The organism is Bartonella sp. W8151 (assembly GCF_016100385.1).
Taxonomy (GTDB): domain Bacteria; phylum Pseudomonadota; class Alphaproteobacteria; order Rhizobiales; family Rhizobiaceae; genus Bartonella; species Bartonella apis.
The window spans coordinates 1-461,373 of record NZ_JACFSO010000004.1; the positions used below are offsets into that span (position 1 = coordinate 1).

General features: G+C 45.0%; 383 protein-coding genes and 13 tRNA genes. 241 read left to right on the forward strand and 155 right to left on the reverse strand.

The genetic code is table 11. From position 1 onward, the window contains the following. Positions 1-47: 47 nt before the first annotated feature. The 9 genes from H3V14_RS07960 (at position 48) to rpoC (ending at position 12,727) form a co-directional block, all read left to right on the forward strand. A tRNA-Trp gene (locus H3V14_RS07960) sits at positions 48-123 on the forward strand. Positions 124-503: 380 nt separating this feature from the next. Then, a complete protein-coding gene (secE, locus tag H3V14_RS07965; RefSeq protein ID WP_075870854.1) occupies positions 504-716 on the forward strand; it encodes a preprotein translocase subunit SecE in 213 nt (70 codons plus the stop codon). Positions 717-735: 19 nt separating this feature from the next. Continuing rightward, the gene (gene nusG, locus H3V14_RS07970) at positions 736-1,266 is read left to right on the forward strand and encodes a transcription termination/antitermination protein NusG (RefSeq protein WP_198227885.1); all 531 of its coding nucleotides are present in this window, start codon (positions 736-738) and stop codon (positions 1,264-1,266) included. A gap of 166 nt (positions 1,267-1,432) precedes the next feature. After that, positions 1,433-1,861, forward strand: coding sequence for a 50S ribosomal protein L11 (rplK, locus tag H3V14_RS07975; RefSeq protein ID WP_075870852.1), 429 nt, complete (start codon positions 1,433-1,435; stop codon positions 1,859-1,861). 4 nt (positions 1,862-1,865) lie between these two features. Then, positions 1,866-2,567, forward strand: coding sequence for a 50S ribosomal protein L1 (rplA, locus tag H3V14_RS07980; protein WP_198227887.1), 702 nt, complete (start codon positions 1,866-1,868; stop codon positions 2,565-2,567). Positions 2,568-2,880: 313 nt separating this feature from the next. Then, the gene (gene rplJ / locus H3V14_RS07985) at positions 2,881-3,399 is read left to right on the forward strand and encodes a 50S ribosomal protein L10 (protein ID WP_075870850.1); all 519 of its coding nucleotides are present in this window, start codon (positions 2,881-2,883) and stop codon (positions 3,397-3,399) included. A gap of 99 nt (positions 3,400-3,498) precedes the next feature. Further along, complete coding sequence (rplL, locus tag H3V14_RS07990) at positions 3,499-3,870, forward strand: 50S ribosomal protein L7/L12 (protein ID WP_075870849.1); 372 nt, start codon at positions 3,499-3,501, stop codon at positions 3,868-3,870. 359 nt (positions 3,871-4,229) lie between these two features. Continuing rightward, a complete protein-coding gene (rpoB, locus tag H3V14_RS07995) occupies positions 4,230-8,369 on the forward strand; it encodes a DNA-directed RNA polymerase subunit beta (protein WP_075916906.1) in 4,140 nt (1,379 codons plus the stop codon). Positions 8,370-8,518: 149 nt separating this feature from the next. Continuing rightward, the gene (rpoC, locus tag H3V14_RS08000) at positions 8,519-12,727 is read left to right on the forward strand and encodes a DNA-directed RNA polymerase subunit beta' (RefSeq protein ID WP_198227889.1); all 4,209 of its coding nucleotides are present in this window, start codon (positions 8,519-8,521) and stop codon (positions 12,725-12,727) included. 94 nt (positions 12,728-12,821) lie between these two features. Here the strand turns inward: rpoC and H3V14_RS08005 are convergent, their stop codons facing one another. After that, a complete protein-coding gene (locus H3V14_RS08005) occupies positions 12,822-13,208 on the reverse strand; it encodes a VOC family protein (RefSeq protein WP_198228344.1) in 387 nt (128 codons plus the stop codon). Between the two features lie 451 nt (positions 13,209-13,659). On the opposite strand from H3V14_RS08005, the gene H3V14_RS08010 reads away from it, so the two are divergent. Then, positions 13,660-13,842: a hypothetical protein gene (locus H3V14_RS08010; RefSeq protein ID WP_198227891.1), complete on the forward strand. Its 183-nt coding sequence runs from the start codon at positions 13,660-13,662 to the stop codon at positions 13,840-13,842. Positions 13,843-13,864: 22 nt separating this feature from the next. Here H3V14_RS08010 and H3V14_RS08015 read toward each other — a convergent pair whose 3' ends face one another. Continuing rightward, the gene (locus tag H3V14_RS08015; protein WP_198227893.1) at positions 13,865-15,175 is read right to left on the reverse strand and encodes an MFS transporter; all 1,311 of its coding nucleotides are present in this window, start codon (positions 15,173-15,175) and stop codon (positions 13,865-13,867) included. 183 nt (positions 15,176-15,358) lie between these two features. Between H3V14_RS08015 and lhgO the strand changes: the two genes are divergently transcribed. After that, a complete protein-coding gene (lhgO, locus tag H3V14_RS08020; protein WP_075870902.1) occupies positions 15,359-16,558 on the forward strand; it encodes an L-2-hydroxyglutarate oxidase in 1,200 nt (399 codons plus the stop codon). A gap of 310 nt (positions 16,559-16,868) precedes the next feature. Beyond that, entirely contained in the window at positions 16,869-17,672 is an 804-nt protein-coding gene (locus tag H3V14_RS08025) for a FadR/GntR family transcriptional regulator (RefSeq protein WP_198222827.1), read from the forward strand. A gap of 34 nt (positions 17,673-17,706) precedes the next feature. Here H3V14_RS08025 and H3V14_RS08030 read toward each other — a convergent pair whose 3' ends face one another. Further along, a complete protein-coding gene (locus H3V14_RS08030) occupies positions 17,707-18,093 on the reverse strand; it encodes a hypothetical protein (RefSeq protein ID WP_198212957.1) in 387 nt (128 codons plus the stop codon). Between the two features lie 421 nt (positions 18,094-18,514). Between H3V14_RS08030 and H3V14_RS08035 the strand changes: the two genes are divergently transcribed. Continuing rightward, on the forward strand, positions 18,515-18,901 hold the full coding sequence (locus tag H3V14_RS08035; RefSeq protein ID WP_075870900.1) for a MerR family DNA-binding transcriptional regulator: 387 nt from the start codon (positions 18,515-18,517) through the stop codon (positions 18,899-18,901). 57 nt (positions 18,902-18,958) lie between these two features. Here H3V14_RS08035 and H3V14_RS08040 read toward each other — a convergent pair whose 3' ends face one another. Next, entirely contained in the window at positions 18,959-19,912 is a 954-nt protein-coding gene (locus H3V14_RS08040; RefSeq protein ID WP_198227895.1) for a heparan-alpha-glucosaminide N-acetyltransferase, read from the reverse strand. 96 nt (positions 19,913-20,008) lie between these two features. On the opposite strand from H3V14_RS08040, the gene H3V14_RS08045 reads away from it, so the two are divergent. The 3 genes from H3V14_RS08045 (at position 20,009) to H3V14_RS08055 (ending at position 22,866) form a co-directional block, all read left to right on the forward strand. Beyond that, entirely contained in the window at positions 20,009-20,686 is a 678-nt protein-coding gene (locus H3V14_RS08045) for a nitroreductase (protein WP_198227897.1), read from the forward strand. 340 nt (positions 20,687-21,026) lie between these two features. Continuing rightward, on the forward strand, positions 21,027-22,424 hold the full coding sequence (locus tag H3V14_RS08050; RefSeq protein WP_198227899.1) for an L-serine ammonia-lyase: 1,398 nt from the start codon (positions 21,027-21,029) through the stop codon (positions 22,422-22,424). Between the two features lie 10 nt (positions 22,425-22,434). Next, on the forward strand, positions 22,435-22,866 hold the full coding sequence (locus H3V14_RS08055; RefSeq protein WP_198227901.1) for a DUF1489 family protein: 432 nt from the start codon (positions 22,435-22,437) through the stop codon (positions 22,864-22,866). Positions 22,867-22,956: 90 nt separating this feature from the next. Here the strand turns inward: H3V14_RS08055 and H3V14_RS08060 are convergent, their stop codons facing one another. Further along, positions 22,957-23,232, reverse strand: coding sequence for a hypothetical protein (locus H3V14_RS08060; RefSeq protein ID WP_075916912.1), 276 nt, complete (start codon positions 23,230-23,232; stop codon positions 22,957-22,959). A 35-nt stretch (positions 23,233-23,267) separates the two neighbouring features. After that, positions 23,268-24,734, reverse strand: coding sequence for a D-alanyl-D-alanine carboxypeptidase (locus H3V14_RS08065; protein WP_198227903.1), 1,467 nt, complete (start codon positions 24,732-24,734; stop codon positions 23,268-23,270). 236 nt (positions 24,735-24,970) lie between these two features. Here H3V14_RS08065 and clpS point away from each other — a divergent pair, with 236 nt between their 5' ends. Beyond that, positions 24,971-25,351: an ATP-dependent Clp protease adapter ClpS gene (gene clpS / locus H3V14_RS08070; protein ID WP_083639867.1), complete on the forward strand. Its 381-nt coding sequence runs from the start codon at positions 24,971-24,973 to the stop codon at positions 25,349-25,351. Between the two features lie 6 nt (positions 25,352-25,357). Then, positions 25,358-27,700 carry an ATP-dependent Clp protease ATP-binding subunit ClpA gene (gene clpA, locus H3V14_RS08075; RefSeq protein WP_198227905.1) on the forward strand — a complete coding sequence of 781 codons (2,343 nt, stop codon included), beginning with the start codon at positions 25,358-25,360 and terminating at the stop codon, positions 27,698-27,700. 163 nt (positions 27,701-27,863) lie between these two features. Here the strand turns inward: clpA and H3V14_RS08080 are convergent, their stop codons facing one another. From H3V14_RS08080 to H3V14_RS08090, 3 genes are all read right to left on the reverse strand, one after another. Next, positions 27,864-28,286 carry an HIT family protein gene (locus H3V14_RS08080; RefSeq protein WP_075870837.1) on the reverse strand — a complete coding sequence of 141 codons (423 nt, stop codon included), beginning with the start codon at positions 28,284-28,286 and terminating at the stop codon, positions 27,864-27,866. Positions 28,287-28,353: 67 nt separating this feature from the next. Then, the gene (locus H3V14_RS08085; protein WP_198227907.1) at positions 28,354-29,061 is read right to left on the reverse strand and encodes a glycerophosphodiester phosphodiesterase family protein; all 708 of its coding nucleotides are present in this window, start codon (positions 29,059-29,061) and stop codon (positions 28,354-28,356) included. A 3-nt stretch (positions 29,062-29,064) separates the two neighbouring features. Continuing rightward, on the reverse strand, positions 29,065-29,526 hold the full coding sequence (locus tag H3V14_RS08090; protein ID WP_075914337.1) for a RidA family protein: 462 nt from the start codon (positions 29,524-29,526) through the stop codon (positions 29,065-29,067). A gap of 145 nt (positions 29,527-29,671) precedes the next feature. Between H3V14_RS08090 and H3V14_RS08095 the strand changes: the two genes are divergently transcribed. The 14 genes from H3V14_RS08095 (at position 29,672) to lpxB (ending at position 43,925) form a co-directional block, all read left to right on the forward strand. Then, the gene (locus H3V14_RS08095) at positions 29,672-30,496 is read left to right on the forward strand and encodes a cell envelope integrity EipB family protein (RefSeq protein ID WP_198227909.1); all 825 of its coding nucleotides are present in this window, start codon (positions 29,672-29,674) and stop codon (positions 30,494-30,496) included. A gap of 242 nt (positions 30,497-30,738) precedes the next feature. After that, positions 30,739-31,524: a 30S ribosomal protein S2 gene (rpsB, locus tag H3V14_RS08100; RefSeq protein WP_075870897.1), complete on the forward strand. Its 786-nt coding sequence runs from the start codon at positions 30,739-30,741 to the stop codon at positions 31,522-31,524. Between the two features lie 117 nt (positions 31,525-31,641). Continuing rightward, positions 31,642-32,565 carry a translation elongation factor Ts gene (tsf, locus tag H3V14_RS08105; protein WP_198227911.1) on the forward strand — a complete coding sequence of 308 codons (924 nt, stop codon included), beginning with the start codon at positions 31,642-31,644 and terminating at the stop codon, positions 32,563-32,565. Positions 32,566-32,713: 148 nt separating this feature from the next. Further along, positions 32,714-33,433: a UMP kinase gene (gene pyrH, locus H3V14_RS08110; RefSeq protein ID WP_198227913.1), complete on the forward strand. Its 720-nt coding sequence runs from the start codon at positions 32,714-32,716 to the stop codon at positions 33,431-33,433. A 27-nt stretch (positions 33,434-33,460) separates the two neighbouring features. Further along, complete coding sequence (gene frr / locus H3V14_RS08115) at positions 33,461-34,021, forward strand: ribosome recycling factor (protein WP_198227915.1); 561 nt, start codon at positions 33,461-33,463, stop codon at positions 34,019-34,021. A 28-nt stretch (positions 34,022-34,049) separates the two neighbouring features. Then, positions 34,050-34,781 (forward strand): isoprenyl transferase, encoded by a 732-nt coding sequence (locus H3V14_RS08120; protein WP_198222839.1) that lies wholly within the window; start codon positions 34,050-34,052, stop codon positions 34,779-34,781. Between the two features lie 75 nt (positions 34,782-34,856). After that, the gene (locus H3V14_RS08125; protein WP_198222840.1) at positions 34,857-35,672 is read left to right on the forward strand and encodes a phosphatidate cytidylyltransferase; all 816 of its coding nucleotides are present in this window, start codon (positions 34,857-34,859) and stop codon (positions 35,670-35,672) included. A gap of 15 nt (positions 35,673-35,687) precedes the next feature. After that, positions 35,688-36,836, forward strand: coding sequence for an RIP metalloprotease RseP (gene rseP, locus H3V14_RS08130; protein WP_246785117.1), 1,149 nt, complete (start codon positions 35,688-35,690; stop codon positions 36,834-36,836). A gap of 228 nt (positions 36,837-37,064) precedes the next feature. After that, the gene (gene bamA / locus H3V14_RS08135) at positions 37,065-39,479 is read left to right on the forward strand and encodes an outer membrane protein assembly factor BamA (protein WP_198227919.1); all 2,415 of its coding nucleotides are present in this window, start codon (positions 37,065-37,067) and stop codon (positions 39,477-39,479) included. A gap of 47 nt (positions 39,480-39,526) precedes the next feature. Then, positions 39,527-40,570: a UDP-3-O-(3-hydroxymyristoyl)glucosamine N-acyltransferase gene (gene lpxD, locus H3V14_RS08140; protein ID WP_075870827.1), complete on the forward strand. Its 1,044-nt coding sequence runs from the start codon at positions 39,527-39,529 to the stop codon at positions 40,568-40,570. Between the two features lie 4 nt (positions 40,571-40,574). After that, the gene (fabZ, locus tag H3V14_RS08145) at positions 40,575-41,054 is read left to right on the forward strand and encodes a 3-hydroxyacyl-ACP dehydratase FabZ (protein WP_075870826.1); all 480 of its coding nucleotides are present in this window, start codon (positions 40,575-40,577) and stop codon (positions 41,052-41,054) included. Positions 41,055-41,063: 9 nt separating this feature from the next. After that, positions 41,064-41,891: an acyl-ACP--UDP-N-acetylglucosamine O-acyltransferase gene (gene lpxA, locus H3V14_RS08150; protein ID WP_198227921.1), complete on the forward strand. Its 828-nt coding sequence runs from the start codon at positions 41,064-41,066 to the stop codon at positions 41,889-41,891. A 2-nt stretch (positions 41,892-41,893) separates the two neighbouring features. Continuing rightward, the gene (locus H3V14_RS08155) at positions 41,894-42,766 is read left to right on the forward strand and encodes an LpxI family protein (protein WP_198212922.1); all 873 of its coding nucleotides are present in this window, start codon (positions 41,894-41,896) and stop codon (positions 42,764-42,766) included. Further along, positions 42,759-43,925, forward strand: coding sequence for a lipid-A-disaccharide synthase (gene lpxB, locus H3V14_RS08160; RefSeq protein WP_198227923.1), 1,167 nt, complete (start codon positions 42,759-42,761; stop codon positions 43,923-43,925). Before H3V14_RS08155 ends, lpxB begins: the two co-directional genes overlap by 8 nt. A 285-nt stretch (positions 43,926-44,210) precedes the next feature. Here lpxB and H3V14_RS08165 read toward each other — a convergent pair whose 3' ends face one another. The 6 genes from H3V14_RS08165 to H3V14_RS08190 form a co-directional block, all read right to left on the reverse strand. Further along, positions 44,211-44,990: an amino acid ABC transporter ATP-binding protein gene (locus H3V14_RS08165; protein ID WP_198227925.1), complete on the reverse strand. Its 780-nt coding sequence runs from the start codon at positions 44,988-44,990 to the stop codon at positions 44,211-44,213. Positions 44,991-45,015: 25 nt separating this feature from the next. Next, entirely contained in the window at positions 45,016-46,263 is a 1,248-nt protein-coding gene (locus tag H3V14_RS08170; protein ID WP_198227927.1) for an FAD-binding oxidoreductase, read from the reverse strand. Between the two features lie 39 nt (positions 46,264-46,302). Further along, positions 46,303-47,010 (reverse strand): ABC transporter permease, encoded by a 708-nt coding sequence (locus H3V14_RS08175; protein ID WP_198228347.1) that lies wholly within the window; start codon positions 47,008-47,010, stop codon positions 46,303-46,305. Then, positions 47,010-47,729 carry an ABC transporter permease gene (locus tag H3V14_RS08180; RefSeq protein WP_198227929.1) on the reverse strand — a complete coding sequence of 240 codons (720 nt, stop codon included), beginning with the start codon at positions 47,727-47,729 and terminating at the stop codon, positions 47,010-47,012. Before H3V14_RS08180 ends, H3V14_RS08175 begins: the two co-directional genes overlap by 1 nt. Positions 47,730-47,798: 69 nt before the next feature. Next, entirely contained in the window at positions 47,799-48,551 is a 753-nt protein-coding gene (locus tag H3V14_RS08185; protein ID WP_198227931.1) for a transporter substrate-binding domain-containing protein, read from the reverse strand. 569 nt (positions 48,552-49,120) lie between these two features. Next, positions 49,121-50,044: a LysR family transcriptional regulator gene (locus tag H3V14_RS08190; protein WP_198227933.1), complete on the reverse strand. Its 924-nt coding sequence runs from the start codon at positions 50,042-50,044 to the stop codon at positions 49,121-49,123. A gap of 156 nt (positions 50,045-50,200) precedes the next feature. Between H3V14_RS08190 and H3V14_RS08195 the strand changes: the two genes are divergently transcribed. The 8 genes from H3V14_RS08195 (at position 50,201) to H3V14_RS08230 (ending at position 58,570) form a co-directional block, all read left to right on the forward strand. Then, complete coding sequence (locus tag H3V14_RS08195; protein WP_198227935.1) at positions 50,201-51,505, forward strand: MFS transporter; 1,305 nt, start codon at positions 50,201-50,203, stop codon at positions 51,503-51,505. 51 nt (positions 51,506-51,556) lie between these two features. Next, positions 51,557-52,723: a M20 aminoacylase family protein gene (locus tag H3V14_RS08200; RefSeq protein WP_198227937.1), complete on the forward strand. Its 1,167-nt coding sequence runs from the start codon at positions 51,557-51,559 to the stop codon at positions 52,721-52,723. Positions 52,724-53,248: 525 nt separating this feature from the next. Then, positions 53,249-54,043 (forward strand): thymidylate synthase, encoded by a 795-nt coding sequence (locus tag H3V14_RS08205; protein WP_198227939.1) that lies wholly within the window; start codon positions 53,249-53,251, stop codon positions 54,041-54,043. Then, positions 54,043-54,549, forward strand: a complete 507-nt coding sequence (locus H3V14_RS08210; protein ID WP_075870813.1) for a dihydrofolate reductase — start codon at positions 54,043-54,045, stop codon at positions 54,547-54,549. The genes H3V14_RS08205 and H3V14_RS08210 overlap by 1 nt, the downstream gene beginning before the upstream one ends. A 112-nt stretch (positions 54,550-54,661) precedes the next feature. Continuing rightward, the gene (hflK, locus tag H3V14_RS08215; protein ID WP_075914352.1) at positions 54,662-55,849 is read left to right on the forward strand and encodes an FtsH protease activity modulator HflK; all 1,188 of its coding nucleotides are present in this window, start codon (positions 54,662-54,664) and stop codon (positions 55,847-55,849) included. Further along, positions 55,849-56,745: a protease modulator HflC gene (hflC, locus tag H3V14_RS08220; RefSeq protein ID WP_075914353.1), complete on the forward strand. Its 897-nt coding sequence runs from the start codon at positions 55,849-55,851 to the stop codon at positions 56,743-56,745. Before hflK ends, hflC begins: the two co-directional genes overlap by 1 nt. Further along, positions 56,745-56,930 carry a DUF2065 domain-containing protein gene (locus tag H3V14_RS08225; protein ID WP_075870810.1) on the forward strand — a complete coding sequence of 62 codons (186 nt, stop codon included), beginning with the start codon at positions 56,745-56,747 and terminating at the stop codon, positions 56,928-56,930. The genes hflC and H3V14_RS08225 overlap by 1 nt, the downstream gene beginning before the upstream one ends. Before the next feature lie 140 nt (positions 56,931-57,070). Beyond that, positions 57,071-58,570 (forward strand): Do family serine endopeptidase, encoded by a 1,500-nt coding sequence (locus H3V14_RS08230; RefSeq protein ID WP_198227941.1) that lies wholly within the window; start codon positions 57,071-57,073, stop codon positions 58,568-58,570. Between the two features lie 417 nt (positions 58,571-58,987). Here H3V14_RS08230 and serB read toward each other — a convergent pair whose 3' ends face one another. Beyond that, entirely contained in the window at positions 58,988-59,887 is a 900-nt protein-coding gene (serB, locus tag H3V14_RS08235; RefSeq protein WP_198227943.1) for a phosphoserine phosphatase SerB, read from the reverse strand. Between the two features lie 14 nt (positions 59,888-59,901). Here serB and miaA point away from each other — a divergent pair, with 14 nt between their 5' ends. Beyond that, the gene (gene miaA / locus H3V14_RS08240; protein WP_198227945.1) at positions 59,902-60,768 is read left to right on the forward strand and encodes a tRNA (adenosine(37)-N6)-dimethylallyltransferase MiaA; all 867 of its coding nucleotides are present in this window, start codon (positions 59,902-59,904) and stop codon (positions 60,766-60,768) included. A 314-nt stretch (positions 60,769-61,082) separates the two neighbouring features. Here miaA and H3V14_RS08245 read toward each other — a convergent pair whose 3' ends face one another. From H3V14_RS08245 to H3V14_RS08255, 3 genes are all read right to left on the reverse strand, one after another. Further along, positions 61,083-64,826 (reverse strand): vitamin B12-dependent ribonucleotide reductase, encoded by a 3,744-nt coding sequence (locus H3V14_RS08245; protein ID WP_075870806.1) that lies wholly within the window; start codon positions 64,824-64,826, stop codon positions 61,083-61,085. A 745-nt stretch (positions 64,827-65,571) separates the two neighbouring features. Continuing rightward, positions 65,572-66,048, reverse strand: coding sequence for an NUDIX hydrolase (locus H3V14_RS08250; RefSeq protein WP_075870805.1), 477 nt, complete (start codon positions 66,046-66,048; stop codon positions 65,572-65,574). A 161-nt stretch (positions 66,049-66,209) separates the two neighbouring features. Continuing rightward, the gene (locus H3V14_RS08255) at positions 66,210-67,430 is read right to left on the reverse strand and encodes a UbiH/UbiF family hydroxylase (protein ID WP_198227947.1); all 1,221 of its coding nucleotides are present in this window, start codon (positions 67,428-67,430) and stop codon (positions 66,210-66,212) included. A 178-nt stretch (positions 67,431-67,608) separates the two neighbouring features. Here H3V14_RS08255 and pcsA point away from each other — a divergent pair, with 178 nt between their 5' ends. From pcsA to H3V14_RS08285, 6 genes are all read left to right on the forward strand, one after another. After that, positions 67,609-68,382: a phosphatidylcholine synthase gene (pcsA, locus tag H3V14_RS08260; protein ID WP_279098375.1), complete on the forward strand. Its 774-nt coding sequence runs from the start codon at positions 67,609-67,611 to the stop codon at positions 68,380-68,382. A gap of 124 nt (positions 68,383-68,506) precedes the next feature. After that, positions 68,507-69,556 carry an enoyl-CoA hydratase/isomerase family protein gene (locus H3V14_RS08265; RefSeq protein ID WP_075870802.1) on the forward strand — a complete coding sequence of 350 codons (1,050 nt, stop codon included), beginning with the start codon at positions 68,507-68,509 and terminating at the stop codon, positions 69,554-69,556. Then, positions 69,556-69,972: a DUF6163 family protein gene (locus H3V14_RS08270; RefSeq protein ID WP_075870801.1), complete on the forward strand. Its 417-nt coding sequence runs from the start codon at positions 69,556-69,558 to the stop codon at positions 69,970-69,972. The genes H3V14_RS08265 and H3V14_RS08270 overlap by 1 nt, the downstream gene beginning before the upstream one ends. 181 nt (positions 69,973-70,153) lie before the next feature. Then, the gene (locus H3V14_RS08275; RefSeq protein ID WP_246785118.1) at positions 70,154-71,443 is read left to right on the forward strand and encodes a murein L,D-transpeptidase; all 1,290 of its coding nucleotides are present in this window, start codon (positions 70,154-70,156) and stop codon (positions 71,441-71,443) included. A 358-nt stretch (positions 71,444-71,801) separates the two neighbouring features. Beyond that, positions 71,802-73,337, forward strand: coding sequence for a hypothetical protein (locus H3V14_RS08280; RefSeq protein WP_198227949.1), 1,536 nt, complete (start codon positions 71,802-71,804; stop codon positions 73,335-73,337). Between the two features lie 124 nt (positions 73,338-73,461). Further along, on the forward strand, positions 73,462-74,565 hold the full coding sequence (locus H3V14_RS08285) for a COX15/CtaA family protein (protein ID WP_198227951.1): 1,104 nt from the start codon (positions 73,462-73,464) through the stop codon (positions 74,563-74,565). Between the two features lie 88 nt (positions 74,566-74,653). Here the strand turns inward: H3V14_RS08285 and argC are convergent, their stop codons facing one another. Then, a complete protein-coding gene (gene argC / locus H3V14_RS08290) occupies positions 74,654-75,598 on the reverse strand; it encodes an N-acetyl-gamma-glutamyl-phosphate reductase (RefSeq protein WP_198227953.1) in 945 nt (314 codons plus the stop codon). Positions 75,599-75,958: 360 nt separating this feature from the next. Between argC and glyA the strand changes: the two genes are divergently transcribed. The 6 genes from glyA to nusB all read left to right on the forward strand — a co-directional run bounded on the left by glyA (position 75,959) and on the right by nusB (position 80,592). Beyond that, complete coding sequence (gene glyA / locus H3V14_RS08295; protein WP_075870798.1) at positions 75,959-77,266, forward strand: serine hydroxymethyltransferase; 1,308 nt, start codon at positions 75,959-75,961, stop codon at positions 77,264-77,266. Positions 77,267-77,286: 20 nt separating this feature from the next. Beyond that, positions 77,287-77,769, forward strand: a complete 483-nt coding sequence (gene nrdR / locus H3V14_RS08300) for a transcriptional regulator NrdR (protein ID WP_075870797.1) — start codon at positions 77,287-77,289, stop codon at positions 77,767-77,769. Continuing rightward, positions 77,762-78,874, forward strand: coding sequence for a bifunctional diaminohydroxyphosphoribosylaminopyrimidine deaminase/5-amino-6-(5-phosphoribosylamino)uracil reductase RibD (ribD, locus tag H3V14_RS08305; protein WP_246785120.1), 1,113 nt, complete (start codon positions 77,762-77,764; stop codon positions 78,872-78,874). Before nrdR ends, ribD begins: the two co-directional genes overlap by 8 nt. Continuing rightward, positions 78,859-79,467, forward strand: a complete 609-nt coding sequence (locus tag H3V14_RS08310; RefSeq protein ID WP_198227955.1) for a riboflavin synthase — start codon at positions 78,859-78,861, stop codon at positions 79,465-79,467. Before ribD ends, H3V14_RS08310 begins: the two co-directional genes overlap by 16 nt. 196 nt (positions 79,468-79,663) lie before the next feature. After that, positions 79,664-80,119 (forward strand): 6,7-dimethyl-8-ribityllumazine synthase, encoded by a 456-nt coding sequence (locus tag H3V14_RS08315; protein ID WP_075870795.1) that lies wholly within the window; start codon positions 79,664-79,666, stop codon positions 80,117-80,119. Further along, positions 80,116-80,592: a transcription antitermination factor NusB gene (gene nusB, locus H3V14_RS08320; protein ID WP_075870794.1), complete on the forward strand. Its 477-nt coding sequence runs from the start codon at positions 80,116-80,118 to the stop codon at positions 80,590-80,592. The genes H3V14_RS08315 and nusB overlap by 4 nt, the downstream gene beginning before the upstream one ends. Before the next feature lie 151 nt (positions 80,593-80,743). Here nusB and H3V14_RS08325 read toward each other — a convergent pair whose 3' ends face one another. After that, positions 80,744-81,256 (reverse strand): outer membrane protein assembly factor BamE, encoded by a 513-nt coding sequence (locus H3V14_RS08325; RefSeq protein WP_075870793.1) that lies wholly within the window; start codon positions 81,254-81,256, stop codon positions 80,744-80,746. A gap of 225 nt (positions 81,257-81,481) precedes the next feature. Between H3V14_RS08325 and H3V14_RS08330 the strand changes: the two genes are divergently transcribed. The 5 genes from H3V14_RS08330 to H3V14_RS08350 all read left to right on the forward strand — a co-directional run bounded on the left by H3V14_RS08330 (position 81,482) and on the right by H3V14_RS08350 (position 85,357). Then, positions 81,482-82,057 carry a DUF177 domain-containing protein gene (locus tag H3V14_RS08330; protein ID WP_075914364.1) on the forward strand — a complete coding sequence of 192 codons (576 nt, stop codon included), beginning with the start codon at positions 81,482-81,484 and terminating at the stop codon, positions 82,055-82,057. A 136-nt stretch (positions 82,058-82,193) separates the two neighbouring features. Beyond that, on the forward strand, positions 82,194-83,252 hold the full coding sequence (gene plsX / locus H3V14_RS08335) for a phosphate acyltransferase PlsX (protein WP_075914365.1): 1,059 nt from the start codon (positions 82,194-82,196) through the stop codon (positions 83,250-83,252). Positions 83,253-83,311: 59 nt separating this feature from the next. After that, positions 83,312-84,286 (forward strand): beta-ketoacyl-ACP synthase III, encoded by a 975-nt coding sequence (locus tag H3V14_RS08340; protein ID WP_198227957.1) that lies wholly within the window; start codon positions 83,312-83,314, stop codon positions 84,284-84,286. Between the two features lie 73 nt (positions 84,287-84,359). After that, positions 84,360-84,671 (forward strand): integration host factor subunit alpha, encoded by a 312-nt coding sequence (locus H3V14_RS08345; RefSeq protein WP_075870789.1) that lies wholly within the window; start codon positions 84,360-84,362, stop codon positions 84,669-84,671. Positions 84,672-84,850: 179 nt separating this feature from the next. Next, entirely contained in the window at positions 84,851-85,357 is a 507-nt protein-coding gene (locus H3V14_RS08350) for a MerR family transcriptional regulator (RefSeq protein ID WP_075870788.1), read from the forward strand. A 1,083-nt stretch (positions 85,358-86,440) separates the two neighbouring features. Here the strand turns inward: H3V14_RS08350 and H3V14_RS08355 are convergent. Next, positions 86,441-86,515, reverse strand: a tRNA-Val gene (locus H3V14_RS08355). Between the two features lie 104 nt (positions 86,516-86,619). Further along, positions 86,620-86,982, reverse strand: a complete 363-nt coding sequence (cpdR, locus tag H3V14_RS08360; protein WP_075870787.1) for a cell cycle two-component system response regulator CpdR — start codon at positions 86,980-86,982, stop codon at positions 86,620-86,622. A gap of 216 nt (positions 86,983-87,198) precedes the next feature. Between cpdR and H3V14_RS08365 the strand changes: the two genes are divergently transcribed. Further along, entirely contained in the window at positions 87,199-88,077 is an 879-nt protein-coding gene (locus H3V14_RS08365; protein ID WP_198227959.1) for an N-formylglutamate amidohydrolase, read from the forward strand. 217 nt (positions 88,078-88,294) lie between these two features. Next, a complete protein-coding gene (locus H3V14_RS08370) occupies positions 88,295-89,095 on the forward strand; it encodes an inositol monophosphatase family protein (RefSeq protein ID WP_371809461.1) in 801 nt (266 codons plus the stop codon). On the opposite strand, the gene H3V14_RS08375 is transcribed toward H3V14_RS08370, so the two are convergent. Further along, the gene (locus H3V14_RS08375) at positions 89,085-90,005 is read right to left on the reverse strand and encodes an alpha/beta fold hydrolase (RefSeq protein WP_198227961.1); all 921 of its coding nucleotides are present in this window, start codon (positions 90,003-90,005) and stop codon (positions 89,085-89,087) included. The genes H3V14_RS08370 and H3V14_RS08375 overlap by 11 nt on opposite strands. Positions 90,006-90,422: 417 nt before the next feature. Here H3V14_RS08375 and H3V14_RS08380 point away from each other — a divergent pair, with 417 nt between their 5' ends. The 3 genes from H3V14_RS08380 to H3V14_RS08390 all read left to right on the forward strand — a co-directional run bounded on the left by H3V14_RS08380 (position 90,423) and on the right by H3V14_RS08390 (position 97,686). Next, positions 90,423-90,941, forward strand: a complete 519-nt coding sequence (locus tag H3V14_RS08380) for an Hsp20 family protein (RefSeq protein WP_198228355.1) — start codon at positions 90,423-90,425, stop codon at positions 90,939-90,941. Positions 90,942-91,454: 513 nt separating this feature from the next. After that, positions 91,455-96,182 carry a glutamate synthase large subunit gene (gltB, locus tag H3V14_RS08385; RefSeq protein ID WP_198227963.1) on the forward strand — a complete coding sequence of 1,576 codons (4,728 nt, stop codon included), beginning with the start codon at positions 91,455-91,457 and terminating at the stop codon, positions 96,180-96,182. Positions 96,183-96,231: 49 nt separating this feature from the next. Beyond that, the gene (locus H3V14_RS08390; RefSeq protein ID WP_198227965.1) at positions 96,232-97,686 is read left to right on the forward strand and encodes a glutamate synthase subunit beta; all 1,455 of its coding nucleotides are present in this window, start codon (positions 96,232-96,234) and stop codon (positions 97,684-97,686) included. 254 nt (positions 97,687-97,940) lie between these two features. On the opposite strand, the gene H3V14_RS08395 is transcribed toward H3V14_RS08390, so the two are convergent. Then, positions 97,941-98,017 (reverse strand) — tRNA-Pro (locus tag H3V14_RS08395). Positions 98,018-98,468: 451 nt separating this feature from the next. Next, positions 98,469-98,816: a cytochrome c family protein gene (locus H3V14_RS08400; protein WP_143238542.1), complete on the reverse strand. Its 348-nt coding sequence runs from the start codon at positions 98,814-98,816 to the stop codon at positions 98,469-98,471. A gap of 228 nt (positions 98,817-99,044) precedes the next feature. On the opposite strand from H3V14_RS08400, the gene H3V14_RS08405 reads away from it, so the two are divergent. Continuing rightward, entirely contained in the window at positions 99,045-99,416 is a 372-nt protein-coding gene (locus H3V14_RS08405; protein WP_198227967.1) for an iron-sulfur cluster assembly accessory protein, read from the forward strand. A gap of 138 nt (positions 99,417-99,554) precedes the next feature. Here H3V14_RS08405 and mazG read toward each other — a convergent pair whose 3' ends face one another. Then, positions 99,555-100,406, reverse strand: coding sequence for a nucleoside triphosphate pyrophosphohydrolase (gene mazG, locus H3V14_RS08410; RefSeq protein WP_198227969.1), 852 nt, complete (start codon positions 100,404-100,406; stop codon positions 99,555-99,557). A 115-nt stretch (positions 100,407-100,521) separates the two neighbouring features. Between mazG and galE the strand changes: the two genes are divergently transcribed. Both galE and H3V14_RS08420 read left to right on the forward strand, forming a co-directional pair. Further along, positions 100,522-101,529: a UDP-glucose 4-epimerase GalE gene (gene galE / locus H3V14_RS08415; RefSeq protein ID WP_075914375.1), complete on the forward strand. Its 1,008-nt coding sequence runs from the start codon at positions 100,522-100,524 to the stop codon at positions 101,527-101,529. A gap of 25 nt (positions 101,530-101,554) precedes the next feature. Beyond that, a complete protein-coding gene (locus tag H3V14_RS08420) occupies positions 101,555-101,764 on the forward strand; it encodes a molybdopterin-binding protein (protein WP_198228357.1) in 210 nt (69 codons plus the stop codon). Between the two features lie 742 nt (positions 101,765-102,506). Here H3V14_RS08420 and H3V14_RS08425 read toward each other — a convergent pair. The 7 genes from H3V14_RS08425 to H3V14_RS08455 form a co-directional block, all read right to left on the reverse strand. Continuing rightward, positions 102,507-103,439, reverse strand: coding sequence for a lipid A biosynthesis lauroyl acyltransferase (locus H3V14_RS08425; RefSeq protein WP_198227971.1), 933 nt, complete (start codon positions 103,437-103,439; stop codon positions 102,507-102,509). Then, positions 103,439-104,467, reverse strand: coding sequence for a zinc-binding dehydrogenase (locus H3V14_RS08430; RefSeq protein WP_198227973.1), 1,029 nt, complete (start codon positions 104,465-104,467; stop codon positions 103,439-103,441). Before H3V14_RS08430 ends, H3V14_RS08425 begins: the two co-directional genes overlap by 1 nt. 51 nt (positions 104,468-104,518) lie before the next feature. Next, a complete protein-coding gene (locus H3V14_RS08435) occupies positions 104,519-105,796 on the reverse strand; it encodes a beta-ketoacyl-ACP synthase (RefSeq protein WP_198227975.1) in 1,278 nt (425 codons plus the stop codon). Between the two features lie 10 nt (positions 105,797-105,806). Further along, on the reverse strand, positions 105,807-107,009 hold the full coding sequence (locus H3V14_RS08440; protein ID WP_198227977.1) for a beta-ketoacyl-ACP synthase: 1,203 nt from the start codon (positions 107,007-107,009) through the stop codon (positions 105,807-105,809). A gap of 9 nt (positions 107,010-107,018) precedes the next feature. Beyond that, positions 107,019-107,306 carry an acyl carrier protein gene (locus H3V14_RS08445; protein WP_075870773.1) on the reverse strand — a complete coding sequence of 96 codons (288 nt, stop codon included), beginning with the start codon at positions 107,304-107,306 and terminating at the stop codon, positions 107,019-107,021. Positions 107,307-107,551: 245 nt separating this feature from the next. Continuing rightward, entirely contained in the window at positions 107,552-109,873 is a 2,322-nt protein-coding gene (locus H3V14_RS08450; RefSeq protein ID WP_198227978.1) for an NADP-dependent malic enzyme, read from the reverse strand. A gap of 16 nt (positions 109,874-109,889) precedes the next feature. Then, the gene (locus H3V14_RS08455; protein WP_198227980.1) at positions 109,890-110,669 is read right to left on the reverse strand and encodes an SDR family oxidoreductase; all 780 of its coding nucleotides are present in this window, start codon (positions 110,667-110,669) and stop codon (positions 109,890-109,892) included. A gap of 276 nt (positions 110,670-110,945) precedes the next feature. Between H3V14_RS08455 and H3V14_RS08460 the strand changes: the two genes are divergently transcribed. Genes H3V14_RS08460 through H3V14_RS08475 form a run of 4 tightly spaced genes read left to right on the forward strand, consistent with a single transcriptional unit; the run spans position 110,946 to position 114,542 of the window. Beyond that, positions 110,946-112,115, forward strand: a complete 1,170-nt coding sequence (locus H3V14_RS08460; protein WP_075870770.1) for an ABC transporter permease — start codon at positions 110,946-110,948, stop codon at positions 112,113-112,115. 12 nt (positions 112,116-112,127) lie between these two features. After that, on the forward strand, positions 112,128-112,967 hold the full coding sequence (locus H3V14_RS08465; protein WP_075870769.1) for an ABC transporter ATP-binding protein: 840 nt from the start codon (positions 112,128-112,130) through the stop codon (positions 112,965-112,967). Position 112,968: 1 nt separating this feature from the next. Next, positions 112,969-113,934, forward strand: coding sequence for an MlaD family protein (locus tag H3V14_RS08470; RefSeq protein ID WP_075870768.1), 966 nt, complete (start codon positions 112,969-112,971; stop codon positions 113,932-113,934). Next, a complete protein-coding gene (locus H3V14_RS08475; protein WP_075870767.1) occupies positions 113,931-114,542 on the forward strand; it encodes an ABC-type transport auxiliary lipoprotein family protein in 612 nt (203 codons plus the stop codon). Before H3V14_RS08470 ends, H3V14_RS08475 begins: the two co-directional genes overlap by 4 nt. Positions 114,543-115,166: 624 nt before the next feature. Here the strand turns inward: H3V14_RS08475 and H3V14_RS08480 are convergent. Then, the gene (locus H3V14_RS08480; RefSeq protein ID WP_198227982.1) at positions 115,167-120,167 is read right to left on the reverse strand and encodes a hypothetical protein; all 5,001 of its coding nucleotides are present in this window, start codon (positions 120,165-120,167) and stop codon (positions 115,167-115,169) included. 200 nt (positions 120,168-120,367) lie between these two features. Between H3V14_RS08480 and H3V14_RS08485 the strand changes: the two genes are divergently transcribed. Further along, positions 120,368-120,691, forward strand: coding sequence for a 2Fe-2S iron-sulfur cluster-binding protein (locus H3V14_RS08485; protein ID WP_075870890.1), 324 nt, complete (start codon positions 120,368-120,370; stop codon positions 120,689-120,691). 3 nt (positions 120,692-120,694) lie between these two features. On the opposite strand, the gene H3V14_RS08490 is transcribed toward H3V14_RS08485, so the two are convergent. Beyond that, positions 120,695-121,336 carry a DUF922 domain-containing Zn-dependent protease gene (locus tag H3V14_RS08490; protein ID WP_075870765.1) on the reverse strand — a complete coding sequence of 214 codons (642 nt, stop codon included), beginning with the start codon at positions 121,334-121,336 and terminating at the stop codon, positions 120,695-120,697. 105 nt (positions 121,337-121,441) lie between these two features. On the opposite strand from H3V14_RS08490, the gene folP reads away from it, so the two are divergent. The 3 genes from folP to H3V14_RS08505 all read left to right on the forward strand — a co-directional run bounded on the left by folP (position 121,442) and on the right by H3V14_RS08505 (position 123,479). Continuing rightward, positions 121,442-122,296, forward strand: coding sequence for a dihydropteroate synthase (folP, locus tag H3V14_RS08495; RefSeq protein ID WP_198227984.1), 855 nt, complete (start codon positions 121,442-121,444; stop codon positions 122,294-122,296). Continuing rightward, a complete protein-coding gene (gene folK, locus H3V14_RS08500) occupies positions 122,293-122,820 on the forward strand; it encodes a 2-amino-4-hydroxy-6-hydroxymethyldihydropteridine diphosphokinase (protein WP_198227986.1) in 528 nt (175 codons plus the stop codon). Before folP ends, folK begins: the two co-directional genes overlap by 4 nt. 107 nt (positions 122,821-122,927) lie before the next feature. After that, positions 122,928-123,479 (forward strand): hypothetical protein, encoded by a 552-nt coding sequence (locus tag H3V14_RS08505; RefSeq protein WP_246785122.1) that lies wholly within the window; start codon positions 122,928-122,930, stop codon positions 123,477-123,479. Positions 123,480-123,516: 37 nt separating this feature from the next. On the opposite strand, the gene cobJ is transcribed toward H3V14_RS08505, so the two are convergent. The 4 genes from cobJ to cobG form a co-directional block, all read right to left on the reverse strand. Then, positions 123,517-124,812: a precorrin-3B C(17)-methyltransferase gene (gene cobJ, locus H3V14_RS08510; RefSeq protein ID WP_343211618.1), complete on the reverse strand. Its 1,296-nt coding sequence runs from the start codon at positions 124,810-124,812 to the stop codon at positions 123,517-123,519. Positions 124,813-124,958: 146 nt separating this feature from the next. After that, the gene (locus H3V14_RS08515) at positions 124,959-125,699 is read right to left on the reverse strand and encodes a precorrin-2 C(20)-methyltransferase (protein WP_198227988.1); all 741 of its coding nucleotides are present in this window, start codon (positions 125,697-125,699) and stop codon (positions 124,959-124,961) included. Further along, positions 125,696-126,322, reverse strand: coding sequence for a precorrin-8X methylmutase (locus H3V14_RS08520; protein WP_198212839.1), 627 nt, complete (start codon positions 126,320-126,322; stop codon positions 125,696-125,698). The genes H3V14_RS08515 and H3V14_RS08520 overlap by 4 nt, the downstream gene beginning before the upstream one ends. 13 nt (positions 126,323-126,335) lie before the next feature. Beyond that, entirely contained in the window at positions 126,336-127,706 is a 1,371-nt protein-coding gene (gene cobG / locus H3V14_RS08525; RefSeq protein ID WP_198212837.1) for a precorrin-3B synthase, read from the reverse strand. Between the two features lie 71 nt (positions 127,707-127,777). On the opposite strand from cobG, the gene cbiE reads away from it, so the two are divergent. The 8 genes from cbiE (at position 127,778) to ilvN (ending at position 136,272) form a co-directional block, all read left to right on the forward strand. Next, complete coding sequence (gene cbiE / locus H3V14_RS08530) at positions 127,778-128,992, forward strand: precorrin-6y C5,15-methyltransferase (decarboxylating) subunit CbiE (protein ID WP_198212835.1); 1,215 nt, start codon at positions 127,778-127,780, stop codon at positions 128,990-128,992. 128 nt (positions 128,993-129,120) lie between these two features. Then, positions 129,121-129,375 (forward strand): RNA chaperone Hfq, encoded by a 255-nt coding sequence (gene hfq, locus H3V14_RS08535; protein WP_075870888.1) that lies wholly within the window; start codon positions 129,121-129,123, stop codon positions 129,373-129,375. 106 nt (positions 129,376-129,481) lie between these two features. Next, positions 129,482-130,831 carry a GTPase HflX gene (hflX, locus tag H3V14_RS08540; RefSeq protein ID WP_198227990.1) on the forward strand — a complete coding sequence of 450 codons (1,350 nt, stop codon included), beginning with the start codon at positions 129,482-129,484 and terminating at the stop codon, positions 130,829-130,831. Between the two features lie 29 nt (positions 130,832-130,860). Further along, positions 130,861-131,406, forward strand: coding sequence for a gamma carbonic anhydrase family protein (locus H3V14_RS08545; RefSeq protein ID WP_075870756.1), 546 nt, complete (start codon positions 130,861-130,863; stop codon positions 131,404-131,406). A gap of 67 nt (positions 131,407-131,473) precedes the next feature. Then, on the forward strand, positions 131,474-132,457 hold the full coding sequence (locus H3V14_RS08550) for a bile acid:sodium symporter family protein (protein WP_075870755.1): 984 nt from the start codon (positions 131,474-131,476) through the stop codon (positions 132,455-132,457). Next, positions 132,441-133,256: a methyltransferase domain-containing protein gene (locus tag H3V14_RS08555; RefSeq protein WP_198227992.1), complete on the forward strand. Its 816-nt coding sequence runs from the start codon at positions 132,441-132,443 to the stop codon at positions 133,254-133,256. The genes H3V14_RS08550 and H3V14_RS08555 overlap by 17 nt, the downstream gene beginning before the upstream one ends. A 632-nt stretch (positions 133,257-133,888) precedes the next feature. Then, positions 133,889-135,688: an acetolactate synthase 3 large subunit gene (locus H3V14_RS08560; protein ID WP_198227994.1), complete on the forward strand. Its 1,800-nt coding sequence runs from the start codon at positions 133,889-133,891 to the stop codon at positions 135,686-135,688. An 11-nt stretch (positions 135,689-135,699) separates the two neighbouring features. Continuing rightward, complete coding sequence (ilvN, locus tag H3V14_RS08565; protein ID WP_075870886.1) at positions 135,700-136,272, forward strand: acetolactate synthase small subunit; 573 nt, start codon at positions 135,700-135,702, stop codon at positions 136,270-136,272. Between the two features lie 81 nt (positions 136,273-136,353). Here ilvN and H3V14_RS08570 read toward each other — a convergent pair whose 3' ends face one another. Then, positions 136,354-137,427, reverse strand: coding sequence for a nitronate monooxygenase family protein (locus H3V14_RS08570; RefSeq protein WP_198227996.1), 1,074 nt, complete (start codon positions 137,425-137,427; stop codon positions 136,354-136,356). A gap of 86 nt (positions 137,428-137,513) precedes the next feature. On the opposite strand from H3V14_RS08570, the gene H3V14_RS08575 reads away from it, so the two are divergent. Both H3V14_RS08575 and H3V14_RS08580 read left to right on the forward strand, forming a co-directional pair. Continuing rightward, positions 137,514-138,635, forward strand: coding sequence for an ATP-dependent RecD-like DNA helicase (locus H3V14_RS08575; RefSeq protein WP_075870752.1), 1,122 nt, complete (start codon positions 137,514-137,516; stop codon positions 138,633-138,635). 78 nt (positions 138,636-138,713) lie between these two features. Continuing rightward, positions 138,714-139,481, forward strand: coding sequence for a glucose 1-dehydrogenase (locus H3V14_RS08580; RefSeq protein WP_246785124.1), 768 nt, complete (start codon positions 138,714-138,716; stop codon positions 139,479-139,481). Between the two features lie 251 nt (positions 139,482-139,732). Here H3V14_RS08580 and gltA read toward each other — a convergent pair whose 3' ends face one another. Both gltA and gltX (H3V14_RS08590) read right to left on the reverse strand, forming a co-directional pair. Beyond that, the gene (gene gltA, locus H3V14_RS08585; protein ID WP_075914393.1) at positions 139,733-141,025 is read right to left on the reverse strand and encodes a citrate synthase; all 1,293 of its coding nucleotides are present in this window, start codon (positions 141,023-141,025) and stop codon (positions 139,733-139,735) included. Between the two features lie 360 nt (positions 141,026-141,385). Further along, positions 141,386-142,807 (reverse strand): glutamate--tRNA ligase, encoded by a 1,422-nt coding sequence (gene gltX, locus H3V14_RS08590; RefSeq protein WP_198227998.1) that lies wholly within the window; start codon positions 142,805-142,807, stop codon positions 141,386-141,388. 81 nt (positions 142,808-142,888) lie between these two features. On the opposite strand from gltX (H3V14_RS08590), the gene H3V14_RS08595 reads away from it, so the two are divergent. Beyond that, a complete protein-coding gene (locus tag H3V14_RS08595; protein WP_198228000.1) occupies positions 142,889-145,216 on the forward strand; it encodes a ComEC/Rec2 family competence protein in 2,328 nt (775 codons plus the stop codon). 467 nt (positions 145,217-145,683) lie between these two features. Here H3V14_RS08595 and bfr read toward each other — a convergent pair whose 3' ends face one another. Both bfr and H3V14_RS08605 read right to left on the reverse strand, forming a co-directional pair. After that, positions 145,684-146,178: a bacterioferritin gene (gene bfr / locus H3V14_RS08600; RefSeq protein ID WP_075870748.1), complete on the reverse strand. Its 495-nt coding sequence runs from the start codon at positions 146,176-146,178 to the stop codon at positions 145,684-145,686. Beyond that, entirely contained in the window at positions 146,144-146,458 is a 315-nt protein-coding gene (locus H3V14_RS08605; protein WP_075870747.1) for a (2Fe-2S)-binding protein, read from the reverse strand. Before H3V14_RS08605 ends, bfr begins: the two co-directional genes overlap by 35 nt. A 227-nt stretch (positions 146,459-146,685) precedes the next feature. Here H3V14_RS08605 and rpiA point away from each other — a divergent pair, with 227 nt between their 5' ends. The 7 genes from rpiA to gltX (H3V14_RS08640) all read left to right on the forward strand — a co-directional run bounded on the left by rpiA (position 146,686) and on the right by gltX (H3V14_RS08640) (position 154,711). Further along, on the forward strand, positions 146,686-147,390 hold the full coding sequence (gene rpiA / locus H3V14_RS08610) for a ribose-5-phosphate isomerase RpiA (protein ID WP_075870746.1): 705 nt from the start codon (positions 146,686-146,688) through the stop codon (positions 147,388-147,390). 81 nt (positions 147,391-147,471) lie between these two features. Next, positions 147,472-148,053, forward strand: coding sequence for a DUF2059 domain-containing protein (locus H3V14_RS08615; protein ID WP_075870745.1), 582 nt, complete (start codon positions 147,472-147,474; stop codon positions 148,051-148,053). Positions 148,054-148,255: 202 nt separating this feature from the next. Next, positions 148,256-149,644: a glutathione-disulfide reductase gene (gene gor / locus H3V14_RS08620; protein ID WP_198228002.1), complete on the forward strand. Its 1,389-nt coding sequence runs from the start codon at positions 148,256-148,258 to the stop codon at positions 149,642-149,644. Between the two features lie 196 nt (positions 149,645-149,840). Further along, on the forward strand, positions 149,841-151,220 hold the full coding sequence (locus H3V14_RS08625) for a class II 3-deoxy-7-phosphoheptulonate synthase (protein WP_075914398.1): 1,380 nt from the start codon (positions 149,841-149,843) through the stop codon (positions 151,218-151,220). Positions 151,221-151,256: 36 nt separating this feature from the next. Beyond that, complete coding sequence (locus H3V14_RS08630) at positions 151,257-151,610, forward strand: diacylglycerol kinase (RefSeq protein ID WP_075914399.1); 354 nt, start codon at positions 151,257-151,259, stop codon at positions 151,608-151,610. Between the two features lie 44 nt (positions 151,611-151,654). Beyond that, complete coding sequence (locus H3V14_RS08635) at positions 151,655-153,331, forward strand: NAD+ synthase (protein WP_198228004.1); 1,677 nt, start codon at positions 151,655-151,657, stop codon at positions 153,329-153,331. 9 nt (positions 153,332-153,340) lie between these two features. Further along, the gene (gltX, locus tag H3V14_RS08640) at positions 153,341-154,711 is read left to right on the forward strand and encodes a glutamate--tRNA ligase (RefSeq protein WP_198228006.1); all 1,371 of its coding nucleotides are present in this window, start codon (positions 153,341-153,343) and stop codon (positions 154,709-154,711) included. A gap of 182 nt (positions 154,712-154,893) precedes the next feature. On the opposite strand, the gene H3V14_RS08645 is transcribed toward gltX (H3V14_RS08640), so the two are convergent. Together H3V14_RS08645 and H3V14_RS08650 are read right to left on the reverse strand one after the other, a co-directional pair. Beyond that, complete coding sequence (locus H3V14_RS08645; RefSeq protein ID WP_198228008.1) at positions 154,894-156,357, reverse strand: DEAD/DEAH box helicase; 1,464 nt, start codon at positions 156,355-156,357, stop codon at positions 154,894-154,896. A gap of 141 nt (positions 156,358-156,498) precedes the next feature. Then, positions 156,499-157,260 carry an NAD kinase gene (locus tag H3V14_RS08650; protein ID WP_075870883.1) on the reverse strand — a complete coding sequence of 254 codons (762 nt, stop codon included), beginning with the start codon at positions 157,258-157,260 and terminating at the stop codon, positions 156,499-156,501. Positions 157,261-157,507: 247 nt separating this feature from the next. On the opposite strand from H3V14_RS08650, the gene H3V14_RS08655 reads away from it, so the two are divergent. Together H3V14_RS08655 and H3V14_RS08660 are read left to right on the forward strand one after the other, a co-directional pair. Next, a complete protein-coding gene (locus H3V14_RS08655; RefSeq protein ID WP_198228010.1) occupies positions 157,508-157,891 on the forward strand; it encodes a DUF1090 domain-containing protein in 384 nt (127 codons plus the stop codon). Positions 157,892-158,687: 796 nt separating this feature from the next. Continuing rightward, a tRNA-Arg gene (locus H3V14_RS08660) sits at positions 158,688-158,764 on the forward strand. A 501-nt stretch (positions 158,765-159,265) separates the two neighbouring features. On the opposite strand, the gene H3V14_RS08665 is transcribed toward H3V14_RS08660, so the two are convergent. Further along, positions 159,266-162,019: a ribonuclease E/G gene (locus H3V14_RS08665; RefSeq protein WP_198228012.1), complete on the reverse strand. Its 2,754-nt coding sequence runs from the start codon at positions 162,017-162,019 to the stop codon at positions 159,266-159,268. 607 nt (positions 162,020-162,626) lie between these two features. Between H3V14_RS08665 and H3V14_RS08670 the strand changes: the two genes are divergently transcribed. The 3 genes from H3V14_RS08670 (at position 162,627) to prfB (ending at position 167,786) form a co-directional block, all read left to right on the forward strand. Then, complete coding sequence (locus H3V14_RS08670; RefSeq protein ID WP_246785126.1) at positions 162,627-163,862, forward strand: N-acetylmuramoyl-L-alanine amidase; 1,236 nt, start codon at positions 162,627-162,629, stop codon at positions 163,860-163,862. Positions 163,863-164,028: 166 nt separating this feature from the next. After that, positions 164,029-166,500, forward strand: a complete 2,472-nt coding sequence (locus H3V14_RS08675) for a penicillin-binding protein 1A (protein ID WP_075917035.1) — start codon at positions 164,029-164,031, stop codon at positions 166,498-166,500. 157 nt (positions 166,501-166,657) lie between these two features. Continuing rightward, positions 166,658-167,786, forward strand: a protein-coding gene (gene prfB / locus H3V14_RS08680; RefSeq protein ID WP_198228014.1) for a peptide chain release factor 2 whose coding sequence is annotated in 2 segments (ribosomal slippage) — positions 166,658-166,726 and positions 166,728-167,786 — 1,128 coding nt in all. Because the reading frame shifts where the segments join, the coding sequence is not laid out codon by codon here. 188 nt (positions 167,787-167,974) lie between these two features. Here the strand turns inward: prfB and H3V14_RS08685 are convergent. Continuing rightward, positions 167,975-168,196: a hypothetical protein gene (locus H3V14_RS08685; RefSeq protein ID WP_198228016.1), complete on the reverse strand. Its 222-nt coding sequence runs from the start codon at positions 168,194-168,196 to the stop codon at positions 167,975-167,977. A gap of 68 nt (positions 168,197-168,264) precedes the next feature. Further along, positions 168,265-168,735: a thioredoxin-dependent thiol peroxidase gene (bcp, locus tag H3V14_RS08690; protein WP_198228018.1), complete on the reverse strand. Its 471-nt coding sequence runs from the start codon at positions 168,733-168,735 to the stop codon at positions 168,265-168,267. A 226-nt stretch (positions 168,736-168,961) separates the two neighbouring features. Between bcp and H3V14_RS11000 the strand changes: the two genes are divergently transcribed. Continuing rightward, positions 168,962-172,300 (forward strand): DUF3971 domain-containing protein, encoded by a 3,339-nt coding sequence (locus H3V14_RS11000; protein WP_198228020.1) that lies wholly within the window; start codon positions 168,962-168,964, stop codon positions 172,298-172,300. A 358-nt stretch (positions 172,301-172,658) separates the two neighbouring features. On the opposite strand, the gene tyrS is transcribed toward H3V14_RS11000, so the two are convergent. Beyond that, positions 172,659-173,912 (reverse strand): tyrosine--tRNA ligase, encoded by a 1,254-nt coding sequence (gene tyrS, locus H3V14_RS08700; protein ID WP_198228022.1) that lies wholly within the window; start codon positions 173,910-173,912, stop codon positions 172,659-172,661. A gap of 109 nt (positions 173,913-174,021) precedes the next feature. Between tyrS and H3V14_RS08705 the strand changes: the two genes are divergently transcribed. Continuing rightward, positions 174,022-175,155 carry an anhydro-N-acetylmuramic acid kinase gene (locus H3V14_RS08705; RefSeq protein ID WP_198228025.1) on the forward strand — a complete coding sequence of 378 codons (1,134 nt, stop codon included), beginning with the start codon at positions 174,022-174,024 and terminating at the stop codon, positions 175,153-175,155. A 298-nt stretch (positions 175,156-175,453) separates the two neighbouring features. On the opposite strand, the gene H3V14_RS08710 is transcribed toward H3V14_RS08705, so the two are convergent. After that, positions 175,454-176,128, reverse strand: coding sequence for an alpha/beta hydrolase (locus H3V14_RS08710; RefSeq protein WP_198228027.1), 675 nt, complete (start codon positions 176,126-176,128; stop codon positions 175,454-175,456). 181 nt (positions 176,129-176,309) lie between these two features. On the opposite strand from H3V14_RS08710, the gene H3V14_RS08715 reads away from it, so the two are divergent. The 6 genes from H3V14_RS08715 (at position 176,310) to H3V14_RS08740 (ending at position 182,894) form a co-directional block, all read left to right on the forward strand. Then, positions 176,310-177,455: a cysteine desulfurase family protein gene (locus H3V14_RS08715; protein WP_198228029.1), complete on the forward strand. Its 1,146-nt coding sequence runs from the start codon at positions 176,310-176,312 to the stop codon at positions 177,453-177,455. A 172-nt stretch (positions 177,456-177,627) separates the two neighbouring features. Next, positions 177,628-179,139: a Fe-S cluster assembly protein SufB gene (gene sufB, locus H3V14_RS08720; RefSeq protein ID WP_075870727.1), complete on the forward strand. Its 1,512-nt coding sequence runs from the start codon at positions 177,628-177,630 to the stop codon at positions 179,137-179,139. Positions 179,140-179,196: 57 nt separating this feature from the next. After that, positions 179,197-179,970, forward strand: coding sequence for a Fe-S cluster assembly ATPase SufC (gene sufC / locus H3V14_RS08725; protein WP_075870726.1), 774 nt, complete (start codon positions 179,197-179,199; stop codon positions 179,968-179,970). After that, positions 179,963-181,243 carry a Fe-S cluster assembly protein SufD gene (gene sufD, locus H3V14_RS08730; protein WP_198212785.1) on the forward strand — a complete coding sequence of 427 codons (1,281 nt, stop codon included), beginning with the start codon at positions 179,963-179,965 and terminating at the stop codon, positions 181,241-181,243. The genes sufC and sufD overlap by 8 nt, the downstream gene beginning before the upstream one ends. Before the next feature lie 9 nt (positions 181,244-181,252). After that, positions 181,253-182,497, forward strand: coding sequence for a cysteine desulfurase (locus tag H3V14_RS08735; RefSeq protein WP_075917047.1), 1,245 nt, complete (start codon positions 181,253-181,255; stop codon positions 182,495-182,497). Then, on the forward strand, positions 182,490-182,894 hold the full coding sequence (locus tag H3V14_RS08740) for an SUF system Fe-S cluster assembly protein (protein WP_075870723.1): 405 nt from the start codon (positions 182,490-182,492) through the stop codon (positions 182,892-182,894). The genes H3V14_RS08735 and H3V14_RS08740 overlap by 8 nt, the downstream gene beginning before the upstream one ends. Positions 182,895-183,213: 319 nt before the next feature. Here the strand turns inward: H3V14_RS08740 and H3V14_RS08745 are convergent, their stop codons facing one another. Both H3V14_RS08745 and H3V14_RS08750 read right to left on the reverse strand, forming a co-directional pair. Beyond that, positions 183,214-184,533 (reverse strand): DNA polymerase IV, encoded by a 1,320-nt coding sequence (locus H3V14_RS08745; RefSeq protein WP_198228031.1) that lies wholly within the window; start codon positions 184,531-184,533, stop codon positions 183,214-183,216. Further along, complete coding sequence (locus H3V14_RS08750) at positions 184,524-184,817, reverse strand: DUF3572 domain-containing protein (protein WP_075914419.1); 294 nt, start codon at positions 184,815-184,817, stop codon at positions 184,524-184,526. Before H3V14_RS08750 ends, H3V14_RS08745 begins: the two co-directional genes overlap by 10 nt. Positions 184,818-184,890: 73 nt before the next feature. Between H3V14_RS08750 and H3V14_RS08755 the strand changes: the two genes are divergently transcribed. Next, positions 184,891-185,256, forward strand: coding sequence for a response regulator (locus tag H3V14_RS08755; protein WP_075870720.1), 366 nt, complete (start codon positions 184,891-184,893; stop codon positions 185,254-185,256). An 89-nt stretch (positions 185,257-185,345) separates the two neighbouring features. Here the strand turns inward: H3V14_RS08755 and rpsI are convergent, their stop codons facing one another. Next, positions 185,346-185,834, reverse strand: coding sequence for a 30S ribosomal protein S9 (gene rpsI / locus H3V14_RS08760; RefSeq protein WP_198228033.1), 489 nt, complete (start codon positions 185,832-185,834; stop codon positions 185,346-185,348). Between the two features lie 2 nt (positions 185,835-185,836). Continuing rightward, the gene (rplM, locus tag H3V14_RS08765) at positions 185,837-186,301 is read right to left on the reverse strand and encodes a 50S ribosomal protein L13 (RefSeq protein ID WP_198212777.1); all 465 of its coding nucleotides are present in this window, start codon (positions 186,299-186,301) and stop codon (positions 185,837-185,839) included. Between the two features lie 1,392 nt (positions 186,302-187,693). Between rplM and H3V14_RS08770 the strand changes: the two genes are divergently transcribed. Both H3V14_RS08770 and recJ read left to right on the forward strand, forming a co-directional pair. Continuing rightward, entirely contained in the window at positions 187,694-188,977 is a 1,284-nt protein-coding gene (locus H3V14_RS08770) for an O-acetylhomoserine aminocarboxypropyltransferase (RefSeq protein ID WP_198228035.1), read from the forward strand. Between the two features lie 160 nt (positions 188,978-189,137). After that, a complete protein-coding gene (gene recJ, locus H3V14_RS08775; RefSeq protein ID WP_198228363.1) occupies positions 189,138-190,919 on the forward strand; it encodes a single-stranded-DNA-specific exonuclease RecJ in 1,782 nt (593 codons plus the stop codon). A 545-nt stretch (positions 190,920-191,464) separates the two neighbouring features. On the opposite strand, the gene parE is transcribed toward recJ, so the two are convergent. After that, complete coding sequence (parE, locus tag H3V14_RS08780) at positions 191,465-193,543, reverse strand: DNA topoisomerase IV subunit B (protein ID WP_198228037.1); 2,079 nt, start codon at positions 193,541-193,543, stop codon at positions 191,465-191,467. 175 nt (positions 193,544-193,718) lie between these two features. On the opposite strand from parE, the gene H3V14_RS08785 reads away from it, so the two are divergent. Next, on the forward strand, positions 193,719-194,678 hold the full coding sequence (locus H3V14_RS08785) for a glycosyltransferase family 2 protein (RefSeq protein ID WP_198228039.1): 960 nt from the start codon (positions 193,719-193,721) through the stop codon (positions 194,676-194,678). Further along, positions 194,675-195,565 (forward strand): ChbG/HpnK family deacetylase, encoded by an 891-nt coding sequence (locus tag H3V14_RS08790; protein ID WP_198228041.1) that lies wholly within the window; start codon positions 194,675-194,677, stop codon positions 195,563-195,565. The genes H3V14_RS08785 and H3V14_RS08790 overlap by 4 nt, the downstream gene beginning before the upstream one ends. Before the next feature lie 24 nt (positions 195,566-195,589). Here H3V14_RS08790 and H3V14_RS08795 read toward each other — a convergent pair whose 3' ends face one another. The 7 genes from H3V14_RS08795 to H3V14_RS08825 form a co-directional block, all read right to left on the reverse strand. After that, positions 195,590-196,030, reverse strand: a complete 441-nt coding sequence (locus H3V14_RS08795) for a GtrA family protein (protein WP_198228043.1) — start codon at positions 196,028-196,030, stop codon at positions 195,590-195,592. Then, entirely contained in the window at positions 196,027-197,577 is a 1,551-nt protein-coding gene (locus tag H3V14_RS08800) for a glucosyltransferase domain-containing protein (protein WP_198228045.1), read from the reverse strand. Before H3V14_RS08800 ends, H3V14_RS08795 begins: the two co-directional genes overlap by 4 nt. Positions 197,578-197,588: 11 nt before the next feature. After that, positions 197,589-198,317, reverse strand: a complete 729-nt coding sequence (gene lipB / locus H3V14_RS08805; protein WP_075870710.1) for a lipoyl(octanoyl) transferase LipB — start codon at positions 198,315-198,317, stop codon at positions 197,589-197,591. Positions 198,318-199,030: 713 nt separating this feature from the next. Further along, positions 199,031-199,675: a TPM domain-containing protein gene (locus tag H3V14_RS08810; RefSeq protein WP_198228047.1), complete on the reverse strand. Its 645-nt coding sequence runs from the start codon at positions 199,673-199,675 to the stop codon at positions 199,031-199,033. 5 nt (positions 199,676-199,680) lie between these two features. Then, complete coding sequence (locus tag H3V14_RS08815) at positions 199,681-200,526, reverse strand: YgcG family protein (RefSeq protein ID WP_198228049.1); 846 nt, start codon at positions 200,524-200,526, stop codon at positions 199,681-199,683. Beyond that, positions 200,523-201,152, reverse strand: coding sequence for a LemA family protein (locus H3V14_RS08820; protein WP_198228051.1), 630 nt, complete (start codon positions 201,150-201,152; stop codon positions 200,523-200,525). Before H3V14_RS08820 ends, H3V14_RS08815 begins: the two co-directional genes overlap by 4 nt. A 507-nt stretch (positions 201,153-201,659) precedes the next feature. Then, positions 201,660-201,735, reverse strand: a tRNA-Val gene (locus H3V14_RS08825). Between the two features lie 239 nt (positions 201,736-201,974). On the opposite strand from H3V14_RS08825, the gene H3V14_RS08830 reads away from it, so the two are divergent. The 20 genes from H3V14_RS08830 to H3V14_RS08925 all read left to right on the forward strand — a co-directional run bounded on the left by H3V14_RS08830 (position 201,975) and on the right by H3V14_RS08925 (position 223,304). Further along, a tRNA-Asp gene (locus H3V14_RS08830) sits at positions 201,975-202,051 on the forward strand. 577 nt (positions 202,052-202,628) lie between these two features. Next, positions 202,629-202,994 carry an NADH-quinone oxidoreductase subunit A gene (locus H3V14_RS08835; RefSeq protein WP_075870706.1) on the forward strand — a complete coding sequence of 122 codons (366 nt, stop codon included), beginning with the start codon at positions 202,629-202,631 and terminating at the stop codon, positions 202,992-202,994. Beyond that, positions 202,985-203,566, forward strand: a complete 582-nt coding sequence (locus tag H3V14_RS08840; RefSeq protein WP_075870705.1) for an NADH-quinone oxidoreductase subunit B family protein — start codon at positions 202,985-202,987, stop codon at positions 203,564-203,566. The genes H3V14_RS08835 and H3V14_RS08840 overlap by 10 nt, the downstream gene beginning before the upstream one ends. Positions 203,567-203,580: 14 nt before the next feature. Then, positions 203,581-204,192, forward strand: coding sequence for an NADH-quinone oxidoreductase subunit C (locus H3V14_RS08845; RefSeq protein ID WP_075914429.1), 612 nt, complete (start codon positions 203,581-203,583; stop codon positions 204,190-204,192). Between the two features lie 93 nt (positions 204,193-204,285). Further along, complete coding sequence (locus tag H3V14_RS08850) at positions 204,286-205,476, forward strand: NADH-quinone oxidoreductase subunit D (RefSeq protein WP_075914430.1); 1,191 nt, start codon at positions 204,286-204,288, stop codon at positions 205,474-205,476. After that, positions 205,476-206,135 carry an NADH-quinone oxidoreductase subunit NuoE gene (gene nuoE, locus H3V14_RS08855; RefSeq protein ID WP_198228053.1) on the forward strand — a complete coding sequence of 220 codons (660 nt, stop codon included), beginning with the start codon at positions 205,476-205,478 and terminating at the stop codon, positions 206,133-206,135. The genes H3V14_RS08850 and nuoE overlap by 1 nt, the downstream gene beginning before the upstream one ends. A gap of 103 nt (positions 206,136-206,238) precedes the next feature. Continuing rightward, positions 206,239-207,546, forward strand: coding sequence for an NADH-quinone oxidoreductase subunit NuoF (gene nuoF / locus H3V14_RS08860; protein WP_075870701.1), 1,308 nt, complete (start codon positions 206,239-206,241; stop codon positions 207,544-207,546). Positions 207,547-207,599: 53 nt separating this feature from the next. Then, positions 207,600-209,669 (forward strand): NADH-quinone oxidoreductase subunit NuoG, encoded by a 2,070-nt coding sequence (gene nuoG / locus H3V14_RS08865; RefSeq protein ID WP_198228055.1) that lies wholly within the window; start codon positions 207,600-207,602, stop codon positions 209,667-209,669. A gap of 24 nt (positions 209,670-209,693) precedes the next feature. Next, positions 209,694-210,740, forward strand: coding sequence for an NADH-quinone oxidoreductase subunit NuoH (gene nuoH / locus H3V14_RS08870; RefSeq protein WP_198228057.1), 1,047 nt, complete (start codon positions 209,694-209,696; stop codon positions 210,738-210,740). Between the two features lie 11 nt (positions 210,741-210,751). Then, positions 210,752-211,243 carry an NADH-quinone oxidoreductase subunit NuoI gene (gene nuoI, locus H3V14_RS08875; RefSeq protein WP_075870698.1) on the forward strand — a complete coding sequence of 164 codons (492 nt, stop codon included), beginning with the start codon at positions 210,752-210,754 and terminating at the stop codon, positions 211,241-211,243. A 99-nt stretch (positions 211,244-211,342) separates the two neighbouring features. Then, the gene (locus tag H3V14_RS08880; RefSeq protein WP_075870697.1) at positions 211,343-211,963 is read left to right on the forward strand and encodes an NADH-quinone oxidoreductase subunit J; all 621 of its coding nucleotides are present in this window, start codon (positions 211,343-211,345) and stop codon (positions 211,961-211,963) included. A 13-nt stretch (positions 211,964-211,976) separates the two neighbouring features. Next, on the forward strand, positions 211,977-212,285 hold the full coding sequence (gene nuoK, locus H3V14_RS08885) for an NADH-quinone oxidoreductase subunit NuoK (RefSeq protein WP_075870696.1): 309 nt from the start codon (positions 211,977-211,979) through the stop codon (positions 212,283-212,285). A gap of 6 nt (positions 212,286-212,291) precedes the next feature. After that, positions 212,292-214,256, forward strand: coding sequence for an NADH-quinone oxidoreductase subunit L (gene nuoL, locus H3V14_RS08890; RefSeq protein WP_198228059.1), 1,965 nt, complete (start codon positions 212,292-212,294; stop codon positions 214,254-214,256). Beyond that, positions 214,256-215,725 carry an NADH-quinone oxidoreductase subunit M gene (locus tag H3V14_RS08895; RefSeq protein ID WP_075870694.1) on the forward strand — a complete coding sequence of 490 codons (1,470 nt, stop codon included), beginning with the start codon at positions 214,256-214,258 and terminating at the stop codon, positions 215,723-215,725. Before nuoL ends, H3V14_RS08895 begins: the two co-directional genes overlap by 1 nt. 14 nt (positions 215,726-215,739) lie before the next feature. Next, positions 215,740-217,197: an NADH-quinone oxidoreductase subunit NuoN gene (nuoN, locus tag H3V14_RS08900; RefSeq protein ID WP_075870693.1), complete on the forward strand. Its 1,458-nt coding sequence runs from the start codon at positions 215,740-215,742 to the stop codon at positions 217,195-217,197. 5 nt (positions 217,198-217,202) lie between these two features. Next, positions 217,203-218,000, forward strand: coding sequence for a biotin--[acetyl-CoA-carboxylase] ligase (locus tag H3V14_RS08905; protein ID WP_198228061.1), 798 nt, complete (start codon positions 217,203-217,205; stop codon positions 217,998-218,000). Positions 218,001-218,056: 56 nt separating this feature from the next. Beyond that, entirely contained in the window at positions 218,057-219,733 is a 1,677-nt protein-coding gene (locus H3V14_RS08910; protein WP_198228063.1) for a ribonuclease J, read from the forward strand. 285 nt (positions 219,734-220,018) lie between these two features. Beyond that, positions 220,019-221,344 (forward strand): proline--tRNA ligase, encoded by a 1,326-nt coding sequence (gene proS / locus H3V14_RS08915; protein WP_075870690.1) that lies wholly within the window; start codon positions 220,019-220,021, stop codon positions 221,342-221,344. Continuing rightward, positions 221,344-222,624 (forward strand): lipoprotein-releasing ABC transporter permease subunit, encoded by a 1,281-nt coding sequence (locus H3V14_RS08920; RefSeq protein ID WP_075870689.1) that lies wholly within the window; start codon positions 221,344-221,346, stop codon positions 222,622-222,624. The genes proS and H3V14_RS08920 overlap by 1 nt, the downstream gene beginning before the upstream one ends. Then, positions 222,624-223,304 carry an ABC transporter ATP-binding protein gene (locus H3V14_RS08925; RefSeq protein ID WP_198228065.1) on the forward strand — a complete coding sequence of 227 codons (681 nt, stop codon included), beginning with the start codon at positions 222,624-222,626 and terminating at the stop codon, positions 223,302-223,304. The genes H3V14_RS08920 and H3V14_RS08925 overlap by 1 nt, the downstream gene beginning before the upstream one ends. A 56-nt stretch (positions 223,305-223,360) precedes the next feature. Here the strand turns inward: H3V14_RS08925 and H3V14_RS08930 are convergent, their stop codons facing one another. Beyond that, positions 223,361-223,675 (reverse strand): AzlD domain-containing protein, encoded by a 315-nt coding sequence (locus H3V14_RS08930; protein ID WP_198222950.1) that lies wholly within the window; start codon positions 223,673-223,675, stop codon positions 223,361-223,363. Then, the gene (locus H3V14_RS08935; protein WP_198228067.1) at positions 223,675-224,397 is read right to left on the reverse strand and encodes an AzlC family ABC transporter permease; all 723 of its coding nucleotides are present in this window, start codon (positions 224,395-224,397) and stop codon (positions 223,675-223,677) included. The genes H3V14_RS08930 and H3V14_RS08935 overlap by 1 nt, the downstream gene beginning before the upstream one ends. A 153-nt stretch (positions 224,398-224,550) precedes the next feature. Between H3V14_RS08935 and H3V14_RS08940 the strand changes: the two genes are divergently transcribed. Together H3V14_RS08940 and mfd are read left to right on the forward strand one after the other, a co-directional pair. Then, positions 224,551-224,844 (forward strand): succinate dehydrogenase assembly factor 2, encoded by a 294-nt coding sequence (locus H3V14_RS08940; RefSeq protein WP_075870685.1) that lies wholly within the window; start codon positions 224,551-224,553, stop codon positions 224,842-224,844. A 3-nt stretch (positions 224,845-224,847) separates the two neighbouring features. Then, positions 224,848-228,351 carry a transcription-repair coupling factor gene (gene mfd, locus H3V14_RS08945; RefSeq protein WP_198228069.1) on the forward strand — a complete coding sequence of 1,168 codons (3,504 nt, stop codon included), beginning with the start codon at positions 224,848-224,850 and terminating at the stop codon, positions 228,349-228,351. 125 nt (positions 228,352-228,476) lie between these two features. Here mfd and H3V14_RS08950 read toward each other — a convergent pair whose 3' ends face one another. After that, positions 228,477-229,124 carry a DsbA family oxidoreductase gene (locus H3V14_RS08950; RefSeq protein WP_198228365.1) on the reverse strand — a complete coding sequence of 216 codons (648 nt, stop codon included), beginning with the start codon at positions 229,122-229,124 and terminating at the stop codon, positions 228,477-228,479. A 39-nt stretch (positions 229,125-229,163) separates the two neighbouring features. Then, complete coding sequence (locus H3V14_RS08955; protein WP_371809462.1) at positions 229,164-230,981, reverse strand: extracellular solute-binding protein; 1,818 nt, start codon at positions 230,979-230,981, stop codon at positions 229,164-229,166. Between the two features lie 331 nt (positions 230,982-231,312). Between H3V14_RS08955 and H3V14_RS08960 the strand changes: the two genes are divergently transcribed. Further along, positions 231,313-231,927 carry an invasion associated locus B family protein gene (locus H3V14_RS08960; RefSeq protein ID WP_075870681.1) on the forward strand — a complete coding sequence of 205 codons (615 nt, stop codon included), beginning with the start codon at positions 231,313-231,315 and terminating at the stop codon, positions 231,925-231,927. 538 nt (positions 231,928-232,465) lie between these two features. On the opposite strand, the gene gpt is transcribed toward H3V14_RS08960, so the two are convergent. After that, complete coding sequence (gene gpt / locus H3V14_RS08965; protein ID WP_198228073.1) at positions 232,466-232,963, reverse strand: xanthine phosphoribosyltransferase; 498 nt, start codon at positions 232,961-232,963, stop codon at positions 232,466-232,468. A 569-nt stretch (positions 232,964-233,532) separates the two neighbouring features. On the opposite strand from gpt, the gene H3V14_RS08970 reads away from it, so the two are divergent. The 20 genes from H3V14_RS08970 (at position 233,533) to queF (ending at position 253,339) form a co-directional block, all read left to right on the forward strand. Next, positions 233,533-233,608 (forward strand) — tRNA-Lys (locus H3V14_RS08970). A 625-nt stretch (positions 233,609-234,233) separates the two neighbouring features. Beyond that, entirely contained in the window at positions 234,234-235,379 is a 1,146-nt protein-coding gene (locus H3V14_RS11005) for a septal ring lytic transglycosylase RlpA family protein (protein ID WP_198228075.1), read from the forward strand. A gap of 52 nt (positions 235,380-235,431) precedes the next feature. Then, positions 235,432-236,595: a D-alanyl-D-alanine carboxypeptidase family protein gene (locus H3V14_RS08980; RefSeq protein WP_198228077.1), complete on the forward strand. Its 1,164-nt coding sequence runs from the start codon at positions 235,432-235,434 to the stop codon at positions 236,593-236,595. Between the two features lie 28 nt (positions 236,596-236,623). Continuing rightward, the gene (tmk, locus tag H3V14_RS08985) at positions 236,624-237,295 is read left to right on the forward strand and encodes a dTMP kinase (RefSeq protein WP_198228079.1); all 672 of its coding nucleotides are present in this window, start codon (positions 236,624-236,626) and stop codon (positions 237,293-237,295) included. Continuing rightward, the gene (locus H3V14_RS08990; RefSeq protein ID WP_198228081.1) at positions 237,264-238,307 is read left to right on the forward strand and encodes a DNA polymerase III subunit delta'; all 1,044 of its coding nucleotides are present in this window, start codon (positions 237,264-237,266) and stop codon (positions 238,305-238,307) included. Before tmk ends, H3V14_RS08990 begins: the two co-directional genes overlap by 32 nt. A gap of 81 nt (positions 238,308-238,388) precedes the next feature. Continuing rightward, complete coding sequence (gene metG / locus H3V14_RS08995) at positions 238,389-239,936, forward strand: methionine--tRNA ligase (RefSeq protein WP_198228083.1); 1,548 nt, start codon at positions 238,389-238,391, stop codon at positions 239,934-239,936. Positions 239,937-239,938: 2 nt separating this feature from the next. Continuing rightward, on the forward strand, positions 239,939-240,712 hold the full coding sequence (locus tag H3V14_RS09000) for a TatD family hydrolase (RefSeq protein WP_198228085.1): 774 nt from the start codon (positions 239,939-239,941) through the stop codon (positions 240,710-240,712). A 10-nt stretch (positions 240,713-240,722) separates the two neighbouring features. Next, a complete protein-coding gene (locus tag H3V14_RS09005; protein WP_198228087.1) occupies positions 240,723-241,547 on the forward strand; it encodes an MBL fold metallo-hydrolase in 825 nt (274 codons plus the stop codon). A 579-nt stretch (positions 241,548-242,126) separates the two neighbouring features. Further along, positions 242,127-242,927 (forward strand): ABC transporter ATP-binding protein, encoded by an 801-nt coding sequence (locus H3V14_RS09010; RefSeq protein WP_198228089.1) that lies wholly within the window; start codon positions 242,127-242,129, stop codon positions 242,925-242,927. Position 242,928: 1 nt separating this feature from the next. Further along, entirely contained in the window at positions 242,929-243,939 is a 1,011-nt protein-coding gene (locus tag H3V14_RS09015) for an iron ABC transporter permease (RefSeq protein ID WP_198228091.1), read from the forward strand. Beyond that, positions 243,936-244,997: an iron ABC transporter permease gene (locus tag H3V14_RS09020; protein WP_198212721.1), complete on the forward strand. Its 1,062-nt coding sequence runs from the start codon at positions 243,936-243,938 to the stop codon at positions 244,995-244,997. The genes H3V14_RS09015 and H3V14_RS09020 overlap by 4 nt, the downstream gene beginning before the upstream one ends. Positions 244,998-245,008: 11 nt before the next feature. Beyond that, complete coding sequence (locus H3V14_RS09025) at positions 245,009-245,971, forward strand: ABC transporter substrate-binding protein (RefSeq protein ID WP_198212719.1); 963 nt, start codon at positions 245,009-245,011, stop codon at positions 245,969-245,971. Positions 245,972-246,078: 107 nt separating this feature from the next. Continuing rightward, positions 246,079-246,888, forward strand: a complete 810-nt coding sequence (locus tag H3V14_RS09030; protein ID WP_246785153.1) for a TonB-dependent receptor — start codon at positions 246,079-246,081, stop codon at positions 246,886-246,888. Beyond that, complete coding sequence (locus tag H3V14_RS09035; RefSeq protein ID WP_198228095.1) at positions 246,869-247,129, forward strand: hypothetical protein; 261 nt, start codon at positions 246,869-246,871, stop codon at positions 247,127-247,129. Before H3V14_RS09030 ends, H3V14_RS09035 begins: the two co-directional genes overlap by 20 nt. 1,056 nt (positions 247,130-248,185) lie before the next feature. Further along, entirely contained in the window at positions 248,186-248,905 is a 720-nt protein-coding gene (lexA, locus tag H3V14_RS09040; protein ID WP_198228097.1) for a transcriptional repressor LexA, read from the forward strand. Positions 248,906-249,213: 308 nt separating this feature from the next. Continuing rightward, complete coding sequence (rimO, locus tag H3V14_RS09045) at positions 249,214-250,527, forward strand: 30S ribosomal protein S12 methylthiotransferase RimO (protein ID WP_198228099.1); 1,314 nt, start codon at positions 249,214-249,216, stop codon at positions 250,525-250,527. A 109-nt stretch (positions 250,528-250,636) separates the two neighbouring features. Next, positions 250,637-251,386 (forward strand): arginyltransferase, encoded by a 750-nt coding sequence (locus tag H3V14_RS09050; RefSeq protein WP_075870663.1) that lies wholly within the window; start codon positions 250,637-250,639, stop codon positions 251,384-251,386. Positions 251,387-251,418: 32 nt separating this feature from the next. After that, entirely contained in the window at positions 251,419-252,042 is a 624-nt protein-coding gene (locus tag H3V14_RS09055; RefSeq protein WP_198228101.1) for a YrbL family protein, read from the forward strand. 81 nt (positions 252,043-252,123) lie between these two features. Then, positions 252,124-252,828, forward strand: coding sequence for a 7-cyano-7-deazaguanine synthase QueC (gene queC, locus H3V14_RS09060; RefSeq protein ID WP_198228109.1), 705 nt, complete (start codon positions 252,124-252,126; stop codon positions 252,826-252,828). A gap of 40 nt (positions 252,829-252,868) precedes the next feature. After that, positions 252,869-253,339 carry a preQ(1) synthase gene (gene queF, locus H3V14_RS09065; protein ID WP_075870660.1) on the forward strand — a complete coding sequence of 157 codons (471 nt, stop codon included), beginning with the start codon at positions 252,869-252,871 and terminating at the stop codon, positions 253,337-253,339. Positions 253,340-253,430: 91 nt separating this feature from the next. Here the strand turns inward: queF and parC are convergent, their stop codons facing one another. Next, positions 253,431-255,680: a DNA topoisomerase IV subunit A gene (gene parC / locus H3V14_RS09070; protein WP_198228111.1), complete on the reverse strand. Its 2,250-nt coding sequence runs from the start codon at positions 255,678-255,680 to the stop codon at positions 253,431-253,433. A gap of 131 nt (positions 255,681-255,811) precedes the next feature. Here parC and H3V14_RS09075 point away from each other — a divergent pair, with 131 nt between their 5' ends. Continuing rightward, the gene (locus H3V14_RS09075) at positions 255,812-257,086 is read left to right on the forward strand and encodes a hypothetical protein (RefSeq protein WP_198228113.1); all 1,275 of its coding nucleotides are present in this window, start codon (positions 255,812-255,814) and stop codon (positions 257,084-257,086) included. A 57-nt stretch (positions 257,087-257,143) separates the two neighbouring features. On the opposite strand, the gene aspS is transcribed toward H3V14_RS09075, so the two are convergent. Further along, positions 257,144-258,934: an aspartate--tRNA ligase gene (gene aspS, locus H3V14_RS09080; RefSeq protein ID WP_198228115.1), complete on the reverse strand. Its 1,791-nt coding sequence runs from the start codon at positions 258,932-258,934 to the stop codon at positions 257,144-257,146. A 148-nt stretch (positions 258,935-259,082) separates the two neighbouring features. Here aspS and rnd point away from each other — a divergent pair, with 148 nt between their 5' ends. Beyond that, positions 259,083-260,234, forward strand: a complete 1,152-nt coding sequence (gene rnd, locus H3V14_RS09085; RefSeq protein WP_075917109.1) for a ribonuclease D — start codon at positions 259,083-259,085, stop codon at positions 260,232-260,234. 68 nt (positions 260,235-260,302) lie between these two features. Beyond that, positions 260,303-261,271, forward strand: coding sequence for a 1-phosphofructokinase family hexose kinase (locus tag H3V14_RS09090; RefSeq protein ID WP_179057534.1), 969 nt, complete (start codon positions 260,303-260,305; stop codon positions 261,269-261,271). A 466-nt stretch (positions 261,272-261,737) separates the two neighbouring features. Here the strand turns inward: H3V14_RS09090 and ppx are convergent, their stop codons facing one another. Both ppx and H3V14_RS09100 read right to left on the reverse strand, forming a co-directional pair. Next, positions 261,738-263,252 (reverse strand): exopolyphosphatase, encoded by a 1,515-nt coding sequence (gene ppx, locus H3V14_RS09095; protein WP_198228117.1) that lies wholly within the window; start codon positions 263,250-263,252, stop codon positions 261,738-261,740. A gap of 7 nt (positions 263,253-263,259) precedes the next feature. After that, on the reverse strand, positions 263,260-265,479 hold the full coding sequence (locus H3V14_RS09100; protein ID WP_075870653.1) for an RNA degradosome polyphosphate kinase: 2,220 nt from the start codon (positions 265,477-265,479) through the stop codon (positions 263,260-263,262). Between the two features lie 1,077 nt (positions 265,480-266,556). Here H3V14_RS09100 and H3V14_RS09105 point away from each other — a divergent pair. Both H3V14_RS09105 and H3V14_RS09110 read left to right on the forward strand, forming a co-directional pair. Then, on the forward strand, positions 266,557-266,820 hold the full coding sequence (locus tag H3V14_RS09105; RefSeq protein ID WP_075870652.1) for a zinc-finger domain-containing protein: 264 nt from the start codon (positions 266,557-266,559) through the stop codon (positions 266,818-266,820). Between the two features lie 26 nt (positions 266,821-266,846). Further along, complete coding sequence (locus tag H3V14_RS09110) at positions 266,847-268,079, forward strand: FAD-binding protein (protein ID WP_198228119.1); 1,233 nt, start codon at positions 266,847-266,849, stop codon at positions 268,077-268,079. A gap of 2 nt (positions 268,080-268,081) precedes the next feature. Here H3V14_RS09110 and H3V14_RS09115 read toward each other — a convergent pair whose 3' ends face one another. From H3V14_RS09115 to H3V14_RS09130, 4 genes are read right to left on the reverse strand one after another with little or no spacing between them, the layout of a single operon-like run. Beyond that, positions 268,082-268,861 carry an amino acid ABC transporter ATP-binding protein gene (locus tag H3V14_RS09115; RefSeq protein ID WP_198228121.1) on the reverse strand — a complete coding sequence of 260 codons (780 nt, stop codon included), beginning with the start codon at positions 268,859-268,861 and terminating at the stop codon, positions 268,082-268,084. Next, a complete protein-coding gene (locus H3V14_RS09120) occupies positions 268,845-270,005 on the reverse strand; it encodes an amino acid ABC transporter permease (protein WP_198228123.1) in 1,161 nt (386 codons plus the stop codon). Before H3V14_RS09120 ends, H3V14_RS09115 begins: the two co-directional genes overlap by 17 nt. 1 nt (position 270,006) lies before the next feature. Next, positions 270,007-271,203: an amino acid ABC transporter permease gene (locus tag H3V14_RS09125; RefSeq protein WP_246785129.1), complete on the reverse strand. Its 1,197-nt coding sequence runs from the start codon at positions 271,201-271,203 to the stop codon at positions 270,007-270,009. A gap of 27 nt (positions 271,204-271,230) precedes the next feature. Further along, on the reverse strand, positions 271,231-272,262 hold the full coding sequence (locus tag H3V14_RS09130; protein ID WP_075870647.1) for an amino acid ABC transporter substrate-binding protein: 1,032 nt from the start codon (positions 272,260-272,262) through the stop codon (positions 271,231-271,233). A gap of 182 nt (positions 272,263-272,444) precedes the next feature. Here H3V14_RS09130 and metC point away from each other — a divergent pair, with 182 nt between their 5' ends. After that, positions 272,445-273,614, forward strand: coding sequence for a cystathionine beta-lyase (gene metC / locus H3V14_RS09135; protein WP_198228125.1), 1,170 nt, complete (start codon positions 272,445-272,447; stop codon positions 273,612-273,614). Positions 273,615-273,746: 132 nt separating this feature from the next. Here the strand turns inward: metC and dnaE are convergent, their stop codons facing one another. Further along, positions 273,747-277,235 (reverse strand): DNA polymerase III subunit alpha, encoded by a 3,489-nt coding sequence (gene dnaE, locus H3V14_RS09140; RefSeq protein WP_198228127.1) that lies wholly within the window; start codon positions 277,233-277,235, stop codon positions 273,747-273,749. Positions 277,236-278,258: 1,023 nt separating this feature from the next. Between dnaE and recG the strand changes: the two genes are divergently transcribed. Both recG and H3V14_RS09150 read left to right on the forward strand, forming a co-directional pair. Then, on the forward strand, positions 278,259-280,367 hold the full coding sequence (recG, locus tag H3V14_RS09145; RefSeq protein WP_198228129.1) for an ATP-dependent DNA helicase RecG: 2,109 nt from the start codon (positions 278,259-278,261) through the stop codon (positions 280,365-280,367). Positions 280,368-280,370: 3 nt separating this feature from the next. Then, positions 280,371-281,285: a phosphodiester glycosidase family protein gene (locus H3V14_RS09150; RefSeq protein WP_246785131.1), complete on the forward strand. Its 915-nt coding sequence runs from the start codon at positions 280,371-280,373 to the stop codon at positions 281,283-281,285. A gap of 60 nt (positions 281,286-281,345) precedes the next feature. On the opposite strand, the gene glmS is transcribed toward H3V14_RS09150, so the two are convergent. The 3 genes from glmS to H3V14_RS09165 form a co-directional block, all read right to left on the reverse strand. Further along, positions 281,346-283,169: a glutamine--fructose-6-phosphate transaminase (isomerizing) gene (gene glmS, locus H3V14_RS09155; protein WP_198228131.1), complete on the reverse strand. Its 1,824-nt coding sequence runs from the start codon at positions 283,167-283,169 to the stop codon at positions 281,346-281,348. Between the two features lie 155 nt (positions 283,170-283,324). After that, entirely contained in the window at positions 283,325-284,680 is a 1,356-nt protein-coding gene (gene glmU / locus H3V14_RS09160; protein WP_198228133.1) for a bifunctional UDP-N-acetylglucosamine diphosphorylase/glucosamine-1-phosphate N-acetyltransferase GlmU, read from the reverse strand. A gap of 15 nt (positions 284,681-284,695) precedes the next feature. Next, positions 284,696-285,484: a cytochrome c biogenesis CcdA family protein gene (locus tag H3V14_RS09165; protein WP_075870640.1), complete on the reverse strand. Its 789-nt coding sequence runs from the start codon at positions 285,482-285,484 to the stop codon at positions 284,696-284,698. Positions 285,485-285,677: 193 nt separating this feature from the next. On the opposite strand from H3V14_RS09165, the gene mprF reads away from it, so the two are divergent. Together mprF and H3V14_RS09175 are read left to right on the forward strand one after the other, a co-directional pair. Further along, positions 285,678-288,302, forward strand: a complete 2,625-nt coding sequence (gene mprF, locus H3V14_RS09170) for a bifunctional lysylphosphatidylglycerol flippase/synthetase MprF (RefSeq protein ID WP_075870639.1) — start codon at positions 285,678-285,680, stop codon at positions 288,300-288,302. After that, a complete protein-coding gene (locus H3V14_RS09175) occupies positions 288,299-289,726 on the forward strand; it encodes a virulence factor family protein (protein WP_198228135.1) in 1,428 nt (475 codons plus the stop codon). The genes mprF and H3V14_RS09175 overlap by 4 nt, the downstream gene beginning before the upstream one ends. A gap of 708 nt (positions 289,727-290,434) precedes the next feature. Here the strand turns inward: H3V14_RS09175 and H3V14_RS09180 are convergent. From H3V14_RS09180 to adhP, 4 genes are all read right to left on the reverse strand, one after another. Then, on the reverse strand, positions 290,435-290,689 hold the full coding sequence (locus H3V14_RS09180; RefSeq protein ID WP_075917124.1) for a hypothetical protein: 255 nt from the start codon (positions 290,687-290,689) through the stop codon (positions 290,435-290,437). A 61-nt stretch (positions 290,690-290,750) separates the two neighbouring features. Next, positions 290,751-290,948: a YbdD/YjiX family protein gene (locus H3V14_RS09185; protein WP_075917226.1), complete on the reverse strand. Its 198-nt coding sequence runs from the start codon at positions 290,946-290,948 to the stop codon at positions 290,751-290,753. Positions 290,949-291,022: 74 nt separating this feature from the next. Further along, positions 291,023-293,068 carry a carbon starvation CstA family protein gene (locus tag H3V14_RS09190; RefSeq protein WP_198228137.1) on the reverse strand — a complete coding sequence of 682 codons (2,046 nt, stop codon included), beginning with the start codon at positions 293,066-293,068 and terminating at the stop codon, positions 291,023-291,025. A gap of 636 nt (positions 293,069-293,704) precedes the next feature. Further along, positions 293,705-294,739: an alcohol dehydrogenase AdhP gene (adhP, locus tag H3V14_RS09195; RefSeq protein ID WP_198228139.1), complete on the reverse strand. Its 1,035-nt coding sequence runs from the start codon at positions 294,737-294,739 to the stop codon at positions 293,705-293,707. 1,237 nt (positions 294,740-295,976) lie between these two features. On the opposite strand from adhP, the gene H3V14_RS11010 reads away from it, so the two are divergent. From H3V14_RS11010 to H3V14_RS09215, 4 genes are all read left to right on the forward strand, one after another. After that, positions 295,977-297,599, forward strand: a complete 1,623-nt coding sequence (locus H3V14_RS11010) for a c-type cytochrome (RefSeq protein ID WP_075917127.1) — start codon at positions 295,977-295,979, stop codon at positions 297,597-297,599. Further along, the gene (locus tag H3V14_RS09205; protein WP_075870633.1) at positions 297,599-298,264 is read left to right on the forward strand and encodes a molecular chaperone; all 666 of its coding nucleotides are present in this window, start codon (positions 297,599-297,601) and stop codon (positions 298,262-298,264) included. Before H3V14_RS11010 ends, H3V14_RS09205 begins: the two co-directional genes overlap by 1 nt. Before the next feature lie 9 nt (positions 298,265-298,273). Then, entirely contained in the window at positions 298,274-300,778 is a 2,505-nt protein-coding gene (gene torA / locus H3V14_RS09210) for a trimethylamine-N-oxide reductase TorA (protein WP_198228141.1), read from the forward strand. Between the two features lie 144 nt (positions 300,779-300,922). Next, positions 300,923-300,998 (forward strand) — tRNA-Ala (locus H3V14_RS09215). Positions 300,999-301,488: 490 nt separating this feature from the next. Here H3V14_RS09215 and H3V14_RS09220 read toward each other — a convergent pair. From H3V14_RS09220 to folE, 8 genes are all read right to left on the reverse strand, one after another. Further along, entirely contained in the window at positions 301,489-302,679 is a 1,191-nt protein-coding gene (locus H3V14_RS09220; RefSeq protein WP_198228143.1) for a hypothetical protein, read from the reverse strand. An 86-nt stretch (positions 302,680-302,765) separates the two neighbouring features. Beyond that, entirely contained in the window at positions 302,766-303,950 is a 1,185-nt protein-coding gene (locus tag H3V14_RS09225) for an alpha/beta hydrolase (protein ID WP_075870630.1), read from the reverse strand. Next, entirely contained in the window at positions 303,947-305,059 is a 1,113-nt protein-coding gene (locus H3V14_RS09230) for an ABC transporter permease (protein WP_075870629.1), read from the reverse strand. Before H3V14_RS09230 ends, H3V14_RS09225 begins: the two co-directional genes overlap by 4 nt. Positions 305,060-305,063: 4 nt before the next feature. After that, the gene (gene rbbA, locus H3V14_RS09235; RefSeq protein WP_198212662.1) at positions 305,064-307,913 is read right to left on the reverse strand and encodes a ribosome-associated ATPase/putative transporter RbbA; all 2,850 of its coding nucleotides are present in this window, start codon (positions 307,911-307,913) and stop codon (positions 305,064-305,066) included. Beyond that, on the reverse strand, positions 307,910-308,983 hold the full coding sequence (locus H3V14_RS09240; RefSeq protein WP_198212660.1) for an HlyD family secretion protein: 1,074 nt from the start codon (positions 308,981-308,983) through the stop codon (positions 307,910-307,912). The genes rbbA and H3V14_RS09240 overlap by 4 nt, the downstream gene beginning before the upstream one ends. A gap of 572 nt (positions 308,984-309,555) precedes the next feature. Next, positions 309,556-309,640 (reverse strand) — tRNA-Leu (locus H3V14_RS09245). A gap of 142 nt (positions 309,641-309,782) precedes the next feature. Then, positions 309,783-310,211 (reverse strand): phosphoribosyl-AMP cyclohydrolase, encoded by a 429-nt coding sequence (gene hisI, locus H3V14_RS09250; protein WP_198228145.1) that lies wholly within the window; start codon positions 310,209-310,211, stop codon positions 309,783-309,785. 18 nt (positions 310,212-310,229) lie between these two features. Next, positions 310,230-310,805 carry a GTP cyclohydrolase I FolE gene (folE, locus tag H3V14_RS09255; protein ID WP_371809465.1) on the reverse strand — a complete coding sequence of 192 codons (576 nt, stop codon included), beginning with the start codon at positions 310,803-310,805 and terminating at the stop codon, positions 310,230-310,232. A gap of 167 nt (positions 310,806-310,972) precedes the next feature. Here folE and H3V14_RS09260 point away from each other — a divergent pair, with 167 nt between their 5' ends. The 3 genes from H3V14_RS09260 to thrS all read left to right on the forward strand — a co-directional run bounded on the left by H3V14_RS09260 (position 310,973) and on the right by thrS (position 313,851). After that, complete coding sequence (locus H3V14_RS09260; RefSeq protein WP_198228147.1) at positions 310,973-311,410, forward strand: iron-sulfur cluster assembly scaffold protein; 438 nt, start codon at positions 310,973-310,975, stop codon at positions 311,408-311,410. Further along, a complete protein-coding gene (gene yidD, locus H3V14_RS09265) occupies positions 311,403-311,744 on the forward strand; it encodes a membrane protein insertion efficiency factor YidD (RefSeq protein ID WP_198228149.1) in 342 nt (113 codons plus the stop codon). Before H3V14_RS09260 ends, yidD begins: the two co-directional genes overlap by 8 nt. A 127-nt stretch (positions 311,745-311,871) precedes the next feature. Beyond that, positions 311,872-313,851, forward strand: a complete 1,980-nt coding sequence (thrS, locus tag H3V14_RS09270) for a threonine--tRNA ligase (RefSeq protein WP_198228151.1) — start codon at positions 311,872-311,874, stop codon at positions 313,849-313,851. A gap of 290 nt (positions 313,852-314,141) precedes the next feature. Here the strand turns inward: thrS and H3V14_RS09275 are convergent, their stop codons facing one another. After that, positions 314,142-315,218 carry a hypothetical protein gene (locus tag H3V14_RS09275; RefSeq protein ID WP_246785132.1) on the reverse strand — a complete coding sequence of 359 codons (1,077 nt, stop codon included), beginning with the start codon at positions 315,216-315,218 and terminating at the stop codon, positions 314,142-314,144. Positions 315,219-315,306: 88 nt separating this feature from the next. Further along, positions 315,307-315,636, reverse strand: a complete 330-nt coding sequence (locus H3V14_RS09280; RefSeq protein ID WP_179057539.1) for an iron-sulfur cluster assembly accessory protein — start codon at positions 315,634-315,636, stop codon at positions 315,307-315,309. A gap of 93 nt (positions 315,637-315,729) precedes the next feature. Here H3V14_RS09280 and H3V14_RS09285 point away from each other — a divergent pair, with 93 nt between their 5' ends. The 4 genes from H3V14_RS09285 to H3V14_RS09300 all read left to right on the forward strand — a co-directional run bounded on the left by H3V14_RS09285 (position 315,730) and on the right by H3V14_RS09300 (position 324,468). Beyond that, positions 315,730-316,932, forward strand: coding sequence for a deoxyguanosinetriphosphate triphosphohydrolase (locus H3V14_RS09285; protein WP_198228153.1), 1,203 nt, complete (start codon positions 315,730-315,732; stop codon positions 316,930-316,932). Between the two features lie 30 nt (positions 316,933-316,962). After that, on the forward strand, positions 316,963-318,720 hold the full coding sequence (gene argS, locus H3V14_RS09290) for an arginine--tRNA ligase (RefSeq protein WP_198228369.1): 1,758 nt from the start codon (positions 316,963-316,965) through the stop codon (positions 318,718-318,720). A gap of 164 nt (positions 318,721-318,884) precedes the next feature. After that, positions 318,885-322,073 (forward strand): SPOR domain-containing protein, encoded by a 3,189-nt coding sequence (locus tag H3V14_RS09295; protein WP_198228155.1) that lies wholly within the window; start codon positions 318,885-318,887, stop codon positions 322,071-322,073. Between the two features lie 1,285 nt (positions 322,074-323,358). Beyond that, the gene (locus tag H3V14_RS09300; protein ID WP_198212645.1) at positions 323,359-324,468 is read left to right on the forward strand and encodes a branched-chain amino acid aminotransferase; all 1,110 of its coding nucleotides are present in this window, start codon (positions 323,359-323,361) and stop codon (positions 324,466-324,468) included. A 679-nt stretch (positions 324,469-325,147) separates the two neighbouring features. Here the strand turns inward: H3V14_RS09300 and glpX are convergent. The 4 genes from glpX to H3V14_RS09320 all read right to left on the reverse strand — a co-directional run bounded on the left by glpX (position 325,148) and on the right by H3V14_RS09320 (position 329,234). Beyond that, a complete protein-coding gene (glpX, locus tag H3V14_RS09305) occupies positions 325,148-326,137 on the reverse strand; it encodes a class II fructose-bisphosphatase (protein ID WP_198223004.1) in 990 nt (329 codons plus the stop codon). A gap of 170 nt (positions 326,138-326,307) precedes the next feature. Then, positions 326,308-327,624 carry a homoserine dehydrogenase gene (locus H3V14_RS09310; protein WP_075914488.1) on the reverse strand — a complete coding sequence of 439 codons (1,317 nt, stop codon included), beginning with the start codon at positions 327,622-327,624 and terminating at the stop codon, positions 326,308-326,310. 3 nt (positions 327,625-327,627) lie between these two features. Continuing rightward, positions 327,628-328,821: an LL-diaminopimelate aminotransferase gene (locus H3V14_RS09315; protein WP_075870614.1), complete on the reverse strand. Its 1,194-nt coding sequence runs from the start codon at positions 328,819-328,821 to the stop codon at positions 327,628-327,630. A gap of 65 nt (positions 328,822-328,886) precedes the next feature. Beyond that, the gene (locus H3V14_RS09320; protein ID WP_075870613.1) at positions 328,887-329,234 is read right to left on the reverse strand and encodes a hypothetical protein; all 348 of its coding nucleotides are present in this window, start codon (positions 329,232-329,234) and stop codon (positions 328,887-328,889) included. 364 nt (positions 329,235-329,598) lie between these two features. Here H3V14_RS09320 and H3V14_RS09325 point away from each other — a divergent pair, with 364 nt between their 5' ends. Beyond that, on the forward strand, positions 329,599-330,867 hold the full coding sequence (locus tag H3V14_RS09325; protein WP_246785134.1) for a D-Ala-D-Ala carboxypeptidase family metallohydrolase: 1,269 nt from the start codon (positions 329,599-329,601) through the stop codon (positions 330,865-330,867). Between the two features lie 63 nt (positions 330,868-330,930). Further along, a tRNA-Glu gene (locus H3V14_RS09330) sits at positions 330,931-331,005 on the forward strand. A gap of 907 nt (positions 331,006-331,912) precedes the next feature. Here the strand turns inward: H3V14_RS09330 and H3V14_RS09335 are convergent. From H3V14_RS09335 to H3V14_RS09345, 3 genes are all read right to left on the reverse strand, one after another. After that, a tRNA-Arg gene (locus H3V14_RS09335) sits at positions 331,913-331,989 on the reverse strand. A gap of 28 nt (positions 331,990-332,017) precedes the next feature. Next, a complete protein-coding gene (locus tag H3V14_RS09340; RefSeq protein WP_075870876.1) occupies positions 332,018-332,323 on the reverse strand; it encodes an ETC complex I subunit in 306 nt (101 codons plus the stop codon). 86 nt (positions 332,324-332,409) lie between these two features. Next, positions 332,410-332,486 (reverse strand) — tRNA-Pro (locus H3V14_RS09345). A 152-nt stretch (positions 332,487-332,638) separates the two neighbouring features. Between H3V14_RS09345 and H3V14_RS09350 the strand changes: the two genes are divergently transcribed. Next, positions 332,639-333,277, forward strand: coding sequence for an SH3 domain-containing protein (locus H3V14_RS09350; protein WP_198228157.1), 639 nt, complete (start codon positions 332,639-332,641; stop codon positions 333,275-333,277). 13 nt (positions 333,278-333,290) lie between these two features. Here the strand turns inward: H3V14_RS09350 and H3V14_RS09355 are convergent, their stop codons facing one another. Continuing rightward, on the reverse strand, positions 333,291-333,992 hold the full coding sequence (locus tag H3V14_RS09355) for a hypothetical protein (protein ID WP_198228159.1): 702 nt from the start codon (positions 333,990-333,992) through the stop codon (positions 333,291-333,293). After that, positions 333,989-335,215, reverse strand: coding sequence for an AI-2E family transporter (locus H3V14_RS09360; protein ID WP_198228162.1), 1,227 nt, complete (start codon positions 335,213-335,215; stop codon positions 333,989-333,991). Before H3V14_RS09360 ends, H3V14_RS09355 begins: the two co-directional genes overlap by 4 nt. Before the next feature lie 164 nt (positions 335,216-335,379). On the opposite strand from H3V14_RS09360, the gene purM reads away from it, so the two are divergent. The 3 genes from purM (at position 335,380) to H3V14_RS09375 (ending at position 338,635) form a co-directional block, all read left to right on the forward strand. Next, positions 335,380-336,453, forward strand: coding sequence for a phosphoribosylformylglycinamidine cyclo-ligase (gene purM / locus H3V14_RS09365; protein ID WP_198212631.1), 1,074 nt, complete (start codon positions 335,380-335,382; stop codon positions 336,451-336,453). Further along, a complete protein-coding gene (gene purN / locus H3V14_RS09370) occupies positions 336,450-337,061 on the forward strand; it encodes a phosphoribosylglycinamide formyltransferase (RefSeq protein ID WP_198228164.1) in 612 nt (203 codons plus the stop codon). Before purM ends, purN begins: the two co-directional genes overlap by 4 nt. A gap of 422 nt (positions 337,062-337,483) precedes the next feature. Next, positions 337,484-338,635 carry a hypothetical protein gene (locus H3V14_RS09375; protein WP_210326572.1) on the forward strand — a complete coding sequence of 384 codons (1,152 nt, stop codon included), beginning with the start codon at positions 337,484-337,486 and terminating at the stop codon, positions 338,633-338,635. A 111-nt stretch (positions 338,636-338,746) separates the two neighbouring features. On the opposite strand, the gene H3V14_RS09380 is transcribed toward H3V14_RS09375, so the two are convergent. Together H3V14_RS09380 and H3V14_RS09385 are read right to left on the reverse strand one after the other, a co-directional pair. Further along, on the reverse strand, positions 338,747-339,850 hold the full coding sequence (locus tag H3V14_RS09380; RefSeq protein WP_371809466.1) for a branched-chain amino acid ABC transporter substrate-binding protein: 1,104 nt from the start codon (positions 339,848-339,850) through the stop codon (positions 338,747-338,749). A 113-nt stretch (positions 339,851-339,963) separates the two neighbouring features. Next, positions 339,964-342,519, reverse strand: coding sequence for a PAS domain-containing sensor histidine kinase (locus H3V14_RS09385; RefSeq protein WP_198228170.1), 2,556 nt, complete (start codon positions 342,517-342,519; stop codon positions 339,964-339,966). A 258-nt stretch (positions 342,520-342,777) separates the two neighbouring features. Between H3V14_RS09385 and H3V14_RS09390 the strand changes: the two genes are divergently transcribed. After that, positions 342,778-343,659 (forward strand): flagellar biosynthetic protein FliO, encoded by an 882-nt coding sequence (locus H3V14_RS09390; RefSeq protein WP_198228172.1) that lies wholly within the window; start codon positions 342,778-342,780, stop codon positions 343,657-343,659. 703 nt (positions 343,660-344,362) lie between these two features. Here H3V14_RS09390 and dksA read toward each other — a convergent pair. Then, positions 344,363-344,779 carry an RNA polymerase-binding protein DksA gene (gene dksA / locus H3V14_RS09395; protein ID WP_075870874.1) on the reverse strand — a complete coding sequence of 139 codons (417 nt, stop codon included), beginning with the start codon at positions 344,777-344,779 and terminating at the stop codon, positions 344,363-344,365. A gap of 193 nt (positions 344,780-344,972) precedes the next feature. Here dksA and H3V14_RS09400 point away from each other — a divergent pair, with 193 nt between their 5' ends. The 4 genes from H3V14_RS09400 (at position 344,973) to H3V14_RS09415 (ending at position 348,693) form a co-directional block, all read left to right on the forward strand. Next, the gene (locus tag H3V14_RS09400; protein WP_198228174.1) at positions 344,973-345,497 is read left to right on the forward strand and encodes a histidine phosphatase family protein; all 525 of its coding nucleotides are present in this window, start codon (positions 344,973-344,975) and stop codon (positions 345,495-345,497) included. Positions 345,498-345,598: 101 nt separating this feature from the next. Beyond that, positions 345,599-347,035 carry a YcjX family protein gene (locus H3V14_RS09405; RefSeq protein ID WP_198228176.1) on the forward strand — a complete coding sequence of 479 codons (1,437 nt, stop codon included), beginning with the start codon at positions 345,599-345,601 and terminating at the stop codon, positions 347,033-347,035. Beyond that, positions 347,032-348,057 (forward strand): YcjF family protein, encoded by a 1,026-nt coding sequence (locus tag H3V14_RS09410; protein ID WP_198228178.1) that lies wholly within the window; start codon positions 347,032-347,034, stop codon positions 348,055-348,057. Before H3V14_RS09405 ends, H3V14_RS09410 begins: the two co-directional genes overlap by 4 nt. A gap of 102 nt (positions 348,058-348,159) precedes the next feature. Then, positions 348,160-348,693 carry a hypothetical protein gene (locus tag H3V14_RS09415; protein ID WP_075917145.1) on the forward strand — a complete coding sequence of 178 codons (534 nt, stop codon included), beginning with the start codon at positions 348,160-348,162 and terminating at the stop codon, positions 348,691-348,693. Between the two features lie 44 nt (positions 348,694-348,737). Here H3V14_RS09415 and H3V14_RS09420 read toward each other — a convergent pair whose 3' ends face one another. Beyond that, positions 348,738-349,274 carry a flavin reductase gene (locus H3V14_RS09420; RefSeq protein ID WP_198228180.1) on the reverse strand — a complete coding sequence of 179 codons (537 nt, stop codon included), beginning with the start codon at positions 349,272-349,274 and terminating at the stop codon, positions 348,738-348,740. 207 nt (positions 349,275-349,481) lie between these two features. Between H3V14_RS09420 and rpe the strand changes: the two genes are divergently transcribed. The 3 genes from rpe (at position 349,482) to H3V14_RS09435 (ending at position 352,177) form a co-directional block, all read left to right on the forward strand. Continuing rightward, the gene (rpe, locus tag H3V14_RS09425) at positions 349,482-350,150 is read left to right on the forward strand and encodes a ribulose-phosphate 3-epimerase (protein ID WP_198228182.1); all 669 of its coding nucleotides are present in this window, start codon (positions 349,482-349,484) and stop codon (positions 350,148-350,150) included. A 17-nt stretch (positions 350,151-350,167) separates the two neighbouring features. Next, positions 350,168-351,469 (forward strand): adenylosuccinate lyase, encoded by a 1,302-nt coding sequence (purB, locus tag H3V14_RS09430; protein WP_198228183.1) that lies wholly within the window; start codon positions 350,168-350,170, stop codon positions 351,467-351,469. A 159-nt stretch (positions 351,470-351,628) separates the two neighbouring features. Beyond that, a complete protein-coding gene (locus H3V14_RS09435) occupies positions 351,629-352,177 on the forward strand; it encodes an alpha/beta hydrolase (protein ID WP_198228185.1) in 549 nt (182 codons plus the stop codon). A 68-nt stretch (positions 352,178-352,245) separates the two neighbouring features. Here H3V14_RS09435 and H3V14_RS09440 read toward each other — a convergent pair whose 3' ends face one another. Continuing rightward, positions 352,246-352,566 carry a DUF1476 domain-containing protein gene (locus H3V14_RS09440; protein WP_198223022.1) on the reverse strand — a complete coding sequence of 107 codons (321 nt, stop codon included), beginning with the start codon at positions 352,564-352,566 and terminating at the stop codon, positions 352,246-352,248. 206 nt (positions 352,567-352,772) lie between these two features. Between H3V14_RS09440 and purC the strand changes: the two genes are divergently transcribed. From purC to H3V14_RS09480, 8 genes are all read left to right on the forward strand, one after another. Next, entirely contained in the window at positions 352,773-353,537 is a 765-nt protein-coding gene (gene purC / locus H3V14_RS09445; protein ID WP_075870594.1) for a phosphoribosylaminoimidazolesuccinocarboxamide synthase, read from the forward strand. 59 nt (positions 353,538-353,596) lie between these two features. Continuing rightward, entirely contained in the window at positions 353,597-353,836 is a 240-nt protein-coding gene (gene purS, locus H3V14_RS09450) for a phosphoribosylformylglycinamidine synthase subunit PurS (RefSeq protein ID WP_075870593.1), read from the forward strand. Between the two features lie 18 nt (positions 353,837-353,854). Further along, positions 353,855-354,523, forward strand: a complete 669-nt coding sequence (gene purQ, locus H3V14_RS09455; protein ID WP_198228187.1) for a phosphoribosylformylglycinamidine synthase subunit PurQ — start codon at positions 353,855-353,857, stop codon at positions 354,521-354,523. After that, positions 354,520-354,921 (forward strand): hypothetical protein, encoded by a 402-nt coding sequence (locus H3V14_RS09460; RefSeq protein WP_198228189.1) that lies wholly within the window; start codon positions 354,520-354,522, stop codon positions 354,919-354,921. The genes purQ and H3V14_RS09460 overlap by 4 nt, the downstream gene beginning before the upstream one ends. A 52-nt stretch (positions 354,922-354,973) precedes the next feature. Continuing rightward, entirely contained in the window at positions 354,974-357,181 is a 2,208-nt protein-coding gene (purL, locus tag H3V14_RS09465; RefSeq protein ID WP_198228191.1) for a phosphoribosylformylglycinamidine synthase subunit PurL, read from the forward strand. Between the two features lie 64 nt (positions 357,182-357,245). Next, entirely contained in the window at positions 357,246-357,479 is a 234-nt protein-coding gene (locus tag H3V14_RS09470) for a BolA/IbaG family iron-sulfur metabolism protein (RefSeq protein ID WP_075870589.1), read from the forward strand. Between the two features lie 99 nt (positions 357,480-357,578). Beyond that, positions 357,579-357,911 (forward strand): Grx4 family monothiol glutaredoxin, encoded by a 333-nt coding sequence (grxD, locus tag H3V14_RS09475; RefSeq protein ID WP_077971641.1) that lies wholly within the window; start codon positions 357,579-357,581, stop codon positions 357,909-357,911. A gap of 73 nt (positions 357,912-357,984) precedes the next feature. Beyond that, positions 357,985-359,265 carry a multidrug effflux MFS transporter gene (locus H3V14_RS09480; RefSeq protein WP_198228193.1) on the forward strand — a complete coding sequence of 427 codons (1,281 nt, stop codon included), beginning with the start codon at positions 357,985-357,987 and terminating at the stop codon, positions 359,263-359,265. A 239-nt stretch (positions 359,266-359,504) separates the two neighbouring features. Here the strand turns inward: H3V14_RS09480 and ttcA are convergent, their stop codons facing one another. The 4 genes from ttcA to H3V14_RS09500 form a co-directional block, all read right to left on the reverse strand. Continuing rightward, positions 359,505-360,338, reverse strand: a complete 834-nt coding sequence (ttcA, locus tag H3V14_RS09485; protein ID WP_198228195.1) for a tRNA 2-thiocytidine(32) synthetase TtcA — start codon at positions 360,336-360,338, stop codon at positions 359,505-359,507. Between the two features lie 81 nt (positions 360,339-360,419). After that, positions 360,420-361,037: a 30S ribosomal protein S4 gene (gene rpsD, locus H3V14_RS09490; RefSeq protein WP_075870585.1), complete on the reverse strand. Its 618-nt coding sequence runs from the start codon at positions 361,035-361,037 to the stop codon at positions 360,420-360,422. A 504-nt stretch (positions 361,038-361,541) separates the two neighbouring features. Next, positions 361,542-362,348, reverse strand: a complete 807-nt coding sequence (gene murI, locus H3V14_RS09495) for a glutamate racemase (protein WP_075917153.1) — start codon at positions 362,346-362,348, stop codon at positions 361,542-361,544. Next, positions 362,341-363,171, reverse strand: a complete 831-nt coding sequence (locus H3V14_RS09500) for an RNA methyltransferase (protein ID WP_198228197.1) — start codon at positions 363,169-363,171, stop codon at positions 362,341-362,343. The genes murI and H3V14_RS09500 overlap by 8 nt, the downstream gene beginning before the upstream one ends. A 947-nt stretch (positions 363,172-364,118) precedes the next feature. Here H3V14_RS09500 and map point away from each other — a divergent pair. Then, entirely contained in the window at positions 364,119-364,949 is an 831-nt protein-coding gene (gene map / locus H3V14_RS09505) for a type I methionyl aminopeptidase (protein ID WP_075914512.1), read from the forward strand. Between the two features lie 15 nt (positions 364,950-364,964). Then, complete coding sequence (radC, locus tag H3V14_RS09510) at positions 364,965-365,759, forward strand: DNA repair protein RadC (protein ID WP_198228199.1); 795 nt, start codon at positions 364,965-364,967, stop codon at positions 365,757-365,759. Positions 365,760-365,874: 115 nt separating this feature from the next. Here the strand turns inward: radC and H3V14_RS09515 are convergent, their stop codons facing one another. The 5 genes from H3V14_RS09515 to H3V14_RS09535 form a co-directional block, all read right to left on the reverse strand. Then, positions 365,875-366,087 (reverse strand): DUF3126 family protein, encoded by a 213-nt coding sequence (locus H3V14_RS09515; RefSeq protein WP_075870580.1) that lies wholly within the window; start codon positions 366,085-366,087, stop codon positions 365,875-365,877. An 83-nt stretch (positions 366,088-366,170) separates the two neighbouring features. Next, the gene (gene cysE, locus H3V14_RS09520) at positions 366,171-366,980 is read right to left on the reverse strand and encodes a serine O-acetyltransferase (protein ID WP_246785136.1); all 810 of its coding nucleotides are present in this window, start codon (positions 366,978-366,980) and stop codon (positions 366,171-366,173) included. A 68-nt stretch (positions 366,981-367,048) separates the two neighbouring features. Continuing rightward, the gene (locus H3V14_RS09525; RefSeq protein ID WP_198228201.1) at positions 367,049-367,828 is read right to left on the reverse strand and encodes an alpha/beta fold hydrolase; all 780 of its coding nucleotides are present in this window, start codon (positions 367,826-367,828) and stop codon (positions 367,049-367,051) included. A 2-nt stretch (positions 367,829-367,830) separates the two neighbouring features. Further along, the gene (locus H3V14_RS09530) at positions 367,831-368,313 is read right to left on the reverse strand and encodes a DUF192 domain-containing protein (RefSeq protein WP_198228204.1); all 483 of its coding nucleotides are present in this window, start codon (positions 368,311-368,313) and stop codon (positions 367,831-367,833) included. Positions 368,314-368,401: 88 nt separating this feature from the next. After that, positions 368,402-368,980 (reverse strand): cold-shock protein, encoded by a 579-nt coding sequence (locus H3V14_RS09535; protein WP_075870576.1) that lies wholly within the window; start codon positions 368,978-368,980, stop codon positions 368,402-368,404. A gap of 241 nt (positions 368,981-369,221) precedes the next feature. Here H3V14_RS09535 and H3V14_RS09540 point away from each other — a divergent pair, with 241 nt between their 5' ends. The 6 genes from H3V14_RS09540 to H3V14_RS09565 all read left to right on the forward strand — a co-directional run bounded on the left by H3V14_RS09540 (position 369,222) and on the right by H3V14_RS09565 (position 374,629). Then, positions 369,222-369,662 (forward strand): VOC family protein, encoded by a 441-nt coding sequence (locus H3V14_RS09540; protein ID WP_198228206.1) that lies wholly within the window; start codon positions 369,222-369,224, stop codon positions 369,660-369,662. A 110-nt stretch (positions 369,663-369,772) separates the two neighbouring features. Then, positions 369,773-370,906, forward strand: coding sequence for an ABC transporter substrate-binding protein (locus tag H3V14_RS09545; protein ID WP_198212575.1), 1,134 nt, complete (start codon positions 369,773-369,775; stop codon positions 370,904-370,906). A 112-nt stretch (positions 370,907-371,018) separates the two neighbouring features. Then, positions 371,019-372,095 (forward strand): branched-chain amino acid ABC transporter permease, encoded by a 1,077-nt coding sequence (locus tag H3V14_RS09550; protein WP_075870573.1) that lies wholly within the window; start codon positions 371,019-371,021, stop codon positions 372,093-372,095. Then, a complete protein-coding gene (locus tag H3V14_RS09555) occupies positions 372,095-373,153 on the forward strand; it encodes a branched-chain amino acid ABC transporter permease (protein ID WP_198228208.1) in 1,059 nt (352 codons plus the stop codon). Before H3V14_RS09550 ends, H3V14_RS09555 begins: the two co-directional genes overlap by 1 nt. After that, entirely contained in the window at positions 373,150-373,932 is a 783-nt protein-coding gene (locus tag H3V14_RS09560; protein WP_198228210.1) for an ABC transporter ATP-binding protein, read from the forward strand. Before H3V14_RS09555 ends, H3V14_RS09560 begins: the two co-directional genes overlap by 4 nt. Continuing rightward, positions 373,919-374,629: an ABC transporter ATP-binding protein gene (locus tag H3V14_RS09565; RefSeq protein ID WP_198228213.1), complete on the forward strand. Its 711-nt coding sequence runs from the start codon at positions 373,919-373,921 to the stop codon at positions 374,627-374,629. Before H3V14_RS09560 ends, H3V14_RS09565 begins: the two co-directional genes overlap by 14 nt. A gap of 618 nt (positions 374,630-375,247) precedes the next feature. Here the strand turns inward: H3V14_RS09565 and gatA are convergent. The 4 genes from gatA to H3V14_RS09585 form a co-directional block, all read right to left on the reverse strand. Beyond that, positions 375,248-376,729: an Asp-tRNA(Asn)/Glu-tRNA(Gln) amidotransferase subunit GatA gene (gatA, locus tag H3V14_RS09570; protein ID WP_198228215.1), complete on the reverse strand. Its 1,482-nt coding sequence runs from the start codon at positions 376,727-376,729 to the stop codon at positions 375,248-375,250. 30 nt (positions 376,730-376,759) lie between these two features. Then, the gene (gene gatC, locus H3V14_RS09575; RefSeq protein ID WP_075870568.1) at positions 376,760-377,047 is read right to left on the reverse strand and encodes an Asp-tRNA(Asn)/Glu-tRNA(Gln) amidotransferase subunit GatC; all 288 of its coding nucleotides are present in this window, start codon (positions 377,045-377,047) and stop codon (positions 376,760-376,762) included. 610 nt (positions 377,048-377,657) lie between these two features. After that, positions 377,658-378,443, reverse strand: coding sequence for a hypothetical protein (locus H3V14_RS09580; RefSeq protein ID WP_198228217.1), 786 nt, complete (start codon positions 378,441-378,443; stop codon positions 377,658-377,660). Positions 378,444-378,996: 553 nt separating this feature from the next. Next, positions 378,997-379,701, reverse strand: coding sequence for a metal-dependent hydrolase (locus tag H3V14_RS09585; RefSeq protein WP_198228219.1), 705 nt, complete (start codon positions 379,699-379,701; stop codon positions 378,997-378,999). Positions 379,702-379,817: 116 nt separating this feature from the next. Here H3V14_RS09585 and ruvX point away from each other — a divergent pair, with 116 nt between their 5' ends. Then, positions 379,818-380,297, forward strand: a complete 480-nt coding sequence (gene ruvX, locus H3V14_RS09590; protein WP_198228221.1) for a Holliday junction resolvase RuvX — start codon at positions 379,818-379,820, stop codon at positions 380,295-380,297. Positions 380,298-380,306: 9 nt separating this feature from the next. On the opposite strand, the gene H3V14_RS09595 is transcribed toward ruvX, so the two are convergent. After that, positions 380,307-381,935: an acyl-CoA dehydrogenase family protein gene (locus tag H3V14_RS09595; RefSeq protein WP_198212563.1), complete on the reverse strand. Its 1,629-nt coding sequence runs from the start codon at positions 381,933-381,935 to the stop codon at positions 380,307-380,309. Between the two features lie 132 nt (positions 381,936-382,067). On the opposite strand from H3V14_RS09595, the gene H3V14_RS09600 reads away from it, so the two are divergent. The 4 genes from H3V14_RS09600 to dprA are packed head-to-tail and all read left to right on the forward strand — an operon-like array spanning position 382,068 to position 386,201. After that, positions 382,068-383,030: an aspartate carbamoyltransferase catalytic subunit gene (locus tag H3V14_RS09600; RefSeq protein WP_075870564.1), complete on the forward strand. Its 963-nt coding sequence runs from the start codon at positions 382,068-382,070 to the stop codon at positions 383,028-383,030. After that, positions 383,027-384,322, forward strand: a complete 1,296-nt coding sequence (locus tag H3V14_RS09605; protein WP_198228223.1) for a dihydroorotase — start codon at positions 383,027-383,029, stop codon at positions 384,320-384,322. Before H3V14_RS09600 ends, H3V14_RS09605 begins: the two co-directional genes overlap by 4 nt. Before the next feature lie 35 nt (positions 384,323-384,357). Further along, positions 384,358-384,999 (forward strand): glycerol-3-phosphate 1-O-acyltransferase PlsY, encoded by a 642-nt coding sequence (gene plsY, locus H3V14_RS09610; RefSeq protein ID WP_075870562.1) that lies wholly within the window; start codon positions 384,358-384,360, stop codon positions 384,997-384,999. A gap of 20 nt (positions 385,000-385,019) precedes the next feature. Continuing rightward, positions 385,020-386,201 carry a DNA-processing protein DprA gene (dprA, locus tag H3V14_RS09615; protein WP_198228232.1) on the forward strand — a complete coding sequence of 394 codons (1,182 nt, stop codon included), beginning with the start codon at positions 385,020-385,022 and terminating at the stop codon, positions 386,199-386,201. On the opposite strand, the gene H3V14_RS09620 is transcribed toward dprA, so the two are convergent. Continuing rightward, positions 386,182-386,352, reverse strand: a complete 171-nt coding sequence (locus H3V14_RS09620) for a hypothetical protein (protein ID WP_178391800.1) — start codon at positions 386,350-386,352, stop codon at positions 386,182-386,184. The two genes, dprA and H3V14_RS09620, sit on opposite strands and share 20 nt — an antisense overlap. 245 nt (positions 386,353-386,597) lie before the next feature. Between H3V14_RS09620 and topA the strand changes: the two genes are divergently transcribed. The 4 genes from topA (at position 386,598) to rpmG (ending at position 393,275) form a co-directional block, all read left to right on the forward strand. Then, positions 386,598-389,240: a type I DNA topoisomerase gene (gene topA / locus H3V14_RS09625; protein WP_198228234.1), complete on the forward strand. Its 2,643-nt coding sequence runs from the start codon at positions 386,598-386,600 to the stop codon at positions 389,238-389,240. Between the two features lie 28 nt (positions 389,241-389,268). After that, complete coding sequence (gene rnr, locus H3V14_RS09630; RefSeq protein ID WP_246785138.1) at positions 389,269-391,533, forward strand: ribonuclease R; 2,265 nt, start codon at positions 389,269-389,271, stop codon at positions 391,531-391,533. Positions 391,534-391,826: 293 nt separating this feature from the next. After that, the gene (locus H3V14_RS09635) at positions 391,827-393,002 is read left to right on the forward strand and encodes an MFS transporter (RefSeq protein ID WP_371809463.1); all 1,176 of its coding nucleotides are present in this window, start codon (positions 391,827-391,829) and stop codon (positions 393,000-393,002) included. Between the two features lie 105 nt (positions 393,003-393,107). Beyond that, a complete protein-coding gene (rpmG, locus tag H3V14_RS09640) occupies positions 393,108-393,275 on the forward strand; it encodes a 50S ribosomal protein L33 (protein ID WP_075870557.1) in 168 nt (55 codons plus the stop codon). A gap of 776 nt (positions 393,276-394,051) precedes the next feature. Here the strand turns inward: rpmG and H3V14_RS09645 are convergent. Further along, positions 394,052-396,061 carry a murein L,D-transpeptidase gene (locus H3V14_RS09645; RefSeq protein ID WP_198228238.1) on the reverse strand — a complete coding sequence of 670 codons (2,010 nt, stop codon included), beginning with the start codon at positions 396,059-396,061 and terminating at the stop codon, positions 394,052-394,054. A gap of 529 nt (positions 396,062-396,590) precedes the next feature. Here H3V14_RS09645 and H3V14_RS09650 point away from each other — a divergent pair. From H3V14_RS09650 to thiM, 7 genes are all read left to right on the forward strand, one after another. After that, entirely contained in the window at positions 396,591-397,205 is a 615-nt protein-coding gene (locus tag H3V14_RS09650; protein WP_198228240.1) for a molybdenum cofactor guanylyltransferase, read from the forward strand. Further along, entirely contained in the window at positions 397,189-397,716 is a 528-nt protein-coding gene (gene mobB, locus H3V14_RS09655) for a molybdopterin-guanine dinucleotide biosynthesis protein B (protein WP_198228242.1), read from the forward strand. The genes H3V14_RS09650 and mobB overlap by 17 nt, the downstream gene beginning before the upstream one ends. A gap of 1 nt (position 397,717) precedes the next feature. Then, on the forward strand, positions 397,718-398,341 hold the full coding sequence (locus H3V14_RS09660) for a glutathione S-transferase family protein (protein WP_075870554.1): 624 nt from the start codon (positions 397,718-397,720) through the stop codon (positions 398,339-398,341). 56 nt (positions 398,342-398,397) lie between these two features. Further along, positions 398,398-398,934 carry a thermonuclease family protein gene (locus H3V14_RS09665; RefSeq protein WP_198212538.1) on the forward strand — a complete coding sequence of 179 codons (537 nt, stop codon included), beginning with the start codon at positions 398,398-398,400 and terminating at the stop codon, positions 398,932-398,934. Positions 398,935-399,539: 605 nt separating this feature from the next. Beyond that, on the forward strand, positions 399,540-400,187 hold the full coding sequence (locus tag H3V14_RS09670; RefSeq protein ID WP_198228377.1) for a uracil-DNA glycosylase family protein: 648 nt from the start codon (positions 399,540-399,542) through the stop codon (positions 400,185-400,187). Positions 400,188-400,282: 95 nt separating this feature from the next. After that, positions 400,283-400,768, forward strand: coding sequence for an Lrp/AsnC family transcriptional regulator (locus H3V14_RS09675; protein WP_075870551.1), 486 nt, complete (start codon positions 400,283-400,285; stop codon positions 400,766-400,768). Between the two features lie 2 nt (positions 400,769-400,770). Further along, on the forward strand, positions 400,771-401,580 hold the full coding sequence (gene thiM / locus H3V14_RS09680; protein WP_198228244.1) for a hydroxyethylthiazole kinase: 810 nt from the start codon (positions 400,771-400,773) through the stop codon (positions 401,578-401,580). A gap of 41 nt (positions 401,581-401,621) precedes the next feature. Here the strand turns inward: thiM and cobT are convergent, their stop codons facing one another. Continuing rightward, positions 401,622-402,632 (reverse strand): nicotinate-nucleotide--dimethylbenzimidazole phosphoribosyltransferase, encoded by a 1,011-nt coding sequence (gene cobT, locus H3V14_RS09685; RefSeq protein WP_198212535.1) that lies wholly within the window; start codon positions 402,630-402,632, stop codon positions 401,622-401,624. A 94-nt stretch (positions 402,633-402,726) separates the two neighbouring features. Here cobT and cobS point away from each other — a divergent pair, with 94 nt between their 5' ends. Continuing rightward, positions 402,727-403,500, forward strand: a complete 774-nt coding sequence (gene cobS / locus H3V14_RS09690) for an adenosylcobinamide-GDP ribazoletransferase (protein ID WP_246785140.1) — start codon at positions 402,727-402,729, stop codon at positions 403,498-403,500. A 36-nt stretch (positions 403,501-403,536) separates the two neighbouring features. Continuing rightward, complete coding sequence (locus H3V14_RS09695; protein WP_075870548.1) at positions 403,537-404,229, forward strand: TIGR02281 family clan AA aspartic protease; 693 nt, start codon at positions 403,537-403,539, stop codon at positions 404,227-404,229. A 67-nt stretch (positions 404,230-404,296) separates the two neighbouring features. Here the strand turns inward: H3V14_RS09695 and dusA are convergent, their stop codons facing one another. Further along, on the reverse strand, positions 404,297-405,277 hold the full coding sequence (gene dusA / locus H3V14_RS09700; RefSeq protein WP_198228247.1) for a tRNA dihydrouridine(20/20a) synthase DusA: 981 nt from the start codon (positions 405,275-405,277) through the stop codon (positions 404,297-404,299). 38 nt (positions 405,278-405,315) lie between these two features. Next, positions 405,316-406,461 carry a pyridoxal phosphate-dependent aminotransferase gene (locus tag H3V14_RS09705; RefSeq protein ID WP_198228249.1) on the reverse strand — a complete coding sequence of 382 codons (1,146 nt, stop codon included), beginning with the start codon at positions 406,459-406,461 and terminating at the stop codon, positions 405,316-405,318. A 119-nt stretch (positions 406,462-406,580) separates the two neighbouring features. Here H3V14_RS09705 and H3V14_RS09710 point away from each other — a divergent pair, with 119 nt between their 5' ends. The 5 genes from H3V14_RS09710 to aat all read left to right on the forward strand — a co-directional run bounded on the left by H3V14_RS09710 (position 406,581) and on the right by aat (position 411,583). Continuing rightward, a complete protein-coding gene (locus H3V14_RS09710) occupies positions 406,581-407,996 on the forward strand; it encodes a M48 family metalloprotease (RefSeq protein WP_083639846.1) in 1,416 nt (471 codons plus the stop codon). A gap of 20 nt (positions 407,997-408,016) precedes the next feature. Then, positions 408,017-408,874, forward strand: coding sequence for a DsbA family protein (locus H3V14_RS09715; protein WP_198228259.1), 858 nt, complete (start codon positions 408,017-408,019; stop codon positions 408,872-408,874). Between the two features lie 257 nt (positions 408,875-409,131). Continuing rightward, positions 409,132-409,602, forward strand: a complete 471-nt coding sequence (gene accB, locus H3V14_RS09720) for an acetyl-CoA carboxylase biotin carboxyl carrier protein (protein WP_198212519.1) — start codon at positions 409,132-409,134, stop codon at positions 409,600-409,602. Between the two features lie 14 nt (positions 409,603-409,616). Next, a complete protein-coding gene (gene accC / locus H3V14_RS09725; protein WP_198212517.1) occupies positions 409,617-410,972 on the forward strand; it encodes an acetyl-CoA carboxylase biotin carboxylase subunit in 1,356 nt (451 codons plus the stop codon). Then, a complete protein-coding gene (gene aat, locus H3V14_RS09730) occupies positions 410,969-411,583 on the forward strand; it encodes a leucyl/phenylalanyl-tRNA--protein transferase (RefSeq protein ID WP_371809467.1) in 615 nt (204 codons plus the stop codon). The genes accC and aat overlap by 4 nt, the downstream gene beginning before the upstream one ends. Before the next feature lie 169 nt (positions 411,584-411,752). On the opposite strand, the gene H3V14_RS09735 is transcribed toward aat, so the two are convergent. Continuing rightward, positions 411,753-411,828 (reverse strand) — tRNA-Thr (locus tag H3V14_RS09735). Positions 411,829-413,020: 1,192 nt separating this feature from the next. On the opposite strand from H3V14_RS09735, the gene H3V14_RS09740 reads away from it, so the two are divergent. After that, positions 413,021-414,082, forward strand: coding sequence for an acyltransferase (locus H3V14_RS09740; RefSeq protein ID WP_198228263.1), 1,062 nt, complete (start codon positions 413,021-413,023; stop codon positions 414,080-414,082). A 327-nt stretch (positions 414,083-414,409) separates the two neighbouring features. Continuing rightward, positions 414,410-415,087 (forward strand): hypothetical protein, encoded by a 678-nt coding sequence (locus tag H3V14_RS09745; protein ID WP_198228265.1) that lies wholly within the window; start codon positions 414,410-414,412, stop codon positions 415,085-415,087. A gap of 703 nt (positions 415,088-415,790) precedes the next feature. Here the strand turns inward: H3V14_RS09745 and H3V14_RS09750 are convergent. The 3 genes from H3V14_RS09750 to H3V14_RS09760 all read right to left on the reverse strand — a co-directional run bounded on the left by H3V14_RS09750 (position 415,791) and on the right by H3V14_RS09760 (position 418,914). Next, complete coding sequence (locus H3V14_RS09750) at positions 415,791-416,267, reverse strand: hypothetical protein (RefSeq protein WP_198228267.1); 477 nt, start codon at positions 416,265-416,267, stop codon at positions 415,791-415,793. 1,139 nt (positions 416,268-417,406) lie between these two features. Next, the gene (locus tag H3V14_RS09755) at positions 417,407-417,886 is read right to left on the reverse strand and encodes a thermonuclease family protein (protein ID WP_198228268.1); all 480 of its coding nucleotides are present in this window, start codon (positions 417,884-417,886) and stop codon (positions 417,407-417,409) included. A gap of 380 nt (positions 417,887-418,266) precedes the next feature. Further along, entirely contained in the window at positions 418,267-418,914 is a 648-nt protein-coding gene (locus tag H3V14_RS09760; protein WP_198228270.1) for a hypothetical protein, read from the reverse strand. Positions 418,915-419,511: 597 nt separating this feature from the next. Here H3V14_RS09760 and grxB point away from each other — a divergent pair. The 4 genes from grxB (at position 419,512) to H3V14_RS09780 (ending at position 423,443) form a co-directional block, all read left to right on the forward strand. After that, positions 419,512-420,162 carry a glutaredoxin 2 gene (grxB, locus tag H3V14_RS09765; protein ID WP_198228272.1) on the forward strand — a complete coding sequence of 217 codons (651 nt, stop codon included), beginning with the start codon at positions 419,512-419,514 and terminating at the stop codon, positions 420,160-420,162. Positions 420,163-420,182: 20 nt separating this feature from the next. Further along, positions 420,183-420,533 (forward strand): DMT family protein, encoded by a 351-nt coding sequence (locus H3V14_RS09770; RefSeq protein WP_198228274.1) that lies wholly within the window; start codon positions 420,183-420,185, stop codon positions 420,531-420,533. A gap of 80 nt (positions 420,534-420,613) precedes the next feature. Continuing rightward, entirely contained in the window at positions 420,614-421,825 is a 1,212-nt protein-coding gene (locus H3V14_RS09775; RefSeq protein ID WP_198228276.1) for an NADP-dependent isocitrate dehydrogenase, read from the forward strand. A gap of 160 nt (positions 421,826-421,985) precedes the next feature. After that, positions 421,986-423,443: an MFS transporter gene (locus tag H3V14_RS09780; RefSeq protein ID WP_198228278.1), complete on the forward strand. Its 1,458-nt coding sequence runs from the start codon at positions 421,986-421,988 to the stop codon at positions 423,441-423,443. On the opposite strand, the gene cbiB is transcribed toward H3V14_RS09780, so the two are convergent. The 4 genes from cbiB to cobA all read right to left on the reverse strand — a co-directional run bounded on the left by cbiB (position 423,402) and on the right by cobA (position 427,950). Continuing rightward, positions 423,402-424,379, reverse strand: coding sequence for an adenosylcobinamide-phosphate synthase CbiB (gene cbiB, locus H3V14_RS09785; RefSeq protein ID WP_198228280.1), 978 nt, complete (start codon positions 424,377-424,379; stop codon positions 423,402-423,404). The genes H3V14_RS09780 and cbiB overlap by 42 nt on opposite strands. 5 nt (positions 424,380-424,384) lie before the next feature. Continuing rightward, on the reverse strand, positions 424,385-425,608 hold the full coding sequence (locus H3V14_RS09790; RefSeq protein ID WP_198228282.1) for an MFS transporter: 1,224 nt from the start codon (positions 425,606-425,608) through the stop codon (positions 424,385-424,387). Positions 425,609-425,845: 237 nt separating this feature from the next. Further along, entirely contained in the window at positions 425,846-427,144 is a 1,299-nt protein-coding gene (locus tag H3V14_RS09795) for a cobyrinate a,c-diamide synthase (protein ID WP_198228284.1), read from the reverse strand. Then, on the reverse strand, positions 427,141-427,950 hold the full coding sequence (cobA, locus tag H3V14_RS09800; protein WP_198228286.1) for a uroporphyrinogen-III C-methyltransferase: 810 nt from the start codon (positions 427,948-427,950) through the stop codon (positions 427,141-427,143). Before cobA ends, H3V14_RS09795 begins: the two co-directional genes overlap by 4 nt. A gap of 117 nt (positions 427,951-428,067) precedes the next feature. Here cobA and H3V14_RS09805 point away from each other — a divergent pair, with 117 nt between their 5' ends. Together H3V14_RS09805 and H3V14_RS09810 are read left to right on the forward strand one after the other, a co-directional pair. Then, entirely contained in the window at positions 428,068-429,171 is a 1,104-nt protein-coding gene (locus H3V14_RS09805) for a cobalt-precorrin-5B (C(1))-methyltransferase (RefSeq protein ID WP_198228288.1), read from the forward strand. Next, positions 429,158-429,937, forward strand: a complete 780-nt coding sequence (locus H3V14_RS09810) for a cobalt-precorrin-6A reductase (protein ID WP_198228290.1) — start codon at positions 429,158-429,160, stop codon at positions 429,935-429,937. Before H3V14_RS09805 ends, H3V14_RS09810 begins: the two co-directional genes overlap by 14 nt. Here H3V14_RS09810 and cobM read toward each other — a convergent pair. Genes cobM through H3V14_RS09825 form a run of 3 tightly spaced genes read right to left on the reverse strand, consistent with a single transcriptional unit; the run spans position 429,873 to position 431,472 of the window. Beyond that, positions 429,873-430,637: a precorrin-4 C(11)-methyltransferase gene (gene cobM / locus H3V14_RS09815; protein ID WP_198228292.1), complete on the reverse strand. Its 765-nt coding sequence runs from the start codon at positions 430,635-430,637 to the stop codon at positions 429,873-429,875. The two genes, H3V14_RS09810 and cobM, sit on opposite strands and share 65 nt — an antisense overlap. Continuing rightward, positions 430,634-431,020: a cobalamin biosynthesis protein gene (locus tag H3V14_RS09820; protein WP_198228294.1), complete on the reverse strand. Its 387-nt coding sequence runs from the start codon at positions 431,018-431,020 to the stop codon at positions 430,634-430,636. The genes cobM and H3V14_RS09820 overlap by 4 nt, the downstream gene beginning before the upstream one ends. A 14-nt stretch (positions 431,021-431,034) precedes the next feature. Further along, positions 431,035-431,472 carry a TerB family tellurite resistance protein gene (locus tag H3V14_RS09825; protein WP_077992443.1) on the reverse strand — a complete coding sequence of 146 codons (438 nt, stop codon included), beginning with the start codon at positions 431,470-431,472 and terminating at the stop codon, positions 431,035-431,037. Between the two features lie 159 nt (positions 431,473-431,631). On the opposite strand from H3V14_RS09825, the gene H3V14_RS09830 reads away from it, so the two are divergent. Then, on the forward strand, positions 431,632-432,420 hold the full coding sequence (locus H3V14_RS09830; protein ID WP_198228296.1) for a TSUP family transporter: 789 nt from the start codon (positions 431,632-431,634) through the stop codon (positions 432,418-432,420). A gap of 104 nt (positions 432,421-432,524) precedes the next feature. Here H3V14_RS09830 and H3V14_RS09835 read toward each other — a convergent pair whose 3' ends face one another. The 13 genes from H3V14_RS09835 to gyrA form a co-directional block, all read right to left on the reverse strand. Further along, the gene (locus H3V14_RS09835; protein ID WP_198228298.1) at positions 432,525-432,953 is read right to left on the reverse strand and encodes an EamA family transporter; all 429 of its coding nucleotides are present in this window, start codon (positions 432,951-432,953) and stop codon (positions 432,525-432,527) included. Continuing rightward, positions 432,953-433,579, reverse strand: a complete 627-nt coding sequence (gene cobO / locus H3V14_RS09840; RefSeq protein ID WP_198228300.1) for a cob(I)yrinic acid a,c-diamide adenosyltransferase — start codon at positions 433,577-433,579, stop codon at positions 432,953-432,955. Before cobO ends, H3V14_RS09835 begins: the two co-directional genes overlap by 1 nt. Further along, positions 433,558-437,307, reverse strand: coding sequence for a cobaltochelatase subunit CobN (cobN, locus tag H3V14_RS09845; protein ID WP_198228302.1), 3,750 nt, complete (start codon positions 437,305-437,307; stop codon positions 433,558-433,560). The genes cobO and cobN overlap by 22 nt, the downstream gene beginning before the upstream one ends. Continuing rightward, positions 437,307-438,374: a cobalamin biosynthesis protein CobW gene (cobW, locus tag H3V14_RS09850; protein WP_198228304.1), complete on the reverse strand. Its 1,068-nt coding sequence runs from the start codon at positions 438,372-438,374 to the stop codon at positions 437,307-437,309. Before cobW ends, cobN begins: the two co-directional genes overlap by 1 nt. Positions 438,375-438,379: 5 nt before the next feature. Further along, the gene (gene cobU / locus H3V14_RS09855) at positions 438,380-438,892 is read right to left on the reverse strand and encodes a bifunctional adenosylcobinamide kinase/adenosylcobinamide-phosphate guanylyltransferase (protein WP_198228306.1); all 513 of its coding nucleotides are present in this window, start codon (positions 438,890-438,892) and stop codon (positions 438,380-438,382) included. A gap of 264 nt (positions 438,893-439,156) precedes the next feature. After that, positions 439,157-440,611 (reverse strand): cobyric acid synthase, encoded by a 1,455-nt coding sequence (locus H3V14_RS09860; RefSeq protein ID WP_198228382.1) that lies wholly within the window; start codon positions 440,609-440,611, stop codon positions 439,157-439,159. Between the two features lie 505 nt (positions 440,612-441,116). Further along, entirely contained in the window at positions 441,117-442,103 is a 987-nt protein-coding gene (locus H3V14_RS09865) for an LLM class flavin-dependent oxidoreductase (RefSeq protein WP_198228308.1), read from the reverse strand. Positions 442,104-442,171: 68 nt separating this feature from the next. Further along, on the reverse strand, positions 442,172-443,299 hold the full coding sequence (gene tgt / locus H3V14_RS09870; protein ID WP_198228310.1) for a tRNA guanosine(34) transglycosylase Tgt: 1,128 nt from the start codon (positions 443,297-443,299) through the stop codon (positions 442,172-442,174). A 5-nt stretch (positions 443,300-443,304) separates the two neighbouring features. After that, positions 443,305-444,381: a tRNA preQ1(34) S-adenosylmethionine ribosyltransferase-isomerase QueA gene (gene queA / locus H3V14_RS09875; protein WP_198228312.1), complete on the reverse strand. Its 1,077-nt coding sequence runs from the start codon at positions 444,379-444,381 to the stop codon at positions 443,305-443,307. 963 nt (positions 444,382-445,344) lie between these two features. Then, positions 445,345-445,857, reverse strand: coding sequence for a peptidylprolyl isomerase (locus H3V14_RS09880; RefSeq protein ID WP_198228314.1), 513 nt, complete (start codon positions 445,855-445,857; stop codon positions 445,345-445,347). Between the two features lie 10 nt (positions 445,858-445,867). Then, positions 445,868-446,449 carry a peptidylprolyl isomerase gene (locus tag H3V14_RS09885; protein WP_246785143.1) on the reverse strand — a complete coding sequence of 194 codons (582 nt, stop codon included), beginning with the start codon at positions 446,447-446,449 and terminating at the stop codon, positions 445,868-445,870. Between the two features lie 13 nt (positions 446,450-446,462). Beyond that, on the reverse strand, positions 446,463-446,957 hold the full coding sequence (gene coaD / locus H3V14_RS09890) for a pantetheine-phosphate adenylyltransferase (protein ID WP_198228316.1): 495 nt from the start codon (positions 446,955-446,957) through the stop codon (positions 446,463-446,465). 40 nt (positions 446,958-446,997) lie between these two features. Then, positions 446,998-449,715, reverse strand: a complete 2,718-nt coding sequence (gene gyrA / locus H3V14_RS09895) for a DNA gyrase subunit A (RefSeq protein ID WP_198228386.1) — start codon at positions 449,713-449,715, stop codon at positions 446,998-447,000. A gap of 314 nt (positions 449,716-450,029) precedes the next feature. Between gyrA and H3V14_RS09900 the strand changes: the two genes are divergently transcribed. Beyond that, a complete protein-coding gene (locus tag H3V14_RS09900) occupies positions 450,030-450,662 on the forward strand; it encodes a MarC family protein (RefSeq protein WP_198228318.1) in 633 nt (210 codons plus the stop codon). A gap of 451 nt (positions 450,663-451,113) precedes the next feature. Here the strand turns inward: H3V14_RS09900 and H3V14_RS09905 are convergent, their stop codons facing one another. Then, the gene (locus tag H3V14_RS09905) at positions 451,114-451,611 is read right to left on the reverse strand and encodes a single-stranded DNA-binding protein (RefSeq protein ID WP_198228320.1); all 498 of its coding nucleotides are present in this window, start codon (positions 451,609-451,611) and stop codon (positions 451,114-451,116) included. Between the two features lie 236 nt (positions 451,612-451,847). Between H3V14_RS09905 and uvrA the strand changes: the two genes are divergently transcribed. Continuing rightward, a complete protein-coding gene (gene uvrA, locus H3V14_RS09910) occupies positions 451,848-454,763 on the forward strand; it encodes an excinuclease ABC subunit UvrA (protein ID WP_075870514.1) in 2,916 nt (971 codons plus the stop codon). 661 nt (positions 454,764-455,424) lie between these two features. Here uvrA and H3V14_RS09915 read toward each other — a convergent pair. Beyond that, a complete protein-coding gene (locus H3V14_RS09915; protein WP_198228322.1) occupies positions 455,425-456,666 on the reverse strand; it encodes a porin in 1,242 nt (413 codons plus the stop codon). Positions 456,667-456,797: 131 nt separating this feature from the next. Beyond that, entirely contained in the window at positions 456,798-458,330 is a 1,533-nt protein-coding gene (locus H3V14_RS09920; RefSeq protein ID WP_246785145.1) for an NAD(P)H-hydrate dehydratase, read from the reverse strand. A gap of 232 nt (positions 458,331-458,562) precedes the next feature. Here H3V14_RS09920 and H3V14_RS09925 point away from each other — a divergent pair, with 232 nt between their 5' ends. The 3 genes from H3V14_RS09925 (at position 458,563) to H3V14_RS09935 (ending at position 461,079) form a co-directional block, all read left to right on the forward strand. Next, entirely contained in the window at positions 458,563-458,901 is a 339-nt protein-coding gene (locus tag H3V14_RS09925) for a P-II family nitrogen regulator (protein ID WP_075870859.1), read from the forward strand. A 77-nt stretch (positions 458,902-458,978) separates the two neighbouring features. Then, a complete protein-coding gene (gene glnA / locus H3V14_RS09930; protein WP_075870511.1) occupies positions 458,979-460,388 on the forward strand; it encodes a type I glutamate--ammonia ligase in 1,410 nt (469 codons plus the stop codon). A 142-nt stretch (positions 460,389-460,530) separates the two neighbouring features. Next, positions 460,531-461,079 carry a hypothetical protein gene (locus H3V14_RS09935; protein ID WP_075870510.1) on the forward strand — a complete coding sequence of 183 codons (549 nt, stop codon included), beginning with the start codon at positions 460,531-460,533 and terminating at the stop codon, positions 461,077-461,079. Positions 461,080-461,373 lie beyond the last annotated feature (294 nt).

A 461,373-nucleotide genomic window follows, 5' to 3' on the forward strand; every position in this document is an offset into this window, starting at 1 on the left:
GATACAAGACAGACGTATCACTTTGTAATGCGTCTGTCTTTTCGTGAAGGGGTATAGCTCAGTTGGTAGAGCGGCGGTCTCCAAAACCGCAGGTCGTGGGTTCGAACCCTACTGCCCCTGCCATTTGCCTCGTAAAAACGATAGTCTATTTTTGAATCCGCTGGGGTGCGTTTTCTGTTTTGTGCGATTCTTAAAAACAGGGGACAGACAAAGCAGGATAGATAAAGTGTGCGGTCAAAGCAGATAGATTAGGTATGTTTCGGGTGATGCTATCTGTACTTATTTGCAGGTCTTACCCGGTGTCGGACATTTTAAGGCGCGATGTTTTTAACTCTGTGGAGCTTTAACTGAAGTTTTGGCTTGTGTTTTTATGAATAACGCTTTATTTAGTGTTAACAAGGAAATCGCGTGAGGCTTTATGAAAAGGCTTTTCGCGGTTTTGTCATGTTTAAAGTTGGCGTTGTGATTCGCGATAGTTTTTGAAAAATGATGTAGGAAAAGTGATGGCTGCCAAGACAAATCCCATTACCTTTATCAAGCAGGTTCGGGCCGAAACCGCAAAGGTTACTTGGCCGACACGTCGCGAAACTACAATTTCGACTATAATGGTTGTTTTGATGGCAGCGTTTGCAGCTGCATTCTTTTTTATCGCAGACCAGATTATGAATTTTGGCGTTTGGGAGAGCATTGATCTCTTGAAACGTCTTTTCAGCTAATAGTTCAAGGAAAGTAACCGTGGCTGCTCATTGGTACATTGTTCAGGCCTATTCCAATTTTGAGAAAAAAGTTGCAGAGGCTATTGAAAAAGAAGCGAAGCTGAAAGGCTTGGATTATCTGTTTGAAGAGATTCTTGTTCCAACGGAAAAGGTTGTCGAAGTTCGTCGTGGACGTAAAGTCGATTCGGAACGCAAGTTTTTCCCGGGCTATGTACTTGTCCGTGCTGATTTGACAGATGATGTATATCACCTCATCAAAAACACGCCGAAAGTAACAGGCTTTTTGGGCTCTGATTCTAAACCGGTGCCGATTACCGATCGGGAAGCCGAACAGATACTTAATCAGGTGAAGCAGGGGATTGAACGGCCTAAGTCTTCTGTTTCATTTGAAGTTGGTGAGCAAGTTCGCGTTGCTGATGGTCCGTTTGCTTCCTTTAACGGGATTGTACAAGAAGTTGAAGACGAAAGGTCACGACTTAAAGTCGAGGTTTCAATTTTTGGTAGAGCAACACCGGTTGATCTTGATTTCGGGCAGGTGGAAAAGCTCTAAAAATATTTTCCAATAGAACGACTTTAAATGCAGGAGTTTTTGGAATTTATAGTGGAAGGCGATTGCAACTTTAGCCGGTTGTAAAAAGCCGGACCACGAAACTGCAAGGCCGGTTCTCCGGTCAATTAAACCGCCGGATTTCCGGCATAACAAAAGGCAGATTATTATGGCTAAAAAAATTGCAGGCCAGCTTAAGCTGCAGGTTCCAGCAGGCGCAGCCAATCCGGCTCCTCCTATCGGACCGGCTCTTGGTCAGCGTGGCATCAACATTATGGAATTCTGTAAAGCTTTCAACGCGGCTTCACAGGAAATGGAAAAGAATTCTCCTATTCCGGTTGTTATAACCTATTATCAGGACAAGTCTTTCACATTTTCGATGAAGACACCACCAGTTTCCTATTTCTTGAAAAAGGAAGCAAATTTGAAATCCGGATCCAAAGAACCGGGCAAGACTGTTGCCGGAACGATTTCTCGTGATAAGGTTCGTAAAATTGCGCAAGCCAAGATGAAAGATCTTAATGCCAATGACGTCGAAGCTGCTATGCGTATGATTGAAGGTTCCGCCCGTTCAATGGGTCTACAGGTGGTGGGCTGAAATCATGACAAAAATTGCAAAGAGACTTAAGAAAATCCGTGAGGGCGTTGACTTTAATAAGTATTACGCTCTTGATGAAGCTGTTAAGATGGTCAAGGATCGCGCGATAGCCAAGTTCGACGAGACAATCGAGATCACAATGAGCTTGGGTGTCGATCCGCGTTATGCTGATCAGATGGTTCGTGGCGTTGTTAATCTTCCGAATGGTACCGGACGCAAGGTACGCGTTGCGGTTTTTGCACGCGGTGATAAAGCTGAAGAAGCTAAAGCGGCCGGAGCCGATATTGTCGGTGCTGAAGATTTGTTCGAAACAGTAAATGGTGGTACAATTGATTTTGATCGTTGTATTGCTACTCCGGACATGATGCCGTTGGTTGGTCGCTTGGGTAAGATTCTCGGGCCACGCAGCTTGATGCCGAACCCTAAAGTAGGAACTGTTACACCTGATGTTGCTGCTGCAGTGAAGGCTTCCAAAGGCGGCGCTGTAGAGTTCCGTGTTGAAAAAGCCGGTATTGTTCATGCCGGTGTCGGCAAGGCTTCTTTCAGTAGCGAACAGATTGCTCAAAACGTAAAAGCTTTTGCTGATGCGGTTTTGAAAGCAAAGCCGTCAGGTGCAAAGGGTGATTATCTGAAACGCGTCGGTCTTTCATCAACAATGGGTATAGGTGTCAAGATCGATTTGGCTTCGGTTCGTCCCGAGCAATAAGAATTTAACCGGCTTTATGCCGGTGTACCAATCCGGGCTTTGAAAAGAAGCCCGGGTCATACCGGGGGAACCCGGAATGTCCTGTCCGAGATTGTGGGTGACACATTGAGTGTCTTAATAGAATTCGAGCCTGCATGAGACTGGGGTAATGACCTGGATGTTTTTGAGACTAAAAGGTTTGAACCAGCGTTGCCTTTGAGTGCTTTGAAAGCATGAAAAAGGGGACAGGATCCTCACTGATGATAGGAATGGTTCCTATTGTCGAAGGCAACCCGACGGGTTTTTAAATAAACCTGTTAAATGGAGAGAGACAGTGGATAGAGCGGAAAAACGCGAATTCGTCACATGGCTCAATGGGGCTTTAAAAGAGTCCGGTTCTGTCGTTGTGGCTCACTATTCCGGTCTGACAGTTTCACAAATGAACGAACTCCGTTCCAAAATGAGTGAAGCTGGCGGTTCCGTAAAAGTCGCAAAAAACCGTCTTGCCAAGATCGCTCTTAAAGGCACGGATTCGGAATCAATTTCAGGTTTGTTCACCGGACAGACGTTGATTGCGTATTCTTCGGATCCGGTGACAGCACCGAAAATTGCTGTCGAATTTTCTAAAGCTAATGACAAACTTGTCATTCTTGGCGGTGCAATGGGTACCACCAACTTGAACGCGGATGCTGTGAAGTCTTTGGCTTCATTGCCGTCGCTCGACGAGTTGCGTGCAAAACTGGTTGGAATGATTTCCACGCCGGCTACTCGCATTGCTCAAGTTGTAAAAGCACCTGCTGGTCAGGTTGCACGTGTCATTGGCGCATATGCCCGCAAGAGCGAAGCGGCTTAAGGCTGTTTCGCAAACCGATATTCGAAAAGGATAAAAATCGTTTTCAGTCGGTTCGCTGTTAAACAATTGGTTAAACCTTTTATTTGAAGGAATATAAAAATGGCTGATCTCGCAAAGATCGTAGAAGACCTTTCCAACCTCACCGTTTTGGAAGCTGCAGAGCTTTCCAAGATGCTCGAAGAAAAATGGGGCGTTTCTGCTGCTGCTCCTGTAGCAGTTGCTGCTGCTGCCGGTGCTGCTGCTCCTGCTGCTGAAGAAAAGACCGAATTTGACGTTATTCTTGTTGCTGGCGGTGCCCAGAAGATCAACGTCATCAAGGAAGTTCGCGGCATCACCGGTCTTGGCCTTAAAGAAGCCAAGGATTTGGTTGAGGGTGCTCCGAAGCCCGTTAAAGAGGGTGTTTCGAAAGACGAAGCCCAGAAGCTTAAAGAACAGCTTGAAAAAGCTGGTGCCAAGGTTGAACTTAAATAAGTTCGATAAACCGGTGGGGTTTTCCCACCGGTTCCACCCTTTAAGAGAGTGGAAATAAAACGAGTGAATTGAACCCTTTTCCTGACAGTTCGGTGGCTGTCAGGAAACGGGTTTAAACCGTTCAGGGACATGACAGTAGAATTAACGATTGGATGGTTAATCGTCGGTCTTTGAGAAAACAAGGCGCTCCGGTTGCATGGGGGTTGCCAATCTCCGTCCGGCTTTTCGGGTGGTAGATTTAAAATAAGTAAGATGTAGGTCATTTTTGATCTACTTGAACTGGTCTGCTTTATGCAGATTGATGATGTATTGCTCGTAAGGAGTGAAAGCTCCTGAAAGGCGCAAATCGAGGAGCGACGATGGCTCAGACCCTTTCATTTAATGGTCGCAGGCGCGTACGCAAGGTATTCGGAAAGATTCCCGAAGTGGCCAAGATGCCGAACCTTATAGAGGTTCAGAAAGCATCATATGACCAGTTCCTGATGGTTGATGAACCAGAAGGCGGAAGAAAAGACGAAGGCTTGCAAGCTGTATTTAAGTCGGTGTTTCCGATAACGGATTTTTCGGGTGCATCCATGCTCGAATTCGTCCGTTACGAATTCGATCCACCGAAGTTCGACGTTGAAGAATGTCGGCAGCGCGATCTGACTTATGCGGCACCTCTTAAGGTGACGTTACGTTTGATCGTGTTTGATATTGATGAAGATACCGGTTCCAAGGATATCAAAGATATCAAAGAACAGGATGTCTATATGGGCGATATGCCTCTTATGACAGATAACGGTACCTTTATTGTCAATGGCACGGAACGTGTTATTGTCTCGCAGATGCACCGTTCACCGGGTGTATTTTTCGACCACGATAAAGGAAAATCCCATTCTTCCGGTAAACTGTTGTTTGCCGCACGTATTATTCCGTATCGTGGTTCCTGGCTCGATATCGAATTCGATGCCAAGGATATCGTTTATGCCCGTATTGATCGGCGCCGCAAAATACCGGTTACCAGTATTTTGATGGCACTTGGTATGGATGGACAGGAAATCCTGTCAACATTCTACAACACGGTCACTTTCAAGCGTGTAAAAGATGGCTGGCGCATTCCTTATTCGGTAGAACGTTACAAAGGAATGAAGTTGCTTGCCGATCTTGTTGATGCCGATACCGGAGAAGTTGTTGCCCAAGCGGGCAAGAAACTCACGGCTCGTGCAGCAAAAATGCTTGCCGAAAAAGGCCTGAAAGAGATTAAGGCTACCGAAGACGATCTTTATGGTTCTTATCTGGCAGAAGATATCGTCAACTATCAAACCGGTGAAATCTATCTCGAAGCCGGCGATGAAATTGACGAAAAAACGCTTCAGGTTTTGCTTGACCAGAACGTTGACGAAATCAATGTTCTTGATATTGATCACGTCAATATCGGTGCTTACATCCGCAACACGCTTGCTGCCGATAAAAATCAGAGTAGGCAGGATGCTCTGTTTGATATTTATCGTGTTATGCGCCCTGGCGAACCGCCCACACTTGAAACAGCCGAAGCGATGTTCAATTCGCTGTTTTTCGATCCGGAACGCTATGATCTTTCGGCCGTTGGTCGCGTAAAGATGAATATGCGTCTTGATCTTGATTGCCCGGATACGATCCGTATTTTGCGGAAAGAAGATATTCTGGCAGTCGTCAAGACACTTGTTGAATTGCGTGATGGTCGTGGTGAAATCGACGATATCGATAACCTCGGTAACCGGCGTGTCCGTGCTGTCGGCGAATTGATGGAAAACCAGTATCGCATCGGTCTGTTGAGGATGGAACGTGCCATTAAGGAGCGTATGTCTTCTATCGAGATCGACACGGTTATGCCTCAGGATCTGATCAATGCCAAACCTGCTGCAGCGGCTGTACGTGAATTCTTCGGTTCATCCCAGTTGTCGCAGTTTATGGATCAGACCAACCCGCTTTCGGAAATCACCCATAAGCGGCGTCTGTCCGCATTGGGGCCTGGTGGTCTGACACGTGAGCGTGCCGGTTTTGAAGTCCGCGACGTGCACCCGACCCATTACGGTCGTATCTGCCCGATCGAAACACCGGAAGGTCCGAATATCGGTCTTATCAACTCGCTTGCAACATTTGCCCGTGTCAACAAATATGGATTTATCGAAAGTCCATATCGCAAGATCATTGATGGCAAAGTTACCCGCGAAGTTGTCTATCTATCGGCAATGGAAGAGTCGAAGCACTATGTTGCACAGGCAAACTCAAGCCTGACTGATGATGGTAAATTCGTTGATGAATTCGTCGTTTGTCGTCATGCAAATGAAGTGTTGATGGCTCCGCGTGAAAACATCGATCTCATGGACGTTTCGCCTAAGCAGCTGGTTTCTGTTGCAGCAGCGCTTATTCCGTTCCTTGAAAATGACGATGCGAACCGTGCTTTGATGGGCTCTAACATGCAACGTCAGGCTGTGCCTCTGGTTCGCGCCGAAGCACCGTTTGTCGGAACCGGTATGGAACCGATTGTTGCCCGTGACTCCGGTGCAGCAATTGCAGCCAAACGTGGCGGTATTGTTGATCAGGTTGATGCAACGCGTATTGTTATTCGTGCAACGCAGGATCTTGATCCGACAAAGTCGGGCGTTGATATTTATCGTTTGCATAAATTCCAACGTTCCAACCAGTCGACCTGTATCAACCAACGGCCTTTGGTCCGTGTTGGCGACCACATCGAGAAGGGCGATATCATTGCTGACGGTCCTTCGACCGATCTTGGTGATTTGGCTCTTGGACGTAACGTTCTCGTCGCTTTCATGCCATGGAACGGCTATAACTATGAAGATGCTGTTCTATTGTCCGAACGGATGGTTGCAGAAGACGTATTTACCTCGATCCATATTGAGGAATATGAAGTCTCTGCACGTGATACAAAACTAGGGCCGGAAGAGATTACACGTGATATTCCGAATGTTTCGGAAGAAGCACTGAAGAATCTTGATGAAGCCGGTATTGTTTATATCGGTGCCGAGGTTCAACCTGGTGATATTCTTGTAGGTAAAATTACGCCGAAGGGTGAAAGCCCGATGACACCTGAAGAAAAACTCTTGCGAGCCATCTTCGGTGAAAAGGCTTCCGATGTTCGTGATACGTCAATGCGTATGCCTCCGGGGGCTTTCGGTACAGTCGTCGAAGTTCGTGTTTTCAATCGCCACGGCGTTGAAAAAGATGAGCGTGCTATGGCCATTGAACGTGAGGAAATCGAGCGTTTGGCCAAGGACCGTGATGACGAACAGTCCATTCTGGACCGCAGCGTTTATGCACGCCTTATCGATATGCTGAATGGAAAAACAGCTATTGAAGGGCCTAAGGGCTTCAAGAAAGGCACCAGCCTTAATGAAGCTGTCATGAATGAATTTCCGCGTTCCCAATGGTGGCAATTTGCCGTTGAGGATGAAAAGCTCCAGGGCGAGATCGAAGCATTGCGCAAGCAATACGACGAATCCAAGGATGCTCTTCAACGTCGCTTCATGGACAAGGTCGAAAAGGTCCAGCGTGGTGACGAGATGCCTCCCGGGGTCATGAAAATGGTCAAGGTTTTTGTCGCGGTTAAGCGCAAAATCCAACCAGGTGACAAGATGGCAGGCCGCCATGGAAACAAGGGTGTTGTTTCGCGCATTTTGCCGATTGAAGACATGCCGTTCCTTGCTGATGGTACACACGCTGATATCGTGTTGAACCCTCTGGGTGTTCCGAGCCGCATGAATGTCGGGCAAATTCTTGAAACCCACCTTGGTTGGGCTTGTGCCGGTATTGGTAAGCAGATTGGTGAATTGCTGGATGCTTATCGTAAAGGCGGAGATATCAAGCCGTTGCGTAAACGTATCGAGGATATTATCCCCGATAATGACCGTAACGAGCCGATCCGCGATTACGACGACCCGAGCATTGTTCGTCTTGCTGACCAGATGAGCCATGGTGTGTCGATTTCGACTCCGGTCTTCGATGGTGCACATGATGCCGATATCAACGATATGTTGAAGGAAGCAGGGCTTGCAACTTCAGGACAGGTTCAGTTGTTTGACGGCCGTACCGGTGAACCTTTCGATCGTCAGGTGACAGTGGGCTATATTTATATGCTTAAACTGCACCATCTGGTCGACGACAAGATTCACGCCCGTTCGATTGGTCCGTACTCGCTTGTTACCCAGCAGCCGTTGGGTGGTAAAGCACAGTTCGGTGGTCAACGTTTCGGTGAAATGGAAGTCTGGGCACTGGAAGCTTACGGTGCCGCTTACACCTTGCAGGAAATGCTGACAGTGAAGTCGGATGATGTGGCTGGACGTACCAAAGTTTACGAAGCGATTGTTCGTGGCGATGATACGTTTGAAGCCGGCATACCGGAAAGCTTCAACGTTCTGGTTAAGGAAATGCGGTCTCTTGGGCTCAATGTCGAGCTCGATGATACTCGTGAATTATTGGCTCAGCAGCAAAACTTGCCGGATGCAGCCGAGTAATCGAGAGGGTGCGCCCGAAAGGGGCGCACCTCTATTGGCTTTTGTTAAGCCTAACCAAATAGATTTCTATTGAGATAGGTTTTTGTTCATCAATTGGCAAAATCGACTATCGCAACGGGTTTTTAGTAAAACCCCTGAAGGAGAACGGCATGAACCAAGAGGTCATGAATCTTTTCAATCCTCAGGCGCCTACACAGACGTTTGATTCCATCAGGATATCAATCGCCAGCCCTGAGAAGATTCTGTCCTGGTCGTATGGCGAAATCAAAAAGCCGGAGACCATTAACTACCGTACGTTCAAGCCAGAACGTGACGGGCTTTTCTGCGCGCGTATTTTCGGGCCGATCAAAGACTATGAATGTCTGTGCGGCAAGTACAAGCGCATGAAGTATAAAGGCATTATCTGCGAAAAATGCGGCGTTGAAGTTACCCTTTCACGTGTTCGTCGTGAACGTATGGGGCATATCGAACTTGCCGCTCCCGTCGCACATATATGGTTTTTGAAATCGCTGCCGAGCCGCATTGGCACGCTTCTTGATATGACCCTCAAGGATATCGAGCGCGTCCTTTATTTTGAAAACTACATTGTCACCGAACCTGGTTTGACCTCGCTCAAGATGCATCAGCTTCTTTCCGAAGAAGAATATATGATGGCTGTCGACGAGTTCGGTCCCGACCAGTTTACTGCTTTGATCGGTGCAGAAGCTATTTATGAGCTGCTCGCCGCGATGGATTTGCAGAAAATTGCTGCGGATTTGCGTGCCGAACTGGCAGAGACGACATCAGACCTGAAAATCAAGAAATTGATGAAGCGTTTGAAAATCGTTGAAAACTTCATTGAATCCGGAAATCGTCCGGAATGGATGATTATGAAAGTTATTCCGGTTATTCCGCCGGATTTGCGTCCGTTGGTTCCGTTGGATGGTGGCCGTTTTGCGACTTCCGACCTGAATGACCTTTATCGCCGTGTGATAAACCGTAACAACCGTTTGAAACGTCTGATCGAGCTTCGCGCTCCTGGCATCATCGTACGCAATGAAAAGCGTATGTTGCAGGAAGCTGTTGATGCTCTGTTTGATAATGGTCGTCGCGGTCGTGTGATTACCGGTGCCAACAAACGTCCGCTGAAATCTCTGTCGGATATGCTGAAAGGAAAGCAAGGGCGCTTCCGCCAGAACTTGCTCGGCAAGCGTGTCGACTATTCAGGCCGTTCGGTTATTGTTACCGGACCTGAACTGAAATTGCATCAGTGTGGCCTGCCGAAGAAAATGGCTTTGGAACTGTTCAAGCCGTTTATCTACGCACGCCTTGACGCAAAGGGTTATTCCTCAACTGTCAAACAGGCTAAAAAGCTCGTTGAAAAAGAACGTCCGGAAGTCTGGGATATTCTCGAAGAAGTTATTCGTGAGCATCCAATTCTTTTGAATCGCGCTCCGACGTTGCACCGCTTGGGCATTCAAGCTTTTGAACCAACCCTCATCGAAGGCAAAGCAATCCAGCTTCATCCGCTGGTTTGTACGGCATTTAACGCCGATTTCGACGGCGACCAAATGGCCGTTCACGTTCCACTGTCGCTTGAAGCCCAGCTTGAAGCGCGCGTTTTGATGATGTCGACAAACAATATTCTGCATCCCGCTAACGGCGCGCCGATTATTGTTCCTTCACAAGACATGGTTCTCGGTCTCTATTACCTGTCGATTGTCTGCGAACATGAACCGGGCGAGGGGATGGCTTTCGGTGACATGGGGGAATTGCAGCACGCTTTGGATAGCAAAGTAGTGACGCTTCACACAAAGATCAAAGGCCGTGTCAAGAGCCTTGACGCGGATGGCAATGTTGTGTCCAAGATATACGATACAACACCGGGTCGCCTTATCATTGGCGAAACTTTGCCGAAGAATCCGAATATCAAGTTCGACATTGTCAATCAGGAAATGACCAAAAAGAACATTTCCAAGATGATTGACCATGTTTATCGCCACTGCGGGCAAAAAGAGACGGTCATGTTCTGCGATCGCATCATGTCTCTCGGTTTTGCCAATGCTTGCCGTGCCGGTATTTCGTTCGGCAAGGACGATATGGTTATTCCGGAAAGCAAAGCAAAACTGGTTCAGGAAACCGAGGCTTTGGCCAAGGAATATGAACAGCAATATAATGATGGTCTCATTACGCAGGGTGAGAAGTACAACAAAGTTGTCGATGCATGGGGTAAATGCACCGATCGCGTTGCTGACGAGATGATGAAACGTATTCAGGCGGTTGAATTCGATCCTGTAACAGGACGTCAAAAACCGATGAATTCGATTTATATGATGTCCCACTCCGGTGCTCGTGGCTCGCCGAACCAGATGAAGCAGTTGGGTGGTATGCGCGGATTGATGGCTAAGCCTTCGGGCGAAATCATTGAAACGCCGATCATCTCCAACTTCAAGGAAGGTTTGACCGTGAATGAGTACTTCAACTCGACACACGGTGCCCGTAAGGGACTTGCCGATACAGCTTTGAAGACTGCAAACTCCGGTTATTTGACCCGTCGTCTTGTCGACGTTGCACAAGACGCCATTATCTCCGAGGTCGATTGCGGAACAGATAAAGGCTTGACAATGCAGGCCATCGTCGATGCTGGTCAGGTTGTCGCCTCTCTCGGTCAACGTATCCTTGGTCGTACCGCGCTTCATGATATTATTCATCCGACCACGGGTGAAGTTATTGTTGAAGGTGGCCGCATGATCGAGGAAGCCGATGTTGCCAAGATTGAAGCTGCCGGTATCCAGTCTGTCCAGATCCGTTCGGCTCTGACTTGCGAAACCCGTGTTGGCGTTTGCGCCAAGTGCTATGGTCGTGATCTGGCACGTGGTACGCCGGTCAATCAGGGTGAAGCGGTTGGCGTCATTGCAGCTCAGTCGATTGGTGAACCTGGTACACAGTTGACAATGCGTACATTCCACTTGGGTGGTACCGCACAGGTTGTTGATACCTCTTATCTGGAAGCATCCTATGAAGGTAAGGTCGAGTTACGCAATCGTAAGGTTGTTCGCAATTCGGAAGGCCATCTGGTGGTTATGGGTCGTAATATGGCCATCCTTATCAAGGATGAAAACGGCAAGGAACGCGCTTCACACCGCATTACCTATGGTGCTCGCATCTTTGTTGACGATGGAGACATCGTTAAACGTGGGCAACGTATTGCCGAGTGGGATCCGTATACCCGTCCGATCATGACCGAAGTTGAAGGTTATATCGGGTTCGAAGATATGGTTGATGCTCTATCTGTTACAGAGACGACCGATGAATCGACCGGTATTACCAAACGTCAGGTTATCGATTGGCGTGCTAACCCGCGCGGTGCAGATCTGAAGCCGGCTATTGTTATCTATTCTGATAAGAAAGGCAGCAAGATCGCCAAGCTTTCCAAGGGAGGCGATGCCCGCTACATGATGTCTGTGGAGACCGTTCTTTCGGTTGAACCGGGCGCTCATGTGAAGGCTGGTGACGTCATCGGTCGTTTGCCGATGGAAAGTGCCAAGACCAAGGATATTACCGGTGGTCTTCCGCGTGTTGCCGAGCTCTTTGAAGCCCGTCGTCCGAAGGATCATGCCATTATTGCAGAAATTGATGGTACCATCCGCTTCGGGCGCGACTATAAGAACAAACGGCGTATCACAATCGAACCGAATGACGACACGGTTGAACCGGTGGAATACCTCATTCCGAAGGGTAAACCGTTCCATCTGCAGGATGGTGACCAGATTGAAAAGGGTGATTACATCCTTGACGGTAATCCGGCACCGCATGATATTCTGGCAATCAATGGCGTCGAAGCCTTGGCTTCTTATCTCGTCAACGAGATTCAGTCAGTTTATCGTCTCCAAGGCGTCGTGATTAACGATAAGCATATCGAAGTTATCGTTCGTCAAATGCTGCAGAAGGTCGAAATTACCGATTCAGGTGATTCAAGTTATATTCCGGGTGACAATGTTGACCGGATAGAGCTTCAGGAGGTCAATGACCGGCTTATTGAAGAAGGTAAGAAGCCGGCAAGCGGTAACCCCGTTCTGTTGGGTATTACTAAAGCTTCATTGCAGACGCCGTCGTTTATCTCGGCTGCATCTTTCCAGGAAACGACACGCGTACTTACTGAAGCCGCTGTTGCAGGAAAGATCGATACCTTGCAGGGCTTGAAGGAGAACGTTATTGTCGGTCGTCTTATCCCGGCTGGCACCGGTGGCACAATTGCCCAAATCCGTCGTATTGCCTCAGCTCGTGACGATCTCATCGTTGACGAACATCGCAAGGCAAGTGGCGGCGAAAAAGCAAATGCCATGTTGTCCGACATGACACGCCCGGCTGCTGAATAAGCTCATATTAAAATAAATAAAAAGCCCGGTTTTTTGCCGGGCTTTTTTATTTTGGCATTTGAAACAAACAAGCGATTGCACTGCTTTTCAGATTTTAATGTAGATATTCTGAAATCTCGATCAAATTCAGGTCCGGATCACGCACATAAACCGAACGTATTTTTCCTTTTGCACCGGTTCGCTCGACTGGACCTTCAACAATAGGGCAGTTGTTCTTTTTCAGGTGAGTAATGACTTCATCGATGGGAAGTTTTGATATGAAACAGAGGTCCAAACTACCTGGGACGGGCAGGTGAGCCTTGGGTTCATACTCTTTGCCATATTGATGCAGATTGATCTTCTGATTGCCGAAGCGGAGTGCAAAACGATTTTCCCCGAAAACTTCGAGCTTAAGCTCCAGAATTTCCGTGTAAAAACGTTTGGTTGCTTCGAGATCGAAACAAGTCATCACGATATGATCAATGTGATCTATGAACATAATGGGCCTTCGGTAAATTTGAAAATAGATAACAATGAATAAAATTGTTTCAGACGTTTTAGAAATATTACAATCTATTGTTTCAAGAAACATAAATTCGGTGTTTAAAATCTTTTACGAGTGGAAAATTTAGCGCTCGAAACGATGTAATGAATTGGAAAATTAAATATTTATATGGAAAATTGTATCTTTCACCTTCAAAAGAATGATTGAGTAACCGAAATAAATCGTTAAAAAAAGAACCTGAATTAATGGAAATTTTGACTGGAACCAATTGCAACAATTTTCCCTTCGGTTTTCCTGTACTTTTGCTACCCGAAAACGGTCGTTGTTTAATAGATAAGCTTGCGGGTGCCGGTTTCACGAGTGTTACTAGTAAAACGGTAAACGCATATCTTGCTAAAATTTGCGTGGCTTAGGGGCGTTTGAACAGTAATTGGCGTCATTCTCGCGGATGACCACCACTATATATATCGTTAAAAGTTCAATCATTTCGGAAGTTCAAAGCGAAATAGTGATCTGTCGTCGCGAGGTTGAAAATCGTCGCACGGGTTGCGATTGGTTAAGTTTTGTCCCCGTCGGTATAGCTGCAATCAATGCTATTACGGGGACAGAACTTCCAAAAACGGATATCTGATGAAACTCTTTGCCGGAAAACGCTAGTTCTTGAACTTGGTGTATTGTTTCCCTTGATCGCAAAGAACGGCGACGACGACAATGATCGCCGAGCACATTAAAATTAAAGACACTGCGGATGTAGAATTGTTCGGTGAAGCTGCGACGAGCCCCAAGGCGCTCATTGGTGCCAAACCGCCTGCAATTGCTGTTCCGAGTTCACGACCCGTTCCGACACCTGTGGACCTGGTTTCGACAGGAAATTGACGGCTTAAAAATGATCCTTGCGGCGCAAACATCATCGGCGCCAGGATACCTGTAGCGATAGCAAGTGCAAGGTAGATCAGAAGGTGATTGCCGCTTTCAAGCAACATCATGAAGGGATAAGCAAAGGCAATAGAGAGAATACCACCAGTAGCCAAAACAGCTTTGCTACTCCAACGATCGCATAACCAGCCGAATGCAGGAACGGAAAAAATGGCTATGAAGCTTGCAATTGTTATCGAAAGTGATGTGGTTTTCGCACTTACATGCTGATATTCGACAAGGTAAGCGAGTGAAAAAGTTTTAAAAATATAACTTAATGCATTGTATCCGATAGCTACGAAAAAGACGACTAAGAGACCTTTGTAACTATATTTGAATACGTCTTTTAAAGGCGTGTTATGTTGGGTGTGTTCCTTTTTCATATCAACGAATTCGGGTGTTTCAGGTAATTGACTGCGAACCCATAAGCCGACAAAAACGAGTACAATCGACAACAGAAAGGGTATTCGCCACCCACCGGAGAGTAGAAAATCATCACCATGAATAGTGAGTATAAAGATAATTCCCGAAGATAGAAGAAGCCCGAGATTTAATCCTAAAGCGGGCCAGGCACCTTGCCTTCCACGTCTGGTCTTCGAAGCGTGTTCATATGAGGTTACAGCCGCTCCCGCCAATTCTGCACCGGCTCCAAGCCCTTGAATAATTCTTATTGCAACAAGTAGAATCGCACTCCAGATGCCCAACTTTTCATAAGACGGGATGAGACCAATCAGGGCGGTACATGTTCCCATCATACAAAATGTCACAAATAACATTTGTTTACGACCGTAACGATCTCCGAAATATCCAAAGAACATACCGCCGATTGGCCGAGCAAGAAAACCGATCGCAAAAGTGGCAAACGCTTTCAATGTGGCTGATTGTGTGTCTGAACTGTCGAAAAATACACGGCCGAATACGATTGATGCCATAGTTGCATACAGATAGAAATCATACCATTCCAACATCGACCCGACGATTGTGGCTGTCGCAACTTTTCTATTGCGCTTTTTTGCTTCAACTTCTGTTTCACCGATTATTACACTCATCTCAAGCTCCTCCCATACCGCGAACGTTGTCCTCTAGCGTGTGAATGGTATGCGCTGATGTAAAACGACCACTCAACTTTATCGCGATTAATATTGCCAGTTATCATGTTGTATGATAACTTGACAAGTCAATTTGATAATTATCAAAATGGAAAATCCGGTCAATTTTTCGGGAGGAAACAAGTGGCAGTTTATGATTTTTGTGTTGTCGGTGCTGGAATTGTCGGTTTGTCGACCGCTATGCAGTTATTGCAAAAATATCCGCAAAAGAAACTCGTCCTCATTGAGAAGGAGGAGGGGCCGGCATTCCATCAAACCGGGCATAATAGCGGGGTCATTCATGCAGGCGTGTATTACGCTCCTGGCAGTTTAAAAGCGCAATTTTGTAAAGAGGGATTGGCAGCGACTATCGCTTTTTGCAAGTCGCATGATGTCCGTTTTGAACAATGCGGTAAACTGATTGTTGCTACCAACCCGATAGAACTCGAACGGCTTGATGCACTCGAACAACGAGCAACTAAAAACGGTTTAAATCTCGAAAGAGTGGACAAGGGATGGATAAAGGAAAACGAACCATCTATTTCGGGTGTAAGCGGGTTGCTTGTTAAGGATACCGGTATTGTTGACTATCCCGGTATGTGTAAAGCAATGGCGAATGAAATTATTCGTTTGGGGGGAGAAATTCGCTACAATACGGCATGTTTGGCTATAGCAGAAAAAACCGATTGTGTCGTTGTAGGCAGTTCTTCCGGAACTATAGAAGCTCGATATCTCATTGTCTGTGGTGGACTGCAGGCGGATCGCCTCGCCAAAATGGCGGGTTTGAAGATAGATTTCCAGATTATCCCTTTTCGTGGAGACTATTTTCGTTTGTCATCGCGCTTAAAAAATTTGCCCAAACATCTTATTTATCCGGTACCTGATCCCGACCTTCCGTTTTTGGGAGTTCATCTAACAAGAATGATTAATGGTGCTACTACTGTCGGGCCCAACGCATGTTTGGCACTGGCACGCGAGAAATATTCCCGATTTGCTTTCAATTTTAAAGATGCCCTATCAATGGTGTCTTTTGCCGGTCTCTGGCACGTATTGTGGAACAATAGAAAGTCGGCTTTTTCCGAGCTGGAAAGCAGTTTTATGCCGAAACAATATCTCAAGTTGTGTCAGAAATACTGTCCCGAACTGAAAATTGAGGATTTGCAGCCTTATCCTTCAGGTATAAGGGCTCAAGCAGTTTTGTCCAATGGAGAAATGGTCCACGACTTCTTGATAAGACAGACAGCACGTATGATACATATTTGCAATGCACCTTCACCAGCAGCTACTGCATCATTACCGATCGGTCGGCACATCGTTTCTCTCGTTGAGAAAATGGATGTTTAAAACGATAAAATTATCTTCATTGAAAGTTTAAGCTCAAAATAAACGAAAGTATTTTGTAAAAAAATTATATTTGAAATATGACAAATATTATTTTTGAAATTCCAACAAATTAGTTCCAGTGCTTGAAATTGAAGGACAATATTGGATGTCAAAATATTTTTATGAAGTTTATTTGAAAAATTTATTGGAAGTAAAAATTCGTCAGTGTTGAGATGCTCATTGGAAAAATGGCTAGAGTGAAGTCAATTGCCAGAGTTGTCAGACGGTAAATTCTTGTTTTGTTGAAAAAATTACGTAAATTAGAGTTGCAATGGCTATGTTGCAAGTTCTGGCGGGTGAAACAAAAGAAGAGTTTCGGATGATGGAGAAAAATAATTTAAAAGCCGCTACGACAAACGGCAATTCAAACGATACGACGAATTATCCACCAGTAAGAAGAAGAGCGACATTGGCAGATCAGATCGTTGATGTGTTGCGTTCCCGAATTACGTCCGGAAACTTGGCCGTTGGGGATCAACTGCCGACCGAACAACAACTTTCTGATGGTTTTCAGGTCAGCCGGGCAGTGGTGCGGGAGGCTATTGCACGTTTGAAACAAACAGGACTGATCAGAACACAGCAGGGCCGCGGAGCTTTTGTGATCAAGCCGAATAACCCGGCAGAATTTTTAAAACTCGATTTTCATTCGTGTATAGAACCCTCTCATGTGATGGAGCTAAGGCGTGTCATCGAAGTTGCCGCGGCCAGATTTGCTGCACAAAGACGTACGGATGACGATATTGCCCGTCTTGATCGCGAGATAGCAATTCTGGAAAATGCAGGTAACGATCTTGACCAGCGTGTAGAAGCAGATATGAGGTTCCACCAAGCTATTGCCGTAGCAAGTGGAAATCCGCTTTTTGTACTGGTTTTAGAAAAATTGCACGAAACAATGACGGATTTTTTGAAGCTTGCTCATGGGAACACAAGCAAAGTGGCCGGAGCGTTTCAAGCTGCGGAAAAGGAACATCGGGCAATTGCCGAGGCAATATTGAACGGCGATAAAGATAATGCGGGTAACGCTATGCTAAAACATTTGGAACGGTCGGCTATCAGGCTTTCCATTTTTAAATAATCTAGCTGATTTTTAAATTATATTTTTCATCAGATCAATGATTGTTCTCGTCGTGATCGTGGTCGCCGATCTCTATATTTGCGTCGTCAAGCGTGAGCTCGTGACGTTCGCAAGTTTCATACATCCAGTTGGTAAATTTCACTTTCAAACCGTTGAGAGAATAAAGGTCGGTATAGTAAATCCGGTTTGTGGCCATACACCATGGCACATCTTTTTCGTCAATGCCTGATTGTTTGTGAAGAAGCTCTGTCACATAAGCAATGCCTTCGTCGCAGCTCTTTGTACGACAGTAATTCTTATCTTGCGCAAATGCATAAAGTTCCGAGCGGCCAAGTTGGTTGACAAGGCTATCGAACGATAAAGGAATAGCGGCAATGATAACGACTACGACGATGCCAACGATCCATTTTTTTTTATGCATGATGGCACACCTCAGAAGGAGTGAATGATCAAACTTCGTAATTTTCATACATTAAACGGAATTCTAAACTTGTTGTAGAGCATAATTGCATCACTTTGGTTAAAAACGATGTGCCCATACTCCTATTGCTTGTCAAAAAGCGATCGAAATTCACCCCTTTTTACTGATTGGAACAGTGGTCTCACTCGAACTATATATTGGAAAGCCGAAAGTATGATCGGGCATTTATTGCCCGACTGGTACTAGTCGTAAAATTATGACTGCTGTTTTTTGGCCGGCAGTTTTAAACATATAATTGAACTTTGACGCGGTTTTTTATCGGCGCTCTATTGCATCATTGCTTTGGGAAGCTATTGTAGAAGAAAAAGGGAAACATTTTGAGGCTCGACGAATTTACGACAATGCCTTGTCTGGTAAGCATATGCATGAATATTACTCGATAGGTGAACTCACACGGGAGTTTGGGGTAACAACGCGGACATTGCGTTATTATGAAGATCAAGGATTAATCGTTCCGATGCGTCGTGGTCGTACCCGGCTTTACACCGAGCTTGATCGTCATCGTCTTCAACAGATATTCAGGGCCAAACGACTTAATTTTTCCTTGGCTGAAATTGCCTCGCTGCTCACTGTTACGAATGCGCCGCTTGATGACGCCATCAAAGTGGAAAATGTCCTTCAAGAGATTAAAGAAAAACGTGAGGATTTGCGACAGATGCGCCGTGATATTGATGATTCACTTCACGAGCTCGAGCGGATTGAAGAAATTTGTTTCGAGCGCTTGGCAGAACGTGATGTCAATCGCTAAGTGAACATTGTTTCACCGCGCTTGATCATAAATTTTACCAATGTTATTCCATTTTACCTATAATTTTCCCCAGCATTCATTGACAGGCTTTTGTAGCCGGTCATCATCCTCGGTTATTTCACCTTTCGAGAAAGCCGGAATAAGGTTCTGTTCCTCGATTTTGTCAAATACGCAGCCACAAAAATTGGTACATAAGCGGTTATCGGGCTGGCTTTGATGACATTCGTTGACACAGGCATTTTCCATTGGTGCTCGCAATGCATCGGGTGAAGGAGGGAAGATAAGAGAAATGCAATATAAAACAGAAAGCAAGATTGGCTGGTGAACGAGATAGAATATCAGACTGTGGCGGCCGACTAGCTGAAGAAATGTGTTGAGCCAATGTGGAGCAATGCCGTTTTGCAAACAGGAAAGCAGGTCAAAACGATAGCAAATGCGTGCGGCTGTCAGTCCGAGAAGTGCCGCAGCAAACCACGGAAAAACAGGAACATAGTCGAATGAAGGGCGGGGATAAGTCGAAAGTCCCAGCCACAAAAAATAGGGGGCATTGAATAGATCCGATTTGAACATCAATGGCAAAATTGCAAATGTCGCAAGTGCTATAAAATTCAACCAGATTGGAGTGTAGAGAAAAAACAGCCCGATAACGCTTGCGAAAGCGATCTCGTGCAATATGCCGAAATAGATAAAGCCTTGCGGCATTATAAAATAGGTAGCAAGTGACACAAGAAATGCAGCAAGAACAATAATAAGCAGACGACGGGAAAATGCCTTAGGATGGAGTTTTTTACCTTGGGCGAGGAACAGACTAAATCCCGAAATAAACAGAAAGCAAAAAGCAACGACGCGGGCGAGTAGACGTAGGCTGCCTTCGGCCGGAATTTGCGGCGCTAAATAGGAAAAATAGCTCAAATCCCAACTGAAATGGTAAATGACCATGCCGAGGAGAGCAAGTCCACGGAAGAGATCAACCTTTTGTAATCGCTTTTTAATCGTTTCAGGCTGGTTCATATTGGCATCCTTTGCTATCTATTTATCATAAAGTTCAAGCTTTGCTTGTCTGAAATAGAGTGGTTTACGCAATTTCCTGTGGGTGAAACGTTAAAAATGGCAAAGATCGAAAACTTTTATGATGTTGTGAAAAGCCGCAAATCAATTCGCGCTTACCTTGAAAAAGATGTCGACCGGAAATTGGTAGAAGAGATACTGGAGTTGTCGTCGCGCGCACCTTCTGGAGCCAATATTCAGGCATGGCAAGTCATCGTGCTCCATAATGGAGCATTGATAAAGCTTGGTCGGAAACTTTTTGATATGTCGGTCGCAGGAATAAAAGAAGAGCCCGAATATCAATTCTATCCCAGATCATGGCGCGAGCCTTATCTGGCAAGGCGGCGCAAAGTTGGCTGGGATCTTTACCGTGCACTCGGTATAGCACGTGGCGAACGAAGCAAAATCGAACGCCAACAAGCCAGAAATTTTATGTTTTTCGGAGCACCCGTAGGTCTTATTTTTACGATGGATCGCGATATGGAGCTTGGAAGTTGGCTTGACCTTGGAGGTTTTATCCAAACAATCGCGCTTGTTGCCCGCAGTTTTGGCCTTGATAGCTGTATTCAGGCAGCGTTTTCGGAATATCACAAAACAATATCGGAAGAGCTTGATATTTCCTCGGAAAGGCAAATTATTTGCGGACTTGCTTTAGGATATAGGGATGAGAGTGCACCGGAAAACAACTTTCCTACAGAACGCGCGCCTTTGAAGGACTTCGTTCGCTTTATCGAGTGAATTATGTGGCGAGGATACCTTATTCTTAAGTCCGAAAGCTTGGTTGACCGCTAATAAAATTTTGTGGAAAAGAAAATTTTATTAATAATTTTTTATCGTTGTGTATTTCGCATTTCACAGTTATAGCATGCACCATTCACGACATATGTTGGTCATTTCACCGGCTTTGAAGGTGCTTTATGGATGAAATCATTGAAAAATCTTGTTGGAGCATCGCTATTAAAGCAACGATAGCTCTCGTTGCGATTATCCTGATTGTTTATCTGACTGTCGGTTTTTAAAGTCATCTCTTTTGTTCGAGGTCACATCACTTTGAATCTTGATGTGTTCGTTTAATCCTATGTTTCTTTCAGTCTTTGAACTTTTTAAAATCGGAATAGGCCCGTCGAGCTCGCATACAATGGGACCAATGACGGCAGCCAATATGTTCCTTGAAGAGATTCTCTCGAATAATTGGCCGAAACCGACCCATTCTTCAATTGTGCATTTGCGAGCGTCGCTCCATGGGTCACTCGCTTTTACCGGAATAGGTCATGCTACCGATCGTGCGGTTATACTCGGTTTACTCGGCGAAACGCCGTCGACTGTCAATCCCGATGCAATGGACGGCCTTGTCCGGTCGGTTCGCGAAAAAAAGGAAGTCCACCCCGAAGGCCATCCCGCTTACAGGTTCGATCCTTCTACAGACTTGGTGTTCGATCGGAAAACACCTCTGCCGGGGCATACAAATGGCCTCGTTTTCGAAGGCCTTGACGAGTTGCAAAATGTTCTTTTGCGTCGCGTTTATTATTCGATCGGTGGCGGTTTTGTTTTGACCGAAGACGAGATCAACCGCGTTGAAATTACCAATACAAGTGACAACCGAGCAGTGCCTTACCCTTTCGCGAGCGCACGCGTTATGTTGGAAATGGCTGCAAAGTCGAGTTTGACAATTGCCGAAATGAAACGCGCCAATGAAGAAACACTTGTATCTCGTGAAAAGCTTGATGAGGGATTAGACAATATATTTTTTGCGATGAAATCATGTGTTGAACGCGGGCTCAGCCAAGACGGAGAATTGCCGGGCGGCCTCCACATAAAAAGGAGGGCGAAAAAGCTTTACGAAAAGCTTGTTCATGATAGTAAAAATAACCAGTTAAGCCCTTTGGCTGCAAATGACTGGCTATCAACATATGCCATTGCGGTGAATGAAGAAAATGCCGCAGGAGGGCGTGTCGTGACAGCACCGACAAATGGCTCTGCGGGCGTCATACCTGCTGTGCTCAGCTATTATTTGCGTTTTTGTGCAGGGGCGGGAAAGAGCGGCATACGCGATTTTCTTTTAACGGCCGCGGCGATAGGCGGAATTATTAAATATAACGCCTCGATTTCTGGAGCAGAAGTTGGCTGTCAGGGGGAGGTCGGATCTGCCTCGTCGATGGCGGCAGCCGGCTTGACAGCAGCCTTGGGAGGTACACCGAAGCAGATCGAAAATGCTGCTGAAATCGCGCTCGAACATCATTTGGGAATGACGTGCGATCCTGTCGCAGGTCTCGTTCAAGTACCGTGTATCGAGAGGAACGCGATGGGAGCGGTCAAGGCGGTTACCGCTGCTTCGCTAGCTCTTCACGGTGATGGAAGCCACTTTGTTACATTGGATGCTTGTATCAAAACCATGCGGGAAACCGGTCATGATATGAGCGACAGATATAAAGAAACGAGCAAAGGCGGTCTTGCGGTGAACGTTACGGATTGTTAAATCATACAACATGACGCTTCACATGGTAAAATTATGCGTTGGTTGTTCTTCGATAGAGGAGCTTGCAGCCTGGATCGATTTTCGGTTCGGAAAGTTACGTGCTTCGGGCGAAAGAGAGGAACAATATCATATCACGCGTATGGTACCCAAAAGGATTGACGAACTTCTTGATGGCGGTTCACTCTATTGGGTTATGAAAGGCAATATTCAATGCCGACAAAAATTTCTGGATATACGGCCGTTTACTGATGATGAAGGTATTCGTCGTTGCAAACTTGTGCTTGAACCGGAAATTGTTCCGACGGAATGGCAGCCACGGAGAGCGTTTCAAGGCTGGCGTTATCTAAAAGCCGACGAAGCCCCGAAGGATGATCTCGACAATAGCAAAAATCGGTTGCCTCCCGACTTGAAACAGGAACTTGCCGATTTGGGGCTGTTATAGCCGCAACGCTATTGTCTTCATCGTATCTTTCATTCGAACAGCGCTGGCATTCAAACTGTGCTGATTTTTTTAATTATAGGCAGAGTAGGTTCAAATATTAGTAGATCCGAGGCGAAGTTTTACTCCGAACGATCCGCGAGGACTTGCCAAACGAAGGTGGATTCGAACCGGTGGTAATGCCATGCGACGGTTTCGCTGGGTCTGGCAGATCAAAAGCCCCAAAAGAGAGCGGGTGTTCAGACCGTTCGGGGCAGCTTTAAGGCCGTGCAATTTTAATGCCGCCTGTTGTAGCGACCGTAATGTGAGAAGAGGGCTTTCAAGGCCGAGAGAACGGAAGTTTGAGGCCATATCAGTTGCATTTGCCATAGCTCGATTACCTTTTACGCAAAACTCAGACATTGTTATTGTGTTATCGCATAGCAGTTAAAATTTGCTTTCTTTAAAACAGTACATGCGTCCCAAGCCGATTTTTTTGTATTAAAACCGACAAAACGGGCGCGATAGTAACGTTGCCCGTCTTTGTCGAAGATTTGGGTATAAGGTTTTGCCTTCGAAAGGGCGGTGCGTGCGGCATCTGCTGCGCTGGAAAGCATATCGGTTGCCTGTTGCTGGTTCGGTAACGAACCAATCTGGATTGCCCAGCCATTCTGCCCGGAACCTGCATTCGCAGGAGCCGATGCGGTAATGACCGGATCAATAGCGTTTGGAGCTGTTGATTTTTCTTGAGGTTTCGAAACAACCGCCTGATTGACTTGTTCGACAGCCGGAGCTGCCTTTGCAGAGGTATTTGCGAGCGCGGTCAAAACATCGGCGCTTTTTGCCGTACTTTTGATATCCGACGAATTTTTAAGCGTTGCGATTTCATCTGTCTTGACGGCAGTTGTATCGGATTTTGCAGGAGTTGCTACAGCCTTTGCACTGGCAACAATAACGGGCGCGTCGGCTTTAGCAGCAGGAATCGGAGCTTTATGTGCTTCCGGCAGATCATATTGCGTTGCAGCTATGAGAGGAGCGCGCGTTTTTCCGCGACTGGCTTCCGGTAAATAGCGGCGCAAAAGTTCGGCCATATGCACGTCGCGCAAAGCTGACGAACGTCCGCCCATGACAACTGCGACGATCGAACGCCCGTCAAGACGCATGGATGTTGCCAGATTTGATCCCGACATGCGTGTGTAACCGGTTTTAATACCATCGACGCCCTTCATGTCGCGAACAAGGCGATTGTGTCCGTTGATGGTTTGTCCGCGAAATTGAAAACTTGTCGTCTTGAACCAGTCATACTGTTTCGGAAAATGTTCGCGTAAAGCAAGTGACAAAATGGCCAGATCGCGAGCAGTCGAATAGTTGTTTTCGTCCGGCAGACCGGAGGCGTTGGCAAAATTGGTATTCATCATACCAAGTCGGCGTGCTTTTGCTGTCATAATCTGGGCAAAACGGGGCTCGGAACCGCCAAGATATTCACCAATTGCTGTTGCGACATCGTTTGCCGATTTTGTTATCAGTGCTTTCGCCGCAAGTTCGGCGGGAATTGTTTGACCGGGTCTGAAACCGATTTTTGTGGGAGGACGCGAGGCCGCGTATGCAGAAACTGGAATCGGCGTGTTTGGCGTAACGCGGCCGGATTGCATCGCTTCGAAAAGCAAATAAAGTGTCATCATTTTTGTAAGTGATGCCGGATAGCGCCGGGCGTTACCGTTCACTTCAAACAGTGTTCGTCCGGTATTGGCATCAATTACGATGGCTGCATATTTATCGGCGTAGGCACTTTGCGGAGCAGCGTGAGCTACAGTGACCGAAAAAGAGAATACGAATGTTGCAATGGCGGCTTTTTTTATAAAGTTAGCTACTTTTTGGTAGGCTCTTTGCACTTTTAATAACCCTTGAATTCGCCAAACAGAATTTGCGTCAGAGTTATCCCCTGTCGCTTCGTTTTGCCGAACACTAGTCTGACAGCGTTACCAATTTATTTATAAGGGAATATTTTTTAACGAAAATTTGTCGATCAGGGGCTGCGGTTATTGGTGGAAAATGGTGTAAAGAGTTATCGAACTCGCTGGTCGAGGACTTATAATTTATAAAAAACCTATTACATAAATTGCATCTCTTGGAAAGAAACGTAACGGTGGCAAAAGGTAATTTGGAAAAATTGAATGGCGGTCATAACGGAAAGGAAGGCGTGGATCATGAGAGCTTCGAAGCCGGAGTTGCGACCAAAACGCTTCCGAAAGTAAAAAGGCCGGACTTTTATCGTGTTCTTCTCTTGAACGATGATTACACGCCTATGGATTTTGTTGTATTTGTATTGCAAAAGTTTTTTCGCAAAAATCGCGAAGATGCAACACGGATCATGCTCAATGTCCACCACACAGGGGTCGGTGAATGCGGTGTCTATTCTTATGAGGTGGCCGAGACAAAAGTCGCGCAGGTCATGGATTGCGCCCGTGAAAACCAGCATCCTCTACAATGCGTTATGGAAAGAAAGTGAACGCCCATGCCGTCTTTTACAACCAGTCTTGAGAAGACTCTCCATAGAGCGCTTATGATAGCGAGCGACGCGCATCAGGAATATGCGACGCTCGAACATCTGTTATTGGCTTTACTCGACGACGTTGATGCAAAAGCAGTGATCGAGGCTTGCAACGTCGACATTGAACAATTGCGCTCGCGTTTAACGCAGTATGTACAGTCTGAACTCGATTCGCAAATCGGCGATGACGAGGATACGAAACCGACGAACTCGTTCCAACGCGTCATCCAGCGCGCTGTTATTCATGTTCAATCAGCAGGGCGCGATATTGTGACAGGCGCCAATGTGCTTGTAGCAATTTTTGCCGAACGGGAAAGTTTTGCTGCCTATTTCCTGCAGGAACTCGGAATGACGCGCTACGATGCCGTGAACTTCATTTCCCATGGCATCGCGTCGGAGAACGGAGCTGCCGGTTTTCCGCTTGATGATGCCGATGAAGAAGTATCCAATGCACAATCGGCATCGAAAGAAAACAGCGCGCTCTCGGCTTATTGTGTCAATCTCAACGATCGTGCGCGTCAAGGCAAAATTGATACATTGATCGGTCGCAATAAAGAAATTGCGCGGACTATCCAGATATTATGTCGCCGTTCAAAGAACAATCCGCTTCTCGTGGGAGATCCCGGTGTCGGCAAGACTGCGATTGCCGAGGGGTTGGCCAAGCGCATAGTTGATGCTGAAGTACCGGAAGTTTTAAGCAATGCAACGATTTTTTCACTCGATATGGGAATGCTTGTCGCAGGAACCCGTTATCGGGGTGATTTTGAAGAACGTTTGAAACAGGTTGTCAAAGAACTTGAAAATTATGACGGCGCCATTCTCTTTATTGACGAAATCCATACGCTCATCGGAGCAGGGGCAACGTCGGGCGGCAGTATGGATGCAGCCAATTTATTGAAGCCTGCACTCTCTTCAGGGCTAATCCGTTGCATAGGGTCTACAACCTATAAGGAATATCGCCAGATATTTGAAAAAGACCGTGCCTTGGCACGGCGTTTCCAGAAAATCGACGTGAATGAACCCTCTATTGATGATGCAATCGAAATATTGAAGGGTTTGAAGCCTTATTTCGAAAACTTCCATCAGATAAAATATACCGATGATGCGATGAAAGCGTCAGTCGAACTGTCGTCGCGTTATATGTCCGACAGGCGGCTTCCTGATAAGGCGATTGATGTCGTCGATGAGACTGGCGCAGCGCAAATGCTTTTGCCCAAAAACAAACGGAAAAAAACCATTGGCGTTAAAGAAATCGAGGAAACAGTTGCAACAATGGCACGTATTCCTCAAAAAACGATTTCAAGGGATGATCGCAAAACTCTGGCAAATCTCGAAAAAGAACTGAAAAGCGTTGTTTACGGTCAAGATAAAGCGATCGCCGCACTGACGTCATCTATCAAACTTGCTCGTGCAGGACTCAGAGAGCCGGACAAGCCAATCGGAAGCTATCTGTTTTCCGGTCCGACGGGTGTCGGTAAAACCGAGGTTGCCAAACAGCTGGCGGCTTCATTGGGAATTGAATTGTTGCGATTCGATATGTCGGAATATATGGAGCGGCATACTGTTTCGCGGTTGATCGGTGCACCGCCCGGATATGTCGGATTCGATCAGGGTGGTTTATTGACCGATGCTGTCGACCAAAATCCGCATGCAGTGCTTTTGCTTGACGAGATCGAAAAAGCGCATCCGGATCTTTATAATATCCTGTTGCAGGTGATGGATCACGGTAAACTCACTGACCACAACGGAAAACAGATCGATTTTCGCAACATCATTCTTATCATGACAACGAATGCTGGCGCAGTGGATATGGCAAAATCGGCAATCGGTTTTGGGAAAACCCAACGTGAAGGTGATGATGTAGAGGCGATCAATCAGCTGTTTCCTCCAGAATTCCGCAATCGTCTTGACGCTATCATTCCGTTTGCACCTTTGTCCGAACCGATTATCCATCAAGTTGTACAAAAGTTCATTTTGCAGCTTGAAGCGCAACTTGCCGATCGCGAAATAACTTTCGAGTTGAGTGAAGGTGCAACCAAATGGCTTGCTAACAAAGGCTATGATTCACGTATGGGAGCACGTCCTTTATCGCGGGTTATTCAGGAATATATCAAGAAACCGCTGGCTGAAGAAATATTGTTCGGAAAGCTCCGCCATGGTGGAACGGTAAAAGTCATGACTGATAAATCCGATAAGAACAAGCTTGCTCTGGAAATTATCAGTAACGAACCGGATGCAAATAGAAAACCGGTAAGAGCTGCCAAAACAGCCAAGGCACGTGTGAAAAAACCGACACCGGCAGATTGAGCTGTTGATTATAACTCGTTATTCATATCGGGATTAAAGTTCTCCGGTTCAAAATTGTCTATTAAAAAGCCTGTCTTAAAGTCCTTAAGACAGGCTTTTCCTGTTTTTATTGACGAGTGGATCTGTTTGTCAGATAGAAAACTCCGCGCTCTTTGAAATGTATTTAAAGAGCGGCACGAATTTTCGCTGCTGATTCTTCCAGTGTTTTTGTGTCAACCGGTTCGCCGCTATGCGGTTTTAGCGGTACATCGTTAAAGCGCGGAATAACGTGAAAATGAAGATGAAAAACCGTCTGGCCGCTTGCCGGTTCATTGAACTGCATAACTGTCACGCCATCTGCGTTGAAAGCTTTTTTCACAGCTTTGGCAATTTTCTGAACCACTTTGATAATTTTCGTAAGTGTTTCAGGATCTGCATCCAACAGATTTCTCGAGCCTTTACGCGGAACAATCAAAGTATGTCCTTTTCCCTGAGGCATAACATCCATAAAAGCAATGACATCATCATCTTCATAAACGCGAATGGACGGAATCTCTCCTCGGATCAATTTCGCAAAAATATTATTTTCATCGTAAACTTGCTGCATTTTTCTCCTCACTTGATAAGTTAATAAAAATTTACAACTATTTCATTTTTAACACGAATTTATTTTTTCAAGGTTTGAAACTTTCAAATATCATCTGGTCGGCGTTGACTTTAGCCCGCTCCCATTCTGCCGGATTATGAATAGTCCATGCAAGCACAGGCATTGAAAGTTTTTCACGTGCAAATCTAACAAACGGATTTGCCAACTGACGAAAATTGTAGGCAACGAACTCCATATCATGAGCAAACATTGCAAAGTGTTCTTCGATTTCGGATCGCCGGTTTCCTTCGGCTTTTATTCCGTGAGGAATTGCATGATCGGCAAAACGCATGCGGCGCAAAATATGGACATCTTGAGACATCATCGCCGAATTATTCGGATATGAGGTCAAAAGCTCCGTCACCCGAGAGATAAGACCGGCATCTTCTCCGTCATTGCCTTCAAGATTTATGAGAACAGGTACTTTCCCCGATATATTTTGAAGAAGTTCTTCAAGCGTGAGAATGTGTTGCAAGTGCTTATCCGCACAAATTTTTGCAATTTCGGATGACCGCAAATCAATGATGCGCTTTTTTTGACCAAACAATTGTTCAAGCGAAGTTTCATTGAAGACCATGGGGACTCCGTCATGAGACAATTGGACATCACAACAAATGCTATAATCCTGAAGCGCTGCCAGCTCGAAAGCGGGCAGCGTATTTTCCAGAACCGACGTGTCAGTTCCATGAAGTCCACAATTTGCAAAGGGCCTTTTTGTTAACCAGTCAAGCCGCATCGCTCAGATTTCCAGAATTGCTTCGACTTCCACTGGAACGTCCATGGGAAGTGAAGCAACTCCGACTGCTGAACGGGCATGTTTTCCTTTTTCCCCCAAGACATTGACAAAAAGATCCGAGGCACCATTGGCAACTTGTGGAATGTCGGTAAAATTCGGATCGGTCGCTACAAAAGCGGTAACCTTTACGACTTGTTTGACTTTGCTCAAATCACCAAGCGCGGCTTTTGCTTGCGCGAGGATGTTGATTGCACAAGCTTCTGCAGATTTTTTTGCTTGTTCCGCACTCACAGTTCTGCCGACTTTACCAATTGCAACGGGCTTGCCATTGCTCAGCGGAAGTTGCCCGGAAATATAAAGTTGGTTACCGGATTTTCTGGCTGTCACATAGTTGGCTACAGGTTGTACAGCAGCGGGAATTGTGATGCCAAGTTTTTGTAAACGGCTTTCAATCGTATCAGACATTTTTACCTCTTTTCCCGTTATTTATATTTTGCTCAATAACGCATTTCTTCAAACATGGAAATGCGATCTTGAAAAAAGAAATTTACTCGCTTTCAAACTAGCATATATGATAACCCCGAGCTTAAGTAAAAACAGGAATATGCGGATGCCGAAATTTCTTTTAGCTATTATTTTATCTCTTATGGGGCTTGGCATTGCGCAGGCCGAAGATAAAATTTTTATGGTGCCGCATCTTGCTGTCTATGATTTACAGCTCGAAAATGCGTCGGATAAATCGGGGATTACCGGCCTTATCGGTCGTATGGCCTATGAATTCAATGGCTCTTCTTGCGAGGGCTATACAACCCGTTTCAGGTTTGTGACGCGCATCAATATGGCCGATTCACCCGCCCGCTTGACCGACCAACAGATGACTAGTTTTGAAGCGGCAAATGGCAAAGAGTTCCGTTTTGTAAGCAAAACGATTATCGATCAGGACGTAACAAGCGAAACGGATGGTGTTGCAAAAATTGCAAACGGCAATATGACCGTCAGTTTAAAGAAGCCGAAAGAGACGGAAGTCAAATTGAAATCGGCGGCATTTCCGACAATCCAGACCGAAGAGGTAATCCGTCAGGCAAAAGCCGGGCGCCATTTCTACCGTACAGTGCTATTTGACGGTTCCGATGATGCCGACCGATTGACGGAAGCCACTGTTGTTGTGGGGGATAAAGTTGAGGGCAAGCCCGATAATGAAACGAAAATGATGGGAAAACTTGGCAAAGAACCTTATTGGCCTGTAACTATTTCTTATTTCAATGATGATGAAAACCAGGATGGACTGCCAGTCTACCGGACGAGCTTTTTTCTTTATGAAAACGGCGTGACGCGTGACCTTGTAATGGATTACGGAAATTTTTCAGTGCGAGGTAAATTACAGACATTCAAATTGTTCGACATACCGACCCAAAAAGACGGTTGTAAAGATTGAACGAATTTCAATTGCCTAACTGAAGCTGTTTAAATCAAGCGACGTTGTTTGAATTTTTGTCTCTTTTGACAGATTATTACCGGATTTTTCTGAAAAGACTTGAAACTTGTTCCGATATCACCTAACTAGCCAAGTATTCCACACACGGAAATAGGGTAATTGCGGGAGAAATCCGTAATTTTCCGCCGGTGGCAGGTTTTACTGCCTCATTCCGTGGAGGTTCAACCGGAAAGGATAAAGAAATGGCATTGCCAGATTTTACTATGCGCCAGCTTTTGGAAGCAGGTGTTCACTTCGGTCACCAGACACATCGCTGGAATCCGAAAATGGCTCCCTATATTTATGGGCAGCGCAATAACATTCACATTATCGATCTTGCACAGACGGTTCCGTTGCTTCACAACGCTTTGAAGGTGGTTTCGGATACTGTTGCTCGTGGTGGTCGCGTGCTTTTCGTAGGCACCAAGCGTCAGGCATCCGACATTATTGCCGAAGCAGCAACCCGTTCGGCTCAATACTATGTCAATGCACGCTGGCTCGGCGGCATGTTGACCAACTGGAAAACGATTTCGAATTCTATTCAGCGTTTGCGCAAGCTTGACGGAATTCTTGCCAATGAAGCACAGGGGTTCACCAAAAAAGAACGCCTCAATATTGAGCATGATCGCGATAAACTTAATCGCGCACTCGGTGGTATCAAGGATATGGGTTCGGTTCCGGATCTTCTTTTTATCATCGACACAAATAAAGAGAAAATCGCAATTGACGAAGCAAAGCGCCTCGGAATTCCGGTGGTAGCAATTATCGATACCAATTGTGATCCGGATAATATCGATTATCCGATTCCCGGTAACGACGACGCATCACGCGCTATCGCACTCTATTGCGATCTTATTTCCAAGGCTGCACTGGATGGTATTGCCCGTCAGCAAGGTGCTATGGGCGTTGATCTTGGCGCTCAGGCGGAGGCACCGGCTGAACCTGCTTTGGAAACCGAAACTAAAGAAGCAACTCCTGCCGCAGAATAATGAATAAAACGGTGCCCTTTTTTAAATAGGGCACCTAAAATCAAAAATATTAGGTCGCGGGCGTGTTGAGGAATAATCCTTGCACGCTTTCGCTGTTATTAAGATTAAGAGGCAAATATGAGCATTACCGCAGCACAGGTGAAAGAACTTCGCGAATTGTCGGGCGCCGGTATGATGGATTGCAAGACAGCTCTGGCTGAAACAAATGGCGACATGGAAGCAGCTGTTGACTGGTTGCGCAAAAAAGGCATTGCAAAGGCTGACAAAAAAGCAGGACGTACTGCCGCTGAAGGTCTTGTCGGTGTCGCCTCTGATGGCAAAAAGGCCGTTCTCGTTGAAGTCAATTCGGAAACAGATTTCGTTGCGCGCAATGATGCATTTCAGGATATCGTTCGCAATATTGCGAAAGCCGCTCTCAAAACCGATGGAACGCTGGAAAAAATTTCGGTTTCTGTTTACCCAGGCTCGGATAAAACAGTTGCAGAAACTCTTAAAGATGCAATCGGAAAAATCGGCGAGAATATGACATTTCGCCGTTCAGCTGAGCTTTCTGTCGATAATGGTGTTATTGCAACATATATCCATAACGGCATCGGTGACGGTCTGGGCAAGATCGGCGTGCTCGTAGCGATAGAGACAAATGGTGACAAAGAAGCAGCCGAACGTTTCGGACGTCAAGTTGCTATGCATGTTGCAGCTACGAATCCTATGGCCTTGACAGCAGAGGAAGTGGATCCGGCTGCAGTCGAGCGCGAAAAAGCTATCTATTCGGAACAAGCTCATCAGTCTGGTAAACCGTCTAACATCGTCGAAAAGATGGTTGAAGGACGTATGCGCAAGTTTTACGAGGAAGTCGTTTTGTTGTCGCAGGCTTTCGTTATCAATCCCGACGTAACAGTAAGTCAGGCTTTGAAAGAAGCCGAAAAAGAAATTGGCGCTCCGGCCAAAATCAAAGGCTTTGTGCGTTTTGCACTGGGGGAGGGTATTGAAAAGGCTGAAAGCGATTTCGCAGCTGAAGTTGCAGCCGCTGTTAAGGGCTAATTTTGGACAAAATTCGGTTTATTTGCTTCAAAGCAGTGCTTTTAGCGTTGTGAGAAGCGGAAAAAACGTTGTAGAGAGGGCATCGCGTGACAATGCGGTGCCCTTCGTGTATCGAAGGCACAATGAATCTATCATTCGGAGACTACTAATGACCAATAAGCCCCTCTACAAACGGATTTTGTTAAAAGCTTCTGGTGAAGCTCTTATGGGAGGGCAGAGTTTCGGTATTGACGTATCTGTTGTTGATCGTATTGCCAAAGATATAGCGGATGCCCATGATATGGGGGTTGAAGTTGGCGTTGTCATAGGCGGCGGAAATATTTTTCGCGGCGTTGCTGTTGCGTCGAGGGGCGGTGACCGTGTTACCGGCGACCATATGGGGATGTTGGCAACGGCAATCAATTCACTTGCTTTGCGCACATCGTTGACCAAATTGGGCGTCGAAGTGGTGGTCCTCTCGGCCATAGCAATGCCGCAGATTTGCGAGAGTTTCTCACAACGCAAAGCGGTCGGATATATAAGTCAGGGTAAAGTTGTTATCTTTGCTGGCGGAACCGGAAACCCATTCTTTACCACCGATTCGGCAGCGGCTTTAAGGGCCGCCGAAATTGGTGCGGACGTTTTATTGAAAGCAACTCAGGTGGATGGAATTTATTCGGCCGATCCGAAAAAAGATCCGAATGCGACGCGCTACGACCGTCTCACACATGAGGAAGTCATAAGAAAAGGTTTGGCTGTGATGGACACGACAGCCATTACTTTGGCACGCGAAAACCATATTCCGATTATTGTCTATTCCATTAATGAAAAAGGTGGACTGGCAAATGTGCTGAATGGCACTGGAAGATATACAGTTGTTTCCGAATAATATCAGTTAAGTTGAAGGAGAATTAGCATGAGTGACGCTACAAATATCGACGATCTCAAGCGCCGTATGGAAGGCGCCATTTCATCATTCAAACATGAGTTGATGGGGCTGAGAACCGGTCGTGCATCGGCAAGCCTGCTTGAGCCGATTACGGTTGAGGCCTATGGTTCGACAGTTCCTCTCAATCAGGTTGCCAATATTGCGGTGCCGGAACCACGTATGTTGTCGGTTTCGGTTTGGGATAAGTCCATGGTGACTGCAGTTGATAAGGCTATCCGGGAATCCTCGCTGGGATTAAATCCTATAACTGACGGCACGACTTTGCGCATTCCTCTTCCGGAACTCAATGAAGAACGCCGCAAAGAACTCGTCAAGATTGCCCACCAATACGCCGAGCAGGCTCGCGTTGCGGTGCGTCACGTTCGTCGTGACGGTATGGAAGGTCTGAAAAAAGCAGAAAAAGACAGCGAGATCAGTCAGGACGAAAGCCGGATCGCTTCGGATAAAATCCAGAAATTGACTGACGGAACGATTGGCGAAATCGATAAAATTCTTGCAGCCAAACAAGCAGAAATCATGCAAGTCTAAAGTTTATTGCGTTATACAGGTCGAGAATATGTTATATCCACGTCATATCGCCATTATAATGGACGGAAACGGCCGTTGGGCACGTGTTCGTGGATTGCCTCGTATTGCAGGCCATAAAATTGGCATGGAAGCCCTTCATCGGATTGTTCGCCATGCCAGTAGCAATGGTCTTGAATGGTTGACGGTATTTGCTTTTTCATCTGAAAACTGGTCACGGCCTGATGAAGAGGTCAATCACCTCATGGGGTTGTTGAAGCTGTTTATCAAACGTGACCTCGCAGAACTTCGGGAAAGAAATGTGCGTATTCGGGTGATTGGCGAGCGCGCTGGTGTACCGTCCGAGATCGCTAAACTGCTTGACGAAGCCGAGAATACGACGAAACAGAATAATGGTCTCAATCTTGTTGTAGCTTTCAACTATGGTGGACGCGCCGAAATTGTCCGGTCGGCAAAAAAGTTGATAGAAGCGGTGCGTAGAGGCGATATCAAACCCGATGAAATCGACGAGACAAAATTTTCAAAATGTCTTGATACATATGATATGCCGGATCCTGATTTGATTATTCGCACCAGTGGCGAACAAAGGCTGTCAAATTTTTTGCTTTGGCAATCAGCGTATAGCGAACTTTATTTTGCCGCTTGTTATTGGCCTGACTTCAATGAAGAACAGCTGGATATCGCGGTCTCCGATTACTGGTTACGTGAACGTCGTTTCGGGCGTGTTCATGAAACTGGCAAACAAAACGGAGGTCGGTCTTGACCTTGCTTGATGCCTTCAATCCTGAAAGGTTAGGAAACTTTCGCCTGACAACGTCACTTTGGGAGTGGAAAATTGATGTCTAATCTTCTCATGAGAGTTCTGACTGCTGTCATTTTTGCGGCCGTGGCACTTTTTTTAACATGGGAAGGCGGTTTTCTATTTGCTTTCTTTGCATGGTGCGTTGGCGGCTTCGTGCTTTTTGAGTGGAGGGGGATTACCAAGAGCTGTTGGCGTCTTGTCGATGAAATTGTCGCAAGTCTGGCATATGTCATCTTTGGTGTACTCCTCGTTTTTGATTTTTCGGCGCCACTTGTTTTTAGTGTAATTTTTTTGTGTGCGATCATCCTCTCAATCATGTCGCTTAAAAATGCAGGATGGGTCGCAGGTGGCTTTATCTACGCAACGTTACCAGTTGCCTCGCTTACCTTTATACGAGGTGAAGAGCCATTCGGTTTTGGAGCGATCATATTTCTCTTTGCTATTGTGTGGGGCACGGACATTGCAGCCTATTTCAATGGTCGTTCGCTCGGTGGCCCGAAACTGGCGCCGAAATTTTCCCCCAACAAGACTTGGAGTGGCGCAATAGGTGGCGCTCTTGCCGGAACTGCGGGAGGGTGTCTTGTTGCATTTTTCGCGCTTGATACCTCGCCGGCCAATTTTTTTATTCCCGTCCTCTCGCTTGCATTGTCCATAATATCGCAAATTGGTGATATTTCTGAATCATGGGTAAAACGTAAGTTCGGGGTGAAAGATTCAGGCCATTTTTTACCTGGACATGGCGGTTTTATGGATCGTGTCGACGGTTTGGTATTTGCTGCCATTTTACTCTATCTTGTCGGTGCAATTGCCGCGGATATGGCTGTCCCTTCCAATATGTTTAATCTGATCTGAATGACGGAGCCTTTCTTGGAAACAACGAGTCTGATAACTGACATTGGTACACCGATATTGCGCATATTCGGTGTGATATGCGTCATTATGGTCATTATTTTTGTTCATGAGATGGGTCATTATCTTGTGGGGCGCTGGTGCGGCATCGGAGCAAGCACTTTTTCATTGGGGTTTGGTCCGGAAATTTGTGCCGTAACGGATAAACGCGGCACACGTTGGCGCATTGCACTGATACCTCTTGGCGGTTATGTAAAATTCATCGGGGATGAAGATGCTGCCGGTATGACGTCGAAATCGGATGCGGCAGCCCTTCCGGGCTCATTTGCTGCGGCCAATGCATGGGCACGTGCGGCCACTGTGTTTGCAGGGCCGTTTACCAACGCGATTTTTACAGTTGTCGTTTTGTCATTCTTCTTCTTTTCTTATGGAAGAATAACAATTGAGCCGGTTATCGGTTCTTTGGTTGATGGCGCACCGGCAATGACTGCCGGATTGAAGCCGGGTGACCGCTTTATAGAGATGGACGGGCAGAAGGTCGAGAGTTTCGATGATCTTATCTCCTATGTTTCTCTTCATGGTGACGATCCGATCAATTTTTCCATGGAGAGAGCCGGTGCACCGTTTATGGTTACAATAACACCGAGACCGACTGAAAGAGACGACGGTTTTGGCAATAAGGTGCGCGTCGGTATGATCGGTGCAGGAGCCCCAGTTGATCCAAATAATCCGGGAAGACTTGATCCGGCTTATGAAGGACATATCAGTTATGGATTATTTCCGGCAATTGGTGAAGCAATAGACAAGTCTGCTTTCATCGTCGTTCAAACTGTCCGCTATTTAGGACGATTGATTGAAGGAAGAGAAGATCGCTGCCAATTGAGCGGGCCATCAAAAACCGCAACGATTGCATGGCAGGTAAGCGAAACCGGTTTTATGTCACTCCTTAACTTTACAGCACTGTTGTCGATCGGAATCGGTTTGATCAACCTTTTTCCATTGCCTCCTCTTGATGGCGGGCATCTGGTGTTCTACGTCATTGAAGGAATTATCGGCCGGCCGGTTCCAAAAAGAATTCAAGAATCAATATTTACAATCGGCTTCATCGTGGTGATGGCTTTTATGTTATTTGCAATATCCAACGATTATTTATGCTGGTTTGGTTGATTTAGGTGTGTTAACAGTTTATCAAGTTGAGCGATGTTTCTTATTAAAAATGGTGTAAACTGTTTACCATATTTATGAAATGCCGTGGCATACATGCCACGGTGGGTGAAGAAGTAGGCAGAATTTAACGGAAGGCCTTGCTTGTATCAAAAAACCCGCTATTAGGGGTATATAAGCATTTTTGGATACAATGTGTCCGGAAACAAATAAACAAGGGTAAAGAAGCCAATGACGGCGAATTCGAAATTTCTTAGCGCAGCATCTGCACTGGCACTTACAGTAGCAATGGCCGTTCCGGCGACTGTAACTGTCTCGGTTCTGGGGATGGGAGTTGCACAGGCGGCTGTCGTTCACTCCATCGAGGTTCATGGTAACCAGCGCGTTGACGCACAGACGATTCGTGATAATACGGGCATCAAAGTTGGTAAAAACTTTTCCAATACCGATATTGACGAAGGGTTGAAGCGGCTTTTTGCAATGGGTCTGTTTTCCGACGTCAAGATGAAACAAGTCGGAAGTACACTTGTTGTTACCGTCAAGGAATACGAAGTCGTCAATCAAGTGCTCTTCCAAGGCAATAAAAAGGTCAAAGATCCGGATTTGCAGCGCGTCATCTCGCTCAAGCCCCGTGAAGCTTTCGATCCTGCCAAGCTCGCATCGGATGAGCAGGCTATTCGTGATGCCTACCGTTATGTAGGTCGCAATGATGCTGCCGTTTCTGCGCAGACGGTCGACCTCGGACAGGGACGCGTCAATGTTATCTTCAAAATCACAGAAGGTAAAAAGACCAAAATTGATGACATTACCTTCGAAGGAAATAAAGCCTTTGGTAATCGTCGTCTGCGTGATGTGATTGCTACAAAACGGTCGAACTTCCTTTCATGGTTGACACGCGGTGATGTTTACAGTGACGATCGTCTTCAGGCAGATCAGGAAGCACTCCGTCGTTTTTATTTCAATCACGGCTATGCCGATTTCCAGATTGTTTCGGCCGACGCAACCTTTGACGAAGCAAGCAATTCGTACAAAATCAAGTTCGTTGTTGATGAAGGCGCCCGCTACAAGTTAGGCGACGTTCAGGTTGATAGCACGATCGAAGGTGTTGATACCCAATCAATGCAGAAAGTGCTGAAAACCCATGAGGGTGATGTCTATTCGGCAAAACGTATTGAAGACTCGGTATTGGCAATTAATGATAAAGTTGCTGATTCAGGTTATGCTTTTGCCAAGGTCGAGCCGCGTGGTGATCGTGATTTCAACAATCACACGATTTCCATCGTCTACAATATCGATCAGGGGCCTCGCGCTTATGTCGAGCGTATCGAGATTCGCGGTAACGATAAGACACGTGATTATGTCATTCGTCGTGAACTTGATTTGAACGAAGGCGATGCTTACAACCAGACAATGGTTCAGCGCGCCAAGCGCCGTCTTGAAGGACTTGGTTTCTTCCAGACAGTCAATGTATCGACGGCTCCGGGTTCACAACCTGATCAGGTTATCCTTGTTGTCGATGTAACCGAAAAATCGACCGGTGAGTTCTCTATCGGTGGTGGTTATACAACCGGTGGCGATTCGCCGGGTGCTTCTGTTGAAGCGTCCATTACAGAGCGTAACTTCCTGGGGCGTGGCCAATATGTTCGTATTGGTGCCGGTGCCGGCGAAGATGACGCACGTAATTATAACTTGTCGTTTACCGAGCCTTATTTCCTCGGCTATCGTTTGTCGGCCGGTTTTGATATCTTTCGTCGCACATATCGTATGAATGACGATTATGATGTCAAACAGACGGGTGGTACAGTTCGTTTCGGTGTTCCGATTACTGAACAGTTGACCGGTAGTATCGCCTATAACTATGTTCAGGAAGAATATGATCTTGACCATAAGCATCGCTATAAAGATCGTGCAAAAGAGAACGGTACGACTAAAGAAGAAGAGGAAATGAAGGATTATTCGGGTGCCATTATTCAGGCTTCCGAAAATAGTCCTTGGATCCGGTCTTCGGTCAGTTACGGTTTGACCTATAACACGATCGACGACATGAAAAATCCGCATGATGGTCTCTTTGTTCGTGGTATTCAGGAATATGCCGGTGTCGGTGGTGATGCCAATTTCTTGAAGACGACTGGCAAGGCCATGATGTACAAGACGATTTCCGAGACATACGATCTTGTCGGATTGTTGTCGGTTGGTGGTGGCTATATCCACGAGATCGGTGATGACGGTGTCCGTATCTTCGATATGTTCAAGAGCAATTCGGATATCATTCGCGGTTTCAAATATAACGGCATTGGCCCGCGTCAACGTTCTTCAGATGGGGATAAGTATTTCCTTGGTGGCACAACCTACATGAATGCCACGGCGGAAATCCAGTTTCCGATGCCGGTTGTTCCGGATAGTTTGGGTATGCGTGGAGCATTCTTTGCTGATACTGCAACGCTTTACGGCAACAAGTATGATCCTAGTTATCCCAATGAAAATCCGGTTACGGGTGATGACAGTGCATGGCGTGCATCCGCTGGTGTCAGCTTGATGTGGGCATCTCCGTTCGGTCCGTTGCGTTTTGACTATGCATGGCCTGTCGTAAAAGAGAGTGGTGATCGGACACAGAACTTCAACTTTGGTGTCTCAACCAAGTTCTAATTTTTCCTTTCTCCCGATCTTGAAGGGTCGGGAGAGAAAGTGTTCTGATGGCGGATTCATTATTTTTTACGCCGTCCCGACAGTTGACTGTTGGCGAGGCGGCAGCTTTAACAGGTGCCGCTTTACGCAATCCTGAATTGAGTGGCTCGGTTATAGAGCATCTTTCCTCGCTTGATAATGCAGAGCCGGGTTCTCTGGTTTTTGTCGAAAGTAGAAAATTTGCAAAAGCACTTCGGGAGAGCCGTGCTCTTGCAGTTTTCTGTTCGGAAGACGTCGCTTCCAAGGTTCCTGATAATATTGCTACGTTGGTTACGCCGTCGCCCCATCGCGATTTTGCGATGATTGGTCGGATTTTGTTTCCAACAGCTGCAAAACCGGCTCCATGGTTTGGCGAATATGGTATATCTCCTCAAGCCTTTGTTCATCCGGAAGCAAAACTGGAAGAGGGGGTTACCGTTGAAGCCGGTGCGGTTATCGGGCGTGGTGCGGAAGTGGGGAGCGGTACACTTGTTTCTTCGACAGCCGTGATTGGTGAAAATTGCCGCGTCGGGCGGGAATGTTACATTGCACCGTCGGTTTCAATCCAATACAGCTTCATTGGTAACCGTGTTCATCTTTATCCCGGTGTCAGAGTCGGCCAAGACGGATTTGGATATGTTGGTGGCCCGAGCGGAATTGAAAAAATTCCGCAACTTGGTCGTGTTATTATTCAGGATGATGTGGAAATTGGCGCCAACACCACTATTGACCGCGGCGCGCTGAAGGATACTGTGATCGGTGAGGGGACCAAGATCGATAATCTTGTCCAGATTGCTCATAACGTTCAAATCGGGCGCTATTGCCTTATCGCTGCACATTGCGGAATTGCCGGTAGTTCAACGATTGGTGATATGACCCAATTGGGTGGTAGCGTCGGTTTGGCAGATCACGTCAAAGTCGGAGCACATGTTCAAATTGCTGCGGCTAGCGGCGTGATGAATGATATTCCGGACGGAGAAAAATGGGGCGGTAGCCCTGCAAGACCGATAAAGCAGTGGTTCCGTGAAGTTGCTGCACTCAGAAATATGACAAAGTTCAATAAGGAGAAATGACGAGATGAATGCTGCTGTTGAGAAAAACAGTCTGGAAGCAGTTGATATACGCAAGCTCTTGTCAATATTGCCTCACCGTTATCCATTCCTTCTTATTGATCGCATTGTTGATATTGATGGCGATCAATCGGCTACCGGTATTAAAAATGTGACAGTGAATGAGCCACATTTTACTGGTCACTTTCCGGAAAATCCGATTATGCCGGGGGTGCTTATCATTGAAGCTATGGCTCAGACCGCAGGAGCTATTTCTTTGCTTGTACAAGGCGATGAAAAACCGGGTGTTGTTTATCTCATGACCGTTGACAAGGCAAAATTCCGTAAGCCGGTTGTACCTGGTGATCAGCTAAAGCTTCATGTCAAGAAATTGAAACAACATGGCGGAATTAGACGGTTTTCTTGCCTTGCAGAAGTTGATGGTAACCGTGTGGCAGAAGCGGAAGTTGCAGCCATGATTGCTGTTGCCGATAATAAAGAAGAATAGGGTTCCAGAATGTCCGGTGTTGAAATTCATCCAACTGCAATTGTGGAAAAAGGCGCAGAACTTGGTACTAATGTAAAAATCGGCCCCTTTTGCACAGTTAGCGCCGATGCTATCATTGACGACGATTCACGTTTGTTGAGTCATGTCGTCATAATGGGTCCAACGACATTGGGTGCAAACGCTCTCGTCTATCCGAATGCGGTTTTAGGGGGAGATCCTCAAAATAATAAACACAAAGGTGGGCGTACCACTTTGGTTATCGGGAAGAATTGCATTATCCGTGAGGGTGTCACTATGCATCGTGGATCGGATACAAGTCGTGGGACAACGACTGTTGGCGATGATTGCGAATTTTTGGCGTACGCTCATGTGGCTCACGATTGTGCTTTGGGAAATCATGTTACATTTTCCAACAATGTGATGATTGGTGGCCACGTTGTTATCGGTGATTATGTGATTATTGGCGGCGGCGGTGCAGTTCATCAATTTGTTCGTGTCGGGCATCACGCTTTTGTTGGCGGTTTGGCGGCTCTGGTTGGTGATCTTATTCCTTATGGGTCTGCAATCGGCGTACATGCATGGCTTGGTGGCTTGAATATTATCGGCATGAAAAGATCAGGATTGCCTCACAGTGAAATTCATGCTGTGCGTCATGCTGTGCCAATGCTCTTTGACAGAACCAAGCCGATTGCCGAAAGGGCTATTGATGTGCGTAATGCCTATCGTGCTTCAAAGGCGGTATGCGACATTATCGATTTTGTTGAAGCTGATCACAAACGGGCATTTTGCACGCCAAAGCTGGATAAAACAAATAGCAGCGACGATATTGGATTTTGAATATGGGGAAGGGCGACATAAAACGTAGCCTTTCCGGTCGTACCGCAATTATTGCGGGTAGTGGTATTTTACCATTAGCAGTTGCCAAAGCAATTGAAGAAACAGCGGAAAAGCCTTTTCTTGTTCCGCTGAAAGGCGAAGCCGATCCGAGGCTTTACGCCTATGATCATTGTGAAATCTCGGTAGTACAGCTAGCAAAACTGATAAAAGCTTTGAAAAAAGCGAATATCACAAATGTTATATTGGCTGGTGGTGTCAAAAGTCGGCCCAATCTCGCTGATTTGCGCCCTGATTGGACGACTTTATCGGCATTGCCTAAATTGTTCCGTGCTTTAGGGCAGGGAGACGACGCACTTTTGAAAGCCTTCATTAGCGTTGTCGAAAAATATGGTTTTCACGTTGTGGGTGCCCATGAAGTCGTTCCGCAGTTATTGGCACCCAAAGGATTCAATCTGACAAAGAAACGCGCTGATGAAAAAAATTGGCGGGATATCATGCTTGCAGCAGAAGCGGCAGCAATTTTGGGAAAACTTGATATTGGTCAAGGAGCGGTTGCTGTAAAAGGGCGCGTTGTGGCTGTTGAAGGTGCGGAAGGAACCGATAACATGTTACGCCGTATTACCGAAATGCGTAATGAAAAACGCATTCCTCTTAAAGGTGGCGTGTTGGTCAAGCGAGCCAAAGAACAGCAGGATGAAAGAGCAGACTTGCCCACCATTGGGCCTGAAACAATTATTCATGCCAAACAATGTCATTTGGATGGTGTTGCAGTCGAAGCAGAAAGAACTTTTATCGTTTCTTTAAAAGAGACGGTTGAACAAGCGGATAAATGTTCGATTTTCATCGAGACCTTCGGAAAGAACGATTATGTCTGACGGTCCTATCAAAATCGCTATCGTCGCCGGCGAGGAATCGGGAGATTTGCTTGGAGCCGATCTGATATCGGCACTGGCGCGAAAAACCGGACGCAATATCAAATTGATAGGAGTTGGTGGTGCACATCTTGAAGCGTTGGGGCTTAAAAGTGTCTTCAATGTTGATGACATCGCTCTGATGGGGCTCGGAGCAGTTTTGAAAAAACTGCCGAAACTCATCCTGCATATACATCGTCTGGCGCGTTATATTGCCGATGAAAAGCCCGATTGTCTTATCATTATCGATAGTCCGGATTTTACTCACCGTGTCGCAAAAAAAGTACGGAAATTCGCACCTCTAATTCCTATTATAAAATATATCGCTCCTTCGGTCTGGGCATGGCGCCCCGAACGAGCCAAGGCAATGTGTTCCTATATTGACCATGTTCTTGTCGTGCTACCTTTCGAAAAAAAGGTTATGCATGATTTGCAAGGGCCCCCTGCAACTTATGTCGGCCATAGATTGTTGACCTATCCGCCATTGCTGGCAATGGAAAAAATGCGTTTGCGCCATTTGGAAGAGAAAAGGTCAGACCCGACAGTGGTCGTTTTACCAGGCTCAAGACATTTTGAAATTCGTGGCTTGATGCCGATTTTCGGGGCGGCTTTGGAAATCTTGAAAAAACGGCAGCCAGCGATCAATTTTGTTTTGCCTACTCTGCCAAGACTTGCCGACAGTGTGCGTAAACTTATGAGTGAATGGCCGGTAAAAGTTGATATTGTCGTTGGTGAAGAGAAAAAATGGGCTGCTTTTGCAAAAGCCGATGCCGCACTGGCTGCTTCCGGTACGGTTTCTCTAGAACTTGCACTCGCCAATATTCCGATGGTTCTCGGTTATAAAGCTGATCTTTTTTCAAAAACTTTCATATTGCCGCGGGTAAAAGTGTGGAGCGCTGCATTGCCCAATATCATCGCCGACCGACCGGTTGTTCCGGAATATTTTAATGAGTTTTTGCGTCCCGGTATGCTCGCCCGTCAGATTGAACAATTGGTTGTTGCGGGGCCGGTTCGTCAAGCGCAACTTGATGGATTTTCATTGATTAAAACGACCATGAAAACATCCGCACCATCCGGTGAAATTGCGTCGCAAGCCTTGTTGAAATATTTGAAGCTTCATTGAATAGTTTGCAGCTTATCAAGGCACTGGAGCTTCATCGAAGCAGGGCGAAATTGAAAACAACACCTGATCGAATTCAGTTTTTTTAAATAAACGCGTCTATCGTGTATATTTCTGCCGAAAATTTGCAATTATCGACGTACTTATTCCGGAATTGCTTGAGAGGCTAAAATGCTTTTTGCTGCACGTTAAAATTTGTCGAAACAGGCGGATGAAACTGTTTCAGTCATCATAGGGCGTAATTTCGTTGAAAAACGCCATTCATGAACCGGTTCAATAATCAACTATTTAATGTTTTATTTTTGCGAGAAAATTTTTAGCCCTTTGATTATCAGGATTTGAAAAGAATTTATCGGGTGTTGTGTCCTCAAGAATCCTTCCATTCTCGAGAAAAAGAACACGTTCCGAAACTTCGCGCGCAAATCCCATTTCGTGTGTAACGCAAAGCATGGTCATTCCGGTTTCGGCAAGCTTTACAATGACATCGAGAACCTCTCCGACCATTTCCGGATCAAGAGCCGAGGTTGGTTCATCAAACAACATGACCTTGGGTTCCATGCAAAGAGCACGAGCAATCGCAACGCGTTGCTGCTGTCCACCGGATAATTGGGACGGGTATTTCTCGCTATGGGCCTCAATACCGACCTTGCTCAGATATTTGATTGCGCGCTCTTTAGCCTCATCCTTTGTCAGTCCTTGGACAGTCATGGGGGCAAGAATGCAATTTTGCATGACAGTCATATGGGGAAAGAGATTAAAATGCTGAAACACCATGCCAACTTCGCGGAGCACCTTTTTCTGCTCTTGTGGCGCTGCAGTCATGATATCGACGCCATAAATGCGGATGCTGCCTTGTTCGGGCACTTCGAGCTGGTTTATGCAGCGGATAAGGGTCGATTTACCGGAACCGGATGGCCCACATAAAACAATGCGTTCTCCCGCTTTAACGTCAAGGGAGATATTATGAAGGGCCTGAAATTCTCCATACCACTTGTTCAATTCTTCAATGACAATGACATGTTCATCAGATTTGGCTTTATCGTTGTTCTTGTGCTGAACTGCCGCCATTGCTGTTGTTCTCCGTTTCTGGTTCTCAAAACCGTGTTAGACTGAAAGCATCAGGAGATGTCAATGGTTGTTCACCCGCCATTATCTCGGCAAGTAATTTTCCACTAACTGCTCCAAGCGTCAATCCATGATGCGCATGGCCGAAATTGAGCCAAAGACCTTTGTGTGCGGGAGCTTTTCCGATAATCGGGCGCATGTCCGAAAGACACGGGCGTCCACCGAGCCAAGGTTCGGTCTCGACATATTCACCAAGCGGAAAAATGTTTTTGGCAATTTTTTCAGCCCTCTGTAGTTGTGTCCAATAAGGCGGGGCTTTCGGGCTTGCAAATTCGATTCCTGTCGTGAGCCGGATTCCTTGACGCATTGGCGCCAATACAAAACCGGCGACGGGGTCACATATCGAATGTTGAAGAACAGTCTTCTCGTCCACTTGGCGGAAGTGAATATGATAGCCACGCTTTACGGCAAAAGGAATATGACGATAGCCGAATTTGTTCAAAAACTGGATAGACTGGGGGCCAAGAGCAACAACAATTTCAGGCGCCCCGATTGATATGTCGTTATCGTTTATTTGCCAAAGTCCGTGATCATATTCGGTTTTCAAAGCATCGAGTGTCACGAAACTCCCACCTTGTTTGATGAAATAACGCGCATAAGCGGCGGTCAACCCGCCAGGGTCGTTGACAGTTTTCGGGTCAAGCCAATGAATACCGCCGACAAGCTGCGGACTGATAGACGGAACACGCCGGGTTAAAGCGTTCCGGTCGAGAACATCATAGTTGAGGTGAAAACGCTGAAGTGTAAAAAGATGGTTTTTCGCTTTATCAAAATCTTTATTTGTGCGGAATATCTCAAGCCAGCCCTTCGGCTCGATAAAAGAAGTAGCACCTGTTAATGCAGCTAAAAAATCATGTTCTTTGACGCTGTTTTCTATGAGTGGCAACAAAGCCAAAGTAGATTTTTCCAGATTCTTCGGTGACGATTGACGCCAGAACTTGAAAAGCCACGGTGCTATTTGCGGCAGGTAACTCCAGTCAAACCGGACATCGGTTTGATGATTGAACGCATAGGCGATGAGACGCGAAAATTCACGCGGAAAATGGTAAGGAATGACGCTTGATCTCTCGATCAGTCCCGCATTGCCGTAACTTGTCCCTTGTCCGGGGGCTTTTTTATCGACAAGGCAGACGTGATAACCTCTCAATTGTAGATGTAAACATGTGCACACGCCGACGATTCCGGCACCAAGCACGATAACATCAAATTTTTTCATTTGAACGTAATCCCGCAATCCTCTTTTATTTGGCTGATATTAACGCAGATGACGCGTCAGTCTACGTTCTGTCATGCCGATCAAACGTCGAACAATTTCAACGATAATCAGATAAAGTACAGCCGCCCAGATATAGACCTGAAAATCGAACGTCCGTGAATAGGCTAGTTTGGCAACGCCCATCAGATCATAGACCGTTACGAGAGATGCAACAGCACTGGCTTTGATCATAAGGATAAACTCGTTTCCCAAAGGACGTAACGCCATGATCATGGATTGCGGTAATATAACGCGGATGAAAGTGGTTTTCCGGCTAAGCCCCAATGCTTTGGCCGCTTCATATTGACCGGTGGGTACCGATTGCATGCTGCCGCGGAAAATTTCTGCCTGATAAGCAGAAGTATTCAGCGAGAAAATGAAGAGGCAGCACCACCACGAGCTTTGGAAAAACCACCACAAACCGACGCTTTTCCAAAAAGCACTGAACGAGCCGATGCCGTAATAGAATAGAAATAGTTGTGCAAGGAGCGGCGAACCACGGAAGAAATAGATGTAAATACGAGCCGGTAAACTTAGCCACGAATGTTTCGAGCGCCACGCAAATGTTATCATGATGCTCAAGAAAAAGCCGACAGTATAGGAAAGTGCCACGAGCTTTATAGTGACGAAAAAACCGCCAATAAATTTCATGCCGTAGCGGCTCAAAATATCCGGATTGATGATAAAATGCAGGAAATCTGGGATCATCATGCGGATGCCTTTTCATAACAGGCATTGGCACGTTTTTCCATATGACGAATAATGGAAGAAGAAACGGCCGAAAAGATAAGGTAGATGACGCAGGCAGTCGAATAGAAAAACATCGGTTGTTTTGTTGCTGCAACTGCAAGATTCGTCTGGCGCATCACATCAACGAGTGCAATTGTGGATACCAGGGACGTATCTTTAAGAAGTGTCAGCCAATTATTGGAAAGGCCGGGCAAGGCATTGCGTACGAGTTGCGGTAAAACCACGCGGAAAAATGTTGTCGTCGGCGAAAGACTTAAAGCTTTAGCAGCTTCATATTGGCCACTATCCAATACTTTGAAAGCTCCAAGCCAAACCTCGCAGGAGAAAGCGGCAAAAACCATTCCTAGTGCCAACACACCGGCAAAAAAAGCATTGACAGAAAAGTTTGCCTCGATGTCCAGATGAGCCATCAAAGATTGTACGAGGGTCTGCAATCCGTAATAGACAAGAAACAATGTCAATAATTCGGGCAATCCGCGGAATATTGCTGAAAATATTGTTGCAACGATCCGGAAAAACTTCACATCCGACTGAATCATAAGCGAGCAGATGAGACCGAGGGGAAGTCCCAAAGGTAGACAACAAAGCGCGAGTGACAACGTCACTCCCGCTCCGATAAGCATGACCATGCCCCAACCGCCACTGCCAAATGACAGCAATGACAAATATTCAATCATCAATGACCGCTCCGGTTATTCGTTATCAATAGCCGATAGAAAAAATTTCAAAACGATTCAACCGGTTAATTAATAAATATCGGATTGAAAATATTTTTTGGCAATTTTGTCATAGGTACCGTCGGCACGAATATCATCAATTGCCTTATTCAGACGATTTTTCAAATCATCCGAGTTTTTGCGAATAGCAATGGAAATAGGCTCTCTTGTGCCTTCAACTTCACCAAGAAGTTTGCAGCAATCCTTGCCGTCTTTTTCAAGCCAGGTGAGAAGCGGGAATTTATCATGGATGATCGCGTCGAGACGGTGATTGATTAAATCACTATTGGCTTCCTCAGGCGTAGGATAAAGCTTCAGATTGGTTCCCTCAGGAGCATAATTATCTTCAGCATAGATAGCCTGTGTTGTACCAGCCTGCGCACCAAGATTTTTATCGTTGAGAGATTGTGGACTTAGGTCCTTGATATCGGAATCCTTCGGAACAGCAACAGCGAGTGTTGTTGTATAATAGCGGTTTGTGAAATCGACTTTTTGTTTGCGTTCTTCGGTCGGAACCATTGAAGCAATAATGGCGTCATATTTTTTTGCCAGAAGTCCGGGGATGATTCCTTCCCAGTCTTGCGCTGTAACCGTGCACTCGACTTTCATTTTATCGCAAAGTGCATAGGCAATATCGACATCGAAACCATGAAGATTGTTATTGGAGTCAACGTAACTGAACGGCGGATAGGCTCCTTCGGTTGCGATACGCAAGTTTTCAGCATGTGCGGAAAAGCTCATCATAAGGCTTCCCAAAACGAGTCCAGCTGCAAGGATTTTCATGTTGTACTCCTATTTTATTTTCTGTTTGAATGGTTCCACCTTGATAGTCTTAACGCTAAGTTGTGAAAAAGGGCAATTTAAAAACATAAATCCACTGATATATCCTTCAAAACCATCATCTTTTTCTTTCGTGAAATGGCTATTTCTAAAGTTTTTTGCTTCTTCTAATTCTCCTAAAATTGTCATCAAGTAGAGATGATAAATGAGCTGGCAGAACATTCCTTTTGCACCGACAAATCGGAACGCCCAAAAATACTCGCAGCCTAAGTCGGGCGGTAATTGGCGATAAATGCAATCAAAGAGTCGTCATTGTGGTTAGAGCGTAGTTTTAAAAAGTAATGCTGACGCCTTAGCGCGTTGTCGTTGTAGGAACACTAATTAGGGTGGCGTTCTGTCAGGCGTGACTTTTGCCTGTTCCGTGATATCTCGCCTCATTGTGAAAAAGGCCGATATTTTTTAAGAGAGCATGGTGTAATGAAAAAGATATGTCACGAGTAGAAATTCGAGAAAATACTCTACAGTATTTCTCTGAAAGCAGCTATTAGATCTGCCGGGATCAAGTTCAACGATTATAGCGTTTTATTATGGTTTTGAATGTCTGAGCGGTTAAGGGAATTTTGCCGTTTTTTTACAAAATCGACCAAAAGTTGCAACGCTTCTTTTCTAATGGTTTTGCGGTAGACAAACTCGAAATCGTATTGCCCGGAAAGTGATGGATGCTCATCGAGCCGAATTCCGACTGGGCAATTATAGCGCGAAATACTGGAAATGAACGTATAGCCAAGTCCGCTTAAAACCATTCCCAGACATGCATTGAAATCGGTTGCACATGTAACAATGCGAGGCCGGAAATTGGCCTTACGACATTCGGCAAATAGAAAATCGTAGAATTCAGGTGACATTTCTCGCGGAAAAAATAAACATTTTTGCTGTTCGAGCGAGTGCAGGTCTTTTTTGTTTTTAAAAATATTATTTTCAAAATTGCAGGCAATCAAAAGCCGGCATTTGTCAAGAAAAATACCTTCTTTTGTCGTATCTGCCTTGAGGCGCCAGGCCATGAAACCGGCGTCAAGTGTTCCGTTGGTCAATCTTTCGGATTGACCAATAGCAAGCGTTGGTTCCAGAGAAAGATTTATGTCGGGATAGCACTTGCAAAAATCTCTGATAATTCCAACGACGATCGGATTCCATGTATAGGTAGGAGCAATGCCGATATGAAGCGTTTCCTTGATGCCGCTTGCTCTTTTGACATTTGTAATCGCAAGATTGAGTGCTTGTAAAATAGTTGAACTATCTTGCAAAAGTTGTTCACCGGCTTTGGTGAGTTCGATGCCTTTTTGACGTCTGATGAAAAGCCTCGCTCCCAGATGTCTTTCCAGTTCTTTGATCTGGCGGCTCAGCGCCGGTTGAACGATAAAGAGGTGTCTTGCTGCCTCGGAGATGCTGCCATATTGGGCAATCGCCTGAAAGTAGCGGATCTGTTTGATATCCAATATTGACTATCCCTTTTTATGAAATACTTACCCGATTAGCTTCGCAAAAATAAAAAGTCCATACCTTTTTGTTATGGTTCTTATCATAAAATAACAATCGAGGATTGTTTGCCTTTTCGTTACTCTACCTCAAGTATCCAGTTTCAAGGAGAATCCATGAAAAACGCCCAAGTTCAGGACGAACATTCGACAGGAAAAGAGACTAAAACCGTTTCGAGGAAAGTCATTATTGCTGCCGTTATGGGTGGCATGCTCGAATGGTATGATTTCGGTGCCTATGCACTTTTTGCCTATGTCATTTCCGACCAGTTTTTTCCGACCGGCAATGCAACGGTATCAATGCTACTCACCTTTATTACTTTTGCCATCGGCTTTTTGACCCGTCCGCTCGGCGCTATAGTTCTCGGTATCTATTCTGACAGAATTGGACGGAAATCGGCACTTTCGCTGACGATGATTCTGATGGCTATCGGCATGGGAATTATAGCAATATGCCCGACCTATGCTGAGATCGGCATATTCGCGCCGATCATTATTGTCATTGCCAGACTGATACAGGGCATCTCGGCGGGAGGGGAAATCGGTTCGGCATTATCGATTCTCGTTGAAACAGCACCGGCAAACAAACGGGGCCAATATGCTGCATGGCAACAGGTCAGTCAGACGGGTGCATTTCTTGTGGCTGGTATCATAGGCTGGGTAATTACAGCGTTTCTGCCGCGCGAAGATGTTGCACTTTGGGGCTGGCGCGTAGCATTTGCCTTTGGCATGCTGGTCGCTCCTGTGGGATTTTATGTTCGTCGACAAATTGACGAATCACCGGAATTTTTGGCCGAGCAGGGCAAAAGCATCAAAGAACATGTACCTTTTGCCATTTTGCTCAAAAATAGCTGGAAACCGTTATTGATAGGTATCGGCATTGTTATGATCTGGACGGTGACGAGCAAGACTGCAAGCTCCTTTATGGCAACTTATGCCATCAACAATTTGCATATGGCTTTAACGTCTCCTTATCTCGGTATGATCGTGGTGGGCGTTGTTTTATTGTTCTGTCCACTGGTTGGGACATGGTCGGATAAGATAGGACGGCGTCCGATTATGATTGGAGCGGCCATCGCCATTCTGATTTTTGCCTATCCGTCATTCTGGATATTATCTGCCTACCCGAACGTATGGGTGCTTATCGGTCAACAATTTTTTTATGCAGTTCTGATGGTGCTTTATACGGCTCCCGCTTCAGCGGCCTTATCGGAACTCTTCCCGACGGCTTTCCGGTCTTCGGGAATTGCACTTTCCTACAATATCGCGGTCACAATATTCGGTGGTTTTTCTGCAGCAATATCCACCGCTCTTATAGGCATGACGGGAGACAATCGTGCTATTGCCTATTATATCATGTTCGCTGCTTTTGTGAGTATCATTGCACTTTTATATTCTGGTAAAATATTGAAATTGAAATAGGAGAAAAATCCGGTGTGCCTCGCAAGAAAGGCACACCGGCTGTAATTGAAAATGATAGAAGATAGTCGTGAAGTTGCTGGTGCCATCAACGCTTATTTACCCGAGATGATGGAACTGAGGCATCAAATTCACTCCAATCCTGAAACCGGATTTGAAGAAAAGGCAACATCTGCCATCGTCAGCAAATTGTTGCAGGAATGGGGATATGATGTTTCGCACCTTGCCGGAACCGGCATTGTGGCAACTTTAAAAGCGGGAAATGGTACAAAAACATTGGGGTTACGTGCCGATATGGATGCTTTGCCCGTTAATGAACAAACAGGCTTGTCCTATGCGAGTAAAAATTCCGGAAAGATGCATGCCTGCGGTCATGACGGGCACACTTCAAGCCTATTGACGGCAGCCCGTTATCTGGCACGCACGAAACAGTTTTCCGGTACAGTCAATCTTATTTTTCAACCGGCCGAAGAGGGCTTAGGCGGAGCCCGGCGTATGGTCGAAGAGGGAATTTTTGAAAAATTTTCATGTGATGCTATCTTCGGTTACCACAATGTTCCGGGTGTACCTGCCGGAAATTTCTGCTTCATTGCGGGTGCTGCAACTGCGGCTTCGGATCGCGCACGGATTGTCGTCAAAGGAAAAAGCGGCCATGGCGCCCAGCCTGAAACAGCAATCGACCCGATTGTTGTCGGTGCTGCAATTGTCAGTTCATTGCAAACAATTGTTTCGCGTAATGTTACAGCGTTGAAGCCAGCTGTTGTGACCGTTGCAAGTTTCCATGCGGGTGAAGCTTACAATATCATTCCTGCAACGGCAGAATTGAAACTCACTATCAGAAGCTATGACGAAACAACGCGCAATCTTCTTGAAAAACGCGTAAGGGAAATTGCGGAATATCAGGCAAATGTCTTCGGGGCAAAATGTGAAATAGATTATTTCCACCTCAATCCTGCCTGCCAAAACAATAAAGAACTGACTGCTTTTGCCCGCAGTGTGGCCGAGGAGGCATTCGGTAAAGCTGCCATAGAAGACCGCTCGCAACCTTTCACGTTCAGTGAAGATTTTTCTTATATGCTGCAGAAAAAGCAGGGTTGTTATCTCTTTATCGGTAATGGCAATACTGCAAACCTTCACAGCGACCATTATAATTTTAATGACGACTTGTTGTTGCGGGCGAGTACCTTTTGGGTGCGTCTGGTTGAAAGTTATCTCTGCTAGAGCGAAAAGATTAGGTTGGTAGGCCCGTTTATTCAATGAGACCGGTCAAGTTTGTCACACCTTTTCTTGGAATTAATTAGAGACCCAAAAACTGTTCAAAATTTCGATTCCGACAGTTTCTTTCTAGCTACCGGAATCGAAAATAATGACGTGCCCGAACATTGCCGCCCGATTCCTGTCGAACGTGGTTATATCGGCAGTGGAAGCTCTAAAGCCGGAATTCTACGAAAGTCTGTTTTATCAGCGGATTTTTTTAAAGTCGTTAACTGCCTGATAATAGTTCTGAAAAAGCGTTTTGAATGAAGGTGTTATGGAACTTGTATGATTCATTGCTTGAAAATGCTTGAGGCCGCGAAACAGATTAATCGTTAACAATATTCACCATACAGTGGCAACGGAATTCAGCCGTTCCAAAACGGAAAAATACATTTCTCACTTCTCTGACGTGATTTATTGTTGAAAGAGGTAAGTTAGGGGAAGCGACGGCTATTTCCTTGATCGCAAAGAATCTGTTAATGAAAAGCCATGAAAAATTATCTCGACCTTTTATCTTATGTTCTAGAATATGGCGTTGACCGGTCCGATCGTACCGGAACGGGCACGCGTTCGATATTTGGCTACCAGATGCGGTTTGATCTATCCAAAGGCTTTCCGCTTTTGACCACGAAGAAGCTTCATGTTCGCTCGATCATCTATGAGCTGTTATGGTTTTTGCGTGGTGACACCAATATCAAATGGTTGAACGATCACGGCGTTTCTATCTGGAACGAGTGGGCTGATAAAAATGGTGATCTTGGGCCTGTTTACGGGTATCAGTGGCGGTCTTGGCCGGCTCCTGACGGGCGTCATATCGACCAGATTGCCAAAGTTGTCGACATGATCGCCAAAACACCTTATTCCCGTCGACTTATTGTTTCGGCGTGGAACCCCGCATTGGTTGATGAAATGGCCTTGCCGCCATGTCATTGCATGTTCCAGTTTTATGTTGCCGATGGAAAATTGTCGTGCCAGCTTTATCAACGGTCAGCAGACATATTTCTGGGAGTGCCTTTCAATATTGCCTCATATGCTTTGCTCACCATGATGATTGCACAAGTCACAGGATTGAAGGCCGGAGATTTTGTCCACACTTTTGGCGATGCCCATCTCTATTCCAACCATTTTGAACAGGCAAAGTTGCAACTAACACGTAAACCATTACCGTTGCCGACGATGAAACTCAATCCGGATGTCAAGGATCTGTTCGCATTTGAATATGAGGATTTTACACTCGAAAACTATGTAGCAGCCCCGCACATAAAAGCACCGGTGGCTGTATAATGACAACGATCAGTCTCATTGTTGCTGTTGCCGAAAATGGTGTTATCGGTCGTGATGGAACGATGCCATGGAGATTGTCGACCGATTTGAAGAGATTCAAATCGATTACCGTCGGTCATCCGGTTATTATGGGGCGAAAAACATGGGATTCTTTAAAAAAACCGCTGCCGGAACGGGCAAATATTATCATCACCCGTGACAAGTCTTTTTCGCGCGAGGGCGCGATTGTTGCCCACTCTTTTTCCGAAGCTCGAAAATTGGCTGAAGAAGAAGCAGTGAAAGCCGAAACGGATGAGATATTTGTTATTGGCGGTGGGGCAATTTTCAAAGAAGCATTGCCTTTCGCCGATCGTATGTATGTTACGGAAATATTGTCGTCAGTGGAGGGTGATACATTTTTTCCGCCTTTCAATCCGGAAAACTGGCGGGCATTATCCAGCGAAATGGTGCCGGAAGGGCTAAAAGACACATTTCCTACAAGATTTGTCGTTTATGAACGCCAATAAGCTTTAAAAAAAAGATAAAAGGTCGATCATTGCGTTGAAACGCGCTGTCGACATCCCTATAAAAGAGAAATTAAAAATATTGCGCAAGTGTTGCGTAGAGCAAGAGGTGATTATGCCCTGGAGCAATCAGAATGGCGGCGGCCCATGGGGAGGCGGCGGAAATAATGGTGGAAGCCCCTGGAGTAGTGGCGGAAACGATAACGGGAATAATAAAAATCCGTGGGGCAAAAAACCGCTCGGTTCGGGCGGCAATGGCGGCGGTAATAATGGTGGTAACGGTCCGGATATAGACGATATCTTGCGTAAAGGTCAGGATACGCTCAAGCAGTTCGGCGGTGGCGCTATCGTACTTGTTGTGATTATCGTCGCAATCATATTCTGGCTGTTCCAGTGTTTCTATATCGTCCAGCAAAATGAACAAGCCGTTGAACTGAGGTTCGGCGTACCGAAGCCCGGTATTATCAATGACGGTCTTCATTTCCATTTTTGGCCGATTGAAAATTATTTGAAAGTACCACTCACTGAAAAATCGATTGCCATTGGAGGTAAGCCCGGGCAGACACAACAGAGCGATGGTTTGATGTTATCAAGCGACCAGAATATCGTCTATGTCAATTTTTCTGTATATTATCGCATTTCCGATCCGAGCAAATATCTCTTCAATGTCAATGAACAGGAAGGCACTGTGCGCCAGGTTGCAGAAAGTGCCATGCGCGAAGTTATCGGACGCCGCCCGGTTGATGATGTTCTGCGTGACAAGAAAGAGGAAGTCGCCGATAACGTGAAAAAGATTATCCAGTCAACAGCCGATAAATATCAAGTTGGTGTACAAATCAATCGTGTTTCTATAAGTGAGGCCGCTCCGCCGACGAAAGTTGCTGCAGCCTTCAATTCAGTCCAGCAGGCTGAACAGGAACGTGGACGTATGATCGAAGAGGGTAATCGCGTACGGTTCAAGAAATTGGGGCAGGCCAATGGTGAGGCCTCGAAAGCACGCGAAGTAGCCAAGGGCGAAAAAGCCCAGATGATTGAAGAGGCAAAGGGGCGTGCAGAACGTTTTGAAGCGATCTCGCACGAGGCAGCTGTAGCTCCCGAGGCCAGCCGGTACCGTCTCTATATGGAAACAATAGGGAACATTCTCAATGCACCGGATAAACTGGTGCTTGACCAGAAGAACGGTGGACCCGTTTCCTATTTGCCTTTGAGCGAATTGATGTCGGTTCAAAATCGGTCTTCAACAACTTCCACGGCGGCAAAGCCAACCCAATCTGGCTCTGATACCACAGGAGGGCAGCAATAATGCAGCAGAACCGTTTTTTCATTGTCCTTGGTGTCATTATTGTTGTGCTGCTAGCGATCTGGATGTCGGTATTTATCGTTTATCCTCGTCAGCAGATTGCAGTTAAACGTTTCGGGCAAATTGTCAGAGTCGAACAGGAACCGGGGCTCTATTTCAAAACACCTTTTATCGATCAGACTGTGATTATCGATAATCGTCTGTTGCGCTATGACGTTCCCACGCAATCAGTGCAAGTTCGCGGTGGGGCCTATTATGAGGTCGATGCATTTTTCATCTATCGGATAACCGATCCGAAATTGTTTTTGCAGCGCATCAGCTCGGGTCGTCCACAAGTTGCCGCAGAAGAAAACCTTGCGCCACGCTTCATTGATGCTTTGCGGGCCGTTTATGGAAAGCGCGAATTCAAAGCTGCCCTGTCGGATGAACGCGGAGCCATGATGGAAGAGGTTCAGCAGCAGTTTTCGGCTGACGCCGGTTCACTTGGCATTACCATTGTTGATGTCAGAATCCGGAAAACCGATTTGACAGATGCTGTGTCGGAAGACGTCTATCGTCAGATGGCAGCCGAACGTGAGGCAGCAGCAGAGAATATTCGCGCTCGTGGCCAGCAGGAACGGGATCGCATTGTTGCCGAAGCCAATCGCGAATACGAAGAAATCGTTGCAGCGGCCAAGCGTGATGCCGAGATTACCCGCGGTGAAGGACAGGCCGAAAGCATTCGGCTCTTGCTGGAAGCCAGAAAAACCAATCCGTCATTTTATGATTTCTGGTTGGCAATGGAAAATTATAAGAAGTTGAAATCGACGCCGATGGTCATCTCGCCTAATGAGGATTTCTTCTATTATTTCCACAATCCGCTAGCTACCGGTAAAGCAGTTTCACCGGCGAATAATTGATGAGCCTGTTTTTTACCGCGATCGGTCTTGTCCTTTTTATTGAGGGACTTGTTTATGCAGGCTTTCCGGCATTGGTAAAAAAGATGGCGTCACAAATACATGTGACGCCTGAACATGTTTTACGGGCGAGCGGTTTTTGCGCAATGGTTATCGGTTTGATCATTGTGTGGCTTTCGCATTCGTAAATGATAGGGTAAAACTTCGACATTGTGAAAAGGGGTAAAGTTTGGCCAGCTTCGAATTCTGCCGTTTCCCTTTGCAATGAAATGTTCTAAACCGTTTGATAACTTGGTTATTTTTGGTTGCTCTCGGATGGGATGATAATATGTTGTTCAGGCGCATGATGTTTGCTGTCTTTCTTTGCTCGGCATTCGGTTTTTTCCATTCCGAAAGCTTCGCAGAAGTGGCGCTTGAACATAAAGCTCCCGAGTCGGTTGCAAATTTGGCTTCCGGTCTGCTTGATGCAGTTGTTAATATTTCAACTTCACAGACTGTGAAGGGAACAGAGCAAGGTGATAAGACCGCGCTTCCCAAAGTGGAAGAGGGCGCACCGTTTCAGGAATATTTCAACGATTTTTTTTCTCCGAAAAATGATAAAGGTGAATTGAACCAGTCAAGAAAGGTTCAATCCCTCGGTTCCGGTTTTGTTATTGATGCTGAAAAGGGCCTTATCGTTACCAATAATCACGTTATCGCCGATGCCGATGATATAGAAGTCAATTTCACCGACGGTTCCAAGCTGAAAGCAAAATTATTGGGTAAGGATGCCAAAACTGATCTTGCTCTTTTACAAGTCGACTCGAAGGCAAAAAAGCTCACGGCCGTTTCATTCGGTGATTCAGAAAGTGCGCGCATCGGTGATTGGGTTATGGCAATAGGCAATCCATTCGGCCTCGGCGGAACGGTAACTGTAGGCATTATCTCGGCACGAAATCGCGATATCAGCGCTGGTCCTTATGATGATTTCATTCAGACCGATGCCGCGATCAATCGCGGCAATTCAGGCGGTCCACTATTCGATATGAATGGTAAGGTTATCGGCATTAATACGGCAATTATATCGCCATCCGGTGGTTCGATTGGTATCGGTTTTGCTATCCCCTCCGATATGGCAACAGGCGTTCTTGACCAGTTGAAGGAATTTGGCGAGACCCGCCGTGGTTCTCTCGCAATTAGGATCCAGCCGGTGACGCAGGAAGTTGCTGATAGCTTGAAATTACCAAAACCGGAAGGTGCGCTTGTTGCCGGAAAGATTGACGACAAAACGGTCGATAATTCGCAGTTAAAAGACGGGGACGTTATCACGCGCTTTGGTACTCATGCCATTAAAGACGCGCGTGAATTGCCGAGAATCGTTGCTGAAAGTCCCGTTGGTAAAATTGTCGACGTCACCATTCTGCGCAATGGTGAAGAAAAAACGGTGAAAGTCAAACTCGGACGTCTGAAAGAAAAGGAAGTTGCAAACGCGGAAACCGACGAGGGCGAGCACGAGGGAGAAGAGGACCAGAAAACCGAACAGGACAATTCCATCCATGCCATGGGCATGACATTGTCTACCATGTCTGACGAATTGCGAAAGCATTTCCATATCAAAGCAGGAATTGACGGTGTTGTTGTTACTTCTGTTACGCCCAATAGTGCGGCCGATGAAAAACGTATCCGTGCGGGTGAAGTTATTGTCGATATCAACCAGCAACTTGTCAAAACACCTGAAGACGTTTCGAAGCAACTGGATCATTTGCGAGCCAATGGCCGTAAAAACGCTTTGTTGATGGTTGCCGGAGAAGATGGTGAATTGCGTTTTGTTACGCTACGCCTCGACTGATAGATAAATCGACATCATTCTGGTAGGATAACTGCTTTCGTCGTTAGCTTTTTCTCGAGGCAAGCCGTCTTTTTAAATTGTGATATTCAAATTGTATAAATTTAGAAAATCATGAGAAACTACAGAATGAACATTGGTTTGAAAGCAAATGCCCATCGTTTGTTTTAAAAAAATAATTCAGAGTTGGAAAATTAAAAAAACTGAAACGATCCTTGAAAACGACAATGTTTTAGGATGTTCGGGGAAAAATTTCGACGTTTGCAAACATTCCGGTTTTTATCTAAAAAGCGGAATAATATTGTGAAAGCTGAAGCTTGTTCGGTTTCCGAACTCTTTCACAGAATGCCGGCTACAATGGTTCAAAAACCTCAAACGAAAATTGCTTCAGTTTCCGGCTGATAATGACTTTAAAAAGGCTCAACTGACGAAGTCGGACTTGCGGTATCCTTGCAAATAAAGAAGAGCCGTTAAATCGCCGTAATCAATGCGAATGGAGGCAGCTTCCGCTACGACCGGTTTGGCGTGCAGGGCGACACCAGAACCCGCTCGTTTTAGCATTGCGAGGTCATTGGCACCATCTCCGACCGCCATGGCGTCATCCGGCGAGATATTGAGCTTGTTACAAAGTGCTACCAGTTTTTCAACTTTTGCTTGTTTTCCCAAAATCGGCTCGTTAACGAGGCCGGAAAGATGATCCCCTTCGACAAGAAGTTCATTGGCATTGTGTTCGTCAAAGCCTATGGCACGGGCAATTTTTGAAGTAAATAATGTGAAACCGCCAGAAACAAGTGCCGTGTAAGCTCCATTTTTACGCATCGTTGCGACGAGTTCTTTTCCACCATTCGAGAGAGTAATGCGTTTTTCAATGACATCATCAATAATCGACAATGGCAGTCCTTTTAATAAAGCGACACGTTCGCGCAGTGCCGGTTCGAAGGCAATTTCACCATTCATTGCACGTCTTGTGATGTCTGAAATATAGTCTCGCAACCCCGCAGCATCAGCGAGTTCGTCAATACATTCCTGACCGATCATGGTTGAGTCCATGTCAGCAACAAGAAGTTTCTTCCGCCGCTTGTCCTGAATTTGGACGGCAACATTAACAGGTTCTCCCTGAAGGGCGATACGCAAAGCTTTTTGTGCTTCATCCGGACTGATTGTGTCATTGAGCGGAATGTCACAAGCAACGCCGTCACAAAGCCAATAGACAGTGCTTGCATTGATACTATGAGAGGCTTTATCAACGAGCTGTGGTGTTAAAACCGGTCTTTCAGGATTGGCAATCAACGTGGCCACAAGCAATTCACTTTGGGGCATGGAAAACTCCGCTCATGAAAAAAAGAACAATTACTTTGATAGCGGGACCGACGGCAAGCGGCAAGTCGGATTTTGCGTTAAAACTGGCGGAAGATAATGATGCCGTAATTGTGAATGCAGATTCAATGCAGATCTATGACGTTTTAAACGTTATTACAGCACGGCCGAGCGTAGAAGATATGGCACGTGTCCAGCATTATCTTTACGGTTATGTTTCTCCTGAAAAACAATATTCTACAGGCAAATGGCTTAAGGATGTTGCAGAAGTCCTCAAAACGGTTGAAAGACCTCTCATTTTTGTCGGCGGCACAGGCCTTTATTTTAAGGCGTTAACTGAAGGTTTGGCCATAATTCCCGATATTCCCGAAGAAACAAGAAAAAAATGGCGCACAAGACTGGAAGGAGAGGGGGCTTCAGAGCTTTATAAGTTGCTTCAGGGGATTGATTACGAACTTTCCCGCCGTTTAAGCGAAAAGGATGGACAGAGGATTGTTCGGGCATTGGAAGTTCATGATGTAACCGGTAAAACTTTAAGCTATTGGCAAAACAAAAAAACAGAACCTTTGCTTGAAACGGGCGATTTGAAAAAATTGCTTTTATTGCCGGAACGAGACGTCGTTTATCGTCGCATTGAACGGCGTTTTGATAAAATGGTTGAAAACGGAGCATTGGAGGAAGCTCGTGCTTTGGATGAACTGGGGTTAAATCCTTCAATGCCTGCAATGAAAGCTATCGGCATACCGGAATTTATAGATGTTCTGAAAGGCAAAAAGACAATCGGAGAGGCGATTGTCGAAGCGAAAACGAATACACGCCGTTACGCAAAACGCCAAATGACGTGGTTCAGGCATCAGTTAGGAGGGGATTGGGAAAAGATATGAGAATGCCGCTGTAAAAACAGAGAAAATCATTTCCTGAAAGAGTGCGCTTGTCTTCAATTTTTTCACAACTTTAGATGGGAAGGTGTTCAGACCCTTTTGAAAGCTTTTGTATGAAACATCATGAAAGCCGATGTTTCATCCTGGCAAGAGGACAGTCACCGTCAAACTTGCCGGTTTCGTTTCCACTTTGTTACTCTAATTTTTCTATTTTGAATTTTTTAATATGAATAGCCAAGCTACTAGCGGCCATAGCAGTTAAAAAAACGGCTCTTGAAAAAGAGCCGCTTTTAAAAGTTATCAGATGTGAAAAGCAATCAGCTGCACCCGCTTGTTGCTCCGCAGGTATCGCATTTCAGGCAAGTGCCGTTACGTACCATTGTGAAGTTCTGGCATTCCGAACACATATCGCCAGTATAGCCTTGCATCATTGCTTGTTTTCTACGGTCGGAGTTAAGCTTTTTGGCTTCGGCAACTTCATTGGCCATTTCTGCTGCTTTTGCTTCAGCAGACGTATCGGCGTCGAATAAATTATCTATTTTGTTTTCTTCCTCGTTGAGATCACGTCTTAAAGCTGTGGCACCTTGTGTTTCCAATGACGGAGCGGCTTTCGACTGAACCACAGTAGCCGGTTTTAACGTGGTGACATTAGACTTTGGGGCAGCAGTTGCAATTTTTGCAACCGGTGCTTTCGGGTCAGCAAATTTCGGTTTGTAACCGCGTGTCCAACCTGTCGAAATCAGATTGGTTTTTCCTTCTTTCACACCTTTACCCAAAGCTGTGTTGGAAAAGTCCGATATATCGACATGGGCAAGATCATAGCGCCCGAGATACGAAACCGCGAGTTCACGAAATACATAGTCGAGAATTGATGTCGCGTTTTTGATTGCATCATTTCCCTGAACCATGCCTGCCGGTTCAAATTTGGTGAAAGTAAATGCATCGACATATTCTTCCAACGGCACGCCGTATTGCAGGCCAAGTGAGATAGCGATAGCAAAATTATTCATCATAGCGCGGAAAGCGGCGCCTTCCTTGTGCATATCAATGAAGATCTCGCCCAAGCGGCCATCACCGAATTCACCGGTTCTCAAGTAGACTTTATGTCCGCCAACGATTGCCTTTTGCGTGTAACCCTGCCGGCGATTAGGCAATTTCTCGCGTGCATGGACATATTTTTCGACAACTTTTTCGACGATCTTTTCAGTGACTTTTGCTGTACGCGCAGCCGCCGGTTGCTCAATAAGATTATCGACAGCATCTTCATCATCATCGTCAGCAATGAGAGAAGAGTTCAACGGCTGGGATAATTTGGAGCCGTCGCGATAAAGAGCATTGGCCTTTAGTGCAAGTTTCCATGACAACATGTAGGCATTGGCACAATCTTGAACAGTCGCATCGTTAGGCATGTTGATTGTCTTTGAAATAGCGCCGGAAATAAACGGCTGGGCCGCTGCCATCATGCGGATGTGACTTTCGACAGACAGGTAACGCTTGCCAATTTTACCGCAAGCATTGGCACAATCGAACACCGGATAATGTTCCTGCTTGAGGTGAGGGGCTCCTTCCAGAGTCATTGCACCGCAAACATGAAGGTTGGCAGCCTCGATATCTTTTTTCGAAAAACCGAGAGCAGGCAACATTTCAAATGAAACGTCATCAAGTTGTTCTTCGGTGAAGTTCAAAACATTTTTGCAGAAATCCTCGCCCAACGTCCATTTGTTGAAAACGAACTTGATATCGAAGGCACTTTTCATCGCCTCGTTCAGAACTTCGATCTTCTCATCTGTGAAGCCTTTGGCTTTCAATGTCGTCGGATTGATTGCCGGAGCCTGATTGATATTTCCGTGGCCGACTGCATAAGCCTCAATTTCAGCAATCTGGCTTTCCGAATAGCCAAGTGTCCGCAAAGCTTCAGGAACTGCACGATTGATAATTTTGAAATATCCGCCGCCGGCAAGCTTCTTGAATTTTACCAACGCAAAATCGGGCTCGATACCGGTTGTATCGCAATCCATAACAAGGCCGATTGTTCCGGTCGGAGCAACAACAGTGGCTTGCGCATTGCGATAGCCATAAAGTTTCCCGAGTTCCAGAGCTTTGTCCCAAGCTTTACGAGCCCGTTCAATCATTTTCTGGTCGGGACAGTCTTTGGCAATTAAAGCGACAGGATTGACTGACAGTCCTTCATAGCCTGAAGTTTCACCATAGGCCGCACGACGGTGGTTGCGAATAACACGCAACATATTGTCTTTATTAGGTTTGTAACCTTTGAAAGCTCCAAGTTCCTTTGCCATTTCTGCTGACGTTGCATAGGCAACGCCGGTCATGATTGCGGTCAATGCACCACAAATGGCACGACCTTTATCGGAATCATAAGGAATGCCCGATGTCATCAACAGACCACCGATATTGGCATAGCCAAGGCCGAGGGTTCGGTATTCATAAGACCGTTTGGCAATTTCTTTTGATGGAAATTGTGCCATCATAACCGATATTTCGAGAACGATTGTCCATAGACGGACGCTATGTTCATAGGCTTCAAGATCATATGAACCATCGTGGTTGCGGTATGACAACAAATTGATCGAAGCAAGGTTACATGCGGTATCGTCGAGGAACATATATTCCGAACAAGGATTCGAGGCGCGAATTGGCCCTTCGGCAGGTGACGTATGCCAATCATTCATAGTGGTGTTGAAATGGACTCCCGGATCAGCCGAAGCCCATGCAGCATAAGAAATCCGATCCCACAAATCGCGGGCACGCACTGTTTTATGCACTTTACCATCTGTACGACGAATAAGGTTCCAGTCGCCGTCCTTTTCGACAGCCCGTAAAAACTCGTCTTTCAAAGAAACAGAATTGTTCGAATTTTGCCCTGACACAGTAAGATAGGCTTCCGAATCCCAATCTGTGTCATAGGTATCGAATTCCATTTCGCGGAAACCTTGGCGCGCAAACTGGATAACACGTTGGATATAATTTTCCGGAACCTGATCTTTTTTTGCAGCGCGGATTTCCCGTTTCAAGGCAGGATTTTTATTGGGATCAAAACAATCTCCATTATCTGCTTCGCAATTAACGCAAGCTTTCATAATGGCTGTGAGGTGTTTTTTGACAATCTTGGAACCGGTAACCAGAGCAGCTACTTTTTGTTCTTCGTGCACCTTCCAGTCAATATAGGCTTCGATATCCGGATGATCGATATCAACGACAACCATCTTGGCTGCACGACGTGTTGTACCACCCGATTTGATCGCTCCGGCTGCTCTGTCACCAATTTTGAGAAAGCTCATCAAACCGGAAGACTTACCACCGCCGGAAAGTTTTTCACCCTGACCGCGCAATTGCGAAAAATTCGAACCCGTGCCGGAACCGTATTTGAAAAGACGGGCTTCACGCACCCATAAATCCATAATGCCGCCCTCGTTCACGAGGTCATCGGCAACCGACTGAATAAAACAGGCATGAGGTTGTGGATGTTCATATGACGATTTCGATCTCGTTAATTCGCCGGTTTTCCAATCTACATAAAAATGCCCCTGACTTGGACCATCAATGCCGTAAGCCCAGAAGAGGCCCGTGTTGAACCACTGCGGACTATTTGGTGCTACGCGTTGGGTGGCGAGCATATAAGCAAGCTCGTCATGGAATGCTAAAGCATCACTCTCGGTATCAAAATATTTGCCTTTCCAGCCCCAATAGGTCCACGTTCCGGCAAGCCGGTCAAACACCTGACGCGCATCCATTTCAGAACCATAGCGGCGGTCTTCGGCAATTTTTGCCAGTTCTTTTTCATCGGCGACCGATCGCCAGAGCCACGAAGGGACACCATTTTCCTCAACTTTTTTCAATGCAGCAGGAACGCCTGCTTTACGAAAATATTTCTGAGCCAGAATATCGGCTGCAACCTGACTGAATTGGCTCGGAACATCGATATTTTCGAGCCGGAAAACGATCGAACCATTAGGATTTTTTATTTCACTTGTAGCCTTATGGAATTCAATTCCTGTGTAGGGCGATTGCCCCTCCTTTGTGAAATGGCGTGCGATCTTCATAGCCTGTCCTTATTCAATATGTTGTGTTTGCCTCGCCTCCATAGCGGCAGCGTACAAACCTCTCTAAATCCTTTTCACCAAACAGAATGTATGGAAAGGATTTAACCCCTGATTTTTTTCGACGACACCGATCGGTGACAAATCGATAAAACAATCTGCCGGCTTCCGGTGCAAAAAAATGCATCTTTTTCTTAAAAAAGACGCGTGAACTATATCATGTGTATCTAGCCCCATTTAATACTACATATAGTAAATTTTCTATAAACACATAAGTTTTACACAACGTTTTTTGAACGTTTTATGTGCATAAAACAACAAAAATGCGAGCCATAAATGCTCGCAATTACACCTGTTGACTGCACACAAAATTACGCATGATTACAAATCTGGAACGTGGTGCATTTTTCATTGCATCATCATTTCAGCATAAAAGAACAAAACAGATTTGACGTCAAGGCGTCGTTTGTTCAAATCTTGAAACAACTAGATGTAGTAGTCGTTCCGGTGGAGAATGTGTGAATAGCGGGGACTATAAAATTCAGCGCTTTATTTTTCCGCAAAATACGTGACTGTATTTGGAGCGAATTATAAACGGGATAAAACGCCGAATTTAAAAAACGTCGATAGAACGATAGGATAGGGAAATTACAAGAGCGAATCATTTAACCGGCGTAATTTTTTAGCCACGACTTCGTTAGCCGGATATTCTGCTCCATTAGCATGATGCATTCGTAAAAAGATGGTCTTAGTGAGGGCGATAATCCAATAAAAGTTTTTTTAATTGCGGTTCGCCGACTCGGTGAGCCGCTTCTTCGGGGCTTACCCACTCAAAGATTCGTTGACCGCGTTCCGGCCACTTTTTTTCTTGATGTGAATAGAGAACCGCAAATACGTCGACCGTAAAATCTCCATTCTCTCCGCCCGGCATGTCGGTTTTTGTATATTGATAGGATCCAATCGAAGCCGTCTCAGCAATACCGCGAACGCCAGCTTCTTCATATGCTTCCTGAAGTGCCGCCTGTGACAACGTGCGTCCGGGCATTGGCCAACCTTTCGGTATAATCCAGCGTCCTGTACCTCTGCTCGTAATAACCAGAAATTCGACAGCTTTTTTTTGCAAACGATAAACCAAAGCGCCAACTTGCAAAAAATGGTTGCCATCAACGACTATTTTTCTTTCTGCTGCAACGAGAGTACCATCGATTTCAGTTGATTGAGTCATATGTCTCCTTCTTTGAATTGCAGTGTCGTGGATTATCGACTTGGCTGTTCACGGGGCTTTAAAGCCCGTTTATGCATATAAACATAATCAAGTTTCCGCTGGAAGATACCATCAAAGTTGCACCGGATAACGAAAGCTATCCGGTCTTATTTTATCGGCAATTATTTGAGCGAAGGGCAAAAACTTTTGGCAATCGCCCGAAACCCGTTTCCAGGATACATGCCTTCACGCATAAAAATATTTCTAAGAGGTGCGAAGTTTCGTAGCAGTTCGAGACCCGCACTGCGAATAAATTGGGCAGGTAACATATCGGAAAGAAGAGCTCTATTGAGTGCATGGACGGAACCGGTACGAACCCAGATATCGGTTTTGCGATATTTGTTATAATTCTCCATGACTTTATCGCTGCCGACGTCATGGCCGTCGCTATCGATTGCTTTGACCATATTGATCGCATCGCGAACACCGAGATTTAATCCTTGTGCACCAATCGGGGGAAACACATGGGCAGCTTCACCGACAAGAATTGTCCGTTTTGTTGCGAACGACTTCGGTACGATGCCCGATAATGGCCATGCCTGCGCTGGCGTAACGACTGTGACTTTACCAAGCATCGCTTGCATACGTTCTTCAATCGCTCGCCCAAGAGCTTCTTTACCCAATCCGAGAATTCTGTTTGCCCGCTCGGGATTGAGGACCCAAACCAGACTTGAATTGTTTCCAGGCAACGGGACTTGTGTGAACGGACCATCCTCAGTGTGAAATTCTGTTGAAATATTATTGTGAGGAAACTCATGAGCAAAACTCAGTATGACGGCTGTTTGTGGATAGTTCCATTGACGGCAGTCAATTCCCGCAGCAATGCGTGCCTTCGAGTTTCTCCCATCGGCTGCAACAACAACGTTGACGACAAGTGATGAACCGTCATCAAGATTGATCGTTACATGATCATCGGAATTGACGATGGATTTTGCCGATTGATCCAGTCGCTTGATCAGTTTTGAGCTTGATACTGCATTATTGATTGCGTTGTTAAGCTCGACATTAGGCATATTATAGCCGAATGCTATTTCACCGATTTCGGAAGAGTGGAAACTTACGACCGGACTACGAATAAGTCTTTTTGTGCCATCAACGATTCGCATGGTTAAAAGCGCAGCAGCTTTATCCTGCAAATTTTTCCAAACGCCGAGCGAATCAAGAATTTTAATGGCGGGCATCATTAGCGCGGTGGTGCGAAGGTCATTCTTATTGGTATCAGGCCCGATGAGAAATGACCGATACCCTTTTTGTGCAGCTGCAAGAGCAGAAATCATGCCTGCCGGCCCCGCACCGATGATTGCTATTTTTGTATCATTTTCTTTTACCGGCGCTACTACCATAGCAAGACCTTTCTGATAGATTACATATTCAACCACCCGACGTTAAAGTTAGCACAATATGTGGATCAATCCAGCATTTACAAACAATTGTTTCAATTTTTGTTATCAGTGATAGAAAGAGCCTAAAAATTTACACACAGATGTGATAACGAGATTTGACAAGAGGGACTATTCAACTTTGAAAAACAATCTTGCCGGCAAAATTAAGAGTGGTGCGGAAAAGTTACGGCATAAAAAAGTAACAATGCCGCAAGCAAGGGCATTTTCTGTTCATCTGCTCACCGCGTCGGGATCATTTCTGGCTTTTTTGTCGTTGGTCGCAGCTTCTGAAAAACAATGGACAGCAATGTTTGGCTGGCTCGGACTTGCATTGTTGGTCGACGGCATTGACGGTCCGATTGCACGTAAACTTCAAGTCAAATATGTTCTTCCCACATGGTCGGGCGAACTTCTGGACAATATTATCGATTATGTGACCTATGTTCTCATACCCGCATTCGCACTTTATCAAAGCGGCTTCATGGGGGAGGGACTTTCGTTCCTGTCGGGAGCTATCATTGTGGTATCTTCTGCAATTTACTATGCCGATACAGGTATGAAGACCAAAGAAAACTTTTTTAAAGGTTTTCCTGTCGTCTGGAATATGTTGATTTTTACGTTGTTTATCGTAAAACCCGGCGAGTGGACTGCCTTTACCATTGTTGTGATTTCGGCTGTTATCTCGTTCCTGCCGATATATTTTCTACATCCCGTACGGGTAGCAAGATTGCGTCCGTTAAATCTCACGATTTTTCTTATATGGTGTGCATTGGGAGTTATAGGCATCTGTTACAGGCTTGATGCACCCGAATGGGTAAAAATCGGTATGACAATTTCCGGTTTGTATATTTATCTCATAGGGGCGGTTATGCAGCTATTTCCTCGTCTCGGCAGTCATGACGATCACGCCTAGAAATTTACCAAATATTAATTTTTAAGGGCAGCATCGGCTCCTATTTGGCAAGGTTGATTGATTTTACAGTCAATAATGATTTAAATAACGGCAACCTATCAGTGTTCCTAAGGAGTTTTGGGCGATGCAACTTGATTTTGGTGGCGGGAGCGAGGTCACGTTCTTGAAAGAAGGTCGCGCAGGAATTGTACGGCTGACACGCCCCGATGCCTTGAACGCGCTGAGCCTCAACATGGTTGTGGCAATTGAAAAAGCTTTGCGAAGTTGGGAAACTGATGACGATGTTCTGTGCGTAATTGTAGAAGGCGAAGGTCGATCCTTCTGTTCGGGAGGTGATGTCGTTTACGCTTATAAGGAAGGCAAGGCGGGTCGTCCGGCTTATGATTATTTTTCAGCCGAATATAAGCTCGACAGTTATATCGGCCGTTTTCCGAAGCCATATATTGCGATCCTCGATGGTATATGTATGGGTGGAGGAGCTGGTATTTCAGTCCACGGTTCCCATCGCATAGTGACCGAAAATACGCTTTTTGCTATGCCGGAAAGCGCAATCGGTTTCTTCCCCGACGTTGGTGCGGGTGACTTTCTGTCGCGTTTGAGTGGCCATTTCGGCATGTATATGGCTTTGACCGGAGCAAGGTGTAAATGGGGAGATTGCTTGCAAACCGGTTTGGCAACCCACGCAGTTGCTCAGGAAAATCTGGAAGATCTGCGCGCAAGTATTATTGAACAAGGTAATCCCCGTCCCGCGCTCGAAAAATATGCAGTTGAAGTCAACTACGAAACTTCTGCCGATTTGCGATCGTTGATAGCCGAGTGTTTCGGAACGGATTCGCTTGAAGCCTCTCTTAATCAATTAAAACAAAAAGCAGATGAGGGTAATGAATTTGCCAAGGAAACGCTGGACACTTTATTGAAGCGTTCTCCGACAAGTCTGGCGGTCATCTGGCGTTCAATGATGCAATGTAAGCCATTGGGCCTTGATGATTGTTTGAAAGTGGAAAACAGGGTTGCCCATCACATGATGGACAATCATGATTTTTACGAGGGCGTGCGGGCTGTTCTGATTGACAAAGACAATGATCCGCACTGGAAGCCCGACAGCTTGGCCGGTGTAACTGATGAAATTGTCGATTCATATTTTCAGCCGGTTGAGAAAGAATTGGAGATTTGATGGATAACCAGTTACGCCAAGTGGTTAAACCTGATCTGGTAGCATCGGCTTATTCAATTTTTCTTCATTGTCTTTCGATTGTGGCTCTGCTGTTTGCAATTTTTTATTGGATACGGCTTGTTGGCGTATTTCCCGGCGAGTTATGGCGTATTGACCGGATGCCATGGCTTTGGCAAGTTTTAACAGTTGTTCTTGCTGTTACTTATCCGATCGCGGCTCTTGGTTTATGGATGGGGTCGCTCTGGGGAATCATTTTGTGGTTTTTCGCGGCAATCACCGAATCTCTCGCTTTTACCCTCTATAGCTCCTATTTCATCCTGTTTCCGTGGCTCGCGATATTCCATTTTCTTGTCGCAATTCTTTTTGTCATGTTTCAAGTTATGCTTGTTCTCAAGAAAAACAAAAAAATACTATAGTTACATATTTTTAACGAGAAGCTCCCTATATATACCAGATGTTGAAGGTCGTTGTTTCTTTAGACATGATAAAGACACAAAATTGTATCAGTCTGGAAAAACACGATCATACTTCCATTGAATATTTTTTAGCATGACTGTCGATTTGCTATCGGCAAAGGCATGCCTGGAAAAATTGAGAATGACACATAAAAATATGACATCTGCCAAAAACTCGTTCATCGGCCGAAGGTTCTTTTTGCAATCATTGGCGACTGTAGCAGCTTTATCCTGTGCACCTCTGGTTGCCAAAGCAAATAATATGATGTTTGCCCAGTCAGGGAGAGCTCGCTGGGACGATCAATTTGATGCTGGTCCATCGGGTGGTGGAAAAGTTGCGTCAAACCAGCCGGTTTTGAGTTTTGCAACTGTGGAAGATTCGCAACGGGCAATTGCCCAGTATGAAGATATCGTGAGCCGCGGTGGTTGGCAAAGGGTGCCGACCGAACAGGGGAAATTGCGAATTGGTGTAACGCATCCTGCGGTTATAGCACTTCGTCAGAGACTTGCAGCCTCGGGTGATCTTCAAAGCGGCGTCGGCATGTCTCAATCTTTCGATACTTATGTTGATGCCGCTGTTAAACGCTTTCAGGCCCGTCATGGTTTGCCGGCAGATGGTGTGACCGGTGAATCGACATATAAATCGTTGAATGTCGATGCCCAGACCCGCCTTAACCAGTTGCATATCAATGTTGACCGTTTGAAGCCGAAAGTTGACATGACTTCGAAAGAACAACGTTTTGTCATGGTCAATATTCCGGCGGCCCAGATTGAAGCGGTTGAAAATGGTGTCGTTGTGCAACGTCATACCGCTGTGGTCGGCAAAATAGATCGGCAAACGCCTCTATTGGATTCAAAAATCAGCCAGATCATTCTCAATCCGTTCTGGACTGTGCCGAAGTCGATTATTCGCAAAGATATTATTCCGTTGATGCAGAAAAATCCGTCTTATCTTTCGGATAACAGTATCCACATATTCAACAGCCGTGGTGAGGAAGTCTCACCCGAAAGCATTGATTGGCATAGTGACGAAGCTGTAGGCATGATGTTCCGTCAGGATCCGGGCAAGATCAACGCGATGTCCTCTACAAAAATCAATTTTGCCAATCCCTATTCGGTTTATATGCACGACACGCCAATCCAGACGCTTTTTAACAGTTTGATGCGTTTTGATTCATCGGGTTGTATTCGCATTCAGAATATTCGGGATCTGAATGTCTGGATTTTGAAAAATACGCCGGGTTGGGATAGACAGCGTATGGAAGCCGTCATTGCTTCGCGGCAAAATACGCCAATCAACATTCCCGATCCGATTCCTCTTCATTTTGTGTACATTTCTGCCTGGTCAACGGGAGAAGGGGTCGTCCAATTTCGTGATGACATTTATCACATGGACGGGTCATCCCAATTGGCACTTGATACAGCCGGTTGACAGAATTGTTTTGATAAAAAAACCGCCTTTTTGGCGGTTTTATTTTGATTCTTTAAGGGGATAGTTACTCCTTCTGTTCTATCTGGATAATCATCGCTCTTTTACCAGTTGAACGGGAATGACAAGAGAAGCCGGAACGGACGAAAAATTCAAGTGTTTGAATCAGCAAAATATTATTTTGATTTTGCTGGCTACCGCATTTTGTTTTGTTCTCGCCGTCGCCTATTGTCTCTTGAAACCGGAGGTTTACGTCGCGACATTGGAATTTTCTGTCCAAAGAACAGACGGATCCTCTATAGACGACAGCACCCGAAATAAAATCACATCCTTATTGCTATCCAGTTCGGCTACCCGGCCAATGGAAAGTTTGTCGGATATAAAACATAACGGAAAAAAATTCGAACTATTCAGTCGTTCATTTTCTGTAAAAGAATGCCGCCATCATATCGAGCTAAGCTTTGCTGATAAAAATCCGACATATGCGCAATCGTTTTTACAAAGACATTTTGATGACTTTCGGAATGATTTGTCAAAAGCTTTTCCGGATAAAACACAAAGTAAAATTGCTGCAATTCGCGAGAAGAGGAACAACCTTCTTCAGTCGGCTTTTGCTGATTTTGATCAATCATTCAAAAGTTCAAACCGGCAGGAAACCAATTCCGAACTTTACGCTTCGCTTTTAGATGCAATAAATAATCGCATCGGCTTAGATGCATCAATCGAAGTCTTGAATGACTTGAAAATACACGACCAATCACCACTTGGGCTCGAATTTATCGCAAATGATCCTGCCGTTTTACGAACGACCAGCGAATTGGACAAATTGAACACAGACATAGCCCATATGGAAAACCGTTTGGGTAGCGTTCATCCTCAGATCAAAGCAATGACGGCTGAACAAAACGAACTGAAGGATGAACTTGAAAATAACATAAATTTGGCGGTCAAACGGCTTTACACCGAAGCAGAACTTGCAACCAGAATTGAAAACAATTTGCGCGATGAATTGAAGTCGGCAGGCGAAGCGGGGTTTAAACCCGATCATCAGGTTTTAGAGAGATTTGAAAAACAGCTGAAGTCTATCTGGAATGATTACGACAAAACAATAGAAGCTTCGGGGCTCATGAACGGGCAGGCTATTGTCGTTAACAGCCACCCGATCAGAATCGAAAAACAAGCATTTTTTAGCCGTTTCGGGACACTGATATCCGTGTTCACAATTCTGGTCTTTTTGTTTCTGTCGGTCATCACGCTGTTGGTTAGAAAACGCTTAAAGATCGCTTTCCATGATAGAAAAATTGATGAAAAGCCGGTAGTGCAGGAAGGAAATCGTCCGATTCCGGCAGAACAGGATCCATCAACTGAATATAACCATTTTGAACCACAAGAATTGGTGGAACGTTTACTCGAGATCAATGCGCAAATTGTTTCTATCGTCGGTAATGATGCGGCAAAATCATCTGCACGCCTATCAATGGGGTTAAAGAAAAACGCAGCATCCATTCTGCTTGTCGATGTTTCAACCAATGAAATCGGAAACCTGATTGGTCCACACCGTGGTTTTACCGATGTGTTAACGGGTGACGCGGATATTTCGGACGTGATCTACAATGATTATGACACAGGCGTTGATATTCTGCCTCAGGGCATTGCAAGTCTGGTTCGGGCCAAGGACTTTTCAAGAGATATTCCCGCTATGTTGAAAGGCTTGAAGGAGAAGTATTCTTTCATTCTGATCGCGATGTCGAAAGTTCCGGAATTCGGTGTGGAAGAGCTATTCCAGCAGAGTGACTGCCTTGTTATTTCTTCGGATGAAATAAAAGATCAAGAAAACTGGCGCAATTTATTTTCCGAATATTCCGTTCTGCCGGTTTTCATGCTTGTTGATAGTTGATAAAGACGGAAGACGCGACGGCTTGTCGCGGTCAACGCCCTTGTTTTCTTGGAAACATTGCTGCACCAATATAAAAAAGAACCGGAAAATACCGGCGCATATTGTAAAGTGAAAGCGTCTCGTTATGACAATGACTGCAATTGATGAAACCGTGCCTAATGCCAGACAGGCGCGCAATCGCAAGATGATACAGATTTGGCTATATGCTGTTCTCATTCTGTGTTTGGCAATTGTCATTGTCGGAGGTGCCACACGTTTAACCGGCTCGGGTCTGTCAATTACTGAATGGAAACCCGTGCATGGTGTCATTCCGCCAATCGGAGAAGTCGAATGGCAGGATGAATTCGAAAAATATCAACAGATTGCCCAATATAAAGTGGTCAATCAGGGAATGACCCTTTCTCAATTCAAAGGAATATTCTGGTGGGAATGGGCGCATCGTCTATTGGCGCGTCTCGTCGGTGTCATCGCATTATTCGGTCTTATCTGGTTCTGGGCAACAAAGCGGATAGAAAAAACATTCCTTCCCCAGCTTATTGCCGTCCCCGTCATTATCGCTATTCAGGGGGCGATCGGTTGGTGGATGGTTGCCTCTGGGCTGGGAGCCAGTGATTTGACAAGTGTGAGCCAGTATCGCTTGGCAATTCACCTTGTTACTGCATGTATCGTTGTGATTTTTGTTACCTATGTTTCAAGAGGACTTGCCGATTATAGTGACAAACCTGCCAATCGAAGCATCCAGAAGTTTGCCGGTTGGCTTGTTGTGATGGTGTTGGTGCAGATTTATCTTGGTGCTCTCGTTGCAGGTTTACATGCTGGCAAAGTTTATAACACTTGGCCGCTGATGGATGGACAACTGGTTCCGGAAGGTTTGCTTGCCGATCAGCCCACATGGCGTAACTTTTTCGAAAACCGTCTCACTGTACAATTTGTTCACCGTTGTTTTGCCTATCTTTTATTGCTGGCGGCACTTGTCCACGCTCTCAAAGTTGAAAAGCTCGCTTCCGGAACAACTCATGCAAGGCGTGCAATGCTTTTACTCTTGGCAATCGTTGTACAGGCAATCTTCGGCATTATCACACTGTTGCTTGAAGCACCGATAAGCTGGGGATTGATACATCAGGGTGTAGCGCTTTTGGTGCTGGTTTTCGCAGTTGCACATTGGCGTGCTACAAAAGGTGCCTATCCCGTTGAAAAAGCATCAAAAAAGCTTTCAGACGAGAATTGATAACCGGTCAGTGTAGCAGACCTGTCACGTAGAAAACCGAACCGGCCAGTAATCTGACCGGTCTTTTGTCATGTTATTACCAGCTTTTTCAATTTTTACAGTTCTTGCCGATCATCAGGTCAAGATTTTGAACGGCCGCTCCAGAGGCACCTTTACCCAAATTATCGAGCACGGCACAGATATTGAAGAGGCCATTTTTTTCGTCACCAAACACGAATATCTTCAATTCGTCTGTATTGGCGAGCAATTCGGCATCTAATCTTACCAAACGGCTATTTTCTTCCTCACTTGCAACTTTTACGAATTTGCTTTCGTGATAATGAGCGTTAAAAATAGAGCGCAAATCAGTAAGCGAAACAGTTTTCTCGAGCAATTTATTGTGCAACGGTATGTTCACGATCATGCCTTGGGGAAATCGCCCGACGCTTGGTACGAAGATCGGCGATTGTGCCAGTTTCCCGTGGACGCGAATTTCAGGCACATGTTTGTGCCTAAGGTTCAGACCATAGATGAAATAGTTTGCAGTAATACGGTCTTCGCGGGATTGATCTTCCATTTGTCCAATCATTTTTTTGCCGCCACCGGTGTAGCCCGACACTGCATTGATCGAAACAGGAAAGTCTTCCGCCATGATACCCGCTTCACGTAATGGCCTGATAATGCTTAAAGCTCCTGTCGGGTAACAACCGGGATTAGCAACGAATTGCGCGGCTTCTATCCTCTCCGACTGACCTTTCGTCAATTCGGCAAATCCGTAGACCCATTGAGGAGAAATGCGGTGAGCAGTCGAACTGTCAATAATTCGGAGTTTTTTATTGTTGGCGATGCTTTTTACCGTCTCGATTGCAGCATCATCCGGCAAACATAAAATTGCAATATCGGCAGCATTCAGTCGCTCAAGACGGGCGGTCTCATTGTGGCGGTCTTCCGCGGAAATCGAAAGAACTTCAAGATCGTTTCGTGATGCCAGACGTTTTCTGATCTGTAAACCGGTTGTGCCGTGTTCTCCATCAATAAAGACTTTTGTCCGCATTATCTTATGCCTATCGTTGGAATGTAGATTTTATCAAAAAATTGAATGCTTTTCGTTGTGAAAAAGCCAGAGAAAGAGAAGCCATGTAATCCGAAAAGGAAAGCGTTATTCTGCATGACCGCACAAAAAAATAAAGTTTTTTTTATGATGTCACAAAACTTAATAAAACAACGCAGGGGGAAGAGGTACAGGTTTTTCAGGCTTAGTCCGTTTCATTGGTAAATTTAAATTGGTTAAAATCGACTTTTTCCTGAAGATTTTTTCTGAGTTGTTGGCTATTCTATTGAAAGCGTTTAACATATCGCAACGCTGTGATAATCAATAAGCGGCTATTTTTTCTTTGATAGGACCTTTTTTCCCATGAGTGACCAACTGGATGCGACGCAAAAGCGTTTTTTTAATGACGATCTTGAAACAACTGATTCTGAAGTTTTTGATGCTATTCGCGGCGAGCTTTCCCGACAGCGTAATGAAATCGAATTGATTGCATCGGAAAATATCGTATCGCGTGCTGTGCTTGAAGCACAAGGATCAGTTCTTACCAATAAATATGCCGAAGGTTATCCGGGAAAACGCTATTATGGCGGTTGCCAATATGTTGATGTTGTTGAAAATTTGGCAATCGAGCGTGCAAAGAAGTTGTTCGGTGCTGCATTTGCGAATGTGCAGCCGAATTCGGGCAGCCAAATGAATCAGGCAGTATTTTTCGCGCTGTTGAAACCCGGTGATACTTTCATGGGGCTCGATCTCAATTCCGGCGGGCATTTAACCCATGGCTCACCTGTCAATATGTCCGGCAAGTGGTTTCATGTCGTTTCTTATGGTGTGAGAAGGGATGACCAGCGAATAGATATGGATGAAGTCGCCCGTATCGCCCGCGAAAATAAACCCAAGCTTATACTTGCCGGCGGTACTGCCTATTCCCGTTTTTGGGATTGGAAACGGTTTCGCGAGATTGCCGATGAAGTTGGTGCTTATCTGATGGTTGATATGGCCCACATCGCAGGTCTTGTGGCCGGAGGTGTTCATCCCTCGCCAGTTCCTTACGCGCATGTTGTCACTTCGACGACCCATAAATCATTGCGCGGCCCGCGCGGTGGCATGATTCTGACGAATGACGAAGAGATCGCAAAGAAGATTAATTCGGCTGTCTTCCCCGGTATACAGGGCGGACCGCTTATGCACGTTATTGCCGCGAAAGCTGTCGCATTCGGCGAAGCTTTGCGTCCATCTTTCAAGACTTACGCAAAAAATGTTGTTGCCAATGCGAAAACATTGTCGGCCCGTTTGATAAAGAATGGCCTTGATATTGTTTCCGGTGGCACCGATAATCATTTAATGCTGGTTGATTTGCGCCCTAAAAATGCGACAGGGAAACGCGCTGAAAGTGCTTTGAGCAGGGCTCATATCACATGTAATAAAAATGGCATTCCGTTTGATCCGGAAAAACCGTTTGTTACATCGGGTGTAAGACTTGGTACACCGGCAGGAACAACACGCGGTTTTGGCGAAAAGGAATTTGATGAAATCGGTGAATTGATTTCGGAAGTTCTTGATGGTTTGAAGGCCGCAAATTCGGATGAGGGAAATGCTGCAGTAGAGGCACATGTACGTGAAAAGGTTCAAGCATTGACTGAACGTTTCCCGCTATATCCTTATCTTGGCTGATTATTTGAACGGAGTAAAAAATGCGGTGTCCTTACTGTCAATCTGAAGATACTCAGGTAAAGGACTCGCGTCCGGCCGAAGATGGTTCGGTTATCCGTCGCCGCCGCATATGTCCCGTATGCGGCGGACGGTTTACTACTTTTGAACGTGTCCAGTTGCGGGAGTTAATGGTTACGAAGAAAAGCGGACGCCATGTCCCCTTTGACCGTGACAAACTGATGCGCTCGGTTGAAGTGGCGTTGCGCAAAAGAAATGTCGACCCTGAACGGGTCGAACGGGCAATATCCGGTATTGTCCGGCAGCTTGAGAGTTCGGGCGAGCCCGAGATACCATCCGAAGAGATAGGGCGCCTCGTCATGGAAGCATTGAAAGGCATTGATGACATCGCCTATATCCGTTTTGCGTCCGTCTATCGCAATTTTCGTAATGCCAGTGATTTTCACGATGTAATTGACGAGCTGTCAGATCGTAATGGCGAAAAAGAAAACACCAATAATGGCTGACGACAATACCGACCGTCGCTTTATGGCCGCGGCCATCCGTCTGGCTCATCGGCATATTGGTGAAACTGCCGAAAATCCTTCCGTCGGTGCACTTATCGTAAGCTATGACGGCAAAACAATCATAGGTCACGGAGTGACAGCAATTGGCGGCCGGCCACATGCAGAAACGCAAGCGTTACAAATGGCGGGTGAAAATGCACGTGGCAGCACAGTCTATGTGACACTTGAGCCCTGTTCGCATTATGGGAAAACTCCGCCATGTGCAAATGCACTGATAAAAGCTGGCGTCAAACGCGTTGTCATTTCACTTTGTGATCCTGATAAAAGAGTTTCAGGACGCGGTATCAAAATGTTGGAGGATGCCGGCATTATTGTCGAAACAGGGCTGTTGGCGGACTATGCTTTTGAGGGATTAAGCGCTTATTTGGCAAACAGGAAACTTTCCCGCCCTGAAGTGACACTAAAAATGGCAATCTCTGCAGATGGTGGTATCGGGCTTTTAGGCAAACGGAACGTTTCGATCAGCAATGGAATATCGCATTCTGTCAGTCATATGATGCGTGCGGAAAACGACGCTATTATGGTTGGAAGCAACACAGTTATAACGGATGATCCGGAACTTGATTGCCGATTGCCGGGATTGGAAAAACGTTCGCCGGTACGCGTGGTTGTTGATCGGAGGCTTACAATCGACGTCAACTGTCGAGTGGTTGAAACAGCAAGGTTTTTGCCAACTTGGGTGATTGTCGGCAAACACGCTGATCAAACAAAAATAGCAGCGTTCGAGAAAAAAGGCGTAAATATCTTTGTGCTAGATGACAGCAACGGCTTGATAGCGCCGAAAGATATTCTTGCGGTCTTGTTTGATAATCATATTTCAAGCATTCTGCTTGAGGGGGGCACTCGACTTGCGTGTACCTTTCTGGATAAGCAGTACGTTGACAAAATCGTCCTTTTCCGTTCAACAATTGAATTGGGCAAGAATAGAATTCCCGCACCGGATTTTGAAAAATATCTCGGTCATTTTGACAAGGTCAACAAGGCCAGATTTGGCGAAGACATATATAACGAATGGAGATACCATCCTCAATGTTTACTGGAATAGTGACAGATATAGGAAAAATAGCCGGGATTGAACCTCTTAACGAAGGTTTACGACTAAAGATCGCGAACCATTACGATATAAACTCGATTGATATCGGAGCTTCTATCGCATGTTCCGGCATATGTCTGACTGTCGTAGAAAAATCCGACGACACAAAAAATATGCAGTGGTTTGCAGTCGAAGCTTGGGAAGAGGCATTAAGGCTCACCAATATTTCAAGCTGGAAAGTTGGACGGCATATCAATCTCGAACGGTCTTTGAAACTTGGCGACGAAATGGGTGGCCATCTTGTTTCCGGTCATGTTGACGGTTTGGCGGAAATAACCGACATAACCGATGAGGGTGACGCCAGACGTTTCAAACTCGAGACGCCTCGGGAATTATCTCCTTTTATAGCGCGTAAAGGGTCGGTTGCACTGGATGGGACGTCGTTGACGGTCAATGTTGTCAAAGACAACATCTTTGATGTTCTGATTATTCGCCATACGCTCAACGTAACAACGTGGGGAGAACGTAAGAGGGGTGATCGTGTCAACCTCGAAATCGATCAGCTTGCGCGTTATGCGGCGCGTCTTTCCGAATTCAACAGGTAAGCTGAAAATAAATATTTTTTCACTGCGGCATCTTAAGTCTTCAAATGACGTTCCAATGAAATCATTTTAGGAAAAGCAGCTTTCGCATTTTTGAAAACTGTTCTAAAGGGAATGATATTGGCTCAACCATTATTTTTATAATGGGCTTTGAGGGACATAGAGTGTCAACCCTATTATTGAGTTATAGGATCAGATTATGACAAAGAAAAATGTGAAGAAGGCTCGTTTACTCATTGTAGAAGCCCGTTTTTATGATGAAATTTCCAACGCCTTGTTGAAAGGTGCAACAGAAACACTGAAAGCGGCAAATGCAGATTTTGATGTTGTAACTGTTCCGGGCGCATTGGAAATTCCGGCTGCGATTGCTTTTGCCGAAAAAAGTGAAAGAAAATATGACGGCTATGTCGCATTGGGATGCGTCATCAGGGGCGAAACATATCATTTCGAGATTGTGTCCAACGAATCATGCCGTGGTATTGCTGATTTGAGCGTGCGCAAGCGGCTGGCTATTGGCAATGGTATTATAACCGTTGAAAACGAGAAACAGGCTTGGGCTCGCGCGCTGCCGGATAAAAAGAATAAAGGTGGTTTTGCTGCCGAGGCAGCGCTACACATGATAGCGCTTAAAGCCAAGTTCGGAGCAAATCATTGAGTAATACTTCTGCCAATAATCATAATGGGTCGCGCCGTGCCAATAAACGTGGCGCGGCACGTTTGGCTGCTGTTCAGGCACTCTATCAGATGGACGTTGCCGGCACTGGAATTTTGGAAATAACATCGGAATACGAGACTTATCGATTAGGACAGGAAGTCGATGGCGAGCAATATCTTGAAGCCGATCCACAATGGTTCCGCGCAATTATAGCAGGTGTATTGGATGAACAACGGCTGCTTGATCCGATGATCCGCCAGCTTTTGCCCGAGGATTGGCCTCTGTCACGTATTGACTCGACTTTGCGTGCTATATTGCGGGCGGGCGCTTGGGAAATAAAAAATCGTAAAGATGTACCGATCGCAGTTGCAATAAGCGAGTATGTGGATATTGCCAAAGCATTTTTCGACGGTGAAGAGCCGAGAATGGTTAATGCTGTTCTCGATAAAATGGCAAAAGAATTGCGCAACTAATAAAGTTGCAAAAGCGGAAATTGCATTAGATATTTAAAAAAAGCTCTATCGAAAGATAGAGCTTTTATTTTTGTCTGATGTTTTCCGGTCTTCAGTCACTGTAACGAAAGCTTTATTTTTTCATTAAAAACAGCTTCCCGGGCAGGAAATTTTACCTGCCCGTTTGTGGCAATTGCGGCACGCCTTTCGAGCCTTTGATGAGCTGTGACAGGAATGATTGGTCGTGACCACCCGTTGGTGTAGTCTGCGAAATGCTGTCGAAGACCTTTCCATCCTGCAAGCCGTAATTTGCAATTCGTTCAACCTGTCCATTCTTGTTGAAATAGATAGCAAGTATCTTACGATCAACAATTTTAGGCTTCATGAATTGCGCACCGCGATAACGCGTTTGCGAAATATAATAAAAAACCTCGTTGTCATACATCGCGGTCATAGATGGCGAACCAAGAGCAAGTAACACCTGATCGCGACTTGAGCCAACTGGCACGGAAGCAAGTGCCGACTCGTCGAGTACATAGCCTTCGTTATAGGTTTGGCTTGTCTTGAGTAAATCATGAGACTTACAGCCACTCATTGTAATTGCAGTTGCAGCCATTAAACCGATAAGTAACCCATGCTTAGCTCGGGTTTTAATGCGGATCGTGTGAAACAATGACATCTCCATCTAACGCATGGCAGGGAATTATTATTTTTCAATCTTTTTGCCTAAACCACCTTAAAGCCGTTTGCAATAGATTGCATCGCTGCCAAGTTGCAATTATTAACAATGACTATGTTAAAATGTCGGAGCTTTTGATGCGTTTCAAGTGCGGAACTTGGTGCCAAAAGTGTTAAATTGCACGGACAACCGACCCGACAAAGGCAGTCGAATTACAATACGAGGCGCATTATGCACAATAATGACCACACAAGCGACAATGAACAACATATAATGAAGTTTGCAATCCATTATCCGGTTAATGTCCGTTCACTTCCGGTAAAGGGCGTGCGAATAAAAATCGAAGCTGATGAAAAAGAACGGCTGAAGCTGAAAGAAAATCATGGTCTTTTAGGTGTAGATTCTTTTCGTGCCGATGTTCACATCAGTCCATGGAAAAAACGTGGTGTGCGCGTCAAAGGCAAATTCGAGGCGGAAGTCGTGCAAGCCTGTGTCGTAACGCTTGAACCACTTCACAAGCATGTCGAGGAAGAAGTTGAGTCTGTATTTGTTCCCGAAGGATCAAAGCTTGTAAAATATGAAGAGCTTGAAAATACCGGAGAAGTTTTTGTCGATGCCGAAGGACCGGATACACCGGAAGTATTTCATGGCGACACAATAGATGTAGGTGCATTTCTTGAGGAGTTTTTCGAACTTTCATTAGACCCCTATCCACGAAAAGAAGGGGTTCATGGCGATTACATTGAAGATATGGAAAAAGAAGAGGAGCAGTCATCGCCATTTGCCGTTTTGAAACAATTGAAATGACCAACGCCACCAAAAAAACGATTTTTATAGTTGTATAATGGCTTAAAACCGGTATTTTCGGCATAAAGTTTCACGAAGCATCGTCCTGAAACGATGCTTTTCTATATAAAATCAGAAACTAATAGGACATTTAAGAGTGATCAGAATTTCTGTGGATGCAATGGGCGGCGATTTTGGCCCGGAGATCACAATTGCCGGTGCAGCAATTGCGCAGAAACGTTTTCCTGAAATACGTTTTATTTTTTACGGTGTTGCAAGTGCAGTAGAACCAGTCTTGAAGCGCTATCCGGAACTTGCTTCCGCTTCGACATTCATTGCAACCGAAACCTATACCCGTATGGACGAAAAACCCAGCCAGGCGTTGCGGAACGGCCGTGGAAAATCATCTATGTGGAAAGCGATTGAAGCTGTAAAAAACGGTGAGGCAGACGCTTGCGTGTCAGCCGGTAACACCGGTGCATTGATGGCAATGTCCTATTTTTGTTTAAGAATGATGGAAGAGGCCGATCGTCCCGGTATTGCGGGCGTATGGCCAACATTACGCGGTGAAAGTATTGTCCTTGATATCGGCGCTACAATCGGTGCTTCGTCAGATCAGCTTGTTGATCTTGCTGTGATGGGGGCCGGCATGTTCCGTGCACTTTATAATGTCAAACGTCCAACTGTCGGATTGCTCAACATAGGCGTTGAAGAGGTCAAAGGTCTTGATGAAATCAAGCAAGCAGGCATGATGTTGCGGGAAATCGGGCTGGATGGATTGGAATATAAGGGATTTGTCGAGGGCAATGATATCGGAAAGGGTACTGTGGATGTCGTTGTTACCGAAGGATTTTCGGGCAATATCGCCTTGAAGGCGGCAGAAGGGACAGCCCGCCAGATGGCACAGATTTTACGCGAGGCAATGTCGAGTTCGTGGTTGACAAAACTGGGTTACCTTTTTTCAATAAGTGCTTTCCGTCAGCTCAAACAGAAAATGGATCCGGGGCGTGTGAATGGCGGTGTACTGCTCGGACTTAACGGCGTTGTTATCAAAAGTCATGGCGGAACCGATGCGGATGGGTTTGCTTCTGCTTTACGGGTGGGCTATGAAATGGTTAACAATAAACTTCTCGAGAAAATTGCAGCCGATTTGAGGCATTTTCACGATAAAAAACCCGAGCTTCTTGAGCGTGGCACCCATGCAGGGCATGATTGAGAACGCAATTATACGTATGAACGACTGAATATTGATTCGCTGGTTGAGGATAGAACTGAATGATTCGATCTGCCATATGTGGCATAGGAAGTGCGCTGCCAAAAAAGAAAATGTTAAACAGCGAACTTGAAGGCATTGTCGAGACATCCGATGCATGGATCGTTCAACGGACAGGGATTCGCCAGCGTTATATAGCCGGAAAAGATGAAACAACTGTTTCACTCGGTGCCGCGGCGGCGCGGGCAGCGCTTGATAATGCGGGGCTTACTGTTGCCGATGTTGATTGTATAATTCTTGCAACTGCAACGCCTAACCATACATTTCCTGCTTCTGCTGTTGAAATACAGAATGCATTGGGAATGTCGCACGGTTTTGCTTTCGATGTGCAGGCTGTATGTTCAGGCTTCGTTTTTGCAATGACAACTGCCGATCTTTATTTGAAAGGCGGCATGGCAAAGCGAGTTCTTGTAATCGGTGCAGAAACTTTTTCTCGTATCCTTGACTGGAATGACCGTTCAACTTGCGTACTTTTCGGAGACGGGGCAGGGGCCGTTATTCTTGAAGCAGTGGAAAATCAGAGCGGTACCAACAGCGATCGTGGCATCCTTGCATGTAAACAACGTTCTGATGGCGCATATGTCGATAAGCTTTATGTCGATGGTGGTCCGTCGACGACGCAGACAACAGGCCATTTGCGAATGGAGGGGCGCGAAGTATTCAAACACGCTGTAGGCATGATCACTGATGTGGTCGATGAGTGCTTTTCCGCAACCGGTATTTCTCCTTCCGAACTCGACTGGTTTGTGCCTCACCAGGCAAATAAACGCATCATTGATGCATCTGCCAAAAAGCTCGGTATTGCGGATCATAAAGTTGTCATTACAGTGGATCAACATGGCAATACATCGGCTGCGTCAGTGCCTTTGGCGCTTGCGGTTGCTGTTAATGATGGTAGAATAAAAAAAGGTGATCTGGTCATGCTGGAGGCAATGGGCGGCGGATTCACATGGGGAGCTATTCTTATCCGCTGGTAACCTTACGGCAACTTGACCGGCAATGAATATTACGTATAAGTTTTTTAGCTTCAATTTTAAGAAGGCGATTGTTATGGCTGGTAACACAGTAACGCGTGCAGATTTGGCAGATGCCGTTTGCAGGAAAGTTGGCCTGTCACGTACAGAGTCGGCTTCGTTGGTTGAAATGATCCTTGATGAAGTTTGTGATGCAATTGTTAAGGGTGAAACTGTAAAATTATCTTCATTTGCAACTTTTCATGTTCGCAATAAAACCGAACGCATTGGCCGTAATCCGAAAACCGGTGAAGAAGTACCGATTTCACCCCGTCGCGTCATGACGTTCAAAGCATCGAATGTTTTGAAAAAAAAGATTTTGGATGGTCACCGTTCAAAGAAGTCCTGACCCGACACTATTGTTTTTCAGTTATGTAAAAGTGTCTTTTATAAGTGGCTGTTCTGTAATAAGAAATAGGTGAATTCACAGAGTTCGCCGAAGCACTTGGCAGCTTAACAGGATTCATTTGGAAGGGGTCAAGTTCAACATCGGGTTAGAGGTCGGTTTTAGTCGGCAAAGGTCAAAAAATGGATAAAAGTCCAGATGCTTTCCGTACAATTAGTGAAGTTGCTGAAGCGTTGGATCTCCCACAACATGTCTTGAGATTTTGGGAAACACGTTTTTCACAAATAAAGCCGTTAAAACGCGGTGGTGGTCGTCGTTATTATCGACCGGCAGACGTCGATTTGCTTAAAGGAATCCGACAACTTTTATATGAGCAAGGCTACACCATAAAGGGTGCCCAGCGCTTGTTGAAGGAAAATGGCATTGCCTTTGTCATTGCACTCGGCAATGGCGACATCGCGGCGATTGATGCAATTACGCAGAAAAAAAAGGCCGAAGAAGAAGCCGAGAACACCCCACTGCCGGCAAAGCCGCAGCAATCAAAAGGGTTATTCAGCTTTATGAAATCGGATTCTGATGCTGAAGTGGGCGGAAGTAGCATCGGAAAGGGCAAAGACAATAAAACACTGCTTCAAGAAGCGTTATTCGAATTGATAGAATGCAAGAGAGTTCTCGATCGAGCCCGCTAAGTCAACGAACAAGATAATTTAGTTCATTGTGAGCTGATTTATTGAGCATTTCTGTGTATCGGTCGCAAGTGTCGGCCAAAGTGACTTGCTGTGGCGGTGAGAAGGAGATTGTTTTTTCCCAGCCTTGGCATTTGTTATCGGCTCGATTTTTTCTATTTCTCTCTGTTGATACAATCCGGAGATTGAACAAAAATTGAAAGAGCGGCTTTACGACGATCTTTTCAACACACAGAATTAAATTTTTTGAATGTTAAATATCTTGATGAATCAATAATATTTTGGGTTCTCTTATTTGTTAAATTTGGGTTCTCTTATTTGTTAAAATTGATATTCAAAGGTTCCCACCCTGTGGACCGTTGTCCCGATTTAAGTGGATTTTTTAAGCTCATCCTACCGGGTGTATAGGGATGAGCACTGGCCATTTTTTTAAAACTTGAACCGAACTCGTTGTGCTCTAATGAATGGGGCAAGATTATTAGTATTTTCCAACGGCATGGACGGAAAACGAAATTTGTTGATGCGCTTCCTTGGGAGCGATTCTAATGATTTTTCAAGGCAAGTTCGCAGAACAGGAAAATTGGTCGGCAAAATGGTTATAAAGCCGTTATCTTATTCATGGGGTTTATTTTGTCGCATGCAGGGTACTGAAAGGGGTTCGTTATCCCAATGATTTTCATTTTGTAAAAAATGGAGGAACAGTCCGCTTCCCGATTGACATGTTTGTCGCGTTTGAGTGAGAGCTTTCGGTCATTTCACCGGAACTGCGAACTGCGGCTTCCGGAAACTGTGCCGTAATTGAAAGATGCTTGTTTTAAAGAATCGGTTTTTCAGGATGTTAATTCCGGTTTTTCTCGAAGCCGAGTTTAATCCGGAATTAAAAGCGAAGTTTCAAACTGTTTTTGTTCAATGGGGCACACCGGAGAAAGGGAGGAACAGATGATCTGATGACCTCATATTGCCTCAAACAGATGCGAAGCATGAGTAAACGGTCTGGCTTTTAACACTCTGACTTGTAAGCCGAAATTACCGGAAAACCGGATTTAGACGGTCAATTAAAAATATACCCTTTATTTGGAAAACAGATGGTGGGCGTGACAGGGATTGAACCTGTGACCCCTACAATGTCAATGTAGTGCTCTCCCTCTGAGCTACACGCCCATCTGACGCTGTTGCATACACCACAACAAAACCGTGAGGTCAATGCTTTTTTATAAAAAATAATCTAAAATTTGACGAAAATGATGATTTCAAAAACCGGTCTATCAAGCTGCAATCAACATTTTCTCGACTTCCGAGACAAGTTCGCGCAAATGGAACGGTTTGGACAAAACTTTTGCGTCACGAGGGGTGTTGCTATCGGAATTCAGCGCAACGGCGGCAAATCCGGTAATAAACATAACCCGCAAATCCGGATCAATTTCAGTAGCACGGCGAGCAAGCTCAATGCCATCCATTTCCGGCATAACGATATCGGTCAGGAGAAGTGAGAATGGCTCTTCTTGCAGCCGTTCATAAGCGCTTGCACCGTTATCGAAATCGGTAACTTCGTAACCGGCCCGTTCAAGGGCTTTTGCTAAAAAGCGACGCATATCATTATCGTCTTCGGCAAGCAAAATACGTTTCATTATAGTGTCCAGCAATTGTTTATAAGAATTTGAACCTTATCTCTCTTTTATTCATACAATAAATCCAGTTGGTAAAAAAAGCGATAAACGCTGTCGGAGCGAGTTTGTTTTATATAATGGTTAATTCGTAGTTGCGAATGACGGGGCAGTCGGTTTACCTTTTTTAATAAATATACGATTGGTTTTAATAAAATTTACGATTGGCAGGTTTTTCAAATGGATTTAATGAGTGTCACAGCGTTCCAATATAGCGAGCCGGCTGAACTCAGAGTTCCGTTTCTGTTCAATTCCCCCCATTCCGGTCGCATATATCCGAAAAGCTTTTTGGAACAATCCGTTCTTGATAATTTTACGATACGTATTTCTGAAGACAGCTACGTCGACTTGTTATTCAATGGGGTTGTCGGTCTTGGTGCAGCTTTTATGGCAGCAAATTTCCCCCGTGCATTTCTTGACGTTAATCGTGAGCGTTACGAGCTTGATCCCGATATGTTTTTTGAACCTTTACCGGAATCTGTCCCGAAGCCGTCAATGCGGGTTCTGGCGGGTTTAGGAACAATCCCGAAAATCGTAGCAACAGGTGTACAAATATATAATGGTCGAATTCATCTTGATGATGCAATGGAGCGGATTGAAAAACTTTATGTTCCTTATCATGACCACCTTGCAGCCAAGCTTCTTACAATGAGAAATCGTTTTGGATTTGCAGTTCTTATCGACTGTCATTCGATGCCGGGAAAGTTGAAGTTTTTTGATGGAGGCGGGCAGCCGGATTTTATTCTGGGTGATCAAAATGGACAATCCTGTGCCAATGCGTTTGTGGAATATGCCGCCGAATGTTTGAGTCGAAAAGGCTATCAGGTCACTCTTAATCGGCCTTACTCGGGTGGCTTTATTACCACCCATTACGGTCGACCATCCGAAAACATCCATGCTTTGCAGATAGAAATAAACAGAAGCCTGTATCTCGACGAGATTACGCGCGAAGCCAACATTAATTTCGATATATTGCAAAGTGATCTGATTGCTCTTTCTGCCGACCTTATGGCCTTTCCTGAACAAGAATTGATGGTTTGTAAAGCCGCAGCGGAATAAATCCGAAGCCGTTAGAATTCGAGAATTGGCGCTTTTGTTTCCGATTTATGTAAGTTTTCTAAAAAAATTGCGGGAAACATATCACCGGATAATAATGCAAAAGACACGCGTGATTATAAAAGCCGCTCTGATCGATGATTTTCCGTCTATCTTAAGCATTGAGAATTGGCACAAAAACAGGTTAAATGATTTGTATTGAGTTTTGTTTGAAATCAGGATGGTCGAAAAAAGCATGAGCAATGTTCCGGGGTTCGAATTTTTTAAAAAACTCTCCGATATCGTCGAGCACACTTCGCTCCCCATTTTTCGACATCCGCTATCAATTGATAACAAAGACCTTAATGGTTTTGACCCCGTCACAATTGCTGATCGTGAAACCGAAATAGCATTAAGAGAATATATTCATCGGGAACGGCCTGATGACGGAATTTTGGGAGAGGAATTTCCAACGCTCGCGGGGCTGAATAACAATTTATGGGTAATTGATCCGATTGACGGGACGCGTTCTTTTATCACAGGTATGCCGACGTGGGGTAGTCTCGTTGGTTTGAAGACGGAAGGTAAGGCCGTTGCCGGTATGATGGCTCAGCCTTTTACACGCGAAATTTATTATAGTTGTGGCAAAGGCGCTTACCTTTACACAGAAAACGACGGGCATCACCAGAAACTATCCGTCAGTAATTGTAAATTGCTTGATAAAGCGACAATGATGACGACTGCGCCGGAACTTTTCGACGGGGAAAATCAAAGCCGGTTTCAAAAACTTTCGCAGAAAGTCCGTTTAACCCGTTACAGTGCGGATTGTTATGCTTTTGCGATGCTCGCGTCCGGTTTTGTCGACTTGGTGGTCGAGACAGACCTGAAGCCTTATGACATAACCGCGCTCATTCCGATTGTGGAACAAGCGGGCGGAATCATCAGACAATGGAACGGCAAAAAAGCTGAAGATGCCGGCAATATCATCGCTTCGGCAACTCCCGAACTTTTGGAAGCGGCCTTATCAATACTCAATGATTGATTTCATAGGCGTTGGTTCCGGGAATAAACGCGTCGAACAATGCCCAAAACTGTTTTTGGTAATTTTCTTTATCATTTAACAAGTCGTGTCCGGCGCCAATAAGTGTGATTGTATCGGCTAGCCTGACATTATGACAAAAGTGACGAACTTCGCTTGCATTAGTCAATCTGTCATTGTGTCCGGTGACAAACAAAGCGGGAAAACGGAGGTCATTTTTTTCAAGGCGTTCTCTTGCGTAAATTGCAGTGTCAAACACATGGGCAAGCCATCTCCTGTCAAGAACGGCGAATACCTCTTCCTTATGATCGCCGCTGTCGGAGTAGCCTTTATTAAAGTCGTAACTTTGAAAAATCGATTTTCCTTGTCTCAACTTCATATGTCCGAGCCCGAAATCATTCATCATCTCGCTGATTTTGTGTTCAAAACCACCGATCTTATGACCTAAAGGACTGAAGAAAGGTGAAATGCCGAGAAAGCGATTGCATTGGTTGTTGATAATATCAATGCTGGAGATCGCAATAAGACAGCCGATATCATAACCAAGAAAATAATAGGGCGGAGGGCAGTCCGCATAGACAATTTTGTCAAGAAATTCCTCAAGATCACCGATATGTCGGTTAATATCAAATGTGCGTTGAGCAGTTTCGCGCTCCTTTTCGTCGGATGGGGTGGAAGCTCCCTGTCCATACCAATCAAACGATGCATAGGTAAAACCACGATCAACAAGTTTGGAAAACAGGTTTTTATACCGCTCCGAACTGTCGGCAATTCCTTGTAGAAAAATAACAGTTCCCTTTTGAAAATTATGTTTTCTTACGTTCTTGACGATGCCTAGACGCCTTTTATCAGACGTTTCCATAAACGACGAAAAGAGGAGAGCAGGTATCTTTTCGACTTTTGACGCGTTCAAGTGCAATTATTCGGGCTTTCTCTGTTACATGATAATTGGTCTATCCATTTAAATTGTAACATTTAAAAAAGCATTTCCTCAAGATTGAGGTATGACGAATAGTTCTAAAAATTGTCCGGTTCGTGAAGAAAAACCATTATGTGACGTCGCGACACGTGTGAATAGGGGGGGAGGCGCAACACGTCAAAAGCTGACCTGTTGGTTCGGGAAGCGCAATTGGGAAAAATGGTTTACTTCAATATTTTTAAAAGATTTTCACTGATGGGTTTTTCGGGATGGGGTTATCTCTTGAAAGATCAGAAAATAATAACCACATAAACTATGCGATCGCCGATACGGGGTCGCTGGTTATATGGGTCTGCCTTGAAGGAGATCGTAATAATCAAACATTCGTCGCTCTGAAGGAGGGCAATTATGATGCGTCAAGTAGATTTTTCACCATTATATCGTTCAACTGTCGGTTTTGACCGCTTGTTCAATATGTTTGATACAATGACACAGCCGGAGAGTGTTCAAGCTTATCCGCCTTACAATATCGAACGGTTGGGCGAAAATTCTTATCGGATTTCCATGGCGGTTGCCGGTTTTTCCGAAGATGAAATTGATATTGAAGCCCAAAGTCACCAACTCACCGTTAAAGGCGAGAAATCTCGTGAAGAAGAGAATGATGAAGGTGATTTTCTCTATCGCGGAATAGCTTCCCGGTCATTTGAACGTCGCTTCCAATTAGCGGATCATGTTGAAGTGGTCGGTGCACAACTACAAAACGGTTTGCTTCACATTGAACTCAAACGGGAAATTCCCGAAGAGATGAAGCCGCGGAAAATTGCGGTGCAGACATCGAAGGCTTCCAATACGAATAAACGTGTACAAAAACACGAAATATCGAAACATGAAACGCCGAAACATGAGATGGAAGTCGAAGCGGCAGAATAATTATTCCCGAAAATTTATAACTATCGGCGTGGGACGCGTATGTAGGCGTGTCCCACGCTTTATATTATTTTATATGCTTTTGCAGACTTTTCCACGGCTTTTATTGGCCTGATCATGCCGCTTTAAAAGTTGTGCGTTGTCCAATATTTCAGAATATTGTTGTTGGCTTGAACGGTAAATAGAAACGTGCACTACGAGACACTATAGATAACTGTAAAAATTGTAGGACATCAGGGATTGATTGCAATATTGCACTGATATCACATCGCTCCTAATGAGCGTATAAAAACAAATGAAATCAAAAATACTCTGTAACGCAATAAGCACAAAAATAATTTAAAATAGTTGAAATAATATTTCATTTTTGGTTTTTGATGGTTGAAAACTTAGAACCTTTCTGACATAGCTTATAAAAAGTGAAATTTCACAGTGTTTCTTTTGCGACCGAAAGACTAGATGTTGTCGTTTTCTGTCGAAATTTCGGGTTTGGGTTTTGGAAAAAGGGCTTTCTAAATGTCGGATAGCGTAATTTCAGGTAATAAAATTACTCAAAACGGTTCGATAGCGTCATCATCGACAAATGAAGGTGTTGCTTCATCATATGGACTTCCTTCTGCTCGGGGACTTTATAGTCCGCGTAATGAACATGACGCTTGCGGCGTCGGCTTCATCGCCCAATTAAAAAATGTGAAATCCCATAAAATTATTCAAGACGGGCTATTTATGCTTGAAAACCTCACCCATAGAGGTGCGGTCGGAGCGGATCCTCTGGTGGGAGACGGTGCAGGCATACTGGTGCAGATACCCGATCGCTTTTTTCGCGAAGTGATGGCTGAACAGGGGGTCGAATTGCCAAAGGCCGGACAGTATGCTGTCGGTCATATATTTATGCCGCGCGACGAGGCAATGCGGGCTCATATCGAGCAGATTGTCAAGGAAGTTATTGCATCTGAAGGGCAGCATTTTATCGCTTTTCGTGATGTGCCGGTTGATAATTCCTCACTATCGAAAGCTCCTGCAATTGTTGCAACAGAGCCGGTTCATCGACAGGTGTTCATCGGGCGTGATCCGTCGATAAAGTCGGATGATGATTTTGAACGCCGTCTTTTTGTGCTTAGAAAAGTCATTTCAAACAGAATTTTTCATGAAACTGGCGGTCGTGATAACGGCTTTTATGTTGTGTGTCTGTCTTCACGCACGGTCATTTATAAAGGTATGTTTCTGGCCTTTCAGGTGGGTGCTTATTATAAGGATTTGCAGGATGAACGGTTCGAAAGTGCATTAGCTCTTGTTCACCAGCGTTTTTCGACAAACACTTTTCCTTCTTGGAAACTTGCCCATCCATATCGAATGATCGCTCATAATGGCGAAATCAATACGTTGAGGGGAAACGTTAACTGGATGGCTGCTCGTCAGGCTTCAGTAGACTCGGAACTTTTCGGTAACGATATTTCCAAGCTTTGGCCTATTTCTTACGAAGGCCAGTCGGATACTGCGTGTTTCGATAATGCTTTGGAATTTCTGTGTCAGGGAGGGTATTCGCTTCCTCATGCAATGATGATGCTCATTCCGGAAGCTTGGGCAGGAAATAGTCTGATGAACGTCGAAAGGCGTTCATTCTATGAATATCACGCAGCACTAATGGAACCATGGGACGGACCCGCGGCAATTGCTTTCACCGACGGTCGCCAGATTGGAGCGACGCTTGATCGTAATGGCCTTCGTCCGGCGCGGTATATTGTAACAGATAATGATTATGTCATTATGGCTTCGGAAGCCGGTGTCATTCCTGTTGAAGAAAAACATATTATTCGTAAATGGCGCCTGCAACCGGGAAAGATGTTGCTCATCAATCTGGAAGAGGGGCGCATCGTTTCGGATGAAGAAATCAAGTCGGAAATTGCGTCGAAGCACCCTTACCGGAAATGGCTTGATAATACCCAGCTTATACTGGAAGATCTTGCCCCGGTTGAACCAAGGTCGCTTCGTAAAGATGTCTCGCTTCTCGACAGGCAACAGGCTTTTGGCTACACTCAGGAAGATAAAAAATTTCTGCTTTCGCCAATGGCAACGACAGGGCAGGAACCTATCGGTTCAATGGGCGTCGATACGCCGATTTCTGCAATGTCCGACAAATCGAAACTGCTTTATACCTATTTCAAGCAGAATTTTGCGCAAGTTACCAATCCCCCGATCGATCCTATTCGTGAAGAATTGGTGATGAGTCTGGTTTCTTTCATCGGCCCACGTCCGAATATATTCGATTTGGTCGGAACCTCCCGTCGCAAGCGGTTGGAAGTGCGTCAGCCAATCCTGACCAACGGTGATCTCGAAAAAATCAGGGCAATCGGCCAGACAGAAGATCATTTCGATACAAAGACAATTGATATCACCTATTCTGTTCAGGAAGGGGCAGAAGGGCTTGAAGGTGCATTGGAACGCCTTTGTGAACGTGCTGAAGCCGCAGTCCACGGTGGTTATAACATTATCATTCTGTCCGATCGGCAGATAGGGCCGGATCGTATACCGATTCCCGCGTTGCTTGCGACAGCCGCAGTTCATCATCACTTGATAAGAAAAGGTTTGCGCACGTCTGTCGGTTTGGTTGTCGAAACGGGTGAACCGCGAGAAATCCACCATTTCTGCTGCCTTGCAGGTTATGGCGCCGAAGCCATCAATCCATATCTCGCATTCGACACTTTGAACGATATGTTCGAACGGGGTGAATTTCCAAAGGAAGTCGAAGAGCACGAGGTCATCTACCGCTATATCAAGTCGATTGGTAAAGGCATGTTGAAGGTCATGTCCAAAATGGGGATATCGACTTACCAATCCTATTGTGGTGCCCAGATTTTTGATGCTGTGGGCCTGAAACAGTCGTTTGTCGACCGGTTCTTCACGGGTACAGCCACTACCATAGAAGGTGTCGATCTCGACCAGATTGCGACAGAAACTGTAAAACGCCATACGGCAGCATTCAGTAATGATCCTGTCCTTCTTCATTCGCTAGATGTCGGTGGTGAATATGCCTATCGTGTGCGTGGTGAAGCCCACATCTGGACACCCGACGCAGTTGCAAGTTTGCAGCATTCGGTGCGCACGTCCAATCCAGCTCTTTTCACCGCTTATTCACAGCGTATCAACGGAGAAACTGCGCGAGCCAAAACTATTCGTGGTCTTTTCAAGATCAAGAGTGCGGAAGAACGCGGGGCAAAACCAGTCGCAATAGAGGATGTCGAACCGGCAGCCGAAATTGTAAAGAGGTTCTCGACAGGTGCGATGTCGTTTGGCTCGATCTCTCGCGAGGCGCACACAACATTGGCTCGCGCCATGAATAAGATCGGTGGTAAATCCAACACAGGTGAAGGTGGCGAGGAACCCGATCGGCTCTATCCATTGCCGGATGGTTCTAAAAATCCGGAACGTTCGGCCATCAAGCAAGTCGCTTCCGGACGCTTCGGCGTTACAGCCGAATATCTCGTTAATGCCGATGTCATCCAGATTAAAGTGGCTCAAGGTGCCAAGCCTGGTGAAGGTGGACAATTACCGGGACACAAAGTCGATGCAATCATTGCGAAGACACGTCACTCGACACAAGGCGTCGGCTTGATTTCGCCGCCTCCGCACCATGATATTTATTCAATTGAAGATTTGGCTCAGCTCATCTTCGATTTGAAAAATGTCAACGAGTTTGCAGATATTTCGGTGAAACTTGTGTCTGAAGTAGGGGTCGGAACGGTAGCAGCCGGTGTTGCCAAAGCACGTGCCGACCATATTACCATTTCCGGTTATGATGGAGGCACAGGCGCTTCGCCTCTGACTTCGGTCAGAAATGCTGGATCATCATGGGAAATGGGGCTTGCTGAAACCCAGCAAACTCTAGTCCTCAACGGCTTGCGTTCTCGCGTTGCATTGCAGGTAGATGGCGGTTTACGTACAGGGCGCGATGTTATCATTGGCGCGCTACTCGGAGCCGACGAATTCGGTTTTGCAACGGCACCACTTATTGCTGCCGGCTGTGTAATGATGCGCAAGTGTCACTTAAACACATGTCCGACGGGCGTTGCCACGCAGGATCCTGTATTGCGCAAGCGCTTTAAAGGAACGCCGGAACATGTCATCAATTTCTTCTTTTATCTAGCCGAAGAAGTACGCGCGATACTGGCACATATGGGGTTCAAAAAGCTTGATGACATTATCGGCCAGTCCGATTTGTTGGATAAGCAACCCGCAATCGACCACTGGAAAGCCAAAGGTCTCGATTTCAGCCGGATATTTTATAAACCGGATGCGGAAAAGAAACAGACAAGGCATACTGAACGCCAGCATCATCCGATTGACGATGTTCTTGACCGCAAACTGATCGAAAAGGCTGCACCGGCGCTGGAAAACAAAAAGTCGGTAGAGTTTGAAACGCTTATACGTAACGTTGACAGATCGGTCGGCGCAATGCTTTCCGGTGAAGTTGCAAGGCGTTATCGTCAGAAGGGACTGCCGGATAACACCATCAATATTCACTTCAAAGGTACCGCAGGCCAGTCGTTTGGTGCTTTTCTTGCCAGAGGTGTTACTTTTGATCTTATCGGCGACGGTAATGACTATGTCGGCAAGGGTCTTTCGGGAGGAAGAATCATTGTTCGGCCACCGGAAGACAGTAATGTCGTAGCCGAAGACTCGATTATTGTGGGTAACACTGTTCTCTATGGCGGCATCGAAGGAGAATGTTATTTCCGTGGTGTTGCGGGTGAACGTTTTGCAGTCCGCAATTCCGGCGTTGCTGCTGTCGTTGAGGGTGTCGGCGATCATGGTTGCGAATACATGACCGGCGGGGTTGTCGTGGTCATCGGCAAGACTGGCCGCAATTTTGCTGCCGGTATGTCCGGAGGCGTCGCCTATGTGCTGGATGAGGCAGGAGATTTTGCCCAGAGATGTAATATGGCAATGGTCGAGCTTGAACCGGTTCCGGAAGAAGATGATATGCTTGAGAAGCTTCATCATCATGGTGGCGACCTTATGCATAAGGGACGTGTCGATGTATCGGCCAATATGACCCATCATGATGAAGAGCGTCTGGCACAGATGATTGCAAATCATCTACACTATACGGGATCTGAACGGGCTAAAGAAATCCTTGATAATTGGGATCAATACCGTCCGAAATTCGTGAAAATCATGCCGGTCGAATATCGCCGTGCTTTGGAAGAAATGGAACAGATGCGCATGGAAACGGCTGCCGAATAAAATCGGCAGTCCCAATCTCAAATGCAAAAGTCAGATACGGAAATAACAAATGGGTAAAGTAACCGGTTTTCTTGAAATAGATCGCCAATCTCAGAAGTATCAGCCAGCCTCTGATCGCGTCCGCCATTTTCGGGAATTTACAATCCCGATGTCCGAAGCAGAAGTTCAAAAACAGGCTGCACGGTGTATGGATTGTGGCATTCCTTACTGTCATGGTTCGACAGGATGTCCTGTCAATAACCAGATACCCGATTGGAATGACCTTGTTTATAAGGGCAATTGGAAAGAAGCTATAAGCAATCTTTTATCCACCAACAATTTCCCCGAGTTTACGGGAAGGGTTTGTCCATCACCTTGTGAAGAAGCTTGCACACTGAACCTTGAAGACGTGCCGGTAACCATCAAGACGATTGAACAAACGCTCGCCGACAAGGCATTTGCGCTCGGCTTTTTTGCTCCTCAGCCAAATGAGGCAAAGACAGGAAAGAGAGTTGCGGTTATCGGTTCGGGACCTTCGGGACTGGCTGCTGCCCAGCAATTGGCACGTGCCGGCCATATGGTTGATGTTTATGAACGGGAAAATCGCCCCGGTGGTCTTCTGCGTTACGGCATCCCCGACTTTAAAATGGAAAAACATCATATTGATCGCCGTGTCGAACAATTGGAAGGCGAGGGGGTAACGTTTTATTGCGGCGTCAATATCGGTGTCGATAAAGCTGTCGATGACCTATTAGCCGAATATGATGCTGTTCTCTATTGTGGTGGTTCGGAAACTCCGCGCAAAATCGATATACCGGGTGTTCATTTCCATGGTGTACACGATGCTATGTGTTATCTTGTGCAACAGAATAAACGCGTTGGTCGTGAAAATATCGAGTCGGTTGGTTGGCCTTCACCATCTATCACAGCCGATGGAAAGCACGTTGTAGTCGTGGGCGGCGGTGATACTGCTTCGGACTGCATTGGCACGGCTTTCCGTCAAGGTGCTGTAAAAGTCACGCAGCTTGATATTCGCCCCCAGCCGCCGGCAAAAGAAGACAAACTTAGCGTTTGGCCTTATTGGGCAACCAAAATGCGTACTTCAACAAGTCAGGCCGAGGGGGCTGAACGGGAATTCCAGGTTGCGACCCTTGAATTCATAGCTGAAAACGGTGAGCTGACGCATGTTAAATGCTGCCATGTTGACGAACAACGCAAACCGATAGCCGGAACCGAATTTTTTATCCGTGCTGATCTTGCTTTCATCGCGATCGGTTTTGCAGGGCCCTTCGAGACCGGCGTTTGCAGCGAATTGGGCGATCGGCTGAAGTTGCAAATCGACCGTCGTGGAGCTCGCTCTGTCCAGGCTGATACCAACAACTATAAAACCAGTGTGGATAAGCTATTTGCTGCCGGTGACGTCAGACGCGGTCAATCACTCGTCGTATGGGCAATCAGGGAAGGGCGCCAGGCTGCCCGCTCTATCGACGAATTTTTGATGGGTGAGACATTGCTCCCCCGTTAAATTGCATTACCAAAACCGGTAACTGCCAAATTCTGCGTTTTAAAGCTTCGGATATTCCGGAGCTTTTTTTGTTTACCTTGGCTTGGTTTAACGCTGGATGCGTTCAAAATATTCTGAAAAGTTACAAGGTTTTTTAAATCTCAAAATTGCAGGTCGGCAGATGACATTTCCTGATCTGACAATCGATGAACGCAACTTCACGCGAAGGTTCAAGATTTCATGCAAGTTAGACCAAAGATTCAGGAGAAGAAAAATGGTCGGAGCGGCGGGATTCGAACCCACGACCCCTTGACCCCCAGTCAAGTGCGCTACCGGACTGCGCTACGCTCCGAACCGTGAAGAAGGCCTAAAATACTAACGATATAAAGGCAAGTGAAAAATTTTTAAAAAAGGACAAAACAGCGAAAATTCGAAAGGTTTTTATCTGCTACGACGTGTTGAAGAGTCGTTCTATGCACCATAATTTGCGATTTTTATTTGTTTTTTTCGCTCGAGTCTGTCCAACATAGAATTCGATATAAAAAATCTTTGAATATCAATGTGTTGGACTGAACCGCATTGGCATTATGACACGCCACGATCTTATGAAACGGAGGGCGATAAGTGATTTTAGATTTTTTTTGAAAGATGATTTTTAAGTCGTTACATTCAGCAGATTGCGATATTCATTTATCAATACCCCATACGCCCTTGTGTGTGACCACAATGCCTATTCTTTAAAAAAATCAGGAAAAATAAAATGCCCTGTATCTTTTTTAATCATCAATGAACTCGCACATTCCTTATTTTTTATCCGACTGAGGTAACACGGATTTTAAATATTCAATGAGGTCGTCAATATCCGAATCATTGTTCAATCTGATTGATGCCATGCGCGTTCCTTTGACCAATCCTTGGGGATTATGAAGGTAGGTCATAAGTGTTTCTCTCGTCCAGATGAGACCATCTTTTCCGGCATTTACCATTGCAGGCGAATAGCGATAGCCCTCAAGTGACCCTGCTTTGCGGCCAATGATACCTTGAAGTGTCGGACCGATACGATTATCGGGTTTGTCTGCATTATGGCAGGCTGCACAACGTTTGAAGACGATTTTTCCATTTTCTATGTCAGCAGCATGTGTTGCAGACATGAGGGAAAAAAGAACATAAATTGTGAAACTAAAAATATTGAATTGGCGCATTTGGATTTTTCAGATTCTACTTTAAACAATTTATACGTAATAATTATTAGCACCAAATTCGGTGTTTTGGTATTCAAAGGCTGAATTCAATTCGCCTCCGATATAGGAGGCTAACTCTTGACGACAAACGTTCAAAATACCAAATTAGCCGAAAGAGTTTGAAGGATTATCTATTCCATGGCCGGATTTTCAGTAATTACAATGACCGACGCTGCCAAAAAGCGTATCCTCGACATCATGCAAGATAATGATGCTTCTGGAATCATCGTAGGCGTGAAAAAAGGCGGTTGCGCTGGGATGGAGTATACTGTCGATCTTGCCAAATCTGCAATTGAAAATGCCGATATCGCTGAAGATGGGGGTGCTCGCGTCTATGTGTCTCGTGAAGCAACTCTGTTTCTTTTGGGAACACAGATTGATTTCGAGGAAACGACATTGCATACCGGTTTTGTTTTCAATAACCCCAATCAGACATCTGCATGCGGGTGCGGTCTGTCAGTGGAAATTCGGCCCGTCGCTCAAGCCAAACTGGAGATGGCTCAAAAATAAGCGAGACCAAGGGCATCGGAATGGCATGTGTTTGCTTCCGGTCTCGCATTACGTGTGTTCGTTGCACTGTCGATAAATGTTTTGTGCCTTTGGCAGCAAGGCAGTTTATTACTTTTACTGTGGTCTGCTTTCTAGAATTTACGTTTCGCCTCGCTTGTCTTGCTTTAAATATTGTTCCAGCTTGGCTTCGTTCCAGAGATCTTCCATCTCGTCAAGGTTTGCATCTTCCAACTTTTTGTTGTGTTTTGCCAAAGCCTCTTCAATAAATTTAAATCGATAGCGGAACTTGTTATTGGCTTGTTTTAATGCTTGCTCTGGCGTAATTCCAAGTCTTCTTGCGAGATTGAGCACGGTAAAATACACGTCGCCAAATTCATCGCGTATATTTTCTTTGTTACTTGTTTCCAGTGCTTCTTTTAGTTCCAACAGTTCCTCATCAATCTTGTGAAAGATAGGTTTCGGCTCTGTCCAGTCAAAGCCGACTTCCGCCGCTCTTTTTTGTAACGCGACAGCTTCTTTTTCCACAGGCTGGGCAGTTTTAACCCCGGCGAGAAAGCCGGTTGGTGTATCATCCGGGAGGTTTGCTGCTTTGCGCTTTTTAAGCCGTTCGGCTTTTTCTTCTTTTTTGATTCGATCCCAATCGCCTTTGATAAGTCCCATTGCCCTCTGCTTTTCCGAACCGAAGACGTGTGGATGGCGGCGGATCATTTTTTTCGTTATTGCATAGACAACATCACCAAAATCGAAGCTTCCTTCTTCTTCGGCCATCCGGGCATAATAAACAACTTGCAAAAGCAAGTCTCCCAACTCTTCACAGAGGTCAAATTTATCGTTGCGGTCAATTGCATCGACGACTTCGTAAACCTCTTCAATCGTGTAGGGGATAATGGTTTTGAACGTCTGTTCTTTATCCCAAGCACAACCAGATTCAGGATCGCGCAGAGCTTTCATGATTTCGATTAGTCGGGTGATATTTTTGGATGGTTCCATTTTTATAAATCTTTCAGGCAGTAAAAAGCATTATAAAATATTATTAATCATGTCTTGTCAGTGATAAAGAATTCTTTCATAAAAGTTCCACATCTTGCGTTTTATAGGTTTTATTATGAATATTTTGGTAACGGGTGGTGCAGGTTACATTGGATCGCATTGTTGCGTCGCACTTATAAAAGCGGGTTATCGTGTCATTATTCTTGATAATTTCGGAAATAGTCATCCGGAAGTATTACGCAGGATTGAAAAGATTACCGGACGAGCACCGATTAACGAATCGGGCGATGTGAGGGACAGAAGTTTTGTCGAATATGTCCTTGACCATCATAAATGTGAGGCTGTCATCCATTTTGCCGGGCTGAAATCGGTAGCCGAATCGGAAAAGCAGCCTGATCTATACTATGATTGCAACGTTGTAGGTAGTTTAAGACTATTGCAGGCCATGAAATCGACCGGCGTCAAGAAAATGGTTTTTTCCTCAACTGCGACTGTTTATGGTGTACCGAAATATCTTCCATATGATGAAAGGCATCCGCTTAATCCCGTAAGCGTCTATGGGCGAACAAAATTGACGGTCGAAAATATGTTGCGTGATTTTTACGCGAGCGATCCGACCTGGGCTTTTTCGATTCTGCGTTATTTCAATCCGGTAGGTGCTGACGAAAGCGGATTGATCGGCGAAGACCCGAAAGGCATACCGAATAATCTTATGCCGATTATTGCACAGGTTGCATCAGGACGACGCGATAAAGTCATGATCTGGGGGAACGATTATGACACTGAAGACGGGACGGGGGTGCGTGATTATATTCATGTAAGCGATTTGGCAGAGGGGCATTTGCGAGCATTGAAAACACTGGATCACCCCGGTTGTGACGTCATCAATCTTGGGCGTGGACGCGGCTATAGTGTTATGGATGTCATCAAGGCGTTCGAACACATATCAAACAAAAAAATCAAATATGAAGTCGGGCCGAGGCGTCCCGGTGATATTGGTGAATTTTTTGCCAACCCTTCAACGGCATTTGAAAAACTTCATTGGCGGGCGGAAAAAGATTTGGAAAAAATGTGCGCCGATATGTGGAATTTTCAGGTCAAGAACCCAAATGGTTATAAATAATCCATAGATGAAAAGGAAACATATGATGAAAATCAGTGCGCGCAATATTTTAAAAGGTAAAATTGTCGCTATTAAAAAAGGTGCGACAACAGCCCATGTCCAGATCGATATTGGTGGTGCAGTGGTATCAGCCTCCATCACGAATGAAGCCGTTGATGATCTCAAGTTAGAAGTGGGCGAACAAGCAGCAGCCGTTATTAAATCTTCCGACGTCATGGTCGCTGTTGCCGACTAGACTTGCTGACCAAAATAACTATTCGTCCATGCTGATCGCGCTAGCATCTTCTCAGGAATCTTCTTGATTTCGTGATAATTCTAACGTGATCGAGTGTCGTTTAAAATTTGTAGAGTAAAAACGTCATTTGGTTATTACAGCAATAACTCATATGTTTGTTCGTAATTGCTGGTCAATTGGGGTTTACACAAAATGCAGTTCGATGAGCTGTTAACCGAGAGGAACAGAGGCGGAAATTCAACGCTATTACGCTTTTTTTATGCGGCTAATCATTTGGCAGGATGCTGCCGATTGTAAGATTAAGCTAGGCGATCGGAATTTTATTTCATCCTCTGTCCGTTAAAACATTTTTTTGATCTGCTCTATTATAGTTAGTTCACGCCGCCGTAGGCCTAGTGACACCACCCCGTTTAACGGTGACTCCGACAATCTAAAAGTCGTTCACGTCAGTAAATTCCTTTCAAAGCTGTCTTGAAAAATTTATTCTCGGACCAAAACAGACTATACCAGTCAATAGAAAGTCCATCGGACGATAGCTATTCGGGGAATAGCTATTAATGGCAAAATAATAAGAAAAGAACAGAAGATAGACACATTGACCAGGCGTTTCATTGCCTTTCAACGCCCACAAAACCATAACAATTTAAGGGGCGGATAAATTGTGATTGCTGTCGGCTGATTAACCGCAATTTCTACAAGGTGGAAGGTTGTCACAATTTTTACTTGTGAGTAGCGGGAATAATCAATCGTCCCAACGTTTATGAAACCACATCCATTGTCCGGGATATTCACGCACCCATGCTTCAACCGTATCATTCAGCTTTTGTGCTGCTTTGACCTCATCAATATTACCGTCTTTATCTTTTGGCAAATCCATGCGTTCGTAAAGTTCAAGACGGTAACGCCCACCAGGCAAGCGGATAGAGCGGGCAGGGTAGACATCACAATCATATTGGCGGGCCAGTTTGATCAATAAGGGATTGGTTCTCACAGGTCTGCCAAAAAAAGTTCCCTTTATGCCGCGGCGGAATTTCTGGTCGACCAACATACCGACGTCTTCACCTTCGGCAAGCTTTCCTGCAAGTGCCCATGCCGCACCGGCTTTCGACGGGACGAGGTGCCCCATAGCAGTACGCCGTGCTTTCAAAACACGCTTCGCTATATAAGGGTTATTGGGAGGACGGAAAAGTGCCGTTACGTTAAGATCGAATGTCGCGGCACAAATAGGCAACAGTTCAAAATTACCGGTATGAGCTGTAAAAAATATGTGCGGTTTTTTTTCGTCCCTTAATCTGACAAAAATATCTATTCCATCGACTTCAACCAGTCCGGTCTTCTTCGCATTCGGGTCAAAGTCGAAAATTTTGTCAAGAAACACATATTCGGCAAACAGCCGCCCCATGTTTTCCCACATTTCAAGAGCAGTTTTACGGATCCACTCGGGATCTTTTTCCGGATAGGCTTTTCGCAAATTATCCAGTGCTATTTGATGACGTGGGAGCAGAGGCCCGACAGTACGGGCAAACCATGCAAAAAAGCCAATGCCGGCTTTGGCAGGAAGATAGCGAATAAGCGACATCAATCCGGCAACAAAATGCGCCCACGACCAGTCCCACCAGTCTTTCAATTTTGTCCGGACACGAAAAAGAATAAGCTTTACACGCAATTTCTGCATCAACTGATTTTCAGGATGATTTTACCGAACACGTCGCGACTTTCCATCCGTTTCAATGCTTTTTCAATGTCTCCAAAATCGACAATGGTGTCAACAACTGGATGAACGATGCCTTGCGCCATTTTTTGCATGGCATTCGCCATATTTTCCATTCGACAGCCGAAAGAACCGAAAATTTTTAATTGCTGCTGGAAGAGTTGCATCAAATTCATCGAGGTTGACACACCCGATGTTGAACCACATGTAACAAGCCGACCGCCGCGTTTCAAACACAGCATAGAACCGGCCCAAGTGTCAGCACCGACGTGTTCAAAAACGACGTCGACGCCCTTTTTCTTGGTCAGTTTACGTACGACATGTTCAAAGCGATCGTCGCGATAGTTGATAACAACATCTGCGCCGAGAGCTTTTGCTTTATCGATTTTTCCATCAGAGCCGACTGTTGTAAAAACTGTACAGCCCATACGCTTTGCCAGTTGTATAGCAGCCGAGCCGATGCCGGATCCGCCAGCATGGACGAGAATTGTTTCACCGGGCTGAAGTTTTGCATTATCAAAAAGCATATGCTCGACAGTACCGAAAGTAATCGGAGCAACTGCGGCGTCAATCTCATCACAATCAAGCGGTGCCGGTACCAACAATCGGGCCGGTAAATTCACAGCTTCACAGGCAAAACCGTCAATATGAAAGCCGTGAACGCCACTGACATGCGTGCAAAGATTGTCCCGTCCTTCCCGACAGTTTTTGCACAGTCCACAGGTTTTCGCTCCATATATAGATACAAGCTGTCCCACTTGAAGATTGCCGACGCCGGGACCGATTGATTGCACAATGCCGGATGCTTCTGCACCAATTGTAAGCGGTAATTTGCGTTTTGCAAAAGCCATGCCCCGCCAACCCCAAACATCGATGTGATTGAGGGCCACAGCCTTTATCTGAACCGTAACTTCACCGTTTCCGGGAGCCGGCGGCGGAGCTATTTCGGTTAATTCAAGACGTTTGTCGTCAAGCAATTGCAATGCGCGCATGACTATTCCTTCTTAAAAAAAATTTGCCGGAAAATACTGCTAAACTGCGAGTTATCCGTTATACGCTCTGACAACAAGACTTTCGTTCTGTCCACCAAATCCGAATGAGTTCGAAAGCACGGACGTTACCTTCGCTTTTCGGCATTTGTTCGGCACCACATCAAGTGGAATTGCCGGATCCGGTTCGTCATAATTGATTGTCGGAGGCATGATCCCTGTTCTGATAGTCAGGAGTGAAAACACAGCTTCGATTGCTCCGGCGGCGGTCAAGGTATGACCGATCATCGACTTGTTTGATGAAACAGGAACTTTTTCAATATGGTCGCCAAACACATTTGATAAGGCCAGATATTCCATCTTTTCATTTTCTGGCGTCGAGGTTCCATGAGCGTTGATATAATCAACGTCATCAATACCGATGCCCGCATCTTCCAATGCTTTGCGCATAGATGCAGTAGCAGGAGACGCATCAGGTTTTGAACGTGTACGGTGAAAGTCGTCAGCAGTTTCACCACATCCAGCAAGAAATCCCAAAACCTTCGCTCCGCGTTTCAATGCACTTTCAAGCGATTCAAGAACGAGTGCTCCCGAACCTTCTGCCATGACAAAACCGTCACGGCCTTTGCTAAACGGTTTTGACGCTTTTTCCGGAATCTGGTTTTGAGTAGACAGGGCAGACAACAACGAAAACCGTATCAGTGCTTCAGCCGAAACCGAACCATCTGTACCGATTGTCAGTGCACGATCGGTTTCACCACGTCTTATTGCTTCGACGCCGAGTTGTATCGCCGTTGCACCTGAGGCACAAGCTGTTGACAAGGTAACCGGAAGGCCAACGGTTCCGAACCGGTCTTTCAAGCGTTCCGCAATATATCCGAATTGTGTTGTTTCAAAAAAACGTTGATGAAGATTTTTTGCACAGACTTCCAGAAATGCTTGATAAGACGGACTTTTTTGGCGATCAACTTCGTCATCAAGCGCAAAACGCGATTTCCAGTCAAGTTCAACGGGCGGTGCTGCCAGAAACAATGGCCCATTAAAGGCAGTTTCATCAAGTCCTGCTTCGCTGATTGCTTCATTTGCAGCAATGGTCGCGAGTTTCTCCGATAATGCCGAAGCACCAATGTGACTTTCTTCAAGAAAATCTACTGTACCGGCAATTTGCGTTGTCAAACCTTCAACCGGAAAGCGTGTGATGCGATGAATACCGCTCACACCATTAACAAGTTTTTCCCAGTTTTCTTTCTTTCCCTGACCGAGAGAGCTGATGACACCAGCTCCTGTAATTGCGACAAGTGGCCGCCCCAGATGATCGGTATATTTGTCCATTACAAATCCTTTAGCCAGCTATAAGTCTTGCCATGCCTTCGGCTCTTGTCGCACCGACAGTTGAAACGATAACGCTATCAATATCGTTGACCGGTTTCTCATCATCGCTCAATGCTTTGAAAGCTTGTCTTTTCTTTACTGCCATTGCACCCAATGCTAACGCGAGCGGAAATTGCGCTTCACGCCAATGGCCAAACAAAGTTGATACACCACGATAGGCAAGCTTGCTTTTATCCCAAAAGGCTTTTTCCGTTCCGGTTATGCCTTTTACGCCAGAAGCACCCGATACAACCAAGTTGTTTCTTTCTGAATTGGCTGTTTCGCCGGTTGTTCCATTGACATGTTCCAACATTGTTTCCAATGTCTTTTCGAGAGCTATCTTTTTACGGTTCGTCTGGTCTGCCACAAAATCCGAAATAATAGCGTAGATTTTTGCACCGCGTTTTTTGGCATATTCCAAACTCTCGAGCACCAGGAAAACGCCACCTGAGCCGGTTATAAGACCACCACCCTCACAGTTCTCACGCTGCCAGACAGGCGACCAGCCGTCCTGCTTCAAAAGTTGCCCTAATCCTTGTCCCAAAAGCATATCATAATGCTGGGCATTGTAAGAACCGCCGACAAGAGCATGTGTGCTTTGACCAGACCGAATCCTTGCAATTGCCACCATTAAAGCAGCAAGGCCGCTTCCTTCTTCCCCCATGAAACTGCGGGAAGAACCGATGACTTTGTGGACAATCGAAATATTTCCGGCCAAAAGATTGGATAATTGAGCAAGAAAAAGTGTCGGACGCAACTCAGTTGATAGAGTTTCATTCAGCATGACGCCACGATCTTTTGTTGTGCGACCTTTGTTGAGTATTTCGACATCAACATTGATATCACGCTCACCGCCGCCTGCACCAACGATCATATCCATGGTCGAGGTTACATCCAGATCACCTTTGACTCCCGCATCTTCAAGAGCAAGACCGGCAGCATAAGTTCCTAACCTTTGCCAGGTTTCCATCTGTCGCTGATCGCTCCGCTTCGGGATTTGCTGACTCCAGTCAACTTCCCCCAGAGCATGAACAGTGTAAGGGGCAAAGTTCTCTGCATCAATATGCGGGGCAAGAGGAGATGTATTTAATAGCTCCCAATGCTTTTCAACACCTTCACCCAGAGAACTTATGAGACCTATACCGGTGATGACGACAGAATGGTTTTTTTGCATTATACAGGATTATCCGGCGTTATTTTTGGCGGCAACAAGTTCGTCAATTTTGGCACAAAGATTTTTAAGGACAAAATATTCATCTGTCTCGACTTTGCCTTCGTTAACTTCCTGTGTCCATTGCTCTAGCGGTATTTTTATACCGAAAGCTTTATCTATAGCAAAAACAATATCCAGAAAGTCCAGACTATCAATACCCAGATCGTCGATGGTGTGGCTTTCCGGCGTAATTGTATTGCGATCAATCTCGCTTGTTTCAGCGATGATGTCGGCAACTTTGTCAAACGTAGAGGACAATGTGCAATTCCTTTTACTAGTTACGGCCATCAAGCGGCCTTCAGCGAATCTATCTAGCGTCTTTCTTGGTTAAAAAAAAGACTTAAAGCAGAATTAGCATTTCTTAATGCTTCCCGGAAACAATATTCCGTCTCTTCCACTGCTAAGCCGGTTCTATTTTGGCTTGTTTTTGGAAAAAGAGGCAAAATAACAACAAAAACAGATAAATCGGTTAAAAATCGACCGGTTTACCGCTGTTTTCCGGTTCATCCTTTTTTAATGCGTTTCTGATTCTTTTTTGTATTCGCTTCAAGAACCGCCAATGCTGTCATATTGACCACACCACGAGACGTAACCGATGTGGTCAGGATATGTGCCGGTTTCGCCGGACCTAACAATATCGGACCGACGTGAAGAGCATCAGTCAGGTTTTTTACGACATTGAGTGTGATGTTGGCTGCGTCAAGATTCGGGAATACGAGAAGATTTGCTTCGCCCTTCAAGCGGGAGCCCGGGAAAACACGGTCGCGCAAAATTTGCGAAAGGGCTGCGTCACCGTGCATTTCTCCATCCGATTCAAGATCGGGATAACGTTCGGCAAGAAGTTCGGAAGCTCGGCGCATTTTCTTCGCCGACTCTGTGTCTTTCGAGCCAAAATTGGAATGCGAGAGAAGAGCAACTTTCGGTTCAATCCCGAATCCACGAACCTCTTCGGCTGCGAGAGCTGCCATTTCTACGATCTGTTCGGCGGTGGGGTCGGTGTTAACATAAGTATCAGTCAGGAACAGTGTTCCACGCTGCGAGATCAACAGGCTCAAAGCAGAAAATTGGCCAATATTTTTTTCAAGCCCGATAACCTGTTGTACAAGTTGGAGGTTCCTTCCGAATCTGCCGCCAAGCCCGCATATCATTGCGTCTGCCTCGTCGCGCATCACGGCAAGGGCTGCAATTGCTGTCGTGGAGGTGCGAACAATTGTTTTGGCCGCTTCCGGAGTAACACCACGTCGGCCGGTATAGTGAAGAAATAGATCCACATAATCACGATAACGGGGGTCATCTTGCGGATTGATAAGTTCGAAATCGACATTCGGTCTGATACGCAAACCGAAACGTTTCAATCTCGCCTCGACAACATCAGGTCGGCCAATCAGAATTGGCGTTGCGGTTTGGTCTTCAAGAACAATTTGTGCAGCACGAAGTACGCGCTCGTCTTCACCATCTGCATAGATAACGCGTTTATGCTCGGCAGATTTTGCAGCGGCGAAAACCGGCTTCATAATAAGTCCGGAGCGGAAAACGAAACGGTTCAACTTATCAAGATAAGCATTCATATCGGTGATTGGCCGTGTCGCGACACCCGATTTCATCGCCGCTTTTGCAACCGCCGGCGCAATGCGTAGGATGAGACGCGGATCAAAAGGAGAGGGGATAAGATAATTCGGGCCAAAGCTTAAAGCCTCGCCGGAATAGGCGCGGGCAGCGACATCGGAAGGTTCTTCTTTTGCCAAAGCAGCAATCGCATAAACAGCCGCTGCCTTCATCTCTTCATTGATAGCTGTGGCACCAACATCAAGTGCTCCGCGAAAAATATAGGGAAAGCACAACACATTATTGACCTGATTAGGATAGTCCGAACGACCCGTGCAGATCATCGCATCAGGCCGCGCTTTTCGGGCGTCTTCAGGCATAATTTCCGGCGTTGGATTGGCAAGAGCAAGGATGAGTGGCGTTTTAGCCATTTTTGCTACCATTTCTGGCTTTAGAACATTACCTGCAGATACACCCAGAAATATGTTCGCGCCGCCAATGATGTCGTCAAGCTTGCGGGCATCGGTTTTTTGCGCGTAGACGCTTTTCCAGCGATCCATTAAGGCTTCACGCCCTTCATAAACCACTCCTTCGAGATCGCTTACCCAGATATTTTCTTTTTTTGCTCCAAGGCGGACAAGCAGATTAAGACAGGCAAGGGCAGCGGCTCCTGCACCGGAAGCAACGATTTTTACGTCTTCAATTTTTTTATGTGCAAGTTCAAGGCCGTTGATAACAGCAGCTCCCACGATAATGGCGGTGCCATGCTGATCATCGTGGAATACAGGAATATTCATTTTTGCTCTGAGTTGTTCTTCAACCTCGAAGCATTCAGGCGCTTTTATATCTTCCAGATTGATTCCGCCGAATGTCGGCTCCAAAGCGGCCACTGTGTTGACGATATGGGGGATGTCGTTCGCTTTGATCTCGATATCGAAAACATCAATATTTGCGAATTTTTTGAATAGAACGGCTTTTCCTTCCATGACGGGTTTTGCAGCAAGTGGCCCGATATTGCCGAGCCCCAGAACCGCCGTACCGTTCGAGACTACGGCAACAAGATTGGAACGCGCAGTGTATTCGGCCGCAGTTTTTTGATCATCATGGATTGCTTCGCATGGAGCCGCCACCCCCGGAGAATAGGCAAGTGCGAGATCACGCTGGTTTCCAAGCGGGGTTGTGGGGTGTATCTCCAGTTTTCCTGGGCTTGGATAACGGTGATAAAAGAGTGCAGCTTCTTCGAGTTCTTCCTGACGGGGAGATTTAATTTTCTTTACCATTTTGCTAACCCAAATTTTAAAAAGCGCTTAAATAAGCACCGCCATCAATGATCAAATTTTGTCCGGTAATAAAGCCGGATTTTTCAGAGCATAAAAAAGCACAAGCCTGCCCGAATTCATCGGGATTGCCAAATCGTTTTGCCGGATTCCGATTTTGTCTTTCTTTCATAATATCGTCTATTGAAGCACCATTATGTTTTGAAGCAGCTTCAAAACTTTGTTTCAGCCGGTCGGTTAAAAACGGTCCGGGCAGCAGATTGTTAATTGTGACATTGTCAGCAACAACTGTTCGCGCAATTCCGGCAAGAAATGATGTTAAACCGGCACGTGCTCCGGACGAAAGATCAAGGCCTGCAATGGGAACATAGACAGACGTCGACGTGATATTGACAATACGTCCGAATTTTTTATCAACCATCTTGTCGATTACAGCCTTTATCAGTTCAATCGGCGTTACCATATTCTGCGTAACAGCGTCGATAATTGCTTTGCGATCAAGCTCGCGAAAATCGCGAAATTGTGGCCCGTGATTATTGGTAACGAGGATATCCGGATCAGGGCATTTATCGAGGATTCGTTGCTGTCCATCCGGCGTTGAAATATCACCGGTAACTTCAACTACTTTTGCACTTGTAAGTTTTTCAATTTCCAATGCTGTTTTATGAAGTTCATCAGCGTGTCGACCATTAATGACGACATCACATCCCTCGCGGGCCAGAGCTATTGCGCAAGCTTTTCCAAGACCTTTGCTGGAAGCACATATTATTGCTTTACGTTTGTTAAGTCCGAGATCCATGTTAAACTTTCATACAAATTAAAACGGTCAAATTAAAACGGAAAAAACAAATTTTTATATTTGTTTCGTTTCTTGCTTTAAATGCCCACGTTTTCTTTCGTCATATTTCGACTATAATCCAACGAAATGCTTGTGTCATGATTCACAGGAAGATGCATCTTACACGAATGTGTTATAGGCAAATATTTTATGGTTAATGACACATTAATCTTTCTGAATGATATTTATGATTGTAATGAAATGAATCGACGTTTCAACGGGTGACGGACGGGTTGGATGAGTGATCGCATAAAGTCGAAGGAAAAAGCACAGAAAAAACCGGCCATTGTGAAACACGATATTCACGATGGCATTTTGTCGGTTCTGTGTGGCGGCGTGTGGAACACTCATACCGTCTATTTAATCGACGATGATTTACGTGAGCTCGAAAGTGTCCAATGTAGCAAGGCAGTTCTCGACGCTTCCAGCCTTGATTCTCTTGATACTGCTGGCGCTTGGGTTTTGGAACGACTTTATGTCAAATTGAAAGAGCGCAACATTGACGTTGAACTGACAGGCACAAAAGAATCCTGGCATTCACTTCTGATCACCGTTGGAAAAAGTTTTTCTAACAAAGATGATACAATTAACGAACCGAAGCTTCCTGCATATATCCGCTTTTTTTCTACCTTGGGTGAACGGGTAATCAATAGTTACCACGATTTTTTGCTTGCGATGGATATTCTGGGTGCAACGATTCGTGGCTCACAGATGAAAAAGGGGCGGGGTTCCGGTGTAAGTTTACCGGCAGTTGTGACGCAGATTGACAGGATGGGCGTTGGTGCGGTTCCGATCATCGTTTTAATGTCTTTCATTGTCGGTGCCATTATTGCCCAACAAGGGGCATTCCAGTTGCGGCTTTTCGGAGCAGAAATCTTTGTTGTTGATCTGGTCGGTATTCTGGTTTTTCGTGAACTTGGTGTGCTTTTAACCGCAATTATGATCGCGGGTCGCTCGGGAAGTGCCATAACGGCCGAAATCGGTTCCATGAAAATGCGTGAAGAAACCGATGCATTGAAAGTTATGGGCCTAAACCCGATAGGTGTTCTAATTTTCCCGCGTCTTGTTGCTTTGGCAATTATTTTGCCATTGTTGACAGTGATTTCCGATCTTGCTGCATTGGTGGGAGCGGGAGTTGTTGCCAATCTTTATTCCAATATTTCTTATGAAGCTTTTATAACACGCTTGAACGACGCGGTTTATACAACCACTTATTTTGCGGGCCTTATCAAAGCTCCGTTCATGGCATTGATCATCGGCATTATTGCATCGGTTGAAGGTATGAAAGTTGGTGGAAGTGCCGAGTCGTTGGGACAGCGTGTGACGAGTTCCGTGGTGAAATCGATTTTCGTTGTCATTGTTATTGATGGCTTTTTCGCCATCTTTTATGCTTCAATCAATTTTTAAGAGGTTTTCAAGGTGAGAAGAGCCAAACAAAACCACTCGACACTGGACCTTACAACCAACGAAATCATCTCGGTTCGGGATGTTACCGTGCAGTTTGGCAGCAAAAAAGTTCTCGATGGACTAAATCTTGATATCCACCGTGGTGAAATTTTGGGTTTCATCGGGCCGTCAGGTGCAGGCAAATCGGTTTTGATGCGCACGATATTGGGACTCAATAAAAAAGTTTCCGGCCATATAAAAATTCTGGGGCAGGATATTGATGAAATATCTGATCAGGAAAAGGTCGAAATTGACATGCGCATGGGAGTGCTGTTCCAGCACGGTGCGTTGTTTTCTGCATTAAATGTATTGGAAAATATTCAGGTTCCAATGCGTGAATATCTTGATTTGTCGCCAAAACTGATGGACGAACTGGCACGGTTAAAAATCTCGTTGGTCGGTCTTGAAGCCGATACCGCAGAAAAATACCCATCGGAACTTTCGGGTGGCATGATTAAACGCGCTGCTCTTGCACGCGCATTGGCTCTTGACCCGCATATTGTCTTTCTTGATGAACCGACGTCCGGTCTTGATCCGATTGGTGCAGCCGATTTTGATCTTTTGATTGAAGATTTACGCGACACAATGGGTTTAACCGTATATATGGTGACACACGACCTTGATAGTCTTTATGCAGTTTGTGATAGAATAGCAGTCCTCGGGCATAAGAAAGTTATGGTAGAGGGAACGATCGAGGAGATGTTGAAGTTTGACGATCCATGGGTTCAATCGTATTTTCGCGGCAAACGCGCGAGACAAATTGTTCCGCGTAATCGTCATCCAAAAACGTTAACAAAAGAGACGGCGGAGTAAGATGGAAACCAGAGCAGATTATGTGACAGTCGGTATCTTTACTGTGGTGACACTTATCGCCGCTTTTATGATCGTCTATTTCATTGCCAGAATGGGAGATTCGCACCAGCTTGAGCCATTGGATGTGCGTATTCCCGGTTCTGTCACCGGACTTGGTGAAAGCAGTCAGGTATTTTTTAACGGTATTCGCGTCGGAACAGTGCGCCGGCTTGTTCTTGATGACACAAACCCTAACATGGTTATTGCCAAAACGGAAATTAACGGCACGACACCGATAACCCGTTCAACAGTTGCAACGCTTGGTTTTCAGGGGCTAACCGGTCTTGCTTTTATTGAACTGAAAGGTGGCAGCCTTAAAGAGCCGAACCTTCTTGAAGAAGCAAAGAAAGAAGATACAGTCGCTCGGATTGATGCTGATCCGTCAACGTTCAATAACTTGCTTGCAACGGCACAGGATATTTTTGCGCGTGCCAATTCGACCTTGGGCGAGATGGAACAATTCATGAAAGATTCCCGTCAACCGCTTACCGAAACAATTAAAAACGCGCGGAATTTTTCGAATACTTTGAACAATAATACCGATAACATACAAAAAATTCTTGATGATACGCGACAGATGATGTCACGTCTCAATACAGCATCCGAAAAAGCCGATTCTATAATGGCCAAGCTTGACAATATGCTTTCTCCTGATAACCGGAACAGTGTGATTGTGCAGGCGCAACAGACATTGGCATCTATCCAGAAGGCTGCTGATACGATAAATGAGCATATCGGGCCGATTGCCAATAATCTTGAAAAATTTTCCGGGCAAGGCTTGAGAAATGTCGAGGCTCTTGTAAGCGATAGTCGCCGCTCGGTGGATCGCATTGAAAGAGCAATTTCAGATCTGGAACGTGACCCTCAGCGACTGATTTTTGGCGGGTCGGGGACTGTTCCGCAATATGATGGGAGAACTCGTCGATGATAGCCGAAAAGAACAAAGTGAGCAGAATTTTAGCTGCATCTTTCGGGCTTCTTTTTGCCTCAACTCTTCTTTCGGCTTGTGGAGCTCCGGCACGTGACACTTATGATCTGTCCATTACAAATGTTACAGCAGCAGGAGCACCAAAACATCAAAAGATTCAAATTCTGGTAGAACAACCTGATGCGGTGAAGGCACTTGACGGACAAGACATTGTAATCAAGCAGGGCGGATCCATCGCCTATCTTAAAAAGGCCCAGTGGAGTGATCGTCTCCCTGATCTTGTGCAGGCACGCCTTGTACAGGCGTTTGATAACAGCAATCATTTTGGTGGCGTTGGCCGGCCTGGTGATGGACTGGCAATCAATTATCGAATTTTAACCGACATCAGATCGTTTGATGTGGCTATCGTCAATGGACATAATATAGCGTCGCTCGAAATAGCCGTAAAAATTATGGATGACCGGAACGGTAACATAACAGCATCCAAGGTCTTTGTAGCAGAGGCGCCTGTTTCCGGCACAGATAACAACCATTATGCTGCAGCATTGGATAACGCCTTCAAAAAAATAACTAATGATATTGTCAGTTGGACAGTTTCATCTATTTAAACTGCAATTCTTGTTTGATTTTGAAAATTATAACGTTGCGAACTTTTCAACCTGAAGAACGTTGTTGTTTGCATGATATAATTTTAAACAAGCAGCTTGAAAATATTCCATTGAGATAGGTTGTAACAGTTCCCTCACTAAGCGGTTATAGTAAATACTATCAAGGCGATGCGGACAAATTCCGGCATTTCAATCCGAATAACGGGATTCGCGGCAGCTGTTTATCCCCAGATATGCTCCGGGACATTAACAATGTGGATTAGCCGATAAAGGCATCAACTTAGGAACACCAAATTGTCTATTAGAAGGAAGAACATCCTTCTTCATAGAAATTCGATTTGAACGTCAGATATAACTGGAATATATCTTTAAAAATACACCCCATTTTTCATGTCTATTCACATGCTTGCAAAATAGCAGACAGAGTCCGGATGCATCGGAGTTGAACGGTGTAGCAAAACCGGAGAAAATAAGTTTATTATTTTCGAGAGCTGCGAAGAGTTTGACATTGCGGCTGAATGACGGAAGACGTCTATTACCGTTTTTCGGAATAGCGATGAAAGCTTATTTTGATAAGTGTCTCAAGATAAGGAAAAGGGAGCTTCAAGCTCCCTTTTTGTTAACTTACTGGATACGGCCGCTTGCGTGGGCGAGCATTGTATAAACTTTACCTGTATCCGAGGTCAGATATCTGCGGATTGTCTCTCGGTCTCCGGTTTCACGAGAGACATCCCTCAACAATTTTTCAAAATCGGCAATATATTGGTTGACCGAACGGCGGAATTCACTGTCCGAAAGATATTTCTGCCGGATTTTTTCGAATGTTTTCTGGCCACTGATTGTGTAAAGGCGTTGAGTATAAATATTCCGTTGACCGCGGCGATAATGATCCCAGAGCTGAACGGCTGCGTTATGATCAATTGCGCGGACAATATCGACCGACAACGAATTCAACGAATCGATAACGTGATTTGCCGGGCGAGGCTGCTCGACCTTCGTAAGCGTTGCAACATCCGGTTCATCACCGCGAGAGGCGCGTGCCAAAAGGTTTGATACCCATCCATCTCTCGATGCAGGTGTGGCCGCTTTTGCCGTTGCCACAGGTTTTACGGTAAACTCCGGCTTATAGGCGGGCGTCGTGCGTGGTCGTTCCGCATAAGATTGAGAAGCTGACAACGGGCGTGAAAAATTGTTGGTTTGTGCGCTTTGTTGCATCAAAACCGACAGTTCTTGCAAAGCCTTTATCTGATCGGAAACCGCGTGGCGCATTTGGTCGGCAGATTCTTTTGTCTGCATCGGCAGTTGACGGATAGTCGAATTGAGGCTCTGGCTTGTCTTTTCAAGTTCGGCTTTTATTGACTGCGTTGCATGTCGAATTTCATCTGTCGCATTGGAGAATTTGGAAGAGGCGACACCTACCATTTCATTCAGGCTCTGCTGGAGACGGAAAGCAGAATCACGAGCACTCTCGTCTGTTTCCTTCAAGGCAGATCCAATGGCTTGTTCATAATGAGCGATAACCTGATTGATTTCTTCCGATTTTGCCATCAATGCATTGCTTAACTGAGCCAATGCATTTTGTTTTTCTTCAACCGTGCCACTGAACGAATTTTGTGACTGTTCGAGCATCTGGACAGCCTGATTAAGGACGTTGGCATGCTGATTAAGGCTTTGGGACATCTGATTGATCTGTTCCAAAGTATTGCCGGATAGCCCCTGCAATAATTCAAAATTGCTGCTCAGCATTTGATTGGAATTATTCAGATTTTCAGCAAGCTGGTTGGTGTTCTGATAAAACGCGTTGGCCGTTTCGCTAAATTGGCCGTCAATATTCTGGATTGATGTGATCAACGTGTTGGCATTGGCATTAATATTTTGCACCGATTGTTCCATTTGACCAAGCAATCCGGTTACATTGCCGACAAAATCATCCTTGACACCGGAAACTGCTTGCAAGGTTTCCGAAGTACGTTGTGCCAATGCATTCAACAATGCATCATTTTGTTCCTGCATACGTTGTCCGGCATCTTGCGTTGCGGCATTTAACTGGTCATTGAACTGGGTGGCAAGACTGCCAAGTGATTGAGTGGCTTGTTGTGCCGCTTGACCGAGATTTTCGGTAACACTTGTAAGTTGTTGAACGTCGCTCGCTATCTGGTTTGAAGCGTTACCGACAACGTTATTGACGTTTTCACCAATGCTATTCAGCTGGTTACCGATGTTATCCTGCAATTGCTGCATTGTTTCATTGAGCAAGTTCGAACGGTCAGCCAAAGATTGTTCAATTGCCTGAGCCGATGTTTCAATAACGGAATTGAAGCGCTCTGCCTGTTGGTTGATTACGCCTTCGACTCTCGATATTTCGCTATCAAAGGACGTTGTAAGCGTCTGACCAGCTTCATTGAAGCGGGTCGCAGCTTCGTTGACCTTGTTATTGAGCGAAGAGAGAATATTATCGCCGGCGGTGGTCAACGCCTTGCCGATATTTTCCGATTGTGCAGTCAAGTTGGCGACAGCGCGTTGTCCGGAAGCTGATAGGACGCCTTCTGCTTTCACCGCAACATCGGCAAATGACGTTACGACTTCCTGACCGACGCCCATAATCTTTTCATGGACTTTATCGGTCTCGCTATTCAGTCTGGAAAGTATGCCTTCGCTGATATCGGAAAGTGTGGATTGCAATTTGGTCGACTCGTCATTAAACGACGACAAAACGCGGTTTCCGGATTGAGAGAGCAGGGCAGAGGCTTTGTCAGCAACATCATTAAGGGAAACTTTCAACTCTTCATTGGAGTTTTCTAGAACCGATCGTGTTTTGCTGACCTCATCTGCAAGCGAAGTTGTCAAACCATTGCCGGTTGTTGAAATAATTTCCGAAGCTTTTTCGGTTGCGCTGTTCAATCCGGAAATGAGTTTGTCACTTGTTTCGTTCAATAAAGAGGTTGCCCTATCCGTTTCTGTAGAAAGATTTGTAACAAGGTTACCACTCGACTGAGAAATCAGTTCGGCGGCCTTTTTCGCTTCATCACTGAAAATCTCGGATGCAGCGGTGATATTGGTTCTAAGGTCGCCGGCAATTGAAACAGCTGAGTCTTCCAGTGCCGACTTTACATTATGAACACCGACTTCCAGTGCCTTTTGCATCGTCTGGGTGCGTTCATCCAATATGGCGGTCTGTTCAGAAAATGAGCGCTTTATGCCTTCGTTGTTTTCGGTAACAATATTTTTCAATTCGTTTGAACGTTGTCCGAGCAAATTGCTTTGAACTTCAAGGGAGCGTGTTACTTCACCTAATGTATTTGTAAGGCTATTTTCCAGCTCTTTGGCTTGTTCGGTTATGGTATTGGAGCTTGTAGTCAAGCTTTCATTCATTGATCCGATACGTTCGTCGACAGATGCCAATAATGAATCATTCGAGGCTGTCAGCGCTTTCTCGAGCAGTTCCGTATGGTTTCTTAGTGTATCCAGATGGTTGGTAAACGTTGATTTCAGCGATTCGCTGTTGCTCGTAACAGCTTCTTTAACAATTGCAACCTGATTGCCGACTGTTTCACTGAATGTCGCGTCTCCCTTTGCAATAACTTCTTTGATATAATCAATGCGTTCTTCAAGGACGCGTGCCTGATCTGCCAGAACTTCATTCAATGCCGAACTGTTAACAGTGAGCGAGTCTCTCAGTGCATCCGCTCTTGTTTCGATATTCTTTGTCTGGGTATCCATCAGCTCGTTAGCAGTTTCGAAGCTCTTTTCGATGGCTGCTTGCAATGAACCGGTGCGTTTCTCAATCCCTTCAACATAATTTTGAGAACGCTGATCAAGCATTTCGACGTTCTTGACGAGTACCTGTTCGATATTGCTTACATGCTCTGACAGGACATCAATTTGCCCCTTGACGGTTGCGGTAAGTTTATCGGTTTCGCCATCCAGCATGTTGGTGATGAGTTCACGACCTTCAGCGATCTGCGCTCTGAAATCTTCAGCCCGGTTTTTGAGCATATCATTGAGCGAGATATCAAGACCGTTGACCTGATCGGCAAGCAGCTTCTTGCCATCATCAACAGTCGTCAGTAAATTATTGCGACCTGCAGTGAATGTATTGGCAATTTCAATCGTCCGCGCTTTAAGCGTTTCGTTGATTTGCGTTGCTCTTGCATCAAGTATGCCACCGAGTTTTTCGGTGTTGTCTTCAAGCTCCTGAGCGCGCTTGATAAACGCATCTATAACTGTGTTGCCTCGTTCGTCCAATGATTTATCAACATCGGCGAGACGCTTTTCGAATGCAGCAATTGCGGCTGTGGTCGCATTGTCAAAATGAGCCGATAATGTATTGGCATGATCGCCCAGTTTGGACATTTTTGCGTCGAAATCCGATAGTGCACGTTCAGTTGCCGCCTGCATACGCTGGCTAAGCTCTTCGGCCCGTTGTTCGGCTTCCTCAGCCCCTTGATTAAAGCTTGTTGAAATTTTCGCGCTGTTATTTTCCAGACGCTCGGTTGCAACATTCACACTTTGTTCAAGGTTGTTGTACAGTTCCGAATTTTGCCTCTGCAATTCTTCAGCTGTTTGACGGAATTTTTCTGCAAGATCGCCACTTACACCTTCACCGACTTTACCAAGACGTTGAACCAGTTCTTCACCTTGTTGTTCAAGAGTTTTTGTAAGCGTTTTTGTGACGTTTTCGACGTTCGCAGAAATATTGGAGGTAATAGCCCCGAATTCTTTACTTAATTCGTTTTGAGTTCCGCGGATAGTCGACTGGACGCGGTCGGCGTGACCAAGGATCGCTTCGCGTTCGGTGCTCAATTCGCTGATAAGATTACGAATGCGTGTTTCATTCTCGCTATAAGCCCGATCAAGATTTTGAACTTCACCTTGGATAAGGGCCTCAAGTTCGACAGCTCGCGAAAGGGTACGTTCAATACCTTCGTTCATGGCCGACACTTCCTGACGGATTGTCTTGCCAAGCGAAGCAGCATGTTCTGCCGAGGATTGAGGGTGGCTTAGACGTGAAGCAGCATCACTGACAGCCGCAGCAATATTTTTGAGTTCGGTTGACCGTTTTGATAGTTGTGCAAACCCCCAGAACATTAAAATCGGAACAGCTGTTCCGGCGGCCACTGCCAAACCGGCCGGTGTCGCGGCAAAAGCGGCGAGGCTTGCCGGTGCCAATGTGTTTGCAACATAAGCACCACCTGCTGCCCAAAGTGCACTTAAAGCAGTTGTGCTCCAGTAAATACGTGAAGGTTTGTTTTTGTAGTTACCTGATGCATTAATCAGATTGAGGTCATCATTGGCGGGACGAGGCTGTTTTGCAATGAGGGTATCGTGAACCGTACCACCCGTCGATTCTCTAACCGGCTTTTTGCCGAATAGGCTTTCGGCCACCGATTCATCAACAGCAGGACCTTTGAGTTCGTCGCGCTTTGCTACCGGAGCGTTTTCGGCTGCAAGTTCTTCGGTTGCTTGTGCAATCTGTTCGGCAAGCTCGTCCAGATCTATCAGGCCATTAGTCGATTGTGCAGCACTGTCTTTTGTCGTGGCATTATCGAAATTAAAGTCCAAAGCCTGCTCGAGCGCTTCTTCAACTTCAACATCAATTTTTTCTGCCTTGGTTCTACGTGCCATCTTAGCCTCTTTACTCTATACACATTGAAAGACGGTGGTACTTTCAATAAAAGCGTGCCTATCCTAACCTTTAAGGAATTAGAAAGGAATACGTTCTTGGCTAAAGTTTGAAAAGTTTTAAGATAAAGTTAACGGCGCTTTGCCAAAGATGGAACATGTTCCATAAAAGTAATAAAAAACAATAAGATAGGGTGAAACAAGTGGTAAATGTCTTATTCAAAAGTGAACGTGATAACCGGCAATTTGCTGTGGATAGCCCCTCAGGTATGACACTGATGGAGGCAGCATTGGACAATAATGTCCCCGGTATCGTTGCCGAATGTGGCGGCGCATGTTCTTGCGCTACATGTCATGTTTACATTGATGAGAAATGGCAATCTGCTGTCGGAGAGCCTAATCCGATGGAAGATGATATGCTCGATTTTGCTTATGATAGACGGGAAAATTCAAGACTTTCATGCCAGATTGTACTGGATGAAAGTCTGAATGGCCTTGTTGTCCATATTCCCGAACGCCAAAGCTGACAGTTAGTGTTTTGCCTGTTCAAGCCTTTGCAATCGTGCGACCAGCAAGTTGATAAACCGGTGATCGAAATTGACAGCTTCCGCCCGGTCGAACTGCTTTTGCGCATTTTCGTGGTCGGTCAATATATTATAGGTTGTTTTTTCGATATCCTGTTTTAACAGGTTGCAATCGGTTCTGTAGGGCAGGCTCTTGACTGCTCTCTCAATTTTCGATGCGTGGGCTCTTGCAATCACAATGTGGCTTTCTTCATGGCGCTGGATGTCGCGCGACAATGTATCCCAAACGAGTGCCATCTCGATTGATTTTGTAGTTGCACGTTGTTTCCAGCGCGGCAGAGACATTTTTGCGTGCACGTCGACGCTAACAGAATCGACCTTGCAATAGCGGCCGTTCTGTACAAGCTTTAGCCGCGGATCAAAAGAAATAGTTGTGGCGCCGGGATGATGGCTTCCTGTGCTTTTCAGGTAGGGCCCCTTATGTGCAAGTGCTTTGTCGAGCTGGGCTGGAGTTGTACCCGACAAAGTGTAATAGCTGACAGTTTTGTAGATTTTTGCTGCATTGGCCGTCATAGAAAACGGGCTCAAGGAAAACGGTATCAAGAAAAAACATGTAGCAGCTAAAGTACTGATCGTTTTTTTGAACATTTTAATCTCTGTCGTTGGATATTGTAAGTTATTCTAGACATTTACATGAATATGCTAAAAAAACGTCTACAAAATCGGATAATCTGGGTAGAAGCGAATTTTAACATGGAACGTTCCTGGTCGGTTGGCCATAATAAATCTATTTCTCTCGGCAAAACAGCAGTTTTAATGGGAATTTTGAATGTAACGCCGGACTCTTTTTCAGATGGGGGGGAACACAGTTCTTTACAAGATGCCATCTCGCATGCACAGAAAATGTTCAGTGAAGGCGCAAAAATTATCGACATAGGGGGCGAGTCAACCCGCCCCGGATTTGACGAAATTACACTTAAAGATGAACAAGATCGCGTGTTGCCGGTTGTCAAACAATTGAATTTGATGGAAAACGTTCTTTTGTCAATCGATACTTACCATGTAGAGACGGCACGTCTTGCTCTGATGGAAGGTGCCAATATTATCAATGATATATGGGGGTTGCAGAAAGAACCGGAAATGGCAGCTCTCGTCGCCGAGGAGAGGGCCGGCATCATCATCATGCATAATTCACGTCACCGGAATATTCACCCCGATATTATCGAAGACCAGAAGTTCTTTTTTGATAAGTCTCTGGAAATAGCTAAAAAATCCGGAATTCCAGATGACAACATCGTACTTGATCCCGGATTCGGTTTTGGCAAGGATTTTCGAACAAACCTTGCACTCCTTGATCGCGCTTCAGAGCTTGCTATGTTCGGCTTTCCAATGTTGGCCGCAACCTCGCGTAAACGATTTCTCGGGACTATAACGGGGCATAGTGAACCAAAAATGCGAGATATAGCGACATCGGCAACTTCGGTTCTTTTGAGAAAAGCCGGTTTTTCGATTTTTCGGGTGCACAACATCGCAGCCAATAGAGATGCATTGGCTGTTGTTGATGCACTTTCGGATGTTGAAAATAGTGTTATTGAAGGAAAGAAATGAACCGTAAAGAAGCCCTAAACGGGGTATGGAAAAAAGCCTGGCTAGGAATGGGGGGAAATGTCGGAGATGTCATCGGAACGCTTGAGCATGCATTAAAAGATATCGAAAATTCGGCTGATGTCGAGCTCATTCGCGTGTCTTCATTTTATCGCACGCCACCGTGGGGAAAAACCGATCAGAATGAATTCGTGAATATCTGTTGCGAAATCAAAACCCGATTGTCTCCTGAAAAGCTGCTGCAAATCTGTTTAGCTATCGAGCAGAATTATGGACGTTTACGAAAAATCAAATGGGGCCCCAGAACCCTTGATATCGACTTACTGGCATTTGAAGATATTGATCAATATCATTCTCGGACTCTGACACTTCCACATCCTTTGATGACCGAACGTGCCTTTGTATTGGATCCTTTAAACGAAATAGCACCCGACCTCAAGATTAATGGAAGCACGGTCAAAGATTGGAAAAAAGACTGCAACGACGATGGTATTGTGGTACTTCCGACACACTTCGGGATCAGATGATGCCGATTTTTCATTATAGTGATGACGTGAGGGAAAAAAATCGTTAAAGGGCATTATAATTTGATAACTTTGCGAGCGTTGTCGAGAAGTCTAGCTGAGGTGGTCGTATGTCACGCGTTTTACTAAAATCCTTTTTTGCCGTTTCCGGTCTGGCACTTGTTTTGTCCGGTTGCACGACGACAACATCGACAAAACCGGCAACTGCGAATGCTTTGACAACTCCTGCGGCAAGCAATCCGGCGCCTAAGTTTCCTTCGTTTACCACACCCGCCCGCAGTGTCGCACCGGACCTTGCACAAGCATGTATCAACAGCGCCGCAAATAAATACTTTTTGCCGACAAGGGTTATCAAAGCGGTTGATTCTCGTAAACCCGGAGATGGTTCAACACAGGTTATTCTGAAAGTTGATTTACGTGACGCTGTCTGCACAGTCAGTGCAGGAGGTGTCGTGAAATCGGTTATTGATACGTCCCCGAAAAGTGCTGACCAGATAGCCGCAGAAGCACAAGCTGCTGCAGCTCCTAAAACAACATCACAAACAGCTACAGCAAATCCGGTTGCAAGAGCAACGCGGAAATCGGCATCTACAACCAAAACATCAAGTGGCGTTAAAAAGCGTTCACAAGCGACGGCTTCTTCAGGTCAATCGCTCTACTGACATTTTACTCAATAGTGTGATTAAGCGAATTGCGCGCTTATGAATTAGCGCCATCAGGATAAGAACGGGGCGTGTAGCACCATGATTTACCTGACTGTTGGAATGTGCGGGTTTGGCTCGAACCGATTATGACTACAGACCGGCTCGTCACGTCTTGAATATTGAAATCGGTAATTGTTGTCACCACTGTTTTCTCTCCAATTCGCCCGATATCTGTACCAATCATGATGATCCTGTCAGAAGGGCAAAATCGCTTTGCGATTTCGATTGCGTCCATAATTTTTGTGGGGCGCGCACGAGACACCGGATTATAGAGAGCTAAAACCATATCTGATGTTATTGCGGCGATTAATCGTTTTTCGATGATTGCCCAGGGTTTCAGATTATCAGATAACGAAATAATCGCGAAATCATGTCCCAAAGGTGCGCCAAGACGTGCTGCGGCGGACTGGGCAGCGGTGATGCCTGCTTCGACTCTGATTTCTACTTTGTCCCAGAGTGGCGAGTAATGTTGATCCAAAGTTTCGAAAATCGCGGCTGCCATAGCAAATATTCCGGGATCGCCCGAAGAGATCATCGCTACTCTTTTGCCGGATGCAGCCAGATCAAGCGCTTCCTTTGCTCTCGAGATTTCCTGCCGGTTGTCGCTGGGGTGCAAAACCTGATCATCCAGCAAAGGTGACGCCAATTTGATATAATAGTCATAGCCAAAAATATCGGTTGCCTCGGCCAAAGCATGTCGTGCAGAAAGAGTAATATTTTCTTCGTTACCAGGCCCCAGTCCGATAATGGTCAGAAGTCCCGTTTTCCCTGCGTTTCTATCATCATGTGTGTCGCGCTTCCGGTAAATCAGACAGGTTGCAGAACCTTTTATATGTCCGACATTGTCGTTGACTATAATTTTTAGTCTTGAATCGTGGTCCAAAGGAAGGGATCCGGTATGGAACCATCGATGGTCTCCTACCAGTTCGACTTTTTCTCCGTTCAAAAGCGCAGAAATGAAAGCTGAAGCATCTTCTTTATTAATGAGTTCCAGATCATCTGGAGGCAAAAGCAGATTTATTCCGAACCGTAAATATCCACTTGTGGTAATGGCGGCGTGCCCGTGAAGAATATCGGCGATTTCCACAGCAAGTTCGTTTGCACCCGCATTGCCACCTAATAGTGGCACAATAGATGAACCGTCATCGGCAATACACAAAACAGGAGGCTCATTAAATTTATTTTTCAACAATGGTGCAAGAATGCGAATAACGATGCCGGAAGAACAAAATGCGATAATTGGTCGGCCAGACTTGAATGCATTTTTCATCGCTTCGGATACTTCATCCACAATTATGAAGTCTTCACAGGCAACCCGATTTGTACGATATATTGTGGCAGCCTTACAATGCTTACTTAAAGCAATCGCAAATTCAGAACAAAAATTTGAAAACACAAATATTGCAATATGTTGAGAAGAAATATTTAACAATCACATTAACCTTTCTTCCCGTGAGGTTCACCGGGTATCAATATCAGCGAAAAATATGGCGATTGGTCGCTAACAACTTCGTCTATCGGAAGAATTTTCTGTTCTTCCATTGTCGCCCGCTCAATGTATAGAGCGCGTCCAAGAAGGCCGGTTATTTCAAGCGCGTCTCTGATCTTATCGAGATTACGGCCAACTTTGAGTATCGCGAAAGCATCGCCGTTTTTAAGACGTTCAACAAGTTCAGGCTTTTCCAAAACGCCGGATAGAACGGTAAAACTCTGGTTTCGATAGCATAATGGAGCCTGAAGAGTAGATGCAGCGCCGAAAATTGACGAAATACCGGGGATAATTTCAGTGTCATACAGTTTTCCAAGCCGGTCATAAATATACATAAACGAACTGTAAAAAAGGGGATCTCCTTCCGCTAAAACGACAACATATTTTCCATTTTTTAAAAACGAATCAATGAGTTGTTCCGAATTGTTGTAGAATTCCTTTAACCTATCCCTATATTTCTCCGATCGACTATCGGATTGCATCGTTACAGGATAGGTAAGTGGTTGCAGCCGTGCAGTTTCAGAGATCCACTGGCGTGCTATTTTCAGTGCATTGCTATTGTGTGTTTCTGTTTCGTGATAAACAATCACATCGGCAGACTTTATGGCCTTTACCCCTTTGACAGTGACAAGTTCGGGATCTCCCGGGCCAACACCGACGCCTGTGAGCTTTGCTTTTTTCCTGTTCATTCTTGTTCACTCGCTAGAGCATTGATCGCTGCTGCTGCCATAGCACTGCCACCGCGTCTTCCGTGAACAACGATATAGGGAATTGAAAATTGATTGTTTGAAAGCGCGAGTTTGGATTCTTTTGCACCGACAAAACCCACCGGACAGCCAATAATTAATCGTGGTTTTTCAAAACCTTGCTCGATCAAATCAAGAAGATGAAAGAGGGCGGTTGGCGCATTTCCGATTACCACAACAGAATTTTTGATGTAAGGCTTCCAGAATTCAACGGCGGCGGCTGAACGTGTGTTATGAATTTTCTTGGCGTAAGCCGGAACAGTTTCATTATTAAGTGTACAGATTACCTGATTGTTTGCTGGTAAGCGTTTTTTAGTAATTCCTTCGGCGACCATCTTTGCGTCGCATAATATTGCCGCGCCTTCTGCGAGGGCTGTACGCCCGATTGTTCCGGCACTATCGGAAAATGCCAGATCTTTGACAATGTCAATCATACCGCAAGCATGTATGACACGAACAGCAAGTTTTTCGAGGTCAGCCGGTATGTTACGTAAATCGGCCTCCGAGCGGATCGTGGCAAAAGACCGGTTATAAATCTCTTGACCGTCTTTGATATAATCGAACATTCATTCGCGCCTTTTATCTGATTGGTTGTTGTAGTTCTTCTATATAGCGCATGACGTCCGATATGCCGACGTTCTCGCATAAAAGTTGGCCGAATTTGTTTTTTTCTGCCGGATTTTTACGATAAAGATTATAAACGCCATCTTTGATTGCAAGAACGGTAAAAGGAAAAGGGACTGTTGCAACGCAAGATTTCGGGCAGCCTGTCAGATGAATGAGGGCTTTTGGTGGTGATGCAAAGTGATTGACAAGATATTTTCCATCACGTTGAACGTTTGAAAGTGCCGAATGACAAAGTGGAGCGCCGGCACAACAAAAAACATAAAAGGCCGGAGCATTTTTATCAGTTACCAAACCAAATTCGTGCAGTCTATCGCGGATAAATACTGCTTTTTCTTTTGTACAATCCGGTATAATCAATCCCTGATGATGGGTAAGCCGTATCGGCGTTTTGATAGCACGAGTTTTAATCAGTTTTGCAATGCCGTACAACACTTTCGACGATAATCGCCCGAGTTCCGGTCGTGCGCCGACGTAAAAAAGTCCCTTCCGTTTTTGTGCAAAAATGCCAGCAAGCGGTGACTCTTTTTGATGCATTCCGGACGACAATAATGGTTTCGAGATTTTGTGGTTAAAGCGCTTTTTCAATTCAGCCAGAAATTCATCAAATCTCTGATGGCTGCGAAGATGTTTCATGCGTGTTATCGTTGGATCAGACTTCGATAAAAAGATAAATGCATCGAGACAACATCTGATAAATTCCAGCGCTTCTTGAGCCGGTATGCTGCCTATCGCATTGTTTCCGTTGTCGGGAGTATCAAGGGCTGGAGAGGCGAAACCGAAATTATAAGCTACTCCGCCCGGCACAGCGGAAAACCAGATATCAGCAACATGGTCGAGAACGCGGGTGGTTTCACCACCATTGATAAGAAAAGAAAATTTGGGAGATAAAGAGGCAAACTCCTTATTCAGTTGTAACATTTCAAGAAGCTTGTTTCCCAGTAGTGTTGTATCGCACGACATATTCACATCTATACCGGCTGTCGGTGCAACCATCACATTTCTTATATCATCACCTTCAGGATTGAGAGGGCCGAGGCCGAGCTTCAAAAGCTTGTTTATCAACTTTTGTTCACTGGTCTTTTCAACCGCCCGTATTTGCAAATTAGCCCGTGTTGTAAGCTCGACATAGCCAGTCGAAAAATTTTGGGCAGCTTCTGCTATACCTTCTATTTGTTCGCCTGTGAGGCAACCAAGAGAAAGTTTTATCCGACAAATACCGCCATCATTCGCTAGAGGCATACGGAACAACCCCGGGCAGGCAAAACGTCTGTCCTGAACGGCTTTGATCTGGCGTTTATTTTCTGTGGCAGGAAGAGTCATCATTTTGCTTGCTCTCGGAGTAGGCGGATTCTAATAGTTCAACATAGGTACAAACAGCTTACTGATCAACTTGAATGAACAAAAAACCTTGGCTCACAATTATCGGTATCGGGGATGATGGCTGGAATGGCCTCACTCGCCGTCAGCAGGACATTATAACTGCCGCAAAATATATTTTCGGAGGAAAGAGGCATCTCGATTTCCTGCCTGAAACTTTGCAAGCGAAGTTAAAGCCTTGGCCCACTCCATTTTCGGAAGGTGTAAGCGAGATCATAGCGTTAAAAGGTCAAAGCATTGTTGCGCTCGTCAGTGGAGATCCTATGTTTTTCGGGGCAGGTGTAACGCTTCTTCGTTATTTACCAGTTGATGAAGTGCTGGTTCTACCGCATCCATCTTCATTTTCGCTCGCGGCTGCACGCCTCGGTTGGGCGTTGCAAGACGTTGATTGTCTTTCAATCAATGGTCGTCCTATCCGCACGGTTATCGGTCACTTGCAGCCATCAAGCCGGCTTATTATTCTTTGCGAAAACAAAGATAGTCCGGCCTTGCTTGCCAAAATTTTGACCGAGCAAGGGTTTGGCGCAAGCAAAATGATAGTTATGGAACATTTGGGCGGAGAAAAAGAAAAGATCCGTACGCAAAACGCCGATACTTTTCATCTCGATGAATGTGAGAATCTCGTTCTTGTAGCTGTCCAGTGTGTAGCTGATAATTGTGATGCCGGATATCCTTGCTATGCCGCTTTGGCGGACAAAAACTTTTTAAATGACGGGCAATTGACGAAGCAGGACATTCGGGCTGTCACAATGGCACATCTTGCGCCAAAGTGGGGTGAGGTCCTATGGGATGTCGGTGCAGGTAGCGGTTCGATATCAATCGAATGGTTGCGCGCAACGAAAGGTGCGCGTGCCTATGCGATTGAAAAAAATTCTGAACGACAGGATATTATTTCAAAAAATTCCGATCACTTTGGCGTTATCGGCCTTCATTTGATAAAGGGCGAGGCGCCGCTCTGTTTGAGCGGACTTGAAAGACCTGATGCCATATTCATCGGTGGTGGATTTACCCGACCCGATTTATTCGATTGCTGTTGGCAAAGTTTGAAGAGCGGCGGGCGGCTTGTTGTGAATGCTGTGACGCTTGAGACCAATGCCATCCTTCAATCGGAAGCGCGTAAAATCGGGGCCCGGCTTATACATATTTCACTTGCCGAAGCAGAACCGTTGGGAAATTTCCATGTATGGCGTGGTGCGTTACCAATCACGATGATGATTGCTCGCAAGACGTGAATGAAGCTTGATTTTCCGCTACTTAAAGCTGTGGGTGCGCTGGTAGTTACACATTGACAATCGATAGTTTTTTGTTCGATATGGACAGAACAGAATTTTATGCGGTTCGAAATATAGGTATAAGAACAATGACAGAACGATCGCAGCATCTGCAGGATCTCTTTCTGAATGCAGTACGTAAACAGAAAATTTCTCTGACAATCTTTTTGGTAAACGGGGTCAAGCTTACCGGTATTGTAACATCATTTGACAATTTTTGTGTTTTACTCCGGCGAGACGGGCACTCCCAATTGGTTTATAAACATGCAATATCAACCATAATGCCAAGCCAGCCGGTGCAAATGTTGGATGATGAAGAGGATATCGAGACAGACGACGAATGATTTTGCTCGACAAAGGTATTTGCTGTTGGAAAAGAGTTTTTGCCGGGGAAAGAGCGGAGAGATCAGGTCGTTGTCCTTTACTGTTTAGCTTCACGGTTTGTTTGCCATGATGGACGATGATGACAAGGCTCATAAACTGATTTCGAGACAGACAGTTAAAACACGAGCAATCGTAATTGTTCCTATTATTTATGACAGGGAGAGCTCGCAAAAGAATTACGAGGCATCATCCCGTTCGCGGATCGAAGAAGCTGTAGGACTTGCTGAAGCTATCCGGTTGGATGTTATTGAAAAATTATCGGTCAATATCGAGAAGCCGCGTCCGGCAACGCTGTTAGGTCAGGGCAAAGTTGAAGAAATCGGCAAGATTATAGCGGATGAGAAGATTGATCTTGCGATCATTGATTCATCTGTAACGCCAATTCAGCAAAGAAATCTTGAAAAAGCCTGGAGCTGCAAAGTTATTGATCGTACAGCGCTCATACTCGAGATTTTTGGCGATAGAGCAAGGACAAAAGAAGGTGTCCTTCAGGTCGAGCTTGCGCATCTCAATTATCAAAAAGGTAGACTGGTCAGAAGCTGGACACACTTGGAAAGACAACGTGGCGGTAGCGGCTTTCTCGGCGGACCGGGTGAAACCCAGATAGAAGCCGATAGGCGTATTTTACAGGCGAAAATTGTCCGCATCAAACGTGAACTGGAAACGGTGGTGAGAACGAGAGCTCTCCACAGGGCAAAAAGGAAAAAGGTCCCTTATCCGGTTATTGCACTTGTTGGCTATACAAATGCCGGTAAATCAACATTATTCAACCGTTTGACAGGTGCAGACGTGCTTGCAAAAGACATGCTGTTTGCAACACTCGATCCGACACTGCGCAAGATCGTTTTGCCACGTGGGCAAACGGTTATGTTGTCGGATACAGTAGGTTTTATTTCCGATCTCCCAACTCATTTGGTCGCGGCGTTCAGAGCAACTCTGGAAGAGGTTGTCGAGGCGGATATCATTCTTCATGTTCGGGATATGTCGGACGCAGAAAACCATGCCCATGCGCAGGATGTATTGAACATTTTATCAAGTCTCGGAGTGAATGTTGACGATCCGGATCATATCATTGAGGTTTGGAACAAGGTCGATTTGCTTGATGACGTTTCGCTTGTTGCCTTACACGATTCAGCTCGTGCTTCTCTTAATCCGGTGGTCGCGGTTTCTGCTTTGACCGGTGAGGGCGTTGATAAACTTCTAGGAATTATTGAAAAACAAATATCCGGCGAAATGGTCAAACGTCAGATAACTCTTAAGCCGGATGAATACGGGCTTCTTGATTGGCTTTATAAAAATGGTGAGGTCATCAACAAGGCGTCAAAAGATGACGGTTCGGTTATTGTTTCGGCAAACTTGACCGGTCAGGCGAACGACCGCTTCGATAATATCATCAAGACAAAACATCACGATTAACAGATATCTAACTGCGGAGTGGAACGGGAATGGCTTTTTATCGACTTGATGGTATTGATCCCGTTATTGAAGATACAGCCGAAATCTGGGTTGCAGAGAGTGCTGAAATTATTGGGAAAGTGACCTTGAAACCGCGTTCGAGTGTTTGGTTCGGAAGCGTTTTGCGCGGGGACAATGAAATGATCACTATTGGTGAGGGCACGAATATTCAGGATATGACCGTTGTTCATACAGATGCCGGCATTGATGTCTCTATTGGCAAAAATTGCACTATCGGGCACAGGGTTATCCTTCACGGTTGCACTATTGGCAACACCACTTTGATAGGAATGGGAGCCATTATCATGAACCATGCTATGATAGGAGAAGAATCTATCGTTGGTGCCGGTGCGGTGGTAACACAAGGAAAACAATTTCCGAGCCGGTCACTCCTTCTTGGAAATCCTGCCCGTTTTGTCAGAAAAGTGAGTGATGAGGAAGTCGGGAACATCAATAAATCTGCTGCCCATTATTATGCCAATGCCCGGAGATTTAAAAATAGTCTTACCCACCTTTCATTGCCTGAACAATTATAATGATAGTGTAAATTCCTGCATTTTAGCCGGATTGTTTCTTTTAAACTCCTGAAGAAGAATAACGACGATGAAGTTTTTGCCAGATAAGTTTTTATGTGCGCTCATCATTGCAATTATCATTGCAAGCGTCGCTCCTATATCCGGCAAAGCGGCAGAGTGGTTTTCTTTGCTTACGCAGATATTTGTCGGGTTATTGTTCTTTTTGCACGGTGCAAAATTGCCTTGGCAGGCGGTGGTTGCCGGTATTGTTCACTGGCGACTGCATTTGACAGTGTTTCTCGCAACCTTTGTTCTGTTCCCGGTTCTGGGTGTCCTTGCAGGTGCTATTGTTCCGGGATTAAAAGAATCCGCATTCTATGCAGGCATTCTCTATTTGTGTGTTTTGCCATCAACCGTACAATCATCGATTGCGTTTACGTCTATTGCTTCTGGTAATATACCTGCCGCAATTGTCTCGGCCTCTGCATCCAATATTTTTGGCATGTTTTTAACGCCGCTCCTTGTTGGGCTATTATTTTCCACAGGAGGCGGTAAAGCAGTCATATCAGCGACTGCGTTCGAAAGCATTCTTGTGCAGTTGCTTATTCCGTTTGTTCTCGGTCAATTATGCCAGCGCTTTATAGGAAATTTTATAATCCGCCACAAAGCTTTAACCTCTATTGTTGATCGGGGATCAATCATTCTGGTCGTTTATCTCGCATTCAGCGAGGCCACGACTAGCGGGTTGTGGCATACTACAAGCTGGCATGACCTGATTGTGATGATTGTGATTGATGTGGTTCTGCTTGCAATTGTGCTCGCTGTAACATGGTATGGATCAAAGCTTTTGGGTTTCAATGAAAAAGACTGCATAACAATTATGTTTTGCGGTTCGAAAAAAAGCCTTGCAAGCGGTGCACCGATGGCAAATGCAATTTTTGCTGGCTCGGGTGGTGCAATTGGTGCAATCGTGTTGCCACTTATGTTGTTTCACCAAATACAATTGATGGTATGTACGATTATTGCCCGTCATTTATCAGAAAGAAGAAAACAAAGTGGCGAAGACGAATAAAGCCAAGTTGGAACAGTTCTATAATCTAGGATTGTCACTCGAAAAGGAAGGCAAGTTCGATGAGGCTGCCGAAGCTTATCGGCAGGCACTCGAAGCAGATCCTGACGACTTTGGCGGTATAAAAATAAGGCTTGCCTCTATCAATCGCGGTGAAACGCCGAAAACTGCTTCCAAAGCTTATGTGGCAACCTTGTTTGATCAGAACGCCGATATGTTCGATTATATTCTCATTGATCAACTGGGCTATGATGTTCCGTTGCAGTTACGCGACCAGCTTTTAAAAGTTTTTCCTGATGTGACTTATGAGAAGATGCTTGATTTAGGCTGCGGTACTGGTCTTTCAGCAGATGCCCTTGATGACTTGACAAGCGACAAGACGGGTGTCGATCTTTCCGAGAATATGATAGAGATTGCCCATGAAAAGGGCGATTACCAGCATTTGTTTGTGGGCGATGCCGTAGAATTTGTTACACGTTCTAATGAAGAGTGGAATTTGATTATTGCAACCGATGTTCTGCCTTATATGGGCGATATCAATGTGTTTTTTGACAAACTATCCCACCGCCTTGCCCCCAAAGGCATTTTCGGCTTTTCGACAGAAACACTCACTGACAGAGCCTTTGACGGGAGCGACTACAAAGTAGGACCGCACCAACGTTTTGCACATCATGAAAATTACATCAGAAAAGAACTGGTAAAAAACGGTATGGAATGCGTGAGCGTTAATAACATTGTTGTTCGCGCCGAGCAGGGAGAACCTGTACACGGGCAATTGTTTGTGGCGCAAAAGAGATCATGAGCTTCATCATTCTTAAGGCTCTTCATAAGCTATTATGCCCTTGTCACGAATGATGCATGATTGATGATGGGGTGAGGCCGGAATTTGATTTTCGCAAATGTCAATTTTGCAGGCATCAGTGTTTTCTTGGGCATGATCGTTGAATTATTGGTTATTGTCTTGAATGAATGCGGGCGATAAACCGGCGAACATTAAAAGATTTGATTAAAACAAAAGAACCCGAACTTTTCTCACATAGGTTTCCGAATGTAGTGGGCAAGAAAATCCACGACTACTGCAAAGCACCGAAATGTTCCAATGTCTAAAACGGCGTTTGGAGCGAATTGTCGGATCGGGGTGACGGCTTTCTATTTCGTTACGGTTTTGAGTTTTACAAATTTGCGTTCGAAGTATCTTGATCAATATTTCAAAGTTACAATTCTAAACTTTTCTCATTGAATTTTAAAATTTTTGGATTGACGATGTCTCTTCAGCATAATAATGTTGCCGCCATGAAACAGATTATTCTAGTAGTGCGAACGCGTATGGGGCAAATGGTATAACCATTCGGCTAATAGCCACTCATACGCGAAACAGGCTCCCTCGGGGGCCTTTTTTATTACCTTATTGAATGCAGTCGACGAGTAGGAAAAATGAAAGAAGAACCAAAACCAAAAGACAGTTTCGATGGAAAAGCAATGTCTGGTGCGGAAATAGTAGTGCAAGCGCTTATTGATCAAGGCGTCAAGCATGTTTTCGGCTATCCGGGCGGAGCCGTTCTTCCGATTTTCGACGAGATTTATCAGCAAAATTCATTTAGACATATTCTTGTTCGCCATGAACAAGCCGCTGGTCATGCAGCAGAGGGCTACGCCCGCAGTACCGGTAGAGTCGGTGTTATGTTGGTGACTTCCGGTCCGGGCGCTACAAATACCGTTACGGCATTGCAAGATGCTTTGATGGATTCTATTCCGCTTGTCTGTTTTTCGGGGCAAGTGCCCACAACGCTGATCGGTACAGATGGTTTTCAGGAAGCCGACACTGTCGGAATTACTCGCCCGTGCACGAAACATAACTGGTTGGTAAAAGACGTAAACGACCTTGCCCGCATCATTCATGAAGCTTTCTATATTGCCCAAACGGGACGGCCTGGACCGGTTCTCATTGATATTCCGAAGGATGTTCAATTTGCATCGGGAATTTATACCGCACCGCGTTCTATGCCACGTCAGAGCTATCGTCCTCAGCTTGATGGAAATAGAAAAGCAATTGAATACGCCGTATCGTTGCTTGCTGAAGCGAAGAAGCCGGTTATCTATACCGGTGGCGGGGTTATTTCTTCAGGAAATGATGCTGTAAAATTTCTCCGTGAGCTTGTTGCTCTTGGAGATTTCCCTATTACATCAACGCTTATGGGGCTGGGAGCCTATCCTGCATCAGGAAAGAACTGGCTTGGCATGCTTGGCATGCACGGAACCTATGAAGCCAATATGACAATGCATGATTGCGATGTAATGTTGGCAATCGGTGCACGTTTTGATGACCGTATTACCGGTCGTCTTGATGCTTTTGCACCAAATGCAAGGATTATTCATATTGATATCGATCCTTCATCAATCAACAAAACCGTGCAGGTCGAAGTGCCGATTGTTGGTGATGTCGCACATGTTCTGGAAAATATGGTAATCGGTTTGCGTGCTGTAAAGCCGGTGCCAGACGAACAGGCAAGAAAAGCATGGTGGGATGAAATCAACCACTGGAGGGCACGCAATTGCCTGGCTTATAAGCACAGGTCCGATGTCATCATGCCGCAATATGCGATAAAGCGGCTTTATGAACTGACAAAAGACAAGAAGGCATATATCACTACAGAAGTTGGCCAACACCAGATGTGGACAGCGCAGTATTATGGTTTTGAGGAACCCCGCCACTTCATGACATCCGGTGGATCTGGTACTATGGGTTACGGTTTTCCCGCTTCGATCGGTGTGCAAATTGCCCACCCCGACGCATTGGTTGTTTGTGTTGCGGGCGATGCGTCAATTCAGATGAACATTCAGGAATTGGCAACGGCAATGCAACATAAAACACCCGTCAAAGTGTTCATACTGAACAACCATTATATGGGAATGGTGCGTCAATGGCAGCAACTTCTCCATGGAAACAGGTTGTCGAATTCCTACACGGATGCCATGCCGGATTTTGTGAAACTCGCCGAGGCTTATGGAGCCGTCGGTATCAGATGTTCAAAACCGGAAGAACTTGATGGGAAAATCAAAGAAATGCTTGAATGCGATAAGCCGGTTTTCTTCGACTGTGTGGTTGCCAAGCAGGAAAATTGTTTCCCGATGATTCCATCGGGTAGGGCCCATAACGATATGCTTCTTCCTGATGAAGCCAATGATGAATCAATTCAGAATGCCATTGATGCAAAAGGTCGCTCGCTCGTATAAGGGATAAGATGATGAACGCACAGAATTTAAGTTTTGGCTCGGCTTATTTTATCGAGCCGAATAATGACCCGATGGAAACGCATATGCTTGCAGTTCTCGTTGATAACGAACCGGGCGTGCTTGCCCGTGTTATCGGGATGTTTTCGGGACGCGGCTATAATATTGAAAGCTTGACAGTTTCCGAAACGGAACACGCAGAGAAGCTCTCTCGTATTACGGTTGTGACACGGGCAACGCCGCAGGTCCTTAACCAAATTCGTCATCAATTGGAGCGCATTATACCGGTTCATCGTGTGGTCGATTTGACTGTTCGTGCACGCGAACAGGGGCAAGACGGGCCTATCGAGCGGGAATTGGCGCTTATCAAAGTGGCGGGAGAAGGTGCCGATCGTGTGGAAGCTTTGCGTTTGGCCGAAGCCTTTCATGCCAAGGTGATTGATGCGACAGTTGAACATTTTATTTTCGAAATTACCGGCCGTTCCGCAAAGGTTGATCAATTTATCTCGATTATGGAACCCTTGGGATTGGTTGAAATATGCCGTACCGGTGTTTCGGCTATGAACCGTGGTCCGGAAGGTATGTGATAACGAAAAGCCAACCGATAAATGAAATTTAAGGTCGCTACCGCAAGGTGGCGGCCTTTTTTGTTTTTTAAAACGTGATCTTTATGACAATTGCATAGCCTGACGAAATTCTTTTCTGAGGCAAGCAAGTAATTTCTTTGCGTCCATCGGTCGGGAAAAAGGAGCACCTTGTCCTGCCCAATAGGCACCGAATCCGAAGTCGTGTTTTTCTTTGGCAAGACCGGCAATTTGTTTTGCCGCGTCATAGGCATAAGGATATGGAGGCACGTCTTTATCCGGCAGATGTCGGGTAAAATCGACAAAAGAATTATAAAGTGCACGCGCTGGCCGTCCCGAGAAAGTACGGGTCATGACGGTATGATATGCGGATTGACTGACGAGAGTTTGTTTGTACCCTTTATCTGCTTGTGATTGGGGGCAAGCAATAAAAGCTGTTCCCATTTGCACGGCGCTTGCACCTGCTCTGATGCATTCTGCAATATCCTGGCCATCCATTAATCCCCCGGCTGCAATGACAGGGATAGAAAGATTTTCCAAAATTATCTTTAAAAGTTGTTTGAGCGAAAGACCCGAGTCCGCTAAATTTTCATCAAACACCCCGCGGTGCCCGCCGGCTTCATATCCTTGGGCGATAATTGCATCAAAACCGGCTTTTTTAATTGCGACAGCTTCATCAAGATTGGTTGCTGTTGCTATGAGATATATTCCGGCTTGCTTCATTGCCGAGATTTTATCCGGTTCAGGAAGTCCAAAATGGAAACTGACGATTGCCGGTTTTTCTTTTATAACGAGCTGAAACAGTTCGTCGTTCATATAAAAGCTGCTATAAATTTCCCTTAAGTTTCGAGGTGGCTCGGCATCGAAACGGTGGAATAGGGGGCCTAACTTCAAGAGCCAAGCGTCATCAATTTGTTTGTCGGGTTTAATAGGCTTATGGCAAAAAAAATTGATATTAAAAGGTCGCTTGGTTACTTTTTTCAATGCTTCGATTGCATGAGATGCAGTCTCTGGCGAGGATGCGCCCAAGCCCAGAGAGCCGATTGCACCATTGTTGCAGACTTCTGCGGCAAGCTCGGGCGTAGAAACTCCGGCCATGGGAGCTTGAATAAGCGGCATGTTGATATTGAAACGATGACAAAAATCGGTATAGGACATGTCTTCCTCCCTAAAAACACGAGCTTTGTTTTTAAAAGGACTATAATGGACTTGCTCTGAACCGTCGAATCCTGTTTGGATAAATTATGCAATTCTCACCACAACAAGATAAAGCACTGACCAGCGTAGCAACGTGGCTTAAAAATGGTCAGTCTCAAGTTTTTCGTTTGTTTGGCTATGCGGGCACGGGGAAAACGACCTTGGCACGCTATTTTGCTGAAAGCGTTGACGGCACGGTTCAATTTGCTGCTTTCACCGGTAAAGCGGCGCAGGTGTTACGCTCGAAAGGCGCAAGTAATGCGCGAACTATTCACTCTTTGATATATCGCCCAAGGGGTGAAGAAGAAGTTGCCGACGAAAATACGGGAAAAACATCAATGGCGCCGATGTTTTCACTCAATCGCCAAAGTCCGATTGCGCAGGCAAAACTTGTGGTCATTGATGAATGTTCAATGGTCGATGAACAACTCGGGCGCGATCTCATGAGTTTTGGAACTCCGATTCTTGTGTTGGGCGACCCGGGGCAATTGCCGCCGATATCAGGGGGAGGATTTTTTACCGAACATGAACCGGATTTTCTTTTGACGGAAATTCATCGTCAGGCGCGGGATAATCCGATTATCCGTCTTGCAATGGATGTTCGTGAAGGGCGCGATATTGATTATGGCGATTATGGTGCGGCCAAAGTCATAACAAGAAAACAGGTTGACCAGAAGCTGGTTCTCGAAGCTGATCAGGTTCTCGTGGGCATCAACAGAACACGGCGCCTTTATAATAAAAGGCTACGGGAGCTTAAAGGATTTACAGCTGACTATCCTCAATCGGGCGATAAACTTGTCTGCTTGCGCAATGATCCTGCAAAAGGCCTGTTGAACGGGTCGTTGTGGAAAGTGATGACTGCATCCAAGGAAACTGTAAAACCCGGAATCAGTTTGCTCGTAACTCCGGAAGATGACGATCGTGGTGTTGCAAAGATAAAGTTGTTGAAAGCGGTTTTTGATGATCCTGAAAGCGAAATATCATGGCAAATGAAGCGCCGTTATGATGATTTTGACTATGGCTATGCATTGACCGTTCATAAAGCCCAAGGTTCTCAATGGGATAATGTTGTATTGTTTGACGAAAGTTTTGCCTTTCGTGATACACGCGAACGTTGGCTCTACACGGCAATTACCCGTGCAGCAGAACAATTAACAATTGTAAGATAATCACTTCTTCTGATAAATATTAAGTGCTGTTATTTGAAATAAAATAACAAGTTATGGATGGCTATGAGGAGAATAATCATGCGGGTGAAAGACAAAGTTGCAATCGTCACCGGTGGTGCAAAAGGTTTAGGCGAGGCGACATCACGTCTTCTTGCCAAAGAAGGTGCAAAGGTTGTTTTAACCGATCTTGATGAAGTTCAAGGCTTGAAGGTTGAACAGGCAATCAAAAAAGCCGGCGGTACCGCGAAATATATGAAGCACGACGTTTCCAAGGAAGAACAATGGAAAAAGGTCGTTGACGACACAGTCAGTCTCTTCGGTCGGTTAGATATTCTGGTAAATAACGCCGGTGTCGGGCATTCTGCTTCAGCAGAAGATGAAACACTCGAAAAATGGCGGTTTCTGCAGTCGATCAATCTTGATGCGGTTTTTCTTGGCACCCGTGAAGCTATACGCGTAATGAAATCTCAAAAGAGCGGTTCGATTATTAATTTGTCGTCGATCGAAGGCCTGGTAGGAGATCCGACGCTTGCTGCTTATAATGCAAGTAAAGGCGGGGTTCGATTGTTCACCAAGTCTGCAGCATTACACTGCGCAAAGTCCGGTTACGGCATACGCGTTAATTCCGTCCATCCGGGTTATATCTGGACGCCGATGGTAGAAGAAAATGCCAAAGAAAGTGGCGACGTTGAGGAAAGAAAAGCAGCCTTGACCGCTCTTCACCCGATCGGAAAATTGGGTACGCCTGATGATATTGCTTATGGCATTCTTTATCTTGCTTCAGATGAATCGGGTTTTGTTACCGGTTCGGAACTGGTTATTGATGGCGGCTATACTGCTCAATAAAATAGTCTGTCGCGTGGCGAGAATTCTATGCTTATTTTGATGGAGCAGCGTCCAAGGCTGATGACAAGGACATCGAGGACTTTTCGACATGCGTCCGATTTAGAGTTTAGAGGTTTTTACGAATAGAAGTATAGTTACTTATCAATTTTTATATTACTCAGATTGCGATTATTGATCGCCAAAAAAAACGCCCATCGCAAAACATTGCGACGGGCGTTTAATTTTTAACTCAACGGCTATTTCGTTAGAAACTATTTGCGTTCGTTGATAGGAACATAGTCGCGGCGTGCAGCACCGGTATAAAGCTGACGCGGACGGCCAATTTTCTGTGCCGGATCCTCGATCATTTCTTTCCATTGAGCAACCCAGCCGACGCAGCGTGCCAAGGCAAACAGAACCGTGAACATATCGGTCGGGAATCCCAAAGCTTTCAATGTAATGCCGGAATAGAAATCAACATTCGGATAGAGCTTCTTCTCGATGAAATATTCGTCGTTAAGAGCGATGTGTTCGAGTTCCATAGCGATGTCGAGAAGCGGATCGTCTTTGATACCAAGTTCGGTCAAAACTTCATGACATGTTTTCTGCATGATTTTGGCGCGCGGATCATAGTTTTTATAGACGCGGTGCCCGAATCCCATCAGGCGGAAAGGATCATTTTTATCCTTGGCGCGGGCAATAAATTCCGGAATTCTATCAACCGAACCGATTTCCTGAAGCATTTTCAGGCAGGCTTCGTTCGCACCGCCATGAGCAGGGCCCCATAAACAGGCAACGCCTGCGGCGATACATGCAAACGGGTTGGCACCCGAAGAACCGGCAAGACGAACAGTCGATGTCGAAGCGTTCTGTTCATGGTCGGCATGAAGAATGAAGATGCGGTCCATGGCGCGTGCCAGTACCGGATTAACTTTATATTCCTCACAAGGAACAGCAAAACACATGCGCAGGAAGTTGGCCGCATAGCCCAAATCGTTGCGCGGGTATACAAACGGTTGGCCGATTGAATATTTATAAGCCATTGCAGCCAATGTTGGCACTTTCGAGATCAACCGGATTGATGCGATCATCCTTTGACGCGGATCAGAGATATCAAGTGAATCATGATAGAAGGCCGACATCGCACCAAGGCATGCAACCATCACAGCCATCGGGTGTGAATCACGACGAAAACCATGAAAGAAGCGCGAAAACTGTTCATGAACCATAGTGTGTTCGCGTACCGTACGGTCGAAATCTTCTTTTTGTTTTTTACTCGGAAGTTCACCATAAAGAAGCAGGTAACAGGTTTCCAAGAAGTCGCCCTGGTCGGCGAGCTGGTCAATCGGATAGCCACGGTAAAGCAATACGCCTGCATTACCATCAATATAGGTGATTTTGGATTCACAAGAAGCTGTTGATGTAAAACCGGGATCGTAAGTGAATGTTCCGGTTTCTTTATAGAGCGGAGCAATTTCGATGACATCCGGTCCCATAGTACCTTTACGAACTGGAAGTTCGATGCTTTTACCATCAACGGTTATATGTGCTTTATTATCTTTCATGTGTCTTCCCTTTCAGACCCTCCACCCCACAAACGATGAGGTACCGCGTTCACATTACAGGTAATGACTGCGGCTCATGTCCAATGCCTGTGTTGTTTTCCAGATTATCCGAAAAGCACAGTCTTGCAATCGTTAAGTTGTCTATTTTTGCGTTACCGGTGTCAATCTTGTGTGATTCAGGCTTGTGTGATTCAAACGTACTGACGTGATCAAGCAGGAAAGTATTGCGGTTGACAGGCAGTCTTGTTGAAGAGAGTTCGCCGGCATTCAAACTTTTTTGATAAAAAATGCCACAGCTTATTCAGAAAAAGCTGTGGCACCTAATCGAAATTCTCAGGCAGGCTTATTCAGCTGCGTTTTTCAATCAATCTGGTCATGAATTCGCCCGAGCGACTCTTGACGTCCGAGAATAACGAGAACGTCAAAAACACCGGGTGAGACTGCTCTGCCCGTTAATGCCGCGCGTAACGGTTGGGCAACTTTGCCAAGCTTTAGTTGGGCATCTTCGGCATACTGTCTGATGATTTTATCAAGCTGTTCCTTGTTCCAGTCGGTACAATTTTCAAGGGTCGGATACAGAGCTTTTAAAACGGCTTTACCGTCTTCATTCAAAAGATTTGCGGCCTTTTCATCAAGCTTCAATGGCCGTTTGGCAAAAATGAACGCTGCATTATCAATAAGCTCGACAAGGGTTTTTGCGCGCTCTTTCAGTTCCGGCATTGCCTTCAGGAATTCAGCACGATTTTTCTCATCAAGTTTTGCTAAAACTTCTTTGCCACCTTCAATTTCAGGCAGAATAGAGAGTGCTGCGTCGAAAAGCTCTTTATCATCGCTCATGCGCATATATTGACCATTGATCGCTTCAAGCTTTTTAAAATCAAACCGTGCTGCACCCTTATTGATGTCGTCAATATCAAACCAAGAGATCATATCTTCTGTCGACATGATTTCGTCGTCGCCATGGCTCCAGCCGAGGCGGACAAGATAATTCCGCAATGCAATAGGTAAATACCCCATAGCCCGATAGGCATCAACGCCAAGGGCGCCGTGCCGCTTTGAAAGTTTTGCACCGTCTGCGCCGTGGATAAGCGGAATATGGGCCATAACAGGAACATCCCACCCCATAGCCTTGAAAAGGATTGTTTGGCGCGCTGCATTGGTCAAGTGGTCATCGCCACGAATGACATGGGTGACTCCCATGTCATGATCATCGACGACAACGGCAAGCATATAAGTGGGGGTTCCATCCGAACGGAGAATAATAAAATCGTCCAGATCTTTATTCGGGAAATGAACATCCCCTTGAACACGGTCATGAACAACCGTTTCTCCCTGCTGCGGGGCTTTGATACGGATAACCGGTTTCACACCTTTTGGAGCTTCGGAAGGGTCGCGATCGCGCCATATACCGTTATAACGCGGCGGCTTTCCTTCAGCGCGCGCTTTTTCGCGCATTTCAGTCAATTCTTCCGGCGTTGCATAGCAATAATAAGCCTGACCTTTCTTGACAAGTTCTTCCGCAACCTCACGGTGGCGATCAACACGTGAAAATTGGGAAATGGGGTCACCATCCCATGTCAATCCCAACCATTTTAATCCGTCAATGATGGCATCGACTGCTGCTTTTGTTGATCTTTCGCGATCAGTGTCTTCAATGCGCAGCAGCATTTTGCCGCCAGTGTGTTTGGCATAAAGCCAGTTAAAAAGAGCGGTACGTGCCCCCCCGATATGGAGAAAACCGGTTGGTGAAGGGGCGAAACGTGTAACTACGGGCGTGGACATAATGTCTCCAGATTTCTACAAGTATTCCATTGTCAGCATGGCGTCGAACCATTAGCATAGACTCAGTTTCATGCGCTAGCCATGCCAACGGGGACAGATAGAATTATAAAGCAGAGAAATGCATTAGAAAGCAAATCAAAAGCGCAAGGGTTGATCAGCCAATCCAGAAATTTCAAGACGACGTCTGCTGCGCAGCTTTACAGTCCGCTTGAACGGCATGTTGTGAGTCTGCCGGATGATATACCATTTATCGATCCTTATAGAACAGGGATAAAACGGTTTTACAAAAAACTCTCCGATGTATTTTTTAACGCCCACGCGTCATTTGTTTTCGAGTTTGAACAAGGATTATTGTTTTTATTAATCCCCGTCTTCATGACCATTGGTGCGGTGATTTATTTTACCCTTGATTATGAACCGGACGGTTTAAGAATCTCAGCCTATTGCGGTTTGATGACTGGTCTTCTTATTTTATCGCGCCATTATAGACCGGTCTTCTATTCGACAGGTTTGGTGACCTGTATTTTCCTTGGTGCTTTTTGTTCAAAGGTAGAAACATGGCGAACCGCCACCCCAATGCTTGGCAGCGATATTTCCACAACAATCAAAGGCCGCGTCGTTTCGATTGAAAAAGCAACAAAAGGGAAATCTGTTCTTGTTGTCGATTTGTTGTCGACGGAAAAACCACATTTGAATTACGCTCCGGATCGGGTAAAATTGAGCGCCCTGATAAACAATATCATATTGGAACCTGGAGACGGCATCGAAGGCCGAGCAAAATTGCGCGCATCGTCGGGGCCAATTCGTCCTGACAGCTATGATTTCAGCTTTGCCAATTATTTTCAATCAATCGGTGCACAAGGATATTTTGTTGGGAAACCCACAAAAATCCGCGTTGAACAGCCGTCTTCGTTGACAGAGCGTTTTTCTCTTGCTGTTTCGCGTCTGCGTCTGGCGATGACGACAAGAATAACCGATGCAATAAGCGGGGAAACAGGTAGCATCGCTTCTGCGCTTATTACCGGTCAAAGGGGCGGAATTCTTCCGCAAACCAACAATGCGTTACGTGTGGCAGGACTATCCCATATATTGTCAATTTCCGGTTTGCACATGGCAATGGTCGCCGCCATGGTGTTGATTGTTATCCGAACAATGCTTGCATTATTCCCGTCATTAGCTTCACTTTATCAATCGAAGAAAATCGCTGCCGCAGCTGCATTGGCCGTATCTGCCTTCTATCTCTTATTGTCCGGTTCGGACGTGGCCGCACAACGCAGTTTTGTAATGGTTGCCGTTATGCTCATTGCAATCATTTTTGACCGTTCAGCAATCACCATGCGTAATCTTGCTATCGCGGCAATTATCACTTTGGTTGTGGTTCCCCATGAAGTGTTGGGACCAAGTTTCCAGATGTCGTTTTCAGCAACTGCCGCTCTGGTAGCTGTGTTCGGTTGGTGGAGCAGGAGGCACAAATCCCATTCGCAAACTACACCGATGTTTTTTGGCGCTGGAATTATCCGCGTCATTTTGTTTCCCGTTATCTCGACGGCAGTTGCTTCCCTTGTTGCCGGACTTGCAAGCGGAATTTTTTCTGCCTACCATTTTTCAAATACGGCTCCGCTTGGCATTATCAGTAATGCTTTGGCATTTCCTGTAATGTCTATAGCCGTCATGCCTTTTGCCTTGGTGGCGGTATTGGCGATGCCTTTTGGTCTCGAATGGTGGCCATTGCAAATTATGGGGGCAGGGGTCAAAATAGTCGAGAAAATTGCTTATGATGTTGCCGCTATTTCTCCAGACATTAATCCTGGCTTGATGCCTCCTATCGCGTTGATTTTTTTCTCGCTCGGGCTTGTTATCCTCTTATTTTGCAAAACGAGATGGTGTCTGTGCTCAATAATTTTCTTCTCAATGGGGGTATTTTCTATCGCGGTTCAAAAAACGCCTTTTCTGCTTATCTCCGAAGATAAAGGCGCAGTCGGATTGGTGAGCGATAGAACACTTTATATAACTGATAATAAACCCACACAATTTACTGCGACAGTCTGGATGCGTTCCTATCAATTAGACCAAATCGTCGGCCCTGCCGAAGCCGGTCAGCAAAGAGACGGGCAATTTCTCTGCGATAACGGCATTTGTGTGGCGCAAAAGACCAATGGTTTGAAAGTAGCTGTTATTGAAAAACAGGTGAATGGTGATCTTTCTTGTCCGGATGGCGATATTATCGTGTTGTCACCCAATATCCATATAGCCAATTGTCATCCGAGACAAAAAATTATCAATGAAAGTCTGTTGGCATGGAAGGGAAGTATACTGGTAACCGAGGATGGGAGAATTATATCGTCGATAAAATCCGGATCGTCACGTCCATGGAATGAACATCGAAGATATTTGCAAGCTTTAAGATGAGCATTTAAAAAAATCGAATTGAATTCAATTGATGTGTCTTGCTATATAACTCTTTGATTGGTCATGCGAACCTGTGTTAAGTCGCATAAAATGCGACGAATGCCATAGCGGCGATTTTGTAAATCGCAGTTCAGGTTTATTCACGTGACGAGGTAATCAAGGCCTCAATTTCCGTTAACAATGCGTCATGTGAGAAACGACAAAAGTTCACACGCAGAATTCAATATTAAGAATGCAAATTGCAGCTTGAGTTTTTACTCATCGGATGAAATATCAGCCTGCATGTATTTTCAGATGTTAGAAGTCAATATTTTAAAATTTCGAATCTCGGTATCTTTAGATGAAAAGGTAAAAACCTGTCTTCAAAATATCTGCGAAACTTAAATTCATACACAAAATCAAAATATTAGAAAATAAAATAGCCAGCGCAGGATTGCGGTTCCCGCTCTGGCTCACGAAATAAAAAGTTATTCTTTGGCTTCTGCATGCTCTGCCGATCCGGCGTTGAGCTGGCCATATTTTTCTTCGCCGATCTTATTAAGAAGAGCAAGTTGTGTTTCCAGAAAATCGATATGCCCTTCTTCGTCTTCCAACAATTCGTCAAACAATTTTTTCGAAATATGGTCGGAAAGTTCCGCACAAAGCTCACGGGCAACACGGTAAGCTTCTCTTGCCTCGTATTCACCAGCCAAGTCGCACTCAAGAACTTCCTTGATATTCTGCCCGATGCGCAAAGGTGCAAGCGTTTGTAGATTGGGGTGACCTTCAAGAAAAACGATACGTTTTACGAGCTTGTCAACGTGTCCCATTTCTTCAATGGATTCCTCACGTTCCTTATTGGCCAGTTTCGTATATCCCCAATCTTCAGTCAGGCGATAATGAATCCAGTATTGATTGACTGCCCCGAGTTCCAGAAAGAGTGCTTGATTAAGCCGCTCTATGACCTTTTCGTGACCTTTCATGTTGACCTATTCTCCTATATTTCAATCGCAATGCGCGCACACGATCAAGATAGGAGATAATTTCAGCCTCGTCCCGATTATGTAGGCGGTGATAGTTTTCCGATACCCGAATAATGGTTTCAAGTATATTCGGAAAGCAACAGCAACATTTGCCGCGCTTGGCAAGAACCTTATAAATTTTTCCGGGAACAATCAATTGCCAACAATCCTCTTCCAACAGAGAATTGATAACGTCTTCGATCTCTGATTGAGTTATCACGTTACACGAACAAACAATCATTATCGATAACCAAATGCAATTAATCCATACGACTCATATAAAACATGACAAACATATGAAGCTTTAAACTAAAAATCAACCTGAAACTGGATATTTTTTATCAACTATAAAATCAGGGTATAAAGCTATAATTCTGGTAAAAATGTCGGTTTTTACGCATATGACAATTGCAATTTATTAGCCAACACGTAAGAGGTAGGAACATTTTTCTTGGAAAACAGATCACGATGGATTCATTGGAGTTAAAAAAAGCCGCCGCAGCGAAAGCTGTCGAATTTGTCGAAGACGGGATGAAATTGGGAATTGGTACGGGGTCTACTGCCAATGAATTTATCCGTCTTCTAGCAGAGCGTGTCAAAGCTGGATTGCACATTACGGGCGTTGCAACCTCGAAACGCTCCGAAAAATTGTGTCGTGACCTTGGAATACCTGTTGCCACACTTGATGAAACACCTCATCTTGATCTCGATATTGACGGCGCTGATGAAATCGACCCTCATCTTGCCCTTATTAAAGGCGGTGGTGGGGCATTGCTCAGAGAGAAGATTGTGGCATTTGCCTCTTCACAAATGTTGGTTATTGCCGACAGCTCGAAGTTGGTGAAAACACTTGGCGCTTTTCCTCTGCCGATCGAGATTAATCCTTTCGGGCTTGAAGCAACTAAAGAAGCAATTATAAAAGTAGCAGACCGTCTTGAGCTTCCGGCAAATATTAAGCTACGCGTAAGAGATGACAAAACTTTTGTAACCGATGGTGGACATTTTATTCTTGATGCATCATTTGGCCGCATTTCTGATCCAGAAAGACTTTCCGAAGCACTTTTTTCGATACCGGGTGTCGTCGAACACGGTTTGTTTTTGAATTTGGCAAAGAAATCGGTGGTTGCTATGGCTAATGGTGAAATAAAAGTTTTGGAACCGTCGGATTTTTAGAGTAAATGTCTTTTTATCGGTATATTCTTGACGACAAAAAGGGCTAAGAATAATTGACCACAATTATGGAGTAATCACTGAATGAACACGGCATTTTCCATCCGCCGCCTTGCTGCAACCTTGGGAACAGTCGCAATTTTTAGTATGGGCGTCAATATGGCCTATGCTGATGATATTAGCGATGCCCAGTTGCAATCAGCTCAAAAAGCAATTGCAGCAATCCACGCAACCGACCAATTTGACGAATTTTTGCCAAGTACGGCTCGTGATCTCAAGGACGAATTGATGCGCAAAGATCCTAATCTTGCGAATGTCATTTCTGATACCGTCGACGAACAGGCAATGGCCTTGGTTAAACGTCGCGCTGATCTTGAAAAAGAAGCTGCACGTGCATACGCCAAGCACTTCTCTCAGGCCGAACTTGACCAGATTACCGCTTTCTATTCATCGGAAACCGGTAAAAAACTGCTGACAGAAGGTCCGGTTGCTGCGCGCGATATCCTTTCGGCCTATGATGTATGGCGTCAGGGAGTTGCCCAGGACCTGGCAACAAACGTTGGTAAAGCAATGGCACAAAAGGTTGGCCCTCAAAAGCATGCTGCTCCGGCCGCACCGGCAGCGCCTTCAAGTGCAAAACCGAAAGCACCGGTTCCTGCACAATAATAACGTTTTGGTGATTTTTAGAAATGGCGGCATAGTGAGCCGCCATTTTTTTTGCAAAATTTTTAAATTCGAGTATTCCTTCAATCGTTGAAAGTGGATCACGTTTTATTGGCTTAAAATTCGGTTAGGCTTTCACCATATTGAAGTTTGAACGGTTAAAATAAAATAAGTGTCTGAGAATTCAAAGCGAAAGGAACAGCCTGTGTCATCATATGATTTTGATTTATTTGTAATAGGTGGTGGTTCGGGTGGCGTTCGTGCAGCGCGCTTGGCAGGTGCCCTCGGGAAAAAAGTGGCTATTGCTGAAGAATACAGAATGGGGGGGACCTGCGTCATTCGCGGTTGCGTGCCCAAGAAGCTCTTTGTTTATGCGTCCCAATATTCTGAAGAATTCAAGGATAGCAAAGGATTTGGCTGGAGCGTTGATAAGATTCGGTTCGATTGGAAAAAACTTCTGGACGCAAAAAACAAGGAAATATCAAGACTCGAGGGACTGTATCGGAAGGGTCTTGATAATAATCATGTTAAAGTGTTTGAAAGCCGCGTTGTTTTCGTTGACGGACACACATTGAAGATCGAAAAAACCGGCGAGCATGTAACGGCGGACAAAATACTTATCGCAACAGGTGGACATGTTGCGAGTCATTCGGAAATCGTCGGACATGAATTCTGTATCAGCTCGAACGAGGCTTTCAATCTTGATGAATTGCCGGAATCGATTGTAATTGCTGGCGGGGGGTATATTGCAGTCGAATTTGCCAATATTTTTCATGGACTCGGTGTGAATACGACGCTCGTTTATCGTGGCGATCTTATCTTGCGTAAGTTTGATGCCGATTTGCGACAATTGTTGAATGATGCCATGCAGGAAAAAGGTATCCGCATCATCTATAATTCAACAATCGAGAGCGTGGAAAAACAAGGTGACGCGTTCAGTGTAAAACTGAACTCCGGTGAGATATTGAAGGCAGGCAAAGTGATGTTGGCTTTGGGGCGTTCACCTAATACTGAAGGGCTAAATCTCGACGAAGCCGGAGTGAACTGCAATTCCCGTCATGCGGTTATTGTTGACCAATTTATGAAAACCACAGCAGATAATATCTGGGCGGTGGGCGATGTAACAGATCGCATACAATTGACCCCGGTCGCTATCCATGAAGCGATGTGTTTTATCGAAACAGTCTTCAAAAATAATCCTGTTGCACCTGATCATGAACTGATTGCAACGGCTGTATTCTCTCAGCCGGAAATTGGCACGGTAGGGGTGACCGAAGAAGACGCGGTAAAGAAATTTCAACGCGTTGAAGTCTATCGGGCTCTTTTCAGGCCGATGCGCAATACGCTTTCGGGAAACAGTGAAAAAATGCTCACAAAGCTTATTGTCGATGGCGAGTCCCGGATTGTTGTGGGGGCGCACATATTAGGTCACGGTGCCGCCGAAATGGCTCAACTTCTCGGCGTTTCGCTGAAAGGCAAATTGACAAAAGATGTGTTTGACAGAACCATGGCACTTCACCCGACTGCTTCGGAAGAACTGGTCACCATGTATCAGCCGAGTTATGTCTATGAAAATGGGAAAAAGTTGAATTAAAATATGAAATTCATGGGCCGAAAGTTGTATAATTTTTCAAGCACATTTATTGTGTCGTGTTTGAAAGCAGCAACTTGGCTTTGAATAGCATTTCTGTTTATATCAGAACCGGTTGGGTGAATTTCATGCCGAATGACCATTGTTCTGCATGAACAAAGCACCGGAACTATATTTTATACTGTGAAGTGAGATAATAATGACTAAAAACTGGACACCTGCATCTTGGAGATCAAAACCGATCAAGCAGGTACCGACCTATCCCGATCCTGTCGCGTTGGCTCATGTCGAGGGCGAACTGCGCCGTTATCCACCTTTGGTATTTGCCGGTGAAGCACGTAATCTGAAACATGAACTGGCTCAAGTTGCAGAAGGTAAGGCATTTCTGTTGCAGGGCGGTGATTGTGCGGAAAGCTTCGCAGAACATGAAGCGGATAATATCCGCGATTTCTTCCGTGTCTTTTTACAAATGGCAATTGCTTTGACATTCGGCGCCTCGAAGCCGGTTGTGAAAGTGGGACGCATTGCCGGCCAGTTTGCAAAGCCGCGGTCTTCTGATACGGAAACAAAGAATGGCGTAACGCTGCCGTCATATCGCGGCGATATTATCAACGGGATAGAATTCAATGCAGAATCCCGTACGCCCGATCCGCAGCGTATGTCAGAAGTCTACAGGCAATCGGCTGCAACATTGAATTTGTTGCGTGCTTTTGCGCAAGGCGGTTATGCCAATCTCGACAATGTTCACAAATGGATGTTGGGCTTTATTGCCAATAGCCCGCAGGGTGAACGCTATAGCAAGCTTGCACAACGTATTTCCGAAACCATGGATTTTATGAGGGCGATCGGTATAACAGCCAAAACAAATCCTTCGTTACGCGAAACATCATTCTATACAAGCCATGAAGGACTTCTTCTTGGCTACGAAGAGGCTTTGACCCGTGTCGATTCAACATCCGGCGATTGGTATGCAACGTCGGGACATATGCTGTGGATTGGAGATCGGACCCGTCAAGCCGATTATGCCCATGTCGAATATTGTCGGGGCATCAAAAATCCGATCGGTCTGAAATGCGGACCATCACTTGACCCTGATGATCTATTGAAGCTGATCGATATTCTTAATCCCGAAAACGAGCCGGGAAGACTCACCCTGATTGCACGGTTCGGGTATGATAAAGTTGAAGAACACTTGCCACAACTTATTCGCGCTGTCGAACGCGAAGGTAAAAAAGTGGTTTGGTCATGTGATCCTATGCATGGGAACACAATAACGGCGAACGGTTACAAAACTCGTCCGTTCGAACGGATACTGAAAGAAGTTGAAAATTTCTTTGCTGTTCACCATGCTGAAGGAACATATCCTGGTGGTATCCATATCGAAATGACCGGTCGCGATGTGACCGAATGTACAGGCGGAGCGCACGCTATTTCGGCTGATCACCTCTCTGACCGTTATCATACACATTGTGACCCGAGACTGAATGCCGATCAGGCTCTTGAATTAGCATTTCTTGTTGCAGAATTATTGAAAAAAGAACGGGATGCCGAGACAAAACAAGCTTCCACTCATAATTGAGAGTGAAAGCAGTTTTTAAAACTGAATGGTGAGCGCATGGAGAGAATATTCAAAGCATTTCTGAATTCCCTTCATGCGCTTGAATATTTATTGACGCATGAAAAGGCGGTTATTCAAGAAGCCGCTTTTTTTGTCATTTCTATTCCAGTTGCGTTTTTCGTAACAAAAGATTGGGGAAGCTTTCTTCTGCTGATCGGATCTATCCTTTTTGTTATTATTGTAGAAGTGCTTAATACAGCTATCGAAGCTTGTTGCAATGCTGTTACTCGAGATTATAGGGAAGATATCAAAATTGCCAAGGATGCAGGCTCATTGGCAGTGCTTCTATCTATAGTTTTAACGATATGTATATGGATAGCTGTCATTTTAAAAACGTTGTTTTTCATTTAATATATGACGTTGCAAGTAGAACCGTGACAGGTTAAATCAGGAACATGACCAAAAAGCTGATAGAAAATGATCTGACGCTCGCTGTGGCACAATTTAATCCTGTTGTTGGCGACATAGAAGGCAATTTGAATCTTGCCTTACGTGCACATGAACAGGCTAGTGTGGAGGGCGCCGATCTTCTGCTTTTCACCGAGCTTTTTATCAGCGGTTATCCTCCGGAAGATCTGGTTTTAAAGCCGTCTTTCATTGAAGCTTGTGAAAATGCATTGGCTAAACTTGCCATGGCGACGACCACGGGGAGCGGCATTATCGTCGGTGTACCTATATGTCGGAAAGGCTGGATCTACAACGCGGCTGTTGTGCTTGACGCTGGAAAGATCGTTGCGGAATGCTTGAAATTCGATCTTCCGAATTATAACGAATTTGATGAAAAGCGTGTTTTTTCGGCGGGGCCTCGTCCGAAACCGGTAGAGTTTCGCGGGGTTAGGATCGGTTTGCCAATCTGCGAAGATATCTGGAATGACGACGAAGTTGCAGCACGACTTGCCGAAAACGGGGCCGAAATTATACTTGTTCCCAACGGTTCTCCTTATGATCGTGAAAAACCGGAATTGAGATATGAAGTTGTTAAAAAACAAGTGCTGAAATCATCTTTACCGATTGTCTATGCAAATGAAGTAGGCGGTCAGGATGAACTTGTTTTTGATGGTGGATCTTTTGCACTTAATGCAAACGGCGCACCCGCTTTTCAAATGAAACATTTCCAAAGCGAGTTGGCATTCAGCCATTGGCAGAAACAGAACGGAAAATGGTCTTGTGTTTCAGGTCCGCAAGAAAAGTTGCTTCATGACACCGCAGCCGACTATCAGGCTTGTGTCTTGGGATTTGGCGATTATGTCAATAAAAATCGTTTTAAAAGCGTGGTGCTAGGCCTTTCGGGCGGCATCGATTCAGCCTTATGCGCTGCTATCGCAACGGATGCACTTGGACCAGAACGGGTACATGCTATCATGCTTCCCTATAATTATACGTCTTCTCAGTCTATAAAAGATGCGGAAGAATGTGCAAAATTGCTTGGCTGTCGATATGACACGGTGCCTATTGCGAAACCTGTCGAAGGGTTCGAACAAGCCTTGAAGCCGCTCTTTCAAGGAACTGCAGCTGACACTACCGAAGAAAACTTGCAAAGTCGCGCACGCGGCACCATTTTGATGGCTATATCCAACAAATTTGGCGCAATGGTTGTTACAACCGGAAATAAATCCGAAATGTCTGTCGGCTACGCTACGCTTTACGGTGATATGAATGGCGGGTTCAATCCGATAAAAGATATCTATAAAATGCAGGTTTATGGGCTTTCAAACTGGCGCAATAATCATTTTCCTGCAAATGGCTTGGGGCCGAAAGCAGCGGTTATCCCTCAAAATATCATAGATAAGGCTCCTACGGCTGAATTGCGTGAAAACCAAAAAGACGAAGATTCACTTCCGCCATATCCGGTACTGGATGATATTTTGCGTTGTCTTGTTGATGAAGAGATGAGTATTTCAGAGATCGTTAAACGTGGACATCCAAGGGATTTGGTCCAAAAGGTTGAACATCTTCTTTATGTATCCGAATATAAAAGACGCCAATCGGCCCCTGGTGTGAAAATCAGTCACAAGAATTTCGGTCGTGATCGCCGCTATCCTATTACCAATCGTTTCCGCGATAAAAATTGAGTTATATTTATGATAAAAGTTCGTTTCGCACCATCACCAACAGGTTACATACACATCGGAAATACGAGAATTGCCTTGTTCAATTGGTTGTTTGCAAAAGCAAAAAAAGGCAAATATGTTCTACGTTTCGATGACACGGATATCGAACGGTCCAAGCAGGAATATATTGATGGAATAGGCGTTGATCTTGATTGGTTGATGATCAAACCGGACGAGATCTATTATCAATCCAAAAGATTTGATCGCTATAATGACGTGGTTAAAAATTTGAAACAACAAGGTCTGCTTTATCCTTGTTATGAAACGCAGGACGAACTTGAAAGACGACGTAAAATTCGGCTGTCACGTAAACTTCCTCCGATTTATGGACGTGAATCTTTAAAACTTACGCCGGAGGAAATTAAAGCTTTTGAAGCGGAAGGACGTAAGCCCCATTGGCGCTTCAAGCTTCCCAATTTTGATACTGATCCGTTCAAAACAAAACGTACGGATGTCCATTGGGACGATGTGGTTCGCGGGCCTCAAACAATTGATCTTGCCTCAATGTCGGATCCGATTCTTATTCGCGAGGATGGCAGTTACCTTTATACATTACCGTCTGTAGTTGATGATATTGATATGGGAATCACCCATATTATCCGCGGCGACGACCATGTCACCAATACCGGTGTACAAATTGCGATTTTCGAGGCTCTTGGTGCGAAAGCACCGACATTCGGCCATATCAATCTTCTCACGACGATTTCGGGTGAGGGGCTCTCAAAGCGTAAAGGTGATTTGTCTATACGTTCGTTGCGAGAAGAAGGTTTCGAATCTATGGCTGTCGAATCGCTCGCCGTTTTGATAGGTACTTCGGAAAATGTGACAGCATGCCGGAATCAACAAGAGCTCCTTCAACATTTTGATCTTGCATCCGCATCAAAGTCTTCTGCAAAATTCGATCCGGCCGATTTGTTGACGCTAAACAAGCATATTGTGCATACGCTTGAATTTGACGAAGTAAAAGACCGGCTGGATAAGTTGGGAATCAAGGGAAAGGATGCGTCACCATTCTGGTATGCGGTAAGAGGCAATATCGATAAAGTCAACGACACCAAAGATTGGTGGTGCAGACTGGAAAAAGACGAAGCCTTCAACCCCGTTCCAGCTGAAGACCGGGATTACGTCCGGCAATCTGCTAAATTATTGCCGGAGGGTGAATTTGATGAGGCAAGCTGGAAAGTCTGGACCGACGCATTGAAAAAAGCCACCGGCCGAAAGGGCAGGGCACTTTTTATGCCCTTGCGTCAGGCATTAACAGGGTTAGATCATGGGCCTGAAATGGCAGCATTATTGCCGCTTTTGGGTAGATCCAAGGTTCTTCAGCGTTTGCAATCGTGAATTTTTATTCACTGAGAAACTGCTAAAAAAGGCAGGTCGCAAGATGGTGGCCTGCCTTTTGTTCATAAAAAAATGCGAACATTGCTCGATAATTTACCCGTCTGACCGGAGATTAGCTATTGCGACACCGCTGCGTTATCCTACGAATTCTTGATGAATGAACCGGCGATGATCTTCGTGAGTTAGCCTCTCGTATCAATCAGCATAAAAGCAGGGATGTCATTTCCAAAGCCTTTTGGTGAAGGCTGTTCCTTGGCATATTTGTCTGGATATTTCTTTTGAGGCTCTAACGAACGATCGGCAACAGTAGAAGGACGCCGGCCTTCCGAGCCTTTGTTCTTTATTTTGTCGGCAAGTGCGTTCCCGGGGTTTTTACGAACTTGTTTGCTATCCGAAGATGCTGCAAGCTCGTTGTCACTGTTTCCGGATCGAGAAGATGAAGATTTTGTATTCTTTCTTTGAGGTTTTGTATCACCTTCTACGGTGTCACGTTGAAGCGAAGAAAGATCTCCATTATACCAATCGATTTTCTGGTTGCTCATCTTCTCGATAGCATCGACATATTTTTTATCTGCCGTTGTAACAATCGTAAAAGCTCTCCCAGATTTTCCCGCGCGACCGGTGCGCCCGATACGATGTACGTAATCTTCCGCATGAGTGGGGACATCATAATTAAAAACGTGACTTACATCTGGAATATCAAGACCGCGGGCTGCAACATCCGATGCAACCAGTAAAGCAATTTTTCCGTCCTTGAAATTTGCAAGCATCGTCATGCGGGAACGTTGATCCATATCCCCATGAAGTGCACCGACACTGAAATTGTGCCGCTCAAGCGAACGGAAGAGTTCCGAAATATCTTTTTTCCGGTTACAAAATATGATCGCGTTTTTTAAGTCATCGCCCTCATTATGAATGACTTCACGTAATACGGCACGCTTTTCCCACGGCTTTCGGCCGGAAGCAACAAGCTTTTGCGTAATGGTGGTCGCAGTCGAAGAAGCTTTGGCAATTTCAATCCTGACCGGATTGTGTAAGAACTGTTCGGTCAATTTTGTAATTTCCGGTGCCATTGTTGCAGAGAAAAACAAAGTTTGGCGAGTAAACGGAATAAGCTTACAAATATGCTCGATATCAGGAATAAACCCCATATCAAGCATCCGGTCTGCTTCATCGATAACCAGAATTTCGACGCCTGTCAGCAATAGTTTGCCACGCTCAAAATGATCAAGAAGACGTCCGGGTGTGGCAATCAGAACATCCGCGCCGCGATCAAGGTTGCGGTCTTGATCGTCAAATGAGACACCGCCGATGAGTAGTGCCACGCTCAGGTGATGATTGACACCATATTGATCGAAATTCTCCTTAACTTGCGCTGCAAGTTCCCGTGTCGGCTCAAGGATAAGAGTTCGCGGCATCCGCGCCCTTGCACGTCCTTTTTCGAGTAATGTCAGCATGGGGAGCACAAAAGACGCCGTCTTTCCGGTGCCGGTTTGGGCAATACCCAACACATCTTCACGCTTCAAGACGTGAGGAATGGCTCCAAGTTGAATTGGTGTCGGTTCTTTATATCCAACGGATTTTACTGCTTTGAGAACCTTTTCAGAAAGGCCCAAATCACTGAAACTGGTCAAAGGCGCTATCACTCTTTCTCTATTTCGCCCAACTTTTATGACTATGGTCAGGACAAGTCAGCCAATTTTCACCACTCATAAAGGCGTTAAGGTGCATTGACAAAAAAGTCAACAAAAACCGTCTTTTGATAGGTGTTTTCACCTGTATTGCCCTCAATAACGGAATTGTTCCGACAATATACGTTCATCCCATGAATGGTTGGAATCAAATAAAATGGAGGCTTTTACGCCGTGCGCCAAGGAAATAATGACTGAACTTACAGACTTTACTTCAACGTTATCTGCTGCAGCATTCACGGGACGCTTATCCAATTCAAGCATATCAAAACGGACGGTAACCGAATTCGGCAATAAAGCACCGTGCCAACGTCTGGGGCGGAACGGACTGACAGGCGTCAGTGCCAATAACGGTGCAAGAAGCGGCAAAATAGGCCCTTGTGCAGAAAGGTTATAAGCAGTCGACCCAGCGGGGGTTGCAACCATCACCCCGTCACAATTGAGCTCCTCCATTCGAACCTTGTCATCAATACTGATCTTGATTTTTGCAGCCTGATAGGATTGACGAAACAGCGATACTTCATTGATTGCCAATGCTTCGACATGGCCTTCGCAGGTGGAATCTGCAATCATTCTAAGCGGCTTTATATCTTCCTTATGTGCCTTGGCGATACGTTGTGGCAAATTGGCAATTCGATATTCATTCATAAGAAAACCGACGGAACCGCGGTTCATACCATAAATTGGTTTACCGGAATTCATGAAGTTATGAAGGACTTCAAGCATCGTCCCGTCGCCACCAAGAACAACAATGACATCAGCTTCATCAACAGTCGATTGCCCATAACGGTCGGTCAGTGCTTGTAAAGAGTTTCGGGCTTGTTCGGTCTTGGAAGCAATAAAATGAAACCGCTCGATAGACGTATTTACAAAGTCGTCCCGCTTTTCAGGGGAACCGCTTTTCGAAGTGTATGAATTGGAAGTTCGCACGTTATTATCCAACGTTAAAAATAAAACATCCAATATCTAATCTTTAACAAGGCTTTTTTCAATCATTGAAGATTTTTGCTGACAAAGATTATGAATAATGGCAGGTTTTAATTAATGTCCGTTGAAACATCCGGTCGTGCAAGGTATTCGGACCAGTTATTGTGGAGGTGTATTCATGAAAAAGACGCTTTGTTTAATTTTACCTATCGTATTTTTTTCTTTTTCATCTGCCTATGCAGAATCGACATTGAAAGGTTGTGCCGCTAAAAAACATAGCATCGAAACACAGCTCGAATATGCCCGAAAATATAATAACAATGGTCAAATAAAAGGATTAGAAAAAGCACTTCAAGACAATATCAAAAATTGCGATGACGAAAAACTTGCATCCGAGCGTAAACAAAAAATAGAAGAAAAAATGAAGAAGGTCTCTGAAAGGGAAGGGGAACTTAACGACGCCAAAGCTAAAGGCGATCAGAATAAAATAGCCCGTAAGAAAGAGAAGTTGGAGAAGGCAAAACAAGAGCTGAAGGACGCTCAAGACGAATTGAGAAAATAGCCGAGTAGGAGAATTGGTCTTCTCTTATTTTGTTACTTGCGAAAAACGTAACTTCGGAATCTACCTATGATTTGTCATCAGGGCAAACTGGCAACGTGCTGGCATAACAACTAAAAAGTTATTATTGAACGGAATATCGGCAATTTGGATAAAACCCGCATAAATAGTGAGGTATTTCTGCGGCTTGGAAAGGCGAGATTTTTTAGCCGGTCGACTACAGATTTTTTACACAATTCAACAGATGAAATCCAAAAATGCCAATCAATTTTGTTTTTCGTGATTTCACTTGGTTATTCAGCAGGAACATTTTAACAAGCTCTGCAAAAAATCCGGATAGATGTAAGTGCCGGCACGTTGAGGCAATTAAAAACGGCGTTTGAACTATAATTTTTTCCACTGTTGTCAATCCGCTCTATATTTACCCCATCATAATTGTGTGACGCTGCCAATTTCTTTTGTTGTTGACATTATTCCGAACCCAAACATGCTTCAAAATTGGCCGATTATTAATCGAGCCTCGTGCGTGGTAGGCTACTGATGGACATATTGCTTGTTGTAAGCAATTCGTCTGCCCTTAAAAATTCATGAGTTTTTTAAAAGCAAAAGCTGGAATGATGGATAAGGCTTAATCGGACGTGCAGAGGCGTCCCGATCAATCCGTTAAGAAAAATTCTTTTTCTCATTTTCTTTTATTTTTCCGTTTATTGAATGCAAAAAACATTTTTCACCATTGAACCATTCATTGTGATCGGCTAGAAAACTCACAATTAAATCGAATTTTATTCAATTCAGGTTTGCACCCGTAGCTCAGCTGGATAGAGCGCTGCCCTCCGAAGGCAGAGGTCAAGAGTTCGAATCTCTTCGGGTGCGCCAATATATTTCCGGATTAATAATTTTATTTTCAATAAACGCACCAATTTTTGAAATCGAAACATGTTGGAAACCATTCGACCTTTGTAAAAACCGAATGGCGTATGACATAACCGCTAGGGCTGGGATTAGTCGGGCCGACTCTTGTTCAGATTTGATTAGGAGTGTTTTTTATCTCGAAAATTTCGCTAGCTGTTACACTCAGAATTCAAAATACTCGTATCAACGCGTCAAAAGGCAAAAGGAGTATGACGAAGTGTATCTGTGCGTTTAGGTCCAGTGATAATGATTCACGGAATTTGGCTAAAAACTTTTAATAAAATAGCCTGATGGGCGGAAGGGCATATTGGCGAAAATTGATAGACTACAAATGCAGGAATGAAGACCAGATCGCTGATTGCCGGTGCGAGCGGGTTTTAATAATTACATAAAAGCCCCAAACGCAAATATTTTTTGCATTTTGGGGCTCGACATTAAATTTGAAGAATTTCAGTTTTCAAGGTATCAAAAAAATCCTTTTCTTTGCCACCAACCGACGCGTTTCGGTTTTTTATCTTCATTTTCATCCGAAGATGTCACGACCGGTTCTGTCGTAGCCGTTTCGTTATTTTTTGCTGTTGTTGTTTTTACCCGGGTTGTTTTACGCGTAGATTTTCTTGCCGGTTTTTCCGCTTTGACCGCTGCATTTCCACTCGCCGTTTCGTTTGATTGTTCTTCGACTTTAGCTTTCCGTGAGCGCCTTGTAGTCTTTTTAGCGGGTTTTTCAGCTTCTTGCGGCATATCAATTTCTGTCGAAATTACAACATTTTCTGTATCATCCGAACCGGTTTCAATTGTTTTTTCTGCCGTTTTTGTTTTCCGCTTGCGTCCACGTGAAGCAGGTTTTGCCGGTTTCTCAACTTCTGTACTTTCGACATTTGTGTCCACATTCGTTTCGGAAACTGCTTTGTCTTCCTCGGTAGAAGCTTTTTTCGTCCGTCTCTTGCGAGTTTTTGCGGGCTTTTTTTGCTCTATCTTTTGTTCTTCGTTAGAAACTTCCGGTTCCGAAGAAGTTTCTGGTTCCTGCTGCTCTTTTATCGCAACGGGCGTGACCTGAACCGCAATTTCCGTTGCTGAGAAACCGACCGGTTCTGCATGAGGAACACGGCGTTGGCGCCTTGCAGCAATGACTTCGGCCAATGCGCGTTCAGCAAAATCACCTACCGGTTCAGCATAGGGAATTCTACGGCGTTCGAAATCGTTATCACGATAGCGGCGGCCGCCACGACGGCCGCGACGGCGCCGACGTCTGTTGTCTTCCTCGCCATGTACAACTTCATCATCATTACGGACACGTTGAGGCTTTTCTTCATTGCGGTCGTTTGATCTACCGCGGTTACGCCTTCTGCGTCTTTGATTGTTCTCGTTATTATTGTCGTCTTTCGTTTCGTTGTCTGTCTCTGCAACAACTTCATCTTCGGCAATGTCGTCTTCTTCAGTCTCCTCAACGGGTGGCAACTGAGGAATAATAGCAGGAGTTCCTTCTGCGGCTGTACCTTTATAGATAGCCAGATTTTGTGCGCCAACTTCGTCATCAGCCTCAATGTTGATTGTGAGACCGAAACGATTTTCCAAATCCGATAAAGCTTGTCGTTTGTGGTTGAGCACATATAACGCAGTTGCAACCGATGTCCGCACAATGATGTTGAAATGCGGGTTACGCAAAAGATATTCCTCGATTGAACGCAGAACATGGAGCGCTAACGAAGAGTCGGAGCGTATATAACCCGTCCCGTTACAGTGCGGGCAGGGCTGCATCGTGCTTTCCAGAACGGAAGCGCGAATACGCTGCCTGCTCATTTCCATAAGCCCAAAATGCGAAATACGTCCGACCTGTATGCGTGCTCGATCGTCTTTCAGACAATCTTTGAGTTTTTTCTCGACCAGTCTGTTATTGCGTTTTTCTTCCATATCAATGAAATCAATGACAACAAGACCGGCAAGATCGCGTAATCGCAATTGTCTGGCCACTTCTTCTGCTGCCTCAAGATTGGTTTGGCAGGCAGTCTCTTCAATGGAATGTTCTTTGGTCGAGCGACCCGAGTTCACGTCGATCGCAACGAGAGCCTCGGTTTGGTTTATGACGAGGTATCCGCCGGATTTCAGTGTAACTTCAGGTTGAAGCATTGCGTCAAGTTGGCCTTCAATGCCGTTATGCGCAAAAATTGGCAACTGCTCACGATATGGCTGCACAACTTTTGCATGACTGGGCATTAACATACGCATAAAATCTTTGGCTTCACGGTAGCCTTGCTCGCCTGAAACCAGTATCTCGCTAATGTCTTTGTTATAGAGATCGCGGATGGACCGCTTGATGAGGCTACCTTCTTCATAAACAAGACAAGGTGCCACTGATTCAAGCGTCAGCGCACGGACATTTTCCCAAAGACGCATCAAATATTCATAATCACGCTTGATTTCAGCTTTTGTGCGATTTGCACCGGCAGTGCGTAAAATTACGCCCATGCCTTTTGGAACGTGAAGGTCTTTGACAACTTCCTTGAGGCGTTTGCGATCCTGAATATTGGTAATTTTACGGGAAATACCGCCTCCACGCGCTGTATTCGGCATAAGTACGGAATATCGGCCCGCAAGAGACAGATAGGTTGTCATCGCAGCGCCCTTGTTGCCACGCTCTTCTTTTACAACCTGAACAAGAAGAATTTGGCGACGTTTGATGACTTCCTGAATCTTATATTGGCGACGAGGCGAACGTTCGCGAGTTGGCACCTCTTCCAATGCATCTTCAGCACCGACGAGCTCTACACTATCTTCAGTGTCTTCTACGGCTTGCTCTACATCATCTTCATCATCGGCCGCCTCGGCGGTCGTTTCATTTTCGACATTTGCTGGTGCCGATTTAACTTTTTTTCGACGGTTGTTTTTGGAAGTTTTCTCGCTTTCCTGATCTTCTTCTTCGTCAACGAGAGCCGCTTTTTCTTCTTCCTCTAACAGAGCTTGCCTGTCAGCAACAGGAATTTGATAATAATCTGGGTGGATTTCGGAAAACGCGAGAAAACCATGACGATTGCCGCCATATTCCACAAAAGCTGCTTGCAGCGACGGCTCTACCCTGGTTACACGGGCGAGATAAATATTCCCCTTCAACAGCTTTTTGTGTTCGGATTCGAAATCGAATTCTTCAATACGATTACCGCGAACAACGACAACTCGCGTTTCCTCCGGGTGGGAGGCATCGATAAGCATTTTGTTTGACATTATAGAAAATCCTGCAGGCGACACGTATCGTAGAGCCGATAAGAAGCTTTGAAAGCCCTCCGGAAGTCGAAAAATACTGTCTGCCGATGAAAATAGGTTTTGCCAACGAACTATAAGTGGAATGGGCGCGCATATTCCCGCTTGCATGTGCCGCTATTGAAATATTTTCCATTGTCAGTTTTGTTTGACTCATATTCATCGAGTCTCCGGCAAAACGTTTTTGAAATAGTCCGGATGACCGAACCAGCGAAACTTAACTGTTACAAGCTCGTTTCCACTCCATTTTTCTCATGTGTAAAATGATGTAGAAAGCGCATCGCTTGTAGACTTTTTGGACAGAAATTTTTGAATGAACCTGTTTATAAGAACTTTTGTCCATTTTCTTTTCTGACCATTTAAGACATTTACGCTTTTAAGTCGATATTGTGTCTAACACAAGTAACTTTATAGGGGCACTTGACTTATTCGCTTGAAAAAGACGATTTTGCCGGTTTATGCGGATATCCATCATGTGGCATTTATGCAATCTTAAAATTGCCAAACAACCATTTTACCGCTCAGCAGGTTGGTGAATTTAAAATCACTGGAAAACGAGGATTTTTTTGCAATGAATCAACAAAGACAAAATATAAGGTTCATTGCCGCAATACGTAATACAAGATGGATTGTTTTTCTCGTTTCGCTATTTATGTGTATTTCGGGTTTTGTTGCTTCACATGTTGAAGCAGCCGGTACCTTGGAACTCATAAATATACGGGCGATCGGGGACAACACCCGTACAAGGCTCGTTGCCGTATTTTCAGCAAATCCTGCTTATTCTATCCAATTTCTTGATCGACCGTATCGCCTGGTCATTAATCTTCCAAGTGTCGATTTTTCTTCTCAAAAACAGCAGCCGCAAACGTTCGGAATGGTTTCCGATTTGCGCTATGGTACATCCGGTCCAGGCTCATCAAGAATTATCCTCACAGCCAAGGTTCCTTTTTTGATCGAAAAGAACAACGTTGAACAATTGGATAGTGGACTTTGGCAACTGGTTATCGACCTCACAAAAGACAATGAACAGAATTTTAAAAAAACAATAAATAATCAGAACGTAGATAACACGCGAAAAACAGACACTAAACCAATCGCACAAAAACCTTTCCGTGTTGTGATTGATGCCGGACACGGTGGCATTGACAGCGGGGCGGAAAGTATTTCCGGAGTATTCGAGAAAAATGTCACTTTGGCATTTGCCCGTTCATTGCGCGATGAACTGGAAAAAAATGTTAATCTTGAGGTATTTCTGACGCGTGATTCCGATGTCTTTTTAAGACTTAACGAACGTGTGCAAAAAGCGCGCGGTTATGGTGCGGATCTGTTTATTTCAATTCATGCCGACACAATCAATATGGCTGCAATGCGTGGTGCGACAGTCTATACAATTTCCGATCAGGCGTCGGATGATCTGGCAAAGGCTTTGGCCGATCGCGAAAACAAGGCTGATCTTGTTGATGGGTTACCTCCTGATGAATCGCCGGAAGTTACAGACATTCTGATTGATCTTGCTCGCAGAGAAACTCTGTCTTTCTCGGTTAATTTTGCCGATAGAGTGATTTCCAGCCTTCTTCAAGGTGACATCAATCTCATCAAAAATCCGCATCGCTACGCCGGTTTTCAGGTCTTGAAAGCACCGGACATTCCTTCTGTGCTTATCGAAATCGGATATTTATCGAACAAAGAGGACGAACGGCTTGTTACCGATCCGTTATGGCGTAAAAAAGCCGCGATGGCGATTTCAAATGCGGTGCAGCAATTTGCAAAATACCGGAATGGAAGTGGAAGTAATCCACAGCCTTGAAAAATGTATGAGAAAAACTGTATCGCCAGTCTTAACTTTGACATTAAAATACTAAATATTGCAATTTAGCCTTGTTTCTATCGCAATTCCGGTGCACACGCAACGAGGCTCACCATTGGAATCTCTCGCATTGTGCGAGTTCGGGAGAAAGCGATATCCGGGTATTATGATGAAGTTTTTTAATTTTTTTCTAGCCGCCGGCGTTGCTGTTGGTTTTGGTGTAACCCTGATGGGGTCGGCAATAGCCGAAAATGAACAGCAGGATGATGAACTTCCGGATTATCAGGTGCTCGCTGATTATGAACCACCGGTGATGACTCGTATTCACGCCGCCGACGGTGGTCTCATGGCAGAATTTGCGACCAATCGTCGTCTCTATTTGCCTATCCAATCTGTTCCGGATCTCGTAAAATCAGCATTTATTTCAGCTGAAGATAAAAATTTTTATAGCCATTTCGGGCTTGATCCGGAAGGCCTTGCCCGTGCATTGGTGAGCAACGTCAAAAATATTGGCTCGGGGCGCCGTCCCGAGGGGGCTTCAACAATTACCCAACAGGTTGCAAAGAACTTTCTTTTGAGTTCCGATGCAACAATGGAACGCAAAATCAAAGAAGCAATTCTGGCGATGCGTATCGAGAGGGCTTACTCGAAGGATCGCATTCTCGAACTTTATCTGAACGAAATTTACCTCGGGCGCGGCGCTTACGGCATTGCTGCCGCTGCTCTTACATATTTCAATAAGTCCGTAAATGAACTTACATTGGAAGAATGTGCTTACCTTGCATCTCTCCCGAAGGGACCAAGCAACTATGATCCGTTCAAACACACACAACGTGCACTGGACCGGCGTAATTGGGTGATAGACCGGATGGTCGAAAACGGTTATGCAACGCAAATTCAGGGCGAGCAGGCAAAAGTCAAGCCCCTCGGCGTAACTTTGCGTGGTGATGATACCTATATTTTTGCTGCCGACTATTTTACGGAGGAAGTCCGTCGCCAGCTTATCAATCGCTATGGCTCGAAAACACTTTATGAAGGCGGCTTGTCGGTTCGCACCACGCTTGACCCGAATTTACAAGTTATGGCTCGCCGGTCCTTGCAAGACGGTCTGGTCAAATACGACCAGAATCACGGCTGGCGTGGAGCGTATAAACACATCGATATTGCAGATGATTGGGGTGTTGCACTTGGTGATGTTAGCGGATTTAGCGATGTTCCGGAATGGCGTTTGGCTGTTGTGCTCAACGTTGCGTCGGATAAAGTGAAAATCGGCTTACAACCGAAGCGGGAAGTTTCCGGTGCACTCTCGGCGGAACGTGATGTTGCAACAATTAATGCTAGCGATATGCGATGGGCCTATCGCATGGTTGGTAAAAATGACAGACATTCTTCGGCGACAAGTCCCGCTGGCGTTTTGCAAGTTGGCGATGTTGTTTTTGTCGAAAAGAAAGCCGGCAGCGAGGGTAGCTATTTGTTACGTCAACCGCCGAAGATCGAAGGGGCGATGGTGGTCATGGAACCACGAACCGGCCGCGTTCTTGCTATGGTTGGCGGATTTTCATTTTCCGAATCGGAATTCAATCGCGCAACCCAAGCTTATAGACAACCGGGTTCTTCATTCAAACCGTTTGTTTATGCGGCAGCACTTGATAATGGCTATACGCCTGCTTCGGTTGTCCTTGACGGGCCTGTGGAAATCAAACAGCCGAACGGGGAAGTCTGGCGGCCGAAAAATTACGGCGGGACTTTTGCCGGACCGTCGACTTTACGTTACGGTATCGAACATTCGCGTAATTTGATGACAGTACGTTTGGCAAACGATCTTGGTATGCCGATTGTGTCCGAATATGCTGAACGTTTCGGAATTTATGATAAATTGCAACCGTATCTTCCTATGGCATTAGGAGCAGGCGAAACAACAGTTTTGCGCATGGTGACCGCTTACTCGGTTATTGCAAATGGTGGTCGCTCCATCTCACCGTCGTTGATTGACCGAATTCAGGATCGCTATGGCAGAACGATTTATCGTCACGACCAGCGTAAATGCGACGGTTGCAATGTCAAAGCATGGGATAACCAACCCGAGCCGACATTGATAGACGAGCGCGATCAAGTGCTTGATCCGATGACAGCCTATCAGATTACGTCCATGATGGAAGGTGTGGTTCAGCGAGGTACAGCTGCACGACTTTCATATCTGAACCGTCATATTGCCGGCAAAACGGGTACGACAAATGATTCAAAAGATGCATGGTTCATGGGATTTACACCCAATATCGTTGTTGGTGTCTTTATCGGATATGACCAACCGGCAACTTTGGGATATGGCGGCACTGGTAGTTCACTTGCAGTCCCGGTCTTCGGAGAGTTTATGGAAAATGCCATGAAAGGCGTTCCGGATGTCGACTTCAAAATTCCTGATGGTATGATGCAGATTGCAATTGACCGGAAAACCGGTATGCGGGCAGAACCCGGAAATAGCAATGTAATTGTAGAGGCTTTTAAACCCGGCACCGGACCGGCCGACGTTTATCAGGTTATCGGTGGAACAACTTCATTCAAAGAAGGTGTACCAACTGCACCGACCTCTCCTCAGGTTAACAAAGCCATTCAAAGCGGTTCCAGTGGCCTTTATTAAAATTCGAGTTTCGTCAAAAAAATGAGAAGTGAATATTGCAACAAAATTATAGATTGATAAAAGGCCTTTTGACAGAAATTGGAAACGTTACACGACGCGAAAATTTCCATGTCAACTATGAGAATTTAGATAAGTAAAATCGGAAAAAGATACAGTTATGCGAGCAGAAATTGAAACTTTGGTCGAAGAAATCAAGCAAGCTATTGCCTTGCTGAGGAGGCATCTTTGACTGGGATCAGTCGATAAAACGTCTGGAATATCTCAATGAAAAGGCTGAAGATCCAAGCCTCTGGAATGACGCTGCGAAAGCACAGGAATTGATGCGCGAACGTCAGCAGCTGGATGACGGGATTAATAATATCAAGCATTTGACGCAAACACTTAATGATAGTGTCGAGCTCATTGCAATGGGAGAAGAAGAGGGGGATGATGATATCGTCAGAGATGCGGAAGCCTCTATCCATGCATTGAAGGGTGAACTTGATAAACGCCAGATTGAAATGCTGTTATCGGGCGAAGTCGACGGTAACGATACCTATCTTGAAATTCATGCCGGTGCCGGTGGCACGGAAAGTCAGGATTGGGCGTCGATGCTCTTGCGCATGTATATAAGATGGGCGGAAAAACATTCAATGAAAGTGGAAGTGTTGGAAGTCCATGACGGTGAAGAAGCCGGGATAAAATCGGCTACGATACTGGTTAAAGGGCACAATGCTTATGGCATGTTGAAAACGGAATCCGGAGTGCATCGTCTGGTTCGAATTTCGCCTTATGATTCTAACGCGAGGCGTCACACTTCCTTCGCCAGTGTCTGGGTCTATCCGGTGATTGATGATAATATCAAAGTCGACGTTTCGGAAGCGGATGTGAGAATTGATACTTACCGTTCGTCGGGTGCGGGTGGTCAGCACATTAACACCACCGACTCTGCAGTAAGAATCACGCACCTTAAAACGGGCATCGTTGTTCAATGTCAGGCGGAACGATCGCAACATAAAAACCGCGCAACAGCTTGGGCTATGTTGAGAGCCCGGCTTTACGAGGAAGAATTGAAGCGTCGCGAAGATGAAGCCAATGCGCTTGAAGCTTCAAAAACCGAAATAGGTTGGGGACACCAGATACGCTCCTACGTTTTGCAGCCTTACCAATTGGTGAAGGACTTACGCACGGGAGTCGAAAATACAGATCCGCAAGCAGTTCTTGATGGTGATCTTGATCAATTCATGGAGGCAGCTCTTGCTCAAAAGATTAAAGGCGGCGTTGAACACGTGGAAGATGTCACCTAAGAACTTGAATGTTTTGTGTCGAGCCCGTTACTTTTCGAATTTTAAAGGCTTTCTCACTTATCTTATCAAACAAAATAATAAATTGCTTCACCCTTTGTACATCTCCGATGGCGGCTTTGGGGTGAAGCTTAAAACCGGGCTGATTATTCGCGGTCAAAGTGACCTTCAAAAAACTGTTTTGACTAAGATTAACCGCGAGGACCTGTTACAATCGGGTCAATGCCTGCATAGGGTTTGAAGACGATGTTTTCTGTTTTTGGAGCAGACAATTTAGGCATAGAAGGAAGCGTTTGACGAACAGATGATGTGCTAAGGGCGTGTGTGTTGACAGTATCCTTGGCAAAAGGTGCAGCCGTGCCACCAGCTATACAAACAAATGATAAAATAAAAATTTTTACCAGATTTTTCATTTTGCCATACGTCCTTTATGGCGACTATTAGCACACCAAAAAGTTAACAAATTCCTAACCACGTAAAATCAAGCTATTGCTTTTGCGCTTTCCAACACAATTTTTGCGTGCCCCGGCACCTTAACTTTTTGCCAGATTTCAGCAATTTTACCGTTTTTGTCGATCAGAAATGTACTTCTCTCGACCCCCATATATTTTCGGCCATACATCGACTTTTCTACCCATACCCCATATTGCTGCAAAGTCGTTTTTTCTTCGTCGGAAACCAGAATGATGCTTAGATCATGTTTGGATTTGAATTTGTCGTGTTTTTCCGGTTTATCAGGGGACATTCCGATGATTGTAACATTGATCTTGTCGAATTCGGGCTTCAACTCTGAAAAATCATGAGCTTCAAGAGTGCAGCCGCTTGTATCGTCCTTCGGGTAGAAATAGAGAACAACAGGGTGTCCGCGAAGTTCGGACAGTGTTTGTGTTTTTCCACTATCGCCCGGTAATTTGAAATCGGGAGCGATATCCCCTTTATTTAACATGGTCATTGAAATACCTTTCTTCTGTGGGAACAAATAAAATGACATCATAAAGCACAGGAATCAATATTGATTGGTGCTATAACGAGTCTCATATTATTCAACTTACGGCGCTTGATGCAGCGAGCAAAACGGGATTGGTTGTAATTTGACAGATCCGCATGAAGAGATTCGCTTTAAAAAAAGCGAAATAAAAAGCCTCGACCAATTTCCGTCATCCCGAGACGGGAACGGGGTGAAAGTTGATACCCCGCGTCGGCGTAAAAGACTGCTAAGACATCTGTTCCATATAGTATTCTGGGCAATATTGATTGTCGGCATAGTGTTAGGAGTGTTGTTTTCGCTGTTGAAAGTGGGGATTAGCGGCGAATATCTCACGCGAAAAATGCAGGCGACATTATCCCAACAACTGGGAGATTACGCACGCGTAAAAATTAACGACGCACGACTTTCGCTGGATGAAGACTATCATCTTGCTCTCGAAACCCAGAACGTCATGTTGGACGATATTAAAGATGGCGTGAAAGTCGATCAAATCGGTGTCTTTCGTGTTGGCTTTTCTTCATGGGCTCTGCTTTTTGGAAAACTCCAGATTGCGCAGATCGAACTCCACGATGCGAATGTGTTATTACCTCAGTCGCAAGGGCCAGGCCTGCTCGACCAGCTACCAAAAGATGAATACGGACGGATTGATCCGGATGCGACAGCCAATATTTTATTTCCGGCTTTCGATACTAGCGCGGAAAAATTGCGCTCAATGTCGATCAACGTTCTTGTTTTGAAAAATATTTCGCTCCACATGCCGGGTGAAAATGGAACCATTCTTGGCATAAAAGATCTGGATTTGCGTATGCGCTGGAAAATGGCAACGCTCATATCCTCTTTAACCTGGAACGGCAAGAAAATCGGTGTCGAAGCCAACGCAAATTACGCCAATCGGCGTGCCAATGATATAACACTTAATGTAAAATCATTTCCGCTTCATTTGGGCGCGGCTGATGATGTTTCACCATTTTTGCCAAACGGTCATACAAATAACGGGCATTTCAGATTAAAAGGTAAAGCCAATTTCATTGTCGAAGCACACCGTAGCAATACAGACGATGAACCGATAGTACGTACCCAGCTTACGATGCCTGATGGCATTATGGATTTTGGCACAGAGCAGAATATACCGTCAAAAATTGACTTCAATTTGCTGCACACGCCTCACAGCAACAAGATCGAATTCGAGACTTCGCTTATTCAAATCGGCGGCTTGGTCATTCCTTTTAACGGAGCTCTAGGGTTAACACCGGTAGACCCGAAAATAGGTAGACCGGTTAATGATTATCGTTTTGAAATTGTTGCCCAACATGCGGTGAGTGCTTCGAATGAAGTGCCGGATGTAGCTCTCCGGTTCGAGATGAAACTAGCCGGCCAATATAACCTCGCCGATAAAAAAGCATTAATGGATGAAATCACAATCAACGCGCCACATGGGAATCTGATGGGACAGGGAAGCTTGAAATTTGGTGCAGGGAGTCCGGAAACCATTTTCGTTCTTCATGTTCCGCAAATGGACGTTGCTGAGGCCAAGCAACTATGGCCGGTAAATATTTCCCCTGGCGCGAGAAGATGGGTTGCATCGCATATTTTTGGTGGACAATTAAAAAATGGTTCGATCGAAATTGCCTTGCCGCAAGGTTATTTCCAATCGGGAATTCCTGCAGGCACACTTTCCGGCAATGAAGTAAAAATAAGAACGGATATCGTCAATACGCGTTCGGACCTTGTTGGAGAGTTGCCGGCTTTACGCGACGCATCGGGAAATGTTGCGATAGATGGCATGACAACCACCATAACGCTTGATAGTGGAGCGAGCTATCTTTCCAATGGACGCAAAGTAGAAGCAGTGGAAGGAACTTTGGTGATTCCGTGGGGCCCGCAAAGACCGGTTTTTGCCGATATGGATCTGGTTGCTCGCGGAGAGATAGATGCAGCCGGAGAAATGATCGGATATTCGCCGATAAATGCTCGCCATCGCTTACCTTTCAACACGGATAAGGCGCACGGGAATGTCGAGGCGGATATAAAACTTCGCTTTCCCGTCACCCACGACGAGCCGAAAGGAGAAATTACCTATAGTGCCCACGTTAATTTCAGCGATTTTTCTATGCCGGATCCAATTAAAAACAACATAGTGAGCAACGCTTCTGGTACTGCAGACGTTGATAAATCGGGAATTATCCTGCAAGCAAACGGTTTACTCAATGAGCTTCCAGCGCAGATAAAACTTGTTCAGCCATTCGAAAATTCCGATTTACAAAAAAGCGAGAAAATCACTCTCAATCTCGATGACAGTATTCGCTCGAAACATTTTGCGTTTCTCAACAATTTTCTCACAGGTCCTGTAAATGTCGAGGTTGGTGAAGACAATAACGGTAAACGCCATTTCAACGCCGATTTAACCAATGCAGATCTCGAATTTTCGTGGGCAGGATGGAAAAAGGGTAAGGGCATGGCTGCCCATGCGCAATTCGATATGCCGTCCAATATAAAAGACAAACCTGATTATACGATCGAAAATTTTTCGTTATCAGGGCAAAATCTGGATGTGGCAGGGCAAATCCATATCAAGGATAAGCAACTATTTGGAGCAGAATTTACCAAAGCCAATTTAAGTCGAAACGATGATCTCACACTAAAAGTTATAAGTTCAGGAAAATCATACCATATAGAGGCATCCGGAAAGAGCTATGATGGGCGTGCGCTAATCCAGCAATTGGGTAAAACGCAAAATTCCAATTCAGGTGGAAAAACGGCTATTTCTGTGCATGCGTCGATCGCAAGCCTTGCAGGTTTTTATGGTGAAGAGCTTTCAAATGTAAATGCGACTTACGAAATAACCGAACAGAAAGCAGCACAATTTTCATTAAGCGGTACAACGCATAATCGTGAGTCCGTCAATGTCGAAACGCAAAAAAGTTCAGGGCATCAAACTGTCACGGCGAGAAGTAATGATGCGGGCGCGCTGTTCCGCTTCATGAATTACTATGACAAAATCCGTGGAGGTGTTTTGAAAGCTGATTTAACTTCATCTTCCGGACAACCAATGTCAGGCCGTGTCAGTATTAGAAATTTTGAAGTGGTTGATGAACCCCGTTTGGCTGCAATTGTATCGTCACGCCCCAGAGGCGGTGGCAAAAGTTTGAATGAAGCCGTCAAAGGCAAAATCAATAGCTCCAGTATCGGCTTTGATCTTGCCTATGCTCATATTGCAAAAGGTGACAATTACCTTGTTCTTGATCGCGGTGTGTTGAGAGGGCCAACGGTAGGGGCAACTTTTCAAGGGGTTCTTTATGATGTGTCCGGAAATATGTCGATTACCGGCACCTTCATGCCTGCATATGGTCTGAACCGCCTGTTTGGAGATTTGCCAATTATCGGGCAGGTATTAGGAAATGGCCGCGATAGGGGATTGATAGGAATTACTTTTAAAATTGAAGGTAAGGCGAAGCACCCGCAAGTAATGGTCAATCCGATTTCCGTTATCGCTCCAGGCATTTTCAGGTCGATATTCGAATTCCAATAAACCTAAAAAGAATGGAATTTTTCAATAATTTTCAGTGCGTTTCGATGACTGACCAAATAGGCAGTAGCGTTTTTGACGCGACTTTTATCGTCCTAGTTTACTTATTTAACGACGTGTGAATCAGGCGTTCGCTGTCGCGCCGATTTCAAAATGGAACCAATTTGTATTTCTCTTTATTTAAAGGCGGCGAAAACGGGCGAGTGTGATGAAGCACTGGTGAAAATGAAAGTCATAATGCTTTTTAAGCATGTTACCGGCAACGGAAACGTTGTTGTCGGTAAGAAATCGGGAAATAAGCCTTAAGGCGGAATTAGCCGCGCGACTTCATTAGGATTTGCGTTCCCAAACAGTAAAACAGTTACATTGGCTTGGCGAGAACATGCTTCTTTTTACCGAAAGACAATTTGACAACACCATCGGCGTTGACATCATTTTCGGTGATTAAGCGCTTTTCATCCTCTACCAGCACGTCGTTCACACGTACGCCACCACCTTGTACGTGACGCCGCGCTTCGCCGTTTGATTTGGCAAAACCGGCTTTCACCAGGAGAATGAGCAAACCAATTCCATCTTGAAGCTCGGTTGCCGGAACTTCTATTTTGGGAAGATCGTGACTGACTTCGCCTTCTTCGAATGTTTTACGTGCAGTTTCTGCAGCTTTTTCAGCAGCATCGCGTCCGTGAAGCATGGCGGTTACTTCTGTCGCCAATATCTTTTTCACATCATTGATTTCGGATCCCTGGAGAGCTGAAAGCCGTTTTATCTCATCCATAGGCAAAGTTGTATAAAGTTTTAAAAAACGCGAAACATCGGCATCTTCCGTATTGCGCCAATATTGCCAAAAATCATATGGAGAAAGCATGTCGGCATTCAGCCAGAGAGCGCCATTAAGAGATTTTCCCATTTTGGCGCCTGATGCTGTGGTCAATAAAGGTGAAGTCAAAGCAAAAAGTTGGGGGGTATCCATCCGGTGGCCAAGATCAATGCCGTTTACGATATTTCCCCATTGGTCGGAACCGCCCATTTGCATCCGTAGACCATATCGTTTATTGAGCTCGACAAAATCATAGGCTTGCAAGATCATATAATTGAATTCGAGAAACGACAGAGAATGCTCTCTATCCATCCGCAGTTTCACTGATTCAAAGGACAACATCTTGTTGACCGAAAAAAAGCGCCCAACATCACGCAGAAATTCGATATAGTTCAAATCTCTAAGCCAATCGGCGTTGTTCACCATAATTGCATCTGTGGCACCATCACCGAATTTGATATAGTTTGAAAACACTTTTTTAATACCGGCGATATTCGAGTCGATTTTGTCGACTGTGAGCAGTTTACGTGCCTCGTCTTTAAACGAAGGGTCGCCGATCATACCTGTACCACCGCCCATAAGGGCTATCGGGCGGTGTCCGGTTTGTTGCAACCAATGAAGCATCATAATCTGGATCAAACTGCCTGCATGAAGGCTTGCTGCAGTCGGGTCAAACCCGATATAACCGGTTACAACTTCCTTTGAAAGGAGATCGTCCAACCCCTTTTCGTCGGACATTTGGTGGATAAAGCCACGTTCGCTCATCACATTTAGGAAATCGGATTTAAAACCGGTCATCAAACTTTTCCCTGAAAATTCATGCTTGGAAAGCAATATTCAACTGTTTTGTGGGCTTTATCATAGAATATATGTGATTCACAAGGAAACATCTTACGGGAAGCAAGTAATGGGTGCGATAAAAACGGCAATCGGCCTGATGAGTGGTACGTCAATGGATGGAATTGATGCGGCTGTGCTCAAAAGTGACGGGCAGAACGAGATCGAAATTGTCGATCATTTATCCCATGCTTATCCTGCGGTTTTTCGGAGCAAATTGAAACAGTCGCTTGATAAAGTAGCCGGAGTGACCAAACGGGCAGATCTTCCGGAAACTGTTTTGAGTCTGGAACGTGAACTCACACTTGAACATGCAGCCATTGTTGATCAATTGTTAAAAAAATATGCAATCTTGCCTTCCAAAGTTGATCTCATCGGTTTTCATGGACAAACTATTCTTCATAGACCGGATATCGGATTGACGATCCAATTAGGCGACGGGCCGTTACTCGCCAGAAAATGCGGAATCGATGTGGTTTTTGACTTAAGATCAAATGATATGAAGCACGGGGGCCAGGGCGCTCCGCTGGTGCCGGTCTATCATCTGGCATTGGCGCAAAAATTAAAGGATAAACTTGATTTTCCTGTTGTGTTTATCAATATCGGCGGAATTTCCAACCTGACTTTTGTCGGGATAGATAATGAACTTTATGCTTTTGATTGTGGTCCGGGTAACGGTTTGATCGACCAGTGGATGTTTTTTAAAACCCGAAGCCCGATGGATCGCAATGGCGAAGCCGGTCTAAGCGGAACTGTTGATTACAAGATTGTCAATAGCTACGCAAGTCATCCCTTTTTTAGCGATAAAAAGCCTGGTTCGCTTGATTGGCGGAGTTTCAAGCCTTTGGTGAATGATGCCATTTCAGTCGAAGATGGGGCAGCCTCGCTGAGCTTCATAACGGCCTATGGGATAGTAAATTCTTTCAGACATTTACCGATGTTGCCGAAGACTCTTATCGTTTCCGGAGGAGGCGTTCATAACGGCGCAATTATGAAGACTTTGAAGGAACTTACGCAAAAAAACGGAATCATCACATTAACAGCCCGTTCACTTGGGCTTTGCTCGGATTTCCTGGAAGCAGAGGCGTGGGCCTATCTTGCAATAAGATCAATCTATAACTTGCCTATCACTTTTCCGACAACGACAGGTTGCGATCGACCACGATCAGGCGGTGAATTGGCACGCCATCCGATTCAAGCATGACAATATATGTGAGACAATGGGGCTATGTTAAAAAGCGTTTTGGCAGTCGTGGACGTGGTTCTTTAAATTGTATGCTAGATATTGTTTGCTAGTCTTTTTGGAAAACGCATTGGAGATGTATTGATAAGAGAAACTTGTGATTGAACCTGACGTCTCACAACATTTAAAGCCGCACTATCATTTTAAGGACAGAATATTGCAGATAAAAAAAGGCTTTTGCCGGAATTTTGCAAAAGCCTTTTTAGCTCACAATTTCATATTAAAAGAGACGGTTTAAGATCGCCTACAACTTGAAAATTTATCTCAAACGCTTCATGCGCGGTTCGGCCAATTCGCCATTAAGACGCCGATCAAGATAGTTGGCGCAATCATCAATAAGCTCGTCGACCTGACCGGAAAAAAAGTGGTTTGCACCCTCAAGAATCTGTTGTGTGATTGTAATTCCCTTTTGTGTTTTAAGCTTGTCTACAAGACATTGCACGTCTTTTGCCGGAGCAACACGATCGGCATCGCCGTGAATGATCAGCCCCGAAGAAGGACAAGGCGCAAGAAAAGAAAAATCGTACAGATTAGGCTGAGGGGCAACCGATATGAATCCTTCGATTTCTGGGCGTCGCATCAAAAGCTGCATGCCGATCCATGCGCCGAAAGAGTAACCCGCTACCCAACAATTTTTTGAATCAGGGTGTAGCGCCTGTACCCAATCCAGTGCTGCTGCCGCATCGGATAACTCGCCAGCACCATGATCGAATTCACCTTGACTGCGCCCGATACTGCGGAAGTTGAAACGCAATGTTGTAAAGCCGCGTTGTTGGAACATATAAAAAAGATCGTAAACGATTTTGTTATTCATCGTCCCGCCAAATTGCGGGTGGGGGTGGAGAATAATGGCTATAGGAGCATTTTTTTCCGGCGAGGGTTGATAACGGCCTTCAAGGCGACCCGCAGGACCATTGAAAATGACTTCAGGCATCAAGTACTCCTTACTATATCAGTTTGAACGTTCCATTTTTTGCAGAAATGGATATTGGCAAATTCAAACTGTTTCGATTGTTTGAATGTATCTTGGCTTTAGATAGTCTGTAATGGGTGCACTTTTCAAGGAAATTGCGCTATGGATGCGTTTGAAATAATTAAAAATTACGAGGCTTCATATGTCATCTTCAAGATGCTATCTCGATTATAATGCTACGACACCTTTGTCAGACGCAGCACGCGACGCCCTTGTAAGCGCCCTTGATGTTTATGGTAATCCTTCGTCTGTCCATCAGGAAGGGCGTGCCGCAAAAGCCTTGCTTGAAAAAGCACGGCGTCAGGTTGCCCACCGTCTTCATACCGAGCCGGATCACGTTGTGTTTACTTCCGGTGCAACAGAAGCAGCAATGACACTCCTTACACCCGATTACAAGATGGGACGTTCGGATGTTCATTTTTCAAAAGTTTATATTGGCGCAACCGAACACCCGTGCATTGGCAAGGGTGGGCGTTTTGGAAAAGACCAACAGATAATTATCGGTGTTGATGAAAATGGCATCGTCAATTTAGACGAGCTTCAAAGCAAACTTTCCAATCACAATAAATCGGAAGGTCTGCCGATGGTTGCTATTCAGGCAGCTAATGGCGAAACAGGTGTTATCCAGCCGGTGAGAAAAATAGCAGATATTGTCAAACAAGCTGGTGGCGTTCTTGTTGTCGACATCGTTCAATATATAGGCAAACTTGCTGTTGATGTTGCAAGTTTCGGGGGGGATTTTTTTATCGTTGCAGCGCACAAAATTGGTGGGCCAAAGGGTATCGGTGCCTTTATTGCCACAGGAAGCGCCCTTATGCCACAAGCTCTGATATTGGGTGGAGGGCAGGAAAAGGGATTCCGTTCCGGTACAGAGTCAATTCCGCTTATTGCGGCTTTTGGGGCAGCGATGGAACAAAAACCGACTACTCAGGATTTGGATCATTCGAAAGCGCTTCAAATGCGTCTGGAACATGGGTTGCATCAATTGAGTAACAATCTTGTTATCTTCGGAGAAAAATCACCGCGTTTACCGAACACAACCTATTTTGCTGTCGACGGGTTAAAGGCGGAAACGTTGCAAATCGGCTTCGACCTTGCAGGATTTGCGGTTTCGGCCGGATCGGCCTGTTCATCGGGAAAAGTAAAACAAAGTGGCGTTCTGTCTGCAATGGGCTGTCATGTACCGGATGGAGCAATTCGCGTTTCCACGGGTAAACACACAAGCTTGAAAAACATCGACGATTTTCTTTCGGCTTTTGAAAAAATTATCCGGAATTCGAAAAATTGAAAAACAGCACTTGAAATCCTCTTTAGAACTGTTTTAAACAAAGTCAAATAAGCTTGACTAGATTTATCATGTTTTTCATTGAAGTCCGGCGACTGAAACCCTAAATCAGGTTATGCTTATTTTGGTATAATCGTAACTGCCGGTTTTTGACCCGGCCAGGAGGGAGACGCCCATGCCTGCAGCGCAGGAAACTATAAGTCAGGTCCGTGAAATTGACGTTGACCAGTATAAATATGGCTTTGAAACCAAAATCGAGGCGGATAAGGCCCCGCTAGGGCTTAATGATGATATTATCCGTTTGATCTCGGCAAAAAAGCAAGAGCCGGAATGGATGTTGGAATTGCGGCTCAAAGCATTCCATCATTGGCTGACAATGGAAGAGCCCCACTGGGCAAGGCTGGAAATCCCTAAAATAGATTTTCAGGCTATTTCATATTATTCGGCACCTAAAAGTCAAAATGCTCCCAAGTCGCTCGACGAAGTTGATCCTGCATTGCTCAACACCTACGAGAAGCTCGGGATTCCGTTAAAAGAACAAGAAATTCTCGCGGGTGTACGTAAGCAGGCAGAACCATCGAAATTGGACGATAATGTATATGCATCCGGTCGCGTTGCGGTCGATGCAGTGTTCGATTCGGTTTCTGTGGTCACTACATTCAAGAAAGAATTGATCCGTTCAGGTGTTATATTCTGCTCAATATCGGAAGCGATACGTGAGCATCCTGATCTAATAAAACAATATCTCGGCTCGGTGGTTCCTGCCGGAGACAACTTTTATGCGGCGCTTAATGCGGCAGTTTTTACTGATGGGTCATTTATTTACGTTCCTAAAGGCGTTCGTTGTCCAATGGAGCTGTCGACTTATTTCCGTATTAACGAACGCAATACCGGACAGTTCGAACGTACATTAATTATCGCCGATGAAGGAGCCTACGTATCCTATCTTGAAGGTTGTACAGCACCGCAACGCGACGAGAACCAGCTGCATGCGGCGGTTGTCGAACTCATTGCCCAGAAAGATGCGGAAATAAAATATTCGACCGTTCAGAACTGGTATCCGGGTGATAAAGACGGCAAAGGCGGAATTTTCAATTTTGTTACCAAACGCGGTGATTGTCGCGGCGACAATTCAAAAATCTCCTGGACACAGGTTGAAACCGGCTCGGCGATAACCTGGAAATATCCTTCATGCCTGTTGCGTGGGGATAATACACGCGGTGAATTCTATTCCATTGCAGTTTCCAATGGACACCAGCAGATCGATTCAGGCACAAAAATGATCCATCTTGGAAAAAACACATCAAGCCGTGTTATTTCCAAAGGTATTTCAGCCGGATTTTCCAATAATACTTATCGTGGACAAATCTCGGCCCATCGCAAAGCCACCAATGCCCGTAACTTCACCCAATGTGACAGCCTGTTGATTGGCAATAATTGTGGTGCCCACACAGCTCCTTACATTGAAGCGAAAAACGCGACGGCAAAATTCGAGCACGAGGCTACTACATCGAAGATTTCCGAAGATCAATTGTTCTACGTTATGCAGCGGGGCATTCCGGAAGAAGAAGCGATTGCTCTTATTGTAAATGGCTTTGTCAAAGAAGTTATTCAGGAATTACCGATGGAATTTGCTGTTGAAGCACAAAAGCTTATCGGTATCAGTCTTGAAGGTAGTGTCGGCTAACTGAAGCTGTTGTTTTTGTTGGGGGCCTTATCAGTGTCCGCAAAATAGGATTTAAAAATGTTAGAAATTAAAAATCTTCATGCACGTATAGCCGAAACCAAGACCGAAATTCTGCATGGTCTGGATTTGACAATCCATGATGGCGAAGTTGCAGCAATTATGGGACCGAACGGTTCTGGTAAATCAACGCTTTCATATATCCTTGCCGGCCGCGATGATTATGAGGTGACGGACGGAGAAGTTATTTTTAACGGCAAGTCGCTTCTTGATATGGATCCGGCAGAACGCGCGGCAACCGGTGTGTTTCTGGCTTTCCAGTATCCGATGGAGATACCTGGCGTTGCGACAATGGAATTTTTAAAAGTCGCAATGAATTGCCAGAGAAAAGCGCGCGGCGAAGAAGAATTGAAAGTACCCGAATTCTTGAAAAAAGTAAAAGCGGGCGTTACCGAGCTTGAGATGGATATGAGCATGCTCAAGCGTCCTCTCAATGTCGGTTTTTCCGGTGGTGAAAAGAAGCGCGCAGAAATACTTCAGATGCTATTGCTGGAACCGAAGCTCTGTATTCTTGACGAAACAGATTCAGGCCTTGATATTGATGCGTTAAAAATCGTGGCAAACGGTGTCAATGCTTTGCGCTCTCCGGACCGTTCGTTCATGGTCATCACCCACTATCAAAGACTTCTGGACTATATTGTACCGGATACTGTGCACGTCCTCTATAAAGGTAAAATCGTCAAGACAGGCGATAAGACATTGGCTATGCAGCTTGAACAAACGGGTTATGCCGACATTATCGACAAGGCAGAAGCGGAGGAAGAACATGAGTGAAACCTCCAAAGTCGATAAAAAACCGGAAATGACCGCTGCAGAACAGGCAATAGTCGATATCTTTGGTCAAAAACTGGGTGATTTTCCTGGAAATAGCGAGGTTATGTCAACGCGAGATAGCGTGGTAGAACAGTTCAAACGCGTGGGCATTCCTTCCAGAAAACGTGAATATTGGCATTACACCGATTTGCGTACCTTGTTGAAGACAATTCCGAACTTCAGTGATGAAGGTGACGGATTATCTCGCGACCCGCTTTTGCCAAAGGATTCTGTATTTGCGATTTTTAACGGCAAAACACTCGCTGCTCCTGAAGTAGATTCAGTCACTGTTAGACGCGTGGCCGATGAACTTGCTAACGAGCATTTCACGCTGAAACCGGATATTTCCGACGATGATTTTGTCGGTCAGGTTAATACCGCTTTTGTTAGTGATGGCTGGCTTCTCGAAGTAGCTGACGGCGCAAAAATTCCCGATCCGATTGAATTGCAAATGATCAATCCGGGAGGTCAGGCTCATGCCTATTCCCAAATCAAAGTAGGGAATAATAGCTCCGTTACTTTCATTGAACGACAATTGGGTGGAGAAAAATCCACATTTGTAACTTCCGTGCAAGACCTCAAAATAGGCGAGGGTGCAGATGTAACCTGGATTATCATTCGTGATCGGGGGTTCGATGCAACGCAGTTTTCCAAGTTTCTTGCAAATCTCGACAAGAAAGCAAAACTGACCCTTTACATCGTGAATGTGGCAAGTGAGTTGAACCGGCAGGAAATAGACATCGAGATGCCGGGCGAGGGAGGAAACTTCCAATTGAGGACGATCAATCTCCTTGCAGGGGCTAGCCATAGCGACGTTACAATGTTTGTTCGTCACATTGGCGAAGATACTGTTTCGACCGAAATTGTCCGCAATGTTGTTACTGACAGCGCAAGAGGCGCGTTTCAGGGAATGATCAAGGTTTCCAGAGAAGCTCAGAAAACCGATGCCCGGATGACGTGCAACAGTCTTATCTTGTCAAATGACGCAGAATTCGATTCGAAACCGGAACTTGAAATTTTTGCCGATGATGTTGCTTGCGGACACGGCTCAACTGTTGCAGAGATCGATCACGAACAACTTTTTTATCTGATGGCACGCGGTATTGAAGAATCTGTCGCTCGCGGCTTGCTGGTAAAGGCTTTTGTCTCCCAGTTGATTGATGACGTGGAAAACGATCAAATGAAGGACATCATTGTTGCCCTCATCAATCAATGGTTGGAAAAGCACCTTTAAGAAGGAATAATGATGACAGATCAAACGTCTTCGTCTTTCGATATCGATCAAATACGGCGTGATTTTCCGATTCTTGATCAGAAAATTTACGGTAAACGCTTGGCCTATCTTGATAATGCGGCGTCGGCCCAGAAGCCGAGGCAGGTGCTCGAGGCTATGGACGAGGTCTATCGGACAAGCTACGCCAATGTTCATCGCGGCCTTCATTTTTTGTCGAACACTGCGACCGAACTTTATGAAAAAGCCAGAGAAAGCGTTCGTAAATTCATAAACGCTTCATCGCATGATGAAATTGTCTTTACCAAAAACGCGACTGAAGCAATTAATACTGTGGCATATGGATATGGAATGCCGCGTTTTTCGGAAGGTGACGAAATTGTTTTGACGATTATGGAACATCATTCCAATATCGTTCCCTGGCATTTTATACGCGAAGTCAAGGGCGTAAAACTTGTTTTTGTGCCGGTTGACGACGATGGGGTTCTCCATTTGGAGGATTTCGAAAAGGCATTGACTGAAAAGACGAAACTTGTAGCAGTCACCCATATGTCTAACACCCTCGGCACAGTACCACCGGTCAAAGAGATGATAAGGGCCGCTCATGAGCGGAATATTCCGGTTTTGATCGACGGGGCGCAAGGGTCCGTTCATTTGACCGTTGATGTTCAAGATCTTGATTGCGACTGGTATGTGATGACAGGCCACAAGCTGTATGGGCCGACAGGTATCGGCATTCTTTACGGCAAAAAAGATCGATTGCAAGAAATGCACCCGTTTCAGGGCGGCGGCGAAATGATTGAAGACGTGAGCGTTGATAAGATCACGTATAACGAACCGCCTCATCGCTTTGAAGCAGGAACGCCGCCTATTGTTCAGGCTATCGGTTTGGGTGTTGCTCTCGACTATATTATGTCGAAAGATCGTAAAGCTCTTGAGGCTCACGAGAAAGCATTGACAGCCTATGCCCATGAACGGCTTGGGGCGATCAATTCGTTGCGTATTTTCGGGCGTGCTCCTGATAAAGGCGGCATCATCTCGTTCCAACTCGAGGGAATTCATCCCCACGATGTCTCAATGTATATTGATCGTCAGGGAGTAGCAGTGAGAGCAGGAACGCATTGTGCCCAACCGCTCCTTAATCGCTTTCATGTGACATCGACCTGTCGTGCATCTTTTGCAATGTATAATGATCGCGATGATGTCGATCAGCTTGCCGAAGCGTTGGAAAAGGCAAGGAGGTTTTTTAATGAGTGATCCCGACAACAAAATTCATGCTGCAGAGCCGGTAGGCGATTGGGGCGATAATGTTGTTACGACAAACACTTCAACGATTCCTCCTGCCGAACTTGATCGTATGACGGACGATATCATCAATGCTTTGAAGACAGTTTTCGACCCCGAAATTCCAGCCGATATTTACGAGCTGGGGCTGGTGTACAAGATTGATATCGAGGACGATCGCACCGTAAAAATAGATATGACATTGACTGCACCGGGATGTCCTGTCGCAGGTGATATGCCGAGCTGGGTTGAAAATGCAGTAGGCGCGGTGGAGGGCGTTTCACACGTTGAGGTTAATATGACATTTGATCCACCTTGGACACCGGATCGGATGTCCGAAGAAGCTCAGATTGCACTTGGTTGGTATTAACACTTCCGGCGTGATAAATAATTGTCGCCAAATGAATATAGGCGAAATTTTATCAATGATTATTTGTTCCTGTTATCGGATGGGTAATAAGATGGCTCTTTTATTGTCAAATTCGAAGGAGTGGGGGCGGGTAAACGAAAGTTCAAAAAACCGACGTTCATCTGGCTAAATTGTTTTGATATAGGTCAATGCAAGTCAAGTAATGTTGGTATCTGGGTGGAAGTGGCGGATTTTTTGTCTGATCATCCGGCATGGAGTTTTTGTTCGAGCGAAATGCGCGGCCTTTTATTATTTTGAAAATAATGTTTTTTCTGCATTATCAAGCTTTGTCATCCGGTGCTTTGCGCACGGAAATATTTTTGCCGAATGTATAACCGGTTTCAATAGATTTATCTCCGAATTTGGCACGAAGTTTATCGATCGCGGTTTCAGCTATAGCGCGTTTGTGCTGAAATGGGTCGAGAAGATCATTATTTTGTAAACGAGAAGCCTTCAATAATTGCTGGACACCTATACCGAGTAGGCGGAATTTCGTTCCATCAAGTTCCTTCTGTAACAATCGCAATCCTACCCGAAAAATCCGGTCAGCAGTCTGTGTTGGGTCGTCAAGGCTTTGGTTGCGCGTTCGCGTTTTGAAATCTTTGGTCTTTAATTTCAAAACAACGGTTTGCCCGGCAATTTCACTGGTCTTCAGTCGTGCTGAAACTTTTTCAGACAACATGCGTAAAACCGGTATCAGGTCTTCGGAGTTTGACAAATCGCTCATGAAGGTTGTTTCAGATGATATGCTCTTCATTTCTCGTTCGGGTTGAACAGGGCGATTATCTTTCCCGCGTGACAAGCGATAAAGGCGCTGGCCCATTTGCCCATAGCGTTTGATTAGGAGCGCTTCGTCCAATTGTTGAAGTTCACCCACTGAGGTAATTCCGTCACGGGATAATTTTTGCGCTAATGCTGTACCGACACCCCATATTTTCGTTACAGGTTGTTTTGCGAGAAACGCGAGTGCTTCATGTTCTCCGATGATTGAAAAACCACGCGGTTTATCAAGATCGGAAGCAATTTTGGCCAAGAACTTGCAATATGACAAACCGATAGAAACAGTAACACCAATTTCTTGCTCGATACGCTTCGCAAAGCGTGCGAGTATATATGAAGCCGGCGCTTTATGGAGCTTTTCAGTACCACGCATATCCAGAAATGCCTCGTCAATTGAAATAGGTTCAACCAATGGGGTTAACTCGAACATAAGCTGGCGGATTTCCCGCCCTATGCGGGCATATTTTGTAATATCGGGAGGAATGACTATTGCATCTGGGCAAAGTTCCAGGGCCTTGAACATCGGCATTGCCGAGTGAACACCTGAAATTCTCGCAATATAACAGGCAGTAGAAACCACCCCGCGTTTGCTACCTCCGACAATAACAGGTTTATTGCGTAGCTCCGGATGGTCGCGCTTTTCAACGGAAGCGTAAAATGCATCGCAATCAATATGGGCCAATGTAAGAGAATAAAGTTCCGGATGATAGATAAGACGCGGCGAACCACATTTTTCGCAACGTTTGTTGAACTTGTGCTGAATGGATAAACAATCCCGACAAAAACCAAATTCTGGTTGATTAAACGGGCTTATAGCCATACAGGTTGTTCTCCGCCAGGAAGAAAGTTGACAGCTTCCCCGATTGATTGTGGTGGGTAGCCTGACTGTTCCGAGAAAGACATGAGTGTCGGTTCATGTGCCAATATGAATTGCAATACGCCGGCAAGGAAACCTTTCGAGGCTGCTGCCGTACGAATATCGGAAGCATTTATCCCTGTGATATTTAAAAAACGTGGCATAAGCTCGGGATCGTTCGCGATAAACAATAATGCGGATACCGCCAATTCTTCAGCTTCTTCACGATTGGTTATCAGTTTTTTCATATCATTTAGCCAAGTAGTAACCATAACAAGTTTACTCTTATAGTTACAAAGCTGGAAGAGCGGAGATTGTAGGATGTCAAAAAAAGTTATGATCGTGGAAGATAACGAACTCAATATGAAATTGTTCCACGATCTTGTCGAAGCCTGTGGCTATGAAACGGTTGAAACCCGCAGCGGTTTGGCTGCATTGGATCTGGCTCGACAAAACAAACCCGGTCTTATTTTAATGGATATCCAATTACCAGAGGTTTCCGGAATTGACGTCATCAAACAATTGAAAGCGGATGATGAATTGAAATCTATACCGGTCGTTGCAGTTACTGCCTTTGCTATGAAGGGCGACGAGGAAAGAATCAGAGCTAGTGGTTGTGAAGATTATATGTCGAAGCCGATATCGGTTGTTAATTTCATGGCTATGGTCAAACGATTTCTCGGGTGAGATATACTCATAAAGACTTTTGAATTCGATAGATTACAAAAATAAAAAAGCCCCGTAAAAACGGGGCTTTTTGTAAAATAAAATAGGAATCAACGTTTCGAGAACTGGAAAGAACGACGGGCTTTTGCCTTACCGTATTTCTTACGTTCAACAACGCGGCTATCACGTGTGAGGAAGCCGCCTTTTTTCAGTACCGAACGAAGACCAGGTTCGAAATAGGTCAAAGCCTTGGAAATACCGTGACGAACAGCACCGGCTTGACCAGAAAGACCACCACCGGCAACCGATGCAATAATGTCGAACTGACCATCGCGATTTGCGGCAAGAATTGGCTGACGCAAAATCATCTGCAAAACAGGGCGTGCAAAATATTTGTCAAAATCTTTACCGTTAACGACAATTTTGCCGCTACCCGGTTTTATCCAAACGCGTGCAATAGCGTCTTTACGTTTACCTGTAGCATAGGAACGTCCTTGAGCGTCAAGCTTACGTTCATGAACAGGAGCTTCCGGTGCTGCAGGAGCTACAACCGTTTCGGTTGCCGTACCAAGCTCGGAAAAAGAACTAATCTCGGCCATAATTAAGCAATCCTTTTATTTTTACGGTTGAGTGCACCAACATTGATAACTTCAGGTTGCTGGGCTTCATGAGGATGTTTGGTTCCAGCATAGACGCGCAAATTTTTCATCTGCCGACGGCCAAGAGGACCACGCGGAATCATGCGTTCAACAGCTTTCTCGATAACTCGTTCAGGAAAACGTCCTTCAAGGATTTGACGGGCCGTACGTTCTTTGACGCTGCCGATATATCCGGTATGCCAGTAATATTTTTTGTTATGAAGTTTTTTGCCAGTCAAAACGACTTTGTCGGCATTGATTACGATAACATTATCACCATCATCAACGTGAGGTGTATAAGTTGGTTTGTGTTTACCGCGTAACCGATTGGCTACCAATGTGGCAAGACGACCTAAAACAAGGTTCTCTGCGTCAATAATGACCCATTTCTTGGCCACTTCAGCGGGCTTTTGTGAAAAAGTTGCCATTGAAGCTTTCCTTTTTAAAATCCCATGTTGAACAAGGGCGTTTTTTGTTGCTTAATGTTGTGATGATTTGACCACAACAAATGTGCCATCCATGACACGTGCGAGCTTCTTATAAGCTTAGAGCAATTACGTCAATCAAAAAAATTACATTAATCGAGAAATAAGCCAATATTTCCAATATTTTGCGATAGAGGTAATATTGTACCGCATAGTATTGATATGGCGTTGGCAAAGGAACTTACCCCAATATTCGCGAGGATATTGCCGGTGCGCTGTCTGACAGCGAAAAGGTTTTTATTACCCAGTTACATATATCGTTGAACTGGCCGTTAAAAACATCAGACATCCATCGAAAATATTTGCTGACTTTAGCAGGTTGACAGGTGGCAAAGTTCAAATGAATGGGGCGCACCGAATGCGCACACGAGTTCATAAGTTTCAGTCGGATATATCTTGTGGTATTTAGCGAAGCATTATTGAAAAAGCATAGTTGGGAAAACTTGAACAAATGTATTAAAAAAATATTCCAATATGCTGTTATTAAAGGTAAATCTAAAAAATTCTTGGGCCCGCAATAATTGAAGACAGTCAAAGGATGTTTATCAACGCGTGATCGGAGAATAAGCAATTTACCGCTCTACATTGGACTAATCGATAACAAGATAAGCGTATTTTCGCCTTGAGCAATATCCAAAACAGCTGTTATCAATGATAAATTGCAATACTTGCGGGGGAAAAGCTGGATGATCATACGAGCGGGTAGAGGATCAACCACAAAGTCTAGCGAAAACGTTTCCCGTTAAAAACGTTGAACGACAGTTGGACGGGGAATGAAGTGAAAGACATCAACTCTTTACTGTGGATTGGGAATTTTATGTCGCTCACATACCTCCACCGTTGGTCTTTACCTTTTCAAGCTATGATTTTCATGTATGGCGTGCATTTATCAAATTCAATAAAGGCAGTTTATTCTTATGCATGTGTTGCATTTGATACGATACTAAAAGCAAGTAAATCAGTTTCAATAAAACGATTGAACATTCCCGATCTTAGCAATTCACGTGGTGTTTAGCCACCGCATGACTTTAACAGGCTTGCTCGTTCGGTTATGTAGGTCGAAACGCTGCCGATAAAATCCAACCAAGCATATTATATTGGTTAAAAAATCCAGCTTAAGCGGTTTTGAGAGGAAATATGAGCGATTTTTATTCTGAATGTTCCAGATCAGACAGACTGCAAATGTCGGAGTAAATAAATATCCGGACGAGTTAAATTGCGGGATAAAAATAGTGACAATTCAGGGATTAGAGAAATTGTTTTCTTGTGCCTCTACGCAGGTTCTTCTAGCTTCTTTGTAACAAAGATATTTCAAGATGCTTTATGGAGAAGCAAATGACAAAAGTAAAACCGGGAATAGAAACACTGGCAGTCCATGCGGGAACCGCTCCTGATCCGACAACGGGTGCGCGGATCACCCCAATCTATCAGACCACAGCCTATGTGTTCAAGGATGCCGATCAGGCAGCAAACCGCTTTGCCTTGACTGAACCCGGAAATATTTATGGGCGTATTACAAACCCGACACAAGCGGTATTGGAAGAAAAAGTAGCAGCACTGGAAGGCGGTACGGCTGCCTTGGCAACCGCATCCGGTCATGCTGCAGAATTTCTTACATTTCATACGCTTATGGAACCCGGAGAAAATTTCGTTGCCGGACGGCAGCTTTATGGTGGATCAATCAACCAATTCTCGAATGCATTCAAGTCGTTCAACTGGCAAGTCCGTTGGGCTGACAGCGAAGAACCCGAGACGTTCGAGAAGCAAATCGACGATAAGACGCGCGCTATCTATATTGAAAGTTTTGCCAATCCGGGTGGAATTGTGGTGGATATTGAAGCAATTGCGAAAATTGCTCACGCTCATGGTGTGCCACTCATTGTCGACAATACGCTTGCAACGCCTTACCTACTGCGCCCGATCGAGCATGGAGCCGATATTGTTATCCATTCGCTAACAAAATTTATCGGTGGTCATGGTAATTCTATGGGTGGTCTTCTTGTCGATGGCGGAACTTTTGATTGGGGAAAATCAGGGCACTATAAAAAATTGACCGAACCACGTCCCGATTATGCCGGACTCGTGATCTACGAAGCCACGGGGAATGCCGCTTTTGCAACGGCTGCGCGTGTTTTGGGTATGCGTGATTTTGGACCAACCATTTCGCCATTTAATGCATTTTTAATTTTGACAGGTGCTGAAACTTTGCCGCTGCGTATGCAAAAACATAGTGATAATGCTTTGGCCGTGGCACAATATCTAGAGAAGCAGAAAAAGGTTTCATGGGTAAACTACGCCGGTTTGCCAAGTAATAAATATCATAAGCTTCAGCAATATTACGCGCCAAAAGGTGCGGGTTCTGTTTTCACTTTCGGCGTCAAAGGCGGATATGAGGCTGGTGTGAAATTTGCTTCTTCACTGAAATTGTTCTCGCTTTTGGCAAATATCGGAGACACGCGATCGCTTGTTATCCATCCGGCTTCGACCACTCATCGCCAATTGACCGACAGTCAAAAAACTGCTGCCGGTGCCGGTCCGGACGTTGTTCGTTTGTCTATCGGAATAGAAGACGTGAAGGACATTATTGGCGATATAGAACAGGCATTGGATAAAATTTGACAGTAAAGATAGTATCGTAAAAGGGGGTAATGCCTTCAGAGGTGAAAAACGCTTCTGAAGGTTTTTATTTATGTTGCTACGCGGACGTCTCTGAAAATTAAGGGAAATTTGAATTTGTGCGTCGCTTTGAAAGGCTTTTTGTTGTATCAGATCAATCATGATAGAGACCGAACAGAATTTTTTAGGTGTCGCCCGATCTGCAATCGGACGGAGATGGATTGCAAGCCTTGATCGGGAAGGGGTCAATGATGCTCTCACTATGTCGCAAAAATTCGGTATAGCAGAGCCTCTGGCACGCGTTCTTGCGGCGCGTTCGGTTCCTGAAGAAGAAGTTTTGAATTATCTAGACCCGACTTTGAAGGCATTGACACCTGATCCGGTGACTTTTGTAGACATGGAAAAAGCAACAGAGCGGATTGTTCAAGCTATTGACCACAAAGAAAAAGTTGCGATTTTCGGTGATTATGATGTCGATGGTGCATGTTCTTCGGCTATTCTCTATCGATTTTTGACTTTTTTCGGTCTCAACGTGGATATCTACATACCTGACCGCATCGTTGAAGGTTATGGACCCAATCCGCAAGCTATGAAAATGTTGGCTGATAACGGTGCAAGTTTGGTCGTCACTGTGGATTGTGGAGCAAATAGCGCAGAGGCTATAAAAGCAGTACGGGAGAAAGGTGTTGATGTGGTTGTACTCGACCATCACCAGATGGGAGAAGTCCATAAGGAAGCCTATGCACTCGTTAATCCGAATCGTCCGGACGACCGTTCGGGACAGGGATATCTCTGTGCGGCCGGTCTTGTTTTTATAACAGTTGCATGGACGTTAAAAAAAATCAGACAGCAAAGAAAGCATCGCGATCTTCCGGATATTCTTTGTTATCTTGATCTTGTAGCGCTTGCGACAGTTTGTGATGTTGTGCCACTTGTCGGTGTGAACAGGGCTTTCGTTACAAAGGGGTTAAAAGTTGCGCGTATGATGTCCAATCCCGGTATTGCAGCGCTTTCAAGAGTTGCCAGAATTGGCGAACCACTCAATGTGTTTCATCTCGGTTTTTTACTCGGACCGCGTATAAACGCAGGAGGCAGAATTGGTGATCAGGCGCTTGGAGCGCGCCTGTTGACTACAAAAACCGAGGACGAGGCCAATGCTATCGCGGAAGAGCTCAATACTCTCAATCAGGAGAGACAAGCTATCGAAGCAAAGCAACTTTTGGAAGCAGAAAGCGATCTGCAATCATTAAAACTTGACGAAAGTCCAAGTGTGATCGTTGTTTCACACGAGGGGTGGCACCCCGGTATTGTTGGAATTCTTGCAGCCAGATTGAAAGAAAAATTCAGGTGCCCGGCTTTTGCAATAGCAATCAAAGCAGATGGCAGCGCGACGGGATCGGGGCGCTCGATAGCCGGAGTTAATCTCGGTGAGCTGGTGCGGGAAGCTGTTGAATTGAACCTGCTTGAAAAAGGCGGGGGACATGCTATGGCAGCAGGCGTTACAATTTTAAAGAGCAAAATAGATGAATTCCGGAAATGGCTTGGGCAGAAATTGTCTGCCAAAGTAAATGATTTGCATTCCCATGAAACATTGTCGATAGATGGACTGTTATCGGCTTCGGGAGCTACCAAAGAGCTTTATGAAATGATTGAAAAAGCTGGACCCTTCGGTTCCGGAAATCCGCTGCCAATATTTGTATTACCGTCGCACCGTCTGTCAGATGTCAGAGAAGTGGGCAGCGGACATTTGTTGATGTCACTATCAAATATTGAAGGGAAAAAATTAAAAGCCATAGCATTTCGTGCGGTAGGTACGGATCTCGGGAACTTTTTGATAGCACATCTTGGAAAAAACATTCATATTGCGGGTAATCTGAACCTTAATTATTGGAACGGTCAGGCTTCACCCCAATTGAGGGTGATTGACGCAGCCGAGCCTGAATAAGGCAAAACTTATCGGGATATGTTCCAATGCGAAAATTGTTCAGTTGTCCGGAAATGTGGACTCCAAGATGTGGTTCTCGATAATTTTACATCATCACAGTATTATTACGAATAAATATACGTAAAATCATGTGATAAAAAGAATAATTAATACAATTATACAATTTGAAAAATAGGTAAATTAAAAAAATAATATTTAAATTATTTATAATATTATAAATATTATTAAAAGTATGAATTTTATATCAACAGTATTATATTTTAAAAAAATCTCTGACGAACGGTTATGCGTAAACCTTTCATGTTTTACTGTCATAATTTCAAGTTCAGGTAACAATCAATATTTTTAAATGAGCATTGGATCGAGACAAATCTATCTCATTCACAAAACTAAATGTGTATCCAACAGTTTGATATCGGGAACATGAAAATCAAACCATAATATTTCAATTTTAACGGTGTGAGATTTCAACGACGCTTTACGAGATTTTTTACAGTCAATTTTATTGTTGTGGTTCGCTAAACGTTTAATTTTTCGATAAATTATCAAATATCCAGATTATCGGCGAATTCCGCATTTTCCTGAATGAAATGAAAACGGGCTTCAGGCTTTGATCCCATAAGATCCTCAACGACTTTTTTAGTCACCTGATTGCTTTCGCTATCAATATCGACTCGTAGTAAAGTCCTGTTTTTTGGATCCATGGTCGTTTCTTTAAGCTGATCCGAACGCATTTCTCCTAAACCTTTGAACCGACCGATTTCGATTTTTCCACGGCCGGTAAATTTTGTCTTTAATAGTTCATCCTTATGGGCGTCATCCCGCGCATAGGCAACATTACCGCCTTGCGAAATGCGATAGAGAGGCGGAACCGCTAAAAAAAGATGTCCCTTCTTTATAAGTTCCGGCATCTCCTGATAAAAAAAAGTAATCAGGAGCGAGGCAATGTGCGCACCGTCCACATCGGCATCTGTCATGATGATAATGCGGTCATACCTCAGATCGCTCTCTTTATATTTTGAATGCGTGCCACAACCGAGTGCCAATATAAGATCGGATATTATCTGGTTATTACTCAACTTGTCACGGCCGGCACTGGCAACATTAAGAATCTTTCCGCGTAAGGGTAACACCGCCTGAGTTGCACGATTTCTGGCCTGTTTTGCCGAACCGCCGGCTGAATCACCTTCGACTAGAAATAACTCTGCGCCCGCAGCTGAATTATGCGTACAATCAGCGAGTTTTCCTGGAAGGCGTAACTTCCGCACGGCAGTTTTGCGACTGACTTCTTTCTCCTGACGCCTTTTTAATCGTTCCTCGGCTCTCTCAACAACCCAATCAAGAAGTTTGGTGGCTTCCTGAGGGGAATTGGCGAGCCAATGATCAAACGGGTCACGAATCGCGTTTTCGACGATTCGTTGTGCTTCGACGGTTGCCAAACGATCTTTGGTTTGTCCGACAAATTCCGGTTCACGGATAAAGACCGAAAGCATTACAGCCGCCGATATCATCACATCATCGGTGGTGATAACGGAAGCCCGTTTATTACCCGTCAATTCGGCATAAGCCTTTAATCCGCGTAGAAGAGCCTGTTTCAAACCTGCTTCATGCGTACCACCTTCACCCGTTGGTATAGTATTGCAATAGGAATGCATAAAACCGTCACCACCGTACCACGTGATCGCCCATTCGACAGAACCATGGCCACCGCGCTGTTCGGTTTTTCCGGCAAAAATATCCGAAGTGACTTGATATTCCCCGTCAAGAGATGAACTTAAAAAATCTTTCAACCCGCCCGGAAAATGAAAAACAGCTTTCTCGGGAATATTGTCTTTCCCGATAAGCTTTGCCGGATCGCAACTCCAGCGAATTTCAACACCGCCAAAAAGGTAGGCTTTCGAGCGTGCCATTTTGTAGATCCGTTCAGGATCGAAAGCAGCTTTTGGCCCAAATATTTCTGCATCCGGATGAAAACGGACGCGTGTACCACGGCGATTATGGATTTCGCCTAAATCTTCCAGACCTGACTTGGGAATCCCGCGGGAAAACCGCTGTCGGTAAAGTTTGCGGCCACGCGCTACCTCCACCTCCATGTCATCTGACAAAGCATTGACAACCGATATTCCGACGCCGTGAAGTCCACCTGATGTTTCATATGCCTTTCCGTCGAATTTGCCGCCTGAATGTAATTGGGTCATGATAACTTCAAGAGTCGATTTATCAGGCATTTGCGGATGGTTCTCTACCGGTATACCGCGTCCGTTATCGGTAACTGTTAAATACCCGTCGGCATCAAGCGATACTTCGATAAAATTGGCATAGCCTGCAACAGCCTCGTCCATCGAGTTATCAATAACTTCTGCGAAAAGATGATGAAGTGCTTTACTGTCAGTGCCACCGATATACATTCCCGGACGCAAACGCACCGGTTCCAACCCTTCCAGCACACGGATAGATGAAGCATCATAGCTATCTTCTGCATCGGTTGTTACAGTCAAGGATTTCAACGTTTGTTTATCTTTTTTTTCGAGATTCGCTTTTTTTGAAACGCCATCGGAAAGTTCTTTTGCCGTTTCTGTATTGCTTTGCAAATTTCCAAAAAGATCGTTATGTTTCTCGTCCATCGGTGTCGATTATCTATCCTAGGATTTATCTGAAGTTAAATTTGTACGAATCGTTCTATTTTTGCATATATGATGCGAAAAAGCGAGGATGTTCGTGTTCTGTTCGCAAGACTTTCAATTAAAATGAAATCATGTAAAAGATCTACATCAAGGGGTTTGTTTGCGGAATGCAAAGATGACAACAGTCACAGTAATTAGTCCGGTTTATAATGAAGGAAAAGGAATTGCGATTTTTGTCGAAGAAGTCGCACGAGTATTTTCTAAACTTGAGTATGATTTGACGATTATACTTGTCGACGACGGGTCTAAGGACACAAGCTGGTCGGACTTACAAAAAATTATTCCTGAAAAATTCCGAATTCAGGGTATTCGGCTTGCAAAAAACTTTGGCAAGGAATCGGCAATCGCAGCTGGCCTTTCTTTGGCAGATAGTGACGTTGTCATAACGATTGACTGTGATTTGCAGCATCCACCGGAATTGATGTCCAAAATGCTTGAATTGTGGGAAGAGGGGGCCGAAATTGTTTCGGCTGTGAAAGAGAAGAGACAACAAGAATCGTGTTTGGATCGTTTGGCGGCGGCAAGCTTTTATAAAATTTTTCACTGGATAACCGAAAATGATATTGGAGGAACGAGTGATTTTATTTTGCTTGACCGAAAAGTAGCAGATGCGCTGAAATCACTACCGGAAAAGCTTTTCTTTTATCGAGGTGTTGTGCAATGGCTCGGTTTCAAGCAGGTAAGTGTTTCTTTTGTTCCTAAAAATCGTGAAATTGGGAAAAGCGGTTGGTCATTTTGGAAAAAACTGCATTTAGCCATAGATTCGCTAACGGGTTTTTCAGCAAAGCCTCTCGTTTTCATCTGGTTTATGACTTTCTTGTTTGTGTTATTTTCTTTAGTTGTTGGTGGTGACGCTGTCATCTCTAAAGTTATCGGGAAATCGGTCAGTGGTTTTTCAACTTTGATCCTTGTCATTTTGATTACCGGTGTTGCGGTGCTCTCTTGCTTATGTGTTTTGTCGGCATATATCCGTCAAATTTTTTATGAAGTAAAAAGTCGTCCGCGTTTTCTGATCAGTCAAAAAATAGATCTGGGAGGCGGAGAAGATTCCAAGAACAGGAAAGCGCGAAAATGACACTTTTCTGCTTGTTTAATGCGGACGACTTTGCTGTTGATCGCGGTTGCTCGAGCGCAATCGTTACAGCACTAGAAAAAGGTCGGCTACAGGGCACCAGTGTTCTTGCCGGCGGTGAAGACCAATCAAGCTACGAAGCTTTAGATAAAACAGGTTGCAAGTTTATCAATACACATCTCAACCTTCTTGAGGGACGATCTCTTTCAGAAGGAGGGAGTGCGTTCGGATTGACCAGTGAAGATGGCTTTTTTTGTTTGTCACTGGGGCAATTGATAAAAAAACTTTATTTTTCTTCTAAGAAAAAGTTGTTACAAGAATGGATATTCAAAGAATTTTGCCAGCAAATTGAATTCGTCCATAACTGTTTTAGTGATAGGCAAATAAGGCTCGACGGTCATCTGCATATCCACATATGGCCGCCATTAAGACCAGTGATCGAAGAGCTTTTAAAAAAATATCCGGTTTCCTACATCCGCACACCATTGGAACTTGGATATAAGAGGCGGTCAAATATTGTCGATAATATCAAAGGAAATTTGCGCCGGCAATTATTGGCTTTTTGGGCAAAAGATACGAGAGCTTTAGTGAGTCGCTATCAGGTGCCCACTTCGGACTTTTTTTTAGGAGCGACTGCGAGTTGCAACCTCGCTTTGGATGATATTGATAAGGGGTTGGCGTTGATATCAAGCAAAACGTCAGATCGCGATGTGACTATCGAGATAATGACACACCCGGTTAATAACGAAGTTTCGGAAAGCAATTTTTATAAAGATAGCCGGTATCGTCTGGCTCATATGACAACTGAACGGCAAAAAGAACTTGAATTATTATTATCGGATGATCTTTTGGAGATCATGAGAAAATATAACGCTGTTTTTGTTGAATAATTCAAATAGAAATATCAGCCTATTTCATGCTTTTTTAAAAAATACAAAATGGTTTAAAAAATAATTGGCGAAAAGTCCTGCTAACGATCCGGCCGCAATAGCCAGGAATAAAGTCAATGGCGTAACATTGCCGGAGCTTTTTAACACAGTCATGCTCGCGCAATAATTGAGCACACCGCCGATGGCTGCAAGCCCCATATAACTTCCCCAACCTTTCAGATTTTTGAAACGCGCTTCCCGACCTCGAAATGATATCCGACTGTTGAATATCCAAGTGAAAGTAGCTGCAACAATAAATGCGCACGCTCTGGCAATCCAAAGATTTAGACCAGATGTCTGTAATATCCAAAGAGTAAAAAAATCGATCCAGAATGCGATTGATCCGGAACATAAAAACAGCACAAACGACCTGTGTTTCTTATAAATGTCCAAAACAACTTCATTCACATCCAAGCGTCGGGTCATTGGGGATCATCCCCGGTATTTTCATTATAATCGCTCAGGCACATATTTTTGCGTCCAAGCGAAATAAAAAGAAATTCGTCCAGGTCGAATATTCGATAATTCATAGTGTTGATATCAGGCAGCCGATTTTGGTTACATAATTCCGTAACCAGTTGAGCGGCGAGCCGCGTATTAGATATCATTTTTATGTTGTTATATCCGAATTCTTTTAATTGCGATGATAAGAGCCAGTCACTCCCATGAGGTATCATCACCGCAATAAGGCGCATTCTTTCGGCAGTATCTTTTATGTAAGAAGATGTTCCCAATCCGCCCAGAATGTAAATGGGCTTCTCGGGAGGAAACGATTCTAAAGATGTAGCGATACGGTATAAGTAATAACGGTTCAAATCATTTTGAATCCTGACTGCGCTATTCAAAATATAGCTAAAAACAAGCGGAAATAGCAGGAAAAAGCCGATTATTCCCCAAGTTGCTTTTGTATTTGCAAAAGTAAGAGCACCCCCTTGATTTTCTAGCTTTTGTAAACGCGTGACAAATTGAATGAGAAGAAAAAGAACGCAAACAGAAAAGAAGATAGATTGGGGCATAACCCTCGGTGGGATGCCGCTGTCACCTACGATTCCATACAACACACCAAGCGAAATGGGTAGCATGAATAAATAAGCGATCGAGCAGATTGCCGCTCTCAAAACCGGTTTATCGAAGTGCGTATCGCGATAAAAGTGAAGTTGAATTTGTGCAAAACCGACGCAAATAGCTATGCCATACAATATTTTACCGGTTGTTGACAAAAAGCCGAAATAACGTGAAAAAACATTTTCAGTCGTCACTGCAATGTAGTGAGCTGCACCTTTCGAACTTTGAAAGATAAATTGGCCCTTCACTGCAGCATATTCATCGATAAATATTTTATCAAAAAAATAAAAGAAAACCGTGATTAATGCAGCAAAGATAACTGACTTTATGAAATATCTAATTGCGATGCTGATTTTTCTACCACGGTAAATATCAAATAGTGTTTCTACTAAAACAAGAATAATAAACATATTGATATAGGATTGGTAAAATCCCATAGAAATGAAGCAAAATATCGCAGATTTTATTTTTGAATTTTTGTAGTAGGCCCAACCCAACAAACTGCATGTCAATCCCATCGCCATTATCACACAATCAAAACGATAAAGATATGCAGCGAGTAGAAATGGATTGAAGATATAGGCGACGAGCAGAGCCGCAGTAACCGCGTTAAACGGAATTGAACGGATCTTTAAACATAGACACGCTGATACGATAGTTAAACATAACGCAATGATAAGAAAAAAGGGGGATGAATCCGGCATCCATTGCCAATCAGCAGAAAGAAAGAATGCTAAAACGTCAGCAAATGGTCGTCCATATTCGCTCCATCCCGGAGTTTGACTAACAAGCCTTTCAAAATCATCTCTATAATAATAATTACTTAGTATGAGAGGAAAATAAAATAAAAGCGTGGCAATAATTGCCGTGATATAAAATTTCTTCTGGTCTGTATTCTCGCAGATCATTTTGTTGCAACCTAAGGTTTTACAGAAATTGTGGCGCCAAATATTCTTTCAAACGTTTGTCTCAGGACAATGTCAACATCTGCCATGGTGACGGGCAGACCAAGATCAACAAAACTAGTCACACCATGATCCGATATCCCGCAAGGAACAATTCCAGCATAATGTGACAAATTCGGTTCAACGTTTAACGCAATTCCATGAAAACTTACCCACTTGCGCAAACGTATTCCTATTGCCGCAATCTTGTCTTCCGCCGGCTCGTTTTTAATTGTCGACGGCCGGTCGGGACGAACAACCCACACGCCCACGCGATCTTCCCGACGTTCACCTTTGATATTGAATTCGGCCAGAGTTTGGATGATCCATTCTTCCAACGCCCCTATAAAAGCACGGACATCTTCTTTGCGACGTTTCAGGTCAAGCATGACATAAATTACACGTTGGCCTGGTCCATGATAGGTAAATTCTCCCCCACGTCCGGTTTGATAAACCGGAAACCGGTCAGGTGTTAAAAGATCACTTTTTTTGGCGCTTGTACCGGCCGTGTATACAGGCGGGTGCTCCAATAACCAAATTCGTTCACGAGCGTCTCCGGAAGCTATTCTGGCGATTCTCTTTTCCATTTCTTCGAGAGCAAACGGATATGGAACTAGCTCGTCGCTTATGACCCATTCTACGGGCGGGGAAGCTTTTGTCGGTAAAAAATGGTGATCTAGGTTTTGTCGGATTATATTGTTCATCATATCCAGCCGCGAAAAATTTTTCCACGATAATTTATTAGCCTATGAAACTTAAATCAAGGAATTAGATAGTCGAAGATTGAAGGATTAGGACAATAGAGTGAATTGTAATATGTTAAAAATTATTATTTTTAAAATTTACTCTCTAATTATAACAAGGTATTTTAATAAAATGTAAATAATAGTTCATATAATTTATATTATTGGAAATATTAATAGAATTTAGAATATACCATAGAATATATTTTAAATTCAATAAATACATAAGTTTAAATGTGTTCTTTAACGTTACAGAAAAATATCTGAATTGATCAAACAGTTTTTCCTGTAAAGCATTGTTTCCGGTTTGCAAATCGGATATGGAATACCACAAATGTGAAGCCTGGTTGCTTCAACGGACGAGGTTAGACGAGGAAGGTGCGATATTATAATTAGTGTTACGGTTGGCAAAAAACAAACCGATGGCGTACAACTGCTTAATATTAACTCGTACCGACACTGCGATCTCTGTTTACCAAATTCGGGTTTATTCTATCTATAAATTTAATGAAGAAGTTGGTGTTTTTTATGAATAACGATATAAGAGCCGAGAGCAAAGAATAAGCCCATGACAATGAATAAAATTGGAGTGGGGGTACAGGCTTGATAGCGTAGCAAACCATCTTGAAACAAACATACGGACAATAACGAATATCTGAAAGACAAATAAAGAGTTATAAGAGTTCAACAATATGGTCAGGCAATTCGTTATCTATATGGCTGCTTTCCGGAAAATAGCACGTTAGTATTTCACCGGACTTTTTTATCGCTTCCAAAAAAGCTTCGGTAAGTTCTCTATTTCGTGCCTTTTCCATCATGCCTTTAACGATCGCGTTCCATGTTTCCGGTGGTACTTTTTCCGAAATCTTTGTGTCAGCTATAACCTCGGCATAATGTTCCGCTTCTGAAATAAACAAAAGAATGCCGGTGCGCCTTTTTGTCCGGTTGATATTTTGCGCCAGAAATTGACGCATAGCATTTTCATGACAAATACGATTTTTAATCGAAGCGGGAGTTATTGCCAATCTTAAAGCCGGAATAATGGACAGATAGAATAGGCCTAAAAGATGTATGGTAAGAAAAATTGACGCGAAATAATGAAGCGGAATGTCATACCGCCAAAAATGCAGACAATAAGCAACTATGATCGAACAGAAAAAGACAAAGACAGTCCACACAAAAAACGAAATAATAAAATAGCTGTCGCTTCCTTTTGTAAATACAGCAAAAATTTCACCACTGGTTGTTTTTTCGGCAGAATGAATTGCAGCGCTGATTCTATCGCGTTCAATCACATCCGATAAAGCCTGTTTATCCATTGATATTACCATCTTCCTGATGCGCCTCCGCCGCCAGACGAACCACCGCCGCCTCCGAATCCTCCATCGAAGCCGCCAGATCCCCCGCCGAAACCTCCTCCGAATCCTCCACCGCGACCCGATCCGAGAAACCAAAGTACAAAGACGATACCGAGCCAGCGATAGCGTCCAGGGCCAACTTTCATTCCGAAAATTGAAGCCAGTATCGGAAGTACGACAAAGATGAAAAACACAATGAAAGTTATGGCATTGGCTATTAAATCCTGTTTTTGCTGCTGCTCGATCTTCTCCTGTTCGATTTGCTGGTAAGCTTTTATCCGGGAATCAAAGTCGGCTTTACTCCCTGTCAGAATGTCTTCGATTGCGTTGACGCCTTCACTTATTCCCCTATCAAAATTCCCATTCCTGAAATTTGGTATGATTATCGCATTAATAACAGTTGAAGACAGAGCGTCTGTAAGTATCGCTTCCAGTCCATATCCAACTTCAATTCGTACTTCCCGTTCATTCGGCGCTACTACCAATAGTACGCCGTTGTTTATTTGCTTTTGCCCCAAAGCCCAATGTCTGAATAAGCCGTTTGCATAAGTTTCTATATCGTAGCCGTAAAGGCTAGGAAGAGTGGCTACAACGATCTGGTCACCCGTCTTTTGCTCAAGTGACGCTAGCTTGGTACCAAGAGATGTTTTTGTTTCCGGACTAAGTAAATGCGCATTGTCGACGATGCGATTCGATAGTTCGGGGAAATTCAAGCTACCTGAAGAGGCATTGGATAAAGTCCAAACAGAACTAAAGGCCAATATTATGAAGAAAATTATCCTTATGAAAACTGGCCTAGGTAAAAGAATCATTTGTTGAACTCGACCTTGGGGGCTTTTTCGGCGGCCTCGTCGATTGAAAATGTGGGCATTGGTTTTGCATCACGATACCATAACCACGTCCATATCATAGTCGGCATCGTCTTGAGAGCTGTGTTATAGACACGCACTGCTTCGATATAATCGCGTCTTGCTACTGCAATGCGATTCTCGGTTCCCTCAAGCTGCGATTGTAATGCAAGAAAATTCTGATTCGCTTTTAGATCAGGATAGTTTTCAGCAACAGCCATCAAGCGGGACAATGCTCCCGTCAGATTGGACTGATTATTGATAAATTGTTGCATAGCTTCGGGGTCGTTGAGCATATCGGCGTTGATATTTGTTTGCGTTGCTTTCGCACGCGCCTCTACAACGCCGGTCAACACAGCCTGTTCATGTTGAGCATATCCCTTAACGGTTTCGACAAGGTTTGGAATCAGATCGGACCGCCGTTGATATTGATTTAATACTTCACTCCAAGCGGCATGTGCTTTTTCCTCATTGGTTGGAATTGTATTGAAACCGCAGCCTGCCAATACTGGAAGAAAAAGAGAGATCAATAAAAAGATAAAAGGCAATTTGACCGAATTTCGGTCGTCAACGAGATGAACGGCTTGCATAAAATCTTCTCCGAATATGAACGCCATATTGATGCAGATAGGAAAAACTTCCCCTTCGGAAAGAGCTTTTGAAAAATTTTATGGCTTTTTTTGAGACATTACGAACGACTCGTAAAAATTCACCCTTTAAATTGGTTAAAACCGGAAAATTGTTGAGTCTTACTGCATCACAGTACGAATGGTCCTGACAGAGCGCATTAACTGCAACGGTACCCCTTTGATAGCGAGACAGTCAGGTTATGATTCACCACTTCGTCGTGAATTGAAATGCTATGACTGAGATACGTGGAAACAGCTTACATGCGGAAAAAGTTATCCTGTTGACCTCGCTGTTATTATATCAGTTACCTTCATTAAGGAGTTGGAAAGTCGCCAGAGACCGACAGTCATTACAACATGACGAGGGGGGCCAGGAATTCAATTAGGTGCGACAAACGATACAATTTTCCAAACGTCTGCGCTCAATAGATTTGATAAGCCAGTTAGTAAAAGGATGAAAATGGAGAATGGTAGGCGATGAGAGACTCGAACTCCCGACATCCTCGGTGTAAACGAGGCGCTCTACCAGCTGAGCTAATCGCCCGCCGTTACCGTGGGTTGGTAACAACTGACGCACTCTTTAGGCAAAACTTTTGCTAAACGCAAGAGAAAGATGACACTTAAAATAGATTTTTTGCTTAATTTTTTTTGGCCACGCTGTTTTTCCACGTTTTTCGCGAAAAAAACAATTTTTGTGAAAAAACTATCTGCTTGTCGCTTGACAGATGCAAGCGAACACCTTAAACGACCGCACACAGTCACAATGACTGAACTGAAAAGTGCGCGGGTGTAGCTCAGTTGGTTAGAGCGCCGGCCTGTCACGCCGGAGGTCGCGGGTTCGAGTCCCGTCACTCGCGCCATTTTTCAGATGGCTATTTTAGCTGATCATGGCTAATGTTTGACTTTTTGTTTAGATAGTCAAAGCCTTCGTTTTATTCTTTATTGCCCCCCCCCTGATTTTTGATTAAACTTTTAATAGGTATGAGTTTGTATTTGGCTCTCCTGATAGTGAATCTGATGTCGAATGGCATATGGTGGTATACTTTGTGCCGTTTTGGTCCAAAAGTGACGTAAATATTATCGTTCGCTAAAACGTGACTGAATGAATAAAAGATGAATTGTTTGAATTTTAGAGCGGAATAATCGCTGTAAAAAATATCCCAATATATTGTTTTTCAATTATTTTTTTCAGAATTGATCACTGTTATACAAACCTATGCTTGTAAAACTCGTTCTGGATTTTGCACAACTTACGATTTTATGATAGCGTTTGCTATTGCGTAAGAGCGTTTGGTGGGGTAACGCTTAACGCAGATTTTATCGCACGGCATGCCCTTTAAGCTGCACGGGCGGGATTAACTTACAAGCCGGTTTTGCTACGTTTCAGGTAGACTCCGGTAGTGTTAGTTCAGCACCTTTTAAAGGCAGAAGTGGACCATGACCGATCTGATAAGTTCTTATTTGCCAGTATTGATTTTTATAATCGTGTCGGCGTTGATCGCCGGTATACTGTTGATAATGCCTTATATTGTGGCTTATCGTTCTCCCGATCCGGAAAAACTTTCAGCATATGAGTGCGGATTTAATTCCTTTGATGACGCACGTATGAAGTTTGATATTAGATTTTATCTGGTTTCCATTCTGTTTATTATTTTCGACTTAGAAGTTGCGTTTCTATTTCCTTGGGCCGTGTCATTCGATGCGGTCGGTATGTTCGGTTTTGTTTCTATGTTGGTGTTTTTGGCCGTATTGACCGTCGGCTTTATTTATGAGTGGAAAAAAGGAGCACTTGAATGGGATTGATTCATGACAATTCGACACTGGTTGCTCCCAAACCAAAAGGTATTATAGACCCGAATACGGGGAAATTGATCGGTTCGGATGACGAATTTTTCAATAATATCAGCGGTGAACTTTCGGATAAAGGTTTTCTGGTAACCTCTGTAGATGCACTTGTTACCTGGGCACGTACCGGTTCGTTGATGTGGATGAGCTTTGGTCTTGCATGTTGCGCGATCGAGTTAATGCAATGCTCAATGCCACATTATGATAATGAACGTTTTGGTTACGCTCCACGCGCCTCACCGCGCCAATCAGATGTGATGATGGTGGCAGGAACCTTGACAAACAAAATGGCACCGGCGTTGCGTAAGGTTTACGACCAGATGCCGGAACCTCGCTACGTTATTTCTATGGGCTCATGCGCCAATGGAGGAGGGTATTATCATTACTCGTATTCTGTTGTACGCGGATGTGATCGTATAGTGCCAGTTGATATCTATATTCCTGGTTGTCCTCCAACGGCAGAAGCTCTCCTTTATGGAGTTTTATTGCTGCAAAAAAAGATACGTCGCACCGGTTCTATTGAACGGTGAGGGGAGAGCAAGTGATGAATAGTGAAGCGCTTAAGGAATTGCAGTCTTATCTCGCAGAACGGTTGGAGAGTGTAATTGATGAGTCTGTTTTTGCTTATAATGAATTGACGGTTGTAGCTAAACTTGACGCCATTATTGATGTCCTTTCTTTCCTTAAGGATGATTCACATTGTCAGTTTGTCGGTCTTGTCGACATTTGCGGTGTTGATTTTCCCGAGAGGGAAAAACGTTTCGACGTCGTTTATCATTTATTGTCTCCTCGTCATAATTTACGTCTGCGTGTAAAAGTACGTACCGACGAAGATACTCCTGTACCTTCTGCGTGCAGTGTTTATCCGGGGGCGGAATGGTATGAGAGAGAAGCTTACGACATGTATGGCATCTTGTTTTCGGGGCATCCGGATTTGCGGCGTATTTTGACGGATTATGGCTTTGAAGGACACCCCTTACGCAAGGATTTTCCGACATCGGGTTTTGTCGAATGTAGATATGATAACGAATTAAAACGGGTTATTTATGAGCCGGTTGTGCTTCGTCAGGAAATGCGAAATTTTGATTTCATGTCGCCTTGGGAAGGGACAGACTATGTATTGCCGGGCGACGAGAAGGCCGGGGGAGCAAAATGAAATTGCAGACGTGTTTTCCGGACATAAATGGTCGTGATTTTGGTCGAAAACCTATTACTGTAGTTGAATTGCAGCAAGGCAAAGGAGCGGGTCGTGGCTGAGGTCAATGTCCGTAATTTCAATATAAATTTTGGTCCGCAACATCCTGCTGCGCACGGTGTTTTGCGTATGGTGCTGGAACTTGATGGAGAAATAGTCGAACGCGTCGATCCTCATATCGGGCTTCTCCATCGTGGCACCGAAAAGCTGATGGAAACAAAAACCTATTTGCAAGCGACGCCATATCTTGATCGGTTGGACTATGTTGCTCCCATGAATCAGGAGCACGCGTTTGTGCTTGCAGTCGAAAAATTGCTCGGTATTGAAGTTCCAAAGCGCGGTCAGCTCATTCGTGTACTTTTTTCGGAAATCGGTCGTATTCTCAATCATTTATTGAATGTCACGACGCAGGCTATGGATGTTGGAGCTTTGACGCCGCCGCTCTGGGGGTTCGAACAGCGCGAAAAGCTTATGATTTTTTATGAGCGCGCCTGTGGAGCAAGGTTGCACGCAAATTATTTTCGTCCCGGTGGGGTGCATCAGGATTTGCCGGAAAAACTCGTTGAAGATATCGGAAAATTTATTGATCCCTTTCTAGTCGCTTTGGATAAGCTTGATGCTCTTGTTACGCCGAACCGTATTTTTAAACAACGCAATGTCGACATCGGTGTAGTCAAGATTGAAGATGCATGGGTGCGTGGATTTTCAGGTGTAATGATCCGGAGTGCCGGGGTTCCGTGGGATTTGCGGAAGAGTCAACCCTATGAATGCTATGACGAAATGGACTTTGATATTCCGGTGGGGAAAAATGGCGATTGTTATGATCGTTATTTGATCCGTATGGAAGAAATGCGCCAGTCTGCACGTATAATGCGTCAATGTGTAGAGCGTTTGTTAAGCACTGAAAAAGACGGTCCGGTTTTGGCAGAAGATCATAAAGTTACGCCGCCCAGAAGAGCGGCAATGAAAAGTTCAATGGAGTCTCTTATCCATCATTTCAAACTTTATTCTGAAGGTTTTCATGTTCCCGCGGGTGAGGTCTATGCTGCAGTAGAGGCACCTAAAGGTGAATTTGGCGTGTACCTTGTTTCGGAAGGTAAAAACAAGCCTTATCGTGTGAAATTACGTGCGCCTGGTTATGCGCATTTGCAAGCGATGGATTTTTTAACGCGTGGACATATGCTTGCGGATGTTACAGCAATCTTGGGTTCTATTGATATTGTTTTCGGGGAGGTCGATCGCTGATGACTGTGCGCCGTCTTGCCAATGAAGCCGTCCAACCTGCTTCTTTTTCCTTTAATAAAGAGAACTTGAAATGGGCAGAGAAGACTATTGCCAAATATCCTGAGGGACGACAAAGGTCTGCTGTTATTCCGTTATTGATGCGCGCTCAGGAGCAAGAAGGGTGGGTGACCCGTGCAGCAATAGAATATGTCGCGGATATGCTTTCAATGGCATATATTCGGGTTTTGGAAATAGCGACGTTCTATACGCAGTTCCAACTCAAACCTGTTGGTACAAAGGCGCATGTTCAAGTTTGCGGAACGACACCCTGCATGTTGAGAGGTGCCGGAGAACTAATCAAAGTTTGTAAAAACAAGATCAATGAAGCGCCTTTTGAAACCAACAAAGATGGTACGCTTTCCTGGGAAGAGGTTGAATGTTTGGGTGCTTGTGCAAATGCACCTATGGTTATGATCTTCAAGGATACTTATGAAGATTTAACACCGGAACGTCTGGAAGAAATCATTGATGCATTCGAGGCAGGCAAGGGTGCGTCTATTCCGGTTGGCCCGCAAAATGGTCGAAAAACATCCGAGCCGATTACAGGACTTACTTCGTTGTTGGATGGTGACCAGAAAACAACAAAGAGGAATTCGTCCGCAAAAAAAGCGGACGAGTGAGTTATTGTTTGAGGTTAAACTGAGATATTGAATTAGGAAGACTATTAATAAATCACTTTAAAAAAGTTGAGTAACGTATTGAAACAAAGGAAAAAGGTGAGAAATGCTGGCTGATAGTGATCGCATCTTCACCAATATATACGGTTTAAAGGACAAGTCTCTTAAAGGCGCGATGTCTCGTGGCTGTTGGGACGGTACAAAAGCCATTCTTGAAAAAGGACGCGACTGGATTATCAACGAGATGAAAGCATCCGGTTTGCGTGGGAGAGGTGGTGCCGGTTTTCCGACAGGCATGAAATGGTCGTTCATGCCTAAACAGGATGATGGGCGTCCGCACTATCTGGTTGTCAACGCAGATGAGTCAGAGCCCGGTACCTGTAAGGATCGCGAAATATTGCGTCACGATCCTCATACCTTGATTGAAGGATGCGTAATTGCAACCTTCGCTATGGGGGCGCATACTGCGTTTATTTACGTGCGCGGTGAATATATCCGCGAACGCGAGGCCTTACAGGCAGCAATTGATGAATGCTATGATGCCGGGCTTCTCGGTAAAAAAACAAAACACGGTCATGCTTGCGATATTATCGTTCACCATGGCGCAGGTGCCTACATTTGCGGTGAAGAAACGGCACTTCTTGAAAGTCTGGAAGGTAAGAAAGGACAACCGCGTCTGAAGCCACCTTTTCCTGCGAATATGGGCGTTTACGGCTGCCCCACAACGGTGAACAATGTTGAATCAATTGCGGTTTCGCCGACGATTTTGCGTCGCGGGGCGTCGTGGTTCTCTTCTTTCGGCAGACCTAACAATGTCGGGACGAAGTTGTTTATGTTTTCCGGACATGTCAATACACCATGCGTTGTAGAAGAGAGCTTGGGACTAACCTTTCGCGAATTGATAGAAAAACACGCTGGCGGAATTCGCGGCGGTTGGGATAATCTTTTGGCAGTTATTCCGGGCGGCGCATCCTGCCCCGTTGTTCCGGGCGAGAAAATGCCTGAAGCAATCATGGATTTTGACGGCATGAAAGCCATAGGTTCATCTTTTGGTACCGGTGGCGCAATTGTGATGGATAAATCAACAGATATTATCAAGGCGATCTGGCGTATTTCCGCATTCTTCAAACATGAAAGTTGCGGACAATGCACACCGTGCCGTGAGGGTACCGGCTGGATGATGCGGCTTTTGGGACGTATGGTTGAGGGCAGGGCACAAAAGCGTGAAATCGACCTTTTGTTCGATGTTTCAAAACATGTTGAAGGACATACGATTTGTGCTTTGGGCGATGCTGCGGCTTGGCCGGTTCAAGCGTTGATCAGAAATTTCCGTCCGGAAATTGAAAAACGCATTGATGATTATACTCGTAATGCTGTTCAAAGTAAGAATATTGCTTTGGAAGCAGCCGAATAAAAGACGGATTGAAGTTTTAAGGTTAAGCGGTTTTTCCGCGGACTGGAATAACAATGGCGAAGATCAAAATTAACGGAAAAGAGATCGAAGTACCGGATCACTATACGCTTCTTCAGGCTGCAGAGGCAGCGGGCGCAGAGGTTCCACGGTTCTGCTTTCACGAACGTCTTTCGGTCGCTGGCAATTGCCGCATGTGCCTTGTTGAAGTGAAGGGGGGACCGCCCAAGCCAACAGCATCCTGCGCGATGGGTGTCCGCGATTTGCGTCCGGGTCCTAATGGCGAACCACCGGAAATGTTTACCAATACACCGATGGTAAAAAAAGCTCGTGAAGGAGTTATGGAATTTCTCCTTATCAATCACCCGCTTGATTGTCCTATTTGTGATCAGGGTGGCGAATGTGACCTGCAAGATCAGGCCATGGCTTATGGTCATGATTTTTCGCGTTATAAAGAGGATAAGCGGGCCGTCGAAAACAAGTACATTGGTCCTTTGGTTAAAACGGTGATGAATCGTTGTATTCACTGTACAAGATGTGTTCGTTTTACGACAGAAGTTGCCGGTATATCCGAACTCGGATTAATAGGACGTGGTGAAGACGCGGAGATTACAACCTATCTTCAACAGGCAATGACGTCCGAATTGCAGGGCAATGTCATTGATCTTTGTCCTGTCGGCGCATTGACATCTCGCCCTTACGCATTTCATGCCCGTCCGTGGGAACTCACAAAGACGGAAACGATTGATGTAATGGACGCATTGGGCAGCGCCATTCGTGTAGATACGCGTGGTCGTGAAGTCATGCGTATTATGCCCCGTGTCAACGATGATATTAACGAGGAGTGGATTTCGGATAAAACCCGCTTTATTTGGGATGGTTTGCGTACTCAGCGGCTTGACCGGCCTTATGTTCGTAAAGGCGGAAAATTGGTTGAGGCAAGTTGGGCCGAGGCATTTTCGGCAATAAAATCGGCTATCGATTTTGCGTCTCATGATAAGATCGGTGCTGTTGCAGGAGATTTTGCTACCGTCGAAGAGATGTATGCACTGAAACTGCTGTTGAAATCGCTAGGTTCGTCAGCCGTTGATTGTCGGCAGGACGGAAGTGTTTCCTCAAGCGTGACGGGGCGTTCTTCATATATTTTCAATCCGACAATTGCCGGCATTGAAGATGCTGATGCATTGTTGATCATTGGCTCCAATCCGCGATTTGAGGCGGCCGTAATGAATGCGAGAATCCGCAAGCGTGAACGGCAAGGCAATTTCCCGATTGGTCTTATCGGAGACAAGTTGGATTTGCGTTATCCTTACACCTATCTTGGTGCAGGCTCTGATACGCTATCGCAATTGCTTGATGGTAAGAACGAGTTTTTCGAAGTTTTGAAAAAAGCTGAAAAACCGTTAATTCTAGTCGGACAAGCTGCATTGGTGGGTCAAAACGGCGAAGCAATATTGAACGCGATCTCAAAGCTTTGTGACGAAGTCGGAGCATTGTCGGATACATGGAACGGTTTGGGTATTTTGCAAACCGCAGCGTCACGTGTTGGTGGGCTGGATATCGGCTTTTCATCCAATCTCGGCGCTGAAGATATCGTCAAGTCATCCGAGGTGTTATTCCTTCTTGGAGCAGACGAGATAAATCTTGATCAAAAGAAAGGATTTGTCATCTATATCGGTAGCCATGGTGACAATGGTGCGCAAAACGCCGATGTCATTTTGCCAGCTTCGGCCTATACGGAAAAATCAGGTATTTATGTCAATACCGAGGGCCGTGTGCAGATGACTGCGCGTGCTGCATTTGCACCAGGCGAAGCCAAGGATGATTGGGCGATTATCAGAGCCTTATCAGAAGTTCTGGAACATAAGTTGCCGTTTGATTCACTTGCTGACTTACGCAAAAACCTGTTCGAAAATTATCCGCATATGGCCAATATAAACGCCATCAAAGCGGGTGATTACAAAGAGGTAGAAAAGCTCGGTTCGCATCCTGTCAAACTTGGCAAGCAAGCTTTTTCGTCTTTGATAAAAGATTTTTATTTGACTAACCCTATTGCCCGCGCGTCGGCGGTAATGGCTGAGTGTTCAGCCCTAGCAAAAGCTCGACTGACAGAAGCGGCAGAATGAAAGTAGAGAGGAAAAATAAAGACAATGGGTGATTTCTTTATGACCTGGCTGCTTCCCCTGCTGATTATTGTCGGCAAAGCGCTGCTACTTTTGGTGGTTTTATTGATTATCATTGCCTATCTGCTTTATGCAGATAGAAAAATCTGGGCAGCAGTCCAGTTGCGTCGGGGTCCAAATGTTGTCGGGCCTTGGGGGCTGTTCCAGTCATTTGCAGACTTGATCAAGTTCGTCGTCAAGGAGCCAATTATCCCGGCAGGCGCAAATAAGGGTGTATTTTTGCTTGCACCTTTTATTTCTTCAACATTGGCATTGTCTGCTTGGGCAGTGGTGCCGGTCAGTGAAGGTTGGGCAGTTGCAAGTTTAAACATCGGGCTATTGTATATTTTGGCTATATCATCCCTTGAAGTTTATGGCGTTATCATGGGAGGGTGGGCTTCCAACTCGAAATATCCTTTTCTTGGCGCTTTGCGTTCGACTGCCCAGATGGTTTCATATGAGGTTTCGATAGGCTTCGTTCTGGTTACCGTCATTCTGGTGAGTGGTTCACTTGATCTGACAACTATTGTCAATGGTCAGAAAGCCGGCCTTGGTACAAATATCGGATTGCCGGTCAATACATTCCTTGATTGGAATTGGTTGGCGCTGTTTCCGATGTTCATCATCTTCTTCATCTCTGCCTTGGCTGAGACCAATCGTCCACCGTTCGATCTGGTTGAAGCAGAATCCGAACTTGTTGCCGGCCATATGATTGAATATTCCTCGACGCCTTATATGCTGTTCTTCCTTGGCGAATATGTAGCAATCGTCCTTATGTGCGCATTGACTACAATTCTTTTCCTTGGTGGTTGGCTGCCTCCGCTTGATGTTTGGTGGCTCAATTGGGTTCCGGGAATTATCTGGTTTGTATTGAAGGTTTGCTTCGTTTTCTTCTGGTTCGCCATGGTTAAAGCATTCGTTCCCCGTTATCGCTACGACCAGTTGATGAGATTGGGATGGAAAGTATTTCTTCCGATTTCATTGGCAATGGTGGTTATTACGGCGGCCTATTTGAAATTCGTAAGTTTTAGTTGAGGGTGAGGAATATGTCTGGTCTTTTTCAAGCAGCCAAGTCACTTCTTCTGATAGAATTCTGGAGTGCATTCTGGCTTTCCATGCGCCAGTTCGTCGCTCCGAAGCCGACGATCAACTATCCTTACGAAAAGGGCGTTGTATCTCCACGGTTTCGTGGCGAACATGCTTTGCGCCGTTATCCTAACGGTGAAGAGCGTTGCATTGCTTGCAAGCTTTGCGAGGCTATCTGTCCGGCACAGGCTATTACTATCGAGGCTGGTCCTCGTCGTAATGATGGTACACGCCGGACAGTGCGTTACGATATTGATATGGTAAAATGTATTTACTGCGGGTTTTGTCAGGAAGCTTGTCCGGTGGAAGCTATTGTTGAAGGACCGAACTTCGAATTTGCGACTGAAACCCGGGAGGAGCTTTATTATGACAAAGAAAAATTACTTTCGAATGGTGATCGTTGGGAACGCGAAATAGCAAGAAATATTGCTATGGACGCACCCTATCGGTGAGTTTGGAAAAATCTTGCAGTTGCGTTCATTGACGCGACAAAATTTAAATCGACGTAAATATTTTGCGTCAACGTGTTTGGTTTAACTTAGGGGAAACCAATGTTAACAGGTATAGCAGCGGCATTCTTTTATTTGTTCGCTTTCATTATGCTGGCAAGCGCAGTTCTGGTCGTTGCCGCGCGTAATCCGGTGCATTCGGTCTTGTTCTTAATTCTGGCATTTTTTAATGCGGCAGCGTTGTTTATCCTGACCGGTGCGGAATTTCTTGGTCTAATTCTGCTGGTTGTTTATGTGGGTGCGGTTGCTGTTTTATTCTTGTTCGTCGTAATGATGCTTGATGTGGATTTCGCCGAGCTTAAAAGAGGTGCGCTGAAATATGCACCGATTGGCGCTTTGATCGGAATTATTATCGCTGTCGAATTGATAGTCGTTTTTGCAAGTTCGCATTTTTCACCGAACTTGGCCGAGCACGTAACCGAGCCGATGCCGAGTTTAGCGGAACGTACAAATACGCAGGCGTTGGGTGATATCCTCTATACCGATTACGTTTTCTACTTCCAGCTTGCCGGGCTCGTTTTGCTCGTGGCAATGATCGGAGCGATCGTTTTGACATTACATCATCGCTCGGGCGTAAAAAGGCAGTCGATTGCAAAACAAGTTGCACGGATGCCCGAAGATACACTCGAAATTAAAAAAGTTGAATCTGGTAAAGGTATTTAACGGGAAGAATAATATGCACATTGAAATTGCTCACTATCTGACCGTTTCTGCATTGTTGTTCACAATTGGTGTCTTTGGCATTTTTCTGAACAGAAAAAACGTCATTATTATTTTGATGTCGATTGAGCTCATATTGCTTTCAGTCAATTTGAATTTTGTGGCCTTCTCTTCGGTTTTACACGACCTCGTAGGGCAAGTATTTGCGCTTTTTGTGTTAACCGTCGCCGCAGCGGAAGCCGCGATCGGCTTGGCTATTCTGGTTGTATTCTATCGTAATCGCGGTTCGATTGCGGTTGAAGATGTTAACGTGATGAAAGGCTGACGCGTTATGTTTTACGCTATTGTCTTCCTACCAATTCTGGGCTTTTTTATTGCCGGATTAGGTGGAAAAACGTTGGGTGCTCGCGCCGCCGAACTCGTTACTTGCACCTTTATGGTTATCGTCGCTATTTTGTCATGGATAGCGTTTTTCGATATAGCCTTGGGGACAGGTAAAACTGTTGATATACCGATCTTTCATTGGATTTTGGTCGGAGGATTGCAGTTTGACTGGGCACTTCATATTGATGCTCTCACAGCTGTTATGTTGATTGTCGTCAATTCAGTATCGGCATTGGTTCATATATATTCGATCGGATATATGCATTCCGATCCCTCTCGCCCAAGATTTTTTGCCTATCTGTCGTTTTTCACCTTCATGATGTTGATGCTTGTAACCTCGAACAACCTCGTGCAGTTGTTCTTCGGGTGGGAAGGTGTTGGCCTTGCGTCATATCTGCTCATTGGCTTCTGGTACCAACGGCCTTCTGCATGTGCTGCGGCAATCAAGGCATTTGTGGTCAACAGGGTAGGTGATTTCGGGTTTCTTATCGGTGTCTTCAGTATTTTTGTCCTGTTCAAATCAGTTAATTTCAACACGATTTTTGCAAGAGCGGCCGATCCGAGTTTCGTCGAACATATGACTTTCCTGAGTTGGCCGGTTAACGGCGATACAGCGATAACAGTTGCTTGTATTTTCCTGTTTATCGGTGCAATGGCTAAATCAGCCCAGTTTTTCCTGCATACGTGGTTGCCGGACGCTATGGAAGGCCCGACGCCCGTTTCTGCACTTATTCACGCGGCAACGATGGTTACAGCCGGTATCTTTATGGTATCCCGTATGTCGCCGATTTTCGAACTTGCACCCACCACACAGACACTTATCGTTATAATCGGAGCTACAACAGCATTTTTCGCTGCTACTGTCGGGTTGGTACAAAACGATATCAAGAAGGTCATTGCCTATTCTACATGCTCCCAACTTGGATATATGTTCGTTGCTCTGGGTGTCGGTGCATATAGTGCCGGTGTATTCCACCTCTTCACACACGCATTTTTCAAGGCGCTGCTGTTCCTCGGAGCAGGTTCCGTTATTCATGCGGTCTCAGACGAACAGGACATGCGCAAGATGGGTGGGCTAAGGAAATATATTCCGACAACTTACTGGATGATGGTTATCGGGACATTGGCACTTACGGGTGTGGGTATTCCCGGCACAGTCTTCGGTACGGCCGGTTTCTTCTCGAAAGATGGTATTATCGAAGCTGCATTTGCATCGCATAACGTGGCGAGTGGATATGCCTTCTGGCTTCTGGTTATTGCAGCACTCTTCACCAGTTTCTATTCTTGGCGTTTGATTTTTATGACTTTTCATGGAAAACCGCGGGCAACGGCCGACATCATGCATCACGTGCATGAATCGGGACCTGTGATGATTGTTCCGCTCATTATTTTGGCAATCGGTGCAATTTTCGCGGGTGTAATATTCCAACCGTATTTCTCTGGTGAACTCTATGATGCTTTCTGGAAAGGAGCATTGTTTACAGGATCTGATAACCATATCCTGCATGCAGTTCACTCTGTTCCGGCATGGGTAAAATGGTCTCCATTTATTGTGATGGTTGTCGGTTTCGTATTGGCTTATCTCTTCTACATTGTTTCAACCGCAATACCGAAAGCGTTGGCTAATGCGTTTCCTTTCCTCTACCGTTTTCTACTCAATAAATGGTACTTTGATGAACTCTATAACGTAGTGTTTGTCCGTTCCGCTTTTGCAATCGGTCGTTTCTTCTGGAAGGTCGGTGACGGAAAAATTATTGACGGCCTTGGCCCGAATGGCGTCGCGGCCCGTGTTGTAGACATAACCAATAAGGTGGTTCGTATGCAGACTGGGTATCTGTATCATTACGCATTTGCGATGCTGATCGGTATCGCTGCGCTCATCACCTGGATGATGATCGGGAGCTTAAATTGATGACCGACTGGCCTATTCTTTCTACGGTCACATTTTTGCCGCTTGTTGGCGTTGTTCTGATCCTTTTGATCAAGGACGATGGTGAAACAGCAAAACGCAATATTCGTAATGTGGCGCTTTTTACGACTCTGTTCGTATTTGTATTGTCCCTGATTATCTGGGCAGGTTTCGACAACAGCAATTCTGGCTTCCAGATGGAAGAGAAGATCAGCTGGCTTGGTGGCGGCATCAACTATCATATGGGCGTTGACGGAATTTCGGTTTTATTCGTTGTTCTGTCGGGATTCTTGATGCCGTTCTGTGTTTTGGCAAGCTGGGAAACAGTCAAGGATCGCCTTAAAGCCTATATGATTGCTTTTCTGCTCCTTGAAGTTGCCGTTGTAGGTGTCTTCTGTGCACTTGACGCAGTGTTGTTCTATGTTTTCTTTGAAGGCAGCTTGATACCGATGTTCATTATCATCGGTGTTTGGGGTGGCCCAAGACGCGTTTACGCAAGCTTGAAATTTTTTCTATACACCTTTCTCGGATCGGTGTTGATGCTGGTTGCGATTATGGTGATGTATTGGCAAGCCGGTACACTCGATATTCCAACGCTTTTGCACTATAAATTTCCTGCGCATATGCAATTCTGGCTGTGGTTCGCATTCTTCGCTTCATTTGCTGTGAAGCTACCTATGTGGCCGGTTCATACATGGTTGCCGGATGCACACGTTGAAGCACCGACTGCCGGATCGGTTATTTTGGCAGGCATTCTTTTAAAACTTGGCGGCTATGGTTTTATACGTTTTTCGTTGCCAATGTTTCCGGTTGCTTCTGCAGATTTGGCACCATTTGTTTTCACGCTTTCGCTTATTGCAATTATCTACACCTCGCTCGTTGCTCTTGTTCAGGAAGATATGAAAAAGCTGATTGCTTATTCTTCGGTTGCGCATATGGGCTATGTAACGATGGGTATTTTCGCTGCAAACGAGCAAGGTATTGAGGGTGCCATTTATCAAATGCTTTCTCATGGCATCGTATCTGCCGCACTGTTTCTTTGCGTTGGCGTCATTTATGACCGCATGCATACAAGAGAGATCGCTGCGTTTGGTGGCCTTGCCAACAATATGCCAAAATACGCTGTCGCTTTCATGGTCTTCACAATGGCGAATATAGCACTGCCCGGAACATCCGGTTTTCTCGGTGAATTTCTGACTTTGATCGGCGTATTCCAGGTCAATAGTTGGGTTGCGGTCATTGCAACGACCGGTGTCATTTTGTCGGCGTCTTATGCTCTCTATCTCTATCGTCGTGTTATCTTCGGAAAACTCGACAAAGAAAGCTTGAAGACGCTTCTTGATTTATCGCCGCGGGAGAAATTCATTCTCTATCCGATGATTATTCTTACCGTATTTTTTGGTTTCTATCCGACGCCCATTCTCAACACGACTGCGGCGGCTGTAGAAGCGCTTGTTAACCAGCTGCACTAAAGAGGCGAATGTCCATGCATACTGATTTAATGGCTCAATTGCCGCTGATATTTCCCGAACTCCTCGTTGCTTTGGGGGCTTTGGTGCTGCTTTTGGTCGGCGTATACTCTGGCACACGTTCCTATGTGACGATCACCGGCTTATCTGTCGCACTTTTGGTTGCGACGATATTCGTGATTATTTTGTCGCCAAAAGATAGTGCATTTGCTACCAACGCTCTGATTATTGATGATTTTGCGCGTTACATGAAGGTACTTATGTTGGCGGGTGCAATATTCACGTTGATAATGTCGGTCGGGTTTGCCCGCTCTGACAAGCTCGCAAAATTCGAGTATCCGATTCTCATGCTTTTTGCCGTTCTCGGTATGATGTTCATGATTTCTGCCGGAAACATGCTCACACTCTATATGGGGTTGGAACTCCATTCGCTTGCTCTTTATGTGCTTGCCGCATTCAATCGCGATAATGTCAAATCATCCGAGGCAGGTTTAAAATATTTTGTGCTTGGTGCTTTGTCGTCAGGTATGCTGCTATACGGTATCACGTTGATTTACGGCTTTACCGGTCAGATCGGTTTCCACGAGCTTGCAACTGTTCTTAATGGTCAAGTACCCCAGCTTGGTGTTATATTCGGCATAGTTTTTGTTCTTGCGGGGCTCGCCTTCAAGATTTCGGTTGTTCCTTTCCATATGTGGACACCGGATGTGTATGAAGGGGCGCCAACTCCCATCACTGCGTTTTTTGCAAGTGCTCCGAAAGTTGCAGCGATGGCACTTATTATCCGTGTTATAGTCGAAGCATTTATGCCGCTTTCCGGTGTACATGGAGCATTGTCCGCATGGCAACAAATACTGGTGTTCATGTCGATTGCCTCCATGATTTTAGGTGCTTTTGCTGCAATAGGGCAGGCTAATATCAAGCGTCTGATGGCTTATTCGTCAATCAGCCATATGGGCTACGCACTTGTCGGTCTTTCAGCTGGAACAGCGTTCGGCGTTGAAGGCGTTATCCTCTATATGACGGTTTATGTTGCAATGATCTTGGGATCTTTTGCATTTATACTCGGCATGCGCACGCGTGATGGAAATGTAGAGAGCATATATGATCTTGCAGGGCTTGCAAAAAATAACCCGTTTATGGCTTCGGTTATGACAGTTATGTTGTTCTCGTTGGCAAGTGTTCCACCTATGGCCGGATTTTTCGCTAAGTGGTATACATTTTCCGCTGCTGTTTATGCCGGATTGATACCGCTCGTTGTTATCGGTATGATCGCTTCGGTAATCAGTGCATTCTACTATCTGCGTGTGATAAAAATCATGTGGTTTGATGATGCACAACAAGCGAGCTTCCTGCCATTAACGAGCGAGCTTAAATTTGTTCTCACAATAACCGGCATATTTGTATTGTTTTATATCTTCTTTGGCATCTATCTTTCACCTCTGGCCGAGCAGGCAGCTGCATCGCTTTTTTAAGAAAGATGCGGTTTTCTCTTTCTCGAATTGCTAAAGAACATCAGTATAAGGTGGCGTCCTATGAGAGTGTGGACTCCACCAATCGTGTTGCTTTAGCTAAAGCACAAGATGATGAAGATAGGCTTTGGATTGTTTCCGATGAACAGACGGCGGGTAGAGCCCGGAGAGGCCGCCAATGGAGTAGTCCTAAAGGCGACTTATATGCAAGCTTGCTTCTTACGCGCAATATAGCTCCGGAAAACGCTGCTGAGCTCGGATTTGTAGCGGGTGTTTCTTTAGCCGAAGCAGTTAAAAATGTTCTCGCACATAATAGAGTGGCAAGTGATATCGTAACGCTGAAATGGCCTAATGATATGTTGTTAAAAGATGCAAAAGCATCGGGAATATTGCTTGAACTCCAGCACCTACCCCAATCGCGATACGCTGTGGTTGTTGGTATCGGGGTCAATATAATCCATGTTTACAAGGACGCTCCCTATGCAACTGAAGCGGTAGGAAATATGGGCGTAAAAACCAATAGTGCCGAGGTTTTTGAATTGCTCAGCACATTTTGGGCAGAAAATTATGACTTATACCTCTCACCCAATGGACGCGAAATAATTCGGAAAAAGTGGCTTGGCTATGCAGCCCACTTGGGCGAAGAACTTACAATCACAGGCAATAGCCGCATCATTAAAGGAATTTTTTCCGGACTCGATGAAAAATTTAATTGCATCGTTACAGATTGCCACGGCGTTGAAACAAAAGTCTCCGCGGGCGATGTCCATTTCGGCAACGTTGCATCTTTGAATGCAGAACGTTAATAAGACTATAAGTCGGATAAATAAATATCGGAAAGCCGGATATCAGGGAGTCCCTCATGGCATCGCGTAAAAAAAATGAATTGGTTTTTTTACCTCTTGGGGGTGTAGGCGAGATTGGTATGAATCTCGGCGTCTATGGCTACGGTCCTGAAGACAACCGGCAATGGTTGATAGTTGATCTTGGCGTAAGTTTCGGCGGCCCTGAACTTCCGGGTGTTGACCTTGTGATGCCGGACGTCACGTTTCTTGAAAACGAACGACCCAATATATTGGGATTAGTCGTGACTCACGGGCATGAAGATCATTTTGGCGCGATATTGGATTTATGGCCGAAATTAAAAATTCCGGTCTACTGCACGGCATTTACAGCCGGATTGTTAGATACGAAACGAGAACTCGATTACAGTTCCTATGATGTGCCGATTACAATTTTCAAAGCCGGCGACCAATTTGAACTGGGGCCGTTCTCGCTCGAAGCGATAGCTGTCGCGCATTCTATTCCTGAAGCGGTTTCGTTGGCAATCAAAACACCTCTTGGCACAGTTATTCACACTGGCGACTGGAAGATCGATATTGAACCCTCACTGGGGTTACCGACTGACGAGAAACGTTTTAGAGAACTGGGGGATGATGGCGTACTTGCTCTTGTTTGTGACTCAACAAACGCGATGCGCGAAGGTGTTTCGCCAACAGAGCATGATGTTTCAAACAGTTTGGCCGAGATAATCTCCAACGAAAAAGGGCGCGTTGCAGTTACGACATTTTCGTCCAATGTCGGGAGAATTCTTTCGATAGCGCGCGCAGCCAAAGAGGCAGGACGTCAGGTATTGCTGGTTGGCCGTTCAATAAAACGCAGCGTCAGCGTCGCTCAAGAACTCGGCTATCTTGACGGCATTGATGCGTTTCTCAGTGAAGAAGACTATCCCTATATCCCGCGTGATAAAATTGTTATGGTTCTGACGGGAAGTCAGGGAGAACAAAGAGCAGCCCTATCGAAATTATCGCGTGATGAAATGCGCTCGCTGGCGTTGACTGCCGGTGATACTGTGATCTATTCATCCCGAAGTATTCCCGGAAATGAAAGAGCTATTATTGATACCCAAAATCGCTTGACCGATATGGGCGTAAAAATAATTACCGATCACGACGCCCTCGTTCACGTTTCAGGGCATCCGCGGCGTAGTGACCTTAAGAAAATGTACGAATGGGTGAAACCGGATATTTTGGTTCCCGTTCACGGAGAAGCACTTCATCTTGCCGCACAGACTGCATTGGGCCGTCAGGTTGGTATCAAGCGTGTAGCTGAAATACGCAACGGAGACATGTTGAAATTGGCGCCCGAGCCAGTGGAGGTTATTGATGAAGTTCCGGTTGGTCTAATCTATAAGGATGGAAATCTTATTGGCAATGAAGATGAACTTGGCATTAGTGAGCGTCGTAAATTAAGTTATGTAGGCCAGGTTTCAGCATCATTTCTCCTGGATAAGCACTACAATTTGGCAGATGTACCTGAAGTTGTTAGCTTCGGTTTACCTGAAACAGATGACGAGGGTAATCTCATTGACGAGATTATCACGGATACAATCGAAACCACGATCGATAGTATTCCGAGAGCCAAGCGTAAAGACGATGACTTGCTGCGCGAAGCTGTACGGCGTGCAATCAGGGCGGAAGTAAACGAAATATGGGGCAAAAAGCCGGTTTGCGCAGTCTTCATGAATCGCTTGAAGTGAATGCTCTAATCAAGGAGATCCAAGGGCAAATTTTTCGTCAAATAATAATCGTGTAAGAAATTGCTCTGGCAGTAATATTTTCTACTGCAATCAGAAATATTCCTTAAAGAGGTTGTCGTCGCAATCACAATAATCAAGTTGGCGGATACCTGAAAACACATTTTTAGCAAAAAGCTCTTGATCTGGAATTGTTTCTATTTTCAAGCGTGTTGTTAGCCGCTATGGTTAACAAATACCGATAATCTGCTCCGATTCGAGGAGCAATAGATGGAATTTTTATAGTCGATGCGTCTATCTCGTTATTTTTTGCCTATACTGAAAGAAAATCCAAAAGAAGCTGAAATTGCTTCCCACCGTCTCATGTTGCGTGCCGGTATGATCCGCCAACAGGCTGCAGGCATCTATGCCTGGCTACCGCTTGGGAAAAAAGTACTGGATAAAGTCTGCAACATTATTCGCGAAGAACAAAATCGCGCCGGTGCGCTTGAAATCTGGATGCCAACCATACAGTCGGCTGATTTGTGGCGCGAGAGCGGTCGTTACGACGCTTACGGATTGGAGATGCTGCGCATCAAGGACAGGCAGGAACGTGAACTTCTTTATGGCCCGACCAACGAGGAAGTCATTACAGATATCTTCAGGGCACACATAAAGTCCTATAAAAATCTTCCGCTTAATCTTTATCATATCCAATGGAAATTCCGCGATGAAATCCGTCCTCGTTTCGGGGTCATGCGGTCTCGCGAATTCCTGATGAAAGATGGCTATTCTTTCGATATTGATTATGAGGGCGCAAAAGCCGCTTATAATCGTGTGTTTGTTTCCTATTTACGCACCTTCGCCCGCACAGGGCTTAGAGCAATTCCGATGCGTGCGGATACAGGGCCGATTGGTGGTAATTTGAGCCACGAGTTTATCATTCTGGCCGACACTGGCGAAAGTGCGGTTTATTGCGACAAGCATTTTCTTGATATGGACGTTCCCCCGGCTGATGTTGATTTTTCTGACGATGCCACTATGGCTGATATTGTCAAAAAGTGGACAACACCCTATGCCGCAACCGACGAAATGCATAATGAAGAGCTTTGGGCCAAAGTCCCTCAGTCCGACCGGATAGCTGCAAGAGGAATTGAAGTCGGTCATATCTTCCATTTTGGTACCAAATATTCGCTTCCAATGCACGCCACAGTTATGGGGCCGGACGGTCAAGAACATCCTGTATCAATGGGATCTTATGGAATTGGTCCATCACGATTGGTAGCTGCAGCTATTGAAGCTTCGCATGATGAAAACGGCATCATCTGGCCACGTGCAATGTCACCTTTCGATTTCGGTATCATAAATATGAAACCGGGCGACGCGAATTGCGATAATCTGAGTGAGAAAGTCTATTCATCATTGACCAATGCAGGTTTTGATCCTTTGCTTGACGATACGCAGGAAAGAGCGGGCTCCAAATTTGCAACAATGGATCTTATCGGACTACCGACACAAATTATCATTGGTCCGAAAAATGCTACTCAAAACGAAGTCGAAATAAAAGACCGCAAAACCGGACATAAAGAGGTTCTTCCGTATGATGCGGCTTTGAAACGCTTAACGGAGGCTTGATGACTACGAGAGCCAAGGGTGGTAACCGGTTAGGATTTTCGTCCTATGAATGGATGATTGCGTTCCGCTATATGCTTCCTAACAAGAAACAGATCTTTACATCAGTGATATCGATTATATCGCTGATCGGTATCATGCTTGGTGTTTTTGCGTTGATCGTGGTGATGGCCGTTATGAACGGTTTCAGAACCGAATTGCTTGATCGCATTTTGGGTATGAATGGCCACCTTGTCATTCAGGCAATCGATAGTGATTTTACCGATTACAACACTCTCATTCCGCGTATTGAAGGTGTTGATGGTGTCAAATTTGCGCTTCCTGTTATTGAGGGGCAGGCATTGGCGCAAGGCGATGCAACTGGAGGAACCGGTGCATTGGTTCGCGGGGTACGCAAGCAAGATCTAGATAAACTCACAACAGTTACAAAAAATATAAAATTTGGCAGTCTGGAAGACTTTGATAAGCAGGATGGAGTTGCAATCGGTAGTGGTATGGCTGAAAAGCTGGGACTTTCGGTGGGAAGTGATATCCGGATTATCACACCGGATGGCGATGTAACACCTTTCGGCGTTAATCCGCGTGTTAAAGCCTATAAAGTCTCGGCGATTTTTAATGTCGGTATGTCGGAATATGATACCATTTTTGTCTTTATGCCATTGAAAGAAGCACAAGCTTTCTTCAACTTGGGAAATAAAGTGCAATCTTTGGAAATCTTTTTAAATAATCCCGACGCAGTCTCTTCAATAACACCGGAAATTGAAAAAACTGTCGGAAGGCAAGTTTATTCTATTGATTGGCGGTCTAGAAATCAGGCGTTTTTTTCGGCATTGCAAGTCGAACGCAATGTTATGTTCTTTATCCTATCGTTGATTGTTCTTGTTGCGGCGTTGAATATCATTTCGGGTCTCATCATGTTGGTCAAGGACAAGGGGCACGATATTGCTATTTTGAGGACTATGGGAGCAAAACAGAGCGCCGTCATGCGCATATTTATCATGACGGGCATGGTCATTGGAGTGATAGGAACAATCTTCGGACTTCTCTTAGGTGTGCTGACATGCGAGAATATCGGCCATATTCAGGATTTTGTGTCTTGGCTGTTTAATGTCGATGTCTTCAACCCGCAGCTTTATTTCCTGACAAAACTACCGGCGCGTCTGGAATGGGGACAAACGTTGATGGTTGTATTCATGGCGCTTTTCCTATCCTTTCTAGCAACGTTAATACCGGCTTGGCGTGCTGCAAAGCTCGATCCGGTGCAAGCTTTGAGGTACGAATAATGGCCTCGCTGTTGCAACTTGTGAACATTGACCGACGTTATCTCGATAGTGATAGGCCTCTGGTTATTCTTGATAAAGCCAACTTTTCACTTGAACAGGGGCAGACTGTTGCCCTTGTAGCTCCATCCGGTGCCGGTAAATCCACTTTGCTACATATTGCCGGACTTCTTGAACGGCCTAATGGTGGCGACGTTGTTTTACGCGGGCATTCCTGTTCCAATTTATCTGATAACGACCGTACCTCAATACGTCGCAACGATATCGGTTTTGTTTATCAGTTCCATCATTTGTTGCCGGAATTTACGGCTCTGGAAAATGTGATGATACCACAGATGATCGCCGGACTTAATCGTTCTGAGGCTGCCGATCGAGGATTGAAGTTGCTGACTTACCTGAGGGTCGGCCATCGCGCCAAACATCGCCCATCAGAACTTTCCGGTGGCGAGCAGCAACGTGTGGCCATTGCCCGTGCGGTTGCCAACGCACCGTCAATTCTCTTGGCAGATGAACCAACGGGCAATCTGGATCCTGTCACGTCGGCATATGTTTTTCAGGCACTTGCTGCTTTGGTTCGTCAATCGGGGTTGGCAGCCCTTATTGCGACGCACAATCTGTCACTTGCAAAACAAATGGATCGGCGTATCACGCTGAAGGGCGGAAAAATTATCGAGCTTCCTTAAATTAGGGAGAAAAGCAATACCGGATAACTGGAATAATCCGGAAATTGATGCATTTCCTATACATTCTGGAATAGCAGATAGGCTAATATACTGACGACAACTGTCACAAAAAGGCTTCGCGTCACCATACCTGCAATAAGCGAAACAATTGTGCTTAAAAGCGCAACCGAAATGCCGAAGCTGGTTGTTTCCGGTTTTTCAAGAATTTCGGCAACGATGATTGCCGATAGCACAGCAGCTGGAACGAAATTCAGCCAATAACGAAAAAGTCGTGGAAATGGCCTGTGAGCCAACGCCATGATCGGCACGATTTTGATCAATGCGGTAACTGCTGTTGCGACTGCAATTCCCAATCCGATATGTTCCATCATTATATCTTGTTACTCCTCGACTTGAGAAGCATAAACATACCAATGGTTGCAGCAATGAGAGTGGCTATGATTGACGATGGATTTGCCGCAATGATACCATGTGAAAAAGTAACAATTGCCATTGCGACGATAATCACAACGATATCAATTTTTTTGGTCTGACTAGCATACCACCCAAGCAATAGAAGACCGACAAACATACCGACGAGGCTGAAACTTAAGCTGTCTTTTAACCAATCGGGTAGCGATGCCGCAAATATGGTTCCGACAAATGTTGCAGCAATCCAGCTCAACCATGCTGTGATATTAAGTCCGAATAACCATGAAAATGGAAGAATATTACCGTGAGTTCGGGCATATTGTGACGCAACGCCAAAGGTTTCGTCTGTCATCAGAAAACCACCGACAAGCTTTTCAAGTCGATTGGCATGAGAGAAATATTGCGCCATATAGGTGTTGATTAAAAGATAACGCATATTGATGAATAAAACACCTAATGCGATTTGCACCAGTCCGGCTCCTGTGGAAGCCATTGAATAAAACAGAAATTGCGCAGACCCTGCGTAGACAAATGTGCTCAAACAGAAAATCTGTAAAATCGTAAAGCCGGAAACCGCGCCAATTGCACCGCAAGCAAAACCAATCGCCCAATATCCGAGCAATGTCGGAATGCAGGCAACGACACCTTGTTTGAAAAGACGCCAGTGGCTTTTATCCATCATTCAAAGACTCAATTCATATTCAACGTCTTTTGAAATGACGTCTTCATATACATGTTTACATATTTGGACTATTGTCAAACAACGAATTATTGAAAGCTGATCTCTAGCGTAATATAGAGCAAGCTTCGATATCATGTTGAACCGGAGGATGGGATGACAGGGTCGAAAGTCGATAACAGTAAGCTGAACGCAAGGCAACGCCGGCTTGTGTTTCGTGCGTGGCATCGTGGAATCCGCGAAATGGATCTGGTTTTCGGACAATATGTTGATGCCCATATTATGAAGTTGGACGAAAAAGCCATGGATGAGCTTGAATATATTATGTCCTTTGAAGACAGGGATTTATTGACTTGGGTGACAGGTGAAGTGCCTGTACCTTATGATGTGGATTCGCCACTTTTTCGCGATATTCTGGATTACCGCACGCGCATGGATTTTAACGCTTAAGTTATGTCGATATTCAAAAAAAACTTCGCTACTGAAAATTTACCACAATATCTGAGTTTTGATGGTGTCGTTTCCGGTTACGAACCATTTGCGATATATAAAATTGCGGCTGAAATTGGCGGTAAGAGGCCAATTCTATATATTGCACGTGACGGGCAGAAACTTGATGATCTGACACATGCTTTGAGTTTTATAGAGCCGCAAATGCCGGTTATTCAGCTGCCGTCATGGGATTGCCTCCCCTATGATCGTGTTTCGCCGAATACAGCAATTTTGGCAAAACGGATGTCGGCCCTGGCTAATATTTCAGCTCTATTCAGAAATCCGCATCCGGCAATTATCCTAACAACAGCCAATGCGATTATGCAGAAGCTGCCTCCGCATTCAATGGTTGAAGGCCAGTCGATTACGGCGCGTCCTGGACAAAGCCTTGATATGGATAAACTCGTTCATCACCTTGAGCATAACGGTTTCGAACGCGTGTCAACAGTACGGGAAATTGGCGATTTTGCTGTAAGAGGCGGAATCGTCGATTTATTTGCACCGGGAAGTGACGCGCCTGTACGGCTAGATTTTTTTGGTGATACGCTTGAAACAGTGCGCGCATTTGATCCGGCAAGCCAAAGAACAACAAAAACGCTTAAAGAATTCTCGCTAGAGCCGATGAGCGAGATAACTTTGACGCCCGAATTAATCTGCAAATTCCGCACGAATTATATCAGATCGTTCGGTGCCGCCAGTCCGAATGATGCACTTTATGAAGCAATTTCGGAGGGCCGGAGATTTTCCGGAATGGAACATTGGCTGCCACTTTTTTACGATCATCTTGATACGATTTTCGATTATATTGGCGATATTCCGGTCGTGTTTGATCATCTTGCCGAAGAGGCAATGATAGAACAGAATAAACTCATCGAAGATTATTATCAAGCCCGCTTGGAACAACACGATCCTAAAGATTCTTCCACACCCTATAATCCGGTAAAACCCGAAGAGCTCTATCTAACCCCCGAAGATATTGCTTCATTATCCGAAAAAGTTAAGCATCGGATTGACCTTACGCCGTTTAACAAACCGGAGTCGTCAGGGCATCTGGTACTTCATAGCAATGTCACAATAGGGCGGGATTTCGTTGAAGAACGTACGTCGGAAAACAAGAATTTATTTGAAAGCGTTGTCGATCATGTTGCGGAACTCCGTTCAAAAGGCCACAAGGTGCTCCTTACCGGTTGGAGCGAAGGATCCTTGGAACGCCTGATACAGGTGCTTGATGAACACGGTCTTAAAAAAATAGAAAAGGTTACATCTCTTCACTCCGTAAAAGTTACGCCGCGCGATCATATCACAGCAGCAGTCGTAACAATCGAGCACGGATTTGTTGCCGAAGATCTGGTTGTTGTTGCCGAACAGGATATATTGGGTGACCGGCTTGTGCGGTCTGCACGGCGGCGCAAGCGCAATGCCGATTTCATTTCGGATATGACCACATTGAACAGCGGTGATATCGTTGTTCACGTCGATCACGGTATTGGTCGTTTTGTCGGTTTAAAGACAATCACAGCAGCCGGAGTGCCCAGAGATTGTTTGGAAATTCATTATGCCGATGAAGACCGGCTTTTTCTTCCCGTCGAAAATATCGAACTTTTGTCACGCTACGGCGGTGAAGGTACGAATGTTGTTCTTGATAAACTAGGCGGCGTTGCGTGGCAGGCGCGAAAAGCGAAACTTAAAAAACGTTTGCTTGAAATCGCCGGCCATCTTATTCACATTGCGGCCGAGCGCGAGATGCGTAATGCCCCCGTTCTTGTACCTCCGACCGGTAGCTACGATGAATTTGTTGCCCGTTTCCCTTATGATGAAACGGATGACCAATTGCGCGCTATTGACGCGGTTCTTGGCGATCTTGCGGCGGGAAAACCGATGGATCGGCTGATCTGCGGTGATGTTGGTTTTGGTAAGACAGAAGTTGCAATTCGAGCTGCATTTGTCGCTGCGTTAAATGGCTATCAGGTCGCCGTTGTGGTGCCGACAACGCTTTTGGCACGTCAGCACTTTAAAACATTTCAAGCCCGCTTTCAGGGGTTGCCGGTAAAAATCGGACAAGCATCGCGGCTTGTCGGAGCAAAAGAACTTGCAGCCGTTAAAAATGGTGTGCGTGAAGGTACAATCGATATCGTTATTGGTACGCACGCACTGCTTGGGTCGACAATGCAGTTTTCACGACTTGGCTTGTTGGTTGTCGACGAGGAACAGAACTTTGGCGTTAAACAGAAAGAACGTCTGAAAGAGCTGAAAACCGATATTCATGTGCTTACCCTCTCGGCAACCCCGATTCCACGGACCTTGCAATTGGCTTTGACGGGTGTCAGGGAATTATCCCTTATTACAACGCCACCGGTTGATCGTATGGCGGTAAGAACCTTTGTTTCGCCGTTTGATCCACTGATTGTGCGAGAAACATTGATGCGTGAACATTATCGCGGTGGCCAAAGTTTCTATGTTTGCCCGCGAATATCGGATTTGAAAGACGTTCAGAAGTTTCTCGGCAATCATGTTCCCGAACTAAAGGTCACAGCTGCTCACGGTCAGATGCCGCCGGGCCAGCTTGATGATATCATGAATGCCTTTTATGACGGGCAATATGACGTGTTGCTTTCAACCAGTATCGTTGAATCCGGTCTTGATATTCCTTCGGCCAATACATTGATCGTCCATCGTGCCGATATGTTCGGTCTTGCCGCTCTTTATCAATTGCGCGGGCGGGTAGGGCGTTCGAAGCAAAGAGCCTATGCTTTGTTTACGCTTCCCAACCAGAAAGTTTTGACACCGGGAGCGGATCGCCGTCTTAAAGTATTGCAATCCCTCGATAGCCTTGGGGCCGGATTCCAGCTTGCAAGTCATGACATGGATATAAGGGGTGCCGGCAACCTCCTTGGCGAAGAGCAATCAGGGCATATCAAAGAAGTCGGTTTCGAACTTTATCAACAGATGTTGGAAGAAGCGGTTGCCGAATTGAAAGACGGTACGGCTGTGAATGAAAGCCAATGGTCGCCGCAGATTTCGGTTGGAACAGCAGTTATGATTCCGGATAATTATGTTCCCGACCTTCCATTGCGCCTTTCGCTCTATCGCCGGCTCGCAGAAATTGAAGATTTGAGTGACATTGATGCGTTTGGTGCTGAACTGATCGACAGATTTGGTCCCTTGCCTGTTCCTGTACAGCACTTGCTCAAAGTCGTTTATATCAAGGCTCTATGTCGGCAAGCTAATGTTGAAAAGTTGGATGCCGGTCCGAAAGGTGTCGTTATCCAGTTCAGGGATAACAACTTTGCCAATGGCGTCGGACTCATCAAATGGATTGGCGAGCAAGGAAGCATGGCCAAAATACGTCCCGACCAAAGCGTGGTCTTTATTCGTGATTGGCCGAATGCCGATCAGCGTTTGAATGGCGCTGCAACCGTTATGACACAACTCGTAAAACTTTCAAAAGAAGGCGCAAAGAAATAGGCTTTACGTCTTCATTCGTAAGCTGTTTCTACCGCGATTTTACGGTGCTGTTGATTCCGCATTAAAACGTTTTTTGAATTTTACTTTAATTAAAACGAATTGCGGGATTACAACTGAAACCTGTTTTAACGATCTTCGCTTGCTCCTGGTTCATAGCCGTCGGCAATTTGTTCGATTGTGTCGATTAAAACCTCGGTTGGTTGCGCACCCATAACCACATATTTTTTGTCGATAATGAATGATGGAACACCACGCACACCGATATAATAGGAATGGGCGCTATCCTGTTTGATGGTGTCTTTATCAATGTTCGTCGCAAGTAATTTTTCGACAACGTCGGAGCGCATTCCCACGCTTTTTGCGCCGTCAATTAATACAGTATGATCACCAATATTCTGGCCTTGTTCAAAAAAACGGGAAAAAAGTTCGGCAATGAGCTTTTCCTGTATACCTTTTTTGTCCTGAGAAGCCCAATAAACCACGCGGTGGGCATCAAGAGAATTAGGCTCGGTTTTGATAGCGGCAAAATCGAATTCGATATCTTCCTGTTTGCCGAGGTCGATTAATGTCCGTTCGGTTTCGTCAATTGTGTTCTGGTTGCCTAGAACTTTCTTCATATGAATTGGATAGGGAATGCCTTCCGACTTCATATTTGGGTAAAGCTGGAACGGCGTCCATGAAAGTTTTATCGTGATTTCCGGTAGTGCTGCTATTGCTTTGAAAAGCCTCTTGCGTCCAATGAAACACCAAGGGCAAACAAGATCCGAAATCATATTGATATAAATTGTTGGAGAACTCACGATATTTTTCCTCTAGCGATGCCACCAGGCCGGCAAGCGATATCCATAAAGCGGAGTGTAGGCCGGATATTCTATACGTGACCAATGTGCAACCCATTGGTCAGGCAAATGATAAAGCGGAAGATAGTAACTCCCCGAGATGAGTACGCGATCAAGAGCTCTGACGGCTGCCGTAAAATCTTCATTCGAGCGGGCATCAAGCAATGCTGAAATCATGGCATCAATTGCCGGATCGGATGTCCCCGCAAAATTGAAACTACCTTCAAGGTCGCGGGAAGAAGAGCCCCAACGATTAAGCTGCTCATTACCGGGCGAGAGCGACGCTTTAAGTTTCCCGACAATCATGTCGTAGTCAAAAGACGTTAACCGGTTTTGATATTGTGTGTCATCAACCGTTCGCACGTCCACCCCGACGCCGATTCTCACCAGTGAACGTTGATAGGCGAGTGCGATTTTTTCTTCTTCCAACGACTGGGTCATAATTTCAAAGTGAAGCGGTTGACCGTCAGGTCCAATTGCTTGCCGATTTTGCAGTTTATAACCGGCTTCCCGCAATAATTGCCAGGCTTTTTCCGCAGATGCCCGATCAATGCCCGAACCGTCAGTTTTTACATTATGCCATGTTCCGTCCATGACCTCGGGTAAAACGGCACCAGGGTAGGGGCTTAGCAGCTGTTTTTCTTTGTCTGACGCGGGCCGTCCAACGGCAGAAAGCGTCGAACCACACCAAAAACCTTCTGTTCGGCTATAAACATCGTTGAAAAGGTTATGATTGACCCATTCAAAGTCGAACACAAGTGAAAGTGCTTGCCTTACTTTACGATCTTTAAAAATAGGCTTTCTGGTATTGAACACGAAGCCAATCATATCGGCCGGTGTTCCTTTCTTGAAACTTTCTTTGATAACGTCGCCATGACGCACAGCCGGAAAATTGTAGGATAAACGCCAACGGTTGGGATTGGCCGGTTCTTCAAGAAAAACATCCAAAATTCCCTTTTTAAAGGCCTCGAAACGGGTGTTGTCATTACGGAAATATTCGATCTGCACTGTATCAAAGTTGTTCAAACCGCGATTTACCGCCAAATCTCTCCCCCAATAATTGGGGTCACGTTCGTAAATGATGCGCTCGCCCGCATCAATATGCGAGATAATATAGGGGCCGCTTCCCGGAATTGGGGTAAGACCATTTTTTTCAAAATTTTCTACGTCAATTGCATGTTTGGGAAGAACAGGCATGCTGCTTGCCAGAATAAATGGAAATTCACGATCTTTCGAATGTGGAAATTCCATTTTTACTGTCTGCTCGTCGAGCTTTTCAATATGTTCGATGCGCTTCATATAGCGGTCGAAAGGTGGCCGCCCCATATTTTTTAAAAGATCGACTGTAAATAAAACATCATCGGCCGTAATTGCCGTACCGTCAGAAAATCTGGCCTTGGGATTGAGATGGAATATTATTTCGGTACGATCGTCATTCAAAATAACGTTATCAGCTATTAAACCGTAGAGCGTAAATGGTTCATCCCGCGTGCGAACCATCAAGCTTTCATAAACGAGCCCGCCAAACTGTTCGTCGGCGAACAAACCGCGCGCGGTTGTCCGGAAACTGCGAATAACGAAGGGATTAAGTCCGTCAAATGTACCAACCACACCGTAAGTGATCTTGCCACCTTTAGGAGCATCGGGATTGGCATAGGGGAAGTGGTCAAAGCCGGCACCTAGAGCCGGTGATCCGTGCATCGCGATTCCGGTTTCGTTTGCCTGACAAAATTGTCCAAAACTCGAACAAAGAATCAAGAACAACAAAACGAGCTTATAGACAATGTTCATTTGAAACCCTTGGAAGCTAAATATTTCCGATTCGCCCGGTTTTCACCTGCCAGCGAGTAGTTGGGGGAGATTTATAATCAATTATAAGAAAAAATGCCATTTTTAACCGCTATTCATTAAATGGAGTGTGATTGGAAAAACACAAAGATCGGTGCAATTTATATTTTGTTCGCTTCTAACGCTGGATTTTTTGATTAATCTTGTGTAAATGCGGCTGTAAAGGAAGGAAACGTCATCCTGTTGCCCTAATTATGCGTAGAGCTGTCATTATAGAGGTTGATATTTACCTTTCGGGATTATTTTTTTGCGCATTGAAAGGATTTGCCTGATCATGTCCCATAAAAGAACCTACGCTGCTATTTCCGCATTGGCTGGCGCTGCTGCTCTACTCGTTGCGTCACATAGCACCGCCAATGCTCAGGGCATGCCTCAGGGGTGGTATAAGGTTTGCAGCAAGCAACAGGATGTTGATGTTTGTAACACAATGAATACCGTTGTTTCCAACACCGGACAACCGCTGACGGCTGTGAATTTGGTTGAAGTCAAAGGAAAGCAAAACGAAAAGCGTATCGGTATTCAGGTACCGACAGGCCGTTTTATTCCTGAAGGCGTTCACATTCAGGTCGGTGATGGCCCTGTGAAAAAGATACCTTATGTTATCTGCAACGGCCCGAGCTGCATTGCCAATGATACATTTGATGACAAACTCATCAATGCTATGAAAACCGGCCAGAAATTGGTGGTAACAACCATTAACTTCCGCGGCACACCAAATCCGATCGAAATTTCGCTCGACGGTTTCAGTGCTGCTTATACCGGTCCGGGTATGCAAGAAAAAGATTTTGAAGCCGAGCAAATGAAGCTTCAAAAAGCTGTTCAAGCCAAGGAAAAGCAGTTTGAAGACAAGATGCGAGCCGAACAGGAAAAAGCCAAGTCCGGCAATTGATGCTTCAATCAGTATTCAAATAATGGAAGGCCGCTTGCGGCCTTTTATTTTGCCTGAAATTGAAGAATTTGGTTTATTCAATCAAAAAATAATCAATTCGCGTTTGCCGCAAAACCTCAAAGGGCGCTTGGCCCGGTTTTCGCGCTGACAATCAGGTTGATTTCTCAGCTATAAAAGCTATCCGATCCGGTTTTCCGTCTTGTGAACAACAATGCTATAGCAACATCATTCTCAAGTTAGACGTGATGTCGATATCGAAAGCGAAAAATTCGGGCTTTTAAGCTGGACGGCTTTAAAATGGCGAATGAAGCCAAAAACTATAATCGGGTTTCAAGATAATACCGCTTGAGTGGCGCATTCTCTTTGCGGAAACGCCGTCTTGATGAATTGTTGTTTAATGTATTTTTATTTAAAAAATAGGAAAGGCTTCAAGATAATCAAATCCTGAAGCCTGCTCATTTTAATTCGATCGTGTGAATAAATTAAAAAATGAACCGAAGGAGTGGCGGTTCAACCTTCAAAACCGTTATAGGTCGCGTCAACCCGCATGTGAATCGGCAATCGGTTTTTGAAAAGCATATCCCATATCCCATGGGAAATAGATCCATGTGTCCTGACTGACTTCGGTTACAAATGTATCGATTAACGCACGCCCCTTGGGCTTTGCATAAACCGTAGCGAAATGTGCCTTCGGTATCATGTTGCGGACAATTTGCGCAGTTTTTCCGGTATCGGTAAGGTCGTCTACAACCAGAACACCTTCGCCGTCATTGACTTTGACATTATCACTAATGCCTTTGAGAATTTGCATTTCAGACTGGTGGCGATAATCGTGATAAGAAGCAATGCAGACAGTTTCAATAAGTCGAATGCCGAGCTCACGACAAATAATGGCAGCGGGGACCAATCCACCGCGTGTAATAGCAATCATCGAGCGCCATTCTTTTTTCTGGTCTGCAATGCGCCAAGCCAGCGCACGGGCGTCTCTATGAAATTGATCCCAACTCACGGGGAAAGCTTTATCCGGAAGCGACATACCAAGCTCCTAAATTTTCCAAAAATTGATTTTGCCTTGTAATCCCATTTAATTGCCTATTTCAAGCTTATCGGCATGGCTTTTTCGCGCATGCAGGAGTTCAAACCCGGTATTACAACGATATGAGCACCATAAGCTCCGCCAACGGTATTTTTTCACGTTAGTGATTCGCAAACACATTCATCTCCCGCTTCCAGCACATAGGTGTTTTCACTAACAATAGCGGTGTAAAACAACAGCTTAGGAATCGAAAAACGAAAAATTTATGTCGAAAAATTTCCGTCTGGTAATGCATAACAAGATAATGGGAAAACGTTTATTTTGTTCCCGCATCGGGCAATAAACATCCCTTAAATGTGAGCAGTAATGAACAACCTCCGACCTAAAAGTTCTCTGGCGAGGTTCATTACCACAACCGGACCGCATTTTCTCATTAGAGTAAGAATAATGACCTTTGAAAAACCGCAAAAATTTGTAACGAGAAAAATTTTTTTGCTAAAAGGTGTTGACCTGACGCGATCTCGCCCGTATGTTCCGCCCACTTTCATCAGGTAGTTACCTTAATGGAAGAGCGCGTAGCTCAGCCGGTAGAGCAACTGACTTTTAATCAGTAGGTCCAGGGTTCGAATCCCTGCGCGCTCACCACTTCAAAATTTCTTAATCAGCATCTCCATACATCGTGTTTTTAAACACTTTTGTCGCGGGCTTTTCGTTCAAAGCGCATATAGCCGCAAACTTCATTGCTTTGTTTGACCTGTAGCCTGCGTAATCATGGTCAAGCAAACGAAGATAACCGCGCCGCTAAATCAGGGCGGTAAAATTTCTCATAAATTTATGTTTGGATTTGTTGCAAAATTGGGTTGATCGCGTAACAGGCTTGTCTTTTAGCGTAACCTAACAGCATTTCTGATAAACTTATAATTTCGTCTTTTACGTTAAGGCCGGTTCGCTCAATCTATTTCTTTTAATTTCTACCGTCCCCCTAATGGTAAATAGGCGGACGAATTTTCAGGCATCAAGTTCGACGCAGCGTTTGAAGGCAAAATAGCTGGAACCACGACTCCATGGTTTGTTTTCTGTCGTTAACGATATTTTAAGAAACATGGCGATTGCGCGTATACACTTCTTAAACAATCATTAAAGATATGTTAATTGCTCCGCAGGAAATGGTTTTTGCCTTTTAAAAAAGCAGGAAACGGCATCCCGAGGTCAACTTGGAATTTGCCTGTTTCGGATAGCTTAACGGCGGCTTTACTGAACGGAACGTTGAATGTTGTTAGAGTTTGAAAAGAACAAAAAGAACAGTTGCAAATTGCTTGTTCGTGGAATTTTCGTTTCATTATCTACAATGATGCTCGCAGCGTGTGCTAATCATGCGAAAGATGTTGCCAGTGCAACACCCGTAAAAACAGAGAGCGATCAGGTAAAGGCGTATTCGGTTGTTCCGACTGCAAAACCGGTTGTAAATCATCACAAAAAAAATGGCGCCTCTCGGCAGGCTAACAACGTTGAAAGCAAAAAGAACAATGAAGTTGCTTATCTCTCTCCATCCGAAAGAGCATATAAAAAAGTAGGCCGTGCATCCTGGTATGGTGCTGCCTTTAACGGCCGTTTGACTGCAAATGGCGAAATTTATGATATGCATAATCTCACCGCAGCTCACCCGACAATGCCTTTACCAAGCTATGCACGTGTCACCAATCTGGAAAACGGCTCGTCAATCATCGTTCGCGTCAACGATAGAGGGCCATTTGCCGCCGACCGAGTTATTGATCTATCGCAACAAGCAGCAACAATGCTTGACTATAAAGATGACGGTCTAGCAGATGTTAAGGTCGAATATGTCGGTCGGGCACCAATTGAAGGGCACGATAGCGAATTCCTTTTGGCATCTTATAAGCCCGGTAATATTACTCCCGATACTCTGCTTGCAATGGCAGGCGTGAACCTGACTTCTCCGGTTCCCGAAAATACAATGCAGGATATGACGACGCCCAACTATTCAGGGTTGAATAATCCGGCAATGATTGGTGTAACTTATCCGAAATTGCCTGATGTTGGCCCTCTGCCTGCTTTTAAACCTGATAACTCTCAACTGTTGGCTTTTGCCGGCGAAACTTCAACCAATGGCAAGGCTGTCGTTTTCAATAGCATTTTGACGCCGTCAAACAACGCTAATTCGTCCGACAATGCATCTCGTTCAACGAACAAAGTTTCGATTAAAACAGCAAAACCGAAATCTGCTGATGACATGAACGCTGCAGCCAGAACAGGAAATGTGGCTTCCAATTCCGCGAAAGTAATAAAAGTCCAAGGAAATCGCTCCGGAAATTTTGAACAAAAAACTGAACGGGCATTGGAAATTGCGTGGGCAACGGGTGTAAGCGAAGCTTTTAGTATTGGTAGTGAACGTTAAGCACTTGAGTGAGCGAGTGGTTTGTGCTGAAAACAGGCCACGGAGATCAAATATGCGCTCAACCATCATTCATCTTTTGTTGTTCATTGTTTTAGGCGGTGTAACAACACAATCATTCGCCCAGAATTTTGAGGTTTCAGCTACTCAGGCCATGATGATTGATGGTGAAACGGGTTCGATACTTTATCAGAAAAATTCGCGAACAAAGTTTGAACCGGCGTCTCTCACCAAGTTGATGACTGCGGAAGTGGTTTTTCATTTACTCGAGAGTGGTGCGTTACATGAAGACCAACTTTTTCATATCAGTGTTAATGCATGGCGGACTGGCGGTGCACCATCGCGGACAAATACAATGTTTGCGCCAGTAAATAGCGATATCAGTGTTCTTGATCTCCTGCGCGGCATGATTGTTGCAAACGGAAATGACGCAGCAATTGCCTTGGCTGAAGGTATTTCCGGTAGTGAAGAAAAATTTGCGGATCTTATGAATGAACGCGCCAAGGAATTGGGGTTGAACTCAAGCCATTTTGTAAATGCAACCGGATTGCCGCAAAATGGACAATACACCACCGCGAGCGATGTTATCTGTTTGTCGCGATATATCGCGACGCATTATCCGAAATATTTCAAAATTTATTCCGAACCGGAAATAACCTGGAGCAAGATTACCCAACGTAATAAAAATCCGCTTTTTGCAATGGATATCGGTGCTCAAGGTTTGGCAAATGCCTATAGCGACAGTTCAGGATTCTCGACTTCGGTAGTTATACAGAATAATAACAGACAACTTTTTTTGGTTTTAAACGGCATTAAAAAAGAAAAGGATCGGCCGATTGAAGCAGCAAAATTATTGAATTGGGGAATGACTGCATTCGAATTCAAACAGGTCTTTCCTAAGGGAGCTATTGTTGGTTATGCACGTGTTTTCGGGGGTATAATGCCGGTTGTTCCACTTTCTGTCGAAGAACCCGTCGACATTTTAATGAATATTGAAAAAAAGCCTGTTATTTCAGCGAAAATTATTTATCATGGTCCGTTGGATGCTCCTATATCGCCGGATGTCGAGGTCGGGAAACTTCAAATATTCGCCAATAAAACAGTTCTTCTGGAAAAGCCGGTTTTTACTGTTAACGAAGTTGCAGAGACGGGACTTGTCGGAAAAGCCAAAGATGCTTTATATGAACTTACCATAGGTTGGCTAAGAAAATATATTTGATCTTTTAGAAAATATTCGGGATTGTGTGGTGAGTGGCTATTTTTTCACATTCGAGGGCGGAGAAGGGGCTGGAAAATCCACTCAAATCAGGATTGTCGGTGACTTTCTGAAAACACAAGGTTATGAGGTGGTTGTTACTCGGGAGCCTGGTGGCACAGCAGGTAGCGAAGCAATAAGATATGTTTTGCTTTCAGGCAATGCCCAATGCGCGGGCAAGCGGTTTGAGGCTGCACTTTTTGCAGCCGCGCGTGTTGACCATATCAATGAAATCATAGCACCGGCTTTAAAGCAGGGAAAAATTGTCTTGTGCGATCGTTTTATTGATTCGACCCGCGTATATCAGGGCGACGGCGAGAAAGATGAACGTGGTTATCTGACTATACTCGAAAAATTGGCGACTATCGGTCACACACCGGACATCACATTCATATTGGATATACCTGCAAAAATCGGAATGGAAAGAGCAAATAAACGTCGGAACGACCGGTTAACAGTCGATCGGTTCGAAAAAGATAATCTTACCATTCAGGAAGCACGAAGGCAGGCATTTCTGGAAATTGCACGGTCCGAGCCGGAACGCTGTCGAATTATTGATGCTAGCCGCAATATTGATGAAATTGCCAAGGATATTGAAAATATCACTTTGCGCTTTTTAATCGGGAAAAAAGATGCAGGAACTGGAAACGCCAAAACAGTATGATGACATTGATGGCGTTATTCGTCCTTCACAAAATACACATATCTTTGGACATAACGATGTAATCGAAGCTCTCGGCCGCATGCGCAAAGAAGGGCGGTTGCATCATGCCTTGTTGTTTGAAGGGCCACTTGGCATCGGAAAGGCCACATTGGCCTACCATCTCGCATGGAATATTTTGTCAAAAAGCTCGGGAGATCTTGCCGCTCCCGAAGAAACGTCCCCCGTATGGCGTCAAATTGCTCAAGGCAGTCATCCTTCTGTCACACATATTTCCAGACGATATGACAGCAAAACAGAACGCTTCAATACCGGTATAACGGTTGATGATATAAGAGAAATCAACCGCTTTCTGGCTCAGACGTCCTATAATGGCGGTTGGCGGGTCGTGATTGTTGATACGGCAGACGACATGAATAGGGCGGCAGCAAACGGCGTTTTGAAAACGCTTGAAGAACCACCCGAAAAAACACTTTTTATCCTTATATCGAATTCGTCAGGCCGGCTACTACCAACAATTCGTTCGCGCTGTCACTTGATCAAATTCCGACCACTTGATTACGATAATATGGAAAAAGCGCTGCACCTCGTTTTGGCAAACCGGTTGCCACCAGCTGCCGAATTGGACGCAATCATTGCCGAATCCGAAGGAAGTGTCAGAAAAGCGGCACTTTTGATATGTTATGGTGGAATGGAAATTATCCGTGTTCAACGAGAAATATTGAACCAACCTACCTTTGATGTTGTCAAAGCACAGACAATTGCGCAAGCTTTATCGGGGCGCGATGCCGTTATTCAATTTCACCAGTTTTGCGACAATTTGCTTTCTATTATATCATCGAAAGCGATGAAGGCAGGCCTTAGTGGCAATTCGTTGCTAAGTAACCGTTATGCCGACGCGTGGAAGAATATTGCCGACGAGATTGCAAAAACAGAAGCATTTAATCTGGATAAAAAGCAATTTGTGATTAATGTTCTTTATAAACTCCATAAATTGATGATCTCAGACGCCTGAATATTTGGTTTTTCCGTGACAAGCGCTTCAACTATCGCTATGTCAGATTAAAAAGCTGATATTGATATAGTTGGATATCCTATGCGTGAAAAATTTTATATAACGACACCAATTTTTTATCCGAATGGCAATCCTCATATAGGCCACGCCTATAATGCTATTGCCACCGATGCTATGGCGCGTTTTCAACGTGCAAATGATAAAGATGTGTTTTTTCTTTCCGGCACTGACGAGCATGGGCTTAAGATGCAGCAGACGGCGGAAAAACTGGGGTTGACGCCACTTGAGCTCGCCGATCGCAACAGTGCAGTATTTCAAAAAATGCTGAAGACACTGAACGTCTCGAACGATGATTTTATCCGCACGACAGAAAAGCGCCATTATGATGCCTGTCAGGCCATATGGAAAATGATGGAAGATAACGGAGACATTTATCTCGACCGTTATTCTGGCTGGTATTCTGTCCGTCAGGAAGCCTATTATGATGAAAGTGACACCGAAGTCGGAGAAGATGGAGTCCGGCGAGAAAAAGAAGTCGGTTCACCGGTAGAATGGAATGAAGAAGAAAGTTACTTTTTCCGCCTGTCGAAATATGAAGATCGTCTGTTGGAATTTTACGAAAAAAATCCCGACTTCATTGGTCCGAACGAGCGCCGTAACGAGATTATCAGTTTTGTGAAATCCGGTCTTAAAGACCTTTCTATATCACGAACAACCTTCGATTGGGGAATACCGGTACCAGGTAACCCAAAACACGTCATGTATGTCTGGGTGGATGCATTAACCAATTATCTCACGGCTACCGGCTTTCCAAAGAAAAACACGCCAAGGTCGGACTTTTGGCCTGCAAATGTCCACATCATCGGTAAAGACATTATTCGCTTCCATGCGATCTATTGGCCGGCATTTTTAATGTCGGCGGGCATCGAATTACCAAAGCGCGTTTTTGCACACGGGTTTTTATTGAACCGTGGAGAAAAAATGTCGAAATCGGTCGGAAATGTCATTGATCCGTTCAAAATGGTCGAGCATTACGGCCTTGATCAGGTGCGTTATTTCTTTCTGCGGGAAGTCCCGTTCGGTCAGGATGGAAGCTATAGTCACGATGCTATTGTCAATCGTACGAACGCCGATCTTGCCAATGATCTTGGTAATCTCGCGCAACGATCGCTTTCGATGATTATGAAAAACTGTAACGGGCTTGTGCCAAAGCCCGGCAAGTTTCTTGAACAGGACAGCGAGCTTTTGGAAAAATGCAAAAATGCGCTCCAAACGGCTCGTGAAACGATGGAAAAACAAGCGCCCCATTTGGCGTTAACTGCCATTTTTGCAGTCATTTCGGATGCGAATCGTTATTTCGCTGCGGAAGAACCATGGACGCTGAAAAAAACCGATTTCGAGCGCTTCTCAACCGTTTTGTACGTAACAGTTGAAATACTGAGAGAGGTTGGCATTCTGCTTTGTCCCTTCATTCCGCAATCGGCTTCAAAACTTCTTGATTTGTTGGCGATTGATCAAAACGAACGTATGCTTGATGATATCGTTAATCGGAAAATTGTTCCGGAAACGAAATTGCCAGCGCCAGAGCCGGTTTTTCCGCGTTACGTCCCAACAGAAGACGAAGATTGACTATGCTTGTTGACACACATTGCCATCTGGATTTCGAAACGTTAAGCAACGAGCTCGATGATGTCGTCGATCGTGCTCATAAAGCCGGTGTGACGCGTATGGTCACGATTTCGACGCTTGTTCGCGATATGAAAAGGCTGTTGGATATCACAGAACGGTTCGAGGATGTATATTGCTCAGTCGGCACCCATCCGAGTTCTTCTCATGAAGAAAACGATACAACCGCCGAGAAACTTCTGGAATTTGCAAAAAACCCAAAAGTTGTAGCAGTAGGTGAGGTGGGGCTAGACTACCACTATGATGATGCTACGCCAACAGAGCAGAAACGTAATTTCCGTGAGCATATTGTTGCTGCCCGAGAAAGTCAGTTGCCGCTTGTTATCCATACCCGCGATGCCGACAATGACACGCGCGACATTCTGGTTGAAGAAACAAAAAAGGGAAAGTTTCCTTTTATTCTTCATAGCTTCTCTTCCGGAGAAGAGTTGGCAAAAACTGCGCTGGAACTTGGAGGATATATTTCATTTTCGGGCATATTGACATTCAAAAATGCGGAAAATGTTCGCCAAATTGCAAAAACGGTGCCAATCGACAGAGTGTTGGTTGAAACAGATTCGCCTTATCTTGCTCCTGTGCCGTTTCGTGGAAAGACAAATGAACCTTCCTTTGTCAAACAGACTGCGTTAATATTGGCCGAAGTGCTTGGCGTTCCATTTGATGAATTAGCCAAACACACAACGGAGAATGCTTTTCGTGTTTTCTCCAAGATGAAATAGGACAAGATTTATGCATGATCGCTACAAGTTTACAATACTTGGTTGCGGCTCCTCGCCGGGCGTTCCCCGGGCTAATGGTGATTGGGGGGCATGCAACCCCGATAATCCAAAAAATTATCGTTATCGCGCGTCTATATTGATTGAACGTATCAAAGAAAATGGTGAGCGTACAACTGTCGTCGTCGACACAGGTCCGGACTTTCGTTCGCAAATGGTCGACCATAATGTTCATGAAATAACATCTGTCGTCTATACTCATCCACATGCAGATCACATCCACGGAATTGATGATCTGAGAACTTACGCAATAAGCCAGCATCACCTTATGAATGTTTATGCCGATGACGAGACATATCAGAGGTTATATGAGGCATTCGGTTATTGTTTCAAAACGCCGGAAGGTTCGAATTACCCTCCAATACTGAATCGGGAAAAAATTATCCCTTACGAGAAATTTACTATAGACGGAAAGGGCGGATCAATTACACTTATGCCTGTTTTACAGATCCACGGGGATATCCACTCTCTCGGTTTCAGACTGGATAATGTCGCCTATTGCACCGATGTAAACGAATTTCCTGAAAAAACGCCACAATACCTCGAAAACCTTGATGTCCTCATTATTGGTGCGCTGCAATATCGCCCCCATCCAAGTCATTTTTCCGTCGATCAAGCCGTCGAATGGGGTCGAAAACTCAATGCAAAGCGTGTTATTTTGACTCATATGCATATTGCTTTGGATTATGATGAAGTGATGAAATACACGCCTGACAATGTCGAACCGGCCTACCAAGGCTTAACCTTCGAGGTCGACGCAAAATCGGCGATTGAATAAAAATGCCGGCACTGAAACCTTGATTGGAAAACAGCCTAATGTCGGCATTCCATTTGTTGGTCGTCCAAACTATTCCGATTTTGCAGTATGAAAACTTTTCTGTTCGGATAACGAGCCAAACAGTCTCGAGTGCCGATTAATAATGGCTGTCAATCAACAGTTTTGATCTTGCTTTGATTATCAATTTTGTCTTCAAGAAAATCGGTAATTAAAAAAACGGAAGAATTCTTCGGAAAAATCGGAAACTTATATTTTACCTCATTTCCGTGCGTTTAAAAACAGTTGTATTTGATGAACGATTATGTTGGTAAACGAAGTTGGATAGCAAATACAATTGCTATAAGCTTCAATTTCATACAAAAATTCGCTTTCTTGACATGCCGGAAATTCTAATATTTCCGCAGCTACAATAGGGACAGATGTCACCGGCAAAATTCCGCATACCCGTGGACAATCAGCATAGCCCTTAAACGAGCAAACCGACATCGAACACTATTCGTATATTTTCGTATATTTTTTTAAGATTGCAAACTTGAGAATTTTTATATAGTTTACGCCCTAAAATAAATTGAGGGCGACATGAAACTGGAGTTGAACAACGTCAAAGCCGGATATGGCAAGTTAACAATCTTGCATGATATTTCCGTCGATTTCGTGCCTGGTGAAGTGACAGCTCTTATAGGTCAAAATGGTTGCGGTAAATCAACATTGCTCAAGGCAATAATGGGGTTTCTGGATCTTCAGGGCGGCACAATTACTCTGGATGGCCGCGATATCAGAAGCTTTCATCGCAAAAACCTCGCGCAGCTTATTTCTTATCTTCCTCAAGAGAGTTCTTCTCCGGATTATCTGACATTGGGGCAGCTTATAGAGCTTTCCTCTTATGCACGACATTCTTTATTTTCTGGCCCGTCGGCCAAAGATCGTCAATATTTTAATGAGGTTCTTGAAATTGTCGGGCTCGCGGATAAGGCACATTTGCCTGTTAATTCTCTTTCAGGCGGGCAAAAGCAACGAGCATGGCTTGCGTTAGTCCTGGCACAAAAAACCGATATGATATTGCTTGATGAACCGGTCAATCATCTTGATGTAAAATATCAATACGCCATTTTAAAGCTTGTTCGCGAATTAAGTTGCGAACTGAAAAAAACAATCATCGTTGTTTTGCACGATATCAATCTCGCCACCTATTTTGCCGATTATGTTGTTATGGTGAAAGCAGGCAATATCCATGCCAATGGGCGAACTCAAGACGTAATAACCGAAGAAAATCTACAGCAGGTTTTTGGAATTCCAGCCGAATTATTCCAGCACAACGGGCATCTCATTTGTCAGCCTTATCCCGACGAGGCCCGATCTGTTCGTTATATGGACGAATAAAATGCATTTTTTCAGGTTCTGGTCGGGTGGTGTGGTTCTATTTGTCCTTGTCTTCTATCTTAGCATAGCATGGGGTGGAACTTTTTCTTCTCCATCAGATGTTTTTCAGGTGTTGATAACGCGCGAGCCAAACAATTACGGTCAAGCGTCGATTCTTTATCAACGTTTTCCGCGAGCGCTTATCGCAATTTATGCCGGACTTATCATGGCAAGTTCGGGATTGGTATTTCAAGGCTTAATCCGCAATCCGCTGGCTTCGGCTTCATCACTCGGAATAAATGCGGGTGCGACACTTTTTGTCGTGGGCGGTGCGCTTTTATTCGGCGCAAATCTGCCAGAGCAGGGGGTATCCGCTTTATGCGGCGGACTTTTCGGTTTTCTTCTCTGTGCTCTTATTGCCCGCATCGCCGGTAACAATGAAAAGACCACCGGTCTCATGCTGATTTTATCAGGTTCGCTTGTAACCATGCTGCTCATTGGCCTAAGCAATGCACTGTTATTGTCTTACGCCGATAGAAGAGGTGAATTCCTCTCCTGGATTGCCGGCAATATCAACCATGCCTATATCGATCGCCTATATCAATTCTGGTGGATTGGCTTAATAGCACTGGCATTGGTATTTGTGCTGTCAAAGCCGCTCACCCTTATCCTCCTCGGGAATGATAAAGCTGCTTCAATGGGGGTAAGAACCGTTGCTATTTCACGATTTGCCATGGCATGTGCAATTGTTGCATCGTGTTCGGCTGTTGCTGTCTGCGGGCCAATCAGTTTTATCGGCCTCATCGTTCCGCATATGGTAAAACCTCTGGTCGGTCAGGACTTTCGCGTAACATTACCGGCATCGGCATTAACCGGTGCAATTTTATGCCTTTTGGCTAGCACTATTTCACAGAATGCTTTTCAGCCTTATGTTGTCAATACCGGAATTATTCTGGATTTATTCGGCGGTATTGTTTTCATTTTACTCATACGGAAATTCTATGTTTCTCCAAAAAACAGGAGCAACATATGAAGATATCCAAAACACTTGATGGGCGGCTTTCTGTTCTTTTTTTAAATGGAAAAGAGCTTGTTATACGCAATTTCGTTGTTGCAATAGCGCTCCTGTTTTTCTCGGCTTTTCTTTTTTTAGTCTCGCTGAATATCGGAACAATTGATACCGGCCTCATTGATTTCTGGAAGCTCATTAAAGGAGACGAGATTAATCAACAATCCTACTTTGCTTTATGGGATGTGCGGCTTCCGCGATTGGCTTTGGCATTTTTGATTGGCTGGAGCGTTGCAGTTTCGGGAGCTATATTACAGCCGATTGCTCGTAATCCTTTGGCTGATCCGGGCCTATTCGGTATTAGTCACGGTTCTTTAACAATGACAATCGTTTTGCTTGCGTTTATTCCCGGTGCTTCTCGTATGCTTATCACATTGGCCTCTCTTGCCGGCGGCTTGGGAACAGCATTACTTTTGCTCGCTTTGGTCGGCAACCGGCACTCCGGTGGGTTGGTCATTCTGTTGATGGGAATTGCCGTTGCAACAGTGCTTGCTTCTATCAACTCATTCCTTATACTTTATCTGCCAACCGAAGCATCCTACAATGCATCAAGTTGGATGGCCGGTTCTCTATTTCAGGCAAACTGGTTAAGTGTTTCGGCTTTTACACCGCTTTTTGTATTCAGTCTTTTGGGAATTTTTCTGGCCGGACATTCTCTCAATCGTTACGACTTGGGAAACGAGCTCGCACAATCGCTTGGTGAGCCGGTTATTGTTTCTCGTCCCCTGTTATTGTTATTCGCAGTTCTATTAAGCGCAGCTTCGGTGACAATTGTCGGACCGCTTGCTTTTTTGGGTATCCTTGCGCCGCAAATTGCAGAATTTCTGACTGGCGCGAATGGTAGCGCCAGACTTTATATTTCCGGTCTCGTGGGTGCCGATATCGTCATCGGAGCCGATATTATTTCAAAAAATGCCACAACTATTTCAATGCCTCTCGGGTTGACCACAACCATCATAGGCGTTCCGCTGTTCATTATCGTTTTACGGATAAGAACTCTTCGTCAATATTTTCAAAAATAAGGAAATATTCCATGCGTATCAAATATTCAGGTGCCTTAATTGTAATCCTTCTGTCAACAATTTTCACGGCGGCCGAAGCGCGGGAAGTCGTTGATACTATGGGGCGAAATGTTAATATTCCGGATCATCCCGAGAGGGTAGTTGTCATGAGTGAACCTGCCATCGCTGTTCCGATGATAGAGCTCGGTGTAACACCTGTCGGCAGTTTCGGTAGGGCAGATGACGGCACCTATCAAGTTGGCGCAGATTTTATTGATATCCTGTTCGGACCGAACCAGAAAAAACCTCAAGGCATAGGCAATAACCGTCAGGTCGATCTTGAAAAACTTTACTCAATGAAACCGGACCTCATTATAGGCACCGAGTTCGACGTTGATAAGGTCAAACAGCTTTCTTCAGTCGCTCCTGTTTATATGCAACATTATACAACCGGACATCTTGATAATTTTGCAATTGAAGAAAACCTTGCAAAACTTTTCGGCAAAGAAGACACATTTCAGAATTTGAAAGCAAAATACGTTGAAGACGTTCAGGAGACAAAAAAGCAACTTCCTGAAAATCTTGTAAACAAGACATATTTACCGGTTATCATTATGGACCAGATCAATATCGTGGGAGAGGGGATCGGTGTGTCTCAACCCCTTAACGATTTGGGGATGAAACCTTTTGAAGTTTCGAAAGATGCAACGCATTCGGATGGATCACCGAAAATTGTATTGCCGATAAGTGCTGAAACTTTCGGTTCTCTTAACCCTGATATCCTCGTGGTTATCATCAATTGGGGCGCCCCCGACAAAAGCGCTTCGGCAACACGAGAAGCTTTGAACAAGCTGGTGCCGGGGTGGGAAAATTACATGAAACCGGCCCGTGAAGGACGTGTCATTTATCTTGACGGTTCCAAGGTTTTTACACCCGGTTTTGTCAGTGCCCACTATACATTAAGCGAGGTAAGAAAGTGGGCCAAAACGCGATAAAATAATTTATTTCACCATGTAAAATAATTATTGACTCGAGATATAACATGAGTAATAAACTCATCTTTAATTTATTTCGCCAAAGAGGGTTTTATCCGATGTCAGTAATGTTATCGAAAACGAGGTTCCTTGTCTCGTCGGCTCATTGCCAGCTATTTTGCAGTTTTGTTTTTTTATCGTGCGCAATACCTTCTGCCTTTGCAGAGGAGGGTGAGAATACGAAAGAGACACAATCAACTGTATTGGAGAAAGTTGTCATCAGTGGCGAAAAATCCTTAAAATCACTGCAACACACGGCTAGTTCGGTGACTGCTATAAGTGGCGACCGTATTGAGGAAAGACCGGCGGTAACGACGTTGACCGATCTTTTGAAAGGTACGCCGAATGTTCTTTATACGAACGATAGTGATGCACCTATCATTCGCGGCGTGGATACCAAAGGGCCGCTGGTCAAAGGTAATGCTTATCTGGCTAATCCGATTCCGCGCGCGACCATCAGTGTCGATGGGCGTTATCTAAGTTCCGGAGAATTCGGGATAGGGGCCGCACCGATTTGGGATGTGGAGTCGGTCGAAGTTTTTCGCGGACCGCAAACAACAACACAGGGAGCAAACGCCATTGCCGGTGCAGTTGTTATCAAAACGAAAGATCCGACATTTACACCGGAAGCTGAAATACAATCACTTTATGGCACGAGAGCACAAAAACGCGGTTCTCTGATGGCTTCCGGCCCGATTACGCAGGAACTCGCAGGACGTGTTGCATTGGATTACAGTGGGCGCGACACGTTTATCAAATACACCAATCCGCAGTTTCTGGATTCGGATATGGATAACGATCCAAGAAATGTTAATGGTCGCGTAAAACTGCTATGGCAACCTTCTGAATTACCGGGTTTTGAAGGAAAACTTACCTAAACTTGCAACTGCTTACCAGCTTCCATTTATTCAAGCGCATTGGCTGGCATTCACTATTTCCTACCATACGCTATCTATTGCCGACAGCGTTTTACCTGATAACAAAGATGAAGACGACTTGACCCGTTATCGTTCAAGCTTGGGAATCCCGAACATCGACGATGAATATGCAGTCGGATTACATGCACTCATTATTGGCAGTCTTTCCATTCTCGACCGGATATCCGAAAAGAGCAGGTGACAGAGTTAAGATTGCGCTATCAGTTTTTGCAACTTGCCAAAGCAGATTAAGCCAAATTCATGTTTATTAAAGCTGCGGCAGATTGAGGTTGTGTGCCAAAAATAACGTATTCTAGTTCTGATTTTCAATTAATCATCAGACTTAAGGATAAGTTGAAAAATCGGTGCTTATGGCAGATACACAACAACCAGGCGGCGTTTCCCTACGACGCTTGCCATCAATATGTTTAACGAATCCGTTTTTGATAATTTTCAGGATGTGTTGCGGCTCTTAGAAAATTGTATTTTTCGTTAGGTACATTTGTGGCGAGTGGGTAAGCAGCACCTGTTGTTTATAACTCTGGCATGTCGATATCCATATAAGGAAGCGTATCATCGTTAATTGCATAAGATATATTATGGAACTTTTTATTATTATGGCGAGGTTGAGCAGGCGATTTATGCTCTCACACCAAAATCGCAGTATATTGGCCAATGCCGCAATGTTGTGTATTGGTTTTCAATCAAACTGAAAAGCTCGCACTTTTGATAATCTCATTTTTAAAATCTGGCCTAACCTGCGACCTGATTCAGCAATAGCTTTATTGCGCAATGAAAATTGATTTTGCGTCGCAGTTTTCTAAAGTCGCCTACAATAATAGTTCGGACTCGGCCTATATAACGTCGCTTCCGGTTGAAATTGAACCTGAATTGAATTGTTCATTGCATCTTCTGGTGGGCTTTGCGCAGAAAATCGAACAAAAGACAAACAGTCTTACCAATAAACGATAGTTTCTAGCGTTCTCAAAAAACCAAGGATTAAGGTTCGAAGAACGGTTTCAAGTTATATTCGTCTGTCAATTTTATTTGGATGGTGATTTACTGAACATAAGTATTCCGACGTTGAAGAAATTATGTTGATGTTTCATTTTTGTTTCAAAACTCTAATACAAAAAGCTCCTGTCTCGACGAAAAACTCCAAGCTCCAAAAAACAATTTAGCTTGTGGAACAATAACGGAACATATAGTGTACGTTCTGGTTTTGTTTTCATGTTGATTCGTATCACGGGAGAATTTTATGCTAACCCGCAAGCAGTATGAATTGCTTCTTTTCATTCACAACCGGCTTAAAGAAACCGGTATTCCGCCTTCTTACGACGAGATGAAAGAAGCACTCGATCTTGCGTCAAAGTCCGGCATCCACAGGCTGATAACGGCTCTGGAAGAACGTGGCTTTATTCGTCGGCTTCCTAATCGTGCGCGGGCATTAGAAGTGCTGAAGCTTCCAGAAACAATGAATCCTTCTGCGAACACGGTGCGGAAATTTTCTCCTAATGTTATTGAAGGTTCCAAGAGCAGACCGATAAAAAATGTCATTCCCGTTGACTTGTCTAGTGGTGAAGCCGGTCAGGCTGCAAATGTAAATGTTCCGGTTATGGGCAGGATTGCAGCAGGCGTTCCTATTTCAGCGATTCAGAACCAGACAACTATGTTGTCCCTACCCTCGGATATGGTCGGAAGTGGTGAACATTACGCACTTGAGGTCAAAGGCGATTCAATGATTAATGCCGGCATTTTTGACGGCGATACCGTCATCATCAAACGCGGTGATACAGCAAATCCCGGCGAAATTATCGTTGCACTTGTTGATGACGAGGAAGCAACGTTGAAACGTTATCGGCGCAAAGGCGCTTCTATTGCTCTCGAAGCCGCCAATCCGGCCTATGAAACAAGAATATTCGGCCCAAATCGGATAAAAATACAAGGAAAATTGGTCGGCTTGATCCGCCGCTATTAAATTTAGCTGGCGACTGTTTTTCCTGATTTAGGTGCATCTAGTGAACAGAGTTCCCGGAACTGCATCGGGATGCTCATGGCAATCTTTCGTTTCTAAAGCCAACTTGTTTTTCATTTATCCGGAATAAAACATAGATGTTTCAGGACTTTTATTATTAGATGATGAGAATAAAAGTGACATCAAAAATAATAATGATCGCGCCACTACAATGGTATGATTTTTTGCAAAACAGCCTTGTATTTTCATTAAAATAGATTAGGTCAACAGCCGAACGTTTTTTAAAAAATTGCATATCTGCAGGAAATAATATGTCAGCCCCTCGTGTTAGTTTCGTATCTTTAGGTTGCCCCAAGGCGCTCGTTGATTCTGAACGCATCATTACAAAATTACGTTCGGAAGGTTATGAAATCGCACCCAAGCACGATGGTGCCGATCTTGTTATCGTGAATACATGCGCTTTTATTGATTCCGCACGGGATGAATCGCTTGCCAATATCGGCGACGCGTTAAAGAAAAACGGCAAAGTCATTGTAACTGGTTGTCTTGGTGCAGAACCCGAAGTCGTAACAAAAACCTACCCCAACGTTTTGGCTGTAACGGGGCCACAGGCTTATGAAAACGTTATGGATGCTGTCCATAAAGTAGCGCCGCCGGTTCATGATCCCTTTGTTGATCTTGTTCCGCCACAAGGTATACGTTTGACGCCGCGGCATTATGCTTATTTGAAGATTTCAGAAGGCTGTTCAAACCACTGCAGTTTTTGCATCATCCCGCAATTGCGGGGAAATCTGGTCTCGCGTCCGGCTTCCGATGTCTTACGAGAAGCCGAAAGGTTGGTGAAAGCAGGGGTCAAAGAGCTTTTAGTAATATCTCAGGATACCAGTGCTTACGGGCTTGATCTCAAATATAGTGAAAGTCAATGGAAAGACCATTCGGTGCGTGCCCGCTTTTATGATCTGGCAAAAGAATTGGGCGATATGGGCGTATGGGTGCGCATGCATTACGTATATCCCTACCCTCATGTAGATGACGTAATCGAGCTGATGGCTGAAGGAAAAATTCTGCCCTATCTGGATATTCCATTTCAACATGCGTCTCCAACGGTACTCCGCAATATGAAGCGTCCGGCACATTTGGAGAAGATCAATCAACGCATTGAAAAATGGCGTTCTATCTGTCCGGATATCGCTTTGCGATCAACATTCATTGTTGGATTTCCGGGTGAAACGGAAGACGATTTCCAAATGCTTCTTGATTGGATGAGCGAAGTCAAAATAGACCGGGCAGGATGTTTCAAATATGAACCCGTTAAAGGTGCGACCGCAAATGATATGGGGTTGGAAGTGGTTCCCGATGACGTTAAAGAAAGTCGTTGGAACCGTTTTATGGCGCATCAAAAATCCATTTCCTCCAGACTTTTAAAGAAAAAAGTCGGTAAACGTCTGCAGGTGCTTGTCGATCAAGCCAATGGTCATACCGGCATTGGACGCACAAGATACGATGCACCGGAGGTTGATGGCGTTGTGCATTTGTCCTCACGCAGACCAATTCGGGTTGGTGAGCTCGTTACTGTGAAGATTGAGCAATCTGATGATTACGACCTTTATGGCATAATCGTCTAAAGTATTAGTTGCAGTTTTACTATTGTACCCTTGAAGGTTTAGCTTCTGCGCTATAGTTGTAATACTATGAGTTTTTTTGTTTCATGGTATTATTACAAATGCGCGAAATATGACAAACAGTAACGACGATGAACCGCAATTTTTTCTGACTGCTCCGGCTCCCTGCCCTTATCTTGCCGAGCGTTGGGAAAGAAAAGTGTTTACCTATCTTACTGGTCAATCTGCAAACAGCAAGAATAGTGTTTTGACACAATTAGGTTTTCGACGGTCCCAAAACATAGGTTATCGTCCTGTTTGCGACGGCTGTAACGCGTGTATATCGGTCCGCATTGTTGTTGACGATTTTACCCCCGACCGCACGATGAAGCGTATCATCAAGAAAAATTCCGGCCTCTCTTGCGAAGTTTGTCCACCAAGAGTGACAAATGAACAATACGCACTTTTTAAACGATATCTGGATGCGCGTCATTCTGGTGCCGGAATGAGCGATATGAAATTTGATGATTATAAGACGATGGTGGAAGAAACAGTTGTCGACACATCCCTTGTCGAATATCGCAGAACACCATTGGACAAGAGTTCTTGCGAAGATAATAAATCACCTCTGATAGCGGCCGCGCTCACGGACAAAGTGGATGACGGTCTGTCAATGGTTTATTCATTCTATTCCCCTGATGAAAGTCATGCCTCGCTTGGTGTTTTTATGATTTTGGATCACATCCGGCAGGCTCGCCAGTTGGGGCTCCCTTACGTCTATCTTGGTTATTGGGTTAAGGGGTGCAGAAAAATGAACTATAAATCGCGTTATAGCCCCCAAGAACATTTGACATCTCGCGGCTGGAAGTTAACAAAAGAGTAGGAGCAAAAAGTTAATCCTGCGAGGAAATCCATATGCTGAACGAGATGATTGAACTGAAGGGGCGTGAACCGCAATTCAAGGGGAATGCACGTTTAGTCTTCATTCATCCTGATAACCCTGATTTGTTGGTGAAGGTTCTTCGACCGGAATGGATAGACAAAACAAAGCAGGTACCGGAATGGAAAAAACGGTTCAAGCCTTTGGGTGCTAACTCTGTCAACATGCATGAATTGTTTGAAATTGTGCGCGTTAATCCCCATGCGGAAAGCATCCAACCGCATATGTTTACCGTCGTTGCTCTCCAGCAAACCGATCTTGGTTGGGGACTGGTTGTTAAAGCGGAAAAGGACAAGAACAACAACTACGCTAAACCGCTTGCAGCTTTTGCTAAAAATATGGACGAAATTCGCACAGCTTTAGATGAATTCGAGAATTGGGTGAAAGAAACCAATGTCGTTCTATATGACCTCAATCCTTGGAATTTGGTTCTTGCTTATCGCGGCGAAAAAGAAGAGGTCGTTATCATAGACGGTATATCGGAAAAATCGGCGTTAAAGGTCAGGACCTACTTTCCTTCGGTCAATAAGAAGAAAAATCTTAAAGTTTATGCGCGTTTTGAACGTTTTATGGATAGAATAAAAAAGGGAAAAAACTGATGGGCTTTACAGTCATCAGGGCCTTTGGTAGCAAGGGCATACCGGTCGCAGCCCACCCGGTTTTTTAAAACAAGGGATAAAATGAAAACCTATCTTATCTGTTCAGGCGGACTGGATTCCGTCACACTTGCCTATCGCCTTGCCCACGAACAAAGCCTCAAAGGAATAATCTCCTTTGATTATGGCCAGCGTCATAAAAAAGAGCTCGTTTTTGCTCAAAAATGTGCTTCAAAGCTTGGGGTCGACTATTATCCGATCGATATATCCGCAATTGGAAAAAATCTTTCGGGATCTTCGCTTACCGGTAATATTGCTGTTCCTGACGGCTATTATTCCGAAGACAACATGAAATCGACTGTTGTTCCCAATCGCAATGCGATCTTTCTATCAATAGCCTTCGCTATTGCAGCAGCAAAACATGGCGATAGCGTCGCTATTGCTGTGCATGGCGGCGACCATTTTATTTACGCCGATTGCCGTGCAGATTTTATTGATACATTCAACAAGATGGAACAATTATCCCTGGAAGGACAATGTAAGCTTTTAACGCCTTATCTTGATCAGGATAAATCGAAAATTGTAAAAGATGGTATGAAATACAATGTTCCTTTTGGAGATACTTGGTCATGCTACAAAGGAGGCGAACACCATTGCGGCCGCTGCGGAACATGCGTTGAACGCCGGGAGGCTTTTGCAATAGCGGGTGTAGAAGACCCCACAATATACGACGACAATTCATTTTGGATCGAGGCGGTCAATCGTAACAAAGGAAAAAAGCTCGGGTAGCATTCCCTACAAAATCAACATTTTTTCAAGGTTCAATTCAATGGCATCCGATCATTCAATTTATGAAAATTTAAAGCAATTGGGAAAAAAGACTCCTTTTCCGGAATCCCCCGAGAAAGCGGTGCTTGAGCGTGTTCCTAACCCGCAGGCAGATGTAAAATATTGTGTCCGCTTTACAGCGCCGGAGTTCACATCATTGTGCCCAATCACGAGCCAGCCAGATTTTGCTTATCTGATGATTGACTATGTGCCGGATAAATGGCTGGTTGAGAGCAAGTCTCTTAAACTTTATCTGGGATCCTTCCGCAATCATGGTGCTTTTCACGAAGATTGTACGGTCACCATTGCACGTCGGCTTGTTGAACTTTTGTCACCTCATTGGTTGCGCATCGGTGGGTATTGGTATCCGCGAGGAGGTATCCCTATTGATGTCTTCTGGCAAACAGGAAAAATGCCTGATGACGTATGGATTCCCGACCAGAATGTTTCCAATTATCGCGGACGCGGCTGATAAAACACTTTAAAAAATTTTTCTAACACACCGGAACATATCGTTTTTCTATCACTTCATACCGGATCGGACGCTTGGAATAATATCCGGATTACCCCGAAAATTTGCCGGATCTCGGAAAGCCCTTTGGTACCATCCGCCCTGCTCCGGCGCGTGTTCCTTGCCATTCAATCAATTCTGATGCGCTACGGCTATATGTTCGATCAGCCGTATCATGCCAAGTGAGTCCTTCTTCCAATTTAAAGGTAACCGCATCGCTCACTCCACCATCCTTGTAGCGTTGCAAACGAACTCCCTTGCCACGTGTCATTTCCGATATCTGTTCGAGAGGGAAGATAAGCATTTTTCTATTCTCGCCAACTATGGCGAGATGATCTCCTTCAACCGGCAGGCATATTTTTGCTTCGTCGGGCAATTTTACATTCATCACCTGCTTGCCCTTGCGCGTCGTTCCAATGACATCGTTCTCAGAGACGATAAAACCGTTCGCGTGGTAAGAAATAAGCAATAACTTTCGATCCGGCACATGAACAAATGCCGTCAAAATATCTTCGTCATTACCCATATCGACCAAAATACGGATCGGTTCACCATGTCCCCTCCCACCTGGTAATGAATTGGCGGCTATGGTAAAAAATTTCCCACCAGTGGTCAGGACAATGATTTTATCCGTTGTCATCGCAGGAAATGCGATTTTTAACCTGTCATCTTCCTTGAATGTAAGGGTGGAATAATCTGTCAGATGCCCCTTTAATGCTCTTAGCCAGCCTTTTTCGGAAATAACAATCGTTACCGGCTCTTTCTCGATCATTGCCTGTTCTATATCTTTAATGTCATGATCGGGAGCATCCTCGAATGTGGTGCGCCGTTTACCTAAAGGTGTGTCAGGACCAAAGATTTTTTTGACCTTGGCAATTTCGCCGGCTATCGCTTTCCATTGCTTTGTATTCGATTGCAAAAGAGCATCAAGCTCGGCTTCTTCGGCTTTCAACGCGTCAAATTCTTTTCGGATTTCCATTTCTTCAAGCCGACGTAACGAGCGCAATCTCATATTGAGGATTGCTTCGGCCTGATTTTCCGTCAGTGAGAAGCTTGTCATCAATTGGTTCTTCGGTTCATCCTCTTCCCGAATAATCCGGATAACTTCATCCAGATTGAGATATGCGATGAGATACCCCTCTAAAATCTCGAGACGGCGTGTTATTTCCCCGAGTCGATATTTTGAACGGCGTACGAGAACGTCTTTGCGATGATCCAGCCATTGCTGTAATGCCTGCCCCAAAGAGAGGACATTTGGAATTTTCCCGAGAGTTAGAACATTCAGATTGAGTGGCACGCGCACTTCGAAATCTGTCAACTTGAAGATCGATTCCATCAACAATTCCGGGTCGACAGTTCTTGTTTTCGGCTCCAAAACAATGCGGATATCTTTTGTCGATTCGTCACGTATGTCATCGAGCATTGGTAGGCGACGGGCAAGCAACAGCTCTGCAGTCTTTTCGATAAGCCGCGATTTTTGTACCTGATACGGAATTTCGGTAACAACGATAGAATAAGTGCCGCGGCTCCCCTCTTCCTTGTGCCAGCGCGCCCGCAAGCGAAATGTACCCCGTCCGGTCCGGTAAGATTCACGAATGCTTTCAGCTGGTTCGACGAGAATTCCTCCCGTAGGAAAATCGGGACCCCGTACATATTTGACGAGATCATCGTTTGTCGCATCGGGATGCGCAATCAAATATGTCGCAGCGTCGCAAAGCTCGGCAACATTATGGGGTGGAATGGACGTGGCCATTCCGACAGCTATGCCCGATGAACCGTTAGCAAGAAGATTTGGAAAAGCGGATGGTAATACGACCGGTTCCTCATCCTCTTCATTATAAGTAGGACGAAAATCCACTGCATTTTCGTTTATACCATCAAGCAGCAACGTTGCGACCGCTGTCATGCGCGCTTCTGTGTAACGCATTGCAGCCGCATTATCGCCGTCGATATTTCCGAAATTACCCTGCCCGTCTACTAGAGGATAGCGAACTGCAAAATCCTGAGCCAAGCGCACAAGTGCGTCATAAATAGACGAATCACCATGTGGGTGGAACTTGCCCATGACATCGCCGACAATACGCGCGCATTTTGCATAAGCTTGATCCGGATTGAGCTTCAACAATCGCATTGCATGAAGGATGCGCCGATGCACCGGTTTTAATCCATCACGAACGTCGGGGAGCGCACGATCCATAATCGTCGACAGCGCATAAGCCAAGTAGCGCTCTTGCAAAGCAGAACGCAGTTCTATCGGCTCAACATGATCTTTTTCGGATAATCGAATCACTTTACTTGGCATGATTATCGAATAGCAATTCGTTGAATCTACCGCAAGTCATGGACCTGTTTTCGCTTTTATTTAACTGTGATAGCAATTAAACTCAGACAGGACTAATCCTCAAGGCGTCCGACGAGAGAAGGTATCTTCCAATGAGACAATTCAAAAGAGCATTAATACTTACAACTTGCACTTTTTTTGCTGCAACAACGGTTCACCTAAACTCGTGGGCAGTTGATCCGAATGCATTCAATTCTCGTTTACAAGACCGTATAAAAACCACCGAATTTGCAATTTCTGCCTCTCGTAGTGAAGCTGACGGCAATGACATTGTGTTGCGAGATGTAACGATAAAAATTCAAGGCTTGGGCAGCACCGGAAAGCGGGCAAAACAGTCTTCTTCAGATGAACCATCTCAAGAACAGGAGGACGGTAATAAGCCTGACGAAACGTTGGTTTTTGACAAAATTGACAACCTTCGTTTTAAAAATGTAACGGAAGGTCAGGATGGCACTTATTTTGCGGAAAAAGTTTCCATCCCTCTGCTTAAAAGCACGAATTCAGGTGTTACGACGAATTTTCAAGACATCTCTATCGATAAAATCAGGCTTGCACCGAATAAAGATGCTAACCCCCTATTTGTTCATTTTCCCTATGAGAGTGCAACAATAGATCGGGTTTATTTGACGGGCGTTGACCAGACATTCTTCAATGCTGAAGATCTAAAGATGGTGTATCTTTTAAAAGCCGGCACAAAAAGCGTAGACATCACAGGCAGCATAAAATCTGTCAGTTACGAGCCAAATAAGACCGGCATTCCTGCGGCGTCGAAATGGCTAACCGATATTGGCTATGACAAACTGTCCGGTTCTTTGAATTTTCATGCCAACTGGGATATCGAAAGCGGTAAATATGTTGGCGACCGCAACGAGATTACCATTGATAACGGCGGAAAACTCGCGATCAGCACAAATGTCGATGGACTTACGGAAGATTTAGTCAATAATCTCGGCGTTTTGAAGCAATTGAATGGCTCGAACAACACTGACGAGACGACAGCCGAAATGTTGAGTGTTTTGGGAATTGTCCAACAGTTAAAATTTGGCGATGTTTCTATACGTTATGATGATAATTCCCTGACCAATAGAATCCTCGACTATTATGCAAAACAAAATGGTGTAACGCGCGAAGACTTTATAACCCAACTCAAGGCTACGCTGCCGCTGATCGGCGCTAAAATTGAGGATCCGGAATTCGTCAAAAACACCTCTGAACAAATAGGAAATTTCCTCGATAATCCAAAATCGCTAACCGTTAGTGCAACACCGGGAAAAACAATTCCTATAACTGTGCTTTATGCCACAGGAAGCATTTCTGCCACAAAATTGATCGACTTGTTAAAAGTCAAAGTGGAAGCAAATAAATAATAACGCTCGTTATGAAAAACCCGGCTGTAGCCGGGTTTTTTGTTTATCTGCTTTTATTCAATTGTTCTTTTTTAACGGTGCAATACGAAGTGATAGTTCGCTTAGTTGTGCTGCAGTCACTTCCGATGGGGCTCCCATCAGAAGATCAAGAGCCTGTTGATTCATCGGGAAAAGCGAAATTTCGCGCAGGTTCTTCACACCAAGAAGCAACATGACCATACGATCAATCCCGCAAGCCATGCCACCGTGCGGCGGTGCGCCATAGTGGAAAGCCCGATAGAGTGCACCAAAACGCTCTTCAACAGTTTCTTTCGACAAACCGGCAATCTCGAAAGCCCGTACCATAGTCTCGGGTGAATGGTTACGGATGCCGCCTGATCCAAGCTCGAAACCGTTGCAGACGACATCATATTGATAAGCTTTGATATTTAACGGCTCTTCACTATCCAAAGCTTTTTTGCCACCCTGAGGCATAGAGAAAGGATTATGAGAAAATTCGATGTGCTTTTCATCCTCGTTCCATTCAAAAAACGGGAAGTCAACAATCCAGGCCAGCGAAAATTGATCGCGGTCGACAAGATTAAGTTCTTCGCCTGCCCGTGTCCTCGCGGCTCCTGCAAAAAGTGCAAATTTACGCGGGTCGCCAGCTACGAAGAAACAGGCGTCACCATCAGCAAGTTTTAGTTGGTTGCGTAGTGCTTCGGTGCGCTCGGGTCCGATATTTTTTGAAATCGGGCCAGCTCCTTGAATTTTGTCACCCTCTTTACGCCAAAAGATATAACCCAGTCCCGGTTGGCCTTCGCCTTGGGCCCATGAATTCATACGGTCGCAAAACGCACGACTACCACCGTTTTTGACAGGTATACCCCAGACTTCTGCTTTGGCATCACTCTCCAATATATTTGCGAATACCTTGAATCCTGAACCGCGGAAATGGTCGCTTACCTCTTCCATGACAATGGGATTGCGTAAGTCCGGTTTATCCGAACCGTATTTTCTCATTGCTTCGTTATATGGAATACGCGGAAATTTTTGTGTTACCGGTTTACCATTGGAAAACTCTTCGAAAATACCACGGATGATCGGTTCCATAATTTGCAAGATGTCTTCCTGCTCGACGAAGCTCATTTCCATATCGAGTTGATAGAATTCCCCCGGAAGCCGGTCGGCACGAGGATCTTCATCGCGAAAACATGGGGCAATCTGAAAATAACGATCGAAACCCGACATCATCAAAAGCTGTTTATATTGCTGAGGCGCTTGCGGCAAAGCGTAGAACTTTCCTGGATGGATGCGACTCGGCACCAAAAAGTCTCGCGCACCTTCCGGTGATGAAGCTGTCAGAATTGGCGTCGAAAACTCGGTGAATGCGGCTTCTTGCATACGACGGCGGATAGCCGCAATAATCTTCGTTCTTTGCAAAATATTTTTGTGCAAAGTTTCGCGGCGCAAATCCAGAAAACGATATTTCAAGCGAATATCTTCAGGGTAATCGGGCTCGCCAAAAACAGGCAAAGGCAACTCATCGGATTTCGATAGAATTTCGATTTCGTTGGCGAATACCTCGACTTCTCCAGTCGGAAGATTGGTATTGATCGTGTCATCGGAACGTGCCCGGACTTCACCATCAACCCGCAAAACCCATTCACTTCTCACCATTTCGGCAATTTTGAAGGCCGGCGAATCCGGGTCGGCGACGATTTGTGTTATGCCGTAATTATCACGCAAATCGATGAACAATATTCCACCATGGTCACGGACGCGATTAACCCATCCGGAGAGCCGAACTTTTGATTTAACATCGCTCTTACGAAGAGCGGCACAGTTATGACTGCGATAACGATGCATAGTCTTGCCTTTTTGTTTCATGCATTCTGAAATAATCAACTTGTGGGCAAAAGCGCATTTTGCCGCACATTTGTCAAGCTATGGAAGGATTGTGTATGAAAAAATATAGCAAAAGACAAATCATATATATTAAGTTATAGCCTTGGATATGAAAGTTATTACCACTACCTCTGTTCTCGAAGACGTTATTTCAACGCTTGTTAAATCGGATTTCGTAACGGTTGATACCGAATTTATGCGTGAATCAACTTACTGGCCACAGCTATGCCTGATTCAGTTGGCTTCACCTGATATCGCCGTAGTCGTTGACCCGCTTTCCAACGATATCGATTTAACTTCGTTGTTCGAATTGATGAAAAATGAAAACGTCGTCAAAGTTTTCCATGCTGCAAGACAAGACGTCGAAATCATATATAAACTCGGAAAAGTTATTCCTGTGCCGTTGTTTGACACCCAAGTTGCCGGTTCTGTTTGCGGTTTTGGTGAAAGCGTTTCTTATGAACAAATTGTGGAACGCATTACGGGTGAGCATATTGATAAATCCTCCCGTTATACCGATTGGAGCCGCCGGCCACTTAACGACAAACAATTGTCATATGCATTGGCTGATGTAACCCACTTACGGGATGTTTATAAATATCTTAAGAAACAACTTGAGAAAAACGGTAGAACCCATTGGATTGATGACGAGATGTCAGTTCTCACATCACCAAAAACCTACATTATGCCCAATGACGAAGCCTGGAAAAGGATCAAAGGACGTATTCGTAAGCCACGCGAACTCGCAGTTCTTCAACAGATAGCAGCTTGGCGAGAACAGGAAGCAAAGAATCGCAATGTTCCACGCGGGCGCGTTCTGAAGGATGAATGCCTTATCGAAATTGCAACTCAACAACCGAAGAATGAAATGGCGCTTGCGCGATTGCGCAGTATCCCCAAAGGTTGGGAGCGTTCCAGCAGCGCTAGTGAATTGTTGAACGCGGTGCAGGTAGGTCTTTCAGTGGATACAAACAATTTACCACCGATACATAAACATGTAGCGCTCGCTAACGGAACCGCAGCAGCAATCGAACTCTTACGTGTTCTTTTGAAACTTGTTGCCGATGAAGAAAATATTGCACCCCGTATTATAGCAAATAACGATGATCTGGAAAAAATTGCGAAGCAGGAAAATTTGGTCGCCCTTCCGGCAATGGAAGGATGGCGGTATGATATATTTGGGAAGAAAGCTCAAAAGATGTTGGATGGCCATTTGGGGTTTTACTTTCAGAACGGTAAGATATTGACAAAAGAAATCTAGCCATAAAGAAATAATCAACTTAACCTGTCTATATTTTTAAAACATATACGCTTTATATGCAGAGGCAGATGATGGAAAAAGTCCTTACAGTAACATTCAATCCCACTGTTGATGCAGCCAGTGAAGCAGAGGTTGTGCGTCCAACCCACAAAATTAGAACATCTGATGAAAGCTTTCATCCTGGTGGTGGCGGCATCAACGTTGCCCGCGTTATTCATCGCCTTGGTGGAGATGTTAAAGCGCTTTACGCGAGCGGCGGTATTATGGGTAATGTTCTAAATCATCTTATGGATGATCGCGGCATTCAGTGCATTAAAATTGCTATTTCCGGCAACACCCGCGTCAATAACGTTATTCACGAAAGAGCTTCCGGCATGGAATATCGCTTCATCGCCGAAGGGCCGATCATGCAAGAGACGGAATGGAAAGCCGTCGTCAAAGAAACTGAAAAACTCGAGTGGGATTGGATTGTTGTAAGCGGCAGCCTTCCACGAAACGTTCCAATCGATGTATACGATTTATTGATCAACATTGCAAAAAAGCGAAATGCACGTATCGTCATTGACACGTCGGGTGATGCCCTCAAGCACGTCCTTGATAAAGGCGGTTTGACACTGGTAAAGCCAAGTCAGGGTGAATTTGAGGCCGTTACCGGAAAAACATACAATCTGACTGACGATATTGCCAAAGCTGCACAAGAATATTGCATCAAAGGTGCGTCTGAAATCATTACCGTTACGCTAGGACATCAGGGGGCAGTTTTGGCTACCAAGGATAAGACACTTTATCTTCCCTCCCCCCATGTGCGTGTTATCAGTGCGTCCGGTGCGGGCGACAGCTTTGTAGCTGGTATGGTTCATGGCTTGGCTTCCGGATGGGAAGCTGAAGATGCTTTCCGATTGGCAACCGCCTGTGGAACAGCAGCCGTAGCTGAAAAAGGCAATGGTCTTTGTCAATTGCCGAATATCAAGCGGCTCTATAATTATCTCGCTCGCAAAGGTAAAAATATCAGTTCTGCATCACTATCAGACGATTAGGGGGAAATTCGAGCGGATACCTTTCAACCACGTGACCAATGCCAAGCGACACGCTGCTATTATTTTTAATAATTAATAATTGTCTTGTTCACCAGTCCAGCTTTGGCTCGGAGAAGTTCGGTAAGAATTAACCGATTTCAAGTTATCTATAACTATTATTTATAAAAAACAAATTGTAGATCACAGCCACATTTTAAAAAATATAAATTCCAAAATTAATTACTATAAATATTTATTAACTTTATTTTTATTTTAGTATCTGGATAATATTTATAATACCAATAATCTAAATAATTATTATATAAGTTTTTCTTATAGAGGGGACTTTCGAATAAAAACATTTGCGTAAACCGCTTATCTAAACGGAATTTCCCGAAATATTCCTCTCCCCCTGCAACAATAATCAATTTGTCCAGAAAAATGAACCTATCATTTGCAATCGGGATTAAACAGCTAACAGTTATTATCAAACGACAAGATAGCTCAAATCTTTATTTGTGGCTTTTCCAAGTTGTTGCAAACGTCCTATCGGCCGCTCGGCAATAAGATCAGCGTGGCGTGCAGGTACAGTCAAAACTATTTTCTTATCCTGAGTTTTCCATTTCAAATCGGGCAGGATACCAGCAGTGGACGCAGAAAAAAGATTTGCAACCCGCATAAGACCACCTAAAAAGCGCGCCCGTTCGATAGTTTCTTTGTCAGCCAATTTTATGATTTCCGGTGCATCATCGTCTACAAAGAGTCCCTCGTTACGGTAGAACACTGATAATGCTACGTAAACGCGCCCTTCATGTGATATTCCAGGATAAGGTCCGAACGCTACCTGATTAGCAGATTGATCACCGCGATAATCGGGGTGGAAACGCCAGCCGATGTCGGCAAGCAAACAGGCTGCCTCGCGATACCGCCTCTGCTCTTCCGTTTCCTGAATGCCGAAGGTGTCAAAAGCATTTTTTGTAAAACCGATCAGGTCATAAGCCTGTGCCGGAGAGCGGGCACGCAATGTTGCCATTTCTTGACATGCTGCAATCAGGGGATCTTCATCACGCAATTTCGGTGTTAGTTCAGAAAACAAAAAACCTTCACGCACTCCGGCGCCGGAAAATATGATTTTCTTCGGCGTCAAGCATCGCAATACTTCTATCATAACAGTTGCGCCGTAAGAGAGAAGCTGACGACGATTTTTGGAGATGGCTGAAATAGTTTTAAGCTGTTCAACCTCGCCTTTGGTGATACGGTGAAGAAAGGATTCCATATCCGGGCCCTTCACTTCATATCCGTGCATCACGGGGAGAGGATAGTGCTTGAATGCTATATGGAGTTTTGCAATGTTGCGCCACGTACCACCAACAGCGTAAAAGTTTCTACCCTTGTTTTTACTCAGAATTTCGCTGTTTTTAAGATATTTCCGAGCGATTTTCGTGGCTTCTGAAAGGTTGTTATCAGACATATCCTGAAGGCGTAAACCGCCAAGCGGCAGAGTAATGCCATCATTACCAACAGTCGTTTCGTGGATGTCAACCAATTCGAGACTGCCACCTCCGAGGTCGCCCGCCACCCCATCGGGGTGATGAAAGGTCGAGATAATCCCGTAAGCCGAATATGTGGCTTCTTCTTTACCGGTTAAAACCCTCACCTCGTTCTTAAGGATTTTTTCAGCTTCATCAATGAAGGCAGGACCATTTTTTGCTTCGCGCGATGCGGCCGTTGCTAATGTATGAACCGCCGAAACGCCGATTTGATCACAAATTGCATGAAACCGACGCAACGTCCTTAATGCCATGTCAACCGACTCGTTTTCAAGGCAGCCCGTTTTTGCTACGCCTTTGCCAAGGCCGCAAAGTATCTTCTCGTTAAATAGCACAGTGGGCGAACGAACCAATCCCTCATAGACAACCAAACGAACCGAATTTGAGCCGATGTCGATAACAGCAACCGGTTTTCTGCCCTTCAAGCGGCCTTGAGCCAAAGAGTTATCCATTTATGTGTCAGTCTTTTTTCGTTGTTTCGGTGCTTGTTGTATCAGTCTTTTGGCGGCGTAATGCAATAATACGAGGAGCTGATGACCGCAGCGATTTTCCACGTCCCGAAAGACTGGGGTTGGTCATAAAATATTCCTGCGCATTGAAAGGCTTCTCGCCTTTAAGCGGTACGATGCGGCGCGAGGTCCCGTCGCTCAATATCTCGAAACTTTGTTGATTATCGATGATATTTGCCAACATGATTTGGGAAAGTATCTGCTGGTGGACGGTTTTATTGAATACCGGTACCAATGTCTCGACACGTCGGTCGAGATTTCTCGTCATCATATCGGCAGAGCCAAAATAAACGATAGCATTTTCATTCGGTAGATCTTCCCCATTGCCGAAACAGAAAATACGGCTGTGTTCCAGAAAACGGCCAACGATAGATTTTGCACGTATATTTTCCGAAAAACCGGGAATACCCGGACGCAAGCAGCAAATGCCGCGAACCACAAGATCAACCTGAACACCGGCTTGCCCTGCCCGATACAATGCATCGATGATTTGTGGGTCCACCAGAGAATTCATCTTCATCCAGATTGCTGCAGGTTTTCCTTCTCTTGCATGCGCAATTTCATCCTCGATATGTCCAAGAATACGCCGTCGCAAAGTCAAAGGAGAAAATGCGAGTTTCATCGGTTCATCCGGCTGTGCATAACCGGTAATAAAATTGAAAATAAGCTGAACGTCGTGTCCGATATCATCGTCTGTTGTAAAGAAAGAGAGGTCCGTATAAATCTTGGCAGTAATCGGATGGTAATTTCCTGTTCCAAGATGGACATAGGAACGCAACCTGTTTTCCTCGCGACGCACAACCAGAGACATCTTGGCATGTGTTTTTAACTCGATAAAGCCAAAAACAACTTGCACCCCTGCCCGTTCCAGATCCCTTGCCCAACGAATATTCGCTTCTTCATCAAAACGGGCTTTAAGTTCGACCAAAGCCGTAACCGATTTTCCGGCTTCGGATGCGTCGATTAACGCGCGAACGATCGGACTATCATTCGATGTTCTGTAAAGCGTCTGTTTTATCGCCAACACATCTGGATCAGCAGCTGCTTGTCTTAAAAACTGTACGACTACATCAAACGATTCGTAAGGATGATGAACAACAATATCTTTTTCCCTGATTGCTGCGAAACAGTCTCCGGCGTGTTCCCTTATCCTTTCTGGAAAACGAGGATTATAAGGAACAAATTTCAAATCCTCACGAGGTATCGAAACAATCTCGGAAATCATATTCAGTGCAAGCAATCCATCAAGGACGCTTACCCGATTATCGGGCACGCCAAGCTCCGTTGTAACAAATTGACGTAAATCATCGGGCATTTCCGCATCAAACTCAATGCGGATCACCTGCCCGCGGCGCCTCCGTTTCAGAGCTGTTTCAAAGAGGCGAACGAGGTCTTCCGCTTCTTCTTCAACTTCAATGTCACTATCGCGAATAATGCGAAACGTACCGGCGCCATTAATTTCATAACCTGGAAAAAGCTTGCCGATAAAGAGACTGACGATATCCTCAAGCGAAATGAAGCGATAGCCGTGCCCTTCGTCCGGTAACAATGTAAAACGTTTCAAAGCTGTTGGTAGCCTCAATAGTGCCGTCATCGGCTGACGGTCGGCGCGGCGCAACAGATGAAGGGCGATCGAAAATCCTAAGTTGGGAATGAAAGGAAATGGATGGGCAGGATCAATTGAAAGCGGTGTAAGTACAGGAAAAATTGTTTCCAGAAAGTGGTTTTCGAGCCAAGTCTTTTCATTTTCACTCAAACGGTCAGGGCGAATGATCGCAATCTTTTCCTGTTCGAGTTCATGTCGCAAAGCCCTGAGTTCTGTTTGCTGATTGGCTTGTAATCGCGCAACCTCGGCAAGCACAAAATCAAGCTGTTCCTGCGGGGTACGTCCGTCAGCACTACGAGTCACGATTCCTGCACGGACTTGTCCCGCAAGACCAGCGATACGAACCATAAAAAATTCGTCAAGATTGGTGGCTGATATTGATAGGAAGCGCAAACGTTCCAGAAGTGGATGTTTTTTATTAGCGGCTTCCATGAGCACACGATTGTTGAATTGCAACCACGAGAATTCCCGATTAACAAAACGTTCCGGCGTTTCCATATTGATTGTATCAGCATTAGGCTGCTTAACCTCTGAATTCGACGAACTTTTTGTGCGTAAAGCCATATTGCTTTTCCCTTCATTCTCATGTCTTGATGCTGCAATCAACTTGACCGCACCACCCCGCTGTGAACGGAATAATTTTGAATCATATCATTCTATAATTATCGAAAGTCTACAACGACGAAACAACAATGACAAATCCTATATCCGCATTCGGATTGCTGATATGTCCAAGTTTCTTACATTAAAGCCTAAGGTTTACGACGTCTGACTATATTCAAAAAATATTATCAAGACGGTAAGTAAAATAGGTTTTTCATAAAAAATCATTTTAAACGTTTTTAATTGGTAATTATTATAGAAATAAAACACGAAATATTTTTCATAAATATAAAAATACATTTTATGGGATATTTTTTAAAAAATCAATTTAACTATAATTAAAATTATTATATTAATATTTATTAATTTCTAATTCCAATCGCAATTTTGGTTATTCATCTCCGCTATTATAAGTGCTTTACTTTTTCATGATTGCCATAAGTGCAATTTTTGTTCGAAATCCGGACTGACACAAATGTCGCATTAAATGATACGGGCTACAAAACTCGAAAAATTCCAAGATTCTCGAACGAGCAAGAAGAACGTTGACGTTATCTTTGTCTCGAACCACTTGCAGTTCTTATGGTTCCGACAATAATAGATCAAATAACAATTTATCGATAAGCGTTGCGTGCCGTCGGGCCTGATTTTCTCGCTCGTAGTGAAGATTTGTAGCTATCTGTATTGCTTATTATTTTCTGCTTACCAAGTTTCCCGCTCCCCCAATACATTTTCACTAATGCAAACGAAATTGCTCTCGATAAATAGTTGGGTAGGAAGATCGACAATATCTTTTAATAATACGTAGATTAATAGCGCGAATGCGATGCAGCGATATGAGATGGAAAGCATCAAAAACAGATGAAAGACATAATTGTACAACTTTTAGTAGATCAGATTATGTTAAAGTGATCGAAACGCGCAGACATTTGACACAAAATGTTGGCTATCAGGCATCAATTAGGCTATAGAAAAGAACGTTATCAATGGTAGTGCAATATTGCGCTTCGACAACTTATTTTGACACGGAGTTTTGACATGGCTGATCATCACATTCCTCATTTTCAAAATGACGGCGGATATAAAATGATTGAAATCGGCGTGAAGAAATTCATGTGCGTTGGAGCCAATCCGCCTTTTGACCATCCTCATATATTTATTGATATGGGTGCAGATAACGAGAAGATTTGCTCTTATTGTTCAACGTTGTATCGGTATAACCCGTCACTTTCGGAGATGGAAACAAATCCGGCCAATTGCAGTTTTGACCCTGAGCAAAGCGCGATCAAGATCGCTAGTTAATCAACATTGAAATACGAGGAATAGCTGTGGATTGGCAAAAACACGAAAAACCAATCATAGTGGGGGCTGGAATCGCCGGATTAAGCTCGGCGTTAGCATTATCCGAAAAGGGTATAAGTAATCTTGTTCTGGAAAGTCGGGATCATCTCGAAGAAGTAGGCGCCGGTATTCAATTGGCGCCGAATGCTACCCGATTGTTAAAAAAATGGGGTGTTCTTGATCGCCTTATAGAAGTCGGAGTAAAGACACGGTTTCTCGAATTGAGAGATGGACTTTCTGCCAAAACGCGTATGCAGGTTGATCTTCAGGATGTATCAGAACGCCGCTGGCATGCCCCATATATCACGATCCACCGTGCCGATCTTCAAAATGTGCTTTATGAAAAAGCAAAACAAAACTCTCTTATCAATATACGATTTGATGAAAAAGTAATTGCTGTTTCGAAAGAAACACCGGAACTGGCTGAAGTTCATACCGACCATCAGGGCTCGGAACATGGCTTTGTCACACCGCTCATCATCGGATGTGATGGTGTTTGGTCGAAATTGAGACAATTTCCGCCGCTTGACGATCACGCGAGTTTCAGTGGGTATATTGCTTGGCGTGCCACAATCGATGTTGATGCACTTCCGACGGAATTTATTCGGACTTTTACCGATATAAAAACTGTTGTTGCATGGATGGGACCAAACAATCATCTCGTTGCCTATCCACTGAAAGCAGGCAAATCTTTCAACTTCGTTGCTATTACGCACGGAAGCAATCCGGGCGAAATCTGGTCGCGCGAGGGGGATAAAGCAGATCTTTTAAAACATTTTAAAGATTGGCATCCCGCTATAAGAAACATTTTTAATCTCATCGACACATGGACATTTTGGCCGTTATTTCAAATGCTTCCACAGCGTTTTTCAGATAATGGTTTACGTGTTTTTGTGGGCGACGCTTCGCATGGATTTCTACCCTTTGCAGCACAAGGAGCAGCGATGGCAATCGAGGATTCGGCCGCCCTCTCCGAACTGTTGGCAGACAAGGACATGTACCTTTCTGAAGCCATGAGCCGATATAGCAATATTCGTGCGCCGCGTGTCGCTGCTGTGAACAAGAGAGGCGTATTTAACAGTTTTGTCTATCACGCGACCGGTCCCGTTGCTGTTGCCCGAAATCTGGTTATGAAGATGCGTTCGTCAGAAAGCTTTATGGCAAGCCTTGATTGGCTTTATGGGTATGACGCAGCGCGTGCGGTACATAACCTTAAGTAACATCATAAAATCTGGCTTAAAAATGCCTTTGCTCTTTCATGCACCGGATGATCAAAAAATTCATCCGGTGGTGCTACCTCTAGAATTTGCCCCTCGTCCATAAAAATAACCCTATCGGCAACTTGTCTCGCGAAGCCCATTTCGTGGGTAACGCAGAGCATTGTCATGCCATTCTCGGCAAGATCAATCATCGTATCCAGCACCTCTTTGATCATCTCTGGATCCAATGCTGATGTTGGCTCGTCAAACAACATGACGCGCGGCTCCATACACAGTGAACGGGCAATTGCAACACGTTGTTGCTGGCCTCCTGAAAGCTGCCCCGGATACTTATGGGCCTGATCGGGAATCTTCACGCGTTCCAGATAATGCATTGCCTGTTCTTCTGCCTTCCGACGGCCAATATGTTTTACCCAGACAGGTGCCAGCACACAGTTTTCGAGCACGGTCAGATGCGGAAACAGATTGAAGTGTTGAAAAACCATGCCGACGTTCCGGCGAATTTTATTCAAGCTCCACATTCCGTGTCGAAGTGGAATGCCTGTTACTGTTATTTCGCCTTCTTCTGCCCGTTCCAAACCATTGATGCATCGTATCAATGTGGATTTTCCCGAACCGGAAGGGCCGGATATAATGATTTTTTCTTTAGGCTTTACTTCGAGTTCGATGTTGCGCAACACGTGCAATCCGCCATACCATTTGTTGACATGGTGCATTGAGACTTCCAATTGGCCATCAAACTTATTTGAATGCTTTTTCAAATATTCATCCTTCCGCACCATTGGTTTTTGGTGAATTCAAGCGCCTCTCGATGAAATGCGCATAACGCGACATGCCAAAACAAAATACCCAGAAAACAATGCCGATAAAGATCATGCCTGTAAGGGGCGTCTGCGGTGTGCTCCATTGTGCTTGCTGGATTGCTTGCCGGACAATTCCCAAAAGATCGAACATGCCGATAATGTAAACAAGACTGGTTTCTTTAAACATACCGATAAGCACATTGATAATGCCCGGTATAACAAGGCTATAGGCTTGTGGTAGAATGACAAGCAACATTGTTTTTAAATATTCGAGGCCGAGTGCTTCCGCGGCTTCGTATTGGCCGCGGGGTATTGCCTGTAAACCGCCACGTACAACTTCTGCAATATAAGCTGACGTAAAGAGGGCAACACCGATCAACGCACGTAGAAATTTATCAAATGTCATGTCCTGAGGCAAAAATAGCGGAAGCATGACACTCGCGATGAACAACACCGCAACAAGCGGTATGCCGCGAACGGTTTCGATAAAAATCATTGATATGAGGTGAACAACCGGCATTCGGGAACGTCGCCCGAGTGCAAGCAAACTGCCCAGAGGAAGGGATATCGTGATGCTACAATAGGCGATTGTCAAAGTGACAAGCAGTCCGCCCCATAATTGGGTTTCAACGAGAGGCAAACCAAAATGCCCGCCAAAAAGAAAAAAATAGCCGATAACCGGAACCACAAACAGAGATATCAGAGCATTGATAATTTTAAATGGGCAAGCCGGAATAAGGAGCGGCAGATTTATCATAATCACAATTAGCGCCGTCACGTTAACGCGCCAACGTTCACTGTCAGGATACCGACCATAAATGAATTGCCAAAAATTCGCTTTGACAAACGCCCAACACGCACCGTTCCATCCGTCCGGCATATATCCGCCTTGCGTATTTGTGGTACATGCCTTGCGGTCGCTTCCGCTCCATACGGCGTTGATAATCAGCCAATTAACGAGAGGGATAGCAAAGTATACAATTGCGAGTACGAGCGTGACACTCACCACACAATTTAAAGGGGTGGAGAAGAGATTCTGACGCAACCAATGCCATACCCCCCTCTCAAGCACAGGCGGGGGCGATGGCGGAATAAACTTGGTCTGGACATAACGCTCAATCATTCTAGCGCTCCACCAAGGCCATATGCCGGTTGAACCAGTTCATGAACAACGACACGACGATGCTTAACCCGAGATAGACTTCGATCCAGATAACCGCAAGTTCAACGGATTGCCCGGTTCTTTCCATAATGGTGCTTGAAACCATCATCAGTTCCGAATAACCGACGGCCGCGCCTAGAGATGTATTTTTTACTAGATTCATATATTGACTGGCTAGTGGCGGAATAATAATGCGTAAGGCCAATGGCAAAACGATTAAGCGCATAATCAAACTGTTTGAAAAGCCCAAAGAGGCTCCTGCTTCAAACATGCCTTTATCTACACCTTGAATTCCCGCGCGGATTGTCTCGGCAATCAATGCACCTGTGTAGATTGACAAGGCAAGATAAAGTGACAAAAATTCAGGCGATATGTAATATCCGCCGCTGAAGTTGAAGCCTTTCAAAGTGGGGATTTCCCAGGAATGGGGATAGGCAAAAATAAAAAACAGAACAAGCGGGCACAACAAACCGATTACGGCGCAATGCCACCATTTGACACGTGTACGACCCGTCTCTTTAATCATCCTTTGCGCATAGAGATATAAAAATCCGGCTATTGCTATCAAGATGACCGTGGATACGACGAATAATCTCACATGTTCACCCCAGACGGGACGGGGAAGATAAATTCCTCTTATATTAATTGCGATCGTCCCCCAATGGAGACTTTGTCTTGCTGGAGGCAAAACTTGCATAACGCCGATAGACCAGAAAAACAGAAGAACAAGCGGAGGAATATTCCGGAAAAATTCGACATAGCAAAGCGATAGTTTGGCAATGAGCCAATTATTCGACAACCGCCCTATTCCGATAAAAAGCCCGATTAAGGTAGCTGTTATAAGGCTGATAACAGAGATAAAAACCAGATTGACAAGGCTTGCCAGAATGACCTCGCCGTTTGTGTCATTGTCATCATATTGAATAATACTCGAAGGCTGGTTAAATCCCGCACGTTTATCCAGAAAATCAAAACCGGAAGCGATTCCGGACGCACGCAGGTTGATTATCGTATTATGGGTAATCCAACGAACAAAAAGAAAAAGCGCTATAATAACAAGACATTGAACCGCGAACGATAAAACCGAACGGACGTTGAAAAAGGCAGCCATTTCTGCCTTTAACGAACGTTCAGCGAAACTAATCTTGTGTTCTACCATCGGGAGAAATGCGGCAACAAACAGTTATCAACGAATTGGCAAGCCATATTGCAGGCCACCTTTTGTCCAAAGAGCATTGATGCCACGTGAAATTTTCAACGGCGTATTCTGACCGATATTGCGCTCGAAAATTTCGCCATAATTGCCGGTCGCTTTAATAATTTTTACGACCCAGTCATTATCAAGCCCCAAGTCTTTACCAATAGTATTTCCTTGTTCTACTCCAAGAAGACGGCGGATATCCTGATTGTCGGATTTTAGCATATCATCGACATTGGTTTGCGTAATGCCGAATTCTTCGGCATTCAAGAGTGCATTATGTGTCCAACGTACGACATCAGCCCATTGTGGATCACCCTGTCTAACAGCCGGTCCAAAAGGTTCTTTCGAAATGATTTGAGGTAAAACGACGTGGTCTTCAGGATTCTTTAGTTGCAAACGCAAACCGTAAAGCGAAGACTGGTCAGTTGTATAGACGTCACAACGACCCGCGTCATAGGCCTGATTGACTTCGGTGAATTTGTCAAAAACAACCGGTGTATATTCCATTTTATTGTTGCGGAAATAATCGGCTAGCGTGAGTTCCGTCGAAGTACCGGATTGGACACAAATCGAAGCCCCCGATAATTGAAGAGCCGACGTTACTCCTTCAAGGTTCTTTTTATTGATCATGAAGCCCTGTCCGTCGTAATAATTGACACCGACAAAATCCAAGCCCAATGCTGTTTCCCGATTGATCGTCCAGGTGGTATTGCGGATTAAAACGTCTATTTCACCCGATTGCAGCGCTGTGAAACGCTCTTTGGAGCTTAACGGAACAAACTTGACCTTATCTCCACTTCCGAAGATAGCGGCAGCAACAGCACGACAATAGTCGACATCGAACCCCGTCCAATTACCCTTTTCATCGGGAATGCTGAAGCCGGCCAGTCCGGTACTTACGCCGCACTGCAGATATCCGCGTGCCTTAACGTCATCCAATGTTCCTGCCGATGCGGTAACAGTACCAAATGCTGTAAGCGCAACACCAATCGCGGCGATATAAGTTTTAAAAAACATAAAGTCCTCTCCTGCGTTTGCAAAAACTTGTCCTGACAGCTATCGAAAAGCATTATCCATATCAGGTCAAGCAAATAGCGTGCTATAATAACCGTGAAGAGCAAACAGATTTTGCTTGACCACCGATATATTTTATCAATGCTAAAATATAACGTGGCTTAAAAAATTGGAAAGTACACTCGATGACGTCAAATGATTTTTCTGAAAAGTCTGGTGTAAACACAAAACTTGCTCATTGTGGAAATGATCCGGCCGACTATTTCGGCTTTGTTAATCCACCTGTTGTTCATGCTTCGACTGTATTGTTTCCTGATGCCGAAACACTGAAGAGCGAAAATCAGCGCTATACATACGGGACCCATGGTACGCCGACAACCGATGCTTTGTGCGAAGCGATAAATTCTCTGGAAGGTGCTAAAAAAACCGTATTGGTACCATCCGGCCTTGCGGCCATCACAGTCCCGCTTTTGGGCGTTTTGTCGCAAGGTGATCATGTGTTGATAACTGATTCCGTTTATGGTCCGACGCGTCGTTTTGCAGATAATATGTTAAAAAAAATGGGCGTCGAAGTCGAATATTACGATCCAACAATCGGTGCGGCAATCGAACGTTTGATAAAGCCTCAAACCAAGGCGGTTTTCACCGAATCACCCGGATCAAATACGTTTGAAATTCAGGACATACCGGCGATTTCCTCAGTTGCACACGCACATGGTGCAGTTGTGTTGATGGATAATACGTGGGCAACCCCGCTCAATTTCAAGCCGCTCGATTACGGTGTCGACATTTCAATTACTGCCGGAACGAAATATCCGGCCGGTCATTCCGATATTCTGATCGGTTTCATTTCTGCGAACGACCGGACGAAAAGAATTGTCGAAGATGCACATAAATTCTTGGGAATGAGTGTCTCGGGTGATGACGCCTATAACACGTTACGGTCTATGCGCACGATGGGCATTCGTTTAGCCCATCAAAGCAAAACTGCTTTTGCTTTGGCTCAATGGTTGGAAACCATGCCGCAAGTTGCGGAAGTGCTTCATCCTGCATTGGAAAGCCATAAAGGCCATGAAATATGGAAGCGCGATTTCAAGGGTGCCTCGTCACTATTTTCTATTGTGCTGAAAGGAGGACGCGAAAAAGAAGCCCACGCTTTTTTGAATGCGCTTAAAATTTTCAAACTTGGATATTCATGGGGCGGATATGAAAGTCTGGCTGTCGAAGTCCACCTTGATGATCGTGTTTTCAAACATCAATATTTGGGTTCACTTCTGAGGCTTCAAATCGGCATTGAAGATTTTGATGATCTGAAAGTCGATTTGGAGCAGGCTTTAATCGCAACAAAACTCTGAAGGAAATCTCGAAAAATAATGGAAGCGCAACCTGAGGCAGGCGACAAATTCGCCCACCCTCGTTTATCCCGTGTTTTTTTATTTTAATTTAACGCGTTATCTGTTTTTATTAAACCTGTCTAATAAATAAAACTAGACAAGTTCGACATCAACGACGCCTTGAATGGCTTTCATAGCACCGGCCACCTGTGGTGTTACGCGATATTTGTGCGGGAGCGAAACTTCTATCTCGCGTGCCCCATTATCCTTGATAATAATAAAGCCTACATCTCCGTCACCACCACGTTCGAGGCTACTGCCGATTTCTTCTATCATATCCGCATTACGGACGAATATACGCATTGTTTTATGGATACGTTCTGCTTCATGTTCCAATGACTGGACGGTTTCTATGCGTAAACTGATCCCTTCGGGACGGTTTTCGGCATTGACTGTGATCACGACAGATTGCCCAGGTTCCAGCATGTCTCCATAAGCGCTTAATCCTTCCGAAAAAAGAATTGCTTCGAATTGTCCGGTCGGGTCAGAAAACTGGATAATACCCATTTTCTTTCCCGATTTTGTCTTTCTTACCTGTTTTGCACTGACAGTGCCAGCAAGACGGCCGGCATTAGCCCCTCGCCGCACAGCATTGGAAAAATCAATCCAGCTTTGAACGCGCAGTTTCTGCAAAACATCCTCATATTCATCCAATGGATGAGCCGATAGATAGAAACCGATAGCTTGAAACTCGTGATGAAGCTTTTCAGCCGGTAACCACGGCTTCGCCTGCGGCAATAGAAGCGGTTCTTTCGGTCCGTCGCTCATTCCGAAAATATCGGTTTGACCGCTCCGGTTATCGTCAAGTACGCGCATTGAACGGGCATTGATAACGTCGATTCCTGCAACCAGTACTTCACGAGGAATATGGAAGCAGTCAAACGCACCGGCATGGATAAGACTTTCCATCACCCTTTTATTGACAATACGAGGATCCGTGCGTTCGCAAAAATCTTCAAGATCTTTAAAAGGTTTGTTGCCCCTTCTTTCCACAATATGATTGACTGCCGGATCTCCAACCCCCTTGATTGCAGAAAGCGAATAATAAATGCGATTTTCGCCGACTTCGAACGCACGATAGGATGTCTGGACGGAAGGAGCGACAACCTCAATTCCGAGCCTTTGTGCTTCACGCCGAAAATCATTAAGCTTTTCGGTGTTGCCCATTTCGTAAGTCATGGAAGCCGCTAAAAATTCAACCGGATAATGAGCTTTCAAATAGGCAGTTTGATAAGAAACAAAGGCATAGGCTGCCGCGTGAGATTTATTAAAACCGTAATCGGCAAATTTTGCCAGCAAATCAAAAATTGAATTTGCCTGATTTTTATCAACCCCTCGTTCAACGGCTCCGGCGACGAAATGGACACGCTGACGCTCCATTTCTTCGTGAATTTTCTTACCCATTGCGCGGCGCAAAAGATCAGCTTGTCCCAATGAATATCCCGCAAGTACCTGAGCAATCTGCATCACCTGTTCCTGATAGATGATAACACCTTGGGTTTCCTTCACGAGATAATCTATTTTCGGGTGAATGGAAGCAATCTCTTCTTCACCGTGCTTACGCGCAATATAGGTCGGAATATTCTCCATAGGCCCCGGTCGATAAAGCGCAACAAGGGCGGTAATATCCTCGATACGGTCAGGCTTCATCCCGATAAGCGCTTTGCGCATACCTGTACTTTCAACCTGAAACACAGCAACTGTTTCACCGCGCGTCAGCATGTCATAAGTCGGTTTGTCATCAAGCGGAATGTGAGAAAGATCGATCTTTATACCCTTACGGGCAACAAAATCGACAGCCGTCTTCAAAACTGTGAGGGTTTTTAACCCCAGAAAGTCGAACTTGACCAGCCCCGCCTTTTCAACAAATTTCATATTGAATTGCGTAACCGGCATGTTCGAGCGCGGATCACGATACATCGGTACCAATTGCCACAACGGCCGGTCACCTATAACAATGCCGGCGGCGTGTGTTGAAGTATGACGATAAAGTCCCTCGAGCTGAAGTGCGATATCAAGCAAGTGCCCCACCAATGGATCTTTTTTCTTTTCTTCCTCGAATTTCGGCTCATCCTTGATGGCTTTTGCAAGCTCCACATTATTTCCGGGAGTTTGCGGCACCAATTTGGAAAGATAGTCTACCTGACGATAAGGCATTTCGAGAACACGGCCGACATCGCGAATAACTGCTCGAGCCTGCAATTTACCGAGTGCAATAATTTGTGCAACTTGTTCACTGCCATATTTTGATTGCACATAATGGATAACTTCTTCGCGTCGATCCTGACAGAAATCCACATCAAAGTCCGGCATAGATACGCGTTCCGGATTGAGGAAACGTTCAAACAGCAATGAAAAACGCAACGGGTCTATATCGGTAATTGTCAAAGCATAAGCAACAAGCGAACCCGCACCTGATCCACGCCCCGGCCCTACAGGAATATCATGCGCCTTTGCCCATTTGATGAAGTCGGAAACGATCAGGAAGTAGCCAGGAAACTGCATTTTGGTAATAATGGATATTTCATATTCCAGCCGTTCTTCATAATCTTTGGGCGTATAGCCTTCCGACGGTCCGGCTGTTTCAAGGCGCATTTTCAGCCCTTCTCTTGCCTGACGTATCATTTCGTCAGCTTCTGCTTTGACGGCTGCTGCAGGATCATCCGATTGACCAGTAAAACGTGGCAAAATCGGCTTTCTCGTGGGCGTATAAGCATGACACCGCATTGCAATTTCAACGGTATTGTCGATTGCCTCCGGAAGATCGGAAAACAGTTTGACCATTTCATCCTGAGACTTCAGATAATGGTCGGGCGTGACACGTCTCCTGTCCGGATTGGATACAATTTGTCCTTCTGCAATCGCCAACAACGCATCATGTGCTTCATAGCCGCTTTTATCTTTGAAGAAAGCTTCATTTGTCGCAACAAGGGGAATGCCATATTTATAGGCGAGTTCGACAATTTCCGCTTCTGTTGCGCGATCGTAATTGCCGTGCCGCTGTAGCTCCATATATAGTCGATCACCGAATGCTTTTTGCAGACGTTGCAAACGTTCTATGGCGCGATCTTTTTTATCATCAACAATCGAACTATTTATCGGACCGTTCGGTCCACCGGTTAAGGCAATAATGCCGTCACTTAATTCCTCGACCCATTCAATTCTCGCATTTGCGGGGTCAGTCTCGCTTTTATCAAGATAGGCACGGCTTACGAGATGTACCAGATTCTTGTAACCCGTTTCTGTGGCTGCGAGCAGAACGATTGACGTGAAGTCTGAAGGATTACGCCATTTTGTCACACGCGGGTCGTAACCGACATCTTCAAAGTCGATAGCCAATTGGCAACCGATAATCGGTTGAATGCCGTCGGCAAAACAATATTGGGTAAATTCGAGCGCACCGAAAAGATTATTCGTATCGGTAATCGCGATAGCCGGAGCGTGGTCATGAAGGGCATATTTTATAACTTCTTTGACCTTTATTGCGCCTTCCAACAATGAATAGGCCGAGTGAATCCTCAAATGGATAAACCGTGGACGTTCAATTTCTTCTTTCTGTTTTTCAGTATTACCGTCAGACACGTTCCGTCTTCCCAATAATTGTTCTCGATTGCTATGACAAAAATATAAGTGATTCTGCTAGACGTTATCATGATCCCTGCACGTCTAAATCACCAATACACTCGGCACCGGATGGCTTTCATAGCTTTCGACGAAAGCCGCAACTCGCAAAATCACATCTTAATTTTAGAACGTTATTAACCAGATTCCTATCGTTGTCACGAACAAACTTACAGAAACAAATGACAACACATCATATAAAATATCGGACATCAGCTTTTCCTTTCTTGTTATGTATTCTTTATGTTCTCGTTTTGTTCTTTTTTCAAGTTATAATTTTCGCCGTACTCGTCATGGTTAATGATTTATTTTCATGAGTGACATTTCTTCCTCAATTTCAGTGCAGGGAAATATCCTAATCAGGACCTAATTGTAATGATTTGGGTTCAATCACATATCAAATTTAGAAATCATCGAAAGATACGATCTTCCCGGTCTCGCCTAATCCTGAACTGACAAACGAAAAGTTCCGCTAAAGCGGTTTTCGTTTGCATTCATTGCAATGATCAGCTGAACGTTTTGTGCCTTGAAATATCCAGTGCGCGCAAAACCGTAAACGAGTGTTTCAAACTTCCGGAGTGATAAAAACCGGCTCCGATCGGCCCCAAAAATCTTGTCAACAATCAGAATAAATAAAAGTGTTTTTGCATAATCATCAATTAGAATTTATAATTCTCAAAAATTCGGTCGGCAGTGATCCGATTGAAAACTTCGCCTAATAGCTCTCCAAACCGGTTTCATGGTTTAAACTGCTGCAGCACATTTTTGATTGCAAAAATGACCAAACGACCAGTTAATCCGGCATAAGCTGTTTCACATGGATATCAATGATCATGATCTCAAACGCATGAAATTTGTTCGATTGTTCAACTTTTGAAAAATTTAAAAGCTATTGTCGAGACTGCTTTGATATCAAAAGGTTTTAGCAGACGAATCGGATTTTGATACTGGTAAAAATCGTTTCTCGCCGTTAAATTCATAGTCATGCGACCGACATTACTTGACCCATTTTTTGCGACGATAAGAAGCCTTTCCGGCATAGGGCCCAAGGTCGGTTTAACGATATCCAAACTTCTCGATATTGATCCGACACAAGGCGAACCGAGACTTATCGATCTTATCCAGTTAATGCCGTATTCTGTTATCGATCGCAGGCAGCGCCCCGGTGTCGCTTTTGCAATAGATGGTGCTGTGACGACTGCCGAGATAGTCGTTGACTATCATCAGGCGCCCCCAAACAACAATAAACGTCTTCCCTATCGCATATTTGGTCATGACAAGACAGGCGAAATAATTTTGGTGTTCTTTCATGCCCAAGCAAACTGGTTGCAAGGCCAATTGCCTGAAGGCGAAAAAGTTATCGTTTCGGGGAAAGTGGAACGATTTAACGGTCATGTTACCATGGTTCATCCGGATTATATTGTTCCGGCTGGACACAGCGAAAAACTACCACTTATTGAACCTGTTTACCCGCTAACGGCAGGCTTATCAGGAAAAACGCTGGGACGCGCGATAGGCGAAGCACTTAACCGGATCCCCGTGTTACCGGAATGGATTGATCACACAATGATGAGACAATCCGGTTTTCCTTCCTTCGGCGTCGCTTTACGTAGAATTCACCTGCCGGTGGATCCCGCCGATGTCAGTGTCGATAGTTTATCCAGAAAGCGCCTCGCCTATGATGAATTTCTGGCCGGTCAATTAGCGCTTGGGTTGGTACGGCACAAAACCAAGAAATTGGCTGGCAAAGCCAATCCTCCAAAAGGCACCTACACAAAAAAACTCCTGCACGCCCTGCCCTTCACCTTGACAAAAGGTCAAGAAGCGGCAATTGGCGAAATATCGCGAGACCTTGCTTCCAACGAGGCTATGTTGAGGCTGCTGCAGGGAGATGTGGGATCAGGTAAAACTGTGGTTGCTTTTATGGCAATGGCGCAGATTGCCGAAAATGGCGGTCAATCCGCACTCATGGCTCCGACTGAAGTTTTGGCACAGCAGCATTTTGCAACAATTGCACCGTTGGCTGAAAAAATTGGCCTGAAAACGGTTTTGCTGACAGGCCGCGAAAAAGGTAAAAGCCGCGAAAAAATTATTGACGACATCAAAACCGGTAAAACTGCGATTATCATCGGAACGCATGCACTTATCCAGGACAGTGTCGATTATCATAACCTTTCGCTTGCAATTATTGACGAACAGCATCGTTTTGGTGTCCATCAACGTCTTGATCTTTTAGCCAAGGGCATCCGCCCAGATATGCTTGTGATGACTGCGACACCGATTCCACGAACATTGGTCATGACCGCATTCGGCGACATGGATGTTTCACAACTGAAAGAAAAGCCATCGGGTCGAAAACCTGTAATCACAGCTATTTTACCGGAAGAGCGATTGGGCGAGCTTCTCGAACGGGTAAGTGTCGCGCTTAATCGTGGTGACAAGATTTACTGGATATGCCCCTTGGTCGAGGAGTCCGAAAGTCTGGAGCTCACATCGGTTGAAAAACGATTTGAATTTCTTCATAACCGGTTTGGCAACATTGTCGGAATTGTTCATGGCAAAATGGCTCCCACCGAAAAAGACAAGGCAATGCAGGATTTTAAGGAAGGCAAAACGCGTTTGCTTGTTGCCACTACCGTTGTGGAAGTAGGTGTGGATGTCCCCGACGCATCAATCATGATTATCGAGCATGCCGAACGCTTCGGCCTTTCCCAGCTTCACCAGTTACGTGGAAGAGTAGGAAGAGGTGACAAACAATCATCGTGTATTTTACTCTATAAGGCACCGATTGGCAAAATTGCCGAGTCAAGACTGAATGTCATGCGTGAAACGCAAGACGGTTTTCGTATAGCCGAAGAAGATTTGCGACTTCGTGGCGAAGGTGAAGTGTTAGGAACCCGACAATCCGGAGTTCCCGAATTTCATATGGCGGATCTTGAGGTGCACAGCGATTTGTTGACAATTGCCAGAAAAGATGCGCGCTTCATTCTTGAAAAAGACCCGCAACTTGTTTCGGAACGTGGTCAGGCATTGCGACTGTTGCTTTATCTTTTCCGTCAAGACGGGGCAATAAAATTACTGCGAGCCGGTTAAATTATGAAAAAGAACCATATCATCACGCCGCTTTTGATAACGCTAACCGGACTATTGGTAACAGTGGGAAGTTTTATGTTTTTCAGGCAAACACCAACGTTAGAAAAGCCTGATAGCACCACCCCACATGGTTCCAATCCACCCATTGTAACCGAACCACAACAACAAGGCCAAAAGACCGGAGAAGCGCAACAACAAACTGCTAAACACAATTTCTGCTACCACCAGAAATTTGAAAACAAGTCTTATATTGTCTGCGAGGTCGATCCGGAAAAATATAATATTTCGCTTTTTCTCGATGACTCAAACGGTCAACCTTTCAAGTATTTTCGCAACGTTGAAAAATATTTACGTGAACAAGGAAAAACGATCGCGTTCGCTGTCAATGGCGGCATGTACCACAAGGATTTTTCGGCGGTCGGACTTTATGTTGAAAACGGCAAAACTATTCATCCCGTTTCGACAAAAGATGGACCCGGAAATTTTCATATGAAGCCTAACGGAATTTTCTTTGTCGAGGGGGAAAAAGCCGGTGTTCTGGATACTGAAAGATTTCTGAAATCAAAAATCAACCCCGATATTGCAACTCAATCGGGACCGATGCTTGTCATCGAAAACAAAATTCACCCAAGATTTATTGTCAACTCGCCTTATCTCGAATATCGAAACGGCGTTGGCGTCAGAACAGATGGAACAGTTGTTTTTGTCAACTCTGAAGGACGAGTGAACTTTGATGAATTCGCACGATTTTTTCGTGATGAAATGAAAACCCCGAACGCACTTTTCCTTGATGGTTCAATATCAAGCCTTTATGCACCCGAACTGAAACGTTATGACTGGTGGTACGGACTTGGTCCTATTATCGCTGTCACTATCCCCTTTAAACCACAGGATCAGGTTTTAAAATCAGGAAACTGATATCATTTCTCCTCATAAGCGGGGAGAAATGACGGTTTGTACGTAAATTGAATTCAGACTTTATTCAACGGTTACCGATTTAGCAAGATTGCGCGGCTGATCGACATCTGTGCCAAGCAACACTGCTGTATGATAAGCAATCAATTGCACTGGAACTGCATAAACAATAGGAGCAATGAATTCCGGAACATCCGGCATAACAATCGTTGACAGGCTATTCACCCCTGCCTTAGCAGCACCATCCTTATCCGTAATCAGAATGATCCGGCCACCACGGGCAGCCACTTCCTGCAAATTGGAAACAGTCTTGTCAAACCAACGATCATGTGGCGCAACGACTATAACAGGCATCGTTTCATCAATAAGTGCTATTGGTCCGTGTTTCAATTCTCCAGCTGCATAACCTTCAGCATGGATATAGGAAAGCTCTTTAAGCTTGAGCGCACCTTCTAATGCGATCGGATAGGACGTACCGCGACCGATATATAGGATGTTCTTCACCGTCATTAACTCACGGCATATTTCCTCGATATCACTATCAAGTTTCAGAACATCGGTCACAATCCTTGGAAGTTCTGCAAGTTGCTGAACCATTTTTTGTTCTGTTTTCCGGTCGAGCATTCCACGGTGTTTGGCCGCCGTCAGAACGACCGATGCCAGAGCAGACAGCTGACAGGTAAAAGCCTTTGTAGAGGCAACACCGATTTCAGGGCCGGCTAGTGTAGGAAACATAAAATCCGCTTCCCTTGCCATGGTCGATTGCAAAACATTGACAACTGTCGCTGTTTTTATCCCTTTTGCATGACAATATCGCAAAGATGCAAGCGTATCTGCTGTTTCCCCTGACTGCGACACAAACATTGCTAAGGTTTTGTCTGTCATCGGCGGTTCACGATATCTGAATTCGGAAGCGACATCATTTTCTACAATCAGACCGCATAATTTTTCAAACCAATAACGCGCAACCAATGTCGAATAAAAGGCTGTTCCACAACTTGCGAAGATCAAACGGTCAATATTGGCCCAATCTATCGGATTGGCAGCTTCGTTTACTTTGCCAGCACCCAAATCCACATAATGAGCCAGAGTATGTGAAATGACTTCCGGTTGCTCGAACATTTCCTTGTGCATGAAATGGCGGTGATTACTTTTTGAAACGAGAAACGCGTTCCCCGAAGATGTCGAAATCTCACGTTCAACAATCTGGTCATCCGTATCATAGATTGTCGCACTGTTGTGGGTGAGGACAACCCAATCACCGTCTTCAAGATAGCAAATCCGGTCAGTGAAGGGGGCAAGTGCGATAGCGTCCGAGCCAACGAACATCTCGCCTTTACCGTAACCGATAGCAAGCGGCGGACCAAAGCGCGCCGCAATCATCAGGTCTTCTTCACCTTCAAAAATAAGGGCAACGGCATAGGCACCGCGCAGCCGCTTGAGACTGACGCGCATCGCCTCCACAGGTGTCAATCCACCGTTTATTTCTCTCGTTACAAGATGAGCCAGCACCTCAGTATCTGTGTCAGATTCAAAAACACAACCATCAGCGATAAGTTCGTCCCGCAATTCGGCAAAATTTTCGATGATGCCGTTATGGACTACAGCTACCTTGCCGGTCATCTGAGGATGAGCGTTACGTTCAACCGGTGCACCGTGAGTGGCCCAACGTGTATGGCCGATGCCAATTTCGCCTTTTAATGGGGTTTTTTGTAACTTTTCTTCAAGATTAACGAGTTTTCCGGGGGCTCTCAGGCGCCCTAAACGTCCTTGGTAAACGGTAGCGATTCCAGCCGAGTCGTACCCCCGATATTCAAGTCTTTTTAACCCGTCAAGCAACAGCGGTGCCACGTCTCTATGACCAAGGATTCCAATAATTCCACACATATAAAACTTCGCTCCGGGTTAATATTAATTCGATGACTTATAACAAGCTGATTAATAATTTATCAGCATTTTTGTTCCCAGCAGTTTCAGTCTCGAATATTTTAGAACGCAAAATCATTCCAAGTTTTTAAATCTTAAAAATGGCATTTTTGCCATTACTTTTTTTTATTTTTTAATGCGGAAAAACGCTCTCTCAAGGCATTCGCGCGTCCTTCCTTGTTTATCTGTCGTGCACGACCGAATGCAACACTGTTTTCGGGAACCTGATCGGTTATTACACTGCCGGAAGCAACGTAAGCCCCGTCGCCAATTTCGACAGGTGCAACTAAAGCCGAGTTGGATCCGATAAATGCATTTTCGCCGATAATCGTTTTCCATTTATTGAAGCCATCATAATTACAGGTTATTGTCCCTGCTCCGATATTGGTATGCCCACCAACGACAGCATCACCGATATAAGTAAGGTGGTTGACTTTCGCACCTTCGCCAATTTTCGCGTTTTTGATTTCACAGAAATTGCCAACCTTTGAAGAATTTTCAAGAATCGCTCCGGGACGCAACCGTGCGTAAGGCCCGATCTCTGATTGCGCTTTGACAATTGCTCCTTCCAAATGGCTGAAACCATGGATGACAACACCTGTCTCCACTTTCACATTAAGGCCAAAAAATACGTTCGGTTCAATAATGACATCGCGGTCGATTTCGGTGTCATATGAAAAGTAAACGGTTTCCGGTCGCAGCATTGTTACTCCCGATAGCATGAGTTCTTTGGCTCTACGTTTTTGCCACAATGCTTCAGCTTGCGAAAGCTCGACACGTGTATTTACGCCTATGACATTCTCAAAGGGGATGGAAATTGCTCTCACTTCAAGCTCGCGGGATACTCCGATCTTCACAATGTCGGTGAGGTAATATTCTTTCTTTGCGTTTTCATTTTTGATTTGCTCAAGCAATGAAAGAGCAAGTTTGCCATTCAACGCCATAACACCACCATTACAGAATTTTATCTTTTTCTGTTCGGTAGTTGCATCTTTTTCTTCAACAATTTCTTGAAGCTTTCCGTCTTTTTCGATCAAACGCCCATAACCTGACGGATTTTCGGTTACAAAACCCATGACAACAATATCGGCACCGTGCGCGAGCTCGTCTCTCGCGCGTTCCAACGACTTCGCTTCGATAAGCGGTGTATCGCCAAAAACAATCAACACATCATCATAATTCTCGCCCAACATCTGACGTGCCGAGAGAGCCGCATGTGCTGTTCCAAGACGTTCTTTTTGCAGATAGATATTTGCAGTTTTCGAAAATTCTTTTACAGCCGATGATACGTCATCTGCGCCGCGTCCAACGACAACAGCAATATCACTCTTCCCGATCAATTGAACCTGTCGAACAACATGACAAACGAGCGGTAAGCCCGCTATTTTATGCAGCACTTTTGGCAAAGACGATTTCATCCGTGTGCCTTCACCCGCTGCTAAAATTATTGAAAGACAACTGCGGCCCATCATTTACCTCGTTAATGATTAGAAGAGATTTCGGAAAAAAGACACGATATCCGACCAGCTTAATGCTTCTATACTGCTTAGCGACGGATATTTTTCCAGAAGCCAGAATGAAACATTCTGCATTTCTCCGGTTAAGAACAGAATGCCGGCAATAATAAGCAAAATTCCGATGATTTTTTCGACTTTCCCCAAATGCATTCTGAATGAGCTTAAAAACCACATAAAGAAGTTCGAAAACAACGCAGCCAAAATGAAGGGTATAGCCAATCCGAGCGAATATATGCCTAGAAGAAAAGCTCCTTCACCAACTGATTCTTTAGTACCGGCGAAAGTTAGAATAGGACCAAGGACCGGCCCCACACAGGGTGTCCATCCAAAAGCGAAAGCCAACCCGATAATATAGGCACCCAAAGGGCCTGCCGGTGTTTTTCGAGTCTGAAAACGAACTTCGCGTGCAAGCAATCCAATTCTGAATACACCTAAGAAATTGAGACCGAAGATTATAATGATAACACCGGCAATCATCGCCAATATATCTCGATATTGTCCGATAAAATGCCCGACTGTACTTGCGGTGGCACCAAGTGCGATAAAAACTGTTGAAAAGCCCAATGAAAAGGCGATTGCGGCAATAAACAATGCTAGACGGACAGGCTGTTTTTTCCGGGTGTCGCTGTTGCGAAAATCTTCAACACTAACACCGGCCATATAACACAGATAAGGAGGTACGAGTGGCAAGACACAAGGCGACAGAAATGAAAGTGCACCACCTAAAAATACCCCGAATGTCGATAATTCTGAAAACAATTGTCTCGTTCCGTAACGTTTGCATCGGTATTATCTTATATTAAGCTCTGTGAAAACCTTCAAGCGTACGAAACTTGCAGTTTTAAAAACCGGTTCATCCACATAAAGATGACAAATTCAATTCGTAAAATTTCACAGATAGTGGTTTAAGTCTGCGACATAACAAACTGATCAATGGTCTAAAAGGATTCACATGACGAGCGAGAATAAACTGGATGAAAATGCGGCTGGTACCACTCCACCAAAAGAGCCGTCCCGTCTTCTACATCTGGCCAAAACTTCTATTGTTCCCTTGTTCGGCCTGTTAATCGCAGCCATTTCCTTCTTTGTTCTATGGGAACTTTTAAAGACCACTTCGAGACATGACACAATTGAAGCTTTCAAAAGCTATACGACTCCCACTTTACTAACCGCGCTATTTTTTACCGCACTGAGTTTTTGCGGCATCGCACTTTATGACGTTGTGGCCGCGCGCACCATTGCTCCGGGCAAAATTACTATGCCTGTCGCAGCACTCGCAGGATCTGCCGGTTATGCTGTTTCCAATGCCCTCGGTTTTTCTTTCCTTACGGGGGGAGCATTACGTTACCGCGTTTATGCTGGTGAAGGTGTCGGACTTGCCGATATCGGACGTATCATAAGCATGTCGTGGTTTTCGATGTGGTTTGCTTTACTCACAGTCATCGGATTTGCACTTGCCTTCGAGCCCGAAAACCTCCCCTTCCTTGGTACGCTCAATTTAACCGGCGACCGAATTGCCGGCTTCGCCATCATCATCCTTTTGGTTGCTCTCATTTTATGGCTTTACGGTGGTGCAAGAGAATTGAAAGTCGGCCCGCTGTCATTGAAACTCCCCGGCTCCCGCGGTGCTTTGATGCAGATTTTTGCAGGCCTCGTTGATATTACGTCGGCATCTGCCACACTTTATGTGCTGATGCCTGCCGATTTGCAAACCGGTTTTCTTGCTTTCAATCTCGTCTTTGCAGTTGCTATTGTTATCGGCGTCGTAAGCCATTCTCCGGGCGGTCTTGGTGCTTTTGAAGCCATTCTGATTGGTGGACTTGGACTTGCCGGAAATGCACAAGGTGTGGCTGCTCTTTTGACCTACCGGTTGATTTACACAATATTGCCACTCGTTATTGCAATTGTCGGCATTGCATTCTGGGAAATGTTCCGGCAACGCAAGCGCGTCTCGGCACGCGCGGCCCAAGTATCGCGCATTATCGAACCGATGATACCTTTTATTTCTGCCGGCCTTACTTTTCTTGCCGGTGTTGTGATGTTGATATCGGTTGTTACACCGGGGCGCCGGATAAGGCTTGATGTCCTTTCCGATATATTGCCTTTGATATTTATCGAGACATCGAATCTTGCTGCCAGTCTCATCGGTGTGACACTTCTCGTTGTTTCCTACGGATTGGCGCGACGCCTCGTCAATGCATGGTTTGTTACCATTTTTCTATTGCTGGCAGGTGCGGTTTTTTGTCTGACCAAAGGACTCGATTGGGAAGAAGCAACTATTCTGTGCGTGTTTGCTTTGATTCTATGGGGGTTCAAGCGCTCGTTTTATCGTCGGCCATTAAATAATGGTTTGACTATCAGTTGGGGCTGGCTTGCCAGTATTGCAGCTTTTGTATGTGCTGTCATATGGCTCGGCTTTTTTGTTTACCGCCACGTCGAATATTCAAATGAATTATGGTGGAGCTTTGCATGGAACGCCAATGCGCCGCGTTTCCTAAGAGCAAGCGTAGTTATATTTTCGGTTGTATTTATCGTAGCTCTCTACAACATTATCCATAGGCCGCTGCGCAAGCGCTCGAAACGCGAAACGGCAATTCCCGAATGCATACCGGAACTTGTTGCCCAATCTCCTTTGTCGGATACGGCTTTGGCGCTTTTGGGCGACAAACAATTTCTGATTTCGCCAAATAAAGATGGTTTCATTATGTACAGCAAATCAGGTGGTAGCCTGATTGCTTTAGGCGAACCGGTCAGCAACGACGAGAAAGTTTTTAGCGATCTCGCCTGGGAGTTTCGAAAACACGCAGATGATGCGGCATTACGGACCGTTTTTTATGGCGTGGGGCCAAGTCACTTACCGCTCTATCTTGATATGGGGTTGACAGCTATCAAACTGGGTGAGGTAGCAAAAGTTCACCTACCGGATTTTTCGCTTGAAGGACCGAAACGTCAACCTTTCCGTTATGCCGAACGTAAAGCTGCACGTGAAGGTCTCGTGTTTTCCATTATTCCGGCAAACGAGGTGGGCAATCATCTGGTCGCACTTCGCCATGTGTCTGACACCTGGCTTGCTTCCAAATCGGGTGCCGAAAAACGCTTTTCTATCGGTTATTTCAATGAAGAATTTTTAAAGCGTTATGATGTTGCAGTTATGACAAAAGATAATCAGATAGTCGCATTTGCAAATGTTTGGAAAAGCGGGAATCATAACGAAATAACTGTTGATATGATGCGTTATCTTCCTAATGTATCCAAAGTGATGATGGACGCATTATTCGCTAATCTGTTGCTTTACGGAAAGGAACAGGGTTTTCAATGGTTTAATCTGGGCGCGGCTCCCTTAGCCGGTCTATCGACAAATAGGCTTGCTGCCCGTTGGCAACGCATAGGATCGTTCATTTATCGCAGGGGGCGCGATCTTTATCATTTCGACGGCTTAAAAGCTTTCAAAGATAAATTCGATCCTGTCTGGTCTCCACATTACCTCATTTGCCCGGGAGGATTCGAAACGGCCAAAGTTCTTTTTGATGTTACAACACTGATAAACGGCAACCCTCTGGAGTTCTTACGCAAATGACAATCAGACGTATACTTTTACTGGTCTTGGCGGTTATAGTCGTTGCAGCAGCAACATATGGCATTCTTCACCGTGGAAAAATCAACCGTTTATGGGCAAGTTTCATTGGCTCCACTGCACCGGTTGTTTACGCTGAAGGTGAACGCTTTACCGATATTCCGGTATATCTTCCGCAAGGAGAAATCAGGGGACTTGCTATCGTCGTTTCGGATGCGGGAGGTCCAAAAACCCGTGAAGCCGATATAACGGCTGCACTTTTGAAGAGAAATCTCATCGTCGCATCAGTCAATTTTGACCGCTGGCGGGAAGAACTTGATAAAGAAGATGGCGATTGCGTCTACCTCGTGTCCGATTTGGAAGCATTATCGAAAGACATCCTTCGTCGTTTGGATCTCGACGTGTATTTTCACCCCGTCGTCGTAGGAATCGGTGAAGGGGGAATAGTATCATACGCTGCCGCCGCTGACTCTCCGGAAAATACGTTGGCCGGAACGGTTGTCATTGATCCCTCCCAATCTTCGCACACACGTTTACCTTCCTGCACGGAAGCCGCAGACGCCACCAAGATGCCCGACGGAGGTTACAGTTACGAAATTGGGGCGAAAGTCCCCTCGCCTGTGACAATAATAACAAACAAGCTCGAAGCAAACGATGTAAAGCAAGCAGCACGCGATAAAATCGCCGCTATTGTCAATGATCCGGCTTTTGAAACGAGAGTTAAGATCACTGTCGATACAGCACTCGACTATGCTATTCGTGATGCGGCAAACGCTGATTTGCCTATTGTCGACATGCCTTCCAAAAATCCGGCAAAAGCTCTCGTTATTTTCTTTTCCGGCGATGGCGGCTGGCGCGATATCGATATGGAAATCGGCGACTTGTTACAAAGTGAAGACATCCATGTCATCGGCATTGATTCACTGCGTTATTTTTGGAGTACACGCACTCCTGAAGAAATCGCCAAGGATATCGAACAACTTGTTCAGGAGGCGGATCCTCAACAACGCTTGCCTGTTGCGCTTTTTGGCTATTCTTTTGGTGCCGATGTATTGCCTTTCGCATGGGAAGTCCTTGATAACTCGGTGAAAGATCAAACTGTCATGATTGCCTTGATGGGTCTATCCAAAACTGCAGATTTCCAAATCTCGATTGATGGATGGCTTGGTGGAGCTGGTGACACGCCGGTTCTTGATCAGATGCAATATGTACCTGCAGAGAAAACAGTGTGCGTTTACGGCGAAGACGAAGATGATACGGCCTGTACCGATGAAGCTTTGGACGGCATGCAACGTCTCAAACTTCCTGGTGGACACCATTTTGATGAAGACTATAAAAGTCTCGCGAGATCTCTCCATACAATTTTGATCAATAAAATAAAATCGAACAAAAACGCTACAAAGTCACCGGATGAAGCGAATGAATAGTATCGGCATAAAAATTTAAAATGCGACAATGCTTATGACCACTTATGAGATGTCAGTTGCAACATTTTCGCTGGTTTCGTTCATGAGTTTCGGGAGCCTGTTTCTTGATTGATGATTGAGAAGCGACTTCCGAAACCTCAGGCGATTGAAACGTTGTTCTAGTACGCCGATAAACTGTCAGATTACCGACATTGATATGGTATCGGCTTTTTCGAGTTTTTCGATATTTACAATCAGGCTATTCGCAATGATTGTTACAGCAATTTAAAAAGCCTTTGAAGTTCTTCTAGACTGCCGTTAGCAACGTTAACCTGGTATTCCAATTGAAAGAACGACGGAGGGTTGTTCGTCTCAAAAACGACAGCATACGCTTCTCATTTTGGGCAGCTCTATAATGCAGACAAACGCCTGTGAACACCCAATTTTTGATAGTTTTTTAATGCGCCCCTTCAGGTGCATTCCGTTACCAGCATATTCCTCGTCATTGATCAAATATGAACGCTAAAGCAATTCCCAATTTTATTGTCTATTTTTGTTAGTTAATATCAATTTCAACGCAGAGTTTTTTGGTAGATCCAGAGGGAACAATTAAACCAACTGTCTTTTTCGTATATACAATCGTCGACATTTTTAAACCGAACGGACTTCAAAAAACAATACGACAATCAAAAGCGATATCCATATAAAGGCCGGAAGAGGCGGGTTCCTTTACCGGCAATGATACGGGCTTTCACTCTTCAATTCCTGATTAGTATTGCTGTCGCGGATACGAATGACTGCACCGGGGTAAACCGAACACATGCTATTTCTTACAGTGTATATCCCTGATCCCTCGGCATATAAGTCAAGTTTTGTATTGATCGGCTTGCCATCTTTGTCTTCAACTGTAATCCGATAGGAACCATGTAATGTCAAACATCCTGTGAGCATTACCAGGCTCGTCAACAAAACTTTCTTCCACATATCATCCTCCACGCGGATAAAACTGATTACACTTACCCAATTGTTCTACAATTTCGTTCAGTCAACAGCATTTAAAGCCACCCTTCCCTCCATATCTTGCTTCCTGACGTTCACGAAAAAATTCGTTATAAGACATCGGTCGTTGATCCGGATGAACCGATTTCATATGGCAAACGTAAGTATCATAATCCGGCACCCCGACCATGAGCTTTGCTGTTTTGCCGAGAAATTTCCCGACATTTAAAAAATTCAAGCACATAACCAAATTCCTTTACGTAGACTATAAACCGTTTCCTAAAATCCCTTAGACTTTTACTTTCCGAAGCGTTCCAATCACTTGATTTCGACCGGTTTTGTTGGAAATGGTTCATAGGGCAATTCATTGACGATAGGTTTATCGGATTTTAGCGCGTTTAACGCTGATCTAATGGCAAAGAACGTTAAAGCCAGAACGACGAGCATGAATAAAGCCGTTAAAACACCATTTATATAATTACCAAGTGCTAACTGGCTATTTGGTGCTTTGCTCGCGGCAACAAAAAAGCTGAGTTTTGCATCAAATACCTTTTGCCAACCGGCTGTCATTGTACAAACAAACAACCATGCGGAAGGCAGAATTGCTACCCACGCATAACGTTGTTGTTTCATCTTGAACAAAACAACCGTACACAGAAGTAAAGCCACAGCCGCAAGCATCTGGTTTGCTATGCCAAACAACGGCCAAAGCGAATATATGCCGCCTTTCGGATCAACAGCTCCCTGATATACGAAATACCCCCACATCAAGACAACGAGCGCGGTAGCAACAAGGTTGGCAAAAAGATTATCGGTTTTGCGCATATGCGGAAATGCAATGCCCATCAGGTCTTGAAGCATAAAACGAGCTGAACGCGTACCGGCATCGACAGCTGTAAGAATGAACAATGCTTCGAACAAAATGGCAAAATGGTACCAGAAGGACATACTCATCCAGCCACCTAATGCATTGTGCAAAATATGCGCCATTCCAACCGCCAGCGTTGGTGCGCCGCCCGTTTTTGCAACAATAGATTTTTCGCCGACTTCATGAGCAATATTGGTGAGCATGTCCGGAGTTACTTGAAAGCCCCATCCGGAGACAACCGTTGCAGCAGATTGAACAAGGTCTCCCGTTCCTGATGGAAGAAGGACACTCAACGGTGCGTTCATCGAAAAATATACACCCGGATTGATCACACTTGCCGCGATCAACGCCATAATAGCGACAAAAGATTCCATCAACATACCACCATAGCCAATGAAGCAGGCTTGGTCTTCATTAGCCAACATTTTGGGTGTGGTTCCCGAGGAAATAAGTGCATGAAACCCCGAAACAGCACCGCAGGCAATGGTAATGAACAAAAATGGAAAGAGGTTTCCACCCCATACGGGTCCGCTACCATCCACATATTTGGTGAGAGCCGGCATCTCCAACATCGGACGTACCGCTATTATTCCCACTGCCAGGGCAACAATCGTTCCGATTTTAAGAAAAGTAGACAAATAATCACGCGGAGCAAGCAATAGCCAGACCGGTAAAACCGCCGCAATAAACCCGTAAATTATTATGAAGAGGGTTAATGTTGTTGCTTCATACGTAAACCAGCTTGCGTAGGTACTATCTTTTATCCAACCGCCTGAAACGATTCCGAACAATAAAAGCACCAAGCCGATTATTGACACTTCGCCAATTCGTCCCGGACGAAGATAGCGTAAATAGACCCCCATAAAAAAAGCAAGCGGGATTGTAAAACCAACGGCATAAGTGCCCCAAGGGCTTCCCGCCAACGCCTTGACAACAACCATCGCCAAAACGCCGAGAATGATAATCATAATCATGAAACAGGCAATCAGAGCAATCACACCAGCGACGTTACCCATTTCTTCACGAACAAGTTCACCCAGTGAACGCCCGTCATGGCGTGTCGATATAAACAACACCATAAAATCTTGTACGGCTCCGGCAAGAACGCAGCCGGCTAAAATCCATAAGAGCCCTGGTAAATAGCCCATTTGTGCGGCAAGTACCGGACCAACGAGTGGTCCGGCACCGGCAATAGCGGCAAAATGATGCCCAAAAAGAATTTTTTCGTCCGTTGGTACATAATCAAGACCGTCGTTACGACGGTAAGCCGGCGTCATCCGCGTATTATCGGCTTTCAGCACGATATTGGAAATAAAAAGCCCGTAAATGCGATAAGAAACAAGATATACGCAGACCGCTGCAACGACGATCCACATCGCGTTAATCGTTTCGCCGCGCTCGAGTGCTATATATCCTAATGAAAAAGCACCCAATATCGCCAACGAAATTAATATGATTGTCTGTCTGAACGTCAACGGAATTCTTTTGGTGGCCATATTCCCCTCCTCCGGTAAATATTCCTGCCAGAAATAAGCTGCCCTTTGTTGCCTCCACTGCAAACAAAAAGCATCCGATTATTTATTATTAACCGGATAGATTTGTCTACAGTATTGATGAAAACAAAAATTTTACCTGTGAATAATATCAAAAGGCCAGTTATACTTTCGGTTATTATCTATCACCCGGTTAATCCGGATTTTCCGTGCCCCGATACGATGACGACTAATGGCAAAATCTTATTTTCAATACGCCATTCATCCGGAAATTATCTCTGATAAGCCGTTTTAAAATCAGCTGAAATTCATTCCGAATTAGCGGTTGTGGGGCATCTTTCAGCCCTGACATGAAACTCTTGAAGATAAATAAATATTGCGAATTCGTATATCGAAACTATTTTACCAGTTAGATGCTACGGTTTTAATTAACGAGCGAAATATAGTATGCATCACTAAAATGGACGGTGCCAGCACTGCTCTACCCGCTTCTTCAGCGGTTATAAATTTTTATAATCGAACGGGAAAAATCGGGAGAGTTCGTCGGTACCAACAATTTTTTAAACCAACGAGAGTTTTTAAAAAAACGGGCCCAAAAAATCAGGCCCGTAAAATTTTGATATCAAAATTTTTTAAGTTTTATTTTGTCATATCAAGGACCACACGTCCCTCGATCTTTCCTGCCATCATATCATCAAAGATGTGATTGATGTCAGAAAGTTTATCAGTCGAAATATGCGATTTGACCTTACCCGCAGCTGCGAAATCCAGAGCTTCCTGTAAATCAAGTCGAGTGCCGACGATTGACCCGCGAAGGGTTACACCATTGAGCACCATATTGAAAATCGAGACGGGGAAACTACCAGCCGGAAGGCCGTTCATCGCCAGTGTTCCGCCACGCCGGACCATGCCCAAAGCTTGTTCAAAAGCCTTTGGTGATGCAGCCGTAACAACCATACCGTGAACGCCACCGTCGGTCAGTTTATGCAATTCGGCAGTCGGATCACTGTATTTTGTCACATTGATACCGATATCGGCACCCAGTTCTTTGGCAAGTTCTATCTTGTCATCGGCTACATCGATTGCCGCAACGTTGAATCCCATAGCTTTGGCATATTGGATAGCTAAATGTCCAAGGCCACCAATTCCCGAAATTCCTACCCAATTGCCAGCCTTGGCATCGGTAACTTTTAAGCCTTTATATACAGTGACGCCAGCACACAGGATCGGGGCAATTTCATTAAACCCGATATCCTTCGGCAAATGTCCGACGTAATTCGGATCGGCAACGACGTAATCGGCAAAAGCACCATTAACCGAATAACCTGTATTTAGCTGATTTTCACAAAGGGTTTCCCAACCGGCAAGGCAGTGTGAACAACATCCACATGCCGTATAAAGCCATGGTACGCCAACCCTGTCGCCTTCTTTTACATGTTTGACTCCTCGGCCAACTGCAGAAACATAGCCTACCCCCTCATGCCCCGGAATAAACGGAGGATTTGGTTTTACGGGCCAGTCGCCATGTGCGGCATGTAGATCTGTGTGACATACGCCGCATGCCTGGACACTCACCTGGATCATTCCATCCCCGGGTTCGGGAATCGGTACTTCATCAATGGTAAGGGGCTTTCCAAATTCACGCACAACCGCGGCTTGCATCGTCTTTGCCATGATGGTCTCCTTCATTGGCTAGGAACACATGAATGTTTTCCGAACTCGTTCAGATGGTCCACGCATTCCAACAGTGGTTTTTTGACGAATTTTACAGTGGGCGCCCAAAAGCGCACCCTTCGAGATATGGATTGTTTTTGTAATCAAACAAGTTGTTTTTTGATTATTTCGAACTTATTATCAAAAATATATATTGGAATTTGTATTGATAAAAATATAACTGCCACCTCAATCGTACTGTTATATTTTTAACTTTTCTATATTGTTTCGTTTATGGAAAAAAAGGCGAATGCATACCTAAAATTATTGAATTTTCAAAATTTATCAATTGTTGAAAATAAATTTTTTAATAATCCGGACAACTTATGTTCCGGATCATGATCCGAAATATTTTTTTGGTCAAAATAGTCTTTGGCTGACTTTTATACACTCTACGGTTGATTGACTGATACTTTCAAACAGCCAGCTATTTTAATTATTCCCTCTTTTCATGAAATCAAAAAACCCGAGGTTACCGACAAAATGTTCCCTCACACTCAGCGTAGCTCGACCAAATTTTTGAAGTTTTTTTTAAGATGTCTACATCCGGATGATCGCGTATCCGACCGTATGAACGGGATTATCAGATGAGAGGGCGATGTTGAACGAACCTTAAATTGGTGAGTAGCCATGATTTCTTCACCATTACCGAAGTTTTATGCAAAAAGGATGAGAATAATTACGGCACCGAATTAAAGACAGATAGAGCGGTCGCTCCTCATAGGGATTCCAAGCAAATGACGGACAATAAACATGACAGTATAATTTAGAAAACAAACCATGCTGAGCATAACTGATTGATATTCGCTATGCGGATTTTACCGATAGCAAAATTATGAGGTCGGAATCAGTAAAAATAAACGATGTTAAAAAACTTGTCCTTAAAAATCAGCTTTTCCGATTTTTCTCGTTGTGAAAATTATTAATGTACCAAAATTGGATACCTTCGTTACACATTTTTTGGTAATTGATAAATGTTGACTCACAACTTGCTGTATTTTCAGCGTATTTTAATTTTTTTTATTTTTTTTGGAAAAATTTTTTCTGTCACGAAATAGTGATATTTTGCAACTATAAATAGTTCGTTGCGTTTATGTAAGGCACACCGGAGTGCTTACCTGTTTTGGAGGTAGAAACAGGTTTAAAGGTTACGAAGAGAGAAATTGAATATAATGTTGTATAGAAGGATGCCAAAAATATGAAACGGCTAACCCGATGGTTTTTGGTCCTTGTTGTAATAGGGATCGTAGGTTTTTTTGTCCTTACCTCCCCGATCACTTGGTCACTTACTCATCCCACACGAGACGTTGCTGACAATTCTGCGCCGGATTTGGAAAATGGGCGCATTGTGTTTGTCGCCAGTGACTGCTCGACTTGCCATGCTTCGCCCAATCAGGATAACCCGTTAAAACTGGGTGGCGGGCGTGCATTGGACACAGAATTCGGGCGTTTTTATATGCCTAATATTTCGTCGGATAAAAAGGACGGCATTGGTAACTGGACACTTGAACAGTTCACTAAAGCGGTCCGTGAAGGTGTAGGGCCGAATGGCATCATGCCCGATGGACAAAACCTTTATCCGGCATTTCCATACACGTCATATCAGCGTTTGACAGCAAATGACGTTCGCGATCTTTTTGCCTACATCAAGTCGCTCGAACCTGTGCAAGGTGTTGCACCTGATCATGATTTGAAATTCCCGTTCAATATGCGTCGCGGCGTTGGTGTTTGGCGCTTGGCTTTTCTTGATGGCAAACCGTTGTCACCAATGAAAGTTACTCCGACCACTGACACAAAAGACACTAAAGATGAACAGGCTCTTCTTGAGCGTGGACGTTATCTCGTTGAAGGTGCCGGACACTGTGCAGAATGCCATTCGACACGTAATTTTATGGGCGTGATAAAGAGCAATCTGCGTTATGGCGGCGGTTCTACTCCTGATGGTAAAGGGCATTTCCCGAACATCAGTCAGGATGATACAGGCATTAAATTCTGGGCTGAAAATTCGATTTTCAACTATTTGAAAACCGGTCAAAGCCCGATTAACAAAATCGCCGGTGGTGATATGGCGGAAGTTATCAAAAATACGAAGCAACTTCCTGACGGGGATCTTCGTGCTATGGCTGCCTATATCAAAACATTGCCGGGTGTTGATCTGCCGGCTCCCGGACAGCCTGAATCCAACCATACTTCAAAACTTGTTATGCTACCCACGACAAACAAACTTGATGTTACTTTGCCGACATCGACAGATAGCGCGGTTAAAGGTGCAGACACACTATATGCAGTCTACACAAAACCGTTCTATATTGACGAAAATGGTTCAGGGGACGAGGACGGTAAACTTCTGGCCGCAGCAAAACTTGCCGTGCTCGACCACAAAGGCGATAAGCTGAAAGTTCGCCTTGACGGTTGGCAAATGGCTGGCGCCCCATCGGTTGTCTATGCTTTACAGGGCCAACGCATTATGTATGCGGTGTTGGGTGACAAAGCGATGGCGTCCTACAAGCTTGGAAAAGCCGTTGTAGATCCCGAGACAAAGCAAACGTGGTACCCTGTCAGTGTCGAACTGTGGACAAGTGACAAGGATGTCAACGTTTCGATCGGTGATATGTGGTCGTACACGTCGGATCTTTTCAGTGCGACGTGTAGCGTTTGCCATTCACTACCTGAACCCGGGCATTTGCTTGCCAACCAGTGGATCGGTAATCTCAATGCAATGAAGCGCTATACTTCATTGACTCCCGATCAATACCGGTTGCTCCTGAGCTATCTTCAGAACCATTCAAAAGATGTGAATGAAGATCAAGAGGTACACTAATGGCTGTTGCTCAATCAGAAACGTCGTCGGTCGAAAATCGACAAATATCCACTCAAGAAGATCAGGCTCAGGCCACAATTATCGACTGGTTTGCCCAGTTGTTTATTGCACCGCCCGGCATCGAAACAGTTGAGAAATGTCGTTCACTTCCCGTTATGACTTTTCTGGGCGAATTTGGTGAAGAGCTTCAAGCTGTTGAATTGACAACAATGATTGCGGATTTTTTCCGCAATCATTCGGTCGAAGAGCTCAACCACCTTCTTTCGCAACAATACATAAGTTTGTTTGATGGCGCTTCCGGACCTCTTTCGGTTCCTCCCTATGAAAGCTATTATCGGGATGAAAATGGAAGATTGTTTCAAGCGCCTTATGTTGAAATGTTGGATGTGCTGACGAAACTTGACGTTTCGGTAAAGTCTTCCTGCAAGGAACCGGCCGATCATATAGCTTTGGAATTGGCCGCTTTGGCCGAAGCTTTTCGCCAACATGACACGGATGCCATTGCCGACATGATAGCACGTCTGGCTTTATGGCTACCTGAAATGAATGCAGCGCTGGGTAAAGTGGCCAGTCACAGTCTCTATGCCCATTTGGTCGAGTTGCTTATTATTTATCTTTCGTCTTTTAGTCGCCTCTTTGGCAACCAAGACAACATTAAACACTAGGAGAATGCGATGTCATTCGACAAAACAAAAATTACCCTACCGGAAATGAACCGCCGTTCATTTCTTAAAAGTAGTGCTATGTTGACCATGGTCGGTGCCGCGAGCGGTTCACTTCTCAGCCGCGGTGCACAGGCTCAACCCGCCTCCAAATTGACTATGTCGGGCAGTCACTGGGGCGTTTTCCGCGGCCGTGTTGACCATGGCCGTCTGGTTGAAGTTATACCTTGGGAGCATGACCCGCATCCAACGCCGATGTTGGAAGGTATGATGGATTCAATTTATTCGCCTTCGCGTATTAAATATCCGATGGTTCGTCGTGCCTGGCTCGAAAAAGGGCCAGGTGCCGATCCTGAAGGGCGTGGAACAGGTGACTTCGTTCGTGTAAGCTGGGATAAGGCTATTGAACTTGTTGCCGGCGAATTGACACGCGTTCGCAAAAAATATGGTTCGAACGGACTTTTCGGTGGTTCATACGGCTGGAAAAGCGTTGGCAAATTCCACAATTGCCGGACATTGTTGCGCAGAATGTTGAAGACAACCGGTGGTTTCGTAAACTCGCTTGGCGATTATTCCACAGGTGCCGCTCAGGTTATTCTGCCGCACGTTGTCGGGTCTCTTGAAGTTTATGAGCAGTGCACATCATGGGATGTTGTAAGAGATAATACCAAGACGCTCGTATTCTGGGGATGTAATCCCGTGAATACAGACCAAATCGGCTGGTTGATTGCTGATCATGGTGCATTTGTAGGCCTCGAAGAAGTTAAGAAAGCCGGTATCCGCGTTATTTGTATAGATCCTATCAAAACAGAAACCTGCCAGTATCTTAACGGTGAATGGCTGGCGCCTCGCCCGCAAACCGACGTTGCCATGATGCTTGGTATTGCCCATACACTTTACGCGGAAAAACTCCATGACGAAGAATTTCTGAAAAAATATACAGTGGGCTTCGATAAATTCCTTGCTTATCTCATTGGCGAAGAAGATGGAACGCCGAAAACTGCCGAATGGGCTTCAAAAATTTGCGGCATTGATGCTGATATCATCAAACAGCTTGCTCGCGATTTTGCCAAAAACCGCACAATGATTGCGGCCGGTTGGTCTATCCAGCGTCAACATCATGGCGAACAAGCCCACTGGATGTTGGTCACTCTCTGCTCGATGCTGGGACAAATCGGTTTGCCAGGTGGCGGTTTCGGTTTCTCCTACCACTATTGCAGTGGTGGCGCGCCGACTGCAACCAGTCCTATTCTCGGTGGTATCACCGATGGACCTGCAGCTCCCGTAACGGATTTGCCCGCTGGTTGTCATCCCGGTTCGACTGAATCTGCCTGTCAGCCAAAATCGAACTCGATTCCTGTTTGCCGCCTTGTCGAAGCCCTTCTCCATCCGGGCAGAACCATAAAATATAACGGGTCAGACATTGTCTTGCCTGAAATTCATATGGTTTATTGGGCGGGCGGTAATCCGTTCTCGCACCAGCAGAACCGTAACGAAATGGTTGAGGCTTGGAAAAAACTCGACACATTTGTTGTCCATGACTTCCAATGGACCGCATCGGCACGTCATGCAGATATTGTCTTACCGGTAACAACCTCTTACGAGCGCAATGATATCGAGCAATTGGGCGACTATGCATTGAGCCACATCGTTCCGATGAAGAAACTCGTTGAACCAATGTATGAAGCACGTTCCGATTTCGACATTTTCAGCGATATCTGTGAACGTCTTGGTAAACGTGACGAATACACTGATGGCATGAATGAAATGGACTGGATCAAGAGCTTCTATGAATCAGCCCGTCTTGAATCTCGTGCCAAAGGCATGGAGATGCCGGTATTTGACACTTTCTGGGAGAGTGAAGAAGCACTCGGTTTCCCTGTCAAGGAAGCGCAAAAACAGTTTGTCCGTTACGCCGATTTCCGAGAAGACCCGCTGCTCAATGCTTTGGGTACACCTTCCGGGAAAATTGAAATCTACTCGCTCAACATCGAGAAGATGCATTATGACGATTGCCCTCCCCACCCCACATGGATGGAGCCGATCGAACGTCTCGACGGGCCGACAACAAAATATCCACTTCACATTGCATCCAATCACCCGATTTATCGTCTGCACTCACAATTGTGTGGTACTAAATTGAGAGAGAAATATGCAATCAGCGGACGTGAACCATGCTGGATTAACCCGAAAGATGCAGAAGCACGTGGTTTGAAAGATGGTGACATCGCTCGCGCTTATAACGATCGTGGACAGATTCTTGTTGGTATCAAAGTAACCGACGTTATCCGCCCGGGCGTTATTCGTATCAACGAAGGTGGTTGGTATGATCCGGTTAACCCGAGAGAGCCGAATTCACTTTGCCGCTATGGCGATGTCAACAACTTGACGACCAGTGTTTCTACATCAAAATTGGCTCAGGCTAATTGTGGACAGACAGCGGTCGTCGAAATCGAAAAATTCACTGGCACACTTCCACCGGTTGAAGTCTTCGACGAACCACGTAAAGCTGGTTGAATGCGGTAAAATAAAAGGAGGCAGGTTTTTGCCTCCTTTTTTGTTTCTTTTTTAATGATTTAACGCGATAATTCAATTGAATTGAAAATCGCACTTGATCTTCTCGGCATTGCACTTTAATACCGCCTAAAGTTATTTCTTAACGGGGCTATAGCTCAGCTGGGAGAGCGCTTGCATCGCACGCAAGAGGCCAGCGGTTCGATTCCGCTTAGCTCCACCAAATTTCGTATTTCTTGATAAATATTTCTGTTCAACATGGGCTTTAGCTGTGCAGGTTCACTTATCACTTTCGTGGGGATACTTTTTGATGTCTGAATACAACTGAAAAGACTTAACTTACGAATTGGACGACGACACTTTACTTTAAAAAAAGCACAAAAATCAGGAAGAAGAGTTTTAAATTTATATTTGCTTCTCGTCGTGGCTTGACTGGTAAAATTAATCAATTGTTTTTAATCACTATTCATCCATTTCGTTATTTGTCAGCAATGAGCTTGGGCATTACCATGATTGTTGACGGCGATATCAGCTAATAAACGCCGGAGAAGATTCTACCTCTTCTGATACGCCAATCAGAGTGCAAAATTTCTGCATAATTCGCACTTATACTCCCCCTCGATAAACATGGATTAGTTCGATAAAGTTTTTTCTCTGACGTTATGCCGTCAAAAATCGATTTCCGAATTAATAGGAAAGAGCACGTTATCTATTTATCGGTTGGAGGTAATTGCCAAATTGAGCTCCCGAACAAGCTCTTTCGGACTGAGCTTTCCTGAAATTGCGAGCATAATGACCGGCAATCGATCCATCGGTGTCGATGAAATTGCAAGCGAATGCGGAGCGTCAAGATAAGACGTTATGGCTTTTTGTGCGTCGGCCTCGAAGTTTGTACCTTTTGCAAAATCCAGCCAGCCGGGTAAACTTGTCTTCCATTTTGTCTTCAGTGCATTCCCATCTATACCCATTCGCTTGGCCTCGGTATTGACCAATTTTCCGGTAAGCGAATGATCCTCGAAACGCAGCTTTCCACCGTAAAAGTTATAACGTTGAACTTGAGCGAGCATGCCGAGCCACATCTGACTAGACTTTATGTGACCATGCTGGTTTTCGCGTTGAAGCGTCACAACGGTCAAGAGTGAATCAAGTGTCATACCGTCCATTTTCAGACTGACGTCCAATATTCCACCTTTATCTAGCACCAGATGGAAGCGTTTTAATTCCATCATGGACAGATAGCCACCATATGCACCAGCGAGATCCAACCGTCCGGTCGCATTTTTATATCCCATTGCTATAAAGTCTTTTTTAGTCGAACCATCCGGAAAATTATCGACAAAAACAGTTATTTTCTTGATATTGATTGTAAAATCTATAGGGTTTTCACGAATGGATGGATGAAGAGAAACCGAGCCTTTTTCCAGCATGGCCAAACGTTTTTTGACGTTGTCTTGCAATTCCAACTTGTTGAATTGACCATTCTGATACCGGAAACCGATATTCTGGTTATAAAGGCCTTTGTTCGGAGGTAGTGTCACATTGCTAAAGGTGACATTGGCAACTTTAATCGTGTTTCCTTCGTAAACATAGGAAATTTGGGGTATTGCTACTTTTTCGACGGAATAACCGCCATGGTCTTCTTCCTTGATACCAGAAAATTCCACTTTACCCAATGACGTATCGGGTGAAATCGGTGTACCTGTTATCCGGACATTATCAAGTGTAAGATGATCACTGTCGCCAAGCACGTTGCCATAGGAAACAGTAACAGATTTTCCGAAAGCTTCCGAAAAACGTTTAACAAAAGCATCTCGGTCAGTTGCATAAGCCGATGGTGCAGCAATTGAGGTGGCGACTATAAGCACAACCGTAAGTGGAAGTAGCCGGTATAGTCTTGAAAACACTTTAATGAAACAGACCAATTGCAAAGAAACAAAACCTCTTGCATTTATTTTTGATCATTGTACGGCGTTTTCAACTCTGTCAGACATCAATTCTGGCTAACAGCTGAAATTATTCTGGCCGGAGTGTAGAAAATGAGATTGGTTGTGCCGCGCAATATATTCCCACTATCGTCAATCATTTGCTGACCGCCCGTCTCGCTTGTTTCTTTCATCATAGAAGTCGACAGTGAACCGTCATGGGCAAGAGCCATCAAAGTCGGCGACGAAGCAAAGACATTATGTGCACCGCCATCAACATCGGACAAATCCAGAACCGCAATGCCATTTTTTTGTAACAACGGTATGCTTGAACCATCTCCGACACGAGCGTGCCCACCAACCAACCGTCCGGACACTGCTAAGGCCTTGTCTTTGCGGGAAACAAGTACTGCAGTTGGTTGTGGCATTTTTTTGACATCTTTGAGCTGACGCTCGAACACGTCAACGTCAATATCCGGTGCTGCCATAAGGAAACTTGATATTCTGTCGATCGGATAACGTTTACCCTGAAGCGAGAGGCTACGTAACGCTTCCATTGTTACGTAATTTCCCATGGAATGGGCAACGACAGTAATTTCGTTAGCTTCCGTTTCACTCAACAATGTCAGAAGATCAGCAAGCCCGTCGCGCGCAAAATCCGCGCTGTCACGGTCATAGACATAAAGCGGGATTGATCCCCCCGAAGGCCATGAATAATGAACAGTAACGGCGTTCAGCGAATAATCATAAGAAAACTGCGCTGCGCGGAATGTGCTATCGGCAAAATTGTTGTTGTAGCCGTGTATGAAGAGAAATATTTCTCTTTTCCCTTTCGGCTTTTGGTCAAGCGCTTTATTAAGCTGCTTTTTGAATTCGTCGCGGCCACTATACCTGACCATATTGACAGCCGAAAAATATTTCTTCAGGTCGGGCCGATAGCCGTTCGTTTCGACCAGTCCCTTTTTATGCTGTTGCGGTATTCCGACATCAACGCGTGCATAGTTCAAAGTGGTCGATCTTTTTGTACCAAAAGGTTCCGAATAATCATTCTGCGCTTGCCTGCTCGTTGCAACGTAGACAGGAATCACCGCCTTCGGTTTCCCCGGCTTCTCGATTGCAGCATTACGAGCACCAACTGTGGCAGGGGTTGCATTCTTCCCATGCCACAATACAGCGCGTGACCCGCCGCAGCTTGCGAGAAAAAGAACACAGACCAAAAGACCGAAATAGCGAGCCAGAATGTTTTTTATCATTTAAGTGTAGCCCTGAAACGATTGAGCGAGAAGGCAAATAGCACAGATCCTATCACTGCTAAAGCCGCAAAATTTTCCCAAACAACCGTAAATCCGGCTCCACGATAGAGAATTGATTGAGCCATCATAATAAAATGCGTGTTTGGTGCCGCAAGCATTATGTTCTGAATAAATTCAGGCATACTTTCACGCGGAGTTATGCCACCTGACAAGATTTGTAACGGCATCAGAACCAGCATAAGCAACAGGCCAAACTGGGGCATAGAGCCGGCAACAGTTGCGAGAGCAATGCCCATTGATGTTGTGGCAAAGAGATGTAACACGGTACCGGCGAGAAACAACATTACAGAGCCCTCTATCGGCACTTTCAACAATCCTTCGACAATAACAACCAAAGAAAATGTCGCCGCGACGAGCACAATAAGCCCCATTGACCACACTTTTGATATCATAATTTCCGTCGGCGTCACCGGCATAACCAGAAGGTGCTCCACAGTTCCATGTTCGCGTTCACGAATAAGAGCAGTCCCCGTCAAAATTATGGATAACATCGTCACATTATCAATCACATTGATAATCGAGCCAAACCATGATTTTTCCAGTTCGGGATTGAACCGTGCGCGCAAAGTCAACGAAACTTGCTGTGGCTCTTTCGAGCGATAGTGCGAGACAAACTCGTTGACTTCCGAGTCGACAATTTGCTGTATGTATTGCGAGCCCGTCAACGCCTGTGTTGTGCGTGTTGCATCAACATCCAATTGGATGGCCGGTGAGCGCCCCGCGAGTACATCGCGCTGGAAGTTAGGCGGAATATCGACGGCAAATGTATCAATCCCCTGATCCATACGCGAATCAAGCTCGGATTGATTGATGTCTTCCGGAGTAATGAAATAAGGCGGCAAAAACGCAGTAGCAATGCGCGTTGATAAAGGTGAACTATCTTCGTCAACAATAGCGATAGGCGTTTTGTTCAGTGTTTCGGGTGTCGCATTTGCAGCAATATAAATCGATATTGTGAAAGCGTAAATGATCAAGACCAGCAACATCGGATCGCGAAAAACGCCGAGTAATTCTTTGATTCCGAGATCAAGTATATGATTGAGCTTCATGACTTTACTTCGCCTGTTTCTTTGTAAGCCACGAGGCTATTATGACCAGAATTGGTCCGGCAAGGAAAAGCGGGATGAATGAGCTGACCAGATCGTGGAACTGGAGTGCTTTCGCAAAAGTACCACGCGAAATCAGAATAAAATAGGTTGTCGGATAAATATCTCCGATCAAACGACCCGTTCCCTGAAGCGAGCTGACCGGATCCATCAAACCACAAAACTGTGTTGCCGGTAAAATAGTGAGAACTGCGGCGCCAAAAATTGCGGCAATCTGGCTGTTCATGAATGTTGAAATCAACAGTCCGAAAGCCGTCGAGAAAGCCACATAGAGAAGCCCCGCCAACATGAAGGTTAAAATCCCGCCTGTGAAATGCACGCGGAATATGAACACAGCAAATAACCACAGCAATATACAGTTGATGAGACCAAGTCCGATATAAGGAAGTTGTTTACCAACCAGAAATTCGAGCCTTGTTACAGGCGTCACATAGAGATTGATAATCGAGCCCATTTCCTTTTCGCGCACGACAGACAAAGCTGCAAGCATAGCGGGAATGATAAGAAGCAAAATAGGTATAACAGCCGGAACCATAGCAGTAAGACTTTCGATACCCGGATTATAGAGATATCGGACCTCAAGCCTGTAGTCCCCCATAGTTGCGGCTTTTCCGTTCAACGTCCTGGCTTTGTTCTGCAGCCATAGGGCATGCATCCCCTGCACGTAACCGCGAACGGTTTCCGCACGAAGCGGCATAGCGCCATCAATCCATGCTCCGACTTCGACATTGCGTCCCCTCTCCATATTCTTCCCGAATTCGGGAGGAATTTCGATCGCCAGACTTATCTCGCCCGAACGCATCCGTTCATCAAGATCATCGTAATCAACAATGTCTTTTTTTTGAATAAAATAACGCGAACCCGAGATTTGTTGGACATAGTCACGACTGATAACCGACTGGTCATGGTCAAGCACCGCAAAAGTCAAATTCTCGACTTCGGTGTTTATCCCGTAACCTATCACGAACATCAAAATGACGCTGCCGAGCAACGCCATTGTTGCCCGAATTGGATCGCGGCGCAATTCGAGTGCCTCGCGATTGGCATAACTCATCATCCGCATAAAATCGAAGCGTCGTTTAAAGCGTTTTCCATGCGATTGAGTGACATTAACCGGTTTGTTGCTATTTTTACCGTCCGTTTTATCTTCAACTGCTTCAACTTTTTTAAGTGCGCCAGCGTCTTCCTTTTTGGCGGAAGCATTTTCCTTTGCTTTCTTTTCGGCATTTTGCTTATCGATTGCGTCTTGCAAATATTCAATAAATGCCTCTTCGAGCGAATCGGCATTTTTGGATTTGACAATCGCCGAAGGCTTGTCGGTAATCAGCACTTTACCCGCATGCATGAGCGAAATACGGTCACAACGCTCCGCTTCGTTCATAAAGTGTGTTGTAATGAAAATCGTTACATTATCGTTGCGTGATAATTCACCGAGTTGTTGCCACAGCTGATCGCGTGCAATCGGATCCACACCCGATGTCGGTTCGTCAAGTATCAGAATTTCCGGTTCATGCAGTAATGCAACGGCGAGCGACATGCGTTGCCGGATACCAAGCGGCAATGAATCCGGCATCGCATCGAGCACATCCTTAAGCTCGAAGCGGTCAATCATTGCCTGCATACGCGCCTTGACTTTATCAGCCGGAATTTCAAAAAGCTTTGCGTGCAGCTCCAGATTCTCGAGCACAGTTAATTCGGCATAAAGCGAAAAGGCCTGACTCATGTAACCGACATGGCGACGCGTCTCCATGTCGTTGGCGTTAATCTGTCTGCCAAACAGTTTTGCTGTACCTTCTGTCGCGGGTAACAGCCCTGTCAACATTTTCATCGTGGTGCTTTTACCGCACCCGTTCGAGCCCAGAAATCCGAAAATTTCACCTTTTTTTATACGAAAGCTGACATGATCGACGGCAGTAAAATCACCAAAACGCTGTGTTAATCCATCTGCTTCGATAGCTATATCCTCGTTGCCGGATTCTTTTCGCGGAGGAATAATAACTTCTACATGCCCTTTTTGTTCTTCGGCGGGCATCAGAGCGATGAATGCTTCATCGAGATTAGGCGTTCCAGTTTTTTTAAGCAGCTCGTCGGGTGTACCTGTTGCAAGAATTTTGCCATTATACATGGCGATTAACCAGTCAAACCGCGCAGCTTCCTCCATATAGGCTGTAGCAACCATCACGCTCATATCTGAGCGCTCTTTCCGGATATCATCTATCAGATCCCAGAATTGTCTTCTGGAAAGAGGATCAACACCCGTCGTTGGTTCATCAAGTACAAGAAGCTTCGGGTCGTGAATAAGGGAGCAAATAAGGCCGAGCTTCTGTTTCATGCCGCCTGAAAGCTTTCCCGCAGGGCGACTTTCAAAGCCGTTGAGACCGGTCCTTTCGCAAAGCTCAGCAATCCGCGTCTCACGTTCTTTTCTATCTTGCCCGAAAAGCCTTGCAAAGAAATCGGCATTTTCCTGAACAGACAGGGTTGGATACAAATTTTTTCCCAGTCCTTGCGGCATATAGGCAATATCCGGACAGACATCGAGCCTATGTTGTTTGTCCCGCATATCGCCGTCCAAAACGCGGACAGTCCCATCCTGTATCTCGCGTGCACCGGTGATGAGTGACAATAGACTCGACTTCCCGACGCCATCAGGACCGATCATGCCAATCATTTTTCCCGTTGGCACCTCAAGATCGATCCCGTCAAGCGCAACTTTTTCACCATAAACCAAGCGGACACCGCTCAGTTTTACAACTGGTGCATTAGTTGGCTGTATTTTCGTTTCGGTTGAGTCTGTCATTTAACTACAGGTGTACTAACAATCTTCGGCCATTTTGCATTGGGATCAGTTCTGACATAAGCCACACCGGGCAAACCGGTCTTGACCTGTTTGATATATTTTTCCAGCAAATCTTGCGGGATTTGTGCACGAACACGAAACATCAGCTTTGCACGTTCTTCAGCTGTTTCAACCGTTTTCGGCGTAAATTGCGCAACATCGGACACAAATGAAATATTAGCTGGAATGACATACTGCGGTGCTGCATCAAGCACAATTCTCGCTTCGGTGCCGATAGCAATTTTCCCGACCGTTTTTGTGGGCAGGAAAAACGTCATGTAAACATCACCGAGATCGACGAGGTTAAGCACCCGACCGCCTGCTGCCACGACTTCTCCCGGTTGAGCAATACGGTATTGTATGCGACCGGATCTCGTCGCCTTAAGCTCGCTATCATTAATATCCGATTGAATGCGTTCAATCGTTGCCTTGGCTGCATCAACAGCCGCTTCGGCATTTACAACATTCGCTTTTGCCGTTGAAACGGCAACTTTCGCTGCAGCAAATTGGGCCTTTGACGCTGCAACTGCGGCAAGTGCGCCGTCATATGTTGCCTGATCATCGTCCCGAACCTGCGTCGATACAGTGCCTTTTTGCTGCAATGTTGCCGAACGTTGATAACGCCTATTGGAATTATCCCGCTGGACTTCATTTTGTGCAACAGTCGCTTCGGCTGCTTCTTGTTCAGCCTGACGCTGTTCGACTTCCATCTTTGCAGTATCGACATTAATGACTGCCCGTTTTAATTGGGCTTCAGCTTCCCGTAATTGAGCTCTCAAATTATCGGTATCCATATGCGCGACGACGTCTCCGATATGGACAAAGTCGCCCTCTCTCACGGTAATATCCTGAATACGTCCAGCAAGTTTCGAAGCGATATCGATTTCTGTGGCCTCTATACGCCCGTTCCCCATAGCAATGCCTTCAGGCAATCCCGGGTGAAGATAGGTTTTCAAGCCGCTATAGGCTGCAACTACAACAATCACACCGACTGCTATCCAACCCCATTTTGTCTTACCTTTTGCAGCCATAAAACAGTCTCCATTCTAATTCCATTAAACAGGAATGTATCCAAAACCAAGTTCGGCGCTTCACATTATCATTCATCATTGTGTTTGCAAAGTTGCCTTTTATTAAACAAGTAGTTGGAAATAACAATGTGAACGCCAAGTTCAAAAAATATAGCGATGATACGTGCGATAATATGTCTGTCGTTATGACATATTTTTCAAATTCATTTGCGAATAAAGAAAATATAAGAATTAATTTCTATTGAAAAATTAAACATTTACTGAAACGATACGTGAAGTAAAAAGTAATTGGCTGAAAACAAAAATGTGGTTGGCAATTTTATTAAGTTGAAATTTTAATGCCGATTTTCTGAGCTGTAAAAGCTCGGACGCTGTTTTAAATTAATAAAAAGAAGATTTTCTTCCACACAATAAAATTGGGTTACATTCAAAAGATTGAAAATTAATCAAGCGACGGAATCGTGATTTTCATACTTTCGGGAACAAATTTCAGTCGGGTAAATAGCGCTTTAGAGGTTGAAAGTTTTTCAACCCCGATCCCAAAAATTTTCGCCACTCGCCCCAAAATAAAATGGTGCGGTCGAGAAGACTCGAACTTCCACGGGTTTCCCCACAGCGACCTCAACGCTGCGCGTCTACCAATTCCGCCACGACCGCACGTGGTAGGAGCCGATAATTTATCAGCTGGCGGCATTTAACAAATCGACAGAAGCAAAACAAGACCTTTTTTGAAAAAAGGGGAATATTTATTCGAACATTCCCGTAAAAATCGGTTTTGACCATGATCGTCCTACGAATTTCAGGTTTTATAAACCTCATCAGGATCGAACATGAGATTCTTATCATCTTCTTCGAGCGTGGCAACGCCATTATTCATTTTCAAATGCCGATAAAAGCAACTTTTATGACCTGTGTGGCAGGTTGCACCGGCACCTTGCACATGGACTTTGAGCCAGAGTGCATCCTGATCGCAATCAACCCGAATCTCTTCAATTTGCTGAAGATTTCCCGAGCTTTCACCTTTTTTCCATATTTTTTGGCGAGATCGCGACCAATAATGGGCAATCCCCGTCTCAAGACTAAGCGCCAATGCCTCTTCATTCATAAATGCAACCATCAGAAGATTACCATCAGTTGCGTCGGTAACCACTGCGGTGATGAGACCCTTTTCATCGAATTTGGGGGAAAACTGTGTCCCCTCTTCCCGATTACATTTTTGTTCAGACAATTTTTATCCTCGTCACCATCAGAAACCGCGTATCATTTTAACAAAATTCACCTGCGCCTCTACATTGTCTTTGTAATAGCCTCGATATGTTGCTGTAATTGTCGTCGAGCCCTGTTTTTTTACGCCGCGCATTGCCATGCACATGTGTTCGGCTTCGATAAGTACAGCCACCCCGCGCGGCTTCAAATATTTGTAAAGGGCATCTGCAACCTGCGCAGTTATGCTTTCTTGCGTTTGCAAACGTTTGGCATATACATCGACCACACGCGGTATCTTGGATAGACCGACGACTTTACCATCAGGCAAATAGGCGACGTGGGCTTTTCCGATGATCGGCACCATATGGTGCTCGCAATGGGAGTAGAATGGAATATCTTTAATCAGGACAGGATCATTATAGCCTGATACTTCGTCAAACACCGTCCCCAAAATTTCTTCCGGCGATTGGTTATAACCGGCAAACATTTCTTCATAGGCCTTGATAACCCGCTTTGGAGTATTGACAAGTCCCTCTCTCTCGGGATTTTCCCCTACCCACAGTAACAAAGTGCGTACTGCAGCTTCTGCTTCTTCCCGGCTAGGACGTTGGTTCATCGCCTGATTAACCGAAAGGGGTGCACTTTTTCGAACAGATTGCATAAATCGACTCCAATTGACTACCAAAGAAACTTGGTAGTTATAACGACTACTCCTATATAAACACATATATCGAGAATCAAAGTGAGATCACAAAAAACAGGTTGTTTTTCGAGCAACAAAATATGATTGACGAAATTTATAACGATAAAATTCTGGGATACGCGGCGCATATAGATAAAATAGGCCGTTTAGATAAGCCCGACGCTACAGCCCAAAAACATTCAAGAATCTGCGGCTCGACTGTGACCGTTGATCTAAAAATGAAAAATGGTGTCGTAACAGAGTTTGCCCATGTTGTGCGTGCATGTGCATTAGGGCAAGCTTCATCTTCGCTCATGGCAAGTCACGTGATCGGCCTAAGCGCCAACGAACTACGCTCTTTGCGAGATACCATCTACCGGATGCTGACAGAAGATGGGCCGGTTCCAACAGGAAAATTTGCGGACTTTGCTTGCCTTGAACCGATAAAGAATTATAAAGCCCGTCAGCCCTCGACTATGCTTACTTTTGACGCAGTGGTCGATTGTATCGATCAGATTGAATCCCGACAAAATGGCTGAAAAGAAGGCAACACCGGTAAGCCGGAACTATCACGGTCCTTGGCGAAAAACTCCGGGGCGACTTATCGGAACGTCTCTTATCCGTCTTTATCAACTCACACTTTCGGGCTTCATCGGCAACCAATGTCGCCATTTACCCACATGTTCCGAATATACTTATGAAGCAATTGCAAGATATGGGCTTTGGGCCGGTTCATGGATGGGATTATTCCGCATTATGCGCTGCGGCCCGTTCGGAACACATGGTTTCGATCCTGTGCCAACACGGCTTGGCGCAACTTATCACTGGTATATGCCTTGGCGTTATTGGAAAATAGCCACAAAGAAGCAGTAATTAAGGCTTTCTTTTTATCAAAAGAAAAATTAAAAGGACTTTTCATTAAACCGCTTCGTTTTCAGTAAATGAAGCAATCGACACCCCCACCCGCATTCGTTGGCGGGACTGGATTAGGAGTAATTTTATGTCTTCCACGGTTTCTATTTCATTTCCCGACGGTTCAAAACGCGATTATCCGGCAGATATGACCGGACTGGAACTTGCTCAGTCGATTTCCAAATCTTTGGCAAAAAATGCTGTTGCCTACAGTTTTGACGGCGTCTTGCGTGATATGTCCGACCCTTTGGGGCAATCTGGTTCGATCGAGATTGTTACCCGCGATGATCCCCGTGCACTTGCACTCATCCGTCATGATTGTGCGCACGTTCTTGCCGAAGCTGTGCAAGAACTCTTTCCGGGTACACAAGTCACTATTGGCCCGGTTATTGAAAACGGCTTTTATTATGATTTTGCTCGTAATCAGCCTTTTACGCCTGAAGACCTGCCGGTAATTGAAAAGAAAATGCATGAAATTATCCGGCGCAATGCGAAATTTACAAAAGAAGTATTGCCGCGTGAAAAAGCCAAAAAGATTTTTGCGGATAAAGGCGAGCTCTACAAGGTTGAGCTGGTAGATGCAATTCCGGAAAACGAGGATGTAAAAATCTATCACCAGGGAGACTGGTTTGACCTTTGTCGCGGTCCTCATATGCAATCAACAGGGCAGATCGGAAATGCCTTTAAATTGATGAAAGTCGCCGGTGCCTATTGGCGAGGCGATTCGAATAATCCGATGTTGACCCGCATTTACGGTACCGCCTTTGCTAATGAAAAGGACCTTGCTGCCTATCTAAATATGCTTGAAGAAGCCGAAAAGCGCGATCATCGCCGTTTAGGGCGTGAAATGGATCTGTTCCATTTTCAGGAAGAAGGTCCGGGCGTCGTTTTCTGGCATGCAAAAGGTTGGAAAATGTTCCAGAATCTCGTAAGCTACATGCGCCGTCGCCTTGATGATCAGGGATACGCCGAAGTCAATGCGCCGCAAGTTCTCGATAAATCCTTGTGGGAAATATCGGGGCACTGGGAATGGTATAAAGAAAACATGTTCAAGGTAACGCCAGCCGGTGACGACGCCGATGACGATCGCGTTTACGCTTTGAAGCCGATGAATTGCCCTGGTCATGTGCAAATTTTCAAACATGGGTTGAAATCTTACCGCGAATTGCCTATCAGACTTGCCGAATTCGGTGTAGTCCACCGTTATGAACCATCAGGTTCTCTGCACGGCTTGATGCGTGTTCGCGGTTTCACACAGGACGACGCACACATTTTCTGCACTGACGAACAGCTTGCAGACGAATGCCTCAAAATTAACGATCTGATTTTAAGCACCTATGCTGATTTTGGTTTTAATGAAATTACCGTAAAATTATCAACGCGTCCGGAAAAACGCGTGGGATCCGACGAATTGTGGGATCATGCAGAAAGCGTCATGTCGGACGTTCTGAAAACAATTGAAGAAAAATCGAATGGACGTATCAAGACCGGCATTCTTCCGGGTGAAGGTGCATTTTATGGTCCTAAATTCGAATATACGCTAAGAGATGCGATCGGTCGTGAATGGCAATGCGGAACTACGCAGGTCGACTTCAATTTGCCGGAACGGTTCGGCGCTTTCTATATCGATAAAGATTCCGAAAAACGTCAACCTGTCATGATCCACCGTGCAATTTGTGGCTCGATGGAGCGCTTTCTCGGAATTCTTCTGGAAAACTATGCAGGACATTTACCCTTATGGTTCTCACCTCTTCAAGTTGTCGTTGCAACGATTACATCGGAAGCTGACGATTATGCCAAAAAAGTCGTCAAAAAACTCAAAGCTGCCGGTCTAATTGCTACAACTGACCTCAGAAACGAGAAGATCAACTATAAGGTACGCGAACATTCGCTACAAAAAGTACCGGTTATTCTGGTCTGCGGCAAAAGAGAGGCTGATGGTGGCTCGGTAAATATGCGACGCCTGGGTAGTCAGGAACAGGTGTCTTTACCGCTTGAAAAAGTCATTGCTGCCCTGAAAGACGAAGCAACGCCACCCGACCTTCGCCGCTCTAACGAAGAGGATTGATTGATTTTGAGTCTCTGGCAGATGAATCATTTGTCTGCCAGATTTTTTAAAGTCGCGTTTTTGGACAGAAGTAGAGGACAAAAAACCGACCTTTTTCAGTAAACGCTATGTAAGTTCTATGCACTTTGCGCAGCTTGCCTAGAGCTTTCCTTGAGTGTCAGTCGGCAATCGCATTGTTTAGGGCTTCAACATGAAGCCATGACATCTATTAACAGCAACTTGATTGCTGATTCTAACCTCCCCCCATTGTGATGCTGTCCGGGGCTTTACGTCCGTCAATAAAAGAGCTTTCAATCCATTGAATCGTCAACCGGTGGAGCAGGTTGTGCGGTTGTAACGACATCGACATCTTCATCGCGTCCGGAAGTTACAGAAAATTCTTTCTGATAAATTTGATCTTTGTTCTTCGCGATTGCAATATAATCACCCTCGGCAAGGACAAGAGTGGCATAAGCGCCGACAGTTTCACGAATAATATCGCCGGAATCATTTGTTATTGACCAACTTGTGTCTGCCAGTGCTTCGCCCCCTTGCTGGCGAACAAGTTTCAAAGTGATAAGCGCAGCATGATGCTGCATTGTGGCTTCAGTAATTTTCCCGGCATCAACTCTGATATCAGAGCGCGAAATGGCGTTGGCAGATCCATAATTCGAGACGATATGATAGGTACCGGTTTTCAATCGTATGACTTCGCCTGCTTTTACGTCTGACAAAATCAACGCGGTATCGTCATTTTCACTATCATCCGAATATATCGAGAAGCGTAAATATTGCGGGTTAATTTTACCTTCCGGCATTGTCGCATTAAGTTTTAGACCACCTGCATCCAAAACCAGTGTTTCCGATAATTTTTGCTCGGCACGAACAGTTATCCGACGCATTACACTAGCATGGCCGAATGATAAATGGACGATATAACTCCCCGGATCGAGGACGAAATGGGCGCTGCCCCCTTCAGCGGAAGTAACAAGTGGCAATTTGTTATCAACCCCGTAGATCGGCTCATAAATACGCCAGATCAATCCACGCGAGATATCGGAACCTTTATCGGTCAAACGGGCGTTGAGAGTAAGCTCGGCCTTTTGCTGTGTGTTAACCGGTTGTTGTGCTTTCACCGGGTCAGTTGAAATGTTCGGCGTCTTATTCGTTGCCGGACTATGCACAGTTGTCGACGTATTTGCACCTTTAGGGTCGCTGCCCTGTTTTGGCTTATTATCCTGATCAGTCTGTTGCGGCGCTGCAAAATTCAATTCCGGTTTTTTGTCTTCGGCATTTGCATTAAAAACACTTAAGACGCCCCATAAAGCAAAAAAACTTGCCGGAACGACTATCCTTGCAGTGCATTTGAGGCGAGATTCAAGTGTCATCTGTTTTTCTGTCAGCGTTATAAAATGTTGGCGTTAACGGAGTTAAATCAAAAATCGGTGACAACCGCTTAATTTTCAAAAAATGCGACTAAATTGAAAAACTTGCACCACAGCCGCAGGACGAAACAGCATTGGGATTGTTGATTTTGAATGCCTGCCCCATAAGGTCGTCGACGAAATCTATTTCCGATCCATCCATAAAGGGTAGAGATACCGAATCTATCAATATTGTTGCTCCGTCTTTTGTGATTACCAGATCGTCATCTGCGGGAGGTTCGCTGACAAGATCATATTTGTAGGAAAAGCCGGAACACCCACCTCCTTCGACAGAAATGCGCAACGCGGTTTTGTCCGGTTCACCAGCCAAAATCCGCGCTATACGTTTAACCGCCGAATCGGTAACTTCAATACCCATAATCAACACTTCCTTGCATCAGACTGTTTTCGTAACACCGAATATCGGATAAAAGATACCCGTTTATGAATCTAGGTCTCGATTGGAAAACTTGCAATGGATATAAATGAGATAGGCTTCGGTTATCGCCCGCGTGCACCCTATGCGAGTGATCCCTCAAAAAGTCGTGGACGGCTTGTTGACGAACCGTCCAGTCCGACACGTACCGCATTCCAACGTGATCGCGACCGTATCATCCATTCGAACGCGTTCCGGCGGCTCAATCATAAAACGCAAGTTTTCATTGCTGACGAAGGTGATCTATATCGCACGCGTCTCACACATAGTCTTGAAGTGTCACAAATCGCTCGGGCGCTCGCGCGGGCATTGCGTCTCGACGAAGACCTTGCCGAAGCGATTGCGCTTGTTCACGACTTCGGACACACGCCATTCGGGCATGCCGGTGAAGACGCATTAAACGAAAAAATGAAGCCTTTTGGCGGTTTTGACCACAATGCCCAAGGCCTGCGCATTGTCACATCACTTGAACATCGCTATCCGCGTTTTGACGGACTGAACCTCACATGGGAAACTCTGGAGGGGCTTGCAAAACACAATGGCCCGCTTACAGGTCCTGCTGCCAAAAGCCCGATGATACCGGTTACTCTCATTGAATATAATAAACTTCAGAACCTTGAACTTGATAGGTTTGCCAGTCTTGAAGCGCAATGCGCAGCAATAGCAGATGATATTGCATATAACGCTCATGACATCGACGACGGTTTACGATCCGGCCTTCTTTCTTTGACGCAGTTTGAAAATGTTGAATTGACATCCAATATTCTTGGCAGCATCAAACGAGATTATCCCGATCTTGATAGAACACGTAGAGGCTACGAGCTTGTCCGTCGGCAAATAACCCTGATGGTTGAAGATGTCATCAACCATTCACTTGAACTCATCGACGAGCTTTCGCCTGTCAGCATCGACGATATTCATAATGCCGGTCACCAACTTGTCCGGTTTTCTCCTAAAATGGCAAAAGCCGAACGTGGGCTTAAACGCTTTTTGTATGATAATCTGTATCATCATGAATATGTTTGGAATCGTAGAAGCGAAGCGGAAAAAATTGTTTCCGAGTTGTTCGACTTTTATTATGAACACCCTGATGCAATGCCGGAAGAATGGTATAATACGACAATAAACTTGAATACCGATAAACGGGCACGAATAATTTCCGACTTCCTTTCAGGCATGACAGACAATTATGCGCTGCGCGAATATCGACGATTGTTTGACCGCACGACTCTTTTGTCCTAAACGAAGGTGAGAACAACACGGATTCCCATGATGAATATATTTAATGAATTCGAGCAAAAAATTAAAGAATTGCTTCAACATTCTGATATCAAAACCAAAGACGGTTCGCCTCTTGATTTGAGCCGAATGAGTATTGAAGCTCCGCGCGACCCTTCACATGGCGATCTTGCAACAAATGCTGCAATGGTTTTATCCAAATCGGTCGGCTGCAATCCACGAGCCTTGGCCGAAAAGATTGCTACTCTTCTTGAAACAGACAAAGATATCGAATCTGTCAATGTCGCTGGCCCAGGATTCATTAATTTGAGATTGACGGACGGATTTTGGCGAAACGTATTAAAAACCATTATTAAATCGGGTAGCAGTTTCGGTCGTTCGGAGCTTGGACTCGGAAAGAAAGTAAATGTTGAATATGTTTCTGCCAATCCGACCGGACCGATGCATGTCGGTCATTGTCGTGGAGCGGTTGTCGGTGATGTTCTCGCCAATCTTTTGTCATTCACCGGCCATGACGTTGTAAAAGAATATTATATCAATGATGCCGGCGGGCAGATTGATGTATTGGCAAAATCTGTTTTTCTACGCTATCGCGAAGCACTGGGAGAAAATATCGGTAAAATTCCCGAAGGCCTTTATCCTGGTGATTATCTTGTACCGGTTGGTGAAGCCCTAAAAAAAGAATTCGGTGACAAACTTCTCGCAATGTCCGAGGAAGAGAGGTTACCGCTTATAAAAGAACGTTCAGTTGATGCGATGATGCGGATGATCCGTGATGATCTTGCAGCACTTAACGTACATCACGACGTCTTTTTTTCAGAAAAAACCTTGCATGCCGATAACGCCAAGGCAATCCGCAGTACCATCAACGATCTTACTTTGAAGGGCTATGTGTATAAAGGCACACTACCACCCCCAAAGGGGCAAGCCTCAGAAGACTGGGAAGACCGGGAGCAGACATTGTTCCGCTCGACGGATGTTGGTGATGATCAGGATCGGCCACTTATTAAGTCTGACGGCTCTTACACCTATTTTGCAGCAGATGTCGCCTATTTCCGGAACAAGTTCGAACGTAGATTCAACGAAATGATTTATGTTCTAGGTGCCGACCATGGTGGTTATGTCAAACGTCTGCAAGCAGTCGCAAAAGCTATATCGGGTGGTAAAGCCAAGCTGACAGCGCTTCTTTGCCAATTGGTAAAATTGCTTCGCGATGGACAGCCAGTTGTCATGTCAAAAAGAGCTGGCTCTTTTGTTACGCTGCGCGACGTTGTCGATGAAGTGGGCAGAGATCCTGTCCGTTTCATGATGATTTACAGAAAAAGCGATGCGCCACTTGACTTTGATTTTGCAAAGGTAACAGAGCAATCAAAAGATAACCCCGTTTTTTATGTTCAATATGCTTGTGCGAGATGTCACTCGACGTTCAGAAAGGCAGAAGAACTTCTCAATCTCTCCAACTTTTCAAGAGAAGAACTTGTCTCGCACCTGGAAAAATTGACAGATGCGGGCGAAATTGCTCTCATAAAGAAGCTTGCCGAGTATCCTCGCGTTATTGAGCAAGCAACGCTCAATTATGAGCCACACCGGCTGGCATTTTATCTTTATGATTTGGCCTCTTTCTTCCATGGTCACTGGAATAAAGGGACAGAAAATGAAGATTTACGTTTTATCAAGCTTAACGATAGAGAATTGTCTTTAGCGAGACTAGGTTTGATTCAGGCCGTATCCGATGTTCTGTCATCTGCTTTGGGTATCATTGGCGTCGATGCTCCGGTAGAAATGCGCTGATAACGACGATGAAAAGATAAGCTTGCATAGCTTTGACTTGATTGGCGTTATCTAGTATATATATGATATTAAAGCAGAATTTCGGATTGTTAGGGTGAATCCGCTTGATGTCCGGCAGAATGCAATAAATAACAGATTGCGTAACCGACTATGTGGGAAAAACTATGACCGATAATGATCGCAATGCTTCTCGTCCCGAGAGACCGGCCACGAAAGATCAAGATCCACTTCTTGAGCTTACGCGCCTGTTCAATCTGGATTTTAATGCGAACGGCAATAGCTCCGCCCGTCAACCGGATACAAGCGCAAATTTGACACCCCGCCCCCAAGTTGGAAATCAAAATGATGTCGATCTGCCTTTTCTTGAAGATCATCCGCAAGGTACCGGCTCTTTAGACAATGTTCGCCAGACGGGTAACGAAAACGCTTCCGGGAATGCTGACCTCGATTTTTTGCCGCAAGATGACAATCTTGGCAATGGGCAACAGCAACATGAGCCCGACCTACCTTTTAACGAGCTTTACGACACGCCGTCATTTACGCCGCAGGCGCGTGCTCCCGGTACACCGATCGAGCCGCCAGCCGGGTTTTCTGGGGCCGAGTTTGATACATTACCTGATTTGCCTATTGGCGATGAACCTTCGGCGCCCACTTATACGACCGGACAGAATTATAACAATCAAACACAAAATCCGCCTGCATCCGGAAATTTCGGTTTTTCTCAGGAACAGACGCAACATACGCCGACAAATACAAATAATTTAAATAATACAAGAGGCATCGACAACGCGTCGTTTGTAAGTCCGGAAAATATTGCGCAACTGGATAATCCGCAGAATTTCGCTCCTCAGCCTCTACAGGAAACGTCACAAAACACGAATTCCTATCAAACAACGTCTGAAAATGGCCGAATTCCCCCCTTGAATCAAGCGCAGAACCGTCAGGATCCTGTTTTTGATGAAATGAGTTTTGATAAAGAGCTCGAGAATCTGCTCGTCAACGATCCTCTGCCCGCATTTAACGAACCAAACCAGCCACAACAATTGAATGATGGGGCCCAGCCACAAGCACCTCAAATAAATAATAACTACAATTTTGCTTCTCCGGCGCAAAATGACTCGAGTGGTTCAACCTCGCAGCTGGGCCAACCTTCTGGTGGTAGCGAAAATTTCAACAGACACGGTACAGAAACAAATTCCGGTGTGGAAAACAATGCGGAATTTTCACCGGCTCAGTGGAATGGAGCCAGTCCGTCTAGTACTTCTCCCGAAAATTATTATGCTGGAAATGCAGCAAAGACGACGGCTCCGTTACCCTATACGCCACCACAGAATAGTCAGAATTCGCCCGAAAATGATTTCTTGAATGGTGATGACCCATTCGGTTTTGATGATGTTTTTTCGGACAATCAACATCAAAATCCGCCGGTAGCGCAGACTAATTCGGGTTCAAACACGACACAACAACCGGTCGCACAAAGTAGCGATCCATTCGGTCTGGAAGACCTTTCAACTGACGAAAATATTATCGTCAATCCTCCAGTAGAACAAAACCAATTTCAGGATACATCAGCTGACTCCGACCAATCTTATCCGGAAGCAGCTGAAACTGTGAACGAACAACCACCTCTACCTCCAATACCGCCGGAACCAGAGCCGGAATTTAGAGAGCATTCGGAACCACAGCAGCAATATGCACCACGTTCCGGAAATCAAAATGCAGATCAATCACCACAAAATCATGGTGATTATCCTGCCCAACCTGTCGAACAGAATTACAATCCTGAAGAGCATGTTGCTTTCGCTCATGAAGAGCAAACTGCCGCAGAAAATTATCCTGCCAATACGCAACAGACGGCAAAGAATCTTGACGAAAATAACGCCAACCTTCCGCCGGATGTCGATACATATAAATTTGCCGACGAAATCGTTGAGCAAACAGAACCGGTAGATGTACCTGAAATACCCTATCCGGCTGAAGAAAACGCCCCACAGAGCGACGCATTAGAAAACGAGTTTGCCGATGTTTTCAGCGTTGGTAACAAGCAGGAAACACCGAACACTCCAAAAGAGCAGGATGATTTCTTTGCTGAAGCTTATGCACAGTCCGGTTATAATCAGAAGCAAAATCAATTTGAACAAAATCCTGACGTCCCGCAGGGGCAATATGGCCTCCAAAATAGCGGCAATGTTTACGCGGAAGACAATCCGGCTTATTCGGAAAATGAACAGACGCTGATTGGAACAAATGCACCGTTTGCAGAGATGCAAAATCAACCTCGCCCAAAATCCTTGGCGAAAAAACTGACTGTTGGCGGCGTTGCTTTATTCATCCTTCTCGGCGGCGGTTATGCTGCTATGAAATATTTTCTGCCATCTCAAGGAGATGGCGCATCAACTGTCATTCATGCCGACAATGCGCCTTATAAAGTGCAGGCTGAACAAACGAACACCAATAATGAAAGCCAAAACAATCAGGACGTGTATAATCAGGCTAATGGAGAGACTGACGATAAAGGTAATCAGGAAAAGCTCGTCGATCATTCGGAAACTCCGGAAGATCTGACGGCTTTAAATGACGCTGCTTCTTACGCGGATTCGTCGAACGTCGAGGATGCGATCGCTGCAGCATCAAATCAAAGTGTGCCGACAAGAGAAGTCCAATCCGTCGTCGTTAATCCGGATGGAACAATATCGCCAACTACCAATTCAGCCCCTTCACAGGTCGAAGCGAGTGGAAATAATGCCGAAAAGTCTCAAAGTGACAATCTGGCAAATGTTCAAAACGGTTCAAAGCAATCGCAATCCAATGCGAAAGCATCATCCGAACCTGAAATGTCCGAAACTGATTCTGAACTGACAAAAATTATCAATGACGACGCCCAATCGAATAAAGACACCGACAATGGCACTTCAAAAGATTTGAGCAGCTCACAAAATAAATTGAGTGGTATTAATACAGTATCGTCCCCTAAGCCCCAACAACAAGCGCAACCTGTTGAAACGGCAGAACAGACAACACAAAAGCCGGCAGCGCTTCCTAATACTGCCTCAACCCCGTTGACCAAGGTTGAACCGAAGGCTGCTCCCATAACAACAAGTGTCGGAGCAGGCGGTTACTATGTACAAATAGCTTCCCAGCCGACGCAAGAATCGGCGACTGCGTCGATGAATAAAGCAAAAAGTCTGTTTGGTTCACTCATCGGTTCATTGCCGTTAAGCATCCAACCCGCTTCCATTCCGGGTAAAGGGACATATTATCGCGTTAGGGTACAAGTCGGCCCGCGTGATAATGCTGTCAGCCTCTGCGAAAAGATAAAGAGCCAGAATGGAAGCTGTTTCGTTGGTAAATAGAACTCAATCCGACCGTTTTTGGTAGTTAATGAACTTTCGGGAAGGGTTTTGGGGGCTTTAGGGAATTAGGTAAATTTATCAATCTGTCCTGATATGCCTTTTTCCTAAGCAGATCTGATAAGACTTCGACCGTCCAGCACAACCGGAACTCGTTTTGACTTAACCATTTGCTTATTTCGAAAGCCAATCAGCCTATTAAGAGCAAGCTACAGAGGCGAGGAGAAAACCAATAAGACATTTCTAGAGCTTGGTAACGCCCTAACCCTGATCAATTTGTAAAAAATATGAGCTACGGTTGATAAAATATGTGGCTTTCCACATCGATCACTCAGATTTTCTCATGTTGATTGTGCCTTCGGCTTAAGGCAATAGCCAACAATTTCAATGTCCAACTCGTTCAAATTTTGCGCCTATTCGGCGGCAATTGATAGAACATTAGTTGACAATCGTTTATTGCCACAATCGCGATCGATATTTAATGTTTATTCCGTCGATTTCACTGTTATTCTGATAAATAGTCCTTCAAATTTTGTCACTATAAATTTGCAACCAGATTAATTTACAACCAGTTGGTCATCATCGCTGGACGCCGCCAAAACCAGTCAATTTTTGCGTTCCCGAAGCGCCAAGATGGAGCTAACAGCAAACGTGATGTAATCAATGCGTGTCGGTGTTCATTTTTCTTTTGCTCCCTACTCTATCGCACTTCTACCTAATGCTATCTTCGTTGCTATTTACAATTAAAATCGTGCGAAGAATGGTCTTAAGGTCCCTATTTTTAGCCGACATATCGCAGATATTGAAGTTCAATCAGGTGAATATGTTATCGTTAACAAATTGACATAAACGTTATTGTTAGTATCGTCCATGTAAATAAGGCCGATACTGCAAACACAACAAATGCTTCGAATATTGCACGATTAAAAAGTGGAATCATGAAGGCTCGAAAGGCTCCGATAAGTCTATTCTTATGCATAAATAGCTACTCTCTCTTTAATTTTTTTACTAGAAAATACTTAGTCACGCTGGAAAACCGTATTTTATTTTCTCACCCCATTTTCCTGAATGCTTGAAACTTTGTTATGTTCCGTCACTAGTAGTGGATAACTATTGGTCGCAAACGAACGAAAAATTTTCACAATCTTGTTGTTCTGGTTCTCCATAGTTCTAAAATCATTGACATTAACCGCAAACAAACTCTAATGTTCACGCCTTATTGCTTTACCGATGCAGATCATTGGCAAATGAGTAATAAGATGAAGATACATTTCAAAAGGTTATTGTCATGACAGGTTCCAGTACTGTTCTTCCATTTAAGATAGAAAAAAACACAAATCCCGTTAGCGCCGAGAAGCGCACGGAACTATTGAAGAATCCTGGATTTGGTCGCGTGTTCAGCGACCACATGGCAGTGGTGCAGTGGACTGCTGGTAAAGGTTGGCATGATGCGGTTATAACTGCGCGCAAACCTTTTCAGATTGATCCAGCAAGTGCTATTCTTCATTACGGTCAAGAAATCTTCGAGGGGCTGAAGGCCTATCGTGCGCATGATGGCCGTATTCTTCTTTTCCGTCCTGAAGCAAACGCGGAAAGATTCCACAATTCGGCAATACGTCTTGCAATGCCGCCAATCGGTAAGGATGTATTTCTTGCAGCGATCAACGAACTTGTAAAAATTGACCGTAATTGGATTCCGGAAGCTCCAGATTCCAGTTTGTATTTGCGTCCATTCATGTTTGCCAACGAGGCATTTTTAGGCGTCCATCCGGCGAAAGAGTATATCTTTAGCGTTATCGCCTCACCGGTTGGTTCCTATTTCAAGAGTGGATCAACCAAGCCGGTTAGCGTTTGGCTCGATACAGAATTCAGCCGTGCTGGTCCCGGAGGTACCGGTGAAGCCAAATGCGGTGGTAACTATGCTTCAAGCTTGTTGGCACAAATCAACGCCGAGAAAAACGGCTGCGATCAGGTTCTTTTCCTTGACGTTGTTGAACGTAAATGGATTGAAGAACTTGGCGGCATGAATGTTTGCTTTGTTATGGATGATAATCGCCTGATCACTCCGAAGCTTGACGGAACAATCCTTCATGGCGTTACCAGAATGTCTATTCTGCAACTTGCAAAAGACAATGGCATGAAAGTTGAAGAACGCAGCTATTCTTTTGACGAGCTGAAAAAAGACGCAAAAAGTGGACACCTCAAAGAAGTATTTGCCTGCGGCACTGCCGCGGTTATCACACCAATTGGTGTGTTCAAATATAAGGGTGGTGAAACAGTTATCGGAAATGGTAATGGTGGGGAGATTACCCAGCATCTTCGCGATCAACTCATCCATATTCAAAAGGGTGAAGCCAAAGATCCTTATGGTTGGGTCAAAACTGTAAAAGTTGACTAATTCTCCTATCAAATTAAAGTGCAGCTCAAATGAGCTGCACTTTTCCTGCTTTATGAGTTATTTCTCTCGTGTAATAGCGACATCAAGTATAGATTGAATATTCTATTCTGAATAAAAATCTTATTGTCGATCTAAAATCCTGATATTCTTTTCATAAACAATAATTCAATACTTATTCGTGCTTATCTACCGCAAATGAATCGATAATTCGATCATTGATGAAAGCATCTTTATTACGAATGTCTAATTTTGCCGCTCTATCGGAAAATCGTTAGCCGAAAAAATATTTTTTATTTCGCCTTGATCAATGTCAGGCCGTATTAAATTACCTTTCCAATTAATGGATGTTCTATATTTTAACATTAATCGTCATATTTCACTATTACGTAACAATATTTACTTCCATTTTTATACGTCATTACTTGTCAATATACTCGCTTCTTTGAGGAAGCTATGTTTTTAGCTGCCAGACAGTCCAACACTATAATCGTTATGCTCCACGCGCATTGTCAAGTTTCTTAAAATCAACACTTCTCTTCTTGAAAAAATGACAAAGAGCGGGACTATTCGCTTAGTCCAGATAATCCATATGAAAAAAGGCGTGTTTCATGAGAGAAAACGCGCCTTCCGAATAATGTCGGGTTTTATATTAGCAGTACAGCTGCTTTGCCCACTCAATTCAGTTGAATTTTGTCATATCTTGATGGCGAGCAATAATATTGCGAATTGTTCCGCTGTGTGAACGCATGACAATTGTGTCTGTCTGGATATAATTTTTCGCGAATTTCACACCCGAAAGCAGATTGCCATCCGTGACACCGGTCGCAGCAAAAAGTACGTCGCCCTTTGCCATTTCTTCCATAGTGTAAACTTTGTTCGGATCCTTGACGCCCATTTTGGCTGCACGTTCGATTTTTTCTTTTGTGTTCAACTGTAAACGACCCTGCATCTGCCCACCGATGCAACGAAGTGCAGCTGCGGCGAGAACACCCTCCGGAGCGCCACCAATTCCCATATAAATATCAATACCGGTTTCATCCGGGTCTGTCGTGTGAATAATACCGGCAACATCTCCATCACCTATCAACCGTATCGACGCACCGGTCGTACGAACTGCCTCGATAAGCTTGGCATGGCGTGGTCTGTCCATGATGCAGACAGTAATCATATTCGGTTTTACGCCCTTTGCTTTGGCAAGCGCGTTGATATTGTCTACAGGACTGGCATCTATATCGACAACACCGTTTGGATAACCGGGCCCGATTGCAAGTTTTTCCATATAAACGTCCGGTGCATAAAGCAAATTACCTTTTTCTGCCATAGCTATAACAGCCAACGAATTCGGTAAATTTTTGGCACAAATGGTGGTGCCCTCCAATGGATCAAGTGCAATATCGACCGCCGGTCCCTCTTTGGTACCTACTTTTTCACCGATATACAGCATCGGAGCTTCGTCGCGTTCACCTTCACCAATCACAACCGTGCCGTCAATGGGCAGACGATTCAATTCCTTGCGCATTGCATCAACGGCCGCTTGGTCAGCTGCCTTTTCATCTCCACGTCCCCTTATCCGTGCTGCGGCGACTGCCGCACGCTCGGTTACGCGAACGAGCTCAAGTGTTAAAATACGATTGAGTCCATGTAATGTATGGTCAGCCGAGTTCGACATATGATTGATCCCATCGGATAATTGTTGAAGAAAAACCGACGTTGTTTACAACGTTATACTAAAGCTTTTGGCAAAGACTTCTGCGCACTGCAAGAGGGAACACGATCAATTCGTGAATTATTATTGAAACATAAGTGATAGAGTATCCATCAATTTTGAAAAACTTATTTTCAATTTGGACGTTCAATCCGGATCATTTGCGGTTTATCCACGAGATGTCCATCCTCCATAATCGACATCAACGCTTTTCTCACAGACGATTCCGTCGTTTCGTGAGTAACAAGGACAATATTTTTGGTATTTGGCTGGATATTTTCCGCTAATGGGCGCTGAACAATCGATTCAAGAGAGATCGAATTTTCAGCCATTCGTTTGGCAACGCTTGCAAAAACTCCAATTTTATCATCAACAGTCAAACGAATAAAATATCCGCCTGCATGAGCTCGCATACGCGCTCTTTTATACGGCGAAAGAGCCTGCGCAGGCGTCCCGAAAACCGGACCATGTTGAAAACCGGGGTGCGATTTTGCAATATCGGCTATATCACCGATGACTGCCGAAGCGGTCGCATTACCACCAGCACCTGGTCCCGAAAGCAACAATTCTCCCAGAAGATCGGTCTGGATGGAAACCGCATTTGTGACACCTTGAACCTGCGCAATAACCGTCGATGTTGGAACCATAGTCGGGTGAACACGCTGTTCAATACCGGTATCGGTTTTTACAGCAACTCCCAATAATTTTATCCGGTAGCCAAGTTCATCCGCTGCATGAATATCCGCAAGCGAAATGTTGCTGATTCCTTCTACGTAGATATCATCAACTGATATCACACATCCGAATGCAAGACTTGTAAGAAGCGCAAGTTTATGGGCCGTGTCATATCCTTCAATGTCAAATGTTGGGTCTGCCTCTGCATAGCCCAGTTTCTGTGCTTCCTTAAGACACTCCTCAAAAGAAATGCCTTCCGAAAGCATACGAGTCAGAATGTAGTTACACGTACCGTTCAGAATTCCGTAAACTCTCGAAACGCTGTTTCCCGACAACGACTCACGCATTGCCTTGATGACAGGAATGCCGCCGGCCACAGCCGCTTCGAAATTTAATAGAACACCCTTTTTTTCGGCAATTTTGGCAAGAGCTACACCATGGCGCGCCAGAAGAGCTTTATTTGCTGTAACAACATGATGACCATGCTTAAGCGCCTCCTCGACACAAAAACGTGCTATCCCCTCTTCTCCACCAATAAGCTCGACAAAAACATCAATTTCTTTACTGGCAGCAAGCACCAACGGGTCATCGACCCATTCTATACCTTGAAGGTCGATGCCTCGCTCGCGTGTCTTGTCTCGTGCACTGACACAAACGACATCAATAGGTCTGCCGCATTGCTTAGTCAGCAAATCCCTTTTTTCTTTCAATACCCGGACAACAGAACTTCCGACTGTCCCCAGTCCGACTATGCCGATTCTCAGCGCATTTACCATTGATCAGGCTGCCTTGTTTTTTTCTTCCGAGAAAAACCGTTTGATGTTGCGTGCAGCTTGTCTCAAACGATGTTCATTTTCAACAAGGGCAATACGTACGTGATCATCACCCTGTTCACCAAAACCGATACCGGGCGAAACCGCGACATCAGCTTTCTCGATAAGCAGCTTCGAGAAAGCGAGAGAACCAAGATGCCTATACTGTTCCGGAATGGGCGCCCACGCAAACATTGTGGCTTCTGGAGAAGGTATATCCCAACCGGCACGATGGAAACTTTCTACCATAACATCGCGACGCTTTTTATAGACCGAGCGCACATAGGCAATATCGGAACCATCGCCATTCAAGGCATAAGCGGCAGCAACCTGAATTGGAGTAAATGCACCATAATCAAGATATGATTTGACGCGCGTCAAAGCGGCAATAAGCCGCTCGTTACCAACGGCGAACCCCATACGCCAACCCGGCATAGAAAATGTTTTTGACATTGAAGTAAATTCGACAGCAACGTCAATCGCACCCGGAACCTGCAAAACTGACGGTGGCTCTTTATCACCAAAATAAATTTCCGCATAAGCGAGGTCAGACAGCAGGATAATGTCATTCTTTTTAGCAAAATCGACGACTTCCTTATAAAAGTCGAGATCCGCAACATAGGCAGTAGGATTCGAAGGGTAATTCAATATAACTGCAATCGGCTTCGGTATTGAATGTTTGACAGCGCGGTCAAGAGCCTGCAACAATTCCTCTCCCGGATACGCAGGCATAGAGCGAATAACCCCGCCCGACATGATAAACCCGAAAGAATGGATCGGATAAGTGGGATTCGGGCATAAAACAACATCACCGGGAGCAGTGATTGCCTGTGCCATGTTAGCGAAGCCCTCTTTTGACCCCAACGTGGCAATCACCTGCGTATCAGGATTGAGTTTCACGCCGAAACGGCGTTCGTAATATTTTGCCTGCGCACGTCTTAGCCCGGGTATTCCGCGCGAAGCCGAATAACGGTGGGTTCTTGGATCCTGAACGACTTCACAAAGTTTATCGACAATGTTTTGGGGCGTGGGCAGATCTGGATTTCCCATCCCGAGATCAATAATATCGGCTCCCTTCGCTCGCGCCGCTGCCTTCAGGCGATTAACCTGTTCAAATACATAGGGCGGCAAACGACGAATTTTATGGAATTCTTCCGACATTTTATAATCCGGTTCTAAAAGTTAATGTTAAAGTTGAAGTTTGAAGACAAGCGACATTTCTGTGATTAATCCTGTTTGCCGCTCTGTTCAATTTGGCGGACGGTTTCTTCCGCTTCGCGACGGGCATCATCCTTGGCTTTGGCCAATTTGGACGCGCTGTTGGCAGAAGGACCAGGCACTTTTTTCAAAGCCGTAGCCTCTGAATCAAGTTTGTTGGTCAGAGATTGTTTTTCAGCTTCGGAAAACTGTACAGTAGCCGCTCTGGGTTTATTGGAAAAACGGGGATAAACTTCCTCGTGAGATGCTCCCGCCTGTTCCGGCGCGGTAAATTCGGCTCCACGGGCGCAGCCCATTAAAACGACCGCAACCATCGTTAGAACAATACCTGGCGTCTTTTTGAACGGCATCTTCATCTTATTTCTATATTCCCATCGCTATAATAAAAGTACTCTTTATCATGAGATATTCACAAAGCCAACGTCAAGAGATGTTGGATGACATTCATGCCAATTTGTTGTTTTGTCGTAATTGTGTGGTTAAAGTGTCATATATTACAATTGTGAATCGAAACTTGATAAACATTTTTCATCTTTAAAATAAATTAGACGCATTCGATTGCCATACGATGCTTCGAGTTTAATTTTAACTATTACGCTGAAGTGCATTAAGCATTGGGGCACAACAAGAGGTTGCCGATTGTTAACTTGTAGCCACATTTTCCGTAAGACGAAAAAACAGCATCGGCTTGTTGGCAGTCATTTATTTCGTTCAGGCGTGTTGCTATCATTAATAGTCGCATTTACGGCATGTACGTCCAGTAATGGTGGCCTCGGAACATTGGAGAAGCCGACAAATAGCGCCGAAATGCAGGCTCCGGACGGCAATCCACTGCCAGAAAACGTGGGTGGAGGCGGCGCCAATTCCACCGATCCAAATTCTATCAATCCAAACCGGCAGACTTCAAACATCCCCCTTCCGTCGGCACATTCCGGTGACCGGCCAAACAAAGTGCCATTGCCAACGCCTTTGCCTTTACAGGAAAAACAGCAATCGAATGCGCAACAGTTGTCTGCATCTGGCAATAAACAGGTAGCATTTCAGGCAGCATCCCAATCTGAAGCGAATGCCCAATCCCCAGAAGCTCCGCAAGCAACCACAACAGAAGAACAAAAGCCGAAAAAAACGGCTCTGTTTTCTTTCGGACGGAAAAAAGAACAATTGGCTCAGCCGGTAAATGCGCCTCGCAGCAATGATATTGCGCCGGCGCAAACAGTATCGACAGATAATAGCACACCCTCTTCGGCCACTTCGACTGTTGCTCCGCTACAGAATACGATAGCTACCCCTCCAAAACCGACGAGTGACAAAAACAGTCAAGCTACTACCGAACCCCCTGCTCCGGCACCGGAACACGACGCAACAAGCCAGAAAAAGGGCGGATTGATGCGTCTATTCGGACATTCGGATGATAAGAAGGGAAACAAGCCCGTCGACAACGAGACAAAAACCGCGCTTGTGCCTTTACCGAAAAAAGATCCGCACGAATATAACGATGTTCTACCGGGTGTGCGTCCGAATGGCGGAATTGTTATCAAACATCGTACGAGTCTTTATGACGATACCGATATTGATGCGAATGAAATTGATTCGCCCTCGCTTTATACCCTTGCATCGGTCAGTATGTATGGTCGTTCGCTTCCGAATGGACTAAAAGTGGCACGTAAAGACGTCGAAGTATCGTGCCTGAGACCCCAGCTTGTCGCTATTTTGAAAACGATTGAACGTCGATTTAATAAGCCGGTTATTATCACTTCGGGATATCGTAGCCCCGCCTATAATCAGAAGGTCAACGGCGCAAAGCGATCGATGCACATGTCCTGTGCTGCCGCAGATATACAGGTTCCCGACACAAACAAATGGGATGTTGCAAAATTTGTCCGCGCTTTACCTAATCGCGGTGGTGTTGGAACATATTGCCATCAATCAATTCACGTCGATGTAGGACCAAAACGTGATTGGAATTGGAGTTGTTCAGCAAAAAATTAAAAAAAATTGCAAACAGGGCTTGCGATTAAAAAATATCCTCTCTATAAGCCGTCTCACCGACACGCGCCCATCGTCTAGTGGTTAGGACGCCGCCCTTTCACGGCGGAAACAGGGGTTCAAATCCCCTTGGGCGTACCACTTCTCCTGTGAGTATAAAATTCGAGATAATTGCCAACCACTTTGGTCATTGACCATTAGGTTAGTGATTTCTAACGTCTTCCGGTAGTCCTCGCCGAAATTACACGTGCTTTTGAAAGCACGTTATCCTGTGGTCCGAGCTTTAGCGTTTCAGCAATCGGTTGTTCTGACAGGAAGAAAAATAACTTTTCACCGCGCCCATGATTCGTAGCCACCGAATATATTCGTAACAGTCTGAAGTATTCTTGCGTTGGACAGAATTCCAAGAATCAGCTTTGCTCAACGTTTTTTGCTGCCCCATTAAATTGAAGAGTTCGACATATGCGAAAAGGCCTTGTCCTCGAACTTCGGGGGAAGATTGAGTTTTAATTAAAAAAGTTGGTCACTTTTCAAGAGTGAAAAATCCAATCAACTTTTAATGTCACCGCTGTTTTGAAGGTAGAATTGAAAGCTATTCGTCACGAAAAGCTTGCGTCAAAAATCATTTTAAAACGAGATTAACATTCAAAAGGCACACGTCAAACAATTGAACGACAATAATCAGGCGAACTTCCAAAAGGACATCGAAACGCTCTTTTTAGCAGCAAATATTACCAACTTTTTTCTGGCTCATGCCGGAACACCACATCTGGAGAAATATCGATTTTACACTGACACCTTGTCACGGTGTCGCGAGTTAATTTCACGCTTAAAACGAAAAATTAGTTTTTATGGCAACGATTTTAGACAACGGACAGCCTGAAATTATTATTCCAAAGAGAAGTTCACGGGAATTTGCCGGACTTTCATCGCTACAATTCAGTTTTATTACGGTGAAAAATTGCAAATTTCCGGTTTGTCACAATAACAGTCTAACGCTCTGATAAGACAAAGTTATTAGATACCACCAATTTTCCAGAAAAAGTTATGGCGATCCCGACAGGATTCGAACCTGTGACCCACGGCTTAGAAGGCCGTTGCTCTATCCAGCTGAGCTACGGGACCAAAAAAATATTTGAGAAAATGAATAGCCTCAATGTGTCCAAGGAACCTGACGATCACTCCGGAAATTATCGGAATATGCAACCCGCTTGCGCGTGACAGCATGTGGCTCTTCCAATCGGTAAGCGATTCCGTTTTTTGTTGCGTACGAAATTGCTTCCTCTTGCGTGTCAAACGTCAACCTGATTTGGCTTTTCATATCGGCCGATGATGTATACCCCATAAGCGGATCAATCATTTTAGCTTCATTAGGTTCATATTGGAGAACCCAAAAGCCGGTATTCGCTTTTCCGGATTGCATGGCTGTTTTAGCCGGACTGAAAATTCGTGCTACCATGATTTTTTCCCTTCGGATCATGCTGTGGCCAAATTATAAACTGTTACGACCACTTTGTCGCATCATCTTTTTGTCAAATCAAGTTATGGTCGGAGCGATAGGATTCGAACCTACGACCCCCTGATCCCAAATCAGGTGCGCTACCAAGCTGCGCTACGCTCCGACATTGTCACGTTCGACGCTCATTCCCTAAATTTTTCCACGGTGAAGTGCAAGCTCAAATCGTATTTTTTGCGGTTTATCCTGCAATTTTTTTAGCCGATAACTTTTCAAAAACAATTTCGTGCCAAAATTTGCCAAGTGAAAGGACTGATTATGGCGGTGAAACGGACAAAGCCAAATAAAAATCGGCAACGCACGACGAAAAAAAAACGTTCGTCGGTACTGAGCTATTTTTTGCTCGGCGGGTTAACCCTCTTAGGTGGTGCCGGTTGGTACCATAACACATATGAAGTCAAATCGGCCGGAGAGCAGAAAACTGCTACCAGAGAAGCAATAAGCCCTACTCCCAATCAAAAACCGTCTATCGTCTCTGCTTCATCCCATGACATTGCTCTACAGCCAGCGCAGAAAATACCCACTCCTGTCACGTCGGTTCCTGTGCAACCAAAGATAGCGTTGGTCGTTCCAAAAATGGCACCGTCACCGGTTCCCTACAAACCCGATACCACATTACCTCCGAAAGCCCGTTTTGCTGCCAACAATGCAGCCAACGTCATATACGCAAAAAATGCCACAACAATTTATGCAAATGCTGATTCGCAATCTAAAATTGTTGCTACTGTAAAAGCCGGTCAAGAAATGCGTTCCTACGAACATCAGGGTTCATGGCATCGGGTGGTCGTACCAACAACAGACATTATCGGCTGGGCAAATGAAGCAAGCCTCAGCACAAAGTCGCCCGCCATTTCGAATTTGATCGACAGAGCTTTGACAGGTTCAATAAACCGTTAGAAACATTGCGAAACTAGAGTGCGTTTGATTCGCCGCGAACTGCCAAAGCTTCCGACACAAGAGCTTTGGTGATTTTACTTTTTCTTTGCAAGGCCAAACGGTCGATTTGATCAACAGTTTTTCCCAACGCAAAAAGTGACCGCTCCGACCGGCTTACTAAAAACTCCACAACCGAAGGATCGACTGTTATTTGTCGATCGGAAAACAATTTGAAAGCGACCGCATTAAGCAATTCGTCGTCGGGCTGTTCAAGTGTTGCCAACGTTACGGATCTTAACCGGCTTGCAAGATCATCAAGCTTTACATTCCAATTCGACGGCCCCTTGCGAGCAGTTATCAGTAATGTGGTTTTCGGATTTATAACGTGGCTTTCTTTGACCGAATTGATTAGGTGGAAAAAGACAACCTCATTGAGATCAACACCATCCATATCCTCGACAAGAACCGGAATGCCTTTTTCTATAAAGGTGATAGCTTGATCAAGCTGGTCGGGCTCAATTTTTTGTGCTTTTGAAATATCTGCCCAAACAGTTGCAAAATGTGTTTTACCAGACCCATCCGGCCCGACAAGTAATGCGACAGGCATTGGCCAATTCGGCCAGCGTTCTATCAGTTCGTAAGCGGATTTGTTGCTTTTTGTTACAACCAGATCATCGGAATAAAAATCAGTTGGATGTGAAAGCGAGAGCGGCAATTGCTCTAACCTTTTATTCATTCCTTTTCTCCGACATGGTCGCTTGAAGAACTGCCGCTCGGTGAATAAAGCGGCGACTCAAGATAAGTATGGAGAGCAAACCGTACAAGAACCCCGACTGCTGCAGCCGCGGGAACTGCAATGAGCATGCCGGTAAAACCGAAAAGTGAGCCAAAGGCGAAAAGTGCGAACATTAGCCAAACCGGATGGAGGCCGACAGATTGACCGACCAGTTTTGGCTGTAAAACATAACCTTCTAGGAATTGTCCGACAAAAAATACACCCATAACAACGACAATCCGTTCCCAATTTTCCGGATAAAATTGTACCCAAGCGACACCAACCGAAAGAACAAATCCGGTCATGGAGCCAGCATATGGGATGAAGCTTATAAAGCCTACGAACAGCCCGATCAATAAACCGAAATTCAAACCTGAAATTGTAAGTCCGGCTGCGTAGTAAACACCAAGTGCGAGGCAAACAGATGTCTGCCCACGAATAAATCCCGCGACGGCCCTATCCATTTCGTGAAAAATGCCGCGGACAGTTTCTAAATGGTTACGAGGTATCCACGAATCAATCGTCTTGATCATGCGTTCCCAGTCAAGAAGCATATAAAATGCAACGACGGGGGCCACGACAAAAAGACTTACCAGATTTACCAGTGATTTTCCTGAATCCAATACGGAATTCAAGACCGACTTTATGAGATCCGAACTTTGCCCCAACATGGTCTGAATATTCGCCTGAATTTCGGAGGCGTCGCTCCCGATATATTGTTTGATCCATTCGAAACTGTGATTGGTAAAGAAAGCCTGTATACGATTGACATAAACCGGTAAGCCTTCACGGATAAATTGTTGCAATTGTGAAGTTATAACAGGAATAAGAATTGTTAAGGCAATAACGAGGACAAGAACGATAGCAATCGTAATAAGAACCGTCCCCCACATACGCGAAATTCCTATCCTTTCAAGCAATTCGACGATCGGGTTAAGAAAATAGGCGAGCACAATTCCGGCCACAAAAGGCAGCAGAATCGAACTGAAAACAAACATAAAAATAACGAAAAAAAGAAGTGTCAAAAGCCAGAATATAGCTTGCTTTTTAACATTTCCGCGAAAAGCGATGTTGGCATAAGCGGGGATATAAACGGTTTTCTTGTCCCGTTTGAATCTCAAACCTCTTTTGACATTTTTCGTCGATTGCCCCTTCGTTGGGTTATCAAAATCCGTATCGCTCATGGACGTCCACTGAATTTGTTGTTTTTAAAGGATATGCAGCTTCGTATAATAACGTCAAGAAACAATCGTTTATATCTTTTTTAAACGCCTGATAAAACTTGCGGGGCACGCATGAACGTGGCATTGGTCACACGTGTTCAAGAGCGTAATTAAGGACAAATCCGATGGGCGACACACATCACCTTCAAAACAACCTGACTTATGCAGATGCAGGTGTTAATATTGATGCTGGAAATCTGATGGTCGAAAAAATCAAGCCGATTGTTAAGACGACGCAGCGCGCCGGTTCGGATACCGAACTCGGAGGTTTTGGCGGTTTGTTTGACCTCAAGGCCGCAGGTTTCAAAGATCCTGTGCTGGTTGCTGCCAATGATGGTGTCGGAACGAAATTGAAAATCGCCATTGATGCCGGCATACATGATACTGTCGGGATTGATCTTGTTGCTATGTGCGTCAATGATCTCGTCGTTCAAGGTGCCGAACCACTTTTCTTCCTCGATTATTTTGCGACCGGAAAACTACAGCCCGACGAAGGAGCAGCCATTGTCTCGGGTATTGCCGAAGGATGCAGGCAAGCCGGTGCAGCACTGATAGGTGGCGAAACAGCCGAAATGCCCGGTATGTATAAAAACGGCGATTATGATTTGGCCGGCTTTGCTGTTGGCGCAGCTGAACGTGGAACGCTTCTTCCATCCGATAATATAAATGAAGGCGACGTCATATTGGGTCTCACGTCCACAGGACTTCATTCAAACGGATTTTCGCTTGTCCGGCGGATCGTTGAAAAAAGCGGTCTTGATCTCAAGTCTCCGGCACCATTTGATAAAAAGGTCTCGCTTGGCGAAGCTCTCTTAACGCCAACAAGAATTTACGTCCGATCACTTCTTGCAGTTTTAAAAAAATATCGCGGTATCAAGGCTCTTGCACATATCACAGGTGGTGGTTTTCCGGAAAATATCCCGCGGGTTTTGCCCAAAACTCTTGCCGCAGAGTTGAACCTTTCTTCCATCCACGTACCGCCGGTATTTTCATGGCTTGCAGAACAAGGCAATATTGCCGAGCATGAAATGTTGCGCACATATAATTGCGGTATCGGAATGGTTGTCGTCGTCGAGGCAAAAAACGCTGCCGATATTTCTACCGCGCTTGAACAACAAGGGGAAAAGGTTACGAAACTCGGGTCAATCGCATCCCGGACAGATAAAGGCGTAATCTATAAGGGACATCTCGACTTATGAAAAAAAAAGTAGTCATTCTCATCTCGGGCAGCGGTACAAATATGGTGTCGCTCGTTGAAGCAACAAGAACAAATGACTTTCCGGCAGAAGTCGTTGCAGTCATAAGCGACAATAAAGATGCAAAAGGTATTGAAAAGGCCCGCATATTGGGCCTGTCTACCTACATTATCGAGCGCAAAAATTTTACCGATAAGCAAACCTTCGAGACCGCACTTCTTGATCGGATCAATGCTTGCCAACCGGACATTGTTTGCCTTGCGGGCTTTATGCGGTTAATTTCCCAACGCATCATTGCTCCTTATGAGGGACGAATACTCAACATTCATCCTGCCCTTCTTCCTCTTTTTAGAGGATTACATACCCATCAACGTGCTCTTGATGCCGGCGTAAAAATAACCGGTTGCACTGTTCATCTGGTAACCGAAGGGATGGATGAGGGAACTATATTGGGGCAGGCCGCTGTTCCTGTATTGGAAAATGACACAGCCGACCGTCTTGCTGCACGGGTTCTCAAAGTCGAACACAAGCTTTATCCTGCAACACTCCGTGCGTTCATCGAAAAACCGCATAAGGGCGTAAATGCTGACCAGCAAATCATTTCATATTGAAATATAATAGTTTAAGGTCTTCCCGAATTTACAACAAGGCAGATTGGAAACTGATCAGAAAAAATCGAGTGTCATTTCTATCCCGAAAGATAAAAGCCCTCGGAAAATAATCAATAATAGTTGCAACTACAAATAGTTGCAGCCTGTTATCTTTCCAATTCTATAAGTCAATTATACCATACCGATTTTTAAACGCACGATCATCGCCAAACGAGAAAACCGGCCGAATTCGGATGTCCTGATTGGGTAGTTAGCAAGATTGAAGAGAGAACGTCACTTCCGGCAGGTGTGCTTTACCTCTTTACAACTTGTCAACCAATTAACCACATAATAGCTGATGGAGCTTTTCACAGGATCGAGCTATTGTGTTAAAAATAAAGACCATTTTTTTAATCAGCTGCTGTGCATTTATAGGCGGATGCATGTCGGATTCACTTCAATCCCTGCAATGGTCTTCATCAAAGCCATCAAGTGAGACAACCTCCAGTATCAGGCCGGCAAGCCCTTTAAAAACGGCTGGTAATAGCGACTACGACGCTTGGCGAACAGCTTACAACGCCTACAACAAACAGGCATCCGTTTATTGGGAAGAGATCAGCGCAAAGCGTAAATTACGTAATGAAAAACGCGCGCGTGGGCAAACTGTGGAACTGACAGATTACGTTTTGACACAACCCCCACTTTATAATGGGCCTGCTAAGCCTTCGTCCGGTAGTTCGACCGGCTCTCGTCGCTCTATACCGGGTGTCGAGGATTTTGTAGCAGCTTCAAAACGTGTGTACGGCTTCCAACCTGAACGCCCATCCAACGAAAGTGAATTCATGCGCACCTATGTCAATGCTGCTCGTGAAATAGGCCTCAATCGCGAACAACTTGTATCTATCTATGCATTTGAAACCGGTGGAGATGGTACCCATGATCTCCAGTCGGGAATGACTAAGGGAAAAGCAAACGCCCGACCGGCATCGACTGCCATCGGATACAACCAGCTTGTTGCCACTGCGAGTGTAAGCCTGATGTGGGAATATGGCAGCGATATAGCCAAAGAATTGCGTCAAAAAGCTCAAATAGCATCAGGGTCAGAAAAAACTAAACTACTTGAAAAAGCCGCTGTTGTAGACCGTATGACGGCTAAAGCAAGAACCGTACCTCACAATTGGGGAGCACAAAGCGAACTTGCAAAGACCGATGCAGGCCTTGGAATGCATGCTATGACCATGGATAAAGACGTGGGGCCGCTTTTGCAGATTCACAAATTGAGAACATCAATAACTTTTTTACGTAGAAAAGGTGTCACCCGTCCACTTTCGGGCGCAGAGCTCGAAATGCTAAACCTCACCGGAGACGGCAATGGCTACGACATGGTAACAATGCCTCAACAATACCGGAACAAGGTTCCTACGGCCAATTTCTTCTTGCGCCCCGGGTATGAAAGAAATCCTGTTGCCATTCGTAATAATACCGTTGCTTCTCTGCTTGATGCGACCGAAAATAAAATGCAGGCAAATATGCAAAAAGATGGTGCGCAAATGCTCGACCGGATTTTCCAGTCAACTGCACTTGCAAGCAACTAAATTGCGACATAACGGATTCAAAAATATACGCATCTCATTGATTGGATGCATAAAAAAGGCGGTTTAAGGCCGCCTTCCAAATGTCAACAGATTGTTTTTTACCGTTCACTTTTATTCGGCAGAAACAATCTCGCCATTATGCCACTTATACATCGAGAACACTTTTGACGTTATGTCACCACGATCGCCGTAAGTAATCTCACCCAAGGTTGTTTTAATCGGTTCGCCGGATTTGATCGCAGTTGCCACGGCTTCTGGATCAGTTGACGAGCCGGCTTTTTCAATACCGAAAGCCAGAACCTGTATAGCTGCATAACCATTGATTGCAAAAGTTTCCGGCGGAATATTCTGGGCTTTCAATGCGTTAATTGTTTCTTGTGCATCCGGATTGCTCTTGACATCCACAGGATTGGTAAACATCGTCCCTTCAGCAGCATTCCCTGCAATCGACCATAATTCGGATGTATTAAATCCGTCACCACCGATAAGCGGCGCTTCAAGCCCTTGCTCACGCATTTGCTTTAACAAAAGGCCGGCTTCGGGATGGTAGCCACCAAAATAGACGTAATCGACTTTTTCTTGTTTTAGTCGGCTCACCATAACCGAATAATCTTTTTCTCCCGGAGTGATATTTCCATAAAGGACTTCCGTTACGCCACCCTTGTTCAAAGCTGCTTTGAACGCATCTGCAAGACCTTTACCATAGGTCGCACGATCATGAATGATCGCAATACGCTTGTCTTTTAAATGTTGAACGTAATAATCTGCTGCATAGTCACCCTGCTGATCATCACGTCCTATTGTACGGAAAACATTCCATAACCCACGACTTGAAAGTTCGGGCGTCGTCGAGGAAGGTGTTATCATCAATACGTCATTTTCTTCCAAAATATTTGAAACGGGTAACGATATATTCGATGTAACCGGTCCTATCACATATTGAATTCCCTCGCCTATCAACTGATTTGCCGCAGATACCCCCTGCTTTGGCTCGGCACCGTCATCGAAAACTTTGAGCACCAGCTTCTCCCCGTTGATGCCGCCATTTTTATTCAACTCGTCAACGGCAACTTTCACGCCATTATTAGCCTGAATGCCGTAAGCCGCCACTGGACCGGTAATCGGTCCCATAAAGCCGATAATAATATCGGCATAAGCTGACGACATGAAGAGACTACCAGTTAACGCCAAGGCCGAAACTGTAGAAATCAGAATTTTACGCATGGTTCACCCTCTTTACCGAATTTAACGACTTTTATCTTGCATTAGATTACGAGGATTTCAATCACCTAAACGCAATGTTTTCGATTAAAATCGAAAAACACGCTTTAATGAGAGACATCCTTGTCAGAGAGCATTTCTTTCACTTTCATCGCCAACTGCTTCAATGTGAACGGTTTCGATAGAAAACCGAACACTGCATCCGGCGGCAAATTCTTTGCAAAAGCATCCTTTGCATATCCGGAAACGAATACAAATTTGATGTCCGGATATTTTTTACGCATTTCACCCAATAAAGTCGGTCCATCCATTTCCGGCATAACAACATCGGAGACAACAAGATCGACGGCACCGTTATGCTCGGCAATGACATCAAGTGCTTCAACACCATTTTCGGCTTCCAGTACGGTATAGCCTCTTGACTGTAAAGCACGTAAGCCGCCCATTCTTACAGCTGCCTCATCTTCCACCAGCAATACTGTAGCGGTTCCGGAAAGATCCGCATTTTTTTCGGCTTTTAATTTTTCCGGCTCAACTGTTTTCTGATCGTTCCGAGCAACTTCGGCGATGAAACGTGGCAAAAAGATACGGAATTTGGTGCCCTTCCCCTCTTCACTTTCGCAATAAATATAGCCGCCTGTTTGCTTGACTATCCCATAAACCATTGAAAGACCAAGCCCGGTACCTTTCCCGACTTCCTTGGTTGTAAAAAATGGCTCGAACATTTTTTCTTGTACAGCTTTTGGAATTCCGGTTCCGGTATCCTCGACATCGAGTTCGACATAATCCCCGGTGACAAGACCGTCAAAAGAAAGATCAGCTATTTGTTGGCGAGTAACATTTGCCGTGGAAATCGTAATAGAGCCACCATCGGGCATTGCATCACGTGCATTGATCACAAGATTCATCAGCACACGTTGGAACGACGCCTGATCAACCTTGACATCCCATAAATCTCGCCCGTGATTGAATTTCAAATGGATATTGCTTCCTAAAAGCGGCATTAAAAGGTTTCTGACATCCGAAAGCAATTCGGTAAGGTCTACGACTTCCGGTCGCAATGTCTGGCGGCGCGAAAATGCCAATAATTGCTGAACAAGAGATGCTGCACGATTGGCATTATTTTTGATATTGATAAGATCGGCATGTGCAGGATCGGAGCTACGATGACTTGCAAGTAGAAGATCACAAGACATTATAATTGCTGTAAGAACATTATTAAAATCGTGCGCAATGCCTCCGGCAAGCTGGCCAACAGCCTGAAGCTTCTGACCTTGTGCCATTTTGTCTTCCCACGTTTTTTGCGCTGTCGTTTCAATGACAGACAAAATGGCCATTTCATTTTCCGGCTGGTCGATTTCTTTGGATACCTTCAAGAAAAATAGTCTGAAATGTCGATTTTCATTGGTTGAAGGACTTACTTCAGTCGTAAGATTACCGGCTCTATTTGCTGATAGTTTCCGGAGAATTTCATCAATGTCCCGTTTTCCTGCGTCGGTAAAGAATTCGCTGACAGATTTTCTGTTTAAATCATCCTGATTTACATTGATTAAAAGTTTAAAAGGCTTGTTAGCAGCTAGTAATTTTCCCTCGCGATCGATTGTTGCAATTGCGAGTGGTGAATTTTCAAAATAATAGCGAAGAACGTCCAACGTCGTGTCAGAGCCCGGTTCCGAAACAGAACGAGAAGACGCAGGCACCAGTACCAGACGATAAATCGACTCGTCTTCTTCATCACCAGCTTGTTTTGCAGCCAAAATAATAAAAGTTGTGCGGTCATCTTGCGTATTATGCCAATCCACCGAAAACCGGTAGTTATTGCCGCTCTCGTCGATATGCTTCTTTATGTCTACCCAGCTTGGCGCCTGCCCGCTTGTTTTGAATAGGCTATCAAATGTCAATTCGCCCGTTTTGAATTTGGATAAATCAATATTTAATGCATTCGACAATGTTGCATTGAGGTAGATGATCGAACCGTTATGATCGACCGAGAGAAAACCGGCTGGCGCCTGATCCAGATGATTGATTGCTTCCTGAAGATTACGGAAAAGCGGCTCGTACATATCACGGGCAAAACCGATATCTTCGAGCCTCCATACAAAAAAGACCTCGCCATGAAGTTTTATGGGCTTAACAGCCAGACTGTACCACGCTTGATTGCTGCCGGAAGTGCTTTTCCATAGTGATCGGGCGGCATGCGTTTCCTCACGCGCCGCTGTCCCCGCGAGAGCTTTCGCGCTCAAGCGATAAATAACTTGTTCAGCGTCTTGAAGAAGTGAAAAGAGTCCAAAAACCGTTTTTGCATTTTCGAACCCTAAAAGTTTCCTGCAACTTGCATTGGCCGTAATAATGTGACCCGCTGTATCAGCAAGTAGTACTGCATCATCCAGACTATCGACAGGAATTCTGCACTCCTTCCCTTGGTTTTTACCAACCCCGTTGAACACGCCGGACAAAAACGCGACCATAACGGAAAAGCCGACAACGGCAAGAAATAAGAAAACAATTTGGGCAAAAAGATCAATTTGGTGACTATGGACAAAAAAACTGATAATCGAGACAATGATTGCGATCAACACAATTACAGCAACAACAAACCTCATCAAAACAGTTTGTCTTCCCGAAAAAGCCCATATACGGTTTGATTGTTCCGGCCTTTTCATAGCTTGATAATGCCTCTTTGGATCAAGATTGATTCTTAAGTTCATTTTACCTTTAGATTAGGCTATCCATGACAGCTTTAATAGAAAGAAGTAGAATTTTCATAAACATCTCTTTACTCGACGAATGCAATTCCCAGTCCATATGTTAAAAAACAGTTATCCATTCCATTATGCTGACGTTTTTAATTGTTAAAAACCCAAACATGAAGGTAATAGAATAGTTAAGATTACGCTCTTCCAACAGGAGATAGAGAAAGTATGCATGCTTGGTTAGAAAACCAGATCGGACAATCGGCTGCCAATATCATTACCAGTCTTGTTGTACTCATTATCGTCATTGCGGCAATAGCAATCACGATTTCGCTTTTACGAAAATTCAATAACGGTACATTTGTCGTAGGCGGAAAATCCCGCACTCCACGCTTGTCAGTGCGCGATGCAGCTGCGGTTGACCGCACGCGCCGATTGGTATTGGTGCGTCGTGACAATGTCGAACATCTGTTGATGATTGGTGGTCCCACTGATATAGTCATCGAAACCAATATAAAAATTGGCGAACCAGCTGCTAGAAACGAGGATCCCGCTATTGCAGAAATGAATTCAGTCCGGGGTACCCGCCCGACATCGAGCTATCGCGAACCAACGTTAACGAAACCGTCACGCTCGGCTAACAATGGTTCGATTTCACCCAGCAGACCTATCTCGTCAGACCGGCGCCCTACAACGGATTATTCAACAGTTAAAATCAATCCGTCATCTGGCGAACTTAACGTTGCTCCAGCGCCGGACAACGCTCGCACAACGCCAGAATTCAACAACTATTCCTCTACGGATGTATCTTTAAACCCTAATTTACAATCGCCTCTATCGGCTCCAAAAGAACCTTCAATCGGTGATTTTTCCCCTACGAAAGATGACCGAATGTCACTACGTCCTGCTCCAAAGCAGTATATCTCACCCGATATTAGACCGACGTTAAAAGATTCTGCTGTCAGCGCTGAAATAGAAGGTCGACGTGAACCTGCCCTCGACGAGCCTCGAAAAAATACTGACACATCTGTCAATCTTGATGATGACTTCGATCATATGTTCGAAAACGAGCTAAGTAACGCAATAAAAAATGAAAAAATAAAGCCGTAACTTCCCCCCTAGCCAGTTAACATCGTTTATTGATTGGTTTTAACGTGGTGAATTTAAGACAGCATTTTTCAATGTTTTGGATTACAGATTTAATGTTCCATCTAAAATGGAAGTTAAGCAGAACTTCGCGCTTCACTGGTACATAATAAAATTACAACTTTAACTACAGCGAGAATAAGCCTGATAGAATTTTCAAGCAATTTGAAAAGGTCGACAGAAGATGGATCCAATTAACACAGATGAATGCTGAAGATAAAAGCTCTTGGAAATCCTATGCCCTCCACATTTACTCGTGGTGATTTTTTTCGTCGATCTTGGTAACGTCAACTACAAATATTTAAACATGAATTCTGTGCACCATACTTTTCAACTGTCCTTTATACAAAGATTTGGTAACGATTATCCGCGTTCGAGACTATTAAATATCACCTTAACCGGGAAAAGCGGGAAATTTTGGAACCAACTTGATCGTGACTAAATGACCTTTAAAGCACCAAGAGCTTAGCATAAAATACTGCCATTCATGGTGGGCGCAATTTTACGCAATTTCATATCATCCAAACTGTAATTTTCGATGATTTTTTGCGGTACAAAATTTTGTTTTCACGCGTGTAGCCGAATTGGATAAGCTTAAGTTTGTCAAAAAAGCCTGTGTCAATTCGCAATTTGACACAGGCTCAAGTGATCCGTTTATAAACTTATTTTATTCGTCTTTATAAACTTTCTCGCGTTTTTCATGGCGCTCCTGCGCCTCGATCGAGAGAGTAGCAATCGGACGCGCATCAAGACGCTTAATGCTTATCGGCTCGCCCGTTTCCTCGCAATAACCATATGTGCCATCATTAAGCCGCTCCAACGCGGCATCAATTTTTGCAATCAGTTTTCTTTGACGGTCGCGGGCACGCAATTCAATGGCTCTATCCGTTTCCGATGATGCGCGATCAGCCAAGTCCGGCTGGTTGGCATTCTCTTCCTGTAGATTTTCGAGCGTTTCTCTTGCTTCGCGTAAAATGTCGTTCTTCCAAGCAATTAGTTTCGCCCGAAAATAGACTTTCTGCCTTTCACTCATGAAAGGCTCATCTTCAGTAGGATGATACTCGGCGTTCTGTGTTTCGCTCATAGTCAAAGCCTCCACATGTTGTATGTGCGGCTCTATATATTGTGCAAAAAAATCGAACACAAGACAAAAAATATCTTTTTGACAAATTTTTCTAAACATTAATACTATATCATATTCAATGATAGTATAAATATGAGAAAGATAAAATCTTCTTTACCAGAAATTTCGATTACTGTTTTTTCTTATTTGTCAAATGACGAGTTCACCACAAAATTTGATCGCTCTTATGCGTCACGGCGAGGCTGTAGCTACCGTAAAAACGGTAAAAGATTTCGATCGACCTTTATCAGAAAAAGGCTTACTTGAAGCAAAAGAAATTGGAGAAATACTTATACAGAAAAATTTCCGTCCTTCAACGTTGCTATGTTCTCCGGCATTACGCACGCGACAAACGCTTGGCGCGCTCCATCTCGGTTCAAATATAAAACCCGAATTTGTTAAACTATTATATCATGGCAGTGGCAAAGACTATGTTTCGGTAATTATTTCCGCACTCCCAAAAAGTCTTCTGTTGCTTATCATTGGGCACAACCCATCCATAAGCACCGCCATCAACAAACTTTGTAATTCTACTGAGATCGAATTACCGCGCCCTTTAATTCTAGGCACCGCAAATCTTGCCTTATTAGAATTTTCTTCAATACCCGTTTATCAATCAACCGGCTTTTATGACCAATTATCCGGAAGAGGGCACCTCGTCAGCATTCTGAAGCCTTGAATATCGTCATCACCTTGCGGACGTGAATTTTGTACACCATATTCTATCACCGTTAAATTAATCAAAAAAGCTAGTTCTAACCAACTCGGGAAAATCGTTAATTGCCTTCATTAACATCATTAAAAGACGAAGCCGCCATTGCATTCGATACATTGAACGATCGTGCAAAAAGCGTTTTCAACCCGACTCTCAAACTTGGCGTTACGGGGCTTTCGGGTGCAGGAAAAACGGTTTTTATTACGTCGTTGATTGAAAAACTGTTGCATTCCGATCGGTTGCCGGTGTTTGAGGTAGTACGGGAAGGAAGGCTGCTCAGCGCTAAACTGGCAGAACAACCTGACAATAAAATTGCTCGCTTCGAATTTGAAAAGCATATTGATTGTCTGATCAATAAAAGGAGCTGGCCACAGTCAACACGCTCTCTCTCGCAGCTCAGGTTGAAGTTACAATTTCTCCCGCGTTCGCAAACATTTTCAAGTTTAAAGCAAACAAAACTCAATATTGATATTATCGATTATCCGGGAGAATGGTTACTTGACTTACCACTTCTTGATAAGAGTTACCGCACTTTCAGTGCCCAGTCGATCGAGAGAGCCAATTCTCCGGCTCACAAACAGCATGCAAAAGCTTGGCTTGGTGCAATTCAAAGTATCAATTTTTTGAGCGAAGCAAATGAAAAAGATATTGAAACCTTGTCTGACAGTTTCAAAGATTACCTCAAAACCGCAAAGAACTCGGGGAATATGATTTCGGCTCTTCCTCCGGGGCGTTTTTTAATCCCCGGTCGTTTTGAAGGTGCTCCGGTTTTGGCGTTCTCGCCACTGCCCGATTTAGGTATAACAGAATTTCCTGAAAATTCGATCGCGAAAGTCATGGAGCAGCGATACGAAGCCTATAAAACTTTTGTTATCAAGCCTTTCTTTAGAGAATATATCGCTAGGCTCGATCGTCAGGTCGTTCTTGTAGATTCTCTTGATGCAATCAACGGAGGAAGAGAATCAATTCTGGAGATGCAAAATGCATTGTGCGAAATTCTCGTCTGTTTTCGCGCGGGTCGCAACGGTCTTTTTAGCAGACTGATAAAACACAAGATCGATCGCATTTTGGTAGCGGCGACAAAGGTCGACTATCTTCACCATATCGACCACGAACGTCTTGAAAAAATTACCGAACAAATTGTCGATGAAGCTCTCAATAATGCGAAACTAAATGGTGTCCTGACAGATACATTAGCTGTCGCATCATTGCGTTCCACAAAAGAGGGTACAAGTGAAAAGCGCGGACAGAGCCTACCCGTTGTCATCGGTACTCCAATGAAAGGTGAAAAAATTGGCGATACGGTTTTTGATGGAAAAACTGAAACCGCCATATTTCCGGGTGATTTGCCTCAATCCTTATCCGAACTTGTCAGTGAAGATTTGCGCGACCGGCTTCAATTCGTTCGTTTTCTGCCACCAAAACTGGAAATGAATTCACCATTTCCGCAAATCCGTCTTGATCGTGCTATGGAATTTCTGTTTGGAGATTATCTTATATGATTGATCGTAAACCTCAGGCAATCAACGACCTTGATTCAATTGCGGAGGAGCAAAGTGATCCGTTTCTTGAAGAAGCACTGAACGAGCTCAACGAACTTGATTACGAAAAGGTTGATAACCAAAAAGCGAAATTCTCAAGTGGCAAAGTATTTCTATTGGCGGTGTTTCTGTTAGTTATTTTAAGTCTAGGATTATGGACGAGTAATCTTATAAATACTCTATTTGAAAAATATGAGCTTGCGGGCTTTATTGCGCTTCTAATTACAATCATCGGGTTGATTGCACTGATTTTCTTTGTCATCGGAGAAGTAAGGGCGATCATGCGTTTGGCTTCTGTCGACAAAATACGGCTGGATGCCGAAGAAGCAACGAAAAAGGATGATATCGCCCGTGCCCGTCATTCGGTTGATGAATTGATCCGTTACACTGCACGTAGTCCATATATCACTCAGGGGCGGAAAACAATGCAGTCACATCGTCAAGATATTATTGATGGCAAAGCGCTTATTCATCTTGCTGAATACGAGCTCCTTAGACCCCTCGATATGGAAGCACGAAAGCTCATCCTCAATTCGGCAAAACGAGTGTCGGTTGTCACTGCGGTTAGTCCGCGCGCTATCATTGACCTCGGCTATGTTCTTTACGAAGTGGTCGGCCTCATCCGGCGGCTTGCCACGCTTTACGGGGCACGTCCCGGACGGTTCGGATTGTTTGCGCTCATCAAACGGGTGATCTCCCACTTGGCTGTCACAGGAACTCTTGCTATCGGTGACGGTCTCGTCGAACAATTTATCGGGCAAGGTCTCGCAACACGTCTTTCCGCAAGACTGGGAGAAGGTGTTGTCAACGGCCTCATGACAACGCGCATCGGAATTGCAACTATGGATGCTTTACGACCTTTTCCTTTCGATGGTGAAAAACGTCCGGGAATTAGTGATTTTACTGGCGACCTCATCGGGTTGAACCGGAATAGAACCAAAGAAAATTTGAAAAAAGCAACTTCGTCAGGCGGAAAAGAATAAAGAATTAACCATTTTTTCCCATAATGGCACGTAATGATTACCTCTCATACAGGTTCATATCTTTTCCTTTCTGTGTTGAGTAAAAGGCAGAGTAACGCCATTATGAAAAAAATAGTTTCGGCTTTTGTTGGATTGACTATCGCCACGTCGGCTTCTGTAACAGCAAGTCGGGCTGCCGACAGTGATGTCGAATTCTTCCATTCTATCGAAGGAAGCTGGGCCGGCCCGGGAGAGGTTGTGGCCGGAAAATATAAAGGAACGAAATTTACCTGTACTTTTGCCGGCACATCGGAAATTTCCCAAGTCGGGATGACTCTTGATGGCAATTGCCGTGTTGGCGTTTTTTCACAACCTATGAAAGCCACAGTATCAAGAGGTCCTTCGGGCTTTTCCGGCGAGTTCAATGACGGTTCGAAAGGTGACGGATTGGACGTTGTTTCCGGAAAGGTTGGAGCCGATAGAATGGTATTCGGGCTTAACCGCAAGCAGTTGAACGGCGCAATGATGGCACGCCTTGAAGATAAAAACTCGATGAACATCACTGTCTCTGTCAAAATTCAGGACGATTTAATTCCCGTTGTCGGAATGAAGCTGAAAAGGACAGGCGATGTTCCACGCGATTTTGCTAAAAAGTAAAAAATAATTCGGGTTTAGTGCAATTGTCGAATTTTATGCTTTGGTCACAGCAATGGTAGTGTGCGATAAGCGCGATCAAGATACATTAGTGCGTCAATGCCGGGATTTCTTTTCACCGCAACAACTTCCCCGATGAGCACATAATGGGTAGCATGGACATGCCAGCCTACCAGTTGGCAATCCAGTGCAACAAGTGCATCGGATAAAACCGGCGAACCGGTTTTCAACGTTTGCCATTTGCCATGCGAAAATCGCTCCTGCTGCGTCATCCCACCGCGACCGGCAAAAATATCGGATAAATTTTTATGATGTCCAGCTAAAGTGTTGACACAGAATTTCTCGTTTTCGATAAAAATCCTGTTTTCCTCGTGTTGCCGCATAAGACAGACAAGAACCGTTGGCGGATTATCGGATAGAGAACAACAGGCTGAAATCGTGACTCCACGTTTATTTCTTGCCCCGTCGGTCGTCACAATATGAACTGCACCGGCAAAATGGCTCATGGCATCGCGATATTCCACGGATGACACAGTGACTATCGGTTTGTCCGAGGAGATTAGATGTGTCGAATGTTCAGTCATAATTCAATATTCGAAGAGGCCGGTTCATAATTTTTGAAATTTTCGGTTAAAATTTCCAGTGCATTAGTACGCAAATTTTTCCTAAAATGCTAGCAATCTCGGTTAAAATAACTTTGATAATGAACGGGTTCTTATGTGGATCTGCCGAAAAACGGGTTTTATCTCGGATGAGCTCCGTGGTAGGAAACACCAGCCAAGGAGATTGATATGTCTTTTCAACAAGTAATCGCCCCTTCTATCCTCGCATCGGACTTTTCACGTCTTGGTCAGGAAATTACCGACGTCGTCGCTGCCGGCGCTGATTGGGTTCATGTCGATGTTATGGACGGTCATTTCGTACCGAACATAACATTTGGTCCCGATGTTGTGAAAGCAATCAGGCCGGTTACAGAAGCAGTCTTTGATGTTCACCTGATGATTTCCCCCGTTGATGGCTATCTTGAAAGCTTCGCCAAAGCGGGAGCTGACATCATAACGGTTCATGCAGAATCGACCCCCCACCCCCATAGGTCCTTGCAGGCTATAAAAGCACTGGGCAAGAAAGCCGGCATTTCGCTTAATCCGGGCACACCTGAAAGTGCGATAGAGTATCTTCTGGATCAAATTGATCTCGTCCTTGTAATGACAGTCAATCCGGGTTTCGGCGGCCAGAGTTTTATTCCGGCGATGATTGAAAAAATCAAAAAATTACGAGCCATGATCGGTGAACGCCCCATAACATTGGAAGTTGATGGTGGAATCACCGTCGAAACAATTCAAAGCGCTGCAGGTGCCGGCGCTAACGCGTTTGTTGCCGGATCTGCAATATTTAAGAACGGCAATAAAGAAATTTATAAATCACGCATTGAAGCCTTGCGCAAAGCAGCAAGAAACTGAACAGAAGGAACTCGATCATGATACCGCGTTATTCCCGTCCTGAAATGGTTGACATCTGGTCACCAGAAACAAAATACCGCATATGGTTCGAGATTGAAGCACATGCTTGCACAGCGCTTGCAAAAATTGGAGTGATTCCGGAGGAAGCTGCGAAAAATATCTGGGAGAAAGGGAGCAAGGCAAAATTCAATGTTTCCAGAATTCAAGAAATCGAAGCCGTCACAAAGCATGATGTCATCGCATTCCTCACTCATCTTGCCGAATTTGTCGGTCCCGATTCCCGCTTCATTCACCAAGGTATGACGTCTTCTGATGTGTTGGATACAACTCTCAATGTCCAGCTGATGAGAGCGTCCGATATTCTTATCAAAGATATGGATCAACTTCTCGCAGCCCTGAAAAAACGCGCCTTCGAATTCAAAGACACTGTCATGATCGGCCGGAGCCATGGTATCCATGCCGAACCAACAACTTTCGGACTCAAGTTAGCGTTTGCATATGCGGAATTTTCGCGCTGTCGCGCCCGTCTTGTTGCTGCCAAGGAAGAAATTTCAACATGTGCAATTTCGGGAGCTGTTGGGACTTTTGCAAATATTGATCCGCGTGTTGAAGCTTATGTAGCCAAACAATTGGGTATGCGTCCAGAACCGATTTCGACGCAGATCATCCCCCGCGACAGACATGCAATGTTTTTTGCAACTCTTGCCGTCATCGCTTCGTCTATCGAACGTTTATCGATTGAAATTCGCCACTTGCAAAGAACAGAAGTTCTTGAAGCTGAAGAATATTTTTCTCCGGGGCAAAAAGGTTCCTCCGCAATGCCGCATAAACGCAATCCGGTTTTAAGCGAAAACCTTACCGGGCTGTCGCGTATGATACGGTCTTTTGCTATGCCGGCTATGGAAGATGTCGCTTTATGGCACGAGCGCGACATTTCGCATTCTTCAGTTGAACGTTTTATCGGTCCTGATGCAACAATCACTCTTGATTTCGCATTGGCGCGGCTTACTTCAGTAATTGATAAGCTACTCGTCTATCCGGAAAATATGATGAAAAATCTGAACAAGTTCCATGGATTGGTCAACTCACAACGAGTGCTTCTGGCTTTGACACAAAAGGGGGTCAGTCGCGAAGACGCCTATCGGATCGTACAACGCAATGCGATGCAGGTTTGGGAACATGGCAAGGATTTCCTTCACGAGCTGTTGGCTGATCCGGATGTCCGACGCGTTTTGAGTGAAGAAGAAATCCGTGAAAAATTCGATCTCGGATATCACACCAAATATGTTGATACTATCTTTCACCGTGTATTCGGATAAAACAGTTCTGATAAGTCGATAATCTACATGTTGATCAACATACAAGTTGGTCAACATGTTATATGTTGTTAATGCTTATGTTGGATCCGCCCGTTGATCCATCGGGTTACAACTTTCGCTGTCCGCACGATTATAAACTCACAGTCAAGAGGTTTATTGATGAAAGCAAATCAGGTTGATATCCTCATTATCCCCGGCTATCAGGGGTCGGGTCCCGATCACTGGCAAACGCGGTGGGAACAAAAGCTTTCGACAGCCCATCGGGTAGAACAAGCCGAATGGTCCAAACCTGTTCGGGAAGACTGGACAAGAGAACTCATCAAGGAAGTAGAGGCAGCCGAAAAACCTGTCGTCATTGTTGCCCATTCACTCGGCGTACCAACATTTATTCTCTCAGTGCCGTTTCTCGGTAAAAAAGTGCGTGGTGCGTTTCTTGTTGCACCGCCCGACGTATCAAACCCCGATATTCGTCCTAAGCATCTCATGACATTTGGCCCCTACCCGCGTGACCGTCTGCCGTTTCCGTCGATTATTATTGCCAGTCGTAATGATGAATATTGCGAGTTTTCCGTTGCCGAAAAGATTGCGGAAGAGTGGGGTTCGCTATTTATTGATGCCGGTGAAGCCGGCCACATCAATGCAGCTTCCGGCTATGGTCCATGGCCAGAAGGACTTATGGTGTTTTCGCATTTTCTGGCAAAGCTTTAAGTTAACAAAAAACCGCCTCGGATAAAGTGACAGGGCGGTTGGACTGCAAGAATTTCAATATAGATTCTTTAGCTGTTTTTAACGCGTTCGATAGCTTCTCTGAGAAGTTGAGCCATTTTGTTACGCAACTTGCTTTCGTCAATCTCAACATTGGATGCATGAAAGTCGTGGACGATTTTTTGAACAACAGCTTCTTCATTACCACGCTGGAACGATGCGTTCACGACTTCTTTGGCATATTCATTAGCGGCTTCACCGGTTTTTCCCAGACGGTCGGCGGCCCAAAGGCCGATCATACGATTGGAAAGGGCATTAGCTTTGAAACGAAGTTCCTCATCGATCATATACTTCTGTTCGAAAGCGTCCGCACGCTCTTTCATCCCGTCCATGAGAATCTCTCCTAATTTTTGCCATGATCCGGCTTACGCGCATGTTCTTGCAACATTTAATTGATGTTAGCAATAGTATACGTGAAATTAACTTGTATCAAAATTGGAAATTTTGGTGTCTATCACGTGGAAATGATTGTGGAATCCCACGAATTGCGTTAGGGAAACATCAAGCTAATTTATCAGCTTTAATTAAGGAAAAAGCCATGAACCGTCGTCACCGCATTTATGAAGGTAAAGCCAAAATTTTGTATGAAGGGCCGGAACCGGGGACATATATCCAGTTTTTCAAGGATGATGCTACCGCTTTTAATGCAAAAAAGCATGAAGTCATCGACGGTAAAGGCGTTTTGAATAATCGTATATCCGAGTATATATTTACGCAGCTTGCACGCATCGGAATTCCAACCCATTTTATCAAACGCGTTAACATGCGCGAGCAGCTCATCAAAGCTGTGGATATGGTGCCTCTGGAAGTCGTTGTGCGCAATGTTGCTGCCGGCTCGATATCAAAACGTCTTGGCATCGAGGAAGGAACGCCCCTTCCCCAGTCAATCATCGAGTTCTATTATAAAAAAGACAAGCTTGATGACCCCATGGTATCCGAAGAGCATATTACAGCGTTTGGCTGGGCTACCCCTGCCGAGCTCGAAGACATCATGCAATTGTCGATACGAATTAACGACTTCCTGACCGGTCTTTTTGTCGGCGTTGGTATTGAACTCATCGACTTCAAAATGGAGTTTGGCCGTTTATGGGAAGGCGATGTCATGCACATCGTATTGGCAGACGAAATTTCTCCGGACTCGTCAAGACTTTGGGATATAAACACCAAAGAAAAAATGGATAAAGATAGATTTCGCCGTGATATGGGCGGCTTGATTGAAGCCTATCAGGAGGTTGCAAAACGTCTTGGAATCATGAATGAGAATGAGCAATCGCGACCAAACGGTCCCGTTCTTGTAAAATAATTCTTCGGGCGGCTTTTTAAGCCGCCTTACCTTTTTGGCAAAAAATGCAGGAATAAATCATGAAAGCGCGTGTAACCGTCACTCTCAAGGCTGGCGTTCTTGATCCTCAGGGGAAAGCAATTGTCGGCGCATTGGACAGCCTCGATTTCAAAGGCGTCCAATCTGTCAGACAAGGAAAGGTCTTCGATATTGTATTGGATGACCTTACTAAAGACGAGGCAAAAAAACAGCTCAAAGAAATGTGCGAACAATTGCTCGCCAACACAGTTATAGAAAATTACCAGATTGAACTTTTATAAACGGAAACGGATGGCGTAATGAAAACTGCAGTAATCCAGTTACCGGGACTAAATCGTGACCGTGACATGGTTGACGCTCTGCGTCTGATAACCGGCGTGGAACCACTTAAAATCTGGCAGACAGAAACGACTATACCGAACGTCGATCTCATCGTGATCCCCGGAGGTTTTTCTTACGGTGATTATTTGCGGTGTGGAGCAATCGCAGCAAGAATGCCGGTTATGAAAGCCTTATGTGAACAAGCCGAACGCGGAACAAAGATCATAGGCGTCTGCAACGGTTTCCAGATTCTGGTAGAGGCCGGACTGCTTCCCGGTGTATTGATGAGGAATGCTTCGTTGCGGTTTGCCTGCCGCGAAATAAAGTTGCAAATTGTCAACGAAAAGACGGTATTCTCAAGAGCTTACCATAAAAACGAGATCATTCGTTGTCCGGTTGCCCATCAGGACGGCAACTATTATGCCGACAAAAATACGATAGACCGGCTGGAAGGAAATGGACAGGTCGTATTCCGTTACGCCGAAGGCACAAACCCGAATGGATCGATTAATGACATTGCGGGTATCGTCAATGAAAAGGGTAACATCCTCGGCATGATGCCCCATCCTGAAGACCTAGTAGAGCCCGCTCATGGTGGCACAGATGGTAAAAGACTGTTTGCCGGTGCATTAGGAATTACAGCATGAAAATTCGAAAGATAACGACGTGTTCGGTTTTATCACTAAGCCTGGGGCTTTATGCCTGCACTCAAAAAACCGGTCCCGGAAATATTGAACTCTCAAGCGGTGAGCCTGCACTCAAAACGATGGAACGTGTCGCGTTGGCAGCTAATCGTTGCTGGTTCAAATCCGACAAAGCAGAATTTAAACGCTATGGGTTCGAACCTGAACTCCAGTCTTATTCCGGTCGCCCGCGCATGCTCATTGTTCCGAAGAGTACACCGGGTGGCAAGCCGATACTTGTGGTTGAAGCCGAAGGCAATCCCGCAAAAGTTTCAGTTTACGGTCCGCTCATGGCAACGCCTCACGGCAACGCAATTGGTGAGGACGTTGATCGGTGGGTTAAAGGCGACAACCAGTGCTGACAGTAACCCACTTTTTTATATTGAATTCGAAGTTGTTTGATGGAGACAACCAATGAGCGTGAAAAACAACATTTCCATTACGCCGGAAATTATTGCTGCCCACGGCTTAAAACCCGATGAATACGCACGCATTCTCGAGCTCGTTGGTCGTGAACCGACATTTACCGAGCTCGGGATTTTTTCGGCGATGTGGAATGAACATTGCTCTTATAAATCGTCCAAGAAATGGCTCCGCACACTCCCTACCAAAGGAGATTGCGTTATTCAGGGGCCTGGCGAAAATGCGGGCATTGTTGATATCGGCGATGGTGAATGTGTAGTTTTCAAGATGGAAAGCCATAATCACCCCTCTTATATCGAACCCTATCAGGGAGCAGCCACAGGTGTTGGTGGTATTTTGAGAGACGTATTCACGATGGGCGCCCGACCTGTCGCGGCAATGAATGCATTGCGTTTTGGAGCTCCCGACCACCCACGCACAAAACATCTCGTTTCCGGCGTTGTATCCGGTGTGGGTGGTTATGGGAATGCGTTCGGTGTTCCGACGGTAGCCGGTGAAGTCAATTTCGACAAAAGCTATAATGGCAATATTCTGGTCAATGCATTTGCTGCCGGAATTGCTAAGACCAATGCACTTTTTTATTCGAAAGCGGAAGGTGTTGGCCTTCCTGTTGTATATCTCGGTGCAAAAACCGGTCGTGATGGCGTTGGTGGAGCCACTATGGCTTCTGCCGAATTTGATGACACAATCGGTGAAAAACGCCCGACTGTTCAAGTTGGTGACCCGTTTACCGAAAAATGTCTGTTGGAAGCCTGTCTTGAACTTATGGCTTCCGGCGCAGTTATAGCGATCCAGGATATGGGAGCTGCCGGTCTTACCTGCTCTGCCGTTGAAATGGGCGCAAAAGGCGATCTCGGTATCGAACTTGATCTTGATCGTGTTCCCGTTCGAGAAACCAACATGTCAGCTTATGAAATGATGCTTTCGGAAAGCCAGGAACGTATGCTGATGATTTTGAAGCCGGACCTTGAGAAAGAGGCTGCCGCGATCTTCAAAAAATGGGGTCTCGATTTTGCTATTGTCGGGAAAACGACCGACGATCTACGGTTTCGTGTCCTTCAACATGGCAAAGAGGTTGCCAATCTACCTATCAAGAAGTTGGGCGACGAAGCGCCGGAATATGACCGCCCATGGATCAAGCCACAAGAAGCTTCACCCGTCAAGTTGGAAAATATCAAAGGGGTTAATCTTCAAGATGCATTGCTGAAACTTGTCGGCTCGGCCGATCAAAGCTCGCGGCGCTGGGTTTACGAACAATATGACACTCTTATTCAGGGGAATAGTCTTGTGCGTCCCGGTGGTGATGCAGGTGTTATCCGTGTCGAAGGAAATCCGCATAAAGCGCTTGCATTCTCTTCCGATGTGACACCGAGATATTGTCAAGCAGATCCCTTTGAAGGTGGTAAACAGGCTGTAGCAGAATGTTGGCGCAACCTTTGTGCGACAGGTGCAAAGCCGCTCGCCTGTAGTGATAATCTGAACTTCGGCAATCCTGAAAAGCCGGAAATTATGGGCCAGCTTGTCTATGCCATCAAAGGTATCAGCGAAGCGTGCAAAGCTCTCGACTTTCCGATCGTATCGGGAAATGTTTCGCTTTATAATGAAACCAACGGCGAAGGAATTCTGCCTACACCAACGATGGCCGGTGTTGGTCTTATCAATGACTGGCAGAATATGGCAAGAATCGATGGTATGAAAGACAATGATACCATCCTTCTCATCGGCGGTTGCGGTTCCCATCTTGGACAATCGATATATTTACGCGATATTCTCGACATGGAACAAGGTACGCCTCCTCATGTCGACCTTGAAAAAGAAAAGACCAATGGTAATTTCATAAGAAATCTGATAGAAAACAAGGACGTTGATGCTTGCCATGATCTTTCTGACGGTGGTTTGGCAATTGCACTGGCAGAGATGGTTATCAAATCCCGCCGTGGTGCGAAGATTGCATTGACTGGAAAGACGCCGGCTCACGCTGAACTCTTTGGTGAAGATCAGGCACGCTACCTTATTGCTGTTAACAGTGAAAAACTTGAAAAAGTTAAGGAACAGGCGAAAAAAGCAGGCGTCGAACTTGACCAATTAGGAACTGTCACTGGCGATAATCTTGTTGTTGAAGGGCAGATAAAACTGTCTGTCAAACAACTTGAAAATTCCTATGAGAGCTGGTTTCCCGATTTCATGGAAAATAAGTAACAAAACTTCGATTAAAAACCTGGCTTGTGCTATTCTTTAAGTCCGAAAATATAGGAGATGCATTATGGCAATGGACGCACATGAGATTGAAAAGCTCATTCGTGATGGTATTCCCGATGCCAAAGTGACAATCCGCGATCTCGCCGGTGATGGAGAGCATTATGCAGCCGAAGTTGTTGCTGAAAGCTTCCGCGGTAAAAATCGCGTCCAGCAACACCAGATGGTCTACAATGCTTTGAAAGGCAATATGGGAGGCGTTCTCCATGCACTTGCCTTACAGACCAGCGTGCCGGATTGAATCACATCAGTATGAAGGGACTTGTTTCGCTTCTGCTTTAACCATACATATAACTCGATTTTTCGACAGCCTGAAAAGGCTTAGACGGAAGGAAAAGAAATGACCGCTGCACGCGATTTTATTGATAATGAAGTCAAGTCCAATGACATCGTGCTTTTCATGAAGGGTACACCGGGGTTTCCACAATGCGGATTTTCCGGGCAGGTTGTCCAGATTCTGGATTATCTCGGACTTGACTACAAAGGCGTCAATGTATTGACTTCGGACGAATTACGCCAAGCAATTAAAGACTATTCCAATTGGCCAACCATCCCGCAACTTTATGTAAAGGGAGAATTCGTTGGCGGCTGTGATATCATCCGTGAAATGTTCCAGAACGGTGAATTGCAGAATTTGCTTGAAGAGAAAGGCATAGCTGTTAAAACTGCCTAAATCATATCAGGACTATTGCCATTTTAATCATTGTGCCGGTCTTAAAGATCGGCACTTTTGTTATAGGGACCCCATGTCACATAATTCGAGCGAACAACAGCACATAGATGAGGTAAAGGCAAATCTTGGCTATAAAGAATTTATAGTCATGATCGCAACACTTATGGCGACCAATGCAATAGCCATTGACATTATGTTGCCGGCAATGACTGACATGTCCCATAGTCTTCGGATGTCGGGGGAAAATGACCAACATTATATAATTTTTTCGTATCTTATCGGCTTCGGATTATCGCAATTGTTATTCGGGCCGATCAGCGACCGGTTTGGACGGCGCAAGCCTATCATAGCCGGTTTGATATTTTATTCACTTTCATCCGCAGCCTGTGCCTTTGCTCCAAGTTTTGCATGGTTATTGATATTGCGGGCTATTCAGGGAATCGGAGCGGCGGCAACCCGCGTTCTCACAGTTTCCGTTGTGCGTGACATATATGGCGGTCGCCAAATGGCTGAAGTTATGTCCATTGTCATGATGGTCTTCATGATCGTTCCAGTTGTTGCGCCGGCAATTGGGCAAGCAATTATGGTTTTCGGTCATTGGCAATTCATCTTTCTCTTTATGGCATTGGCCGGTACCCTTATCGCTTTCTGGGTTTATTTTCGCTTGCCCGAAACTTTGTATGAGGAACGTCCTCTAACCTTTTCGTCTGTTGGAGAAAGCCTTGTGATGGTCCTCTCAAATCGCGTTTCTCTTTGCTATACGTTGGCATTTTCGATGGCGCTCGGGGGGTTATTTTGCACCCTTAACACCTCACAACAGATTTATGATGGAATTTATCATCTTGGTCCGTGGTTTCCTGCGGCTTTTGCTCTTGTCGCCGCTTTTCAGGCCCTTTCGGCTTTTCTGAATTCGCTATTTGTGGGCCGCTTCGGAATGCGAAAAATTTCCCATTCTCTGTTGTTGATTTTTTGTTTCGCATCATTGATCTGGTTTATCGGCTCGATCTCTGCAGGAGGTTCCACACCATTCCTATATTTCATGGTGCTGCTTATCATCATCATGTTTTCCTATGGTGGATTAGGTGCCAATTTCAACTCGCTTGCCATGGAACCACTCGGAAAGGTTGCAGGAACTGCTTCCTCGGTATTCGGCTTTCTGCAAACGATTATCGGTGCAGGATTGGGATTTAGTATAGCGCAAAAATTTGACGGTACGACAATTCCGATTGCAGGAGGTTTTTTTCTGCTTTCATGTGGGTCAATTCTGTTGATCCTTATTGCCGAAAAGGGAAAGTTGTTCTCGGGACATCATCATGAGTCGCACGTAACAGTTATAAAAACGGATGATAAATGAAGGTCTTCCGATCATTTTTACGTCTGTCGAGGTTAATTTTCCGGATCGGGTTCCATCCATATTCTTGATAAGAGTTAATCTAGAAGACGTTTAATGAACCAATTATTGTCACGGGGATGTCATTCATCATCCGTCTATTCACATCCATTTTTAATTCGAATTGGATGCAAACCGTCATTATTCGAAGCCGTTAACTTGCAACAAGCGAACGATCTTTATCGTAAGTAAAAGTGAGCGATTCAAAAAGCACTGAAATCAAAGATTTTTTTATCTAAAAGATGACTTGGACGAACATTCGTCAAAGCACGGATCATCGTATCTTTGCGGCCAGGCATTTTTGCTTCGATATCATTCAACATTTTTTTCATTGCGTTACGCTGAAGACCGTCCTGACTGCCGCAGAGGTTACAGGGAATAATCGGAAAACGCATGGCTTCGGCAAATTTTGCGAGATCTTCTTCCGCTGCATAGACAAGCGGGCGCAAAACCAGCATATCACCCTCATCATTGACGAGCTTGCCCGGCATTGCTGCTAATCGACCACCATGAAACAGATTCATGAAAAACGTTTCCAACACATCATCACGATGGTGGCCAAGAACCAAAGCCGAACATCCTTCTTCGCGCGCAATCCGGTAAAGATTACCGCGCCGCAAACGCGAGCAAAGAGAACAATAGGTTTGTGTATTATCCAGTTTTTCAGTGACTATTGAATACGTATCCTGATATTCAATCCGGTAAGGAATCTCGTAATGTTTCAAAAAATCCGGCAATACATTTTTTGGAAAACCGGGTTGCCCTTGGTCAAGATTGCAGGCCAAAATATCTACTGGTAGTAAACCGCGCCACTTCAAATCCAGAAGTAAAGCAAGTAGACCATAGGAATCCTTGCCACCGGACAAGGCAACAAGCCATTTCTGTCCCGGTTTAATCATTGAAAAATCATCCAATGCTTGACGCATATGCCGCAGCAAACGTTTTCTCAGTTTATTGAATTCTACTGTTGAAGGTGCATCGCGAAATAGCGGATGGCAACCATCTACAGCATCGTCGATATCATTCAGCTCGGCCATCTCACCTTCCTTCAAAATATGTCGCAAACAAAAACAGGGAGCCGATGGGCTCCCTGCTTGAACAGATTATCTGATTCACGATTAACGTGAATAAAATTCGACGACAAGATTCGGTTCCATCTGGACTGCATATGGAACGTCGGCAAAAGCCGGAATGCGTGTATAGGTTGCTTTCATCTTTGTGTGATCTGCTTCGATGTAATCGGGAACGTCGCGTTCCGGCAACTGTGTTGCCTCAAGAACGAGTGCCAATTGCTTCGACTTTTCACGAACTTCAATCACATCACCGGGCTTGCAACGGTATGACTGGATGTTGGTACGACGACCATTTACGTTTACATGACCGTGGTTGATGAACTGACGTGCAGCAAAGATTGTCGGAACGAACTTTGCACGATAAACGATTGCATCAAGACGTGATTCCAGAAGACCGATCAGATTTTCGCCGGTATCACCACGACGACGACCTGCTTCTTCATAGATACGGTGGAATTGTTTTTCCGAAATATCGCCATAGAAACCTTTCAGTTTCTGCTTGGCACGCAATTGGGTGCCATAGTCGGAAAGCTTGCCTTTACGGCGTTGGCCATGTTGACCCGGGCCATATTCACGACGGTTAACCGGTGATTTCGGCCGGCCCCAGATATTTTCGCCCATACGGCGGTCAATTTTATATTTCGTAGTTTCGCGCTTGCTCATCGCATTTCCTTAAGATCGAATAAAAGGCAAATTACTGCCTCAGGGAAACGCGCCCTCCTCTGCCCATAAAATTTCATGGACTGACAGGACAAATCGCGCACGCTTTGCGCAAATGTCCACGGGACACGTCGGTTAAAGCTTTATCGTCAACCGAAAAAACTTGTGGGCTTCTTTAATTAAATTATCAGCTGAAGTCAAGCCGACGGACCAATATCCGTTGAAAAACAGCGCCGATTTCCCGCAAATTTTCATACAATACAAAAAGAAATTAGTAATTTTGGTTTCAAAAACAATTTTATAGTCGTGGCGTGTGCCTGAATGCAGGTTGAAACATTCAAAACCGGTTTAACTACTAACCTGAATTAGCTGCAATCTCTATTGGGCCCCCGCATGTTTCCTGTTCAATGTTAACGGAGCCAGTCCTAACAGATACGATCTTGTGCCTTATCCCTCCATTCAACGCGGCACAAAACTGTGCGTTAGCCCGATTCTAAAAGTCGATGGTCACTCTTGACCCAGCGGCGTCAAACGCAAACCGAATCCGTGAAGTAATCTGTTGGTCGCGTAATCGGTTCTGCCCGAAGTAAAGTGTGCAAGATCCAGATGTTCGGTAAGAGTTTGAACCTGATCGGCATCCGGCAACAAAGATAATGCACGTTTTGCTACTGCTTCTGCCGGATCGATCCAGTCAACCGGCCACTTAGCGTTTTTTCGGAACAAATTGACCAGAAACGGATAATGGGTGCAGGCAAGCACAACAATGTCTGTATGATGACCATCTTTTTCTACAAAGCACGGCGCTATCTCTTCCTTCAGAGAAGCGCGATCAACCGGCTTCCTTCTTAAATAATCTTCTGCAAAGCCCGCAAGTTTGGCACTTCCAACCAGTCGGACATGACATTTCGATGCAAAAGACGAAATAAGGTCATGCGTATAGGCGCGTTTGACAGTTCCAGGCGTCGCCAACACCGATATCAAACCCGAACGGGTCTGCTCGGCAGCCGGTTTGATTGCAGGAACTGTCCCAATAAAAGGAACATCAGGATGAGCACGGCGCAAATCCTTTAAAACCAATGTTGACGCCGTATTGCATGCAACAATGCACAAAACCGGATGATAAAGGTCAAGCAGTTTCGCAAATAGTTCGATAATATGGGCTTTAAGTGCATCTTCTTCCCAATTTCCGTAGGGAAAAGCTGCGTCGTCAGCTATATAGATAAATTTTCGATCGGGAATAAAAATACGCGTCTCACGTAAAACCGTAAGACCGCCGATGCCACTGTCAAAAAACAGTATAGGCTGTTCACTCATCTTTTTTATCAATATCCTTGGCACGTTTACGGTGATCAGGCGACCCGGCACCGCGTGGCAATTTCGGCGAAAAATGGTCCAGCGACGCAACTACGCCACGCAACAGTCGAACTTCCGGCTCGCTAAAAGCTGCACGTGTCAAAACTGACCGTAAGTTCTCTGCCATGATTTCCTTGCGTTCTTTCGGGCGAAAATACCCGCGAATATCCAACGCCTCTTCCAATTGATCAAAAAAGCCATAAAGGGTGGCTTTATGCGCCGGTTCCATCTCTTCGTTACGAAAAGCTGTATCGGTTTGTTTTTCGAGACCGGATTTCATCCATTCGTAAGACATAAGCAAGACCGCTTGTGCAATATTGAGAGAAGCAAATGCAGGATTAACAGGAAAAGTCACAATTTCATCTGACAAACTGATTTCTTCATTATTCAGCCCCCACCTTTCGCGACCGAAAAGTATAGCTGTCCGCTCTCCCGACGATTCTTTTATTCTTAACGTTTCTGCAGCTTCTACTGCACTTCTTACCGGTTTGAAACCGTCACGCTCTCGAGCTGTCGTGGCAAAGACAAAATTGATATCCGAAATGGCCTCTCTCAATGTATCATAAACGCGTGCGCCATTAATTATGTGATCGGCTTTGCTAGCGGTTGCGATAGCTTTATCGTTCGGGAATTCTTCGCGTGGATGAACAAGGCGCAATTCCGACAAACCGAAATTGGCCATTGCACGTGCCACCATGCCGATATTTTCCGGCAATTGTGGCTCTACCAATACGATGACGGGGCCACCTGTCATATTTTCTCTTTTTCTATCTGTTCCAGCCATTTTATTCACTTCTCTGGTTTTGATGCCTTTTAGTGCGTCTTTTAAGGAACCTCAACCAAACATTAACTTTAATTTCAAAAAGAACCTGAAATTGCCTTTTTCATGCCTAAATCCGGTCATCTTTGCGATTGATATAAACGTCGTAAAGCCTGTTGCTGAAGGGGGTTCACGGAAAATGAATATTGAACTTAAGACCACAATTACTCTTATGGCGGTCGCAATTGTCACGACAATTATGGTTTTTTGTGCAAATATGACAATCAGCGATCTTTTAGCTGCGCTCTGATTTGGCTGGCTATTTCTCGTCACAACGTTGAAGCAGCTTCCTGTTTCCAAGCTCTTGTCGTTGCTGATCAATTTTGTATCCAGCAGCTTTATGTATGTACCATGTTTTCATTAAACGCCTTATCATGAGCTTTGTTTTATAGGACAATACAGCCAAAATCTGGTTCGCATAAATTCCCTCCACGTTCTCAAGCCGGCTATCGCGACATAATAATACGTGTTGCTACAACCGGTTTCCTATTTATTAATTCGATTTTGATCAATTTCTGTTGCCTGAACAGAATTGCGTTTTGTCTGAATATCTGATTTTCTGATCTTTGGTTTTTGCAGGTCGTTGAATCCAAAAACGGTATTTCCAATTCATATTGAAAAAATGCCTGTAGACAGACCATATCCTGTGCCGGTCAAAAATACGTTATTCCGCATTCGATTCATAATTCCCACTTATAAATGTCGTGCAATCAGCTTCATCACCGGCTATGCTCTTTGTGATTCAATGGGAAGATGATAATTTGAATGTCCCTTCTTCAGGAATTCACACTTCATTGGTTCCGTTGGAAGCGAGAGCTGAAAGTTGGCCAATGGAATATTAACTCGATATTCCGGATACGTAAATTTGTTACACGTATGGTCGATGTCAAAGGATAGAAACAGTTAGGCAAATGGTTAGTTACGTCAATTATAAAGATGCACCGGTAAAATACACCGGACAAATTCGTATTTACGATGAAGAAGCTTTTGTGGGAATGCGCAAAATCGGCCGAATAGCGGCAGAATGTCTTGATGCATTGGTCGATATTATCAAACCCGGCGTGACGACTCAGGAAATTGACGACTTCGTTTTTGCTTATGGGGCAGATCGCGATGCCCTACCCGCAGACCTCAACTATCGCGGTTATAGCAAATCATGTTGCACATCGATCAATCACGTTGTTTGTCACGGAATTCCGGAAAATAAACAGCTTCATGCCGGTGATATTGTCAATGTCGATGTTACATTCATTAAAGATGGCTGGCACGGCGATACCAGTCGTATGTATCCGGTAGGCCCGTTAAAAAGAGCTTCCGAACGGTTACTCGAAGTCACACATGAATCTCTTATGCGTGGCATCGCCGCAGTTAAACCTGGTGCCACGGTCGGCGATATTGGTGCTGCAATCCAGCGTTACGCAGAATCGGAACGTTGTTCTGTTGTACGTGATTTTTGCGGCCACGGCGTTGGTCTTATATTCCATGATGCTCCCAACATCCTCCACTACGGAAAGCCCGGTGAAGGACCGGAATTGCGCGAGGGAATGATGTTTACAATCGAGCCCATGATCAATCTCGGAAAACCGGGTGTCAAAATACTCAATGATGGATGGACTGCCGTGACGAGAGACCGTTCACTATCGGCGCAATATGAGCACACAATGGCTGTTACAAAAAATGGTTGCGAGATATTCACGCTTTCGCAAAACAACACTTTTTATGTGCCGGTAACCGGAGCATAAAAAGGCGCCTCCATCATGGGAAAAAATACGGATAAAAATGAATTTGCCGAAAAAATGATAGCGGCTTTATTATCCGGTTCCCATCAGGATAAAGCAAAAACAACCACCGAAATTGCGTCAGCTAATAAAAAAGTTACATCTGCTGACACAAAGGGACATCGGGAACGCTTGAGGCAACGTTATTTTGATACGAAAGGCGTTGGTTTTCCTGATTATGAATATCTGGAACTTTTATTGTTCCGCTCTATCCCTCGTGCCGACACAAAACCTTTGGCCAAAGCGTTGCTAAACCGCTTTGGCAATCTTGCCGATGTGCTCGGCGCAGATATCAATCTTCTGCAAGAGGTTCAAGGGTGTGGTCCCGCTGTGGCGCGCGACCTTAAGATCCTTGCGGGTATCAGCGAACGTGTAAACCGTGCAGAACTTCACAAACGTGATGTTTTTTCATCCTGGGACAAAGTTTTAGCTTACTGTAAAGCTGCCCTTGCGCACGAAACGCGCGAACAATTCCGTGTACTTTTTCTGGATAAAAAAAACGGCCTTATTGCAGATGAAATCCAGCAAGTCGGTACGGTAGATCACACGCCGGTCTATCCAAGGGAAGTAGTGAAACGTGCTTTGCAGCTTTCTGCCAGCGCACTTATCCTCGTCCACAACCACCCTTCAGGAGATCCAACGCCGTCGCGCGAAGATATTTCAATGACACATGTGGTCAAAGATGTTGCCAACGCTTTAGGAATTACTGTTCACGACCATATCATCATAGCCCGTAACGGATATACAAGCTTCAGGGCACAAAAGTTGCTTTAGTCCGAGTAACAAAGATTACATCGGGTAGAGAACACAAAAGGCCGCTAAATAGCTTAGCGACCCTTCCAGTCACAACCGGAAATTTAATCGTAAAAACAAAGGTTAAGACTATCGACTATTCGTCAAGGTCGATATCAAGAATTGCCATCGAGAAATTATATGACAATTCTCCTTCATCCTCGTCGCGATAAATGACCCCGAGAAATTCATCATCAAGGTAAACCTCGCAAGAATCATCCTTACGTGGTCTTGGTTTTACGTGCAGTGACTGGTTTTGAAATTTGCGCTTAAAGTAGCCATCAAGTTTCTTGATTTCGTCCGGCTTCACAGCGTTCTCCTAAAATTGCAACGGTTAAACAGACTGCCAGATAAGGCAGGACCCGACTTCTGTAAAGATGTCGGCTCGTTATTTCACTCATTAATTGATTGATCCATGCTTAATGCCGGCTCTCGATCTTCTATCTTTCCAACCACTTTCGCAGGAACACCGGCAACAGTAGTATAAGCTTCAACCGGTTTCAGCACAACCGAACAAGCTGCAATCTTTGCACAATCGCCGACCGTTATGTTGCCAAGCACTTTGGCACCGGCGCCAATTAGCACCCCATGACCAATCTTAGGGTGCCGATCGCCCGATTCTTTGCCTGTTCCACCTAACGTAACATCCTGCAATATGGAGACGTTATCACCAACAACAGCAGTTTCACCGACAACAAGTCCTGTCGCATGATCAAGGAAAATACCTTTCCCAAGCCGGGCTGCCGGATGAATATCCGTTTGAAAAATACTGGATGAACGCCCTTGCAAAAATAAGGCGAGGTCTTTTCTGCCTAGAAGCCACAAATTATGGGCAAAACGGTGGGACTGGATTGCCAAAAAACCTTTCAGATAGAGTATCGGCTCAATGAACCGTTTACATGCCGGATCACGATGAAAAACCGCAGATATATCGCGGGCAATAATTTCTTCCAGATCCTTTATACCGCCAATCTGTTCGTTAAAGATTTGATTGAGTATCTCTTCGTTGAGTTCCCTCGTCCAGAGCCGTGCTGCCACGCGACCGGCAATCATTTCGCAAAGGCTTTGATGATCAAGAATTGCGTGCTGGAAAAATACACTCAATGCAGGATCCTGTTCCTGTGCTTCCATTGCTTCTTGCTTGAGAGCGTCAAGAAGCAAGCCAGCGTCGATAGCCTCACCCTTTTGTTCACAGCACGGCAATTTTATTCCCTCTCCCTGTATTCAAAATGGAAAATCCGACATCGACACCATCCGTTGCATAAATGCGATCAAGATAGACTAATCGGATGCTTTGCAAGAAAGCTGATAACACCTTTTTTATAGACCGGATCGCCAACAGCCAGCATATGATCACGATTTGGAATGATCAATGCTTCACCATGTGGTAACAAAGCCACGAGCGGCTCGGCATCACCAGATATTTCATCCAATGTACCAACGGCAACCAAGGCAGGTTGTTTTATTGAATGAACCTGAGCTGCCGTCAATTCCTGTTTCGATGTAATGACACATGCTGCAAGTGCCTTACGGTCGCTTTTTGTTCTGTCGGCAAAGGTTCTGAACATCAAGCCGCGTTTGTTGGTAATTTTCGAAACATCGTCGGCAAGAAGCGCTTCAGCAACCGGCTCCCAATTACCTGCGCCCGTAACCATACCGATTCCCAATCCTCCGAATATCGCGCTATTCACATAATCCGGATATAGGATCGACATATAGGCAGTTATTCTGGCTCCCATTGAATAACCCATAATCTGGGCTTTTTTAATACCGAGATTGTCAAGCAACGCAACCGCATCCCCTGCCATTGCCTGCGGCGTATAAACCTTTGGGTCATGACTTTTATCAGAAAAACCATGGCCGCGATTATCAATAGCAATTACACGATATCCGGCTTCGTTCAATGCACGAAACCACCCCGGTGCATACCAATTTACATAGGATGAGGACGCAAAACCGTGGATTAATAAGACGGGATCTCCTTCTCCTTCTTCCCGATAGGCCAGTTTGAACCCGTCATGATTGAAATATTGAACGTCCTCTGCAGTCATTTTTAATCCACCTTACATCCACCACATATCGCAGGATGAAACACCCTGTCGCCAACTTTGATCCTGTTTTTCTGCACGTCACCAGCATTCACTTCAATTGTAAAGGCTGCGAATACGTGTGAAGATACAATTTTAGTTGAGTAAGGTATGGTGTTTTGGGTAATGGATTCAATTATGCCGTTTTCGTCCAGAAACAACATATCAAGAGGAAGAGGTGTGTTGGCCATCCACATTGTCACGATACGTTTTTCGGGGAAAACAAACAACATGGCACGGTTAGCCGGAAAATCGGTCCGATACATCAAACCCGATTCATTTTGTTGAGGTGTTTTTGCAACCTCTACATCATAAGAAATCTTACCAATCCCGGTGATGATAACGAGGGGCGCCGGATCAACCGGTAATCGCATGGGTTCTTCTGAATAAGCGTTCGAACTTAAACCAAATATCAGAAATATAAGTCCGACAAAAAACCTCTTCATCATTAGCCTACTTCCAACTGGGCTTAAACGGTAAACAGTCTGACAGTAACCGGCAACAACTCGTCGAATAACGAAAAATAGAAAAGATCGTTTAATGGGTTGGAAAAGGTATCGCAATGTCGGGATGGATTTCCGCGGCCATCAGACCTTTTTCACCTCGCCCGAAACGAACCAGAACAACCTGCCCCGGACGCAATTCCGCAAGACCGAAACGACGGAGCGTTTCCATATGGATAAATATATCTTCAGTCCCCTCGCCGCGGGTGAGAAAGCCGAACCCCTTCTCGCGATTGAACCATTTGACAATTGCGCGTTCCAAACCGCTTTCGGCTTTTACAACCACATGCGTGCGAGCCGGTAATTCCGATGGATGTACTGCTGTAGAAAGGTCAATTGATTTGACCTGAATGCACTGCAGCCCCCGCTCACCTTTTTTGACCAGACATACAATGCGTGCACCTTCCAGTGCAGTGTGAAAACCGTCACGTCTCATCACAGTTACATGGAGGAGGATATCCGGAACACCGGCAATATCCGGCACGATGAAACCATAACCCTTGCTAACATCGAACCATTTGATGGTGCCACTCACTTCGGCAACATCTGTTGCTGCTGTTTCAGAACTATCTTGAGATGGAAGGCAGCCTTCCTCTAAATCATCGCTCGCCATAATTCTCACAGTCCTGTCAATATCTTCTAATCACGAATGATTCTCTTGAACTCCAGTAAATATTGTTCACTCATTGCGACGCAAGCCCCGAGAACAGGATTTCCCCAAATTGTCGACGCCTGCATAAAGAAAATCACCTGGTTTCGTTTTTTTACCCCCGATTGCGATGAATGTCAGTCATGATATTCACTTTGGTTGCAAAAACCGGTAAAACTTGAAAATCAAAGAAAGTGAGAAAAATATGCGTTATCTACACACAATGGTTCGCGTCAAAGACCTCGAACAATCACTCCATTTCTACTGCGATATTTTCGGCCTTGAGGAAACACGGAGGATAGAAAATGAAAAAGGACGTTTTACACTAATCTATCTGGCAGCCGCTGAAGATGTAAATGCGGCTCATTCTCACCACTCTCCGGAACTTGAACTTACTTATAACTGGGACAAGGAAGACTATCAGGGGGGGCGTAATTTCGGGCATTTGGCCTATGAAGTCGACAATATTTACGAGACTTGTAAAAATTTGGCCGATCAGGGAATCGTCATCAATCGGCCGCCCCGCGACGGTCATATGGCATTTATTAAATCACCAGACGGTATCTCCATCGAGCTCTTACAAAAAGGCGAGAAACTTGCACCGCAAGAACCATGGGTTTCCATGAAGAATACTGGAACATGGTAAAACTCGACGTGAGTTTAAAATATAAACGGATTTTGTCACTGTAACTTGTAACGTAAGTCAGTTTATATTATGAAATTACTATAAATAATAAAACAGAGGGATAAACAAACATGGCTTTCAAGCAATTGATTGCAGCAGTGATTGCTGCCACAGCACTGAATTTCAGTGCTCTCGCCGAAGACCCTATCAAAATAGGGGTATTTCTTCCACTGACAGGGCAAAACGCATTCGGAGGACAACTGGAGCTTGAAGGCGTCGAGCTAGCCAACAAAATCAAGCCGGAAGTGCTCGGACACAAAGTCGAACTTGTCGTTGTTGATAACAAATCCGACAAAGTAGAAGCTGCAAACGCTGTAATGAGACTTACTGCTTCCGATAAAGTCAACGGCATTATCGGAACTTATGGCTCGTCTTTGGCACTTGCTGGTGGCGAAGTTTCGGAGCCTGCAAAAACACCAGCAATCGCGACATCTGCAACCAACCCGCTCGTTACCCAAGGCAAAAAATATTATTTCCGTGCATGCTTTATTGACCCCTATCAGGGCGCTGGAGCAGCAACATATGCTTTCAATACGTTACACGCCAAAAAAGCGGCCATTCTGAAAGATGTTTCCAACGATTATGCAATCGGCCTTGCAAATTTCTTCGATACCTCGTTCAAAAAACTTGGCGGCGAAGTTGTAGCAAACCTCAATTATAATTCGGGTGACCAGGATTTTTCGGCAGCCCTCACCCAGATTATCGCCGAACAACCGGATGTCCTTTTCATTCCGGCTTACTTTGCTGAAGGTGCGATTATCCTGAAACAGGCTCGTGAACTTGGTGCAACTTTCCGGATTATGGGCGGTGACGCCATGGATAATCCTGAAACAGTTACAATCGGAGGAAGCGCTGCCGAAGGTTTTCTTCACACAACTTTTCCATATGACGCAAATATGCCGAATATGCCTAAAGCAGCAGCTGAATTCACCAAGGATTGGAAAGCAACTTACCCTAATAAAGAACCGAACGTAAATGCGGTTCTCGGCTACACTGCCTACATGATGTTTATGCAGGCTATTGAGAAAGCCGGTAGCGGCGACCGCGAAGCGATTACGTCCGAACTTGCAAAGCTCAAAGACTTCGAGACACCGATCGGAGCTATGACTATGGATAAAAACCATAATCCTGAAATTCCGATCGGCGTTATCGAGATCAAGGATGGAAAACGCGTTTATCTCGGTGAAGTTAAACCCGCTCTATAAACGAAAAACCTGTTAAAAAACAATCATCCGGCCGAATAAAACTCGACCGGATGATTGAAGTTATATATGAGCTTCTCCAATCAACCCTCTATGACATCAGGAAGGCTTAGACATGAGCACGGAAATGTTCATCCAACATTTCTTTAATGCTTTGGCGTTAGGGGCGCTTTATGGTCTGATAGCCATTGGCTACACAATGGTTTACGGCATCTTACGCCTTATCAATTTCGCGCATGGCGACATTTTTATGCTTGGCGCCTATTTTGTTTTTTTCTCTACTATAAGTTTCATGCCTGCCTGGGCGGCAGTGCTTCTGATTATACTCGCTATTCTTGTTTATTATTCAGTTTTTATCGGCTTTAAAACACGCATTAAATCCTATTGGGCAGCACTTTTCATTATTCTTATTCTGGCACTTGCCTATTACAGTTTTATTCATCCGCAGGATTTTACACCTATCTGGCTACTTGCCGTCTGTTTTGCGGTCTTTGTTACCAGTGCCGGAGGTATCGCAGTCGACCGTATCGCTTACCGTCCTTTACGCGATGCCCCGCGTATTTCAGCGCTTATCAGTGCAATCGGCATGTCGTTTCTTATCGAGAATCTCGCAACCGTTTTGTTCACTGGCGTGCCAAAAAGCGTCAAACAACCCGAACTGCTGGTAACTCCTATCCAATGGCATTTTGGAGAAGGTGCTCAAGGCATCATCCGCATCGTTCCAATGGCTCTGATCGTTCCCATTGTTTCACTATTGCTTGTTGTTCTTCTCTTGTGGATTATCAATAAAACCAAACCGGGTTTGGCCATGCGGGCAATTTCTCGCGATATCGAAACCACCCGATTGATGGGCGTTTCTGTAGATAAGATTATTGCATTTACGTTCGGCCTCGGATCTGCCCTTGCTGCAATAGCCGGTATCATGTGGGCACTCAGATACCCTCAAATCAACCCGTATATGGGGGTTATTCCCGGGTTAAAAGCGTTCATTGCTGCAGTTATTGGTGGTATCGGTTCTGTTGAAGGTGCAATGCTTGGAGGATTGCTTTTAGGTTTTATAGAAATCATGATCATCGCATTTTTCCCGTCACTTTCCGGCTACCGTGATGCGTTTGCTTTTATCATGCTCATCATGATCCTGCTCGTCATGCCGACTGGACTTATGGGTAAGAAAAGCGAGGAAAAAATTTGATGTCAAAATCCTCACAAATTATCCTTTCACTGATTTCGATCGGCTGCCTTATTGCGTTTTTGTTTTATGCGCAGAACCATTTTGATGCTTATACCGTGCGTATTTTGAACCTCATTGCAATCAATGCGATTCTGGCTGTATCACTCAATCTTATATATGGTTTTACCGGAATGTTCTCTTTAGGACATGCCGGATTTATGGCTATTGGCGCTTATGTTTGTGCTATCTTGCTTTTATCACCCGAACAAAAGCAGATGATGTGGATTTTGCAGCCAATGTTCGGTCCACTCCAGAATCTGCAAATACCGTTTTTCTTTGCTGTTATTTTGGGCGGCATATGCGCTGCTGTTCTCGGCCTTGTCATTGCCCTACCGGTTTTGCGCCTGGGTGGGGATTACCTTGGCATTGCAACACTCGGATTTGCCGAAATTATACGTGTTGTCATTACCAATGCGACGCCGATTACGAATGGCTCGCTTGGCATAAAAGGTATACCGCAATATGGCAATTTATGGTGGAACTATGGCTGGCTTGCGTTCACTGTCGCCTTTATTGTGCTGCTTTTAAAAAGCAACACAGGAAACGCTCTTTGCGCAATACGAGATGACGAGATTGCTGCAAAAACTATGGGCGTTAACACGTTTTTCTACCGGTCATTGTCTTTCACAATCGGTGCATTTTTCGCCGGCGTCGGAGGTGCACTGACTGCAGCGCTTATTTCAACAATCGATCCCAAAATGTTCAATTTTCTTTTGACATTCAATATTTTGATGATCGTTGTTGCCGGTGGCCTCGGTTCGATTACCGGTAGCATCATTGGTAGTGTCATCATTACCGTGATGCTGGAATGGTTACGCATTGTCGAGCAACCGATTAATTTCGGATTCATTCATATTCCTGGAATTCCGGGGCTTAGAATGGTCATTTTTTCGATATTGCTCATGGGCATAATCCTGTTTTGGAGAAGCGGCTTGCTCGGCACACGTGAATTTTCCTGGAATGGAATTTACCGCTTTTTCAAAAAACGTTCCGAGGTGAAGAGCGGAGATCAATCATGAGTGACACGATATTGAACCTCGATCATGTCACAATGCGCTTCGGCGGATTAACGGCAGTCAATGACATCAACATCGCTATTGAACGGGGAAGCATCGCCGGCCTCATTGGCCCTAACGGTGCCGGTAAAACCACCGTTTTCAACATGATTTCGGGCTTTTACACCCCGACAAGTGGCACAATTACATTTGACGGCAAAAAAGTCTCAGGTCTTCACCCCAATGTTGTTTGCAAACGTCATATTGCCCGCACATTCCAAAACATCCGCTTGTTTACCGGATTGAGCGTTTTGCAAAATGTCATGGTCGGGGCGCATGTGCGCCAAAAAAGCCCGTGGTTTGCTAGCGCTCTATTCATCCCTTCGGCAGTGAGAGAAGAAAAACACATTCGTGAACAAGCACTTGAACTTTTGGATCGAGTTCACCTTGCTGACCTTGCTGACCAGCCTGCAATAGCGCTCCCCTACGGTGCTCAAAGACGTCTGGAAATCGCCCGTGCTTTGGCAACCGAACCGGAATTGTTGCTTCTTGATGAACCGGCAGCCGGTATGAACCCTCAGGAGAGTGAAGAATTACGCGCCTTTATTTCAAAAATAAGGGAAGAATTCCGACTTACTATTCTGCTCATCGAACACGATATGCGCGTTGTCATGGGGCTATGTAACCGCATTTGGGTTCTGGAATATGGCGCACTTATTGCAAATGGAACTCCGGACGAAATCCGCAACAATCAAAAAGTTATCGAAGCCTATCTTGGCGGAGAAATTCATGAATATTCTTGAGATTAACGACCTTCGTGTGAATTATGGGGCAATCAAAGCCGTACAAGGCTTATCCATGGCTATCAAGGAAGGCTCGATTGTCACATTGATTGGAGCAAATGGCGCAGGAAAAAGCAGTACAGTCCGCTCGATCGCGGGGCTCAACAAATCGGTAACCGGTGAAATCATCTATAAAGGTGAAAATATCCTCGGAAAACAGCCTGAAGAAATCCTGAAAAAGGGAATTGCCTTGAGCCCCGAAGGACGCCGTATCATGCCACATTTGACCGTTTTGGAAAATCTGGAACTCGGTGCTTATATCCGCAAAGACAAAGACGGAATCAAGCGGGATATCGAATGGATTTTTGATCTTTTCCCAAGGCTCCGCGAACGGTCGAAACAATTAGGCGGAACAATGTCGGGCGGTGAACAGCAGATGCTTGCGGTCGGACGGGCACTTATGAGCAATCCCGAACTTGTCATGCTTGACGAGCCGTCTTTGGGCCTTGCCCCCATTCTCGTTCAGGAAATTTTCTCTATAATCCGGAAAATCAACGAGATGGGCAAAACAGTGCTGCTTATTGAACAGAATGCATTTGCTGCATTATCGGTCGCCAACTATGCGTATATTCTGGAAGTTGGTAAAATCATTCTCGAGGGTGAAGGCAAAACTATGCTCAAAGACCCGCGGGTGAAAGCAGCTTATCTCGGGGGGTGACAATCCTGTCCCCCGTTTAACCGGCTTATCCTGAAATAAATTAGCACTCCGAATTTGACCACCATTTTTGTAATGCAACAATTAGGGCTCGATTTTTGCCAGACACGGAGTTAGCTACTCGGTTTGTTTTATCGGTATGAGAAAGTCAATCATCAGTTGTTTAGATAATTTTCGAAAGCGATGGCCTTTATCTTGATATGAAAATATTGCGAGGCTACATTGACGTTTCAATGTGGAAAATCTCGCCGGTGAAACACTGACAAACATTGAACCACACCCTAATTGAATACGTCAACAAGCTAAACTTTTTTACCGGTCTTATTTAAAAATCTTGAAACTGTCCTTAATCCCGTTTATTGATGATCTCATATTGTTAATATTTAATTATAATAAACGCTCATAACTTACTGATAATACGTGTTTTTATTGATTCAAAAATTTATCGCATCCCTAAAACCAAAGCTTTTGGACCATTAATCAACTGATATTTCATTCCCGTGCCTCACAGCTTTCATTGTTGAATACGCGACACGTAAGAAACTAAAAACACGGCAAGGAAGTTGCCGTGTTCAACAGATTTAATAGTGAATGCCGATATCGGCAGATATCAACAATCGCTTACCACCATTTTTCGGGAGAAAACTTACCAGCCGCCTGTTCGATAACATTGGCTGTCTGGAACAATTGTTCCTCACCGAACGGCTTGCCAATAAGCTGCAAACCTAAAGGTAGCCCCTCCTTTGAAAGTCCGGCAGGTAATGAAATTCCCGGAAGCCCTGCCATATTCACAGTAACCGTAAAAATGTCATTGAGATACATGGCTACAGGATCGTTTTTCAATTTTTTATCGGCAATTCCGAAGGCCGCTGTTGGTGTGGCCGGAGTCAAAATAGCATCAACGCCGGAGTCAAAACATTTATCAAAATCCTGTTTGATGAGTGTGCGAACTTTTTGTGCCTTAAGATAATAGGCATCGTAGTAACCGGCCGACAACACGTACGTACCGATGAGAATACGCCGTTTGACTTCGTGGCCGAAACCTTCTGAACGGGTGTTTTCATACATTTCGATAATGTCTTTACCCGGAACCCTGAGGCCATAACGCACACCATCATAACGGGCAAGGTTTGATGATGCTTCCGCAGGCGCAACAATATAATAAGCCGGCAATGCATATTTCGTATGAGGAAGAGAAATATTAACGATTTCAGCTCCCGCCTCTTTCAACCAATCTATGCCCTTTTGCCAAAGTGCCGTTATCTCTTCCGACATACCGTCAACTTGATATTCCTTAGGAATACCGATTTTCATGCCCTTGACCGATTTTCCGATGGATGCTTCATAATCGGGAACCGGCAGATCAACCGAAGTCGAATCCTTCTCGTCAAATGACGCCATGGATTTCAACAAAATGGCGCAATCCCGTACATCACGGCCAATGGGGCCAGCTTGATCAAGCGAAGAAGCAAAAGCGATAATTCCCCAACGCGAGCAACGTCCATAGGTTGGCTTGATGCCGACAGTACCGGTAAATGCAGCAGGTTGACGAATGGAACCGCCAGTATCGGTTGCCGTCGCACCAGCGCACAAACGAGCTGCAACAGCGGCAGCCGACCCGCCGGAAGAACCACCGGGCACCAATTTTTCTTCCGAACCTTTGGCGCGCCACGGATTGACAACGGGACCGTAATAGGATGTCTCATTGGACGATCCCATTGCAAACTCATCCATGTTGAGTTTCCCGAGCATAACCGCACCGTCAGCCCAGAGATTACTTGTTACAGTCGACTCATATTTCGGTTTGAAGTTGTCAAGGATATGAGAACACGCCTGGGTGTGGATATCATAGGTTGCGTAAAGGTCTTTCACGCCAAGCGGGATCCCTTCAAGTGCACCTGCCTTATTTTGAGCAAATCTTTCATCGGAGACTTTTGCCATCTTTCGTGCGTGATCGGCTGTTACCGAAACATAGGCATTGATAGCAGGATTGGATGCTTCAATGGCATGGATATATGCATCCGCAAGTTCGGTTGCCTTGAAGTCGCCCTTCTTGAGCGCGTCACGAGCCTCGGCTATTGTCAGCTTCGTCAAATCGGTCATATCATGCCTCAAAAATAAATATTCAAATTGCTATTCGATAACTTTTGGAACGAGGAAAAAATTGTCTTCGCTCAAAGGTGCATTGGCGACAATATCAGCCGCTTTGTTTCCGTCAGTGACCACATCTTCACGTGTACGCAAAGTCATCGGAATAACAGATGTCAAAGGCTCGACATTGTCGACATTGACTTCGTCAAGCTGCTCGACAAATCCCAAAATAGCGTTCAACTCTTTTGCCATACGTTCTGCTTCGTCATCTTTCACAGCAATACGCGAAAGACGGGCAACACGTTTGACCGTTTTAATATCTACAGACATTAGGTAAATCCCGTATGAAAGACATTTTGTATAATGAAGCTATACAAGCCGAAGCCCTCAAGAGCAAGAAAAGACGTGCAGAAATTGAGCGTTTCACCGACTTTTGGTATTTCTAAAACTGTTTTTCCATCTGCAACGCCGAAAACGAGGCATTCCGGTCTTTGATTAAGAGAAGGAAAAGCGCTCCGATAGCATGGAATCGCGGTCTTAAAATAAGACTATATTCCAATTAAAGTCGGCGACAGCTCCCCCATGACATAAATGTTGCCAATGACAACTACCCCTATTTCTGGAGCATAAATCCGTTATCAATTTTCTATCGTCAGAGCTTTCAAACCAAGTGGTAATTGATGGTTCAGGTGGGGGCATGGTTACCCCGCGCGCAGACAAACTGTTTCGGGTAGAAGACGACAATGAGCCAGGATTTTTATAAGTTAAATCCTACTTATCCTTGATCTGTCTTTCCCATTCAAAAATCACGCAAAAAACGCCCGCTATAAGAGTGGTGACCGAGTTATTAAGATTGGCTAATCATCCTTATTGTATTGACCTTGCCGGTTATATTGATTTTGCCGGTAAACATTGAAGTTCAATTTTTAAGAATTTGATATTAATCGAAAACACGTATTTGGCCATCATTCCAAGTTCCAACATAATAACGATGCTTGAAATAGGCTAAAGCTACAGCCCCATCTAAATGATTAGCGAGCAGTTTTGTTTCCCCTGTATCAACATTCACTAGCCGAACAGCCCCTGCGCCATTATCAATGACAGCAACTAAATGGTCAGAAACAGTCACAATCCCCACGCCAGGCCGATCAAAGCCGGAACCTAGCTGCTTATGAACGCCTGCTGCATTAATATGCGTTAAATTCCCGCTATATTGTGAAACGACCAAATCGCCATTAGTCAATTGTGCCACGCCAACGGGTAAGCCAAGTTTTGACGCTACTATCTTTTTTGCACCCGTTTCAACATTGAGGGATACTATTTCGCCAGATGAACGATTAGTGACTAACAATTCATCGGTATTTGACCAGGCGATCCCCGTGGGAGTATGAAAACCGCTCGCGATTTTTGACGCATTACCGACGTTATCTATCTTTAAAATATAATTGTCTTGATAAGATGCAACATAGATATCATCGTTATGATCAACAACAATGCCCGCTGGAGCGCTTATGCCAGAATAAACAACTTGCTGCTTTCCTTGTGTCGTTATTTTAACGACGGAATTTCCAGACCAGTTGGTAACTAGCATTTCTCCTTCATTATTAAATGCTATGCCTGTTGGCGCGTGTAATGATGTGGCAACCACCTTTGTTTGAGCCATTCCAAATGTTCCATAAGTTAGAAAAATAAGTAAAAAAGCAATTTTTATGAAGCTTTTTTTCATCGTTGTTTTCCGCCGAAAAATATTATTTAGCTGGTTGGTTTTCAGGAATATTGCCCGGATAAGGTAAAACGCTGTTTTTCATAAAAAATGAAAAGTCTTTTGTACTGCTCCCAACGATAGTATATTTTCTTTTGTACTGCTCCCAACGATAGTATATTTACTGTCATAAAGCGTTAGTCAAAATCCGGCCATCTGATAATTCGTCACATTGTTAGCAAACTTTCGATACCCGATCTTTGTTGCTGCTGGTGCAAGCTCTTTAGCGTTTAAATGCATTGGTTGCTTTTACCGCATACGATAATCCTTCAGTAAATGCACTGACAAAAAACTTTGTGGCACAATAGGTCCCTCATCTCCATCAAGTTGCTCAACAAAGTTTGGAATCGTACTCTGTCCATACGTTCCGCTTAATCGCCTTTCACCACTATGCGCGAAAGACGGGCAACACGTTTGGCTGTTTTAATATCTATAGATATTAGGCAAATCCCGTATGAAAGGCATTTTCGCTGACGAAAAGTATAAAGGCCAAAGCACCAAGAGCAAGAAAAAACGTTCAGAAATCGAGCGTTTCACCGACTTTTGGCAATGCAACTGTGGTTTTTGTTCCTTTCATACCCCTAACAAACCGTTCCGGTGTCTGATCAAGAACCGGGAAAGTGCCCCAGTGACAAGGTATCGCTGTTTTGAAATGGAAATAACGTTGACATGCGAGAGCTGCGACGGCGCCCCCCATTGTAAAAAAATCCCCAACGGGCACAATGCCGATTTCCGGCTCGTGCAATTCGTCAATTAATTGCATATCGGAAAAAATATCTGTGTCACCCATATGATAGAGCGTCGGTGCATCATTAAAATGGAATACCAGCCCGTTAGGATTGCCAAGACATTGCGAGACACCGTTTTCGGTGAGCATGGCCGACGAATGAATGGCATTGACAAAAGTGATGCTATAGCCGTCATGCGCCTGCGTACCACCTGCATTACCGGGAATGACGTTTTTCACACCTTGCGACTGGAGCCAGGCAGCAAGATCGGCATTTGCTGTCACTGGTACATTTTTTTCCTTTGCAATAGCAATTGTATCTCCCACATGATCGCTATGACCATGGGTGAGGGCTATATGCGTCACACCGTCAACGGCTTTTTTGATATCGAGGTCTTTTGCAGCCGGATTACCGGTCAAAAAAGGATCTATAAGAATAACCGCTTTGCCAACTTCGACGCGAAAGGCTGCGTGCCCGAGCCATGTGATTTTCATGCCACTACCCTTGTTTTTTATTGGAAGTTCCATCTTTTACCGTATATTGAACGCAAAATCCTAAAATGCCAAGTACCTGCTTGTTCAAACCGGATATTCGATAAAGGCCAACCTCAATGTCGGTTATAGATATTACTGAAATTCCTGAACTCGGTCTGGCGAATAAAAATATCATCGGCCTTGATTTGGGGACAAAATCGATAGGCATCGCTGTATCCGATCTCGGTTGGCGTTTTGCCACCCCCCGCCCTGTTTTGAAACGCAAAAAATTCTCCATCGACGCTCATGACCTCATGAAAATTTTTCGTGAAGAAAATATCGGCGTAGCAATTATTGGCCTTCCCAAAAATATGGACGGCACAAGCGGCCCACGCGTTCAGGCAACGCGTGCTTTTGTTCATAATATGAATGGTTTAACACAAATTCCTTTTGTATTCTGGGATGAGCGGCTGTCAACAGTGGCCGCAGAACGCGGTCTTCTCGAAATGGATGTTTCGCGTGCAAAACGTGCCGATAGAATTGATTCAGCAGCAGCCGCTTTTATTTTGCAAGGAGCACTCGACAGGCTTCAACGTTTGGCTCGAACTGTAGAATAAAAGTTTAACTCAAACTGCGGGATAAAGCGTATCCAATATATGTCCGGCGTGATGACGCGCACTCAACATACCGTAAGACGAACGCCATTGCCCGCCAAGGCGACTTTCAATATAGGCAGCAGTAATATGATTCATATCGGCTTGTTGCAAAGCGGCTGCTGCACCGGCATAGGCCATTTGTTCGATAAAAAGCCTGCCGGCACCAATGTCATTTGCAGCCACTCGTGCAGCCGCATTGAGTATTTCGACAGTTTTAGGACCCGCTGGACCGATATCACGACCAATCTGGTCGAGTAGCCCCTGAAAAAGACCGGGTGCCCTTTCTCCCAAACGGATGGTATCAATCACAATATCATTACCTCCATTTCCCTTCATGCTACGCATTGGTGCATCAACGAGCATTCTCGCCATCCGACTGTCGAACATATATGCCTGCGCTCCCATTTGAGCAATAATTTCTCCCACAACCGGAACCACAAGCTCATTGATGTGGATGGCAACGATCGGTGTCATGATACGAGCAAATGCCGCTTCTCCGCGATTTGATGCGGCATTGTCGAACGCACGGGCAAGCCGCATAACAAGGCATTGTGAAGCAACCACGTCGAGAGCAAGATCGGCAAATATACGTTCTGTCAATGGTGGTAAAACTTGTCGCGGATTGAAGCGCCTGAAAAAATTGATGCCTGTTTGAAGTGCTGCACGAAGTACGCCTGCAGAAATAACTGCCTGATCAAAACGCGTCATCGTCTCGACATCTCTGACGACCCTATCGCCTTCGCCAATCTTGCCGATCAACCAACCGAGACTATTGTGAAATGAAACCTGTCCTTCGGGAGCCGAGCATTCACCAGCGCGGTGGACAAGAAAATCTACGGAGATATTTCCGTTCAATGCACCATTTTCAAGAAAGCGCGATACAAAGAAACAACATTTTTGCCCGCCGACCTCGGCTGTTACAAAATATCCGTCGGCCGTCGGATTTAATACTGATTGCTTGACAGCATCTATACGATAGAGATCACGCCCGCTTGCCGAATCAAAGGAAATCCGCGTCGCAGCCGATACTTGCGCAGGATTTTGCAAATTATTTGTGATATCGTCGTTGGCAAAGGTAAGCGTTGCTGACCGTTTTGCTGTAATGGCACGCGCCGAATAATCATGTTGGCGGGATAATAACACATTTTTCCAACCGGAAAATAAATCCGATTCACCGATAAGTGCGGAAATTCCTGCACTTGTTGATGTAATCTCGTTAAGATGCCCTGTCTCGAGTCCTGCCATCAGAAAAAGTCTGATTGCCCGTGACTGATAACGCACGCCATTTTCGGCCGGTCCATTTTCCCATAGAGAAGAACATAACCCTGCCTGACGGGAGCGGCGCAGCAAAGCATGGTAAGCCGGATGGATTTCCAGTTGTTGTAGATTGTCCCCCCATTCATTCTCACGCCTGAGAATGGGTCTATGAATATTGGCGAGTCTTGCAAGGTCTTGCGCTTCCCTGCTTGCAACAAATGCACCTATTTCCTCGAAACCTGCTAAAAGCGGGGTTGGCAAAAGCGACGAAAAACGGAACAGAACCGCGTCATCCAAAAAAGCATTTTTTCGCATAATATTCTGATTGGGTAAGGTACTCACAATTTATTCCTGATTCCGTCAATTAATAATATTGCTATCTGGAAATTTAGTTTTTTATGCGGTTAAAACAGAGATTGCATAAAAAGCAAGCCTTGTTGTAGTGTCACTCAGTTTCTTTAGGAAATTTCTGCTATGACTCAAATAACTTCTTTCCCTATTTTTCCCCATCGCCACCTCCTCGGCATAAAAGGCCTCAGTGCTCAGGATCTTACTACACTCATTGATCGCGCCGACGCCAATGTCGCAGTATCACGCCAGATTGACAAGAAAAAAACATCGATGCGCGGTCGAACACAGATCAATCTTTTTTTTGAGAATTCTACACGTACGCAATCATCCTTTGAACTTGCAGGCAAACGACTTGGTGCCGACGTCATGAATATGGCTGTCAGCCATTCATCCGTAAAAAAAGGTGAAACACTTATCGACACCGCAATGACATTGAATGCCATGCATCCTGATATTCTGGTTGTGCGCCACAAATCGGGTGGTGCGGCGGCGCTACTAGCTCAAAAGGTAAGTTGCTGCGTTGTCAATGCAGGTGATGGTGCGCATGAACATCCAACCCAGGCTCTCCTTGATGCATTGACAATCCGTCGGGCCAAAGGACGGATCGAGGGTTTGACTGTCGCTATATGCGGCGACATATTGCACTCGCGTGTCGCCCGCTCCAATATTTTAAGTCTTAATGCGCTCGGAGCACGGGTACGCGCCGTCGCACCCACGACGCTTTTACCCTATGACATCGGCCATATGAGCGTTGAAGTTTTCACAACAATGCAGGAAGGCCTGAAAAACGCAGATGTTGTCATGATGCTAAGACTACAACGAGAACGCATGTCCGGAGCATTTATTCCCTCGGTTAGAGAATATTTCCGCTTTTTCGGTCTTGATAAACAAAAACTGGCACTTGCAAATAAGGATTGCATTGTCATGCATCCGGGGCCAATCAACCGCGGGGTCGAAATTGCATCGGATATTGCTGATGGTCAGCAAAGCGTTATTCATACACAAGTTGAAATGGGCGTTGCTGTCAGAATGGCTGTTATCGAGGCTCTCTTGGATCCACGCCGCAGCGAAGGAGATATCCAATGATAAAACCCTTGGTTTATAAAAACGCTCGCATCGTTGACCCTTCCTGTGACAAGGACGAATTGGGAACGCTCATCATCGTCGACGGCATCATTAAAGCTTGTGGCAAAGATGCACAAAATCAGGGCATTCCCGACGGTGCGGAGGTTATTGATGCACATGGCAAAGCAATTCTACCGGGGTTGGTCGACGCGCGCGTCTATGTCGGTGAGCCGGGTAACGAACATCGGGAAACCATTCGTTCGGCAAGTCATTCTGCTGCAGCGGGCGGCGTAACATCCTTTGTCATGATGCCGGATACCCATCCGGTCATAGATGACGTTGCACTGGTCGAATTCGTCAAGCAAACAGCGCGTGAAAATGCCTCGGTTCATGTCTATCCTTCAGCTGCAATTACCAAGCAACTTGAAGGGCAGGAAATGACCGAGTTCGGTCTATTGAAAGAGTCCGGTGCAATAGCCTTCACGGACGGACACAAAACAATTGAAAATTCATTGGTATTAAGACGTGCCATGACTTATGCCCATGACTTCGACGCCCTTATCATCCATGAAACGCAAGATAAATGGCTAACCGGCGACGGTGTCATGAACGAGGGGCTCCTTTCAAGCTGGCTTGGCCTTGCGGGTATTCCGAAAGAAGCGGAAGTCATCCCGCTTGAACGTGATTTGCGTCTGGCTGCTTTAACCCGTTGCCGTTATCACGCAGCAGAACTTTCAACGGGAATGTCGGCTGAAGCCATCCGTTATGCAAAACAGAATTTGACCAATGTTACAGCCGGCGTTTCAATCAATAATCTGACATTGAACGAAAATGACATTGGAGAATACAGGACATTTTTCCGGCTCTCGCCGCCGCTCAGGTCAGAAGATGACCGTCATGCGATGATTGAAGCTGTTCGTGATGGAACAATTGATATTATTGTATCCAGTCATGATCCTCAAGGTGCCGATACCAAACGCTTACCCTTTGAAGATGCGGAAGCTGGCGCGGTAGGAATGGAAACATTGCTTGCAGCAGCACTCCGGCTTTACCATGATCATTCACTATCGCTTGGCAAAATAGCGGCTTTACTTTCCACCAATCCTGCAAAGATTTTGGGGATTGATGCAGGAACTTTGCAAGTTGGAAAACCTGCGGATTTCATTTTGGTCGATCTTGATGAACCTTGGGTCTTAACTCTTGATATGCTTCATTCCAGATCCAAAAATACGCCATTCGAAAATGCCCGTTTTCAAGGACATGTCCTAAAAACCTATGTTGCTGGCAAACTGGTATATGAATACCGGAACTGAACGATCTAACGGCAAATCTTGAAAAGGATATTTTTATGGCCGATATAGGTTTATCTCCAAAGATGGTTTCGTGGCTGACACTGATAATTTGTTATCTCATCGGTTCGATCCCTTTCGGGCTGTTATTCACCCGCTTAGCCGGCCTTGGAGACGTGCGCAAAATTGGTTCCGGAAATATAGGCGCCACCAATGTCTTGCGAACGGGAAACAAAAAAATCGCTTTATTGACGTTATTATGTGACATGTTCAAAGGGACATTGGCGGTTTATTTCGCCTCCCTATTATCGTCGTTCGATTATAACAATATCGTCATTGTCACTTTAGGCGGTTTTGCAGCCTTTATCGGTCATATCTACCCCGTCTGGCTCAAATTCAAAGGCGGCAAAGGCGTTGCCACCTACCTCGGTGTATGCCTCGGATTTTACCCACCGGCTGCATTGGTTTTTATATGCGTCTGGTTGCTCACCGCATTCATTACGCGTTATTCCTCGCTTTCGGCACTTTTCGCAGTTATCCTAGTGCCTGTTTTTATTCTACTTTTCATGGATAGCACGTCGCAAAATCTTTTTGCGCTCGTTCTTTCGGTGATGAGTATCATCGTTATCTTGAAACACCATGCGAATATCAGACGCTTGCTGAACGGAACGGAAAGCAAGATCGGCGCAAAGAAACAATAGAGGAAAGCTCTGTAACCGAGATGGAAAAACGTAAAGGGATTGTCCTTACCGATGCTCAGCGGCTGAGTTGGCTACAACTCATACGCAGCGAAAACGTCGGTGCTGTTACTTTCATTAACCTCATAGAGCATTTCGGTTCGGCTGCAGCGGCTCTTGATGCTCTGCCGGAGCTCAGCACGATGGGAGGCAAAGGTAAACCGATACGGATTGCCAGCAAACAGGATGCAGAACGCGAGCTCGAACTTGCGGGTAAAATTGGCGTACGTTTCATAGGAGTGGGCGAGCCTGATTATCCACCCTATTTGCGAGCTATAGAAACTCCCCCTCCTCTGCTTGCAGTCAAGGGTAACCCCAAATGTTTCTTTTCGCCTTCCGTAGGTGTTGTGGGCTCTCGTAACGCCTCGGCAACAGGCAAAAAATTGACTGCACTTTTTGCGAAAGAACTTGGTGAAACAGGATTTACTATCATTTCAGGACTGGCGCGTGGCGTCGACACAGCTGCCCATCGCGCAAGTCTTGATACTGGAACTGTTGCCGTTATGGCAGGTGGAATCGATCATATCTATCCGCCGGAAAATAGCGACCTTTATGAAGCCATATTGGATAAAGGTGGGGCAATTGTCAGCGAAATGCCGATTGGCACGCAACCACGCGCCCAAGATTTTCCGCGCCGCAATCGAATCATTGCGGGATTATCTTTGGGAATTCTCGTGTGCGAGGCGGCAAACCGTTCCGGTTCTCTGATTACTGCAAGATTGGCGGCCGAGATAGGACGCATTGTCTTTGCTATCCCCGGTTCGCCTTTGGATCCGCGTGCACAAGGAACAAATAATCTCATCAAGGAAGGCGCCCTGCTCGTTACCCGACCTGAAGATATCATAGAAACACTTGGCCCCTTGGCACCATCAACTGCACCTCGAATGCCGCTGTTTGATAACGACGAAAAAGACGAATCATTCAAGCAATTTTCAGAGCACAAGAATGAAGAGCAAAATAGTAGTGTTGACGCAAGCGACTTCGACAGAAATGCAATAATGGATGCACTTTCAACAACACCGATTGACATAGAAACGCTCTGTCTTGCGTCCGGTGTGTCGATAGACAAGATTTATCTTATACTCGTTGAACTTGATTTGGCCGGGAAACTCGTCCGTCACAGCGGCGGACTCGTATCATTGGCGATCAACGATTTTCCTTGTTGACAGCATCGTTTTTCATGATGTGCTGCCCTTCTTTTGCAACCATTTCCAACAAATAAGCCAAAAATGGAGAATTGACGTTATTCGCCATGATATTCATCTGAAGGGACATATCAACAATATATCCGATGATTTTAACGCGCTCTAGAGACATGTAACCCTCTCCTTGTTACATAATTTCCCCGCATTTATCGCTCCTGATTGCCTAACTAAAAGTTCTGATACTGCTTTGATAGATGTTATTATAGTTAGCTAGCTTAACGATGATAACGTGTGTCATGTTTTGCTGCAATCAATAGTTGCAAGTGTGTTTTTTTATCATTTAGCCTTGACCAATGGGAATAAGCCGGTCAATTGAGAGTACAGTAAAATCATTGGTTCAGGGAAGCGGATATCATTATGGATGTTGTCGTCGTCGAATCACCGGCAAAAGCTAAAACAATCAATAAATATCTAGGACCCAATTATAAAGTTCTCGCGTCCTTCGGGCATGTACGTGATCTTCCTGCAAAAGACGGCTCTGTTCTGCCGGATGAAGATTTTGCGATGAAATGGGACACGAGCTCAACCGGTTCAAAACGAATCGCAGAAATATCGAAGGCATTAAAAGATGCCGATGGCCTCATTCTGGCAACTGACCCGGACCGTGAAGGGGAAGCTATTTCCTGGCACGTTCTTGATATTTTACAGCATAAAAAGCTTTTGAAAGGTAAAACTGTCAAACGCGTTGTCTTTAATGCGATTACAAAACACGCCGTTCTTGATGCTATGGCTCACCCGCGTGATATCGACATTCCCCTTGTTGACGCCTATATGGCGCGTCGTGCACTTGATTACCTTGTCGGCTTCACCTTATCGCCTGTCCTTTGGCGCAAACTTCCCGGAGCCCGTTCGGCCGGTCGTGTGCAATCAGTTGCGTTGCGCCTCATTTGCGATCGGGAATCGGAAATCGAGCGTTTCAAGCGTGAAGACTATTGGTCAATAGAAGCCAAGCTTGCAACAAAAGCAAACGAGAGCTTCCTGGCTAATCTGACGACTTTTAACCGAAAAAAGCTCGCCAAGCTCGACATTAAAACAGAAGATCAGGCAAAAAATATCCGCAACATGTTGGATGGAGCCGGTTACCGGATCACAAGTGTCGAATCAAAACCGACAAAACGCAATCCGGTACCACCATTCACAACGTCAACATTACAACAAGCGGCTTCATCAAAACTCGGATTTTCGGCCTCGCGCACCATGCAAGTGGCACAGAAACTCTATGAAGGTATAGACATTGGCGGCGAAACAACCGGCCTCATCACTTATATGCGTACTGATGGCGTACAGATCGCCCCCGAAGCCATTGAAGCGGCAAGAAATGCCATTCATGATACATTCGGTGCAAATTATGTGCCCGAGAAACCCCGTTTCTATTCGACTAAAGCAAAAAACGCGCAGGAGGCGCACGAGGCTATACGTCCAACCGATTTCAAACGAAAACCGGACGACATTAAAAAATTTCTCGATAGCGACCAGTTCAAACTTTACGAGCTTGTATGGAAAAGGGCGATTGCCAGTCAGATGAAGTCTGCCGATATCGAGCGCACCACTGTCGAGATTGAAGCAATAAACGGTTCCGACCATGCAAATTTGAGAGCTGTCGGGTCGGTAGTAACATTTGACGGATTTATTGCTGCCTATTTTGATCAGAAAGATGACGACTCTGCCGATAGCGAAGACTCGATGCGGCTGCCGAAGATGGAAGCGGATGAAGAGCTCAAAAAAGTGTCGATTGACGCTCTCAAACATACGACCGAACCTCCTGCCCGTTATTCCGAAGCAACCCTGATCAAAAAACTGGAAGAGCTTGGAATCGGTCGCCCGTCGACTTATGCCTCGACCCTTGCCACTTTACGTGATCGCGATTACGTCACGATAGACAAGCGCCGGCTTATTCCCGAGGCGAAAGGGCGCATTGTTACAGCATTCCTTGAAAACTTCTTCAATCGGTATGTCGAATACGATTTTACTGCCGATCTTGAAGAAAAGCTTGATCTCATCTCCGACGGCAAGTTGTCCTGGAAGCAGGTATTGCGCGAATTCTGGGACGCGTTCAATGCTTCGGTTTCCGATATTAAAGAATTACGCGTGAGCAATGTGCTTGATGTGTTAAATGACGCGCTTGCACCACTCGCATTTCCCCCACGCGAAGACGGCAGTGATCCCCGCTCCTGTCCGCTCTGCCATGAGGGGCGTCTATCTCTTAAACTCGGCCGTTATGGTGCCTTTGTCGGTTGCTCCAATTATCCCGATTGCAAATATACCAGACAATTGGGAAGTGAAGACGCCAAGGATGGCAACACAACCGAGCAGGATGGCCCTACAATACTAGGCAAAAACCCTGATAATGGCGAAGACGTAACACTCAAAATCGGTCGTTTCGGCCCCTATGTCGAGTGTAAACATGGCGAGGAGCTGAAACGCGCCGGCCTTCCGAAAAGCTGGTCGCCAAGCGAAATGAATTTGGAAAAAGCGCTTGCTCTTTTATCTCTACCGCGAGAAGTGGGAGTACATCCTGAAACCGGGAAGCCGATTATGGCTTCTATCGGCAGATATGGACCTTATGTGTCTCATGATGGCCAATATGCCAATCTTGAAACGCCGGAAGAGGTTTTCGATATCGGCATCAACAGGGCGGTAACTGTTTTGGCTGAGAAACAGGCGCGTGGAGGCGCACGGAGAGGATCTACGCCCAAAGCTATTGCCAGCCTTGGACAACATCCCGATGGTGGCGATGTGACAGTCCGCGACGGCCGTTATGGACCTTATGTCAACTGGGGCAAGATCAATGCAACGTTACCAAAAGGCAAAGACCCGGCATCAGTAACTTTGGAAGAAGCCCTGGAACTCATTTCTCAAAAAGCAGCTTCTCCCAAAAAAGGCCGTAAAGCCACAGTAAAAAAATCTGCAACAAAAAATGCGGCAACCAAGAAAAGCGTCACCAAAAAGACGGTAAAAAAGGCGGCAACCAAGAAGGCAACCTCCAAGAAAGCAGAATAACCCGTGAAACGGGATGGAAAATAGAGCTATGAAACAACATCCCGTAAGCAGGAACAAACCTTCACACTTGCCCACAAAAGATGATATTCTTTCTTTCATCAAAGAAAATCCGAATTTGTCCGGGAAGCGGGAGATTGCCAAGGCTTTCAACCTCAAAGGGGATGCGCGAATTTGGCTTAAAGACCTTTTGCGTGAACTGAAGGCCGAAGGTGTCGTCTCTAAACAACGCAAAAAAATTGTTCCGAAACACATGCTTCCACCTGTCGCAGTTCTCGACATTAAAGGGCGCGATCATGATGGCGGCTTTATCGCTGAGCCTTCCGAATGGGATGGTGAGGATGCGCCGCTTGTCGCTCTTCATCCCGCACGACGCACAAAAGGACCGGCCATTGGCGTCGGCGACAGAATCCTTGCCAAAATTTTCCGCAATAAAAGAGAGGAAGGACCTTCTTATACCGGCCGCGCTATTAAGAAAATTGATAAGCGTGATTTTACCACTATGGGCGTTCTTCGTGATTTAGGCCAAGGTAAATGGCGTCTTGAGCCGATCGACCGAAAAGCACCCGAAATTGCCGTTGATCTCCCCCCGGATAGCAAGGCAAAAGCCGGAGACCTCGTCGAAGTAGAGATCGGTCGTGACAAACGTTATGGCTTGAAACGCGGCGTCGTCAAAAATATTCTGGGCAGTGTCGATAGCGAAAAAGCGCTATCGATGATTGCGATCATTTCTCACGATATTCCGCATATTTTTCCTGACCGCGTCCTCGAAGAAGCGGAAGAAGCTAAACCTGCTACAATGGAAAATCGGGAGGATTGGCGCGACCTCCCGCTCGTAACCATTGATCCCGAAGATGCAAAGGATCATGACGATGCCGTTTGTGCAAATATGGATGATAGCGAAGACAATAAAGGCGGGGTTGTCGTGACGGTTGCTATTGCAGATGTCGGTTATTATGTCCGCCCCGACAGTGCAATGGATAAGGAAGCCTTAAAACGCGGTAATTCGGTCTATTTTCCCGACAGGGTTGTACCGATGTTGCCAGAACGAATTTCGAATAACTTTTGTTCTCTGCGCGAGGGCGAAGATAGGCCTGCTATGGCCGTTCGCATGGTTTTTGATAGTCACGGGAAAAAACAAAGTCACAGTTTTCACCGTATATTGATGCGCTCGTGTGCCAAACTTTCTTACGAACAAACGCAAAGGGCTATTGATGGCAAGCCTGACGAAAAAACTTTGCCAATACTTGAAAACGTATTGAAGCCCCTTTGGGCAGCTTATGATTTGCTGAAAAAAGCGCGTGACGAACGGCAACCGTTGGAACTTGATCTGCCTGAAAGGAAAATTATTCTTGATGAAAGCGGACGCATTAAAGACGTGGTCATCCCGCCACGCCTTGATGCCCATAAACTTATTGAAGAATTTATGATTCAGGCCAATGTATCGGCAGCTGAAACCCTCAAATCCAAAAATCAACCTTTGATCTACCGTATACATGACCAGCCGTCGCTCGCAAAACAAGAAGGCTTGAGAGAGTTTTTGGCGTCTCTTGGTCTTTCAATTTCCCGCGGCGCGGAGCTTACGCCGGAACGCTTTAATAGAATTCTTGAGCGGGTGAAAGATACCGATCAACAAGAGCTGGTTAATCAGGTGGTGTTGCGTACCCAATCACAAGCAGAATATGCGCCCGAGAATATCGGTCATTTTGGCCTCAACTTACGTAACTACGCCCATTTTACTTCGCCTATTCGCCGTTATGCGGATTTAATCGTTCATCGTGCCCTGATCAAATCACTGAAGCTCGGCAATGACGGTTTAACGAACGAAGAAGAAAAAAATCTTGATGAAATTGCAGTAGCTATTTCTCTTACAGAGCGCCGCGCAATGGCTGCAGAACGAGAAACAATCGACCGGTTGGTTGCGCATTTTCTCGCAGATAAAATTGGCACTGAATTTACCGGTCGTATTGCCGGTGTCACAAAATCGGGCTTATTCATTTCACTTGACCGATTGGGAGCCGACGGTTTTACGCCTATTTCAACTCTGGCAACCGATTACTATATATTTGACGAGGCACGTCACGCTTTGATAGGCGAAAAAAGCCATAAAGGTTACCAGCTGGGAGATAGTGTCAGTGTACGTCTCGTCGAAGCACAGCCAATTGCCGGGGCGATGCGATTTGAAATGCTAAGTGCGCCACGGCCATTACCGTTGTCACCGGTTTCTCATCATAAGAGTAAGACGGGCGCGCGCCGCTTCAATCGATCATCACGAAAAACCCGCCGTTCTATTTGATCGACTTCGTGATCTAATAGGCTCTGGTCTATTTTCAATAATTATTAAAAGCCTGATTTTTATGATTTGCCGATAATGTTGAAAGTCTATTGTATGCTGCCCCGACGGGTAAAATTTGAAACCGGATTGTGCCGTTTGACTTGAAGTTTAGGAGTGGATAAATCTGTAAGCATTCTAAATTTTAAAACTTATCCAGCATAAATGGCATTTAACGCACTTGCCGAAATCCAATAAAGTTACTTCAAGCAGAAAACTCCTCTGCAAAGCCTATATGAGTGATGACAGAATAGTCCATGATGCAATCCGATTCATCCTCTCAGAATGCAAAGCCCTGGCGCGCGATTTCAGCTGCAACAGCAACAATCGGCGCTGTAGGAATAGCTTTGGGATTGGGAACGCAGCTTATTTCAATCCTGATGGCCGCACGAGGTTTTTCCAGCAGTGTCATCGGCTATAGTGGTACAGTAGGTGGTATTGCCACAATAATCGCGGCGGTCTTTAGCGCCCGCATTGCAAAAAAACTCGGCGTTGCACGTTCAATTCTGACAATGATGGCCGTCGGATGTGCAAGTTTTTTAGGTTTCTATTATTTCCAATCGATTGTCATCTGGTTTATTTTGCGCTTCACCCTGCATTTTGCAATCACCGTGATGTTCGTTCTATCCGAATTCTGGATAAATAGTTCCGCGCCCCCTGCAAAACGCGCCACGATTCTTGCTATCTATGCAATTACACTGGGTCTCGGTTTTACTATCGGCCCTACTCTTCTAGCTCATGTTGGTAGCCAGGGATTCACGCCATTCGGTACCGCCTGCTTTTTGATTGCAATTGCTGCAATACCGATCATCGTTGCCTGGAACTTGAGCCCGCAATTCAAAGATAGCGATCACGTCGCATTTTTCAGATATATTTTTGCTGTCCCGAGTTCCACAATGGCAGTTCTCGTATACGGCGCCATACAGATGGGTGCCTTAACACTGATCACACCATTCAGTCTCAATCTCGGTTATAGTGAAGGCGAAGCGGCAAAATTCATGTCCGTTCTAGCATTGGGAAATGTGCTGCTACTTATTCCGATTGGCATTATCAGCGATTTTGTGACCGACCGTCGTTATCCGTTAACAGGATGCGCAATCATCGGCTTGATTGGCACCTTGTTGATTCCTTGGATTGCCAATGTAAAATGGATGTTGACACTCGACCTATTTATTCTCGGCGGCGTCTCTGCCGGACTTTATACGATCGGTCTTGCTCAACTAGGCTCAAGGCTAAAAGGTTTCGAGCTTGCAGCCGCCAACTCGGCGTTTATTTTCTGCTACGGTATCGGGATGCTGATAGGACCAACAGCCATCGGTAAAGCCATGGATATTTTTCCGCCCTTTGGCTTTTCAGACACAATGGCTACATTTTTTGGACTTTATATCATTTTAGTGGTCTCAAGAGTGGTGTTAAAGCTAATCCACTCTTGACTTTTTGTATAACATCCTTAGTGTCGCGGCAAAATCCACTTGCGCCGGAATATGTCGTCCGGTTTGAAGGTGGTGAATTTATATTCAGGAACAGGATCCTTAATTATGGCTAAAGCAGCATCCATTAAAATCAAGCTTTTGTCGACTGCAGATACCGGCTTTTTTTACGTTACAAAGAAAAATAGCCGTACAATGACAGAAAAGATGACAAAACGTAAATATGACCCGATTGCCAAAAAGCATGTCGAGTTCAAAGAAACAAAAATTAAATAATTGTTTTTTAGTATAAAAACGCCGCTTCTTTTTAACGAAGCGGCTTTTTTATTTGTTTTTTCGTAATGGTTGACAGTGAGCTTGGCTCGGTTGTCCCTATCCGGATAGTCATTTACATTCACACATTGACGTGTTGCTTGGCGCATCTCCGATATCAAAAAGAGTCTCGCCGGGTAAAGTGTTTCTAACAGTTATAAAAAGCCACTCAGGCGATATGATTTTGACCGTAAGATATGATTGTAGATAGCAACCCGATATTGCTAGCAAGAGATAATTTCGACTGTGAAGAGCGACTATCTCTTTACTAACAACTTTATACCTCATTCAAAAGCATCCTCTAAACCCGCTTAATATGCCGGATGGAATAAGCGCAAGAAAGCGCCATTTACAAAAGTTGGAGACAACAGCCTCGCTTTTGAGGAAAGAGGCCTAGCGATTTTATTCCCGAATGAGCCTTACCATGCACTAGATCAAACACACTTTGTTCCAAATTCATCATGGCATTTTTTGTGTTGCGCTATAAAGATGTTTTTCAAGGACGGGAAAAAACATGAAAGCAATTGCGAAAGTGGTCGTTTAGAACAATATCCACATGCTTAAATCTGAACCGACAACAATCCCGGCGATTTAAAGGATATGTGACTTACGCTTAAACTTGTCAGTTGAACGAGCTATGTTTGGCCGCGTCCAGTCGGGGCTATTCCTTTTTAGCTGTATTGAAAGTGGCTGTCGAAATAGTCGGCACACCATTTGCAAAAGTCGGAATTTTATGGTATCTAAATGTCCGATTTTCGGACTGACTCTGTTCTTGTAACGGCACCCGCCATCAACTCGTCACGGCCGTAAATATCATCATAATAATTAATCTTGCCACTTTTCAGATCTGGCCAGGCAGTAAAATAGGTGAGGTAAACCGGAACAGGTTCACTTAATGACAAGCTCCGCTCGCCTTTTGCAAAATAGGGCTTTAAATCATCAACATTTTTGCCGAGTACTGCTGCTGCCATTTCCCGCGGATATTCAAGACGCACACATCCATGACTTAGAGCACGCATGTCGCGGGAAAAAGCTGTCTTATTGGGCGTGTCGTGAAGATAGATATCATGCTTGTTTGGAAAAAGTATTTTGAGTTCGCCAAGAGCATTGTTCTTCCCCGGTGTCTGGCGAATACTGATTCCACGTCCTTTGTTAGCTACTTGTTGCCAATTGACTGATGATGCTGAAACCACTCTGCCCGAACTATCATAAAGTTCATAATTGTTGCGTTGCAGATAACCTGAGTCCTGCATGATACGCGGGAGCATTTCATTGACAACTATCGAATGGGGTACGCCCCAAGACGGATTGAATGTAACCAGTCTTATTTTATCATAGAAAAAATAGGTTTGCCTTTGAGGGCTACCAACCACAACCTTCATATCAAGTTTGACTGCGTTGTTTTCGACATATTGCCCTCTGTACGCTGCCTGATTGATGAACACATAACGGGAACCGAAGTCGTGCGGAAGCCAGCGCAATCGTTCCATCGAATCAACAATTTTCTGTCTTTTTATTTCAACAGTATTGTTTGCCAAGGTTGCAACCGTTGCGGGCCCGATAACACCATCCGCCGTTTTGCCAACGAATTTTTGATAGTCTCTGACACACTCTACCAATTGGTCATTATAGCTGGTTTCTTGCAGAAACCTTTCCAACTTCATTTTATGATCGGAGAGATAACCGGACGGTGCCCGTTTCAGAAGCAGACTCGTAAAGAGCGGCAAGTCCTCGTTCGTTTCACCGGGTTTAATGACCGTCTTGAGTGATATTTTCACATTGTCTGCATGGTCGCTCTTCGGCATTTGCGCCAGAGCATGTTTCAATGCTTTGTATGAATCGGATTGTGGCAGGTAAGCCTCTAAATCGGCGACAGGATTTTCACTTGTTGCCAATCTGCCCAATTCTCTTTCGAAATCGATCTGGCGACGTGGTAAATCATGAAACGGCGAGAGACGATCGGCGATAATACGACCATTCGATGCGTCCTGAATGTAACGAAGGACGCGGCTTGTCAGAGCGACATCAAAATTGGTGAATGCAAGATTGCGTTCTTCGCCCACAAGATTTTCATCTGGTAGCTTTACAAAATAATCCTGTGGCTCCAATCCGTCCTCGTCGACTCTAGCCAAAAAGCGCATCACGTCTCTGGCTTTGTCAGTAACTTCGCCGGCTACAGACCACATGAGATCGGGCTTATTTACGTAATGTCTGGTCACTGAATCGGCAAGCGAGTCTTCTATTTTCACATCAATATGAGAAAAATCCGATTTTAAAGATTGGTCTATATCGGTATTTTGCCCTGAATTAACGCCTTCCAGAATAACGTTATAAGGCTCTGACAACGGCAATCGGGCTGGACCGGACGATTTCATCGTCGAATTTGTTTCAATAAAATCAATATTCGAGAACTCTATCGGAACAAGGCGTTCAGGCCTATAGTTAAAAGTTTTCGGGCTTGCGACAGTTACACGATTAGTCAAATCGATATTGTTTTTTTTCGCAGGTGCACCTTGGGGTATACCGGGCACAGTGTTTTGGGATTTGTTAACTGCTTTACCTTGCGTGTCGGACTGATGACCCGACTCGGGTTGCATTTCAAGTACGGGCGCAGGTTTCTGTTTTTTGCTGAAGAGCTCCATCAAATTATTGATCGCAGCAGCCTGCTCTACGCCATAATATGGGAAGGCATAAAGGACCGAACTGGCAAAAAACGTAAAAATGAGGCGCGAAATGCGTTTTTGAAACATGGTCTGGGGTATCCGAGAAATTACAAAAATCTTTTAAAAGATTTTCGTAACCAAGCTCTTAAACGAACGGCGAGAATTTAAAAAAATTCTATGCCGATTTGTGGCACTCCTACCGAGATTTTAATCGCCTGAAGCAGCACAATTCTTATAAAGATCAATTGTCACAAATCGGTGCAAAACTAATTTTGATCCATGTTAAATACGCCTTTATTGAATTTCCGGTGATTTTCTTATGGAACGTTAATCGAAAAAGCTCATTCGGTTCGTTCCGGATACCCCGCTGATATTGTTCGCTTTTACCTGTTTTTAAAAAAATTGACGTCGCTGATAATGTTGGAGGTCAATGACAGTTACGCGGTATTTTTATCGACTTTACCCCATTCATCTTCTAGAATTGGTATCCGAAAAAGATAGCGGTGCGATTGGATGTTATTTTTAGAAAATGACACATTCGATAAAACCCTGATTATCGGATTTTACATTCTGGTGTTGATCAACGTAGTTAGGATAAGATTTCCGAGTTGAATCTATGAAAATTTTAGGATTGATATTGGCAGGGGGACATTCGTCTCGCATGGGGCGGGATAAAGCGGGGCTTGAATTTGACGGAAAAAGCCTCATTCGAAACCAGATCGAGACTTTCAAAAAACACGGTTTTCCGATTGCCATCAGCTCAAACACTTATAGTCTCGACGCGTTTGAACCTATCCCGGTTCTCGAAGACCCCACAGAAATCCGATATGGTGGCCCGCTTGCAGGCGTTTACGCGGGTCTTAATTATGCTTTTGCAAATAACTACGATTTCGTTCTGACAATGCCCGTAGATTGTCCGATTATACCGGAAGAGTTTTTTGTGAGAATCACGTCGGATATTGACAAAAACACCACTTTGAGGATGGCCTCTACACCTTCGGGTCTCCAACCGACATTTGCACTTTGGCCAACGAACCTCAGATCCGACCTTTTCGAATTCTTGAAAGGTACTGAAAATAAAAGTATCCGGTCATTCGCTTTTGCTCATAATGTGTCTATAGTGCGGTTTGACAATATCTATTCTGAAGGTGCATTCTTTAACGTCAACACGCCGGAAGATTATCAATATTTACAGGATAAATTCGGGATAAAAAATGAAACCAAAGCTTAAAGTATTTGGCGTAACCGGCTGGAAAAACAATGGAAAAACGACAATGGTTGTACGCCTTGTCGAAGAGTTGACCTCACGCGGTTACAAAATTTCAACGGTCAAACATGCACATCATGATTTCGATATTGACCATGAAAATACCGATTCATGGCGTCATCGCAAATCTGGAGCTCAGGAAGTCGCTGTTGTATCTTCAAGGCGCTTTGCACTCATTCACGAAAACAAAGCGGAAGAAGAAACTCCGCTCTCAAGAATTCTTGAGCTTTTATCCCCCTGTGATCTTGTGATTGTCGAGGGATACAAGCGGGATAGCCACGACAAGTTGGAAGTTCGTCGTACCGGCGGGAAAGTTGGCGAACCCCTTAACAAATCGGATCCTCATATTATCGCTATTGCATCGGATAAGCCGGTGGAAGAAAAGCATTTGCCGTATTTCAACATTGATGATGTACAAGCAATTGCAGATTTCATTGTTGACCATATGAAACTCGAACACAAACAAGAGGCATAGAATGCTCGTACTGTGGGGACGCCCTACGTCCAGCAATGTAAAAAAAGTTCTTTGGACACTCGAAGAAATCGGGCTCGACTATCAGTTCATAAAAGCTGGTGGCCCGTATGGCGGGTTGGATACACCCGAATTTTTAGCACTCAATCCGAATGGCTTGGTTCCCACTATCAAGGACGACGACCTGGTTCTTTGGGAATCCAACACAATTGTACGTTACCTCGCCGCCCGTTATGGCAAAGGGGTGTTGTGGATTGAAGATTGCGGCAAACGAGCCGCAGCTGAAAAATGGATGGATTGGACAATGGCAACGTTGTTTAACCCGTTTGTCGATCTTCTTATGAATGTCGTGCGTCTTGCACCGGAAAAACGCGATCAACAAAAAGTAACTGATAGCGTTGAAAAGTTTGAAAAAGGGCTATCCATCATGGATGGTGAATTAAAGAAGCAGCCTTTTCTTTCCGGTGAAAACTTGGGCATTGGCGATATTATTCCGGGTGTTTTCGTATATTATTATTATGCAATGGAATTGCCACGCAAAAACAAATTCAGCAATGTCGAGGCTTGGTACCAAAAATTGCAGGCGCGGCCGGGCTATAAAAAACATGTCATGGTACCGATCAGTTAAAATCCTGTTTTGAAAAGTTCTCTTCCAGTTTTTTCAAAACATGAACAACAAAATCCATGATGCGTCGAAATATCAATTTAGTGGATATTGTCACGGCATTGGCGGTTGTTGCCATTGCCGCCTATCTTTATTTTTCCGATACGAAGAAATCTGTCGTTCAAGACGAACCTTCCTATCAACCTGAAAAAGTCGAAATCATCCGCGGGAAAACACAACTCTCAGATGGTGATTCCCTCCATCTTGCTGGACAAAAAGTCCGCCTTTTAGGGATTGATGCTCCGGAACTTCACCAATTTTGTGACAAAGACGGTGCCTCCTACCCTTGTGGTGAAATGGCCAAACAACATCTTGCAGCATTGATCGGTGGAAATGAAATCAGTTGCACGTCAACAAAAAGAGATAAATTCGATCGTCTATTGGCTAAATGTCGCGCCGGAGACCATGACTTGAACCGCGAAATGGTGAAAGATGGCTGGGCGGTCAGTTATTACGATTATAAGCAGGAAGAAGCGGATGCACGTAAACAAAAACTGGGCATATGGGCTGGTTCGTTCGAATGGCCTCACACTTGGCGACGCGCCCATCCTCGTTGATTCTTTCGAGCCTGAACCAAGTGGTATTTCAAAGAAATCAAAATATATCGATACAGTTATCGCTGTACCCAATTGAAGCATTTTCTAATAGAACATGCCTTTTATAACGATAGGAACGTCTTCAAATAGCAATTCAATCTATTGTTTTTATTCTCTCACAACTTGTGGCCGAGTTAGCGCCACGGCCACAGAGAACCGGTGATTGACTGACATTGTACATAATCTTCTTTGTTAATGTGACTGGCTTTGCAAGTTTTGATCATAGATGTTTATCGACTCGTTTTAAGACTTATCCTTATCCACCCAAACTACCGTTGTTATTTTCCAAGAAATTCAATGCTATAGTGAATTAAAAAAATTTATTATTATAAATATTTTTATAATAAACACTATATAAAATTACATTTTTATTTGATATCATTTTATGATTATTTAATTTATTAAAATTATGTGATCAATATTTTCTTACGTTTTCACTCAGCGATTCATTTTTAATTCAGCTGGCTGACATTATATTTGACAATCTTCATATCCGATGGTCGTTTTTTCGTGAACGCGTGAGTGTAATCATTGAAGGAATATCCTGATTGGCTCATATTGCAATTATGACAAAGGAACTTCAAACAAACTCTCAAGAAATCACGCGTTTGGAAAAACAGATTTCGGCCTGTCGCATTTGCTACGATAAACCGCTGTTCTTACCACGACTTCCACAGGAACCTCGACCTGTGGCCTATCTTTCGTCTACGGCTCGCATTGTCATAGCCGGACAAGCTCCGGGTATGCGCGTTCATAAAACCGGCATACCTTTTAATGATCCTTCAGGAGACCGCTTGCGGGAATGGCTTGGCGTGAACCGCGACAGCTTTTACGACAAAAATAAATTTGCCATCATACCGATGGGATTCTGTTTTCCCGGTTACAACAAATCGAAAAGCGACCTTCCACCGAGAAAAGAATGTAAATTGACCTGGCACGAGCGTGTGTTCAAGTTAATGCCTCAAGTAGAACTGGTCATCGCAATAGGTGGCTATGCCCAGAAATATCACATTTCCAATCTTGAAGAAAAATCGGTTACCGATACCGTTAAAAATTGGAAAAATATTCTCTCAATAACGCAGCCAAGGGGATATCACGTTCTTCCCATCCCTCACCCTTCATGGAGAAATACTCATTGGATTAAATGTAATCCGTGGTTTGAACATGAATTACTACCCACACTTAAAAGACTGGTAGATACCTACATTCGATAAATTGTAGAAAATTTTTTATTTATTGCTATTAAAAAGAATTTATTTTCTATATATAGAATTGAAACCTTGTTTTATTAAATTTTTTGGATGCGGTAATGGATCGTCTTGATAGGAAAATTCTTCGTCTCTTGCAGGAGGACGCAACGCTTGCTGTTGCAGATATTGCCAAAAAAGTGGGTCTTTCTACTACCCCCTGTTGGCGACGTATACAAAAACTGGAAGAAGACGGGGTGATTCAACGCCGCGTTGCAATCCTATCACCAGAGAAGGTCAATACGCGGGTCACAGTTTTCGTTTCGGTTAGAACCGGCGCCCATAATCATGAATGGCTGAAAAGGTTTTCAGAAGTCGTTCACGCTTTTCCCGAAGTTGTGGAATTTTACCGGATGAGTGGCGACGTGGATTATTTGCTACGCGTGGTCGTCCCTGATATCGCTGCTTATGATGTTTTTTATAAAAAACTTATCGCAAAAATTGACATCAGGGATGTGTCTTCAGCATTTGCGATGGAACAGATAAAATATACAACAGAGCTGCCGCTCGATTATATGATGATCGAAAAGGAAGTGAACCATCTTTAAAAATGCTATTCGAGTTCGATAAACGCATCAGTCTTCTGAAATTGAGGGAAAAATGCCCTCTCATTCAATGTATAACCAATGAAGTTGCGATGAATTTTTGTGCCAATGTGCTCAATGCCCTTGGAGCATCACCGGTTATGTCCTTTGCGCCCGATGAAGCAGCCGAGTTCGTCGATAATGCTGATGCTATTACAACCAATATCGGCACATTAACACTTGAAAAATACGCAGGCATGAGACTCGTAATGGAGCGAGCGAAAATATTGGGCAAGCCGGTCGTGTTCGATCCTGTAGCGCATTTTGCAACGTCTTTCCGGACGAATGCTACAGCACATCTTCTCACTTTGTCCCCCCGTATTATAAAAGGCAATGCCTCTGAAATCATTGGGCTTACCTCGAAAACTACAGCTCACGGAGTTGATAGTAAGGAACACGGAGAAAATAGTTTTAATGCTGCGATAGCAGCAGCCCAAAAGACAAAGGCAGTTATTGCCATGTCGGGTAAAAGTGATTTTATCACTGATGGAAAACGGCACGTATTGATTGAAGGCGGAAATAGCCTGATGTCGAAAGTTTCTGCTTGCGGATGTGCGCTTACTTGTGTGACAGGAGCATTTGTTGCACTTGCACCTAACAAACCGTTCGACGCAGCAGTCAAAGCTTTTTCAACCTTTTCAGCCGCAGGCACACTTGCCGGCCGCACTGCCAAAGGCCCTGGCACTTTTGTACCACTTTTCATTGATGCACTCGCAACAATTGACGACAAAACTGTAGAAGCTTCCGCTTCCGTTACTCCTTGGCAAGAACAATAGCGGAATCAAATGAAACTAAAGGCTGTATAAAAGAGAGCCTATCAGATTTTAATTCCGGCTTGCTCGAATGTTGCCATTTGTGAGTGGGTGAGCACAGCTGCTTTTACAACACCTGCAGCAATTGCAGCGCCCGTCCCCTCACCCAATCGCATCCCGAGGTCGAGAAGCGGTTTTTTGCCTATTTTATCCAACAGGCGGCGATGTGCCGGTTCAGCCGAAACATGTCCTGCTATGCAATGATCAAGCGCATGTGGATTTATTTTATGTAAAAGAGCTGCTGCTGCAGTCACCACAAACCCGTCGAGAATAACGGGAATTTTTTCCATTCGAGCTGCAAGAATAGCGCCCATCATAGCTGCTATTTCACGCCCGCCGAGACGTCGCATAACCTCGAACGGGTCATCGAGATGATCTTTATGAAGTTCGACAGCCTTTTTTACAGCCGCAATTTTGCGCCGATAATAATCACCTTTGGAACCTGTGCCCGGCCCTGTCCATTCTTCGGCCTTACCACCATAAAGTGCAAGAGAAATTGCCGAGGCAATTGTCGTATTGCCTATCCCCATTTCGCCCAAGCACAATAAATCGGTGCCGCCAGCAATTGATTCCATACCGAATGCCATTGTTGCGGCAGCACCACGCATATCCATCGCCGCATCTTTGGTGATATCCATCGTAGGATAATCCAGAGCAAGATCAAATATTTTCAAGCCGAGATCATAAGCGACACATATTTGATTGATCGCAGCGCCACCGGCAGCAAAATTCTCGACCATCTGTTGGGTGACAGCGCGGGGAACCGGTGTAACATTTTCATCTGTCACACCATGGTTTCCGGCAAACACCGCGACTAAAGGACGTGTGACAATGGGTTTTTCTTTTCCTCTCCATCCCGCATACCAAAGCGCAATGTCTTCAAGCCTTCCCAGCGAGCCTTCCGGCTTTGTGAGTTCCGACTGACGTTTTCTCGCCAATTTTATGGCGTTTTCGTCCGGATCAGGCAAACTGTTCAGTAAAGCACGAAAATCATCAAAAGGACTGGAAGCGGTCACGGAAACACCCTTCAAACAAAATGAACAAATAGAATCTCATCAAGGATTGTTCTATAAGCAATTTAAAATCACTTTAACAGGAGTAAGAGAAATCTTGAGCGATTTTCTTGGCCCATCGATGCGTGCATTAGGCTTTCTCACGCGTTTACCTGTAAAAAGTCATTGGTTTTCGCCCGAGCATTCAATTTCTAGCGAGGCACATTATTTTCCGATTGCCGGTTTGTTTATCGGTCTTCTATCCGGATTGTGTCTGGCACTTGCCCACTTTATCGGCTTGAATATATGGGTCTCAGCGGTTTTCTGCGTTCTCTTTACAACAATGCTCACCGGTGCACTTCATGAAGATGGATTGGCAGATGTAGCCGACGCCTTTTTTGTCGCGAAATCGAAAGAAGATCGCCTGGCGATTATGAAAGACTCGCGTAACGGTACCTATGGTACATTGGCTTTGACTTTCGCCGTACTTTCAAAAATAGCGCTTGTCGGTTCAATCGAGATAAATCTTGGCCTCTATGGTGCAATCATCGCTTTAATGGTGTGTGAAGCGGTAAGCCGTGGCGGCATGGTATGGTTCTGGACAAGGCTTCCACTCGCACGCAAAAACGGTACAGCCGCCGCCGCGGGTGAACCATCAATCGAGGTTGGGCGCAAATCATTGATTGTTTCGGGTGTCATTCTGCTGATTACAGGCCTTTGCTTTTTCTGCTTCAGCTGGATAATAATTTCCATTGTCGCTTCATTCTTGTTTATTTACGTCTTTACACTGGAGTGTGAGAAACGCATTGGCGGCTATACCGGCGATACTTTAGGCGCTGTCGAGCAGTGCCTGACAATTATATTATTGGCAATAACAAGCCTTGTCGGTTAACTGTTGCTATCCCTGATTGACTGGAGAGCAAGCACCATGAAACCATTCTGGCTTATTATCTCTACCGCCGCTTTAATTATCATTTTGCTGCTTGCATTTAGCGATAGTGCTCCCAATGCAACAACCGACAAGATTGCCAATCTCGGTTATTATGGAATATGGGGACTAGCAGCAACCTCTGCTTTGTTGGGATCAAAGATAAAGTTGGCCGATGCTGCACGAAATATTGCAATATGGTGCGTTATTATATTCGCCCTCATGTGTGGCTATAGTCTGCGTTACGAAATACAGGATCTCGCATATCGTGTAACTGGCGGCATTATTCCAGGAAGTCCTGTTACGCGCTACAGTGAAAACGGCAAAACCGTTAGCCTCGAACGTTCCGCAAATGGACATTTTCTAACAAGCGCAGCTGTTAACGGTAAGACATTGAGCCTCACGATCGACACGGGTGCTTCTGCTGTTGTTCTAACCTATGACGATGCAATTGCTGCAAATATTGATGTTGGAAGATTAGGATTTAATATACCGGTCGAGACTGCAAATGGCAGTACGAATGCCGCGCCTATTATAATTGATAATCTCAAAATAGGTGATATCGAACGCAGCAATGTACGAGCGCTAGTTAGCCGTCCCGGTGACCTTTCAGGAAGTTTATTGGGCATGAGCTTTCTTGATCGCCTTACCGGTTACTCGGTGCGCGGAGACCGGCTCATTCTGGTCGATTGAACTGGCAGAACGGGTACATTTTTGCATTAAAAAAATGGAGCCTGAATGAAAATTCCACTTGATTAAACTATTCGATATACGAATAAGCTTCACGTAAAATGGATGACTGAGCATTTTCCCGATTGGCTTCGGTGGAAAGTGTCTGCCGCCATTTTCTGGCACCTTTACGGCCGGAAAATAGCCCTATCATATGGCGGGTGACGTTGGAAAGCTTGCCGCCATTCATGATATAGCGATCAATATATTCGCACATTGCCTCAATAACCGAACCGTCATCAAGCGGAGCCTGATCATCATGATAAATTTTCGCATCAACTTCGCGAAGAGATGAAGGATTTTGATAGACATAGCGCCCGACCATCACTCCATCGACATGTTCCAAATGGCCAGCTGCTTTATCTATTGTTTGAATACCACCGTTTATCCCGATGAAATGACTTTGATTTTTCAGCTTCAAATCATAAACGCGTTGATAATCAAGCGGCGGTACGTCACGATTTTCTTTTGGGCTCAAGCCTTGAAGCCATGCTTTTCGTGCATGAACCCACAATGCATCCGCGCCGCTTTGCCATGCTGCTGCACTCAAATTATCAAGAGCGACTTGAACATCCTGCTCGTCAACGCCAATGCGACATTTTACAGTAACCGGAATTGAAACAGCCCGTTTCATTTTTTCAACGATTTTTCCAACAAGATCGGGCTCCAACATAAGGCACGCACCAAACGCACCCGATTGCACGCGATCCGAAGGGCAACCGACGTTGAGATTGATTTCATCATAACCGAAACCGGCGCCGATTTTCGCGGCTTCTGCGAGCTTATCGGGCGAAGATCCGCCTAATTGTAAAGCCACTGGATGTTCGCATTCGTCAAACTTCAAAAGCCGCTCTCTGTCACCGAAAATTGCGGCATCCGCAACCACCATTTCCGTATAAAGCAGAGAGTGTTTTGTCAGCAAACGGTGAAAATAGCGGCAATGCCGATCGGTCCAATCAAGCATCGGCGCAACCGCAAATTTCGGCTTTTCTGCCCTTTCGTAAATTGACATATTTCAGGATATTCCTGTTTTTTCCGTGGAAAAATTCCTTAGCGCAACCACTTATCAAGCCGCACTAACGCCTCGTCTATTGCTTTCGGTGCACCCGCGTAAGAAAAGCGCATCGTGCGTTTTCCCTCCAATGTATCGAAATCTATACCCGGCGTTGTAGCCACATTGGTTTCTTCAAGCATTTTGCGGGCAAATTCTGTGCTATCATTGCTGAATTTGGAAATATCGCAATAGGCGTAAAAAGCGCCATCCATCGGTGCCAGCAACTTCAAACCCAACGCAGGCAGAGTTTTTGTCAAATGTTCACGATTAATGCGATAACTATCTTTTATTTTTTCAAGTTCGGATGTCGCATCGAAGGCGGAAATTGCAGCTATTTGTGAAAGTTCAGGTGCCGAAATATAGAGATTCTGAGATATCCGCTCGACCGACCTTACCGCATTTTCTGGCAACACCATCCAGCCAACACGCCATCCCGTCATACAGTAATATTTGGAAAACGAATTGATGACGGTGACGTCGTCACTAAAAGATAATGCCGTCACGTCTGGAGCCGAAAAATTTAGTCGATGATAAATTTCATCGGCAATCACTGTAATATTATGGACGTGGCAGAATTCGATAATATTTTTCAACTCTTCCGGTTTGAGTGACGCACCGGTCGGATTACTCGGAGAGGCAAACAAAATACCTTTCAGTGGCGCACTTGATTGTGTTTCTTCAAGCATTTTTAAATCAGGAAGACCGCTTCCACCGGTATCAATCTCTACAACCTCAAGTCCAAGTGCCTTCATGATATGGCGATAGGCCGGATAGCCTGGACGCGTTATTGCAACCCTGTCACCCACGTCGAAAAATGCTAAAAAGGCGAGATTGAATGCCGCTGATGATCCGGTCGTAACAGCAACACGTTCCGGAGATACTGACAGTTTATGATGTTCTTCATAATAGGCAGCTATTTTTTCACGCAAAGCCGTCAAGCCGAGCGAATCGGTATAGCCGATATGGCCATCTTTCAGTGCCCGGCCGGCTGCCTCTAATACCAGCGCCGGACAGGGCGCGGCCGGTTGACCGATTGCCATCGAAATAACCGGTTCACCCGCCTTCATTTTTTTATTGGCCGCCGCTAGCACGTCCATTGCAAAAAAAGGATCGACATTACTCCTTCTTGATAGACAAATCATGCTGGTCTCCACATAAAAAAACATATAAGTTCGAACAAAGTGCCGTAGAAAAGCCTGAAAGGCGTGGCTAGAACATTAAAGACATCGTATCTATGCTCTGAGCACTCAGGGGATTATCTATGAAAATAGAGTTGCAGACTTCAAGACAAAAAGTCTTTTCATTTACAAAACGATCGATAGTTTTCTTTCTTCACTTCGGCTTGGCTATGTTATTGGTGTTTGCACCATCTATCGGTGTTGCGCAAGCCCAATCTCAATCGGTACCGATCATCCGCGACGCTGAAATCGAACAATTGCTTTATGATTACACAACGCCGATTTTCAAAGCCGCCGGCATACGCAACAAAATACAAATCATCGTCGTAAATGATCAAAGCTTCAATGCTTTTGTCGACGGGCAGCGTATGTTTGTCAATATAGGTGCATTGATGCAGGCAGAGACACCAAATGAACTTATCGGTGTCATTGCCCACGAAACGGGTCACTTGGCAAATGGTCACCAACAACGTTTGCGCGAACAGATCAAACGTGCGCAAACAATGGCTGTTATCGGTATGCTGCTTGGTATCGGCGCCGGTGTAGCCGGTGCATCAACTGGCAACACATCTGCTGCCGGTGCGGGCGGTGGTATTGCTGCCGGTAGTAGCGAAATGGCTATGCGCACATTGCTTAACTATCAACGCAGCGAAGAAGCTGCTGCCGATAGAGCCGCTGTCAACTATCTGAATGCAACCGGTCAGTCTACAAAAGGAATGCTTGTTACTTTCGAACGTTTTTCCAATGCACTCGCCCTCTCGGGAACGAAGGTTGACCCTTATAGAGTTAGCCACCCGCTTCCCCGCGAACGTATTGCAGCCTTGGAAACACTTGCAAAACAGAGCCCCTATTATGACAAAAAGGATTCCCCCGAATTACAGTTACGTCATGACATGGTACGGGCAAAGATAGCAGCCTATACTGATCACTTCACCGAGTTGCGCCGTATGTTTAAAGATAATCCGCGGGGACTTCCGGCGCGTTATGGAGAAGCTATATTGGCTGTTCAAAGTGGTTCACCAAAAGTAGCTGTCGAGAAAGTCAAAGATCTTATAAAAGATGAACCCAAAAATCCGTATTTTCAGGAACTGTTGGGGGACGCATTGATAAAGGCTAACGACCCTGCAGGAGCGGCGAGCGCTTACAAACGTTCCGCTGAAATCGACCCGCGTGGTTCTAGCCTTCTTAAGGTGAGCTATGGACATGCACTGCTTTTAACAAATGATCCTAAAAATGTCCCGACTGCGATAACCGAAATACGCAATGGTATCGCCAAGGAACCGGAATTTGCCGCCGGATATGGATATCTTGCACTTGCCTATGGCAGAAGCGGACAGGTTGCACTTGCCGACCTTGCAACTGCCGACATGCATTATTACAGCGGAAACCGGATGCAAGCCCGCATTTTTGCAACCCGCGCCAAGCAAAAACTAACACCCGGTTCAGCCGAGTGGTTGCGTGCACAAGATATTCTCAATACAACGCAACAAAAGAAATGATATCTACAGAAAGCCTCACGATGAAAATTTTTAAACCGTTTTTTAATAAAAATCATTCCATTTGCGCAGGCGCAATGGGGGCGATACTGTTGCTATTTCCGTTAAGTGAAACCGGTTTTGCTGCCTCTGGCAACGACACTACGCAAGCAGCCGAAATCAAAAGTGAGCTTCTCAATGATCAAAGTTTCATCAAAGCGGTGGGCGAAGCTTTAAACAAACAATCGTTGGACGATCATATCCGTGAAGTGGTCAAAGATTATCTCGTTAAAAATCCTGAAGTCATGATTGAAGTTCAGGAGGCACTCGATAAAAAGCAAGCTCAAAAAGTAGCCGAAAACCAGACATCGACCATAGCGGCAATGAAAGACGAGATTTTTACCTCTCCAAACGATGCTGTTATTGGTAATCCCAAAGGCAAAGTATCGCTCGTTGAATTTTTTGATTATAATTGCGGCTATTGTAAAAAGTCCTACCCTGACATTCAGGCACTTTTAAAAAACAATCCGGATTTGCGAATTGTGCTTAAGGATTTTCCAATATTAGGACCCGATTCGGTAAAAGCACATATCGTTGCACGTGCGTTTTTAAAGTTAATGCCAATGAAATACCCTGCCTTTCACGCCGAAATGTTGACGAGCGAAGGTCGTGCGAATGAAGAAAAAGCAATGAAAGTTGCTGTAAAACTTGGCGCCGATGAACAAAAACTGCGTGAGGCCATGAATGATCAAAAGCTTCAGCAAGCTTTTGTAGAAAATGGTCAAATTGCTTATGCTCTCAATATCAACGGCACTCCGTCTTATATTTTGGGTAACGAAGTTCTGGTCGGCGCAGTGGGTGAAAATATTTTGAAGCAAAAAATCGGACTTCTTGATAAATAGATTATATTGATTGTCTCGATCACTTCAAACTTTTATCAAAGCTCTGCCAAGGTCAGGGAATTTGCACTTTCGCTTTTTCCCCAACATGCTTATAAGCGTTTTTGAGTTTTGAACTGTAATTAAAAATGTTACAGTTGAACCAATCGGATTTTTAAAGCCGTCTTTGGTTTTGCCATAGGATGGTTGTTGATCGAGCTTGAAAAGTTCCGATCCTGAATATTAGAACGGTCATGAAGATCGAGGAGTAAAAGAAAGAGATGGCTACAAAAACAACAAGTACCGTCAAAAACACAGGTGTCAATAAAGATCTCATCCGCGATCTCGCCGAAATACTCAATGATACAAACCTTTCGGATATTGAAGTCGAACAAGGGGATTTACGTATCCGCGTTTCCCGCCAGTTAAGTGGCGGCGTACCGGTGCAAACAACCTATGCACCTGCCGCTCCGGCAGCTGCTCCTGCTCCAGCCGAACCCAAAAAAGAAGATTTGACGAAAAACGCAGTTACCTCCCCCATGGTTGGTACTGCCTATCTCGCACCGGCTCCGGGAGCGCGCCCGTTCGTCGAAGTCGGACAACAGGTTTCCGAGGGGCAAACTCTTATAATTATTGAAGCAATGAAAACAATGAACCAGATATCTTCGCCGCGTGCAGGAACGGTCAAAGCTATTTTGGTTGAAGATGCGCAACCGGTTGAATTTGGTGAGCCACTGGTCGTTGTTGAATAAGACAGGATAACTAAATGTTTCAGAAAATCCTGATCGCCAATCGTGGTGAAATCGCACTCAGGGTTCTGCGTGCTTGTAAAGAGCTTGGTATTAAAACCGTAGCTGTCCACTCGACAGCCGATGCCGATGCCATGCATGTAAGACTGGCCGACGAGAGTGTTTGTATCGGACCTCCCCCCTCACGCGATTCATATCTCAATATCCAGCAAATAGTTGCTGCTTGCGAGATTACGGGTGCAGATGCTATTCATCCTGGCTATGGGTTTCTTTCGGAAAACGCCAAATTTGCTGAAATTCTGGAAGCTCATTCGATTACTTTTATTGGCCCGACTGCCGCTCATATTCGTATTATGGGCGATAAAATCGAAGCCAAGAAAACAGCTAAACGTTTAGGCATTCCCGTGGTTCCCGGTTCCGAAGGCGGTGTTACAGATGATGACGAAGCTTATAAGGTTGCTGATAAAATCGGCTATCCTGTTATCATCAAAGCTTCTGCCGGCGGTGGCGGACGCGGTATGAAAGTAGCGCGCTCTCCAAAAGAGCTTTCAATTGCTCTTAGTACCGCGCGTAGCGAAGCTGCTGCTGCGTTCGGTGATGACGCTGTCTATATTGAAAAATATCTTGAGAAACCGCGTCACATCGAAGTTCAGGTTATGGGTGATGGCGCCGGAAATGCAATTCATCTCGGTGAACGGGATTGCTCTTTGCAAAGACGTAACCAGAAGGTTTGGGAAGAAGCCAATTCCACAGTGTTGGACGAACAAGCACGGCAGAAAATCGGCATGATTGTTGCCAACGCCTGTGCCGAATTAGGTTATCGCGGCGCCGGAACGATTGAATTCCTTTATGAAAACGGCGAATTCTATTTCATTGAAATGAATACCCGCCTTCAGGTTGAACATCCAGTAACTGAAGCCGTAACCGGCATCGACCTTGTTCACGAACAAATTCAGGTTGCAGCCGGCGAAGGTCTTTCGGCAAAACAAAGTGATATCCACTTTTCAGGCCATGCGATTGAATGTCGTATCAATGCCGAGGATCCGGTCAACTTCACCCCTTCCCCCGGATTGATTACCCATTTCCATACACCGGGTGGCCTGGGTGTGCGCGTTGATTCAGGCGTTTATTCCGGTTATCGGATACCGCCTTATTACGACAGCCTGATCGGCAAACTAATTGTTCATGGAAGAACGCGGCTTGAATGCATGATGCGGTTGCGGCGCGCTCTTGACGAGTTCGTTGTCGACGGTATCAAAACGACCCTCCCGCTTTTCCGTGATCTTATTGGCAATGAAGATATAGCCAAAGGAAATTATGACATCCACTGGCTGGAAAAATATCTTGCCGATAAAGCAGCATCGAATAGCTGATAGCTTTGTCTCAAAAAGAAAAAGATAAATTAACCCCTGCGCTACTACTGAGCGCATATGCGCAGGGAATTTTTCCTATGTCGGATGATGCAGAAGATCCTGACATTTATTGGATACGTCCCGAACGGCGTGGAATTATTCCTTTGGACAATTTTCACATTCCGAAAAGTCTGAAGAAAACCATGAAGAAAAAGCCGTTCAACATCGTTATTGATTCCGATTTCGAAGGCGTTATTTCCGGCTGCGCCGAATCAAAGCCTGGACGCGAAACAACCTGGATCAATCACCCCATTCGTAAAGCTTACGGAGAGTTATTCGACCTCGGTTTTTGCCATACTGTTGAAGCTTGGCAAAACGAAAAGCTTGTCGGCGGTTTATATGGTTTGGCTCTGGGGCAAGCCTTTTTCGGAGAAAGCATGTTCTCTCGCGTTACTGATGCTTCCAAGATATGTCTTGTGGCGCTTGTAGAACATTTAAAAAGCCATAACTTCATTCTTCTTGATACACAATTTACAACACCACATCTTGAGCATTTCGGCGCGATAGAAATTACGAGACAAGATTATGAAATGCGCCTGAAAAAAGCCCTATCCGGCCGCGCCGAGTTTTAAAATCTTTTTATTACCCCACAAATTGCTCGCTAACGATTCTCTGTCGAGATTTACGACAACATAAAACGTTGTCTCCATCGACGCCTTGATCTATTGTTTGGGGAAATTAAATGACGTTTCTTTTGAGATAATATATTCAATAATTTTTTGATTTTGCTGAACAAATCAATGGTGCCCCCAGAGAGACTCGAACTCCCGACCCCCTGATTACAAATCAGGTGCTCTACCAACTGAGCTATAAGGGCGCCGCATTGCAACTAGCATAAACTTTACCAAAGGCAAACAGAAAAATTGCCAAAACAACAATCTTTTTTATGTTACAAAATTTTTTAGAAAACACATATGATTTCAGCATTCATGATTATCAATTCTCTTGTCTGTAGACCTTCGTTGCTGCAGAAAAAATACGTCTCCCCTTACGGAATAGCAGATTTCTCAAATAAGTTTCTAACCCTCGAATATCGTTTATTAATAGGACTAAATCCCTTTTAATCTTTTAAGCCTTGCTGCCATAAATGCAAACCGATTGTGGTCATACAGGTTTGCCGCGTAATATTGTCCCTCCCCCGAAAGGAGATCACAATACAAAAGTGTTCTGACGCCGTTATAGCGTTCTACGAAGTCCGGCCTGTCGAGGTTCTCAATGAAGACACCTACCATGTCCATTACGTACAGGTATATATCAACACTGAGCGCGTCCATTTTGCTATAATTAAACTCGCGTATAAGCGGTTGAACGGTTATTCCTCGCCAATCTTTCGGGACTATATCACCTCAATTGCCAGACTTACCGGAATTTAGTCAGCCATTTAGCTTATTAACTAACAGGTTATCACCTCCGTTATATGGCTGCTGATTTCTATCTGTTGGTTCTCGTCTAATTTCCAACATGCGTATCACGAAAGTAATTTCCACCTTAAAATATCAATCTCGCGATACTGCATTTTTCCCGCTGGAGCAGATTGAGTGTGTTTGGCTAAACTCCGGTGTTGGCACGAGCCGTAATCCAACATGATTGAAGCGCATGATAAAGCGGATGAATGCGAGCGAGACCTGCAGCCGATAGATATAGTGTCCGCTTTTGCCGATACGACAACCGTGGAGTGACGCAAAAGGCCGCAACCACCGAGTGATGTTAAGTACCTTTCCTTACAATCTAACCTCGGCACTAACGTCAATATGCTTGCCAAAGTTGCTAAAAATATCATTTGGACTTACGCAAATCGGAAGCAAATCGGGAACATATCGAGACGATTCGCTTACAAAGCAAAGCAATTATTGGCGCTTAAAAAACCGTTGTTGAGGCTCAAGCAATTTTCGATGGTGTCACATGGATATCGAGATAAATCCATTTTGAATAAAAGTTTTTGATAACCCCTATTTTTTCGGAGAACATCTGTTATAAGTCCCCCCACAAGACGAAAAAGGGGATGTGTTTTGTACGTAAAAGATATCTTGAAAAGAGAAAATAATAATTTTGATCTCTTGAGAATAATCGCTGCATTATTAGTTATTTATGGACATTCAAATGTATTTGTTACGAAGAAGACTCATGATTTTTTAAATCATTATATCTTTTATGATTATTCTGGCGGGGTTGCAGTAAAGGTATTCTTCTTTTTAAGTGGACTTTTTGTTACAAACAGTATTCTAGTAAAACGAAATCCTTTCGGGTTTGCTATCTCACGAATATTTCGTATTTTCCCTGCGTTAATTTTTGTTGTATTTTTAACTACATTCTTAATTGGAGCAATATTTACAAATTTGTCATTAGGAGAATACTACTTTAATCAAGAGACTTACTCATACTTTTATAAAAATGTTCTATTATTTTTGTCATATAGTTTGCCCGGTGTTTTTTCGAGCAATTTAAGCGCTGGTGTCAATGGGTCTTTATGGAGTCTACCTTATGAATTTTATTCATACGCATTATTACTTTGCTTATTTGTCTTCGGTATTTTTAAAAATCGTAAATTGGCAACATTAATAGGAATCGGAATTATTATTGATGCGTTTATGGGTAATAAGTTCATATTTACATGGATCCAACCTAACGACATCGATAGACAATTCTTATGCTTAAGTTTTGTATTCGGTTGTCTATTAGCTTTATGGAAAGATAAAGTGAAAATAAATATAGAACTTATTTTGGCTTCGTTCATCATATGTTATTTATTCAGGAATACTTCACTTACGCCTTACCTAATGTATATTTCAATTTTTTTAACATTAACATACTTGTTTACAAGAAATTTTATTGTTCATTTGAAACCTCGATATGATTTGTCATATGGCGTTTACCTATGGGGTTGGGTTATCCAGCAAATTTGGGTTTCTTTAATGCCAGGTCTGAGTTCATTAAAATTGACTGTACTTTCCTCTTTTTCCAGTATTTTAGTTGGTTACCTTTCTTGGAAGATAGTTGAAAAACCGTTTATTAATTACGGGAAAAAACTTAGTAAGGTATTTGATAATAAAGAGAACAAAACTTTGTTATGATTGCTGAAGATTTAAGAGATAAGCTATTTTTAAAACTTCGCTTAGGCGAAGTTTTTTATACATAAAGGAAAGATGGGAGAATACACACTTGATCGATACGTGAATAGTAACAAAAACATGGATTGAGCTGGTGTATTGCGCAATAAAATGGCTTATATCTTTGCTATAACTTATCGTAAGACATCCAAACATCATGAATCCTATGAATGAACGGGATCGCAATACATATTTTCGTTCAAAAGAATATTACCTAGTAAAAGTTATGAATTGTGATCCTCTTCATTCAATTGCATAGTAAGAATCAAAGTGTCATAAAAGTCAGTACAAATGGATAAAGATAAATTAATTGACGTTAAGCAAACGTTTGCTCTCTGGTGTGCATTAACTGCAGCTCGATCTTCTCCGAAATGTCGATTTTCAAATGACGAAGGAATCGATATTGCTCGTAACAGTTCTCTTTTATGCTATAGGACTTTAGATAAACTGCTTAAGCGGATAGCACTACCGGCAAGTGAATTTTCACCAAGTAAATGCCACCCAAATAAATTTGACCCGAATAATTTTCCCCTGAATCGATTTGATGATCTTCACGCAGATATACGAAAAGAACTAATTAAAGCCGCTAAAGAAAAAATAACAAACAAAAAAATGAAATTCACGCATGGTGTAGCTGCAAAATTTATAAACGTTTATTTTAAGGCTATGTTCCTCAATGATGTTTCAGATGGTTGCTCAGACCAGCAGAAAATAATAAACGCTTTCCATCCACCAATAGACAGGGTCTTATTGAAAACTTTAGCCAAGAAAAAAGTTGGCGACCTTGAAAAATTTTGGCGGGAAAAAGCAAATAAAGGATGGTCCAATTTTTCATCTGACGATTATGAAGATGTTATACGACATATAAAATATGTAACCAAAGGTCGTTTATGGAAAATTGAAGAGTATTGGAAAATAGATGACAAAGATGACAAAGACGACAATAATCCAAAACAGCGTTGTTTATAAAACATAAATGCAAAACGATGTTTCATAATGGAACATCTCAATTATGCTTTTTCCCCTCGTGTCCTGATGACTTTATGTTTTAACTTTAGTGTAAAGCCGTATGTTAAATATTTTTATCGGTTTTTTGTATTTTAAGAATATTGATCAATTGAATCGACACGACCACAGTGGGCGATACAACTGCAAAGTTGACGGTAGTAACTAATGCTTTCAAAGTTATTATACGCAAAATAGATCACCTATGCTTTAGTTTTTGTTGATTGTTCAATCGGAACGACCGACGTCAAACTTCGAACAAAAGATCATACAATCCATAGTCAGGATTGGCCATCTCTATTGATAAAAAACTACCACGCTCAAATAACAACTAATGGGGCAAAACGCCCACACAACCACGACCAAGAAAGTCAACCTGCCCTGCAATACGCTGTAACGGAGACGTCAAAAAGTGGACCATTTATTTCCTGTATAATTTAAATACTGTGAAACAACCAACATAGAAGTTCGCGTCTTCAAGATAACAAAAGAGGCAAATATCTTTTCGAATAACTTTTAAAATCAAGAAGCATCAAATTTAAAATTGAATTAGAACCCAAGATCCAATGTAAAGCAGCCAATTCGATGACGTCAAATAAACTATCGTTGCTGTTTCATCACTTAACCCTTCTCGTATGCCAATTCATTATCTGTGCCAGTTCGAGAGTTAGCTGCCTAAAACAAAATAGATTGGATGCTGCAATGGAGTTCCGTTATATTTTTGTCCTTCATTGTCTATTGCGTAAGGAATAGCACACGTATCAAAATGATGGAATTTTTCTTTTTCGTTTGCAAAATAGCAACAAGGAACGTCGTAACTAAATTGATCGCTAGTCTCAAGTTTGGCGGGCAATCTAGCAGCATCATTCTCATAATCGACAGGTTTTGACAGCTTAGGCTCAACGGACGGATCATATTTCAAGCCTATTTCTTTAATAGTGATGGGTCTTAGTGATTTATTAACAACGGTTATGGTCGCAATATTTGCTTCAACATAAGATGACTGTATAAAATTAGCTTCAATATAGAGTTCTTTTTTATCTCGTTTCCTCATATGCCCAAAATTAAGGCTCGAAAGGACTGCACCATAAATGGCTAGAACCGTCGTTATTACACCCACTATATTATCCCAAAGCCAAGCCATTATTCACTCCTCAAATGGTTAACCACCTTAGATTGTAATCGTTATGTTGAAACGTCTATCCGAACAAGAATAGCTCGAACAATTAATTCAGCAATATGAGCCTCTTGGAAGGCATTTCTGGAAGCCATTGAGACAATATTTGATGCGGTGATTGAAGAGATCACTGAACGCTTACAAAAAGCCAATGTTACAGGTGAGGTGAATGCAATACCAGTCTATAACACGGCGTTTAATCCGATAGCAGAATCCATTAGAGCAACATTCAATGCCGGTGGAATAGCAGCTTTATCAAAATTACTATGGCTTAAAAGCCCTTCCGGACATAAGGTTGTGGTTCGGATTTGATGCGAAAAACACACGACTGAATAAGTATGAAGTCTCACGGTTAAAGCTTCGTGGCGACACAGTTGACAGAACCGAAGAATCGTAAAGCTTGCATGATCCACCGCAAGACGTATTGGAACAGTCACTCGACAATATATTCTATATTGATCAGAATGTTCAACGGCAATGAAAAATATCCGGTAATCGTGCAAATGATTGTCGTGTCGCTATGAATGGACAGATTATAAAACGGCAACAGATGCCATTCATTACGCAAGATGGATATAAGATGGAAATATCCATACGATCGTAGCTCTGGAGTACCGGAGAACGGAACAATAACTTATCAATGCATCCAAGCGGTTCGGCCCGATTATAACAAAGCTATAGACAAGGGTTACGTACTGTATTTGGATTCGCACTACTTTTATTGCCTTTGACATCGTTGCCAACTCTACTCAGTGCATTTGTTATGCAACATTCCTTTAACGCTCAGATAGAACAATAACTTTGGAAATCTTAAGCTTCAAATGCTAACAACATTTCGAGACTGTGAGGGCAATATACATGTATAGCGGATGATAGGCGTTATTTATGTACTAGCCCAACGGTTAAGCTTAAGCCCTCCGCCCCTTTGAGATCAAATAACGTTCCGTCTAGAAGTGCAACAAGGAACAGACAGCATATAGATACCCAGCCACTAACCACTGCAGCCTCAAAAATCGGGCAAACAATCTATGCATCATACACGGCAGCAACTGCACTTCCTAACGCATTGGTTCGCCAAACGCTTGGACGCTTTCAAAAGAGCTGTTCTATTTTTCAGTCAATTTCCACGGTGCGGCTTCATTATGTTGCCAAATACCACTCTTGTTTGATTGTGCCTGTTTTTCTGAAACGCCGTAAAAACCATTGGAATATTTCGGCCAATCAACGGCATAGCCGTTACGTACCATCCAGCTTGCAATGTCATCTCCCGTCGAGGTATAGCAAATCGCAATCGTATTGCCTGAATTATCATTGCCCCGAGGTTCGCAGCGCACAGGTTGCAATTCTGTCAACCATTGCGAAAGTGCATATGCGGCTTCTTTTCCACAATCATAACCGGCATCCTGACCATTTTTACATGTCTGGTTAAGTTCCGGAGCATCTACTCCCCACAATTTTATACGTTGATTTTGAATTTCGAGTGTTTCCCCATCAATAACTTGGATAGCTCCGATAATTGCAGTACGGCTTTCAGCCAAGGCAGGCAATGACAAAATACACAACAGAAATGAAATAAAAAAGCGCATCGTTTACACCATACTATCGTTCGAGAGCTGTCGGAGTTTAAACATTTCTCGCATTATTTCAAAGAACAAATTCGCGCCAAAATAGATTCCATAACGCAACATTATTTTGTCTTGAGAAAACGCTATGCATACATGCACGAAAATTCCATTGCACCGCGGCATTCAACCGAGTCGTCGTCCCTTTAAGCCAGAGACAGGCTTTTTTCGATTTATTCCCAAGAAAAACATTCGGAAAGAAGATTGAGGTTTTCAACGTTTTCCAAATACCTCTATTTTCCACACGAAACGCAGCAAAAATTCACATTAAGATTTTACATATAAAAATGGCCCAACATCTATCATGAATTGGGCCATTGGATTCAGGAATAGAAAATCAAGCTTTAATAAACAATTGCAAAATGGATTGAACCGATTGCACCGGCAAAAATTTGTTTACCATCTTGAGCCACCTGTTGAACAGCTTTCTGGTCAATAGCATTGCGATCCCACATTGTACCGCCAATGCTTCCCTGCTTCCAGTCAACCGGTTTACCGAGAAGATTTTCAGAATCCTCCTGGTTATAGATCTTTGCCGTATCATTTTGCAGTGCTTTGAACAAAGCATCATCGCCATTTGGAAGACCACCAAGCTGGGCAGTGGATTTGACAAGATCTTTCAGTTTGTCGTCACTGATTTCAGGCGGCGTAAATACCTGAAAACTGCCAGTCGGAACACCCTCGAACCCGGCATATTTAGCCGCATCGGCGTCCTTCAAAGTGCCGGTAAAATATTGCGGATTGGTCATGTTCGTATTGACTTGCTGACTGATAATGCCGGATGCATTAATCCCCTTTTCAACAAGTTCCTGTATACGTGACAAAGCATCGGAAATACGTGGCGACATTACATTACGATCATCGACACGCACGGTTTGTGTGGCGTTGTTCTGCGATTGGACAATTTCTTGTATGTTCTGGGCTGCACGTAGTCCCGGAACATCAAAACCATGATTGACCAAATTCATATCAGTTGATGTGATCGATACCATTTTCGCCTCCGATATAATGCCAGACTTTTGGCACTATTCTCTGTGAACAATATAGTTCAATTAGCGTCCGGATGCAAATAATGCAGCGCAAGCAAGCTTGCTATTTAGAGTTAATAGTCGCGTTGAATAGAAAATTCATCATTTTTCCGGCAATTTTACAAAAACAATTCTGATTGAACAGCTTTGATCTACAATTATTCCGGTTTTCAGCGGTAGTGAACTGCTCGAAAATGACTGGCAATGAAATAAAACCATTGGCAACCGAATGGACATCATCCACTTTGCTTTTGAGACCGGCCGTCATTTTTAGACCTTTCCTATAGGTTGCTGTTGCCCGAGCGTGAAACGACTGATATCCGTTTTAGCAACAGACAATGATTGCAATGGTAATTCCATTTCTCCGGTCCAACTATTTTAGGACATAAACAACAATCCCGACGAGCTCACACAGATTCTGCTGTCTTCAATTTTACTTTGCTTTTCCGATCGATTGTTTTGGGCTAGAGTCTAAACTAGAGTGTAAACTAGAGTGTAAAAAAGTCTTGATACTGCTGCCGCTAAGACCAGAAAAATCTCAACAGTGCGAGGAAATTTTCGATGAAACTTTACTATTATGACCATTGCCCGTTTTGTACCCGCGCCAAAATGGTGGCCGGATATAAACGTGTTCCTGTCGAATATGTTGTTTTGCTTAACGATGATTCCGACACATGCATGCGGCTCGTTCACAAGAAACAGGTGCCGATTTTGGAATTCGACGATGGGACTGCTATGGTTGAAAGCCTCGATATTGCCCATAAGTTCGATGAAATCGGTCAAAAAAATCAGGTTATATCACCAGCAAGCGACCATCAGAAAGTAGTAACCGACGAGCTTTCGGCGATATCAGCCGATATCAATGCATTGCTTTATCCGCGAAATGTAAAAGCGTCACTTCCGGAATTTGCTACAAAATCGGCCATTGAATATTTTCAGGGCAAAAAAGAAAAATCACTTGGCAAATCATTCGATCAGGCAATGAGCGAAACTGCCGATCACAAAAAGAAGGTTGAAGACAAACTGGTTACCTTATCTTTCCATCCCGATAATAAAAATCAGCGCCTGAGCTGGGATGATGTTATGATATTTCCGACATTGCGCAATTTGACAATTGTGAAAGATATCAAAATGCCACAGCAGCTCCAGGATTATGTCAAACATATTTCTGCTCTGACCGGCATACAGCTTTATTACGATCGCGCTTTATAAACTTTTTTAATTTACGACAAATGCAAATTTTACCTTATATCGCGCCTATCGGCTTGTTGTTGTTATCAAATGTTTTCATGACCTTTGCCTGGTATGGGCATTTGAAATTCACCAACAAGCCATTAATGATCGTCATCATTGCAAGTTGGGGAATTGCATTTTTTGAATATTGCCTTGCAGTTCCCGCAAACCGGTTGGGGCACACGGTATATAGCGCGGCCCAGCTCAAAACGATTCAGGAAGTGATCACGCTTCTGATATTTTCCGGTTTTTCCGTTCTTTATCTTGGCGAAAAACTGACGATAAACCATTTTGTCGGCTTTGCGCTTATTGTAAGCGGCGCCTACTTCATCTTCAAAGGTCCGTTATAATCTCGGTTTAGGGCTTTCCAGTTCGTGTTTGCGAATGTTATAACGGCAAAAATATTAAAACTACGGAAGAGGAATATCATATGGCAAAGATCAAGGTCGCAAATCCGGTCGTCGAACTCGACGGCGATGAGATGACACGCATTATTTGGCAATATATCAAGGAAAAATTGATCCATCCCTATCTCGATGTAGATCTGAAATATTATGATCTTTCGATAGAAAATCGTGATGCGACCAACGATCAGGTAACAACCGACGCTGCAAATGCTATCAAGAAATATGGCGTTGGCGTTAAATGCGCGACAATCACGCCGGATGAAGCACGCGTCAAAGAATTCAATCTGAAAAAAATGTGGAAGTCACCGAACGGTACAATCCGTAACATTCTTGGTGGCGTTATCTTCCGTGAACCTATTATTTGTAAAAATGTTCCTCGACTTGTCCCACACTGGACAAAACCGATCATTATCGGCCGTCATGCTTTTGGTGACCAATATAAAGCAACAGATTTCAAATTTCCCGGCAAAGGCAAACTGACGATCAAATTTGTCGGTGAAGACGGAACAGTTATCGAGCATGATGTCTATGATGCACCGGGTGCCGGTGTTGCATTGGCCATGTATAATCTTGATGCATCAATCCGAGATTTTGCCCGTGCGTCGTTCAATTATGGCTTGCAGCGCAAAGTTCCGGTTTATCTTTCCACAAAGAATACCATTTTGAAGGCTTATGACGGCCGTTTCAAAGATATCTTTCAGGAAGTTTTCGATAAGGAATTCAAATCCGAATTCGATAAATATAATCTCACTTACGAGCACCGTCTGATCGACGATATGGTTGCTTCATCACTTAAATGGTCCGGCGGATATGTCTGGGCTTGTAAGAATTATGACGGTGATGTCCAATCCGACACAGTGGCTCAGGGTTTCGGCTCTTTGGGACTCATGACATCGGTTCTCATGACACCGGATGGCAAAACGGTTGAAGCCGAGGCAGCACATGGAACAGTAACCCGCCACTATCGCCAATACCAGCGCGGCGAAGAGACATCGACCAACTCGATCGCTTCGATCTTCGCTTGGACTCGCGGTTTGGCTCACCGTGCAAAGCTCGACAACAATGACCAGTTGAAGCACTTTGCAGATACACTTGAAAAAGTATGTGTCGATACGGTTGAATCCGGTTTTATGACCAAGGATCTTGCCCTGCTTATCGGTCCAAACCAGAAATGGCTTTCAACAACAGGTTTTCTTGACAAGATTGCGGAAAATCTTGCCAAAGCACTTGCTTGAACATTTCAATTTTGAAAAGCAAAAAGCCCCGTTTTACACGGGGCTTTTTGCTATTGGGCGGAACAAAAAACGTCGATCAAAGTTTCGTTTCTTGGCTCCATGGTCTTATGAGGTTATTTAGAAGACCGACACTGATTCTTAAAAAAATATAGGGATGACAATGAATGAACAAGGCTGGTCAACACTTCTTTCAGGTAGAAATGGTGTCCGCTCTATAACACTTGCAGGCGGGGTTGCTCTGCATGCGGTCAATGTCTATATTGTTGTCACTATTCTCCCCTCTCTTGTTGCCGATATTCACGGTGAACAATATTATTCGTGGGCAGCAACAATTTTTGTGACAGCATCGCTTATCGGTGCATCGCTCGCAGCAAAATTGCTAGCCCGTTTCGGCCCCAAAACAGCTTATGTCCTTTCGGCACTCCTGTTTGCTGCGGGTACACTTATCTGTAGTGTTGCTCCAACTATGGCGGCGTTCCTGTTTGGTCGGCTCATTCAAGGTTTCGGCGGCGGATTTTTATTGTCACTGTCCTATTCCATGGTCAGAATTGTATTCGACCCTGCCTTATGGCCACGTGCCATGGGGCTCATTTCCGGCATGTGGGGCATTTCAACATTACTTGGCCCCGCTATTGGCGGCATTTTTGCCGAATACAGCACTTGGCGTGCTTCATTCTGGACGGTTGGTATTCTGGCACTTTTATTTTCCGGCGTTGCACTTAAAGTTTTGCCTGCCTCCGCAAAACTTAAGAATGCTTCGGAACGGCTTCCTGTTATCCAACTTGCTGTTTTGACCGTTATGGTTCTTGCCATTTCCGCAAGCAGTGCGGTTGCCGACAACAACATTAAAATTGCCGGTATTATTATCGGTGCTATCCTACTTTTTGTTCTTGGGATTATCGATAATCATTCTGAAAACAAAATGCTTCCCGAAGGTTCATTTTCGATTCAGTCGATATTCTTGCCGCTTTACGGCCTGATGGTTATTATTTCTGTCGCCGTAAACGGTGCGGAACTTTATCTGCCCCTGTTTCTTCAGGAACTTCACGGGCGTGGGCCACTTGTTGCAGGCTATATTGCCGCGCTTATGAGCATCGGCTGGACCTGCGGTTCACTGCCAAGTGCCGGAGCCTCTCCGAAAATTGTGCGCAAAATCATCATTCTCGCACCCGTGATTGATATGCTCGGAATGGCAACATTGTTTTATTTCATCCCCTCTGAAATGAAATCATCGGGATTTCTGATTTCGATTTGTATTGCGCTTTTCCTGATAGGGGTCGGAGCTGGAACGTCATGGCCGCATTTGCTTACCCGCGTATTACAATGTGCTTCCGATAAAGATGCCACGCGTGCCAGTGCATCTCTTACAACAATCCAATTGTTTTCAACAGCTCTAAGCGCGGCACTTGCGGGAAGCATTACCAATCTTGCCGGATTATTTGATCCAGGTGGTGTCAGCGGTATGATTGCGGCTTCCAAAGTGCTGTTTATCTTTCTGCTTATTATATTGCTACTTGCTATACCGCTCGCCTTTATTATTTCGCGCGATATGTTCAACCGTCCCGATGGAAAACATTCAAACAACCAAAGCAATCAGAAACAGCACCAGAATAATTGAAAATAGCACATCTATCGAACGCTTGAAGAGCCGGATGGCACGGTAAATATCGGCGGGACCGGCCATTTTCCCGCTTTCATTCTGGAAAGGTTCGTCAACAGCTTCCCCTGAATAAATTCTTGGCCCCAAAAGCTTGATATCAAGGGCGCCTGCAAAGGCGCATTCGGGAAAACCGGCATTGGGCGAATGATGGTGACGTGCATCTTTTCTCACCACGTCAACCGCCTTTTCAGCAACTTTCCGATTGATAAAAAGTCCGGATGTCAGGATAACGATAAACGCTGTCACTCTTGCCGGTATAAAATTGACAACATCGTCAAGTCGTGCCGAAGCCCAGCCGAAATCCTTGAAGCGCTCATTCTTATAGCCGATCATCGAGTCGGCCGTGTTCACCAATTTATAACAAAAAAGGCCGGGAAGACCGAGGATGATATACCAGAATACGGGTGCCACAACGCCATCAGAGCTATTTTCTGCGAGGCTTTCGATTGCTGCACGACAAACCGCACTTTCATCGAGATTTTTTGTTTCCCGCCCGACTATGAGCGAAACAGCATTTCTCGCTTCGATAAGCGAACCTTGTTTGAAGGCTTTTTCCACTTTACCAACGTGATCGACAAGGCTTTTTTGCGCAATGAAGATGGAGGCAACCAGCGCTTCAATAATTATTCCTGCAAACCCCAGTTGGAGCAAAAGCAGATGAATAACAAGGCCAATAATAAAGGTTGCCAACAACAAGATAAGAAGCGCACTGATGCCGTACCATTTCCGGCGGCGGGGAGACATCGACTTTCTGTTAAATCGTGTTTCAAACCACTTTATCCCTGCCCCGAATGCCGCTACCGGATGAGGAACCTTGCGCCATATCCAGTCGGGGTCACCGATTAACCGATCAATCAGGAGCGCCAATAAAAGGACAAAACAAAGACGCCCCACCGGTATCACACCTGTTTTGATGCTTTAGCCTGATCATGCTTATCGACGTACCACGATGCTGCAAAGATCAACACGCCGCAAAAGGTAAGGCATCCGCCCAAAATCGCCGTATCCTGATAACCGAAACCTAGCCGCAAGATTTCTGCACCCGATTCAGCACCCAAAGCATTGGCAACATTATAGGCCGATTGCATCAGTGCTCCGGCAAGTGTCTGGGCATTGGCTGCGACATCCATCACTCGTGCCTGGACTGACGGCATACTGGCAAATGATGTACCGATGAGAAAACAGCCGATCGCAGCCGTAATGCCGGAATGACAGAGGAAGAAAAACAGAAAGAATGTAATTGTGCTCCACAGCATTGCATAAAATATCATCTTCATCGGACCAATTTTTACCGCTATTTTTGGTCCGAAGATGTTGCCTGTTACCATACCAAGACCGATAAGCGGCATGATAAACGGCACCCAGCCGATAGAAACACCGGAAACGACAGTCAAAGTCGATTTGATGTAGCTGAAGACAGCAAAGAGGCCGGCTGTGCCAATGGCTACCATTGCCAGCATGAACCAGACCTGCTTTTCTTTTAAAGCGCTAAGCTCGGTAAGGGGACTTGTCCCCAATGCGGTCGGCAAACTGGGTAGAAAGAAAAACACCAAAATAGCACAAAGCGCACCGATGCTGCCGACCAGCACAAAAGCCATTTGCCATCCAAGTTGCTGACCGAGCCAGGTTGCAAAAGGTGCGCCGACAACTGTCGCAATTGTCAACCCCAACATCACCGCCCCGATCGCCTTGGGGCGATTTTTCATCTCCACCATGGAAGAAGCGGCAATAGAGGCAACACCGAAATAGATGCCATGCGGCAAACCGCTCATAAATCGCAAGCCGACCAGCGCGTGAAAGCTCGTCACACAGGCACTGGCAATATTGGCAAAGGCATAAAACAGCATCAAAGCAATCAGAACATATTTCCGTGGAAATTTTGCAGTTGCTACAGCCAGAACCGGTGCACCGACAACAACCCCCATCGCATAGGCTGAAATATACTGACCCGCAGTCGGTATATCGACTCCCGAACTTTTGGCCATTTCCGGTTGCAACCCCATTGAAACAAATTCTGATGTACCAATTGCAAAGGCACCGACAGCAAGAGCAAGTATGCTGATACGGCGTGTTCTTGCGTTAACTGCGGAAGCAACATTGAGCTTATCAATTTCATATTTCATAATTAACGGACGAATCCCTTAATGCGATTGTTTCAAATATCCGGTTTGCCATTTCACATCACATTGGTGCAAGAAAATATCTTCCAAATTCAATGTGTTCACGGCAGTTTGTTTCCAGCATCATTGCCTCTCCTCATCTTCTGATAAAAAGTCGCAATGACAGAGTTTTTAGTAAATTTACTCGAAAACACATCAAACAGTTACGCCGCATTTTCTTTACGCGTGTAGGATATTTTTTCAACCTTCAATATCTATCAAATGAATAAAAGAGCCGGCAACATTGTTTATTCTCATTCCGCTTGTACCTACAGAATTGTCAAGCGCATCATAGGCTTTAAAAAGTGGTTTATCGACTTTTTCGTCTATAATCGAAGCATAATGGAATTCATGCCCTCGAAAGCGGGTTTTTCCAAAAAACTCTCCTTCAGGAACCAATCGGCGATAGCCTAAATGCAGTTTCTTCTGTTTGAAGCTGGTATTCAATGGCAACAGACCAAGCATCGGGTGTTTAACCCCTTCGCTATCTTCCAATGTTTCCCCCAAGGTCATATAACCACCGCATTCGCCATAAACGGTTTTTCCGGCTTTTGCTATATTGGTCATGGCTTCTTTGAACTTTTCTGCTGCTGCCAGTTTTCCGGCAAAAAGTTCGGGATAACCACCACATAAATAAACACTATCACACTCTTTATCCGGCACTTCATTCGCCAAAGGCGAAAAGAACATGATTTCGGCACCGGCTTTTCTCCAGCCATCAAGCAGATGTGGATAAGAAAAGCGGAAAGCATCATCACGGCTCACCGCAATGCGTTGTCCAAGTGGCGGGATATAATCAATCGTGGCACTATCAACTTTCACACGATTTGAAGTCGATAATGTGATCATCGCCTCAAGATCAACGCTTTCCTTTATGATTTCTGCCGCTTTTCCAATGAAAGCATGAAGATCTGTTCGTTCCGAAGCTTGAACCAGTCCCAAATGACGTGAGGGGAGTGTCAGCGCCTTATTCCGGTAAACGGCGCCAACCACCGGAATATCAAGCGGTCGCAAGGCCGCGCGAAGCATGGCTTCGTGTCGGGGGCTCCCGATTTTATTCAGGATAATGCCGGCAAAGCGCAATCCCGGCATAAATTCGGCAAAACCTTTGACAAGTGCCGCGACCGAATGTGATTGGCTTGTTACATCAACGACAAAAAATACCGGCAAATCCAACAAACGGCCAAGTTCGGCAGACGACCCCTTGCCGTTAATGGCACCGTCATAAAGCCCCATCATGCCTTCGACAACAAAAAACTTCTGCTCCGAAGTGTCGGTAAAATTGATATTTCTTATGAGCGCGTCGCGCATTGCCCAACAATCGAGATTGTAGCTATCCTCGCCTGTTGCCGCTTTATGAAACGCGGGATCAATAAAGTCCGGCCCCGCTTTTCGGGGAGCAACGGCTAATCCCATTTCTTTCAGGGCTCGCATTAATGCCAGAGTGATAACAGTTTTACCGGCTCCCGAATTGGCAGCGCTCACCATAAAGCCATTCATAATGATCTGTTATCCAATTCGTCTCTAACAATATTTGGAGCAAGTTTATCGGAAAGAGAAACAACTTTACCAACGACAACAATTGTTGGCGGTTCGATGTCATGTTCTTTGATTGTTTGTTTTATATGATCAAGTTCGGTTTTATAAATCCGCTGATTGGAGGTTGTCGCATGTGTGATAAACATAACCGGCTCATCATTCTTGCGCCCCCCTTTAATGAGGTCATCGGCAATTTCATCAATGTGTTTCATCGCCATATAAAACACGAGAACCGGTGCGGCGCGGGAAATTGCTTTCCAGTCAAAAGACTTTGGCACTGTACCGTCAGCATCGTGACCGGTTAAAAACAATACACTGTGATTGACGGAGCGATGCGTAACCGGAATGCCTGCATAGGCCGGGCCTGCTATTCCAGCTGTTATTCCAGGAAAAACGCGAAAGGGAATATGGGCGTCTATCAAGGCAAGCGCCTCTTCACCACCACGGCCGAACACAAAAGGATCGCCGCCTTTCAAACGCAAAACCCGTTTTCCTTCTCTGGCAAGGCAAATCATGCGGTCGGTGATTTCCTGCTGTTTAAGCGAGGGTTTGCCACCGCGTTTTCCGGCAAATTCTAAAATTGCGCCTTGTTTTGCGAGCTCAAGGCACGAATGATCGACCAACGCATCATAAAGGATATGGTCTGCCTGTTTGAGTGCATTGACACAATGGAGAGTAAGAAGTCCGGGGTCACCCGGCCCCGCGCCCACCAACCACACATGCCCGGCAATGAACTGTGGCAATTTGAAAGGCAAATCTGCCGTCATTTCGGGTCCTTTTGATGGTAAAATCTATACAAAACAAGAATCAATGCATTATATGTGTTATCTATTGTGCAGTTTCCAACCACTGTAAACGTTTAATTTTCAAGAAATATTGTCAAAATGGCAGACTTGCAAAGCACATTGAAACGCAAACCGGAAGGCCCCCTTCGCTTGGGCTGGACAACAGGCGCCTGCGCAACCGCTGCCACCAAGGCAGCGCTCACCGCTCTCATTACCGGTGAGTTTCCCGATCCTGTGGAGATAAGATTGCCAAGGGGGCAAATGCCGCAATTTGCGCTTTCTCTCAAAAGTCTTGGAGAAAATCAGGCGACAGCGGGAATTATCAAAGATGCAGGTGATGATCCCGATGTGACCGACAAGGCGACCATTATTGCAACTGTCACCCCAGCCTCTCCAAACAGCGGAATTATATTCAAAGCCGGAAAAGGTGTTGGAACTGTTACAAGACCGGGTTTGCCGCTTGATGTCGGAGAAGCGGCCATCAACCCCGTTCCACGCCGCATGATGAGCGAGGTTTGCAAGGAAATTTGTGACAAATATTCTTTTCCGCAAGATCTCGTCATTACAATTTCGGTACCGGATGGCGAAAATATCGCGCTCAAAACATGGAATCCGCGCCTTGGCATTCTGGGCGGCATCTCCATTCTCGGTACAACCGGTATTGTTCACCCGTTCTCATGCTCGGCATGGATCCATTCTATTCATAGCGGTATTGATGTCGCTCGTGCAGAAGGGGCAAGCCATGTTCTTGGTGCAACCGGAGCAACTTCGGAAGATGCGGCACAGGCAATCTATCACCTTCCTGACTATGCCATATTGGATATGGGGGACTTTGTCGGTGCTGTGTTAAAATATTTGCGTCACCACCCGATTGATAAACTGACAATTGCCGGTGGTTTTGCAAAACTGACAAAACTCGCGCAAGGCGAAATGGACCTTCATTCTTCCCGCTCTCAAGTCGACAAGACATATTTGTGGAACGTTGCAAAGAATGCCGGCTTGAACCAATCTCTCAAGAACTTCATCGAAAATGCGAACACTGCGAAAGAAGTGCTTGATATTGCTACAAAAGAAGGAATTAATATTGCTACCCCTATTGCGCTTCAGGCAAAACATGTCGCTGAAGAAACACTAAGGGATGCGCCGGTTGCTGTCGAAATCATTGTGACCGATAGAAAGGGAAATATTCTTGCGAGAAGGTAGGACAGTTTTATTATTGGGTGGCACCAGCGAAGCCTATGCTCTTGCAGAAAAATTTGCCGAAGAGGACTATCCTGTTCTTTCGTCTCTCGCTGGCCGTACATCGCATCCGAAAATTCCCGCAGGGCGGTATCGCATTGGCGGGTTTGGCGGCATTGACGGGCTTATCGATACAATCAAAAAGGAAAATATAGGGCTTATTGTTGACGCAACCCATCCTTTTGCCGAAACTATGACCGATCATGCCTGGCGGGCAGCACGCGCAGAAAAGATCGACTATATCCGGTTCGAGCGTCCGCTCTGGCAAGCGGGGAAAGAAGACAAGTGGCAAACGGTGAATAATATTGCTGAAGCCGTTGCCGCTATTCCTTTAAATAGCCGCTGCTTCCTTGCGATAGGGCGCCAACACGTCAATGAATTTCTGGTGCGTAAAGATGTGTCATTTGTCGCGCGTATGGTCGAGAAACCGGAAAATTTTGTTTCTGAAGCCAATATAGAAATTGTGCTTGGTAAACCGGAAAATGAAAAAGAAGAATATGACTTTCTCGTCAACCATCGTTTTGATTGTCTCGTGTGCAGAAATTCCGGAGGTTCCGCCTCTTTTCCAAAGTTGGAGGCTGCACGCAAACTCGGCCTTCCGGTGATTATGATAACCAGAAAGCCCCTGCCCGATGTCGTCACATTGAACACGGAAAAAGATGTTATCAACTTGGTGAGGACATTTTGCCAAGCGGACCGTGCGGAAAAGCATAAAGAGACGAACGGCTAAGCTTTTCCGGCCGCAGCGCTTTCCCGACAAAGATGATCGCGGTCTTTTCTATTTTTTCTTGCGCTATCTTTTCATGAATATCGGCAAGCGTGCCTGAAATGATTTTTTCGTCCGGCCAGCTTACATGATAGGCAACAATGACGGGGCAATCGGCCCCGTAAATCGGCAATAATTCTTTCTGGATTGCGACAATATTTTTTGCCGATAGATGAATTGCCATTGTCGCTTTTGCTTTTCCGAGATTTGACAATGTCTCAAGTTCCGGCATTGGTGAAGAATTAACCGATGTTCGTGTCAAAATGACCGACTGGTTTAGCTTTGGAAGTGTCAATTCCTGCTTCATGGCTGCCGCTGCCGCCGCATAGGAAGCAACCCCCGGTACCACCTCGTAATTGATCGCTAGCTTGTCGAGCGCTGCCATCTGTTCGGCAATTGCGCTATAGATCGAAGGGTCGCCGGAATGAAGCCTTGCAACATCCTTTCCTTCTTTTTCCGCTTTGACAAACTCTTCGACGATGGCATCAAGATCAAGATGGCCGGTATTGACGCGTCGCGCTTCATGAGGAATTTCGGCAATCAATTCTTCCGAAAGAAGCGAGCCGGCATAAAGGCAGACCGGACAACGTTTTATGAGATTGAGCCCGCGCAGTGTAATGAGATCATATGCCCCCGGACCTGCGCCAATAAAATATACTGTCATTCTTCCTTCTGTCCTGCCACCGCAATGGTAAGCCCACCAATTTTTGTCTTTTCAACGAGCAAAATACCACCTTTACCTGAAGCCGCCAAAGCTGCAGCTTCCGCAACTCCATGGCAGCCCGTATATTGAAAAACAATATCGGAAGGGTTCTTCAGAAAGCAAGTCATTGTCTCCAACTCTTCAGACGAAAATGTAACGAGAGGAACAGCAAAACGTTGCAAAGCGCTTAAAATAAGACCGTTGGATTCTTTACCTTCAAGTGTTGAAAAAGCCGCAATATTCCATTTTTCGAGAGTTTCGAGAGCCTTTTCCATGTCGCCCGTCGTGGCAGATGATGAAATGCCTATGCCCACAAAAACCGGCATAGCACTTCTGTTGACCATATCCGGTTTTGCCTTCAAGCGCGTTCTTTGACAGTGTTATAAATCCGTTCCACCTCTTGTGAAGGGACACCGAGAATGGCTGCTATCCGATGGATGAGCGCAACTTCATCAGCATCGACATGATTATCGGCAGCGGCAATTGTCATCAAATTTTCGATAAGTGCAATACGCCGATCCGGTGCCAATTCACCAAAGAGAGCCGCAGCCTGCCCGGTTGTGGTTTCATAGCCATAATCATAAAGATATTGGATGACATCCGGCAAAGCATCGGGAGATACACCGAATTGTTGTTCGGCAATTTTTGAAAAAGCGGCTGTTTCGCTTGGCGTATGTTTGCCGTCGGCAAAGCCCAAATGGATGAGCAAGAGAAGCTCGGCCGCTGTTGCCGGATTTTCGGCCACTTTACGAACCGAATTATGACGGGAAAAATAATTTGCTATGCTGTCAAACATGCGAAACTCCGCTTCTTGCCACGTTAGGAGAGCTGAACTAAAAGCAGAGCTTGCCAATATTGCACAAAAAACACAAGTGCATGAATGCAACGTTTGACGTTTCTTTATCGAAATTATTCTATTATTCCTTATTCTATTCTGTTCAGGTAGTATTCGCCAATGCTGGAATTCCTTTTTGACCCGACTGTCCTGATTTTGATTTTTGCCGGTTTGCTTGCCGGTTTTATAGATTCGATTGCCGGTGGCGGTGGCCTTATCACCATCCCTGCCCTGATGCTTTCGGGCCTTCCGCCAGTCGAAACATTGGGCACAAACAAGTTGCAAGGGCTTTTCGGCTCATTTTCTGCAATGGTCGCCTATGCCCGTGGTGGACAAGTCAATATCCGGAAACAAATCCTTCAGGCCGCCATGGCGTTTATCGGAAGCATTATCGGCGCATTGGTTGCAACCCTTATTCCTGTCAAATTATTTCAGGCATTCCTGCCCGTTCTGCTCATTATTGTCGCCTGTTATTTTGCGTTAAAGCCGAACCTCAACGATATTGATAAACAGGAGCGGATGCGACCAATCATCTTTTCACTGACTATGGCACCACTTGTCGGCTTTTACGACGGCATATTTGGTCCGGGTGCCGGTTCTTTCTATATGCTGGCCTTTGTTTCTTTGTCAGGCTTTGGAATTCTCAAAGCAACAGCCCATACAAAACTGTTGAACTTTTCATCCAATCTCGGCGGTTTTTTAACCTTTGCTGTCATGGGCTCGATCAATTTAAAAATCGGCATTGCTATGGGAATTGCCCAATTCATCGGTGCGCAAATGGGGGCCCGCGTTGCCATGAAAACCGGTGCCAAGCTCATAAAACCGCTATTGGTCATCGTGTGCGTTATTCTTGCCTATAAACTCTTACAAGCCCATGACAATCCGTTGCGGCAATGGCTGAACCTTTGAGTGATAAAAGCCCGTCCATTAAGATACCGGAATAGAGCTTAAAAGAAAAACCGGTTCGCACAAAGCTGCCAAACCGGCTTTAAAAATTGAACAATTATGCTCTTCTAAAATTTTAATGCCAGCAAAATAACGCCCGCGCCGATCAGGACGACGCCGGTCCAGTTGATGGCTGTCAGTTTTTCACCAAGAAAAGTAACGCCGAAAATGGCAACAAAAATAACCGACAATTTGTCTATCGGGGCAACATGGGAAGCATCTCCCAATTGCAGAGCGCGGAAATAGGCGAGCCATGAAGCACCCGTGGCAAGTCCTGATAAAACAAGGAAAACCCAGGATTTCGTCGGAATGGCTCCCGGACGTTGCCATTGTCCGGTGATGCTCAAAAACAGACATAATGCGGCAATAATAACAATTGTTCTTATCAAAGTGGCGAAATCGGAATTGATACCGCTTATGCCGACTTTTGCAAAAATCGCTGTTAAAGCCGCAAAAATTGCTGAAAGAAATGCCCAGAACTGCCATGTTGCGGTCATCAGAATTCAATCCCCTTCTGTCCTTTTATGCCAGAACGGAACGGATGTTTGACCAATTCCATTTCTGTTACCAGATCGGCAGCTTCAATCAATTCATTTCGTGCATTGCGACCGGTGATGATAACATGTTTCATGAAAGGTCGCTTGGATAATACGTCAAGCACTTCTTCCAAAGGTAAATAATCATAGCGCAATACGATATTCAGCTCGTCACAAAGCACCATATCGGTCGTGTCGTCGAGGATCATATCTTTGGCAATGTCCCACGCTTTTCGCGCTTCGGCAATGTCTTTTTCACGATCTTGCGTTTCCCATGTGAAGCCTTCACCATGGGCATAAACGCGCACCTGATCGCCAAATTTTTCAAGTGCGGTACGCTCTCCGGTTTGCCTTAATCCCTTGACAAACTGCACCACTCCAACCTTCATATTCTGGCCGAGAGCCCGAAAAACCATACCGAAAGCGGCTGTTGTCTTGCCTTTGCCCTTGCCCGTATGAACAATGAGAAGACCTTTTTCCTTGGTTTTACCGGCTTCTATTTTTTTGCGCGCGGCCTCTTTCTTTTTCATTTTTTCGGCATGACGGGCATTCAATTCCGCTTCCGTCAGCTTTTCCTTGGCGTCCATCTTATCGAGCCTTTCTGTAGTTCTTCCAGTTCAAACAAAGCAGAATTGGAGCGCGGTTTCCATAGCTCTCTCCGGATCGCCTGTTCAAGTTTATGTGCCATTTCTCTTAAAGCTGCAGGATTGTTTCCGATTAAAAAATTCCGCACGGTTTCATCGTCGATATAGGCAGTATAAATCGCCTCGAATTGTTCGTTGGATACGGCATTTGTTGTAGCCGAAAAAGCAAAGAGATAGTCGACAGTTGCAGCCATTTCGACCGCACCTTTAAAGCCGTGTCGCATAACCCCTGTTATCCATTTCGGATTAACGGCCCGCCCGCGGAGTGTCCGCCCGATTTCTTCCTGCAATGTTTTTATCATCGGCCGTTCGGGGCGCGACATATCATTGTGATAGACTTTCGGAAAAGACCCCTGCTTATCGGCAACTGCCGAAGCCATTCCCCCTTCAAAGGCATAATATTCACCGGAATCGAGAAGATCATGTTCGCGATTATCCTGATTTTGGACAACGGCATTGATATGATGAAGCCGGTTTTCAAGCATATTTTGTGCAGCAACACCGTCTTCCTTACCGTAAGCAAAAGAAGAATGGGCAATCCATGCTTTACCAAGATCGTTACGGTCATTCCATTCGCCCTTGTCGAGAAGCTCCTGAACGCCGGTTCCATAAACACCCGGACGAGCGCCGAAAACACGAAAACCGGCTTCTCTTTCCGCCTCTTTTGTGCTCTTTCCGGTTTCTGTGAGCGTTTTTACGTCTTTCAAATAATGCGCATGAAGCGGATTATCCTCTTCCTCCTCGTCAAGCGAGGCAACGATACGCACCGCCTGATCGAACAAGGCTATCTGTTCGGGAAATGCATCGCGGAAGAAACCGGAAATCCTTAATGTCACATCAACACGTGGCCGCCCGAGAACTGCTACCGGAATAACTTCAACACCGGTTACACGGCGGGATGCCGCATCCCACAAAGGTTTCACACCGATAAGTGCCAGAGCCTGCGCAATATCATCGCCACCGGTACGCATATTGGCAGTTCCCCAAGCAGTAAGGCCAAAAGCCTTCGGCCAATCACCGTGATCCTGCACATAGCGGATAATGAGAAGCTCGGCCGATTTTTTACCCAATTGCCAAGCCGATTGTGTGGGCACAGCTCTTGTATCGACCGAAAAAAAGTTGCGCCCTGTCGGAAATACATCCGGCCGGCCGCGTGTCGGGGCACCGGATGGCCCCGGCTCGACAAAGTGCCCGTCAAGAGCGGTTAAAAGCCCGTCAATTTCCGCCTTGCCGCAACTTAAAATCAATGGCCGCAATGTTTCTGCAATATTTTTAAGAATTGGCGCTGTTTTCTTGAACTTCGGAGGAAGGGTAATCTTTCCGGAAACCAGCGCCAGCGCCAGAAGCTCGATCCGTTCAACCGTGTCACCATTGGTGCGCCATAGGCTATCGGTCATACCCTTCAATATTTCAGGCTTTTTACCTTGCCACTTTTCGGAAAAAACACAATCAAGCGGGTCAAAAGCAAGGCCAAGATCATCGGCTATAGCGCGGTGTAAACTGCCATTTTCCCCCTCGCCGCGAGGCACACGCGCCGTTGCAACAAGGAGATTTTCCAATTGTTCGCCGGAAGGGGCTTTGCCAAAAATATGTAGCCCGTCCCTGATTTGCAATTCTTTAAGATCGCACAAAAAGGCATCAAGTTTCTCAAGTGCCAGATCATCGCTATCATGGTCTTCAATTCCGGCATCATGATTGAGACCGGTAAGCCTCACCAGATCAAGTATTTCGCCTTTGAGCTTTACGAGACGACGCGGGTCAACGCCCGACGCCTCGTAATATTCATCAACAAGGCCTTCCAGATCTTTTAACGGGCCATAACTTTCCGCGCGCGTCAAAGGCGGGGTCAGATGGTCGATGATAACGGCCGAAGAGCGTCGTTTTGCCTGTGTCCCTTCACCGGGGTCGTTGACAATAAACGGGTAGATGTGCGGCATCGATCCAAGAGCTATTTCAGGATAGCAATGGTTCGAGAGTGCCAAAGCTTTTCCCGGAAGCCATTCAAGATTTCCATGTTTACCCATATGAATGATGGCATCGGCTTTATAAACAAACCGGAGCCAGAAATAAAACGCAAGGTAATGATGGGTAGGAACAATATCGGGGGCGTGGTAGACTTGCTTTGCATCCATACCGAATGCGCGTTCCGGCTGTAATCCGACAACCGTTTCCCCCAACATTAAAACCGGCAAGGCCAATCCGTTGTCAACCACATAGGCATCGTCTTCCGGCGCACCCCAACGTGCAGTCACTTCATCTTGAATCTTTTTATCAAGCGATTGAAAGAACTTCTTGTAAAGACTCAAAGAAAGTGCTGTCCGGACGAGCCTCCCCTTTACTCCTTCATTGGTTGGACCTTCAATCATCAACCGCATGAGCTCATTGCCATTTTCCGGAATATTTTCAATCTCATAGCCTTGGCTTTTCATGGCTTTGAGAGTCACAATCATGGCTGCCGGTGTATCAAGCCCGACACCGTGCCCCAAGCGACCATCGCCACCCGGATAATTGGCCATGACAATGGCAACATGGCGCTCTTCCGGCTTCTTGTTGCGCAGTCTTACCCAGTTTTTTGTGAGCTCTGCAACAAAGTCGACCCGATCTTTCAAAGGTTTATGGACGACAACATTACATTCTGTCTCGTCATCATATTCCACTGCCGATTTGAAAGACACAGCGCGGGTGAATACACGCCCATCGACTTCCGGAAGCGCAACATTCATGGCAAGGTCACGGGCAGTTAAGCCACGCCCGTCTTTTTCCCACTGTTCTTTGCTACTTCCGGCAAAAACCACCTGCAAAACCATTGCACCGCGCTTTTCGAGGACAGTGGGTTTTCGTCCCATATGCCCGTTTGAAACGGCAAAGCCCGTAGCATTTAAAACAATATCGGGAGGAAGCCGGTCAAAAATTGAATCGACAATTGCAACGCTCAATTCGTCTTTAAGACTTGAAACAAAAATTGGCAGCGCGATTAAGCCGCGTTTTTCAAGAGCGTCAATAAGAGCTTCCACGCTCGCTGTTTGCCCGCTCTGCACCAATGCGCGATAAAAGCAGATAGCCACCACCGGTTTATGGGTGGCATTGTGACGTTTAATGAGATCATCAACAGTTAACGGCGGGTCATCCGGCGACCAAAGGCCGGCCTTCATCAAGGGTATCGCTTCGACGGGCTTTTCGTGGCGGCCGAGCAAATAATCGCAATATTCAAGAAAGGAGCGCATATTTTGCGCACTTGCTTCAATGAGATAGTGCCAAAGATTGTGGCAATCCTCTTCGGCAACAGTAGAAAATTTTTGCAAATTTTCGTCTACTTTATCGTCACCAGGTAAAACCACCAGTTTGATCTTCTTTTCGAGTGCCAGCGAGTGGAGAACTTGCAACCCATAAGGCCAGTAACTTTCGCCACCTATCACGCGCAACACAATCAATTTCGCATATGACGCGGTTTTTTCGACATAGGTGTCAACCGACATGGGATGAGAAAGCGAAAGCAAATTGACAAGCCTCAGCGAAGACGTTGTTTTCTTCAATGCGGCTTTTGCAACCGAAAGGCTGGCCAATTCGGTGTCAGCCGCCGAAAGAAAAATAACATCGGCAGGCGACTGTCCAAGATCAATCGCCTTATCCTGTTCGGCTATGGTTCCCTTCTGGGCAAGAAGCAAATGCATCAGACATCAAGCGCTTCAATAGTTTTGCGCACCTTCCCCTCGTCGATTTCGTGAAGGCCGATAACAACAAGATGGCTTTTATGCTCTTCGTTTTTTTGCCAGGGGCGATCAAAATAGGAATCAATCCGCTGACCGACAGCTTGAACAACAAGGCGCATCGGTTTTCCAACCACATTGACAAAGCCTTTGAGCCGCAAAATATCATTTTCTTCGATGATCGTTTTCAACCGTTCGATTAATGCCTTGGGATCATGGATGGATGGTGCGTTAACGACAAAGCTTTTGAATTCGTCGTGGTTATGTGGAACGCCTTTCGCATGGTTCATTTCATGGTGGGATTTGCGGTTTTCAATATCGCTCTCGGTACCGACGCCAAGCCCCAATATAAGATCGGTTCCGATACTGCCAAAACTCGACGTGACCATTTGCGGAACTCTGTCACTATGGCTTGAAATGATATTGCGCACATTCTCGAGCTTATCCTCGTCGATAAGATCAACCTTGTTAAGGACGATAAGATCAGCCGCATGAATTTGATCTTCAAACAATTCTTCAAGCGGGCTTTCATGAGTAATCGAACTATCTTCGGCACGTTCGGCATTGATTTTGTCAATATCATCCGCAAACCGGCCTTCGGCCACCGCCGGAGCGTCAATCACGGTAATCACTCCGTCAACGGTCACCTGCGTTTTGATCTCGGGCCAATTGAAGGCTGCAACAAGCGGCTGGGGAAGTGCCAAACCGGATGTTTCAATCACAATATGATCGGGTCTATCCTCGCGCTCAAGCAGTTTCGTCATAGTCGGAATGAATTCTTCGGCAACCGTACAACAGATGCAGCCATTATTGAGTTCAATGAGATCATCATCATGGCAATTATCAAGACCGCAGCCTTTGAGCAAACCGCCATCCACACCAAGTTCGCCAAATTCGTTAATGATAAGAGCAATACGTTTGCCTTTTGCATTTTCCAATAAATGCCTGATCATTGTGGTTTTTCCGGAACCCAAAAATCCGGTTATGACGGTGGTTGGGATTTTGCTCTGTAAAAATTTTTGTTCCGACATCAAACTTAGCCTTTCAATTTAAGCGGCAGACCAGCCGCAACAAAAAACACCGTTTCTGCTATATTTGCAATTTTCTGATTCATGAGACCGGCATAATCACTGAATTCTCGCGCAAGCTTGTTGTCCGGCACAATGCCGAGCCCTACCTCGCTCGAAACAAAAACCGTTTCTACCTTAAGTCCTGCAAGACCATCAACAAGCTTTGCTATTTCTGTTTCAACGTTCCTGTGATGCTCCAATAAATTACCAAGCCAAACGCTGAGACAATCAATAAGGATGATCTTTTGTTCACTATTATGTTTTGCGATCTCGCCCATAATATCAATCGGTTCTTCAACATTGATCCAGCCGGACTTGCGGCGTGAGCGATGCATGTCGACCCGTTTTTTCATCTCTTCATTGAAAATTTCTGCCGTTGCGAGATAGACCGGCACTTTATTGGCAGATAACACATAATTTTCGGCAAAAACCGACTTTCCCGAACGCGTACCGCCAAGAATCAATGTGCTCTTTGCCAAAAATCTTCTCCACTTACGGAATAGACATTCATCACTTTACAAAGAAAGCTGAAAACCGGCTTCATGCCTTTGATACACAATCTGAGTTCTTGAATGATGAGAACACAAACCGGAACCGGATTTCTAGCCCATTCTTAAATACAATAATTTGACTGACCGGCTTGAATGAAATGCCCGAATTGGGTCCACTTCCTGAAAGTCCAGTTTATTTTTCGCAACTTCTTTTGCAAAAAACCGGCTTTCTTAGAGATAGCTGCTTAAACTTTATCGTGCAAGCCGAAAAAGCGCGTTTATGTCGACAGCCTTTTCCAACTCGTCGGCAATTTTATCGAGCGCATTATCAATTTTTTCAAAATGTCCGGACTTATCGGGCTTTGCACCCAAACTTCCGATAAAATAACGACGGAAAGCATCTGCCGAAAACAAACCATGGAGATAGGTTCCCCAAATCTTTCCATCGGACGAGGCCGCACCGTCTTCGACATTGTTTATTTTTAAAGGTGCATGGCGACAATCAGGACCAAAGCTTTTGCCCATATGGATTTCATAGCCTGTGAGACGAAGTCCGCTTGCAAGATGAATAGCATTACTATTACGTGTAAGTTTTCGTTCCCCGATTTTTGTTACCATATCAAGAAGGCCAAGCGCGTCTATTTCGCTAACATTTCCTTCCAGAGAATCGGGATCCAAAATTTTCCTGCCCAGAATCTGGAAGCCGCCGCAAATGCCGATAACCATACCGCCTTTTTTGGCGTGTGCGATAATCTCCTCATCCCACTTACGCTCACGAAGAATAATCATATCCGCTATGGTCGATTTGGAACCGGGAAGGATAATAACATCGCTATCGGTCGGAAAACATTCACCCTTCCGGACAAAGATAATTTCAACATCACTTTCGTGTGCTAACGGGTCGAGATCATCAAAATTGGCAATATGGGGTAAAATCGGTACAGCTATTTTTACTTTGCCATGTTTTGTTGGCTCCCTATGTTCGAGTGCCATAGAATCTTCAGAAGGTAAAAGGCTTGCCCCTTCAAGCCACGGGATTACACCGAGACAAGGCCAGCCGGTAAAATTCCGGATAGCGTTGATTCCGTCATCAAAAAGGCTCAAACACCCACGAAATTTATTAATGAGATAACCGCAGACCATTGCGCGGTCTTCGCAATCAAGAATTGTTGCTGTGCCGACAAGTGAAGCGATTACACCACCGCGGTCAATGTCACCAATCAATACGACCGGCACATCGGCGCTTCGCGCAAATCCCATATTGGCAATATCACCATGGCGCAAATTGATTTCTGCCGGTGAACCCGCCCCCTCCACCAGCACCAAATCGCATCTCTCCTTCAATCGGGCAAAAGATTCCATTACCCGATCTAGAAGTTCCCCCTTCATTTCTTGATAATCGGCACCTTTTTTAAAACCGGAAAGCTTACCCTGTACAATGATTTGGGAACCGGTAGAACTTTGCGGTTTCAATAAAACCGGATTCATATGAACGGACGGTTTTTCATTTGACGCAAATGCTTGCAGCCATTGACCGCGCCCGATCTCGCCGCCATCATCGGCAACAGCGGCATTGTTCGACATATTTTGCGGTTTGAACGGCATTACCTTGATGCCCTTGCGGGAGGCCAAACGGCAAAAGCCGGCAACAAGAACTGTTTTTCCGACGTCGGAACCTGTTCCTTGAAACATCAATGCACGTGCCAAATCAATCACCCTCTATCGATAAAAAAACCGCAATTTTTTCAAAAAAATAGCGATTTTCATACTTCATTAAGTATTCGCTAACCCGTGATTAACATTGTTCAACTACAAAGGCTCCAGAAACAAAAACAACTTGTTTCTCTCTGGATCAGGTAGTGCGTACCAGAGGTGTAATTCCGGACATGTGTATGAGTATCGTCCGGAATATGCGTAAAGATAAAACTGCGTTAACCGGTCTCCGGTTGCGCAGTTTTACGTTTTTTAGCCCCTATTCGCGACTATTGAAACAAGTCTTGGTTAACCTTCCACACTTTTTAAAATTCCTTCACACTTTTTAAAAAGTCGCTTGTTGCAAGCCGCTCTGCCGAACACATTTCCACTCCCCACTAGGTGTCAACTGCTTAACAGCAAGCGATGCTCTTTAAAAATGGTATTAAGCCGATATTTTTTTCAAAGCCCAATGTTTATCACCGCTTGCTATCCGATCGACAAAAGACTTGTCCGAATTTCAAAGGTTCTTGATGATACGAGCGAGAAGTGTGAATGAATCCATGCGTTTTTTATTATCCCAAATCGGGCTCGTAACAATCAGCTCGTCTGCATTCGTATCGGCTATCAGTTTTTTCAGTCCTTGCTCGACTGTTTCAGATGAGCCAACGACAGAGCAGGACAACGATTGCTCAAGCACCAAGCGGTGATTGAAAGGCAGATTATCAACATAATTCATAACGGGTTTTGGTAATGGACCGGCGCGCCCCGTCCTTAAATTTACAAAGGATTGTTGTTGGGAAGAAAATAGAAACTTTGCTTCGTCATCCGTTTCAGCAACCACAACATTTGCTGCAACCATTGCAACGGGCTTATCAAGATATTCCGAAGGCTGGAAATTATCGCGATAGACTTTGAGTGCGCGATAAAGCTCGGCCGGTGCAAAATGCGAGGCAAATGAATAGGGCAAGCCCAAAACTGCCGCAAGCTGCGCCCCATAAAGGCTCGACCCCAAAATCCAGACCGGTACATGCAAACCTGCCCCCGGAACTGCCCGCAATTGTTGCTGAGGCTCGGCATCTTTAAAATAGTCAAGCAATTCGACAACATCGCGCGGATAATCGTTCGGGTTGCTATCAAGCGAACGTCTCAAGGCTCTGGCTGTCATCTGGTCAGTACCCGGGGCGCGCCCTAATCCGAGTTCAACCCTTTTCGGGTAGAGTGCTTCAAGGGTGCCGAATTGTTCGGCGATGACCAGAGGCGAATGGTTGGGAAGCATAACGCCGCCCGCACCGACAACGATTTTATTGGTCGAGGCAAGAATCTGCCCCATTACAACCGCCGTTGCAGCGCTTGCAATGCCGGTCATATTGTGATGTTCAGCGTACCAAATACGAGGAAATCCTAGCTCATCCACATGTTTGGCAAGAGCTATGGAATTTTTTAACGCCTGAGCAACCGAACTTCCCTCAGGCACGGGACATAGATCAAGGACAGATATTTTCATTTTTTAAATATAGGAACTCTGAAAATGAATACAACGAGTGAAATTCAATCAAGCGCGGCTTTTTTAAATCAATCCCCACTATCGCCCCTATTCCACTCTTCTGTGACTTCGGCTACGAAATCGGCATAACGATGTGCTTCGATCGCGTCTCTTATGCCTTGCATCAATTGCTGATAAAAAGCGAGATTGTTCCACGTAATCACCATTCCGGCCAACGGTTCACCCGCTTTTACGAGATGGTGAAGATAAGCACGGCTATAATCCCGTGCAGCCGGACAGGGAGATTGGGGATCTAACGGGCGCGGGTCTTCGGCATGTTTTGCATTTCTCAAATTGATTTTACCAAATCTGGTGAACGCCAAACCATGTCGGCCTGCCCTTGTCGGCATGACACAATCGAACATATCAACGCCATGTGCCACACTCTTCAAAATATCATCAGGTGTGCCAACCCCCATCAGATAACGCGGCTTATCTTCCGGCAGAATCGAACAGGTCACATCAAGCATATCCATCATAACATTTTGCGGCTCACCTACCGCCAGGCCGCCAATGGAATAGCCTTTCAAATCGAGATCTTTCAAAGCATTTGCCGACCGTTCCCGCAAATCTGCATTATCCCCACCCTGAACGATGCCGAACATCGCCTTGCCCGGCTGGTTCCCGAAAGCCGTTTTGCAACGTTCTGCCCAACGTAAAGACAGCTCCATTGCCTTTTCCATTTCTTTGAATGAGGCAGGCAAGGCAACACATTGGTCGAGCTGCATTTGGATGTCGGAATCAAGAAGGCATTGTATTTCGATTGACCGTTCCGGCGTCAGCTCATAACGCGCGCCATCAATATGCGATTGGAAAGTCACGCCCTTTTCGGTCAATTTTCTAAGCCCAGCTAACGACATAACCTGAAAACCGCCGGAGTCGGTCAAAATGGGCTTCGGCCAACGTGCAAAAACATGAAGGCCGCCGAGCCGTGCAATACGTTCGGCACCGGGACGCAACATCAAATGATAGGTATTGCCGAGTATAATATCGGCACCAAGCTCTTCAACCTGCTCCATATACATTGCCTTCACCGAACCGGCGGTTCCTACCGGCATAAAAGCAGGTGTGCGGACTTTGCCACGCGGCATAGTAATTTCGCCACGCCGCGCGTGACCATCTTCAGTAATTTTTTTGAAGGTGAAGGTTTCGCTCATTGTTCCTAATCTTTTCGTTCCAGAAAACTTGTGTCGCCATAAGAATAAAAACGATAGCCTGTTTCAATAGCGTGTTGATAGGCGTGTTTCATTTCATCAAGCCCGCTAAAAGCCGACACGAGCATGAATAATGTCGAGCGCGGCAAGTGGAAATTTGTCATCAGGCAATCGACAAACCGGAAATGATAACCCGGTGTTATAAAAATATCGGTTGAACCCGCCCATGCATCAAGCTGCCCGTTTTCATCCGCAGCACTTTCCAGAAGTCGCATCGCCGTTGTCCCAACAGCAATCACCCTGTTGCCACGTCTTTTCACATCCATCAATGCATCTGCCGTTTGTTGGTCTATATGGCCAATTTCGGAATGCATTTTATGATCTTTTGTATCGTCGACCTTGACGGGCAAAAAAGTGCCTGCACCGACATGGAGCGTTACAAAATATTCGTCGACACCCCGATCTTTGATCTGTTGCATCAAATCCTTGGTAAAATGAAGACCGGCAGTCGGCGCCGCGACGGCCCCTTCTTCGCGTGCATAAACGGTCTGGTAATCGGTTTCGTCACGCTTGTCCTCGCCCCGTTTCAATGCAATATAAGGTGGTAAGGGCATATGGCCAATAAGCGCGATTTCACGATCAAGCTCGGCACCCGATTTATCAAATTCCAACAGCATTTCGCCGTTTTCGCCCTTTTCGCGAACCGTGGCAACAAGCTTGTCATCATCGTTAAGACTTCTATCCTGCTTGTTGAAAACAATTGTTTCGCCAATTTTTAAACGTTTTGCCGGACGAACAAAAGCAAGCCACTCGTTAGGGCTTACGCGTTTATGAAGTGTTGCACCAATATGGGCAATGGCTGCATCGCGCCGCCGTTCCCCCTGAAGTTGGGCTTTTATAACCTTGGTGTCATTGAAAACCAGTGCATCGCCTTTTCTGAGAAGCGAGGGTAAATCACGCACATGTAAATCTTCGAGACTTCCACCTTTTCCGACATGTAAGAGACGGGCACTTTCCCGCGGCACAGCCGGACGCAAAGCGATTTGTTTTTCAGGTAACTCGAAATCAAAAAGATCAACTTGCATAAGAGCGCACGCACATTCATAAATCGGACAAGCGGATAATGCTTGTCGCACTGTTATATCAGACCAAAGGACCAACCTTTATGGAGGCCTTGCCAAGGATACTTGGTAATGGTTTTTTACTAAAGCATTTTCCGAAAAGTGTGAAGCGGTTTTCGGGATTAAAAATGCGCCACTAAAAACGCATTTTCCGAAAAGTGTGAAGCGGTTTTCGGAATCAAAAATACGCAACAAAAAACCTATTTTCCGAAAAGTGTGAAGCGGTTTTCGGAATCAAAAATACGCAACAAAAAACCTATTTTCTGAAAAGTGTGAAGCGGTTTTCGGCGATTAATTCTGCCATTTGCCACAGAGTATCTTCAAAAAAGGAATGCGGATATAACACGATTTTTCGGGCTAGAAATCGTGTTTTCCATCAACTGTTTCGATCAAAAACATCCAATGGACAGTTCGACGATCTGTCGGTAATCTTACGTCAATTTCCGATTAAAATGATTAGTGGCAGGGGCTTTCGGAAAACATCTGGAAATGCATTGAAGCCTATTATTTTCCCGTCACATTATTACGAAGTTTTTCTTGCGAGAAACCGAACGAATATCAGCATATTTTATATAAGAAAAATAATGGAAATCGCGTTTTAAGCGAGGCGCTTAATCACTTTCATAATCAAGCTTTTTGGTGGCTGTTACTCCGATCATTCCCGATGCCAAATATATTATTCAAGAGTGAACCGAACGATATAAATAATATCAATAAAAATATTTATACATTAAAATTCAAAGTGTTAAAGATAAAACATGAATCATTTTACGAAGATTATATCGCTCTATTTTTAGAATGAGCACCAACCGCCATCTGCCGGAATTTCAAGTTTTAAAAAGACAAAAGGTGTTCCGAATTTTACCAGAACACCTTTTTCAAGTCTCATAAATCAAAGCTTCCGAACAACTGTGTCAACTCTGAAAATTATTTTTTATCAGCAGCAATTGTTGCTTTGACGATGCTATCAGGATCGCTGACAGGCTCGCCTTTTTTGAGCTTGTCGACATTTTCCATGCCTTCAATGACCTGTCCCCAAACCGTATATTGACGATTGAGCCACGGAGCATCCTCAAAACAGATAAAAAACTGGGAGTTTGCCGAATTCGGATTTTGACTGCGTGCCATAGAGGCCGTACCGCGTTTATGTGGCACATTGGAAAATTCGGCTTTAAGATCGGGCTTGTCGGATCCGCCCATGCCTGCGCGCGCTGCGCTGAACTTCTTGCCGCCTTTTTTGCCAAATTCGACATCGCCTGTCTGTGCCATAAAGCCGTCGATCACACGGTGAAAAACCACATTGTCATAAGCGCCTTCGCGGGTTAACTCTTTAATTCTTTTGACATGTTCGGGTGCAACGTCGGGCAATAATTCTATAACCACATCACCCTTTGTCGTTTCCAAAATCAACGTATTTTCCGGATCTTTAATTTCAGCCATTTCTTTTCCTTTATTTTGTAGCTTCAATACGTGCTTTCACAATGACGTCCGGATCAGCAACCGAACCATTATTATCGGCACGACCTTTTTTAATTTTATCAACGACATCCATGCCTTTTACAACTTCACCAACAACCGTGTACTGGCCGTTGAGAAAAGACGCATCATCAAAACAGATGAAAAACTGTGAATTGGCCGAATTCGGGTCTTGCGAACGTGCCATACCGACTGTGCCGCGTTTGAATGGTACTTTAGAAAATTCCGCTGCAAGGTCGGGATATTGTGACCCACCCATGCCGGCACGACGAATATTGAATTCGGGGCTGCCTTTTTTGCCGAATTTTACATCGCCTGTCTGTGCCATAAAGCCCGGAATAACCCGATGGAAGACAACATTATCATAAGCACCTTCTTTGGTGAGCTTCTCGATTTGTGCGACATGCTTGGGAGCAAGATCAGGCCGCAACCGGATTGTGACATCACCATCTTTCAATGTTAAGATAAGATTTTCTCCACCGGCGGCAAAAGCTACGGACCCAAGCGAAAAAAGTGCAAACAGAACGGCCATAACGCCTAAAAGTTTACGAACCAAAGTTTTTCTCCATTTATAATTTGAATTTTTTTATCAATGCAGATGCCACATTTTCAGGAACAAAGGGCGAAACATCACCACCCATCAATGCAATTTGCCGCACAAGAGTAGCGGAAATTGACCGAACCGCATCAGCTGCCGGCAAGAACAATGTCTGTATTCCGGGTGCCAACGCCCTATTCATGCCGGCAAGCTGCATTTCATAGTTAAAATCGGTTCCATCCCGCAAACCACGTATGATAAAATTTGCGCCGATCTCACGTGCTGTATTAACCAGCAAATTGTCGAAGGAAATAACTTCCAAACGCTTTTCTGTGTCTCTCAGAACAGTCTTCGCGACCGTTTCAATCAGTTTCTTACGTTCTTCAAACGTAAAAAGCGGGGCTTTACTCGGGTGGATGCCAATGGCAACAACAACCTTGTCAGCTACTCCAAAGGCACCCCGCAAAACGTCAAGATGGCCATTGGTAATCGGATCAAACGAACCAGCAAAAATTGCTACTTTCATCTTTCACCTCCCGTCAGCCATCCTGATATGACCTGATTATTCAATCATCCGTTTGCGTATCAGAATTGTCTGATGAACCGTTGTCATCATTCGCCACAGTTTCGTCAACGTCACTATCGTCTTCCGATTCAGAGATACGTTCAACCGAAACAACTTTTTCGTTTTTGGCTGTATCGAAAATCGTGACACCTTTTGTCGAACGTCCTGCAATGCGAATTCCTGCCACCGGAACGCGGATGAGTTTTCCTCCATCCGAAACAAGCATGATCTGATCACTTTCCTCAACGGGGAAAGCCGCAACCAGCTTGCCGATTTCGGCCGTCTTTGAAGGATCTGTGGCTCTTATTCCTTTGCCACCACGACCGGAAATTCTGAATTCGTAGGATGAAGAACGTTTGCCATAACCGAACTCACTTACTGTCAACAGCATCTGTTCATGTTGAGACAACTCATTATAACGTACGTCGCTAAGATCGGCATCGCCTGTTGCTTCTTCCTCGTCACTGATTGTCACATCATCGCTATCGTTACCGGCTGCACGGCGTTCGGCAACGGCGCGTTTGAGATAAGCCGACCGTTCGGCTGGTGTTGCCTCGACGTGCTCCAGAATAGCCATTGAAATGACTTTATCACCTTCACCGAGATTGATACCGCGCACGCCAATGGAATTTCTACCGGCAAAGACACGAACATCGGAAACGGCAAAACGGATACATTGACCATCGGCAGTGGTGAGAACCACATCATCATTTTCCGTACAGGTATCGACAGACAGAATTTCATCTTCATCATCGTCGAATTTCATCGCAATTTTACCGTTGCGATTGACCTGTACAAAGTCGGAAAGCTTGTTTCGCCGCACAGTACCACGCGTTGTTGCAAACATGACATCAAGTTCGCTCCAGCTTTCTTCATCCTCCGGCAATGGCATGATTGTGGTGATGCGTTCACCCTGCTGCAACGGCAGAAGATTAATGAGCGCTTTACCACGCGATTGGGGCGTACCGACCGGCAACCGCCACACTTTTTCTTTGTAAACAATACCGCGCGAAGAGAAGAACAGAACCGGTGCATGCGTATTGGCAACAAACAGACGGGTTACAAAATCCTCGTCTTTTGTTGTCATGCCGGAGCGGCCCTTACCACCGCGATGTTGCGCCCGATAAGTATTGAGCGGAACGCGCTTGATATAGCCGCTATGGCTTACAGTGACGACCATTTCTTCACGTGCAATGAGGTCTTCGTCATCCATTTCGGCACCACCGGAGCCGAATGACGTAAGACGAGGTGTGGCAAATTCATTGCGAACAGCCATCAATTCGTCTTTGACAATCGTCAAGACGCGCAAACGAGAACCCAGAATATCGAGATAATCGGTAATTTCAGCACCAATTTTATTGAGCTCGTCGGCAATCTCGTCGCGCCCCAAAGCTGTCAGGCGTTGCAAGCGCAAATCAAGAATAGCACGCGCCTGCTCTTCCGAAAGATTATAGGTGTTATCCTCATGAATAATGTGACGGGGGTCATCAATCAATTCAATAAGATGGCGGACTTCCGCAGCCGGCCAGCGACGTGTCATCAACTGGTCACGTGCGGTTTGCGGGTCCGGTGCATTACGAATAAGCTGGATGACTTCGTCGATATTGGCAACAGCAATTGCCAGACCGACCAAAACATGGGCACGTTCACGTGCTTTACGCAGCAAAAACTTGGTACGCCGTGTAACAACTTCTTCACGGAACAGGACGAACGCCTTGAGCATGTCAAGGAGTGTCATTTGTTCAGGCTTACCGCCATTTAACGCAACCATATTGCAGCCGAACGAGGTTTGCAAAGGTGTGTAGCGGTAAAGCTGGTTCAATACAACATCGGCAACGGCATCGCGCTTCAGCTCGATCACAACGCGATAGCCTTCCCGATCGGATTCATCGCGTAAATCCGAAATGCCTTCAATACGTTTTTCGCGTACAAGCTCGGCAATTTTTTCGACCATCGTCGCTTTATTCACCTGATAGGGAATTTCGGTAACAACGATGGCCTGCCGGTCATTACGGATATCTTCAACTTCAACCTTGGCACGCATAATGAGCGAGCCACGTCCGGTTTCATAGGCCGAACGTATACCGGCGCGCCCGAGGATGATCCCGCCGGTCGGAAAATCCGGCCCCGGTATGATCTTGAGCATTTCGTCGAGCGTTATGGCCGGATTATCAATGAGAGCGACACAACCATCGACAATTTCACCAAGATTGTGCGGCGGAATATTGGTGGCCATGCCGACCGCAATACCACCAGAACCATTCACCAAAAGGTTCGGGAACCGTGCCGGAAGAACTATCGGTTCCTGCTCACGGCCATCATAGTTATCCTGAAAATCGACCGTTTCTTTGTCGATGTCATAAAGCAGACTATCGGAAACTTTTTCCAACCGGCATTCGGTATAACGCATAGCTGCCGGCGGATCACCATCAATCGAACCGAAGTTCCCCTGCCCGTCAATAAGCGGAACGCGCAGCGAAAAATCCTGCGCCATACGGACCAGCGCATCATAAATCGACGAATCGCCATGAGGGTGGAATTTACCCATCACCTCGCCGACAACACCGGCAGATTTGCGATAAGGCTTGTTATAAGAAAGCCCCATCTGGTTCATTGCATAGAGAATGCGTCGATGGACCGGTTTCATACCATCACGAACATCAGGCAACGCACGCGATACAATCACGCTCATGGCGTAATCGAGGTAGGAGCGCTCCATTTCCTCTACAATATTGACCGGTTCAATACCGTTCGGATTTCCTGAATCTGGTGGTATAATTTGATCGTTCACGGCTACAAAACTTCCTTAATAGAATCAGCCCTTCCTTTATAACGAAAAATGCCCCGAAAAGCCAATTTCTCTTGCCCTTCTATGTATGGATTTGGCTTTTATTTTCAGTGTGTTAGTTGGCCACAAGAAAAATCGGTGGATGACTTTATGTTGAATTTGTGCCATGAGAGCGGAAATGAATGATTTTAACTGCCCCTCATTTTGGCAAATACCGAATGATGGCGCACCAAGGAGTAACAATCATGTTTGATGCAGGTTTGTTGCTGAATGCGTTTATCACATTACTGGTTACGATTGATCCTGTGGGGCTGGTGCCGATTTTCCTCGGACTGACGCGCGAAATGACCCATATGGAACGCAAGTCCACCGCAATGGCTGCTTCTGTCATTTCTTTTGTCATTCTGCTCGCTTTCGCGCTTATTGGTGGGGCGATCTTGGAAGGTTTGGGGATTTCACTCGGTGCATTCCAGATTGCAGGCGGTATTTTATTGTTTGCGATTGCTTTCGAAATGATTTTCGAAAAACGCTCGGAGAGAAAACAGAAATCTGTCAAAACCGCCGTCACTAAAGATCATATTCACAATATTGCAGCTTTTCCGCTTGCAATACCGATGATCGCCGGCCCCGGCGCGATCTCAGCCACCATTCTTATGGCGAGCAAGAATCCGGGTTTTATCGGCACTGCCGTTTCCTGCTTTGTGATCCTGATTTCGGTCATTGTCTGTTACGGTTTCATGCTTCTTGCCCATCCTATCGACAGACTTCTTGGTGAAACGGGCAGAACAATACTCACGCGCCTGTTCGGTGTCATCCTTGCAGCATTGGCGGTTCAATTCGTTGCCAACGGAATTTTGGCTCTCTTCCATATTGTGTGAAACTGCATCACCGCTAAACGCCCTTTCACGCATCATTTCAGTATTGTTGCGTATACGGTTGGTTGCAGATCCAATTTTCATGGGAAATAGCCGGGACGTCCAAAACGAAGAAGCGTTCAAAACAGTTCGCACCCTACGGGTGGCAGTCATTCCGGACAACACTGGGATAGGCTGCTTCAATCCACCCGATCTTGCATGTTGAAATGTCAACTTTATTTGTATGCTAAGAAGGCTGTAAGATAGACTTTTCGGCTTCATAAAAGCCCCTCGCTCCCGTTTTTGCTAAAATCTGCGATTTAATGAGCAATAACGGAAACGCGAAGCTCTTTAAAATTTTTGAATTACGCAAATGCAGTTCCAAGAAGATCGCGACAACGCTTTACGCGGCAACCGAAATTCAATGTATGGAACGGCAATTGCAAGGCGGGATAATCGCTAAAGAACTAGAGCCTCAAAATGGAACATCGTCATCAAGCTGGCGTGAAAAATTGCTTCCTGATTGATTGTTTCCACCCTGATCGGAATTGCCGTACCCGCCGCCGAAACCACCAGAACCGGATTGATCGCTTACCTGTGGGCGACCGGCGCCACCTTCCCCACGACTATCAAGCATTTGCAATTCACCGCGATATTTTTGCAAAACAATCTCGGTTGTATAACGGTCATTGCCGTTCTGATCCTGCCATTTGCGGGTTTGCAACTGCCCCTCAATATAAACTTTCGCGCCTTTTTTAAGATATTGCTCGACAACTTTGACCAGATTTTCGTTAAAAATGACAACGCTGTGCCATTCTGTCCGTTCGCGACGCTCACCAGTATTACGGTCACGCCACGTATCCGATGTTGCAATGCGCAAAGTTGCTACTTGATCGCCAGAATTCATCCTGCGAATTTCCGGATCTGCACCGAGATTACCAACCAGAATGACCTTGTTAACACTGCCTGCCATTATAAAAACTCCAAACTGCGCGGCAAAAAACCGAAAATTAAATGCTAAAGCTCAATTTGCCACCATATAATCTATTTTTAAGCTTGGGGCAAAAAAGCCCGGTTTATTCATTCAATTTCCACAGAACTTCTATTTTCGTTATTGTTTTGGGTCGAATCTTACCATTGCAATTTTTGACCATCTCACCTATTTGAAAGCGAGTGTTCCATTTTTGTTCTTTCCCCGCAAGGCCAAATATGTCCGATCAGAAATATATTTCAATACGTGGTGCCCGCCAACATAATTTAAAGAACATAGATCTCGATTTGCCACGAGACAAACTCATTGTCATGACTGGCCTTTCAGGATCCGGCAAATCGTCGCTTGCTTTCGATACGATCTACGCCGAAGGGCAAAGGCGATATGTTGAAAGCCTTTCGGCATATGCCAGACAATTTCTGGAAATGATGCAAAAACCGGATGTTGACCAGATTGATGGTCTCTCTCCGGCAATTTCTATTGAACAAAAGACCACAAGTCGTAACCCGCGGTCAACTGTCGGCACGGTTACCGAAATTCATGATTATATGCGCTTGTTGTTTGCGCGAGTCGGTGTGCCTTATTCGCCCGTCACTGGGTTACCCATTGAAAGCCAGACCGTAAGCCAGATGGTTGATCGTATTATGGCGCTTCCTGAAGGAACACGGCTCTATATTCTGGCTCCGCTCGTACGCGGACGCAAAGGTGAATATAAAAAGGAAATGGCTGATCTCCTTAAAAAAGGTTTTCAGCGTGTCAAAATTGACGGCGTTTTTTACGAGATAGCGGATGTTCCCGAACTCGATAAAAAATATAAACATGATATTGATGTTGTCGTTGACCGCCTTGTCGTAAGACCTGATATTTCCGCCCGCCTTGCCGATAGTCTTGAAACCTGTCTTCATCTGGCTGATGGATTGGCCGTTGCAGAACTTGCCGATAAACCGCTTCCAAAAGAACAAACAGCCGGCGGTTCAGCCAATAAATCGAAAAATGACACGCACGAGCGTTTACTATTTTCCGAAAAGTTCGCCTGTCCTGTTTCCGGCTTTACAATTCCTGAAATTGAGCCGAGGCTTTTTTCTTTTAACAATCCGTTTGGTGCTTGCCCGACCTGCGACGGCTTGGGGTCGCTTCAGGCAATTGATCCGGCAATGGTAGTGCCAGACGAGAATTTGTCTTTGAAAGCCGGTGCGATTGCTCCATGGTCGAAATCCTCTTCACCTTATTACAATCAGACACTTGAAGCACTCGGAAAGGCATATCACTTCAAGCTTACCGACAAATGGAAAGACCTTTCCGAAGAAGCTCGTCACGCTATCCTTTACGGCACTGGCAAAAAAGAAGTAACATTTACCTATCACGACGGTATGCGCTCCTATTCTGCGACAAAAAGTTTTGAAGGTGTTATCCCGAATATGGAACGGCGCTGGAAAGAGACTGATTCTGCCTGGTCGCGCGAGGAGATTGAGCGTTATATGTCATCCTCCCCTTGTCCGGCATGTAAAGGCTATCGGTTGAAGCCGGAAGCTCTGGCTGTAAAAATCAACAAACTTCATATCGGTGAAGTGTCCGAAATGTCGATTTCCAAAGCCGATAAATGGTTTCAGGAAGTTGACAAAACCTTCAATGAAAAACAGAAGAATATTGCTTCACGCATTTTGAAAGAAATTCGCGACCGTTTGAAATTTCTGAACGATGTCGGACTTGAATATCTCACTCTAGCGCGTGCCTCCGGTACATTATCGGGTGGTGAAAGCCAACGTATCCGACTTGCTTCGCAAATCGGCTCAGGCTTGACCGGCGTTCTTTATGTTCTCGATGAACCCTCTATCGGATTACATCAGCGCGATAATGCGCGTCTTCTTGAAACGCTTAAACATTTACGTGATCTCGGCAATACGGTGATTGTTGTCGAACATGATGAAGATGCCATTCTGACTGCTGATTATGTTGTCGATATTGGTCCGGCCGCGGGTGTTAACGGTGGTAAAGTCGTCGCGCAAGGAACGCCAAAAGATATTATGGATGATCCGGCTTCCCTCACCGGACAATATCTTTCAGGTAAAATGTTTGTTCCCGTACCGGCCGAGCGTCGCAAAATTTCCAAGACAAAGAAATTGCGCGTTGTCGGGGCGAGAGGCAATAATTTAAAGAATATTACAGCCGATATTCCACTTGGAACGTTTACCTGTGTCACCGGTGTTTCGGGTGGTGGCAAATCGACATTCCTTATCGAGACTCTGTTCAAAGCAGCCTCGCGCCGCATCATGGGAAGCCGCGAACATCCGGCAGAACATGATCGAATTGAGGGGCTCGAGTATCTCGACAAAGTGATCGATATTGACCAATCACCGATCGGGCGCACTCCGCGTTCGAATCCGGCAACCTATACCGGCGCATTTACCCCGATACGTGACTGGTTTGCCGGTTTGCCGGAAGCAAAAGCCCGTGGTTATCAGGCGGGGCGTTTTTCATTCAATGTCAAGGGCGGGCGCTGCGAAGCCTGTCAGGGCGATGGCGTCATAAAAATCGAAATGCACTTTTTGCCAGATGTCTATGTTACATGTGATGTCTGCCACGGCAAACGCTATAATCGGGAGACGTTGGAAGTCACCTATAAAGGTAAATCCATCGCCGATGTCCTTGATATGACAGTAGACGAAGCGGCGGAGTTTTTCCAGGCAGTCCCTGCCATTCGCGACAAAATGGATACATTGGTTAAAGTCGGGCTTGGCTATGTCAAGGTCGGACAACAGGCGACCACCCTTTCTGGTGGCGAAGCGCAACGCGTAAAACTCGCCAAGGAACTGGCTCGCAAGGCAACCGGCCGGACACTCTATATTCTTGACGAGCCGACAACAGGCCTGCACTTTCACGATGTTGCGAAACTTCTTGAAGTTCTGCATGAACTGGTCGATCAGGGAAATACCGTTGCTGTTATCGAGCACAATCTTGAAGTGATCAAAACAGCCGACTGGATTATCGACCTTGGTCCCGAAGGTGGCGATGGAGGCGGCGAAATCGTTGCTGTCGGCCGTCCAGAAGATATTGTGAAAGTGGAACGCTCTTACACCGGACAGTTCCTGAAAGAACTTCTGGAACGCCGGCCAACGAAAAAAGCAGTGTCGTAACACACGGACAAACAAAACTCGGTCAGAAAAAATTATCGAAAGGCGGGGCTTTTAAAGTTTCGCCTTTTTGAAATTTTTGCGGCTAATAAATTTGAAAATTTTGTCGGAGACAAACAACTGAACTTAAAAAACGATAGCAAAATATAAAAACCTAAATACAAAAACGGCGTTGCGGAATGGGCAACTCACATATTTTGCAGGCTGCTCCTCATCTCAATCCCTCTCACGGGCTTTGCCTCTCCTGCCCCTTCTCGCAGGCATGTTGTTGATCAAGGGGATATTTTTGTAGCTCAGTGTTCCGATAAGTTGCCCTATTTAGAGCTAATAATGAGATTGCTTAAAAACACATCTCATTTATGAATATGTTGAATGCGTTTTACGCGGCAATTGCTTTAATTCCTGATAAGCAAGCGAACTTCCTGAAAACATATGTTTCTCGCCTTCACCTGCAACCAATCTCTTCAACATAAAAATTCGAAGTCGCTACTTTTCCCCGTTAATACGCAATGTCCTGCCATATCGCGCAGTCGCTATCTCTTTATTATAGCGAGGCAATCAATCTTATAAATCTGAAAGCCGGACAGAAAATCAAAAGCCATACGAAATTTTTCAAAAAAAATGGCGGCTAAAGCCGCCATCCGAAACATTAAATGACAATATTCTAGAAATTGCGCTGCATACGCAACATTCCTTGTACGGCATTATCACCGTGGAATGTAACGCGTGAACCATCGTCCCACTTCTTATCGTTACCGAAGTTCAGATAAGAAACTTCAGGTGTAACAACGAGACCGGGAACAAGCTCGTAAGCCATATTGACCGATGCACTGAATACATCCGTGTCATCATAGGTCAACTGCGAATTGAAAGAGGCCTTCTTGGTAGCTTTGTAGGTTGTACCACCCCAAACGGCCCAATCGCCGCCCCAATCGCCATATTGGCTCGTATGCATGCGATAATAGAAATCATGCTTTCTGTTGGGGCGATCATGATTATAGACATCGTCATAGGCGTAATAGTCATCATTGGTCTTATAACCGCCCATGACCCAAACCGACAACTGATCGGTTACGTTCAAATTGACGCGGAGTTTGGCAGCCCATTCTTCCCATTGCGCATCATAAGCGCCGACAGCTGCGATAGACCCCCAGCCCTGTACAAATTTGGCACCGAGAAGAACATTCGGTGTGTAATCATCAATGCTGCTACCACTATAGAAGTGACGAGCATCAGCATCGTTACGGTAGCTTACGCCAGCACCGGTTCCAACCCGTTTACCCATACCTTTTAGATAATAGTTGTCGCCCGGATTATCGCTTCCTTTATCGGTACCCTGTTCAACACCGATAATTGCCGAAAAACCGTTATCAGCCGAGAATGTATAACTTAAAACATTGGTACGCTGGAACATACCGGGATCGACAACGTCATCGTTCAAGACCTTGCCGAGATAACCCGTCCAATGCCAGAAAATTGATTCGTCAACACCAACGCGCAAACCGCCCAATTCGATATAAGCAAAGTGCGCCTGACCACTCAACGTATCATCACCGTCGTCCCACTGGTTACGTAGTTCAACCATAGTGCGCAAAGTACCAAGCTCGGTTTCGCTTGCTGTCTGGAAGCGCAATTCAGCACGGGCGCGCCATGCGTAGGTGTCACGATCTTTCTTGCCCTTGTAGGCATAAACATTGTCGCCACCTTTTATATCGGCACGCAAATATCCGCCAACACGCATACATGTGTCGGTTCCGGGGATATAGAAATACCCTTGTCCATAAGCGTCGCAAACGCGTACAAATTCGACGGGTTCCGGCTCTGCTACGACAACATCGGCAGCGTAAGATGCACTCGATATGACCATGGCAGCAGCAGAACCTGCCAACAGTGCTTTAATTTTCATACGGATTTCTCCCTGTGCCCGATAGGCTCTAATAAATAGAATTTTGTAACGGTGTTATGAGACAGCGTTTGCCCAATGAAAAGCCAAAATTACGAAAAACTGCCATCTATAGTTAAATTGTGATAAATTAGTCACATAATTATCTCGGAAAGAACCAACGGAATTGCCGAAACAATATCGTCTGCAATCATACCAGGCCCAAAATGCTCTGCACACCGCGCATGGAGAAAGACACCGGCACAAGCTGCCTCGAAAGGCAGCATTTTTTGCGCACTCAAGCCGCCGATAATCCCCGAAAGAACGTCGCCAGCGCCTGCTGTGGCGAGAAACGGCGTTCCATTTACGTTCACTGCCAGGCGCCCATCGGGAGAAGCAATGATTGTATCCGCGCCTTTATAGACAACCACTGAACCGCTATCAGTTGCTGCTTTTGCGGCTTTCTCTATACGCGACAAGTCTTCCATGTGTGCAACAGACGGGAAAACGCGTTGGAACTCGCCTTCATGAGGCGTCAATATAACATTGACCGGCGATTGTTTGATAAGTGCGAATATTTCTTCGCTTTTTCCCGCCATAGCAGTGAGCGCATCGGCATCAAGAACGAGCGTAAAAATTTTACTCTTCAAAAGGACGACTTCAATAATCGAAAGAGCACGCTCCAATGAGCCGAATGCGGGGCCAAGAATGACCGAACGCACTTTCCGGTTTTCGAGAAAGTCGAGAATTTCTGTATCACTCCCCATTTCCTTGAGCATGATACTGGTGAGATGCATTTCATGAACGAGAAGTGCATCTTCCGGCGAAACTATTGTAACAAGCCCTGCTCCGCTTCTCGCCGCAGCGTGGGCAGCAAGTCTCGCAGCACCGGTTGATGATTGATGGCCGGAAAACACCACGGCATGTCCCCGACGGTATTTATGTGTATCATAGTCCAGTTCCGGCCAATTCTTGAGCCAAAGTGAAGGAAAATTGATAAAACGTGTCGGCTTGATAGTTTCCAGCACTTTTTCCGGAATGCCTATATCGGCAAGTCTGATCTCGCCACATTGTAATCTTCCGGGGTAACACGCATGTCCCGGCTTCAACCGGAAGAATGTGACCGTCTTTGATGCCTTGACAGCTTCTCCCTTTATTGCCCCGTTTTGTCCGAAAACACCGGAAGGCAAGTCAACGGCAATGACCGGAATGCCACTTTCATTCAAACTTTTCAATTTTTCCTGAAGCGATTGTTCCAACGGGCGATCAAGCCCTGCTCCATACAAGGCATCGATAACAACATCGAAATCCTGTGGAGATGAAAAATTATCAAAAGCCAAGTGCTTTGCGCCCCACAAAGCGGCTGCTTTTTCTGCGTCACTTCCTGCTCTTGGTGTCCCCAACGCAAATATGGTGGGCTCGAAGCCATGGCTTTTTAGAATATGCGCAGCCATATAGCCATCGCCGCCATTATTTCCTGGTCCGCATAAAACAGCTATCTTTCTGCATTGCCGATAGTCATTCAGAACAATATCGGCGATAGCCTGCCCTGCCCGTTCCATGAGCTTGAAACTATCTTCCCTGTTTAATGTGGCAGCCAAATGATCCGCGTTACCCATTTCTTCAGGCGTCAAAAGTTCGACGGGAAAATGTGTGTTCAATCCCGGAATTGCATATTTTTTCATCATGGGGCCTATTTTTTATTCATTGCGACAGGATTTATTCAGCTCACTATACGCGGTTTTGTCAAATTCGTCATAGTTAACAAACGGTGAATTCTACATTCCGACAAAATATTGTTGAGTTATTGCTTTATTTTTCCAACTTGGCACAAAACATGCTTATAACTTGTTAGTGATTGAAAAAATCGACTTAAAGCGGTTACCGAAGCTAAAGTTTAACGTTGGAGGCGAGATCAATATGAAAAAAATCGAAGCTATCATTAAGCCGTTCAAGCTTGATGAAGTAAAGGAAGCCCTTCAGGATGTCGGCTTGCAAGGTATAACCGTTACCGAAGCCAAGGGATTCGGCCGGCAAAAAGGCCATACCGAGCTCTATCGTGGCGCCGAATATGTTGTTGATTTTCTCCCCAAGGTAAAAGTCGAAATTGTTGTTGCCGATGAAACCGTAGAGCCGGCAATCGAGGCCATCCGGAAAGCTGCACAAACTGGTCGCATTGGCGACGGGAAAATTTTTGTTTCATCTGTCGAAGAGGTTATCCGCATCCGTACAGGTGAAACGGGCGTAGACGCTATCTAAGCCATAAGTTAACTCATGCCCCATTTTACGGGGCATGTCCGATCAACCCTTTATTACTTTTAAATAAGGAATGTAATATGACGACTGCATCTGATGTCCTTAAGCAAATTAAGGATAATGACATTCGCTTCGTAGATTTGCGTTTTAGCGACCCTAAAGGCAAACTACAGCATGTAACCATGGATATTGCTGAAATCAGCGAAGATACATTTGCTGATGGTGTCATGTTCGATGGATCTTCCATCAGCGGATGGAAAGCAATCAATGAGTCGGATATGGTATTGATGCCTGATCCAACCACCGCCCATATGGATCCGTTTTTCGCCCAATCCACAATGGTCATCCTATGCGATGTACTTGATCCGATCTCGGGCGAATCCTACAACCGCGATCCGCGCTCGACTGCCAAAAAAGCTGAAGCTTATGTAAAATCTTTGGGAATTGGCGACGCCGTAAATGTCGGGCCGGAAGCCGAATTTTTCCTGTTTGACGACGTTCGCTTCAAAGTTGATCCCTATAACACAGGCTTCAAACTCGACTCCAACGAATTTCCTTCCAATGACGACACTGAATACGAAATGGGCAACCTCGGGCACCGTCCGCGCGTAAAAGGCGGCTATTTCCCTGTTCCGCCAATTGATTCCTGTCAGGACATCCGGTCGGAAATGCTGACTGCTTTGACCGATATGGGCGTTCGTGTTGAAAAACATCACCATGAAGTTGCTGCTGCCCAGCATGAATTGGGTATCCGCTTTGACACATTAGTGCGCGAAGCCGACAAAATGCAGATATTCAAATATGTTGTTCATCAGGTTGCCAATACCTATGGCAAATCGGCTACTTTCATGCCGAAGCCTATTTTCGGTGACAACGGTTCGGGCATGCACGTTCACATGTCGATCTGGAAAAACGGAAAACCGACCTTTGCAGGCAACGAATATGCAGGCCTTTCGGAAACCTGCCTGTTCTTCATTGGTGGCATTATCAAGCACGCAAAAGCTATCAACGCTTTCACCAATCCGTCGACCAATTCTTACAAGCGTCTGGTTCCGGGATATGAAGCACCTGTTCTGCTCGCTTATTCGGCACGTAACCGTTCAGCCTCCTGCCGTATTCCTTTCGGTTCTTCGCCAAATGCCAAACGTGTAGAAATCCGTTTCCCTGACGCGACAGCCAACCCGTATCTTGCCTTTTCGGCAATTTTGATGGCAGGGCTCGATGGCATCAAGAACAAGATCCATCCCGGACAGGCAATGGATAAAGATCTTTACGATCTGCCGCCAAAGGAATTGAAAAAAATCCCGACGGTTTCCGGCAGTTTGCGTGAAGCGTTACAATGTCTCGACAAAGACCGCGCCTTCCTCAAAGCCGGTGATGTATTTGATGACGACCAGATTGATTCGTTCCTCGAATTGAAGATGGAAGAGGTCTTGCGTTACGAAATGACACCTCATCCGATCGAATTCGATATGTACTATTCGGTCTGATCCGAATTAACCAAGATCATAAAAAGCGGGGGCTTCGGCCTCCGTTTTTGTAACAATCTTTGCCTTTTTCCTGTCACGCTTTGCCTTTAGTTTATGAGTTCTCTATAAAGAAGGTATGAGTAAACAGTATCGAAGGTAAGCTATGCGACGCATCCTCCCAGTCATCGTTGGTTTTTCAATTGTTTTTTGCGGGCTTATCCCGGCAGATGCACGATCGGCGACGGACGCAGAAGTCAAAATGTTGAGTGATGCCACAAATAATTACGCAACAGCCCTTCAAACATCCAACTTCGACGCGGTGTTGAACGCAATACCGCCGCGAATCATCCAGACTTTGGCAGCTCAATCAAAAGTTGATCAGGAGCAGTTCCGCCAGATCATGGTGAGCCAGATGAAGCAATTGGCTCAAACTTATAAAGTTGACAAGATAACAATAAGCCAATCGAAAAAAAGTGCTGGCGAATTCGAGGACGGAACTCCTTATTATATTATCCCTACCGATTTTGTGATCACCACTATCAATGGCAATAATAAAAACCAGGTCAAAGGTGAGCTTGTAGCCATTCTCGATAATAATCAGTGGTATTTTGTCCGTGGTGACGACGCTACCACTATTTCGACTATGAGTGCTGCATTTCCAGGTTTTGAAAAAATCAAACTCAGTGCGCCTGAAGTCAAGCCGATCAAATAAGATTTATTGCTTTTATCCGTTGTCTTAACCTTTTACGATACATGATTTCCGGTTTTTTATTTCCGGAAGCGCATATTCTCGATTATCCAAATCGGGGCTTTAAGAGGGTAATAAAACATATTCTTGGAGGATAGACCTGTTTTCTATCGTACCACCGCGTTTCGGGGGGTATGTGCGGGCAAAACAAGTTCGATGAGCCCAAAATCAAATGTTTACGGGTGCGTTTCTATATTTGCAAAATGCATTTTTATATTTGGTGGTGTCGTTAGAACAGAGCTGTCGATTGCATAACAC

Coding starts and splice junctions, on each gene's coding strand:
- secE (WP_075870854.1), top strand. CDS start 504: ATGGCTGCCAAGACAAATCCCATTACCTTTATCAAGCAGGTTCGGGCC.
- rplK (WP_075870852.1), top strand. CDS start 1,433: ATGGCTAAAAAAATTGCAGGCCAGCTTAAGCTGCAGGTTCCAGCAGGC.
- rplA (WP_198227887.1), top strand. CDS start 1,866: ATGACAAAAATTGCAAAGAGACTTAAGAAAATCCGTGAGGGCGTTGAC.
- rplL (WP_075870849.1), top strand. CDS start 3,499: ATGGCTGATCTCGCAAAGATCGTAGAAGACCTTTCCAACCTCACCGTT.
- rpoB (WP_075916906.1), top strand. CDS start 4,230: ATGGCTCAGACCCTTTCATTTAATGGTCGCAGGCGCGTACGCAAGGTA.
- rpoC (WP_198227889.1), top strand. CDS start 8,519: ATGAACCAAGAGGTCATGAATCTTTTCAATCCTCAGGCGCCTACACAG.
- H3V14_RS08010 (WP_198227891.1), top strand. CDS start 13,660: ATGACCACCACTATATATATCGTTAAAAGTTCAATCATTTCGGAAGTT.
- H3V14_RS08015 (WP_198227893.1), bottom strand. CDS start 15,175: ATGAGTGTAATAATCGGTGAAACAGAAGTTGAAGCAAAAAAGCGCAAT.
- H3V14_RS08025 (WP_198222827.1), top strand. CDS start 16,869: ATGGCTATGTTGCAAGTTCTGGCGGGTGAAACAAAAGAAGAGTTTCGG.
- H3V14_RS08030 (WP_198212957.1), bottom strand. CDS start 18,093: ATGCATAAAAAAAAATGGATCGTTGGCATCGTCGTAGTCGTTATCATT.
- H3V14_RS08035 (WP_075870900.1), top strand. CDS start 18,515: ATGCATGAATATTACTCGATAGGTGAACTCACACGGGAGTTTGGGGTA.
- H3V14_RS08040 (WP_198227895.1), bottom strand. CDS start 19,912: ATGAACCAGCCTGAAACGATTAAAAAGCGATTACAAAAGGTTGATCTC.
- H3V14_RS08045 (WP_198227897.1), top strand. CDS start 20,009: ATGGCAAAGATCGAAAACTTTTATGATGTTGTGAAAAGCCGCAAATCA.
- H3V14_RS08050 (WP_198227899.1), top strand. CDS start 21,027: ATGTTTCTTTCAGTCTTTGAACTTTTTAAAATCGGAATAGGCCCGTCG.
- H3V14_RS08055 (WP_198227901.1), top strand. CDS start 22,435: ATGACGCTTCACATGGTAAAATTATGCGTTGGTTGTTCTTCGATAGAG.
- H3V14_RS08060 (WP_075916912.1), bottom strand. CDS start 23,232: ATGGCAAATGCAACTGATATGGCCTCAAACTTCCGTTCTCTCGGCCTT.
- clpA (WP_198227905.1), top strand. CDS start 25,358: ATGCCGTCTTTTACAACCAGTCTTGAGAAGACTCTCCATAGAGCGCTT.
- H3V14_RS08080 (WP_075870837.1), bottom strand. CDS start 28,286: ATGCAGCAAGTTTACGATGAAAATAATATTTTTGCGAAATTGATCCGA.
- H3V14_RS08085 (WP_198227907.1), bottom strand. CDS start 29,061: ATGCGGCTTGACTGGTTAACAAAAAGGCCCTTTGCAAATTGTGGACTT.
- H3V14_RS08090 (WP_075914337.1), bottom strand. CDS start 29,526: ATGTCTGATACGATTGAAAGCCGTTTACAAAAACTTGGCATCACAATT.
- H3V14_RS08095 (WP_198227909.1), top strand. CDS start 29,672: ATGCCGAAATTTCTTTTAGCTATTATTTTATCTCTTATGGGGCTTGGC.
- rpsB (WP_075870897.1), top strand. CDS start 30,739: ATGGCATTGCCAGATTTTACTATGCGCCAGCTTTTGGAAGCAGGTGTT.
- tsf (WP_198227911.1), top strand. CDS start 31,642: ATGAGCATTACCGCAGCACAGGTGAAAGAACTTCGCGAATTGTCGGGC.
- pyrH (WP_198227913.1), top strand. CDS start 32,714: ATGACCAATAAGCCCCTCTACAAACGGATTTTGTTAAAAGCTTCTGGT.
- frr (WP_198227915.1), top strand. CDS start 33,461: ATGAGTGACGCTACAAATATCGACGATCTCAAGCGCCGTATGGAAGGC.
- H3V14_RS08120 (WP_198222839.1), top strand. CDS start 34,050: ATGTTATATCCACGTCATATCGCCATTATAATGGACGGAAACGGCCGT.
- H3V14_RS08125 (WP_198222840.1), top strand. CDS start 34,857: ATGTCTAATCTTCTCATGAGAGTTCTGACTGCTGTCATTTTTGCGGCC.
- bamA (WP_198227919.1), top strand. CDS start 37,065: ATGACGGCGAATTCGAAATTTCTTAGCGCAGCATCTGCACTGGCACTT.
- lpxD (WP_075870827.1), top strand. CDS start 39,527: ATGGCGGATTCATTATTTTTTACGCCGTCCCGACAGTTGACTGTTGGC.
- fabZ (WP_075870826.1), top strand. CDS start 40,575: ATGAATGCTGCTGTTGAGAAAAACAGTCTGGAAGCAGTTGATATACGC.
- lpxA (WP_198227921.1), top strand. CDS start 41,064: ATGTCCGGTGTTGAAATTCATCCAACTGCAATTGTGGAAAAAGGCGCA.
- H3V14_RS08155 (WP_198212922.1), top strand. CDS start 41,894: ATGGGGAAGGGCGACATAAAACGTAGCCTTTCCGGTCGTACCGCAATT.
- lpxB (WP_198227923.1), top strand. CDS start 42,759: ATGTCTGACGGTCCTATCAAAATCGCTATCGTCGCCGGCGAGGAATCG.
- H3V14_RS08165 (WP_198227925.1), bottom strand. CDS start 44,990: ATGGCGGCAGTTCAGCACAAGAACAACGATAAAGCCAAATCTGATGAA.
- H3V14_RS08170 (WP_198227927.1), bottom strand. CDS start 46,263: ATGAAAAAATTTGATGTTATCGTGCTTGGTGCCGGAATCGTCGGCGTG.
- H3V14_RS08175 (WP_198228347.1), bottom strand. CDS start 47,010: ATGATCCCAGATTTCCTGCATTTTATCATCAATCCGGATATTTTGAGC.
- H3V14_RS08180 (WP_198227929.1), bottom strand. CDS start 47,729: ATGATTGAATATTTGTCATTGCTGTCATTTGGCAGTGGCGGTTGGGGC.
- H3V14_RS08185 (WP_198227931.1), bottom strand. CDS start 48,551: ATGAAAATCCTTGCAGCTGGACTCGTTTTGGGAAGCCTTATGATGAGC.
- H3V14_RS08195 (WP_198227935.1), top strand. CDS start 50,201: ATGAAAAACGCCCAAGTTCAGGACGAACATTCGACAGGAAAAGAGACT.
- H3V14_RS08200 (WP_198227937.1), top strand. CDS start 51,557: ATGATAGAAGATAGTCGTGAAGTTGCTGGTGCCATCAACGCTTATTTA.
- H3V14_RS08205 (WP_198227939.1), top strand. CDS start 53,249: ATGAAAAATTATCTCGACCTTTTATCTTATGTTCTAGAATATGGCGTT.
- H3V14_RS08210 (WP_075870813.1), top strand. CDS start 54,043: ATGACAACGATCAGTCTCATTGTTGCTGTTGCCGAAAATGGTGTTATC.
- hflK (WP_075914352.1), top strand. CDS start 54,662: ATGCCCTGGAGCAATCAGAATGGCGGCGGCCCATGGGGAGGCGGCGGA.
- hflC (WP_075914353.1), top strand. CDS start 55,849: ATGCAGCAGAACCGTTTTTTCATTGTCCTTGGTGTCATTATTGTTGTG.
- H3V14_RS08225 (WP_075870810.1), top strand. CDS start 56,745: ATGAGCCTGTTTTTTACCGCGATCGGTCTTGTCCTTTTTATTGAGGGA.
- H3V14_RS08230 (WP_198227941.1), top strand. CDS start 57,071: ATGTTGTTCAGGCGCATGATGTTTGCTGTCTTTCTTTGCTCGGCATTC.
- serB (WP_198227943.1), bottom strand. CDS start 59,887: ATGCCCCAAAGTGAATTGCTTGTGGCCACGTTGATTGCCAATCCTGAA.
- miaA (WP_198227945.1), top strand. CDS start 59,902: ATGAAAAAAAGAACAATTACTTTGATAGCGGGACCGACGGCAAGCGGC.
- H3V14_RS08245 (WP_075870806.1), bottom strand. CDS start 64,826: ATGAAGATCGCACGCCATTTCACAAAGGAGGGGCAATCGCCCTACACA.
- H3V14_RS08250 (WP_075870805.1), bottom strand. CDS start 66,048: ATGACTCAATCAACTGAAATCGATGGTACTCTCGTTGCAGCAGAAAGA.
- H3V14_RS08255 (WP_198227947.1), bottom strand. CDS start 67,430: ATGGTAGTAGCGCCGGTAAAAGAAAATGATACAAAAATAGCAATCATC.
- H3V14_RS08265 (WP_075870802.1), top strand. CDS start 68,507: ATGCAACTTGATTTTGGTGGCGGGAGCGAGGTCACGTTCTTGAAAGAA.
- H3V14_RS08270 (WP_075870801.1), top strand. CDS start 69,556: ATGGATAACCAGTTACGCCAAGTGGTTAAACCTGATCTGGTAGCATCG.
- H3V14_RS08275 (WP_246785118.1), top strand. CDS start 70,154: ATGACACATAAAAATATGACATCTGCCAAAAACTCGTTCATCGGCCGA.
- H3V14_RS08280 (WP_198227949.1), top strand. CDS start 71,802: ATGGAAAGTTTGTCGGATATAAAACATAACGGAAAAAAATTCGAACTA.
- H3V14_RS08285 (WP_198227951.1), top strand. CDS start 73,462: ATGACAATGACTGCAATTGATGAAACCGTGCCTAATGCCAGACAGGCG.
- argC (WP_198227953.1), bottom strand. CDS start 75,598: ATGCGGACAAAAGTCTTTATTGATGGAGAACACGGCACAACCGGTTTA.
- glyA (WP_075870798.1), top strand. CDS start 75,959: ATGAGTGACCAACTGGATGCGACGCAAAAGCGTTTTTTTAATGACGAT.
- nrdR (WP_075870797.1), top strand. CDS start 77,287: ATGCGGTGTCCTTACTGTCAATCTGAAGATACTCAGGTAAAGGACTCG.
- ribD (WP_246785120.1), top strand. CDS start 77,762: ATGGCTGACGACAATACCGACCGTCGCTTTATGGCCGCGGCCATCCGT.
- H3V14_RS08310 (WP_198227955.1), top strand. CDS start 78,859: ATGTTTACTGGAATAGTGACAGATATAGGAAAAATAGCCGGGATTGAA.
- H3V14_RS08315 (WP_075870795.1), top strand. CDS start 79,664: ATGACAAAGAAAAATGTGAAGAAGGCTCGTTTACTCATTGTAGAAGCC.
- H3V14_RS08325 (WP_075870793.1), bottom strand. CDS start 81,256: ATGGAGATGTCATTGTTTCACACGATCCGCATTAAAACCCGAGCTAAG.
- H3V14_RS08330 (WP_075914364.1), top strand. CDS start 81,482: ATGCACAATAATGACCACACAAGCGACAATGAACAACATATAATGAAG.
- H3V14_RS08340 (WP_198227957.1), top strand. CDS start 83,312: ATGATTCGATCTGCCATATGTGGCATAGGAAGTGCGCTGCCAAAAAAG.
- H3V14_RS08345 (WP_075870789.1), top strand. CDS start 84,360: ATGGCTGGTAACACAGTAACGCGTGCAGATTTGGCAGATGCCGTTTGC.
- H3V14_RS08350 (WP_075870788.1), top strand. CDS start 84,851: ATGGATAAAAGTCCAGATGCTTTCCGTACAATTAGTGAAGTTGCTGAA.
- cpdR (WP_075870787.1), bottom strand. CDS start 86,982: ATGAAACGTATTTTGCTTGCCGAAGACGATAATGATATGCGTCGCTTT.
- H3V14_RS08365 (WP_198227959.1), top strand. CDS start 87,199: ATGGATTTAATGAGTGTCACAGCGTTCCAATATAGCGAGCCGGCTGAA.
- H3V14_RS08370 (WP_371809461.1), top strand. CDS start 88,295: ATGGTCGAAAAAAGCATGAGCAATGTTCCGGGGTTCGAATTTTTTAAA.
- H3V14_RS08380 (WP_198228355.1), top strand. CDS start 90,423: ATGCGTCAAGTAGATTTTTCACCATTATATCGTTCAACTGTCGGTTTT.
- gltB (WP_198227963.1), top strand. CDS start 91,455: ATGTCGGATAGCGTAATTTCAGGTAATAAAATTACTCAAAACGGTTCG.
- H3V14_RS08390 (WP_198227965.1), top strand. CDS start 96,232: ATGGGTAAAGTAACCGGTTTTCTTGAAATAGATCGCCAATCTCAGAAG.
- H3V14_RS08400 (WP_143238542.1), bottom strand. CDS start 98,816: ATGTCTGCAACACATGCTGCTGACATAGAAAATGGAAAAATCGTCTTC.
- H3V14_RS08405 (WP_198227967.1), top strand. CDS start 99,045: ATGGCCGGATTTTCAGTAATTACAATGACCGACGCTGCCAAAAAGCGT.
- mazG (WP_198227969.1), bottom strand. CDS start 100,406: ATGGAACCATCCAAAAATATCACCCGACTAATCGAAATCATGAAAGCT.
- galE (WP_075914375.1), top strand. CDS start 100,522: ATGAATATTTTGGTAACGGGTGGTGCAGGTTACATTGGATCGCATTGT.
- H3V14_RS08420 (WP_198228357.1), top strand. CDS start 101,555: ATGAAAATCAGTGCGCGCAATATTTTAAAAGGTAAAATTGTCGCTATT.
- H3V14_RS08425 (WP_198227971.1), bottom strand. CDS start 103,439: ATGCAGAAATTGCGTGTAAAGCTTATTCTTTTTCGTGTCCGGACAAAA.
- H3V14_RS08430 (WP_198227973.1), bottom strand. CDS start 104,467: ATGCGCGCATTGCAATTGCTTGACGACAAACGTCTTGAATTAACCGAA.
- H3V14_RS08435 (WP_198227975.1), bottom strand. CDS start 105,796: ATGGACAAATATACCGATCATCTGGGGCGGCCACTTGTCGCAATTACA.
- H3V14_RS08440 (WP_198227977.1), bottom strand. CDS start 107,009: ATGCAAAAAAACCATTCTGTCGTCATCACCGGTATAGGTCTCATAAGT.
- H3V14_RS08450 (WP_198227978.1), bottom strand. CDS start 109,873: ATGGTAAAGAAAATTAAATCTCCCCGTCAGGAAGAACTCGAAGAAGCT.
- H3V14_RS08455 (WP_198227980.1), bottom strand. CDS start 110,669: ATGGATCTCGGACTTAACAAACGTAAAGCAATAATATGTGCTTCCAGC.
- H3V14_RS08460 (WP_075870770.1), top strand. CDS start 110,946: ATGAGTGATCGCATAAAGTCGAAGGAAAAAGCACAGAAAAAACCGGCC.
- H3V14_RS08470 (WP_075870768.1), top strand. CDS start 112,969: ATGGAAACCAGAGCAGATTATGTGACAGTCGGTATCTTTACTGTGGTG.
- H3V14_RS08475 (WP_075870767.1), top strand. CDS start 113,931: ATGATAGCCGAAAAGAACAAAGTGAGCAGAATTTTAGCTGCATCTTTC.
- H3V14_RS08480 (WP_198227982.1), bottom strand. CDS start 120,167: ATGGCACGTAGAACCAAGGCAGAAAAAATTGATGTTGAAGTTGAAGAA.
- H3V14_RS08490 (WP_075870765.1), bottom strand. CDS start 121,336: ATGTTCAAAAAAACGATCAGTACTTTAGCTGCTACATGTTTTTTCTTG.
- folP (WP_198227984.1), top strand. CDS start 121,442: ATGGAACGTTCCTGGTCGGTTGGCCATAATAAATCTATTTCTCTCGGC.
- folK (WP_198227986.1), top strand. CDS start 122,293: ATGAACCGTAAAGAAGCCCTAAACGGGGTATGGAAAAAAGCCTGGCTA.
- H3V14_RS08505 (WP_246785122.1), top strand. CDS start 122,928: ATGTCACGCGTTTTACTAAAATCCTTTTTTGCCGTTTCCGGTCTGGCA.
- H3V14_RS08515 (WP_198227988.1), bottom strand. CDS start 125,699: ATGAACAGGAAAAAAGCAAAGCTCACAGGCGTCGGTGTTGGCCCGGGA.
- H3V14_RS08520 (WP_198212839.1), bottom strand. CDS start 126,322: ATGTTCGATTATATCAAAGACGGTCAAGAGATTTATAACCGGTCTTTT.
- cobG (WP_198212837.1), bottom strand. CDS start 127,706: ATGATGACTCTTCCTGCCACAGAAAATAAACGCCAGATCAAAGCCGTT.
- cbiE (WP_198212835.1), top strand. CDS start 127,778: ATGAACAAAAAACCTTGGCTCACAATTATCGGTATCGGGGATGATGGC.
- hfq (WP_075870888.1), top strand. CDS start 129,121: ATGACAGAACGATCGCAGCATCTGCAGGATCTCTTTCTGAATGCAGTA.
- hflX (WP_198227990.1), top strand. CDS start 129,482: ATGATGGACGATGATGACAAGGCTCATAAACTGATTTCGAGACAGACA.
- H3V14_RS08545 (WP_075870756.1), top strand. CDS start 130,861: ATGGCTTTTTATCGACTTGATGGTATTGATCCCGTTATTGAAGATACA.
- H3V14_RS08550 (WP_075870755.1), top strand. CDS start 131,474: ATGAAGTTTTTGCCAGATAAGTTTTTATGTGCGCTCATCATTGCAATT.
- H3V14_RS08560 (WP_198227994.1), top strand. CDS start 133,889: ATGAAAGAAGAACCAAAACCAAAAGACAGTTTCGATGGAAAAGCAATG.
- ilvN (WP_075870886.1), top strand. CDS start 135,700: ATGAACGCACAGAATTTAAGTTTTGGCTCGGCTTATTTTATCGAGCCG.
- H3V14_RS08570 (WP_198227996.1), bottom strand. CDS start 137,427: ATGTCCTATACCGATTTTTGTCATCGTTTCAATATCAACATGCCGCTT.
- H3V14_RS08575 (WP_075870752.1), top strand. CDS start 137,514: ATGCAATTCTCACCACAACAAGATAAAGCACTGACCAGCGTAGCAACG.
- H3V14_RS08580 (WP_246785124.1), top strand. CDS start 138,714: ATGCGGGTGAAAGACAAAGTTGCAATCGTCACCGGTGGTGCAAAAGGT.
- gltA (WP_075914393.1), bottom strand. CDS start 141,025: ATGAAAGATAATAAAGCACATATAACCGTTGATGGTAAAAGCATCGAA.
- gltX (WP_198227998.1), bottom strand. CDS start 142,807: ATGTCCACGCCCGTAGTTACACGTTTCGCCCCTTCACCAACCGGTTTT.
- H3V14_RS08595 (WP_198228000.1), top strand. CDS start 142,889: ATGCCAACGGGGACAGATAGAATTATAAAGCAGAGAAATGCATTAGAA.
- bfr (WP_075870748.1), bottom strand. CDS start 146,178: ATGAAAGGTCACGAAAAGGTCATAGAGCGGCTTAATCAAGCACTCTTT.
- H3V14_RS08605 (WP_075870747.1), bottom strand. CDS start 146,458: ATGATTGTTTGTTCGTGTAACGTGATAACTCAATCAGAGATCGAAGAC.
- rpiA (WP_075870746.1), top strand. CDS start 146,686: ATGGATTCATTGGAGTTAAAAAAAGCCGCCGCAGCGAAAGCTGTCGAA.
- H3V14_RS08615 (WP_075870745.1), top strand. CDS start 147,472: ATGAACACGGCATTTTCCATCCGCCGCCTTGCTGCAACCTTGGGAACA.
- H3V14_RS08625 (WP_075914398.1), top strand. CDS start 149,841: ATGACTAAAAACTGGACACCTGCATCTTGGAGATCAAAACCGATCAAG.
- H3V14_RS08630 (WP_075914399.1), top strand. CDS start 151,257: ATGGAGAGAATATTCAAAGCATTTCTGAATTCCCTTCATGCGCTTGAA.
- H3V14_RS08635 (WP_198228004.1), top strand. CDS start 151,655: ATGACCAAAAAGCTGATAGAAAATGATCTGACGCTCGCTGTGGCACAA.
- gltX (WP_198228006.1), top strand. CDS start 153,341: ATGATAAAAGTTCGTTTCGCACCATCACCAACAGGTTACATACACATC.
- H3V14_RS08655 (WP_198228010.1), top strand. CDS start 157,508: ATGAAAAAGACGCTTTGTTTAATTTTACCTATCGTATTTTTTTCTTTT.
- H3V14_RS08665 (WP_198228012.1), bottom strand. CDS start 162,019: ATGTCAAACAAAATGCTTATCGATGCCTCCCACCCGGAGGAAACGCGA.
- H3V14_RS08670 (WP_246785126.1), top strand. CDS start 162,627: ATGAATCAACAAAGACAAAATATAAGGTTCATTGCCGCAATACGTAAT.
- H3V14_RS08675 (WP_075917035.1), top strand. CDS start 164,029: ATGATGAAGTTTTTTAATTTTTTTCTAGCCGCCGGCGTTGCTGTTGGT.
- H3V14_RS08685 (WP_198228016.1), bottom strand. CDS start 168,196: ATGAAAAATCTGGTAAAAATTTTTATTTTATCATTTGTTTGTATAGCT.
- bcp (WP_198228018.1), bottom strand. CDS start 168,735: ATGACCATGTTAAATAAAGGGGATATCGCTCCCGATTTCAAATTACCG.
- tyrS (WP_198228022.1), bottom strand. CDS start 173,912: ATGACCGGTTTTAAATCCGATTTCCTAAATGTGATGAGCGAACGTGGC.
- H3V14_RS08705 (WP_198228025.1), top strand. CDS start 174,022: ATGGGTGCGATAAAAACGGCAATCGGCCTGATGAGTGGTACGTCAATG.
- H3V14_RS08710 (WP_198228027.1), bottom strand. CDS start 176,128: ATGCCTGAAGTCATTTTCAATGGTCCTGCGGGTCGCCTTGAAGGCCGT.
- H3V14_RS08715 (WP_198228029.1), top strand. CDS start 176,310: ATGTCATCTTCAAGATGCTATCTCGATTATAATGCTACGACACCTTTG.
- sufB (WP_075870727.1), top strand. CDS start 177,628: ATGCCTGCAGCGCAGGAAACTATAAGTCAGGTCCGTGAAATTGACGTT.
- sufC (WP_075870726.1), top strand. CDS start 179,197: ATGTTAGAAATTAAAAATCTTCATGCACGTATAGCCGAAACCAAGACC.
- sufD (WP_198212785.1), top strand. CDS start 179,963: ATGAGTGAAACCTCCAAAGTCGATAAAAAACCGGAAATGACCGCTGCA.
- H3V14_RS08735 (WP_075917047.1), top strand. CDS start 181,253: ATGATGACAGATCAAACGTCTTCGTCTTTCGATATCGATCAAATACGG.
- H3V14_RS08740 (WP_075870723.1), top strand. CDS start 182,490: ATGAGTGATCCCGACAACAAAATTCATGCTGCAGAGCCGGTAGGCGAT.
- H3V14_RS08745 (WP_198228031.1), bottom strand. CDS start 184,533: ATGGCTATAAGCCCGTTTAATCAACCAGAATTTGGTTTTTGTCGGGAT.
- H3V14_RS08750 (WP_075914419.1), bottom strand. CDS start 184,817: ATGAAAAAACTGATAACCAATCGTGAAGAAGCTGAAGAATTGGCGGTA.
- H3V14_RS08755 (WP_075870720.1), top strand. CDS start 184,891: ATGTCAAAAAAAGTTATGATCGTGGAAGATAACGAACTCAATATGAAA.
- rpsI (WP_198228033.1), bottom strand. CDS start 185,834: ATGGCCGAGATTAGTTCTTTTTCCGAGCTTGGTACGGCAACCGAAACG.
- rplM (WP_198212777.1), bottom strand. CDS start 186,301: ATGGCAACTTTTTCACAAAAGCCCGCTGAAGTGGCCAAGAAATGGGTC.
- H3V14_RS08770 (WP_198228035.1), top strand. CDS start 187,694: ATGACAAAAGTAAAACCGGGAATAGAAACACTGGCAGTCCATGCGGGA.
- parE (WP_198228037.1), bottom strand. CDS start 193,543: ATGGACGAGAAACATAACGATCTTTTTGGAAATTTGCAAAGCAATACA.
- H3V14_RS08785 (WP_198228039.1), top strand. CDS start 193,719: ATGACAACAGTCACAGTAATTAGTCCGGTTTATAATGAAGGAAAAGGA.
- H3V14_RS08790 (WP_198228041.1), top strand. CDS start 194,675: ATGACACTTTTCTGCTTGTTTAATGCGGACGACTTTGCTGTTGATCGC.
- H3V14_RS08795 (WP_198228043.1), bottom strand. CDS start 196,030: ATGACCCGACGCTTGGATGTGAATGAAGTTGTTTTGGACATTTATAAG.
- H3V14_RS08800 (WP_198228045.1), bottom strand. CDS start 197,577: ATGATCTGCGAGAATACAGACCAGAAGAAATTTTATATCACGGCAATT.
- lipB (WP_075870710.1), bottom strand. CDS start 198,317: ATGAACAATATAATCCGACAAAACCTAGATCACCATTTTTTACCGACA.
- H3V14_RS08810 (WP_198228047.1), bottom strand. CDS start 199,675: ATGGATAAACAGGCTTTATCGGATGTGATTGAACGCGATAGAATCAGC.
- H3V14_RS08815 (WP_198228049.1), bottom strand. CDS start 200,526: ATGATTCTTTTACCTAGGCCAGTTTTCATAAGGATAATTTTCTTCATA.
- H3V14_RS08820 (WP_198228051.1), bottom strand. CDS start 201,152: ATGCAAGCCGTTCATCTCGTTGACGACCGAAATTCGGTCAAATTGCCT.
- H3V14_RS08835 (WP_075870706.1), top strand. CDS start 202,629: ATGACCGATCTGATAAGTTCTTATTTGCCAGTATTGATTTTTATAATC.
- H3V14_RS08840 (WP_075870705.1), top strand. CDS start 202,985: ATGGGATTGATTCATGACAATTCGACACTGGTTGCTCCCAAACCAAAA.
- H3V14_RS08845 (WP_075914429.1), top strand. CDS start 203,581: ATGAATAGTGAAGCGCTTAAGGAATTGCAGTCTTATCTCGCAGAACGG.
- nuoE (WP_198228053.1), top strand. CDS start 205,476: ATGACTGTGCGCCGTCTTGCCAATGAAGCCGTCCAACCTGCTTCTTTT.
- nuoF (WP_075870701.1), top strand. CDS start 206,239: ATGCTGGCTGATAGTGATCGCATCTTCACCAATATATACGGTTTAAAG.
- nuoG (WP_198228055.1), top strand. CDS start 207,600: ATGGCGAAGATCAAAATTAACGGAAAAGAGATCGAAGTACCGGATCAC.
- nuoH (WP_198228057.1), top strand. CDS start 209,694: ATGGGTGATTTCTTTATGACCTGGCTGCTTCCCCTGCTGATTATTGTC.
- nuoI (WP_075870698.1), top strand. CDS start 210,752: ATGTCTGGTCTTTTTCAAGCAGCCAAGTCACTTCTTCTGATAGAATTC.
- H3V14_RS08880 (WP_075870697.1), top strand. CDS start 211,343: ATGTTAACAGGTATAGCAGCGGCATTCTTTTATTTGTTCGCTTTCATT.
- nuoK (WP_075870696.1), top strand. CDS start 211,977: ATGCACATTGAAATTGCTCACTATCTGACCGTTTCTGCATTGTTGTTC.
- nuoL (WP_198228059.1), top strand. CDS start 212,292: ATGTTTTACGCTATTGTCTTCCTACCAATTCTGGGCTTTTTTATTGCC.
- H3V14_RS08895 (WP_075870694.1), top strand. CDS start 214,256: ATGACCGACTGGCCTATTCTTTCTACGGTCACATTTTTGCCGCTTGTT.
- nuoN (WP_075870693.1), top strand. CDS start 215,740: ATGCATACTGATTTAATGGCTCAATTGCCGCTGATATTTCCCGAACTC.
- H3V14_RS08905 (WP_198228061.1), top strand. CDS start 217,203: ATGCGGTTTTCTCTTTCTCGAATTGCTAAAGAACATCAGTATAAGGTG.
- H3V14_RS08910 (WP_198228063.1), top strand. CDS start 218,057: ATGGCATCGCGTAAAAAAAATGAATTGGTTTTTTTACCTCTTGGGGGT.
- proS (WP_075870690.1), top strand. CDS start 220,019: ATGCGTCTATCTCGTTATTTTTTGCCTATACTGAAAGAAAATCCAAAA.
- H3V14_RS08920 (WP_075870689.1), top strand. CDS start 221,344: ATGACTACGAGAGCCAAGGGTGGTAACCGGTTAGGATTTTCGTCCTAT.
- H3V14_RS08925 (WP_198228065.1), top strand. CDS start 222,624: ATGGCCTCGCTGTTGCAACTTGTGAACATTGACCGACGTTATCTCGAT.
- H3V14_RS08930 (WP_198222950.1), bottom strand. CDS start 223,675: ATGATGGAACATATCGGATTGGGAATTGCAGTCGCAACAGCAGTTACC.
- H3V14_RS08935 (WP_198228067.1), bottom strand. CDS start 224,397: ATGATGGATAAAAGCCACTGGCGTCTTTTCAAACAAGGTGTCGTTGCC.
- H3V14_RS08940 (WP_075870685.1), top strand. CDS start 224,551: ATGACAGGGTCGAAAGTCGATAACAGTAAGCTGAACGCAAGGCAACGC.
- mfd (WP_198228069.1), top strand. CDS start 224,848: ATGTCGATATTCAAAAAAAACTTCGCTACTGAAAATTTACCACAATAT.
- H3V14_RS08950 (WP_198228365.1), bottom strand. CDS start 229,124: ATGATTTCGGATCTTGTTTGCCCTTGGTGTTTCATTGGACGCAAGAGG.
- H3V14_RS08955 (WP_371809462.1), bottom strand. CDS start 230,981: ATGAACATTGTCTATAAGCTCGTTTTGTTGTTCTTGATTCTTTGTTCG.
- H3V14_RS08960 (WP_075870681.1), top strand. CDS start 231,313: ATGTCCCATAAAAGAACCTACGCTGCTATTTCCGCATTGGCTGGCGCT.
- gpt (WP_198228073.1), bottom strand. CDS start 232,963: ATGTCGCTTCCGGATAAAGCTTTCCCCGTGAGTTGGGATCAATTTCAT.
- H3V14_RS11005 (WP_198228075.1), top strand. CDS start 234,234: ATGTTGTTAGAGTTTGAAAAGAACAAAAAGAACAGTTGCAAATTGCTT.
- H3V14_RS08980 (WP_198228077.1), top strand. CDS start 235,432: ATGCGCTCAACCATCATTCATCTTTTGTTGTTCATTGTTTTAGGCGGT.
- H3V14_RS08990 (WP_198228081.1), top strand. CDS start 237,264: ATGCAGGAACTGGAAACGCCAAAACAGTATGATGACATTGATGGCGTT.
- metG (WP_198228083.1), top strand. CDS start 238,389: ATGCGTGAAAAATTTTATATAACGACACCAATTTTTTATCCGAATGGC.
- H3V14_RS09000 (WP_198228085.1), top strand. CDS start 239,939: ATGCTTGTTGACACACATTGCCATCTGGATTTCGAAACGTTAAGCAAC.
- H3V14_RS09005 (WP_198228087.1), top strand. CDS start 240,723: ATGCATGATCGCTACAAGTTTACAATACTTGGTTGCGGCTCCTCGCCG.
- H3V14_RS09010 (WP_198228089.1), top strand. CDS start 242,127: ATGAAACTGGAGTTGAACAACGTCAAAGCCGGATATGGCAAGTTAACA.
- H3V14_RS09015 (WP_198228091.1), top strand. CDS start 242,929: ATGCATTTTTTCAGGTTCTGGTCGGGTGGTGTGGTTCTATTTGTCCTT.
- H3V14_RS09020 (WP_198212721.1), top strand. CDS start 243,936: ATGAAGATATCCAAAACACTTGATGGGCGGCTTTCTGTTCTTTTTTTA.
- H3V14_RS09025 (WP_198212719.1), top strand. CDS start 245,009: ATGCGTATCAAATATTCAGGTGCCTTAATTGTAATCCTTCTGTCAACA.
- H3V14_RS09030 (WP_246785153.1), top strand. CDS start 246,079: ATGTTATCGAAAACGAGGTTCCTTGTCTCGTCGGCTCATTGCCAGCTA.
- lexA (WP_198228097.1), top strand. CDS start 248,186: ATGCTAACCCGCAAGCAGTATGAATTGCTTCTTTTCATTCACAACCGG.
- rimO (WP_198228099.1), top strand. CDS start 249,214: ATGTCAGCCCCTCGTGTTAGTTTCGTATCTTTAGGTTGCCCCAAGGCG.
- H3V14_RS09050 (WP_075870663.1), top strand. CDS start 250,637: ATGACAAACAGTAACGACGATGAACCGCAATTTTTTCTGACTGCTCCG.
- H3V14_RS09055 (WP_198228101.1), top strand. CDS start 251,419: ATGCTGAACGAGATGATTGAACTGAAGGGGCGTGAACCGCAATTCAAG.
- queC (WP_198228109.1), top strand. CDS start 252,124: ATGAAAACCTATCTTATCTGTTCAGGCGGACTGGATTCCGTCACACTT.
- queF (WP_075870660.1), top strand. CDS start 252,869: ATGGCATCCGATCATTCAATTTATGAAAATTTAAAGCAATTGGGAAAA.
- parC (WP_198228111.1), bottom strand. CDS start 255,680: ATGCCAAGTAAAGTGATTCGATTATCCGAAAAAGATCATGTTGAGCCG.
- H3V14_RS09075 (WP_198228113.1), top strand. CDS start 255,812: ATGAGACAATTCAAAAGAGCATTAATACTTACAACTTGCACTTTTTTT.
- aspS (WP_198228115.1), bottom strand. CDS start 258,934: ATGCATCGTTATCGCAGTCATAACTGTGCCGCTCTTCGTAAGAGCGAT.
- rnd (WP_075917109.1), top strand. CDS start 259,083: ATGAAAGTTATTACCACTACCTCTGTTCTCGAAGACGTTATTTCAACG.
- H3V14_RS09090 (WP_179057534.1), top strand. CDS start 260,303: ATGATGGAAAAAGTCCTTACAGTAACATTCAATCCCACTGTTGATGCA.
- ppx (WP_198228117.1), bottom strand. CDS start 263,252: ATGGATAACTCTTTGGCTCAAGGCCGCTTGAAGGGCAGAAAACCGGTT.
- H3V14_RS09100 (WP_075870653.1), bottom strand. CDS start 265,479: ATGGCTTTACGCACAAAAAGTTCGTCGAATTCAGAGGTTAAGCAGCCT.
- H3V14_RS09105 (WP_075870652.1), top strand. CDS start 266,557: ATGGCTGATCATCACATTCCTCATTTTCAAAATGACGGCGGATATAAA.
- H3V14_RS09115 (WP_198228121.1), bottom strand. CDS start 268,861: ATGGTGCGGAAGGATGAATATTTGAAAAAGCATTCAAATAAGTTTGAT.
- H3V14_RS09120 (WP_198228123.1), bottom strand. CDS start 270,005: ATGATTGAGCGTTATGTCCAGACCAAGTTTATTCCGCCATCGCCCCCG.
- H3V14_RS09125 (WP_246785129.1), bottom strand. CDS start 271,203: ATGGTAGAACACAAGATTAGTTTCGCTGAACGTTCGTTAAAGGCAGAA.
- H3V14_RS09130 (WP_075870647.1), bottom strand. CDS start 272,262: ATGTTTTTTAAAACTTATATCGCCGCGATTGGTGTTGCGCTTACAGCA.
- metC (WP_198228125.1), top strand. CDS start 272,445: ATGACGTCAAATGATTTTTCTGAAAAGTCTGGTGTAAACACAAAACTT.
- recG (WP_198228129.1), top strand. CDS start 278,259: ATGCGACCGACATTACTTGACCCATTTTTTGCGACGATAAGAAGCCTT.
- H3V14_RS09150 (WP_246785131.1), top strand. CDS start 280,371: ATGAAAAAGAACCATATCATCACGCCGCTTTTGATAACGCTAACCGGA.
- glmS (WP_198228131.1), bottom strand. CDS start 283,169: ATGTGTGGAATTATTGGAATCCTTGGTCATAGAGACGTGGCACCGCTG.
- glmU (WP_198228133.1), bottom strand. CDS start 284,680: ATGATGGGCCGCAGTTGTCTTTCAATAATTTTAGCAGCGGGTGAAGGC.
- mprF (WP_075870639.1), top strand. CDS start 285,678: ATGACGAGCGAGAATAAACTGGATGAAAATGCGGCTGGTACCACTCCA.
- H3V14_RS09175 (WP_198228135.1), top strand. CDS start 288,299: ATGACAATCAGACGTATACTTTTACTGGTCTTGGCGGTTATAGTCGTT.
- H3V14_RS09180 (WP_075917124.1), bottom strand. CDS start 290,689: ATGTGGAAGAAAGTTTTGTTGACGAGCCTGGTAATGCTCACAGGATGT.
- H3V14_RS09185 (WP_075917226.1), bottom strand. CDS start 290,948: ATGTGCTTGAATTTTTTAAATGTCGGGAAATTTCTCGGCAAAACAGCA.
- H3V14_RS09190 (WP_198228137.1), bottom strand. CDS start 293,068: ATGGCCACCAAAAGAATTCCGTTGACGTTCAGACAGACAATCATATTA.
- adhP (WP_198228139.1), bottom strand. CDS start 294,739: ATGGCAAAGACGATGCAAGCCGCGGTTGTGCGTGAATTTGGAAAGCCC.
- H3V14_RS11010 (WP_075917127.1), top strand. CDS start 295,977: ATGAAACGGCTAACCCGATGGTTTTTGGTCCTTGTTGTAATAGGGATC.
- H3V14_RS09205 (WP_075870633.1), top strand. CDS start 297,599: ATGGCTGTTGCTCAATCAGAAACGTCGTCGGTCGAAAATCGACAAATA.
- torA (WP_198228141.1), top strand. CDS start 298,274: ATGTCATTCGACAAAACAAAAATTACCCTACCGGAAATGAACCGCCGT.
- H3V14_RS09225 (WP_075870630.1), bottom strand. CDS start 303,950: ATGATAAAAAACATTCTGGCTCGCTATTTCGGTCTTTTGGTCTGTGTT.
- H3V14_RS09230 (WP_075870629.1), bottom strand. CDS start 305,059: ATGAAGCTCAATCATATACTTGATCTCGGAATCAAAGAATTACTCGGC.
- rbbA (WP_198212662.1), bottom strand. CDS start 307,913: ATGACAGACTCAACCGAAACGAAAATACAGCCAACTAATGCACCAGTT.
- H3V14_RS09240 (WP_198212660.1), bottom strand. CDS start 308,983: ATGGCTGCAAAAGGTAAGACAAAATGGGGTTGGATAGCAGTCGGTGTG.
- folE (WP_371809465.1), bottom strand. CDS start 310,805: ATGAACCAACGTCCTAGCCGGGAAGAAGCAGAAGCTGCAGTACGCACT.
- H3V14_RS09260 (WP_198228147.1), top strand. CDS start 310,973: ATGATTGACGAAATTTATAACGATAAAATTCTGGGATACGCGGCGCAT.
- yidD (WP_198228149.1), top strand. CDS start 311,403: ATGGCTGAAAAGAAGGCAACACCGGTAAGCCGGAACTATCACGGTCCT.
- thrS (WP_198228151.1), top strand. CDS start 311,872: ATGTCTTCCACGGTTTCTATTTCATTTCCCGACGGTTCAAAACGCGAT.
- H3V14_RS09275 (WP_246785132.1), bottom strand. CDS start 315,218: ATGACACTTGAATCTCGCCTCAAATGCACTGCAAGGATAGTCGTTCCG.
- H3V14_RS09285 (WP_198228153.1), top strand. CDS start 315,730: ATGGATATAAATGAGATAGGCTTCGGTTATCGCCCGCGTGCACCCTAT.
- argS (WP_198228369.1), top strand. CDS start 316,963: ATGAATATATTTAATGAATTCGAGCAAAAAATTAAAGAATTGCTTCAA.
- H3V14_RS09295 (WP_198228155.1), top strand. CDS start 318,885: ATGACCGATAATGATCGCAATGCTTCTCGTCCCGAGAGACCGGCCACG.
- H3V14_RS09300 (WP_198212645.1), top strand. CDS start 323,359: ATGACAGGTTCCAGTACTGTTCTTCCATTTAAGATAGAAAAAAACACA.
- glpX (WP_198223004.1), bottom strand. CDS start 326,137: ATGTCGAACTCGGCTGACCATACATTACATGGACTCAATCGTATTTTA.
- H3V14_RS09310 (WP_075914488.1), bottom strand. CDS start 327,624: ATGGTAAATGCGCTGAGAATCGGCATAGTCGGACTGGGGACAGTCGGA.
- H3V14_RS09315 (WP_075870614.1), bottom strand. CDS start 328,821: ATGTCGGAAGAATTCCATAAAATTCGTCGTTTGCCGCCCTATGTATTT.
- H3V14_RS09320 (WP_075870613.1), bottom strand. CDS start 329,234: ATGAAGATGCCGTTCAAAAAGACGCCAGGTATTGTTCTAACGATGGTT.
- H3V14_RS09340 (WP_075870876.1), bottom strand. CDS start 332,323: ATGGTAGCACGAATTTTCAGTCCGGCTAAAACAGCCATGCAATCCGGA.
- H3V14_RS09350 (WP_198228157.1), top strand. CDS start 332,639: ATGGCGGTGAAACGGACAAAGCCAAATAAAAATCGGCAACGCACGACG.
- H3V14_RS09355 (WP_198228159.1), bottom strand. CDS start 333,992: ATGAATAAAAGGTTAGAGCAATTGCCGCTCTCGCTTTCACATCCAACT.
- H3V14_RS09360 (WP_198228162.1), bottom strand. CDS start 335,215: ATGAGCGATACGGATTTTGATAACCCAACGAAGGGGCAATCGACGAAA.
- purM (WP_198212631.1), top strand. CDS start 335,380: ATGGGCGACACACATCACCTTCAAAACAACCTGACTTATGCAGATGCA.
- purN (WP_198228164.1), top strand. CDS start 336,450: ATGAAAAAAAAAGTAGTCATTCTCATCTCGGGCAGCGGTACAAATATG.
- H3V14_RS09375 (WP_210326572.1), top strand. CDS start 337,484: ATGTCGGATTCACTTCAATCCCTGCAATGGTCTTCATCAAAGCCATCA.
- H3V14_RS09385 (WP_198228170.1), bottom strand. CDS start 342,519: ATGAAAAGGCCGGAACAATCAAACCGTATATGGGCTTTTTCGGGAAGA.
- H3V14_RS09390 (WP_198228172.1), top strand. CDS start 342,778: ATGCATGCTTGGTTAGAAAACCAGATCGGACAATCGGCTGCCAATATC.
- dksA (WP_075870874.1), bottom strand. CDS start 344,779: ATGAGCGAAACACAGAACGCCGAGTATCATCCTACTGAAGATGAGCCT.
- H3V14_RS09400 (WP_198228174.1), top strand. CDS start 344,973: ATGACGAGTTCACCACAAAATTTGATCGCTCTTATGCGTCACGGCGAG.
- H3V14_RS09410 (WP_198228178.1), top strand. CDS start 347,032: ATGATTGATCGTAAACCTCAGGCAATCAACGACCTTGATTCAATTGCG.
- H3V14_RS09415 (WP_075917145.1), top strand. CDS start 348,160: ATGAAAAAAATAGTTTCGGCTTTTGTTGGATTGACTATCGCCACGTCG.
- H3V14_RS09420 (WP_198228180.1), bottom strand. CDS start 349,274: ATGACTGAACATTCGACACATCTAATCTCCTCGGACAAACCGATAGTC.
- rpe (WP_198228182.1), top strand. CDS start 349,482: ATGTCTTTTCAACAAGTAATCGCCCCTTCTATCCTCGCATCGGACTTT.
- purB (WP_198228183.1), top strand. CDS start 350,168: ATGATACCGCGTTATTCCCGTCCTGAAATGGTTGACATCTGGTCACCA.
- H3V14_RS09435 (WP_198228185.1), top strand. CDS start 351,629: ATGAAAGCAAATCAGGTTGATATCCTCATTATCCCCGGCTATCAGGGG.
- H3V14_RS09440 (WP_198223022.1), bottom strand. CDS start 352,566: ATGGACGGGATGAAAGAGCGTGCGGACGCTTTCGAACAGAAGTATATG.
- purC (WP_075870594.1), top strand. CDS start 352,773: ATGAACCGTCGTCACCGCATTTATGAAGGTAAAGCCAAAATTTTGTAT.
- purS (WP_075870593.1), top strand. CDS start 353,597: ATGAAAGCGCGTGTAACCGTCACTCTCAAGGCTGGCGTTCTTGATCCT.
- purQ (WP_198228187.1), top strand. CDS start 353,855: ATGAAAACTGCAGTAATCCAGTTACCGGGACTAAATCGTGACCGTGAC.
- H3V14_RS09460 (WP_198228189.1), top strand. CDS start 354,520: ATGAAAATTCGAAAGATAACGACGTGTTCGGTTTTATCACTAAGCCTG.
- purL (WP_198228191.1), top strand. CDS start 354,974: ATGAGCGTGAAAAACAACATTTCCATTACGCCGGAAATTATTGCTGCC.
- H3V14_RS09470 (WP_075870589.1), top strand. CDS start 357,246: ATGGCAATGGACGCACATGAGATTGAAAAGCTCATTCGTGATGGTATT.
- grxD (WP_077971641.1), top strand. CDS start 357,579: ATGACCGCTGCACGCGATTTTATTGATAATGAAGTCAAGTCCAATGAC.
- H3V14_RS09480 (WP_198228193.1), top strand. CDS start 357,985: ATGTCACATAATTCGAGCGAACAACAGCACATAGATGAGGTAAAGGCA.
- ttcA (WP_198228195.1), bottom strand. CDS start 360,338: ATGGCCGAGCTGAATGATATCGACGATGCTGTAGATGGTTGCCATCCG.
- rpsD (WP_075870585.1), bottom strand. CDS start 361,037: ATGAGCAAGCGCGAAACTACGAAATATAAAATTGACCGCCGTATGGGC.
- murI (WP_075917153.1), bottom strand. CDS start 362,348: ATGAGTGAACAGCCTATACTGTTTTTTGACAGTGGCATCGGCGGTCTT.
- H3V14_RS09500 (WP_198228197.1), bottom strand. CDS start 363,171: ATGGCTGGAACAGATAGAAAAAGAGAAAATATGACAGGTGGCCCCGTC.
- map (WP_075914512.1), top strand. CDS start 364,119: ATGGTTAGTTACGTCAATTATAAAGATGCACCGGTAAAATACACCGGA.
- radC (WP_198228199.1), top strand. CDS start 364,965: ATGGGAAAAAATACGGATAAAAATGAATTTGCCGAAAAAATGATAGCG.
- H3V14_RS09525 (WP_198228201.1), bottom strand. CDS start 367,828: ATGACTGCAGAGGACGTTCAATATTTCAATCATGACGGGTTCAAACTG.
- H3V14_RS09530 (WP_198228204.1), bottom strand. CDS start 368,313: ATGATGAAGAGGTTTTTTGTCGGACTTATATTTCTGATATTTGGTTTA.
- H3V14_RS09535 (WP_075870576.1), bottom strand. CDS start 368,980: ATGGCGAGCGATGATTTAGAGGAAGGCTGCCTTCCATCTCAAGATAGT.
- H3V14_RS09540 (WP_198228206.1), top strand. CDS start 369,222: ATGCGTTATCTACACACAATGGTTCGCGTCAAAGACCTCGAACAATCA.
- H3V14_RS09545 (WP_198212575.1), top strand. CDS start 369,773: ATGGCTTTCAAGCAATTGATTGCAGCAGTGATTGCTGCCACAGCACTG.
- H3V14_RS09550 (WP_075870573.1), top strand. CDS start 371,019: ATGAGCACGGAAATGTTCATCCAACATTTCTTTAATGCTTTGGCGTTA.
- H3V14_RS09555 (WP_198228208.1), top strand. CDS start 372,095: ATGTCAAAATCCTCACAAATTATCCTTTCACTGATTTCGATCGGCTGC.
- H3V14_RS09560 (WP_198228210.1), top strand. CDS start 373,150: ATGAGTGACACGATATTGAACCTCGATCATGTCACAATGCGCTTCGGC.
- H3V14_RS09565 (WP_198228213.1), top strand. CDS start 373,919: ATGAATATTCTTGAGATTAACGACCTTCGTGTGAATTATGGGGCAATC.
- gatA (WP_198228215.1), bottom strand. CDS start 376,729: ATGACCGATTTGACGAAGCTGACAATAGCCGAGGCTCGTGACGCGCTC.
- gatC (WP_075870568.1), bottom strand. CDS start 377,047: ATGTCTGTAGATATTAAAACGGTCAAACGTGTTGCCCGTCTTTCGCGT.
- H3V14_RS09580 (WP_198228217.1), bottom strand. CDS start 378,443: ATGAAAAAAAGCTTCATAAAAATTGCTTTTTTACTTATTTTTCTAACT.
- H3V14_RS09585 (WP_198228219.1), bottom strand. CDS start 379,701: ATGAAAATCACATGGCTCGGGCACGCAGCCTTTCGCGTCGAAGTTGGC.
- ruvX (WP_198228221.1), top strand. CDS start 379,818: ATGTCGGTTATAGATATTACTGAAATTCCTGAACTCGGTCTGGCGAAT.
- H3V14_RS09600 (WP_075870564.1), top strand. CDS start 382,068: ATGACTCAAATAACTTCTTTCCCTATTTTTCCCCATCGCCACCTCCTC.
- H3V14_RS09605 (WP_198228223.1), top strand. CDS start 383,027: ATGATAAAACCCTTGGTTTATAAAAACGCTCGCATCGTTGACCCTTCC.
- plsY (WP_075870562.1), top strand. CDS start 384,358: ATGGCCGATATAGGTTTATCTCCAAAGATGGTTTCGTGGCTGACACTG.
- dprA (WP_198228232.1), top strand. CDS start 385,020: ATGGAAAAACGTAAAGGGATTGTCCTTACCGATGCTCAGCGGCTGAGT.
- H3V14_RS09620 (WP_178391800.1), bottom strand. CDS start 386,352: ATGTCTCTAGAGCGCGTTAAAATCATCGGATATATTGTTGATATGTCC.
- topA (WP_198228234.1), top strand. CDS start 386,598: ATGGATGTTGTCGTCGTCGAATCACCGGCAAAAGCTAAAACAATCAAT.
- rnr (WP_246785138.1), top strand. CDS start 389,269: ATGAAACAACATCCCGTAAGCAGGAACAAACCTTCACACTTGCCCACA.
- H3V14_RS09635 (WP_371809463.1), top strand. CDS start 391,827: ATGATGCAATCCGATTCATCCTCTCAGAATGCAAAGCCCTGGCGCGCG.
- rpmG (WP_075870557.1), top strand. CDS start 393,108: ATGGCTAAAGCAGCATCCATTAAAATCAAGCTTTTGTCGACTGCAGAT.
- H3V14_RS09645 (WP_198228238.1), bottom strand. CDS start 396,061: ATGTTTCAAAAACGCATTTCGCGCCTCATTTTTACGTTTTTTGCCAGT.
- H3V14_RS09650 (WP_198228240.1), top strand. CDS start 396,591: ATGAAAATTTTAGGATTGATATTGGCAGGGGGACATTCGTCTCGCATG.
- mobB (WP_198228242.1), top strand. CDS start 397,189: ATGAAACCAAAGCTTAAAGTATTTGGCGTAACCGGCTGGAAAAACAAT.
- H3V14_RS09660 (WP_075870554.1), top strand. CDS start 397,718: ATGCTCGTACTGTGGGGACGCCCTACGTCCAGCAATGTAAAAAAAGTT.
- H3V14_RS09665 (WP_198212538.1), top strand. CDS start 398,398: ATGATGCGTCGAAATATCAATTTAGTGGATATTGTCACGGCATTGGCG.
- H3V14_RS09670 (WP_198228377.1), top strand. CDS start 399,540: ATGACAAAGGAACTTCAAACAAACTCTCAAGAAATCACGCGTTTGGAA.
- H3V14_RS09675 (WP_075870551.1), top strand. CDS start 400,283: ATGGATCGTCTTGATAGGAAAATTCTTCGTCTCTTGCAGGAGGACGCA.
- thiM (WP_198228244.1), top strand. CDS start 400,771: ATGCTATTCGAGTTCGATAAACGCATCAGTCTTCTGAAATTGAGGGAA.
- H3V14_RS09695 (WP_075870548.1), top strand. CDS start 403,537: ATGAAACCATTCTGGCTTATTATCTCTACCGCCGCTTTAATTATCATT.
- dusA (WP_198228247.1), bottom strand. CDS start 405,277: ATGTCAATTTACGAAAGGGCAGAAAAGCCGAAATTTGCGGTTGCGCCG.
- H3V14_RS09705 (WP_198228249.1), bottom strand. CDS start 406,461: ATGATTTGTCTATCAAGAAGGAGTAATGTCGATCCTTTTTTTGCAATG.
- H3V14_RS09710 (WP_083639846.1), top strand. CDS start 406,581: ATGAAAATAGAGTTGCAGACTTCAAGACAAAAAGTCTTTTCATTTACA.
- H3V14_RS09715 (WP_198228259.1), top strand. CDS start 408,017: ATGAAAATTTTTAAACCGTTTTTTAATAAAAATCATTCCATTTGCGCA.
- accB (WP_198212519.1), top strand. CDS start 409,132: ATGGCTACAAAAACAACAAGTACCGTCAAAAACACAGGTGTCAATAAA.
- accC (WP_198212517.1), top strand. CDS start 409,617: ATGTTTCAGAAAATCCTGATCGCCAATCGTGGTGAAATCGCACTCAGG.
- H3V14_RS09745 (WP_198228265.1), top strand. CDS start 414,410: ATGGATAAAGATAAATTAATTGACGTTAAGCAAACGTTTGCTCTCTGG.
- H3V14_RS09750 (WP_198228267.1), bottom strand. CDS start 416,267: ATGGCTTGGCTTTGGGATAATATAGTGGGTGTAATAACGACGGTTCTA.
- H3V14_RS09755 (WP_198228268.1), bottom strand. CDS start 417,886: ATGCGCTTTTTTATTTCATTTCTGTTGTGTATTTTGTCATTGCCTGCC.
- H3V14_RS09760 (WP_198228270.1), bottom strand. CDS start 418,914: ATGGTATCGATCACATCAACTGATATGAATTTGGTCAATCATGGTTTT.
- grxB (WP_198228272.1), top strand. CDS start 419,512: ATGAAACTTTACTATTATGACCATTGCCCGTTTTGTACCCGCGCCAAA.
- H3V14_RS09770 (WP_198228274.1), top strand. CDS start 420,183: ATGCAAATTTTACCTTATATCGCGCCTATCGGCTTGTTGTTGTTATCA.
- H3V14_RS09775 (WP_198228276.1), top strand. CDS start 420,614: ATGGCAAAGATCAAGGTCGCAAATCCGGTCGTCGAACTCGACGGCGAT.
- H3V14_RS09780 (WP_198228278.1), top strand. CDS start 421,986: ATGAATGAACAAGGCTGGTCAACACTTCTTTCAGGTAGAAATGGTGTC.
- H3V14_RS09790 (WP_198228282.1), bottom strand. CDS start 425,608: ATGAAATATGAAATTGATAAGCTCAATGTTGCTTCCGCAGTTAACGCA.
- H3V14_RS09795 (WP_198228284.1), bottom strand. CDS start 427,144: ATGAATGGCTTTATGGTGAGCGCTGCCAATTCGGGAGCCGGTAAAACT.
- cobA (WP_198228286.1), bottom strand. CDS start 427,950: ATGACGGCAGATTTGCCTTTCAAATTGCCACAGTTCATTGCCGGGCAT.
- H3V14_RS09805 (WP_198228288.1), top strand. CDS start 428,068: ATGGCAGACTTGCAAAGCACATTGAAACGCAAACCGGAAGGCCCCCTT.
- cobM (WP_198228292.1), bottom strand. CDS start 430,637: ATGACAGTATATTTTATTGGCGCAGGTCCGGGGGCATATGATCTCATT.
- H3V14_RS09820 (WP_198228294.1), bottom strand. CDS start 431,020: ATGGTCAACAGAAGTGCTATGCCGGTTTTTGTGGGCATAGGCATTTCA.
- H3V14_RS09825 (WP_077992443.1), bottom strand. CDS start 431,472: ATGTTTGACAGCATAGCAAATTATTTTTCCCGTCATAATTCGGTTCGT.
- H3V14_RS09830 (WP_198228296.1), top strand. CDS start 431,632: ATGCTGGAATTCCTTTTTGACCCGACTGTCCTGATTTTGATTTTTGCC.
- H3V14_RS09835 (WP_198228298.1), bottom strand. CDS start 432,953: ATGACCGCAACATGGCAGTTCTGGGCATTTCTTTCAGCAATTTTTGCG.
- cobO (WP_198228300.1), bottom strand. CDS start 433,579: ATGGACGCCAAGGAAAAGCTGACGGAAGCGGAATTGAATGCCCGTCAT.
- cobN (WP_198228302.1), bottom strand. CDS start 437,307: ATGCATTTGCTTCTTGCCCAGAAGGGAACCATAGCCGAACAGGATAAG.
- cobW (WP_198228304.1), bottom strand. CDS start 438,374: ATGTCGGAACAAAAATTTTTACAGAGCAAAATCCCAACCACCGTCATA.
- H3V14_RS09865 (WP_198228308.1), bottom strand. CDS start 442,103: ATGAAAATATCTGTCCTTGATCTATGTCCCGTGCCTGAGGGAAGTTCG.
- tgt (WP_198228310.1), bottom strand. CDS start 443,299: ATGAGCGAAACCTTCACCTTCAAAAAAATTACTGAAGATGGTCACGCG.
- queA (WP_198228312.1), bottom strand. CDS start 444,381: ATGCAAGTTGATCTTTTTGATTTCGAGTTACCTGAAAAACAAATCGCT.
- H3V14_RS09880 (WP_198228314.1), bottom strand. CDS start 445,857: ATGGCTGAAATTAAAGATCCGGAAAATACGTTGATTTTGGAAACGACA.
- coaD (WP_198228316.1), bottom strand. CDS start 446,957: ATGAAAGTAGCAATTTTTGCTGGTTCGTTTGATCCGATTACCAATGGC.
- gyrA (WP_198228386.1), bottom strand. CDS start 449,715: ATGGAGCGCTCCTACCTCGATTACGCCATGAGCGTGATTGTATCGCGT.
- H3V14_RS09900 (WP_198228318.1), top strand. CDS start 450,030: ATGTTTGATGCAGGTTTGTTGCTGAATGCGTTTATCACATTACTGGTT.
- H3V14_RS09905 (WP_198228320.1), bottom strand. CDS start 451,611: ATGGCAGGCAGTGTTAACAAGGTCATTCTGGTTGGTAATCTCGGTGCA.
- uvrA (WP_075870514.1), top strand. CDS start 451,848: ATGTCCGATCAGAAATATATTTCAATACGTGGTGCCCGCCAACATAAT.
- H3V14_RS09915 (WP_198228322.1), bottom strand. CDS start 456,666: ATGAAAATTAAAGCACTGTTGGCAGGTTCTGCTGCTGCCATGGTCATA.
- H3V14_RS09920 (WP_246785145.1), bottom strand. CDS start 458,330: ATGATGAAAAAATATGCAATTCCGGGATTGAACACACATTTTCCCGTC.
- H3V14_RS09925 (WP_075870859.1), top strand. CDS start 458,563: ATGAAAAAAATCGAAGCTATCATTAAGCCGTTCAAGCTTGATGAAGTA.
- glnA (WP_075870511.1), top strand. CDS start 458,979: ATGACGACTGCATCTGATGTCCTTAAGCAAATTAAGGATAATGACATT.
- H3V14_RS09935 (WP_075870510.1), top strand. CDS start 460,531: ATGCGACGCATCCTCCCAGTCATCGTTGGTTTTTCAATTGTTTTTTGC.